Annotated in this window: 397 protein-coding genes, 5 tRNA genes, 1 other RNA gene, 7 pseudogenes and 1 riboswitch (1 of these 411 running past the window's edge); of the genes and pseudogenes, 231 read left to right on the top strand and 179 right to left on the bottom strand. The window is 41.8% G+C overall.

All coding sequences use genetic code 11. The features are described 5' to 3' along the window. Positions 1–127 precede the first annotated feature (127 nt). Together NOS7524_RS19780 and dnaK are read right to left on the bottom strand one after the other, a co-directional pair. Positions 128–1,117, bottom strand: a complete 990-nt coding sequence (locus NOS7524_RS19780; RefSeq protein ID WP_015140259.1) for a DnaJ C-terminal domain-containing protein — start codon at positions 1,115–1,117, stop codon at positions 128–130. Between the two features lie 206 nt (positions 1,118–1,323). Next, entirely contained in the window at positions 1,324–3,390 is a 2,067-nt protein-coding gene (gene dnaK / locus NOS7524_RS19785) for a molecular chaperone DnaK (protein WP_015140260.1), read from the bottom strand. 301 nt (positions 3,391–3,691) lie between these two features. Here dnaK and NOS7524_RS19790 point away from each other — a divergent pair, with 301 nt between their 5' ends. Beyond that, positions 3,692–4,540 (top strand): M28 family peptidase, encoded by an 849-nt coding sequence (locus NOS7524_RS19790; RefSeq protein WP_015140261.1) that lies wholly within the window; start codon positions 3,692–3,694, stop codon positions 4,538–4,540. 172 nt (positions 4,541–4,712) lie between these two features. Here NOS7524_RS19790 and NOS7524_RS19795 read toward each other — a convergent pair whose 3' ends face one another. Together NOS7524_RS19795 and NOS7524_RS19800 are read right to left on the bottom strand one after the other, a co-directional pair. Further along, positions 4,713–5,624 carry a bestrophin family protein gene (locus NOS7524_RS19795; RefSeq protein ID WP_015140262.1) on the bottom strand — a complete coding sequence of 304 codons (912 nt, stop codon included), beginning with the start codon at positions 5,622–5,624 and terminating at the stop codon, positions 4,713–4,715. A 439-nt stretch (positions 5,625–6,063) separates the two neighbouring features. Then, complete coding sequence (locus NOS7524_RS19800) at positions 6,064–6,288, bottom strand: hypothetical protein (RefSeq protein ID WP_015140264.1); 225 nt, start codon at positions 6,286–6,288, stop codon at positions 6,064–6,066. Positions 6,289–6,406: 118 nt separating this feature from the next. On the opposite strand from NOS7524_RS19800, the gene NOS7524_RS19805 reads away from it, so the two are divergent. Next, positions 6,407–6,802, top strand: a complete 396-nt coding sequence (locus tag NOS7524_RS19805; RefSeq protein ID WP_015140265.1) for a hypothetical protein — start codon at positions 6,407–6,409, stop codon at positions 6,800–6,802. Positions 6,803–7,006: 204 nt separating this feature from the next. Beyond that, entirely contained in the window at positions 7,007–10,690 is a 3,684-nt protein-coding gene (locus NOS7524_RS19810) for a hydantoinase B/oxoprolinase family protein (RefSeq protein ID WP_015140266.1), read from the top strand. Between the two features lie 74 nt (positions 10,691–10,764). Here the strand turns inward: NOS7524_RS19810 and NOS7524_RS19815 are convergent, their stop codons facing one another. The 6 genes from NOS7524_RS19815 to NOS7524_RS19840 all read right to left on the bottom strand — a co-directional run bounded on the left by NOS7524_RS19815 (position 10,765) and on the right by NOS7524_RS19840 (position 17,359). Then, positions 10,765–11,127: a hypothetical protein gene (locus NOS7524_RS19815; RefSeq protein ID WP_015140267.1), complete on the bottom strand. Its 363-nt coding sequence runs from the start codon at positions 11,125–11,127 to the stop codon at positions 10,765–10,767. Positions 11,128–11,844: 717 nt separating this feature from the next. Beyond that, on the bottom strand, positions 11,845–12,672 hold the full coding sequence (map, locus tag NOS7524_RS19820) for a type I methionyl aminopeptidase (protein WP_015140268.1): 828 nt from the start codon (positions 12,670–12,672) through the stop codon (positions 11,845–11,847). Between the two features lie 163 nt (positions 12,673–12,835). After that, complete coding sequence (locus tag NOS7524_RS19825; protein WP_442789481.1) at positions 12,836–13,240, bottom strand: cupredoxin domain-containing protein; 405 nt, start codon at positions 13,238–13,240, stop codon at positions 12,836–12,838. A 115-nt stretch (positions 13,241–13,355) separates the two neighbouring features. Next, positions 13,356–16,190 (bottom strand): M16 family metallopeptidase, encoded by a 2,835-nt coding sequence (locus tag NOS7524_RS19830; protein WP_015140270.1) that lies wholly within the window; start codon positions 16,188–16,190, stop codon positions 13,356–13,358. Between the two features lie 122 nt (positions 16,191–16,312). Then, positions 16,313–16,741, bottom strand: coding sequence for a VOC family protein (locus tag NOS7524_RS19835; protein ID WP_015140271.1), 429 nt, complete (start codon positions 16,739–16,741; stop codon positions 16,313–16,315). A gap of 108 nt (positions 16,742–16,849) precedes the next feature. Further along, a complete protein-coding gene (locus NOS7524_RS19840) occupies positions 16,850–17,359 on the bottom strand; it encodes a TIGR02652 family protein (protein WP_442789482.1) in 510 nt (169 codons plus the stop codon). Between the two features lie 241 nt (positions 17,360–17,600). On the opposite strand from NOS7524_RS19840, the gene NOS7524_RS19850 reads away from it, so the two are divergent. The 5 genes from NOS7524_RS19850 (at position 17,601) to NOS7524_RS19870 (ending at position 20,703) form a co-directional block, all read left to right on the top strand. After that, a complete protein-coding gene (locus tag NOS7524_RS19850) occupies positions 17,601–18,122 on the top strand; it encodes a gamma carbonic anhydrase family protein (protein WP_041555390.1) in 522 nt (173 codons plus the stop codon). 235 nt (positions 18,123–18,357) lie between these two features. Continuing rightward, complete coding sequence (locus NOS7524_RS19855; RefSeq protein ID WP_015140274.1) at positions 18,358–18,483, top strand: photosystem II protein Y; 126 nt, start codon at positions 18,358–18,360, stop codon at positions 18,481–18,483. A 212-nt stretch (positions 18,484–18,695) separates the two neighbouring features. Further along, positions 18,696–18,911: a DUF2839 domain-containing protein gene (locus NOS7524_RS19860; protein WP_015140275.1), complete on the top strand. Its 216-nt coding sequence runs from the start codon at positions 18,696–18,698 to the stop codon at positions 18,909–18,911. A gap of 735 nt (positions 18,912–19,646) precedes the next feature. Beyond that, the gene (locus NOS7524_RS19865; protein WP_015140276.1) at positions 19,647–19,835 is read left to right on the top strand and encodes a hypothetical protein; all 189 of its coding nucleotides are present in this window, start codon (positions 19,647–19,649) and stop codon (positions 19,833–19,835) included. Positions 19,836–20,358: 523 nt separating this feature from the next. Further along, positions 20,359–20,703: a DUF1815 family protein gene (locus NOS7524_RS19870; protein ID WP_015140277.1), complete on the top strand. Its 345-nt coding sequence runs from the start codon at positions 20,359–20,361 to the stop codon at positions 20,701–20,703. 243 nt (positions 20,704–20,946) lie between these two features. On the opposite strand, the gene NOS7524_RS19875 is transcribed toward NOS7524_RS19870, so the two are convergent. Next, positions 20,947–21,543 carry a hypothetical protein gene (locus tag NOS7524_RS19875; protein WP_015140278.1) on the bottom strand — a complete coding sequence of 199 codons (597 nt, stop codon included), beginning with the start codon at positions 21,541–21,543 and terminating at the stop codon, positions 20,947–20,949. Between the two features lie 197 nt (positions 21,544–21,740). On the opposite strand from NOS7524_RS19875, the gene NOS7524_RS19880 reads away from it, so the two are divergent. Beyond that, a complete protein-coding gene (locus NOS7524_RS19880) occupies positions 21,741–22,370 on the top strand; it encodes a DNA-directed RNA polymerase sigma-70 factor (protein WP_015140279.1) in 630 nt (209 codons plus the stop codon). A gap of 96 nt (positions 22,371–22,466) precedes the next feature. Further along, positions 22,467–23,564: a tetratricopeptide repeat protein gene (locus NOS7524_RS19885; protein WP_015140280.1), complete on the top strand. Its 1,098-nt coding sequence runs from the start codon at positions 22,467–22,469 to the stop codon at positions 23,562–23,564. A gap of 88 nt (positions 23,565–23,652) precedes the next feature. On the opposite strand, the gene NOS7524_RS19890 is transcribed toward NOS7524_RS19885, so the two are convergent. The 3 genes from NOS7524_RS19890 to NOS7524_RS19900 form a co-directional block, all read right to left on the bottom strand. Then, positions 23,653–24,513 (bottom strand): hypothetical protein, encoded by an 861-nt coding sequence (locus NOS7524_RS19890; RefSeq protein ID WP_015140281.1) that lies wholly within the window; start codon positions 24,511–24,513, stop codon positions 23,653–23,655. A gap of 405 nt (positions 24,514–24,918) precedes the next feature. Further along, entirely contained in the window at positions 24,919–25,404 is a 486-nt protein-coding gene (locus NOS7524_RS19895; protein WP_015140283.1) for a DUF2267 domain-containing protein, read from the bottom strand. Positions 25,405–25,591: 187 nt separating this feature from the next. Continuing rightward, complete coding sequence (locus tag NOS7524_RS19900; protein WP_015140284.1) at positions 25,592–27,001, bottom strand: sensor histidine kinase; 1,410 nt, start codon at positions 26,999–27,001, stop codon at positions 25,592–25,594. A gap of 1,057 nt (positions 27,002–28,058) precedes the next feature. On the opposite strand from NOS7524_RS19900, the gene NOS7524_RS19905 reads away from it, so the two are divergent. From NOS7524_RS19905 to NOS7524_RS19935, 7 genes are all read left to right on the top strand, one after another. Beyond that, positions 28,059–30,773 (top strand): ELWxxDGT repeat protein, encoded by a 2,715-nt coding sequence (locus NOS7524_RS19905; protein ID WP_015140285.1) that lies wholly within the window; start codon positions 28,059–28,061, stop codon positions 30,771–30,773. 173 nt (positions 30,774–30,946) lie between these two features. Further along, on the top strand, positions 30,947–31,555 hold the full coding sequence (locus NOS7524_RS19910) for a hypothetical protein (RefSeq protein WP_015140286.1): 609 nt from the start codon (positions 30,947–30,949) through the stop codon (positions 31,553–31,555). 600 nt (positions 31,556–32,155) lie between these two features. After that, a complete protein-coding gene (locus tag NOS7524_RS19915) occupies positions 32,156–32,719 on the top strand; it encodes a hypothetical protein (protein ID WP_015140287.1) in 564 nt (187 codons plus the stop codon). Between the two features lie 62 nt (positions 32,720–32,781). Continuing rightward, the gene (locus tag NOS7524_RS19920) at positions 32,782–33,714 is read left to right on the top strand and encodes a fimbrial biogenesis chaperone (protein WP_015140288.1); all 933 of its coding nucleotides are present in this window, start codon (positions 32,782–32,784) and stop codon (positions 33,712–33,714) included. A gap of 98 nt (positions 33,715–33,812) precedes the next feature. After that, positions 33,813–36,821, top strand: coding sequence for a carboxypeptidase regulatory-like domain-containing protein (locus tag NOS7524_RS19925; protein WP_015140289.1), 3,009 nt, complete (start codon positions 33,813–33,815; stop codon positions 36,819–36,821). Positions 36,822–36,995: 174 nt separating this feature from the next. Next, positions 36,996–39,209, top strand: a complete 2,214-nt coding sequence (gene ppk1, locus NOS7524_RS19930; RefSeq protein WP_015140290.1) for a polyphosphate kinase 1 — start codon at positions 36,996–36,998, stop codon at positions 39,207–39,209. A 530-nt stretch (positions 39,210–39,739) separates the two neighbouring features. After that, positions 39,740–40,156 (top strand): response regulator, encoded by a 417-nt coding sequence (locus tag NOS7524_RS19935; protein WP_015140291.1) that lies wholly within the window; start codon positions 39,740–39,742, stop codon positions 40,154–40,156. 237 nt (positions 40,157–40,393) lie between these two features. Here NOS7524_RS19935 and NOS7524_RS19940 read toward each other — a convergent pair whose 3' ends face one another. Beyond that, complete coding sequence (locus tag NOS7524_RS19940) at positions 40,394–40,576, bottom strand: hypothetical protein (protein ID WP_015140292.1); 183 nt, start codon at positions 40,574–40,576, stop codon at positions 40,394–40,396. Positions 40,577–40,736: 160 nt separating this feature from the next. Here NOS7524_RS19940 and NOS7524_RS19945 point away from each other — a divergent pair, with 160 nt between their 5' ends. Beyond that, positions 40,737–41,288, top strand: coding sequence for a DUF2854 domain-containing protein (locus NOS7524_RS19945; RefSeq protein WP_015140293.1), 552 nt, complete (start codon positions 40,737–40,739; stop codon positions 41,286–41,288). A 68-nt stretch (positions 41,289–41,356) separates the two neighbouring features. On the opposite strand, the gene NOS7524_RS19950 is transcribed toward NOS7524_RS19945, so the two are convergent. After that, positions 41,357–41,617 carry a chlororespiratory reduction protein 7 gene (locus NOS7524_RS19950; RefSeq protein ID WP_015140294.1) on the bottom strand — a complete coding sequence of 87 codons (261 nt, stop codon included), beginning with the start codon at positions 41,615–41,617 and terminating at the stop codon, positions 41,357–41,359. 736 nt (positions 41,618–42,353) lie between these two features. On the opposite strand from NOS7524_RS19950, the gene NOS7524_RS19955 reads away from it, so the two are divergent. The 7 genes from NOS7524_RS19955 (at position 42,354) to NOS7524_RS19985 (ending at position 48,655) form a co-directional block, all read left to right on the top strand. Beyond that, positions 42,354–42,596, top strand: a complete 243-nt coding sequence (locus NOS7524_RS19955; protein WP_171815386.1) for a hypothetical protein — start codon at positions 42,354–42,356, stop codon at positions 42,594–42,596. Between the two features lie 110 nt (positions 42,597–42,706). Beyond that, a complete protein-coding gene (locus NOS7524_RS19960) occupies positions 42,707–43,759 on the top strand; it encodes a response regulator (RefSeq protein ID WP_015140295.1) in 1,053 nt (350 codons plus the stop codon). Between the two features lie 194 nt (positions 43,760–43,953). After that, a complete protein-coding gene (locus NOS7524_RS19965) occupies positions 43,954–45,159 on the top strand; it encodes an ABC transporter substrate-binding protein (RefSeq protein WP_015140296.1) in 1,206 nt (401 codons plus the stop codon). Between the two features lie 100 nt (positions 45,160–45,259). Next, positions 45,260–46,210, top strand: coding sequence for a branched-chain amino acid ABC transporter permease (locus tag NOS7524_RS19970; protein WP_041555392.1), 951 nt, complete (start codon positions 45,260–45,262; stop codon positions 46,208–46,210). A 53-nt stretch (positions 46,211–46,263) separates the two neighbouring features. Next, entirely contained in the window at positions 46,264–46,866 is a 603-nt protein-coding gene (locus NOS7524_RS19975; protein WP_015140298.1) for a Uma2 family endonuclease, read from the top strand. Positions 46,867–46,890: 24 nt separating this feature from the next. After that, a complete protein-coding gene (locus tag NOS7524_RS19980; RefSeq protein ID WP_015140299.1) occupies positions 46,891–47,817 on the top strand; it encodes a branched-chain amino acid ABC transporter permease in 927 nt (308 codons plus the stop codon). 46 nt (positions 47,818–47,863) lie between these two features. Next, positions 47,864–48,655, top strand: coding sequence for an ABC transporter ATP-binding protein (locus NOS7524_RS19985; RefSeq protein WP_015140300.1), 792 nt, complete (start codon positions 47,864–47,866; stop codon positions 48,653–48,655). A 77-nt stretch (positions 48,656–48,732) separates the two neighbouring features. Here the strand turns inward: NOS7524_RS19985 and NOS7524_RS19990 are convergent, their stop codons facing one another. After that, positions 48,733–49,284 (bottom strand): Uma2 family endonuclease, encoded by a 552-nt coding sequence (locus NOS7524_RS19990; RefSeq protein ID WP_015140301.1) that lies wholly within the window; start codon positions 49,282–49,284, stop codon positions 48,733–48,735. Positions 49,285–49,400: 116 nt separating this feature from the next. Between NOS7524_RS19990 and NOS7524_RS19995 the strand changes: the two genes are divergently transcribed. Next, on the top strand, positions 49,401–50,147 hold the full coding sequence (locus NOS7524_RS19995; RefSeq protein ID WP_015140302.1) for an ABC transporter ATP-binding protein: 747 nt from the start codon (positions 49,401–49,403) through the stop codon (positions 50,145–50,147). A 142-nt stretch (positions 50,148–50,289) separates the two neighbouring features. Here the strand turns inward: NOS7524_RS19995 and NOS7524_RS20000 are convergent, their stop codons facing one another. From NOS7524_RS20000 to NOS7524_RS30210, 3 genes are read right to left on the bottom strand one after another with little or no spacing between them, the layout of a single operon-like run. After that, positions 50,290–50,490 carry a DUF6887 family protein gene (locus tag NOS7524_RS20000; protein ID WP_015140303.1) on the bottom strand — a complete coding sequence of 67 codons (201 nt, stop codon included), beginning with the start codon at positions 50,488–50,490 and terminating at the stop codon, positions 50,290–50,292. After that, entirely contained in the window at positions 50,487–50,642 is a 156-nt protein-coding gene (locus NOS7524_RS31215; RefSeq protein WP_442789483.1) for a DUF6888 family protein, read from the bottom strand. Before NOS7524_RS31215 ends, NOS7524_RS20000 begins: the two co-directional genes overlap by 4 nt. Then, positions 50,575–51,027, bottom strand: coding sequence for a hypothetical protein (locus tag NOS7524_RS30210; protein ID WP_171815387.1), 453 nt, complete (start codon positions 51,025–51,027; stop codon positions 50,575–50,577). Before NOS7524_RS30210 ends, NOS7524_RS31215 begins: the two co-directional genes overlap by 68 nt. On the opposite strand from NOS7524_RS30210, the gene NOS7524_RS20010 reads away from it, so the two are divergent. From NOS7524_RS20010 to NOS7524_RS20035, 6 genes are all read left to right on the top strand, one after another. Continuing rightward, positions 51,018–51,971, top strand: a complete 954-nt coding sequence (locus NOS7524_RS20010; protein ID WP_015137436.1) for an IS630 family transposase — start codon at positions 51,018–51,020, stop codon at positions 51,969–51,971. The two genes, NOS7524_RS30210 and NOS7524_RS20010, sit on opposite strands and share 10 nt — an antisense overlap. 207 nt (positions 51,972–52,178) lie before the next feature. Next, the gene (locus NOS7524_RS20015; RefSeq protein ID WP_015140305.1) at positions 52,179–52,826 is read left to right on the top strand and encodes a histidine phosphatase family protein; all 648 of its coding nucleotides are present in this window, start codon (positions 52,179–52,181) and stop codon (positions 52,824–52,826) included. A gap of 170 nt (positions 52,827–52,996) precedes the next feature. After that, entirely contained in the window at positions 52,997–54,022 is a 1,026-nt protein-coding gene (locus NOS7524_RS20020; RefSeq protein WP_015140306.1) for a glucokinase, read from the top strand. Between the two features lie 45 nt (positions 54,023–54,067). Beyond that, a complete protein-coding gene (locus NOS7524_RS20025; RefSeq protein ID WP_015140307.1) occupies positions 54,068–54,733 on the top strand; it encodes a hypothetical protein in 666 nt (221 codons plus the stop codon). Between the two features lie 190 nt (positions 54,734–54,923). Beyond that, complete coding sequence (gene uvrA, locus NOS7524_RS20030) at positions 54,924–57,812, top strand: excinuclease ABC subunit UvrA (protein WP_015140308.1); 2,889 nt, start codon at positions 54,924–54,926, stop codon at positions 57,810–57,812. A 56-nt stretch (positions 57,813–57,868) separates the two neighbouring features. Further along, positions 57,869–58,783, top strand: coding sequence for a DUF4351 domain-containing protein (locus NOS7524_RS20035; RefSeq protein ID WP_015140309.1), 915 nt, complete (start codon positions 57,869–57,871; stop codon positions 58,781–58,783). A 193-nt stretch (positions 58,784–58,976) separates the two neighbouring features. On the opposite strand, the gene NOS7524_RS20040 is transcribed toward NOS7524_RS20035, so the two are convergent. After that, on the bottom strand, positions 58,977–60,263 hold the full coding sequence (locus NOS7524_RS20040) for a DNA double-strand break repair nuclease NurA (RefSeq protein WP_015140310.1): 1,287 nt from the start codon (positions 60,261–60,263) through the stop codon (positions 58,977–58,979). Between the two features lie 107 nt (positions 60,264–60,370). Next, positions 60,371–61,156, bottom strand: a complete 786-nt coding sequence (locus NOS7524_RS20045) for an HAD family hydrolase (protein ID WP_015140311.1) — start codon at positions 61,154–61,156, stop codon at positions 60,371–60,373. 267 nt (positions 61,157–61,423) lie between these two features. Here NOS7524_RS20045 and NOS7524_RS20050 point away from each other — a divergent pair, with 267 nt between their 5' ends. After that, a complete protein-coding gene (locus NOS7524_RS20050; protein WP_015140312.1) occupies positions 61,424–61,828 on the top strand; it encodes a hypothetical protein in 405 nt (134 codons plus the stop codon). On the opposite strand, the gene NOS7524_RS20055 is transcribed toward NOS7524_RS20050, so the two are convergent. Both NOS7524_RS20055 and NOS7524_RS20060 read right to left on the bottom strand, forming a co-directional pair. Then, positions 61,822–62,673, bottom strand: coding sequence for a metal ABC transporter permease (locus NOS7524_RS20055; RefSeq protein ID WP_041555863.1), 852 nt, complete (start codon positions 62,671–62,673; stop codon positions 61,822–61,824). The two genes, NOS7524_RS20050 and NOS7524_RS20055, sit on opposite strands and share 7 nt — an antisense overlap. A 72-nt stretch (positions 62,674–62,745) precedes the next feature. Then, positions 62,746–63,486, bottom strand: a complete 741-nt coding sequence (locus NOS7524_RS20060; RefSeq protein WP_235622458.1) for a metal ABC transporter ATP-binding protein — start codon at positions 63,484–63,486, stop codon at positions 62,746–62,748. A 154-nt stretch (positions 63,487–63,640) separates the two neighbouring features. Here NOS7524_RS20060 and NOS7524_RS20065 point away from each other — a divergent pair, with 154 nt between their 5' ends. The 5 genes from NOS7524_RS20065 (at position 63,641) to NOS7524_RS20085 (ending at position 67,531) form a co-directional block, all read left to right on the top strand. Continuing rightward, positions 63,641–64,618, top strand: coding sequence for a metal ABC transporter substrate-binding protein (locus NOS7524_RS20065; protein WP_015140315.1), 978 nt, complete (start codon positions 63,641–63,643; stop codon positions 64,616–64,618). A gap of 151 nt (positions 64,619–64,769) precedes the next feature. Next, complete coding sequence (locus NOS7524_RS20070) at positions 64,770–65,117, top strand: hypothetical protein (protein ID WP_015140316.1); 348 nt, start codon at positions 64,770–64,772, stop codon at positions 65,115–65,117. Between the two features lie 21 nt (positions 65,118–65,138). After that, positions 65,139–65,546: a prolyl oligopeptidase family serine peptidase gene (locus NOS7524_RS20075; protein ID WP_015140317.1), complete on the top strand. Its 408-nt coding sequence runs from the start codon at positions 65,139–65,141 to the stop codon at positions 65,544–65,546. Positions 65,547–65,632: 86 nt separating this feature from the next. After that, the gene (locus NOS7524_RS20080) at positions 65,633–66,985 is read left to right on the top strand and encodes a GTP-binding protein (RefSeq protein WP_015140318.1); all 1,353 of its coding nucleotides are present in this window, start codon (positions 65,633–65,635) and stop codon (positions 66,983–66,985) included. Between the two features lie 267 nt (positions 66,986–67,252). After that, complete coding sequence (locus NOS7524_RS20085; RefSeq protein WP_015140319.1) at positions 67,253–67,531, top strand: Calvin cycle protein CP12; 279 nt, start codon at positions 67,253–67,255, stop codon at positions 67,529–67,531. A gap of 98 nt (positions 67,532–67,629) precedes the next feature. Here NOS7524_RS20085 and NOS7524_RS20090 read toward each other — a convergent pair whose 3' ends face one another. The 4 genes and pseudogenes from NOS7524_RS20090 to apcB all read right to left on the bottom strand — a co-directional run bounded on the left by NOS7524_RS20090 (position 67,630) and on the right by apcB (position 69,396). Then, entirely contained in the window at positions 67,630–68,445 is an 816-nt protein-coding gene (locus NOS7524_RS20090; protein ID WP_015140320.1) for a TlyA family RNA methyltransferase, read from the bottom strand. After that, positions 68,415–68,603, bottom strand: a pseudogene (locus NOS7524_RS31220) (S4 domain-containing protein); the annotation flags it as partial. The gene NOS7524_RS20090 and the pseudogene NOS7524_RS31220, both read right to left, overlap by 31 nt. 42 nt (positions 68,604–68,645) lie before the next feature. After that, entirely contained in the window at positions 68,646–68,789 is a 144-nt protein-coding gene (locus tag NOS7524_RS30215) for a hypothetical protein (protein WP_171815388.1), read from the bottom strand. A gap of 97 nt (positions 68,790–68,886) precedes the next feature. Next, entirely contained in the window at positions 68,887–69,396 is a 510-nt protein-coding gene (gene apcB / locus NOS7524_RS20095) for an allophycocyanin subunit beta (RefSeq protein ID WP_015140321.1), read from the bottom strand. A 359-nt stretch (positions 69,397–69,755) separates the two neighbouring features. Here apcB and glnA point away from each other — a divergent pair, with 359 nt between their 5' ends. Further along, positions 69,756–71,171, top strand: coding sequence for a type I glutamate--ammonia ligase (gene glnA, locus NOS7524_RS20100; RefSeq protein ID WP_015140322.1), 1,416 nt, complete (start codon positions 69,756–69,758; stop codon positions 71,169–71,171). 104 nt (positions 71,172–71,275) lie between these two features. On the opposite strand, the gene NOS7524_RS20105 is transcribed toward glnA, so the two are convergent. Continuing rightward, entirely contained in the window at positions 71,276–71,479 is a 204-nt protein-coding gene (locus tag NOS7524_RS20105) for a hypothetical protein (RefSeq protein ID WP_015140323.1), read from the bottom strand. 303 nt (positions 71,480–71,782) lie between these two features. Here NOS7524_RS20105 and NOS7524_RS20110 point away from each other — a divergent pair, with 303 nt between their 5' ends. Next, positions 71,783–72,856, top strand: a complete 1,074-nt coding sequence (locus NOS7524_RS20110; protein WP_015140324.1) for a class I SAM-dependent methyltransferase — start codon at positions 71,783–71,785, stop codon at positions 72,854–72,856. 558 nt (positions 72,857–73,414) lie between these two features. Here NOS7524_RS20110 and patX read toward each other — a convergent pair. The 3 genes from patX to NOS7524_RS20130 all read right to left on the bottom strand — a co-directional run bounded on the left by patX (position 73,415) and on the right by NOS7524_RS20130 (position 77,094). After that, complete coding sequence (gene patX, locus NOS7524_RS20120; RefSeq protein ID WP_015140326.1) at positions 73,415–73,648, bottom strand: heterocyst-inhibiting protein PatX; 234 nt, start codon at positions 73,646–73,648, stop codon at positions 73,415–73,417. A 107-nt stretch (positions 73,649–73,755) separates the two neighbouring features. Next, the gene (locus NOS7524_RS20125; RefSeq protein WP_015140327.1) at positions 73,756–75,522 is read right to left on the bottom strand and encodes an FAD-dependent oxidoreductase; all 1,767 of its coding nucleotides are present in this window, start codon (positions 75,520–75,522) and stop codon (positions 73,756–73,758) included. 111 nt (positions 75,523–75,633) lie between these two features. Further along, positions 75,634–77,094: a protein kinase domain-containing protein gene (locus tag NOS7524_RS20130; RefSeq protein WP_015140328.1), complete on the bottom strand. Its 1,461-nt coding sequence runs from the start codon at positions 77,092–77,094 to the stop codon at positions 75,634–75,636. 181 nt (positions 77,095–77,275) lie between these two features. Here NOS7524_RS20130 and NOS7524_RS20135 point away from each other — a divergent pair, with 181 nt between their 5' ends. The 5 genes from NOS7524_RS20135 to hetR all read left to right on the top strand — a co-directional run bounded on the left by NOS7524_RS20135 (position 77,276) and on the right by hetR (position 84,865). Next, positions 77,276–78,322 carry a zinc-dependent dehydrogenase gene (locus tag NOS7524_RS20135; protein ID WP_015140329.1) on the top strand — a complete coding sequence of 349 codons (1,047 nt, stop codon included), beginning with the start codon at positions 77,276–77,278 and terminating at the stop codon, positions 78,320–78,322. 187 nt (positions 78,323–78,509) lie between these two features. Further along, entirely contained in the window at positions 78,510–79,901 is a 1,392-nt protein-coding gene (locus NOS7524_RS20140; protein ID WP_051039237.1) for an inorganic phosphate transporter, read from the top strand. A 607-nt stretch (positions 79,902–80,508) separates the two neighbouring features. Then, on the top strand, positions 80,509–82,752 hold the full coding sequence (locus tag NOS7524_RS20145; RefSeq protein WP_015140331.1) for an EamA family transporter: 2,244 nt from the start codon (positions 80,509–80,511) through the stop codon (positions 82,750–82,752). Between the two features lie 476 nt (positions 82,753–83,228). After that, on the top strand, positions 83,229–83,405 hold the full coding sequence (locus NOS7524_RS30220) for a hypothetical protein (protein WP_015140332.1): 177 nt from the start codon (positions 83,229–83,231) through the stop codon (positions 83,403–83,405). Between the two features lie 560 nt (positions 83,406–83,965). Continuing rightward, complete coding sequence (gene hetR, locus NOS7524_RS20150) at positions 83,966–84,865, top strand: heterocyst differentiation master regulator HetR (protein WP_015140333.1); 900 nt, start codon at positions 83,966–83,968, stop codon at positions 84,863–84,865. A gap of 587 nt (positions 84,866–85,452) precedes the next feature. On the opposite strand, the gene NOS7524_RS30485 is transcribed toward hetR, so the two are convergent. Further along, positions 85,453–86,346, bottom strand: a complete 894-nt coding sequence (locus NOS7524_RS30485; protein WP_015140334.1) for a phage tail protein — start codon at positions 86,344–86,346, stop codon at positions 85,453–85,455. 295 nt (positions 86,347–86,641) lie between these two features. On the opposite strand from NOS7524_RS30485, the gene NOS7524_RS20170 reads away from it, so the two are divergent. Further along, a complete protein-coding gene (locus NOS7524_RS20170) occupies positions 86,642–87,691 on the top strand; it encodes a substrate-binding domain-containing protein (protein WP_015140335.1) in 1,050 nt (349 codons plus the stop codon). Continuing rightward, complete coding sequence (locus tag NOS7524_RS20175) at positions 87,688–89,448, top strand: sensor histidine kinase (RefSeq protein ID WP_015140336.1); 1,761 nt, start codon at positions 87,688–87,690, stop codon at positions 89,446–89,448. Before NOS7524_RS20170 ends, NOS7524_RS20175 begins: the two co-directional genes overlap by 4 nt. Here NOS7524_RS20175 and NOS7524_RS20180 read toward each other — a convergent pair whose 3' ends face one another. From NOS7524_RS20180 to NOS7524_RS20185, 3 genes are all read right to left on the bottom strand, one after another. Beyond that, positions 89,449–92,175, bottom strand: a complete 2,727-nt coding sequence (locus tag NOS7524_RS20180; protein WP_015140337.1) for a cation-translocating P-type ATPase — start codon at positions 92,173–92,175, stop codon at positions 89,449–89,451. 151 nt (positions 92,176–92,326) lie between these two features. Then, a complete protein-coding gene (locus tag NOS7524_RS30230; RefSeq protein ID WP_015140338.1) occupies positions 92,327–92,503 on the bottom strand; it encodes a hypothetical protein in 177 nt (58 codons plus the stop codon). A gap of 399 nt (positions 92,504–92,902) precedes the next feature. Next, positions 92,903–92,975, bottom strand: a tRNA-His gene (locus NOS7524_RS20185). A gap of 125 nt (positions 92,976–93,100) precedes the next feature. Between NOS7524_RS20185 and NOS7524_RS20190 the strand changes: the two genes are divergently transcribed. The 5 genes from NOS7524_RS20190 to NOS7524_RS20210 all read left to right on the top strand — a co-directional run bounded on the left by NOS7524_RS20190 (position 93,101) and on the right by NOS7524_RS20210 (position 97,767). Continuing rightward, on the top strand, positions 93,101–93,484 hold the full coding sequence (locus NOS7524_RS20190; RefSeq protein WP_015140339.1) for a DUF4359 domain-containing protein: 384 nt from the start codon (positions 93,101–93,103) through the stop codon (positions 93,482–93,484). A 31-nt stretch (positions 93,485–93,515) separates the two neighbouring features. Then, the gene (locus tag NOS7524_RS20195) at positions 93,516–94,889 is read left to right on the top strand and encodes a serine/threonine-protein kinase (protein ID WP_015140340.1); all 1,374 of its coding nucleotides are present in this window, start codon (positions 93,516–93,518) and stop codon (positions 94,887–94,889) included. Positions 94,890–95,002: 113 nt separating this feature from the next. Then, positions 95,003–95,716: a sirohydrochlorin chelatase gene (locus tag NOS7524_RS20200; protein ID WP_015140341.1), complete on the top strand. Its 714-nt coding sequence runs from the start codon at positions 95,003–95,005 to the stop codon at positions 95,714–95,716. Next, entirely contained in the window at positions 95,713–96,495 is a 783-nt protein-coding gene (gene cobA / locus NOS7524_RS20205; protein WP_015140342.1) for a uroporphyrinogen-III C-methyltransferase, read from the top strand. Before NOS7524_RS20200 ends, cobA (NOS7524_RS20205) begins: the two co-directional genes overlap by 4 nt. A 72-nt stretch (positions 96,496–96,567) precedes the next feature. Then, on the top strand, positions 96,568–97,767 hold the full coding sequence (locus NOS7524_RS20210) for an FAD-dependent oxidoreductase (protein WP_015140343.1): 1,200 nt from the start codon (positions 96,568–96,570) through the stop codon (positions 97,765–97,767). Positions 97,768–97,839: 72 nt separating this feature from the next. Here NOS7524_RS20210 and NOS7524_RS20215 read toward each other — a convergent pair. The 3 genes and pseudogenes from NOS7524_RS20215 to NOS7524_RS20225 all read right to left on the bottom strand — a co-directional run bounded on the left by NOS7524_RS20215 (position 97,840) and on the right by NOS7524_RS20225 (position 100,287). Next, positions 97,840–98,650: pseudogene (locus NOS7524_RS20215) on the bottom strand (IS5 family transposase). Between the two features lie 96 nt (positions 98,651–98,746). Continuing rightward, the gene (locus NOS7524_RS20220) at positions 98,747–99,160 is read right to left on the bottom strand and encodes a response regulator (protein ID WP_015140344.1); all 414 of its coding nucleotides are present in this window, start codon (positions 99,158–99,160) and stop codon (positions 98,747–98,749) included. 20 nt (positions 99,161–99,180) lie between these two features. Continuing rightward, complete coding sequence (locus NOS7524_RS20225; RefSeq protein WP_015140345.1) at positions 99,181–100,287, bottom strand: response regulator; 1,107 nt, start codon at positions 100,285–100,287, stop codon at positions 99,181–99,183. A gap of 649 nt (positions 100,288–100,936) precedes the next feature. Here NOS7524_RS20225 and NOS7524_RS20230 point away from each other — a divergent pair. The 19 genes from NOS7524_RS20230 (at position 100,937) to NOS7524_RS20320 (ending at position 117,431) form a co-directional block, all read left to right on the top strand. Beyond that, on the top strand, positions 100,937–102,643 hold the full coding sequence (locus NOS7524_RS20230) for an ISL3 family transposase (protein WP_015137799.1): 1,707 nt from the start codon (positions 100,937–100,939) through the stop codon (positions 102,641–102,643). 32 nt (positions 102,644–102,675) lie between these two features. After that, positions 102,676–103,026, top strand: a complete 351-nt coding sequence (locus tag NOS7524_RS20235; protein ID WP_015137800.1) for a four helix bundle protein — start codon at positions 102,676–102,678, stop codon at positions 103,024–103,026. Positions 103,027–103,330: 304 nt separating this feature from the next. After that, positions 103,331–104,047: a Uma2 family endonuclease gene (locus NOS7524_RS20240; protein WP_015140346.1), complete on the top strand. Its 717-nt coding sequence runs from the start codon at positions 103,331–103,333 to the stop codon at positions 104,045–104,047. Positions 104,048–104,057: 10 nt separating this feature from the next. Then, entirely contained in the window at positions 104,058–104,996 is a 939-nt protein-coding gene (locus NOS7524_RS20245) for an RluA family pseudouridine synthase (protein ID WP_015140347.1), read from the top strand. 689 nt (positions 104,997–105,685) lie between these two features. Continuing rightward, a complete protein-coding gene (locus tag NOS7524_RS20250) occupies positions 105,686–106,204 on the top strand; it encodes a phycobilisome protein (protein ID WP_015140348.1) in 519 nt (172 codons plus the stop codon). Between the two features lie 74 nt (positions 106,205–106,278). Continuing rightward, on the top strand, positions 106,279–106,767 hold the full coding sequence (locus NOS7524_RS20255; RefSeq protein WP_015140349.1) for a phycocyanin alpha subunit: 489 nt from the start codon (positions 106,279–106,281) through the stop codon (positions 106,765–106,767). Between the two features lie 145 nt (positions 106,768–106,912). Further along, positions 106,913–107,749 (top strand): phycobilisome rod-core linker polypeptide, encoded by an 837-nt coding sequence (locus NOS7524_RS20260; protein WP_015140350.1) that lies wholly within the window; start codon positions 106,913–106,915, stop codon positions 107,747–107,749. 144 nt (positions 107,750–107,893) lie between these two features. Continuing rightward, positions 107,894–108,664: a HEAT repeat domain-containing protein gene (locus NOS7524_RS20265; protein ID WP_041555395.1), complete on the top strand. Its 771-nt coding sequence runs from the start codon at positions 107,894–107,896 to the stop codon at positions 108,662–108,664. Between the two features lie 98 nt (positions 108,665–108,762). Beyond that, positions 108,763–109,362, top strand: coding sequence for a HEAT repeat domain-containing protein (locus NOS7524_RS20270; RefSeq protein ID WP_015140352.1), 600 nt, complete (start codon positions 108,763–108,765; stop codon positions 109,360–109,362). A 606-nt stretch (positions 109,363–109,968) separates the two neighbouring features. Next, positions 109,969–110,490 (top strand): phycocyanin subunit beta, encoded by a 522-nt coding sequence (locus NOS7524_RS20275; protein WP_015140353.1) that lies wholly within the window; start codon positions 109,969–109,971, stop codon positions 110,488–110,490. Positions 110,491–110,579: 89 nt separating this feature from the next. After that, positions 110,580–111,071: a phycocyanin subunit alpha gene (gene cpcA, locus NOS7524_RS20280; RefSeq protein WP_015140354.1), complete on the top strand. Its 492-nt coding sequence runs from the start codon at positions 110,580–110,582 to the stop codon at positions 111,069–111,071. Between the two features lie 134 nt (positions 111,072–111,205). Further along, positions 111,206–112,066: a phycobilisome linker polypeptide gene (locus NOS7524_RS20285; protein ID WP_015140355.1), complete on the top strand. Its 861-nt coding sequence runs from the start codon at positions 111,206–111,208 to the stop codon at positions 112,064–112,066. 40 nt (positions 112,067–112,106) lie between these two features. Continuing rightward, positions 112,107–112,349, top strand: coding sequence for a phycobilisome linker polypeptide (locus NOS7524_RS20290; protein WP_015140356.1), 243 nt, complete (start codon positions 112,107–112,109; stop codon positions 112,347–112,349). A gap of 10 nt (positions 112,350–112,359) precedes the next feature. After that, positions 112,360–113,190: a HEAT repeat domain-containing protein gene (locus NOS7524_RS20295; protein WP_015140357.1), complete on the top strand. Its 831-nt coding sequence runs from the start codon at positions 112,360–112,362 to the stop codon at positions 113,188–113,190. Between the two features lie 73 nt (positions 113,191–113,263). Then, positions 113,264–113,866 carry a HEAT repeat domain-containing protein gene (locus NOS7524_RS20300; protein ID WP_015140358.1) on the top strand — a complete coding sequence of 201 codons (603 nt, stop codon included), beginning with the start codon at positions 113,264–113,266 and terminating at the stop codon, positions 113,864–113,866. Between the two features lie 234 nt (positions 113,867–114,100). Beyond that, positions 114,101–114,940, top strand: coding sequence for a phycobilisome rod-core linker polypeptide (locus NOS7524_RS20305; RefSeq protein WP_015140359.1), 840 nt, complete (start codon positions 114,101–114,103; stop codon positions 114,938–114,940). Positions 114,941–115,071: 131 nt separating this feature from the next. After that, on the top strand, positions 115,072–115,815 hold the full coding sequence (locus tag NOS7524_RS20310; protein WP_015140360.1) for a phycobilisome rod-core linker polypeptide: 744 nt from the start codon (positions 115,072–115,074) through the stop codon (positions 115,813–115,815). A gap of 34 nt (positions 115,816–115,849) precedes the next feature. Then, positions 115,850–116,563, top strand: coding sequence for a phycobilisome rod-core linker polypeptide (locus tag NOS7524_RS20315; RefSeq protein WP_015140361.1), 714 nt, complete (start codon positions 115,850–115,852; stop codon positions 116,561–116,563). 106 nt (positions 116,564–116,669) lie between these two features. Continuing rightward, positions 116,670–117,431, top strand: a complete 762-nt coding sequence (locus NOS7524_RS20320; protein ID WP_015140362.1) for a phycobilisome rod-core linker polypeptide — start codon at positions 116,670–116,672, stop codon at positions 117,429–117,431. A gap of 244 nt (positions 117,432–117,675) precedes the next feature. On the opposite strand, the gene NOS7524_RS20325 is transcribed toward NOS7524_RS20320, so the two are convergent. The 4 genes from NOS7524_RS20325 to NOS7524_RS20340 all read right to left on the bottom strand — a co-directional run bounded on the left by NOS7524_RS20325 (position 117,676) and on the right by NOS7524_RS20340 (position 121,903). Further along, positions 117,676–118,317 carry an HD domain-containing protein gene (locus NOS7524_RS20325; RefSeq protein WP_015140363.1) on the bottom strand — a complete coding sequence of 214 codons (642 nt, stop codon included), beginning with the start codon at positions 118,315–118,317 and terminating at the stop codon, positions 117,676–117,678. Positions 118,318–118,493: 176 nt separating this feature from the next. Continuing rightward, positions 118,494–119,339, bottom strand: coding sequence for a class I SAM-dependent methyltransferase (locus NOS7524_RS20330; RefSeq protein ID WP_015140364.1), 846 nt, complete (start codon positions 119,337–119,339; stop codon positions 118,494–118,496). A 120-nt stretch (positions 119,340–119,459) separates the two neighbouring features. Continuing rightward, positions 119,460–120,887 carry an adenylate/guanylate cyclase domain-containing protein gene (locus tag NOS7524_RS20335; RefSeq protein WP_015140365.1) on the bottom strand — a complete coding sequence of 476 codons (1,428 nt, stop codon included), beginning with the start codon at positions 120,885–120,887 and terminating at the stop codon, positions 119,460–119,462. Between the two features lie 35 nt (positions 120,888–120,922). Beyond that, positions 120,923–121,903, bottom strand: a complete 981-nt coding sequence (locus tag NOS7524_RS20340) for a molybdopterin-dependent oxidoreductase (protein WP_235622371.1) — start codon at positions 121,901–121,903, stop codon at positions 120,923–120,925. A 257-nt stretch (positions 121,904–122,160) separates the two neighbouring features. On the opposite strand from NOS7524_RS20340, the gene pruA reads away from it, so the two are divergent. Together pruA and NOS7524_RS20350 are read left to right on the top strand one after the other, a co-directional pair. After that, positions 122,161–125,166 carry an L-glutamate gamma-semialdehyde dehydrogenase gene (pruA, locus tag NOS7524_RS20345; protein WP_015140367.1) on the top strand — a complete coding sequence of 1,002 codons (3,006 nt, stop codon included), beginning with the start codon at positions 122,161–122,163 and terminating at the stop codon, positions 125,164–125,166. Positions 125,167–125,235: 69 nt separating this feature from the next. Beyond that, positions 125,236–125,673, top strand: a complete 438-nt coding sequence (locus tag NOS7524_RS20350) for a GNAT family N-acetyltransferase (RefSeq protein ID WP_015140368.1) — start codon at positions 125,236–125,238, stop codon at positions 125,671–125,673. Between the two features lie 106 nt (positions 125,674–125,779). Here the strand turns inward: NOS7524_RS20350 and NOS7524_RS20355 are convergent, their stop codons facing one another. The 5 genes from NOS7524_RS20355 to NOS7524_RS20375 form a co-directional block, all read right to left on the bottom strand. After that, positions 125,780–126,181 carry a hypothetical protein gene (locus tag NOS7524_RS20355; protein ID WP_235622372.1) on the bottom strand — a complete coding sequence of 134 codons (402 nt, stop codon included), beginning with the start codon at positions 126,179–126,181 and terminating at the stop codon, positions 125,780–125,782. Between the two features lie 117 nt (positions 126,182–126,298). Further along, a tRNA-Pro gene (locus NOS7524_RS20360) sits at positions 126,299–126,372 on the bottom strand. Between the two features lie 51 nt (positions 126,373–126,423). After that, on the bottom strand, positions 126,424–126,789 hold the full coding sequence (locus tag NOS7524_RS20365; protein ID WP_015140370.1) for a DUF1818 family protein: 366 nt from the start codon (positions 126,787–126,789) through the stop codon (positions 126,424–126,426). Between the two features lie 5 nt (positions 126,790–126,794). Next, on the bottom strand, positions 126,795–127,307 hold the full coding sequence (locus tag NOS7524_RS20370; protein WP_015140371.1) for a hypothetical protein: 513 nt from the start codon (positions 127,305–127,307) through the stop codon (positions 126,795–126,797). 21 nt (positions 127,308–127,328) lie between these two features. Continuing rightward, positions 127,329–127,565: a DNA-directed RNA polymerase subunit omega gene (locus NOS7524_RS20375; RefSeq protein WP_015140372.1), complete on the bottom strand. Its 237-nt coding sequence runs from the start codon at positions 127,563–127,565 to the stop codon at positions 127,329–127,331. 178 nt (positions 127,566–127,743) lie between these two features. Here NOS7524_RS20375 and NOS7524_RS20380 point away from each other — a divergent pair. The 4 genes from NOS7524_RS20380 to NOS7524_RS20395 all read left to right on the top strand — a co-directional run bounded on the left by NOS7524_RS20380 (position 127,744) and on the right by NOS7524_RS20395 (position 132,508). Then, a tRNA-Met gene (locus NOS7524_RS20380) sits at positions 127,744–127,817 on the top strand. Between the two features lie 586 nt (positions 127,818–128,403). Next, entirely contained in the window at positions 128,404–130,122 is a 1,719-nt protein-coding gene (locus NOS7524_RS20385; RefSeq protein WP_015140373.1) for a diflavin flavoprotein, read from the top strand. A 187-nt stretch (positions 130,123–130,309) separates the two neighbouring features. After that, the gene (locus tag NOS7524_RS20390) at positions 130,310–132,022 is read left to right on the top strand and encodes a diflavin flavoprotein (RefSeq protein ID WP_041555873.1); all 1,713 of its coding nucleotides are present in this window, start codon (positions 130,310–130,312) and stop codon (positions 132,020–132,022) included. Between the two features lie 246 nt (positions 132,023–132,268). Next, positions 132,269–132,508, top strand: a complete 240-nt coding sequence (locus tag NOS7524_RS20395; RefSeq protein WP_015140375.1) for a hypothetical protein — start codon at positions 132,269–132,271, stop codon at positions 132,506–132,508. A gap of 28 nt (positions 132,509–132,536) precedes the next feature. Here the strand turns inward: NOS7524_RS20395 and NOS7524_RS20400 are convergent, their stop codons facing one another. After that, positions 132,537–133,349: a TrmH family RNA methyltransferase gene (locus NOS7524_RS20400; RefSeq protein ID WP_051039207.1), complete on the bottom strand. Its 813-nt coding sequence runs from the start codon at positions 133,347–133,349 to the stop codon at positions 132,537–132,539. An 80-nt stretch (positions 133,350–133,429) separates the two neighbouring features. Beyond that, a tRNA-Leu gene (locus NOS7524_RS20405) sits at positions 133,430–133,511 on the bottom strand. A gap of 410 nt (positions 133,512–133,921) precedes the next feature. Here NOS7524_RS20405 and murA point away from each other — a divergent pair. The 6 genes from murA (at position 133,922) to ssrA (ending at position 138,953) form a co-directional block, all read left to right on the top strand. Next, positions 133,922–135,301, top strand: a complete 1,380-nt coding sequence (gene murA, locus NOS7524_RS20410; protein ID WP_015140377.1) for a UDP-N-acetylglucosamine 1-carboxyvinyltransferase — start codon at positions 133,922–133,924, stop codon at positions 135,299–135,301. Positions 135,302–135,863: 562 nt separating this feature from the next. Next, positions 135,864–136,739, top strand: coding sequence for a M48 family metallopeptidase (locus tag NOS7524_RS20415; protein ID WP_015140378.1), 876 nt, complete (start codon positions 135,864–135,866; stop codon positions 136,737–136,739). Positions 136,740–136,802: 63 nt separating this feature from the next. Then, positions 136,803–137,900, top strand: coding sequence for an alpha-hydroxy acid oxidase (locus tag NOS7524_RS20420; RefSeq protein WP_015140379.1), 1,098 nt, complete (start codon positions 136,803–136,805; stop codon positions 137,898–137,900). A gap of 131 nt (positions 137,901–138,031) precedes the next feature. Further along, a tRNA-Leu gene (locus tag NOS7524_RS20425) sits at positions 138,032–138,115 on the top strand. Between the two features lie 30 nt (positions 138,116–138,145). Next, positions 138,146–138,364, top strand: a complete 219-nt coding sequence (locus tag NOS7524_RS20430; protein ID WP_015140380.1) for a hypothetical protein — start codon at positions 138,146–138,148, stop codon at positions 138,362–138,364. Between the two features lie 196 nt (positions 138,365–138,560). Beyond that, positions 138,561–138,953, top strand: a transfer-messenger RNA (tmRNA) gene (gene ssrA / locus NOS7524_RS28050). A gap of 133 nt (positions 138,954–139,086) precedes the next feature. On the opposite strand, the gene NOS7524_RS20435 is transcribed toward ssrA, so the two are convergent. Both NOS7524_RS20435 and NOS7524_RS30785 read right to left on the bottom strand, forming a co-directional pair. After that, the gene (locus NOS7524_RS20435) at positions 139,087–140,235 is read right to left on the bottom strand and encodes a SpoIID/LytB domain-containing protein (protein WP_015140381.1); all 1,149 of its coding nucleotides are present in this window, start codon (positions 140,233–140,235) and stop codon (positions 139,087–139,089) included. Between the two features lie 174 nt (positions 140,236–140,409). Next, positions 140,410–140,505, bottom strand: a pseudogene (locus tag NOS7524_RS30785) (M50 family metallopeptidase); the annotation flags it as partial. Positions 140,506–140,630: 125 nt separating this feature from the next. Here NOS7524_RS30785 and NOS7524_RS20440 point away from each other — a divergent pair. After that, entirely contained in the window at positions 140,631–141,602 is a 972-nt protein-coding gene (locus NOS7524_RS20440) for a D-Ala-D-Ala carboxypeptidase family metallohydrolase (RefSeq protein ID WP_015140382.1), read from the top strand. 9 nt (positions 141,603–141,611) lie between these two features. Here NOS7524_RS20440 and NOS7524_RS20445 read toward each other — a convergent pair whose 3' ends face one another. Further along, positions 141,612–142,352: a M50 family metallopeptidase gene (locus NOS7524_RS20445; protein WP_015140383.1), complete on the bottom strand. Its 741-nt coding sequence runs from the start codon at positions 142,350–142,352 to the stop codon at positions 141,612–141,614. A gap of 170 nt (positions 142,353–142,522) precedes the next feature. Then, the gene (locus NOS7524_RS20450) at positions 142,523–143,059 is read right to left on the bottom strand and encodes a DUF4330 domain-containing protein (RefSeq protein ID WP_015140384.1); all 537 of its coding nucleotides are present in this window, start codon (positions 143,057–143,059) and stop codon (positions 142,523–142,525) included. Positions 143,060–143,443: 384 nt separating this feature from the next. On the opposite strand from NOS7524_RS20450, the gene NOS7524_RS20455 reads away from it, so the two are divergent. Next, the gene (locus NOS7524_RS20455) at positions 143,444–144,301 is read left to right on the top strand and encodes a M48 family metallopeptidase (protein ID WP_015140385.1); all 858 of its coding nucleotides are present in this window, start codon (positions 143,444–143,446) and stop codon (positions 144,299–144,301) included. 15 nt (positions 144,302–144,316) lie between these two features. Here the strand turns inward: NOS7524_RS20455 and NOS7524_RS20460 are convergent, their stop codons facing one another. Further along, positions 144,317–145,078 (bottom strand): metallophosphoesterase family protein, encoded by a 762-nt coding sequence (locus NOS7524_RS20460; protein WP_015140386.1) that lies wholly within the window; start codon positions 145,076–145,078, stop codon positions 144,317–144,319. A 240-nt stretch (positions 145,079–145,318) separates the two neighbouring features. On the opposite strand from NOS7524_RS20460, the gene NOS7524_RS20465 reads away from it, so the two are divergent. Continuing rightward, positions 145,319–145,606 carry a DUF2470 domain-containing protein gene (locus NOS7524_RS20465; RefSeq protein WP_015140387.1) on the top strand — a complete coding sequence of 96 codons (288 nt, stop codon included), beginning with the start codon at positions 145,319–145,321 and terminating at the stop codon, positions 145,604–145,606. A 45-nt stretch (positions 145,607–145,651) separates the two neighbouring features. Further along, positions 145,652–146,152, top strand: a complete 501-nt coding sequence (locus tag NOS7524_RS20470) for an acyl-CoA thioesterase (RefSeq protein WP_015140388.1) — start codon at positions 145,652–145,654, stop codon at positions 146,150–146,152. A gap of 42 nt (positions 146,153–146,194) precedes the next feature. On the opposite strand, the gene NOS7524_RS20475 is transcribed toward NOS7524_RS20470, so the two are convergent. Together NOS7524_RS20475 and NOS7524_RS20480 are read right to left on the bottom strand one after the other, a co-directional pair. Beyond that, positions 146,195–146,392, bottom strand: a complete 198-nt coding sequence (locus NOS7524_RS20475; RefSeq protein WP_015140389.1) for a hypothetical protein — start codon at positions 146,390–146,392, stop codon at positions 146,195–146,197. 575 nt (positions 146,393–146,967) lie between these two features. Beyond that, positions 146,968–148,164 carry a 1-deoxy-D-xylulose-5-phosphate reductoisomerase gene (locus NOS7524_RS20480; protein WP_015140390.1) on the bottom strand — a complete coding sequence of 399 codons (1,197 nt, stop codon included), beginning with the start codon at positions 148,162–148,164 and terminating at the stop codon, positions 146,968–146,970. A 402-nt stretch (positions 148,165–148,566) separates the two neighbouring features. Between NOS7524_RS20480 and NOS7524_RS20485 the strand changes: the two genes are divergently transcribed. The 3 genes from NOS7524_RS20485 to NOS7524_RS20495 all read left to right on the top strand — a co-directional run bounded on the left by NOS7524_RS20485 (position 148,567) and on the right by NOS7524_RS20495 (position 152,849). Next, complete coding sequence (locus NOS7524_RS20485) at positions 148,567–149,874, top strand: mannosyltransferase family protein (protein ID WP_041555398.1); 1,308 nt, start codon at positions 148,567–148,569, stop codon at positions 149,872–149,874. A 267-nt stretch (positions 149,875–150,141) separates the two neighbouring features. Continuing rightward, a complete protein-coding gene (locus NOS7524_RS20490) occupies positions 150,142–151,542 on the top strand; it encodes a DUF2079 domain-containing protein (RefSeq protein WP_015140392.1) in 1,401 nt (466 codons plus the stop codon). A gap of 47 nt (positions 151,543–151,589) precedes the next feature. Further along, positions 151,590–152,849 (top strand): hypothetical protein, encoded by a 1,260-nt coding sequence (locus NOS7524_RS20495; RefSeq protein WP_015140393.1) that lies wholly within the window; start codon positions 151,590–151,592, stop codon positions 152,847–152,849. Between the two features lie 18 nt (positions 152,850–152,867). On the opposite strand, the gene NOS7524_RS20500 is transcribed toward NOS7524_RS20495, so the two are convergent. Continuing rightward, a complete protein-coding gene (locus NOS7524_RS20500; protein ID WP_015140394.1) occupies positions 152,868–154,421 on the bottom strand; it encodes an ArnT family glycosyltransferase in 1,554 nt (517 codons plus the stop codon). A gap of 1,354 nt (positions 154,422–155,775) precedes the next feature. Between NOS7524_RS20500 and NOS7524_RS20505 the strand changes: the two genes are divergently transcribed. Continuing rightward, positions 155,776–156,687: a polysaccharide deacetylase family protein gene (locus NOS7524_RS20505; RefSeq protein ID WP_015140395.1), complete on the top strand. Its 912-nt coding sequence runs from the start codon at positions 155,776–155,778 to the stop codon at positions 156,685–156,687. 235 nt (positions 156,688–156,922) lie between these two features. On the opposite strand, the gene gltB is transcribed toward NOS7524_RS20505, so the two are convergent. Beyond that, positions 156,923–161,620, bottom strand: a complete 4,698-nt coding sequence (gltB, locus tag NOS7524_RS20510) for a glutamate synthase large subunit (protein ID WP_041555875.1) — start codon at positions 161,618–161,620, stop codon at positions 156,923–156,925. 861 nt (positions 161,621–162,481) lie between these two features. Between gltB and NOS7524_RS20515 the strand changes: the two genes are divergently transcribed. The 9 genes from NOS7524_RS20515 (at position 162,482) to NOS7524_RS20555 (ending at position 171,935) form a co-directional block, all read left to right on the top strand. Next, the gene (locus NOS7524_RS20515) at positions 162,482–164,533 is read left to right on the top strand and encodes a phosphodiester glycosidase family protein (RefSeq protein WP_015140397.1); all 2,052 of its coding nucleotides are present in this window, start codon (positions 162,482–162,484) and stop codon (positions 164,531–164,533) included. Positions 164,534–164,844: 311 nt separating this feature from the next. Beyond that, positions 164,845–165,264 carry a phosphomannose isomerase type II C-terminal cupin domain gene (locus NOS7524_RS20520; protein WP_015140398.1) on the top strand — a complete coding sequence of 140 codons (420 nt, stop codon included), beginning with the start codon at positions 164,845–164,847 and terminating at the stop codon, positions 165,262–165,264. 207 nt (positions 165,265–165,471) lie between these two features. After that, on the top strand, positions 165,472–165,807 hold the full coding sequence (locus NOS7524_RS20525) for a HesB/IscA family protein (RefSeq protein ID WP_015140399.1): 336 nt from the start codon (positions 165,472–165,474) through the stop codon (positions 165,805–165,807). 111 nt (positions 165,808–165,918) lie between these two features. After that, a complete protein-coding gene (gene rpsL / locus NOS7524_RS20530) occupies positions 165,919–166,302 on the top strand; it encodes a 30S ribosomal protein S12 (protein ID WP_015140400.1) in 384 nt (127 codons plus the stop codon). A 399-nt stretch (positions 166,303–166,701) separates the two neighbouring features. Beyond that, positions 166,702–167,172, top strand: a complete 471-nt coding sequence (gene rpsG, locus NOS7524_RS20535; RefSeq protein WP_015140401.1) for a 30S ribosomal protein S7 — start codon at positions 166,702–166,704, stop codon at positions 167,170–167,172. Between the two features lie 140 nt (positions 167,173–167,312). Then, positions 167,313–169,391, top strand: coding sequence for an elongation factor G (gene fusA, locus NOS7524_RS20540; protein ID WP_015140402.1), 2,079 nt, complete (start codon positions 167,313–167,315; stop codon positions 169,389–169,391). A gap of 22 nt (positions 169,392–169,413) precedes the next feature. Continuing rightward, entirely contained in the window at positions 169,414–170,643 is a 1,230-nt protein-coding gene (tuf, locus tag NOS7524_RS20545) for an elongation factor Tu (protein ID WP_015140403.1), read from the top strand. A gap of 186 nt (positions 170,644–170,829) precedes the next feature. After that, entirely contained in the window at positions 170,830–171,147 is a 318-nt protein-coding gene (rpsJ, locus tag NOS7524_RS20550) for a 30S ribosomal protein S10 (protein WP_010998474.1), read from the top strand. A 137-nt stretch (positions 171,148–171,284) separates the two neighbouring features. Next, on the top strand, positions 171,285–171,935 hold the full coding sequence (locus NOS7524_RS20555) for an LON peptidase substrate-binding domain-containing protein (RefSeq protein ID WP_015140404.1): 651 nt from the start codon (positions 171,285–171,287) through the stop codon (positions 171,933–171,935). Between the two features lie 34 nt (positions 171,936–171,969). On the opposite strand, the gene pheA is transcribed toward NOS7524_RS20555, so the two are convergent. Further along, complete coding sequence (pheA, locus tag NOS7524_RS20560) at positions 171,970–172,848, bottom strand: prephenate dehydratase (protein WP_015140405.1); 879 nt, start codon at positions 172,846–172,848, stop codon at positions 171,970–171,972. Between the two features lie 541 nt (positions 172,849–173,389). Between pheA and NOS7524_RS20565 the strand changes: the two genes are divergently transcribed. After that, positions 173,390–173,977, top strand: a complete 588-nt coding sequence (locus NOS7524_RS20565; RefSeq protein ID WP_015140407.1) for a DUF1997 domain-containing protein — start codon at positions 173,390–173,392, stop codon at positions 173,975–173,977. 127 nt (positions 173,978–174,104) lie between these two features. Here the strand turns inward: NOS7524_RS20565 and NOS7524_RS20570 are convergent, their stop codons facing one another. The 4 genes from NOS7524_RS20570 to NOS7524_RS20585 all read right to left on the bottom strand — a co-directional run bounded on the left by NOS7524_RS20570 (position 174,105) and on the right by NOS7524_RS20585 (position 180,616). Further along, positions 174,105–174,782 (bottom strand): ribonuclease HII, encoded by a 678-nt coding sequence (locus NOS7524_RS20570; RefSeq protein ID WP_015140408.1) that lies wholly within the window; start codon positions 174,780–174,782, stop codon positions 174,105–174,107. A gap of 9 nt (positions 174,783–174,791) precedes the next feature. Further along, positions 174,792–176,870 carry an Rne/Rng family ribonuclease gene (locus tag NOS7524_RS20575; protein ID WP_015140409.1) on the bottom strand — a complete coding sequence of 693 codons (2,079 nt, stop codon included), beginning with the start codon at positions 176,868–176,870 and terminating at the stop codon, positions 174,792–174,794. A gap of 555 nt (positions 176,871–177,425) precedes the next feature. Continuing rightward, positions 177,426–180,125 (bottom strand): TIGR03960 family B12-binding radical SAM protein, encoded by a 2,700-nt coding sequence (locus tag NOS7524_RS20580; RefSeq protein WP_015140410.1) that lies wholly within the window; start codon positions 180,123–180,125, stop codon positions 177,426–177,428. Positions 180,126–180,301: 176 nt separating this feature from the next. Then, entirely contained in the window at positions 180,302–180,616 is a 315-nt protein-coding gene (locus NOS7524_RS20585; RefSeq protein WP_015140411.1) for an STAS domain-containing protein, read from the bottom strand. Positions 180,617–180,773: 157 nt separating this feature from the next. Between NOS7524_RS20585 and NOS7524_RS29625 the strand changes: the two genes are divergently transcribed. From NOS7524_RS29625 to NOS7524_RS20595, 3 genes are all read left to right on the top strand, one after another. Next, positions 180,774–180,968, top strand: coding sequence for a hypothetical protein (locus NOS7524_RS29625; RefSeq protein WP_144050896.1), 195 nt, complete (start codon positions 180,774–180,776; stop codon positions 180,966–180,968). Positions 180,969–181,096: 128 nt separating this feature from the next. After that, positions 181,097–181,297, top strand: coding sequence for a hypothetical protein (locus tag NOS7524_RS20590; RefSeq protein WP_015140412.1), 201 nt, complete (start codon positions 181,097–181,099; stop codon positions 181,295–181,297). A gap of 197 nt (positions 181,298–181,494) precedes the next feature. Continuing rightward, positions 181,495–182,667, top strand: coding sequence for a pyridoxal phosphate-dependent aminotransferase (locus tag NOS7524_RS20595; protein WP_015140413.1), 1,173 nt, complete (start codon positions 181,495–181,497; stop codon positions 182,665–182,667). Positions 182,668–182,786: 119 nt separating this feature from the next. Here the strand turns inward: NOS7524_RS20595 and NOS7524_RS20600 are convergent, their stop codons facing one another. Continuing rightward, positions 182,787–183,143, bottom strand: a complete 357-nt coding sequence (locus NOS7524_RS20600; protein WP_015140414.1) for a hypothetical protein — start codon at positions 183,141–183,143, stop codon at positions 182,787–182,789. 232 nt (positions 183,144–183,375) lie between these two features. Between NOS7524_RS20600 and clpS the strand changes: the two genes are divergently transcribed. The 5 genes and pseudogenes from clpS (at position 183,376) to NOS7524_RS20625 (ending at position 186,788) form a co-directional block, all read left to right on the top strand. Further along, entirely contained in the window at positions 183,376–183,657 is a 282-nt protein-coding gene (gene clpS, locus NOS7524_RS20605) for an ATP-dependent Clp protease adapter ClpS (RefSeq protein ID WP_015140415.1), read from the top strand. A gap of 60 nt (positions 183,658–183,717) precedes the next feature. Then, positions 183,718–184,542 (top strand): CPBP family intramembrane glutamic endopeptidase, encoded by an 825-nt coding sequence (locus NOS7524_RS20610; RefSeq protein WP_015140416.1) that lies wholly within the window; start codon positions 183,718–183,720, stop codon positions 184,540–184,542. Positions 184,543–184,544: 2 nt separating this feature from the next. Next, positions 184,545–184,838 carry a hypothetical protein gene (locus tag NOS7524_RS20615; protein ID WP_041555400.1) on the top strand — a complete coding sequence of 98 codons (294 nt, stop codon included), beginning with the start codon at positions 184,545–184,547 and terminating at the stop codon, positions 184,836–184,838. Positions 184,839–185,103: 265 nt separating this feature from the next. Next, entirely contained in the window at positions 185,104–185,406 is a 303-nt protein-coding gene (locus NOS7524_RS20620; RefSeq protein ID WP_015140418.1) for an RNA recognition motif domain-containing protein, read from the top strand. Between the two features lie 571 nt (positions 185,407–185,977). Beyond that, positions 185,978–186,788 (top strand): annotated as a pseudogene (locus tag NOS7524_RS20625) (IS5 family transposase). Positions 186,789–186,809: 21 nt separating this feature from the next. Here the strand turns inward: NOS7524_RS20625 and NOS7524_RS20630 are convergent. The 4 genes from NOS7524_RS20630 to NOS7524_RS20645 form a co-directional block, all read right to left on the bottom strand. Further along, on the bottom strand, positions 186,810–188,411 hold the full coding sequence (locus NOS7524_RS20630; protein ID WP_083882662.1) for an IS1634 family transposase: 1,602 nt from the start codon (positions 188,409–188,411) through the stop codon (positions 186,810–186,812). Between the two features lie 348 nt (positions 188,412–188,759). Beyond that, complete coding sequence (locus NOS7524_RS20635) at positions 188,760–189,398, bottom strand: pentapeptide repeat-containing protein (RefSeq protein WP_015140420.1); 639 nt, start codon at positions 189,396–189,398, stop codon at positions 188,760–188,762. Continuing rightward, positions 189,395–190,789 carry a DICT sensory domain-containing protein gene (locus NOS7524_RS20640; protein WP_015140421.1) on the bottom strand — a complete coding sequence of 465 codons (1,395 nt, stop codon included), beginning with the start codon at positions 190,787–190,789 and terminating at the stop codon, positions 189,395–189,397. Before NOS7524_RS20640 ends, NOS7524_RS20635 begins: the two co-directional genes overlap by 4 nt. Positions 190,790–190,900: 111 nt before the next feature. Continuing rightward, positions 190,901–192,493, bottom strand: coding sequence for a photosystem II high light acclimation radical SAM protein (locus NOS7524_RS20645; RefSeq protein WP_015140422.1), 1,593 nt, complete (start codon positions 192,491–192,493; stop codon positions 190,901–190,903). Positions 192,494–192,999: 506 nt separating this feature from the next. On the opposite strand from NOS7524_RS20645, the gene NOS7524_RS20650 reads away from it, so the two are divergent. The 4 genes from NOS7524_RS20650 (at position 193,000) to NOS7524_RS20665 (ending at position 195,606) form a co-directional block, all read left to right on the top strand. Further along, complete coding sequence (locus NOS7524_RS20650; RefSeq protein WP_015140423.1) at positions 193,000–193,392, top strand: DUF1830 domain-containing protein; 393 nt, start codon at positions 193,000–193,002, stop codon at positions 193,390–193,392. Positions 193,393–193,543: 151 nt separating this feature from the next. Then, complete coding sequence (locus tag NOS7524_RS20655) at positions 193,544–194,041, top strand: DUF4079 domain-containing protein (protein ID WP_015140424.1); 498 nt, start codon at positions 193,544–193,546, stop codon at positions 194,039–194,041. Positions 194,042–194,190: 149 nt separating this feature from the next. Beyond that, positions 194,191–194,745, top strand: coding sequence for a hypothetical protein (locus NOS7524_RS20660; protein WP_015140425.1), 555 nt, complete (start codon positions 194,191–194,193; stop codon positions 194,743–194,745). Positions 194,746–194,847: 102 nt separating this feature from the next. Then, on the top strand, positions 194,848–195,606 hold the full coding sequence (locus NOS7524_RS20665; RefSeq protein ID WP_015140426.1) for an ABC transporter ATP-binding protein: 759 nt from the start codon (positions 194,848–194,850) through the stop codon (positions 195,604–195,606). A gap of 299 nt (positions 195,607–195,905) precedes the next feature. On the opposite strand, the gene NOS7524_RS20670 is transcribed toward NOS7524_RS20665, so the two are convergent. Then, on the bottom strand, positions 195,906–196,676 hold the full coding sequence (locus NOS7524_RS20670) for a response regulator transcription factor (RefSeq protein ID WP_041555876.1): 771 nt from the start codon (positions 196,674–196,676) through the stop codon (positions 195,906–195,908). Positions 196,677–197,193: 517 nt separating this feature from the next. On the opposite strand from NOS7524_RS20670, the gene NOS7524_RS20675 reads away from it, so the two are divergent. Then, complete coding sequence (locus NOS7524_RS20675; RefSeq protein ID WP_015140429.1) at positions 197,194–197,448, top strand: DUF6761 family protein; 255 nt, start codon at positions 197,194–197,196, stop codon at positions 197,446–197,448. Between the two features lie 318 nt (positions 197,449–197,766). Here NOS7524_RS20675 and grxD read toward each other — a convergent pair whose 3' ends face one another. From grxD to NOS7524_RS20690, 4 genes are all read right to left on the bottom strand, one after another. Continuing rightward, complete coding sequence (gene grxD / locus NOS7524_RS20680) at positions 197,767–198,090, bottom strand: Grx4 family monothiol glutaredoxin (RefSeq protein WP_015140430.1); 324 nt, start codon at positions 198,088–198,090, stop codon at positions 197,767–197,769. Between the two features lie 102 nt (positions 198,091–198,192). Beyond that, entirely contained in the window at positions 198,193–198,450 is a 258-nt protein-coding gene (locus NOS7524_RS20685; protein WP_015140431.1) for a BolA family protein, read from the bottom strand. Positions 198,451–198,569: 119 nt separating this feature from the next. Further along, positions 198,570–198,857: a hypothetical protein gene (locus NOS7524_RS29630; protein ID WP_144050897.1), complete on the bottom strand. Its 288-nt coding sequence runs from the start codon at positions 198,855–198,857 to the stop codon at positions 198,570–198,572. 34 nt (positions 198,858–198,891) lie between these two features. Next, a complete protein-coding gene (locus NOS7524_RS20690; protein ID WP_015140432.1) occupies positions 198,892–199,476 on the bottom strand; it encodes a hypothetical protein in 585 nt (194 codons plus the stop codon). Positions 199,477–199,651: 175 nt separating this feature from the next. Here NOS7524_RS20690 and NOS7524_RS20695 point away from each other — a divergent pair, with 175 nt between their 5' ends. After that, entirely contained in the window at positions 199,652–201,757 is a 2,106-nt protein-coding gene (locus tag NOS7524_RS20695) for a S8 family serine peptidase (RefSeq protein ID WP_015140433.1), read from the top strand. Between the two features lie 50 nt (positions 201,758–201,807). On the opposite strand, the gene NOS7524_RS20700 is transcribed toward NOS7524_RS20695, so the two are convergent. The 3 genes from NOS7524_RS20700 to grxC all read right to left on the bottom strand — a co-directional run bounded on the left by NOS7524_RS20700 (position 201,808) and on the right by grxC (position 203,582). Then, the gene (locus NOS7524_RS20700; protein WP_015140434.1) at positions 201,808–202,578 is read right to left on the bottom strand and encodes a lysophospholipid acyltransferase family protein; all 771 of its coding nucleotides are present in this window, start codon (positions 202,576–202,578) and stop codon (positions 201,808–201,810) included. Positions 202,579–202,678: 100 nt separating this feature from the next. Then, complete coding sequence (gene tadA / locus NOS7524_RS20705) at positions 202,679–203,134, bottom strand: tRNA adenosine(34) deaminase TadA (protein WP_015140435.1); 456 nt, start codon at positions 203,132–203,134, stop codon at positions 202,679–202,681. 124 nt (positions 203,135–203,258) lie between these two features. Further along, positions 203,259–203,582 (bottom strand): glutaredoxin 3, encoded by a 324-nt coding sequence (gene grxC / locus NOS7524_RS20710; RefSeq protein WP_015140436.1) that lies wholly within the window; start codon positions 203,580–203,582, stop codon positions 203,259–203,261. Positions 203,583–203,920: 338 nt separating this feature from the next. On the opposite strand from grxC, the gene glpX reads away from it, so the two are divergent. Together glpX and NOS7524_RS20720 are read left to right on the top strand one after the other, a co-directional pair. After that, the gene (gene glpX, locus NOS7524_RS20715; RefSeq protein WP_015140437.1) at positions 203,921–204,958 is read left to right on the top strand and encodes a class II fructose-bisphosphatase; all 1,038 of its coding nucleotides are present in this window, start codon (positions 203,921–203,923) and stop codon (positions 204,956–204,958) included. 160 nt (positions 204,959–205,118) lie between these two features. Then, positions 205,119–206,405 (top strand): glutamyl-tRNA reductase, encoded by a 1,287-nt coding sequence (locus tag NOS7524_RS20720; protein ID WP_015140438.1) that lies wholly within the window; start codon positions 205,119–205,121, stop codon positions 206,403–206,405. A gap of 510 nt (positions 206,406–206,915) precedes the next feature. Here NOS7524_RS20720 and NOS7524_RS28870 read toward each other — a convergent pair. Continuing rightward, positions 206,916–207,131, bottom strand: coding sequence for a helix-turn-helix domain-containing protein (locus NOS7524_RS28870; RefSeq protein ID WP_083882624.1), 216 nt, complete (start codon positions 207,129–207,131; stop codon positions 206,916–206,918). 172 nt (positions 207,132–207,303) lie between these two features. Here NOS7524_RS28870 and NOS7524_RS20725 point away from each other — a divergent pair, with 172 nt between their 5' ends. Further along, entirely contained in the window at positions 207,304–207,894 is a 591-nt protein-coding gene (locus NOS7524_RS20725) for a DUF2087 domain-containing protein (RefSeq protein WP_015140439.1), read from the top strand. Between the two features lie 95 nt (positions 207,895–207,989). Here NOS7524_RS20725 and NOS7524_RS20730 read toward each other — a convergent pair whose 3' ends face one another. Together NOS7524_RS20730 and NOS7524_RS20735 are read right to left on the bottom strand one after the other, a co-directional pair. After that, positions 207,990–208,772: an ABC transporter ATP-binding protein gene (locus tag NOS7524_RS20730; RefSeq protein WP_015140440.1), complete on the bottom strand. Its 783-nt coding sequence runs from the start codon at positions 208,770–208,772 to the stop codon at positions 207,990–207,992. Beyond that, positions 208,762–209,895, bottom strand: a complete 1,134-nt coding sequence (locus tag NOS7524_RS20735; protein ID WP_015140441.1) for a branched-chain amino acid ABC transporter permease — start codon at positions 209,893–209,895, stop codon at positions 208,762–208,764. The genes NOS7524_RS20730 and NOS7524_RS20735 overlap by 11 nt, the downstream gene beginning before the upstream one ends. Before the next feature lie 165 nt (positions 209,896–210,060). On the opposite strand from NOS7524_RS20735, the gene NOS7524_RS20740 reads away from it, so the two are divergent. The 3 genes from NOS7524_RS20740 (at position 210,061) to NOS7524_RS20750 (ending at position 212,430) form a co-directional block, all read left to right on the top strand. Beyond that, complete coding sequence (locus tag NOS7524_RS20740) at positions 210,061–210,258, top strand: hypothetical protein (RefSeq protein ID WP_015140442.1); 198 nt, start codon at positions 210,061–210,063, stop codon at positions 210,256–210,258. 223 nt (positions 210,259–210,481) lie between these two features. Continuing rightward, the gene (locus NOS7524_RS20745) at positions 210,482–210,739 is read left to right on the top strand and encodes a hypothetical protein (RefSeq protein WP_041555877.1); all 258 of its coding nucleotides are present in this window, start codon (positions 210,482–210,484) and stop codon (positions 210,737–210,739) included. 104 nt (positions 210,740–210,843) lie between these two features. Further along, positions 210,844–212,430 (top strand): glucose-6-phosphate isomerase, encoded by a 1,587-nt coding sequence (locus tag NOS7524_RS20750; protein WP_015140444.1) that lies wholly within the window; start codon positions 210,844–210,846, stop codon positions 212,428–212,430. A gap of 160 nt (positions 212,431–212,590) precedes the next feature. Here the strand turns inward: NOS7524_RS20750 and NOS7524_RS20755 are convergent, their stop codons facing one another. The 4 genes from NOS7524_RS20755 to NOS7524_RS20770 all read right to left on the bottom strand — a co-directional run bounded on the left by NOS7524_RS20755 (position 212,591) and on the right by NOS7524_RS20770 (position 217,927). After that, positions 212,591–213,253, bottom strand: coding sequence for a Nif11-like leader peptide family natural product precursor (locus NOS7524_RS20755; protein ID WP_015140445.1), 663 nt, complete (start codon positions 213,251–213,253; stop codon positions 212,591–212,593). Positions 213,254–213,796: 543 nt separating this feature from the next. Beyond that, a complete protein-coding gene (locus NOS7524_RS20760; RefSeq protein WP_015140446.1) occupies positions 213,797–215,266 on the bottom strand; it encodes a DUF1802 family protein in 1,470 nt (489 codons plus the stop codon). 10 nt (positions 215,267–215,276) lie between these two features. Beyond that, positions 215,277–217,187: a hypothetical protein gene (locus NOS7524_RS20765; protein WP_015140447.1), complete on the bottom strand. Its 1,911-nt coding sequence runs from the start codon at positions 217,185–217,187 to the stop codon at positions 215,277–215,279. A 38-nt stretch (positions 217,188–217,225) separates the two neighbouring features. Further along, positions 217,226–217,927 carry a hypothetical protein gene (locus tag NOS7524_RS20770; protein WP_015140448.1) on the bottom strand — a complete coding sequence of 234 codons (702 nt, stop codon included), beginning with the start codon at positions 217,925–217,927 and terminating at the stop codon, positions 217,226–217,228. Positions 217,928–218,260: 333 nt separating this feature from the next. Between NOS7524_RS20770 and NOS7524_RS20775 the strand changes: the two genes are divergently transcribed. Beyond that, the gene (locus tag NOS7524_RS20775) at positions 218,261–218,530 is read left to right on the top strand and encodes a hypothetical protein (protein ID WP_015140449.1); all 270 of its coding nucleotides are present in this window, start codon (positions 218,261–218,263) and stop codon (positions 218,528–218,530) included. Positions 218,531–218,619: 89 nt separating this feature from the next. Here NOS7524_RS20775 and mdh read toward each other — a convergent pair whose 3' ends face one another. Beyond that, positions 218,620–219,603 carry a malate dehydrogenase gene (mdh, locus tag NOS7524_RS20780; RefSeq protein WP_015140450.1) on the bottom strand — a complete coding sequence of 328 codons (984 nt, stop codon included), beginning with the start codon at positions 219,601–219,603 and terminating at the stop codon, positions 218,620–218,622. A 231-nt stretch (positions 219,604–219,834) separates the two neighbouring features. Here mdh and NOS7524_RS20785 point away from each other — a divergent pair, with 231 nt between their 5' ends. Both NOS7524_RS20785 and NOS7524_RS20790 read left to right on the top strand, forming a co-directional pair. Next, positions 219,835–220,845 carry a sodium:calcium antiporter gene (locus NOS7524_RS20785; protein WP_015140451.1) on the top strand — a complete coding sequence of 337 codons (1,011 nt, stop codon included), beginning with the start codon at positions 219,835–219,837 and terminating at the stop codon, positions 220,843–220,845. 56 nt (positions 220,846–220,901) lie between these two features. Next, on the top strand, positions 220,902–221,684 hold the full coding sequence (locus NOS7524_RS20790) for a hypothetical protein (RefSeq protein WP_235622373.1): 783 nt from the start codon (positions 220,902–220,904) through the stop codon (positions 221,682–221,684). A gap of 185 nt (positions 221,685–221,869) precedes the next feature. Here NOS7524_RS20790 and NOS7524_RS20795 read toward each other — a convergent pair whose 3' ends face one another. From NOS7524_RS20795 to NOS7524_RS20810, 4 genes are all read right to left on the bottom strand, one after another. After that, positions 221,870–222,085 (bottom strand): NAD(P)H-quinone oxidoreductase subunit O, encoded by a 216-nt coding sequence (locus NOS7524_RS20795; RefSeq protein ID WP_015140453.1) that lies wholly within the window; start codon positions 222,083–222,085, stop codon positions 221,870–221,872. A gap of 185 nt (positions 222,086–222,270) precedes the next feature. Then, positions 222,271–223,140, bottom strand: coding sequence for a DNA-formamidopyrimidine glycosylase (locus NOS7524_RS20800; protein WP_015140454.1), 870 nt, complete (start codon positions 223,138–223,140; stop codon positions 222,271–222,273). A 243-nt stretch (positions 223,141–223,383) separates the two neighbouring features. Next, positions 223,384–223,596: a photosystem I reaction center subunit IV gene (locus tag NOS7524_RS20805; protein ID WP_015140455.1), complete on the bottom strand. Its 213-nt coding sequence runs from the start codon at positions 223,594–223,596 to the stop codon at positions 223,384–223,386. A 347-nt stretch (positions 223,597–223,943) separates the two neighbouring features. Next, positions 223,944–224,528 (bottom strand): PAP/fibrillin family protein, encoded by a 585-nt coding sequence (locus tag NOS7524_RS20810; RefSeq protein WP_015140456.1) that lies wholly within the window; start codon positions 224,526–224,528, stop codon positions 223,944–223,946. Positions 224,529–224,770: 242 nt separating this feature from the next. Here NOS7524_RS20810 and NOS7524_RS20815 point away from each other — a divergent pair, with 242 nt between their 5' ends. The 4 genes from NOS7524_RS20815 to NOS7524_RS20830 all read left to right on the top strand — a co-directional run bounded on the left by NOS7524_RS20815 (position 224,771) and on the right by NOS7524_RS20830 (position 228,881). Continuing rightward, positions 224,771–225,007: a DUF3134 domain-containing protein gene (locus tag NOS7524_RS20815; protein WP_015140457.1), complete on the top strand. Its 237-nt coding sequence runs from the start codon at positions 224,771–224,773 to the stop codon at positions 225,005–225,007. Between the two features lie 79 nt (positions 225,008–225,086). Then, a complete protein-coding gene (gene mraY / locus NOS7524_RS20820; RefSeq protein ID WP_015140458.1) occupies positions 225,087–226,190 on the top strand; it encodes a phospho-N-acetylmuramoyl-pentapeptide-transferase in 1,104 nt (367 codons plus the stop codon). A 260-nt stretch (positions 226,191–226,450) separates the two neighbouring features. Continuing rightward, positions 226,451–226,879 (top strand): COG3650 family protein, encoded by a 429-nt coding sequence (locus NOS7524_RS20825; RefSeq protein WP_015140459.1) that lies wholly within the window; start codon positions 226,451–226,453, stop codon positions 226,877–226,879. A gap of 271 nt (positions 226,880–227,150) precedes the next feature. After that, complete coding sequence (locus NOS7524_RS20830) at positions 227,151–228,881, top strand: serine/threonine-protein kinase (protein WP_015140460.1); 1,731 nt, start codon at positions 227,151–227,153, stop codon at positions 228,879–228,881. A gap of 148 nt (positions 228,882–229,029) precedes the next feature. On the opposite strand, the gene ileS is transcribed toward NOS7524_RS20830, so the two are convergent. The 6 genes from ileS to NOS7524_RS20860 form a co-directional block, all read right to left on the bottom strand. Then, complete coding sequence (gene ileS / locus NOS7524_RS20835) at positions 229,030–232,323, bottom strand: isoleucine--tRNA ligase (protein WP_015140461.1); 3,294 nt, start codon at positions 232,321–232,323, stop codon at positions 229,030–229,032. A 130-nt stretch (positions 232,324–232,453) separates the two neighbouring features. Next, positions 232,454–232,807: a DUF5615 family PIN-like protein gene (locus NOS7524_RS20840; RefSeq protein WP_015140462.1), complete on the bottom strand. Its 354-nt coding sequence runs from the start codon at positions 232,805–232,807 to the stop codon at positions 232,454–232,456. Next, positions 232,804–233,136, bottom strand: coding sequence for a DUF433 domain-containing protein (locus NOS7524_RS20845; RefSeq protein WP_041555879.1), 333 nt, complete (start codon positions 233,134–233,136; stop codon positions 232,804–232,806). Before NOS7524_RS20845 ends, NOS7524_RS20840 begins: the two co-directional genes overlap by 4 nt. A 113-nt stretch (positions 233,137–233,249) precedes the next feature. Next, positions 233,250–234,956: an AIPR family protein gene (locus NOS7524_RS20850; RefSeq protein ID WP_015140464.1), complete on the bottom strand. Its 1,707-nt coding sequence runs from the start codon at positions 234,954–234,956 to the stop codon at positions 233,250–233,252. A gap of 53 nt (positions 234,957–235,009) precedes the next feature. Then, the gene (locus NOS7524_RS20855; protein WP_015140465.1) at positions 235,010–235,273 is read right to left on the bottom strand and encodes a hypothetical protein; all 264 of its coding nucleotides are present in this window, start codon (positions 235,271–235,273) and stop codon (positions 235,010–235,012) included. Positions 235,274–235,414: 141 nt separating this feature from the next. Next, positions 235,415–236,185, bottom strand: a complete 771-nt coding sequence (locus NOS7524_RS20860; RefSeq protein WP_015140466.1) for a Ycf66 family protein — start codon at positions 236,183–236,185, stop codon at positions 235,415–235,417. Positions 236,186–236,487: 302 nt separating this feature from the next. Here NOS7524_RS20860 and gndA point away from each other — a divergent pair, with 302 nt between their 5' ends. Further along, entirely contained in the window at positions 236,488–237,918 is a 1,431-nt protein-coding gene (gndA, locus tag NOS7524_RS20865; RefSeq protein WP_015140467.1) for an NADP-dependent phosphogluconate dehydrogenase, read from the top strand. Positions 237,919–238,284: 366 nt separating this feature from the next. Here gndA and NOS7524_RS20870 read toward each other — a convergent pair whose 3' ends face one another. The 4 genes from NOS7524_RS20870 to NOS7524_RS30795 form a co-directional block, all read right to left on the bottom strand. Continuing rightward, positions 238,285–239,520: an IS110 family transposase gene (locus NOS7524_RS20870; RefSeq protein ID WP_015136751.1), complete on the bottom strand. Its 1,236-nt coding sequence runs from the start codon at positions 239,518–239,520 to the stop codon at positions 238,285–238,287. 298 nt (positions 239,521–239,818) lie between these two features. After that, positions 239,819–240,949, bottom strand: coding sequence for a serine/threonine-protein kinase (locus NOS7524_RS20875; RefSeq protein ID WP_015140468.1), 1,131 nt, complete (start codon positions 240,947–240,949; stop codon positions 239,819–239,821). Positions 240,950–241,021: 72 nt separating this feature from the next. Beyond that, positions 241,022–241,303 carry a type II toxin-antitoxin system RelE family toxin gene (locus tag NOS7524_RS20880; RefSeq protein WP_015140469.1) on the bottom strand — a complete coding sequence of 94 codons (282 nt, stop codon included), beginning with the start codon at positions 241,301–241,303 and terminating at the stop codon, positions 241,022–241,024. Beyond that, complete coding sequence (locus tag NOS7524_RS30795; protein WP_015140470.1) at positions 241,290–241,676, bottom strand: hypothetical protein; 387 nt, start codon at positions 241,674–241,676, stop codon at positions 241,290–241,292. Before NOS7524_RS30795 ends, NOS7524_RS20880 begins: the two co-directional genes overlap by 14 nt. A gap of 189 nt (positions 241,677–241,865) precedes the next feature. Here NOS7524_RS30795 and NOS7524_RS20895 point away from each other — a divergent pair, with 189 nt between their 5' ends. Then, positions 241,866–242,897, top strand: coding sequence for a hypothetical protein (locus NOS7524_RS20895; RefSeq protein ID WP_015140471.1), 1,032 nt, complete (start codon positions 241,866–241,868; stop codon positions 242,895–242,897). A gap of 47 nt (positions 242,898–242,944) precedes the next feature. Here the strand turns inward: NOS7524_RS20895 and NOS7524_RS20900 are convergent, their stop codons facing one another. From NOS7524_RS20900 to NOS7524_RS20910, 3 genes are all read right to left on the bottom strand, one after another. After that, positions 242,945–245,251, bottom strand: coding sequence for a filamentous hemagglutinin N-terminal domain-containing protein (locus NOS7524_RS20900; RefSeq protein WP_015140472.1), 2,307 nt, complete (start codon positions 245,249–245,251; stop codon positions 242,945–242,947). A gap of 265 nt (positions 245,252–245,516) precedes the next feature. Next, positions 245,517–245,825, bottom strand: coding sequence for a hypothetical protein (locus NOS7524_RS20905; protein ID WP_015140473.1), 309 nt, complete (start codon positions 245,823–245,825; stop codon positions 245,517–245,519). 304 nt (positions 245,826–246,129) lie between these two features. Beyond that, entirely contained in the window at positions 246,130–246,957 is an 828-nt protein-coding gene (locus NOS7524_RS20910) for a carbohydrate ABC transporter permease (protein ID WP_015140474.1), read from the bottom strand. A gap of 304 nt (positions 246,958–247,261) precedes the next feature. On the opposite strand from NOS7524_RS20910, the gene NOS7524_RS20915 reads away from it, so the two are divergent. The 5 genes from NOS7524_RS20915 (at position 247,262) to folE (ending at position 252,134) form a co-directional block, all read left to right on the top strand. Beyond that, the gene (locus tag NOS7524_RS20915; protein WP_015140475.1) at positions 247,262–247,957 is read left to right on the top strand and encodes an aldehyde oxygenase (deformylating); all 696 of its coding nucleotides are present in this window, start codon (positions 247,262–247,264) and stop codon (positions 247,955–247,957) included. 137 nt (positions 247,958–248,094) lie between these two features. Then, positions 248,095–249,114 carry a long-chain acyl-[acyl-carrier-protein] reductase gene (locus NOS7524_RS20920; RefSeq protein WP_015140476.1) on the top strand — a complete coding sequence of 340 codons (1,020 nt, stop codon included), beginning with the start codon at positions 248,095–248,097 and terminating at the stop codon, positions 249,112–249,114. Between the two features lie 126 nt (positions 249,115–249,240). Further along, the gene (locus NOS7524_RS20925) at positions 249,241–250,221 is read left to right on the top strand and encodes an acetyl-CoA carboxylase carboxyltransferase subunit alpha (protein WP_015140477.1); all 981 of its coding nucleotides are present in this window, start codon (positions 249,241–249,243) and stop codon (positions 250,219–250,221) included. 372 nt (positions 250,222–250,593) lie between these two features. Then, complete coding sequence (locus NOS7524_RS20930; RefSeq protein ID WP_015140478.1) at positions 250,594–251,319, top strand: SDR family oxidoreductase; 726 nt, start codon at positions 250,594–250,596, stop codon at positions 251,317–251,319. A 107-nt stretch (positions 251,320–251,426) separates the two neighbouring features. Continuing rightward, positions 251,427–252,134, top strand: a complete 708-nt coding sequence (gene folE / locus NOS7524_RS20935) for a GTP cyclohydrolase I FolE (RefSeq protein ID WP_015140479.1) — start codon at positions 251,427–251,429, stop codon at positions 252,132–252,134. 100 nt (positions 252,135–252,234) lie between these two features. Here folE and NOS7524_RS20940 read toward each other — a convergent pair whose 3' ends face one another. Next, entirely contained in the window at positions 252,235–252,867 is a 633-nt protein-coding gene (locus NOS7524_RS20940) for a phosphoribosylanthranilate isomerase (RefSeq protein ID WP_015140480.1), read from the bottom strand. Positions 252,868–252,968: 101 nt separating this feature from the next. On the opposite strand from NOS7524_RS20940, the gene NOS7524_RS20945 reads away from it, so the two are divergent. Both NOS7524_RS20945 and NOS7524_RS20950 read left to right on the top strand, forming a co-directional pair. Then, positions 252,969–253,193: a ribbon-helix-helix domain-containing protein gene (locus NOS7524_RS20945; protein WP_041555405.1), complete on the top strand. Its 225-nt coding sequence runs from the start codon at positions 252,969–252,971 to the stop codon at positions 253,191–253,193. Then, positions 253,180–253,518, top strand: a complete 339-nt coding sequence (locus NOS7524_RS20950) for a type II toxin-antitoxin system PemK/MazF family toxin (RefSeq protein WP_015140482.1) — start codon at positions 253,180–253,182, stop codon at positions 253,516–253,518. Before NOS7524_RS20945 ends, NOS7524_RS20950 begins: the two co-directional genes overlap by 14 nt. A 260-nt stretch (positions 253,519–253,778) precedes the next feature. Here the strand turns inward: NOS7524_RS20950 and NOS7524_RS20955 are convergent, their stop codons facing one another. Continuing rightward, positions 253,779–254,420, bottom strand: coding sequence for a Uma2 family endonuclease (locus NOS7524_RS20955; RefSeq protein ID WP_015140483.1), 642 nt, complete (start codon positions 254,418–254,420; stop codon positions 253,779–253,781). Positions 254,421–254,868: 448 nt separating this feature from the next. Here NOS7524_RS20955 and psaK (NOS7524_RS20960) point away from each other — a divergent pair, with 448 nt between their 5' ends. Both psaK (NOS7524_RS20960) and psaK (NOS7524_RS20965) read left to right on the top strand, forming a co-directional pair. Then, complete coding sequence (gene psaK, locus NOS7524_RS20960; protein WP_015140484.1) at positions 254,869–255,123, top strand: photosystem I reaction center subunit PsaK; 255 nt, start codon at positions 254,869–254,871, stop codon at positions 255,121–255,123. Between the two features lie 244 nt (positions 255,124–255,367). Beyond that, positions 255,368–255,646: a photosystem I reaction center subunit PsaK gene (gene psaK / locus NOS7524_RS20965; RefSeq protein ID WP_015140485.1), complete on the top strand. Its 279-nt coding sequence runs from the start codon at positions 255,368–255,370 to the stop codon at positions 255,644–255,646. Between the two features lie 517 nt (positions 255,647–256,163). Here the strand turns inward: psaK (NOS7524_RS20965) and NOS7524_RS20970 are convergent. From NOS7524_RS20970 to pilM, 4 genes are all read right to left on the bottom strand, one after another. Next, positions 256,164–258,653 (bottom strand): AMIN domain-containing protein, encoded by a 2,490-nt coding sequence (locus tag NOS7524_RS20970; protein ID WP_015140486.1) that lies wholly within the window; start codon positions 258,651–258,653, stop codon positions 256,164–256,166. 121 nt (positions 258,654–258,774) lie between these two features. Next, on the bottom strand, positions 258,775–259,542 hold the full coding sequence (locus tag NOS7524_RS20975; protein ID WP_015140487.1) for a hypothetical protein: 768 nt from the start codon (positions 259,540–259,542) through the stop codon (positions 258,775–258,777). Next, positions 259,539–260,303: a PilN domain-containing protein gene (locus tag NOS7524_RS20980; protein WP_015140488.1), complete on the bottom strand. Its 765-nt coding sequence runs from the start codon at positions 260,301–260,303 to the stop codon at positions 259,539–259,541. Before NOS7524_RS20980 ends, NOS7524_RS20975 begins: the two co-directional genes overlap by 4 nt. Positions 260,304–260,307: 4 nt before the next feature. Next, a complete protein-coding gene (gene pilM / locus NOS7524_RS20985; RefSeq protein WP_015140489.1) occupies positions 260,308–261,414 on the bottom strand; it encodes a type IV pilus assembly protein PilM in 1,107 nt (368 codons plus the stop codon). A gap of 145 nt (positions 261,415–261,559) precedes the next feature. Between pilM and NOS7524_RS20990 the strand changes: the two genes are divergently transcribed. Continuing rightward, positions 261,560–262,858 (top strand): ABC transporter substrate-binding protein, encoded by a 1,299-nt coding sequence (locus NOS7524_RS20990; protein WP_015140490.1) that lies wholly within the window; start codon positions 261,560–261,562, stop codon positions 262,856–262,858. Positions 262,859–262,986: 128 nt separating this feature from the next. After that, positions 262,987–263,568 carry a Uma2 family endonuclease gene (locus NOS7524_RS20995; protein ID WP_015140491.1) on the top strand — a complete coding sequence of 194 codons (582 nt, stop codon included), beginning with the start codon at positions 262,987–262,989 and terminating at the stop codon, positions 263,566–263,568. A 2-nt stretch (positions 263,569–263,570) separates the two neighbouring features. Here NOS7524_RS20995 and NOS7524_RS21000 read toward each other — a convergent pair whose 3' ends face one another. Next, positions 263,571–264,845: a bifunctional folylpolyglutamate synthase/dihydrofolate synthase gene (locus NOS7524_RS21000; protein WP_041555883.1), complete on the bottom strand. Its 1,275-nt coding sequence runs from the start codon at positions 264,843–264,845 to the stop codon at positions 263,571–263,573. Between the two features lie 107 nt (positions 264,846–264,952). After that, a complete protein-coding gene (locus tag NOS7524_RS21005) occupies positions 264,953–266,500 on the bottom strand; it encodes an ATP-dependent DNA helicase (protein WP_015140493.1) in 1,548 nt (515 codons plus the stop codon). Positions 266,501–266,640: 140 nt separating this feature from the next. Here NOS7524_RS21005 and NOS7524_RS21010 point away from each other — a divergent pair, with 140 nt between their 5' ends. Together NOS7524_RS21010 and NOS7524_RS21015 are read left to right on the top strand one after the other, a co-directional pair. Next, positions 266,641–267,603: a M48 family metallopeptidase gene (locus tag NOS7524_RS21010; protein ID WP_015140494.1), complete on the top strand. Its 963-nt coding sequence runs from the start codon at positions 266,641–266,643 to the stop codon at positions 267,601–267,603. Positions 267,604–267,939: 336 nt separating this feature from the next. Then, on the top strand, positions 267,940–268,377 hold the full coding sequence (locus NOS7524_RS21015) for a hypothetical protein (RefSeq protein ID WP_015140495.1): 438 nt from the start codon (positions 267,940–267,942) through the stop codon (positions 268,375–268,377). A 208-nt stretch (positions 268,378–268,585) separates the two neighbouring features. Here the strand turns inward: NOS7524_RS21015 and NOS7524_RS21020 are convergent, their stop codons facing one another. Then, positions 268,586–269,284 carry a YdcF family protein gene (locus NOS7524_RS21020; RefSeq protein WP_015140496.1) on the bottom strand — a complete coding sequence of 233 codons (699 nt, stop codon included), beginning with the start codon at positions 269,282–269,284 and terminating at the stop codon, positions 268,586–268,588. Between the two features lie 323 nt (positions 269,285–269,607). On the opposite strand from NOS7524_RS21020, the gene ctpB reads away from it, so the two are divergent. The 3 genes from ctpB (at position 269,608) to NOS7524_RS21035 (ending at position 272,852) form a co-directional block, all read left to right on the top strand. Next, the gene (gene ctpB / locus NOS7524_RS21025; RefSeq protein ID WP_015140497.1) at positions 269,608–270,945 is read left to right on the top strand and encodes a carboxyl-terminal processing protease CtpB; all 1,338 of its coding nucleotides are present in this window, start codon (positions 269,608–269,610) and stop codon (positions 270,943–270,945) included. A 177-nt stretch (positions 270,946–271,122) separates the two neighbouring features. Then, positions 271,123–272,100, top strand: a complete 978-nt coding sequence (locus tag NOS7524_RS21030) for a glycosyltransferase (protein ID WP_015140498.1) — start codon at positions 271,123–271,125, stop codon at positions 272,098–272,100. A gap of 56 nt (positions 272,101–272,156) precedes the next feature. Next, positions 272,157–272,852 carry a response regulator transcription factor gene (locus NOS7524_RS21035; RefSeq protein ID WP_015140499.1) on the top strand — a complete coding sequence of 232 codons (696 nt, stop codon included), beginning with the start codon at positions 272,157–272,159 and terminating at the stop codon, positions 272,850–272,852. A gap of 725 nt (positions 272,853–273,577) precedes the next feature. On the opposite strand, the gene NOS7524_RS21040 is transcribed toward NOS7524_RS21035, so the two are convergent. Next, complete coding sequence (locus NOS7524_RS21040) at positions 273,578–273,859, bottom strand: Npun_R1517 family heterocyst differentiation transcriptional regulator (protein WP_015140500.1); 282 nt, start codon at positions 273,857–273,859, stop codon at positions 273,578–273,580. Between the two features lie 758 nt (positions 273,860–274,617). On the opposite strand from NOS7524_RS21040, the gene NOS7524_RS21045 reads away from it, so the two are divergent. The 4 genes from NOS7524_RS21045 to NOS7524_RS21060 all read left to right on the top strand — a co-directional run bounded on the left by NOS7524_RS21045 (position 274,618) and on the right by NOS7524_RS21060 (position 281,087). Continuing rightward, on the top strand, positions 274,618–274,968 hold the full coding sequence (locus tag NOS7524_RS21045; RefSeq protein ID WP_041555885.1) for an NAD(P)H-quinone oxidoreductase subunit M: 351 nt from the start codon (positions 274,618–274,620) through the stop codon (positions 274,966–274,968). A 1,203-nt stretch (positions 274,969–276,171) separates the two neighbouring features. Beyond that, a complete protein-coding gene (locus tag NOS7524_RS21050; RefSeq protein ID WP_015140502.1) occupies positions 276,172–278,442 on the top strand; it encodes a PP2C family protein-serine/threonine phosphatase in 2,271 nt (756 codons plus the stop codon). 213 nt (positions 278,443–278,655) lie between these two features. Continuing rightward, positions 278,656–280,242 carry a CHAT domain-containing protein gene (locus tag NOS7524_RS21055; RefSeq protein WP_015140503.1) on the top strand — a complete coding sequence of 529 codons (1,587 nt, stop codon included), beginning with the start codon at positions 278,656–278,658 and terminating at the stop codon, positions 280,240–280,242. 197 nt (positions 280,243–280,439) lie between these two features. Beyond that, positions 280,440–281,087, top strand: coding sequence for a hypothetical protein (locus NOS7524_RS21060; protein ID WP_015140504.1), 648 nt, complete (start codon positions 280,440–280,442; stop codon positions 281,085–281,087). A 436-nt stretch (positions 281,088–281,523) separates the two neighbouring features. On the opposite strand, the gene NOS7524_RS21065 is transcribed toward NOS7524_RS21060, so the two are convergent. From NOS7524_RS21065 to NOS7524_RS21105, 9 genes are all read right to left on the bottom strand, one after another. Next, positions 281,524–282,864 (bottom strand): PrsW family glutamic-type intramembrane protease, encoded by a 1,341-nt coding sequence (locus NOS7524_RS21065; protein WP_015140506.1) that lies wholly within the window; start codon positions 282,862–282,864, stop codon positions 281,524–281,526. Positions 282,865–283,481: 617 nt separating this feature from the next. Beyond that, positions 283,482–283,943 (bottom strand): nitrate reductase associated protein, encoded by a 462-nt coding sequence (locus NOS7524_RS21070; protein WP_015140507.1) that lies wholly within the window; start codon positions 283,941–283,943, stop codon positions 283,482–283,484. A gap of 275 nt (positions 283,944–284,218) precedes the next feature. Further along, positions 284,219–284,677 carry a phosphate-starvation-inducible PsiE family protein gene (locus NOS7524_RS21075; protein WP_015140508.1) on the bottom strand — a complete coding sequence of 153 codons (459 nt, stop codon included), beginning with the start codon at positions 284,675–284,677 and terminating at the stop codon, positions 284,219–284,221. Between the two features lie 189 nt (positions 284,678–284,866). Next, positions 284,867–287,044: a molybdopterin oxidoreductase family protein gene (locus NOS7524_RS21080; protein ID WP_015140509.1), complete on the bottom strand. Its 2,178-nt coding sequence runs from the start codon at positions 287,042–287,044 to the stop codon at positions 284,867–284,869. Positions 287,045–287,119: 75 nt separating this feature from the next. Then, positions 287,120–287,956 carry a nitrate ABC transporter ATP-binding protein gene (locus NOS7524_RS21085; protein ID WP_015140510.1) on the bottom strand — a complete coding sequence of 279 codons (837 nt, stop codon included), beginning with the start codon at positions 287,954–287,956 and terminating at the stop codon, positions 287,120–287,122. Between the two features lie 68 nt (positions 287,957–288,024). Beyond that, entirely contained in the window at positions 288,025–290,001 is a 1,977-nt protein-coding gene (locus tag NOS7524_RS21090; protein ID WP_015140511.1) for an ABC transporter ATP-binding/substrate-binding protein, read from the bottom strand. Between the two features lie 132 nt (positions 290,002–290,133). Further along, the gene (gene ntrB / locus NOS7524_RS21095; protein ID WP_015140512.1) at positions 290,134–290,973 is read right to left on the bottom strand and encodes a nitrate ABC transporter permease; all 840 of its coding nucleotides are present in this window, start codon (positions 290,971–290,973) and stop codon (positions 290,134–290,136) included. A 142-nt stretch (positions 290,974–291,115) separates the two neighbouring features. Beyond that, positions 291,116–292,438 (bottom strand): CmpA/NrtA family ABC transporter substrate-binding protein, encoded by a 1,323-nt coding sequence (locus NOS7524_RS21100; RefSeq protein WP_015140513.1) that lies wholly within the window; start codon positions 292,436–292,438, stop codon positions 291,116–291,118. Positions 292,439–292,618: 180 nt separating this feature from the next. After that, a complete protein-coding gene (locus NOS7524_RS21105) occupies positions 292,619–294,229 on the bottom strand; it encodes a ferredoxin--nitrite reductase (RefSeq protein WP_015140514.1) in 1,611 nt (536 codons plus the stop codon). 573 nt (positions 294,230–294,802) lie between these two features. Between NOS7524_RS21105 and NOS7524_RS21110 the strand changes: the two genes are divergently transcribed. Together NOS7524_RS21110 and NOS7524_RS21115 are read left to right on the top strand one after the other, a co-directional pair. Then, positions 294,803–295,228 carry a QcrA and Rieske domain-containing protein gene (locus NOS7524_RS21110; protein WP_015140515.1) on the top strand — a complete coding sequence of 142 codons (426 nt, stop codon included), beginning with the start codon at positions 294,803–294,805 and terminating at the stop codon, positions 295,226–295,228. A 307-nt stretch (positions 295,229–295,535) separates the two neighbouring features. Further along, entirely contained in the window at positions 295,536–296,750 is a 1,215-nt protein-coding gene (locus tag NOS7524_RS21115) for a HEAT repeat domain-containing protein (protein ID WP_041555406.1), read from the top strand. Between the two features lie 153 nt (positions 296,751–296,903). On the opposite strand, the gene NOS7524_RS21120 is transcribed toward NOS7524_RS21115, so the two are convergent. Then, positions 296,904–297,254 (bottom strand): four helix bundle protein, encoded by a 351-nt coding sequence (locus NOS7524_RS21120; protein WP_015137800.1) that lies wholly within the window; start codon positions 297,252–297,254, stop codon positions 296,904–296,906. A gap of 32 nt (positions 297,255–297,286) precedes the next feature. Next, positions 297,287–298,993 carry an ISL3 family transposase gene (locus tag NOS7524_RS21125; protein ID WP_015137799.1) on the bottom strand — a complete coding sequence of 569 codons (1,707 nt, stop codon included), beginning with the start codon at positions 298,991–298,993 and terminating at the stop codon, positions 297,287–297,289. A gap of 203 nt (positions 298,994–299,196) precedes the next feature. On the opposite strand from NOS7524_RS21125, the gene NOS7524_RS21130 reads away from it, so the two are divergent. Together NOS7524_RS21130 and NOS7524_RS21135 are read left to right on the top strand one after the other, a co-directional pair. Continuing rightward, on the top strand, positions 299,197–300,138 hold the full coding sequence (locus tag NOS7524_RS21130) for a LysR family transcriptional regulator (protein WP_015140517.1): 942 nt from the start codon (positions 299,197–299,199) through the stop codon (positions 300,136–300,138). A gap of 83 nt (positions 300,139–300,221) precedes the next feature. Beyond that, positions 300,222–301,295, top strand: a complete 1,074-nt coding sequence (locus tag NOS7524_RS21135; RefSeq protein WP_015140518.1) for an anthranilate phosphoribosyltransferase family protein — start codon at positions 300,222–300,224, stop codon at positions 301,293–301,295. A 102-nt stretch (positions 301,296–301,397) separates the two neighbouring features. Here NOS7524_RS21135 and NOS7524_RS21140 read toward each other — a convergent pair whose 3' ends face one another. Beyond that, positions 301,398–302,336: an alpha/beta fold hydrolase gene (locus tag NOS7524_RS21140; RefSeq protein WP_015140519.1), complete on the bottom strand. Its 939-nt coding sequence runs from the start codon at positions 302,334–302,336 to the stop codon at positions 301,398–301,400. A 389-nt stretch (positions 302,337–302,725) separates the two neighbouring features. Further along, a complete protein-coding gene (locus NOS7524_RS21145; protein WP_015140520.1) occupies positions 302,726–303,046 on the bottom strand; it encodes a TMEM14 family protein in 321 nt (106 codons plus the stop codon). An 88-nt stretch (positions 303,047–303,134) separates the two neighbouring features. Here NOS7524_RS21145 and NOS7524_RS21150 point away from each other — a divergent pair, with 88 nt between their 5' ends. From NOS7524_RS21150 to NOS7524_RS21165, 4 genes are all read left to right on the top strand, one after another. Continuing rightward, complete coding sequence (locus NOS7524_RS21150; RefSeq protein ID WP_041555407.1) at positions 303,135–304,490, top strand: ATP-binding protein; 1,356 nt, start codon at positions 303,135–303,137, stop codon at positions 304,488–304,490. Positions 304,491–304,643: 153 nt separating this feature from the next. Next, on the top strand, positions 304,644–305,942 hold the full coding sequence (locus NOS7524_RS21155; protein ID WP_015140522.1) for a tellurite resistance TerB C-terminal domain-containing protein: 1,299 nt from the start codon (positions 304,644–304,646) through the stop codon (positions 305,940–305,942). Between the two features lie 97 nt (positions 305,943–306,039). Beyond that, positions 306,040–307,368, top strand: coding sequence for an ATP-binding protein (locus NOS7524_RS21160; protein ID WP_015140523.1), 1,329 nt, complete (start codon positions 306,040–306,042; stop codon positions 307,366–307,368). Between the two features lie 43 nt (positions 307,369–307,411). Beyond that, the gene (locus NOS7524_RS21165; RefSeq protein ID WP_015140524.1) at positions 307,412–309,580 is read left to right on the top strand and encodes a DEAD/DEAH box helicase; all 2,169 of its coding nucleotides are present in this window, start codon (positions 307,412–307,414) and stop codon (positions 309,578–309,580) included. Between the two features lie 141 nt (positions 309,581–309,721). Here the strand turns inward: NOS7524_RS21165 and NOS7524_RS21170 are convergent, their stop codons facing one another. Next, positions 309,722–310,279: a pentapeptide repeat-containing protein gene (locus tag NOS7524_RS21170; protein ID WP_015140525.1), complete on the bottom strand. Its 558-nt coding sequence runs from the start codon at positions 310,277–310,279 to the stop codon at positions 309,722–309,724. A gap of 15 nt (positions 310,280–310,294) precedes the next feature. Between NOS7524_RS21170 and NOS7524_RS21175 the strand changes: the two genes are divergently transcribed. Next, positions 310,295–310,753: a YraN family protein gene (locus tag NOS7524_RS21175; protein WP_015140526.1), complete on the top strand. Its 459-nt coding sequence runs from the start codon at positions 310,295–310,297 to the stop codon at positions 310,751–310,753. Between the two features lie 93 nt (positions 310,754–310,846). Here the strand turns inward: NOS7524_RS21175 and NOS7524_RS21180 are convergent, their stop codons facing one another. Then, positions 310,847–311,236, bottom strand: a complete 390-nt coding sequence (locus NOS7524_RS21180; protein WP_015140527.1) for a hypothetical protein — start codon at positions 311,234–311,236, stop codon at positions 310,847–310,849. A 279-nt stretch (positions 311,237–311,515) separates the two neighbouring features. Here NOS7524_RS21180 and queA point away from each other — a divergent pair, with 279 nt between their 5' ends. Both queA and NOS7524_RS21190 read left to right on the top strand, forming a co-directional pair. Then, a complete protein-coding gene (gene queA, locus NOS7524_RS21185) occupies positions 311,516–312,691 on the top strand; it encodes a tRNA preQ1(34) S-adenosylmethionine ribosyltransferase-isomerase QueA (RefSeq protein WP_015140528.1) in 1,176 nt (391 codons plus the stop codon). A 179-nt stretch (positions 312,692–312,870) separates the two neighbouring features. Beyond that, positions 312,871–314,010 (top strand): tetratricopeptide repeat protein, encoded by a 1,140-nt coding sequence (locus NOS7524_RS21190; RefSeq protein WP_015140529.1) that lies wholly within the window; start codon positions 312,871–312,873, stop codon positions 314,008–314,010. Positions 314,011–314,480: 470 nt separating this feature from the next. Here NOS7524_RS21190 and NOS7524_RS21195 read toward each other — a convergent pair whose 3' ends face one another. Further along, positions 314,481–315,176: a potassium channel family protein gene (locus tag NOS7524_RS21195; RefSeq protein ID WP_015140530.1), complete on the bottom strand. Its 696-nt coding sequence runs from the start codon at positions 315,174–315,176 to the stop codon at positions 314,481–314,483. 190 nt (positions 315,177–315,366) lie between these two features. Continuing rightward, the gene (locus tag NOS7524_RS21200) at positions 315,367–316,701 is read right to left on the bottom strand and encodes a TrkH family potassium uptake protein (RefSeq protein WP_015140531.1); all 1,335 of its coding nucleotides are present in this window, start codon (positions 316,699–316,701) and stop codon (positions 315,367–315,369) included. Positions 316,702–316,895: 194 nt separating this feature from the next. Between NOS7524_RS21200 and NOS7524_RS21205 the strand changes: the two genes are divergently transcribed. Beyond that, a complete protein-coding gene (locus NOS7524_RS21205) occupies positions 316,896–317,738 on the top strand; it encodes a methyltransferase domain-containing protein (RefSeq protein ID WP_015140532.1) in 843 nt (280 codons plus the stop codon). Positions 317,739–318,094: 356 nt separating this feature from the next. Here NOS7524_RS21205 and NOS7524_RS21210 read toward each other — a convergent pair whose 3' ends face one another. Continuing rightward, positions 318,095–318,571, bottom strand: coding sequence for a hypothetical protein (locus NOS7524_RS21210; protein WP_015140533.1), 477 nt, complete (start codon positions 318,569–318,571; stop codon positions 318,095–318,097). 191 nt (positions 318,572–318,762) lie between these two features. Here NOS7524_RS21210 and NOS7524_RS21215 point away from each other — a divergent pair, with 191 nt between their 5' ends. The 12 genes from NOS7524_RS21215 (at position 318,763) to NOS7524_RS21275 (ending at position 332,488) form a co-directional block, all read left to right on the top strand. Further along, complete coding sequence (locus NOS7524_RS21215; protein WP_015140534.1) at positions 318,763–319,719, top strand: homogentisate phytyltransferase; 957 nt, start codon at positions 318,763–318,765, stop codon at positions 319,717–319,719. Between the two features lie 4 nt (positions 319,720–319,723). Continuing rightward, entirely contained in the window at positions 319,724–320,191 is a 468-nt protein-coding gene (locus tag NOS7524_RS21220; RefSeq protein ID WP_015140535.1) for a tetratricopeptide repeat protein, read from the top strand. A gap of 72 nt (positions 320,192–320,263) precedes the next feature. Beyond that, positions 320,264–321,835 carry a uroporphyrinogen-III C-methyltransferase gene (gene cobA, locus NOS7524_RS21225; protein WP_015140536.1) on the top strand — a complete coding sequence of 524 codons (1,572 nt, stop codon included), beginning with the start codon at positions 320,264–320,266 and terminating at the stop codon, positions 321,833–321,835. A 67-nt stretch (positions 321,836–321,902) separates the two neighbouring features. Next, a complete protein-coding gene (gene topA, locus NOS7524_RS21230; protein WP_015140537.1) occupies positions 321,903–324,053 on the top strand; it encodes a type I DNA topoisomerase in 2,151 nt (716 codons plus the stop codon). 99 nt (positions 324,054–324,152) lie between these two features. After that, positions 324,153–324,353 (top strand): hypothetical protein, encoded by a 201-nt coding sequence (locus tag NOS7524_RS21235; protein WP_015140538.1) that lies wholly within the window; start codon positions 324,153–324,155, stop codon positions 324,351–324,353. Positions 324,354–324,559: 206 nt separating this feature from the next. After that, positions 324,560–325,816: a GNAT family N-acetyltransferase gene (locus NOS7524_RS21240; protein ID WP_015140539.1), complete on the top strand. Its 1,257-nt coding sequence runs from the start codon at positions 324,560–324,562 to the stop codon at positions 325,814–325,816. A gap of 237 nt (positions 325,817–326,053) precedes the next feature. Further along, positions 326,054–326,512, top strand: a complete 459-nt coding sequence (gene ruvX / locus NOS7524_RS21245; RefSeq protein ID WP_015140540.1) for a Holliday junction resolvase RuvX — start codon at positions 326,054–326,056, stop codon at positions 326,510–326,512. 140 nt (positions 326,513–326,652) lie between these two features. Then, a complete protein-coding gene (locus NOS7524_RS21250; RefSeq protein WP_015140541.1) occupies positions 326,653–327,225 on the top strand; it encodes a DUF3727 domain-containing protein in 573 nt (190 codons plus the stop codon). A gap of 380 nt (positions 327,226–327,605) precedes the next feature. Next, a complete protein-coding gene (locus NOS7524_RS21255) occupies positions 327,606–328,145 on the top strand; it encodes a YqeG family HAD IIIA-type phosphatase (RefSeq protein ID WP_015140542.1) in 540 nt (179 codons plus the stop codon). A gap of 276 nt (positions 328,146–328,421) precedes the next feature. Continuing rightward, a complete protein-coding gene (gene proB, locus NOS7524_RS21265; protein WP_015140543.1) occupies positions 328,422–329,531 on the top strand; it encodes a glutamate 5-kinase in 1,110 nt (369 codons plus the stop codon). Between the two features lie 259 nt (positions 329,532–329,790). Then, positions 329,791–331,020 (top strand): class I SAM-dependent methyltransferase, encoded by a 1,230-nt coding sequence (locus NOS7524_RS21270; RefSeq protein WP_015140544.1) that lies wholly within the window; start codon positions 329,791–329,793, stop codon positions 331,018–331,020. A gap of 589 nt (positions 331,021–331,609) precedes the next feature. Further along, complete coding sequence (locus NOS7524_RS21275) at positions 331,610–332,488, top strand: NAD(P)-dependent oxidoreductase (protein ID WP_015140546.1); 879 nt, start codon at positions 331,610–331,612, stop codon at positions 332,486–332,488. A gap of 101 nt (positions 332,489–332,589) precedes the next feature. On the opposite strand, the gene NOS7524_RS21280 is transcribed toward NOS7524_RS21275, so the two are convergent. Continuing rightward, on the bottom strand, positions 332,590–333,948 hold the full coding sequence (locus NOS7524_RS21280; protein ID WP_041555409.1) for a sensor histidine kinase: 1,359 nt from the start codon (positions 333,946–333,948) through the stop codon (positions 332,590–332,592). 507 nt (positions 333,949–334,455) lie between these two features. Beyond that, entirely contained in the window at positions 334,456–334,629 is a 174-nt protein-coding gene (locus NOS7524_RS30235; protein WP_015140548.1) for a hypothetical protein, read from the bottom strand. A gap of 38 nt (positions 334,630–334,667) precedes the next feature. On the opposite strand from NOS7524_RS30235, the gene NOS7524_RS21285 reads away from it, so the two are divergent. The 4 genes from NOS7524_RS21285 to NOS7524_RS21300 all read left to right on the top strand — a co-directional run bounded on the left by NOS7524_RS21285 (position 334,668) and on the right by NOS7524_RS21300 (position 340,229). Further along, complete coding sequence (locus tag NOS7524_RS21285; RefSeq protein ID WP_015140549.1) at positions 334,668–335,723, top strand: permease; 1,056 nt, start codon at positions 334,668–334,670, stop codon at positions 335,721–335,723. Between the two features lie 178 nt (positions 335,724–335,901). Beyond that, on the top strand, positions 335,902–336,666 hold the full coding sequence (locus NOS7524_RS21290; RefSeq protein ID WP_015140550.1) for a TIGR03943 family putative permease subunit: 765 nt from the start codon (positions 335,902–335,904) through the stop codon (positions 336,664–336,666). A gap of 45 nt (positions 336,667–336,711) precedes the next feature. Continuing rightward, entirely contained in the window at positions 336,712–338,202 is a 1,491-nt protein-coding gene (locus tag NOS7524_RS21295; RefSeq protein ID WP_015140551.1) for a hypothetical protein, read from the top strand. A gap of 485 nt (positions 338,203–338,687) precedes the next feature. Beyond that, on the top strand, positions 338,688–340,229 hold the full coding sequence (locus tag NOS7524_RS21300; protein WP_015140552.1) for a hypothetical protein: 1,542 nt from the start codon (positions 338,688–338,690) through the stop codon (positions 340,227–340,229). A gap of 27 nt (positions 340,230–340,256) precedes the next feature. Here NOS7524_RS21300 and NOS7524_RS21305 read toward each other — a convergent pair whose 3' ends face one another. Then, on the bottom strand, positions 340,257–342,380 hold the full coding sequence (locus NOS7524_RS21305) for an NAD(P)/FAD-dependent oxidoreductase (RefSeq protein WP_015140553.1): 2,124 nt from the start codon (positions 342,378–342,380) through the stop codon (positions 340,257–340,259). 162 nt (positions 342,381–342,542) lie between these two features. Here NOS7524_RS21305 and NOS7524_RS21310 point away from each other — a divergent pair, with 162 nt between their 5' ends. Continuing rightward, entirely contained in the window at positions 342,543–342,776 is a 234-nt protein-coding gene (locus NOS7524_RS21310) for a hypothetical protein (RefSeq protein ID WP_015140554.1), read from the top strand. A gap of 117 nt (positions 342,777–342,893) precedes the next feature. Here NOS7524_RS21310 and cimA read toward each other — a convergent pair whose 3' ends face one another. Beyond that, the gene (gene cimA, locus NOS7524_RS21315; RefSeq protein WP_015140555.1) at positions 342,894–344,591 is read right to left on the bottom strand and encodes a citramalate synthase; all 1,698 of its coding nucleotides are present in this window, start codon (positions 344,589–344,591) and stop codon (positions 342,894–342,896) included. 73 nt (positions 344,592–344,664) lie between these two features. Between cimA and NOS7524_RS21320 the strand changes: the two genes are divergently transcribed. From NOS7524_RS21320 to NOS7524_RS21340, 5 genes are all read left to right on the top strand, one after another. Continuing rightward, positions 344,665–345,003, top strand: a complete 339-nt coding sequence (locus NOS7524_RS21320) for a 2Fe-2S iron-sulfur cluster-binding protein (protein WP_015140556.1) — start codon at positions 344,665–344,667, stop codon at positions 345,001–345,003. A gap of 21 nt (positions 345,004–345,024) precedes the next feature. Beyond that, positions 345,025–345,498, top strand: a complete 474-nt coding sequence (locus NOS7524_RS21325) for a hypothetical protein (RefSeq protein ID WP_015140557.1) — start codon at positions 345,025–345,027, stop codon at positions 345,496–345,498. Positions 345,499–345,675: 177 nt separating this feature from the next. Further along, the gene (gene thiO / locus NOS7524_RS21330) at positions 345,676–347,610 is read left to right on the top strand and encodes a glycine oxidase ThiO (RefSeq protein ID WP_015140558.1); all 1,935 of its coding nucleotides are present in this window, start codon (positions 345,676–345,678) and stop codon (positions 347,608–347,610) included. 328 nt (positions 347,611–347,938) lie between these two features. Beyond that, positions 347,939–348,118 (top strand): photosystem II assembly protein Psb34, encoded by a 180-nt coding sequence (gene psb34 / locus NOS7524_RS21335; RefSeq protein WP_015140559.1) that lies wholly within the window; start codon positions 347,939–347,941, stop codon positions 348,116–348,118. A gap of 281 nt (positions 348,119–348,399) precedes the next feature. Then, positions 348,400–350,607, top strand: a complete 2,208-nt coding sequence (locus NOS7524_RS21340; RefSeq protein ID WP_015140560.1) for a tetratricopeptide repeat protein — start codon at positions 348,400–348,402, stop codon at positions 350,605–350,607. 83 nt (positions 350,608–350,690) lie between these two features. Here NOS7524_RS21340 and NOS7524_RS21345 read toward each other — a convergent pair whose 3' ends face one another. The 3 genes from NOS7524_RS21345 to NOS7524_RS21355 all read right to left on the bottom strand — a co-directional run bounded on the left by NOS7524_RS21345 (position 350,691) and on the right by NOS7524_RS21355 (position 355,314). Then, positions 350,691–352,181: a hypothetical protein gene (locus NOS7524_RS21345; protein WP_015140561.1), complete on the bottom strand. Its 1,491-nt coding sequence runs from the start codon at positions 352,179–352,181 to the stop codon at positions 350,691–350,693. 156 nt (positions 352,182–352,337) lie between these two features. Further along, entirely contained in the window at positions 352,338–353,210 is an 873-nt protein-coding gene (locus tag NOS7524_RS21350) for an SDR family NAD(P)-dependent oxidoreductase (RefSeq protein ID WP_015140562.1), read from the bottom strand. Positions 353,211–353,679: 469 nt separating this feature from the next. Next, positions 353,680–355,314 carry an alpha/beta hydrolase gene (locus NOS7524_RS21355; protein WP_041555888.1) on the bottom strand — a complete coding sequence of 545 codons (1,635 nt, stop codon included), beginning with the start codon at positions 355,312–355,314 and terminating at the stop codon, positions 353,680–353,682. 277 nt (positions 355,315–355,591) lie between these two features. Between NOS7524_RS21355 and NOS7524_RS21360 the strand changes: the two genes are divergently transcribed. Beyond that, positions 355,592–355,792: a hypothetical protein gene (locus tag NOS7524_RS21360; RefSeq protein WP_015140564.1), complete on the top strand. Its 201-nt coding sequence runs from the start codon at positions 355,592–355,594 to the stop codon at positions 355,790–355,792. Positions 355,793–355,907: 115 nt separating this feature from the next. Here the strand turns inward: NOS7524_RS21360 and NOS7524_RS21365 are convergent, their stop codons facing one another. Continuing rightward, complete coding sequence (locus tag NOS7524_RS21365; protein WP_015140565.1) at positions 355,908–356,525, bottom strand: hypothetical protein; 618 nt, start codon at positions 356,523–356,525, stop codon at positions 355,908–355,910. Between the two features lie 305 nt (positions 356,526–356,830). Between NOS7524_RS21365 and rpsD the strand changes: the two genes are divergently transcribed. Continuing rightward, the gene (gene rpsD, locus NOS7524_RS21370) at positions 356,831–357,439 is read left to right on the top strand and encodes a 30S ribosomal protein S4 (protein WP_015140566.1); all 609 of its coding nucleotides are present in this window, start codon (positions 356,831–356,833) and stop codon (positions 357,437–357,439) included. A gap of 82 nt (positions 357,440–357,521) precedes the next feature. On the opposite strand, the gene moaA is transcribed toward rpsD, so the two are convergent. Then, positions 357,522–358,508, bottom strand: coding sequence for a GTP 3',8-cyclase MoaA (gene moaA / locus NOS7524_RS21375; RefSeq protein WP_015140567.1), 987 nt, complete (start codon positions 358,506–358,508; stop codon positions 357,522–357,524). Positions 358,509–358,664: 156 nt separating this feature from the next. On the opposite strand from moaA, the gene NOS7524_RS21380 reads away from it, so the two are divergent. After that, a complete protein-coding gene (locus tag NOS7524_RS21380) occupies positions 358,665–359,426 on the top strand; it encodes an ABC transporter ATP-binding protein (protein ID WP_015140568.1) in 762 nt (253 codons plus the stop codon). 73 nt (positions 359,427–359,499) lie between these two features. Here NOS7524_RS21380 and NOS7524_RS21385 read toward each other — a convergent pair whose 3' ends face one another. After that, on the bottom strand, positions 359,500–360,030 hold the full coding sequence (locus tag NOS7524_RS21385; RefSeq protein ID WP_015140569.1) for an orange carotenoid protein N-terminal domain-containing protein: 531 nt from the start codon (positions 360,028–360,030) through the stop codon (positions 359,500–359,502). Positions 360,031–360,240: 210 nt separating this feature from the next. On the opposite strand from NOS7524_RS21385, the gene NOS7524_RS21390 reads away from it, so the two are divergent. Further along, positions 360,241–360,615 (top strand): hypothetical protein, encoded by a 375-nt coding sequence (locus tag NOS7524_RS21390; RefSeq protein WP_041555889.1) that lies wholly within the window; start codon positions 360,241–360,243, stop codon positions 360,613–360,615. A 68-nt stretch (positions 360,616–360,683) separates the two neighbouring features. On the opposite strand, the gene NOS7524_RS21395 is transcribed toward NOS7524_RS21390, so the two are convergent. Together NOS7524_RS21395 and queG are read right to left on the bottom strand one after the other, a co-directional pair. Then, a complete protein-coding gene (locus NOS7524_RS21395) occupies positions 360,684–361,325 on the bottom strand; it encodes an HAD-IA family hydrolase (protein WP_015140571.1) in 642 nt (213 codons plus the stop codon). Then, a complete protein-coding gene (gene queG / locus NOS7524_RS21400) occupies positions 361,300–362,244 on the bottom strand; it encodes a tRNA epoxyqueuosine(34) reductase QueG (protein WP_442789471.1) in 945 nt (314 codons plus the stop codon). Before queG ends, NOS7524_RS21395 begins: the two co-directional genes overlap by 26 nt. A gap of 247 nt (positions 362,245–362,491) precedes the next feature. On the opposite strand from queG, the gene NOS7524_RS21405 reads away from it, so the two are divergent. After that, positions 362,492–363,010, top strand: coding sequence for an orange carotenoid protein N-terminal domain-containing protein (locus tag NOS7524_RS21405; RefSeq protein ID WP_015140573.1), 519 nt, complete (start codon positions 362,492–362,494; stop codon positions 363,008–363,010). A gap of 184 nt (positions 363,011–363,194) precedes the next feature. Continuing rightward, positions 363,195–363,620, top strand: a complete 426-nt coding sequence (locus NOS7524_RS21410) for a ketosteroid isomerase family protein (RefSeq protein ID WP_015140574.1) — start codon at positions 363,195–363,197, stop codon at positions 363,618–363,620. 69 nt (positions 363,621–363,689) lie between these two features. Here the strand turns inward: NOS7524_RS21410 and NOS7524_RS21415 are convergent, their stop codons facing one another. Then, on the bottom strand, positions 363,690–364,982 hold the full coding sequence (locus tag NOS7524_RS21415; protein WP_015140575.1) for an RNA-guided endonuclease InsQ/TnpB family protein: 1,293 nt from the start codon (positions 364,980–364,982) through the stop codon (positions 363,690–363,692). 85 nt (positions 364,983–365,067) lie between these two features. Between NOS7524_RS21415 and tnpA the strand changes: the two genes are divergently transcribed. Further along, entirely contained in the window at positions 365,068–365,472 is a 405-nt protein-coding gene (tnpA, locus tag NOS7524_RS21420; RefSeq protein WP_041555891.1) for an IS200/IS605 family transposase, read from the top strand. Between the two features lie 382 nt (positions 365,473–365,854). Here the strand turns inward: tnpA and NOS7524_RS21425 are convergent, their stop codons facing one another. The 4 genes from NOS7524_RS21425 to NOS7524_RS21440 all read right to left on the bottom strand — a co-directional run bounded on the left by NOS7524_RS21425 (position 365,855) and on the right by NOS7524_RS21440 (position 369,609). Then, the gene (locus tag NOS7524_RS21425) at positions 365,855–366,292 is read right to left on the bottom strand and encodes a hypothetical protein (protein WP_015140577.1); all 438 of its coding nucleotides are present in this window, start codon (positions 366,290–366,292) and stop codon (positions 365,855–365,857) included. Positions 366,293–366,571: 279 nt separating this feature from the next. Then, positions 366,572–367,009 carry an ATP-binding protein gene (locus tag NOS7524_RS21430; RefSeq protein WP_015140578.1) on the bottom strand — a complete coding sequence of 146 codons (438 nt, stop codon included), beginning with the start codon at positions 367,007–367,009 and terminating at the stop codon, positions 366,572–366,574. Between the two features lie 3 nt (positions 367,010–367,012). Further along, positions 367,013–368,686 (bottom strand): SpoIIE family protein phosphatase, encoded by a 1,674-nt coding sequence (locus NOS7524_RS21435; RefSeq protein ID WP_015140579.1) that lies wholly within the window; start codon positions 368,684–368,686, stop codon positions 367,013–367,015. A gap of 179 nt (positions 368,687–368,865) precedes the next feature. After that, positions 368,866–369,609 (bottom strand): response regulator transcription factor, encoded by a 744-nt coding sequence (locus NOS7524_RS21440; protein WP_015140580.1) that lies wholly within the window; start codon positions 369,607–369,609, stop codon positions 368,866–368,868. A 565-nt stretch (positions 369,610–370,174) separates the two neighbouring features. Here NOS7524_RS21440 and NOS7524_RS21445 point away from each other — a divergent pair. Together NOS7524_RS21445 and ftsE are read left to right on the top strand one after the other, a co-directional pair. Next, positions 370,175–370,927, top strand: a complete 753-nt coding sequence (locus NOS7524_RS21445; RefSeq protein ID WP_015140581.1) for a WecB/TagA/CpsF family glycosyltransferase — start codon at positions 370,175–370,177, stop codon at positions 370,925–370,927. A 300-nt stretch (positions 370,928–371,227) separates the two neighbouring features. Beyond that, a complete protein-coding gene (ftsE, locus tag NOS7524_RS21450; RefSeq protein ID WP_015140582.1) occupies positions 371,228–371,962 on the top strand; it encodes a cell division ATP-binding protein FtsE in 735 nt (244 codons plus the stop codon). Here the strand turns inward: ftsE and NOS7524_RS29640 are convergent. The 3 genes from NOS7524_RS29640 to NOS7524_RS21460 form a co-directional block, all read right to left on the bottom strand. After that, positions 371,953–372,132 carry a hypothetical protein gene (locus NOS7524_RS29640; protein ID WP_171815390.1) on the bottom strand — a complete coding sequence of 60 codons (180 nt, stop codon included), beginning with the start codon at positions 372,130–372,132 and terminating at the stop codon, positions 371,953–371,955. The genes ftsE and NOS7524_RS29640 overlap by 10 nt on opposite strands. Before the next feature lie 51 nt (positions 372,133–372,183). Further along, entirely contained in the window at positions 372,184–372,990 is an 807-nt protein-coding gene (locus NOS7524_RS21455; RefSeq protein WP_015140583.1) for a hypothetical protein, read from the bottom strand. A 193-nt stretch (positions 372,991–373,183) separates the two neighbouring features. Beyond that, on the bottom strand, positions 373,184–373,786 hold the full coding sequence (locus tag NOS7524_RS21460; RefSeq protein ID WP_015140584.1) for a hypothetical protein: 603 nt from the start codon (positions 373,784–373,786) through the stop codon (positions 373,184–373,186). A gap of 1,543 nt (positions 373,787–375,329) precedes the next feature. Here NOS7524_RS21460 and topA (NOS7524_RS21475) point away from each other — a divergent pair. The 6 genes from topA (NOS7524_RS21475) (at position 375,330) to NOS7524_RS21500 (ending at position 383,927) form a co-directional block, all read left to right on the top strand. Further along, positions 375,330–377,975, top strand: a complete 2,646-nt coding sequence (topA, locus tag NOS7524_RS21475; protein WP_015140585.1) for a type I DNA topoisomerase — start codon at positions 375,330–375,332, stop codon at positions 377,973–377,975. Between the two features lie 260 nt (positions 377,976–378,235). Continuing rightward, positions 378,236–378,373 carry a hypothetical protein gene (locus tag NOS7524_RS30240; protein ID WP_015140586.1) on the top strand — a complete coding sequence of 46 codons (138 nt, stop codon included), beginning with the start codon at positions 378,236–378,238 and terminating at the stop codon, positions 378,371–378,373. After that, positions 378,351–378,842 (top strand): type II 3-dehydroquinate dehydratase, encoded by a 492-nt coding sequence (gene aroQ / locus NOS7524_RS21485; RefSeq protein ID WP_015140587.1) that lies wholly within the window; start codon positions 378,351–378,353, stop codon positions 378,840–378,842. Before NOS7524_RS30240 ends, aroQ begins: the two co-directional genes overlap by 23 nt. Before the next feature lie 59 nt (positions 378,843–378,901). Beyond that, entirely contained in the window at positions 378,902–379,840 is a 939-nt protein-coding gene (locus NOS7524_RS21490) for a hypothetical protein (RefSeq protein ID WP_015140588.1), read from the top strand. Between the two features lie 291 nt (positions 379,841–380,131). Then, positions 380,132–382,771 (top strand): HD family phosphohydrolase, encoded by a 2,640-nt coding sequence (locus NOS7524_RS21495; RefSeq protein WP_015140589.1) that lies wholly within the window; start codon positions 380,132–380,134, stop codon positions 382,769–382,771. Between the two features lie 13 nt (positions 382,772–382,784). Further along, positions 382,785–383,927: an NAD(P)/FAD-dependent oxidoreductase gene (locus NOS7524_RS21500; protein WP_041555894.1), complete on the top strand. Its 1,143-nt coding sequence runs from the start codon at positions 382,785–382,787 to the stop codon at positions 383,925–383,927. Between the two features lie 23 nt (positions 383,928–383,950). Here NOS7524_RS21500 and NOS7524_RS21505 read toward each other — a convergent pair whose 3' ends face one another. From NOS7524_RS21505 to NOS7524_RS21530, 7 genes are all read right to left on the bottom strand, one after another. Then, a complete protein-coding gene (locus NOS7524_RS21505; RefSeq protein ID WP_015140591.1) occupies positions 383,951–384,649 on the bottom strand; it encodes a hypothetical protein in 699 nt (232 codons plus the stop codon). 3 nt (positions 384,650–384,652) lie between these two features. Next, positions 384,653–384,790: a hypothetical protein gene (locus NOS7524_RS29645; RefSeq protein WP_216087498.1), complete on the bottom strand. Its 138-nt coding sequence runs from the start codon at positions 384,788–384,790 to the stop codon at positions 384,653–384,655. Between the two features lie 84 nt (positions 384,791–384,874). Further along, positions 384,875–388,663 carry an ExeM/NucH family extracellular endonuclease gene (locus NOS7524_RS21510; RefSeq protein WP_015140592.1) on the bottom strand — a complete coding sequence of 1,263 codons (3,789 nt, stop codon included), beginning with the start codon at positions 388,661–388,663 and terminating at the stop codon, positions 384,875–384,877. Positions 388,664–389,174: 511 nt separating this feature from the next. Then, complete coding sequence (locus NOS7524_RS21515; RefSeq protein WP_015140593.1) at positions 389,175–390,488, bottom strand: cytochrome P450; 1,314 nt, start codon at positions 390,486–390,488, stop codon at positions 389,175–389,177. A 149-nt stretch (positions 390,489–390,637) separates the two neighbouring features. Continuing rightward, positions 390,638–391,258 carry a TenA family protein gene (locus NOS7524_RS21520; protein ID WP_015140594.1) on the bottom strand — a complete coding sequence of 207 codons (621 nt, stop codon included), beginning with the start codon at positions 391,256–391,258 and terminating at the stop codon, positions 390,638–390,640. 252 nt (positions 391,259–391,510) lie between these two features. Then, entirely contained in the window at positions 391,511–392,281 is a 771-nt protein-coding gene (locus tag NOS7524_RS21525) for a pentapeptide repeat-containing protein (protein WP_015140595.1), read from the bottom strand. Between the two features lie 591 nt (positions 392,282–392,872). Further along, entirely contained in the window at positions 392,873–396,004 is a 3,132-nt protein-coding gene (locus tag NOS7524_RS21530) for a hypothetical protein (protein ID WP_015140597.1), read from the bottom strand. A gap of 739 nt (positions 396,005–396,743) precedes the next feature. Between NOS7524_RS21530 and NOS7524_RS21535 the strand changes: the two genes are divergently transcribed. The 3 genes from NOS7524_RS21535 (at position 396,744) to NOS7524_RS21545 (ending at position 398,748) form a co-directional block, all read left to right on the top strand. Continuing rightward, positions 396,744–397,424, top strand: a complete 681-nt coding sequence (locus tag NOS7524_RS21535) for a general stress protein (RefSeq protein WP_015140598.1) — start codon at positions 396,744–396,746, stop codon at positions 397,422–397,424. A 122-nt stretch (positions 397,425–397,546) separates the two neighbouring features. Further along, positions 397,547–397,978 carry a CAAD domain-containing protein gene (locus tag NOS7524_RS21540; RefSeq protein WP_015140599.1) on the top strand — a complete coding sequence of 144 codons (432 nt, stop codon included), beginning with the start codon at positions 397,547–397,549 and terminating at the stop codon, positions 397,976–397,978. Between the two features lie 365 nt (positions 397,979–398,343). Continuing rightward, complete coding sequence (locus tag NOS7524_RS21545; RefSeq protein ID WP_015140600.1) at positions 398,344–398,748, top strand: hypothetical protein; 405 nt, start codon at positions 398,344–398,346, stop codon at positions 398,746–398,748. Positions 398,749–398,954: 206 nt separating this feature from the next. Here the strand turns inward: NOS7524_RS21545 and NOS7524_RS21555 are convergent, their stop codons facing one another. Beyond that, the gene (locus NOS7524_RS21555; protein WP_015140601.1) at positions 398,955–399,749 is read right to left on the bottom strand and encodes a hypothetical protein; all 795 of its coding nucleotides are present in this window, start codon (positions 399,747–399,749) and stop codon (positions 398,955–398,957) included. Positions 399,750–399,830: 81 nt separating this feature from the next. On the opposite strand from NOS7524_RS21555, the gene NOS7524_RS21560 reads away from it, so the two are divergent. From NOS7524_RS21560 to NOS7524_RS21580, 5 genes are all read left to right on the top strand, one after another. After that, positions 399,831–401,006 carry a sigma-70 family RNA polymerase sigma factor gene (locus NOS7524_RS21560; protein ID WP_015140602.1) on the top strand — a complete coding sequence of 392 codons (1,176 nt, stop codon included), beginning with the start codon at positions 399,831–399,833 and terminating at the stop codon, positions 401,004–401,006. Between the two features lie 95 nt (positions 401,007–401,101). Continuing rightward, a complete protein-coding gene (locus NOS7524_RS21565) occupies positions 401,102–402,277 on the top strand; it encodes a DUF1822 family protein (protein WP_015140603.1) in 1,176 nt (391 codons plus the stop codon). A 71-nt stretch (positions 402,278–402,348) separates the two neighbouring features. Beyond that, complete coding sequence (locus tag NOS7524_RS21570; protein ID WP_015140604.1) at positions 402,349–402,816, top strand: DUF4870 domain-containing protein; 468 nt, start codon at positions 402,349–402,351, stop codon at positions 402,814–402,816. Positions 402,817–403,001: 185 nt separating this feature from the next. After that, positions 403,002–404,117 carry a Gfo/Idh/MocA family protein gene (locus tag NOS7524_RS21575; protein WP_015140605.1) on the top strand — a complete coding sequence of 372 codons (1,116 nt, stop codon included), beginning with the start codon at positions 403,002–403,004 and terminating at the stop codon, positions 404,115–404,117. Positions 404,118–404,357: 240 nt separating this feature from the next. After that, on the top strand, positions 404,358–404,702 hold the full coding sequence (locus tag NOS7524_RS21580) for a hypothetical protein (protein WP_015140606.1): 345 nt from the start codon (positions 404,358–404,360) through the stop codon (positions 404,700–404,702). A 177-nt stretch (positions 404,703–404,879) separates the two neighbouring features. On the opposite strand, the gene ilvB is transcribed toward NOS7524_RS21580, so the two are convergent. The 3 genes from ilvB to NOS7524_RS21595 all read right to left on the bottom strand — a co-directional run bounded on the left by ilvB (position 404,880) and on the right by NOS7524_RS21595 (position 409,178). Beyond that, a complete protein-coding gene (gene ilvB, locus NOS7524_RS21585) occupies positions 404,880–406,778 on the bottom strand; it encodes a biosynthetic-type acetolactate synthase large subunit (protein WP_015140607.1) in 1,899 nt (632 codons plus the stop codon). A gap of 271 nt (positions 406,779–407,049) precedes the next feature. Then, complete coding sequence (locus NOS7524_RS21590) at positions 407,050–408,315, bottom strand: MFS transporter (protein ID WP_015140608.1); 1,266 nt, start codon at positions 408,313–408,315, stop codon at positions 407,050–407,052. Between the two features lie 191 nt (positions 408,316–408,506). Then, positions 408,507–409,178, bottom strand: coding sequence for a hypothetical protein (locus NOS7524_RS21595; RefSeq protein ID WP_015140609.1), 672 nt, complete (start codon positions 409,176–409,178; stop codon positions 408,507–408,509). Between the two features lie 267 nt (positions 409,179–409,445). Between NOS7524_RS21595 and NOS7524_RS21600 the strand changes: the two genes are divergently transcribed. After that, positions 409,446–410,564, top strand: coding sequence for a ferrochelatase (locus NOS7524_RS21600; RefSeq protein WP_015140610.1), 1,119 nt, complete (start codon positions 409,446–409,448; stop codon positions 410,562–410,564). Between the two features lie 74 nt (positions 410,565–410,638). Here the strand turns inward: NOS7524_RS21600 and NOS7524_RS21605 are convergent, their stop codons facing one another. Next, entirely contained in the window at positions 410,639–411,184 is a 546-nt protein-coding gene (locus NOS7524_RS21605) for an NADPH-dependent FMN reductase (protein ID WP_015140611.1), read from the bottom strand. Positions 411,185–411,492: 308 nt separating this feature from the next. Between NOS7524_RS21605 and ftsH the strand changes: the two genes are divergently transcribed. Next, on the top strand, positions 411,493–413,391 hold the full coding sequence (gene ftsH / locus NOS7524_RS21610; RefSeq protein ID WP_015140612.1) for an ATP-dependent zinc metalloprotease FtsH: 1,899 nt from the start codon (positions 411,493–411,495) through the stop codon (positions 413,389–413,391). Between the two features lie 131 nt (positions 413,392–413,522). Here the strand turns inward: ftsH and NOS7524_RS21615 are convergent, their stop codons facing one another. Next, positions 413,523–414,155, bottom strand: a complete 633-nt coding sequence (locus NOS7524_RS21615) for a M23 family metallopeptidase (protein WP_015140613.1) — start codon at positions 414,153–414,155, stop codon at positions 413,523–413,525. Between the two features lie 503 nt (positions 414,156–414,658). Here NOS7524_RS21615 and NOS7524_RS21620 point away from each other — a divergent pair. Continuing rightward, positions 414,659–415,045, top strand: a complete 387-nt coding sequence (locus NOS7524_RS21620) for a hypothetical protein (RefSeq protein WP_015140614.1) — start codon at positions 414,659–414,661, stop codon at positions 415,043–415,045. Between the two features lie 16 nt (positions 415,046–415,061). Here NOS7524_RS21620 and NOS7524_RS21625 read toward each other — a convergent pair whose 3' ends face one another. Then, a complete protein-coding gene (locus tag NOS7524_RS21625; RefSeq protein WP_015140615.1) occupies positions 415,062–416,327 on the bottom strand; it encodes a hypothetical protein in 1,266 nt (421 codons plus the stop codon). 65 nt (positions 416,328–416,392) lie between these two features. On the opposite strand from NOS7524_RS21625, the gene NOS7524_RS21630 reads away from it, so the two are divergent. Then, a complete protein-coding gene (locus NOS7524_RS21630) occupies positions 416,393–417,199 on the top strand; it encodes an Rpn family recombination-promoting nuclease/putative transposase (RefSeq protein ID WP_015140616.1) in 807 nt (268 codons plus the stop codon). Between the two features lie 4 nt (positions 417,200–417,203). After that, complete coding sequence (locus NOS7524_RS21635) at positions 417,204–417,446, top strand: hypothetical protein (protein WP_015140617.1); 243 nt, start codon at positions 417,204–417,206, stop codon at positions 417,444–417,446. Positions 417,447–417,555: 109 nt separating this feature from the next. Here NOS7524_RS21635 and NOS7524_RS21640 read toward each other — a convergent pair whose 3' ends face one another. Continuing rightward, the gene (locus tag NOS7524_RS21640; RefSeq protein WP_216087499.1) at positions 417,556–418,020 is read right to left on the bottom strand and encodes a helix-turn-helix transcriptional regulator; all 465 of its coding nucleotides are present in this window, start codon (positions 418,018–418,020) and stop codon (positions 417,556–417,558) included. A 164-nt stretch (positions 418,021–418,184) separates the two neighbouring features. Between NOS7524_RS21640 and NOS7524_RS21645 the strand changes: the two genes are divergently transcribed. After that, complete coding sequence (locus NOS7524_RS21645; protein ID WP_015140619.1) at positions 418,185–418,529, top strand: hypothetical protein; 345 nt, start codon at positions 418,185–418,187, stop codon at positions 418,527–418,529. Between the two features lie 196 nt (positions 418,530–418,725). Then, the gene (locus NOS7524_RS21650) at positions 418,726–420,006 is read left to right on the top strand and encodes a hypothetical protein (protein WP_015140620.1); all 1,281 of its coding nucleotides are present in this window, start codon (positions 418,726–418,728) and stop codon (positions 420,004–420,006) included. 106 nt (positions 420,007–420,112) lie between these two features. Here the strand turns inward: NOS7524_RS21650 and NOS7524_RS21655 are convergent, their stop codons facing one another. Both NOS7524_RS21655 and NOS7524_RS21660 read right to left on the bottom strand, forming a co-directional pair. Beyond that, a complete protein-coding gene (locus NOS7524_RS21655) occupies positions 420,113–420,499 on the bottom strand; it encodes a type II toxin-antitoxin system VapC family toxin (RefSeq protein WP_015140621.1) in 387 nt (128 codons plus the stop codon). A 264-nt stretch (positions 420,500–420,763) separates the two neighbouring features. Then, positions 420,764–421,009, bottom strand: a complete 246-nt coding sequence (locus tag NOS7524_RS21660; protein ID WP_015140622.1) for a DUF2281 domain-containing protein — start codon at positions 421,007–421,009, stop codon at positions 420,764–420,766. 455 nt (positions 421,010–421,464) lie between these two features. Between NOS7524_RS21660 and NOS7524_RS21665 the strand changes: the two genes are divergently transcribed. The 4 genes from NOS7524_RS21665 to NOS7524_RS21680 are packed head-to-tail and all read left to right on the top strand — an operon-like array spanning position 421,465 to position 427,353. After that, a complete protein-coding gene (locus NOS7524_RS21665; protein ID WP_015140623.1) occupies positions 421,465–425,451 on the top strand; it encodes a magnesium chelatase subunit H in 3,987 nt (1,328 codons plus the stop codon). A gap of 54 nt (positions 425,452–425,505) precedes the next feature. Beyond that, positions 425,506–426,081: a Uma2 family endonuclease gene (locus tag NOS7524_RS21670; RefSeq protein WP_015140624.1), complete on the top strand. Its 576-nt coding sequence runs from the start codon at positions 425,506–425,508 to the stop codon at positions 426,079–426,081. A gap of 14 nt (positions 426,082–426,095) precedes the next feature. Continuing rightward, entirely contained in the window at positions 426,096–426,407 is a 312-nt protein-coding gene (locus NOS7524_RS21675; protein WP_041555898.1) for a HigA family addiction module antitoxin, read from the top strand. Next, a complete protein-coding gene (locus tag NOS7524_RS21680) occupies positions 426,400–427,353 on the top strand; it encodes a toll/interleukin-1 receptor domain-containing protein (RefSeq protein WP_041555413.1) in 954 nt (317 codons plus the stop codon). Before NOS7524_RS21675 ends, NOS7524_RS21680 begins: the two co-directional genes overlap by 8 nt. Positions 427,354–427,385: 32 nt before the next feature. Here the strand turns inward: NOS7524_RS21680 and NOS7524_RS21685 are convergent. Beyond that, positions 427,386–428,196, bottom strand: a pseudogene (locus NOS7524_RS21685) (IS5 family transposase). A gap of 211 nt (positions 428,197–428,407) precedes the next feature. Here NOS7524_RS21685 and NOS7524_RS30245 point away from each other — a divergent pair. Continuing rightward, positions 428,408–428,581 (top strand): hypothetical protein, encoded by a 174-nt coding sequence (locus NOS7524_RS30245; protein WP_171815391.1) that lies wholly within the window; start codon positions 428,408–428,410, stop codon positions 428,579–428,581. A gap of 467 nt (positions 428,582–429,048) precedes the next feature. Here the strand turns inward: NOS7524_RS30245 and NOS7524_RS21695 are convergent, their stop codons facing one another. After that, positions 429,049–430,200, bottom strand: coding sequence for a methanobactin export MATE transporter MbnM (locus NOS7524_RS21695; RefSeq protein ID WP_015140626.1), 1,152 nt, complete (start codon positions 430,198–430,200; stop codon positions 429,049–429,051). Positions 430,201–430,278: 78 nt separating this feature from the next. Then, positions 430,279–431,181, bottom strand: coding sequence for an MbnP family copper-binding protein (locus NOS7524_RS21700; protein ID WP_015140627.1), 903 nt, complete (start codon positions 431,179–431,181; stop codon positions 430,279–430,281). Positions 431,182–431,370: 189 nt separating this feature from the next. Here NOS7524_RS21700 and NOS7524_RS21705 point away from each other — a divergent pair, with 189 nt between their 5' ends. From NOS7524_RS21705 to NOS7524_RS21740, 8 genes and pseudogenes are all read left to right on the top strand, one after another. After that, positions 431,371–432,291, top strand: a complete 921-nt coding sequence (locus tag NOS7524_RS21705; RefSeq protein WP_015140628.1) for a tetratricopeptide repeat protein — start codon at positions 431,371–431,373, stop codon at positions 432,289–432,291. A gap of 171 nt (positions 432,292–432,462) precedes the next feature. After that, positions 432,463–435,048, top strand: a complete 2,586-nt coding sequence (locus NOS7524_RS21710; RefSeq protein ID WP_015140629.1) for a TonB-dependent receptor domain-containing protein — start codon at positions 432,463–432,465, stop codon at positions 435,046–435,048. A gap of 77 nt (positions 435,049–435,125) precedes the next feature. Continuing rightward, a riboswitch (cobalamin riboswitch) is annotated at positions 435,126–435,268 on the top strand. 297 nt (positions 435,269–435,565) lie between these two features. Continuing rightward, positions 435,566–436,096 (top strand): annotated as a pseudogene (locus NOS7524_RS30800) (DUF1636 family protein). A 224-nt stretch (positions 436,097–436,320) separates the two neighbouring features. After that, the gene (locus tag NOS7524_RS21720) at positions 436,321–438,378 is read left to right on the top strand and encodes a TonB-dependent receptor plug domain-containing protein (protein WP_015140630.1); all 2,058 of its coding nucleotides are present in this window, start codon (positions 436,321–436,323) and stop codon (positions 438,376–438,378) included. Positions 438,379–438,408: 30 nt separating this feature from the next. Continuing rightward, positions 438,409–439,281 (top strand): (2Fe-2S) ferredoxin domain-containing protein, encoded by an 873-nt coding sequence (locus tag NOS7524_RS21725; protein WP_015140631.1) that lies wholly within the window; start codon positions 438,409–438,411, stop codon positions 439,279–439,281. 71 nt (positions 439,282–439,352) lie between these two features. Next, the gene (locus NOS7524_RS21730) at positions 439,353–440,561 is read left to right on the top strand and encodes an ABC transporter substrate-binding protein (protein WP_015140632.1); all 1,209 of its coding nucleotides are present in this window, start codon (positions 439,353–439,355) and stop codon (positions 440,559–440,561) included. Beyond that, complete coding sequence (locus tag NOS7524_RS21735) at positions 440,561–441,625, top strand: iron ABC transporter permease (RefSeq protein WP_015140633.1); 1,065 nt, start codon at positions 440,561–440,563, stop codon at positions 441,623–441,625. Before NOS7524_RS21730 ends, NOS7524_RS21735 begins: the two co-directional genes overlap by 1 nt. 116 nt (positions 441,626–441,741) lie before the next feature. After that, positions 441,742–442,737, top strand: a complete 996-nt coding sequence (locus tag NOS7524_RS21740) for an ABC transporter ATP-binding protein (RefSeq protein WP_015140634.1) — start codon at positions 441,742–441,744, stop codon at positions 442,735–442,737. Positions 442,738–442,860: 123 nt separating this feature from the next. Here NOS7524_RS21740 and NOS7524_RS21745 read toward each other — a convergent pair whose 3' ends face one another. The 6 genes from NOS7524_RS21745 to bchH form a co-directional block, all read right to left on the bottom strand. Continuing rightward, positions 442,861–444,222: an ABC transporter ATP-binding protein gene (locus NOS7524_RS21745; RefSeq protein ID WP_015140635.1), complete on the bottom strand. Its 1,362-nt coding sequence runs from the start codon at positions 444,220–444,222 to the stop codon at positions 442,861–442,863. Beyond that, on the bottom strand, positions 444,207–444,902 hold the full coding sequence (locus NOS7524_RS21750; RefSeq protein WP_015140636.1) for an energy-coupling factor transporter transmembrane component T family protein: 696 nt from the start codon (positions 444,900–444,902) through the stop codon (positions 444,207–444,209). The genes NOS7524_RS21745 and NOS7524_RS21750 overlap by 16 nt, the downstream gene beginning before the upstream one ends. Beyond that, entirely contained in the window at positions 444,889–445,470 is a 582-nt protein-coding gene (locus tag NOS7524_RS21755; RefSeq protein ID WP_015140637.1) for a hypothetical protein, read from the bottom strand. The genes NOS7524_RS21750 and NOS7524_RS21755 overlap by 14 nt, the downstream gene beginning before the upstream one ends. Positions 445,471–445,535: 65 nt before the next feature. Next, entirely contained in the window at positions 445,536–447,929 is a 2,394-nt protein-coding gene (locus tag NOS7524_RS21760; RefSeq protein ID WP_015140638.1) for a TonB-dependent receptor domain-containing protein, read from the bottom strand. 719 nt (positions 447,930–448,648) lie between these two features. Further along, positions 448,649–449,017, bottom strand: coding sequence for a VOC family protein (locus NOS7524_RS21765; protein ID WP_015140639.1), 369 nt, complete (start codon positions 449,015–449,017; stop codon positions 448,649–448,651). Between the two features lie 142 nt (positions 449,018–449,159). Further along, positions 449,160–452,906 (bottom strand): magnesium chelatase subunit H, encoded by a 3,747-nt coding sequence (gene bchH / locus NOS7524_RS21770; protein WP_015140640.1) that lies wholly within the window; start codon positions 452,904–452,906, stop codon positions 449,160–449,162. Positions 452,907–452,987: 81 nt separating this feature from the next. Between bchH and NOS7524_RS21775 the strand changes: the two genes are divergently transcribed. Beyond that, on the top strand, positions 452,988–453,179 hold the full coding sequence (locus NOS7524_RS21775) for a hypothetical protein (RefSeq protein ID WP_015140641.1): 192 nt from the start codon (positions 452,988–452,990) through the stop codon (positions 453,177–453,179). A gap of 102 nt (positions 453,180–453,281) precedes the next feature. Here NOS7524_RS21775 and NOS7524_RS31225 read toward each other — a convergent pair. Further along, a pseudogene (locus NOS7524_RS31225) lies at positions 453,282–453,751 on the bottom strand (ISH3 family transposase); the annotation flags it as partial. Positions 453,752–453,903: 152 nt separating this feature from the next. Here NOS7524_RS31225 and NOS7524_RS21780 point away from each other — a divergent pair. Further along, entirely contained in the window at positions 453,904–454,116 is a 213-nt protein-coding gene (locus NOS7524_RS21780; RefSeq protein ID WP_015140642.1) for a type II toxin-antitoxin system HicB family antitoxin, read from the top strand. Between the two features lie 530 nt (positions 454,117–454,646). Here the strand turns inward: NOS7524_RS21780 and NOS7524_RS21785 are convergent. After that, positions 454,647–456,902: a RelA/SpoT family protein gene (locus NOS7524_RS21785; RefSeq protein ID WP_041555415.1), complete on the bottom strand. Its 2,256-nt coding sequence runs from the start codon at positions 456,900–456,902 to the stop codon at positions 454,647–454,649. A gap of 290 nt (positions 456,903–457,192) precedes the next feature. Between NOS7524_RS21785 and patD the strand changes: the two genes are divergently transcribed. After that, positions 457,193–457,540: a heterocyst frequency control protein PatD gene (gene patD, locus NOS7524_RS21790; protein WP_015140644.1), complete on the top strand. Its 348-nt coding sequence runs from the start codon at positions 457,193–457,195 to the stop codon at positions 457,538–457,540. A gap of 75 nt (positions 457,541–457,615) precedes the next feature. Here the strand turns inward: patD and NOS7524_RS21795 are convergent, their stop codons facing one another. Beyond that, positions 457,616–460,396 (bottom strand): TIGR02921 family PEP-CTERM protein, encoded by a 2,781-nt coding sequence (locus NOS7524_RS21795; protein WP_015140645.1) that lies wholly within the window; start codon positions 460,394–460,396, stop codon positions 457,616–457,618. A gap of 564 nt (positions 460,397–460,960) precedes the next feature. Here NOS7524_RS21795 and NOS7524_RS21800 point away from each other — a divergent pair. Continuing rightward, on the top strand, positions 460,961–461,373 hold the 5' end (the start) of the coding sequence (locus NOS7524_RS21800; protein WP_015140646.1) for a dipeptide ABC transporter ATP-binding protein. It continues 1,243 nt past the right edge of the window; only the first 413 of its 1,656 coding nucleotides appear in the window; its start codon is at positions 460,961–460,963; its stop codon lies off the right edge, out of view.

Raw genomic sequence — 461,373 nt, forward strand, 5'->3', positions numbered from 1 at the left:
TCAGAAATCATAAAACCATTACCATCAGAGACTTTTAAACCTGTCACCTGTCACCTGTCACCTGTCACCTGTCACCTGCCATAAATAACGAAAGGAATTTTGAGAATAGCTGTGAAATTTTGCCTACTTAACCGATTAAGTCAGCGCGAGGCTTAAAGGTTTCAATTTGCCGTAACTTTTCATACAGTTCCCGTTCTTCCTGACTAATATTTTTCGGGGTAACTATTTGAATTTCGACTAATTGATCCCCACGTTTACCATTTTCGGCAGGATAGCCTTTATTGGCCAAGCGGAATCTTTGTCCAAATCTGACTCCAGGCGGGATGGTCATTTTCACAGGCCCGTCGAGGGTTGGTGCTTCTACCTGTCCACCTAAGACGGCTTCCGAGGGAGTGACTGGGACTTGGCAAACTATATTTGAGCCTTCTAGTTTAAATAATGGATGGGGTTCAACGGTAATTTTTAAATAGAGATCACCGCCGCCAATGCCTTGATTTCGCAGGCGGACACTTTGCCCTGTCACCATACCTGGAGGCATATTCACCTCTAGCGATCGCCCATCTTCTAAACGAATGCGTTCTTTACCACCCAAATAAGCTTTTTCTAAGGGTAGGGTTAATCTTGCTTCGATATCTCGACGTGTGGGACGAGGTGGGTTTTTGGGAACTGTGTACTCAACTCGGCTTTTGGGAGAACGAAACGGATCGGTAGTGGTGCTACTTGTACCATTTCTGGTATCTCGACGCGCACCAACACCAACGACTTGATTAATAAAGTCTTCAAAATTAGAGAACTGACTGGGGTCTACATTTTGATTACCATTGCGTTCGCCAGTACGTTCCCAAGCTTTGGGTTTTGGTGCTTGTTTACTAAAGCCTTTTTGCTTCCAGTAGCGGCTAAACTGGTCGTACTGGGCGCGTTTAGCTGTGTCGGAGAGGACTTCATAAGCCTCACCGATATCTTTAAACTTTTCTTCTGCGGCTTTATTTCCTGGATTGAGATCAGGGTGATACTGTCTGGCTAAACGTCGATAATTCTTCTTAATTTCTTCATTGGTAGCATCTTTAGCTACTCCCAAAATTTCATAGTAATCGCGGAAATTCTGCAAATTTTGCATATTCATTTATTTAACTTTTAAATTTTAGATTTTGGTAATCGTTAATTAGTAATGAATAATATCAATGTTCAATTACTAATTACTAATTACCAATGGCTAAATCCGAATTGTGAATTAAGTTCAGAAGGAAGAGTCCATAGTCCATAGTTCATGGTCATTGGGCATGGGATTTTTCTCCTGCTTCCCAATCCCCAATCCCCAAAACACTACAGCCAATCATCATCATCATCCCAGTTATCCTGATAACTTGGGCGGGAAGGACGGCGTGATGGACGACTGTCATAGGGAGAACGGCTATCTCTTCCGTAATCTTGGTTGTAATCTCGTCCGAAGTTATCCCGTTGTCGATAGTTATCGCGGTAATTGTCTCGGTAATAGTCGCGATCGCGTTCTTTTTCTTTGTCGCCTGTAAAGATGTCCTTAATGGTGCTGAATAAGTCGTCGTCTTCATCTTCAGCATAATACTCACGGACTTCCCGATTTAGCTCATAGAGAGCATCTTGCAGGTCGGCGTAGGCTTGATCGATGCCGCGATCGTCTTTTTCTTGCAGACTCTCTCGCAGTTCTCGGCAAATGTTATCAATACGTTGGCGGCGACTACGGGCAAACTGCATTCCAAATTCTAAGGCGACTTCTCGCAGTTGTCGTTCTGCTTGGAGAATTAAGGCCTCAGAACGGGTACGTTTTTCTACCCTTTCTTTGCGTTCCCGGTCGATGTCAGCATATTTTTGTGCATCCTGAATCATCCGGTTGATTTCGCCTTCACTCAAGGTAGAAGCACCTTGAATGGTAATACTTTGCTCCCGTCCTGTGGTTCTATCTAAAGCTGATACCTGTAAAATCCCGTTAGCATCGATATCAAATGATACTTGAATTTGGGGTATACCTCTGGGGGCTGGCGGAATACCATAGAGTTTGAAGCGTCCCAGCGATTTGTTATCTACGGACATTTCCCGTTCACCTTGGACAACATGGATTTCCACACTGTTTTGGTTATTTTCGGATGTGGAGAAAATATCAGAACGGCGGACGGGGATGGTAGTGTTGCGGGGAATGAGTTTTTTCATTACACCGCCAATTGTTTCTAAGCCCAAGGACAGGGGTGTGACATCTAATAACAGCACATCTTTAAATTCTCCGGCGAGAATGCCTGCTTGAATGGCTGCACCCATAGCGACGACTTCATCCGGGTTGACATTTTCGCTAGGGTCAATGCCAATCATATCCCGCACCAGTTGTTTTACCATTGGCATTCGTGTCGAACCACCCACTAACACGACTTCTTCAATGTCATCGGGGCGTAAACCGGCATCTTTTAAAGCCCGTTTAACTGGTGTGCGGATGCGTCCTAATAAGTCACTACATAAACCTTCAAACTGGGCGCGTGTCAGGCGAGTTTCTAAATGTTTGGGGCCGTCTTCTGTGGCGGTAATGAAGGGTAAGTTAATGTCGGTGACGCTGACGGCAGAAAGTTCAATTTTGGCTTTTTCTGCGGCTTCCATCAGACGTTGTAAGGCTTGGCGATCGCGTCGCAAGTCTACACCTTCTGCTTCTAAAAATTGTTCTGCTAACCAATCAACGACTTTCTTATCAAAGTCATTACCACCTAGTTGGGTATCGCCACTGGTAGCTTTAACTTCAAATACCCCATCGCCTACTTCCAGAATTGATACGTCAAAAGTTCCACCACCCAAGTCAAAGACTAAGATGGTTTCCGTATCACCCCTGTCTAAGCCATAAGCGAGAGATGCGGCTGTTGGTTCATTGAGAATCCGCAACACCTCTAACCCAGCAATTCTGCCCGCATCACGGGTTGCCTGTCTTTGGGAATCATTAAAATAAGCGGGAACTGTAATTACTGCCCCGGTGACGGCTGCGCCTAAGTAAGTGCTGGCATCATCTGCCAACTTTTTCAGCACCATTGCCGAAATTTCTTCTGGGGCAAAGTCTTTATTCAGTCGAGGACAGGCGATTTTGATGTTACCTACTTCGTCTTTGCGGATAGTATAGGGTACACGCTTCGAGTCTGGGCTGAGTTCGCCATACCTGCGCCCAATAAAGCGTTTGACTGCAAAAAAAGTATTTTGAGGGTTGAGGACTGTTTGTCGCCGTGCCATTTGCCCAACCACCCTTTCGCCTTCTTTGCTGAAGCCTACAACGGAGGGGGTTGTTCGCATTCCTTCTGCATTGGCAATCACCACCGGCTTGCCACCCTCCATTACGGCGACTACTGAGTTGGTTGTACCCAAGTCGATGCCGACTACCTTGCCCATGCGTTACTCTTCTCCTAAGTGTGTCTTATACATTGATCATGATTGGGCAGAACTGCCTCTAGCTTGCTGCTACAGGGTGCAATTGCCTCAATGGTATAATAGTCATCATCAAGGCAACAATTGGAAGAATTAAAGCTTGAGGAGTTAGTTGCAAGACTAGGATAACATTGACCACGCTTAGTATGTCCTAGCGGTCTGGAATCTTGTAGACCATTTATTCAACTTCATGACACCTTCAAGTTGGGAAATCCACCCAGACAATATTTGTTTTTTACTTTGATATTACAACTGTACTAAACACTTGAATTTAAAAGAGAGATTACACAATTACCTCAACGAGATTGCACGAGAACGTGATCCTTACATGGCGAGTGCAGGACATTTTTTTGTCCAAGAATATATCCGCCAGGAATTGGCTCAATGGGGAAGTGTGGAAATCCACACCTTTCAAGTGGGAAATAAAAATTGTCATAATCTCATCCTCAATTTACCCGCCCAATCTGGAACTCAAAAACAGGATTTACCACCAATTTTAATTGGCGCACACTATGATGCTGTACCTGGAACGTCAGGGGCTGATGATAATGCCACAGGTGTGGCGGTGTTATTGGAGTTAGCCAGAAAGTTTGCCGCTCAACCCGTCAAATACCCCTTGCGGTTGGTGGCTTTCGATATGGAAGAGTATGGTTTGTTGGGTAGTGCTGACTATGCGGCTTTACTGCGACAACAACAGCAACCGTTACGCCTGATGATGTCTTTAGAAATGTTGGGATATCGGGATTTTACTCCGGGTTCGCAGAGATATCCTGCCCCACTGGAAAGGTTTTATCCCAATACAGGTGATTTTATTGCCTTAATTGGCAATTTACGCACAATCCCTGACTTAATTGGTATGAGTCGTAGTATTCGTCAAGCTGGTATATCCAGTCAATGGCTACCAGTACCCAAAAGGGGTTCAATCGTTCCCCAAACTAGATTAAGTGATCATGCACCGTTTTGGGATGCAGGTTATCCAGCCATAATGGTGACAGATACAGCCTTTTTGCGAAATCCTCATTATCATCAAGCGAGTGATGCGATCGCCACCCTTGATTTAGATTTTCTCACAGGTGTGTGCGAAGGCTTAGAAATAGCTATCCGGCGACTGTAATTGAGAGAACTTCATTGACTAAACGTACAAACCAATCTCTCTGTGTCATACTCTGCGCTTACCTCCCTTTGGGTGGCGCTCCTAGCGTCGCTAACGCTGCGCTAACACCAGTCGTCTACGGAGGGAAACCCTCCTACAACGCTGGTTCACCACGCTCCCTTTGCGTTTATGATCATGGCTTTCCACCCATCATAGATAAACGCACATTGGGAGACAAACTAATTAAATCTTCAATATTCCGCTTCATCGTGAGACAAATCGCATCTAATGGTAAATCATTAGCATCATAACCAAAGGGATTTTCTATTTCTAAACCAATGGCTTCTATCCCGAATAAAGTAAAACTGACTATCCCCACAAATAAACCAGTCCACCAGCCTAAATTCTCTACCATTTGAAAAGGTAAGAGCAAACAGTAAAGTAACAACAATTGTTTTAAGTGAATGGAATAAGCTAAAGGCATAGGTGTTTTTAAAATCCGTTCACAAGCTCCTAAATTATCAACCAAATTGTTTAATAATTCTTGGATAGAAGTTAGTTGATAACTGTTTAAGCAATTACGAGTATATTGCTGCTGCAAATAATCTCCAATCCAAAAGGCTATTTCTAGGGGAGGATTATTCATGGTTTGCAGCTTGAAATATTTAGAAGGTGAGATTAAGTCTTCTAATTCCTGATTGATGCGTTCTCCGCGTAAATGCAATTTAGTAGCTACTGCAAAAGCTACTAATAAATATAAAACTGCGATTTTAGTTTCTTTATCTTTCGTTCCTTTTTCATCCACAGATACCCAAATTTGTCTGGCTATATTCCGGGTATTATTGACTATCGAACCCCAGCATTTTCTGCCATCCCAAAAACGATCATAAGCGGTATTTGTGCGGAAGACCAGTAATAAACCTAAAACAATACTAGGAATAACACTACTTAAAATTGGTTGAGATACAGGTATTTTTAAGAAATAAAGTAGAGAAACTAAGACACCAAATAAGGCACAGCAAATAACACGTTTGTAAATTGCTGAAATAACTGAACCTTTAAGTTGAAAAGCGATTTGAAACCAATGCTTTTTTTCAACAGTCATCTTGTTAACCTAAAACGTTTAGTAAATATTCTGATAACTTACAAAATCATAACTCTGTATATACCACAACTGGTATTGAGGAATTTACCATAACTGGGGCATCAGTATGAGTAAGGCGATCGCTCCATCAATAACCAGAATCCCGACTGGTTAAAAATTTGGCGTTCTGAGTCTGGTTTGAGATCAACTGCGATCGCCAATCAATATCATTCCTGTTCTAAAATCCTTGGTTTTTTCTAAGGCTTTAGTGGCGACTACAAAGCCAATGGCGATCGCAGCAGTAGTTAAGGGTTTCATGTGCCACTTTACTTAGGTAGATCCTATTTCTTTATTAACACACGGCTTCTATGTGTATTTTCGCAATTTAGCGTAAAATTTAGATGTAATGCTCATTCTCACTGAAGGGATGCGATCGCACTTTATGAATACGCACTACTAACTAACTGTCTTTGGGTGTAATCATCTTCGTACACCACAGGCGATCGCAGACAATAAAATTAATTTCGTTACCAACGTAATTGATTTTGTTACCACACAATTCAGTTTCGTTACCAACGTAATTGATTTCGTTACCACACAATTCAGTTTCGTTACCAACGCAATTGATTTTGTTACCACAAGATTCAGTTTCGTTACGAATGCGAGTTGTTTTCAGTATTATCACTAAATAACATTAATTAACTTGTTGTAAAAAATACAAATATTTGTGAATTCTGCTGACCCAGAAACTTAGCTTTGTAGGTCAAGCTAGTATTGGAAACCTACAAACCAGAGTGCATTCTATGTCTCGAAAGAAAAGTACATCCCCAATTATCGAAAAAGTTGAATTAAGATGCTCAGGACTCAGAGCAATTGATCCCAACATGGATTTTGGGGATGGACGCAACTTACAAAACATGAGCCTAATCATTGATAAATTACGCACTAAAATTGATGGCTACAATACTGCACTAGCGGTAATTAATTCCTCTAAAAATGAAATTAAAGAGTTAGAAAAAGTTTTGGGCGACCTCTCGGAAAAAATGTTAATTGGAGTTGCATTTAAGTACGGCAAGGATAGCAAAGAATATGAAATGGCTGGTGGAGTTCGTAAGAGTGAACGCATTCGCAGAAGCACATTCAGCCGCATCAAGGCAAGTACAGAAGAAGTGACTACTGAAGATACTCAAACGGCATAATGCCGGAGGTAGGGGGCGAGAGAGTTTTAATCTAGTGTATCTTGATTAACATATTTGTGTTTTTCCCCCCGACTTACTCAGAAAATGTCATTACGAACTGCGAATTGCGATCTTCGGAGCAGGGCGTTAGTCCATTGCAAATTGGTATAAGTTGCACATCGCGCTAATCTACAAATAGCGGTGCTGGCAATTGAGGAACTGACAATGGCTTGGGAATTTTGGATTGATCGTGGCGGTACGTTTACTGATATTGTGGCGAAGCGTCCCGATGGCAAGATATTAATTCACAAGCTGTTGTCGGAAAATCCTGAACGCTATACTGATGCAGCAGTGCAAGGGATTCGGGAAATTTTAGGAATCGCTACAGATGCAGCCATTCCCGCCAATCAAATTGCTGCCGTGAAAATGGGGACGACTGTGGCAACAAATGCCCTATTAGAAAGAAAAGGCGATCGCACAGTCTTAGTAATCACTAAAGGTTTTCGAGATGCGCTGCGAATCGGTTATCAAAACCGTCCCGATATCTTTGCCCGTCAGATTATTTTGCCAGAAATGCTGTATGAGCAGGTCATTGAGGCAGAAGAACGCTACAGCGCCCAAGGTGAGGAATTAACCCCCGTCAATCTAGAGGTTATTCGTCCCCAATTGCAAGCAGCATTTAATCATGGGATTCGTGCTTGTGCGATCGCTTTCATGCACGGCTACCGCTACACTGAACATGAAAAACAGGTTGCTGCTTTAGCCAGAAGTATTGGTTTTACTCAAGTTTCCGTATCTCACGAAGTCAGCCCTTTAATGAAATTAGTCAGTCGGGGTGACACGACTGTCGTTGATGCTTACTTATCCCCGATTCTGCGACGTTACATAGATCAGGTTGCAAGTCAGTTAGGTGACGAGGTAGAGAAGGGGGACAAGGTTGCAATTCTTCCCAGTCCCCAGTCCCCAGTCCCCAGTCCCCACTCCCCCACTATCATGTTCATGCAATCCAATGGGGGACTTGCTGATGCTGAGAACTTTCAAGGGAAGGACAGTATTTTATCAGGGCCAGCCGGTGGAATTGTTGGGGCTGTGCAGACAAGTTTAATGGCAGGATTTAACAAGATTATCAGCTTTGATATGGGTGGTACATCTACAGATGTCGCCCATTTCAACGGCGAGTATGAACGCACCTTTGAAACGGAAGTTGCAGGGGTACGTCTACGCACACCTATGATGGCAATTCACACCGTTGCTGCTGGTGGTGGTTCAATTGTGCAGTTTGATGGTTCTCGTTATCGGGTGGGGCCAGAATCAGCCGGAGCAAATCCTGGCCCTGCTTCCTACTCCAAAGGGGGGCCGTTAACGGTGACGGATTGCAATGTGATGGTGGGGAAGTTGCAACCAGAGTTTTTTCCCAAAGTTTTCGGGCTGAATGCTGATTTACCGCTAGATGCAGAGGTGGTGCGAGCAAAATTTACGCAGTTGGCGGCGGAAATTGGTGATTCCAGGAAACCAGAGGCAGTGGCGACGGGATTTTTAGCGATCGCAGTTGATAAAATGGCGAATGCGATTAAAAAAATCTCTCTCCAGCGTGGTTATGACGTTTCCGAATATACGCTGTGTTGTTTTGGCGGTGCGGGTGGACAACACGCTTGTTTAATTGCTGATGCTTTGGGGATGCAGCAAGTGTTTATTCATCCCTACGCTGGGGTATTGTCAGCTTATGGTATGGGTTTAGCTGATGTGCGGGCAATGCGGGAACAGTCTGTAGAAAGTGTTTTAAGTGATGATGTCCTGTCTGAACTAGAGTTAGTATTTGCGGAATTGGCAAAACAAGGACAGCAAGAACTCAACCATAGAGTTACAGAAGTAGAAGAAAAAACAGATATTTATCGTCAGGTGCATTTGCGCTACGAAGGAACAGACGCGTCGTTAATTGTCGATTTTGGTGAGATAACAACGATGCAGAGGCAATTTGAAAATTTGCATCGTCAACGTTACGGGTTTATCGTCCCAGAGAAGCGGCTGATTGTAGAAGCGGTAGCTGTGGAAGTAGTAGCGAGACATGATGCACCACAAGAAGCCATCGTCTCACGCCGGGATAATCAACCACCAGCTGCCGTTGCGACTGTACAGATGTACACGGCTGGCGCATGGCATTCTACACCCGTATATCAGCGAGAGGATTTACAACCAGGAGATGATATTTCCGGCCCGGCAATCATTGTAGAACCAACGGGTACAAACGTGATTGAACCCCATTGGCAAGCAGAATTAACTCATCGTAATCATCTAGTTTTACAGCGAGTCACCACCAAATCCCCACTCCCTACTCCCCACTCCCCACTCCCCACCCAAAGAGATCCCGTAATGCTGGAGATATTTAATAATTTATTTCGAGCGATCGCTGAACAAATGGGGATAACCTTACAAAATACCAGTTCCTCAGTCAACATCAAGGAAAGGCTAGATTTCTCCTGCGCGATTTTTGATAGTTCTGGACAGTTAGTCGCCAACGCACCCCATATTCCCGTGCATCTAGGTTCCATGAGTGAAAGCGTCCAAGCTTTAATTACAGCCTATGGCGACACCATCAAACCCCTAGATGTCTTTGTTTCCAACAACCCCTACAACGGTGGAACTCACCTCCCAGATATCACCGTCATTACCCCAGTCTTCCCCGACTCCCGACTCCCTCATCCCCACTCCCCCCTCTTCTACGTCGCCTCACGGGGACATCATGCAGATATCGGCGGCATCACTCCGGGTTCCATGCCTCCCAATAGTAAAAATGTCACAGAAGAAGGAATATTATTAGATAATTTCCAGTTAGTCAAAGCTGGTGAATTCCGAGAAATAGAATTAAGAAAATTATTAGCGAGTGAACCCTATCCAGCCAGAAATATCAATCAAAATATTGCCGATTTAAAAGCTCAAATTGCTGCTAATGAACGCGGTGTGCAAGAACTTCTACACATGGTAGAGCATTACGGTTTAGCCACAGTACAAGCTTACATGGGGTTTGTGCAAGACAACGCCGAAGAATCTGTACGCCGAGTCATTGAAGTATTAAAAGATGGTAGCTTTAACTATGCTTTAGATGATGGTAGCCAGATTCAAGTTGCTATCACTATTAATCGAGAAAATCGCAGTGCAAAAATTGATTTTACAGGCACATCACCCCAGCAATTAAATAATAATTTCAACGCTCCGGCAGCAGTTTGTAAAGCCGCAGTTTTATATGTATTCCGCACCTTAGTAGATGATGATATTCCCTTGAATGCAGGCTGTCTCAAACCATTAGAAATTCTCATTCCCGAAGGGTGTATGTTAAATCCCCGTTATCCTGCGGCGGTGGTGGCGGGAAATGTGGAAACTTCCCAAGCCATTACAGATACTTTGTATGGTGCATTGGGTGTGTTAGCTGCTTCTCAAGGCACAATGAATAACTTTACCTTTGGCAATGAACACTATCAATATTATGAAACTATCTGCGGTGGTTCCGGTGCAGGTGCAGATTTTGCGGGTACAGATGCAGTCCACACCCATATGACAAATTCCCGCCTTACTGATCCTGAAGTCCTAGAATGGCGATTTCCAGTAATTTTGGACAGTTTTGGTATTCGTCATCATAGTGGCGGTAAAGGTCAAAATAGTGGCGGTAATGGGGTAATTCGTCGCCTCCGTTTTCTAGAACCAATGACAGCCGGAATTTTAGCAAATCACCGCGTTGTTGCGCCTTTTGGTTTATGCGGTGGTGAAGCGGGGAAAGTGGGGAGAAATTATGTGGAAAGAAGTAATGGCACTGTGGAGGAATTAAGCAGCAAAGCAGTAGTGGAGATGAATTCTGGAGATGTGTTTGTGATTGAAACTCCTGGGGGTGGGGGGTATGGGTTGAGACGAGAGTAAAACGCAGATGAACGCAGATGAACGCAGATGAATTACATTGGGGTTTTGATACCGCGATCGCTACGTTTCTTCTACTAAAACTCTAGGTATTTACAATTTTCATCCTCCACAAGCTTACGCAAACTTTGCAGGGTTTTCAGCTTATAGGTGGCTTTTGTGTATTCTTGCTTTGAGGGGGAATCACCTAAATTTTTCAGCACATCATCACTTTCTTGAACAATTGTATCTCGCAAGAAGTCGCTAAACTTTCTGCGATTTCCACCCTCAAGGGGAATAACAGAAGTTTTAACAGCTTCTCCATCAGGTTTCATCTCCATTTCTTGAGGTTCTGCAATCCTAGAAAAGTCTGATTGCTGTAGCCACTCGTAAAAGTTCTGTGAAACGTCAACTGCTTCTACGGTCGCTTTGTCTTGTGAGTAGAATACTATATCTAACATTAGCCTTCCTCCTGAGCTTCAGATTCCATAAACAGCTTCTCTGGGACATTTTCTGCATATGCTACATCATGCTCATCAAAGAGTTTCTTTGCTGGCTTTGTAATTATCCCTGTGGTTAAGACAGCAGATACACCTCCCTTATTAATAATCTTTTTTGCTAAGGTTGAATCAATCTGTTTACGAGTTTTAATCTCAATATAGGATTCATATTTGATTTATGAAAAAAAATCCGTACACTCAAAAATCCCTCTTTCCTACTCCCTACTCCCTACTCCCTACTCCCTGCCTACGCAGATAATTTCAAAAATCAAAGCGGATTCCTATAGAGCTTTTATATCACCTGTTTTGAAGGTGCGACGTTTATAAACCTTATATAGCTGCTCTAACTCTTTATCTTTAGGAGTGTAGTTAATCGGCTGACTTAAATATTCAATATAAGCCCGAAACTCATCCTTTTCTAAAGTTGTATCAACAGAATTCTTGATCGAAAACCTCGTTTAACTACTGCTTTGCCAAACTGTTCAAAAGTCACTTCTGGACAATCGGAAAAGTCAATATCCTGATCATTCATAGTATCCAGTCGTTGCCAATCAGTCTGAGATTTGCTCGCAATAGGTTCGTTGTTCATATTTTAGTTCAACAATTTTCGGCATCCAGTCAATAAAAAGCGATCGCACCTGACTAATGCGATCGCTCTTTAATCTCTTGCTTGCTAAATTAAACTTTGGTGCGATCAGTCAAAATTTCATAACCTGTGTCTGTCACCAAAACTGTATGTTCAAACTGTGCTGACAAGGAATTATCGACAGTTACAGCCGTCCATCTATCTGATAATGTTCTGGTGTGTTTAGAACCGGCATTTAAAATTGGTTCAATCGCCAGAGTCATCCCTGCGCGCAGTTTAACATTAGGCATTTCCCGTGTACGGAAGTTAAACACAGAAGGTTCTTCGTGTAAATTGCGTCCTACACCATGTCCGGTGAATTCTTCCACCACACTATAACCATTGGCTTTGACATGATCTTCAATTGCGCCAGCCAAATCCAGCAGATATGCACCAGCTTTTACTTGTTCAATGCCTTTATAAAGTGCTTCTTCAGCAACACGAATCAGTCTAGCGGCTTCTGGGGTAACTTCACCCACGGCGATAGTAATACAGGAATCACCATGAAACCCTTGATAATAAGCACCTGTATCTACTTTTAATACATCCCCAGCCCGAATTACTTTTTTAGGACTAGGGATACCATGCACAACTTCATTATTGATACTGGAGCAGATAGAACCAGTAAAACCATGATATCCCTTAAAACTGGGGGTTGCGTCCATTTCACGGATGCGTTTTTCCGCATAAGCATCCAAATCAGCCGTAGTCATTCCTGGCTTGACTAACTCCGAAATTTCTTTAAGGACAGTTGCCACAATTTTCGCTGATTGCCGCATAATATCAATTTCACGCGGCGATTTAATTTCAATACCCCGGCGTTGTTTGGGTGATGTTGTAGGCTTAGGTGCTTGAGACAGTAAGTTGGTGAGGATGTTCATGGAAAGTTAGTGATTACTTGCGCCTTACCGCTAAATTACAGTGTTTTACCTAAAGTTTAGTTGAGAAATACTATCCATATTTACGTTAGCTTATTTTTTGTTGCGAATTAGTCATTAGTCATTAGGCATTAGACATTGGATTTTCCTCCTCTGCTCCCCTGCCTCACTTACTAGCGATCGCAATTTCCCCTGTCATCCCTGCTTCCGTATGTCCAGGGATAGAACAGCGTAAATTATATTTTCCTGGCTTCATTGGCACAAATACCCATTCGGCTGTTGCGCCTGGTTTTAGTTCCAGTTCATGGATTGCGCCTTTAATCTCCACTTTCCCGGCTTCGACTTTTTGTGTCCAGATACCGTCAGCAAAATCTTTCGCTGTAAAGTAGTGCTTCATTTGACTGGGATTAGTTAACCGCAGTTGATACCGTTTCCCCGCTACAAAGTCTAAATGATTCGGCTCAAACTTAAGTTCGTTAGCACCATTACCTAAACTCACGGTAACTTCTGTAGCAGGTAGCTTGAGTAAATCACCAGTATAATTTGCCGCGATCGCTGGACTACCAATCATCAAACCCAGACAAACCAACAATCCCAAAATCACACAGCCACGCCAAACTAATTTCACCATAGTATACTCCGCGTAACTTTGCGCGTACCTCTGCGCCACTCTGCGTTTCTACTCATTATCTAACACTTTGGTTAGCCAACATAGCCGGGCCTGCTGTCACCACAACCAAGTTATCAGGATGCAATAACTCACGAGCAGCTTGATTAACATCCGCCAAAGTAACTTGCTCAATCTTCTGGCTATAAGTATGTAATTCCCCTGTGTCTAACCCATACACCTGATTCATCAAGATTGTAGTGATTAACTCCTCTGGATCTGCTAAAGAAACCTTATAGCTACCAATCAGACTACGTTTAGCTGTCTCTAATTCTGTAGCTGTGACACCATGTTGATGAATTTCCTGAAGGAGTTTGCGGGTACTAGCGATCGCCTGATTCGCATCTTCTGGACTGGTTTGCATTTCAATCCAAAATGTCCCAAAATCTTTTTCGGCTTGGAAGTGGCTAAAAATTCCGTAAGTCAAACCTTGGCGATCGCGTACTTCTGCTCCGAGACGACTAGATAATGTATCCCCCCCTAAAATTTGATTTAAAACCAAAGCTGCGTAAAATCTGGGATCTTGACGTTTGATACCTGTATAACCCATGTAAGTAATAGCTTGAGCTTTACCGGGAACAACAGGATTCACCCGCACAATACTGCTAGGGTTGGAAACTTGGGGATATTCTACACTTGGTGGTTCACCACTAACGCGCCAATCACCAAATTCTGCTTCTATGAGAGATCGCACTTGTTCTGGTGCAAAATCTCCAGCGATCGCCAATACCATCGTATCTGGACGATAGTATTGATTTTGGAAAGCAACAACATCTTTTTTTCTAATGCGTCGTAAACTCTCCTGCGTCGGAAATTTGTGGAGAGGATGTTTTGTAGGGTAAATCGATTGTAAAAAGATTCGTCTAGCTACTGCTGAAGGATCATCTAACTCTTGCTTGAATTCTGTGAGAGCTTGTTGTCGATTCAATTCCAAATCTTTTTGGGGAAATGTACTATGTTTAATGGCATCAGCTAAGGTGTGGATTAAAACAGGCAAATCTTCAGCGAGACTATTACCCTCAATTTCTACACCATTGCGGTAAGCGGCAAAGTCCAAAGTCGCTCCCCTGTCTTCTAAAGCTTGCGCCAAGGTGGAGGCGTTTTTGGTTTTAGTCCCATCCATCAAGCTATCTGCTACCAGTGAGGCTAATCCAGCTTGTTCCACTGGATCAAATTCTGTACCTGCTTTGATATAACCACTTAAAGTGATGGTGGGTGTTGAGCGATCGCTCAACAATAATACCTGTAAACCATTAGCTAATTTAAATTGCTGTGGTAGTTTCAGCGTAGTGTTGGGGGAATTACTTTGAACAGTATCAATGGCTGGTAGATACTGCATCATCTCAGCCAGTGGCACAGGCGAATTACTTGATAAATTTTCTGTAGTTTGTCGTGGTGAGTGTTTTCCACCAATTTCCTTACTTTGACTGATAATTGGTTGAAAAATCCCCACAGTTTGGGCAGACTTGGACAGATATTTGTTTAATACATCCACAACATCGGCGGTGCTAACTTGACGAACGGCTGCTAAATAATAATCTGTGAAGCGATAATCACCAGTAGTTGTCTCATCATTGCCTAATTGCATGGCTTGATCGGTGATACTACGGTTACTCAAAATTGTGGCAGCTTCTAACTGTCTTTTAGCTCTAGCTAATTCTGCGGCTTTTACTCCTTTAGTTAGTTTGGCGATCGCATTATTCAACACCGACTCAATTTTAGTCAAATCTTGGTCAGGATCTGCTGTCACCGATAACTCATACCAACCAGCCTGTTCTAAAGTCACTACCGAACCAGATATATCAGTGGCTAAACCCGATTCTATCAAGGCTTGATACAGTCGAGAATTTCTCCCTTCCGTCAAGATATAATCAGCTACCTCTAAAGCTGCTATATCTTGGTGATTTGCTTGTGGTAGCGGATAGATAGCTTTTAATAATGTTGTCGATCCTGGTTCTCGGAGGATGATGGGGTTGGGAACTGGGGATTGGTGACTGGGGAATGGGAACTGGGATTTTTGGCTATGGACTCTTGACTGTTGACTCTTGGGGATATTACCAAAAATTTCTTTCACAGCTGCTAAAGTTTTGTCAGCTTGGCAATCGCCAACAATTACTAAGACTGCGTGATCGGGATGATAAAACTGTTGATAATATTTCCGTATTTGCTCAACCTGGAATTTTTCTACATCTGCCTTAGTTCCCCCCACAGGTAAACCATAACCATGATTGGGAAATACTGACCGCAGAATAGCACGATTAAGACGATATTCCGGGCTATTTTCATAACCCTGCAATTCGGAAATGACTACTCGCTTCTCGCTAGCTAGTTGTTCACTATCCATCAGAGCATTTTGCATTCTATCTGCTTCTAGAACTAACAATGCTTTGAGCTTTTCTCGTTCTACCGTACCATAATAAGCTGTTTGGTCATAGCTAGTAAAAGCATTTGAGTCGCTACCTAAAGCACTCAACAACCAACCAAATTGCGTCGGACGGTTGGCTGTGCCTTTAAACATCATATGTTCGAGTTGGTGGGCAATGCCATTAACTCCCGGTGCTTCGTGGCGTGAACCGAACTTATACCAAACTTGCACACTCACAACCGGAGCTGTGTGTACTTCCTTAATTAATACAGTGAGTCCATTTTCCAGCACTGTCTTCTGGACGTTTTCTGTTAATTTCAAATCTTGATGATTTTTAGCCACTAATGTTACTGGGTGATTAACTCGACTAGAGCTATTTATATGTTGACTTTCAGCAAGTTCATTGCCAAGAAATAATACCGCAACTAATGAAATCACAAACAGCAACAAATAGAAACGGTATCTATAGCAAGCTGATAATACAGACATTTATTTGGTAGATGTATAAAAAAAAATTATTTCTTGTGCGGAGAATCATCTAATTCTCCTGAAGATATGTTACCTCGGAGACATTGATAATGTATATAAAAACACAAAACAAACAAAATAAACTAATGAAGTTTAGTTAAAAGTCTCAAGAACTCCAATGGTAAACCATCAGTATCAGCAATGAAGGCAACTTCCCAAATGCGATCGCCTATCTGCTGCTGTGTTGGTTCCAATAAAATCTTTAAAGGTGATAATTCCGCGCTTTCTGACACACGCTCTTGTAAATTTGTCAACCACCCTGGTAAATCTGGGGTAATCTCAGTTAAATCAAAGGACAGGTGATAGTACCCCACATAATGTTCATCTCCGAACGCATCCGGTGCTGGTTTTGGTTGGGGAATTTGGATAAGTTCAATTCTGCCGCCCAAGCCTTCCATCCAGCAAGCGAGGGTATAGCCTGTAGTGAAGCGTTCACAGACTGTGAAGCCTAGTATTTCATAAAAGGCGATCGCTTGATGGATATTCGCAGTCCGAATAGAAGCGTGGTGCATTTTGGGGATTGGGGACTGGGGATTGGGGACTGGGGATTGGGAAGGGGGAATTAGAGAATTAATTTCACCCCTAAACCCCACACCCCTACACCCCTAAATTCATCAAATTTACTCAAACAATCTGAAATAAGGGTAGCGCACGGGAACACCCGGTTCTTTGTCTAAATCAAAATTAATCACTTCCCAGCAAGGATCTTCAGCTGGATCGGGACTAAATTCTACAGGTAAGCCGTATAGCCTGGCAGATGATGTTTCTTGCTGTCCCGAACGCCAAGGAGTGCTGCGTTCTAAATAGCCACTCATCAACTCCTGATAACGTCTGGCGATGATCACTCGTGTTGCTCGATAGCCTTGGGTGTACAACTTGTCTAAGGCTTCATGGATTTCAAACCGAATGCCATCAGGATGAGTATGCTGTCTATACCACTCATTATTCCACCGCCGCCAATGTCGCCCAGACTGTAAATGAACTAACTCTCCAGTTTTGGGATTAGCTTCAAAAGCGCCATGACGAGGGCATAAATAGGTATCAGTTAGTGTCAGCGCCGGAATCGTTTGGCGACAATGGGGACACTGTATGTCAGGGCCAAATATAGGGTACTGCAAACCTGGATTCATCATGAAGTGTGTATAAACATAGTTTCTTCTTCACCAGCACCAGTGAGTTGGATTTTACACTTCGGCTCCACCACTCTGGGGGATTTGTTCTTGGCTACAGATACAAGTATCACAGCAAAAACAATTTTCACCGTTGTCTACCTCAACTTGGAGGTTCGACACTGTGATATCCTGGTTTTGCAACCAGGCTCCAAGGATGGAGTTTCTCCAGTGTTCCTGGGTACCATATTCACATTTTATCGTGTCTACCACTTCTTACTGGCCTTCTGTTGATTTTTCTCAAGCCGCCTTCATCGCACCTAATGCTGTAGTCATGGGTTCAGTCACAATAGCAGCAGGGGTAAACATTTGGTACGGAGCAGTAGTTAGGGCGGATGTAGAACGCATTGAAATTGGCGAATGCACAAATATTCAAGACGGAGCTATTTTACACGGTGATCCCGGTTTGCCCACAGTCCTAGAAGACCATGTTACCGTAGGACATCGTGCGGTCATACATTCTGCCCACATTGAGCGCGGCTGTTTGATTGGCATCGGCGCAGTCGTGTTAGATGGAGTTAGAGTTGGGGCTGGTAGCATCATTGGTGCTGGTGCAGTAGTAACCAAGAATATACCCCCCTTATCTCTAGTTGTAGGCATTCCCGGCAAAGTGTTACGTCAAGTCACACCAGAAGAAGCCGCAGAACTCATCGAACACGCCGAACGTTACAAAAAGTTAGCCTTAGTACACGCCGGAAAGGGGACAGATATTGGGTTTGGGTGAGGGACTGGGGACTGGGGACTGGGGACTGGGGAGATGAGGGAGATGTAGCTTGCTTCTCTGACGATGGCGTAAGCCTACCCGTAGGGTGGGAGATGAGGAAGCTATTGACTAATAACTACTAACTATTTAATCTTTCTTTACAAAAGCCTCTAGCAAAATTGCCCACTTCAGCTAAAAATAAAAATGAGAGTAGTTGACAAAACTTTAATTTCTACTTGATAGAGGGGTACTAGAAATGGATATTGATTTTCGTGTAGCGATCGTTTTAGCACCAATCGCTGTTGCTGCTGGTTGGGCAGTGTTTAACATTGGTGCTGCGGCTCTCAGACAAGTTCAAAACTTTTTGAACAAAGAAGCCTAAACTCTAGTTAAGATCACCAATTAAAAACCGACTGTTATCTTTACGACAACAGTCGGTTTTGTTGATTTGAGTTACCACACTCAGACTATCGACTGCCCCAAGCATAACTTTATGACACTTGTGTAAGTCAAGAGTTAAAAATTCGTCAAAAGTTAATCCCTAAGTATTAAAGTGGATTTATGAACTGAAGTTGAATTGCCAATTAATAAGTTATGGGTGAAGCAAAACGTCGCAAAACCACAATGGGAGAGAATTACGGTCAAGATACTCGTATCTTACCTTGGGTTCCTATCACTAAAAGCCAAGCTGAACTTTTTGTGACGTGGACTACTCGCGGTGCCTGGATCGGTATTGGTGTGATGGTTGTTGCGTGGATAACAATTCGTTTTATCGGGCCTGCCTTTGGTTGGTGGCAGGTGGTAGCTTAAAACATTTAAAACTGTCTCCCACTAAGTTTGTAAAAATTCTTATCTATGTCTGGACTGTTGGGCTAATCGAGCCTAACCTATTTCCCATGCCTAGATTAATTAGTTAATCCTCAAAACCCATGATTGTTTAACCATGCAATCAAGCATTTATTCGACTTGTATAAATAGTCACAAGTTACTTTATCTCTCATGAGATAGAGGATGTCAAAGTAAATTCAATAGGAATATTAAATTTTGTGGTTGGCTTGATCCAAGCAAGCTATTACTTATTTATAACCCTCGCTAGAGTAGCAAGCTTTCAAACTCCAATATGATGGGCTTGCAAAGTTTTTTGAGAATTAGTTCGTGTGCAATTTGGAGGATAAATAAATCTAATCTCAAGCTATATACAGCGTTTCTCTCTGTAGTGAGGTACATCCCATTAAGTTCCAATGTTAGGGGGTAGTATGTAGAGGTGGGGTATACCTCATGTAATTGGGAATTTTATAGACAGAACTTATGCAGGTGTCACACTCAACCTATTTTGTAGGGTGCGTCAGATGCCAAAAATCTGTTGAGAATAGCGCAAAACTCTCAACTTGCACATTTTAAAACCCTTATACAGTAAGGCTTTGAGAAATATCGAAAAAATGTGCTTGTTTCATATTTTGCGGGAGCGTTAATCGCGCCCGTAGGAGGCTCAAATCTGACGCACCCTACGAATGTGCCAGTTCCGTAAGTCCTAATAGAGTATGAATGGAACTAGAGCGCATTCTTAAAAATGCCAGAACAATGTTGCTGAAATGGCAACCGGATGATTCTCAGTTTCATGATGCTCGGTGTTGGGCTTGTAGCGATTTAGGTGGGAGTAGTATTTTCATAAAATTTAGTATTTCGTTTCAGTTACTACCAAGACTAACCACTACTACCACAGCTAAACACTAGACTTGGCAACCTTGTCCATTAACTTGACATATTGCTTTACAGATTGAGGAAAAGCTTCTTGAGGCTACCCACATCATGGGATACAACAACTCCCATTAAAAAAATATGTCATTTTTCTTACCAACCAAGTCTAAACTAAGGTGCCAAACGGCTTTACAAGTGTGGTCATTACTTACATCATGTGTACATCACTAATCAATTGCAATCAGTGGTTTTCCCGTGGTTGATTATTGCCAAGCTTGAGTTAATCTTAGAGCGATCGCTGTCATCAAACAATCACATCAGACAGATTTTCGTGAAGAGAACGTTAATTTTACCAATTCTGTCTGCTCACTTGATTTTTCAAACTGAATAGTTTGATACGGTAACTAATGAAGTTTTCTCTTACCTTAAGCTAGGTAGTTATTTAACTACCTAATCATTATCCGGTAATTGTAATGGATAGTCTACAATACCAATGGATGAGAAAATCTAAAGAAAATATAAAAGTAACTCAAATGACTGTGGTGTCTGGAGGACAAAAGTGTTTCAAAGACTAGCGCATCAACATCGGCAATTCGTTCAAGACTTGGTAATGAACCTACAAGCCTTGGCAATTGTACTAGAACGCCGGGGATATCTTGCGTCTTGTTACACCTGCGGCGACCAAATGAACAGTGCTTCATTTATGGTCAGCTTGGGAAATAATCACCTCATCCGGTTTTTAGTATCCGACTATGGGATCACTTGGACAGAGATGCGGGATGATCGCGAATTGATGAAATTAGAAGGTGCAGAGGCTATTCATCAGTTACAGGAGCTAGCCAATCTGGTTAAGCAACCTACACCAGTGATCTCCGGTAGTAAAGTCTTAGCAAAAAGAGGCTAAAAATTCCTGTCTTTGTTGGTGTCAGGTTAAAACACCTCCAGCAATCGATCTTCAATCGAAAATCGATTCACTTTTAATTGGAAATTATTATTAGGCAAACAACCGCAGCCCTTTCTCCATCGAAAAACTCAAGTCTAAAATTACTCAATCCTTTTCCCCTTCATTTGAGTTATCCACACACATAAAGAGGGTGTGTTGCGCTCTGACGTAACACACCCTCTTTTCATTACCAATAATTACAGACTAATTTGCTACCTCGGCTATTTCAATAATCCGCCCTTCATAGTCTTTAACGAGAAAATTCAGGGGCTTCTGGTTACGAATCTTGAACTTTAAGCCGCGTGTTTCTACTCGCAATAAAATCATCTCTAAGCACTCACGGTCAAAACAAACGTGACGTTGCTGATTTTTAGTACCTAAACTAGCTCCAGTAATAACGTGTAATTGGGTATTTTTCTTTAATTGATACCACAGCCCATCATTGCCGTTGTTCATTGTTCTGCCTGACCAGCTAGGACTGGTGGACATATATAGCGGATCTATCCCCGTTGCGCCTATAGTTTGTTCGTAGTTGTAGTAGTAGTGCAACGGCACTTCTGCGGCTGGCAAATCTAGCAACCCTTCATATAACTGTCGGGCAATTTCTAGATCAGAAACCATTACAGTATGAACTTTGGGGGCGCTGGTGAGAAATAGCCACATAGCGCCAGCATAGGCTGCTAGTAGCATCACCATAATACCTTGAGTAGAAAACAGGCTATCTAGGGGAAGGGAGGGCAAAAAAGAGCCTAAAGTTAAAGGCGCGAGCAGGAACGATATCACACTAGCTGCTATAACCATGAACAAATCAGAAATTATATAGAGGGAGCCGCTTTTATTATTGTCTATTAAGACTCAAAAGGGGTCTTCATTCTAGTGTATCAAGACTAAACTTGTCTGAGTCTTAACTGGAAACAGACAAACATCAAGATATTATACGGCTGACTCTCAAACTTCTATTGCCATTACTATCTTAACTACTATCCACCGACAGATTTATGCAAATTCCTCATTTTCCTGAAGCTAATCACCCACTGGTGAAGTCGCTGTTCCATCACAGTGACCAAGAACTGCTGGATTTGTTTCAGCATCATCCCGATGCTGGCAAATACTTTACTGTAATTTTTTGCCGTTACAGTCCGATAGTTTACACTTTAATTCAACATTCTGCGCGATCGCCTGTGCAAGCTGAATATTTGTTTGCCCTGACTTGGCGGCATATCTATTATGAACTCGGCGGACTGGATTTAAAAAACCCGTCACCCGGCCAGGTTGGTTTAACTTTACAAAACTGGCTGATCAATATCACGGCTGTCTGCATTAACGAAATTCAACTACCACCCACAGAAGCCATACATTATTCTCTGCAAGCCACTTCACCACCGCTATGGTGCTACGTTGAACAAGCTTTAGAGCAATTACCACCAATTTTGCGATTGATGGTATTGATGGCGCAGACTTTTCATTGGAGTGAAACTCGTATTGCTGCTTACCTGCAAGCAGAAGGCGAAAAGATTACGCCACCCGAAGTAGCCAATTTTCTCCAGGAAGGCTATCGTATGCTAGAGGACAAACTACCTAAAGATATTCGTGCTATCTATTTAGGCGAAGATTTAGCGCAATTATAGCCTAAGCATATACGCGCATAGTATTAGTCTTCATGCTTACACAGTAATTTTTTCTGCAAGCTATTACTGAAACTCAGAATTTCAGGGGTAAGTACTATGACACAAAGGCATACTGTTTTAAATTTAATTCCTAACCCGCCAATTTTTAGCTCTGGGTGGGTGAACAAATATAAATTTTTAAGTTCTTACCTTTTACTGGTGACTGTGCTGCTTTATCCTGTGGCGGCGGGTGCGGTTGACATCACCCAACAACTCCACCGTCCAGTTAGTAGTTCCTTTGGGCGAGAATCTAGAGATGAAGCCGATACATTATTACGTCTGGGTGAACAGCAATATGCTGCTGGATCTGCGGAAAAAGCTGTTGAGTCTGGCTTAGAAGCATTGAATATTTATCAATTAATTGGTGATGTCAAAGCGAAAGGTACGACGTATAATTTGCTGGCGAGAGCTTATATTCAGCTAGGACGATTCAAAGAAAGTGAAGACGCATTAAGGCGACAGTTAGCGATCGCACGGGATACCAAAGACTTTCAATCTCAGATTTTTGCACTGAATAACCTGGCTACTTTGTTGTTGCAAGCAGGTGAACCCATCCCAGCCGGGAAAACAGTTGAGGAAGCACTGACAATTGCTCGCAATGTCAACAATCGAGAAGGTGAAGGTTTGTCTTTGAGTAACTTAGGTTTAGTATCAGCTAGGCTGGGAGATTACAACAAAGCAATTAAACTGTATGAAACCGCTCTTAAATATCGTCGTCAAGTTGGTGATATTGGCGGTGAGTTAAATACTTTAAATAACCTAGGGGATGCTTACCTGGCTGCGGGTAATTATCCAGATACCATAGGAACTTATGGTTTAGCCATGCGGATGGCGAAAATGAACCGCGATCGCGCCAACCAGATCCGCGCCATTGATGGTTTAGTCACCGCCCACAGTGCTGTCGGACGTTACGAACGCGCCTTTGACTTACTCCAACAACGCTTAATCCTGGCGCAAGAATTACAAAATCGCCGAGAAGAATTAAATTCCTTTCAATCTTATGCTCAACTTTACGAGCAGTTAGGTAATTACCCAACTGCTCGCAATTTTTATGAAAGAGCCATTATCCTGTCAAGAACTTTAGAAGACAGTAAAAAAGAAGTTTTCCTGCGCGATCGCGTTACCCAAATGTTGAAGAAGACAGGGGGGAGGTGACAGGTGACAGGTGACAGGGAAGAAGCAGAGAGGCAGAGGAGAAAAACTCATGACTATTGCCTATTGCCTATTGCCTATTGCCTATTGCCTAATTCAAAAACACAGTCCCGTCTTCTTGAATTCTGACTGTACCTTTATCTTGACCTGGTACAGTTGCTGGGATCAGAGTCACTCTTAACATTCCAGCTTCCCCGGTGGGCTGTGGAATTACTCCTACTAAGCCGCCATCCTTACGGTAGAGTGTAAGTGTAACCGGTGCGCCTAAACCTCGGAGCATGACATTGGCTTTACCCTCTAGCGATCGCGGTTCTGTATCCCCAATCACTTGATAAGTTACCTCTGCACCAGTATCATTCACTAAATTGATATTCACCCTACCATTGGTGAGTGCAAGTCTGGCACTGGCTGGTTGTCGTTCACTTGGTAGAGGTGGTTGGGGTACAGAAACCTCTGGACGAACGGGAATCACTTGTTCAGGACTTATACCTCGTGCTACCAACTGTTGCGTGAAAGCATTGGGAGGACACCCTTGGGGTACAACATTTCTAGAATTGTAAGGTTCTTCGTAATAAATCTTAGGACAAGGATTAATACCAGTGGTACGAGTTCCGGGTGCTTCTCCACCTACCCCCATTCCTGGCTGATATGGTGACTGTGTAACAGGGGGTGTTACTGGCAGAAGTCCTTGATCTGCTAGTCTGCGAGTTAAGGTATTGGGAGGACATCCTTGTGGTACTAACACCCGCTCATCGTGGGGTTGTTCGTAGAAGATACTAGGACAAGGGTTAACTCTAGAAGTGGGTTTTTGTAGAGGTTGCTGTAGAGGTTGCTGTAAAAATTCTTGTGCAAATGTTGCTTGAGGAATTGCTGCTATGCTCATCAGTAATCCTCCAAAGATTGCACTAAATAATTTAGTGGAATTGCGAAGCTGTTGAGAATGTGTACTCATGATTAACTCCTATGTAAATTTACCTTTTAACGCTTGAAAAATATATTAATTAGCCACTTCTAATATTGTAGAAATAAGCTCAATAGTTGATTTAAGAGCCTAATTTTTATAGATAGCTATTAAATATTGAGCAATTTCAATTTAGCAACTCTTAGTTATGTCTTTATCTGGCTTTAGACCTGAAAAGCAAGACAAAAATAGCGTATTTTTCTACCTTAAGTATGATGAATACATGAACAAAAATATCCTGATTAATGAGTTATGAATTATTAATTGGGGTTATAGCTGTAGCCAATGAGATTAGTAGATTAGGACATCAGGAAATCATAAAACCATTACCATCAGAGGCTTTTCAACCTATCACCTGTAACCTGTAACCTGCTATAATTCATAACTCAAAATATTTTATGCTTCATCCCAAAGCTGACGTACTCTATCGGGTAGCCAACTGGCAATTTCTTGAATTCTTTCGGGCGATAACTCGTCTTTAGTGGCAGAAAACACGGCTTTAACTACTTGTTCTCGGTCTACATTTGGTGGCATTCCACCTTCATTGGCTACCCGAAATAAGAAGCGATCGCTATCAATTTTAAAGATACCTGGCCCCTGCCAAGGTGGACGTACTCGACTTAAAAATCCTACAAGGGGATTTGTATCATGCCACAAATCAGCAATCTCAAATTGCAGAGATTTATCCTCACTAGCTTCTGCTGGTTCGTGTAATTCGGCCTCAACTCTATCAGCAGCCTCTGTAGTCATCAAATCGCGCATGACGCGAAACACAACTTCTGTAATATCCCTAGCATCATAAATATCTGCTAAACCACTTTCTGCCTTCACTTTTTCTAAAAAAGGCATATCTTGTGCTTTGATAGGTGTGGGTGTTTGCATTTAAGCCCTCCAAAAAATTTGTTATAGCTGTATTTTTTCTATTTCAAAACTCAGGATTTTTTAGTGAATTATAGATTTTGAATTTTGAATTTTGAATTTTGGATTAATAGCCAGCTTTACTTAACAAATTAGTAGTTAAAGCGCAGAAGATTCATCTGCCACAAGAAACAAATGCTAAATAGAGAAATTAAGACTCAAGAGTGACTGGTAAGCTAATAATAAAAGTTGTGCCTTTACCAAGAATGCTTTCCACTTGTATTTGACCTTGGTGATGTTCGACAATAGCTTGAGCGATCGCTAGTCCTAATCCTGAACCTGTAGCAGTGTCTGTAGCTGGATTTCCCTTTTTATGGGTGCGTGCCGGATCTACGCGATAAAAACGATCAAATAATCGGGGTAAGGCTTCAGATGGAATCCCCACGCCGGTATCACTCACCCTAATTTGCAAATAAGCAGCACTGTTGTAGCGAATTCTGTCTAGCCGTGCTAGTTCTACATTGACTTCTCCACCTGCTGGGGTATATTGCAAAGCATTACCAATCAAATTAGTAAATAACCGCACCAATTGATCCCAATTACCCCAGAGCGTGAACCAATTTTCTAATAATTCTGGGCTAGTTTCCAAGGCGGGAGGGTCAACTAAATGTAAATTAAGTGTAATTATTTTTTCTGTGGCTAACAGTTGTTGTTCTTCCACCACTTCCATCAGCAAAGCATCCAACGGACAATCTGCAAAACCATCTTTGCTCATGCCACTATCTTGGCGGGCTAGGAATAGTAAATCATTGACTAATTTACCCAAACGCTGTGTTAGGCGTTCTACCACCTTTAACTGTTGGCGATAATTTTTAGAAACAGTGGCTTCGGCTGGTGTTAACTCCAAGTCAGCCAAAGCCACTTGCACATTAGTTTGAATCAAAGTAATGGGACTTCGCAATTCATGGGAAGCATCAGCCGTAAATTGTTTCAGGCGTTGGTAAGATTCGCCAACAGGTTCCATTGCTTTACCAGAAAGAAACCAACCGCTTGCAGCCACAGACAACACCATTAAACCTGTACCTAGTGCTAAGTCAAAAATTAATTGGCGGCTAGGTTTAGTCACTTCAAACCAAGGATGACTCACACGCAGATATCCTAAAACTTGCCGTCCAATTTCTACGCGTTGGGTGACTTGTCGCAAGAGCAGGGGGGACTGGGAAGTATCTTCATTGTCCCATCTGTCTTGTTTAAATATATGGACAGTTTCACCAGTGCGATCGCTATGTATGGGAATATTGAGAGGCTCAGAAAAAGTAGACCAAATTAATTCACCAGTCGGACTAAACCACTCTAAATCAATGTGGTCATCTTCTACTGTCTCAGCGTTGTTACGGAAACTAGCTTCTACATTAATACGGAATGGTTCAGGCTCATTGTTGGCTCGTTCGATGACTAGCGATCGCTCAACTATTTCCACTACGTGATTAAGGGTATCGTCAATCCGCTCAATCAAGGTATTGCGGACATATAAATACACACCACTTGCAAACAACAGTAGTAGCACAGCAGTTACAGCAGTGTACCAGATAGCCAGACGGCGACGAGTAGCTTGGAACATATCTCAACTAGACAAGATTAGCAACAGAGGGTTAAGGTTTCAAGTCAATTCTAGTTCCCCCCTTTTGAAGGCAGGGTTAGCAGGGTGGTTTCATACAACCAGAAAAAAAATCAACTTGCCTTTCAAAGCCTCTCCCCCCGTGGGGGAGAGGTTTGGAGAGGGGTCAAAATTTCTGCTATAGAACAAAAAATCAAGAGTTATAGATTTTTCTTTTTTGTTATCAAACCACTCTCTTAACTTGAGAGTAATAGGGCTTGCGTCTACAGGTTAGATGAAACAACCGTATTTACCACAGATGATATCGTTTCAATCAGCTAATGATTATTAGCAAAATCTAAAAATATACCAATTCTTTTTATACATAAAAAACCTGCTTAACAATGCTTAAATTTTTAATTACCAAATTTTGCATTTTTAAGTAATTTTACGGAAGCAAACTTTTTGGCATAGAAGTTAAATTCTAGAGGCAGTCAACCTGAAAGGAAATTGCCTATCAAAAACGTGAATCAAGGAGAGATAAAACATCATCGTCGTGCATAATTCTAAAATTTGTAACGAAAAGATAGTTACTAAAAAAATCAGGGCAAGTTCATACATAGCACGAATTTTTATTTCCCCCTTAACTAACAGTTAAGCACTCACATATCGGCAATAACATATATCTAAAACACCTCCTAACAAGCTGAAAAATATCTCTCTCAGGACTTACGCAGGTGTCAGACTCAACCTATCTTGTAGGGTGCGTCAGATGCCAAAAATCTTTTGAAAATAGCGAAAAACTCAAATCTGACGCACCCTACGAATGTGCCAGTTGCGTAAGTCCTATCTCTAATAGATAGATATTAAAACTTAGGAAATCTGGCATCTATCCAGTCACACACAACCATTTACATTCAGCAATTAGAAATCTTACTCTGATTTGCTTACTTGCTGTGAAATAAATAATCATCATCTCCGGTTGAATGACGGAAATAAATTTGTGCTACATCTTTGTAAATAATTATTTTGTAGCCGATATTTTTAGATGTTGGAGTTTCTATAAAAAAGAGTAAAAATTATGACGACTTATTCAGGTTTTCCCGATCCAGGTAGTAGTACAAGTACAGCTTTAGATACAACTTCTCTATCATATATTGGTGGCTCTCTCCTCAGCACACCAAGCATATTTCAAGATAGTGTCAGCCGTTTAAGTCCATCAGATCTATCTGATTACTATAGGTTTACTGTTAGCAGTTCCAGTATAGTTACCTTGGAACTGGATGGATTAACAGATAATGCTAATTTGTTTCTACGAAATAGTGCAGGTAGTTCTATTGCTCCTTCTACCAATGCTGGAACTACCGCAGAGAGAATACGTTTTAGTATTTCTGATCCACCAAGTAATCCATTTTACGCACACGTTTTTATTCCAAATGGTTCTACCTCCACCCCTTATAATCTCCGTCTTTCCGCAGAAACTATTCAAGAAAGCTACATATCAGATAGTTTAATTGGAAATTCTAGAAATATTGGAACATTCAGCACTACCGATGGCATCACTCCCATAATTGATTATGTCAGTAGCACAGGTCAAGTTGTAGACCAAAATGACTACTACAGCTTCACACTAAGTAATAGTGGCACAGTTGATATCAATTTGAGTAGCTTAAATGGTACTGATATTCTCTATGCTGATCTTCAACTTATCAATAGTTTTAATTCTGTTCTTCAAACCAGTGCTAATGTTGGAACCACATCAGAATTAATTAATTACAGTCTTGCAGCTGGTACATACTATATCCGCGCTTATTCTTTGTCAGATCCCGGTAACTATCAGTTAAATTTTAACTTTACCGCAGATCCACCAGACCAAGGGGGAAATACAGTTGGAACTGCTACTCCTATTATCCTAGACACTACCATCACAGATCAAGTCAGTCTCGCAGATAATAGCGACTATTATCAATTTACCTTAGCTTCAACATCTCTCGTAGATATCAGATTCACATCCCTCACAGCCGACGCAAACTTATTTCTGCAAAACGCAAGTGGTGGTAACATTATCACTTCAACCCAACCAGGAACAGCCTTAGATGCAGTTAGACTTAGTTTGAATCCTGGTACTTACAACATCTTAGTGAATCGAGGTTCTACACAGACAGCTGAATATACCTTGAGTGCATCTGCCCAAGTCATAGGAACAGATCAAGCTCCCAACAGTACAGCAATAGCACTGAATCTGGGTAACATCATCGGTGCTACCTCAAGGAATGAGTTTGTAGGCAATCTAGACACGAATGATTTCTATAAATTCACCCTGGATACTACTACTAACTTTAGTCTTAATCTCAATATTTTGAGTAGCTATTTCAATGCACAGTTAGTCAATGCAGATGTGCAACTGCTCACCAGTAATGGTACACAAATAGCTATCTCTAACCAGCCAGGAAATGCCAATGAAAGTATTAACACAACCTTAGATGCTGGTACATACTTCATTCGTGTTTATACCACTGGTTTAGCCAATACGTTCTATGATTTAGATATCACAGCAACGCCACAAGCTAAATTAGTACAAAACATTAATCCTACTGGTAGTTCTAACCCTGCAAATCTTACCGCCTTGGGTAGCTTAGTATATTTCACCGCTAATGATGGTGTAAATGGGGTGCAGTTATGGCGCAGTGACGGTAATACAGCTACTTCTCTCAGCAATATCAGTAGCTTTAACCCTAATAACTTAGTAGTCTTTAACAACAGGCTATACTTTACCGCTAGTGACAGCACTTTTGGTAGGGAACTTTGGGAATATAACGGCACTTCTGTAAATAGGATTAGTGATATTAATGTTGGTGCTGGCAATTCTGATCCAGGTAATTTGACTGTAGTAGGAAACAAACTTTTCTTTACTGCCGTCGATAGTAGCACCACCAGAAAACTGTGGGTTTATAATGGCACAAGCGTTAATTTAGTAGACATTAACCCAGGTTTTGCTACTACTGGTACACCCACATTTACAACGGCTTTTAATAATCGCCTCTTCTTCACAACCCAAAATAACAGTCAACTATGGTCAACTGACGGTACTGTGGGTGGTACACAAGTTATCAATGCTGGGGGAGTTACTAATTCAACACCACGTAGTTTAACAGTAGTTGGTAATACTCTTTACTTTACAGCCAACAACGGCACAAGTGGGCATGAAGTATGGCAATACCAAAGCGGTACAACAGCCAGCTTAGTGGAAGATATCACCCCAGGTAATAATTCCTACGCACCAGAAAGACTCACAACAGTTGGTAATATGCTGTACTTTGTCACAGATAGTGACAATGACTTTACGTTAGAACTGTGGAGAAGTGACGGTACTGAATCTGGAACCCAGATAATTGGCACTGATGGACAAGCCCCCAATTTAGGCTTTGGTGCTATTAACCTAACGGCTGTAGGAAATACACTCTATTTTGTAGCGAATGATCCGGTGTCAGGTTTAGAGCTATGGAAAACAGATGGTACAGATGTCGGCACAGTCATAGTTAAGGACATCTCATCTGGTACTGCTAACAGTCTTCCCACCGGCCTTGTCAACTTCAATGGTACCCTCGCTTTTGCCGCTTCTGATGGTACTAACAGAGAGGTGTGGTTCAGTGACGGCACAGAGCTAAATACGATTCGGGCTAGCAACATTTATCCGGGAGGAATTGCTAACCCTGATTGGCTGACTGTCGTTGGTACGAAACTGTTCTTCACCGCTACCGACGGGGCTGACAACACAGAATTATACGTACTTTAAAGGAGGTGATGATTAAAACACAAAATCTGTATGTAAGAAGCAAGTTTTAAATGGTTGCAGTTTCTCAACAACTCCAGCCACTTATAGGCCAAACATGGCATTGATTGAACGAGATTTACTAACAGTCAACACAAATTGACACAAACACAAAATATAGGGAGATGTGTTCCATTATGAAGAACAAATTTTTAGCTCTAGCTGCTTTCGGTGCTGCTGCTTTGGGTAGTGCAATTGTTTCCACTCCTGCTAACGCACAAATTCCTCAAGGTTCAGGCCCAACCAGCCCTATTACTGTTAACGTATCTGTTCCAGAAGTTCTGTATTTGAGAACAATCACTACTGCTAATCTTGTAATCACTCCTACTGATTTGACTGCTGTCGCCTTAACCGGATTAGGACCTGGAGTTCCACCAACTTCTCCTTTCATTGGCAGTAATCAAGGTCAAGAAGCTGGCGGTACTGTAGACACTGCTTCTCCATTTGCAGGCGGATTTGCAGATGGTGTTCCTGTCGAAAAGACCATCACCAGCGCCTACATTGTTTGGTCTAATGCTCCAAGCAACTACGAGGTACAAGTTACAGCTCCTGTTGGTGGATTTGTTGGACCTGGTGGCGATGCTGTTACTGCTGCTGTTGTTGGTACTAACCCAGCTTCATTTGCTCCTGAAGGCCTAATTAATTCTACTCCTAGAGATATTGTATTAGACCTCGCAGGAGGATCTGGCGACCTCACTGCTGGTACTTACACAGGTGTTCTAACAGTTGAAGCCTTCAGACCATAGTTGATTAACATTCATTGTGATGGCATTGGGAGTAAAAGCCTGCCTCCAACCTCGCAAGTAAAAAGCAGACTTCTCTCCTACTGCCCAGATGATTCAGTCTACTGGTTAGCTTTCTGAATCAAGTTTTTAAGAGGTTGTTTCAAAAGTGATTAGCTGTGACTTTAAGTACCTGTTGATCCCCCCTAGCCCCCCTTAAAAAGAGGGGGGAATGTGAATTACAGTCTCCCTTGAACCAAGGGGGGAATGTGAATTACAGTTACCCTTAAAAAGAGGTGGGGGAAAGTGAATTACAGTCTCCCTTAAAAAATAGGGAAAGAATGAATTAAAGTCCCCCTTTTTAAGGGGGATTTAGGGGGATCTCAAAGTATTTAATACATCATTAGGGCTTTTTCAAACTTCCTCTAACCCCCTGAAAAATGGGGGTATTTCCCATACTAAATTTTTGAGTTCGGAATCTCCAAGGCTCAAAAATATTTAACTTCTACAATTCTATCTCGATAGCTTTGGACAATGTATAAAGTTTTAGCAATATTACATTGTCAAATTAATGAAGCCGGAGAATCTCACTGTACATGACTTTGATTTGAGTGATTTAGCAATATGTCATGGCATAAAATCAAAATTCCAAAAGTATATTTCCTTAGTTGCTTGGCCTTAAGCACAGCTATCTTGGTATGCTTGCAAACTCAGACGCAAGCACAATTTATCTCTAACATCGAACCCATAGAAATTTACCAATTAGCCACACCTCAAAGACTGACAGTTCCTCCCATAGCACATTCAGAAATTACTCTGACTACCAAAAGTGAGTCAGTCAGAGACGCAGGAGACTTAGCAGCACCTCCTCAGTTTAATTCTGTTGTGGTTCGAGAATTCCCTGGGGTTTGGCAGATGCGTGTTCCTATAGATCAAGTTGACTCTCTTTATGCCACCTATGAGATGAAAGCTGATAATGGCAGGAGCAGTGCAGTTAGCAATGAACAGCGTTCTGATGCTGCTGTTCCGGTGGTACTAGAACCATTACCCATCATAGAAATTTCCCGCGACTTCAATAGTAATACCGCTTTAGTACAAGGTGGATTTCGCTTAAGAATGGACATTTCTCAGGCTCAAGTTGCAGGTAATTACGCTGGGGAATTAATGGTGATAGTAGATCGCCGTTAATTTTTCGCAATTAACATCAAAAATCATTTATTGTCTGTTTTTAAGTGAAGAGTTTAATTGAAATGTTACCGAAATTTAGAAATCTTACCTTGGGTTTAATTGGGGCATTAGCTCTAGGTTTACAACCGGCTGAGGCACTTAATATTGGTGTGACTCCACCTAAATTTCACGTCGATATTAGTAGTAATAAAACACGCTCTCAAGCGATTAAGGTGATGAACTTTGATTCTAAACCAGTAGAATTTAGAGTTTATGTTCAGTCGTGGAATATGAACGAGCAGAATAAAATTCAAGTCCTGCCGCCTGAAGAACAATCATTAGAGCAGTGGATTGTTTTTACTCCTTCTCGCTTTACAATTCCCCCAGGTGGTGTGCAGACTATTCGCTTTGCTGTTCGTCCCAGAGTTCAACCCCAATCAGGTGAACACAGAGCAGTTATTTTTATTGAAGAAGTCCCACGCAATAATACGGCTCAGGGTATAAGATTAGTTGGTAAATTAGGTGTGGCAGTTTACGGTTATGTGGGAGATATTCAGCGAGTTGGTGTGTTGAATGCTGTAAATGTAAACACTAAACCAAATGCGCTGAATGCCGTATTTGATATTTCTAGCCAAGGCAATGGATATGTCAATATGCAAGGTCAATATACTATTTGGCCGGCAGATAAATATCCAGGCACAGAGGCTACCAAACCCATAGGTAATTTAGGTAAGCCAGAAACCAAAATTCCTGAGCCTTTAGTAGATGCAGGTTTATTACCTTCTACACCTGTATTACCTAATAGCCGTCGTAACGTCTTATTACCCATTAAAAAAGATTTACCACCTGGTAAATATGTCTTAGACATAAAGGGAGACTTAAATGGCGTAGCAATTAAAAAAGGCATACCTTTTACAGTTCCCGTAAATCGTCCAGTAGCTACTAATCGTTCTCGAATTCAACCTTCATCTCAGAAACTCAGAGATTCCCTAAGAAATTCTCAACCGCGCAAATAGGTTTTGTGAGTTCAAAAGTCAGCTTTAGTTCTTCCCAACAATCATTTTGTAGCCGGGAAGCTTTTTAGGCTACCTATACAAATTTGTGTGCTTTAGTTATGTTCTACCAACCTTCTACACCTCCCCCCCCAGCTACGATTTTACAGTCCGAGAATCCCTCTTGCACAACCCCAGTAACTGCTAGGGTTAATCAAGATAATCAGTTAATTGCAGGCACAATAGCAACTCCTACAAAACCGGAAAGCTTACCACCTGAATTTTCCCTAGATGATTCACAGTCATCTTGTGTTCAAACAACACTAAATGAAGATGTCGAGAATCAAAATATCATCGCCAATGGCACGACCAATTCAGATAATAATATTGAAAATGCTATAGACTCTGGCAATCAATTACAGAGTTCACAGGTCTTAGCTCAAAGCGATACAACATCATTAACTGCTGAAGATGCAGCTAATAGTAATACAGAAAATATTCATGTAGATATTAATCATACTGCTGCTGATCAGCAACAACCTCAAAGTGATAATAATTTAGTTGCCCAAGAGTCTAAAACTTCAATAGACAAAAATAATTCCTCACCCGATATTCCAGTTGATAATATTATAGCTAATGCTAAAAGTTTATTAGTTGCAGTATTTATCAACGCCAGAGAAGTTGGGAGTTTAGAAATAATTCCTGAAGGTAATACTTTATTACTTCCCTTGGAAGATTTTAGCAAAATCGCCGGATTAGAAGTTGAGAATATAGATACTAAAATTCAACTCAAGACACCTTTAGGTGTAGTAACACTAACAGAAGCAGATTTCAAAAAAATTGATGGAATCATTTATGTTAGTGATATTTTCTTAAAAGAAAAATTATTAACTAATCTAGAGCTAAAACCTTCAGATTTAGCTTTAAATGTTGATTTACCTTGGCGTAGAGGTATTAATCGCTCTAGAAATCAAGCTCTTGACCTAGAGCCAGAAGTTAAAGCCCCTAGTAATGGCTTATCAAATTTACGGCAGGAATTAAGATATTTCAGTAATGCTGGTAGAACAAGCTGGCGCAGTTCTACACTTTTGGGTGGGCGTTTAGCTGGTGGTGCATGGCGTTTACGTTTAGAGAATAATTTTGTTGATCAGCCCCAACTTACTGAATACTTTTTCTTTAAACGCTCAGGGCGAATGCTCTATCAATTAGGTCGCCAACAAATAGCATTACATCCTTTATTCACTGGCACTAATTTTACAGGGGCGCAGATTGGTTATACTAACATCCCTGCGGATAATTTTACTACCAGTTATAGTGCTAGTGAACTTTTACCCAGACGTTCCCGACCTCTACAATCTTTTCGAGGTGTAGTTCCTCCTGCTAGTATTGTCCAGTTAAGAGTTAGCGGTTTTATTGTTGCCCAACAACAGGTGGGATTAACTGGTGAATATGAGTTTGTAGATATCAATTTACCAACTGGTCAAAGCAACGAAATTGAGCTTTTAGTATTTGATCGTAATAACCTCAGTATACCTATAGAGATTCGGTCTTTAAGACTGAATGCTTCTGATTTATTATTACCAGCAGGTGGAAATATTCAGATAGCAGGTGTAGGTTTAACTGGTAACTGGATACAAAATAATTTATTTGATGATTTTACCTCTACCGAAGCGGGCAGATTCACTGGATTTTATCAGGTGCGGCAAGGTCTTTCTGATAACTTTACAGTAGAAAGTGCTGTGCAGCTTTTACCTGAAACAACACAAGCCCACGCAGGTTTTGCTTGGCGTTTAGCAGATCCCGTTATTCTTTCTGCGAATGTGGGTACTTCACGCGGTGAGGTGGGTTATGCAGCTAATTTAGATATTAAGTTTGATAGCTGGCAAATTTTGGGAACTTCTGAATATTATCCAGACGGCTACTTTTATAGTAGGCAATCACTCGATCGCCAAAATCATAGCTTAGATATTAGATATAAGTTTAGTAATAATTTGGATTTGGGTGTAATAGCCAGAAGTTTCCGCAATCAAAATGATTCTACTAGCTACATTTTGCCAACTTTTGCCTTCCGTCCGGCTGCTAATTTATCCTTGAGAGGTTCACCAGATTATTTTGGTCGCTACTCGTTAAATGCTTTTTATCGCCCTACAGATAAGACTAGACTATCTTTTACTTCTTTCGGTGATATTTACACAACAGATTTTGGCTATAACTTTAACCGCGAGTATCTCTTATCTTTTGGTACAGAATCTGGTGGTGATTTACCGACTCGTTTTACTTTGGTACTGAATCGTAATGCTCTGAATCTTTTCGGTCTGAGTTGGCGGTTAGGGTTGGGATATAGAGATGGAGAAATTGGCCCCGTTGTGGGTGCTAGTATGCGGATCATACCGGGATTATTTGCGTCCATTGATTACCAAGGCATACCCTCTAGAAATAGAAATATTTTTGGTAACAATATTGGGGACGATCGCCTGACGATATCATTAATCTCAGATTTATCTTTTGCTGGCGGTAGTGTCAGACCATCTGAGTATAGTTCCCTCAATAAAGACAGAGGCGCGATCGCTGGCAGAATAGTAGTAGAAGGTGGTAGAAATGGTACAGACCTCAGTGGAGGTCTAATTCAGGTATATAACAACCGAGGCCGCAGCGTTGGCGGTGCCAGAATTGACTCTCAAGGTAACTTCTTTGTGGGCAATTTGCGAGAAGGTAATTACATAGTGCAGATTGACCCAGATGAGTTACCAATTGAAGTTTCACTACGGAAGACTACAATAGTTGCTGAAGTCGCAGGTGCGGCTGTAACCAAGTTAGATTTCCCCGTCAGATTAGAATATGGCATGGCAGGTAGAATTACTGATGTATCCGGTCAACCAATGTCAGAGGTGGAAGTAGAAGTAGTTGATACTGAAGGTAAACGAGTCGCTACAGCTATGACTGACCAGTTTGGTCTTTACCGGATAGATGGTCTTCCCGTTGGCAAGTACACACTGCGCGTTCCTCAACAGGCAAACATTACTAATACTGCAACCCTCCCGCAACTAGAAGTAGCAATTAGTCAAGATTTCATCTACGACCAAAATCTGCGTTTGCCAATCTCCGCAGCTGTGAAGCAAATACAAGAGTAGGGATTGGGAACTGGGGATTGGGGACTGGGGATGTAACTATTGCCTATTGCCTATTGCCTATTGCCTATTGCCTATTGCCTATTGCCTATTTCCTATTGACTGATACCCTATTTCAATTACTATGTGTATTGTTATCTCCCTTAATGGGCTGCATCAGGCTAGCCTGCGATCGCCATGCCTAAACCAAAAAAAAGCTCTAATTCTATTAATTTAACCGATTCTCAATATTATATTAACCGAGAGTTAAGCTGGTTACAATTTAACAATCGGGTATTGCATGAAGCTTGCGATCCTCGCACGCCGCTTTTAGAACGTCTGAAGTTTTTAGCTATCTACTGTTCTAACTTAGATGAATTTTTCATGGTGCGGGTTGCAGCCCTGAAGCAACAGGTAGAGGCAAGGGTGGGTAAGTTAAGCCCCGATGGACGCACACCACAGCAACAACTCGATGATATTCGGCTAACTCTCACGCCTCAAGTAACGAAGCAGCATCAACATTTTGAGCAAGAAATCCGGCCGTTGTTAGCAAAACAAGGTATCCACATCCTGGATTACATTAACTTGACTCAAAAACAGCGCACGTATCTGGATAATTATTTTGAAGACCAAATTTTCCCAGTTCTGACTCCCTTAGCGGTTGATCCCAGTCATCCTTTTCCCTACATTTCTAATCTCAGTTTGAATTTGGCTGTTTTGGTGAAAAATCCGGATACAGAAGAAGAATTGTTTGCCAGAGTCAAAATTCCCAACGTTTTACCGCGATTTTTACCATTACCGCCGGAGTTGGGCATTCAGCAGGAGAACGGACAACCAGCTAACTGGACAGGTGTACCATTAGAACAGGCGATCGCTCATAATTTAGAGTCTCTGTTTCCGGGAATGAATATCCAAGAATATCACCCTTTCCGGATTACCCGCGATGCTGATTTAGCTTTGGAAGAAGATGAAGCTGATGATTTGTTATTAGCTATAGAACAAGAACTGCGGAAACGGCGTATTGGGGGGAATCCTCTACGAATTGAAATTCAATCCCAAACACCTGAACCAATACGTACTCGATTATTACAAGATTTAGACCTCATAGAAAATGATGTCTACGAAGTAGATGGTCTTTTGGGACTGCGGGATTTAATGTATTTTATGGCCTTGCCATTGCCGGAACTCAAAGACCCACCACGTCAGTCTGTAGTACCTATGCGGTTGCAACGGCTACGGGAACCCACTCTAGATACAGAGGTTCTAGAGTTAGAAGAAGGTAAAGATTTCTTTGCTGTGATTCGGGAAAAAGATTTATTTGTACACCATCCCTATCAATCTTTTTCTTCAACCGTGGTTCGCTTTATTACCCACGCTGCCCATGACCCGAATGTGCTGGCTATTAAGATGACTTTGTACCGCACTTCTGGAGATTCGCCCATAGTGAATGCCTTAATTGCGGCGGCGGAAAATGGTAAACAGGTTTCTGTATTGGTGGAATTAAAAGCCCGATTTGATGAGGAAAATAATATTTATTGGGCAAGGCGATTAGAACGGGTAGGGGTACACGTTGTTTATGGTTTAGTTGGTCTGAAAACCCACTGTAAAACTGTAATGGTGGTGCGGCGAGAAAAAGACCGGATGCGTCGTTATGTGCATATCGGTACTGGAAATTATAATCCGAAAACCGCCAGGCTATATACAGATTTAGGCTTGTTTAGTTGTCGGGAAGAATTAGGTGCGGATATTACAGATTTATTTAATTTCTTGACAGGATATTCCCGGCAAAAATCCTATCGAGAATTATTAGTTGCACCTGTAAATATGCGCGATCGCTTTTTGGAATTGATTCGCCGCGAAATCACTAATGCCCAAAATGGATTGACTGGGCGGATTGTAGCTAAAATGAATTCTCTTGTCGATCCCCAAATCATCGCCACCTTATACGAAGCTTCCCGTGCTGGTGTGCAAATTGATCTGATTATTCGGGGTATTTGTTGTTTACGTCCAGGTCTACCCGACATCAGTGAAAATATTCGCATCATTAGCATCGTTGGACGCTTTTTAGAACACTCTCGTATTTATTACTTCTACAACAATGCTCAAGAAGAAATTTATATTGGCAGTGCTGATTGGATGAGTCGAAACCTCGACCGACGAGTGGAAGTAATTACCCCAATTAAAGACACAGATATTGCTAAAGATTTGCAAGAAATCTTAGGAATTATGCTGGCTGATAATCGTCAAGCTTGGGATTTACAGGTCGATGGCACTTATATTCAACGCCGTCCTGGTGATGATTGTCCAGAAACAAACTCACAAATTACACTGATGAATATGGCTTTACGTTCAACTGGTGTGGCGACTAATCTCATAGATGCTAATACAAGTTTTTCGCAACTTGATAAATAACACAAGAAAACATTCATGATGAACTTTTGGCATCACTAACTCTAGCTTATTCTATTCAGGACTTACGCAACTGGCACATTTATAGGATGCCTCAGATTTGAGTTTTTCGTGATTCTCAACAGATGTTTGGCATCTGACGCACCCGACAAGATAGGTTGAGTCTGACACTTCTGTAAGTCCTAAGTTATTTGTCATTAGTTTTTCTCCCCTCAACCCCTAAATCCTTACATTCTTGTTTCTTAAAAGCCTCAAACTAGCACAGCTATGCACTAGGAAAAAGTGAAAGAAACACTCTATTTCTCTCTTTGCTGTCACCTGTAACCTGTATTTCTCAGAAGTAATCATGATGCACCTAAATATTTAGGTTTTCTAGATTGCCCTCAAAAAAAGAAGTCTTCATCAAGCTTTAATTTTTTCTCATTAACCTAACTGAATTTTTATAATTATGCACTAATTTTTCAACCATAAGATAGAGTAATTCTTGGTACTTGTCCTCATAAACTATAGAATCATAGTACCAAGTTCCTAGAATGTTAATGTTGTCCTGTGAGTCCTCTAACTTACGTGTTCTAGTAGTTGATGATCACGATCTGACTCGCTTAACTCTAAAATTGACTTTTTCCTGTCAAGAGAATATTCAAGTAGTGGGTCTAGCTAGTAACGGACAAGAAGCTATAGAAATGGTAAAAGACTGTCATCCTGATGTAATTATTCTCGATTTACAGATGCCAGTTATGGATGGTTGGAGTGCTTCTAGTCAAATTAAAGCTATCTCTCCTCACACTCAAATATTGGCTTATTCTTCAGTAGAGGATGTGAACTCACCAGATAGAAAAACAACGCCTTTATTTGATGATGTTTGCAAAAAGGATGTCCCTACTGATGAACTTGTTGCTTTGGTGAGGAAATTAGGAAAACGTGCAGGCGATAGTTCAATTTCCCAGTAATACCTAATTCAAAATTCAGTAAAAATCAAATTACTATAGGGGAAACCGTGCCTTGTACAACTATAGCTGTAAAATGGTTTCCCTATTTGGGTGTACTGGTATTATTTGAGGCGTAGATTTTGAGATCAGTTGTCACTAAAAAACATTATGTGACTGCTTCTCAGATTAATAAATCGCACAGGTGCGTCAGGTTAAACTCGTGACACACCCTAGGTAAGAGTTAGTTTTTTGTGTAGCTTAATTATTTTCGGTTTGGGGAATAGTGCGTCTAAATTCTTCAATCAATTCATCGAGTTCTTCCAAAGCTTGATTCACATCCACTCTCAAAATTCCCAGGTTTGGTTGTTCTAGAAGGCTCAGTAGGTACTCGCGCTTACTTTCAACTGCTGCTATGCGTTCTTTGAGAGTCTGTAGATCCATTTTTGCCAATCCTTATACTATCTCCAAGTTTAAATGTAACTGATATAAGTAGCGATCGCCTAAACTAATTTAGGTATGGAGGAGTTAAACAATGCTTTTTGCTCCCTAATTTGATGATAATAAAACTTGATGTGTTAAGAATTTATACTATCCTCTGCTCATGTTACGTCAACTCTCTTTGGGAACCCTTGGTTTAAGCCTCGGTAGCATATTGATTGTTGTAGGCTTTATTGCTTACGCTGCTGATAATGCCACACTCAACCTCGTAGGATTTTTTTATGGGTTTCCGTTATTTTTGGGAGGATTAGCACTTAAAGCTAACGAACTCAAGCCCATTCCTTTCAGTGAACCTACAACTCCCTCCGTTTTACTCTTACGCCAGCAGCAAGCCACTGTTACTCAAAATAAAATTCGCAAAGATGTGACTCGATATTGCTATGGACAAGATGCCCATTTAGATGGCGCACTGTCTTATCTAGGTTTAAGCCCCTCAGACGACGAAAGACCAATACTGACGGGTTTACGAGAAACGGAAATCAATGGCGCTTATGCTTTAATTTTAGAATTTGATTCGCCATCAATACCGATAAGCGAATGGGAACAGAAGCAAGAAAAAATGACTAAATATTTTGGCCCCGGAGTAGAGGTTAAAATAACATCAGTAGGCGATAGTAAAACTGAATTAGCACTGATTACTAATCAAGTAGCTTAATTCAGTGTTAGGCGATAGCCAATAGTCAAAAGTCAGTAATGACTAATGACTATTGACTAATCAAACAATTATTTTTCTAAACGCACTGCATACCACTGTAAATATTTGCCAACACCAACATCTAACTCACAACTTGTATCTATTAAATGTTGGGCTTGCTTTTCTACAGAATCAAATTGCTGTAACTCTAGGGGCAAATTATGAAAATCAATTTTTCGTAGTTCCGCTTTGAGTTTTTCTAATAATTCTGCTGCTGTGAGAAATTGCTCTGGTTGATTGGTTTCCAGAACAACAAAATTATCCTGTTGGTACATTAATGGATCTGGCATGGAAAAAGTTTATTTACTCAGTAATTAGATATTTTTGTAGTTTAATAGATTTTTCAGTACATAAAAATTATTATAGCGATTCCCACTTAAGTGAGGTACAAATAATATTTTGAAACGCAGAGGGGAGGCAGCGCGTTGGGCGGCTATGCCGACTTGTAGCGACTGCCGTCGCGCGGAGTAAAGCGCAGAGTTACGCAGAGCTTTGTACCTCAGCAGACTAGAAAATGCTATATGGTTGCATAAGTAGAACGGTGTAGATAATTCAAGGTTTGTAGTGTACGCCTGCGGAGAAGCAAGCTACGTACAGCGTCTCGTTCGCTGTAAGGGATACAACAATTAATTGATTATCAGCAATTTTACTGAAGTCATCAGGAAAAGTACCCTGACAACAAGCCCGGCTAATGGCTTGATAATAACCTTATATATTTTATGTAATTACCCTAAAGTATTCATCGAGATGAAGTGTTTTCAATGTGTTGACTCACGCACCATATAGCGACTGAGATTTAGTCAGAGCTGGCTTTTGAGCGTAATATGGTGATGAAGTTATTTTGCGATTTTTTATCTCAAGTAAATAAATTAATCAAGAAACCAGCCTTTCATTTGAAGTTTTGCCAAAAATAGCAATTACAAACTGTGAATCGGGAAATATAACAGTAACATTTCTTAGTATGGCTAGAAATAAACACACAGGTAATCCTTAGCTGTGATTTCTATATAGATTTATGCGTTGTATATGCAAATTACTATGATGCCTTGGACTGGACTGAAAATGGCTCTGTTAATTAGTACACCAGATGTATGCTTGATGCTAATTCGAGTATTAGAAAAGGAGATTTTTTCTTCAGGCGATCGCATGATGGGATTTTGCTGGTTATACAAGTTATTAAACCAGAAATTTACTTCATATTTTCAGGAACTTTGTCACAACTGGGTATCTATTTCACTTACGAAAAACTTCATCAGTCTATCACAGTAAGTTTAAATAATTGCCCAGAAATTTCGCTCATGACCAATGTAGTTAAAAGGCAAGGTTTTGCTAGATTCGCTCCTCTTTAATACTCTGAGAATTTTTGTGGAACGCAACTCATGTCAGGCATAAGCCCATATTCTCTTGCTAAACAACCTCCTGTAATTTTGGTGGCTGATGATGACAATACCATTCGCAAGATGTTGCGTAAAGTAATGGAAAAGGAAGGCTATCGAGTAGTTGAGGTCACAAATGGTCAGCAGTGTTTGGATGCTTATGAGACTGTCAAACCAGATATAGTCTTGCTAGATGCTGTGATGCCTGAGATGGATGGCTTTACTTGCTGTAAGCAACTACTACAAATTGCTAGAAATAATTTAATCTCAGCTCTTGCCAATCTGGATACTGACTCTGGCTTGGGTAGTACCGTGATTTCAAAAATATGGGAGCGCACTCCTATATTGATGATTACAAGCTTGAATGATGAAGAATCCGTAGATCGCGCTTTTGAAGCAGGTGCAACGGATTACATCACTAAACCAATTCACTGGGCTGTGTTGCGTCAACGCTTACGCCGACTGCTACAACAAGCCCAAGTATATAAACAATTGGAGGCAGCCAACTTAGCTTTGCAGCAGCTAGCTAACGTGGATGGTTTGACGGGTTTGGCTAATCGTCGTCGCTTTGACAACTATCTGAATACGCAGTGGATTAACTTGGCGCAAGAGGGAGCGCCGATGTCGCTGATTTTGTGTGATATCGATTGTTTTAAATTTTATAATGATCAATACGGGCATCCGGCTGGGGATGTTTGTTTACAGAAAGTAGGTAATGTTTTAAATAATAAAGCAGAAAAGCATCGGGATTTAGTGGCGCGTTATGGCGGTGAGGAATTTGCCACCATCATGCCATACACCCACGCAGCAGGTGCATTTCACGTTGCAACTTCTATGCACGCTGGCGTTAGCAATTTACACATCGTCCATGAAAAATCTATTGTTAGTCAATATGTCACTCTCAGTATGGGGGTAGCTACCATCATACCTAGTTGGGAATCTGCTCCTTCAGATTTAATTGCAGCAGCAGATAAAGCTCTTTATCAAGCAAAGGCAGAAGGACGGAATCGGATTTGTCAGTTATCTGAGAGTAAAATTGTGAATTGTGAATTTTGAGAGCAGTTTGTAACATTAGCCTGAGTTAAGCTGTGCTGCAATAGGCTTGATGGGTGACTGTCTTTTGTCCGAAAATAGTGATTTAATAAAACTCTTGTAATGTCAATGTCTCCGTAGACAGGTATTGACCACAAATGGCAGCTAATTACTATTAGCTTTTACAAATTCTTTAATCACTAGATAACTATTTAGGTATGAGACATCATTTAACCCGGACAATAATATTATCTACTTGCGCTCTGTTAATAACAGCCTGTGGAGGTAACTCTACTAATAATTCCCCAACTAATAATACCAATACATCCGCTACTATTCCCATTGGTATTGCTGTTGCACAAACAAGTAATGTGGCGCTCTTGGGTCAAGAACAAGTGGCTGGAGCTAAAATTGCAGAAAAATATTTTAACGATCAAGGTGGTATTAACGGCACACCAATTAAATTAATATTTCAAGATACGGCTGGAGATGAAGCCGGAACAATCAATGCTTTTCAAACTTTAATTAATAAAGATAAAGTCGTTGGGATTGTTGGCCCTACTTTGTCCCAGCAAGCCTTTAGTGCTAACCCAGTAGCTGAACGTGCTAAGGTGCCTGTGGTGGGGCCATCAAACACCGCCAAAGGTATACCGGAAATCGGTGATTATATTGCCCGTGTATCTGCACCAGTTTCTGTAGTTGCACCTAATTCTGTGAAAGCTGCACTCAAACAAAATCCTAACATTAAAAGAGTGGCAGTTTTCTTTGCTCAAAATGACGCATTTAGCAAGTCAGAAACCGAAATTTTCCAAAAAACTGTTAAAGACCAAGGTTTAGAATTAGTCACAGTACAGAAGTTTCAAACTACTGATACTGACTTTCAAAGCCAAGCTACAAACGCCATTAATTTAAAACCAGATTTAGTGATTATTTCTGGGTTAGCAGCAGATGGTGGTAACTTAGTCAGACAACTCAGAGAATTAGGTTATAAAGGCTTAATTGTAGGTGGTAATGGATTGAATACATCAAATGTATTCCCAGTGTGTAAAGCTTTGTGTGATGGAGTATTAATAGCTCAAGCTTACAGTCCAGAACATCCTGGTGAGATTAATGCTAAATTTCGCCAAGCTTACGTAGATCAATTTAAGAGAGAACCTCCCCAATTTAGCGCCCAAGCTTTTGCAGCCGTGCAAGTGTATGTAGATGCTCTAAAAGCTTTAGATAATAAAACCAAAATTAATACGTTACAATTGCCGCAATTACGAACTGAATTGAACAAAGAAATCCTAAGTGGTAAATACAATACACCGTTAGGAGAAATTAGTTTTACTCCAGTGGGTGAAATAGTGCAGAAAGATTTTTATGTAGCACAAATTAAAATTGCAAAGGATGGAAGTCAGGGAAAATTTGCATTTTTGAAATAGGGACTGGGGATTGGGCATGGGAAATGGCATTTTTACCCTATGCTCCCCTAATTCTTTCTAGGCTCTAGCCTCTTTAATGAAGAATTACCAATTACATTACATGGATATTAGTATATTTTTACAACAACTGTTGAATGGTTTATCTATTGGCAGTATTTATGCAATTTTTGCGTTGGGTTATACATTGGTATATTCTATTTTAGGGATTATCAACTTAGCTCATGGAGCAATTTTTACACTGGGGGCATATTTTACCTATGCACTAATGGGGGGTACTTTTGGATTTAATGGCTTGTTAGCAAATACGACGCTACCGATAAATTTACCATTTGCTATAGCGTTAATTATTGGTAGCATTTTGGCTGGATTGGTTGGGGTTGGGATGGAACGTATTGCTTTTAAGCCTTTGCGAATTAAAGGATCTGATCCATTGTTGACAGTAGTTTCTAGCTTAGGAGTAGCGGTAGTAATTGTAAATTTAATTCAATATTTAGTAGGCGCAGAAAGTTATACTTTTCCAGCCAATACTTTTGGGGATTTACCAGCAGCAATTAATTTTGGGACTGTTGCCAAACCAATCCCTATTCGTAGTGTGCAGGTGATTATTTTTGTAGTATCGATGGTAATTGTGGCTATCCTTACCTACTTTATTAATCGCACGAAATACGGCAAAGCAATGCAGGCGATCGCAGAAGATCCAGTGACTGCTAGTTTATTAGGTATTAACAGCGATCGCTTTATCGTCTTCACATTTTTCATCAGTAGTTTTCTCGCTGGGGTAGCAGGGACTTTGGTAGCCTCTAGTGTGAGTATAGCTGGCCCTTATTTTGGTATTGCCTTTGGGTTACGGGGTTTAGCAGTAATTGTTTTGGGTGGTTTGGGAAGTATTCCCGGTGCAGTGTTGGGAGGTTTATTGATTGGCGTAGTCGAGGCGCTGGTTCCGGCGGAATTCTCTGGTTATAAAGACGCTGTGGCTTTTGGCATTTTATTTGTCATGCTATTAGTTAGACCCCAAGGTTTGCTAGGACGTAAGTTTATTCAGAAAGTGTAAAACTGTGAATAGTCAAGTTGATCACTGATAACTGTCAACCGAGGTAAAAAGCTATGACAACATTTACAAAACCGAAATTAACCTTTGAACAGTTTCTTGATCAATGTCCAGAGGAAGGTTTTTATGAACTTGTTAATGGGGAAATAGTAGAAGTGCGTTCAACTAGAAATCATGATGATGTTGCTGACTTTACGGCTGACTCTTTCAAAGATGAAATTAAACGTCTTAATCTAAATTATGTAGTCAAAAACACCACAGTTTTTAGAACTATAACTGCTAACGGCATAGAACAAGGTCGCAAGCCGGATGTTAGTGTCATAGATAGAGATGTATGGCGCTCAAATCGTTCTGCTTATGCTGCACTAGATCAACCTATTCAGTTAGCTGTAGAGGTGACATCAACTAATTGGGAAGATGACTACATTGATAAATTCGATGAATATCAAAGATTAGGTATTCCAGAGTATTGGATTGTCGATTATTTGGCAATTGGCGATAGAAAATATTTAGGACAACCCAAAGAACCGACAGTATTTGTGTTTTTATTGAATACTGATGGTAAATATGAACGTACATCATTTAAAGGTGACGAGCGCATCATATCACGAACATTTCCTGAATTGAACCTGACAGCACAAAAAGTATTAACAGCTTAGAATTTAATCCTATTAACCTAAAAAATGGCTGAATTTTTCTCTACCTATGGCTCATTAATTGTCTCAATGGTATTAGGAGCATTACTTGGACTATCGCTTTATTTACCATTAATGGCTGGACAATTATCTTTAGCTAGTCCTGGATTTTATGCTTTAGGTGGTTATATTGCAGCGATTTTATCAACAAAAGTATTTCAAACCAGTAGTGAATTATTTCCCATTCATTTATTATTATTGGAGATGTTACTTGCTGGGGTAATTTCTGGTTTATTGGGGATAGCTGTAGGCATCCCAGCCTTAAGATTGCGGGGAATTTATTTAGCGATCGCTACAATTGCCTTTGTGGAAGTGCTGCGGGTTTTTTCCCTGAACTTAGAAATTACAGGCGGCGCGGTGGGGATTTTTGGTATTCCTCAACCCTTCTCTAGCCAAATTGAGTATCTATGGATAGCCTTACCATTACTATTAATTAGTATGGTGCTATTTTATCGCTTAGAAAGGGTACGTGTTGGTAGAGCTTTCACTGCTATCCGCGAAGATGAATTAGCAGCCGGAGCAATGGGAATTAACTCCACTTATTATAAAGTTTTAGCATTTACTTTAGGGTCAATTCTGGCTGGAGTTGTTGGTGCAATTAGCGCCCACTTTCTTAACACTTGGAATGCGCGTCAGGGTACATTTGACGCAAGTATTATTTACTTGACTTTTGTGTTAATTGGTGGTTCGAGAACTTTTTTAGGTTCGGTTGTAGGGGGTATGGTATTTACAGCCTTACCTGAAGTTTTACGCGGTTTAGCTGATACGGGTGGTTTACCTGAGTGGCTAGCGCAATTTCTCCGAGATGGCAGGTTAATTATTTTTGGCTTGTTGATAGTAATAGGTACTATTTTCTTTCCCCAAGGTTTGATAACTCCTGATATTTTTAAAATAGGTAAACCGAAAAATAAATAAAGATTGTTAAATACTTTCTACGACAGTCACTACTCAGCACTCAAAAATGTCTCAAACTATCCCCACAGAAAGCCAACCAACTATTTTAGAAGCTAAGTCTCTTACACGCCGTTTTGGTGGATTAGTGGCGGTAAATAATGTCTCTTTTACTGTTAATCAATATGAAATTTTTGGTTTAATTGGTCCTAATGGTGCTGGTAAGACTACACTTTTTAATTTAATTACAGCCTTGATTCCACCTTCCAGTGGAAAATTAATTTATCAAGGTCAAGAAATTTCACAATTACGTTCTCATCAAATTGCTAACTTAGGTATTGCTCGTACCTTTCAAAATATTCGCTTATTTGGGGAATTATCAGCACTTGAAAATGTGATAATCGCTCGACATTTACATACTAAAAGTAGTATAGTGACAGGGGTTTTAGGCTTACCACCAGCGCCTCAAGCAGAAGCTAAAAGTAAACAGAAAGCTTTAGAATTATTAGCGATGGTGGGATTAAGCGATCGCGCTGATGAAAAATCCCGAAATTTTGCCTATGGTGATCAGCGTCGCTTAGAAATTGCCCGTGCTTTAGCCTTAGAACCGCAAATATTACTACTGGATGAACCTGCGGCGGGGATGAATCCTAGCGAGAAAGTACAACTGAGTGATTTTATCCGGGATTTACGCGATCGCTTGAACTTAACTATCATTTTAATTGAGCATCATGTACCCTTAGTTATGGGATTATGTGACCGAATTGCTGTCTTAGATTTTGGACAGTTAATCGCCTTGGGTGAACCATCTGTAGTGAGAAATGATCAGGCTGTAATTGAAGCTTATTTAGGTAATGAATAAGCAATTAAACTTTTTAGTCTTCACGTAGCGTCTGTCTAAGACACGCTATGCGAACGTAGAGAGGAATTCAGTCCTGATTATTTATTAATAATCTGATCCACTGCTACAGAAATATCTGGAAATGCAAGCGGTTGAATTGTTCCGGTTATTAATGTTTGTTTTGTCGCGTATTCTCCATCTAAGATATCTCGAAACACAACTAAATTAAGCTTTCGCAAGTTCACCACCCAGTATTCTAAAATACCTGCTTCGGCATAAATTTTACTTTTTATTTCTAAATCTTTCTCTAAACTGGAGTTAGCATACTCAATCACCCAGAAAATGTTCTCTGGATAGGGATGATGTAGTAAATACTCACGTCCTAAACGTTGGACAACTGAAATATCAGGTTCAGGCTCAGAAGCATTAGGTAAGGTGATAGGCTTGGCTTGACGTATCGTAGCCAAGTCACCTAACAAATTCGTGAGATATTCAGAGGCTTCATGACTACAATAAGCATGGGGTTCGCCTTCTGGGGACATTTCGATGATTTCTCCTTGTAGTAGTTCAACTTTGCGATCGCTTAAAATGCCAGCCTGAATCATGCGATGATAGTCATCAATCGTCCACTTGGCGATAGTAACAGTCATAAGGATTGTTTCCTCCCAATAACTCTGGATATTTTCTCATTTTAAACCTACTGCAAAAGCCTAATATTGATGTATGTTAGGTTTTGTGATATTATTCAATATTTCTGAAACCGCCGATGAACGCCGATGAACGCCGATATGAGGATAGTCAAGATTTTGTCATTTTAGAGTTGCAGAATCTTGATGTTAATTATGGCGGTATTCAAGCTCTAAAAAATATTAATTTAACTATTAACAAAGGTGAGGTAGTTACTTTAATTGGTGCTAATGGTGCAGGTAAAACTACAACACTACGAGCTATATCGAAAATAGTTAATCCTCTGAATGGACAAATTATTTATAGTGGGCGTAATATTACTCGCCGCCAATGTCATGAAGTTGTGAAACTAGGAATTGCCCATTGTCCTGAAGGACGGCGAGTTTTGGCAAAGCAAACCGTGTTAGATAATTTACTTTTAGGTGCTTATATTCGCTCAAATCAAGGGGAAATAAAAGCTGATGTTCAACAACAGTTTGAGTTATTTCCCAGGTTGGCACAACGCCGCAATCAACTAGCAGGAACTCTTAGTGGTGGTGAGCAGCAAATGTTAGCGATCGCCCGTGCTTTAATGAGTAAACCACAACTATTACTTTTAGATGAACCAAGTTTGGGTTTAGCGCCTGCGATTGTGAGAGAAATATTCTCAATTATTGAAAATTTACGCGCTACTGGTGTGACTATTTTATTAGTTGAACAAAATGCTAATTTAGCCTTACAAATTGCTGATAGAGGCTATGTTTTAGAAGCTGGTGCTATTACTTTAACTGGTGCGGCTTCAGAGTTAATTAATGATGAGCGAGTGAAAAAAGCTTATTTAGGGTAATTATTTGTGAGTAATTGTGCTGTTAGAAGCCAGAAAATTATTGTGCTTCTAAATAGACGCAATCACACCTATTGGAATAAACGCACGAGAAGCGATCGCGTCGTCAATTATTGAGATTGCTTCTTATAAAATCTCACAATTGTTAGCTATTTCCTTTTAAGCGTCGTCTATCCTCAATTATTTCTTGTAGCTTTTCTGCTTCCTCAACTGTATAAAAAGTCTGATTGGGTTCAGATGTAATTTTATCCATTAAGGCGTGAAATGCTTCAGTATCATTGCGATGTTTCAGCAGATAAGCCTTCAATTCGGACTTACTCATTGCAGCAAAGTTGGGTTGTGTCATTCTTCGTATCTCCATCTACCATCGCGTGTAATTAAAATACCAGTTTCTTCTCCAGCCAGAATGTAAATGTTCCCAGTGCGTTCATCAATTCGGACTAGAAAAATTGGTAAAAATAAACTTGTAACATTTTGACAAAGGATAAAACACGTTATTGTCTGCGCTGGAGTCGGATAAATAGGGCTTTTCATTATAATTGTGAACTACAAAATCTTTCTGCACAATACTTAAATTCCCATTAAAATGTAAGTTGTTTAGAAAACCGTTCAATCTATTGTTTAAACTTTGATCAAGATTCAATTCGTCAATTGCATCTCGAATAAGTGATATTTGCGATTCAATTTTCTTATATTGCTCATCTTTTTTAGACTGATCATCTAAAGGAAATTTTGTTTTTGGCAGTGGTTTCAAAGGTTCTATCTTGAGCAAACTTTCTACAGCAACAGTAATTTTTAAACAGTATATAGCGTTTACCGGTCTAATGAAGTACACTAAATCAAATAAAACTGTACATCTTCGCCAGGGTAAAAATGAAAGCATATTCGCTCGATTTACGCCAAAAAATACTTGATACATATAAGACAGGTGGAATATCACAACGTCAGTTAGCCAAAAGATTTTGTGTAACTTTAAGCTTTATTGAGAAATTACTTAAACAATATAGAGAAACAGGAAGTATCGCGCCTAAAGTCAGGATGCAACAAACTCCACCAAAGCTAAATGAAGAACAATTGAATGTTCTTTTTGAAATAGTAGAAGCCAAGAATGATGCCACTTTATCAGAAATTCGTGAGCAACTCAAAGAGAAGACAGGGATAACGATTGGTATTTCCACAGTAGACAGAATGTTACAGAAGATGGAAATCAGCTTAAAAAAAACATTGCACGCCGCAGAAAAGGAAACTGAGAGAGTTCAATTATTAAGAGTCCAGTTCTGGCTCTTAATTCAAGGAATACCTGCTGATCATCTGATTTTCCTTGATGAAGCTGGAGCTAATCTATCTTTGAGCCGACATTCTGCTCGTTCCCCTAAAGGTAAAAGAGCGCATGGTTCTCGACCTCAAAAACGCAGTAAAAATGTTTCGATAATTGGTGCAATTGGTCTGAGGGGTGTGATTAGTCAATATAGCATTTTAGGTGCAACTGATGGGCTGACATTTGAGGCTTATATTGCTCAAAAATTAGTTCCTAAACTTAAGGAAGGTGATTATGTAATCATGGACAATTGCTCAATTCATCAAGGTGGAGATATTGAAGCACTCATTGAGGCTGCCGGAGCTAAGTTGATTTATTTACCACCATATTCTCCTGATTTTTCCCCTATTGAAAATTGTTGGTCGAAGCTGAAGAACATACTACGTTCTCTTGGTGCTAGAAGTTATCCAGATTTAGCAAAAGCAATTGAAATGGCTTTTAACCAAATCTCTTTAAATGATATTTATAATTGGTTTACCCACTGTTGCTACTGTACTTCACCAGACTGAGAAACGCTATATTCTATTTCTTAAGTAGGTAATGCCGATATAGTCTAACCACCTGCCCCATCTCTCCTGCCTGGGTTTTTGTAACTAAAAACTCATTTAACTATTACAAAAGGTTACAAAATTTGTCCTATATTGGGTTTGCACCCGTCTTGTTGGGTGTCTATCTTTGTGTAGATGCGAATAAACTTCGCCTGAATCGTAAAACCCATGAGTCAAATAGTTTGGATCGCAAGACACGCCAACCGTCTCGACTTTGTAAATCCCGATTGGTTTCTCACAGCAGAACGACGCTACGATCCACCATTGTCAGAAGATGGTTTTGAGCAAGCCAAGCTACTAGCTAGGCGGTTAAAAAATGAAAACATCGCCCATATTTTTGCTTCTCCCTTTCTGCGAACAGTACAAACAGCCAACGCTGTAGCAGAAGTTTTAGATTTGCCAATTAAACTAGAAACAGGACTAAGCGAATGGCTAAACCCTGCCTGGATGACAGAAGAACCCGAAAGACTTTCAACTCCAGCCTTAGCAGAATTATTTCCCAGGATTGATACCAGCTACACATCCCAAATTGCTGCTAAATATCCCGAAACTCATGAACAGGTACGCGCACGTTCAGGACAAACTGCTAGGTGTTTGGCATCTGATTACTTCCCCCATGATATTTTGCTAGTAGCACACGGTGCTTCTGTACTGGGGGGTGCAATGGGATTAGTCGGAGACATCGCTAAAACCGAAGTCAAAGCTTCCTTGTGTTCTCTAGTCAAAGTAGTACGTAGAGAACCAGAATGGTTGTTAGAACTCAAGGGAGACACTTCTCATTTAACCCAGGTAGAGGAAGTTATTCGATTTGCTTGACATGGGGATTGGGGATTGGGGACTGGGGACTGGGGACTGGGGACTGAGATTGAGGGAAATTCTGCTTTTTCTACTCTCTACTCAGCATCGGCTAACCGCCGCGCTACCGCTAACAGCACGCGGCTCATTGCCCCGCTACCGCTAACACAACACACTTACTGATCAGTTTTATGACATTGTTACTAGCAGGAGATATCGGCGGCACAAAAACTATTTTGCGTTTGGTGGAAATATCAGACTCTTCTGGGTTGCTGACTATTTATGAGGAAAGTTATCTGAGTGGCAATTTTCCTGATTTAGTGCCGATGGTGCAGCAATTTTTACTGAAAGCTAACGCAGGTACACCGCAAAAGGCTTGTTTTGCGATCGCCGGTCCAGTGGTCAATAATACAGCCAAACTCACCAACTTAGCCTGGTTTTTAGAAAGCGATCGCCTAGCGCAAGAATTAGGGATTCCCCTCATTTCCTTGATTAATGATTTTGCGGCTGTGGGCTATGGCATTTTTGGCTTGAGTAAACAAGACTTGCTGACTTTGCAAGTGGGTAAACACCAACAGGAAGCACCTATTGCCGTTATTGGGGCTGGGACTGGCTTAGGACAAGGATTTTTGATTAAACAGGGCAATCACTATCAAGTCTTTCCCTCGGAAGGGGGACACGCCGATTTTGCCCCTCGCAATGAGTTAGAGTTTCAACTGTTGAAATATCTGCTGGATAAACATGACATTCAGCGCGTGTCTGTAGAACGGGTAGTTTCTGGACAGGGAATTGTGGCTCTTTACCAATTTCTGCGCGATCGCAAACTCGCTACCGAATCCCCAGAAATTGCTCAAATTGTCCGCACTTGGGAACAGCAAGCCGGACAGCAGGAAAAAAGTGTTGATCCTGGTGCTGCGATTGGTAAAGCTGGAGTGGAAGGAAGCGATCGCCTCTCAGAACAAGCTTTGCAAATGTTTGTCGATGCTTACGGTGCAGAAGCCGGAAATCTCGCCCTTAAACTTTTACCTTACGGCGGCTTATATATCGCTGGTGGAATTGCCCCTAAAATCTTGCCTTTGATTCAAAACGGCAATTTCATGTTAAATTTCACCCAAAAAGGCAGAATGCGCCCCTTACTAGCAGAAATACCGGTGCATATCATTCTCAATCAACAAGTTGGCTTAATAGGTGCTGCTTTGTGTGCTGCTAGGTTATAACAGCTAGCATCATCAGTGATATCAGCATCTGCGAATGCCAAAACTATGACACTTAGATTTTTGCTACCATTCATTGCCGCTACTTTACTTAGTGGCGGCTCCTTGATTGTAGAAGCTAGTCAGCCTAAACGTCCAAATGTACCACTGAAAGCAACAGTGTCACCAAAAAAACCAACTGTTGCGCCAACTAAAGCACCTGTATCACCAAAAAAACCTGCTGTCTCTCAGCCAGTACAGCCAAAATGGCAGCTATTTACAGCCCCAGATGGACGTTTTAGCGTTTTAATGCCTGGAATGCCCACAAGGGATATTCAAACTCAAAAAACTTATATGGGGGAAATTGACTTACAAATATTTTCTGCCCAACCACCGCAGCAGGAAGTAGCCTATCTAGTTGTGTACAATGAATTTCCTCATAGTTATGCACAAATGACTAACCCCCAGGAAATCTTGAATAATGTTCGGGATATGGCACTAAAAACTACTAAGAGTAATTTGATTAGTCAGCGCAATATCCGCAGTTCTAACGGTCATCCGGGGAAAGAATTTGCTTACATCAACACTGGGGGCAAAATCACTAGAACTAGGGTTTATGTCGCGGAAGGGCGACTATATCAAGTCATGGCGATAACTACTAAAAAACAACAAAAAACCCTAGCTAAAACTATTACAGGATACCTCAATTCCTTCCAAATAGTCTTGAAAAAGTGAAACCATCAGCCACAACTAGACATATCAGCCCAAAAGTTAACTTCTGGGCTGATAACGTCAATAGACAGGGGAATATATCTGCGGCCTGAATATAGACTAAAACAGTACGATTGTTCTACTATAACCAGCATAGTCAAGATAGTATGATTAAGAACTGTTGCACGCCGCTTCTCACCATCAGCCTGTCAATATGTCAGATAACAAGCTAGTCACAACCCTTAATGGACATCTTCCCTACACCAACCACAACGATCGCAATACAATTCGGATTAGGGGTGCTAGGCAGCATAATCTGAAAAATATTGACTTGGAGTTGCCACGCGATCGCCTGATTGTTTTCACTGGTGTATCAGGTTCGGGTAAGTCATCCTTGGCGTTTGATACGATTTTCGCTGAGGGACAAAGACGTTATGTGGAATCCCTTAGTGCTTATGCACGGCAATTTTTAGGACAGTTAGATAAACCGGATGTGGAAGCCATTGAGGGTTTGAGTCCGGCAATTTCCATTGACCAAAAATCTACATCTCATAACCCCCGTTCTACTGTGGGGACGGTAACGGAAATTTACGATTATCTGCGACTGCTGTTTGGTCGGGCGGGTGAACCCCATTGTCCCATCTGCGATCGCTGTATTGCCCCGCAAACTATCGATGAGATGGTTGACAGGATTATGGCACTACCAGAACGCACTCGCTTTCAAATCCTTGCCCCGGTGGTTAGGGGTAAAAAAGGCACTCACCGCAAATTATTATCTAGTTTGGCTTCTCAAGGGTTTGTGCGGGTGCGTGTCGATGGGGAAGTTCGGGAATTATCAGACTCAATTGAATTAGATAAAAATTTTACCCATACCATTGAAGTAGTTATCGACCGCTTGGTGAAAAAAGACGGTATACAAGAGCGTTTGGTAGATTCTCTGTCTACGTGCCTCAAACAATCGGGTGGTATTGCTAACATTTTAGTGAGTCCATCTTCGGAAAATACGGAAGAGGCAGAACAGGAATTAGTATTTTCGGAAAACTTCGCTTGTCCAGAACATGGTGCGGTGATGGAAGAATTATCACCGCGATTATTTTCGTTTAACTCACCTTACGGTGCTTGTCCCCACTGTCACGGTTTGGGGACTTTAAGAAGATTTGCGCCGGATTTGGTTGTACCTGATCCAGAAGCACCAGTATATGCTGCGATCGCCCCTTGGTCGGAAAAAGAAAATTCTTATTACCTAGAACTACTCTATAGTTTGGGACAAACTCACGGTTTCGAGTTACAGATTAAATGGCATCAGCTGACAGTAGAACAGCAGCAAATTATTCTGTATGGGGAGAAAGATGAGAACAGTAAAAATGAGCAGAAAACACCAAAATATAGAGGTGTTATCCCCATTTTACAACGGCAGTATGAGGGGGGAACAGAATTAATTAAGCAAAAATTAGAGCAGTATTTAATTGATCAACCTTGTGAAGTGTGTGGAGGTAGAAGGTTAAAACCAGAAGCTTTAGCTGTGCGGTTGGGACAATATAAAATTTTAGATTTAACAGGTGTTTCAATTCGGGATTGTCGGGAGAGAGTTGAGCAATTAAAGTTGAGCGATCGCCAGATGCAAATTGCTGATTTAGTCCTGCGAGAAATCAAAGCTAGATTGCAATTTTTGTTAGATGTCGGTTTAGATTATCTCACACTGGATCGTGCAGCCATGACCCTTTCTGGTGGTGAAGCCCAACGCATTCGTTTAGCCACACAGATAGGTTCTGGGTTAACAGGAGTTCTCTACGTTTTAGATGAACCAAGTATTGGTTTACATCAAAGAGATAATGGTAGATTACTCAAGACTTTAACCAAATTACGCAATTTAGGTAATACCTTAATTGTAGTCGAACATGATGAAGAAACAATTCGTGCAGCCGATTATATAGTTGATATTGGCCCCGGTGCCGGTATTCACGGCGGTAATATTATTGCCCAAGGTGATTTACAGGATTTACTCACAGCAGAACAGTCTTTAACAGGTGCATATTTATCAGGGCGAAGGGTAATACATACACCAGGAGAACGCCGCGAAGGTAATGGACGAAGTTTAATGATTAAAAATGCCCATCGCAATAATTTAAAGAATCTTGATGTAGAGATTCCTTTAGGTAAACTTGTTGCTGTTACTGGTGTTTCTGGTTCTGGTAAATCGACTTTAATTAACGAATTACTCTACCCGTCATTACAACATCATTTAACTAAAAAAGTTCCATTACCCAAAGAATTAGATAAAATTCAAGGCTTAAATTCAGTCGATAAAGCCATAGTCATTGATCAATCACCCATTGGCAGAACACCACGTTCTAACCCCGCAACTTATACAGGGGTTTTTGATGTGATTCGAGAGGTTTTTTCACAAACAATTGAAGCCAAAGCTAGAGGTTATAAACCAGGGCAATTTTCTTTTAATGTCAAAGGTGGACGTTGTGAAGCCTGTAGCGGACAGGGTGTAAATGTCATTGAAATGAATTTTCTCCCTGATGTTTATGTACAGTGTGAAGTTTGTAAAGGAGCGAGATACAACCGCGATACTTTACAGGTGAAATATAAAGATAAATCCATTGCTGACGTTCTCAACATGACAGTTGAGGAGAGTTTAGAATTCTTCCAAAATATTCCCAAAGCTGTTACTCGTTTGCAAACTTTAGTTGATGTGGGTTTGGGTTATGTGCGACTCGGACAACCTGCAACTACCTTATCTGGCGGTGAAGCGCAAAGGGTGAAATTAGCCACAGAATTATCTCGTCGCGCCACAGGTAAAACACTTTATTTAATCGATGAACCCACCACAGGTTTATCTTTTTATGATGTTCATAAGTTATTAGATGTGTTGCAAAGATTAGTAGATAAAGGCAATTCAATTTTAGTCATTGAACACAACTTAGATGTGATTCGTTGCGCCGATTGGGTAATAGATTTGGGGCCAGAAGGTGGCGACAAAGGCGGAGAAGTGATTGCTGTAGGTACACCAGAAGAAGTTGCCAAAAATCAAAAGTCTTACACTGGACAATATTTACAGCAAGTTTTGCAACAATATCCAGCTATGAAAAATTAGTTTCAATCTCTGTACCTTTGTGCTTCTGTGCTTCATTAAATCCTTTTATTTTTGAGATGACAAGATTTATTCATGATCAATTTGCCAAAGACTATTTAGAAGAACTTCTCAAAAATTATGGAGAAGTTCAAGCACCTAGTCGCGTTGCGGGAGAAGTGCGAGAAATAGATGTTTACTTTTCTCCCTATCCCCAACCAAACCCTAGCTTACAACTTTTAGGTTTATTAGGTAAATTTGCGTCTAATCCTGCTATTTTTGAACCATTTCGTAATCCGACATCTCCTGATGAGATTTGCGATTGTTTGTTAAAGCTATTAGAAGTGAGAGCAGTTTTAAAAAGAGAAGCAAAACGCAATAAAACCAATATTCAAGAAACAAAAACACCGAAATTATGGATACTTACACCCACAGCATCACCAGAGATTTTATCCAGTTTTAATGCCAACTTAAACAGCGATTCTTTACCAGGTATATACTATTTAGGAGAAGCATTACGTACCGCTATAGTAGTTATTCACCAACTACCCCGCACAGAAGAAACTCTCTGGATTAGAATGTTAGGGAAAGGAACTGTTCAAAAACAGGCTATTGAAGAATTAGCAGAGTTAACACCCAGTCACCCTTTTAGAAGAATTACATTAGAATTATTATACAACCTGCAAAAACACCTGGAAGTTAGCCAAGAACTCGAAGACAAGGAGATAATTATGAGATTAGCACCACTGTATCAACAAGATAGAGAGTTGGCGATTCAGGAAGGTAAGATTGAAGGTAAGATTGAAGGTAAGATTGAAGGTGAAATTTCATTAATTAGCCGTCAATTAAATCGGCGTATTGGTGAAATTCCAGTTACCTTACTTCAAAGGATTCAAGCACTAACGCTGGAGAAATTAGAAGTTTTGGGAGTAGAATTACTAGACTTTCGCAAAGCCGATGATTTGGAAGCTTGGTTAAATCAAAATCAAGCATAAAAAACCAAATATCAAATTTAATACTACAGATAGTCAGAATAATATGGGTCTGTAGCAGATAAGAAAATATCCAATGTGTAGGGTGCGTCAGTGCGAGAAAACCTAGCTGCACCAAGAAATTATTCATACTGACGCACCCTACTAACCGTTAATTTGGAATAATTTATTTTTTGGTGTTTCCTTGTATCCTGGCTTACGCAATACTGCCGCGTTTTCTCGCTTCTTTATAAGAAGTACCAACATTTTTCAAGCCAGCCTTAATCATTTGTTTTTCTAACAAAGCAAAGAAACGGGTTCTATCACCGCCTCTGACTACAGCTTGGTTATGGGCTTCAGCGATCGCCACTGGATAACCATACCCCTTCTGCACCTGTGCTAACATCAGCCCCAAGGCTTGATCAAACATGGCTGTATTATCAGCTACCCATGCAGGCACTTCGATCCGGGCGATTTCCGTACCGACATGAACGTAGCAAAAATAAATAGTTTGGTCTTCGTAAAGTTCTAGAATCCGGTTATTACTCCGCCATAGTGGCCCCCGTTGTCCCGGTTTGAGTTGCGTTGTCCACAAAGCAGTGTCTCGCAAAGGTTCAAACACCTTACAAGGAACTTTTTCTAATTGATTAGGACAATAACTGACACAATCTGGTGCAGGATGGGGACAAGCCAACAACCGTAAAAAATTCACCCCCTCCACATTCCGAGATGCGCTCAGATAACCCATCAAAGGAATTTGGGCAGCACGCAACTGATTCCAAGCTTCCAGGATGGGGGGTAGAATGAGATCGCGTGCATCTATAGGTAATTGTTCTAAAAACCAGTAAATTAACGAACCATCTACCATTGCGAGGGTAGGGATTGTTTCGGGAGATGGGAAAGTGGGGGAAGTGGGGGGAGATGGGGGAGTAAGGGGAGATGGGGAAGAATTATTACCTTGTCTACCTTGTCCCCCAGTTCCCAGTCCCCAGTCCCCAGTCCCCAGTCCCCTCCCCAATTCAGCCAACACCGTCGCTTCACTCGCAGTGCGGCAGTAACTCATCCATTCCTCGGTTTTAATTCCCCACTGGCGAGACATATATAAATCTTCTGGGCGGTAAAATACCTCTGGCAGACTATCCATGATGGGGTAACGGTTTTGTCCGTAGTGTAGGACTACCCTACCGATATTTAACAGATAACAGTAAGCAATTTCGTGATGGCTGGGGGCGATTTGCGAACCATCGGTAGCAATGACGGTGTGTACTTTGGGGGGAATGGGAATATCTATGCAAGTATTTAGTGGCTCAATGGGGGTAGCATTAGCAAAGAGAATGCGATCGCGCCATTTTTCCTGACGTTCAATCATTTCATGTTGACACTCATAAGCTTTTTGTAGATGCTGTTGTGCCAACTCTAAACGCTGACGACTAGCCGCAGCCTCTTGGCTAAGATGCTGACTTAAACCCTGCATTTGTCGCGCTAATTTTGTTAAATCAAGCATAGATTTTAGTAGAGTTAGGGATTGGGGACTGGGGATTAAGTGTAACAAATTCTACCTTGTCTCCCCCATCCCCCACATCCTCCTCATCCCCCACATCTTCCCGATAATCACAGCCACCCAGAAAAATCTTTAGTAAATTGAGACAGAGATAATAATTGCACACCTGGATCGTTTTGGGCAGCTTTTCTTTCTGGTTGGGTATTATAGCCCCAATCTGCCAAGAACAGTTTTACATTATTCAGGTCAGTTTGCTTTTGGATTAACTCTAATGTTTTGAGCCTATCTTCTACAAACCATAAATTACCCGGTTGAATATCTGCGGCTGCAATCAGTTCCCGCAGGGTTTCGTATTTGGGACGCTTTACTTCTTTGCCGAAAATTGCTGTTGGTGGTAAATCAACTCCTTCCCGTTGTAATAATTGTTGTATAAATCGTCCTTCTTTGGTGGAGACAATATATAACTTCACCTCACTGGCAATAGTCACTTTCAGTTTTTCTACCACACCCGGATAAAATTTATGTAGACTTAGCCAACCGTTTAAATCTGTGGCTATCCATTCATCTCGTAGGCTGTCTAGTTTGATGGCAACTTCTTTTGACTGTAGCTTGTCAGTTGACAAAATATGGGGTGTAATATTTACCCATTCTTGAAGAATCTTGTCTTCTGGAATGTCATCAATCAAAGCTTTGATTAAAACAGGCATTTCCCAACCTGTTTCAATTACAGGTCTGAGGCGATAGAATCTCAATGCTAAATCATCTGGTACTGTATCGTTAGCAGGCGACCAAATTTGACAGTAAGCACGCCATGCTACCTCAAAATATTCAATTAGTCCATCACAAATCACACCATCAAAGTCTAAAGCTAAAATTTTCGGACTACTTGCTGTCATGGTTTTGAGGGTTAAAACTGCTTTTGCCAGCTTAACTGATACAGTCAATATTTTCTGTATCAGACTTTGTGACTTTGCACATTTGTGTTGTTCAATTCACAAATAGATAAAGTCAGATTAGCTTATGATTAAGCAGCAGATTTATTTGCGAATTTTATAAATTTATTGGATGACGATATGCGATCGCCACATGAACTCCAAGTCTTTGCTACTGTCATTGAATATTGCCAGATGGAGGGACAGTTTCTCTTAAAAACATCTGCTTAAGTGTGTATTCACCATTTTTCACTTACCTGGGAAAATCTGAATTTTCTTAAACTATCAGCCTGTAGAAGCTTTTTTGATGGTGCTTACACTCTGCAAAAAGACACCTATGATGATTGGATTTTCATAAATCAGCAATCTGCTTTACTAACACCATTTATTAGCAATAATCAAATCACGCTGATTTCTTTAGAAAAATTTAACGAAATGTTCAATAATCATGATTATCGTTGGTGTGTTTTTTATCAATTAACTCGTCCAGGTTTTGCTTCAGATTTTTCTCAGGCTCTGATACAAATAACTGCCCATTGTCCAGCCGGGCCACCACAGTATGGTAGTCTAATTTATCTAGAAAAAAATAATGAACATTGGGAAGTTAAATCATCTCATGGTCTGTATAATCAATAATTTTTTTGTTTACTTGTGGGGATTAAAATACCGTGTTTGGGACTAAATAATAATGCTAACAAAAATAATCCTGACACTACTAAGACAATTGCTGGTCCAGAAGGTAAATTATAAAAGTAGCTGAGATACATACCACTAATACTAGAAACTACGCCAATCAATGCACCTAAAATCATCACTTCGTGTAAACGTTTCACTAATAAATATGCAGTAGCTCCTGGTGTAATTAATAGTGATAGCACTAAAATCACACCCACTGCTTTCATACTGGCAACAATAGTTAAGGAAATCAACAGCATCAAACCAAAGTTGAGCCGATTAACTGGTAAACCTGCGGCTTGAGCGCCCAAGGGGTCAAAGGTGTAAAATAATAGTTCTTTATATAATAAAACAATCACTAATAAAACAATCACGGCAATAATAGCTGTATCACGTACTTCGTTAACAGTTACGCCAAGAATATTGCCGAATAAAAAATGGTTGAGGTCAATTTTATTATCTTTTTGAATAATAGTAATTAAGGTAATCCCTAGGGCAAAGAATGCAGAAAAAACTATGCCCATTGCGGCATCTTCTTTGATAGGCGATCGCGTTCTGATCCAGGTAATCGCTACGGTACTAAATACCCCAGCGATAAATGCGCCAATGAAAATATTCCCTCCCAGCATAAAAGCGATCGCTAGTCCTGGTAAAACTGAGTGGCTGATAGCATCACCTAAGAGTGCTAGTCTTTGCACCATGAGGTAACTACCGACAACTGCACACAACAAGCCTACTAAAATAGCAATTACAAGCGATCGCTGCATAAAGCCATACTGCAATGGCTCAATTAAAGCTTCTAGAATCATGAGATGGGGGAGAGGAGGGAGGAGTTTTTTTAACGCGGAGGTACGCGGAGGTGCGCGGAGGTTTAGTTTCTATGCTGCATCGGCAAAGTAGATGACTTTACCACCGTAAGCACAACGCAGATTTTCTTCTGTGAGTACCTGCTGTCTTGAACCTGTAGCGATGAGTTCGCGGTTGAGTAGGATTAAATCGTCGAAATGGCTGATGGATTCGCCTAAGTCGTGGTTTACTACTAAGACAATTTTGTTGGCGGTTGCTAATTCGTGAAAGACATCAAAAATCACGGCTTGGGTTTTTTGATCAATCCCTACAAAGGGTTCATCAAAACAGAAGATTTCAGCTTGTTGTGCTAAAGCACGGGCTAAAAATACTCTTTGCTGCTGTCCCCCTGATAATTGTCCGATGGGGCGATCGCAAAGTTCTTTCATCCCTACTCTGGCTAGGGCATTTTTTGCTACTTGGCGACTCACACCAGAAAAACTACGTAACCACCCTGTTTTCTTGACTCTTCCCATCATCACTACATCCCAAACGGTGGCGGGATAAGTCCAGTCAATTTGGCTACGCTGAGGAACGTAAGCAACTTGGTCTAATTGCTGCATCAGGGGTTTACCTTGATACAATACCCTACCACTGCTAGCGGGAACTAAACCCAGCATCGCCTTCATTAAGGTACTTTTCCCCGCACCGTTGGGGCCAAAAATCCCAGTTAGTCGTCCCGGTTTGACAATACAGTTAATATCCCGCAAGGCTTCTTGTGTACGGTAGTGTACCCCTAGATGGGCAATGTTAATGTTGGTTGTCGCTGTCATGGTATTAACCCCAACTAGATGGGAATTTGCTTCTAGGGAAGAATTAGCAGTTTTCATGATGTCATTTCCGAGACGTAGAAGAAAAAATGAAAAGATTATGAAAATACTGTACCTTAAAAAATGAGAAAAATATGAGAATAAAGATAACAAGTTTATGGCAGCAATCACTCACTCAAAAGCCAGATATTTCGGTAAAGCCTTATTAGGGGTACTGTTAGGACTTTCGATATATGGATGTACTCAAGCCAACTCTAGCCGTACTAACTCTGTTGCAGATGGTAAGCCGCAAGTCGTAGCAACCAACACCATCATTGCTGATTTAGCTGATGAAGTTGGGGGTGAGGAAATTCAACTAACTGGGATTCTCGAACCTGGTGCTGATCCTCATGTATATGAACCAGTTCCAGCAGATAGCAGGTTGATGGAAGAAGCAGACTTGATTTTGTATAACGGCTACAACTTAGAACCAGGACTGATTAAGTTAATGAATGCGGCTGGCGGGAAGGCGCGGAAGTTGGCTGTGGGGGAAATTGTCAAACCCTTACAGTTGGATGAAGGAAAAGGTGAGGTTGTCCCAGATCCGCACGTTTGGGGTAGTGCAGAAAATGCGATCGCAATGGTAAACGCCATTCGGGATGCGTTAATTGAGTTATCGCCGTCAGATAAAGCAACGTTTACCCAAAATGCAGCCCAACTGACACAAGAGTTACAGCAGTTGCATACTTGGATTAACCAACAAATCCAAACGATTCCCCCCCAGAAGCGCCAACTGGTGACAACTCACGACGCTTTTCAATATTATGGACAAACTTACGGGCTAGCGATCGCCGGCACACTAATTGGAATTAGCACCGAAGAACAACCAAGCGCCCAAACAGTACAGCGATTAGTAGAGTCAATTAAAAAAATCGGTGTCCCTGCAATTTTTGCCGAAACTACTATTAACCCAGCTTTAATTAAAACCGTTGCTCAAGAAGCAGGTGTACAATTGGCATCCAATGAACTTTATTCTGATTCAATTGGCGCGAAAGACAGTGATGGTGATTCCTACATCAAAATGATGGAGTCAAATACCCGCACTATTGTAGAGGCATTGGGTGGTAAATATATCCCTTTTCAACCCAAGAAGTAAATATATAGTTAGAGGTTATATCTATAAGATATAACCTCAGATATGTAATTTTATTTTTAATAGTCAACTCTTTCTAGAGAAAGACACAATTAACTATTTTATTTTTTAAATTATATAAGTAAATAGCAAAACTTTAATTTTTGAAATCACCATGACTAAAGCATTAAACAATCAAAATAATCAATCAGAAGAAATTAGGCAACCAGTAAGTCAAGATTGGCATTCCCATGAAGAACCAAACGTTAAAGAAAGAAACTTAACAGCAAACCCAGGAGATAGGATTTCCGAACAGCCCCAATCTATTGAAGAGAAAGCCCAGCAGGTTGCCGTAGATGTACCAGATATCACAGGCGATCACATTAAAGTTCCGACTTATTTTGTTGTCGAATATCCCAATGGTGAAAAGAAAGCACTCCATCACGTCAAAGATGCTGAAGAAATTTCTGATGTTATTCGCCAAGCCAGAGTTGACGAAGAAGGCAATCGGATTTGGTGGTAATCTTTCATAGCCTGAATTCATTTGAGATGTGAGTTTATTGTTATCTCACCACAATGTCCACCGGGTGAATCTTGGTCAGTACAAATTTTAAGTAATCGTTTAGATGAGGCAATTACTCAATATCCTATTGATCCAAATCGTATTTACCTAACTGGTTTAAGCATGGGTGGTTACGGCACATGGCATTTAGCAGCAGCACCCCAACGCTTTGCAGCGATCGCACCGGTTTGTGGTGGCGGTAATCCCCTTCAATCTGAAAACTTGAAAACCCTTGCTGTATGGGCATTTCACCGTGCGCGAGATCATGTTGTGCCTTTAAGTGCCTCTGAGAAAATGGTTGCCGCCCTCAAAGCCTGTGGTGGAAACGTCAGATTTACCGTTTACCCAGAAGCCGTTTATACTCCTAAATCAACTCTAACTCTACCGTAAGTTGACAAATCACCAAGACAGTCTCTGATTTAGATCAAAATAGAAATATAGCTTGTTGTTTGTCCAACTTAAATCAACCCAACTCCGTGCGTAATTTGCAAGAAACTCACCTCAACCGCGCCCGTGCTAGTCTCAGACAAGCACTGTCTTGGTATGGATATCTTCGTAAATCAGGACAGCTATCATCCAACCCAGAATTAGCAGCTTTAGTCAAACCAGAATTAGAAGCTTTAACCTCTACCCTCAGCAAACTCGACTCGAACGTGATTAGAATTGCTGCCTTCGGTTTAGTGAGTCGTGGTAAATCGGCGGTATTAAATGCTTTGTTAGGCAACAAGATCTTACAAACTGGCCCCCTCAACGGTGTCACTCAATGGCCGCGTTCGGTGCGCTGGCAAGCAGGGGGCAAAGTCATAGTAGAGTTAATTGATACCCCCGGACTCGATGAAATTCAAGGGGAGTCACGCGCACAAATGGCCAAAGATGTAGCGCGTCAAGCTGATTTAATTTTGTTTGTGGTATCCGGAGATATTACCCGCACTGAGTATCAGGCGCTTTTAGAATTACGGCAATCACAAAAACCCTTGATTTTGGTGTTTAACAAAATTGACTTGTACCCAGATACAGACAGGGCAACTATTTATCAAAATTTACAACAATTAGGTGCAGCTAATCCCCAAGCCAAGCCTTTGTTACCTGATGAAATTGTGATGGTGGCAGCAGAACCAGCACCAATGGAAGTCCGGGTTGAGTGGCCTGATGGTAGTGTAAGTTATGAATGGGAAACGCCCCTGCCCCAGGTAGACGAACTGAAGCAAACTATTTTAAATATTCTGAATCGGGAAGGCCGATCGCTCCTAGCTTTAAATGCACTAATTCAAGCACGAGATGCCGAAGCCGCGATCGCCCAAAAAACTATCGACATCCGCGAACAAGAAGCAGAAGATATCATCTGGCAATTTACTAAATATAAAGCCCTAGCCGTCGGGTTAAATCCTGTGGCTGTGTTAGATATTCTCGGCGGAACGGTGGCTGATTTAGCTTTAATTCGGGCTTTAGCTAGATTGTATGGTTTACCCATGACAAGCTATGAAGCTGGGAAAATTTTAAAAACAATTTTATTAAGTTCCGGCGGTTTATTATTAGGAGAATTAGGGAGTAGTTTCCTATTAGGATTAGGTAAAAGTACAGCTGCCTTAAACAGTGGTGATAACCCCATCAACATTACTGCTTTTACTGGTAGTGCGATCGCTCAAGCCGGAATCGCTGGTTATGGTGCATATTCTGTAGGCAAAGCCGCCCAAGTCTATCTAGAAAAAGGCTGCACTTGGGGACAATTGGGTGCTGATACTGTCATTCAAGAAATTCTCTCTCAAGTTGACAAAAATACAATTCTGTATCGCCTACAACAAGAATTAACCATGAAATCTGGAAATTAAATAAAAAATCTTTGCTGAAGTGTTGCTATTGTTGATAACTTGTCAATTTCTATCAAATTCCTCTGATAATCGCGCCCAAATCTGATTTTCAGTGCAACATAAAAGAAATGGCAATTATTTAGCTAATGAAAAGACAGGAATTTCCCATCATGAGGTGCTGAAAACTCGAACGGTATTCACTACTACATCAATTGGGAAGCCTATCTAAACTAGGAGTATAACTTCCTAATCACATCTTGATCTCAGTAAACAAAGGCGATAAAGATCATGACAGCAACTTTTAACGTAGGCTCAAATTCTGCTAACTCCAACCACAATGAAACTACAACCTTAGAAAAAGCAATTTTAGCAGCGATCGCCGAAGCCCGTCTCACCTGTGAGCAAACCGGCGAAAACTCCCCTAATTGCGCTGTAGCCTGGGATATTGTGGAAGAATTACAAGCCGAAAAATCCCATCAACAACAAGCCCTCAAATACAGAACCTCTCTAGAGGAATACTGCGAATTACACCCAGAAGCATTAGAGTGTCTAATTTATGATGTGTAGAGTGCTGTTAGTGGTAGCGCGGCTGTTAGCCGGTATTTGAGTAGGAGTGATTAGTTTTTCTCCCCTACTTCCTCTGCTTCCCAGTCCCCAGTCCCCGTTCACTGCAAATCAACACCAGCAGATTGCGTCATTTGTAGAATCGCACTTAAATCCGGCGGTGGTGTTTCCTCACCTTCTGTTCCCAACCACAACAGGTATTCAATATTTCCCGCCGGGCCAGTAATCGGCGACCAAGTTAAGCCTTTGTATTGCCAACCTAGTTCATTAGCGACTCGCAACACCTGGAAAATCGCATCAGCTTGATCATGGGGATCGCGCACCACGCCTTTTTTACCCACACGAGATTTCCCGACTTCAAACTGAGGCTTCACCAGCAAAACAGCTTCACGCGGCGGTTGAGTCAATCGCCACACAGCAGGCAAAATCTTGGTTAAGGAAATAAACGAAACATCCACCACCGCCAAATCAGGAATCAGGTCATCTTCACCATATAAATCCCCAGGTTGTAGTTGTCGTAAATTGGTACGTTCCCGCAACACCACCTGGGGATTATTGCGTAAACCCCAATCAGTTTGTCCGTAACCAACATCAATTCCGTAAACTAATTTTGCCCCAGCTTGGAGTAAACAGTCAGTAAAGCCGCCTGTAGAAATCCCCCCATCCAAGCAAACCCGACCAGCTACGGGAATAGCGAATAGTTCTAATGCCTTAGCGAGTTTATCACCACCACGGGAAACAAAGCGCGATCGCTCTTTAACTTTAATTTGAGCAGCAACATCAACCTCTGTCCCAGGCTTATCAATTACCTGTTCATTCACCATCACTTCCCCCGCCTGAATTAGCCTCTGTGCTAAAGCACGGGAATTACATAAATTTAACTCTACTAATAAAGTATCGAGTCGCTGCTTAACCAATTAACTTGATTCTCCTGTTGTTGAAAAATAAATTTTTTGAAATTTTTGTATAGTGATCGCTCCTTAATCTTAATTTGAGCAGCAACATCAACCTCTGTCCCAGGTTTATCAATTACCTGTTCATTCACCATCACTTCCCCCGCCTGAATTAGCGTCTGTGCTAAAGCACGGAATTATGATTGTATTGACACAAAATAAAGCTAATTAAGACACAGCGAAGTCTGTGTATTTTCGCGGTTCGGCTGGATGGAAACCCAAAACAATATCGCCTCCATAGCCATCACAGTAAATTTATGTAACAAAAAAGCGATCGCTTCAACATAGCCAAAAGGCGATCGCTTCACAAAAATTTAAATAACGGACATAGAAAGTCCTGAGTCCTGAGTCCTGAGTAACAATCCTAGTCCCCAGTCCCCAGTCCCCACTACCCAGTCCCTCTGCTTAGACATCCTGTTCGCTTAACTCACGAGTAATGTGGTCAAATGGCTCATCTACAAAAGCAGTATCGGCGACACCCGCATTTGCTACTTGTTCTTTCACCAAATCCTTGAGAATTTGCACACCGCGAACTGTAGGCGCAATAGGTACACTCAGAGAATTGTAAGTTTCCCGTAATCCTTGCAGCACACGCTCATCTAAAACGTTAGTATTACCAGCAACCAGCGCGTATGTAGCGTAGCGCAGGTAGTAGTCCATATCTCGCAAACAAGCTGCGTAACGACGAGTTGTATAAGCGTTACCACCAGGACGAATCAATTCTGGCAGTTCTTCAAACAACTTAGCACCAGCTTGCTTAACCAGTGCAGCCGCATTCGAGTTAATTGCAGCCGCAGCTTGCACGCGAGCTGTGCCACTCTCAAAATAAGATTTCAAGCTATCGATCGCACTCCGGTCAAAATAACGACCAGTCACGTCATAATTCTTAATTAAGGTTGTTACTGCGTCACGCATTCCTTCTTCTCCCAATCGTTGCTATCGTGGTTTGATATTTATTTGGCTGCACTTACGCACCAGTAAATTTTTGTGCTATTTAAATATAGATTTGGCACAAAAACCATTTATCCATTATTTAAGGATTCTATGCCAAAGTTGACCCCTCTGAGATTAACTTTCCCCCTTTTGTGCAGATGTCGAAAGAAAGGTTAATATTACCTGTAATCCAGATGATCTGTAACAAACACTACAAAACTCTCTAATGTTGAGAATCTACGATATTTCAGGTGTGTCACAACTTTGTTCCGCTCAGTAGGGTTAGGATGCTTTGGCAGATTCTGGTTTGACGTTAAGAAATTGGCAGAGAAGGAGTAAAAATGACAACCCCACAAGAAGTCTTGAAACTGATTCAAGACCAAAACATCCAGATGATTGATCTGAAATTCGTCGATACACTCGGCACTTGGCAACACCTCACCGTGTTCCAAGACCAGATTGACGAAAGTTCATTCTCTGATGGTGTACCCTTCGACGGTTCCAGCATCCGGGGTTGGAAAGGCATCGAAGAATCAGACATGACAATGGTGCTAGATCCTAACACCGCTTGGATCGACCCATTCATGGAAGAGCCAACATTAAGTATTATTTGTAGCATCAAAGAACCTCGTACTGGCGAATGGTACAACCGTTGCCCACGGGTTATCGCCCAAAAAGCCATAGACTACTTAGTGTCTAGTGGTCTGGGTGACACTGCTTTCTTTGGCCCTGAAGCTGAATTCTTCATCTTTGATGATGTCCGCTATGACCAAACTGCCAACGAGGGATACTACCACGTAGATTCAATAGAAGGCCGTTGGAATTCCGGTAGACAAGAAGGCCCCAACCTTGGTTACAAACCCCGCTTCAAAGAAGGTTACTTCCCAGTTTCGCCAACAGACACTTTCCAAGATATGCGGACAGAAATGCTGTTGACGATGGCAAAACTAGGTGTGCCTATTGAAAAGCATCACCACGAAGTAGCCACAGGTGGTCAATGCGAATTAGGTTTCCGCTTTGGTAAATTAATCGAAGCTGCTGACTGGTTGATGATCTACAAATACGTCATCAAAAACGTAGCTAAGAAATATGGTAGAACCGTCACCTTCATGCCCAAACCTCTGTTTGGTGATAACGGTTCTGGGATGCACACCCACCAGTCTATTTGGAAAGATGGTAAACCTCTGTTTGCCGGTGACAAGTATGCTGGTTTGAGTGACATGGCACTGTACTACATTGGTGGTATTCTCAAACACGCACCAGCATTGTTGGCCATCACCAACCCCTCCACCAACTCCTACAAGCGTCTAGTACCTGGTTATGAAGCCCCTGTAAACTTGGCTTACTCCCAAGGAAACCGCTCTGCTTCTGTCCGTATTCCTCTCTCTGGCACTAACCCCAAAGCCAAGCGTTTAGAGTTCCGTTGTCCAGACGCTACCTCTAACCCCTACTTGGCATTTGCAGCCATGCTGTGTGCTGGTATTGATGGCATCAAGAACAAAATCCATCCCGGTGAACCTTTAGATAAAAATATCTATGAACTCTCTCCAGAAGAACTGGCGAAAGTTCCTTCCACCCCCGGTTCTTTGGAACTAGCATTGGAAGCACTGGAAAATGATCACGCTTTCTTGACAGAATCAGGTGTATTCACTGAAGACTTTATCCAAAACTGGATTGATTACAAGCTAGCTAATGAAGTCAAACAGTTACAGTTACGTCCTCATCCCTATGAGTTTTATCTCTATTACGACGTTTAATTAACATCTGTTGACAACTTATATTCCAGAGATAGAATTGGCCACCCTTGGGGGTGGCTTTTTCTTGAAGTGGTCACGATATTTTTGAACTTCGTTATTTTGTCCTAGCTCATAGCCGCATTACTGCGACCGTAAATCATTCTTGTAGTAGGATCAATCTTCCCTTGAATTGGGTTCCAGTAATGGGATGCTTCTTCAGCAGGAAGACCGATTTCTTGTGCAGCACGCATCAGCATCGATTGTTGACGATTCTTGATTTGCTGATATTGGCGCATCATAATCGCACGAGATTTTTCTTGAATAGACATAACCAGTCCTCCCTATTGCTTTAGAAATATTAGATTTATTTTTAGCTCTCTATTAATCAATTTACCAAAAATTCTGTAACATACACTACTAAATTGGACTTTTGTCATAAAAATTAATATTTTGCGGTGAATATGGGGGATTAGGAATTGCCTGTAACTCAGACCATTCCTCTGTGTAGACAGGCCAGCAGGGGACAGAAAACAGCCTTCTCTGAACTGAGTTGCCCATCAAATTTTGATGAACTATTTGTTACGATTGTTTACATATGATCTCTAAATGTAATAAATACTTAAGTCATTGCCATGTCTGACACTTTGACTAAGCTCACCTATCAAACGTTTCAACAGGGTAAAAATACCTTTAGCTTGGCTCACAAAACATTAGGTACACAGTTAAGAGACTTAGTGTATCCTAAACTCCAGCAACAGATTAAACCCATTCCCAATGAGGTTTTACTCAGACTGCGAGAAAAAATGAGTCAACTGTTGGAAATAGATTGGCAGGATGCAGAAAAAGGAGTCTATCCTGAAAGTCTGCTGTTTGACAATCCTTGGGAAGACTTTTTCCTTTACTATCCACTTGTATGGCTAGACTTACCTCAAATTTGGGAGCGGATTAAGCAACAAAAATATCAAGATTTTGCGCCGGAAATAGAGACAGAAGGTTATCCGAGCTATTATGTCCAGAATTTTCATCACCAAAGCAATGGCTACCTGAGCGACTTGTCAGCTAATTTATATGACTTACAGGTAGAGCTGCTGTTTGGAGGAACGGCCGACCCCATGCGAAGACGAATTTTAGCTCCGCTTAAACAAGGGTTAAAAGCTTTTGATAGTTTGACAGCAAGAGAAATTCGGATTTTAGATGTAGCTTGTGGAACTGGACGGACTATCAGGTCTATTCGCTCAACTTTGCCTCAAGCATCATTATTTGGTACAGACTTATCACCAGCTTATCTGCGGAAAGCAAATCAGTTACTATCGCAAATTCCTGGAGAATTGCCGCAACTTGTACAAGCCAATGCTGAAGAGTTACCTTATTTAGATAATTATTTTCATGCTGTAACTTCTGTGTTCCTTTTCCATGAGTTACCAGCATCAGTGCGTCAAACTGTCATTGAAGAATGTTTCCGGGTGACAAAACCAGGAGGAGTTTTTATTATTTGTGACTCAATTCAGTTGAGTGATTCACCTGATATGGCTGAGTTAATGGATAATTTCCCAGAAACTTTTCATGAACCATACTATAAGCATTACACTACTGATAACTTAGTAGAACGCTTAGAAAAAGCAGGTTTTGAGAATATCGAGATCCAAATCCATTTTATGAGTAAGTATTTTATTGCTTACAAACCCAGTTCAGGCATTTCCCATTAAAGAAATTTCCAACTTTCAGGCATTGTAGTATTATGAGATGGCGATGTTTGCAATTTAAAAAAGCAAAGTCACATCTCATTTAGCCCGCAGATATACAATGCCTATAGATAAAAGTATTTAAATTTAGGGCGTTGCTGATTAATGGGATGATTTATGTTTCGCGCAAAGGCGCAAAGCCGCAAAAAATTGGTAGTTTACTTTGCTCAAGAAGCTTAATTCATCCCGCATTTATGCAACGCCAAATTTAGATAGATGTCCTGGTTATAAATTATCAACCTGAATGAGATTCTGGTAATCAAACGTTATAAATCAGACTTATCCAAAAATTAGGTTGTAACCCTGAATGTATGAGGCGTTGATTCTAATTTGCGGATATATCTATTGGATAAATAGTAGAGATACTATCTATTCAGGTAGTGATTTACTTGATATTTGTAATGTCCGGATTAAAAAGTATATTGCTGTTAAAGAGTCTATTAAAAAAAGTTCAACAGTGTTGAATTTGTTTGTTATGGGACAAATGCTGATGTCACAACAGGTAGAATTCCTAGCTACTCACTAAACATTAGGAAGGGTATTAGCTTGGGATTCAATTAAACTTCTCCGTCCACTACCACGCACAGGTGTAGCACCTTCTGGCTCATTACGCTTAGGCTTAGGTCTGAGTGAAACCATATCTTGCGAAGTAGTCGAGGGAAAGATGGAATTTTGATTAACTATTTGTTGATAATCAACAGCTAGAGAACCAAATACCAGACTGGAAAGTAAAAAAGGAACAGCAGCACGCATCATAGGAATCTCTTTGTGAACTCTCTTATCTATTGCTACTGATTCTTATGGGCTGAGTCCGGAAAATTATAAAAAAAGTAGTGTGTTTTACTGAAAAAAAATCCAGTTGCCTATAAAGACAAGTTTTCGACTAATAACCAATGACCAGAATGATTTAGGCGACCCCAAACAGTTAGCTTTTGCTTATGGGGCAAGGCTTGTAGCTGCGCGTCTATATGCGATCGCAAGGTTACAAGCTGCCAAGTCTGCCCTAGATTAGCAGATGGAGCAGTGACGGTGAATCTGTATTCTTGCGGATTTGCAATATCAAGAATGCCTGTAAAGCAATCTGTTTCCCGTGTTAATGCTTGGTAGGAATCTGAGTAGTCATACTTATCCACAGATGAAGCGAGGCAATTGCCACTTTGTGGATAGACTTGGGGTTCCTGTAAATAATACAGTTGCCATTGCAACCATTCTGGATGATGGGGAGATAAATTAAATAAAGGTATGATAGCCGCAGGAGCTTGTTGGTCTTGCAATAGAGCTGTCTGCAAAGCATCTACAGGTAAATCTCGCGGCTGACAGTTTAACTCTATACACATAGCCGCAGCCATCCCAGCCGCTTGACCGATACCCAAAACTACAGGTTGCAATCTAGTCGCGCCATTGGCAATATGAGAGACAGAAATATTTTTTTCACAGACCAATAGCCCATCTGTTGTTGCAGGAACTAGAGAACCGTAGGGAATGGTAAAAGGTGTTCCAGTCCACCGTCCCCCCCAACGGATGGATTTAGGTTGTAATTGCAAGTCGAAGCCGGGATAATGATGGTCATTGGCGTAATTACCAATAGCAATAGCATCTGGAAATAGAGCTGCTACCCTACCCTCTGGAACTGGCAAGATATCCTGTTCTCTGATTGTGGTCAGTCCCACCAAACGCCGACTTTCTCTGTAATAGGGATGTAGTGCATAACCTGGATGATCATGAGGAAAAACTTGATCTGCTACACCATAGCGCCTACCCAGCCGATTCTGGATAAAATGAGCAAAATTTTGGCTATGCCAGCGACATTCTTGCAAAAATGCTTTCTTTGATGCTTCTGACTCTATTAAACGTCTTACTCCTTCAGCGTAATCGTTCCCACAGATAGGCCAGTTAATCATAAACAGATTTCCTGGCAAGCGTCCATAATTCAAGAATTTCTCTGCACCATAGTTTTCCCAAGCACCAACAAACAGCGCCGGATCATAATTAGGGGCTGGGGGAATTTCTGGGGCGATATCTGCACCAAAATCTTGCATTAATACTACCCAAGTGGGGGCTTGTACCGGATATTTGCTAGTGATGGCACTCAATTCAATAGGTGCGCTGGGTTCTCCCCATTCCGATTGCAACTCCCAACCCCAACGGTAAGGTATCTCTGCTAAGGCTAATAAATCCCCTAACTCTGTACCGTCGAGAATAACTTTGGCTTGAATGATAAAGTTGGCGAATCGTACACCAGTAATACAACTATCTTGTCGCAACACTTCTAGGGGGACTTGTCCAGAAATCCAATGCAGATTTGCTAACTGTTTTACCCAATCAGCAAAAATTTCTGCCCCCACACGGGGATCATAACTAAAGAAGCTCACCCAGCTGTTATCTAATCCTTCAGGCTGTCGTTGTTGTAATTCTTGTAAAAATGCACCCCATAACCCTGTCTGAAACGCTATTAATTCATTGCCATCAGGGGCAGATACTCCGGCGGAGGTTAACATTCCCCCCAACCAAGGAAATTCACTCACGAGGATGGTGTTAGCACCACGTCGTGCTGCTTGGATAGCCGCAGCTGTACCTCCAGTTCCACCCCCAACAACTAAGACATCGGCTGTGTATGTTTGATGAGTCATTATTTCAAATCCCCTAGATAATAGTTTTTAAACACGGAGGCACGCGGAGGTAAGCGCAGAGGTACGCTGAGTTTTTGTTTGAGTTGTGGGTGTGATATTTTGGGTGATGTTTTAGAGATTTTTGGGGTTTTTTAAGAGTAAAACTAATACTGCTCCCGATAAAATGCCGCCAAACCAACCAAATAGGGAATTAACTAAAATCCACCAGCCTGCTTGTTCCACAAATCGCCGCATTAACCACCATTGGATGATCCCTACTATGGGGCCTACCCACAGCAGGGAATATTCGGGGTAAGGGCCGCAGACAATTACTGAGATACAAGTACCTATAGTAGTTCCTAATAACCACCACTTTTCTGAAATGGGGATGTGTTTTCGTAGCACCAGTAATTGCATGAAACCAACGGTTAAACCCATTGCAAGAGCTACAGCTTGATAACTGATCATTGCCCCAAAGGACTCTAAAGCAGCATAGGCGATCGCAGCTACAATAAATCCCCCAATTAAACCAAAAACATTCACTAACACCCATTGCAAATAAAACCCTATCCCTACTTTTGGACGTTCGGCAGAGACAACAGGTGCAGCTGATGCAGACTGTTGGGGGATTTCTTGACGGTACTGGGCTGGAACTGTGGGAGGAGGTGAATACAGGGGAGGCTCAGAATTAATTGGTTGCTGTTGTGCGGGATCAAAAGGTAGGGTCGGTGTATATTCTGGATGGGCTGATGTTTGTGTTGGTGCATAAGCTGCATTCCCCAACTGCTGTACAGATGCTAAAGCCTCCACCGCCGACTGGTAGCGTTGGCGAAAGTCGTAGCGTACCATCCTGTCTAAAAGATCTGCTAGAGCTGGGCTTACCTGTGCTAAGTGTCGCCAAACGATCTCCGCCGTTTGGATATCTTCTTCTAATTGATGGGGCATTAACCCTGTTAAAGCTTGAATCCCAATCATCCCCACCGCGTAGACATCGCTGCTTAACCTGGGACTACCTCGACTCTGTTCACTGGGCATATAGCCAGCCGTCCCAATTCCCACAGTCATTTTAGTCACACCTTCACCAGTTACCACCTGTGTACTAATTTGTTTCACTGCACCGAAGTCGATTAGTACAACTTTGCCGTCGCTATTGCGGCGAATCAGGTTTGGCGGTTTGATATCTCGGTGAATGACTTGATTTTGATGGACAAAGGCTAATGGTTGCAAAATATTTTGCAATAGAGAAATGGTATAAGCTTCACTCAGCTTTTTTCCAGGGGTGAGTTCATCACTCAGGGGATGACCATCAATAAATTGTTGCACGAGAAAGAATTCTTCGTTTTCTTCAAAGTGCGCCATGAGTTGGGGAATTTGGTCGTGAGTTCCCAACTGATGTAATAACTGTGCTTCTGATTGAAACAACCGCCTAGCAACCTGTAATGTCATGGGATCAGTTGCCATCGGTTTAAGTTGTTTGACTACACAAAGACTGTTGTAAAGTTTAGTGTCTTCGGCAATGTAGGTTTGACCAAAACCACCAGCACCCAAGACTTTGGTGATTTTATAACGTCCGTCTAGTAACTGACCCAACATAAAGGCGATTACCTCCGGTAGGGCATAGCCCCCCGCACAGAAGAATGTCTGTATTTTAACTCCACTCTTACATCTGCCAATAGAGGTGTAGGGGTTTAGGGAAGAAAGACTAAATACTCCTTTCTTTTCAAGAATTACGACTAATGTTAAATCTAGTAACGTTGAACGGTGAAAAATCAACGTGAAAGCACAGGTATTTAGAGGTGTAAATCAACTCTCTTACGAAGAGATCCCCGTACCGACTCTGGAAGCAGATGAAGTGTTGGTGCAGGTGCAAGTAGTTGGCTTATGTCAGTCAGATATTAAAAAAATTCGTTATCCTCTCTATGAACCACCGCGCATATTTGGCCATGAAACAGCCGGAACGATCGCCGCAGTGGGTTCGCAAGTAGTAGGTTGGCAGATAGGGCAACGGGTGGCTGTCATGCACCACATCCCCTGTATGCGATGTGCCTACTGCATGAATGATAATTTCTCAATGTGCGATGTCTATAAAAACATCTCCACCACCGCAGGTTTTAACCCCAGTGGCGGCGGCTTTGCTGAGTATGTGAAAGTCCCTGGTCATATTGTGCAGAATGGTGGGTTAATACCGATCCCCGACAATATCAGTTTTGAAGAGGCCAGTTTTGTCGAACCTACCAATTGTTGTTTAAAAGCTGTTAAAAAAGCGCAAGTTGCCCCTGGACAAACAGTTTTGGTAACTGGTGCGGGGCCAATTGGGTTAATGTTTATCATGTTGGTGAAATATTTCGGGGCGAAAGCGATCGCTACTGATTTATTACCCTCTAGAATCGAAAAAGCCATAAATGTCGGTGCAGAAGCCGCTTTTGATGCGCGTGATCCCGATTTAGCAGCGAAAATTCATGCCTTGACTGGTGGACTAGGTGCGGATGTCACACTATTAGCTGTACCTAGTGATAAAGCCTTCTTTCAAGCTCTCGATTGTACCCGTAAAGGTGGTAAAATCCTATTTTTCGCCGAATTTCCCGACGAAGTAGAAATTCCCATTAATCCCAATATCCTCTACCGTCGAGAAATAGACTTAATGGGTAGCTACAGTTCTTCCTATCGCCTGCAAAATCTCGCGGCTGACATTGTATTTAATCGTCGTATCGATGTGCCAGCCCTCATCAGCGATCGCTACCCCCTCAAAGATTTATCAGCAGCCGTAGACCAAGCGATCGCACCTACACCAGAGACTTATAAAATCCTCATTTATCCATAAGTTGGGGACTGGGGACTGGGGATTGGGGATTGGGGACTGGGGATTGGGGACTGGTGAATTAGGAAGAAATTCTTCCTTGTCTCCCTTGTCTCCCCTCACTCCCACCCTGCGGGAAGCTGATGCTACATCCCCCCCTGCTCCCTCATCCTCCCCTGCTCCCCTCCGGGTCTTCCCCCTCTCCCCTAATATGCAAATACCGATTACATTACTTATAGTTGTCCTACTAGCCTTCTATGTAGCTTGGAATCTCGGAGCTAACGACGTTGCTAACGCAATGGGAACTTCTGTTGGTTCTAAAGCTATTACTCTGAAGCAGGCACTAATTATTGCTGGGGTATTAGAGTTTACTGGTGCAGTTTTATTTGGCCATCAAGTAACAGCCACCCTAGCGACAAAAGTAGCCAACCCGGAATTGTTTGCGGCTACACCCCAAGTTTTAGTCATTGGCATGGTGACAGTCTTAATTTCTTGTGGTGTCTGGCTACAAATTGCCACAACGCGGGGTTTGCCTGTATCCTCATCCCATGCAGTCGTCGGTGCGATCGCAGGTTTTAGTTGGGTAGCTTTAGGAGTAGGTGCAATTGATTGGTCAACCATTGGCTCAATCACAATCGGTTGGGTTTTAACACCAGTTATCAGTGGAGCGATCGCCGCTTTATTCTATAGTCAAATCAAGCACTGGATTTTGGATCAACCTCATCAACTTCAACAACTACAAGAGTGGATTCCCTGGTTAAGTGCAGTCCTCATCGGAGCATTTGGCGTAATTGTCATACCTCCCTTCACTCAACCCATCCACAATTTTTTAATTGCCGAATTCGGTATTTACATCCCCCCCCATGACATCCCCTTGGTAATAGGTGCAGTAGCCGCAGTTGCCCTAACTATTTTTAGTTGGCGACAGTTAGAGGAGGCAGAGGAGCAGGGGAGCAGGGGAGCAGGGGAGAATACTAAAATTTATCTAGCACAATCCCCAGTCCCCAATCCCCAATCCCCAATCCCCAATCCCCAATCCCCAATCCCCAGTCCCCAGTCCCCAATCCCCAGTCCCCAATCCCCAGTCCCCAATCCCCTAGAAAGCCTCTTCGCCCGCTTTCAAGTTTTGAGTGCTTGCTTTGTCGCGTTTGCACATGGTTCCAATGATGTAGGTAATGCGATCGCACCTGTAGCCGCGATCGTGTATATCAATCACACTGGTCAAGTACCCACAAATAACATCACTATTCCCTTGTGGATTTTAATCATTGGGGGAGCTGGTATTGTTGCTGGTCTAGCTGTCTGGGGTAAAAAAGTTATTGCTACCATTGGCGAAAATATTATTGCCTTACAACCCAGTAGTGGATTTTGTGCTGAACTGGCAACGGCTACTACCATCCTCATCGCCTCCCGGCTGGGTTTACCTGTTTCCACCTCTCACGCCCTCGTTGGTGGTGTAGTGGGTATTGGACTGGTGCAAGACATCAATTCAGTGAAATTCCAAACCCTCAAGGGCATTGCGGCGGCTTGGATAGTGACTGTTCCTGTCAGTGCAGTTCTCAGTGCTGTTATCTTCCGTATCGCTCAAATGTTCTTTTTTTAATATCAATTCTTGTGATGTATCATGTTTAACTATTATTTTTTCTACTGGAACTTTTGCCGTATCTACGGAAATTACAACAATTAGGATGTATTTTGGCAAAATGGCAGTTAATTATTTAGAATGTTGTGTAGGGGATTGTTTTAATTTCAGCACAGCGAACGCCATCATCCCATTATCAAAACGATAAACTGTTATCAAAGCTACATTCTGCATAAATTTACCGTAAATATAACAAATTCAACAATTTTTGTTACTAAGGTACTGAATTGCCATAACCTGTTAATTACTATTGCTACCAAAATAATAAGTATTTATATTAGGTGAGATATTTGATTTTTTTGCTAAAAATCTCACTTAGGCACAGCAGAATCAAATCAGATGGATGGTGTTCAGGTGTGTGATTGTGGCGAAAACTCAGTGTAGTAGGCTGTGAGTAAAATTATATGCTTGACCAACACTGGGTTAGCCATAACAAAATGACTGTAATCTCCGTAAATCCTGTTAAAATTTTTGAGTTTATCTGACACAATACAGGAAATTAGAATAAGTGCCACGCAAATTTACAGGAAGCAGCTTTATCGTCAAGGTGTATAGAGGTTAGAAGCTAATGGGGCGATTTGAGAAGCGACCAGACAACCCACGAGTCCGAGGCGAGATATCTAGGGCCGCAGAAACAGCTCTTTGGGCTGTGGTGGAAGATTTAGAAAGTCTCCAGCAAAATTTACTCAGATCATTGCAGGAAGAAATTAAACGGTTGCAATCGGAAAAAGACCGTTTAACAGATGAAATTCACCAGCTCGTCGAAGAAAAAGAACACTTACAAGAAGTCCGGCGAATTACTGAGCAGCAAGTGTTAATCCGTCAATTATCAGAAGCTCTAGCTAAACACATCTGTTCTCAACTGCAATCATCGCTAGCAGCAATCACTAACCAAACAGAGCAACAAATCGCCGCACTCAAGTTAGCTGGAAGCAGTAACCCTACTAACGAGAATCAAGAACAAGCCGAAAAAATGCTTGGGACTCTGGATGATGATCTGACAATCGCCTTTAATTCCCTGCAACAAGAATTGAAGAACTATCAAAGTAATCTTTCCCAGCAGTTGTCTCGGATGTACAGTCAACAGCAGCAAGGGGAAAAGATTTTAGAGGATTTTATCAATCAACTGAGTGAGGGACTGACAAAAACCATTAAAGAAACTTCTCAATTAGCAGTCAAAGTATCACCCCCCACAGTATTACAACCTGCGGAACTACCCCCTCCCAGTTCTACCCCGGTGGTAAACATCTCACCACCCACTGTGTTGCAACCTCCAGACTTACACCCTCAAACAGCTATCCAAACACCTGCATCTGTTGAGCAAGTGAGTCAGAGTCAACCTCAGTCAGTTCCTACGCCTACGGAAAAGCCGCCTGAGAGTAACACCGCACTCCAGTCTCCCCCAGGATCACCATCGCGCATCATCATCTCACTACCTGAAGACGAGCCTTCACCACCAATTAGTAGCAATACCAAAATTTGGTCAGAAAGCGAAGTTGACATTCCCCCAGATGAAGAAATAGATGCAGAACGGATTTCTGCACTCAACAATAAACTATTTGAGGAACTAGAGGCGGAAAAAGTTATTGAGCCAGTTTCTTCTGGATTTAACCAGGAAACAGATACTAGCCAGACGCAATCATCCTCAACTACACCTCAAGTTAAAGAACCGATTTCTGTACTCAACACGAATGTATCAGCTAGTGAAACATCTCCACCACCTGCTACAGAATCACGACGGGGATCAATTCCGCCTGCATCTAAAAACCGTAGAGAATCCGGTTTATCACCAATTCAGATCGGTTTTTTATTGATTGTGTCCTCAACAGTCATGTCATCGCTGTACAACGTCGCTATTAAGGGGATGTTTTATAAAACCTCGCGACTGTCCACACTATTGCAGGTAGAAGGTTTAATCTCCCCTACGGTGGGCAATATTATGTTGATTCTCACCTTAAGGTTGATGGTGGTTGTACCGCTAATGATGCTGTTAGCTCCCATGATGCACCCCCAAGTCTGGCAAGACTTACAAAGCCTCAAGGAATCATTAGGGCAAAATCGCCCGAATAGCCGTGTGAAAAAACAAGGTGATTTGCAGTTAATTATTGCCAGTGGGTGCTTTTTGTTTTTATCTCAGGTTTTAATTTACTTGGCTATTGGTCAGGTGGCTACAGGGACAGCGATCGCTCTGTTCTTCATTTACCCGGTGATTAATGTCATCTTATCTTGGTTTCTGCTGCGCGATCGCCCTAGTGGATTTCGTACTACCGCCCTTGGGGCAATTTTTGGTGGTGAATTGCTAGTGTTTGCTGGTATTGCTACTACTGGAATTAGTGATAGTGTCTTCGGTGGGATCACAGCCATTGCTGCCGGAGCCGCTTTTGCTTGCTACTTACTCCTAACAAGGGTATGCGCTGCCAAAGTACATCCAGTATCTTTGACTTTCATCAACTTCTCCACCATGTTAGCTTTGAGCTTTGTATTTTTGATGTTACCTTTACCAGACAGTTGGAGTTTGGCAGTTGACCCTTCTAAGGTACTAGAGATTGTTTTAAGTGCTGCTATTTTAGGTGTATTAACTCTCTTGGGTTATGTATCAAATCATATAGGAGTTAACAAACTTGGTGCATCGCGTTCAGCCATTATTGGTGCAGGTGTACCCATATTAACCGTAGTTTTCGCTGGTTTGATTCTCCAAGAAACCCTAAACATCGTTCAGATTTTGGGCGTATTATTCATCACTTTTGGAGCCGCAGCTTTTAGCTTTGGCAAAATGCGAAATCAAAGTCAGTCATCTAATTCTGAAAGTTGAATGTGCTACAGCAGCTAGTGAAATTCATTAAGGTAAAAATATCCTGATTTGCTAGTGTTTTGCTGCTCTCAAAAAACAATTTCCCTGTAAAACTTTAACCAAATATTTTAATATCCAGTTTCTTATTGCTTACTCCCCTAGTCCCTTTTTCATGACTGTATTGATGTAGGCAGTTCGTGACAGCTACTTAATCACAATGCAAAATCAACACAAAGTCCATAGATTATTTGTATGATTTTTTGTTGTCTTTTCAGATTGTGATTGAATTGAGCTAAATGTCAGCAAAATTTGACCTTTGCTATTGATTTATATTTTGAATTAACATAAGGTCTTTAAATGTTACAAATCAAAAAGTTAAGAATACATTAATTCATACAATTTTAATAAAATGACAACATAAGATGGAATATTATGTTGTGAGCAAATAAAAGGAATTGCAAAGTTGCAATTAAAATCATCTCCGTGATTTAGCATCTATGACTTTCATTCCAGCTAAATCTGCCTATACTGCAATCAAATCACAAAAAGTTGCAGATTTCATGGTGGTAAAACAACGCCGTTCTAATTCTATGAGCGTTGGTTTGGTTAGTAGCTGTCTTTCTGACAATATTTCCCTCTGTTATCTCTGGAAATATACAGCAAAGCGCAAGTGAATGAGGTACGGATTTTAAGAACAAAGCCATATATCAACAGGCTTTCGACCCTGGTCTCTGTTCCCGATTCCCTGCTGTATGTATCAGTAAAACTATCCAAAGCCAGAAAGCCATCCTCAGTAGAGATATTCTGTTGCTCATAGACTCCAGTGATCTGTTGTCGCAGTACTAACTACCTTAGAGAGTAGTTAGCTAAAATGTAGCGAAAATTACTTTACTGAGGATTACTGGATGAAGAACAGAGAAAGTCCGGATACTGGAGAAAGTCCCTGTAGGTTACTTATTAGAACCATTATATAGTTCACTGGTAACGAACAAAGCTATCATGGGTAAATTCTGGCAGTTATTTGGTTATTTTTCGGTAAGATACAGGAATAATGATAGTAACAACACTGTTGCTCGTGATCAGCAATTAAAGTACGGAGGAATCAGCAAATTGGCTACTCATGATCATTCAGCTAGACCATAATATACATTCTCAAGGGAAGATAACACCTTCCTTTAGGCGTAGACCAACTACTTTTTTAGACTAATAAGCTGCTATTCAACCTATTTGTAATATGAGTAATGACATCGATCTGATCAAACGTCTTGGTCCCAGTGCAATGGATCAGATCATGCTATATCTGGCCTTCAGTGCCATGCGGACAAGTGGGCATAGACATGGGGCATTCTTAGATGCGGCGGCAACGGCAGCTAAGTGTGCTATATACATGACATATCTAGAACAAGGGCAGAACCTGCGGATGACAGGGCATTTGCACCATCTAGAGCCAAAACGAGTCAAAATTATTGTTGAGGAAGTTAGACAAGCTCTGATGGAGGGCAAACTGCTGAAGATGCTTGGTTCTCAGGAACCGCGCTATCTGATTCAGTTTCCCTATGTCTGGATGGAAAAATATCCTTGGCAACCAGGGCGATCGCGCATTCCCGGAACCAGTCTTACCAGTGAAGAGAAAAAGCAAATTGAGCAGAAACTACCGAGTAATTTGCCAGATGCTCAGTTAGTCACATCTTTTGAGTTTGTGGAGTTAATTGAATTTCTCCATAAGCGATCGCAAGAAGACTTACCGCCAGAACATCAGATGCCATTGAGTGAGGCCTTAGGAGAGCATATTAAACGTCGTCTGCTCTACTCAGGCACGGTGACACGGATAGATTCACCTTGGGGAATGCCCTTTTATGCTCTGACTCGTCCATTCTATGCTCCAGCAGATGACCAGGAGCGTACCTACATCATGGTAGAAGATACCGCACGGTATTTCCGCATGATGAAGGATTGGGCAGAACGCAGACCCAACGCCATGCGAGCCTTAGAAGAACTGGACATTCCGCCAGAAAAATGGGAACAGGCAATGGAAGAATTGGATGAAATCGTCCGCGCTTGGGCAGATAAGTATCACCAAGCTGGGGGGATTCCCATGATTTTACAGATGGTATTTGGTAGAAAAGAGGACTAATAACTCAATCCTAGTTACTATTAATATCAAGCGGTCATCCCATCATCCACACCTTCCTGTAAACAAATGCCTGCTGCAACATTTTCCTGAGCGTAGAAGAGTTTTTCATGCAGTTGGTCTTCATGGGTTTTGATCACTAACCGTACTTTATGATACGGTTCAACTGCTATTCGGTGTTTGTGGCTATGCAGCTTTTGCTAGTTTATGTTCTGGGGACGTGAGATGAAACGTAATTGTTGCATCAATCATCACGCGTTTGATCCCTGGACAGCATCCTAAACACTGCGTGATACTCTCTATTCTACGCTCTGGAAAGGCTCAATTTTTAACCAAAGCGGTTTCTAGAATAATTTGAAGCCAATTTCAACAGAGATTTGGATAATAAACCAGCTACTTTCAAATTCGCGGTTGGGTAAAGTACACCTTGATAGGGATTAGAAGTTAGGTTAGTGTAACGCATCCAGATGAAAACTGCTGTATTTTAACTTTTACCTATTTGCACCACAGAATTAGACTCACAAAAAGCAAAACCCCCACATTTTGTAGTGGGGAATATATATGCTGCATTTATAAATTTTGAATTAATACTATGTTCTGTTGTAGGGTAACAAATACCCGACTTGATGCCAAAGTGAGAGCATCGCCACGACTAACAAAATAGCAATTCCAGAATTGCTATGCTCAGGCACTTGCTGAATGACGGGTGGTTGAATAGGCTCACGAGGAGTTATACTAATTCCTCTACGCGGATAAATACCATCTACAGCGATCGCATACTGAGTGTTGGGGATTGGTGAAGTTAAATTGGGTAGTGCAAAGGTAGTTTGTCCATCTCCTCCATAAGTTGTTCCTAACAGAGAAAACAGGGCTGGATTCTGATTAATTGATAGCAGTTGACCATTAGCTGCACTAAACCCTCTAGGCGTAAAATTATAGGGCAGTAAAGCAATTTCACCAAGTAATCTATTGCTACTGGTGGGAAAATGATCTCGGCTGGGAAAGATCCCTTGTAGAGCGATCGCATACTGAGTGTTGGGGATTGGCGAAGTAAGATTCGGTAGTGCAAAGTTAATTCGTCCATCTCCCCCATAAGTGGTTCCTAACAGCGAAAAAAGAGCTGTATTTTGAATGATTGGCAGAGTTTGACCATTGGCGGGAGCAAAACCCCTAGGTATAAAATTGTAAGGAAAAAGTAGGATTTCACCTATTAATGTGTCTTCTCCTGGGAAACTTCCATCTCGGCTAGGAAAGAAACCTTGAGTAGCTATGAGGTATTCAACTCCGTAAACAGGTGGAGAAATATTTGGTAGTGCGAACGTGGTTCGTCCATCTCCTCCATAGGTGGTTCCTAACAGAGCAAAGAGGGCTGTATTTTGGTTGATTGGCAGAAGTTGCCCGTTGGCTGGAAGAAATCCTGCCGGAGCGAAATCAGGATATGGAGAAAGATACAGTTCACCGATGAAGGGACTAAAAGCAGGCATTGAAATTAATTTCCTTGTGGAATCTACTACTGGTGTGACAAAATTAAGATACAAGTGTTTGTATAAACTTTACGGCATTCACCACCAAATCTATTACCTTGGTTATGGAACAGAAATCATAGATACTTCAAAATTGGTGATTTATGCTGTAACTCGTGATATTACAACTCAAAAATCACAAGAATTATGACTACAGCAAAATCTTCCTTTCGAGAAAAATATAGTTGGCTAATTCTATGTAGGTAAATCAACACTTAAAATTGATTTGCAATATCTATAATCTGAGTCTTACCCTATGAACACAGCCGGACATTGGCTGGTTAGCAAACGCAGTTTATTCAAGAGCCAGACCTTAATTTTAGCTGCGATCGCATCCCACCTGCTGATGGGCTGTAATCATGACAACAGCTCCACTCGTAATCAGCTAATTACTAATCAAACCTTAACATCATCGCCAATCCCAGATATCAGGGTATCAAGAAGGGCAAGGGAAAGGCAAGGCACAGTCTATGGGAGTCATAGCATCTCAGTTAGTAGCCAAGAAAATCTACCTAAATTGAGAATTGGAGTACAAACTGTCCCCAATCCCACAGAACAAGAACGGATGCTCAAACCCTTAGACGATTACCTAGAAAAATATCTAGGGCGAGAAGTTGAGATTCAAATAGCCAAGGATGATCAGGAAATTGTCGATTGGCTAATTCAAAACCATGTGGATATCGCTTATCTAGAACCTGTGACTTATCTGGAAGCTGTAGAAAAAGGAGCAAAAATTCAACCTTTGGTAGCTCCCATCGATCAACATACAGGGCAACCTTGGTATCGGGCTGGTATTGTTGTCAGAGCCAACAGCAATATCACAAGTTTAAAAGACCTCAAAGGCAAGCGCGTTGCTTTTGTAGAGCAATCTTCTACTTCTGGTTATCTCATGCCATTGGCGGAGTTGAAAAAACAGGGAATTAATCCTGAGCGAGATTTTGCCCAAGTCATCTATGCAGGCAACCATATTCAGAGTATAGCAGCACTAGAAACTGGTGTGGTTGATGCTGCCGCCACTAATATTTCTTCCTACCATCAGCAGCAAAAAACTGGTGTAGTTAAACCCCAAAATTTCAGAATTCTGTGGGAATCTACCCCCATCACCACTTTCCCGATAGTGGTGTCGGAGAAACTATCTCCTGAGTTAATTCATCAACTCAAGCAAGCTTTTGTGAGTATTCCAGATAGTTTTGAGGGTATTGGGGGAAGTGAATCAGCTGGATATACGCTTGTTGTTCCTGCCGACTATACTCCTATTCAACAACTCCGCCAAGAACTCAATTTAATAAATTTCCCCCAGCCATGAAAATCTCTACCAAGTTACTCACAAGTGCTGCTGTATCTGTTGGACTGGTAATGGCGATTCTCATTGGTAATATCATAGTTGTTCAGCAAATTAAGCGCACTGTTCAAGAGAAAAGTTATGAAACTACCGAAACTATTAAAGCTGCTTTAAAAGCAGATAACGCCTTAAAGTCAGAAATTATTGCCCTCAAAGATGCTGTGTTATTCCAGAATCACAACACAGAGATAAAAAATGCTCAAACTGAGTTTATCAATTCTCTTAATCAGTTAGAAAACTTAATGCCAAATGCGCCAGAAATAACTGTTATTCGTCGCCGTCATCAGTTTCTGTACCGCATGGCCAATCAATTAACTGAGCCAAATTCTCAAAAAATTAATCTAGCAGATTCACCACAATATTTTCGAGCGATCAATTCCTTTAATAGAGATATTGAATTGTTTTTGAATGAATTGATTCAGCGTGCTGATCAGGAAAGATTTGTAGTAGAACAAGATTTAGAAAACCTGCATCAAGTGCAGAGAATTATCTCCTTTGTGGTTGTGGCAGTGATTTTGATGCTCTTTGCTGGTAAATTTATGCTAATTTGGCGGCCAACCATCAAGTCTTTGCAGCATTTACAATTGGGAACAGATGAGATTGCCAAAGGTAACTTCGATTATCGTTTAGATATTCGCACAGATGATGAAATCGCGGACTTGGCTCAAGCATTTAACCACATGGCAGTTAAGTTAGCTCAGTTGCGAGAAACACTGCTAAAAAACACAGAATTAACTGACATGAACCAACGTTTGGAGTTGGAAATTACTGAACGCAAACAAGCAGAGTTAGAACTGCAAAAAGCTTTGGAAGAGCTAAAAAGTACCCAAGCCCAATTGATTCAAACTGAGAAAATGTCTACCATAGGTCAGTTAGTAGCTGGGGTAGCGCATGAAATCAATAATCCTGTAAATTTTATTTACGGCAACGTCACTCATGCTAGTGAATATACCCAAGATTTATTAGAGTTAGTCAGCCTCTACCAAGAAGAGTTTCCCAATCCAGGGGAGAGAATTCAGATCAAAGCTGAGGACATGGATTTGGAATTCATCCAAGAAGATCTGCCCAAAATTCTTACCTCCATGAAAATGGGTTCTCAGCGTATTCAGCAGATTGTTTTGTCTTTACGTAATTTCTCACGTTTGGATGAAGCGGAGATGAAAGAGGTTGATATTCACGAAGGAATTGATAATACACTGTTAATTTTGCAAAATCGCTTCAAAGCTAAACCTGATCAAGCCAAAATTGAAATTATAAAAGAGTACGGCGAATTACCTCTGGTAGAATGTCATGCTGGGCAGTTAAACCAGGTATTTTTAAATATTATTAATAATGCTATTGATGCTCTCAATAGCTACAATGATGAACGTTCTCAGTCAGAGATAGAAGCAAATCCTAGCCAGATTATAATTCGAACTGAACTAATTAATCATGACCGAGTAGTAGTCAGAATTGCCGACAATGGCCCAGGAATGACCGAACAAGTAAAACAAAAACTATTTGATCCCTTTTTCACTACCAAACCTGTCGGTCAGGGTACAGGTTTAGGCTTATCAATTAGTTACCAAATTATTGTGGAAAAGCACTCTGGGGTGCTGCGGTGTCAATCAGAACCGGGTCAAGGATGTGAGTTTTGGATTGAAATTCCTTTAAGTCAAGAAGGTCAAAATGTAGGATTTAAAACACCGCAAAGACAGCAAGCGATGAGTGCTAAACTCTAATCAATCTAGAGGATCAAAACGATTAACTAAGATTGCTAGTGGAATCATGGGTAAGCCCACAAGCAAACAAATAAACCATTGTTGTAAATTCAGTGGAGCAGTAGAGAATAAACGATTCATCAAGCTCCATTGACTGAAGATGATTTGTAGAATTATCGCACAAGCAATACCAATTCCCATAACTGAAGCATCACTGAATGTTTGTCTGATTCCCCGCAGTCGATTAATTATAGCTATTCCTAATTGACTAATACTTAAAAGATAAAATAATCTCCCAGCTACTAACCCTTGAATTGCCATTGTTCGGGCTAAAGCAATATTTCCTGTAGTTTGTCGTATCCATTCAAATACACCAAAAATCAAAATCCAGTTAAAGATAGAAATTGCCAGGATGCGCTTGATTAAACTGCGGGAAAGTAAAGGTTCGCGGGGACTACGCGGTTGGCGTTGCATGACTCGCGGGGACTTTGGCTCAAAGGCTAGGGGTACAGTCATGGCGATGGAATTCACCATATTTAGCCATAGCACTTGTAAAGATAAAATCGGCAATGCTCTAGCGAGTAGGACACTAATTAAAATTGTCATCGATTCACCGCCGTTGACAGGTAGGATAAAGGCGATCGCTTTTAATAAATTGCGATATACAGTCCGCCCTTCTTCTACCGCCGCTTCTATAGAGGCGAAATTATCATCAGTTAAAATCATGTCTGCGGCTTCTTTGGCTACCTCTGTACCCGCAGCCCCCATTGCAATCCCAATCTCTGCTTGTTTTAAGGCTGGTGCATCGTTGACACCATCCCCCGTCATTGCCACAATTTCGCCTTTAGATTGTAGGGCTTCTACAATGCGGAGTTTCTGCTCTGGTGCAACACGGGCGAACACTACCCCGTCTTCAATGGCTGTAGCCAGTTCTGATTTTTCCATTTGGGCAAGTTGGCTACCAGTGAAAGCCAGAACTTCACCATGTTGATTAAAGCCCATCCGTTCAGCGATCGCTCGTGCAGTTACAGCATGATCGCCTGTAATCATTTTGACCTGGATACCAGCATTTTGACAGGCTGCCACGGCGGCGATCGCTTCTTTCCTGGGGGGATCAATCATCCCTTGCAATCCCAAGAAAACCAAATTTTTGTCAATATCTGTATGTTCTAGTGTATCTTGAGCAACTGAGACAGATTTTTTAGCAAAAGCCAGCACCCGTAAACCCTGATGTGCCATAGCATCAACTTGTTGATGGATGGTGTCTGGATTTATAGAAGACAGATTAGCCTCAGCCTCTAACATTTGCTGACAACGTTGCAGAATCGCCTCTACCGAACCTTTAACATAGATAGTTCTGTCGCCCCTACTCCCATCTTCATGCAAAGTTGCCATGTATTGAAACTCAGACTCAAAGGGAATCACATCCAGTCTAGGCATTGCTTGCTCTACCTGAGTGCGTTCCAGTTGCACTTTATTAGCAGCAACTATCAATGCTCCCTCTGTGGGATCACCGACAACCTGCCATTGTCCTTCCTTTTGTTCTAGGTGTGAGTCATTACATAACAACCCTGCTTTGAGACATTCTGCCAACACAGGAGAATGATCCCAATTGATTGGCTGTTCAGCTAATAAAATTTCTCCTTCGGGAACATAGCCTGTACCAGTGACTGTATATTGTTTACCACCTGCATAAATTGCCTGTACAGTCATTTGGTTTTCGGTGAGTGTCCCAGTTTTATCAGAACAGATGACTGTAGCACCGCCAAGAGTTTCCACGGCTGGCAACTTCCGCACGATCGCATGACGGCGTGCCATGCGGGAAACCCCTATTGCTAATGTCACTGTGACTACAGCAGGTAAACCTTCGGGAATGGCACTCACAGCAAAGGCGATCGCCGCCTCAAACATCTCTGTCCAGGAATTGCCGTATCCCAGCCCAACGGCAAAGGTCAGGGCGGCGATGCCGAGAATAATGTATAGTAACGTGCGGCTAAATTTATCAAATTTCCGAGTCAGGGGAGTTTTCAGGCTTGTGCCTTGCTCCATAAGTTGGGAGATGCGCCCAGTTTCCGTTGCTTCACCAATGGCAACTACAATTCCTTTACCAGTACCAAAGGTAACAAAGCTGCCAGCATAAGCCATGTTACTACGTTCTGCTAAAGGTGCATCTGGATTCAGGGGTTGGGTGTTTTTTTCCACAGCCACCGACTCACCTGTGAGTGCTGATTCATTAACTTGGAGATTGCGGGATTGTACAAGGCGCAAATCTGCTGGTACTTTATCACCCGAAGTGAGTAAGACAACATCCCCTGGAACTAAATCGGCTGAAGGAACTTGTACCTTTTGATGGTTGCGGAGGATAGTTGCATTGGTTTGGACTGAAGAAGCTAAGGCTGCGATCGCGCTTTCTGCTTTCGATTCTTGAATAAAACCAATAATGGCGTTAATTAGGGTTACGCCCCAAATTACCCAAGCATTTACCCATTGCCCAATTGCAGCTTTGACTGCACCTGCGATGAGCAAAATGTACAGCAACGGCTGGTTAAATTGTAATAAAAACCTCACCAATGGACTTTTTCCAGGTTTAGCTTTGAGTTCATTAGTACCAAAACGTTCTCGTCGTTTTGCCACTTCATCTGAAGTCAAACCTGTGTCGAGATTTGTGCCTAAGTTTTCTGCTACCGTTGATGCAGGTAAATTATGCCATTGTTGCAGCTGTACAGGATTTTGATTAGTTGCTGTCATTTTATTGGCCTCACAATTTCTCATAGGTATTCCCTATGAACTTCGTACACCACAAAAAATGAAAATATTTTCCCCTTGCCTGACTCTGCACTCCCCACTGAACAACTCTGAGTCAAGGTAGAATCTTCAAAGTTTGATTATTAGCTAACTACTAACAATCAATTATGACAATAAAATGACAATAAACCTGAGAAATTAATCTGCGCCAAGGTTGCCAAGCTTGCTGTTTCACTTTAACATCACCCCTCATCACAGAAGCATCCCAACGGGATGTATTCCCTTCACGCCAGAACTTCAAATCAATAATTGTAAAGTTTGCTGTAAACATATTAATCTAAATATTATCTCCGTTGCTGAATATAGGACTTCTATTTGATTTTTGAAAATACTCAGTAAAGATCAAATAACCTATCTGGCAATTTTTGGATGCTTTATGGAAGCGCATTGCTTAAAGCGGACATTGCGTTTAACTTTTGCCGGACAGCGATCGCCTATATTCTGATCAATACTTCGCATTAGTGAAGCTTTCAGCGATTATTGCTGCTTCTAATATCTAGAGTAGGATTTGCGATCGCCCATACTATCATCGCAAAATTAACAATCTCTATGCAAATCAACTAAAATGTTTAATAAAACCTTTCTGGTTTTTTAGGTTTTATTGAGTATATTATTCCTTAATCAAGCAGTAGTTCTGAAAAACAGAAGATACGGTTTGACGGTGCTAAAGGGCGAACGATGGGACTCGAACCCACGAGTGGTGGAACCACAATCCACTGCCTTAACCACTTGGCTACGCTCGCCATTGACGTTCCTTATTCTAGCATGACTTTGCGAAATTGATCCACAACTTTTTTCGACAGGAACGGACATTGTTCATTTCCAGTCTGGAGAATCTAACCCATATCTAGGAAAATCAAGCTGAAATATGAAATTCTTGAATATTGTGGCATACTTGGGAGCTATGGGTTTAGCATCTGTGTTGGGGGTAGTGATGACCAACACCAACCCCAGTCAGCCTGCATATGAGGAGTATGCTGTGCAGCGACTAACATCATACCTAAAAAAAGATGTCTGCAATCAAACATCCAAGCTCATAGAACGGTTCATTAATGCTAAATGTGACAAACTGATAGATTCGGCTAACCCCCAACTGCGGCAAATCATGGCAGCAACTACCGAAAGACAAAACTTGATTTTTTTTAGTGTGTACCGGACAGAATTAAAAGTGAGTAACTGGATACCTTCCTACAGATTTGAAACCGTAGGCGCATTTAATAACTTCTATACTTACACCGCAGAACAACAATAGGGAGTATGGAATCGGGAATAATGAGGGATAAGTGCTGGAAAAACCTCTGGTGATGAAACTCTGTCCCAATACTGGCTGTTTATATTCCCACAACCCAGATACGGCTCAAATTTGTCTAAAATGTGGTGAAAATCTATTGCTCAATCACCGTTATCACCTACTGCGTCTGATTGGTCATGGTGGCTTTGGTATAACTTTTTTAGCTGTGGATGAGCATCTACCCTCTCAACCCAGGTGTGTCATCAAACAATTTAGTTTTCCAGCCCAATATGGTAGAAGTTACCATCAAGCAGTGAAATTATTTCGTCAGGAAGCAGTGCGCTTAGATGAGTTGCAACATCCCCAAATACCAAAGCTGCTGGGGTACTTTGAACAGGAAAATCGACTGTATTTAGTGGAAGAATGGATTCCTGGACAAACACTCAAAGAGGAGTTGCAACAAAATGGAGTCTTTCACGAACCCCAAATTGGGCGACTCTTGCAAGAGTTATTACCAGTGTTGCAATTTATCCATGATAAGCAAATCATTCACCGGGACATCAAGCCAGCCAACATCATCCGCAATTCCTCGCAAGGTAAATTAGTTTTAATTGACTTTGGAGTTGCTAAACATATCACCGCTACAGCTTTACTACAAACAGGCACTACCATAGGCAGTCCAGAATATATGGCTCCTGAACAAACGCGGGGGAAATCATTACCCGCAAGTGATCTTTACAGTTTAGGTGTTACCTGTATTCACTTGTTAACGGACATTTCCCCTTTTGATTTGTTTGATGTAGCTAGCGATCGCTGGGTCTGGCGTGATTATCTATTACCAGGGAATACTATCAGCAAGCAACTCGCCGAAATTCTGGACAAACTGCTGCACAATGCCATTGCTCAACGCTACAAATCTGCGGCTGAAGTTTTACAAGCACTAAACTGCTGTCCCCCTACCGTTAAACAACAGCCAGTTAATACCCTGTATTCTGAGGTAGGAGTTGATTACCATCAACTACGGGATTTACTCGCTGCTAAACAATGGCAACTAGCAGATCAGGAAACTTGGGCGGTGATGTGTCAAGCTATCTCTAAACCAGTGGGTAGTTATCTATTCATGGGTGATCTTGCCAAGTTACCCTGTGAGGATTTACAAATAATTGACCAGTTATGGAGCAAGTACAGTCAAGGGCGTTTTGGTTTTAGTGTCCAGAAGCAAATTTACGAAAGCGTTGACTGTGATTATGTCAGGTTTTGCGCCGCCGTTGGTTGGAAGTTACATAACTCCCATTCTCCCCCCAATTGGCAATTCTCTTTTAATGGGGCATCTCCTCAAGGACATTTACCCTCCCGTGTGTGGGCTGGTGGGACTCAGTGGTGGCGACATATAAACGCTGTGAGTGCAAGGTTGGCGATTTATTAAGATTTGCTTAAATATTTTGTACGATAGTAAATATTTCCCATAAACCACTCATACCAGAACAAATTAAATCTTTGTATCTCTGTGGTTTAAAATTCTCAGGAATTTTAACGCTCATGTCATCTGCTTACCTGCTTGTATCTCACGGAAGTCGTGATCCTCGTCCAGAAATTGCTATGCAGCAACTAGCTGGATTAGTTGCTCGTCAGCTGCAAATACCAGAAAAATTTGTAGGTACAGCAACCTTAGAAGTCAGCCATGAACCTTTGCATGAGCAGATTCGACAGTTTGCCCAAAGTGCTGTGTTATTGGGATGCGATCGCCTCAAAATTATTCCCATCTTTTTGTTACCGGGTGTTCATGTGATGACGGATATTCCAACTGAAGTAGCACTGGCGAAACAGGTTGTCGGTGAAGATATCACAATTGAGTTACAACCATATTTAGGTAGTCACTCCGGTTTAGAGATATTTTTTCAACAGCAAATAGCTAGCATCAAAGCAGAAGCAGGAATTTTATTATCTCATGGTAGCCGTCGTCCAGGTTCTCAACAGCCTGTAGAAACTCTGGCGGTGAATTTGGGAGTCACTACCGCGTATTGGTCGATCTCTCCTACTTTAGAATCACGGGTACAAGAGTTAATTGCCTTTGGCAACAAAGAAATTGCAATTTTGCCATACTTTCTATTCTCTGGTGGCATAACTGATGCGATCGCTCAAGCAGTTGACAAGTTAAAATTACAATTTCCTGGGGTGAATTTTTACCTGGCTGCACCTCTAGGAGCAAATGACGAATTAGCTAATTTGATTGGGGATTTAATTCACTCATGAACCGCACAGACAAGGAAGCACAAAAGAGTTTGGGTAAAGTTTATTTGGTAGGTGCGGGGCCAGGAGATCCAGGGTTAATGACACTTAAAGGTAAGGGTATCCTGGAATGTGCTGATGTGGTAATTTATGATGCCTTGGTGAGTCCGGCAATTTTAGCAATGATTAATCCCCAAGCAGAGCAAATCAACGCTGGTAAGCGTCGGGGTAGACATTCACTTTTACAAGATGAAACAACCCAAACCCTCATCGAAAAGGCACGGGAACACGCGATTGTGGTTAGGCTCAAAGGTGGTGATCCCTTCATTTTTGGTCGTGGTGGGGAAGAAATGGCTGATTTAGTAGCCGCAGGTATTCCGGTGGAAGTTGTGCCAGGAATTACTTCGGGTATTGCTGCGCCAGCTTATGCAGGCATACCTTTAACCCATAGATTATACAGTTCTTCTGTGACTTTTGTGACCGGGCATGAGGCGGCAGGTAAGTATAGACCGCAGGTAGATTGGCAAGCGATCGCCCACGGTTCGGAAACAATTGTCATTTACATGGGTATTCACAATCTGCCTTACATTGTGGAAGAGTTAACTAAGGCAGGGTTGAGTTCACAAACACCAATTGCTTTAGTACGTTGGGGTACACGTCCCGAACAGGAAGAATTAATTGGGGAGTTGGGAAATATTGCGGAATTAGTCGAGAAAACTGGATTTGAAGCCCCGGCGATCGCAGTTATTGGTGCGGTGGTGAATATGCACAATATTTTATCTGGGTGTCGTCCTGTTGGATAATCAGAGCAAAACTTGACAAAATTAAAATTATTTTAATCAAACTGCAAACTTAAATCTTGGAGGAAAGATAAGATGTCGCAAGTTGTAATTGTAGGTGCAGGTCCAACAGGTGCAGCATTAGCCTTCCTCCTTGTAAAACGTGGTATCGCAGTGACACTAATTGAAGCGGCAAAGGATTTTCATCGTGTCTTTCGTGGTGAAGGATTAATGCCCAGTGGGTTAGATGCACTCGCACAAATGGGATTATCTGCATTGTTAGATGATATCCCTCATCGAGCATTGAACGCCTGGGAATTCATCATCGAGAAGAAACAATTGTTTCGAGTAGAGGAGCCAATGGGGGCAACTCGTCCCTGTACACTGGTTTCACAACCTTCATTACTCCAAGCATTGATTTCGCAAGCTCAAATTCATGATTGGTTCAAATTTATCCAGGGTGTTTCTGTTAAAGATTTATGCTGGAGTAATCAGCGTGTTGTTGGTGTATTACTGAGTGATGGGCGACAACTTACTGCTGATTTAGTCATCGGTGCAGATGGTCGTAACTCAGTGGTGCGAGAACGTGCAGGATTGAAATTGGTACGCCAGCCTAAAAATATGGATGTTCTCTGGTTCAAACTGGCTGCCAATCCCCAGTTTGTTAAAGATAATGTGTTTTGTACTATTGTGCATGGTGATCAAGCTTTTAGTATTTTTCATGGGGCAGAGTCAGGAAAATTGCACCTAGCTTGGGTAATATCCGCAAATGAAAAAACTGACTGGAAACAAGCTGACTGGGCAGAAATTTTTGCCTCAATTTCACCTGCATGGTTGGCAGAGCATTTCCGTAATCATGCAGATAGTATAGAATCCCCTATTAAGCTGTCGGTTGTCGTTGGTTGTTGTCCACAATGGCACTCACCTGGGGTAATACTTTTAGGTGATGCGGCACATCCTATGTCTCCTGTCCGCGCTCAAGGTATCAATTTAGCATTACGTGATGTAATTGTTGCTGCTAATCACCTAGTCCCGTTGTTACAAGCAAAAGCTGAACATCAGGAAATTGACTTAGCACTGTCGCTTATTCAAGCAGAACGTGAGCCAGAAATTATCCGCTCCCAGCAACTGCAATTACAGGAAGCTAGACAAGGTGAAAGATTGCGAAAAAATCCACTGCTGCGATCGCTGTTAGCTCAACTGACTCCGTTACTCCATAAACCCATTAAACAATCTTGGTTAAAGCGACAATACGAAATGCGCCAAGGTATAACTCAAGTAAATTTAATTGTGTAAAAGTTTTTATTTAATTTGTACTTAATGTTGCCAGTCTTAGAGGATGTTTGAAAAGTTTTAGGGAGTCAAAAATTAAGCCAATCGCTTCACCATAATACGGATCATTGCAAGATAGATAAAAGTTTCTGAGGTTTCGGGCAATAATTCATAATCTCTGACCAATCGCCGACATCCCATGAACCAGCCAAAAGTGCGTTCCACCACCCAACGTTTTTTGAGTAAAACAAAGCCCTTGCTTTGCTCTGGTCGCAGCACCACCTGTACAATCCAGCGACAAAAATTCATGACCCACTGCATGAACGGTTCCCCATCAAAGCCACCATCAACCCAGATGGTGGTTAACCGAGATTGTGGCTGAGACTGTTTAACTCGTTGGAGAACTTGTTTGCCTCCTTCTCGCTCACCGACATTGGCTGCTGTTACCAAAACCCGCAGCACTAACCCCAAGGTATCAACGGTCATAAATCTCTTGCGTCCTTTGATTTTCTTGCCAGCATCAAAGCCTACTGATTGACTCACCATTGCCGCACTCTTGACGCTTTGGCTATCAATTATCGCTTCCGATGGACTCGGATGACGTTCAATTTCGATTCTCGTCCACTCTCGGAGACTATCGTGAATGTGCAACCATGTCCCGTCTTTACGCCAGTTTCGGAAATATGTGTACACTGTTTGCTCTCGTAGGAAAGTCCCCAGGTAGCGTAGGCGTAGCCCGCCGTAGGCATCGCCATCTCACTCCTTCTAGCAGGATGTAAAAAATTGCATTCAGGACTTCCCACATATCGACTTCACGCTTACGACCACCCGGTTTCCCTTCTGGAATCAAGTCGCTAAGAAATTCATATTGTGCGAGGCTCAGGTTACTGGGGTAAGCTTTACTCATGTCGCTCTCTCGGTGCTGTTGATTATCTATTCACAGCGTATACTGAGAGAGCTTTTTTACAACATACCTGACTTTTCAAACACCCTCTTAATATATTTATACTCCTAGAGATTGAATAGCACTCAATAAATCTTCGACTATAAAAGGTCTGATAAAATAAGCATCAACACCTTGCTTCTTCGCCCACATTCGGTACATTTCCTGATTATGGGCGCTACAAACTACAATTGGGATATTTTGATAAGTCTGATGACTTTTCAAAAAACGGCATAACTCAAAGCCACTTTTTCCCGGCATTACTACATCAGTAACAATTGCATCTAGCTTTACTTCTAAGGCTATTTCTAAGCCGGCTTTAGCGGTATTGGTCTTAATAATTTGATATCCCTGATCTTCTAGATAATTACTAATTAAGTCTAATTCGCTAAGGGAGTCTTTAATAATCAGAATTTTCCCCACCCAAGTAATACTCAATTCTGAATCTCCATAACAATAAGTTATTTGCGACATTTAATTTTGTAAAGGGGAAATTACACAATGTGTTTAAAAATTACTTTTAGTAAATCTCCCTGAGTAAAAGGTTTAATTAAATGCCCTGATGCTCTGACTATCTTAGCTCTAGCTCGATCAATTAGCCCAGCTTTTGCAGTCACCATAATTATGGGTGTATTTTTAAAATATGAATGCTTACGCAACAAAGAACATAGCTCATAACCATCTAAATCTGGCATATCAGCATCTAATAAAATAATGTCTGGCTTTGTACGTAGAATTTCCATTAAAGCTTTTAAGGAATCTGTGACTCCAATCACCGAAAATATTTGCTCATCTAAAAAATTCTTGATAGTATTTAATACAATTGGGCTATCATCAATACAAAATATCGTATATACTTTACTATCCGCAGAGGGTGATGCTATTTGCTGATAGCCATTATTAGCATTTACATATTGAGAACCGTAGCGTTTGGAATCTATATTTGGTAATCGCGGTTCAGTTCTTGGTTTGGTATGAGTATAATAACTTTGTCTGCTATTCATTGGTGATTGTATATTGTCTTTTTGTATTACTGAATCTCGCTCATCTACTTCTCTTTTGTATCCTTCATGAACATTGCCACGTTGTTGACACTGTTCTACCAATAAGCGCAGATTCAAGTAACAAAATTTTGGCAAGTCATCTAAAAAACTTTCTGGAATAAATTCGTAACTGCCTTCCTCTAAAACTAAAAATGTCTGTAAGACTTCTAAAGCCAAATGCTCTATCAATATGGCTGCTTGTCCAGGACTGATATATTTCTGATTAACTAACCAACAAATAGCTAGATAATCTGGATTGGGGATAGATTGATTTTCAATTCCAGTCTCAAATATGGCTCGCAATTGCTCGTTAATTTCTCTAGGAATGGTGGTAATTTCTTGGCTTAAACTCTGTAAATGTCGGTAAAGCGGCTCAAACATCCTTTCTGAGTAGCAGGCATAAATGAGTTTACCTTCTTCTACGTATATCGACCAAGCACCAGATGTACTAAACACTTGTAAACAACCAGTTACAGTCTTACCTGTAATTTTCTTTAACAGTGATAAGGGTTGTAGTTTCTGAAAAAATCTGTATCGACTAATAGGCAGTGTTTTCATGGATGGCACTCAGCGAGCAATTTAGTATATAAATATGAATGAAAGGCAAATTTTGGAGATTTTTTAGGTATCTTGTTATAACTGCGATCGCCTAGGTTGACGTGTAGTCTATAGCTCAATTAATTGAGCAGGTCAAATTCGAGTTAGTACCTTTATTTGTGGCAACCAAATTACTAAATTTGATCCAGCCACTTAGTACCAACCCTGACAACTGCAATTCTCTTGGAAAATAATTGCAGCACCATAATAAACAGCAAAATTTTCACTGACTTCCAGGAAAATTTTTCCAAAAATCAGCTAAATTTTCTGTATCTTTAGTTAATCTCACTAATCTAACAGTACAGCAATTCCTCAGATTAGATATATTGGCTCAAACCCATCAGTAGCAAAAGTTGTACTATTTTGCTGATTACTTAACTTCAAATAACCGCCTATCAAGCATTTATTGATGAGTAATCTAGTAGTGTCAGTATTTCAATATACTCAGTAATTAAACCTTGAAGCATAATATGGTTCTTGGCAACTTTTGGTGATCTTGGTTGGGGGAAGGCAGAGGGCAGAAGGCAGAAGGCAGAAGTTAGAAAGATATAATTGAGATACGTCAAACTTCACTCCATCAAACATTTGAGGGATAAGCCTCAGCTTGGTTATGTCAGTGCTAAGTTATCTATTACCAGATTCAGCAAACCTGAAACTTGAAAATTGCATTCTTGACGAGATAAAAACTCAGATAAAGTTGATTGTTTCTGCTATCAATAGAGTAGTTAATTGTCCAGTTTGTAACCAACCAACTCATAAAATTCATAGTCGCTATGAGCGAAAGTTAGCAGATTTACCCTGGGCTGATTACAGCATTACTTTACAGTTAAGGGTGCGGAAGTTTTTTTGCCTTAATAAATTGTGTAAACGGCGCATTTTTGCAGAAAGGCTGACCAATGTTACCGCACCTTGGGCGAGAAGAACTCTACGTTTAGCTCAAAGACTGAGTGCGATTGGTTTAGCTAATGGTGGTGCAGCAGGGGTAAGACTCTCACAGGACTTGGGGATAAAAGTTTCTCGCAACACGCTATTAAATTTAGTCCGCTCAATTCCACTACCACCCATCGTAACGCCACATACTCTTGGGGTAGACGACTTTTGTTTTCGTAAATGTAAAACTTACGGCACAGCACTAATTGATCTCGAACGCAGACGACCAATTGCTCTACTCAAAGATGCAAAGGCTGAAACTTTGGCAGAATGGTTAAAAGCTCACCCTGGTGTCAAAGTCGTCTCACGAGATCGGTCAAAAACTTATGAAAGTGGTATTCGCCAAGGTGCGCCAGAAGCCATTCAAGTTGCAGACCGCTTTCATCTATTGCAGAACTTATCTCAAACGCTTTATCAAGTCTTTGGTAATCACGCCAAAACACTAAAAGAAGTGGAAAAACAAGTCTTTAATACTGATACTAAAGTGCATTTAGAGGTGGAAACAGCAAACAACCTTTCCATGATTGCTGAGACTAATAAGAGTCCAGTTGTGCCAAGGTTTCCCCAAAACACATCTTTAAAAAGAAAAGTTCAATCCGCCAAAGCACGGGATAGACGCAGAGAAATCCATGAGCAAGTTTGGAGACTGCGGTCTATTGGCTTATCAGGGCTAGCAATCGCTCAAGAGCTGGGAGTTTCTAAAACTACCGTATTCAATTACTTGCGTAGCTCAACTTTTACCGAACGTCGTGAACGTAGCGACCACGGTCTGAGTCTTCTCAACCCTTATCATGATTACCTCCTCAGTCGCTGGAATAGCGGGAACCACAACACCCAAGAACTGTTTGAAGAAATTCGCACCTGCGGCTATACCGGTAGTTATGCCACGGTCGCTCGCTTCACTCGTTATCTCAAGACCTTGCCCGGATTTGAGCCAGCAAAAGGTTCAAGAAAAAACGCTTCCCCCAGGGTTAGCTCTTGCGCCCATCGTCCTCTCACCCCCAGTCGCGTCACAGCTTTAGTCTTGCGACGACCAGAATTAATACAGCCTAATGAGCGTGAAGTCATCGCTCAACTACAAAAAGCCCATTCGGATTTGAAGTCAGCTATTGAACTAGCACAACAGTTTGCATCTCTTGTGCGTCAACGCCTGCCTGAGCAGCTCGATGCTTGGTTAAACAAAGCTAAAAACAGCTTGGTTTCTTTGTTGCGCTCCTTTGCTGTTAGTTTAGAGTCTGACTACGATGCTGTGAAAGCAGGTGTAACTATGTCAGTTAGTAATGGCCCAGTTGAAGGGCATATTAATCGACTGAAAATGTTAAAACGGCAGATGTATGGTCGCGCCAAGATAGACTTACTAGAACGACGATTTCTGTTGGCTATTTGAAAAGAAAATTTTGACAATTTACACTTGATTATATGAGTTATAGAAATCAGTTTATCTGGCAAAGGGCAGTTCAACTTGCTATCAATTGTTATAAATTTACCCGCCTATTTCCTCAGTCAGAATTGTACGGTTTAACTAGTCAAATACGCCGTTCATCCGTATCTGTAGCGTCTAATATAGCTGAAGGCTATGGTAGGCGTTCCAAACCAGAATATATCCAGTTTTTACATATTGCGCTAGGTTCTTTGAGAGAACTTGATACGCAATTAATCATTGCCAAAGAAGTAGATTTAGCTGATAAAGACCTTTTCACTCCCGTATTAAATGAAGTTGAGGAAATGCAAAGTATATTAGTTGCTACTTTAAACAAACTCAAGGGTTGAAATTATTACTTCTACTCTTCCGACTTCTGCCTTCTGCCCTCTGCCCTCTGCCTTCCCCCGGCTAAGATCACCAAAAGTTGCCAAGAACCCATAAGATGAAATGCAGATGTCACAGTTTGTGTATAATTTTTGTGCCTGATGTCTAAATTACTAGAGGAAATGCAACAATTCGCCAATCAAACAACATACCAACACATCATTCATCAGTACACACTCTGCGTTGCTATGGAGAAGAATACAAAATTTTAACCTTGAGCAAATTCGTTAAAATTAACAATACCTCTGTGAATTTGGGATGATAGCAATGGTCACTCAGTTACCATCTTCCACATCAAAAGGCATCATCTACCCTGAAAGTGATGGACAGCCAATGGCAGACAATACCAAGCAGTTTGAGTTAATCGTACTCATCAAAAAAAATCTGGATTTATTATTTGCTAATGATCCCAATGTGTTCGTTGCTGGTGATTTGTTGTGGTACCCAGTGGAAGGTGATAATACTATAAGACGTGCGCCTGATGTCATGGTAGTTTTTGGCAGGACAAAAGGCGATAGAGGTTCTTATTTACAATGGCAAGAAAGTAATATTCCCCCACAAGTAGTATTTGAAATTCTTTCTCCTAGCAACACTGTTAAAGAAATGATTTCTAAATACAAGTTTTACGAACATCATGGGGTAGAAGAATATTATCTTTATGACCCAGATACATCAGAATTAAGCGGTTGGCTGCGTTCTCATAATGATTTAATAGAAATTCCCCAAATGTCCGGTTGGGTGAGTCCCCGTCTTGGTATCCGCTTTGAATTGTCAGATGGCAAACTACAAATTTATCGTCCAGATGGACAGCCCTTTCTCACATACTTAGAACTGGCTCAACAAATAGAACAAGCACAAATTCAATTAGAACAAGAACGCCAACGTGCTGAACAAGAACGCCAGCGCGCTGAACAAGCACAAAGCCAACTAGAAGCACTGCGTACTTTGCTAAAAGCTAAGGGAATTAACCCTGACGAACTATGAATAAAACTCAATGGTGAACAATTTTTTTTTACAAGTAGAAGAAGATAGCACACGTCTTGACCGTTATCTAGCTGAAGAATTACCAGATTTATCCCGTTCTCGGATTCAGCAATTAATTGAACAGGGTAAAGTGCAACTGAATGGTCGAGTTTGCACCTCGAAAAAAATCAGTGTGAAAGTAGGCGATCGCATCACTCTAGAAATTCCCGAAGCGCAACCTTTAGAACTCAAAGCCGAAAATATACCTTTAGATATACTCTATGAGGATGAACAGTTACTAATTCTCAATAAGCCTGCTGGTTTAGTAGTTCATCCTGCACCCGGTCATCCCGATGGCACACTGGTAAATGCTTTGTTAGCACACTGTCCCAACCTTCCTGGTATTGGCGGTGTGCAACGTCCGGGGATTGTCCATCGTTTAGATAAAGATACAACCGGAGCGATCGCGATCGCTAAAACCGATATTGCTTACCAACATCTACAAGCACAACTCCAAGCCAAAACCGCACGTCGAGAATATTTAGGTGTAGTTTACGGTGCGCCAAAAACTGAAAGTGGGACAGTAGATTTACCTATCGGTCGTCATCCCCAAGACCGCAAAAAAATGGCTATTGTCCCCGTAGAACAAGGCGGACGAGTCGCAATTACCCATTGGCAAATCCAAGAACGCCTGGGAAATTACACACTCATCCATTTTCAACTCGAAACCGGACGCACCCATCAAATTCGTGTTCACAGCGCCAAAATCGGTCATCCCATTGTTGGCGATCCCGTTTATGGTTCTGGTCGTTCTCTAGGAGTCAATTTACCAGGTCAAGCACTCCACGCTTGGCGACTAAAGTTACAGCATCCCATATCTGAAGATTGGATAGAAGTCACAGCATCGCCTCCACAAACATTTACAACCCTATTAGATGTTCTTCGACGCAGAACTGCTATCTCTTCTTAAAATGAGAATTCCAAAAAATTTTCTGATTTTTTGTTACTCAAGTTTACAAAACATTACATATAGATTTTTCACTCAATATTGCAGTAAATCACAGCAATATTGAGTGAAAAGCCTGTCAACAGAAAGTTAACAGGTGATTAATACCTATGCTTGTCTATCGCTGTTTTGAAATGATAATCATTTTTATCTAGCCAGGGAAAATATATTTTTGTTGTATAAGATACAGATTTTTTGGTTAAAAAACCTCAAATATCCTTGTTTCATAAATTCATACTGTCAGCATAACCACACATATAAGCTTTATTTGCTACTAATGTAAAAATCCGACACGAGAGTTTGTTAAGCAATATAAACAAAATTATTTAATTGTTAAAGCATACTGCATTCAAAATAACTACAACGTTTATCAATTAATAATTTTTGGGTAAATCTGTATGCAGTAACACTATTTCACTAAACTTAATAAAAAATTCAGTCAAGCCATATATAAAATACGAACAAGGTTTTACAAGCAATTTAAAAAAGCCAACAAAACTTCTGCTTTTTCTAATACTTAATTACCCTGAAAAGCAATTATTTCAAGTCTATGATTGGAATAATTGTTGGCTATTGGGATGATTTTAAATCTGCATCAATCAATTGCTATAAGCCGCATAAAAGTCTGCAATAAACTTTAGGAGGAACCAAAAATGCTCGATGCTTTTTCCAAAGTAGTTGAACAAGCAGATAGAAAAGGCACATATCTAAGTGGTGATGAAATCAATGCTTTATCAGCAATGGTTGCTGATAGCAATAAACGTCTAGATATCGTTAACAGACTCACCAGTAATGCTTCATCTATCGTAGCTAATGCCTATCGTGCATTAGTTGCTGAACGTCCACAAATCTTTAATGCTGGCGGTGCTTGCTTCCATAACCGTAACCAAGCAGCTTGTATTCGTGATTTAGGATTTATCCTGCGCTATGTCACCTATTCTGTATTAGCGGGTGATGCTAGCGTGATGGATGATCGCTGTTTAAACGGTTTGCGTGAAACCTATCAAGCCCTGGGTACTCCTGGTGATGCTGTAGCTTCCGGTATTCAAAAAATGAAAGATGCAGCAGTAGCAATTGCCAATGATCCTGCTGGTATTACTAAAGGAGATTGTAGCCAGTTAATCGCTGAATTAGCTAGCTATTTTGATCGTGCTGGGTCAGCAGTTGTTTAATCAATTTTTTTTACAACACTTTTTTCAACCTGACTATCAATAATTCACCGCAAATCGAGGAGATTAGGAGAAGTATGAAAACACCTTTGACCGAAGCAATCTCTGCTGCTGATGTTCGTGGTTCTTACCTCAGCAATACCGAAATGCAAGCAGTCTTTGGTCGTTTCAACCGCGCCCGTGCAGGTTTAGAAGCTGCTAAAGCCTTCACTAATAATGGTAAAAAATGGGCAGAAGCAGCAGCAAATCATGTATATCAAAAATTTCCCTACACCACTCAAATGAGTGGTCCTCAATATGCTTCTACTCCAGAAGGTAAGGCTAAGTGTGTACGTGACATTGACCACTACCTCCGCACTATCAGCTACTGCTGTGTAGTTGGTGGTACTGGTCCCTTAGATGAATATGTAGTTGCTGGTTTAAGCGAACTCAATAGTGCGCTTGGTTTATCTCCTAGCTGGTATGTAGCTGCACTAGAATTTGTTCGCGACAATCATGGTTTACATGGTGATGTTGCAGGTGAAGCTAACACCTACATTAACTATGCAATTAACGCTTTAAGTTAAGACAAAGCCTGTGGGTCTTTGGAAATAGGTACAGCAAATAATTGAAAAGTAATGAGTAATAAGTAGTGAGTAATAAGTAAATTTTTTACTCATTACTCATTACTCATTATTCATTACTCAATTGTAGCAAGGAGTGATTACCAAAATGAATAGTTCAGTCGCAGAACGGCTAGCAATTAGAGATGCCATCAGCACTAAAATTGAACTGCGCCAAAATTGGGATGAAGATGATTTGCAACGGGTATTTCGCGCTGCTTATGAGCAAATTTTTGGCAGACAAGGAATATATGTTAGCCAAAAATTTACCAGTGCAGAAGCTCTACTGCGAAATGGCAAAATTAGTGTGCGGCAATTTGTGGAGATTTTAGCAAAATCAGAATTTTACAAAGAATGCTTTTTTTATAAAAACTCCCAAGTGCGTTTCATTGAATTGAACTACAAGCACCTATTAGGACGCGCACCTTACGATCAGTCTGAGATTGCCTATCATGTAGACCTTTATGCTTCTGGTGGCTACGATACGGAAATTAATTCCTACATTTATAGCCCAGAATATGAGAATGCTTTTGGTAATTCAGTCGTGCCATATTACCGAGGCTTTCAATCAATTCCAGGCATGAAAACTGTAGGATTTAACCGCATATTTGAGATGTATCGCGGTCGCGGTAACAGTGATAATGCACAGATGGGTGGTAAAAATTCTCGCTTACGGACAAGAGTTTCATTAAATTTAGCTAATGGGATTTTACCGCCAACCTCCGCAGGTACAAGCTTTGTTTCAGCCGCACCCACCCTCGTTAGTTCTGATGCACGGGGAGATGCTCGGATGTTCGTGATTGAAGCGATCGCCGGTGGATTAAATACCAATGCAGCTATCCGTCGCAGCCGACAAGTCTACACAGTACCCTTTGACAGACTGTCCGCCACCTATCAAGAAATTCATAAACGGGGCGGGAAAATAGTTAAAATTTCGCCAGTCTAGGAGTTAGGGGATTGGGGACAGGGAACAGGGGACAGGGGGAAATATCCTATCCCCAATGCCCCATTCCCAAAAGTTCTTAATTTTGTAGGCGGAAGCCTTGCCCTAGGCTATTTTGAATTGATTTATGCCCCATTCCCAATGCCCATGAATACTATTTCTACTGAACCAATACTGTCCCCAGAAACAGCGATCGCGGCGTTGTCTGGTGACGATAACCAAATCCGCTATTACGCTGCTTGGTGGTTGGGAAAACATCGCGTCCAAGCTAGTTGTACGGCGTTGTGTGCAGCCTTGTTTGATGAACGCTATCGCATCCCATCGGGGGGGTATCCTCTGCGTCGCCAAGCTGCCAGGGCGCTAGGACAACTCAAAAATCCTCAAGCTGTACCAGCGTTGATTGCGGCGTTGGAATGTGCTGAGGATTTGCGTCTGCGAGAGGCGGCGATCGCCGCCTTAGCTGCAATTGGTGATCAACGCGCTGTGAGTCCTTTGCTCAATCTTTTGCAATCGAGCCATGAGCAACCTTACGAAGCTTTGATTGAAGCCTTGGCTAGTTTACAAGTTTGGTCAGCACGTCCACAAATTGAGCCGTTTCTCAAGCATTCTTCTGAGCGTGTGCAATGTGCGGCGGCTCGATATATGTATCTGTTGACTCAACAGCCCCAATACATTGACAGGATTGTGCAGAAGCTCAACCACGAAAATATGTATTTACGTTGGGCGGCAGTATTTGATTTAGGTGCAGTTGGTCATCAACAAGCGATACAGGCTATTTTAGCGGCGCAAGTTCCTAACAGTTTGAAACTCTTAAATTTGAAGCGAATTTTAGAGGCAATCTTGAATCATGAACCTGTTGATCATCACAAATCAATGTTACTTTTTCGAGCAATTGATGATTTATTAATTCAGCTTTGAAGTACAAATTCAATATTAATAGTTAGTGGTTGGGGATTGATTAGCTTTGATATTTCCAATCCATTTTGTTGTGCATTTTTTTATCAACAATCAAGTCGATGAATACACCCACATCTGATTTACAAATCCCTCACACCGCCACACCAGAAGCAGCGATCGCTGCTATTCATGCCATAGCTGCCAGTGCCACACAAGATTTAGCCAATATTAGTTTCTTAATCGCAGCATTTGATCATCACCATCCTGCTGTGAGAACTGCGGCTGGAGAAGTTTTAGTCAAGTTAGGAACTATCACGGTAAAACCTTTAATTGCTGCTTGTGCTGCCACGCAGGATCAGGGGTTTCAAGCTTACGTCATTCAGGCTTTAGCCCAAATTGGTGATGCACAAGCACTAGATTTATTAACCACAGTGGTAGGGACATCTGTTGCCAACCATTGTCAGGGTAACGTCCGCCGTATTGCCGCCAGGGGGTTAGGAAAAATAGCCAGCAATTGCCATCACCCAGAAGTCATTCAAACTGCCCAGGAAAAGCTAATTTGGGCATTACTCACCCCAGAAGATTGGGGATTACGTTATGCGGCGGCGGTGTCTTTACAAGAAATTGCCACCCCAGAAGCGAAAGCCGCTTTACAACAAGCGATCGCCCAAGAAGCAGATCCGGTTGTTCGCTCACGTATGGCGATCGCTTTAGTTTAGGGTGTAGGGGCTTAAGGAGAAATTTTTGCCTAATTTCCAGCCCCAATTCCCCACTTCCTACTCCCCACTCCCCATCAAATCAAATGTTGAGAAAGATTAATTTTACGTTTATTCACAAAAACCACCCTGACGAAAAATTTCGTGTAAAACCGCAATATGTTGTTCTATCTAGGGTTTTGAGACTATTAAGAAAAAATTAAACCGCCAATATTTTCCTTAAAATTCCTGATTCATGAAGTTAAGTTACAAAAAATCAGCGATTTTCTCAGGTAAATCCCTTGTATGTAAAGGATTTGAGGTGGTTCTTATTCCTGCAACTTATTTATTCATAATTTGTAACAAAATAAGGATCTATAGCATTGTATAAACATAAGCTGGAGGGGTAAATAACAGACGAAAGTTAAACAAGGCAATCAATTCATAAAGTTTGCCAGCTTCTCATAAAGTCACCCCAAGTTCTCATTTTTCTTGTTCAGTAGGAACTAAGAAATTTGAGGCTAACTAGAGAGGCAGTTTGATTACTGGTCTGTTGTCAACCATTCCCAATAAAACATAGCCAGTTTTAATCCAGACATCTCTCAAACAAGAATTAGGAGATTAAAGTCCATGACATTAGACGTATTTACCAAGGTAGTTTCCCAAGCTGACTCCAGAGGCGAGTTCCTGAGCAACGAACAACTAGATGCCTTGGCAAACGTTGTTAAAGAAGGTAACAAGCGTTTAGATGTTGTTAACCGCATCACCAGCAACGCTTCTGCGATCGTTACAAACGCTGCTCGCGCTTTGTTTGAAGAGCAACCCCAATTGATTGCTCCTGGTGGTAACGCTTACACAAACCGCCGCATGGCTGCTTGTCTACGCGACATGGAAATCATCTTACGTTACGTTACCTACGCTATCTTAGCTGGTGATGCTAGCGTTCTCGATGACCGTTGCTTGAATGGCTTGCGCGAAACCTACCAAGCTTTGGGTACTCCTGGTTCTTCCGTAGCTGTTGGCGTTCAAAAAATGAAAGATGCTGCTGTTGGCATCGCTAACGACCCCAACGGTATCACCAAAGGTGATTGCAGTGCATTGATGTCTGAAGTAGCTAGCTACTTTGACCGTGCAGCTGCTGCTGTTGCTTAATTGCAATTAAAAAAAAGCCCAGCACCCAAACCTAATGATTTAGGTTACTAGGCCAAAAATTACGAAATTACCAAGGAGAATTTTACATCATGGTTAAGACCCCCATTACCGAAGCAATCGCAGCTGCTGATACCCAAGGACGCTTTTTGGGCAACACCGAATTACAATCCGCTCGTGGTCGTTTTGAGCGTGCTGCTGCTAGCTTAGAAGCTGCTCGTGGTTTGACCGCTAACGCTCAACGCTTGATTGACGGTGCAACCCAAGCTGTTTACCAAAAATTCCCCTACACCACCCAAACAGCTGGTCCTCAGTTCGCTGCTGACAGCCGTGGTAAATCCAAGTGCGCTCGTGACGTTGGTCACTACCTACGGATCATCACCTACAGCTTGGTTGCTGGTGGTACTGGCCCCTTAGATGAATACCTAATTGCTGGTTTGGCTGAAATCAACAGCACCTTTGACTTGTCTCCTAGCTGGTATGTTGAAGCTCTGAAGCACATCAAAGCTAATCATGGTTTGAGCGGTCAAGCTGCTAACGAAGCTAACACCTACATTGACTACGCTATCAACGCTCTCAGCTAGATAGCATCATGCCCGGAAAGGGGTGCAAGTGCTGGATGTAGTAGTCACCTAGCAGTTGAATCTCGTTCCGGGCATCGTTTTATGTAGGCATAAATAAAAGCTTTATTCAGCCAGCAAGACAAGGGGAAATTAAAATGGCAATTACAACAGCAGCATCTAGGCTGGGAACAGAGCCTTTTAGCGACGCACCTAAAGTAGAACTGCGCCCCAACGCTAGCAGAGAAGAAGTAGAACTTGTAATTCGTGCTGTGTATCGGCACGTTTTGGGAAATGACTACATCATGGCATCTGAACGCCTAGTTAGTGCAGAGTCTCTATTGAGAGATGGCAATCTGACAGTGCGGGAATTTGTCCGGAGCGTTGCCAAATCAGAACTCTACAAACAGAAATTCTTCTACAACAGCTTCCAAACTCGGCTCATTGAACTCAACTATAAGCATTTGTTGGGTCGCGCTCCCTACGATGAGTCAGAAGTTGTTTACCACCTAGATCTGTATCAAACCAAAGGTTACGACGCAGAGATTGACTCCTATATTGATTCTTGGGAGTATCAAAATAACTTTGGCGACAACATCGTGCCTTACTATCGTGGGTTTGAAACTCAAACTGGGCAGAAAATCGCCGGTTTCAATCGGTTATTCCGGTTATATCGTGGTTATGCCAACAGCGATCGCGCTCAAGTAGAAGGCAGTAAGTCTCGGTTAGCACGGGAATTGGCAAGCAACAAAGCTTCGACAATTGTTGGGCCATCTGGAACTAATGATAATTGGGGTTTCCGGGCTTCAGCAGATGTTGCTCCTAAGAAGAACTTAGGTAATGCAGTGGGCGAAGGCGATCGCGTTTACCGCATTGAAGTTACCGGAATTCGTAACCCTGGCTACCCAAGTGTACGCCGGAGTAGCACGGTCTTCATAGTACCTTACGAGCGGCTCTCTGACAAGATCCAGCAGATTCACAAGCAAGGTGGCAAAATCGTTAGCGTCACCTCAGCGTAAGGTGCGGTAAAACTCACAACCAACAGGAGATAGAGAAGTAATGTTCGGTCAAACTACTCTTGGGACTGGTAGCGTTTCTTCATCTGCTAGTCGAGTATTTCGTTACGAAGTCGTAGGCTTACGCCAAAGTTCAGAAACCGACAAGAACAAATACAACATTCGTCGTAGTGGTAGCGTGTTCATCACCGTACCCTACAGCCGGATGAACGAAGAATACCAACGGATTACCCGCTTGGGCGGAAAAATCGTCAAGATTGAGCCATTGACAGCCGCAGGAGAATAGCAACCTGGCAATGATAGAACCCAGTGCGGAAGAGTTTTCTACCGAGAACGGGCCACAGCTCACGCCAGAAGTAGCGATCGCCAACCTGCAATCATCAGACTTAAGTCTCCGCTATTATGCTGCGTGGTGGTTGGGTAAGTATCGAGTCAAAGAAACTGCTGCTGTAGATGGGCTGATCGCCGCCTTAGAGGATGAAGCCGACAGAACCGAACTAGGAGGTTATCCTCTTAGACGTAACGCAGCCAGAGCATTGGGAAAATTAGGCGATCGCAAAGCCGTACCAGGTTTAATTAAATGCTTGGAATGCTCCGACTTTTATGTCCGCGAAGCAGCCGCCCAATCCCTAGAAATGCTGCAAGATCCCACAGCAGCTACAGCATTAATTCGATTACTAGATGGGGGTGTAGCCAAGGCCGTGCAAGTACCAGGCCGCCCACATCTGACCCAGCCCTACGAAGCAGTTTTAGAGGCTTTGGGGGCTATTAGTGCAGCTGAGGCTATCCCTCTGATTCAGCCGTTCCTAGAGCATCCATTCCCACGAGTGCAATGCGCCGCAGCCAGAGCCATGTATCAACTCACACAGCAACCAATATATGGAGAGCTATTGGTAAAAGTGTTAGAAGGTAACGACCTCAACCTGCGTCGTGTAGCATTGGGTGATTTGGGTGCAATTGGGTATTTGGCCGCAGCAGATGCGATCGCCAACGCCAAAGCAGAAAATAGCTTCAAACTCATTGCCCTCAAAGGATTGCTAGAGCATCAGCTCCCACAAGAGTCAGATACCCTCTCAATATCTGATGATGCCATCCGCGTCATGAACCTCATGGATTCATTGTTGTAGTCAACAGTCCATAGTCAATAGTCAAAAGTAATTGACTGTTGACTGTTGACTGTTGACTAATGACTATTGACTAATGATTAATGAACTAATTCATGCCGTTGCTCTGGCAGATACACCAGAGCAACTGGTAAAAGCAGTACAGAACTTGGCAGCAGCCAAAGATGTAGCTGCAATTCCCACCTTAATAGCCGTGTTTGGCTATAACAACCCCACCGCAGCAGCTATCGCGTCTGCCGCCTTGGTAGACTTGGGAGAAGTGGCAGTACCAGAGTTACTCGCTCAAATAGATGACTATAACTATGGCGCACGGGCTTATTCGATTCGCACCTTAGCAGCGATCGCACATCCCCGTGCTTTAGATGTATTAGTCTCCGCAGCTGCCACCGACTTCGCACCTAGTGTCCGTCGGGCTGCGGCCAAAGGCTTAGGGCGCTTACATTGGGATAAATTAGGCGTACCTGAAAACCAAACAGCCGTCCAAAAAGCTTTAGAAACACTATTTTTTATCTCCCAAGATGCCGAATGGTCGATTCGTTATGCCGCCATTGTTGGATTGCAAGGACTAGCCAATCTACCTGATTTACAACAACCCATCCATACTAGACTCCAAGAAATACTAGCTACAGACAACGAAAAATCCGTCTGTGCGCGTGTGTTATTAGCTTTGAGTCAATAGGTGACAGGTGATAGGTGACAGGTGATAGGTTACAGGTTACAGGTTACAGGTTACAGGTTACAGGTTACAGGTTACAGGTTACAGACTACGCGTTTACCAAAAGTAGACGGTAATTGGGAAACTCAGAAAATTAACTCGTTTTCTTCCCAGTCCCCAGTACCCAGTCCCCAGTACCCAATCCCCAATCCCCAATCCCCAATCCCCAACCCCCCATAACAAAAGGTCAAAGTAAAAATGTCAATACCACTATTGGAATATTCACCAACTACACAAAACCAACGTGTAGAAGGTTACGAAGTTCCCAACGAAGATACTCCTGTAATGTATCGTCTGTCTGCCGCTATCGACGATACTGATATTGATGCCATTATTTGGGCAGCATATCGGCAAATCTTCAGCGAACAATTAATCATCAAAAGCAACCGCCAAAACTTCCTGGAATCTCAACTGCGGAATCGTGCCATTAACGTCCGTGATTTTATCCGGGGTTTGGGTAAATCGGAAGTGTATCGTACCCAAGTAGCAGAAACTAACTCCAACTATCGCTTAGTTGACATCACTTTAAAACGGTTCTTGGGACGGGCAGCTTATAACAAAGACGAAGAAATTGCTTGGTCAATTGTTATTGCCACCAAAGGATTACACGGCTTCATTGATGCCCTATTGGATAGTGAAGAGTACGTCCAAAACTTTGGCGATGATATCGTTCCCTACCAACGCCGTCGCTATAAAGACAGACCCTTTAACTTAGTTAACCCCAGATATAACGCTTACTGGCGCGATCGCCAAACCCTAATTTATCTGGGTGGACGTTCCTTCTACAGCGCCCGCACCACCGGCACTTTAACCACAGAAGATATTCGTCGCGCTATCCCCGCCAACTTCATGGCACTAGCAGGGAAAATGATCACCCCAGAACGTAACTATCAGCGCACCATTGCCTCCGTTACCTCCCAAATCAAAGATATAAAAATTCCCGACACCAGCCGGGAAGTTACCACCCCCGAAGTCACAGTTAAACCCGTAGCCGTCGCCCTGCCCTATCGTTATCTACCCGGCATCAAAACCACTTAGTAAGGGTAGGAGAGACAAAGGAGACAAGGGAGAAAAAGAAGACAAGGGAGAATTTATTCTTAATACCCAGTCCCCATTCCCCAGTCCCCATTCCCCAATACCCAATTGACAACCGATAACAAAAGTGAACTATGGCCATTCCTTTACTTGAATACAAACCCAGTTCTCAAAATCAGCGTGTTGCTGGGTACGAAGTTCCTAACGAAGATACCCCCAAAATTTACCGCACTGAAGACTGTGCTGATGATGGCGACACCCAAGAATTAATCTGGGCTGCCTATCGTCAAGTTTTCAGCGAACACGTTATCCTGAAATTCTACCGCCAGAGCAATTTAGAATCCCAACTCAAGAACAGAGCCATCAGTGTCCGCGACTTCATCCGGGGTATTGCTAAGTCCGAGGCATTCCAGAGTTTAGTAATTAAGAGTAACTCTAACTACCGCCTTGTAGAACTTGCCCTGAAACGCCTTTTGGGTCGCGCACCTTATAATAAGGATGAAGAAATTGCTTGGTCAATTAAAATAGCCACCGTTGGTTGGGATGGTTTTGTTGATGCTCTGTTGGATTCTGAAGAGTATCAAAGCAATTTTGGTGAAAACATCGTCCCCTACCAACGGCGACGCTACAAAGATAGACCCTTCAATCTAGTTACACCACGCTACGGCGACTACTGGCGCGACAGACTAGAAGCAGAACGCTACAAGCCAGGTGCTGTCAAGAACTTCTTGGAATTAGCTAAATCACTGGAAATTAGGACAGTTTCCTACACACCAGTTAGCACAGCTAACATCCAAATTCCTGACACCACCCGCTCTGCTACACCCGAAGGAATCCCATACTCCGTAAATCCTAGCGCCAATTTCCCTGTACGGTAAATTGTCCCATCATCTACAAACGGAGACTCCAACAATGGCATTACCTTTACTGGCTTACAAACCCACAACTCAAAATCAAAGAGTTCCAAGTTTTGGAACGGCAGATGTCAATGAAGATACTCCTTACATCTACCGTTTAGAAAATGCCAACTCTCCCAGCGAAGTGGAAGAATTAATTTGGTCTGCCTATCGCCAAGTCTTCAACGAACAGGAGATTCTCAAATTTAATCGCCAAATTGGACTAGAAACCCAACTGAAAAATCGGTCAATCACCGTTAAAGACTTTATTCGGGGTTTGGCTAAATCAGAGCGATTTTATGAGCTAGTGATTGGAGCCAATAATAACTATCGACTGGTAGAAATTTGCTTCAAACGTTTATTGGGACGCGCACCCTACAACGAAGAAGAAAAAATCGCTTGGTCGATTGTCATTGGTACTAAAGGTTGGGGTGGATTTGTCGATGCGCTGATTGATAGTACAGAGTATGAGCAGAACTTTGGTGATTTCACTGTACCCTATCAGCGCAAACGGATGACCACAGATAGGCCATTCAGCTTTACCACCCGTTACGGTGCAGATTATCGGGAACGTGCTGGTATTGTGAGAAAGGGACGCTATGTTACCGAATGGTATACATCGAACCGCCAATTTGATGTGGCCGCAATATCAGCTGTATTACTGGTAATGTCCGCCAGCATTGCTTTACTGCTGATACTAAATTGGTTCGGAATTAATTCTGGCTACTAACCTAATGGGGGAAAATAAGTAAAGCATGAATGAGGATTTTGAGTAATCAATCCTCTTTCAATTGCCAGAGTTAGCTGTTTAATTTGTTAAAAGGGGAAGACTCAGCATGGCACTGCCATTACTTTCATACAAACCAAGCTCTCAAAACCACAGAGTCAAAAGCTTTGGTGTAGCTGACCAAAACGAAGATACACCATACATCTATCGCATTGAAGATGTCAGCTCTTACACTGATATGCAGAACATCATTTGGGCTGCTTATCGCCAAGTGTTCAGCGAACATGAGATTCTCAAGTTCAACCGCCAAAAAACTTTGGAATCTCAACTTTCTACAGGTGCAATCTCTGTAAAAGACTTCATTCGTGGTTTGGCTAAGTCTGAAGCCTTCTATCGTTTGGTGGTATCTGTTAACAACAACTATCGTCTAGTTGACATTACCCTCAAACGTCTGTTAGGACGTGCTTCTTACAATCAAGACGAGCAAATTGCTTGGTCAATTGTCATTTGTACTAAGGGGTTTGCTGGCTTTGTGGATGCACTCCTCGACAGCGAAGAATACGCCCAAAACTTTGGTGACAATACTGTACCTTACCAACGCAAGCGTTTAGAAGGTCGTCCCCACAACTTGGTAACACCACGCTACGGCGAAGACTTCCAAGAAAAAGCCGGTACAGTGCAAACCGACTGGCGCTTTACCTTGGACAAATTCTACAGCCGCAAGTTCCAAGAAAGAAGACTGGCTGAAGGAGATCCACGCAAATACTCCGATATGGCAGTAGCAGTTGGTGGCAAAGGCAACTATGCTCAAAGAATTTCTGCCTTTGATATTGACTATCTCAGTGCAGTACCTTACCGTGGCAAACGCTAAGATTTCACATCTGAACGCCTAAAATTTCATACTGGGTCTAGTTTGTGCGTTGATGTGACGAAAAGTTAGCAGTTTTTTTGTTAGCTGGGCGTGACATTGAGTGGAGGCTAGACCCAGTTGTTTAATTTTCTGGAAATATAGCTGTAGACAAGGCGATTAGGACATGACTAAAAGCTCAAACTCATTCATGGCATGGATTCTACTATTTCCTATTGCAAGAGTGCCTATTGCCTATTGCCTTCTGCTATAGTCTGAGAATTTCGGCTGTAAGATTAGCTCTAGCGGGTAGTTCCGCGAACTCAAACATTAAAGGCGTAGAATAGATTTTCGGTCTTTGTAAAAATTCTTTTAAAACTTGTTTACGTCCTGCAATATATTCTGGTGTTGATAACCAAGAGTATTCTTGGCGAATAGCATTGGTATATTCCCAATACTGATTTGAATTAACAGCTAAAATAGCCAAATCAGCATCTAATAAGACTTGGCTATCAGGATCATCTGTATCGGGTTGATGATGTTTAGTATTCAGAATGAGATGAGTGATACTATGAATTTGATCAATCGGAATTCCTAAATTACTTAAGAATTTATTTGTATATTCAGCACTTTTCTCTTCGTTATCTTTTGCTTGAGTATCATACACAACATCATGAAACCAAGCTGCAAGTTTCACAGCAGTTTGGTTTTCAGTATAATTTTCCAATGTCTGAATTATGTCAAGCACATGATTAATATGTGTCAGGTTATGGTAATGGCGATTTGGAGTAGAATAGGTCTCAACTAATTGAGTAAAGGCTGTCTTCATTGCTATTTGGTCAACTCCAAAAGGTTGGAGTGTATTTTGCCATTTATCAAAAACAATATTTGTGAGATTTTCTGTAGACATAGATGCTATATTTCCACTATTGATATTAAGAAATTTTTAGCCAACTTATACCGATTTCCAGTCACAGATAGTAATTCAGGCTAAGAGAATGTTTGAAAAGTGGTTGGCTGTGTTTTTAAACACTTGTTGATCCCCCCTAGCCCCCTTAAAAAGGGGGGAAATAGAATCAAATAAATCTAGAGATTCTTGCGATAGGAAAGAATCAAATAACGTAGTATCCCTAGCCGACTAATCCATTCAGCAACAGCTGTAGAGTTAGCAGATTGCTCATATCCCGATTCACGCTGAAGTCGTTTGAGCAGTGGATAAGTGGGTAGGGTGTTGATGGTAATGTCTTCTTCTACGATGGATGTAAAACCCGTAGTTTGAGCAAGTTGACGGTAGGTGTCTAGGGTAAAACTACTATCAACTTTGCCGTAGGTGTTGCTAACGCTTGGTTCCAGTAAATTTGCTGCCATGTTCATCAAGGGACGGAAAAATTTTAAGGGTACAAAGTCACAAATAGCTAATTTGCCGCCTGGTTTCAGGACTCGCCATGCTTCTTGGAAAAAACGTTGACGGCTGGGGAAATGAAAGATGCACTCAACAGCCAGTACCAAGTCAAACGAATTATCTGCAAAAGGTAACTGACAAGCATCTCCTTGGATAAATTCGATTTGATTATGATTACGGGGTTGGACTTGTTCTCTGGCTCTAGCGAGCTGACGAGGATCTATATTTAAACCAGTTAGCTGCATATTGCTGAAGCGATCGCTTAAACTAGCGATCGTCCCACCAAATCCACAACCACAATCCAACACCTTCTGCCCATCAGCAACGCCACCTGCATCACACACTCGGCGAGTTAAATTTTCTGCTGCTGTGGCAAAATCATCTATTGAACCATCTGCTGTATTTGGGTTTGCCCAGTAGCCCCAATGTACGTGGAGACCAAAGGTTTTAATTAATTCGGTATTTCCTTGATTAAATCCTTCTAGTAATTGGTCAAAATACGGTAATTCGACTTTTTGATTGTTAACCATAACACCTGATCAAAACTCACACTATTTTTTAGCATAATTTGGGTGTCTGATTTGATTCAATCCGGTTTATTTAAGGGTGATTTATGTAGATAATGGGTCTAGAAAGATATCATTTATTCATTATTTTCTATTTTTAACTTGAAGTTCGTAGATAGCGATCGCTTCATCTTTGCCTTTGACTTTCACAGCTTCATCTATCAATGTCAGGGAAAATAATTCTCGCAAGGATAAACTGTTGACTACTGACTCAGTGAGCAGAATTGTACAGTCATAGTATTTGGTTAATTGCTCAACACGGGCAGCAATATTGACAGCATCACCGACAACAGTAGAATCAATCCGGCAAGTAAAACCCACCGTTCCCATAACTACCTCACCGCGATGAATCCCAATCCCCACAGCTATTTTCGCTAAACCTTTTTGTATTCTTTCATCGTTAAAGGTATCTAAAGCTTGCTGCATGAAAATTGCTGCTTGTAATGCACCATCACTAGCAGCATCATCAAACAGCGCCATAATAGCATCACCAATATACTTATCAATAAATCCCCCGGCTTTGTCTATCGCCTTGCCCATACAAGCTAAATAATCATTGAGAAAGGCGAAGGTTTCTTGAGGTGTCATCACCTCAGACATGGAAGTATAGCCCCGGATATCACAGAATAAAATTGTGATCGTCCGGGTAGCAGCGACACCCACGGCGATATTTTCAATTCCTTGGGGTGCGATCGCTAAAATAAATTTATTCGGTACAAATAACTCGAAAGATTCTAAGGTTTTTTGTAATTTGTTAAACGAACCTTGCAAAGCGGCAGACATTTCATTAAATGCAGTCGCCAATGCCCCAATTTCATCTTTACTACTAATTTGGGCGTGATGTTGCCAATCACCAGCCGCAATTTTCATTGCACTCAGCTGCAAACGACGGATGGGATCACTCAATCGCTTGGCTAAAATATACGCTAGTATCCAACCAACCACTAGGCTAATCAAGCCAACTACCAAAGCTTGATTGATGACTCCAGTAATAGCACGGTTAACTTGGCGTAAAGACATACCTAGCCGCAGCGTGCCAATTTTTTCACCAGATGATAAACGAATCTCTGAGGCTACTTCCATCACCCTTTCACCCCTTTCTGCCCGTAAATTTTTAGCGAAATAGATGTCTCGAAGAATAAATGTCTCTGTTACAGTTAAGGGTTGTGTGGATTCTAAGGCTGCATTGGTAACTGCTACAGGCACAACATCGGGAACATACTGATTTTGTAACTCATTTAGGGAAGCAGCGACAATCACATTTTCTTGACGGGCATCGGAGACTAAAACGTATATAAAGTCTGGATTTTCCTGTAAGAGTACATCAAGAGTGAGGCGAATTTGACTCCAATTTTCTTCTACTAATTCATTACCCAAGGTATAAGTTAACACTCTGGCAAAAGAATTAGCATTCTGTACACTTTCTTTTTGGTAGAGATAACTTTCACTTTTTGCCCAGACAGAGACAATTGCACCAATTACAGTTAGCAGTAAAAGTGTAGTAGTGGCCATGATCCGAGTACAGATTGACTGGAAAATTAAAGATTTCATGGTTTAAGCACCAGTTCCTCTACATAAGTTACCCACCGCCAACCCTGAGTTTTAGCTTGACAATCAGAACCAAAAGCTAAGGTAACAGGGCCACCCATTTTGGCTGGAATGGGTTGTTTATCATCACCCCATTGAGTTGCTAAGAGAATTTCACAGTTGAGGATATCAGCAGAGGTTAATTGCACAGGGTTAACGTTGTTTTGGTAAATTCTGCGCTTACCTTGCACTACCACTTTCTCAGAAGTGGATAGTTTGACTTTGGCAAAGTTTAAAATATCCCGTATACGTACACCGTGTAGTTTGACTTTGCCACTCGGCCAGCCACTGCGATAACCCACGGTTTCTGTAATGGTGATTTGGGGTAATGTTTCTAAGTCAGCTAGGTTAAGTTCTTGGTTTCCTACTTGCAGTCGTACTGGTTCTGTTCCTATAACCATATGGCTGACATAAAATACCCAAAACGAATCGGGGTATTGCTGTTTTAGGTGGGGGTATTGAGTATGGGGAAAGACTAGATAAATGGGGCCGCCTTGATTACGGCTCATGGGTTTACCATTATTAGCGATCGCTAAAATAATCGGATACTTTAATAAGTCTTGTAAATTGACTGTGACTTGGTAAGAGTTATAAGCAATAAATGTTACTTCAGTCACATCAGACTGATAACCAAATTTTTGCAGCAGTGTTGAGACAGGCACACCCCGAAAATCAAACACCTGATTGGGCTGAAGGATGTAATTAGCATCAGTAGTTTTGAGATGAGTTGTCGCCAAAGCTTGTAGTTGCTGCCAATTTAACGTCACCGCTTTCCCAGTTGTTGTCTCACCTTGAATAATTAAATTCCACTCACTTTCTTGGGTGTTTTTGGCATTATCTGCGACAATTTCCGCATTGCGAGCGATCGCTTGTTTACGCCATACTTCCAGTTGTTCATTTGTAGGCTGCTGTGTACAACCTCCCAGGTAAATAGCAGCCATAATGACAGTGCTGAGTAGCGAGTTGTGAGTTTTCCGTATATTCCTCATCTCCTCCTACTCCCTTTTTCGTTCGTGTATTACTGTTTTACACGGTGTATCAAAATTGTCCAGAAAAAACTTGACACACAAAACCAAAATTCCCTTTAATTTTTTAATTTTGAATTTCTGATCTGTGGTGACAAAAAAAATGACGAGTCACAATAGAAAGCACGGACTTCATACATTAAAGACTTAACTCACATCAGGAGTTTCTATCAGTGGTATTACAAGTACAAACCAGCACCTACGAAGCTAAAACTCAAGAAATTGCTAAACAACTTTTAGCTGCAACTCAAGAAAATCGCTCATTTTTAGCTTCCCTACGTGATCAAATGCGTTGGGATGATAAATTACTCACTTGGGCGATGAGTAACCCCGGTTTACGGGTGCAATTATTTCGGTTTATCGATACACTCCCAGCACTGCGTAGTAAAGCGGAAATTGCTGCCCATCTCCAAGAATATTTAGGCGATGAATCCGTAGAACTCCCAGCCGCCCTAAAGGGAATGCTCAACTTTGCCAACCCTGACTCTATGCCGGGACAAGTGGCTGCAACTACTGTGTCTACAGCAGTTGAGACTTTAGCTTTTAAATATATTTCTGGGGAAAATATTAAACAAGTCATTAAAACTGTTGAACGACTGCGAAAAGAAAAGATGGCTTTCACCATTGACTTACTTGGTGAGGCGGTAATTACGGAAGTAGAGGCACAGTCTTATCTCGAACGCTATCTAGAATTAATTACACAATTAACGGAAGCATCTAAAAATTGGGCAAATGTTGCGGCTATTGATGAAGCTGATGGGGAACCTTTACCAAAAGTCCAGGTTTCTGTGAAATTAACAGCGTTTTATTCCCAATTTGACCCGTTAGATGCTAAGGGTAGTGAAGAAAGAGTTAGCGATCGCATTCGGTTTCTGTTACGTCACGCTCAAGAGTTAGGTGCAGCTATCCATTTTGATATGGAACAGTATGCTTATAAAGACTTAACTCTGAATATTTTGCAAAAAATCTTATTGGAAGATGAGTTTCGTCAACGCACTGATATTGGCATGACGATTCAAGCTTATCTGCGTGATAGTGAACAAGATGCCAAAAATCTCATTGCTTGGTTAAAACAGCGTGGTTATCCTTTAACTATTCGTTTGGTTAAAGGTGCGTATTGGGATCAGGAAACTATCAAGGCAGCCCAAAAACATTGGGCGCAGCCTGTTTATAACGATAAAGCCGCAACAGATGCCAATTTTGAGGCGATAACTCAGTTATTGCTGGAAAATCATCAGTATGTCTATTCTGCCATTGGTAGTCATAATGTGCGATCGCAAGCACGGGCGATCGCTATAGCAGAAAGTCTCAATGTTCCCCGACGGCGGTTTGAAATGCAGGTGCTTTACGGGATGGGGGATAAGTTGGCTAAGGCTTTGGTGGATAGGGGTTATCGGGTGCGGGTTTATTGTCCCTATGGGGAATTGTTGCCGGGGATGGCTTATCTGATTCGGCGGTTGTTGGAAAATACGGCTAATAGTTCTTTCTTGCGGCAAAATTTGGAGAATCGGCCAATAGAAGAACTGCTTGCAGCACCAGATATTGATTTAGCTCACGCAAAGGCGCATTCGCGGAGCGTCCCGCAGGGAAGTTGCAAAGAAGGAAAGGAAGGGTTTTTGGGTGCGGCGGATACGGATTATGCGGATGAGGAGGAAAGACAGGAGGCGGCGCGGGCTTTTGGGGCTGTGCGTCAACAATTAGGGAAGAGTTATTTGCCGTTGATTAATGGGGAGTATGTGAATACTTCTGAGGTGATTGATTCTGTTAATCCTTCTAATTTTAGTGAGGTGATTGGGAAGGTTGGGTTGATTTCTGTTGAGCAAGCGGAACAGGCTATGCAGGCGGCTAAGGCGGCTTTTCCTGGTTGGAAGAAAACACCTGTGAAGGCACGGGCGGGAATTTTGCGGAAGGCGGCTGATTTGATGGCACAGCGTCGGGCGGAACTTTCGGCTTGGATTGTTTTGGAGGTGGGGAAACCTGTTAAGGAAGCAGATGCGGAGGTTTCGGAGGCGATAGATTTTTGTCGCTACTATGCCGATGAGATGGAACGGTTATATCAAGGTATAAATTATGATGTACCTGGAGAAACTAATCGTTATATCTACCAGCCCCGTGGCATTGCTGTGGTGATTTCGCCTTGGAACTTTCCGTTGGCGATCGCCTGTGGGATGACTGTTGCTGCTTTGGTTACAGGCAATTGCACTCTGCTCAAGCCTGCGGAAACTTCTTCTGTGATTACTGCTAAACTCACGGAAATTTTAGTAGAAGCTGGTATTCCTAAAGGTGTCTTTCAATACGTACCAGGTAAGGGTTCACAAGTGGGTGCTTATTTGGTAAGTCATCCCGATACCCATCTGATTGCTTTTACAGGTTCTCAAGAAGTCGGTTGTCGCATCTATGCAGAAGCCGCTACCCTCAAGCCTCTACAACGGCACATGAAGCGGGTAATCGCAGAAATGGGGGGCAAAAATACCATTATCGTTGATGAAAGTGCTGATTTAGACCAAGCTGTTGTGGGTGTGGTACAGTCAGCTTTTGGTTACAGTGGACAAAAATGTTCTGCTTGTTCACGGGTGGTTGTGGTAGAACCTATTTATGATGCCTTTGTGCGGCGATTGGTGGAAGCTACGAAGTCTCTGAATATTGGCGAGGCAGAGTTACCAAGTACCCAAGTCGGCCCTGTGATTGATGCTAACGCCCGCGATCGCATCCGCGAGTATATTGTTAAGGGTAAGGCAGAATCACAGTTAGCACTGGAATTACCCGCACCGGAACACGGTTATTTTATCGGCCCCGTCATTTTTAGTGAAGTCGCACCAGATGCCACAATTGCTCAACAAGAGATTTTTGGCCCTGTGTTGGCAGTAATTAAAGTTAAAGATTTTGCCCAAGCCTTAGCAGTTGCCAACAATACCAATTACGCCTTGACGGGTGGCATTTATTCCCGCACACCTTCCCACATTCAACAAGCACAGGAAGAGTTTGAAGTCGGGAATTTATATATTAACCGTACCATCACAGGTGCGATCGTGGCTCGGCAACCCTTCGGTGGCTTTAAACTTTCTGGTGTCGGTTCTAAAGCCGGAGGCCCTGATTATCTCCTGCAATTCCTTGAACCACGCACAATTACAGAAAACATTCAACGCCAAGGTTTTGCACCCATTGAAGGGGCAGATTAAGCTATAAAAATAGGTGGGGTAAATGCCCTACCTATTTTTACTGAATAGATAAAAAATACAGAAATCATAATGCCAGATGTCATCATTAGAATCGCTCAAATACCAACAGAATTCCCAGCGATCGCAGCCATTAGAAAAACAGTATTTCAAGAAGAACAAGCAGTAGATCCACTATTAGAATTTGATGGCAAAGATGAAACTTCTGATCATTTAATTGCCTATTTAAATCATCAAGCCGTAGGTACTGCCAGAATTAGATATTTAGATCAGCAAACTGCCAAGATAGAAAGATTAGCTGTGTTATCAGTAGCTAGAGGACAAGGAATCGGCAGGAAGATGATGGAGAAAGCACTAGAGGTAGTTGCTAGTTATAATATTTCTGAAGTTATCATTCATGCCCAAGTTTATATAAAGCCTCTGTATCAAACACTAGAATTTATTGAAGTTGGAGACATTTTTATAGAAGCAGGTATTCCCCATATAGAAATGAGGAAAAAACTAAAATAAAAATGTGTAGTTTTATTACTATAGGAATCGTACTTGAATCTTGCTAAGTATACTGAGAAATAAACCTTTGTATGGCAAGCTTCTAGCCAATTTGGTTTTTCAGAAATCAAATATGAGTCCTATATATAACGATAATATTTCTTTCCCCTTTGATGGGAACCCCATTGATGTAGATTTTTCTAGAATTGTCTATTGTGTTAATTTTTTGATTGCTAAAGTTTTTACTCTTTGTGCTTTCAGGTTGTTTTTTTGAATCCTGCTCGAATTTAGTAATATTGATGATGTAACCATAAGGATAATCCTCTTTATACTGGCAATACCCTCCTAATAGAGTTTCTGCTTGTGCAGGATTCATATCTTGTATAAGTGACTCTATATCAATAGCAACGGATACCATAGCTTTCATCGTAATTTCCCGTTTGCAAAGATTGTCTCTCCCTATTTTGTTTAATCCAAAAACCTGAGCTATCTTGCTGAAGGAAGAACTATGTATAGATAATTTACTCACATAGACAGATGAGCAATTGCATACTTTTTACTAAATTATTCCGAGGATATATAGGTAATATTTTAAAAAACCTGCCAATCTTATACTGAAGATTAGCAGGATTAGGGATTTTATTAATCGGAGCGGCGGGATTCGAACCCACGACCTCCACTACCCCAAAGTGGCGCGCTACCAAGCTGCGCTACGCCCCGGTCACGGATTACTATATTATCGCAAAGCTCTAGAAAAATCAAGGGGTAAGTTCAAAAAACTTTTAGCATTCTTGTAGCTTGCAATAACCCAGGTACAGCAGAGGCTGGCCATTTACCTTCTGCACACCGTCCAGAATTGAGGATAAAGCGCAAACTGTATTTCTGGGGATAGCCTTCCACCTCCATCCATAATAAATCGCTTTCGGCTTCACAGGCAATTTTTTCTTCATCCATTAACTCGGCTGTGAGTTGTTTCATGGTGTCTGCTAGCTGTGCTAACAAACGGCAAAAATCATCTATCTCAGCTGCGGTTAACTCCACTGCCCAATCATCAGTCCCTACTAAACCTTGATATTTAGCTGCATTTGGGTTCCAACCAATACGCCAACCATCACCGCTTTTAATTAGTCGTTCCATGAGGATTAGGGATTGGGGTTAAAAATGTTAGTGAGGACTTGTGCTAGGGCATTTCTTTGGCTACGGGTAAGGCGTTTAATGGCAGCGCGATCGCCTGGTAACGGATTCTGCCGCAATGTATCATTACCTGGGTAAGTGTTTTCGTGCATAATTTCGTTGGCATCTAGGTAATCAGCCAAAGTTAGCTTCCAATCAAGGCGGTAATTGGGCGCACGTTCTTTGATATAAATGTGATATCTAATCAATCGACTAGCTAAAGTGTTGTTCTCAGCAACTCTCCCAGATTCTCTGCTGATATATTGGTTTTCCTTGGGCAAGTCAGGTAATTGTTGATATACCAACTGCCACACATCACTAGGACTAATCCTCTGGGCTTGGGCTGGTTGAATGCTGAGTAAATTAATGGGTGTGAATTGATCCATCCCTGCACCTAAAACAATTACACTCACTACCGTCAAAGCAGTGAGTGTATGCCAAGGCTGGAGTCGGGGATGAATGAACGATAAATGTTTGCTCATCCTACCTGCTCTCAAGCAACTTTATAATTCACCAATGATTTCTGGTTGTGTCAATTCATCAGACATTTCAATAATTGCTCTCAGCACTGGTTTCATCATGGCATCCTCGGCGCTTTCAAATTCTTCATAACGTCGCCGTTTGGCACGATTTGCCACCTGAACCGTAATGCGGTAGCGATTGGAGGCTGCGCTAATTAGATCCTCAGCACGGTGCATAATCTGAGACTGGGTTGTCTCGAACTTAGAACGCTTGAGCATAGTAATTGGTTCTGGGGGACATACCCTAGTTTAGCACCCTAGTTTTGTATCAAAAATTAGCAAAGCCAGTTTTTGGTAGCTAGGGAAGTGTCAACAGGCTAATACAACCAAAAATTTATTAGCAAGAGACTAGCCAAAACCTAATTTGTCTGCTATATTAAGAAATGTGTGAAAACAAGGCTCAGTAGCTCAGTTGGTTAGAGCACGGGACTCATAAGCCTGGGGTCGTTGGTTCAAATCCGACCTGAGCCATTTTAACTGAAGAGAAAAGTAAACTAACCTGAACATAGCGGGTTGCTGCACTTCAAAGAAAAATATCAAGTACACAAGTTAGAGTATCTAGCACCCATCAGCACTAGATGCTTTGACTCATTTTTTGTTTATAGTTGCAATCCTATCTGATTTGTAAGAATTTCGGTGTTCAGATCCCCGACTTCTTTGAGAAGTAGGGGATCTTGTTTCTCACGAATGATTTAGGACTGCTATAGTTGCGATCGCTATCACCCTTGACTAGGATAATCCCAATTCTAGTCCTAGAAACGTAGTGTAATCTATGCTTTTTGTTATGGAAATCTTACTAAGACAATTAAGTTATGTATGATATATAGGGGAATTTAAATTATGCCAAGAAATATCAATATTTACAACTTGATACTTCTAGAAATACCAGGATTTTCTGAGATTTTTTGAGTTAAAAAATACTCCCAAAAATAGTAATAATTGCTACAAGTTGAATTTTGGGAAATATCGTTTTTATTACAACTTGAAATGACAGTTAGCGGCACAATGGGGGCAGAGAAACAATACTGTTTATTTGCGCTCGGAGACGAAGAAAATAATGGTAGCGGTCGCAGGAAATGTTCAGCATCGGCTAACTGTCCAAACTGTAGAAATTGCCCCTAACACCACGGCGATTCGTTGTCTAGACTGGGATCGCGATCGCTTCGATATCGAATTCGGACTGCAAAACGGTACGACTTATAATTCATATCTAATTAGGGGCGAACAAACTGTTTTAATCGACACTTCTCACCAGAAGTTTCGGCAACTGTATTTAGACACACTAAAAAGTCTGGTTAACCCCAAGACTATTGATTACATTATTGTCAGTCATACAGAACCGGACCATAGCGGTTTGGTGGAAGATGTGCTGCAATTAGCACCAAGAGCCACTGTTTTAGCTTCTAAAATTGCCTTGCAATTTTTAGAAGGTTTAGTACACGATCCCTTCTCCAAGCGGATTGTCAAAAGCGGCGATCGCATTGATATTGGTAAAGGTCACGAAATCGAATTTGTCAGTGCGCCTAACCTCCACTGGCCTGACACTATTTTTAGTTATGATCGCAAAACCCAAATCATCTATACTTGCGATGCCTTTGGGATGCACTTCTGCGACGATCGCACTTTTGATGAAGATTTAGAAGCGATTGAAGCCGACTTTAGATTTTACTACGACTGCCTCATGGGGCCAAACGCTCGTTCTCTCCTGAACGCAATGAAGCGGATGGGTGAACTGGGCAAGATAAAGATTATTGCTAACGGTCACGGACCTCTGTTATACCATCATCTAGATGTATTAACCGAGTGCTATCAAAGTTGGAGCCAAAGACAAGCTAAAGCTGAAACTACAGTTGGCTTGTTCTACGCCTCCGATTATGGATATAGCGATCGCCTCAGTCAAGCCATCGCTGAAGGTATTCAAAAAACTGGTGTGGGAGTAGAATTTATCGACCTCAGCACAGCTGAAATCCAAGAAATTCAAGAATTGGCAGGTAGAGCATCTGGCATCATTATCGGTATGCCTCCTACTACCTCCGTTGCGGCTCAAGCTGGGATTAGTTCACTGTTAGCAGTTGCTAAAGACAAGCAAGTAGTAGGCTTATTTGAGTGTTTCGGTGGTGACGATGAACCCATTGATACACTACGCCGGAAATTTATCGACTTGGGCGTGAAAGAAGCCTTCCCTGCAATTCGGATTAAGGACGTACCAGCAGCATCCACTTACCAACTGTGTACAGAAGCAGGTACAGACTTGGGGCAGTTGTTGACACGGGAACGCAACATCAAGCAAATCAAATCTCTCGATGTCAACATGGAAAAGGCATTGGGACGGATTAGCAACGGTTTGTATATTGTCACCACCAAAAAAGGTGATGTCAGCAGCGCCATGTTAGCTTCCTGGGTAGCACAAGCAAGTTTGCAACCTTTAGGATTTACCATTGCTGTAGCCAAAGACCGCGCCATTGATACCTTAATGCAAGTAGGCGATCGCTTCGTCCTCAACGTCTTAGAAGAAGGCAATTACCAAGAACTCAAAAAACAATTCCTCAAGCGTTTACTGCCCGGTGCTGACCGCTTTGCCGGAGTCAGAACCCAAACCGCCAAAAACGGTTCACCCATTCTCACAGACGCTTTAGCATACATGGAATGCGAAGTTGAAAGTTGCATGGAATGCAGCGACCACTGGCTTTTATACTGCACCGTACAAGACGGTCGTGTTTCCAAACCCGACGGATTCACCGCAGTTCGTCACCGCAAGGTTGGTAATTACTACTAAATCATGAAGGGATTTAGGGGAGGGGTGAGACAAAGAAAAATTTTCCCTAATCCCCAGCCCCCACTCCCCACTCCCCACTCCCTACTCCCCAAGATATATGGATTTCAGCCGCTTCATCGAATCCACTCAGAACTGGGCAAAATCTACCCGGTTTTTGCAATTTTTTGATAAAAAACAACCAAAAACTATGAGCGATTCCAAGCCCCGTGACGTACAAGTTCTTTCGATTGCTACAAACACTAAAGTTCTCAGAGCGCGTAGTTGGTCACGTTTGCGGTTTGAAATTGAATATGCCTTAGAAAGAGGTACTACTTCTAACTGCTATGTCATCGAAGGTGATAAAACTGCAATTATTGACCCGCCTGCTGAAACTTTCACTGTTATCTATCTAGAAGCATTACAGCAGACGCTCAATTTGAAAAAATTGGATTATGTCATCCTGGGTCATTTTAGCCCCAACCGTGTACCTACCCTCAAGGCACTGTTAGAACTGGCTCCGCAAATTACCTTTGTCTGCTCCCTTCCCGGTGCGGCAAATTTACGTGCGGCTTTCCCAGATGACAGCTTAAATATTTTGACAATGCGGGGGAAAGAAACCCTAGATTTAGGTAAGGGTCATGTATTGAAGTTCTTACCTATCCCCAGTCCCCGTTGGCCGGAAGGACTTTGTACCTACGACCAACAAACCCAGATTCTCTATACAGATAAGCTCTTTGGCGCACATATCTGTGGTGATGATGTATTTGATGATCATTGGGAATCCTTCAAAGAAGACCAACGCTATTACTACAACTGCTTAATGGCTCCCCATGCTATCCATGTGGAAGCAGCTTTGGAGAAAATCTCTGACTTACAGGTGAGAATGTATGCTGTCGGTCATGGGCCTGTGGTACGTACCAGCTTAATGGCTCTCACCCAAGCCTATGCTGACTGGAGTTTGGCGCAAAAAGATAGAGAGATTTCTGTAGCTCTACTCTATGCTTCCGCTTATGGTAATACAGCAATTCTCGCCCAAGCGATCGCCCTCGGACTCACTAAAGGCGGTGTAGCTGTCCAATCTATTAACTGTGAATTTGCTAGCCCTGAAGAAATTCAGGCAACTTTAGAACAGGCCGATGGTTTCCTCATCGGTTCCCCCACCATCGGCGGCCATGCACCTACCCCCATCCACACCGCTTTGGGTATTGTCCTCAAAGTTGGTGACAATAACAAACTAGCTGGGGTGTTTGGTTCTTACGGCTGGAGTGGCGAAGCCTTAGACATGATTGAAGGTAAACTCCGGGATGCCGGATACCGCTTTGGCGTGGAAACCCTCAAAGTCAAATTTAAACCCGACGATGTTACCCTCAAGTATTGTGAAGAAGTCGGTACAGACTTTGCTCAAACCCTGAAGAAAGCTAAGAAAGTCCGCTTACCACAACAAGTTGCGACCCCTGTAGAACAAGCTGTAGGTAGAATTGTCGGCTCAGTTTGCGTAATTACAGCCAAGCAAGGCGACGTATCTACAGGAATGCTGGGTTCTTGGGTTTCTCAAGCTACCTTTAATCCTCCAGGTTTGACTGTGGCTATTGCCAAAGAACGAGCTATTGAATCCCTCATGTATCCCGGTGGTAAATTTGTCCTCAATATCCTACCTGAAGGTAATCATCTGGAATACATGAAACATTTCCGTAAGAGCTTCAAACCCGGAGAAGACCGTTTTGCTAACTTCACCACTACAGAAGCAGAAAACGGTTGTACTGTTCTCACCGATGCTTTAGCTTACGTGGAATGCTCAGTGAACCAACGCATGGAATGTGGCGACCACTGGGTAGTATATGCAACCGTTGACAACGGTAAACTGATCAAACCAGATGATGTGACTGCCATTAACCACCGGAAAACGGGTACGCATTACTAACGACTAAACTGCTTAATTTTGAGAGTTTGGGAGACGTTGCCAGGCAACGTCTCTACAAGTTTTATTTGTGGGCTACCTGTTTAGCCTCGGAGTGTGTAAACTTTATACATCAAATAGCTGTCAATATAATTCTAAGTGGGCAAAATTTATGTAGCAGTTGCCATCATAGATTAAAACATCAAGTAATCATAAAACCATTACCCTAAAAAGCCTGTCACCTGTCACCTGTCACCTGTCATCAAAATTATGGAGCCAAATCAGCAACAACATCGCCAAGAAGCTGCTCAAGACTTGGAAGCAGCCCTAGAACAGTTGGAGGATATCTTACAAGAAGATTCCACTGATGATCAGGAGATATCAGATATTACTGGTAACGCCAACGCAGTTGAACAGATTGAAGATGCTACCGACGCTGATTTAGCAGCCTGGGAAGACGCAGTTGCTGATATTGAAAAATATCTAGAAGAAAAGACAAAAAGCCAGTGAAGGAAGTTGAAGAAGCAGAGGATAAAAACTACTGGCTCCCCATTCCCCACTCCCCACTCCCCACTCCCCGCATTTGTCGTTGGGCTTCATATAACATTAAAGCAGCAGCGATCGCTACATTCAATGATTCTACCCCCGGACTCAAGGGAATCTTGACTTGGGTATCTGCCATTTCTGCTACGTTTGCCGACAAGCCAGCACCTTCATTCCCCAGTAAAATCAAACTAGGTTTTCGCCAGTCTACTTCCCAGTAAGTTAACTTGGCGGTGGGCAAAGTTGCTATTACCTGCATTCCCGCCTGCTGACAATTCTGCACTGTTACCGTCAAATCTTCACTTACCGCCGTGGCTAGACGAAACCAATGTCCAGCCGAAGCACGCAACACTTTGGGATTATCTAAATCTACACTATCTTGACTCAACCATAACCCCGACGCACCAGCCGCCGCCGCCGTGCGAATCATCGTCCCTAAATTACCGGGGTCTTGGATGGTTTCTAAGGCTAAAACTATACCCGTATAAGGGACTTGGTGTTGCTTTTCATCCTGTCTTGCTGTTGCTACTACCCCATCTGGTTGTACAGTAGTAGCGATCGCACTCAACACTTCTGGACTAACAACTTCAGCGCGATCGCATCGGCTACAAGCTAACTCCCATAATGCTGTATGGCTTGCTTGCCATTCTGGGGTACAACACACCGTTACTAAAGGATAGTTCACCGCACAAGCTTCTTCCAACAAATGCGTCCCTTCCAGCAAAAACAACTGTTGCTTATGCCGTTCCTTGGTAGAGTGCAACTTACGGATTTGCTTGACTAGAGAATTTTGTAAACTTGTTAGCATCTGTGGTTCTGAGTTACCAGTAAAGAGTGCTGATTTTTCCCTCTCAGGACTCACAACTCATAACTCAGCACTTATTTGAATGCGGAACCCGGGACTTGAACCCGGAAGCCTTGCGGCACTAGAACCTGAATCTAGCGCGTCTGCCAATTCCGCCAGTTCCGCTTGCATATCGACAATTTCTAATTATTGCTTAAATATTTAAATTTGTCAATAATAAAGGCAGAAGACCGTCTCGATAAAAATGGCTTTTCCCCGCTCCCTACTTCCCATTCCCTACCTACACAAGTAAGTTGAAAAATTAAAGGGGATGACTATAGTATCAAGGTAATATAGCGGTAATTATACTGAGTATATAATTTTGCCAGTAAAAATTAAAATATTTTTCACAGAAAATAATTATTTAACATCTACAAAAGCTTATCTATACTGGTTTTGAGACTCAATATCGGAATTCAGATGTAATATAACAGTACAAGTCATAGCAACAAAATGTAGACAAATCAGTTCTTTACTGTAGAATCAAAACCAACTTCTAACTTATAAAATTACGTATTTATCTTGGAGGTAGGCTTATTAATCCTTCTAGCAGCTTACCAGATGCTAAACCAGCTGTTGCAGTAGACTCCTCAGTCTTGCAAATATGGGGCGGGCATCCTTTGCAGGGTCATGTAAAAATTAGCGGGGCGAAAAATTCTGCCTTGGTAATCATGGCTGGAGCCTTGCTATGTTCGGGCGATTGCCGCATACGTAACGTTCCCCTATTGGCGGATGTAGAAAGGATGGCTGAAGTAATATCGGCATTAGGTGTACGTCTAAAACGACAAGGCGATATTTTAGATATCAATGCCAGCGAGATTGCCACATCGAAAGCTCCCTATGAATTAGTGACGCAATTGCGGGCAAGTTTTTTTGCCATAGGGCCAATTTTGGCCAGACTGGGAGTAGCACAAATGCCATTACCAGGAGGTTGTGCCATTGGAGCTAGACCAGTTGATTTGCACGTCAGAGGACTGCAAGCAATGGGAGCTGAAGTACAGATTGAACATGGCATTTGTAATGCTTATGTTCCTGGTACTGGTGGCAGATTAAAAGGAGCGAAAATTTACCTAGATACTCCCAGCGTCGGAGCAACAGAAACCTTGATGATGGCTGCCACGTTAGCAGATGGCGAAACCATCATTGAAAACGCTGCCAGAGAACCAGAAGTAGTTGATTTAGCTAACTTCTGTAATGCAATGGGGGCAAAAATTCAGGGTGCGGGTAGCAGCACAATTACCATTGTGGGTGTACCCAAGCTGCATTCTCTCGATTACAGCATTATTCCCGATCGCATCGAAGCAGGTACATTTTTAGTAGCCGGAGCTATCACTCGCTCTGAGCTTACACTATCCCCTGTTCTATCGGATCACTTAATTCCAGTGATTGCCAAACTCCGGGATATTGGTGTACAAATCATTGAGGAAGGACCAGACTGCTTACGGATTCTGCCCGCCGAAACCCTGAAAGCAACAGATATAGAAACCTTGCCCCATCCAGGATTTCCCACAGATATGCAAGCACCATTCATGGCCTTACTTACCCTGGCAGAAGGTGACAGCATTATTAACGAATCCGTGTTTGAAAATCGCTTGCGTCATGCTTCCGAATTAAATCGTTTAGGGGCAGACATTCGCGTTAAAGGTAATACTGCCTTTGTGCGGGGAATGCCGATGCTGTCTGGTGCGCCAGTCATTGGTACTGACTTAAGAGCATCAGCAGCATTAGTCTTAGCAGGACTAGCAGCCGAAGGCAAAACCACTATTCAAGGGTTGCATCACCTTGATCGGGGCTACGATCAAATTGATATGAAATTGCAAAAATTAGGCGCTCGTATCCTGCGGTTAGGGGAAGTACCAGCAGATGCAGAAGTAGCTCCTACTAGCAGCAGTCCACCAGCATCAGTTTCCACTTAACAAGTAGGTTACAGGTTACAGGTGATAGGGAGCAGAGGAGCAGAGGAGCAGGGGAGGATGAGGGAGTGATGGGAGACAAGGGAGAATTTCTTCCTAACTCACCAATCCCCAAGCATTCTTTAATTTTGAATTTTGTAGCTTGCTTCTCTTACGTTCGCGGAGCGTGTCGAAGACAGACGCTACCGCGTTCGCCAAAGGCGTTCTTGTAGAGTACCCGTAGGGTATTTTGTAGCAGGGTTGTTTCATTCTTGCCAGAGAAAATTCAAAGCCCTTATTTCTTCGTCTGTTCTCTATCAACATTTTGGGAAAGCATAACGAAATAAAGAAGCTTCTAGATTATTCTCTCGTTGTATGAAACCACCCTGGGGTATTTTGTAGGGGGGAGCCTTCTCTACGAGACGCTACGCGTTGGCGTTAGCCTCTCGTAGAGATGTCGTAGACTATTTTGAATTGATTTGTCCCCAATCGCCAATTCCTAATCCCCAGTCTCCAATGCCCAATCCCCAAATCGTTATACTAACTGTGGGAGGCTGTGATTATTGTTTTTCCAGCTGGCTGCATCATGTCCTTGTACAAATCCTCACTCATCGGTTTAAAAGCTGACTCTTTTCGTCATCCCTTAGACCTGGAAGCTACCAAAGCTTTAAAGCAGATCCCAGGCTTGGATATGATAGTGCGTAATCTACTCGGCCCAATGGCAGAGCAGGTTTTTTATGTAGAAAATATTGCTTCTAGTGTTTTGGTAGGTGAAAAACAACTACCGAATTTACACAAACTGTTATTAGAAGCTTGCAAAGTTCTAGATATAGAGCCTCCCCAACTATACGTGAGGCAACATCCAGCTCCTAACGCCTACACTTTTGCTATGCGGGGTAAGCAACCTTTCATTGTGTTGCATACCTCCCTGATTGATATCCTCACCCCAGAGGAAACCCAGGCAGTAATTGCCCATGAGTTAGGGCATCTTAAATGTGACCATAGCGTTTATTTAACACCTGTAAATTTATTAGTATTAGCAGCAGCAGTAGTACCTAATATTGGTGCTGTTGTTGCCCAAGCCATACAGGCACAACTTTTAGAATGGGTACGCTGTGCTGAGTTTACCTGCGATCGCGCTGCATTACTAGCCACCCAAGACCCGAAAGTTGTCATGTCCGTCTTGATGAAGCTAGCAGGTGGTTCACCCACCCTAGCACCACAACTTAACCTTGATGCCTTTATTGCCCAAGCTCGCGCTTACGACGACATCAGTAAAACCGAACTAGGCGAAATGGTAAAATCAGCCCGTACAGCCCAACTCACCCACCCCGTACCAGTCCTCAGAGCCAGAGAAATAGACCGTTGGGCAAGTAGTCAAGAATATCAAACCTTATTACAAAACCACGGACAAAAACATACCAGTGAAATCCCCCCCAAAGGCGGCTGGCGTAACTGGTAAACTCAAAAATTCTCTCTGCAACTCTGCGTGAGATAAAAAAACTCAATAACTCAAATCGTCAGTATGACAGATGCCTCAGAACCCATCAACCTTTTTGAATATGAACAGCTAGCAAAAACGCATCTGTCAAAGATGGCACTCGACTATTACAGCAGTGGCGCATGGGATGAAATTACCCTGCGAGATAACCGTGCTGCCTTTGAGCGCATCAAGCTACGGCCGCGGATGCTAGTAGATGTTAGCCATATCAACCTCAAGACCACCATTTTAGGGCAACCCCTAGAATTCCCCCTTTTAATTGCACCAATGGCTTTTCAGTGCCTAGCTCATCCCAATGGGGAAGTTGCCACAGCAATGGCCGCAGCCTCAGCTGGTGTGGGTATGGTGTTGAGTACCCTATCCACCACCAGCTTAGAAACAGTAGCAGATGTGGGGCGGAAATTTCCCGATTCTCTGCAATGGTTCCAGCTATACATTCACAAAGACAGAGGATTAACTCGCGCCTTAGTGGAAAGAGCCTATGCAGCAGGTTACAAAGCTTTGTGTCTCACCGTGGATGCTCCCGTATTAGGACAAAGAGAGAGAGATAGACGCAACGAGTTTGTCTTACCATCAGGGTTACATCTGGCTAACCTGTCCACCATCTCAGGGTTAGAAATTCCCCATGCACAAGGGGAATCGGGATTATTTAGTTATTTTGCCCAACAACTCAACCCGGCTTTAACTTGGCAGGACTTAGAATGGTTACAGTCCCTATCACCCCTACCTTTAGTACTCAAAGGCATTTTGCGAGGAGATGATGCTGTGCGGGCTGTAGAGTATGGAGCCAAAGCAATTGTAGTGTCTAATCATGGTGGCAGACAACTCGATGGCGCGATCGCCTCTTTAGATGCCTTAGCTGAGATAGTTACATCTGTTAATGGTAGGACAGAAATCCTCGTAGATGGCGGTATCCGCAGAGGTACAGATATTCTCAAGGCTCTGGCAATAGGCGCTCACGCTGTTTTAATTGGCAGGCCGATATTGTGGGGATTAGCCCTAAAAGGACAATCGGGTGTATCTCATGTTATCTCCTTGCTACAAAATGAGTTAAATCTAGCAATGGCGCTGAGTGGCTGTAAACAATTACAAGATATTGACCCTAGTTTAGTCAGGTTCTAGTTGGCTAAATGCTCTGCTATCAACCCATAGTTTCATCACGGGCTACAATCTGGGTAACAGGAAAAAGAAATTTTGATTTATTCCTTGCATTCAACAAGTTTGATGCACTATAATAGTGAAGTTGCCTCCAAGGGCGGGTGGCGAAACTGGTAGACGCACCACACTCAAAATGTGGCGACCTTGCGGTCATAGGAGTTCGATTCTCCTCCTGCCCACTGTTAAGCAACCTAAGCACAAGTGAAACAATGAGACTGAAAAGATGGGAATCTCCCCGCCGCGAAGGGAGAAACGATAAAGGTAGAGGCGGCTCTGCCAGAAAGCGGCAACTCAAAAAACAACGGCAAATGTTACGTCAGAAACTCAAAGATAGCGAAAAACAAAACAATAACCAAAATAACCAGCAAGGGAGAAGACAAATAGAGCTTCTCCCTTTTTTAGTTGCTGATATAGCAGGGAACAGGTGAGCCGGCGCGGTCTTGGGGGTTTCCCCCATGTTGGCGTAAGCCTTCCCGTAAGGGTGCGACCGGCGAACCCGAAGGGTGACAGACTCCAAAACCTATTCATGTAATGGTTTTATGATTGCTTGATGTCCTCATCCAATAGTATTGACCCACAACACATTTTAAAAATCACGTATTATAATTAATGTATAAAGCACAGGGGTCCGTAACGGTTTCGACAGGTTGGCGAACGCTACTCTGTGATTCAGGTCGAGAGTGAGTCATCTCTCGCAAATCCAAGGCTCAAAAAAAAAGTAAATGCGAATAACATCGTAAAATTTGCTCGTAAGCCTGCTACTGTAGCAGTTGCCTAAAAACCTCTCATAGGTTCGAGCGTCTTCAGTCTGACTCCGTTAAAGGCTAAAGACCAACCCCCAACGGATGCCCTAGCAAGTATTCTCTGGTTGACTTGCTAGCTAAGACTTAATCAGAGTATCCTACGTTCGGGATAATGAACGATTCCCGCCTTGAGGGTTAGAAAGGCTAAACCTGTGAATGAGCGGGGGGTCAATACCCAATTTGGACAGCAGTTCGACTCTGCTCGGATCCACTAAAAATAGTTAACAAGTCCACCTAATTTTAGGTGGATTTTGTTTTGATGAGCGATCGCAATTTGCATAGCTCGCAAGCGTTCCACTAGGGACTAGGAGAACAAGGGAGGAGGGTTTCCAGTCCCCAATCCCCAATCACTTCGCCTTAATTGGCGTTAGGGCGACACCACGATAATAATGTCCTAAGATTTGTAGGTGGTTAGCGCCGCGTAAAGCTAAATTATAGGCTCCCCATTGGCTCATGCCTAAACCATGCCCAAAGCCTAAACCTTGGAGTATAAAACTACCATCTTCTCTCCTAGTCACATTAAAACGGGTACTTCTAAGTTTGAGGGCAGTACGTACTGCCTCACCCTTAATGACTTTTGAGCCTTTGTCCCCAACGATTCTTAAAGCTTTCACACTCCGAAAAGGTGAGAAAGCTTCTGGAACGACATCTTTAACATTGCCTACACCAGAAATTCTGGCGCTAATTTCAGCAGGAGTAAAGCTTCTTTCCCAATTACATTCTTTAATATTTTGATCGAAATCTTGAACTGCACGTAGGTAAGGAAGAGGATTACCCCAAACATCTTCTACGTTTTCGGTATGTCCTCCTGAACAAGCATGGAAGACTGAGAGAATCAGATTATTGTTATATGTGAGGACTTGCCCAGCAGTATTATCAACTGCGGTATAAGTGGCGGGAGATTCACTGCTTACCCCTTTATAAATTTGCCAGCGATCTGGACTGTCGCCTAAATCGTAAACTGGGTTTCTACGCTGTTGTTCCCGCTTGTAGAGGGCATAGGTACGAGCCGCGATCGCTTGAGCTTTGAGAGCTTCTTGCGGCCAACTAGAACTCATTTCGCCACCAATGACACTGTAGAGATACTCTTCTAAATCTACCCAGTTAACGACATCTAAACCTTTTTCGGAGGGGATCACCAAAGTTCTCCCCCGAAACCAGCGATCGCCAATATAAACTAATCCTTCTTTTCCTGTGGGTTCAATCCAAAATAAACCAGACTGCCATTTATCTAAAGCTACGCCACCAGGAACAGCTTGAGCATAAAAAGCACTCATCCCAGGTAAGTTTCCCAGAGTGCGCCCGCTACTATCCTTGACAATGGCGGGTGTATTACTGCCGACTTTGACTTGATTGACTCCCCGCTCAATTGCCACACGCAAAATTACAGAAGCTTGAGCTGGAGCCACTAATACTAGCCACAATAGGATACCTAGCCACCAATGGCGTACTTTCGTCTGGGATAATAAAGAGCCGAATAACAGTTGAAATTTCATGCTGATTATTTGATCACAAGTATCTGTTTGTAGCTCTGGACTGTAACAGTCCACAACTCAAGATAAGACAGCTCCTCAAAATCAGAGGTTGCCACTTTCCCAATCATTATGCAATGAGTTTTGCTTTATCTCCTGTGTAGAAATCGGCAATTAATTTGTCATATTTTTTAACATCTATACTGAATGATAGGCGATGCGGAGACTTTGCACGAGAATAATCAAGGATGCGATCGCTATGAATCCACCCCAAAACCAGTCAGGCGGAATCAACTATTGCTGTCTAAGATCCGCTTGTAAATTTTTAAGAAAAAGCTTCAGTAACTATCGCTAGATAGTAGACAAATAATATAAATTTAAGTACCACGTCATAAATTTAATACGTAAAGTTAAATTTTATGTCTACGCAATCATCTGAGCGAGGATCAATAGACCAAAATTCTTCAGTATCTATTCCTATTACAGAAAACCCAGAATTACGCGATGTAGAAGCCTCGAAACAATCATTAAACTCTCTGGAAAAACTGAAACTCTGGTTAGATATTGGTAAGTTTGTCATAGGTACTGTTTTGCTGGGTATCTTCTCTACTGTGATCAATGCTCAAATCCAGTACAAACAAATTGCACTCAATCAACAACAAATAGAGCAACAGCATCTGAGTAAGTTTATTGAGCAAGCCATGAGCGATCGCCTAATTCATAGGATTCGCTTCGCAAAATACTTTGCTACCCTCACCTTGTCTGAAGATGCCCGTGGGCGTTGGCAACAGTATTATCAAGAATTGGATGCAGAGCGACAGGCAAAAGAAAAACGAATTGCCGAAATTTATGCTGTACTGCCCGATGAAATACAAAGAGCAGAAAATACAGGCGATTTGGAAACCTTCAAAACTTTACAAGAAGAGAAAAAAATTTTAGAGAATGATGTGGGAGCTATTTCTAAGGCAACCCCAACAGAAGAGGGCGTTTGGAAGAAAAAACTTGATCACCGGATAGTGGATGAAGCTACTTTTACCTGGAGACAGGCGATCGTTGCTAATGGTAATTTACGTATCCCAACTAGCTCAGGTGTTGTCAAAAATATTGAGCAAATGGCAGTAAAACTACAAGCAATTCAAGATCAGCTAAGTAAACCTATTGAAATTGTCAGGTGGTATGTAACTGACAATCTTAATCCTAGATTTGGTGCTAGTTCTAACTCCCATTACACAGGCGGGGGAGTTGACATCCGAGTTACAGGTTACACAGGTAAAGAGTTGGCACAACAGCTGCAAGATTGGCCTGGTGGTATGGGATTATATCCAGACAAACCAGATGTAGTTCATCTGGATAATCGACCGCAAAGAATCAGATGGGGTGGCTTGCAATAGTAGTATTTTTTATACTTTACTATAGGCAATACGGAGACTTTGCAGCAAAATAATTAAGGATGCGATCGCCATTAATCCACCCCAAAACCAATAAGGTAACAACAAATATTTTTGCATCTGTGCTGTGTCAGATAGCCCCAATGGGCCAGCAGTTTGGCTAAATAAATAATTCAGTTGATGGTAGGTACTGACACAGGCTTGCACACCTAAAAACTGCACAGCAAATCCTTGTGTCCATCGGGGAGTTTTGAAAGCAATACCCAGAATCATTAAACCCAACAGGGGGATTGTCACAAATCCAAACCAAGAACGTACCCAAATTAATGTAGAAAGTAGTAAAAAACCCCCCAGAATTTTGAGACTGAGGGAGGCGGTTGTAAAACTGCGGGAAGCCAAAATTAAAACTGCACCAGCAATAGGTGGCCCCATTGGCCCAGCAGCTGCAACTAAAAACGGGCCAATGGGGGCTAGAGATAAGCGAATAGCATAGGTGGCTACCCCAGAACCATTGCTGAAAATCTGTAATTGTTTAAACTGCCCCCCTAATAGTAATGCCATCAACCCATGACCGATTTCATGAAACCAAGTTGCCAGGATGGTAAACGGGTATAAAATATAATCTCCTCCTGGAAATTGCCAGAGTATGGCTGTAGCGATCGCTGCTCCCACTAGCCAACTTAGTCCCATCCGTTCCAATGCTGGCGGGGCTTCATTAGAGAGTAAGGTTCCATCGTTACTTGGTTCCTTCATATGTAATTACTTGAATTTCTGAAGTGTATTTTTATTCTAATCTGGGCAGGTAAGAGGCAGGGGAGATGTAGCTTGCTTTCTTTACGGAGTCCTAAGTCTACCCACAGGGTGGGAATAGGGGAAGCCAGGGAGAGTATTAGCCTCTATACCCAATTTCCAATGCCCAATCCCTACTTTTTATTGTCTAACCTGATATCAATCACAGAAGCATTGAAGTTGTAATTGAAACCTTCCAACTCAAAAGGCATACCAATTTTTACTTTACTGTTACCTAAAACTGGGCCACTGTCAGTAACTTGTGCTTTACCTTCTAAAGTCAGAAGCATATCTGTACTAAAATTATTAGTCCTGGGATCTGGTAACTCTTTGACAGATCCATCTGGTTGACCAACTGTGAGCATTTTGGGTAAAACCTGCACAGATTTGATAGCAATTTGACCGTATGGCTGATTACGGATAATGACATTAGTTTTACCACCTGTTTTAAAACCTTGCTCAACTAACTGTTGAGTATCACGCACATTCAAACCGCGAACTACTAAATCTACTTCTATCGGGACTGTTTTCACACCAACCTGAGCCACAGAACCAGTAGTACCGGGAAATATGAAAATTCCTGCTATGACTAACAAAATTACTAGCCCAGCAAATAAGTCGAGAATATTGATTTTTCCGAATAAACGACCTTTGGAATCTAAAATAGCCATAAACAATTTTCCAAATCAAAACAGAGTAATTGATTTTAGCAATAAGTTTTATCAGTTAATCAGCAACTCATTCTAAGGGATGAAAATTACAGCTAGGGGCTTCCAGATAAAAAAATATCCAAAATGTGGGATGCGTCAGTATAAATAATTTCTTGTTACAGCTAGGTTTTTTCACACTGACGCACCCTACTAACTGAATTATGCGCCAGTTTATCATGAGTTACGAATATGGGAATAAGGCATAGAGAATCGGGAATAGGTGAGCATGAATTTACTCTCAGATCCATCTCTCATACTTATATACATAAGTCAATAATGCAACTTAAATAACATAAATACGTCATCTTACTTGTTGTTCTGATGTTCTCCCAGACTCATTAGATTATGGTTAACAGAAAAACTTTGCTGACAAACTACCATATATGGCGGCGACGCTGGTTTTATCCGTTAATTTCGGTGGTAGTTGCTTTGAGTCTCTGCCTGAGTACACCTTTACCCGGAAGGGCGATAGATTTATTGCCACTATTATTTCGGGGAGTGCAAATATTCCAGCTATCAAATATATCCGATCGCCAGGAGGTAGAACTAGGCCAGCAAATGAATCAGGAATTGCGAAGTAGTGAAATTAAACTTTACAATAATCCTGAAGTTAATCGTTATGTGGAACAAATTGGCCGGCGGATTGTAGCCAATAGCGATCGCCCAAATCTACCAGCCACATTCCAAATAGTCCAAGGTAATGATATCAATGCTTTTGCCACTTTGGGTGGTTTTATTTATCTCTATACGGGTTTAATAGAAACGGCAGATAACGAAGCAGAGCTAGCCAGTGTCATAGCCCATGAATGGGGGCATATTAGCGGCAAACATTTAATTAAGCAAATGCGTCAGAAAGCACTAGCTAGCGGCGTAGCTTCAGCCACAGGTTTAGATCGCAATACAGCCGTAGGGATTGGTATAGAACTAGCACTTAACCGCCCCCGCAGTCGTCAAGATGAATTTGATGCCGATAATAGAGGTTTAAGAGCATTGACAAGGGCTGGTTATGCTCCGTCGGCAATGGTTTCTTTTATGCAAAAGCTGCAAAGAAGTGGTGGTTCCGTTCCTACAGTCTTAAGCACTCATCCTGCAACTGGCGATCGCATCAACTCCCTGCAACGTGCCATCAAGAGTCAACCCAGCAATGGACGTGATGGATTGGATAATGTTGCCTATCGCGCTAAAATCCGACCATTGTTATAACATCTTATGTTTTTTCTATGACGCTCGCTGCTGACGACGGCGAGCAATTATTTGCTCTGGCTCCACTTGCACTACTGCTTCTGCTAAGGGTAAGCTGCGTAAGCAGTTAGTAAAAACGTTAGCTTGATAAATTAAGTTATTGGTAATATCGAATCCAGTCAACCAGCCGCTCCGAGGATGGTATGCACCAGTATCTATATCGAGCCATCCCCTTCCCTGTGCTAATTGACCAGGATTCACGCCAGGGAAAGTGAAGGTAATAGTATGACCAATAATGACCAGCTTATCAGGAAAGTATGGTGCTTCTATAGTGTGGAATTTTTCTCTGATCCAGCAAAATTGTTCGGCTGTTTGTTCTGCCAGTGGCATTTTCGGGTCTAAACCAGCATGAGTTAACCAAACATTACCTAAATCAATATGAGTGGGTAAAGTCTGTAACCACTCTAAATGCTCTTGGGGAATGGTGGTATCAGGGTAGCTGGCGATGGTTGCTTGTCCGCCACTGTGTAACCATGCTTGCATTAATGCCAAGGGGACATTTTCACCACTGAGAATATTTAATAACATCTGTTCATGATTACCCAACAGACATTGATAATTATGTTGTCTCACCAAATCAATTACCAGGGAGCTGTGAGGCCCGCGATCAATCAAGTCTCCTAAAAAATATACTTGGTCATCGACACCAGGAGCGATCGCTTCTAACAAAGTCATCAATCCTTCGTAGTAACCATGCACATCCCCAATAACTATTTGACGTTGACTATTTTCGCTCATCGGCTCTTAGCTGAAATCAATTAGCTGAATACTTTTGCTACAGTGTAAGCGGTCAGGATTCCGCATATAAAGGTAAAACATACTTGACAAATGTAAATTTATTGTAGTTTTTATCGAGGAAATGCGCTGAAATTATTTCAGAATTAGATGCTAGAGGTTAGAGGCTAGACCATAGCTCATGTAATTGGGAAATGCTATAAAATCTAGGCAGTTGTTTTATTGCTGACTCCCAAACCTACTATGTCTGATCAGTTTTCTCCTGAAATTAGCTCGCGCATCTGCAACCATATGAACGAGGATCATGCTAATGCTGTGCTGCTTTATGCACAGGTTTTTGGCGGAGTTACGCAGGCGACAGCAGCACAAATGCTGTCAATTGATTCTCAGGGTATGGAGTTAACAGCACAAGTCAATGGGGAAAATGTACCCCTCAGTATCCCATTTGATCATGTTTTGGCAGATGCAGAAGATGCTCACCAAACTCTTATTGCAATGGTGAAGCTGGCTAGGGTGCAAGCTACAAGTTAAAGATTGGGTACTAAGAGTTAAGGGATAGGAATTTAGGTATTGAATATGTCTGAAGAACAATCTAGCCAAGCACAATTACCTCCCACCAGTACCATTGAACTGCCCTCAATTAGCGAATTTGATACTTGGTTTACATATCCTGTAAAAGTACATCCCCATCATACTGACTATGCTGGTATTGTTTGGCATGGGACTTATTTGACTTGGATGGAAGAAGCACGGGTAGAATGTTTACGCTCTATCGGTATCGAGTTTGCTGATTTAGTAGCATTAGGCTGCGACTTACCAGTTGTAGAACTTTCTGTGCGCTATCATCGCTCCCTTCAGTTAGGTATGTCCGCATTGGTGAAAACCCGGATGAATGAAGTCACAGGTGTCCGTATCAATTGGGATTATGCTATTGTTTCCTCTGATGGACAGGAATTATTTGTTACTGCCAAAGTTACATTAGTGGCATTAGATAGAGAAAGAGGTAAAATTATGCGTCAATTACCTGCAAATGTAAAAGATGCTTTAGCAAAGATTTCGACTTTACACAATAACTGAATCAGAAACATGGTTAGGTGGAGATTGGTTGGTACACAATCTCTACTTACCAGTTCTCAACTGCGCTACAGTTTGAAGCAATCGCATAATTTGATCCCAAATATCTTGCGGTGTAATCCCAAAACCGATATTTAATAAAATGAGAATTGCTGCAACAGTTATGGCATTTGTAATAGTTGCTTTTAATACTTTCCAAACGATTACAAAGACTATCCAAGCTAAAATTAAGGTAGGAATCATAAATATCAATTCCTTCAAGTGTGCTTTTTTAAGAGGGCATTTATATCTCAGCTAAAATTTTCGCATTTGGAACAATTACTTATGAAATATTTCCTAATTTGTGTTATTTTTAACAATAGGCATTGATTTATTTTGTGTAAAATTTTAAGTAATTGCCGCTTTTAGAGTATACATTCAATTGACTGTTTAATCCTGTTGAAAAAACAACTTTTTAGACATAAATACTAAAAATATTTTTATTTTTTCGTAGATATATATAAAAATTATGAATAAGGGAAGACCAAAAAATAAATTTAGGATAATTTATTGCTAGTAGGGTGCGTCAGTATGAGTAACCTCTTGGTATGTCAAAGGTTTCTCTGACTGACGCACACTACATATGGGATATTTTTGATTTGGAAATCCCTAAATAGATAAGAGTGATGAGGGTGGTGTAGTAAAATCACCATCCTCATCATATATTTGTTGTTTATAATACAACAGAGTATTGAAAAGCAGACAGTTATAAATAGACAAAAAAGCTGATTTTATGGGTATGTGAACCTCTGGTTTTTTTGTCTGATTATACTTACTTTTTAATGGACAGAAATGATACGCGAGTCAGCATCTAACTTTTTAGTAGTTGTGACAACTTCTTGCCTTGCCCATTGATCTGCTGCCAAAATGTCATCTAAAGAAGGATTGGCACAGTTATCATTTTGATGGCGATCGCACACCCATTCAATACACCGAGGAATATCTAAAAATTTGATTTTCTCATCGAGGAATAAAGCCACTGCTTGTTCATTGGCAGCATTCAATACCGCAGGCATAGAACCGCCAGCTTTACCAGCAGCATAAGCCAACTGCATACAAGGATACTTTTGATGATCTGGTTCACGGAAGGTAAGATTGCCAGCTTTGACTAAATCCAGGCGTTCCCAGTCAGTGTAGATGCGCTCCGGCCAAGATAAAGCATACAGTAAGGGTAAGCGCATATCCGGCCAGCCAAGTTGAGCCAGCACAGAAGTATCTTGCAATTCAATCAGGGAGTGAATAATGCTTTGGGGATGGATGACAATTTCGATATCTTGATAATCTAGCCCAAACAAGAAGTGTGCTTCAATCACTTCCAACCCTTTATTCATCAGAGTCGCAGAGTCTACTGTAATTTTCCGCCCCATCGACCAGTTAGGATGTTTGAGAGCATCGGCGACTGTCACCTCTGCTAACCTCGCCACATCCCAATCCCGAAAAGCACCGCCAGAAGCAGTCAGCAGAATCCGCCGCAAGCCGCCTTTTGGCACACCTTGGAGACATTGAAAAATCGCCGAATGTTCAGAATCAGCAGGTAGTAGTTTGACACCGTGTTTTGCTACTAAAGGTAGAACTACAGGGCCGCCAGCAATGAGAGTTTCTTTGTTTGCTAAGGCAATATCTTTACCTGCTTCGATGGCGGCAATTGTTGGTAGTAACCCAGCACAACCAACAATCCCTGTCACCACTGTTTCCGCATCACCATAGCGAGCCACTTCGATGACTCCCGCTTCGCCACCCAGTAAAATGGGCTGGGGATCAAGGTCTTTGATAGCAGCTTGAAGTGCTGGCAATTTTTCCGCCGCCGAAATCGCTGCTATGCTTGGTCGAAATTGGCGAATTTGAGCAGCCAACATTTCTACATTGCTACCAGCTGCCAACCCCACAATCCGAAACTGATCTGGGTACTGAGTGACAATATCTAAAGTCTGAGTACCGATTGAGCCGGTGGAACCAACAAGAGTTATAGCTTTCACAATTGCTTAAGGATGTACTGATAACTCTCACTATAAATTGCTTCGGACTCATTCAGAACAGCGATATCGCCACAATAAATATACGCATATAGAACAGAAATTGCTTATACCTAAAAATTATTGCTAATACGTACTTATGATCTAGCAGAGATATTTCCGGTTTTTAGCCACATTTTTGTGTATTTACATACAGGTACATAACCTAAAAAATGCTTAGAATACTGGTCAAAATATTTGATTTCTCAATGCTCAATGGTAATTCTCCAAAAAACATAGTTATGTTAATGTTTAGTTTACTATTAAAGCTTTTATAAACTAAAGTACAAAATAATACCACTACATAACAGTAGCATCGGCAATAACAAACAATACATGAGGGAATTTCTGAAACGTCTGGAGCCTATGGCCAAAGTTCAAATATTGATCACGAGAGCGGTATGGAAAAATGATTTTCTCTTTCCGGTAGTGATGTGGTCTTTGAGCCGAATTTTGATTTGGATGAGCATTTTGTTAGTGGCTCCCCATTTACCATCATCACCAACAAACATTTTATCCAGTTGGGGTTGGGGAATGTTTGATGCTTGGGATGGTAGCCATTATCGTGCGATCGCTACTACTGGATATGAATTTGTTGATGATGGCAAACAACATAATCTCGCATTTTTTCCCCTATTTCCCTTCAGTATCAGGGTATTGATGAAGTTGGGTTTATCCTTTGAAGTTGCAGGTCTTTTGATCAATAATTTGGCATTTTTAGCTGCACTGTATTGTTTATACTTATGGCTAAAAAGTTGCTATGGCGTGAGAGTAGCACAATGGGGTACGGCTGTAGTTTGTTGGTATCCCAGTTCTATGTTTACGGGAGTAATTTATACTGAAGGATTATATTTATTTTTGAGTACAGCCGCTTTACGGGCTTTTGATCAACAGCAGTATGGCTGGATGTCGCTTTGGGGTGCAATGGCGACAGCTACACGTCCCACAGGTTTGGCGCTGATTCCTGCCTTAGCGATCGCAGCTTGGAAAGAACGCAGATCCCCAATTGCTTACATTGCTGGCTTGGCAACTGCCATTGGCGTATTACTATTTAGTGCGTATTGTGCAGTTCGGTTTCATGATCCTTTAGCTTTTATCGCTGCACAACGAGGCTGGCGGCCTTCACTAGGGTTTGATTGGCAAGGTTGGTTAAATATGCTAATGCAAATTGCCGTTGGTGATAAAAACTGGCAATTTGGTTGGCTTCAGAACTCATCTGGCTTAATTAACGACCCTTGGCATCCGTTACTGTTTAGCATGATTGTGACCGGCGGCTATTTTTTATGGCACTTCCGTAAACATTTACAGACTGCAAACATAGTCTACAGCTTTTACACTTTAGTTTTATTGTTGTTGCTGTTAGCAGAAGAAAAATTAATTAATCACCTACTCAATGCTTTTATGGTCTTGGGTGGTGGTTATGTATTGTGGTATTTTCGGGCAAAGCTGACACCGATTACCTTCTTCTATGGCTTGTGTGGGATCGGTTTGTTGTTAGCTTCTGGAGGTACGATATCTTTAAGTCGCCTCGCTTATGGGATTGTGCCTTTGAGTGTAGCTATAGGTATGTTCTTTTCTCGTTATCCTCGTCTGGGATATTTCACCTTTGGTTTATTTGTGATCTTAATGGCCAGATTAGCTGTAGGATTTGCTCAGGAACAATGGGTGGGTTGACACACATCTTGCTAGAGTTGCTTGATAAAAATGTTTGTAGGGTGGGCATTGCTTGTAAATTGCTGCAAACCCTTAGTTTTACGTTGTTGGCAATACCCATCTGACGCTTATTGAAAATGGTGCAAGATATGATTTGACTTTGAATTATTTCGATATTATAACTAATTACTCTCTTAGTAAGAAATCAGATATTGAATATGCTTCAATATGCAATGTACCTGATAAGAAGTTATTGTTGAGCCATTTTCAATGGCTTAATTTTGTGGTATGAAAAGTCAACTCAATCAATTTGCTCCTATTGCTAGGATAATTTGTATTAATTCTGTAATTTTTTTTGTATGCAGCAGTGTACGCCATGCCTTGTTTCAATCAGCATCTGCTGATTTAGGAATTTTTGATCAAGTTGTTTATTTAATTAGTCAGGGACAGACACCTATTTCTTCTTTACTTGGGTTTCATATCCTTGGTGATCATGCTGCTTGGATGTGGTATTCCTTGGCTTTGCTTTACAAAATTTACCCGGATGTACACTGGTTATTTGCAGTGCAGTCTACTGCACTATCATGTGGTGCTATCCCAATTTGGTTGTTGGCGCGTCAAGCTGGTTTGACAGTACAAATATCCTTAGCAATAGTAATTGCGTACTTATTGTACCCACTGTTTTTTAATATTAATTTATATGACTTCCACTTAGATACATTAATACCAAGTTTGCTTTTATGGGCGGTATGGGCAGCAAGGAAGGAAAGAATTGGGTGGTTCTGTTTCAGCATTATCTTGGTGCTGGGATGTAAGGCTGTATTTGCTCTGACGGTTGCAGCAATGGGAGTATGGTTATTAATTTTTGAAAAGCGGCGGTTGTATGGTGTAATAGCACTCGTTGGAGGTATTGCCTGGTTTGCGATCGCAACTCAAGTCATCATCCCATTTTTTGGCGGTTCTGCTGCTTCCATAAGTCGCCACATTCATCGTTATAGCTATCTTGGCAATTCTTTTACGGAGATGGCTAAAAATCTGATTTTTAATCCCGGACTTATCTTAAGTAACTTATTTTCAGTAGAAAATTTATTTTATTTATTCTTGCTGCTATTACCTGTATTTTGGGGACTTTCACTGCGTAATCTCGCCCCCTTAGTCGGAGCTATACCTTGTCTAGCACTTAACTTATTAGCAGATTCCATCCAACAAAAAGACTTGTTTTTTCAATATTCTTTACCAATCGTACCATTTTTGTTTTTAGCAGTTATACAAACAATATCAAATAGTAAAGGGTGGCTGCAAAGCAAAAGATTAATTATTCTGTGGTCTTTGGTAGTATTTTTAGCGTTAGCAAAATACGGCTATTTTTGGTCAATATATTTAAAATCAATAGATACTTGGCAAGCTATGCGAGAGGCAACTGCCCTAGTAAAGACGAAAGGTAGTGTATATACGAGTGCTGAAATTACACCCCATTTAACTCACCGTAAATGGATTCAATTTACCAATATAGAGTCAGTGCCGAAAAATCTAGATGACTTCGACTATATCTTGTTAAATCTTCGTCATCCTGGTTGGTTAAGTAATCAAGAGTTTGTGCAGAATTTAATCGCTCAACTACAAACTAATCCCAAGTATCAAAAAGTCTATCAACTTGATGATGTTTATTTATTCACAAAACATGATTAATAATTGATGAAATTATTTTCATATCTCAATAAATGAAGAACTAAATAATGATTAAAAAACATATATTTCTAAACAATAATTGGTTATTTGCTATGGCAATGTGGTTATGTAGCCGAATACTAATCACTATTGCAATGTTGTTCATTGCCCCCTTTCTACCAGCCCCAAGCAATGGGATCGCTGCAACTGTAGATTGGGATGTATTTTATGCTTTTGATAGTGGTTACTATGAAAAAATAGTCACACAAGGTTATGGTTACTCAGATATTACACAAGACTATTCAGTTGTGTTTTTCCCTTTATTTCCTTTGATAGTAAAGGCATTAACCACTGTGGGATTGCCATTTAAAATTGCAGGTACATTAGTTAATAATGCAGCCTTTTTAGGTTCACTAATTGTATTATTTTCTTGGATGAATTACCGTTATGGCATTGAAGTTGCGAGATGGGTAGTAGCTGTACTGGCTTGGTTTCCTTTGTCGTTATTCGGCACAGTGATTTACACAGAAGGGTTATATCTTTTGTTGAGTACAGCAACTTTAAAAGCTTTTGATCAAAAAAAATATGGTCAAACAGTTCTTTGGGGTAGTATGGCTACAGCCACTCGTCCCACAGGAGTAGCACTGATATTGGGACTGTTGCTTGTATCCTTCATGGAACGCAAGGAGATTAAAGCCTACATTGCCAGTATAGCTAGTGGTACTGGTTTATTCCTATATAGTTTGTATTGTCAAATTAAATTTGGCGATTTTTTAGCATTTGTTAACGCACAAAAAGCATGGCGGCCTTCACTGGGATTTGAATGGCAAAGTTGGTTAAAGATAATGATGCAGGTTATGATCGGCCAATTTAACACCAAGTCTAGCTATATTAAAGATCCTTGGCATCCACTGTTGTTTTTGAGCATTATCGTTATTGCTTATTTATTATGGTATTTTCGACAACAATTAGGTGTTATTAAAGTAGATTATGGTTTTTTTATATTAATATTATTGGCATGGCTGCTTGCTGGAGATCCTTTGATTAATATAAGTATAGTTTTGGGCGGTAGTTATTTATTATGGCAATTACGCTCTCAACTCAGCTCAATAATTTTGGTTTATGGTTGTTGTGGTTTGGGACTAATTTTTGCTTCTGGAGGAACTCTATCAATGAGTCGCATCGCTTATGGGATTGTATCACTCAGTATTGCTTTGGGTATTTTGTTGTCTCATCATTATCGCTGGGGATATGCAGCTATAGGGTTTTTTGCCATACTATTGATTACTTTCTCTGTGCGATTCGCACAAAATTTATGGATAGCTTAGGCTGTCAATTCAAAACTATCAGTTATTCATTTGCGGTGCAATCAGGGTATATTCTTCCGCCGTACCCAGAAATTTACTACTGGTTAAATTGATGCTATTAAGAGTTTGATTATTTAACAGCAAATATGATTTATTAGCCCAGATTTGTGGTAATTCTGAGTTGTTTGTAGGCTGCACTATGCAATCACAATAAAAATCTAAACTGGGACGACTATAAGCAAAAGAAGTATAAATTTGAGTGCCTGGTGAAACATGGGCGCGAATTAATTCCGCCACTGGTTTGACTGGAAATGCTTCGTTTAATTCCCAAATCCAAGATTGGGAACTCATCAACAAAATTAAAACTACATACATCCCAGTAAATAACATGGGAATAAAACGGCGATCGCTCCTGTTTACTAACCATGCAATAATACTCATGCTGATAGCTAAAACCAGACTCATGACAATTAGTACAGGTTGGGGATCACTCATAGCGAAATAAACACAACCACCTAAACCTGCAATGCTAAAGACGATAAATAATACTGTCCAAATTCTGGTTTTAAAATAGCCATGTTGCCAAATATCAGCCAGTTTCGCACCAGTTGCTAGGGCTAAAAATGGATAGATAGGCATAACATACCAGGGTAGCTTGGTATTCATCACAGAAATTGTTCCTAGATAAACAATTGTACCAACAAGCACCAAGCAACCCCAAGTAGTATGACGCTTTTTCCAAGCTAAATATAACCCTCCTGGCAAAAATAACAGCCAGGGAAAACCATATTTCAGAATTTCAATTAAATAGTACCAAGGTGCGCCGCTATTACCCTCAACAGATTCAATGAGACGGTTAAAGGTTTGTGATTGCAAATTAATTTGTAAAAAGCTACTACCATAATGTAACCATTGTGCTACATACCACGCGATCGCCGGGAGATTTCCTAAACACATACCCGTCCATAAATAGGGATTTTTTAATAAATTAAATTGCTTATTTACTAAGACGAATAAACCTGCAATTCCTCCCAACAATAAAACTATCATCCCCTTAGTGAGAGTAATTAAACCCAAACCCAATCCCACACCTAACGCATAACGTGGTTGATGACGTGCTTTCAGTAAACACCAAAAGACTACTAAAAAAAAAGTAATAATTGCACCATCCAACATTGCCAATCTGCCGTGGCGCACTACAGGCAGCATTGTTAAATAAACTAATGCCGTAAATAAGGCTGGTAAACTGCTGTTAAAAGATAATCTCCCCACCAAGAAAAGTAGAGGTACTCCCAAAGATGTTAATACTGCACTAGGTAAACGTGTTGTCAATTCATTAACACCACCTAGAGAATAAGTCCAAGCAATTAACAAATGGATCAAAGGCGGTTTATTATGATATGCTTCCCCTGCCAGGGTGGGATAAAGCCAACGCCAAGAACCAAAGTTAGCACGCCAAATTTCGCGGGCAACTTGTGCTATCGTACCCTCGTCCCAATCCCTTAAAGGAGAATCTCCCAAACATATGAGCCACAACAGCAGTGATAAAACAAATAAGCTTAATAGCCATTCTTTGTCTCGGAATGGAGGCATATCAGAAATTTTAGTTAGTTTTTAACTATAGATTTGACCTATTTACATAAATGTATATAATTTTTTTGGCTCTTCAGTAATCGGTATGCCAAAATTAATTTATCAATTTTCTATACTGTCTTTGCATTTGAGGGATGCGATCGCCACAAGGGAAGCGTAGTCCATCCCAACCATACATATATCAAGCAACAAAAATTACCATCTACTTAAATCATGAAAGTGTACGTTTTTATCTTGAAATATACATAATCTAAATTGAAATTTCCATTTAATTTCAGTGATTATACTGTAACCAGATATATTAAATTCTAATATGAATAATGTAATAACCTACATTCACTTGAGACTTCATAAATATTTAGTGTCAAGCCATAGGTAATTAATGTCTCAAATACCTAATACAACACAGCAGAAATAAAGCTATTATTGAAAACCGTTAACAAACCAATAAATCTTTATTTTTAGTTTTACTTTACAAGTAGCAGCACTATAGTTACAAGTGAAATTCAGCATTCGATAACATAGTTTTGCAATCAAGATTCAAAGAGTATATGGGTTAACTAATCACAGATGCTGATTCATGAGAAACTAGCTGGAGATGAGTGTCACCTAAGTGCCGAATCTCATAGGAAGGATAGCATTTAGGTACTAAAAATTTAATTTTTTCTTTCAAATGTAACAATGGCAGTAGGTATTACAATGTATGTGATCAATTTTAAGATTGATATTGATCTAGAGTTTTTGGTAGATAGAATACTGCCAATTAAATAATTGTATGGATCATCTTTGGTATGAAATCATATCACAGATGATACTAATTCATGGCAACAACATTCACACAACTAATTGGTTCTAATGCTATAGTAAATCAAATAATTTTGCTGTGTTGAATAGCTAGTTGTCAAGGGTAAAAACTAAAAACTTTACCTGATTTGGAACACCCTAATTCATAGTTAATCCTGTCGAATATTCTCTATGTATTCTATAGAGAGAAAGAAGTTTTCTAGTGAGTCAGGGAAAAACTCAGGCTCGTAGCTAGATAGCTTATTGCGCTTCTGACTAGCTGAATGTAAAGGTTTCTGCGAATTCACTCTTGGAGTTTATACGGCAACGGATTTTTAGCTTCATCTATTGACTATTCTTGATGTTAAATATCCAAAATTCAAATCTTCCAGCTTAGATTTCCATTGAGAACAGTTATAATCTGAAATTTTTTAATTAATTTCTGTGAAACTCTGTACAAAATTTCAGGATTAACCGAAATTATCCAGGTATCTAAAATATCATGTGTTAAATGTTTTAAGTATCACCATCAAACAGTAACTAATACAACTCGACTCAAAGGAGCTATGAAGTGGAAAACAATAAGTCGTTGCTGTGGCCACAAGGAATATTGGTTGTGCTGTTTGCTTTAAGTGCTAGTTTGAGTATTGGTTTAATGATGTTGATCAAACCAAATACCTCAGATGCTCAGAGTAGACAAAGTATAAATGTTCCTAATATTGCTATACCTGCGAAAGCGGGAACACAGAAGCGCATTGAAGGATTGAAGGCATCAATGCTCACAAGTTGGCGGCAGGAAGCGCAAGCTAAAGGGATCGCTCATTTGCCACCACGCTTTCAAGGAGCAACTATCAAATCAGCAAAACTTAGCCAAAGTCAAAAAGTGATTGCTCTAACTTTTGATGATGGTCCTTGGCCGGAAACAACTGCACAAGTATTAGATATTCTCAAAGAAAATAATATTAAAGGAACATTTTTCGTTGTTGGACAAAATGTGAAGAACTATCCCGACATACTAAGGCGGGTAGTTGCAGAAGGTCACGCCATTGGCAATCATACATGGCACCATTGGTATCACTTCATGAATCCTAAAGTAGCTGCTTATGAAATTGATAATACAAACAATCTCATTTACAACGTTACTGGTGTGAAAACAAATTTGTTTCGACCACCTGGAGGCATGATGCACAATGGTTTGGTAGCTCATGCTAGAAATCAAAAGTATGCAGTTATTATGTGGTCATCTGACTCAATTGATTACTCGCGTCCTGGCGTACCACAGTTAGTCAACAATGTTCTTAGACAGTCAAAACCTGGTGGTATTGTACTCATGCACGATGGTGGTGGTAATCGCTCCCAAACTGTACAAGCTTTACCAGAAATAATTAGCAGATTTCGCAATCAAGGTTATGACTTTGTGACTGTTCCAGAACTTTTAGAAATGCAAGATAAATACCAAAGATTAATTGCTAACAAAAAGTAATTCTATAACAGGGGACAGGTGACAGGTGACAGGTGACAGGTGACAGGTGACAGGTGACGGACTTGAAAGCTTTTTAGTGTAACGGTTTTATGATTGCTTGATGTCCTAATCTATATGGCAATAATTCGTAATTCGTAATTAAAAAAGACGCGATTCATCGCGTCTCTACAAATAAATTGGTATTAGTCAAAAGTCATTGTCAACTTACTAATGATTTTTGACTAATGATTAATAACTAAACTGAACTCAAATGTTTTTCTGGTACAGCTTGAGGGTTTGTTTCTAAACTGTCAGCTTCAGAAGGTGGTACTAATTGCCAGAACTGAGGTAAGAATTCTTGCCAATTTTGCAGGATGTGTTTAGCTTTTGCTGAATCAGTGCGTTCTGCATGAGCTGTAATTAAATCATGTAACTGCTTCTCTCCGGCTGCTGTTATTACCCGTTGAATTTTGACAATTTCGCGGTTAACTAACTCAGGGAAAGAGCCATCTTCATCTAAGAAGTAAGCTAGTCCACCAGTCATCCCTGCCGCTACGTTACGTCCTACTTTACCCAACACCACAATTGTGCCACCAGTCATGTACTCGCAGCAGTGATCCCCAGTACCTTCAATCACAGCTACACCTTTGGAGTTACGCACCGCAAAGCGTTCTCCCCCTAAACCATTGGCAAATAAAACCCCACCTGTAGCACCGTAAAGGCAAGTGTTGCCAACTATGACGTTTTGTGCAGGGTCAAATTTAGCATCTGCTGGTGGTTTGATAATAATTTCTCCACCGTGCATCCCTTTACCTACGTAGTCGTTGGCTTCTCCTTCTAGGGTGAGAATAATTCCAGGGAGGTTAAAAGCACCAAAGCTTTGTCCCACACTGCCTGTAAAGTTGAGGTTAATTTGTCCTTCAAAGCCGCTATCACCGTATTGAGAAGCGATCGCACCCGCTAATCTCGCGCCCACTGTTCTGTCGGTGTTGACTATAGCCACATTCTTAGTCACAGTAGATTGGTTGCGAATGGCAGCTTGAATGTTGGGATCAGCCAACAGTTGATCATCTACAACAGGGCCATTGCTATGGACTTCTTCATGCACTAACCAGCTACGGTTGGCTTTGGTATCTGGTAGTTGCAGCAAGCAATTCAGGTTGAGTGCTTGGGTTTTGGTGAGTTGTGCGTCTGTTCGTGCTTGGAGTAAATCAGCACGTCCCGTAATTTCCGACAAAGAACGATAGCCTAGTTTTGCTAACAGATGCCGGACTTCTTCTGCAATGAAGTAGAAGAAGTTGACAACATGTTCTGGGATCCCTGTAAACCGTTTCCGTAGTTCTTCTTTTTGGGAAGCAACACCTACAGGACAGTTGTTGGTGTGGCAAATTCTCGCCATGATACAACCTTCAGCAATCATGGCGATGGAGCCGAAGCCAAATTCTTCTGCACCCATCAATGCACCCATTACCACGTCCCAACCACTCTTGAGACCGCCATCGACACGCAATAGGACGCGATCGCGCAGGCTATTCTCCATTAGGACACGATGTACTTCGGTTAATCCCAATTCCCAAGGTGAACCAGCGTGTTTAATAGACGACAGTGGTGATGCACCCGTACCACCATCATGACCAGAAATTTGGATAATATCCGCGTTAGCTTTCGCTACACCAGCTGCGATCGTCCCAATCCCAATTTCTGCCACTAACTTCACTGATACTTGGGCTTTGGGGTTAATTTGATGCAAATCAAAAATTAACTGCGCCAAGTCTTCAATCGAGTAGATGTCATGGTGTGGGGGTGGCGAAATCAAGGTGACACCGGGTTTGGAACGCCTTAACATCGCAATGTAAGGACTCACCTTTGGTCCTGGTAGTTGTCCACCTTCCCCTGGTTTTGCACCTTGGGCAATTTTGATTTCGATTTGTTTGGCACTAGCTAAATAGCCAGGTGTCACACCAAAACGTCCCGATGCAACTTGTTTAATCGCACTAGAAGCTGTGTCACCATTTTGCAAGCCGCGCAGGTGGGGCAGGGTGGATGAGTGTCCAGACTCATCGACATCGTTGAGAACTTTATAACGGACTGGATCTTCCCCACCTTCCCCAGAGTTGGATTTACCACCTAGGCGGTTCATGGCGATCGCCAAGACTTCATGGGCTTCCCGTGACAACGCTCCCAAGGACATCCCCCCGGTACAGAAGCGTTTGACAATCTCACTGACTGACTCTACTTCTTCTACGGGAATGGGTAAGCGATCGCTTTGGAAATCTAGCAAGTCCCGCAACGCTGTCACTGGTCTGCCGTGGAGGTACTGCTTGTAAACTTCGTAGTGGTCGTATTTCTTGCCATCAACAGCTTTGTGCAGTGCTTTTGCCAGTTCTGGGCTGTTCATGTGGTACTCGCCACCAGGACGGTAGTTGAAAAACCCTAGGTTTTCTAACTTTTTAATGGTCAGTTCTGGGAATGCTTTGCTGTGGAAGGAGAGAATTTCCTGGGCTAACTCGCTGATACTCAACCCTCCAATCCGGGAAGCCGTACCACGGAATCCTAACTCTAATAAATCTTTGCCAATCCCAATCGCTTCAAAGATTTGTGCAGCTTGATAGCTAGAGAGCAGTGAAATTCCCATCTTCGAGAGAATTTTCAATAGACCCGAATCTACAGCTTTGCGATAGTTAGCTATCGCTTGCTCTAAGGTGAGGGCTTTAATCTTACCCCGTTCCATGAAACTTTGGGTTTTGGGATCAAACCACCAATCACGCACGGTGTTGAGAGCCATGTAAGGACACACTGCACCGGCTCCATAGCCAATCAAACAAGCAAAGTGATGGGTACTCCAACACTGGGCGGTATCAACAATGAGGGAGGTTTTCATCCGTAAGCCCTCACGAATCAGGTGATGGTGTACAGCACCCACCGCTAACAAGGGAGGAATATAGCTGTATTCAGTGCTGATGCCATCGCCTGCTCTGTCACTCAAGATTAAAATCTTTGCCCCAGCCCGGACTGATTCAGCTGCTTGTTTTTGTAGGTCTTGGACTGCATTTTTCAACCCTTCTGGGCCGTTAGCGATCGCAAACAGAGTTGATAATTCAGCTGTAGCAAATCCTGACAACTTAATTGCATCTAATTCTGTCTCTGTTAATACTGGTGATTCTAACTTCAGCCTTCTGGCGTATTCTGGTTTGGGTTCTAATAAGTTACCCCGCTCACCCAACTCAACTTTTAAGGACATCACCAGTTTTTCCCGCAGAGGGTCAATTGCTGGGTTGGTTACTTGAGCAAACCGTTGTTTGAAATAGTCATACAACAGGTGGGGTTTATCAGACAACACAGCCAAAGGAATATCATCCCCCATGCAGAAAGTCGGTTCTGCGCCGTTGCTAGCCATTGGTTGAATCACCATTTCTACATCTTCTGTGGTGTAACCAAAGGCTAGTTGTTGGCGGAGTAAGGTTTGTTTATCAATGGTATTGGTTGGCTGTTGTTCGTTATGTGCTAGATGACCATTACCATTACCGTTACCATGGCCGTTAACACTCGATACTTGCCCATCGAGCAATTGTTTCATATCTTGACGGTACTGTTTTAACCATGCACCGTAAGGATGTTGCTTGGCAATGCGCTGTTTAATCTCCCAATTCTTCAAGACTTCATGGTTGATTAAATCCACAGCAATCATTTGCCCAGGGCCAAGTCTACCTTTCTCGATAATGTTGGCTTCTGGTACATCCACTACACCAGCTTCGGAAGCGACAATAATGTAGTCGTCTTTGGTAATCAGGTAACGAGCTGGTCTTAAACCGTTGCGGTCTAGGGTTGCACCGACTTTTTTGCCATCACTAAATACTAACAGTGCTGGGCCGTCCCAAGCTTCTTGCAAGCCACTGTAATATTCGTAAAAATCGACAATTTCAGGATATTGACGCAAAGATGGTTGATTTTGGTAAGCCTCTGGCACCATCATCATCAAGGCTGCTTCTGGTGTTCGACCAGAACGCACTAATAACTCCAGCACATTATCTAAGGTAGCGGAGTCACTACTGTCAATATTGACTAAAGGTTTGAGTTCGGCAAAGCGATCTTCCCAAACTGGATGATTCAAGCTTGCTTCCCGTGCCATCATCCAATTGATGTTACCCAACAAGGTATTAATTTCGCCGTTGTGACCTAAAAGCCGCATGGGTTGGGCTAGAGGCCATTTAGGCATGGTGTTGGTACTAAAGCGGCGGTGATAGACAGCAAAGGCACTTTGATAAGCGGGATTTTTTAAATCTAGATAGAATTCTCCCAAAACGGCGGAACGCACCATGCCTTTATAGACAATTGTGCGACTGGATAAGGAACAGACGTAAAATTCCTCAGAGATATTTTTCGCTGCCTTAACTATGCGGCGACGGGTAATATACAGATCCCTTTCTAGGTCATCACCAGTTTTATCAGCTGCTAACAAGACTTGCTCAATTTGGGGTTGATTTTCTCGTGCCTGTATCCCCAGTAAATGCGGTTGTACTGGCACTACTCGCCAGCCCAGTACAGTTAATTTTTCTTCAGTGGCTATTTGCTCAAAAATGGCTTTAGCTGTTTTGGCAACTTCTGGATCCTGTGGCAAAAATATCATCCCTAAAGCAATATTGCTAGTAGATGAAAAGTCTATCTGTCCTAGGGAAGATTCTTGCTGTAACAACCCCCAAGGAATCGCAGTCAAAATACCCGCACCATCACCAGAGTCTTGGTCTGCGCTGCAACCCCCTCGGTGTTCTAAACAAGTCAAAGCAGCCAAAGCTTTTGCCACAATTTCATGGCTGGGATGATTTTGACGATGAGCAATAAAACCTACACCACAGGCATCTCGTTCCTCTACTAACCACCTTTGCCCCTGGTAGGTATCTCTTGAGTTAATTTTCGCTGTGATTTCTGGGTTTTGATTCATCGATTTATCATTCATAGCCTGTTCCTGAGTCACTTTCGCCACTGGTTGTGAAAACATTTTCTAAATTTCGTGCTGCATCAATATACAAATCACCGAAATTTAGGGAAAAAAAATTTTAACTTTGGTGTTTGTAAAACCACCCTCGTTAAAATGCTGACGTTGTTTACGCTATTTCTTATGTATTTATCCTGTGTTTGACAAAATACCTTTGCCTGAGAGCATTCTATTTATATCGTGAAGCTGTATACCTGCTCAATTTTTTGGTCGCAGATTAAATATCTTTTTTGAGAAAATTAAGCAATCTGGTGACGAGGAACAAAAACCCAGATCAATGCTTCACAGTATTCCAAGCTAATGAATCCTGATTTATTGGCAAAATCAGCGTATTACACTGTATGCTATATGCCCATTTGACAATTCCTAAGTATTGTTTGTTATTTTGAGTTTTTCACTAATAAACTGTTGCCACTGTTTTTACTACCGTTTAGAACTGAACTATTAAGTAGCCACCATGAACTCTTACACCAATAACGGATGAAAATAGGGACTAGAGACTAGAGGCTAGTAATTTTTACTCAGCACTCATGACTGTTTCAAGTTAGCAACAAAAAATACTTTACATCCTTGATGTAATATCTTAATTCAGATTTTACAACCAATACTACTGTTTATAGTCTGGTGATAACTATTGCTAGTTAAAGTATTTAGTCACAGTGGTTTTCGCGGCAAGCTTATCAGATATGACTTTAAGAGATAGAAAGCCAATATATACAATATCACATTTATTCCCAACTTGAATCGCTATTTTTTAAGATTTGCCGACAATTAGTTAACCTGTGATTTGAATAATAGGATTGCAAACTACCAAGATTAATTATGGTAAAAATGCCAAATTGTCACCGAAAACAAAACTACAGTGCGATCGCCAACGGTGGGCAGAACGTCATCTCTATGAGAGGCTGCGCCAACGCCAAGCAGTTAAATTACAGCTTATTACAGGCGACTATATCACCAATACTTGTAATATCACTGTGTTTGTCTGCTAGCTATGCCGCCAACGCCCAGACACCACTATCTGATGCTCAAGCCAATTCCAAATTAATTTCACAATCTGCCTCATCTGCTGGTAGCCAAATTTCCTTAAATGGTCGCAATCTGCCCGCAGCTTGGTGGCAGCAACCAGGAGGGACAAATCAAGTCAGAACATTCATCAGTGATGGTGCTTTGCGGCAATTGATAGGAATAGACTTATTAAGCAGCAACAATACAGCCAGGCAACCAATTCAGTGGTTTTCCGCAAGTAATCAATCATTAGTTTTAAATACGGCTCTATTGGCTGGCTATCGCTATCTTGATGTGACTAATTTAGCCCAAACCGCAGGATGGCAGATGCAAGTCCGAGGTAATACTTTAGTAATTACCACACCGCCAGCGCAAGTTAAAAATATTCGCCAAAGTCAACGACCTGCCATAGTTAGCAATAGTAGCCCTTTGCAAACAGCTCGCATTGTTTTGGATTTAGATCGCCCTACACCTTGGCAAGTCAGACAAGGATTACCAATCAAAACCCTACTTGATGATCCCAACAGCCCAGTTCCTAACGCATCTGCACCAGTTAACCGAGAGTGGACAATTGTCTTGGATGGTATAGCTGATGCTAGTTTAATTCAGCGATATACACCCTTACCTGCAACCCAGTCCCCAATCTTACAACCCAATCAGCTCAAACAATCACAGTCAAATCAAAGATTAGAGCCATTGATTCAAAAAGTAGAGGTGGTGAATAATCAGACTTTGATCAGTCTGAGCGTTCCATTGGATTTATCTCCCCAAATTAGCAGCATAGCTAATCCTAATCGCCTAGTAATTGATTTACGACCCGATGCTCTAAACACAAGAGATATCAACTGGGCTACAGGATTACGTTGGCGACAACAGTTGATCAATTTAGGTGCAGACCGATTTCCTGTAGTGTGGTTAGAAGTCAATCCCCGGACTGTGGGACTAACTTTAAAACCTATGGTGGCAACCGCAGGTACTTTAATAGGCACAGCCCCCATTATTCAAACAGCCCAAAGATATCTAGCTGTAGCCGCCATCAACGCTGGTTATTTTAACCGCAATAACAGATTACCCTTGGGTGCAGTGCGTCGGGATGGTCAATGGTTATCTAGTCCTATTCTCAACCGAGGTGCGATCGCCTGGAATGATTCTGGACAATTTCACTTTGGTCGCCTGACTCTACAAGAAACTTTAATTGCTGCTAATAACCTGCGATTACCAATTTTGTTTCTCAACAGTGGCTATGTACAAAGTGGTATTGCTCGTTACACCCCGGTTTGGGGGGAAACCTATACACCCCTAACAGACAATGAAATTGTCCTGGTTGTCCAAAAAGACCAAATCACCAATCAATTAGCAGGTGGTAAAGCTGGTCAAACTAACCTTCCCATTCCCAAAGACGGATATTTATTAACTTTACGTGGTAGCGCCACCAACACAGCATCTCAATTAGCTGTGGGTTCTGCTGTCCGTATCAGTAGCACCACTACGCCTGCTGAGTTTAATCGTTATCCCCACATTATCGGTGCTGGGCCTTTACTGCTGCAAAATAGTCAAATTGTCCTCGATGCTCAAGCCGAACAATTTAGTAAAGCCTTCATTGCCCAAAAGGCTAGTCGCAGTGGCATTTGCACAACTGCCAACGGTAGTTTGATGATTACTGCTGTACATAATCGCGCAGGTGGCCCTGGTCCCACTTTGGCAGAATACGCCCAATTAATGCAGCTGTTAGGCTGTGTAAATGCCCTCAACTTAGACGGCGGTAGTTCCACTAGTCTTTACCTAGGAGGACAACTACTAGACCGTTATCCTAACACTGCTGCTCGTGTACATAACGGTATTGGCATTTTCCTACAACCAAGGTAATAGGGAATTGGGACAGGAAGTATGGGGAAAATCCTTCCCTCATACTCCCCTGCTTCTTCCTAGTCCCCAGTCCCCAATCCCCAATCCCTTTTTAAAGTAGAGAATAAGCTGCCATTCAGCTTAATGAAGACTTGGTGTAGACCAATAATTTGAGCAAAGATTCCTTACCTATCAAAGTTTTGCTTTGCTATGTTTAGCAGAGAAAAACTAAATTGCTGATTTTCACGGTTGTAAAATTGCTCAGAAGTTTTCCATCAATTGTTAAGAGTTAAGAGTAATGACGGTTTGTTATGTCTACAAATGAGGTAACTATGGCTCAACATCAAGAAACCACAAAAACTAGCACTTTGACCCTATCGAGTGCGATCGCTAGCCGGGGTGTTGCTGCCACTGAACTGCGTCCTTGGGGTTCTTTCACCGTTTTAGAAGAAGGACGCGGTTATAAAATTAAGCGGATTGAAGTTAAGCCTGGACATCGCCTCAGTCTACAAATGCACCATCATCGCAGTGAACACTGGATTGTTGTCTCTGGTACTGCTAGGGTAGTGTGTGGTGACGAAGAAGTATTACTCAGCAATAATCAATCGACATACGTACCTCAGTGTACTGCCCACAGATTAGAGAATCCTGGAGTAATTCCTTTGGTACTGATTGAAGTTCAAAATGGCGAATATCTGGGTGAAGATGATATTATTCGCTACCAAGATGATTATGCCCGCACTGCCAATTAATTTTAGGGTGTAGGGGTTTAGGGCTGGGGAGATGAGACGAAGCAGGGAGCAGAGGGGCAGAGGGGCAGAGGAGACAAGGTAGATTTTTATCCAGTCCCCAATCCCCAATCCCCAGTCCCCAATCCCCAATTTTCAACTAATGACTTTTGTAGGCGATCCATCTGTAATACTTAGATATGGAGTTTTGGATCGGCTAAATTATATTTCATGATTCATGTGAGCCAAGCAGCAGCAACTGAAATCAGTCGCTTACGCGCAAAGCAACAACCAAACAAGTTTTTTCGGTTAGCAGTTAAATCCGGTGGCTGTTCCGGTTGGTTTTACGATATGTCTTTTGATGAACAGATCGAGGCAGGCGATCGCGTTTTTGAGGTTAACAGCCTGTCAGTAGTCATAGATGCCACCAGCTGGGATTACGTCAATGGGTTAGCAATAGATTATTCAGAGGATTTGATGGGTGGAGGTTTTCGCTTTCATAATCCTCAAGCTGTTGTTACCTGTGGCTGTGGCAATTCCTTCTCTACTACTCCAACGGTGGCTTAAGCAAAAAATTAAAAATAAATAATCTGAGAGTTTGACATAAAAGCATAAAAAAAGATATAATCAGGATTTGTTAAAACTTAGACTAGCAATCAGCTTCACGCGCTGTTACTCATGCCAACAATACAGCAATTAATACGTAGCGAACGCGAAAAAGCGCGTCAGAAAACCAAGTCACCGGCTCTCAAGCAATGCCCCCAGCGTCGGGGCGTTTGTACCAGAGTATATACGACTACACCTAAAAAACCCAACTCGGCTCTGCGTAAAGTAGCAAGAGTAAGACTGACCTCTGGATTTGAAGTGACAGCTTACATCCCCGGAATTGGCCACAACTTACAAGAACACTCAGTTGTGATGATTCGTGGTGGTCGGGTTAAGGATCTGCCTGGTGTGAGATATCACATAATTCGTGGCACCTTGGATACAGCTGGAGTAAAAGACCGTAAACAAGGTCGTTCCAAATATGGAACCAAGCGTCCCAAAGAAGCGAAAAAATAGGAATAGCGATTAATCGTTAACTCATGCGATTGATCGCTTGACCATAAAGCGCCAAAAATCAATAACCATGAAAGGCGCTAGTTCTGAAACAGTATTAATTACTTATAAAATCCCTGTTTCCAGAAATTTGGTAAAGCTTCTACTTCAAACCTACTACTCAGCGAGCAAGTGTAGGTAGCATAAGAAATGTTGTAAGCGGCAGCAGCATTTATTTTTGCACCCTAGATTACTCAGACTATTGTCGCTTTGTGTTCTCAGTTGAGAAGTCTAGAACAAATTAGGGTCACTGCAACCGTAGAGCCAACCATTGCGGAACCTCATCTGTAGCCGCAAAGCTCAGAGAATCCGCCGTCTGATAGCATATAATTTCGTTGCCAAATCTGAATTTAAGGTTAAAGTATGTCTCGTCGTGGTGTTACTCAAAGGCGGCCAGTTCCGTCTGACTCCGTGTACAATAGTCGGCTTGTGAGCATGATCATCCGACGGGTGATGCGTCATGGCAAAAAATCATTGGCTGCACGCATTGTCTATGATGCTTTAAAAACTATAGAGGAACGTACTGGTAACAATGCACTAGAAGTGTTTGAAAGAGCAGTACGCAACGCCACCCCTCTAGTAGAAGTAAAAGCTCGTCGGGTTGGTGGTGCAACCTATCAAGTACCAATGGAAGTACGTTCAGAACGGGGTATTACCCTCGCCCTGCGTTGGCTGGTACAATTTTCTAGGTCTAGACCTGGACGCACAATGGCTAGCAGATTAGCTAACGAATTACTAGATGCTGCCAATGAAACAGGCAACGCTATTCGTAAGCGGGAAGAAACACACCGGATGGCGGAAGCAAACAAAGCTTTTGCACACTATCGTTACTAAGTAAAATAGCGGTATATCGTGCCTCCCAAAGCGGTATATCGCAGAATTACACAAGCAAAGACGGTTTTCCGTAAGAGTATAGAATCTTAACAAAGAGTAATATACAAGATATCATGAGGCAAAAACCATAGGAGGATACTGTGGCACGTACAAACCCGCTAGAGAAAGTACGCAATATCGGTATTGCGGCGCACATAGATGCGGGCAAAACAACGACAACAGAGAGAATATTATTTTACTCTGGAATAATTCATAAAATTGGGGAAGTCCACGAAGGAACTGCTGTAACTGACTGGATGGATCAAGAGCGGGAGCGGGGGATTACCATCACTGCTGCGGCGATCAGTACCAGCTGGAAAGATCATCAAATTAACATTATCGATACTCCAGGCCACGTAGACTTCACCATTGAAGTTGAACGTTCTATGCGGGTGTTGGATGGTGTAATTGCAGTATTTTGCTCTGTAGGTGGTGTACAACCCCAATCAGAAACAGTGTGGCGGCAAGCAGATCGCTACAAAGTGCCTCGGATTGCCTTTATTAACAAGATGGATCGCACAGGCGCGAACTTTTATAGAGTTCACGAACAAATGCGCGATCGCCTACGGGCTAATGCCATTGCTATTCAACTGCCCATTGGTAGCGAAAACGAATTCAAAGGCATTGTAGACTTGGTAAGAAAGCGGGCGTATATCTATACCAATGACCAAGGTACAGATATCCAAGAAGCTGATATTCCGGCGGATATGCAAGAGCAAACCGAAGAGTACTATACCAAGTTAATAGAAGCAGTTGCCGAAACCGACGACGCGCTGATGAACAAGTACTTCGAGGGTGAAGCACTTACAGAAGAAGAAATCCGTACTGCTTTGCGTAAAGGTACAATCGCCGGTGCGATTGTACCCGTACTCTGTGGTTCAGCCTTTAAAAACAAAGGCGTGCAGTTAATGTTGGATGCAGTTGTAGATTATCTGCCCGCACCAACAGAAGTACCTCCCATTCAAGGTACACTCGCCAATGGTGATACCGTCGAGCGCCGAGCTGATGATGATGAACCCCTAGCGGCGCTGGCATTTAAAATTATGGCTGACCCCTACGGTCGCCTCACCTTTGTACGTGTCTACTCTGGCGTTCTGAAAAAAGGTAGCTATGTATTAAACGCTACCAAAAACAAGAAAGAAAGAATTTCCCGTTTAGTAATCTTAAAAGCAGATGAACGTCAAGATGTAGAAGAGCTACGTGCAGGTGATTTAGGCGCTGCATTGGGTTTAAAGGAAACCTTGACAGGTGATACTATCACTGATGAAGGCGCACCAGTAATTCTGGAATCCCTATTCATTCCAGAGCCTGTAATCTCGGTAGCGGTTGAACCCAAAACCAAGAACGACATGGATAAGCTATCCAAGGCTCTGCAATCTCTCTCAGAAGAAGACCCGACCTTCCGCGTCAACGTTGACCCAGAAACCAACCAAACTGTAATTGCAGGGATGGGTGAACTCCATCTAGAAATTCTGGTAGACCGGATGTTGCGCGAATTTAAAGTAGAGGCGAACGTGGGTGCGCCACAGGTAGCTTACCGAGAAACGATTCGTAAACCAGTTACCAACGTAGAAGGTAAGTTCATCCGTCAAAGTGGTGGTAAAGGTCAATACGGTCACGTTGTAATCAATTTGGAACCAGGAGAACCTGGTACAGGCTTTGAATTCGTCTCAAAAATTGTTGGTGGTGTAGTACCTAAAGAGTACATTGGACCTGCCGAACAAGGTATGAAAGAAAGCTGTGAATCTGGTATTTTAGCTGGATATCCACTAATTGATGTCAAAGCGACGTTAGTTCATGGCTCTTACCACGATGTAGACTCTTCGGAAATGGCTTTTAAAATTGCTGGATCAATGGCAATGAAAGAAGCTGTACTGAAAGCTTCACCAGTATTGTTAGAGCCTGTAATGAAAGTTGAGGTGGAAGTTCCTGAAGACTTTATTGGGAACGTGATTGGCGACCTCATCTCTCGTCGGGGGCAGATTGAGAGCCAAAGCACTGAACAGGGACTCGCTAAAGTGGCATCAAAAGTTCCACTGGCGACCATGTTTGGCTACGCTACCGATATCCGGTCGAAAACCCAAGGTCGGGGTATCTTTACGATGGAGTTCAGCCACTACGAAGAGGTACCTCGTAACGTGGCTGAGGCAATTATCGCAAAAAGCAAAGGGAACGCTTAATTAAAAAAGGAAACGAGCATTCATGGCACGCGCAAAGTTTGAAAGGAATAAACCCCACGTTAACATCGGTACTGTTGGCCACGTTGACCACGGTAAAACTACTTTAACAGCAGCTATTACCATGACCTTGGCTGCTTTGGGTAAAGCTGAAGCTAAAGCTTACGACCAAATCGATAACGCACCCGAAGAAAAAGCACGGGGTATTACAATTAACACTGCTCACGTTGAGTATGAAACTGACAGACGGCACTATGCTCACGTAGATTGTCCCGGACACGCTGACTATGTGAAAAATATGATCACTGGTGCAGCACAAATGGATGGGGCTATCCTCGTGGTAGCTGCTACTGATGGTCCTATGCCCCAAACTCGTGAACACATTCTGTTAGCACGTCAGGTAGGTGTACCTAACCTAGTAGTCTTCTTGAACAAGGAAGACATGGTGGACGACGAAGAATTGCTAGAGTTGGTGGAACTAGAAGTTCGGGAACTGCTCTCTAGCTATGACTTCGATGGTGACAATATTCCCGTTGTTAAAGGTTCTGGTCTGCAAGCTTTAGAAGCTATGGTCAAGAACCCCAAAACCCAACGTGGTGAAAATCCTTGGGTAGACAAAATCTATGCATTGATGGATGCTGTAGATTCTTACATTCCCGACCCAGAGCGTGATGTTGACAAGCCTTTCTTGATGGCTGTAGAAGACGTATTCTCCATCACAGGTCGTGGTACTGTAGCTACCGGACGGATTGAACGTGGTAAGGTCAAAGTCGGCGATGTTGTGGAATTAGTAGGTATCAGAGATACCCGTAACACCACCGTCACCGGGATTGAAATGTTCAAGAAGAGTCTCGATGAAGGTATGGCTGGTGATAACGCGGGTGTACTACTGCGCGGTATTCAAAAGGCTGATATCGAACGGGGTATGGTAATTGCTAAACCCGGTTCTATTACTCCTCACACCCAATTTGAAGGTGAAGTATACGTACTCACTGAAAAAGAAGGTGGTCGGAAAACACCCTTCTTCTCTGGCTACCGTCCCCAGTTTTATGTACGGACAACTGATGTAACCGGCACAATTACAGCCTTCACTTCTGATGATGGTAGTGAAGCAGAAATGGTGATGCCCGGCGATCGCATCAAGATGACAGTAGAATTGATTAACCCAATCGCGATTGAGCAAGGTATGCGCTTTGCGATTCGTGAAGGTGGTCGCACCATCGGTGCTGGTGTCGTCTCAAAAATCCTCAAATAGTACGTTTTTACCCTAATAACCAAGAGCAGAGATGGTAAAACGCCTCTCTGCTCTTTTATCTGAACTGAATTTGTAGGAGTGGGGCGTAGGGAATAGAGAGTAAGGTAAAAGCAAAATCTACTACTCCCAAATCCCCAGTCCCCAATCCCCAATCCCCTAACTTCATCCGAACCAGGAAAATTTAAGATGGCAACTCTACAGCAGCAGAAAATTAGAATTCGTTTACAAGCTTTTGACCGTCGATTATTGGATACATCTTGCGAGAAGATTGTAGACACAGCTAACCGGACTAACGCTACAGCTATAGGCCCGATTCCTTTACCGACAAAACGGAAAATTTACTGCGTGCTGCGATCTCCTCACGTAGACAAAGATTCACGGGAACATTTTGAAACCCGTACCCATCGCCGGATTATTGACATCTACCAACCTTCTTCTAAAACCATTGATGCTCTGATGAAGCTCGATTTACCATCGGGTGTGGACATTGAAGTAAAACTTTAATTTTTAATCAAAAAGCCCTGAGATAAATTTCTTCAGGGCTTTTTATTAGCTGTAAAACAGATGTTAGAATGTAAACAAAATACGGGAAAAGCAGAGATCAGTAAATTTTATAGAATTAAATTTATACTTAGGTAACAATGACATCTTCTTCTAAAATAGCAGTTCGTGAACTACCTCTGTTCCCGTTACCCGAAGTAGTTCTGTTTCCTACTAGACCTCTTCCCCTGCATATTTTTGAGTTTCGCTACCGAATCATGATGAACACGATTTTGGAAAGCGATCGCAGGTTCGGTGTGTTAATGTTTGACCCCATCAAAGGTACGATTGCGAACGTTGGCTGTTGTGCAGAAATTATTCACTACCAACGCCTACCAGATGACCGCATGAAGATGCTTACCTTGGGACAACAGAGGTTTCGGGTTCTAGAGTACGTTCGAGAAAAGCCTTACCGTGTTGGTTTAGTGGAATGGATAGAAGACCAAGCACCAAGTAAAGATTTACGGCCTTTGGCTACGGAAGTGGGACAACTGCTGCGTGATGTTGTTAGGCTTTCCGCTAAGTTAACCGAACAAAATATAGAACTGCCAGAAGAGTTGCCTGACTTACCAACAGAGCTATCTTATTGGGTAGCTAGTAACCTTTACGGTGTCGCCAGCGAGCAGCAGTCATTACTAGAAATGCAAGATACTGCTACTCGCCTAGAACGGGAATCAGAAATTTTGACCACTACTCGAAATCATTTGGCGGCTCGTTCTGTACTGAAAGACACCTTTAATCAGAAATTATAACTTCCTACTTTTACAAGAGTTGTTGATTGTCAAATCACAACTCTTGTGTACTGATTGGCACTAAACTATAACTACCAAATATTTTTAAAACTTCTGTGTAGGCATTTATTTCCCCTAACGCAGATTGCATTTTTGGCGTATCGACAGCAGCCTCTAAGTCAATAAAAAATAAATACTCTCCTAGCGATCGCTTTGTCGGCCGTGACTCAATCCGACTGAGGTTAATCCCTAGTTGAGCAAATACTTGCAATGGTTTCATCAATGCCCCTGGTACGTTAGCCGGGACACTAAAAGCGATAGATGTGTGACTAGGGTTTTGTACGGGGAAATGCTGAATAATATCTGATGCTGTCTGACTAATTACCCAAAAGCGTGTGCAGTTTTCTGGATAATCATTAATATTATTAGCTAAAATCGGCAAGTTGTAAATTTGAGCAGCTCTAGCAGAGGCGATCGCGGCTGTTGTTAAGTCATGTTGTAAAGTTTGTAATGCTTCAGTGGTAGAATTACTAGGAATTAATTGTACAGTGGGTAAAAACTCTCCCAACCAATTCTGGCACTGCGCCAAGCCTTGGGGATGGGAATAAACAGTTTTAATCCTATCTAAGCTAGTTGCACAAGAAATTAACGCGTGGGCAATGGGCATCACCAAAGCTGATTTGATTCGCAAACTGTCTATTTGCCATAGCGTATCCATTGTCATGGTGACGCTGCCCTCAATAGAATTTTCGACAGGCACAACAGCTAACTGGGTTTCTCCTTGGGCTACGGCTTTTAATGACTGGGCAATACTAGGATAGGGGCGTAAAACAGTTTCCATGCCTGTATTTTGTGTGAGCCATTTTACATAGATAATAGTGGCTTGTTCTGCATAAGTCCCAGGTGGTCCTAAATGGGCAATTGATAGAGTCACAGCATTGATTCCTTAGTTATTTCTGATGACGGAGTACTGAATTTTTGTATTCTTAATACATACTTTTTAGAGAATTTACTGCCTTTAGACTAAGTGATCAGAATAAATTAAATGCCATTATTTACATATTTTTATTTGCCCAGCCTTGCCCTAAATGTATGGTAAACCGTCTTAAATGTTACCAGGTTTTTAGGTTATTAATACCAGTTCTCTTTGAAGCTGCACCTTATTTTGGCTCATCTCAACTTCCCTGCGAGTTCGGGGAAGCACCCCAGGCTATGGGGTTGTTTCTACGCGTCTTAACATAGAAATGGTATAAGAAGTTAATAATGTTTTTTGAACGAAAAATAATTTATATTTGAGATATAATATATTTTTAAAGAAAATATTGCCAAACATTGTAATAACTAATGATCACCATAAGTAAATATAGTTTTTATAATCAATTTAGGTTCAGTCAAATAATTCTTTCCTGAATAAAAACAATAAAATCATAATTTCATCAATAATAAAAATATCAAACAATTCGTATTACTAACTCATGGCTACCAAGTTTACTGCCTCCCAATCGGTAGAAATTGCTGTTCCTCATCAGCCTATTCCTATTCAGCACTACTTGCGTCAGCCGCAACGCCTAGTTAATGCTTTGGTTGATCAAAAGCGCATTCACCAGCTATCTGAGGAAGTATTTCGCTTAAAAATGCGTCCTTTGGCTTTTATGTCACTCAGTATTCAGCCGACTGTAGACATGAGAGTTTGGGCAGAATCAAACGGCATAATTTATCTGCGATCGGTAGGTTGTGAAATTCTTGGTTTTGAATACATTAATCAGCGATTCTCTTTAAACTTACGAGGACATTTATCTCCATACCAAATAAATATGGATACGCATCTGCAAGGTAGAGCTGATTTAGAAGTGCAAGTGGATTTGCCACCACCTTTTTCCCTTACTCCTAAACCAATCCTAGAAGCAACTGGTAATGGCTTACTCAAGAGTGTATTGTTAACAGTTAAGCAAAGATTAATGCACCAACTCTTAGAAGATTATCGTCAATGGGTAATTTCACAAACCCAAGGACAACCCTTGGATAATGATGTTGCTAATTTGCCAATACTGAATATAGAGTGATTTTTTACTCATTCAACAGTGAAATTTTTAAGTAAATCGGATTAGTCAATTCTGGAATAAATTATGTCATGAAATTCTGCGGGGAGGTGTTCTACTGTTAGTAAAAAACACCTCCCCAAAATATTATTTAGCTCTGGAATTTAATTTGGCAAGGTCGAAAAGACTTACGGTGTAGATATGAGGGTCCATATTTTTGCAATGCCAACAGATGCTTTTGACTGCCATACCCCTTGTTATTATCTAAGTCATACATGGGATATTTAGTAGCTAAACGCAGTATCAAATCGTCACGCCAAACTTTAGCCACAATACTGGCTGCTGCAATATTCAGCGATCGCTCATCTCCTTTGACGATGGTTTGCTGTGGTATCAGTAAGTCTTTTACCAACTGATTACCGTCCACCAAGCACAATGCAGGCTGTACTTTTAACTTTTGTACAGCCCGCTTCATCGCTAACAGCGTTGCTTGCAAAATATTGATTTGATCGATTTCAGCAGTTGAGGCATAACCAATTTTCCAGTCTGTTGCTATCACACAAATTTGCTGTGCTAGCTGAACTCGGCGAGAACTAGATAACTTTTTACTATCTCTAATCTCAGCTGCTATCAGTTCTGGAAAAGCAGAAACTGGTAGTATGACTGCTGCTGCTACCACAGGTCCGAACAAGCAGCCCCGCCCTACTTCATCTACCCCAGCAATTAACCCTGAAATATTGGCAAAATCATCAGAAAACTCCAGCCAACTGATTGCATCTAGGAGTGCTGGCGATCGCTCTGCCTTAGCAGTTTGCTTCATCTTGACCATATAGACAGGTTAACTATCTTCTGTGCTAGAGCTGTCTGACTCGACCGCAGAGGAACGACGACGACGACGACGATTACTATTATTGGCTTCAGTCTCTTCAGGGTTTGTCAAACTTGCTACCGCTTTGGTGGGAACAGTTGGGGTTTCAGTTGTAGGTGTGGGTAAGACTTTTCTCGTTAACTTCACTTCTGGTGTGCTAACTTCTGTGCTTTCTGTTTCCACAGTAGTTTTATGTGCAGTTACCTCAGTGGATTCATTAACTTTCTGCCCTGGCTGAATAATATTAATAATTACAGATTTAGGATTTTTGACCTCCTGTTCTAACTTAATCAGAGGAGAAACCCCCATTAAGGCAAAAATATCCTGTTCTGGCTGAGTCATCTCTACAGTTTTTATTTCCGGTGGTTCTACCACAGGTTTAATTGGTTCTGCTTTAGTGACTTTGGTGCGTTCTGACCTTTCAGTCCAACCAGATTTGCCCAGGTTTGGTGGTGGAATTTCTGGTGTATTACCCAGTTCTACATCATTATCCAGGTCTAAATCTGAATCATTCATGAAACCCAAAGGATTATTAGTAATGCGGGCTTCATCTTTGCCATTTGCACCATTGATGCCAATTCGACTACGGCGAGTGCGGGTACGACGTTTGTTGTGATCGTTGAGTTCTTGATAGCTGGGATGATTAACTAAATTTAAAGCACCCAAATCAGAGTCGCCCTCAAAGCTTTCACCGAATCCATCGTAGTTTTCCCGCATATCTGTTAAGCGAGCCACTGGTATCCGGGGTTCTCTTTGAGGCAGAGGTACAAATCTGTCGGGTACTTCCACTGGTGTAGGTAAGCGACTTTCGGTTTCACCAGGTAACCGGACTGTATGTCCTAAACCACTACAGGTGGGGCAAGTTTCCCCAAACAATTCGTAAATATTTTGACCTTGACGTTTGCGTGTTAATTCGACTAAACCCAGCTCCGTCAGTTGAGCAATTTGGGGACGAGCTTTGTCTGCTCTCAGGGCTTTATTAAAGTGTTCTAAAACTTGCAATTGGTCGCGCCGTGATTCCATATCAATAAAATCAACAACAATGACCCCAGCAATATTTCTTAAGCGCAGTTGGCGAGCAATTTCTGTGGCAGCTTCGCAGTTTGTCCACAACACAGTTTCTCTAGCTGTTGCCGATCGCGTGAAGGAACCAGAGTTAACATCTATGACAGTTAATGCTTCTGTTGGCTCAATGATGATATAGCCGCCGGAAGGCAGGTCTACTCGTGGTTTGAGGGCTTCGCGAATGGCGGCGTTGATGCGGAAATACTCTAAAATGGGGGAGCGATCGCGATGATGATCAATTAATAATCCCTGCGGTGTTTGGCCTCCACTCCAGTTTTGCAAATATTGCTTAACCCGCTTCAAACCAGTGCTGGAATCCACCACAATCCGATTCACATCCGCGCCATACATATCTCGCAGTACACGCTGGATAAAATCATCGTCCCTATTGAGTAATGCTGGCGCACGAGTGGATTGAGCTTCTTGCTGAATGGCTTCCCACTGCTTTTGCAGCACTTCCAAGTCTTCAATAATTGCTTCTTCTGGCTTACCTTCTGCCTCTGTCCGCACTAGCAAACCCATACCTGCGGGTTTGATTAAAATTGCTAATGCTCGCAAACGGTTACGCTCAGTTTCGCTTTTAATCCGCCGTGATAAATTTACACCTCTGCCATAGGGCATTAGTACCACATAGCGCCCTGGTAAAGTGATATTACCTGTGAGCCTTGGACCTTTAGTTCCCGTTGGCTCTTTCATCACTTGCACCAGCACTTTTTGTTGTGGTGCTAACAGCTCTGTAATTGCTGCTGCTGTGCGCTTTAGTCTGAGTGGTCCTAAATCAGTGACATGAATAAAGCCATTACGTTCTGGATCACCAATATTTACAAAAGCCGCATCAATTCCCGGCAATACGTTTTCTACTACACCTAAGTAGATATCACCGATTTGATGATGGCCTGTGGCTACAACAAGTTCTTGGATTTGATCTTCCGAAAATACAGCAGCAATCTGATGCTGCTCCGCGATAATAATTTGTTTTGGCATTCAATTTCCTCAAAAATCGGCAGCGCCAACGGACTTGGAGGTTTGTTATGCCTCTCGCCCCTGCCAGCCTCCAAAGACGCTGTTAATAATAAAAATTGTGAAGCTGTGCTTCCAAATTAAAGAGCTATTGGCTATGGAATTGCGTTGACACGCCTGATTCTTCCAGAACGGCTGCATATTGTTTAAGCACATAAATCAACCGTCCTTGGTTGATTTTTGATGTAATACCTTCACCCTCTGGGGAGTAGGCATTCAGCAGTTGTTTTAAAAAGCATAGATAGAGAAGCCGACTTAGCCTGCTGTTAATTACCGATTCACAAGGTAGCTATAGAGAGAGTGTGCTTTAATTCACCTTAGTTTGTCTGGGATAACATCCTAGAAATTACACTCTAATATCTTGCTCTTGCTCCCTGATTACCAGGGTAGTAGTGAACCAGTGTGTTCAATGCAGCGCCAGAAAATTTCTCTTCATTTCATTCTAACGCAACCTTGCTAAAAATCAATTTCTACGATGTGCTATAACAAGGCAACTACTAGCAAGTTGCCCTTTGGGAATTATACAGCTAAAAGCAGCTGATTGCGGTGGATGTGCGAGAGATGAAATTTTGTGAAGTTTATGGATACTTCTGCATCTACTTGCGGAGTCGGTTGGCTCCCTGGATTTGGAACTTCACCAGCAATCATTTCCAGCATAGACAGGATTTGTTCAGGACGCAATAAAAATCCGTCTTGGCGACAACTACCCAAATAACGCAGGACGGCTGTAGATTCTGCTTCATGGTTGTTAGTTGATACTAATTCTAACTCAAACAACAGTGAGCGCAGATTTACAATTTTAGTTTTCCCTGACTTGGTGGTTTGCTCGCACAAAATTTCATCTTGAGTGGTAATTGCATCAATCCAAGTTTGCCATTGTGCTGGTGTCACATTGGCTGGGGCTGTAACAGTAATCAAATACTCTGCTTTTTCCAACAACTTATTAGCGGCTGGAGCTTTTAAGTCTACCTGTTCTACACGATATACAGGGATATCTTGGGGTAGTTCCTGAGCGAGTTTTTGGTGAAACGTATCCACGTCTATCGGCTCAGTTAACTCAAAATCGACAATCTCACCGCTACTGGTAGCTCCCAATGCTAAGGCACTAGCAACAGCAATTCTGGGACTGGGATGGAATCCGCCTGTATAAGCTACTGGTAAGCTAGCTCGCCGCACCACTCGGTCAAACAAGCGTAGCAAATCCAGGTGACTCAGCAAGGCCATGTCACTTTGTTTACCAAACCAAACTCGTAAGCGTTGATTTTTAGCTGTGTTGGGAACAAACTCACCAGCAAAGTCTGGGATGTCCGGTGGTTCAATAACAATGTTATGACCAAAATCTGTGCCACATACGCCACAGTGAGAACAGCCTTCAAATGAGCAGTCTGGGACAACTGCCGCTTCTAGAGCGCGTTGTAGGTCTTCTTTGAGCCACTTTTTGTCAATGCCGGTATCTATATGATCCCAGGGGAGGGGGGTGTCGAGGGATTGGGGATTGGGGAGTAATTCTCCCGTCTCTGCCTTGTCTCCTTTGCTGTCTTCCTCTGATGCAGAAAACAGATTCCATTCGCCGTTTTCGACTTGGCGGTATTTCCAATCTAGACCAGCTTCGACGATCGCCTCACCCCAAGCGGCAAAAGCTTTATCTAGGCTGTCATACCACGAATCCATACCTGCGCCTAATTCCCAGGCGCGGCGGACTACTTTACCCAAACTGCGATCGCCTCGCCCAATAAAGTCTTCCATTGCTGAAATCCGGACATCTGTGAAATTAACTTTCACTCCTCGGATGCGGCGGAATGCTTGTCTCAATAGGTCTTGCTTCCGCCTAAATTCGGCAGTAGAAACTGAGTGCCACTGAAATGGTGTATGGGGTTTGGGGGTAAAGTTAGAAATCGTCAAGTTGAAGTTGAGGGGTTTTCTACCTTTGCCTCGACATTCCCTTTGTAACCAGCTGACTGTTTCCACAATCCCCAACACATCGGCATCTGTCTCTCCAGGTAAGCCGATCATGAAATATAGCTTGATTTTATCCCAGCCTTGTACCCAGGCAGTTTTGACACCTCGTAATAATTCTTCGTTGGTTAAACCTTTATTGACGATATCCCGCATCCTTTGCGTTCCTGCTTCAGGGGCAAAGGTTAACCCACCTTGGCGTGTACCACCAAGGATATTGGCGATGTTTTCATCAAATCTATCTACACGTTGGCTGGGGAGTGACAGGGAAATATTTTCATTTCTTAATCGATTTTTAATTTCCATCCCTACAGCCGATAGGGACAAATAATCGGAACAACTCAAAGACAAAAGGGAAAACTCATTATAGCCAGTCGCTCTCATCCCCTGTTCAATGGCATCAACCACTTGCTCTGGTTCTACATCTCTGGCGGGACGGGTGAGCATTCCCGGTTGACAAAACCGACAGCCACGGGTGCAACCACGACGAATTTCAATTGTCAGGCGATCGTGTACGGTCTGGACGTAAGGGACTAGCCCGATAGAATAAGCTGGAATGGGGGTAGCGACTCGGCGCAAAATCCTTTGGGGAACATCTGGACGTAGCGGCTTGACTGAGCCATCCTCTGCCATATCATAAAACTGCGGCACATACACCCCAGGAATTTGTGCCAAGTCCAGTAGCAGATTTTCCCGACTTAATCCTGCTTGTTTACCGTCTTCCAAAACCAAACCAATTTCTGGGAGGAGTTCTTCACCGTCTCCCAAGGCGAAAAAGTCAAAGAAGTCGGCGTAGGGTTCAGGATTTGATGTTGCTGTTTGCCCTCCGGCGAATATGAGCGGATAATTGCCCTGGCTTCTTTCTTGCCATGTTAAGGGTATGCCAGCTAAATCCAACATTTCCAGAATGTTGGTTGCTCCTAATTCATAACTCAGACTAAAACCTAAGATGTCAAATTCTTGGAGTTCTCGCTTGGACTCGACAGTGAATAAGGGCGTATTGGTTGCCCTCAGTTTACTGGCTAAGTCTGTACCTGGTAGGTAGGCGCGATCGCATAATTGTCGCGGCTGGGCATTCAAAATGTTATAGAGAATGATATGCCCTAAATTGGATGCTCCAACTTCGTATACTTCTGGGTAAGTCAATACCCATCGTATTACTGCCGTATCCCAAGGTTTATGTACTGCCAGCCGTTCGTTACCCAAATAACGTGCTGGCTTCAAGATATCCGATGTGATTAATTTTTCAAATGCAACAGCCACTGTGCTAACTTCGAGCTACTTTAATTACAGCTACTCACCTCCAACATTAGCATTGATTAGCTCTTGCTGTCGGCTTTCTTGCTGTAACTTACAACTCCTTTACACTCGCTTGCTCAGAAACCATAGCTCGTGTTAGCATACAGTGCCGTATTTGTAAATAATTATCTTACTGCCAACTAATTTTTCTCTTCACATATTTGAAAAACTTGATCTAATTGGGTCAATTCAAAAATAATTTTAATAGCTGGAGAAACTGCATCCAATCGGAAACCCTTGCCTAGACTCTGAGCTACTTTGAGGGCAGAAACTAAGGCCATTAGTCCAGAGCTATCTAAAGATTCCACTTGGCTTAAGTCTACTGACAGGCTAGAAACATCATTCTGAGCCAAAGTTGTAGACAAATCTCGCTCAAATTCTAAGGCGTTGGTGGCATTCAAGTACCCTTGAGGACTAATAACTACACTTTTCGGACTCTCTACTACTGCTTGCATATGAACATCCTAATTAGAGTTATTGAACCGTGAAGCTTGAATTTATTTGAACATAAACTGTTTGCTTTCACATCGACCATATGTCCTAAATCTCTTTGCTAAATCTTTATTTTTTGACAGGGCTTGTTTAAAGATTGTCATAAATCCAGGGTGAAATGTGTTTATATATACATTTTTTTCATTAAAGTTACAAAAAAATCGACATGGTATAGCCCAAAAGCAGAAGTCAGTCCAAGCGTCATCCACAATTATGCAGAAAAGTCAGGCTGAACTACGACTACAACAGATTCAGCCAGAATTCCGTAATTGGTCAGGTGTATTTATCGCCGTTTATTGGCATGACTATTGGTAAATTTAACCAGGAATTATCTACCGAACTAATTTGTGATCTAAATCACTGGTATTGCGGAATTTAGATCACATTTTATACTTAACTTCATCTTCGATAATTTAGTATCACCGAATGCAGGTTCATTACTTATGAGAACTAAATACGTAATTCGTCAGTTGGTAGAAAAAGCACTTGATATTAAAAAATTAACTCCAGAAATAGAAAATGAAATCAACTCAGAATTGACGGCACAAGGCTATATATCTGATGTGGATTACGAAGCCCTGGAATTATTAATGTCTGAGATGGATGCCGGACGTGTTCAACTGGTTCCTAGTTGGGGATACTAAATCTAGCCATCGTCTCAGTATTTTTCTCTATAAAAACTTAATTTCGCCAATAATGTAGAAACACTCAATTTGAGAATTGCTGAGTTACAGCAGCGTTTTGATTGCTGGTACTTTTTGATGATGGTTACTATTTAGTTACAAGGTGTGCATTAAACTGTGCTAATGAGCATCCACTTTTGCATTAGTAACAAGTCGCCATGCAGCCTGCTAAACGTTTACAAAAAATTCCTCCTTATCTATTTGCTGAAATTAACCGTAAAAGGGAAGAACTTGTTGCCCAAGGAATTGACATCATTAATATGGCAGTAGGTGATCCAGATAAGCCAACTCCTGCTCATATTCTCCAGGCAATGCACGAAGCGATTGATGACACTGCCAATCATAACTATCCACCTTATCAGGGTATGCAAGCATTCCGTGAGGCCGCAGTTAAGTGGATGGAACGGCGATTTGGGGTAATGGGATTAAACCCTAATTCCGAAGTGATATCTTCCATTGGTTCCAAGGAAGCAATACATAACACTTTTTTAGCCTTCGTAGAAACGGGGGACTATGTACTGATACCAGATCCGGGTTATCCTGTGTATCGAACTGCTACCATCTTTGCTGGGGGCGAACCTTTTACCATGCCCCTGAAGGCAGAGAATAATTTTTTACCAGATTTAAATATTATTCCGGAAGAAGTAGCTCGGCAAGCAAAAATCTTGTGGATTAACTACCCCAATAATCCAACCGGGGCTTTAGCAACTTTAGAGTTTTTTGAGGAATTAGTGGCGTTTTGTCGGCAGTACGATATCTTGTTGTGTCATGACCATGCTTACTCAGAAATGGCTTACGATGGCTACAAACCGCCAAGTGTGTTGCAAATTCCGGGTGCTAAGGATGTAGCAATTGAGTTTCACAGTTTGTCAAAGTCCTATAACATGACAGGTTGGCGGATTGGGTTTGTGGTAGGTAACGCCGATGGGATTAAAGGGTTAAGCCAAGTCAAAACCAACGTAGATTCAGGGGTATTTAAAGCCATCCAAAAAGCTGCGATCGCAGCTTATGCCACTGATGAAACCGAACTGCAAAGCTTGATGTCAGTTTACCAAAATCGACGTGACATAGTGATTCAAGGATTGCAAGCTTTAGGTTGGCCGATTGCACCGCCAAAAGCCACTCTGTACATTTGGGTTCCTGTACCTCCAGGATATACCTCATCTGAATTTGCCAACTTACTGTTAGATAAATGCGGGATTATGGTTCCTCCAGGCAATGGTTATGGCGCATCAGGGGAAGGTCATATCAGAATTGCCCTCACCATTCCTGATGAACGCTTACAAGAAGCAATGCAAAGAATGCAAGATGCCGGAATTCGGTATGCTTAGGGACTGGGGATTGGGGACTGGGGCTGGGGATTGGGGACTGGGGACTGGTCATAGGGTATGGGATTTCTCTCCCCCTGCCTCCCCTGCCTCCCCTGCTCCTCTGCCCCTCTGCTTCTTCCCTACTCCCTACTCCCCACTCCCTCCTGATAAGCTTGCCAAAGTTGATGAATAAACTGATGGAGTTGCTGCTTGGCTAATGTGTCTAATTCCGGCTTTGGTTCTTTGACCAAAATCTGACTCAACAGGGTAATCACCTCAGTATCTAGGGCTGGTCGAAACAACTCACTAGGCCAAAGTAGGTCAGAACCATCTCGGAGGTCCGTAATTGTTGGCTGTTCTGGGGTATGAGTGACTAATAACAGTGGGCGTACCCAGCATAGTTGGCGGGAAACCACAAATTGAATCACTTCTGCATATAGATTCCTGTCACTATGCTCTAAAGATACAATTTGTCCTGGTTGAAATTCGACACTCATGTTGATCAACACCTAGCTAGGGCAATAGCACGGGTTATTTTGCGGTTTCCTGTACCTTTATTCTAAAAGTGAGAGTACAGTATTCCCCAAAAAAGTTGTAGATTATCGGCAGCAAAATTTTGATCTGCCATAAAGTTTTGGTAAAAATGCTATAAAATAAGTGAATAACTGTTAAGCGATCGCTAGTACAGAACCTCTGTTGTAGTAAATCAAAAATCAAAGAGCAAAAGCTGTGTCAGTCGAAACCATTGAGAAGCGTTCCACAACCCGTAAGCTCGCGCCTCGGTATCGTGTTTTGCTCCATAATGACGACTACAACTCTATGGAGTATGTTGTGCAGGTACTACTAACCACAGTGCCGAGCCTCACCCAGCCCCAGGCTGTTAGCATCATGATGGAAGCCCATACCAACGGGTTAGCCCTAGTCATTACCTGCGCTCAAGAACACGCAGAGTTTTATTGTGAAACGTTAAAAAGTCATGGTTTAAGCAGCACAATAGAACCTGATGAATAGTTATGAGTCATTAGTCATAATCTGGAATTATTGATTTATGGCTCTTTGACTCAACTCAGTATGAAAATCAATCTTGTCAATTTAGCTCAACGCCCTGCCCCTATCCGGCTGGGTTGTTTTATTTTGGCTTTATTATTGTTATGGTTGCCCATAGCCGCACCAATTTATCTGTTAGTGGATGATCCTAACTTAGTCAGCATATTGACAATGGTGTTGCTATATGCAGAGTTTATTATGCTGCTCAGGCTATGGGGTCAAAATGTCTATCAGCAACCTCAAATTTTGTGGAACTATGGCTTACAATTCACACGGCGTAACGGTGTAGAACTGCTATGTGGTTTAGTTCTAGGAATAATTAACATTACCATCTTATTTGGGCTACAAGGTTTTTTGGGTTGGTTAGTGTGGCAGCAACCGCAAGTTTTTTTACTCAAAATAGTTTTAGAAGGTTTTATTGTCGGCTTAGGTGTGGGTTTTGCAGAAGAGTTACTATTTCGTGGCTGGTTGCTGGATGAATTAGAACGTGACTATAGCAATAGTGTGTCATTGTGGACAGATGCTGTAGTATTTGCCGCGTTGCATTTCATCAAACCACTAGAAGCCATTATTTATACTCTGCCCCAATTTCCCGCTTTAGTATTGCTGGGGTTAACGCAGGTATGGGGAAAACGTTGGCGGAGGGGACGCTTGGGCTTACCAATAGGTTTACATGGTGGTTTAGTTTGGGGTTACTACATTATTAATGTTGGAGGATTAATGAAATATTCAGGACAAGTTCCTGATTGGGTAACGGGTATAAATCAAAATCCCCTACAAGGAGTGATGGGGGTAGCGTTTATGAGTATATTAGCCCTATGGATGCGGAGGCGGTGTGTGAAAGGTTAATTATGATTAAATGGATGGCGATTTTACTACTATTGATATTTTCTTTCTCTGACACCTCTCCAGCTTGGGCTATGGTATGCCGCAATTATGAAGATCATCAGATTTGCATTCTCAGTATTAAGCGTAGTGCAAAAAAATATTGGGAGTATCAAGCGGCTGTAAGTGTTGATGGAGTGAAAACACCTGTTGAAATTTACAACTGTCGCGGCAGATTTAAGCTGCAAAGAGATAGGACTGTAATTCAATTTACGCAGAATAGCCCCGGTGAGATGATTTGTAGTTTCTTTAAAAAGTAAATCGGCGGGAGAAAACCAAACTATATGGATAAAAATGAACCAGGCTAAGGAGACTTTAATACTTAGATGTACTTGTTTATATGAATTTATGTAAAATTTTTGGAATTTCTCCCCAAAAAGTTCTCTGCTATGTCATCATAGAAAGTGAGAGTTAATTCGGTTAATAGCGTTTGTTTTTAGTATTGACAGGCTTTTTGTTTTTGGTATTTACAAACTTTTCTCCGAAACTTAAATCTCTACACATTTATGATTTCGGAGACAATTTATGTCAGTTTATGTAGGCAATCTTTCTTACGACGTTACAGAAGATAGTCTCAATGCTGTGTTCGCAGAATATGGTTCTGTCAAACGGGTTCAGTTACCTACAGATCGTGAAACAGGTCGTGTACGCGGCTTTGGTTTTGTGGAAATGAGTAGTGATGCTGAAGAAACAGCTGCCATTGAGGCTCTTGATGGCGCAGAATGGATGGGAAGAGACTTGAAAGTAAATAAAGCTAAACCCAAGGAAGATAGAAATTCTTTTGGTGGTGGCAATCGAGGCGGCTACGGTGGACGTAACCGTTACTAAGGTTAACGGGTTTAGCTACTTGAGCTAATCCATTAGTTGAACAAGTTAATTTAATGTATTAGAGGCTCAAGTATTTATGCTTGAGCTTTTTTGGTTAAAACCCACATTCCGCACCCATAAGTATCACAGAGTGAAATAACGGAGAAGAAACATCGAAGTGAGAATAAAAACAGACATACTGAGTGTCAAAAGACATTTGAGTAACAATAAACCAGCAAAAATGGCATCAAAACCTATTCTCAATAAGTACCAATAAGAACTAAGGGAATAGGAAGGAGTGAGAGATAAATAAAAGAAGACGTTGAAGAGGAAAATGATAAATTAGACTCATAAAGCCTGCGAAAAACCTAAATTATTGGCAAAAAGAAAAAGAGCTATGAATCAAAGAGATTAGCTCATGATATTGGAGAAATAAAATTAATAGAGAGAAGAGTTAGCTGGCTAATTGATAATAAATTAAACAATCATCAGGTAAAAGATTTAAGAGGGTGTTTGAAAAGTCAGGTATGTTGTAAAAAAGCTCTCTCAGTATACGCTGTGAATAGATAATCAACAGCACCGAGAGAGCGACATGAGTAAAGCTTACCCCAGTAACCTGAGCCTCGCACAATATGAATTTCTTAGCGACTTGATTCCAGAAGGGAAACCGGGTGGTCGTAAGCGTGAAGTCGATATGTGGGAAGTCCTGAATGCAATTTTTTACATCCTGCTAGAAGGAGTGAGATGGCGATGCCTACGGCGGGCTACGCCTACGCTACCTGGGGACTTTCCTACGAGAGCAAACAGTGTACACATATTTCCGAAACTGGCGTAAAGACGGGACATGGTTGCACATTCACGATAGTCTCCGAGAGTGGACGAGAATCGAAATTGAACGTCATCCGAGTCCATCGGAAGCGATAATTGATAGCCAAAGCGTCAAGAGTGCGGCAATGGTGAGTCAATCAGTAGGCTTTGATGCTGGCAAGAAAATCAAAGGACGCAAGAGATTTATGACCGTTGATACCTTGGGGTTAGTGCTGCGGGTTTTGGTAACAGCAGCCAATGTCGGTGAGCGAGAAGGAGGCAAACAAGTTCTCCAACGAGTTAAACAGTCTCAGCCACAATCTCGGTTAACCACCATCTGGGTTGATGGTGGCTTTGATGGGGAACCGTTCATGCAGTGGGTCATGAATTTTTGTCGCTGGATTGTACAGGTGGTGCTGCGACCAGAGCAAAGCAAGGGCTTTGTTTTACTCAAAAAACGTTGGGTGGTGGAACGCACTTTTGGCTGGTTCATGGGATGTCGGCGATTGGTCAGAGATTATGAATTATTGCCCGAAACCTCAGAAACTTTTATCTATCTTGCAATGATCCGTATTATGGTGAAGCGATTGGCTTAATTTTTGACTCCCTAAAACTTTTCAAACATCCTCTAAGATAAAGTCTCTTTCGGGATTCCAATTAGAGATGTGTTTTTCATTCTTAAATTTAACTAAATGAATAGACTGAAAGCATTGAAAAATCCAGCGTAAAGTGGGGCGGTCAGTCGATTTACCTAACTGATTCTTAATTGTTGATTGAGATTTTCTGAGTGCAGTCCTGATTTGACGTTGAGCCAAGGTATAAACTAGCAGACATAAACCCATAATCATTGCCAATGACTCTATTCTCTCTGGACTTTTGAGGAAAATACTGTCGGCAAAAAATAATGGGTCTTTCAGGAAAGCAAATCCTCTTTCACAAGACTGCTGGGCTTTATATTCATTCAACATCGAGTCATTGCTAAGTTCATTTAAATCTAAAACATTAGTGGCAATAATGAAACGTCCTGCACCCAGAACTTCTGTGTTAATTTTACTTTCGTCCTGGGAAACTGTCGCTGATATTTGGTATGCTGTTTCTACTTGATTATCTTGATTTTTGAACTTGATTTCAGTAACTTGGCTCGACTGAATTTGATGGTATTTAAATTGTTTTGATAGTTTGGTTAATGCCTTGACAGCATCAACCTCACAAGCAAATTTATCTTTTGATAATTCTTTTAACTCAAGAACAGCTTTCGATTCAGCTTTCGTAATTTTTTGTGAAAGTTTACGCAGGTCTGATGCTTTTCGCTCTTGACTTTGCACTACCAACCATCTTTGCTCTATTCCTGCATAACTTACAATTTTTGCAGCAAATTTATATCCTGGTAAGTTACTATCAATAAATTCTGATGCTGCTAATGTTGATATTAATGATTGTGCTGCTTTAATGGTTAATGGCACTCGACATAACCAACGTAAATCCGACATTAATTTCAGATTTGATTCTGTGTATAAAGCCGAGTCTGCAACTATGAGACTATCAACTTCTAATTGTTTTTGATACTCTACTGCTATTTGACCAAAGCAGGATGAGTCAGCTTGATTTCCAGATGCTAATTTTAAAAATATTGGTATATCTCCATCTCCCGAACATATTAGTTCTATGATAAATTGTTTTAAGTCTGGTCTATGGTCACGGGAATAGCCATAGGTGATGGTAATCTCTTTTGGTGATTTTACTACTAATTCTTCTGATTCTTGGGTATTTCCTATTTGTTGATTCTCAAATATTACTTCTGGTAATCTGGTGTTGTACTGCCCATGTACGTGCATTGATGACGAATCTAAATGTGATGATGACAGAGATACACCAAATTTTTGGGCAGCTTTTAAGGCAATGATAGAAAATATTGTATCCAGTCCTTTGATAAATAGTTTATCCATGACTCTTCCCAGCTTATCGTCGTTGAGATATTCTGGTTTTACTCCTACTCCCATTAAATGCTCACAGGCTATTGTTTCAAAATATTTGGGAAACATATATAAAGGTTTGGATACAAATCCTAACCCATTCAATATCATGGCTTTGACAACATGACCTGAACTGATTTTTTCTCCTTTTTCAACTCCTATTAATTCATTGATTATTTCTACTAATCCTATCCTATCTATTATTCCTGCTACTATCCCTAGATGGTCTATGTTCTGAATTTCCATTTCTTGGGGTGGCAATTGCACAACAGATTTCTCCACAGCTTCTGTTGTGATTTTCTCATTTATCTTTTTATGAGCAATTAATTTTTTTCTCTGAACTTTTCTTTTCCTTTCTTTTATCTCTGCGGCAAAACTTCACTTTCTCACTCCCCCTGTCGATTTTAATGCAACTTATTCTCATTACCTCTCTTAGCAATTGAATTGACTTTAGTTCTTGTGTACTACTTTGCTGGCTTTGCTTGATGTGTGACAGTTAGGGTGCGGAAGGTGGGTTAAAAAAATTAGAAAAAGCTCATAATAGTAGCATTTCTAGGAATTTCCAGAGATGCAAGATATTGTCTATCTACTGAGTTAAGAAACTTTTTCCAGCAGGGTACCTACTATGCAGGCTTTGTCTAAATTAACGCCTTGCAAGTTCACACCTTCTAATTCTGCACACAGTAAGTTTGCTCCTGTTAAATTTACTCCTGCCAAATTCGCCCCGCGTAAGTCGGCTTCTTCCAAATTTGCCTCACTCAATAATGCCCCTTGCAAGTCAGCACGGCTTAAGTCTGCACCCTTAAGATTAGCACCTGTCAAGTTAGCACCCCTTAAGTCAGCACCACGCAAATCGACTCCTTGCAAGTTAACATTCATTAAATTCGCACCACTCAAAAAAGCGCCAGCTAAAGATACTTCGCTGAGTTTCGCACCCATCAAGCTAGCACCCCTTAAGTTACTACCTCGTAAGTCTGCGCCTGTTAAATCTGTTTGCATCAAGTTAGCTCCCATCAGGTGCGCCCGCAAATCTGTTGCTTGGAGATTTGCCCCCATTAAATTTGCGCCTTGTAAATGCCCTCCTTCGAGTTTAGAGCCTGAAAAATCAGTGCCTACAAGGTTAGCGCCTGCTAGATTGATGTTGCTTAAATCTAGTTGAGAGAGTTCCTCATCTTCTAAATTAACCCCTGGTAGTTGTTTAAGTTTTCCTTGTTTAATGGCTTCTATATTCATCGGCGGTAATTACTCATCTCCTGATTCGTTTGGCTATGGCTATCCCATCGGGAATCCAGTAGCCATATACCTGTGCTGACTTTGGTTGTCATTAGAGGTAAGTCGAGTCCTTGTTGCAAGCCCATGACTAATAAAGTGAGGGCATCTACCAGTTTAGGGTCAAAGCGATCGCACTGTTGTTTACATTCTGCCAAAGCTTGGGTAAATATCTCTTCTCGACTCAGTTGAGAAGTTTTCTTCTGATTGACTTGCCCCTGAAACTCGGTAACTAAAGCCAAAATTCTTGACTCTAGGGGAATTTCATCGCTAGCTAACCCGGCTGGTTCTCCTGTACCATCCCACCATTCGGTTTGATGGGTGATAATTTGAGCCACTGCCCGCAGTCTGGGCATGGTTCGCAAGACTTGCGCCCCTGGAACTAGAGGACAACTCAAGGGTAAACTTGGGGCTGTTTCTTCATGGCGTGTGGATGCGCCAGGCGTGAGAACGCTTTTTGTTGTACGGAGTGGATCTATGCGGTGTAATAATGCTGCTAGTTTTAATCGCTTAATTTGCCATGCAGGTAAATCTAAAAGTTGCCCCATTATTTCTGCTAGGGCGGCAACTTCTGCGGCGGCGGCTGGGTTGTTGACATCCGCTAAGTCCATCAATTGAGCCATCCGCAAAAATGCTTGCACTTCGTTGGAAATGAGGTTGTTATCTAGGGCTTGTTGGCGTAGTGCTGTAGAAATTGATAATTGCTCTTTCCCGGTTTGGAGGTAATTAACAACGCGGGAGACGACAGCACTCAAACCTTCTGAGGTAATTACAGACGGTGAAATAGTCTGTTGCAAAGTTGTCAGTTTTTTCGCTAATTCTGGATTGTAGTGCTGAATGTGAGCGATCGCCAACTCTGCCGTTTCTTGCACCAATTCTGGTTCAAATGTCCATAAGCCATAGAATTTGCGCTCTAAATCCGAATTAGGTACTCCCCCTGCGCCATAATCCGCAGCCGACAACTCTTGACAAAGTACCATTGCTGTGTATTTTGGCGATAGGATGATTAAGTGCCATTCTTGCGCTACCGGATCTGATGTATCTAATCCTACTAAGTCTACACTTGGCAATTGGCTAGTGGGATGTTCAGCAAAGCCTGCATCCGGTGCTGCCATGATCACAATCTGGCGGCTAGACTTGGCAATGTCTGCGTATCTTTCTGCTTCTTGCAAATACCACTTTCCCCGTTGGAAGGCAGTAATTACCAAAGGTGTGCTGTCATCGTTTAGGATATGGTCTTCTAAAGCATGGCACAAGGCAACAAGGGTATTTTTGTAATACACTCCGAAGCGAATCGGCCTGATACTCTGACGATGGGCTGTTTCCAGTTTTTCTAAAATCGAACCTTTTAACATAGGATTTGGACACAAGAACAGCAGAGGAAGCAGGGGAGTAGGGGGAGATGAGGGAGATGAGGGGGACAAGGGAGAATTTATTCTTAATACCCAGTCCCCAGTCCCTGTCTTTTATGATACGCCAGCTAATTGTTTCTCTTTCGTTTCAATCGGTGCTGACAGTGCCTCTTCTAAATCGGCACAACCCAACTTCTGTTCTAAGATGTTCATGACTTCCCGTCCAAAGTCATTGGGATTTTGTCGCCAAGCTTGTAGGCACACTTCGCCAAAAAATGAACCCAGGGGTTCAGGATTCCAGAGAAGTTTTTTGGCTGTCCATGGCATCAAACTCATGGGATTATACCCTGGTTTGAGAATCCCTTCTTTAAAGGCATATTCTTCTAAGTGGGTGTGGGGTTGCAAGCCGATGAAGAAGATAGCTGGCTCAACTTTATCCGCGCCAAAAATCTTTTCGAGTTCGCGGTGGTAGGCGATAGTTTGGCGAATTGTTTCGGGGCGTTCGTCAATCACGTTAAAGGAGTAATTGACGGAGACTAAATCGTTAAAACCAGCTGCTTTCAAATCACGGCAATTTTGCAAGACAGTACGTAGATTATACCCCATCCGCATTTTTCGCACGAGTTCTTGAGAACCGCTAGTAATACCGATTTCAAAGTAATTCATCCCGGTTTTTGCCATCAAATCACACAACTCTGGTGTTAAGTTGTCGGCTCTGATGTATGCTGCCCAATGAATATCTGTCATCCCGGAATCGACAATTTTTTGTAAGAGTTCTACAGCATCGTCGATGAATCTCCGGGCGGGGATAAATTGGGCATCCGTAAACCAGAAGTTGCGAACCCCACGATTGTACAGTTGGCGTATTTCCGCCACTACTTCATCGGCTGGATTAATGCGTACCTGTTTACCTTCAACCACGGTGTAGACACAGTAACAGCAGTTATGGGGACAACCACGCTTAGTTTGTACACCAATGTAAAAGTCTTTGTCTTGCAGGTAATAGTTAAACTCTGGCCAGATGGTTTCTATGTAATCGTAGTTACAGGCACTTTTTTCTAGGGGAGTAGGTTGTTCGTGAATTAGTCTCTGGCGTGGTTTATCTTCTCCCACAACATAGCAGCGTTCATCGCGAAACTCTTTCCCACTGAGGAATTTTTCCAGCAAGGTTTCGCCTTCACCTACAGAAATAATTGTTCCTGAAGGTAAGCTTTTACCCAACTGTTCGTAAAATACGCTGACTGCACCACCACCAACAACAGCACGGGCATCATGATGATATTGGCGGGCGCGTTTTAAACCGCGTTTAATCAATCCCAGGTTGCGCCATAACTCTACATAGTAGGCGATAAAAATTCGCAAACCACCCAATGCTCCCCGCAATTTAATGAGGGGATTCTTGGCATAGTAAAATTCAAAGGCATTTTGCAGAGGGTTGCCACCCCGTCCCCCCACTGGAGCATAAATTTGAATATCCCGCCAGGAGAATACTAATACAGTTGGTTGAAATTCATCAATACAACTATCTAGTGCCGAGGCGTAGTCTAGAGGTGGAACAGTTCCCAAATCAAAAATACGCTGTTCGATATTGGGAAAAATCTTGTGGACATGATCGCTCAAATAAACAACCCCAATGGGAAAGATGGGGTTACAAGGAAGGCGAACATAGAGGATTCGATTTTCCATAATCGGTGTTTTAACTTCCATCTTGCCGTTTGTCGGGGAAATTGTCAGGAAAGATTTTAGATAGTCAAGTAAGGGTTGATTTTACCAGTTGCTCAAGTCATACTTGACATTTACACAGATTCTTGATAAATGGATTTACTTGACATCAGTAATATAGATGAGGTTTTATGAGGAAAATTTTCATATATCTTTACCATAACATTGAGTTCATGCGTTAAGCGATGATCCCTCTGGCTAAGTTTTAGGCATAGATAAAAACAAATCATCACTATATTGACTTTAAAATAATGGCTTGTTGGAATTAACTATTGATGAGTTCAAGAATAAAATTCAAAAAAATTCTTTTATAGTGTATAATTATTCCTTAGTAATAATTTTTTATAAAAATTTCATAACTTGAACATACCTTTAGATAGAAATAACGTAGAAAATTTCAGTTGGTAGTCGGAGTTACAGCATATGGGGATCAGCAAGTGTTAACTTTGCTGGTGTAATGTAAAATTGTGGCGTAAAGCTCCTCAGCAGTTATGGCTCAAATACTAGATCCTCTACCACCTGAGCAATCAGGAAAAATTCTATGCTGCTACGTCAATGCCACGAGCAAAATCCAGGTTGCTCGCATCTCCAATATTCCGAACTGGTATTTTGAAAGGGTGGTTTTTCCTGGACAACGCCTCGTGTTTGAAGCTCCATTAGAGTCTCAGATGGAGATTCATACAGGGATGATGGCAAGTGCAATTTTGTCGGACACAATTCCGTGCGATCGCTTGATCATCAACGAACCAAGCAGTAGTGAGTTTAATACAGATGCAATAGGTACAGACCCTATTAGTACCAAACCAATTGTGAAGTCAAAGAATACAAAACTCAGTGATACAACCAAACCCTTAACAACAGCTGGTTTAGCATCAATTGATTAAAAAAATAATTTTGTTCAATTTAAGGGTTGCTGAATTCAGCAGCCTTTTTTATTTTTAGTCAATAATCCATAGTTAAGAATTATTCTCCTCTGCTCCCCTGCTCCCATGCCCTCTGCTTCTTTGCCCCCCATCTTCTCTAAAATAAATACTTATGCACCTACCTTCATTTCTCTGGTTATGGAAAATAGCTGCTTGGTCGATGGGATTGTCGATACTGGCTTATTTACTGTTAGCGGTTACAGGGGTTTGGATGTGGCGGGTGAGAAATGATCGGGATGTCACTAATTTTGAGCAGTTTAGAAGCAGCGCGCAATGGGCTACGCCCCACCTCTTCTGCGGTTCCCTACGGGTATGGCGATCGCTCCACTATATCATCGGCATTAGCATGGTCAGTTTAGTGTTGCTACTGCTGGCTATAGGTATTGTTGGCACTTTAGGTCACTTTGGTTCTTTGGGACACTCGCCACACTTGGCAGCTGGGTTAACAGTGGTGGTATTAGTTCTAGTGTCGGCTGCAAGTGCAACACAAATTGGTGCTAGACGACCTTGGGCTAGACCTTTACATATCAGTGTGAATATGATTTTATTCTTAGGTTTTACTTGGGTGTCACTTACTGGCTGGAGCGTCGTGCAGAAGTATTTACCTTGAATTGGGGACTGGGGATTGGGGATTGGGGATTGGGGATTGGGGATTGGGGGATGAGGAAGCAGGGGAGCATAGGGGAAAAGATGCCCAATGCTCTGTGCAGCGATGCCAGTTAGACTAAATTTAAGAGCTTATATATTGATGATTGAGCCGTGACCATAAACTCAGTTGATACTTCAGCATCTATTTTTCGTTTATCTCCTCTGATTCGGATAACGCTGTTGAGTCTTTATGTAGCACTCACAGCACCATTACCTTTTTTAGCCGAAGCAACAGCCGCACCCACACCTCCTGCTTTGTTATGGGTGGGAATTTGCATCGGCTTTGTTGGCTTATATGCAGTGTTGACTGAACGAGTTATTATAGATGATCAAGGAATCCAGGTTTCTTATCCTGTTTGGGTTCCTAGCTTCTTCCGTAAGGGTTGGTCTTTACCTTGGTCAGATGTTAAACAACTAAAACCTCGTTCTACTGGTCAAGGTGGATTAGTTTATTATTTTCTTAGTCACGATGGCAAAGCTTATTTACTACCAATGCGAGTAGCTGGATTTGCCCGGTTAGTAAATATAGTCCAGGCTAAAACAGGTATAGACACCACAGATGTTCGCCCTTTGGCGCAGCCGTGGATGTATTTGATTTTATTAGGATTTACACTATTGCTATTGTTGGTAGATGGCTGGACTATCACTACAGCTTTAGCTAATTAGAGATGGGCATAGCCGACGACAGTTGCCTTAAGTCGGGAAACCCGCCCACAGCACTGTCTCCCCAACGCAGTGGCTCCTCCCTACTCCCCACTCCCCACATTAATGACAGTCCAATTACAACTAGAACAAGTTAATTTGTTCGCCAAGCTCAAAACTCAGCTTCAGGGATACCCGATTTTGCAGGATATTTCCTTTGAGGTTTTCCCTGGAGAACGTTTAGCGATCGCTGGCCCTACTGGTGCTGGTAAAACCTCTTTATTACGCTTAATTAACCGCCTCTGTGAACCCAATAGTGGCAAAATTTATCTGGAAAATCAAGATTATCGCCAAATTTCGGCGATTAAACTCCGCCAGATGGTGACACTGGTATTACAAGAGCCAAAACTACTGGGGATGACAGTCCAGCAAGCTTTGGCGTATCCTTTAGTTTTGCGTGGTTTGTCTAAACAGACGATTCAGCAACAAGTCAATCATTGGACAGAACAACTGCAAATTCCCAATGATTGGTTAGGACGTACTGAATTACAACTTTCGGTAGGACAAAGACAGCTAGTAGCGATCGCTCGTGCTTTAGTCATTGAACCGAAAATTCTCCTGTTAGATGAGCCAACTTCTGCTTTAGATGTAGGTACAGCTTCCCATCTGATGCAAGTCCTCACCCAGCTTACTCAAACTCATCAAACTACAATTTTGATGGTCAATAATCAATTGGATTTCACCCAGATGTTTTGTCAGCGGCTATTGTACCTACAAAAAGGACGTTTATTCACAAATCAAACCGCCTCCATCATTGACTGGGTTGGCTTGCGAGAAAGGTTGATGCACGCCCAAGTTCAAGCAGATGAAGAATGGAGTCAGTAAAAGCACTCAAAAGTTAAAAATCAAAAGAATGAAAGTTGATTTCTTTTGAAATTTTGTTGTGTGATTATATCAATTGAGGAAGATACAAAAAAACAGAAGGATGTGAAAAAAGATGAAACGTGCAGAAATCTTTTTCCCCCTGAATGTTAAATTTTACCTTGACTTTAGCGATCGCCTCATACTCTCTGACAGAGAAGTAGACGCAGCACTGCGAGATTTGGAATTGTTAAATTTTCAATCCAAAATCTCAAATTTCAAATCTAAAATTCTCTGTCTCCTGCCTAATAGCAGATTGTTGTCTATGATATTTTCCCACTCAGGGTTGAGCGTGGATTACTAAATCTCTCCTTTGCTAACTTGGTTGGTGTTTGCGGAGGATTCGCGTTCAAAATTTCCATGTTAAATCGGTATCCCACGTTACGAATAGTTTGAATCAGGCTAGGTTGACGGGGATCAAGTTCTACTTTTTTCCGTAGAGATAAAACATGAGTGTCAATGGTACGCGGATTATCAATGGCATCCGGCCAAGCACGGCGTAACAATTCCGATCTACTTAAAGGCACTCCTCCAGCTTGTGCCAAAACATACAGTAAACTAAATTCCTGCGGAGTCAGGTCAATAAACTCCCCTTGGAAGCGGACACGGCGCTGGACTAAATCAATTTGCAAAGTGCCGTAATCTAAATACGCTGGTGCAGTTGGTGTGCGTTTACGACGAACTAATGCCTCTACCCTAGCCAAAAACTCTTGCATTCCAAAAGGTTTACTCAAGTAGTCATCAGCTCCCGCTTTCAACCCGGCAACGATATCTGCTTCGTTGCTACGAGCAGATAGCATTAAGATTAAAGGCTGTTGCTGACGATGCAACCAACGGCAAAACTCGATGCCGTCGCCATCTGGCAAATCAGCATCTAAGATTACTAAAGTCGGTTGATGGCTTAAAAAGGCTTCTCTTGCTTGATAAATGCTAGCTGCTTGATGTACCCTATATTCCAACTGTTGCAAGTGCCAGCCTAGTAACGACCTCAGATGGGGATTCCCCTCTATGATTTCAATACAAACCGAACCCACGGCTGCAAGACCCCTTAGCATCAATGAATTTCAAAGTAACAAGCCCATGCTCAAGGTTTTGTAGTCTTTGTTACTCCAATTGCAATTCTCCTGACATTGACTCAGAAAAATTGTTGGCAATCTGGTTCATTCCTATTTTGCCCAAGGCGAAGTTAGTAATATTCTTAAATTTTTGTTAGACTTAATCAAAAGTTCTTTCGGAAAAATTTCCTACTTTTGAATGAGGGCAACTTGCATAAACTTGATTACACGCCAAGCTAACTTCACTCTGGATGAATTAATACTTATTCCAACTGATCCAGTCAGCCTGCTACACCGAAAAAAAGTATAAAAATAGCTTATGAGATAATCTAATTGCGATGCTTCTGGAATAGGATCTAACTATACTGTAGATGCTGGAGATATTGCCACAGAGGAGATCCAAACAATTGTTATAGATGTCAAAGAATAACTAACACTTCACATTTTAGTCGGAATCATTTACAATTCTCATTCCAAAGAGATCAACAAAGCAGTTATGCTCCAAGACACACAAACCATCCGCTATTACCAACGAATTACCGACGCCTTCGCCGAGTTATGGAATCGCGGTTATCGCACGGATGACATGAGGATGTATTTGGATGGCTATCTAGCCGCACTGCGACACAGCAACGTGATAGAACCTTACCTGATTCATCGTTTGGAGGAAGAAGCAAGTCGCTACCTGTACGATGCCTCAAATTTTGTTATGGTACAGCCTCAACCCCAACCGCAGCATGATTATTACTAAATCCTGCTCAGAGGTTATGACAGCTTCCATATATAACGCAGATGATTATAGCATATTATCTGCCTAGGTCAAGCACTCGGCTGGTGTGAATTTTGGGAATCTAATCAATAATTGTCAACAATTGATCAAAATAACCCCTCAGATTCTGCACATTTGTGCTAATTAATTATTCTGAGGGGTTTTTAACTATGCCCAGCACGGCAAATATACAAATTTATTATAGCATTGATAATTTAATTTAATTAATTGCCCTTGAAATTGGAGCATGATCACATTTCCTAATTTCCAGGGCAATTAAAACAAGATGAATGGCAAATATTATGAAGCTAGTGCTACTTCTACCATTTGCTGTAACTCACCCTTTTGGTAGAGTTCAATCATGATATCGGAACCACCGATGAACTGACCATTGATATATACCTGGGGAATTGTCGGCCAGTTGGAATATTCTTTGATACCCTGACGAATTTCGTAGTCTGCCAGCACATCAACTGTTTCAAAGGGAACGCCCAGAGTATTGAGAATCTGCACGACGTTGTTAGAGAAACCACATTGAGGCATCAACTTGTTTCCCTTCATGAAAACCATAATTTTATTTTGTTGAACTAAGTTATCAATTTTCTCTTTGGTTTCTGGTGTCATGGCCTTTGGGTTTCCTAGTGTTGTTAATAGTTAAGAGTCGATAGTAGCAATAGTCAATTATCATGGTTTAATCAGTAAACCTGGAATATTTGACTATTGATTCTAGGAAGCGGCTGTTGCTTGCCAAGCTTCGGGAGTGTAGGTTTTGAGTGCCAAGGCGTGGATAGCTTCAGTGGACATAGCTTGTTGCAACGCGCCATAGACTAACTGATGTTGTTGCACCAGCCCTTTACCTGCAAACTGCGATGAGACGACAGTCACCTGATAGTGATCACCACCACCGGTCAAGTCTTGCACCTGAACCTGAGCATCTGGCATTTCCGCTTTGATCATTGCTTCAACCTGTTGCGGAGTAATCATCGCAATTCCTAAAAAACTTACTTTCTTATTATTAACAAATCATAGACCAGATACTGCTGCCAGACGGATAGGTAAAAAACAAAAAAATACTGATGGTTACTGTCAACTTTCTTTAGGTGTCACATGGAAATTTGACCATGCCCCGTTGGGGCGGGGTGCAGGGTGTGGGGTGTGGGGTGTAGGGGATATTGAGCATCGAACCACCACAGGGATACAAGCCTCGTCTTCTCAAGACGATTGTATTGGTCGAGGTGCCAAGCCTCGACCAATACCGTCCTCCCTACACCCCACACCCTACCCCCAACACCCTGTTGTTGACTGATCTGATGGGGTAATGATGATAGGTAAGACTTGTGGGCGGATATTTGCGATCGCTCATGACCAGAATCAACCCATCCTAAGATCAACTAAGGGCGCAAAGCCTTGCGCCCCTTGCTCTACTTATTTTTGCGATGATGAAGATGAACCACTACCCCCTTGTCTGGGGTAAGGAGCATCAACAAAACCCAACTCAAATAACTGCTGATAAGCTTTTTTACCTAATTCTCTTGTAGGGTTTTGACTTTTAATAATTTGTACCAATAAAGGTACAGCTAATTCTGGCTGATTTTGAGCGCGATGTACCAATGCTAACTGATAGGTAGCTTCATCCCGTTTTTGAGCCGTCATGAGAGCCTTTTGACGTTGGGAATCAGAAACACGAATATCAATACCAGAAAAGCTAGAGTTTAAATCTTGATAAAAATTTGATAGCTGATTATAAACCTGACGCGCTTCTTGGAGTTTTTTAGCAGCTAAGGCGTAATTTTGAGCAGCGACAGCTTGCTCCGCCTCTTTCATCAAACGTTCTCCACCAGCAATGCTCAACAGGCTGTTATTTTGAGCAGTAGGACGTAAGTTATTGGGGCTATTAGGATCAATAGGTTGTACTTGGTTCTGAGCATTAACAGGCGCTAGCAGACCAAGAATTGCTATCACCGATAGAGAAGTTATACGAATTAGAGAAGCAGGAGCAGCGACTTTCATGGGGTCAATTTGTGCAACAACTATTAAGAAATAGAACAAGGTGGGGAAACTTCGGGTATCTTAACTCTGTTTTTGTTTTTAACAAAGCGCAGCTACGTACTGAGTTTCTGTGATTTAGACTGAAAATCGGTTTCATAGAGTTCCCATAGCCCCAGCAACAACCACAATCGCCCTTATGAACGAGCGCAATCACTCCTCTGATTTATCAACCACAGGTGTACCAGCAAATAGCTTGGGATTAGTTCTCCAACGGGGTGGTGAAGAATTAATCTTAGATAAAGCTTTAGACCGCTTCACCGTCCGTTTTGTCACCGACTTTCCTGTGCAACAATTATCTCAGGTTAGTTGGGGTATTTGGCAACGCAGTATTACCCAGGCTCGATTAGAACTATTTCAGGTTGTACCAGCACAAATTGAGGAGGCGATCGCCCAAGCGCGTGCTGACCAGAATGTAGCTTTTGCCAGTCATGCTTACACAGTTAAGGATAATCCGGGGACTTTTGTTTATTTAGATGACCACATTACAATTCAGTTTGCCGATGGTGTAGATACTGCCAAAATTAATCTCATCGCCGCTACATTCCACCTCATCCAAAATAAACCAATTCTCGGTTTACCCAATGCTTTTGTGTTTCTGGTGAGTAAACACGCCACAGAAAACCCCGTTAAAATTGCTAACCAATTACAAGGTATCTCAGAAGTATTAGCGGCTGAGGCGAATGTACTCGTGCAGACAGAGCCGCATTACCGACCCCGTGACACGCTGTACACTCAGCAATGGTATCTCAATCACAATGGTGGTTATGAGCTAGTTGCAGGTTCTCATATAGCCGTGGAACAGGCTTGGGATATTACAAGGGGTGTGCGTTCTGTAGTAATAGCTGTAGTTGATGATTCCTTTGATTTAAATCACCCAGATTTTCAAGGTAGTGGCAAGATTGTTGCCCCCAGAGACTTGAGAGACAATGACTTTTTACCTTTGCCTGATGGTAGTAAGGCTAATAGTCATGGTACAGCCTGTGCAGGGCTAGCGGTGGCGGAAGAAAATGGTACGGGAATTGTGGGAGTTGCCCCTGGTTGTGCATTGATGCCTATTCGTACTACAGGATTTTTAGATGATGAGTCCATTGAGCAGATATTCAACTGGGCGATTGAAAAAGGAGCTAGTGTCATTTCTTGCAGTTGGGGAGCTTCTGCTGTTTACTTTCCCTTATCTTTGCGTCAACGGGCAGCGATTACCAGAGCAGCTAAACAAGGACGCAATGGTAAAGGCTGTGTAGTTTTATTTGCTGCGGGTAATGCCAACCGCCCTGTGAGCGGTACTATCTATGAGCAGAATTGGCCAGACAATATTTTACAAGGGTTGACGGACTGGCTGGGTGGTTTTGCTGTGCATCCTGATGTCATGACAATTGCGGCATCTACGAGTATGAATAAAAAAGCCGCCTACAGTAATTGGGGTTCTAATATTTCTGTATGTGCGCCTAGTAATAATGCTCCACCAGGTATGTCATTTCCAGAGAAGGGTTTTTTGTATACCCAACCCATGATCATGAGTTCCTTAACTGGCAGGGGAATGTTGACAACTGACCAAATAGGGACTGCTGGTTATGATCCGGGTAACTTCACGGAAAACTTTGGTGGGACTTCCAGTGCTACACCGGTAGTTGCAGGGGTAGCGGCGTTAGTATTATCAGCAAATCCTGACTTAACCGCCCAACAAGTCAAACGAATTTTAGAAACAACCGCAGATAAAATTGTAGACCCTGATACTGATCCACAATTGGGTTTACGTGAAGGCACTTACAATGAAAATGGACATTCTCAGTGGTTTGGTTACGGAAAGGTGAACGCCGCTAGGGCTGTACAAGCAGCTTTACAGATGCAGGCAAATACATCAGCTGCCGGTAAAGAAGTTAAGGTGAGTAATACCAGCCCAATTGAGATTCCCGATAACAATAGACAGGGCGTGAAGAGTGCGATCGCTATTACTGAAGCTAGTGCAGTTAAAGATATTCAAATAACAGTTAATATCAAACACGATTTTTTAGGCGATTTAGAAATTTATTTAATTGCCCCCAATCATCAACAGGTATTGCTGCAAAATCGCACCTTAGGATGCCGTACCGAGTTAAATACTACATTTACACTGCGATCGCATCCCATCCTCAAACAGTTACTCTCACAGTCGGCTCAAGGGCGCTGGCAATTATGGTTAATTGACTACGCACCCCAAGATATCGGTAAACTCAACAGTTGGGAATTGAGTTTAGGGGTTTAGTCATTAGTTATTTTTTCTTGTTTCCCTCATCTTCCCTAATTCCCAATCCCTCAAGAATTGGTAATTTCTGCAAAAGCATGATTACTAACAGCTAGTTCTGGATGGCTTAATTTTTGCAACGACTTTGTTAAATCTTCTGTCAATCGCTTGGCGTTTTGTTTCGCTTTCCCATTGACATAATCTTGGACATTAATTGCTGAACCAATGTGAATACTTACATCTGTACCCCAACTTGGATAAGGTTCACTGTAATTGATGCTAACTGGTATGATTTTTACCCCCAGTCCTGGGTGGTGGGATTCTGCACTCAAAGCTAAACGCGCAATTCCAGGCTTTAAGGGGTGAATTTTGCCATCTCTAAAAATATTGCCTTCCGGATAAATGACTAACATTTGTTCTTGTTGCAGCACTTCCACTGCATGACGCAGAGTAGCAATAGCAGGATGTTGAGGATCTATGGGAAATCCACCCATTCGACGTACAAACCAACCTTGTAACCCTCTGCATTCAGTCCGAGTCACCATAAATTGTAAATCTCTACCCGTGACATAACGACCTACAGCATAGGGTAGAAGTAAGGAGTCCCAACGCGCACGATGGGTGGGAGCTAAAATTACGGGGCCAGACTGGGGAAGATGTTCTTGTCCTGTGATTTGAATTTTGCCAAAAAACAATGGCAGCAGGATATGATGCCCCAAAAAATACGCTACAGGCGTTAACCAAGGTGAAATTTGCGTATTATTAACAGCCACCTGGGGATTTATCGGTTTGTCCGTGGGGTTTATTGGGTAAGGATCAGACACAGAGTAAAATTCCATCATGGCGGTAGCTGCGTTAAGCGGTAGAATACGGGGATAAATTATTTATGTAGTTACACCGTAGATTTTCTTCCGTAATTTGTGTGATCACAGCTGGACACTTTTACCTCTGTCCGTTGGTTTGCTGATGTCGCCTAGCCACAAACCAACTTTGTAAATGTTGGCGACAAGCTGATTCTAGAATGCCTCCTACCACCCGCAGGTGGTGGTTAGAAGCAGCACTGTCAGGAATATTGATCACAGTACGAACTGCGCCAGTTTTTGTATCGTCCACTCCATAGACAAGCTTACCTATACGTGCCTGTACAATAGCTCCTGCACACATCGGACAAGGTTCTAGAGTGACATACAAAATGCATTCATGAAGTCGCCAAGTTTGTAAGGCTTGGGCGGCTGCTCTGAGGGCGATCATTTCTGCATGAGCTGTAGGGTCATGGTCACGCTCTTTTCTGTTTTCCCCTTCAGCAATTAAATTACCATCAGCGTCAGTAATCACTGCACCTACCGGCACTTCTCCTGCGTCCCCAGCATTTTTTGCTAACTCTAAAGCTCGGTTCATCCAGTGGCGGTAAATCAAATATTCAGAGTAGTCAGGGGATTGGGGATTGGGGATTGGGGATTGGGGACTGGGGACTGGGGATTGGGGATTGGGGATTGGGGAATCGGGAGACAAGGGAGAATAACTAATGACTAATGACTATTGACTGTACTAATAAGGAGTCAAGTTGACCTTTGGTGTCTAACTGATAAAGATCATCACAGCCGCCAATGTGTTGGTTATTGATGAAAATTTGCGGTACTGTACGGCGACCGTTGGCGCGTTCGGCCATTTTGGCTCTAGCTGCTTCATCACCATCGATTTTGTACTCGGTAAAATTTACACCTTTCCACCATAGTAAGAGTTTAGCTCTGATGCAGTAAGGGCAGGTTTGCCAAGTGTATATCTCAACATTGGCTTTGATGCGTTCGGGATGGCGACCAAGTAGGGGATTAAGAAAGTCAAACATGGTTTTTATATTTATGATGTTTTGTGAATTATAAAGTCGATCAGGATGTCAGTGTTACATCCCCAGGTCATGTAGAAGTTAAGCTTTCAAGTATTAACTTATATCCATCGGTTAAAATACTTTTTCTCTTAGCATCACAACTCGTAAAAATCATACGCAGCCTTGTAGTTAAAGTGATCGCTGCTCTTATTTTCCCATCCAAAATCTATCATTAGCAGCAAAACTTAACACATATGCAAGTGGATACTATTTTCCACAGGTATCCGCCCTTTGGTAGACTTGAAAACTGAAACAGCAATAAAAATGACGCAAAGTCAAGCAGTTGAGAGGGCGACTCTGTGGAAAATACACTTGGATTAGAGATTATTGAGGTAGTAGAACAAGCCGCGATCGCATCCGCAAAGTGGATGGGTAAAGGCGAAAAGAATACTGCTGACCAGGTAGCAGTAGAGGCAATGCGGGAGCGTATGAACAAAATTCATATGCGTGGTCGCATTGTCATCGGTGAAGGGGAACGTGACGATGCGCCCATGCTGTACATCGGCGAGGAAGTTGGTATCTGCGCCCGTCCAGATGCGAAAGATTTCTGTAACCCCGATGAATTAGTCGAAATTGATATTGCGGTTGACCCTTGCGAAGGTACAAACTTGGTAGCTTATGGACAACCTGGTTCAATGGCGGTTCTGGCTATTTCTGAAAAAGGTGGATTATTTGCTGCACCTGACTTCTACATGAAGAAATTAGCAGCACCTCCAGCAGCTAAAGGTCATGTAGACATCAACAAGTCAGCCACGGAAAACCTCAAGATTCTTTCCGAGTGTCTAGACCGCGCTATTGAAGAACTGGTAGTAGTGGTCATGAAGCGCGATCGCCATGCCGATTTGATTAAGGAAATCCGTGAAGCCGGAGCAAGAGTACAGCTGATTTCTGACGGCGACGTGGGTGCAGCTCTATCTTGTGGCTTTGCTGGTACTAATATTCACGCGCTCATGGGTATTGGTGCTGCTCCTGAAGGTGTGATTTCCGCAGCCGCAATGCGTGCTTTGGGTGGACACTTCCAAGGACAACTGATCTACGATCCAGAAGTAGTGAAGACAGGTTTGATTGGCGAAAGTAAAGAAGCCAACCTTGATCGTTTGCAATCTATGGGTATCAATGACCCCGATAAGGTCTACAATGCCCATGAATTGGCATCTGGAGAAAATGTTCTATTCGCTGCGTGCGGTATCACCTCTGGCAACCTCATGCAAGGTGTGCGCTTCTTCCACGGTGGTGCGAGAACTCAAAGTCTGGTTATTTCTAGTCAGTCTAAAACTGCTCGGTTTGTGGATACCATTCATATGTTTGAGCAGCCCAAGATTGTACAACTGCACTAAAAATTAGGGAGTAGGGAATAGGGAATAGGGAATAGGGGACAGGGAACAGGGCTTTTTTACCTTTAACCTTTTCCCCATATCTCATAACCAGTACCTACTCCCCACTCCCCATTCCCTACTCCCCAATCATTAATAACCCATTACTAATTACCGATAAGAAATGAATATTGCAGTGGTGGGGTTAAGCCATAAAACAGCCCCAGTTGAAATTCGGGAAAAGCTGAGTATTCCAGAACCACAAACAGAAAGTGCGATCGCTCAACTCACCAGCTATCCCCATATTGATGAAGTTGCTATTCTCAGCACCTGTAACCGTTTAGAAATTTACATTGTTGCTGCTGAAACGGATCATGGCATTCGCGAAGTGACTCAGTTTCTTTCTGAACACAGCAAATTGCCTGTACAGTCTCTACGCCAGCACTTATTTGTGTTGCTGCATGAAGATGCAGTGATGCACGTAATGCGGGTAGCTGCGGGATTAGATAGTTTGGTGCTGGGAGAAGGTCAAATTCTGGCTCAGGTGAAAAATACTCATAAACTGGGGCAGCAATATCAAGGTATAAAAACAATTCTGAATCGATTATTTAAACAAGCAATTACAGCTGGTAAGCGTGTCCGTACTGAAACGAGTATCGGGACTGGTGCAGTTTCTATTAGTTCGGCAGCTGTTGAGTTAGCACAAATCAAAGCCGATAATTTGGCTGGTTGTCGAGTGGCAATTCTCGGTGCTGGTAAAATGTCACGGCTGTTAGTACAGCACTTGATTTCTAAAGGTGCTACACAAATTAGTATTGTCAATCGCTCCCGCGATCGCGCCCAAGAATTAGCGCAGCAGTTTTCTGAGCAGCCCATCCGCACACATTTACTCTCAGAAATGATGCAAGTAATTGCCGAAAGTGACATAGTGTTTACTAGCACTTCGGCAACAGAACCAATACTTGACCGCTCTAAATTAGAGATGGTTTTAGCACCTAACCAATCTCTAATGTTATTTGATATTTCTGTGCCACGTAACGTTCATGCAGACGTAAATGAACTGTCTCATGTTCAAGCCTTTAACGTGGATGATTTAAAGGCAGTTGTAGCACAAAACTACGAAAGCCGGAGAAAGATGGCTCAAGAAGCTGAACGGCTTTTAGAGGAGGAAATTGAGGCTTTTGATATTTGGTGGCGCAGTCTAGAAACTGTTTCTACAATTAGCTGTCTGCGGAATAAAATCGAAACTATCCGTGAACAAGAACTAGAAAAAGCTTTGTCAAGATTGGGTGCGGAATTTGGAGATAAGCATCAAGAAGTCATTGAAGCTTTAACAAGAGGAATTGTTAATAAAATATTACATGATCCGATGGTGCAATTACGGGCGCAGCAGGACGTTGAAGCCAGAAGACGTTGTATGCAAACCCTGCAAATGTTATTTAACCTGGATGTAGGTGAGCAGTTTAGTTAAATAGGGGTATAGCTATCAAGTGTATAGGGGTGTAGGGGATACATCCTTATACCTTCATATGCTTTTAAAGTTCCTCTTAAAGTTCCTCTGGATTTATCAGTAAAGCTTGATATTGCTGACGTTCTTGCTCTAGTTGTTGGAGAGCAACTTATTTGGCTTATTATTCTTGTTCGGTGCGTTGGCTTTCTTGTAGCCATAAATACATCTACTTGCGCTGCCAATCAAATTTCTCAATTTTCTTTAATATTTACTATCCAGTGAAATTGCTTTTGATTCTCTGTTATCGTTTGTCTATCGCTTTCGGGGTAAATGACCTCAGATGCGTTACTGAGAGTGATTACCATAACGCTACACCTTCACTCTTGGTTTTTTCATAGTTTAGATGGTGGAGATGGTAGTTTCCTGGTAATGATGGTATTTATGTACTATTAAATGCTCAGTAATCGCATGATCTTAAATATTGCGAATATCAAAAATCATGCGATCGCTTAGATATCATGAATCCACAACTCACCGATTTCTGATTCTCGCTTGATAATCTAGTAGCGCACCTGAGCTAATTACCGTCCGCCCATTTTTCCGATGAGTGGGAATCTGCCCTTTTTGCAGAGCCATATAGAAAGTGCTTTGATCTATGCCCAAAAGTCTAGCGGCTTGGACAAGCGAAGTACCCTGTTGAAGCCTTCCTGATTGTCTTCTGTTTCGGCGCGATAAGGGTTTGAACATAGCTAAATGTAAAGAACAACTTAAGAAATCTCAATTTTTCTCAGAACAAATCGCAAAATTAACATTAATTCAAAATTCACCATAGCAAAGCTGTTGCTGCATCAGACGAAGCCAGCACGAGAAATTCGATCTAGCTCTAATTAGATTGAGATCGAATTAAGTATAACAAATTATGAAAAGAGAACAATTTCAAATCCTGTTGCAATTTTTTAAAGCGTTGGCTGACGAAAGCCGATTGAAGATTTTAGGGATTTTAGCAAATCAAGAGTGTAGCGTTGAAGAGTTGGCAGCACTAATGCAACTCAAAGAACCCACAGTATCCCATCATTTGGCGAAACTCAAAGAACTCAATTTGGTGACAATGCGCCCAGAAGGTAACAGTCGCATATATCAGCTAGACAGTGAGGTGTTACAAAGCATCAGTAAGGAAATCCTCTCCCCAGAAAAAATAGCTTCTTTGATAGAAGATGTCGATACGGAAGCCTGGGAAAGCAAAGTCTTGAATAACTATTTGGAACCGGATACTAGCACTCAAGAAGGAGTAAAACGCCTGAAAGAGATTCCTGCTAGCCGTAAAAAACGCCTTGTGATTCTTAAATGGTTGGTAAGCAAATTTGACTTGGGTGTTCAGTACCCAGAACATGAGGTGAACGAAATTTTGAAGCGATATCATCCTGATTGCGCCACTCTGCGACGAGAGTTAATTAGCTACCAATTAATGGCGCGAGAAAATGGAGTTTACTGGCGAATAGCACAGATTTGACACTCATGAGAATGCCTATTTGAAAGTAGTGAGTGGTGTTAGCAGTAACGCGACGGTTAGCCGATGCTGAGGTAAAAATCCCAGCCCTGCCTGCTTCAAGTTCCCAAGTAAGCTTCTAAAACTTGGGGATTATTTTGAATTTCTGCGGGGCTACCGTCAGCTAAATTTTTTCCTTCAGCCAATACCCAAACGCGATCGCACAAAGACATGATCACATCCATGTTATGTTCGATAATCAGAAAGGTCATGCCGTCTTCACGGTTCCAATTGAGAATGCGATCGCATATATCATCAATTAACTTGGGATTTACTCCGGCTGCTGGTTCATCCAATAAAATCAACTTGGGATTAGTCATCAACGCCCTACCCATCTCTAGCAGCTTGCGTTGTCCTCCCGATAACCCACCAGCATACTCATAGGCTTTTTGGGCTAATCCCACAGATTCCAGTAAAAACATTGCCCGTTCTTTTAATTGCTTTTCCTCCTGAGCAACTACGTGCGGTTGTAACTGTACCTGCCAAAAATTCTCACCGGTTTGTTTTTGGGCTGCTAGCAGCATATTTTCTAACACCGACAACCTAGAGAGTGTCCGGGCTACCTGAAAAGTCCGGACTAATCCCTGCTGGGCGATTTGGTGGGGTTGTAAGTTTTGGATGGGTTCACCGTCAAAAATCACCCGTCCTTTATCTGGATGGATAAAATTTGAGAGTAAGTTGAATAAAGTAGTTTTACCAGCACCGTTGGGGCCAATTAAGCCAGTGATGCTGCCTTGGGCAACTTCAATGTGGGCTTCTTGAACAGCTTTAATCCCACCAAAGTTTTTACACAATCCACTAGCTGCTAACAGGGGAAGTGGGGATGATTGGTTATTTACCAAGGGTGAGTTCCTCCTTTTTCCCTAAGATACCTTGAGGCCGCCAAACCATCAGCACCATCAAAATTAAACCAATAACCATGATGCGAAAAGCACCTAGACGCGCTTCATCTAGGGGAATAATTCTCGGTAAAACCTCACGAGTAATCGCATCGTAGGCAAAGTAAATGACTGCACCTAAAATTGTACCGATATTATTACCCGAACCACCGAGAATGACCATAATCCACGAGTCAAAGGTGAGTTGTGGCTGAAAATTATCAGGGTAAATGGCGCTGATTTGCCAAGCAAAGAAAGCACCAGCAACACCTGCGATCGCACCACCTAGCATCAAGGATTGTAACTTGTAGGAAAAGACATTTTTACCCATTGCTTTGGGTACTTCTTCATCTTCGCGGATAGCTTTAAGGACTCGACCCCAAGGCGATCGCACCAGATATTCTAAACGCCAAAATACAAACGCTAAAACTAACAGCGATAACAACATTAAACCTGCTTTCGGAATGTAATTATAGAGCGTTATCACCCCAGAAATATAAATTGCTGCTGCCAATAACCCTAAAATACTTCCTACTACTAAACGGGTGGTAAATTCACCCTTACTACCGACTTGAGAATTCCCATCGGCAACCCGTGATTTTTGGGCGCGACGAATCCACCCCCATAAAGAAAAGGTAGTAATGGCAAACAATAACGTTAGTATGCCAATCATCACCAAGCGAAACAACAAACTCGGCGGTGTTGATAGAGGGAGCGGATAACTTTGGACACCAAAAGCCCCAGATACCCAGGTATTACCTATAGGTAACTCTTGGTTATTCACCACTAAACGAATCAGTTCTCCTGTGCCAATAGTGACAATTGCTAAATAATCTTCACGCAGACGCAAAGTTGCTAAACCGATAATCAAGCCCAACAAAGAAGCCACAATTGCCCCGGCAATGGCGGCTATGAGTAAGGGAACACCCTGTAAACTCAACAAGACGGTAGTGTAAGCGCCCAAGGTCATAAAAGCAATATGACCAAAGTTAATTAACCCTGTAAAACCCCACTGTAAATTGAGTCCTAAACTAAACAGGGCAAAGATGGCTGTAGAAATGGCAAGAAAAATTAGATATTCAATCATTGGTGATTAGTGAATAGTTAGTAGGCAATAGGCAATAGGCAATAGGCAATAGGCAATAGTAATAGTTATTCTCCTCTGCTCCCCTGCTCCCCACTCCCCACTCCTCGTTAACCGTTTCCGATTTTTGGGAACAATACCCTTGTGTTTTGGGTAAGTGAAGAGTAGATGAACTTGCTGAGAATTAGAATCCATCACTTAATTGAGCAATTAGGGGACGAAGAACTAGAAAGCGTTTGGAGTGATATCCATGCGCTGCATTGTGACTTTTATATGCGTAAAGCTATACAACAAGTCAAGCGATCGCAGCAACCGTGGGACATATTAACTCATGATGAAGCAGTCAGGATGTTGATGTTTGTCTAGGGTAGGGGACTGGGGACTGGGTACTGGGGACTAGAGACTGGGGACTGGGATAAAAATCTACTTTGTCTACCTTGTCTCACCCTACACCCTTATACCCCTACACCCTTGTCCTTCGGGTTCGGCAGTTGCACCCTGTGGGAAGGCTAACGCCAACATGGGGGAAATCCACTACGTACCCGTCACTGCTTCATCTCATGCTTCCATCTTTCTCAAGGTGAGCCTAGTGAATCTAGAAATGCGCTATGCCAGGTCTTTTTTAGTAGACCTTAAAAGTTTAGAACCTGCTGCCTACCAGCGAGTATATGATTTTGTGTTTTATGAGTTTGCGGAAAATTGGCCTTTGCATTCTTTGCCAGAACTGCGACAACTGGATGATGAGGGCATTTTTCATCGGTTTACTATCGATAATTATCTGATTGGCATAGAAATTAGGGGTGAGATTGTAAAATTTCTCCGAGTCATACCTATGCCAGATGTTTAGGGTGAGGAGTTTCTCAACACTTAAAACTGTATAAGGCAAAGCAGGGATGGGTCTACCGTTACATTACACTTGATTTTAAAGGACACTTTACTAGAGATTTCCCTATGGATGCGAAGGCACTTTGGCAACGATACCAAGATTGGTTATATTTCCACGAGGGATTAGGACTGTATCTAGATGTTAGTCGGATGCGTTTTGATGATGCCTTCGTGAATTCGTTGCTGCCGAAGTTTGACAAGGCGTTTGCGGATATGGCGCAATTGGAGAAGGGTGCGATCGCTAATCCGGACGAGAACCGCATGGTTGGACACTACTGGCTAAGAAACCCAGACTTAGCGCCTACTCCAGAACTTACACAAGAAATTGTCCAAACCCTAGAACAAATCGAAGCCTTTGCTGAAAAAGTCCAAACAGGTGCTATTCATCCTCCCAAAGCAAGCCGCTTCACAGATATTATCTCTATTGGGATTGGGGGTTCTGCCCTCGGCCCTCAGTTTGTCGCTGAAGCCCTCACCCCAGAATTTCCACCCCTGAAAATTCACTTTATTGACAATACTGATCCGGCTGGGATTGATCGGGTTCTCACTCACCTCAGAAATAATTTGGCTAGCACTTTGGTGTTAGTCATTTCTAAATCTGGAGGCACACCAGAACCCCGTAACGGCATGATTGAAGTCAAAAAAGCCTATGCTGGACAAAATTTAGATTTTGCTCAATATGCAGTAGCTATTACCAGTGCTGATAGCAATCTAGACAAATTAGCAAAAGCTGAAGGCTGGCTAGCAAGATTCCCCATGTATGACTGGGTGGGTGGACGTACTTCAGAAATGTCTACTGTCGGTTTAGTTCCCGCCGCATTGCAAGGTATTGATATTCGCGCCATCCTAGAGGGTGCGAAAGAAATGGATGACGCTACCCGCGTCACTGATGTGAAAAAGAACCCGGCGGCGTTGCTGGCTTTATCTTGGTATTTTGCTGGTAACGGTAAGGGTGAAAAAGATATGGTTGTCTTACCCTACAAAGACAGCTTGCTGTTGTTCAGCCGCTATTTACAACAGCTAGTTATGGAATCCTTGGGTAAGGAGAAAGACTTAGATGGCAATACTGTTTACCAAGGTATTGCTGTTTATGGTAACAAAGGCTCAACTGACCAACACGCTTATGTGCAGCAGTTGCGTGAAGGTGTACCCAATTTCTTTGCTACCCTGATCGAAGTTTTAGAAGATCGTCAAGGCCCATCTCCAGAAATAGAACCTGGTGTAACATCTGGTGATTATCTCTCTGGTTTTCTTCAAGGAACTCGCCAAGCCCTGTATGAAAATCAGCGCGATTCGATTACAGTCACCGTTCCCCAAGTTAACCCCCGCATTGTAGGCGCGTTAATCGCTTTGTATGAGCGTGCTGTCGGTTTGTATGCTAGTTTGGTCAACATCAATGCTTACCATCAACCAGGGGTAGAAGCTGGGAAAAAAGCTGCGGCTGCCATTCTCGATCTGCAAACTAAGGTAGTAGGATTACTACAAACAGAGAAAACTGCCCTCTCTGTAGAACAAATCGCGGAAAAAGTGGGTGCTGCGGATCAAGTAGAAGCCATCTACAAAATTCTGCGTCATTTGCACGCTAATCAACGCGGTGTAGTATTCCAGGGAAATCTGGGACAACCGGGTAGTGTAAAGGTTTCTCTCGGCTGATCACTCTGACTTAACTTTGACGCATTGTTCAATAGAAATTTCTCACTCACAAGCATCCTAATTTTTAGGGTGCTTTACTGTTAGATTGGCGTTGTTGATTGAGTGGGGATTGGGGATTGGGGATTGGGGACTGCACTCAGCACTCAAAAAGCTCTGGAAGTTAGTACAGGTTTTGGCTGACGAAGTGTTGGTTAAAGTAGCTCTTGGGTAGAAAACAGCGATCGGGTAAGAAAGGATCATCTGTATATTGGGATAGGAAAGCTAAGGGTGGATCTTTGTGACAAAATGGAGCCACAAGTCCCCATTCTTCTGCTAACCAAATCCAGTATCCTATTTCAATCTTGCCGTAGTTTGATACAGTGAGAATTTCACCAACGCTGTTATTAATTGGTACGACTTCAGGGGATGACTTGATTTCTGTTAACAGCCAACCTAACTCATCTACAGTAAAGTAATAATCATAATTAGCAGCTATGTTAACGAACTGCTGGGGGTTTTTAGCTGCTAGCAGTTTATCTTTGAGGGTTGGTGTTTTTTGAGCTAAATCAAATAATTCCCAAATCTGCTTTCTGGTAACAAGAAACCAAGCCAATTCCTCCGCCGTTAAACTATAGCCGTTCTGTTTTGCTAAGTTAATAAACTGCTCAAGGTTATAAGTTTCTCCTAGTTGATGTTTGATGAAGAAATCTTGTTCTACAAATGTGAAGAAATCATTAATTTTTTGCCATGTAGACTTATTAAAATTATTGGGACTTTTTATTTTTTCTTTCCAATTAATATATTCTTCATCTTTGAGAAAGAAATTCCAAATCTGGTAATACATAATTCATTTTTCCTTAATATTTAGAGTGGTTGGGAGTATTATTAAATATCAGTGTAGTCAGTATCTCATTGGTTATTCGACAGTATTAATTTAAAAGTTTTTGTAAAGGCAAACACTCAGGGTACAAGTATGAAGTTTATGTAAAGTCTGTTACTTTGATTGACGGTATCTAAACGTAAATAAGAGGCGATCGCGTCTAGTTTACTGTTACTTTTCTTAATATAAAATCACAGGTATTTTAGTGAGAGCGATCGCTCATAATTTATTGTTACTTTTCTTCATCTAAAATTAGAGTAACACTGATAATTTTGGGTGTAAAAATTATGAATTGACAGCAAAACTACTCTGGGAGAGCCAAAATAAATTATTCCAAATTGACGCTTAGTGCGGTGCGTCAGTATGAATAATTTCTTGGTACAGCTAGGTTTTCTCCCACTGACGCACCCTACATTTTGCTGTTGGGGATGAGATTACAGAAGTTTTATTAGGTTCAGAGTAGTCACAGAGGCACAGAGGTAAGGATTAATGCACACTGGGCTGTTATTAGTTAATTAGTAAATCACGGAGGTAGTAAAAGCGATCGCTTCTCCAATCACTACCTTTAATTCTTCCTAAATAACCTGTTAATGGTGATGAAAGTTCTATTAAAATTTCGTGCATTTCTTCTGTTTTTAATGGCTGTGGCGGATTTGAACCGAAATATGCACCATGTAAAGCCTCAACCCCAGAAAATTCTATACCTGAGTTTTGTAAATAATTTTTAACAAGCTGTATAATGTGCGATCGCATACTCAAATCTAAATAAACTTGGTCAATATATCTTTCAACTTCTTGATCAGATTGACCTGCTTTTAAGTATTCTTTCAGCCTAAATAAATCTACTGAATTGCGGTGATTGCTTTGCAATTTAACGAGTTTTTCAAGTGTTTCTGGGTTCATAATAGCCATATCTTGTATTTTTGCAGCATCATTGAGTTGGATTGTAGCTTCACCTGGCCCGATAATTAATTTAGTCGCTTGCTTAAATAATTCCTGGCTTTTTAAGCGTAGAGTTCCTAAGTTTAATAGTTGTACTGCGGTATCATTAGGAATTTTTTTACCAGCTTTGCATTCTGCAACTAATGGATAAGGTTGTGAACAGAATACATCTACACCACCAGCACCACCTTTATGGAAATAGTCAACTGTAAAGCCTAAAAATTCAAGGCTTCGACGAACTATAATTTCAAAATCTGTCCCAGCTTGATAATTATTTTTTCCCGCATCTTCTTCTTTACTACGATTACCCAGAGATGCAATCTCATTTATCCAAGCTAAATCTGTATTTATTGACTGAATCTGCTTAGTATTTTTCCAACCTAAAAATATTTGAATATCATCATCTAATTCTTTAACTGCTGGTTTAGTAATTGCAAGTGGAGCTAGAATACTCTGCAATTCTTCTAATTCAGGATGCGGTGGAGGTTCTAAGTTCTCTAGTTGTTTTCTGCGTTGTGCGAAGATGCGATCATTTAATATTGGGTTGTCTTCAGAACCCTTAAAATTAGGTAAACTAACGAATCTACCTAACTTTTCTTGAATGTTGGGATTAACTGCAACTTCACAGACATGAGATAAATGATAAACACGTAAGTAAGCCAGAAATATGTTTTCTTGCTTCTGTATGATGGACTCAAATGCTTCTGATGTCCATATTGTTAACTCAGATAAAAGCTTTAAAGGTTTAGTCTTGTCTATAATTTGGCAAAGTTCACATTTAGCCCAAGCTTTAATTGAGACAGTTTGAGACGAGTTTAATTTAATATTTTTTTGAGTAATTGATAATAAATTGGCGTGATAGTATTGCCCAATTGAAAGTATATTGTTGGAATACTCAGCAGGATAAAGAGAAAACCTCTGCCCAGGACGCATAAACATCTTGGGCATAGCTGCAATTGTTCGCCCCTGTATTAAAGCTTCAATTTCAGGGGCAGGTAAACATAATGCTGTTGGAAGTGAAAACAGCTGATTCATTTCTAGTTAACTATAAGGTTAATTCAATTTTTTCGTCATTAGTAAAGCTTTGAGGTATTCTCATTGGCAGCTCATCATCTGTCAAATTATCAGGTTCTTGTCCAGAAGGATCGCTGAGTATTTCTCTAATCAATGGATTATTGATTACTAATTGCTTCTGCTCAATAAAATCAAATATTTGTTCCTCTGTCAGTTCGTAGCTTTCACTGTTATACCAAACAAAATAGATAGCTAAAAGAGATTTAATATCTTGGCTTTGCAATGCTACCCATTCTCCACCCCTTTCTTGTAAAAGTATTCTCAAACGTTCTCTAGCTAATGCAGCACCTGAATTAATTTGTTTGGAACGAACTAAGCAGCCACGAGTTAGATTAAATTTTTTGTAATCAATTAATCGCTTCAATGTAGCACCTATAAATTTACCATCTTGTTGAACTACACTTACCCCAATCCTTACTTTTCCATCGTTACCAACAATTATGAAATCTATGAATCCCTGATCTGCCGCACTAGCCTCAATTGCTGCGATTTCATCAATAATTATTCCTTCTAATGTTTTACCTACTAAGCTATCAAAAGCCAGCCAAAGAGATTCAGCAATATTTACCTCTTCTTCCATTAATGAACCAATAGAAGATTCAACATTTGCTAGTTCACTATCAAAGTATGGTTTTACAGGATGGACTGTGGAAGATTTCCAAGCATTTGTAACATTTGGCTCTACTGTACAGGATTTATCATTAATAGATTGGCAAGGAAGAAAATTTTCTGCACACCATTTTAGAACTGACCTAATAGTTGGCTTACCCTTACCAAGTTCTCTGAGTTTAGCTTCGTCAAATGGGTAGAGAGGATGAGGAGGATTTTGATTATTTTCCTGATAAAATTCTTTTAACCATTGCTGAACGAGAGCAACGATATCATCAGCATTTAGATATTTTAATGCAATTGGTTGTCTGTCAGTTTGTTCACTTACTAATCTATCAACAACTGCCTCAGCCTGCGGTAATGCCCTAATTTGATCATTCCAAATTTCGGGATACATTGTTAGAAGTAAAACACCTTGTTTGAGACTGTTGTATAAATCTTTAGTTAAATTGGCAACAATTTGTGCTGCTGTAAATCCTGTATCAGAAACATCTGTAATATCTAATTCATCAAAGCAAATTACCGTAACTCTGTAATGACTTGTTATGTCTAATATCTGTCGTACATTACTTAATGCTTCAGCTTCTCTGTCTTCATTTTTAGGATTTGGTAAACCCAGTACATCACCTTGTGTTTGAGTTATTTCTAAACCTGATAGCCAATAGGTTGCATAATGAGCGTGTGTTTTCGAGAGTGTCCACAAAATAGCTCTAATGATGTAGGGGTTATTAATTTCAGGCTTAATTTTTAAGACTGATTCTGTTAAAATGTCAATTGTTTTAGTTGAATATTTGCTTAACCAATTTGGATAAATACTACTAATGTATTGTTGTGGTGTATTGTTCCAACCTTTAGCTTCATTGATTAAAGCCGTAGCTATTTCTTGCCACTGCATCACTTCTTGACTGCCAAATGCTCTCAAACTAGAAGCAACGGTTTGCTGAAATTGATATTTAATTTGATTCAAGTTGTCATACTTGCTCATGTAAATGAATAATGTATTATCTTGTGATTGCAAGCGATGACGTATACGGCTAATAATATGACTTTTACCTAAACCTTTTTCAGCAGTTATTGTAATACCTACAGTTTCGCGCTTACCATTACGTATTTTTTCAACTGCATCAAACACTGCTTTAGAAGCATGAGCATTAATAGATGGAACATCAGGATAACTTTTACCCCATATTTGCTGAGGTCTGACAACAATATGTCCTGCAAATGGGTTGTGATTTCTAATTAGTTCATCAATGGTAGACGTAGTAGCAATCATAGTATGTTGAAGTTTATTTAGTGAGGAGTTTAGAAAATCTAGGCTTTGAGAAGTTTGGCGTAACAACGTAGTCCATCTAACACAGTAGTAATGGAATCTTCTATTTTGTCAGGTGCATTATCCTCTACAGTTCCGCCTTGCAACTGCAAAATATCATCAGATTGCATCTCTAGCAGCCAATCATTAAATTGTGTACGACTCACCCGATCGCCTACTTGTCTCCTAATCCGATAAATTGGTACTAGATGATTGAAGTTGTATTCATAATTCAACTTGTCGTAAACTTCCAGCACCGTTGATTTAAACTCGTCATAAGATGTGATAATCGCCACCTTATTGCCCTGATTCGATTGCTTATCTGAATCAGCCTGAGAAATCCCTACACTATCTATCTGACGAATCCATTTAACCAACGCATTTGCAACTCGCACTCCAATTTGATTGCCATCAAACTCAAAATTACCGCTTTTTAATCCATCGCTAAGAATTTGCAAGCCTGTATCAGTCAGAGACATCTTTGCTACTCTGTTTGTAGTAGCGATCGCGATCGCTCCAGTTTCTTGTAATTCTTCAAAAACTACCTGATAGTCTTTGGCCTTTTCATTAGTCCGTATTACTCTCTTGGTGAGATCGCTTTTTTTAACTTCTGCTTTTGCGCCTCCTAAATCCCACAACGCCAGCAGAGTCAGAGTTTTAGCTTGAGCTTCTCCGCCTTTTAAGCCAGTATTCTTTGATACCATACAAATAATTCCATTAAATAAAACCAGTATAGTTTTTCTAGCTACTCAAAACGTTTCGTAAAATTACTGAAAGAATCACAGAAATTTACAATGATTTTAGATATTTTTAGCGAAATATTCCGATGATTTATTAGATAGAGTTACTTGTAAACGCTCACTATTTCTCTGCATATATAACCTAACTAAAAATCTATTTCCTTGGAGCGATCGCAATGTCTCTCAAAAGCAGGACGGAAGACCGGAATAAGCGACTCATCATAGCAAAAGGTAAGTACAACCTTCTTTAAAAATAGGCGTATATCCTACTGCTATGTTTTAGCCAGGAGATAGATTATGGTCGGTGATTTTTTGCGAAAAGCTCAGGATTTTATTGGTGGCTCAAGGCGTGACGAACGTGGGGAAGATAGGGATTATCGAGAATATCGGGGACGCGGGGGAAGACGAGACAGCGAAGACCGTTATGATGAAGAAGATGAGGAAAATTATGGCGATCGCCGCCGCTCCCGTGAAGACCGCTATGATGATGAAGAAGATGAGGAAAATTATGGCGATCGCCGCCGTTCTCGTAGAGACAGGTATGATGATGAGGACGAAGACGAATAACTATTTAAGAAATTTGTTTTAATTGCGCGATAAATCATGTAATACCAAATAAGGCAGTAGCATCAGAAGTTACTGCCTTTTTCTTGTGATTATATTGAACTTGTTGCAGCTAAAATTTCTTGCGATCGCTCAATATTTTTCCGCACAGATTGAGCCGAAATATGTAAAGCTTCTTGTTCACTATCGCTAAGATTTAATTCTAAAATATTTTCAATTCCACCAAAGCCTAAGCGACAAGGAACACCAATCACCACATCTTTTAAACCATATTCACCTTGCAGATATGTCGCCACAGGTAACAACCGCGACTGATTCAATAAAATCGATTCCACCATCACACTTGTAGCGGAAGCTGGCGCAAAAAATGCACCGCCAGTTTGCATCAATTCCACAATTTCAGCGCCACCGTTGCGGGTTCTTTCTACTAAGCGTGCAATTGTGTCTGCATCCAATAATTCTGTGATAGGAATACCGTTAACTGTAGCGTAACGAGATAAAGGAACCATCAAATCCCCATGACTGCCTAAAACCATCGCCTTGACATCAGCAGGTAATACCCCCAATTCCAAAGCGATAAAAGTTTCAAACCGCGCCGAGTCTAACACCCCAGCCATACCCATAATTCTGTTGCGTGGCAAACCAGTCGCTTCCCAAGCTAAATATGTCATCACATCCAAAGGATTAGTGACAATGATAAAAATAGCATGGGGAGAGTAGGCGATCGCTTGTTTAGCTGCGGTAACAACAATCTCCGCGTTAGTTTTCAGCAAATCATCCCGACTCATCCCAGGTTTACGGGGAAGCCCGGCTGTAATCACGACAATTTGCGAACCAGCCGTATCAGCATAATTATTTGTACCGATAATCTCACGATTATGTAATTCAATGCCCCTAGCTTCCAACAAATCCAGTGCTAAACCTTGAGGCATTCCTTTCACAATATCTAATAACACCACATCCGCCAGATTTTTTTCAGCGATGCGTTGAGCTAAGGTACTACCAACTCTACCAGCACCGATGATAGAGACACGCGGCAGACGACAAAGAATTGGGGAGTCAAGAGGATAAGACATAATTTGGGTAGAAAGTGCAACCTTTACAACCCCAGGTTAACAGCTAGTTTTCATGCCGCCAGCAGCTCAAGTCAGAAAATTGCATATATAGAATGGACGATAAAAAATTCACCAACATCATCACATTTGTAGAGACGTTGCATTGCAACGTTTGTACACTCCCTGTCTCCTGCTTCAAAATGGATTTAATACAGACAGAAATTGCTGTAAGTACATTTAATCTCTATAACTATGCTGCTGTTTATTCAAGTCCTGGTGTGTTTTATTTTAGTCATTATGGCAGGAATCAAGCTTTCCCAAAGTGCCGATATCCTGGCAGAAAAAACTGGATTAGGACGTACTTGGATTGGCACAATCTTACTAGCTGGTGTGACTTCTTTACCAGAGTTAGCAACAGGGATTAGTGCCATTGTGATCTTCAATTCCCCAGACTTAGCGGTGGGGGGAATTTTAGGTAGTTGTTTATTTAACTTGCTGATTTTAGCACTACTGGATATTTTGACTGGCCCTGAGCCATTGTTGAAACAAGCACAGATTAGTCATGGACTAGCCGCCAGTTTGGGTTGTGTGATGCTAGGTGTGGCTGCGGCTGGGATGCTGTTGGCAAAAACCGATGTTAATTTAACCGTGGGATGGGTAGGGATTCCCAGTTTACTATTAATTTTGCTGTATTTTGTTAGTGCTAGAACCATTGCCCAATTTGAGTCTAGACGACGTGCTGCCGTATTAGAAGAAGAAGTTGAGATGTTTCAATACGAACACGTAACTACTCAACAAGCCTATCGACAATTCTGTTTGCATTCAGTAGCGATTGTAATTTTAGGCGTGTGGCTAGCATTCTTAGGAGATCAAATTGCTGAAGTTACTGGGTTAGGAAAGAGCTTCATCGGTGCGATTTTGTTAGCTACAGCTACCTCTCTACCTGAAATAGTAGCATCAGTTGCAGCCGTGAGACTCAACGCTGTAGATTTGGCAGTTTCCAATCTTTTTGGCTCTAATCTCTTTAATTTAACTATTCTTGGCATTTACGACTTAGTTTATCTTCCGGGTAGCCTGTGGTTAAGTATTAGCCAAATACACATATTTACAGATGTTGTAGCGATGGTAATGACCTCAGTAGCGATCGCAGGTTTAATTTACCATGCTGTCAGTCGCTCCCGAATGTACATTACTTGGGATGGACTCACAATCATCGCTCTCTATATCGGTGGAATGTATGTTATTTACCGTAATTTACTATGAAATGAATAACTAGCGATCGCTATCTGGGAACACTGTAATCATCAGTCAAGTTTTGTATGCAAAGGCACACGCTGATGAAAATCGTGGCACAAACCCATAGCCGATTGGCAATGAAGCATTTACCTACAGAAAACTGGTGGACAGGAGGCTTATTAATTAGCTTTTGTTTGGGTTCTTTGATTTATCTGATATTTTTTAATGCTGTTTCAGCTAGTTTAACTTGTAATCGCGTTGTCAATAATCAAATCAATTGTGTATTGAAGAAGTTTTATCTATTAGGAAAAACCGAACAACAAAAACTTTTTGATCCTCAACAGGCAAGCATGAGAACTCTAGTTGGGAGTAAAGGCAGCAGAAATTATCAAGTAATTATTGCAACTCCCTTTGGAGAATATAGTATTTTAAAACCAACCACTGGATATCGATATCATCAGGGCATTGTTTCTCAAATCAATAATTTTATTGCTTCAGATCAAACATATTTATCAATTAGACAGCATCAATGGTATGAATATTCGATTTACTTATTAATGATAGGTACTGCTATTATTTGGAGTGCTTTTTTAATCTCATCTCCTGTAGTAACCTGCACCTTCTATAAAAGTCTCAACAAAATTGTTATAGAATACCAAGGTCTGCGCGGTAGTCGAATTAAAGAATATCCTTTATTCAACTTACTCCGTATTGATAGTCAAGAAAAAAATACTCGTTGGGGCAAATTGTACCGTCCTGCCTTAGTATTGAAATCATCAGAAACTATACCAATTCATCAGGACTACACTAATAAAAACATTAACCAAAATGCAGTCTATAGTATAAATAATTTTTTAGAATATTAGAGGATATTTAAAATGTTTCTAATGATGTATCAAATGCTTTTAGCTGAACCTTTACCCCCTTGAAAAAGCTAATAATAAGTCAACCCCCAAATCCCTCCTCTTGTGTGTACACCATAGGATTAATAAAGAGGGGTTAGGGGGGATCATTAAGACCTTGACAATACACCCTAGCCTCTATTGTGACGTTATTCAAAAGCTTCCAGTTGATCTAAACGCAACCAAATGTTTGGTGTTGGTACCAGTCCAAACTTCACTAAGGCATAATCGCCTTTAATATCTACTACTTCACCTTGGCTATCAAACAAATAAGCAGGAAAGCGAGTATCACTAGCTTTAGCTTCTAAACTATTTTCTAGCTTCTCGCGGACAGCACGCACCAAATTTCCTTTTTTAATTGGCATAAGTTCCTCTCTCAAGTGTTTACATCCTCTCATAGAGGATTATAGGGGATTGGGGACTGGGGACTGGGGATTGGGGACTGGGGATTGGGGATTGGGGATTGGGGACTGGGGATTGGGGTAAAAACTCCTCTGCCCCTCTGCTCCTCTGCTCCTCTGCTCCTCTGCTCCTCTGCTCCCCTGCTCCCCTAATGCTGACATTGGGGACAAAAATGACTGGATCTTCCTGCTAACTTCACTCTCTGAATTACCTCACCACAAACTCGACAGGGTTCTCCAGCACGATTGTAAACCCAGGCGACACCGCCATAGTTACCATTGATCCCCTTAACATTGAGGAAGTTACTAAAAGTTGTACCGCCAGCCGCAATGCTGGTTTCTAAGACTTGAATAATCGCGGTTCGCAAAGGTTCAATTTGCTTTAACTCTAAATCTGCACACAGAGTTTGAGGTAATATTCCACTTTTAAACAGTGCTTCATCAGCATAGATATTACCCAAGCCAGCCACCACTGACTGATCTAATAAGGCAGTCTTAATCGGACGACGGCGATTATGCAGCTTATCGGCTAAATACTCAACAGTGAATTCTGGCGAGAAGGGATCAACTGCCAGTTTACCTAAACCAGTAATTACACTTTCTACAGCTACTTCTGGCGGAACCCACCACATCTGTCCGAAAGTACGCTGATCAACAAACCGCAATTCCTGTTGATCCCCAAAGAAGATTCTGACTCGTGTGTGCTTGTGCAATGGTTCATCTGGCTTTAACCATAACAATTGACCGGTCATTCGCAGATGTACACCCAGCCAACCGCCGGAGGGGGATGGGGGAGTGGAGGGAGTGGGGGGAGTGTCAGAGAGTTCTGCTAAGAGATACTTACCGCGACGATGCCAATTAATTATGGCTTTGCCTGCGATCGCATTTACAAAATCATCCACAGAAAAAGGGTGGGCGATGGTGCGATTGAGCAACACATCTCCACCCGTGATTTGCCGTTGGAGGGTCAATTGATTTAAACCCCGGCGGACTGTTTCAACTTCAGGCAGTTCAGGCATTTAAGCTGATTGAGCAAACAATTGGAATTATTTATAGGGATCATAGAACATATAAGGATATAGATACTTCGTGTGACTTACCATGCTACTGGAGACAATCCGCAAATACCCGCAGGTCGGCTGATTATTCCGTAGGGTAGTCTGGGGTGAAGAATGAAAAAATTATAATTTTCATACTTCGGTATCTATATTTCACCCTTCTCTTCATCATCCCATTAAATAATCCCCTCCAGGCTTGGCTGCTTATTTTTTCGCCTTAGCCTTTGGTGCTTCTACCTCAAGCAGTTCATCTGGAGCAAAGTTGTTGGTGTTGATGCCAGAATAATTGACCTTATCAAAGCGGACAATTACGGAGTATTTAATGCCACTTTGGTCTACAGAAGCAACAGTTCCGACATCTTGGAACCAGTAGGATTCTGGGCGAAGAATACGTACTTTAGAACCACGTTGAACCATGATTATCTTCCCTTTTAGTTATCAATCGCCATTATGTAGGGCTAATTGATTTCACTCTACAACTTGAAGGTCGTTACTAGAGTCTTTGTTAAGTTATTTGTCAATTGGGAATGGGGAATGGGGCAGTAGACAATAGGCAATAGTCCATTTTCATTAGTCTTTTCTCCCTTATCCTCCACTCTGAATTTTGAATTGTATTGCCCCCTGGCTCCCGTCACTATCCACCAATCTCTACCCTTAGTTGCTTTTACGTCCCCAATTACAAACCTAGTATGGTGTCAGACCCTCCTTGACAAAGTGTCAGTTATCGCATAAGTTCGTTCGCAAACACACATTTAAGGAAAATCTTATGTTTTACTTAAAACAAACACACTACCCTCGTTACCCCTGCCAATGCGTAAATTTTCATCTAGGTAGGTGATATCCAACCAACCCTGTTGTGTCTCACTGTTGATGGGTACATCCAGCGCCATAAATTTTTTTCCGGCGACAATTTGTTGGATAAAATTCTCAGGAGAAGTGTATCCTATTAATCGTTGTAACCCAACAATAGAACGCTGAAATTTTACTTGGACACGCCGTTCCGAAACTGGCTCAAATTTGGCAGCTACACTGACTAATCCTTCTAGATAAGGTAAGCCATAAATTTCGGCAATGTTGTAAACGCTGGTAGTTTCTACCCGAATACACTGATAAATTTGACCAAGTTTATATACAGGTAGGCGATCTATGTTTAAGAGAGCCTTACTACTGGTGTAGAGTAAGCGCCAATTGCCTTCAAGCAAGTCGGCAGCCTCTAACGGGCGCGGTGTCGGATTCAGGTCTTCTAAGGTGGCGATCGCTGCTAAGATAGCCTGCTTCTGGGGTTGACTCGCCAATAAACCGCGATTGGTGCCTGCGATCGCATCTAATAGAGCCGTTTTTTTGAACATCACCCATTCCCTCAAGAATGATTAAAATTAAACCCACATTAAGTTGATATTAATGTCTATGTATGAAACCGGAAAAATTACTCAGAATCAGTTGTTAATTCCTCTATCACTATTAAATAAAATATTTTTCTTAGCTTGCGGATTTAGAAACCTAAGAGTTGAAGAAATAACTAAATTATTCCGTCTCAAGTGATAGACTTCTTAATGTCTAGTTACATAAGCTTTTTTGTGTATTCGTCGATATGTTGAATTCTCCTTTACGTGAAGAACCCCGGAACCAGCGTGCTGCTGTCATCCCTCTCAAACAAGAGTCTTCTTTATTGGATTGGTTGCAAGCCAATGGCCGGATCATTGCGCGTGACGTTCATGAATCTGATTTTCAGGATGAAGAAGAAGAAATATCAGAATTTCTCGGTGGAGATGATGGTATCGACTACCTGGATGATGATGATGATGACATCACCATAGATGAAGATTAGTCTTTGTAGACGGGGACTTCAGACAGATATATTGTCCCTGTGATTCAGTTTTGTAAGTGTGGAGTGAAGGGAAAGATTTGTGGACGCGAAATTATCTCCAAACCAAGGATTAAATGTTTCTGGGATTGGTCTGGCTTCTGGCCTCGCCGCCGGACTGGGTATAGCAGCCGTGATTTTAGATGGAATGGCAAACAGAACACCCTGGCAGGGGATGTCTCTGACACTGCCATTGTTACTGTCTGCCGTAATATCGGCTGCTGTGGGTTACTTGGTAGTACCCCTGTTGCAAGCACTCAAAACTGGGCAAATCATCCGTGAAGACGGCCCCCAAGCTCATTTAAAGAAGGCTGGCACACCTACAATGGGCGGGATATTTTTCATCCCTGTGGCAGTTTTAGTTGCTTGTGTGTGGTCTAATTTTGCGACCGATGTACTGGCTGTCTCCGCATTAACACTAAGCTATGGCTTAATTGGCTGGCTTGACGATTGGCAAATTCTCCGACGGAAGTCTAATAAAGGCATTTCTCCCCGGATGAAATTGTTATTGCAAATTGGGTTTGCGATCGCTTTTTGTCTGTGGCTGATGTTTAATCAACCCGCTAATATTACAAATATTGCTCTACCTTGGGTCAGCTTTGCCATACCTTTGGGATTCTTATTCTGGCCTTTGGCTGGCTTTGTCCTCGTGGCAGAGAGTAACGCCACGAATCTAACTGATGGTATTGATGGTTTAGCAGGGGGAACCGTAGCGATCGCCCTGTTAGCATTAGGTGCTATAGTTGCTCCTACTTCCCTAGGATTAATGGTTTTCTGCGCTGCTTTGAGTGGTAGCTGTTTAGGTTTCTTAGCCCACAACCGCAACCCAGCCCGTGTGTTCATGGGAGATACCGGTTCTCTGGCTTTGGGTGGTGCTTTAGGAGCAGTGGCGTTGTTAACTAACAGCTTAGTAGCCTTGTTTATTCTCAGTGGCATCTTCTTTGTAGAAACCCTGTCTGTGATGGCACAGGTAAGTTATTACAAAGCCACCAAAGGCCCCGATGGTAAAGGTAAGCGTCTATTTAAAATGGCTCCTCTCCACCATCACCTAGAATTGTCTGGTTGGTCAGAGTTGCAGGTAGTTGGTGTATTTTATATAATCGCTGCCATATTAGCGTTCCTTTGTGTAGCGATCGCTCCCTTTTAAATCTTTTTTAAACCAATAAAATTCCAATAACCATAACCCCGCTTTCTGCTAGATAGTGGGGTTGTTTTCATTAGATTAGGACTTACGCAACTGGCATATTCGTAGGGTGCGTCAGTGTTTGACGCTATTCTCAACAGATTTTTGGCATCTGACGCACCCTACAAGATAGGTTTAGTGTGACACCTGCGTAAATCCTGTAGATAATTCAGAAATTATTTGTCAACACATTGGATCTAAATTATAGAGTTAGTGAATGAAAAATGAAAAAATTAATTGTCCCAATATTATTACTTGGAATTAGCACCAACTTATTAGCAAGCAGTCCCAGCACTGCTAACCAGAGTCATTCATTAGTGGCTCAATCTAATAGTCGCAACAGAAACACAGAAGAATTTACTGTTAGTGGCACAGAGCCATTTTGGAGTGTCACAGTGAGCAAAAAAGGAATTATTTACTCTACACCAGAATCTCGCCAAAGCTTTCCTTATGTTGCACCATTAACAGCATCCGGCCGTCCGGTAGATTTAGTCAGAGTTTACAGATTAAGAGGTAGAAACAACACAAATAATACCCTAGTAATTAAAAAAGTAAACTCTTGTAGTGATGGTATGTCTGATATCAAATATCCTTACTCAGCTATATTCATTGTGGGTAATAAAGTTTTAGAAGGTTGTGCCAGATTAAAATAGTGATTCTGCACTCAGCCAATCCTGTGAACTGTAGGGCATAATTTGCCCACATAAATTTAGCTTGTTGACTCCGTGGCTTGTTAGTTGATCAATGCCACATTTTAGCCTGATGATTCCCTTGAGGATATTCCAGTGCAGGAAAGATGCTCACTGGACATGGTAAAATCTATGCCCTACTGATTGATCTTTAAGTTATTCCGGAAACCAAGGGCAAGTATGGGAAATTTACTATTATAAGGACTAACTCAGTAACCAGCTCATGAGCTACCACATGATCGGTAAAGTACTGCAAGCGCGCTACCAAATTGTCCAAAGCCTGGGCGCAGGGGTATTTGGACAGACATACATCGCTGTGGATATTAATCATCCACACAGCCCCAAATGTGTTGTTAAACAACTCAAAGTTAGCAGTTTGCATCCTAGCTACCTAGATACCATCAGATTACGTTTTTTAACTGAAACCGAAACCCTCAAACGTTTGGGAACTCACTCCCAAATCCCTGAGTTCATCGCTTGTTTTGAAGAGAATGAGCGTTTCTATTTGGTGCAGGAATATATTGCAGGCCATTCCTTGACGGCGGAACTGCCCATTAATCAACAGTGGGGGTGTTTGTGGAATGAGGATGAGGTGATCGCATTTTTAGAAGATACTTTGGGAATTTTAGAATTTGTTCACTCCCAAGGTGTAATCCATTGTGATATTAAACCAGAAAATATTATTAGGCGTGCTGTTAATGGTAAGTTAGTCCTCATTGATTTTGGTTCTATTCAATCAATTAATTTTGGTATGGATGGGGAATTATCCATCTATCAAGCTCCTGCAACTTCTTTAGGCTATATTCCCCCTGAGCAATTTATTGGTCAAACCCAGCCCAATAGTGATATTTATGCTTTGGGGATGATTGCAATTCAGGCTTTAACAGGGCTAGAACCGCTACAAGTCAAAGTAGATGCTTATACTAATGAAATTATTTGGCGTTCACCCGATACACAGGTGAGTGATTATCTAGCGGCTATACTGAGCCAAATGATCCGCTACAATTACCAAGAACGTTTCCAGTCTGCTGCTGAGGTATCGCGTGTCCTCAAGCAAATGGTATGGGAAACTGCCGTCACACCAGTACCTCAAATAGAGCTAATTGCAGATAAGCAAATAGAAGCAGATTCAGAGCAATCATCCCCCCTACTCACAGGCATGACAGTAGGAATAGCTGTTAATTCTTTATTAATGGGGTTGGGAACTTATTCTTTGCTCAATAGTTCTCCAGCATATTCGGAAACAGAAATTTTATATAACGCTACAAAAGAATATCAAGCAGGAGATTTGCAACAAGCGATCGCCTTAGCCAAATCAATCCCATCTTACAGTAATGTTTATCCAGATGCTCAAGCGACCATCGAAACTTGGCAACAGCAATGGCAAACAGCTGCACAACAATATTTAGTAGCTGAAAAAGCTATGTCTGAGGGTAGATGGTCAGATGTACTTAGTGCAGCTAATCAAGTTCCAGATATTTTATATTGGCAAGTCAAAGTTAACGATTTAGTTCAACAAGCCAAAATCAATATTGAAGCACAAACAAAAGTTTTATTAGCGAAAGCTTTTACTAAAGCTCAGGCTAGAGATTTTTCTACAGCATTAGAATATCTGCGGCAAATTCCCAAAGAAAGTTCTGCTGGTGCTTTGGTGCAGAATAAATTAGTTGAATACAGTGAAAAACGGCAGATTAGAGCCGCCTACTTTTTACATCAAGCCCGCAAGCAGGCATTAGTTGGTAACTTTGATCAAGCGGTAACATTTCTCCGCAAAATTCCCAAAGATACCTCTGTTTACGCTCAGGCTCAAACTAAATTGAATGAGTATAACCAAAAAATCCGCCCACAACCTCAAAGTCAAAACCTAGCCTATAGCGTAATTTCTTCTACTCAAAAAACACCATCGGTAATGAAGTTGGAAAACGTCAACCCTGATCATCACTTACAAGAAGTAAATATTCAGTAGGTGAATTCATGTAGTGGCGTGGCAAGGCTAAAATGTTGCATTAAAACTCTCTTGTGGGATGGGCTTCTAGCCCGTCCAGTGCGGGCAAGATGCCCACACCACAAGAACTATATTTTTGCACTACTTTAAGCTTGCCATGCCACTACAACTAAAATTCACCAGCTAAAGCGGAAACACAGCGATCGCAAATTAACGGATGCTCTTGTGATTCTCCTACAGTCGTAGAATAATTCCAACAGCGATCGCATTTTTCGCCGTCTGCATTCACTATCCCAATTCCCCAATTATCAGACTGCAAGTTATATTTCACATCTGGCAATTTCTCAGATGAATCTAATAATTCAACCTGAGAAGAGAGGAATAAATAGCGCAACTCATCCACATGATTTAAAGGTGAAGAAGTAGATTCTGCTATCTCTTGAAGGTTAGAAATTGCATAATTAGCTTGTTTTTGCGCTTGCAACATCCCTGTAGAAGCTTTCTCTTGAATTTCTAACTCAGTATTTTGAGCATCTTTTTGAGCTTTGAGAAGATCATCTCTAATTGCCTGTTGAGTAATAGCGTTAGTTGTAATTTCATGAACTTTCAATAAATGATGATAAACTGACGATTCTTCATCATCTTGAGTGTTCAACTGGTTAGCTGCTTGTGTTGGCTGTATATTTGCTTTTACTGCTTCCAGAATTTTCAGATTTGCTTCACTTGATGATTTTTTCAGCTTCAAAAGAAACTCATCTGTTGTTTGAAGGCTTTGAGAAATTGCTTCACAACTGTCTGAATGTGAAGGAGTATTAAGTACATGGCTTCCTGTATTCATTTGTTGCATCTGTTCGCGTAATTTTTCATCTGCGACATACAACAAAACTTTGGCTTCCAACGAAGAACCAATCATTTTTTCTATCCTGGCTTGTTCCATCACCTTATTAACATCGGTGCGGAGTGAACGCAGAGTCTCCCAAAATTCCCCTAAATCTGGATTATGCCATTTATCCTCTAGTTTCACCCAACCAGCTTGAAACACTGATTTATACGGTGTTTTGTAGGGAAGATATTGCCAGATATCTTCAGCAGTGTGACATAAAACAGGTGCGATCGCTCGTGCTAAATTTTCTAAAGCGATGTGGATAACTGTCTGACAACTGCGACGACGGAAAGAATTTGGCGCACTGATATACAGCCTATCTTTCGCTACATCTAAATAGAAGTTAGATAAATCCACCACACAGAAATTCTGCACAGTTTGGAAGAATCGGAAGAATTGGAAACTTTCAAAAGCTTCTGTCACTTCCTGGAACACTTCCCGGATACGGTGCAGCATATATTTATCTAACTGCGGTAACTCCTCAAAAGGTACAGCATCTTTTTCGGGGTCAAAATCATGCAAACTACCCAACAAGAACCGCGCCGTATTGCGAATCTTACCTCTGACATCGTTGAGTTGCTTAATGATATTGCTACCCAAACGCACATCGGCAGTGTAGTCAACCGACGACACCCACAACCGCAACACATCCGCACCATAGGGTGGTTCTTTCTTCTGGTCTTTTCCACCCAGAATCATCACCTGGGGATCAACCACATTCCCCACTGATTTACTCATTTTCCGCCCTTGTTCATCTAAAACAAAGCCGTGAGTTAACACAGTTTTATAAGGTGCAATCCCATTCACCGCTACGCTAGTCAGCAAACTCGACTGGAACCAACCACGATGCTGATCAGAACCTTCCAAATACATATCAGCCGGGTAACGCAACTCTGGCCGTTGCTTCACCACAGAAGCCCAAGACGAACCAGAATCAAACCATACGTCCATTGTATCAGTACCGCGACGGTAAGACCGACCATTATTACGGTAGGACTCTGGTAATAATTCCTCTACCGACAACTCCCACCAAGCATCAGAACCTTTTTCGGCAATGATAGCTTGCACATGGTTGATAGTTTCTTCATTCAGTAAGGGTTCACCCGTTTCCTCATCGTAGAATACCGGAATGGGTACACCCCAAGAACGCTGACGAGAGATACACCAATCAGAACGTTCCGCTATCATGGGCGTGATACGATTTTCACCTTGGGCTGGTATCCATTTTACAGATGCGATCGCCTTCAGTGCTTCCTCCCGAAATCCCGCCACCGAAGCAAACCACTGTTCAGTAGCGCGGAAAATCGTCGGCTTTTTCGTCCGCCAGTCGTAAGGATACTTATGCGCGTAAGCCTCCTCTTTCAACAGGGAACCCGCATCTGTCAGCGCATCAATCACCGCCTGATTCCCATCACCCAAAACATTCAACCCAGCAAACTGTCCTGCTTCCTCAGTAAAGTTGCCATTATCATCCACAGGCGCGAGAATCGGCAGACCATAACGCAGACCAACAATGTAGTCTTCTTGACCATGACCAGGCGCAGTATGCACCAACCCAGTACCCGATTCAGTAGTGATATAATCACCACCCACAACCACCGGACTTTCCCTGTCAAACAAAGGATGTCGATAAGTAGTATGCTCTAAATCCTGCCCCTTAAAAGTAGCCTTCACAGTCAACTCAGCCGAGATAGTAGTAGCCAACCGTTCCACCAACTCCGCCGCCACAATCAAATACTTGAATTTACTCTGCGTCTCTGCGCCTTTGCGCGAAACTTCCACCAAAGAATAATTGAGGTCGCCATTAACCGCCACCGCCAAATTCCCCGGAATAGTCCAAGGAGTAGTAGTCCAGACAGCCACACCCAAATCCGGCAAATACTCACCCAAAACAGACTTAACCGCCTCAGCCAAACCCGTCACAGGAAAAGCCGCATAAATACTCCGCGAAGTATGCCCTTCAGGATATTCCAACTCTGCCTCAGCCAAAGCCGTCTTAGAACTAGGACTCCAGTGAACCGGCTTCAAGCCCCGATAGATGTACCCTTTCAAATACATCTGGCCAAACACCCCAATTTGCGCCGCCTCATATTCCGGCTTCAGCGTCAAATATGGATTATCCCAGTCACCCCAAACACCATAGCGTTTAAAACTTTTACGCTGATCATCAACCGTAGCCAAAGCAAATTCCTTCGCCTTTTGCCGCAATTGCAGAGGTGTTAAATTTTGCCGTTCTGCCGACTTGAGATTTTGCAAAACCTTCAATTCAATTGGTAAGCCGTGGCAGTCCCAACCAGGCACATAACGCACCTTCCGCCCTTGTAGCAGTTGGTAGCGATTAATAATATCTTTGAGAATTTTATTTAAGGCATGACCAATATGAAGTGAGCCGTTTGCGTAGGGAGGCCCATCGTGCAGTATAAATAATTCGCCTGGGTTATTTTGCGACAGGCTTTCAAAAATTTTATTGTCTTCCCAGAACTTTTGGATCTCAGGCTCACGCTTGATGGCGTTCGCCCGCATATCAAAATTAGTCTTGGGTAAATTTACCGTATCTTTGTAGCTTCCAGGTTCTGTCACAGCTTCATGCCTAAGATTTATGTGTACAGGTTCTATCAATTATAGAAGATGGCAGGAAGTCCTAAATTAGCGATTTTTCCGACAGTGACCTTTTCTCAATTTAAGATTCAGATTCTAGTAGTTTTACACCTCAAAATGGGATAGACATAATTTGATTGACCCATTCCTCTGCGGTAGATGCTTCCCAAACGATAATGAGTGAGTCAATAGCATCACTGATGGGCAGATTTTGAGCCAAAATTAAAACCCCAGAACTGCTTTGCGACATGATGAAATTACCAAACTCAGCAGGCATAGTTTTACGGTCGTGAGTTACAAGCACTCTGCTATCCTGTGCGGCTATCATCAATACCTCTGAGTCTTGTTTGCCTTCCAGTCCTGCTACGTTGGCTGATTGAAAGTCAATGTTTGGTTGTCTGCGTACTACGCCAGTTACTATTGCTTGCTTGAGATCCGCATCTGCTTGAAATCTTACTACCGTCATATCTGACTCTGCTTTTGCGTTTGAGCAGTTTGCAATTTCTGATAAAGAAGCGGGTTATTTTCTCTCAAGGACTGTTGTAGTTTGGCAAACTCTACCTCACCTTCCTTTAAGTAAGCATCAACTAGCTCTCGGTTGGCAAGATAGAAAGCGATCGCACCATACACTTGTTCCAGTGAAAGTAACGGAAAATTCTGGGCAATATTTTCCGGTGAATCTCCATTTAAGAAAGCGTACACCACAGAATCAAGGGAAATACGAGTGCCTTCAATCCAATACCCTTGATCTCGTTGTTCGACATATTGTTTAACTGGGGTTGGTGATGCTGTCATACAACTACTAATATGTTGTAAATATAGAGTATTTTCAATCTTATCTTTTGCATTTTGCACATAAGTTTATGATAATTTTCAGTCACTCTGTATTCAAATTCTGAATTTTTATTTCAGTTTATTAAAAGCAATTTATCTATAGCATTAGAAAAAGCTTGAGTTTTTGCTAATGACCGATCATAGTCTCCATCAACAGCTTGATCAATAATTTTTGTAGTATTTAATAATATATCTTTACACTGATTATCATCCCATAATGCTTGTTCTATCAATTCACAATATTTACCGAATTTATTCGTTGCTAAGTCAGGAATATTTTTCCCTGCAATTTGTATTCTTAAAATATTGAGCATATGGTATTTAAATGAACTATATTTAGCATCTATCTGTCTTTTTCTAAACAGAGAATCTAAACAAAACTTTGCATATGCACTAACATAATATCCTATGGGATTATGTGAAGGTAAAAATATTTTATCTTTTGTCTCTTCCTGCAACTTTGCATGATATCTACCCGCATTATGCGCTTGCTCTAAAAACATAGATGCAAAGCATCTCATTTGAGAACGTATATCTATTATTCTGATTTTTTCAATTTCATCTATTCCATTAAATTGTCTTGGTCGTCTTTCATAATAAAGTTTCTTATCGTCTGGCATAGAATTGTAGTATTCTTCTAATTTTTTTTGAAAATCAGTTAATGCTTCAAGTTCCTCCAATTTGACAGGTGTTTGTCTATTATTAGTTTTAATTATTTTGTTCTTCAGTTTACTATCCCGATCTAAAGCTATTATTTTAATTGGTATATATAAGGAATCGTCTATTGATTCTCTGTTATTATATAGAATATAGCTAGTTTGACATCCATTAACAATTTGATAATCTTTGATAGTAATTAAGTCGCCAACAGGATCAACATACTCAGCCACGATAGTTATACCATTGTTAAACAGTACAAAAAACTGGCGATCATCAGAATTGATAGTTGCCTTTATTTCTTGATTGACATCATTTTCACCTTGAAAACCTCTTACGTTGTCATAAAATAATCCTCTAATTAGATTTCCATCCTCATCGGTAATTAATTTTAAATATTCGCTTGCTGGCAGAATAGAAATGTATGCTTGGTTTACGTCTTCTATTTTAGGAATAGTAGTACGTCTTTCAAATTTAATTTGTCTTGATATTTTGTTATTCGCTAATCTATATAAGTTTTGAATTCCATTGGCATCAATAGGGTTAAATGTTACTCTTTCAAAAATACCCATATCATCAAGTCTTTTACTTAAACCATCAATAGTTACCTTAAGATGTTTGTCATCTAGCCATTTACCAGTAGTAACATAGTATAATTTACATAAAGGTTTTCTATTTTTAAATAAACTACTTTTGTCATATATTAGTTCCATTAATTGAGATTTCTCTTTGATCTGAGCATTAGCTGGCAACTCAGAATTTTCGCTAAAAAAATCTGTAGCTCCTAGTAAGAATTTAGCTATTTCTCCAGCGTCAAAATTACTACTTGTTTTTGATTGAATTAATATAAATTCAACATCTAAATACTTATTTTTTTTCTCCAAATCTTCTAATTCTTCTTTGGAGGTTATTAAACTACCGTTAACAATGATCGCAATACCATCTAATGCTTTGTCAGCACTACCTCCAACATGAACATCCTCAAGTCCAAACTGATCATTATATTCTTTGGAAATTACATAATAATTAACAAAATGCTCAAAAAGCTCTGATTCTCGTAAATCTTCTGGAAAAGATTGTTGTTTTTTAAAGCTATTTAACAAACCAGCCGTAATTCTATCCATAAATAATAAATTTGTACTATATAAAATATGAAAATTGTACAGTATTTTTAGTTTTATAGCTGAGAATAGTTAATTTTGTAGGCTTCATAAAATGCCTGCTGACGACGAATACCAATCTCATCTACAAATTCGCTGTATGCTTCGTCTGACATATCACTCCAGCAACCTGCGAACTGCATGATATTTGTCGTGTCGCTACTACTGGGTTCTGCACTCAGCCAAAATTTATGAATCAAGTCATACAGTTGTGCTAACTTAGCATCTGGAATTTGCTGTACTTCTTCCCAGAGCTTGATTTTCCATTCAGAAGGGTTCATTATCTAAAATTTTTCTAATTTTTGGATTTTGCCTGCAAATATTCTAAGACAGCAAGGATGGTAGGCATAAAGACATCGCTGGAAACTCTAATAAAAATTAAACCCAACATTATATTTAGGTTAATGTTGGGTTTCACTATATCAACTAGCCTGATTATTGGGTGGTTGTTGTTCTGGTGGGACTTCTGCTGGGGGAGCTAACACTGCATCTGGGGCAATTTCTTCCACGGGGATGGGTGTTTTATCCTCAGCTTCATCATGTGGTTGGGCAGCTTCCACCAATTCCGGGGATGGGGGATGGGGTGGAATTACTTCTGTTACAGTGGGTTCTTGAGGCTCAGTTGTAGTTGTGGCAGTTGCTTCTGTTGGCTGTTCTGGTGCTACAGTTGGTGATTCAGATTCAGTAGTAGAAACTGGCTCTGGCGTTGGTGTTTCTCTCTTATCAATAATCTCCACGTCTGGTTTTGCTGTAGTTTCTGGTTGGGGAGTTGTCGTTTTTGGACTAGCAGGCGGTTGGACTCGATTTTTCAAGCCACCAAAAACGCCACCTAAACCTTGCTGTAATTGAGTCAAGCGTTGGGGTAAAGACAACTTTGCAGCCTGTTCTTGCAGTGTAGTTTTTACAGCCTCAGAACTGGGTACTTGAGTTTGTTGTAGTAAGGGAGTCAACTGGCGACGTAATGAGAGAGTTTGCCAACCAAACCACACCAAAAGCGCCACACTAGCCACATGACCGAGTAAAAGACCACCAGAAATGCGAGGAGCAAACACCCATAAAACTAGGGCATAAAAAAGTCCGACTCCACTCCAAATAAAATCATTCTTGCGGTGGATTTCTGGGAAAAAGAAAGCTGATAAGTAGATGGCTAAACTACCAAGGCCGACCACCAAAGCTAGGACATTTGCCAGCATTTTTTGGTTACTCCTTTAACTAGGGACTAGGTATTGGGGACTAGGTATTGGGTATTGGGGATTGGGCATGGGGTATTGAGCGGGATCAAATCTCCTCTGTTTCCTCTGCTCCCCAGTCCCTAATGAAAGCAAATTTTACAAATTAATTGTTGACTTAGATACAAATTAAAACTTTTTAAGTGTGTTTCTAGTGAGCTTTTATTGATTAGATTAACTCTTAATGTCTTCTTTAGGGGAGAAGAGAAAATCTCGGACTACCCTTAAAGATGAAAGAACCTGCAAGAGTTAGCCAAACATAGTTTATGACCCTACAAAGCTTTGGTGTGATTGGTTTAGCCGTTATGGGCGAGAACATCGCTCTGAATGTTGAGCGTAATGGCTTTCCAATTGCAGTTTATAACCGCTCCAGAGAAAAAACCGATGCTTTCATGGCACAGCGTGCCGGAGGCCGCAACGTTAAGGCTGCTTTTACCTTAGAAGAATTTGTTGCCGCATTAGAACGTCCCCGCAAAATTCTAGTGATGGTGCAAGCAGGTAAACCAGTTGATGCGGTTATTCAGCAGCTAAAACCTCTGCTCGATGAAGGCGATATCATTATCGACGGTGGCAACTCTTGGTTTGAAGATACCCAAAGACGTACTCAAGAATTAGAACCCGTGGGCTTACGCTTTCTGGGTATGGGTGTAAGTGGTGGTGAAGAAGGTGCGCTGAATGGTCCTTCATTGATGCCTGGTGGTACACAAAGCTCTTATGAGTATCTGTCCCCAATTTTCAACAAAATTGCGGCTCAAGTTGATGATGGCCCTTGTGTAACCTACGTTGGCCCTGGTGGTTCTGGCCACTACGTCAAGATGGTACACAACGGTATTGAGTACGGCGATATGCAGCTAATTGCAGAAGCCTACGATTTGTTGAAAAATGCTGGTGGACTAAACGCGCAACAGCTACATGAAGTATTTGCTGAGTGGAACACCACCGACGAACTCAATTCTTTCTTGATTGAGATTACAGCCAATATCTTCCCCTACGTTGACCCCGACACCAAACTACCCCTAGTAGATTTGATTGTTGATGCAGCCGGTCAAAAGGGTACTGGACGCTGGACTGTACAAACTGCTTTGGAATTGGGTGTTTCTATCCCCACCATTACAGCAGCCGTAAATGCGCGGATTATCTCTTCCATTCGCGATGAACGGATTGCTGCATCTAAGCAGTTGACAGGCCCCAGTGGCAAGTATGATGGCTCTACCAAAGACTTTATCAACAAAGTCCGCGATGCTCTCTACTGCTCCAAGATTTGTTCCTATGCTCAAGGGATGGCGCTGCTATCCACAGCTTCAGCAACATTTAACTGGAATTTGAATCTGAGCGAAATGGCGCGGATTTGGAAAGGTGGCTGTATTATTCGCGCTGGCTTCTTGAATAAGATTAAGAAGGCATTTAACGAAAATCCTGCATTACCCAACTTGCTACTTGCTCCTGAATTTAAGCAAACAATTCTCGACAGACAAGCAGCTTGGCGGGAAGTAATTATCACAGCTGCCAAACTCGGTATCCCTGTGCCTGCATTTAGCGCATCCTTGGATTATTTTGACAGCTATCGCCGCGATCGCCTACCCCAAAACCTCACCCAAGCACAACGCGACTACTTCGGCGCACACACCTACCTGCGTACCGACAAACCCGGAAGTTTCCACACCGAATGGGTTCCCATTACTGAAACTAAAAAGTAAGTTTGTAATCCTCTAAATTCTCAACTTATTTATTAGTGACTCTAATATCTAGAGTCACTTTTTTATCAATATAGATTTGGTTGTTTATCAAGAAAGGCAGAGGGCAGAGGGCAGGAGGCAGAAGGAATACTGGCCTCTGTCCTCCGCCGCAACCATTCCCCGAAGGGGTTCCCGCAGGGTAGGGAGCAAGGGTTTAAGACCCCCACCAAATTTTCAATTTGGTGGCTCTTGTTTAGGAGGGGTCGGAATCCCCTTCTAAACAAAACCTTCTGACTTGAAAATCAAACTTTGGTAAAAAACTAAAGAAAGTATGTGGCTATTGTCGTTGAATGGCGACACAGCCGAAACAAAATATTGATTACAGGTTTAAATTGCGACCGGAACAGGTTCAACACTAACTTGATAACCAAGTTTTTCTAGGCGTTTAATCAAACGTTTCTTGACACTTACATGTCGATGTTTGTCGAAATAATCAGCTCCTAAATCTTTATAAGGTTCTTGACGTGATATGAGATGGTAAGCGATCGTTAAAATAGAATGTGCAACAGCAACCGCAGCGCGTTTTTTTCCGCGTCGTGCCGACAGACGACGAAACTGTGCAGCAAGGTAAGTTTTAGTTCGAGCCAAAGCATGGGCAGCTTGAACCAAAATAGTTCGTAAAACTCGATTACCTTTGCGAGTGCCGTCACAAAGCTTCTTACCGCCACTTTCATAGTTTCCAGGGGCAACCCCAGCCCAAGCAGCCAAATGTTCGGCACTTGGGAAGCGACTCATATCCGTGCCAATTTCCGAGACAATGATCTCAGCAGTTCGACGAGCAACACCAGGTATGGTGTCAACTAACTCAACCGCTTGGTCGAAAGGGCGGCAATATTCCTCAATTTGTTGGTCAAAACATTTAATTGTTTCGTCTATGCTATCAATTTGACACAGTAGCTGTGCAAGAATGAATCGTTGATGAGGACGAACTCTACCCTCAAGTGCTTGAATCAGTAAATCGTGCTTTTTTCGCATGGTTCCTTTTGCCAAGTCCGCCATCAGTTCAGGACTAGCGCTACCTTCAACAATCGCAGCTAGCATTGCTCGTCCTGACACACCCATTACGTCACTGGCAACTGAGGCAAGTTTGATATTAGCAGCTTCCAGCACTTTTTGGACTCGATTCACTAAGTTAACTCTTTCGCGAATAAAATTGCTACGATGACGAGTTAAATCGCGCAAATCTCTTTGCTCCACAGGGGGAATAAAACTCGCACGTAACAACCCATGTTGTAGTAGTTCGGCAATCCACTGCGAATCTTTGATGTCTGTTTTGCGTCCTGGCACCGCTTTTATATGACGGGCATTAACTAACATAACTTCAAAGTTTCCTTCTAGGATATTAAATACAGGTCGCCAGTACTCTCCAGTACTCTCCATTGCTACATGAGTACAATTGTGACTTGTTAACCAGTCAGAAAGTTTTAACAAGTCCTGAGTCATTGTAGTGAATGTGCGTATTTCCTTGTGCCATCCGGACGAAGACTTCGGGGTAATTACACAAGCTACCACCGTCTTTTTGTGTACATCTAGTCCTGCACAACGATTGTAGACTACCTGCATATCTCTTGAGCTACTACAACTTTCAAAATTGATAGGGGGCTAATACGTGGATATCTAAATAGTAGATTCTGACTTGCGTGCTCACTAAAACCAAAAAATTGCTCAGTGGCGACAATTGGTAATTCCTCTCGATATCCAGGTTAGACTGCCCTTCAGGCTCTGATGCTCTAATAAGGAAACAACCTCGCTTGTATCAGCCTTATCTTGGAAGTTACCACATTTTCATTCATGGTGATGAAATTTTTTCATTGGGACTGCCCTCTGCCTCCTGCCTCCTGCCTTCTTCAACAATTTAGTTTTATTCGTTATCATTACCAATATATTTAGCCTTTAATTCCTCTAATTCCCGATCAAGTGCGCTTTGATTAGCAGGGGCATTGGTTGCGGTTTGTGGCTGAATATTTTGGGGTTTGGGTTTACCTCCAGGTAAAAATTGAGTTTTTAGTTCTTCTAGTTCCAAATCAATTTGACTTTGTGATTTTGATACCAGTGTTGGGGGCAAGGTAGGTGGCGCTGGATTAATAGTTTTTGTTGGTGTCGATGCTGTTGAAGATATTTGATTGACATCTTGCAAAACTTCCTCTGCTGTCTGATAGCGTCTCACAGGAATGCTTTTTAGCATTTTGTTGAGAATGCTAGTTAAATTATTGCTGATTGGTGTTGTTAAATATTGCTGCCAAACCCAAGTATCGTTATTAACATCATAGGAATCGAAAGGCGATCGCCCAGTTAATAACTTAATACAAGTCGCTCCCAAACTATAAATATCACTAGCAAAAGTCGCTCTCCCTCTGATTTGTTCTGGAGCAACATATTCAGGTGTACCAATACTGGTACCAGTTTGATTTAAAGCAGTTTGCGTTGCAGATTTAGAAGCACCAAAATCTACTAAAAATAATTTCTGATCACTGCGACGCAAGATAATATTTTCTGGTTTAATATCCCGATGAATTACTTGTCTCTCATGACAAAATTGCAATACTGGCAATAAATCTTTGAGTAATTGCTGAATCTGTGTTTCATTAAAAGCACCTTTATGTGCTAATTCTTCTGCTAAGTTTGCGCCATCAATAAATTCTTGTACTAAATACTGGCGATCGTCGTAGGTAAAATACGCCAACAGATCGGGAATTTGGGGATGTTGACCTAAACCATCTAATTGTATGGCTTCTTGGTTAAATAATTCCACTGCTTTCTGCACAGTGTTCGTGCCTTGGGCTTGGGGGTAAAATTGCTTAATGACACAGGGCGGTTTAGAAGGTTTATCTTCATCCACTGCTAAGAAAGTTCTGCCAAAACCACCTTGTCCGATGGGTTTAATGGCACGGTAGCGTTCCTTGAGTAGTAACTTAGTACCACAACTCAAGCAAAACTTGACATCTTGAGGATTTTCTGGCTTGGAACAACGGGGATTAAGGCAATAACTCATTTGTGGGATGGCGTTCACATCGCTCTGACTGTCTTTATTTTGCCTTGTGCTAGTTAAGAGTGGTTAAGTTCGTTATCCCAACAAACGCTTTAATCTTTTGTACACGTCGTCATCATTGCGTTTGCCAACCAAAATTACTTCTACTAAATCTTCTTCAGGAAAAAACCGATAAACAATCCGATATTCGCCACTATCCACTCGGTAATAACCTTGATACCCTAATAACTGCTCACTATCAGCAGGTAAAGGATCAATATTCAAAGCCAAGACTTTTTTAGCAATCTGTGCCGCTATTTTTGGCTGCAAACCATTCAAAAAATCCAGAACAGTTGCTAAACCATCAAGCCTCGCCATTAGCTAAACGCTCCAGTGCAGATGTAAAATTCTCTGTACCAACCATTTTTGATTGGCTCAAAGCAGTTTCAGCTGCTTGCCCTAAAAGCATATCCTCCAATTCATGCAATCGATTTACTAATTTTTGGTAATTCTCTGGAGAGATAATTAACCTGTCTGCTGCCCGATATTTCATGACTTCTTCTAGCATCTCATTTACTGAGTCAGGATCATCAGCAAATAATCCGAGTAAATGGTCTTTTTCTTGTTCTGTCGCTGTTAGTTGATCAATCGCGTAGGTAATCAATTCCGACAAATCACAATGGTGCGACTTTGCCAAAGCGATCGCTTTTTCCAGGGTTTTCTGGTCGAGTTGCAATTCAATTTTTTCCATGCTGCCTTATATGGAAGCGTCTGTTCTACGGTGATTCTAGCATTGTGGCTAGGCAGCGAATAAAAGGGCGATCGCTATTGTGTTGTTGCAGCATCCAAATTAAATTGAGGCTAACAACTAATGACTAGAGCTGATGTCCCCAGATTGTGTAATAATGATCCGACTGCTTAGAGTAATAAGTTACCAACTGTGCAATCAACGGATAATATCAATGACCTCGCTGCTGCTTTGCAACAGCCTGCGGATCTCACTTTTGAACTGCCAGATCCAGAAGATGAACAGATTCCAGAGTCAGATTTCCAACAGCAGTTGGATATAGCTTGGCAGATATGCGATCGCTTTGATTTACAAACTGAAATCTGGCGGGGGCGAATCTTGAGGGCAATCCGCGACAGAGAAAAAAAAGGCGGTGATGGACGCGGTACTGGTTTTCTCAACTGGCTCAAGCAACGGGAAATCAGTAAAAGTCAAGCCTATGCTTGGATTCAACTGGCTAACAGTGCTGATACCCTTCTAGAAGAAGGCAAGCTAGAGCCAAGTGCAGTCAATAATTTTAGTAAACGTGCTTTTATCGAAACTTCCAAAGCCTCCCCAGAAGTGCAACAAATGGTAAGTGAGGCAGCGAGTAAAGGCGATCGCATCACGAGGCGCGAAGTCCGTCAGCTGACAGACGAATGGACGGCGATGTCTTCGGATTTATTACCAGAACCAGTAAAACTCAAAGCCGCCGAAAATTCCCTTCCCCCCCGCTACATTGCCCCTTTGGTGAAGGAAATGGAAAAGCTACCAGAACCTCATCAAAAATTTATTCAAAAGGAAATTGCTGCTAATCCCGATGTGGATACTGTCAAGCAAGTAACCACAGAAGCGCGACAGCTAGCTAAATATTTGAAATCGGCTGCCCAAGTCCAAGCTTTGATAGAAGAAGATGTAGATATTGAAACAGCCTTAGAAGAAGCCCAACGAGTCGGCTGTTTGAGTGTTGCGGCTGACTTGGTAAATCAAGCATCCCAAATCGAACAAACCATTGCCAAGTTGTACATGACTTGGAAACGCATCGCCAATTTAGCCGACAGACTGTATGTAGATACCGGTGCTAGTACACCCAATTTGCGATCGCTCCTTAGTTCTATCGAACCCCTAGGTGGCGAAGTTATGGAAGTCAAGCTCAGTGGTACTACGGAACACATCGTTCGCTTGCAAATTCAGGAGACAAGTTAGGGATTGGGGATTGGGGACTGGGGACTGGGGACTGGGGCAGAAGAGATTTAATTCCTACTCCCTAATACTCCACAAGCGGCAGGCTTCAGCCCTTGACTATGGGGTAGTGTGGATGCTTGGGCAACTAGAACTACGTTACCATTGCCATCTACTATCCAGCCTTGAGCTTCGACAATTTGGCTAGAGCGATCGCCTGATTGACGTGTTTTTGTATTTTCTTCTATATATGGCTGAATATTACTTATCAGATTTTTTCTATCTACTGGTAATTTAATCCAATCTGCTAGCACTGCATCATCCATTAATGTATCTGTAGGGCTGGGTGTAATTCCTCCACGACCAGTAACAACAAGTGAGCTTATTTCAGTATTTCTACTATAATTACAGCTAGAAGCAATTTGTCTAGAAGCATCAACAGGATTTGTGGGCAGTTCTACTAAACTTTTACTAGGGTCAACATCAGGTGTGTTGATTTGTACAGTACCACTTAAAGAAGGATTTTGTTGAGAAAAGGCTGTAATGTCGTTGGTTGGCAACCTGCTAGGGTTTAGTTCCTCTGGATTTTCAGTTCCTAACAACTTCACCAAATCTGCGCGAGTACGTGGTACAAATCCAAAAATGCTCTTGGCATTGATTATGACTTTACCAGCCGTGTCAGCGAAAGCATTAGCAGTAATATCGCTATTTTCTAAAGGATTAGCAACGATGAAGCCATTAGGCGCATTGATAGTGATGTTACCCCCATCGCCAGGAGTCTGTGGTGTACCTGCATTAGTTGATATCACACTGTCACGGCGCATCAGTAATAAGTCCTGCACCTGTAAGTTTATATCCCCACCCTGTCCTGAAAGCGTCTCAGATGTAAGTTGTCCTTGGTTTTCTAGCAAAATATAATTAGCGTTTATATTTAGCTGTCCTGGTGTTCCTGAGTTAACTAAATTAATGAATGCTCCCACACTCACACTGATTTCTCCTCTATCTCGGACGATTAATTTGCCTGTGGTGATGTTAACTGTGCCGGCATTTTGAGCATTTATAGTTTTAGCCAGCAAAGAACTAGGAGTACCTAATTTCAAATTACCAGCTATTTCCACTAACTCCCTAGCGTTGACAGTTATATTTCCGCCTTGTCCTTGAGATGCGATGATTTCTGAATTCCGTATCGTTGCACTGGACTCTGCTGTTACTCTTGCCCCGTTGAGGATACGCAACTTTCCTGTGCTGATTGTAATGTCACTAGCTTTACCTTGACCGGCGTTTATACCAATCAATCCAGTAATTGTATCTGGCAAGTTATCGCTACCAATTAGCTCCACTGATTCAAAGGCATCTATGATAATATTTCCCGACGCTCCTCTACTGATGGTGGATGTAGCTATTTGTGCGCCGTCCCGAACAATTAATTTTCTCGTATTAATCGTTATGTCTTGGCCGTTTTCTATACCTCTAGTCAGACTTCTCACCCGTACATCCTCACCATTGAGTTCTACGATGTTACCTTGCACATGAATACCACCACCACCAATGCCACTAGCATCTACCTGAGAAGGGAAAATTCTCCCATCAGGAGTGAGTCGGGTTTTCAGTTGAATATTCTGAAAATTCTGCACATTTTCATATCCCAAACTCCAACCTTGGTTATTGGGAGTTGGTTTGAGACTGACTAAACTATTAGCTGCAACACTGCCTAGCTCAATTCTTCCTGACTGCGCTCTTAAGCTTCCACCCTCCAGGGTTATGTCACCACCGACGAGTGCCAAGGTTTTACCTGTGGGTACTTGTAGCCCAATCCCATTTTGTAATTGAGATTGATTATAAATAGGATTTGCCTTGGTTCCAAATTGTAAACCATTGGGAACACTCATTTTCAGTAGGTCTGTATTGTGGGGTTCTGTGGCACTAAACTTGCTGCCATCAGCAGAACTTAAACTATTTGCCGTACTCGCTAAGAAAGAACCATTGATTTCTAATGCTGCATTGGGGCCAAAAATAATACCGTTGGGATTAATCAAAAACAGGTTAGCTGTGCCTTCAGCTTTGAGGGTACCATCAATATGAGAAATGGCAGAACCTGTGACTCGACTAATAATGTTCTCAACACCCGCAGTATTTTTAAACTCAGCCGTATACTTTTCTAAAACGGAAAAATCTTGAAAACTGTGGAATAGAATACGTCTATTTTCAGATAAGGTTCCACCTTCAATAGTTATGATATTTCCCTGCTTTGTAACTCTTGAATTTTCAGGCAAAGTAGCATCCTGGGTAATTTCAGCAACAGCAGAGTTGACAGAGCAACTGATTGCACAACCTATTGCCACTCCTAGTCCTTTAACCCATAGCCAGAAAATACTCATACCGGATATTACACCCCTGTTACATCCTACTAATTGCTGAATAGTAGTGATATTGCACCAATATCAACATCCTTAAGTATGACTGATAAGGGCTGTTATTGAAGCTTTTCGGCAGCAAAGTATTTCACAATACTGTTCAGTTGAGGGGAAATAGGACAAAAAGCAAATATAAAAATTTATCTATTTAATTTTTCTAGACAATATAAAAATGATGAAGTACAGAAATGCTGCATCTTCACCACAGATAACTACTTAATATTCAGAATTAATGACAGGGGCAATTAACAAAATCATCTTTTTCTTCTGACCAGCAAGTGCAAGTATTAAAGCTTAGTGTACCTATTGATTTTTGTGTAATTGTATCTACAGAATTTGGATCATTTGATTCAATTTTAGTGGGGTCGATACTGCATTGAATTTTAATCACTTCTTCTCCAGAAATGTTGTATCTCTTGAATATTTCTTTTAATTTGGAGTTACTCAGACTCAAACGCATCTCTTGCATAATTTCATCTTGTAATGCTTCCAGGGTTTGAGAATCCAATACTACTGGTTGTAATGTTTGGTTATCCATAATGTTGACTGTGTTTTGATTTAATAGAGGTATCAGATTTTGCTTTGGACTATTTACTAATTTCACAGAAGTTTTATCAGTAAATTCGTCTTTGTCAAGAGAAAGACTAGGGAAGTATTAGAATGCAAAACGCTTTTCAACCTCCTGCAACATCTTCCTCATTATTTTCATCAGTCGCCTTAGTAAAAATTACGCAATACTTAAAAAAACTTAATACTCTTAGCATAAGTTTTCAGTAATACAGTACATATATACTGGTTCAGTCAAGGGTGAAGGGGAAAGGGAAAAAAGGAAAAATTTACCCCTAATTCTTAATACCAGTGGTAGCAATACCTCGGATAAACTGACGCTGACCGATGAGAAACAGCACCATCACGGGTACAGTAGCAATCGTCACTGCTGCCATCATCAAAGGCCAGTTATTGGTAAACTGCTCCTGAAATTCAGCTAATGCTAGTTGTACTGTTCTTAATTCTGGTCGGGTTGTAAACACTAAGGGTTTAAATAAATCGTTCCATTCGGCGATGAATGTAAATAAAAACAGTGTCACCAAGGCTGGACGCGCTAAAGGTAACATCACTCGCCATAGAACTTGTAATCTGTTCGCACCATCGATGGTTGCAGCTTCTTCCAACTCGACGGGAATTGTCTGGAAATATTGACGTAAGAGAAAAATGCCAAAACCGTTAACGGCGGTTGGTAAAATCAATGCCCCATAGGTGTTGATGAGATGTCCCCACTTCAACACTAAAAAGATGGGAATTACCAATAACTGAAAGGGAATGACCAGAGTGGCTAAGACTACCAACAATAGGGCTTGTCTACCGCGAAATTTTAACCTCGCCAACGCATAACCCGCCAAAGCCGAAGTCACAATCTGAAACGCCGTCACAGCGATCGCCACCAAGGTAGAATTAGCAAATGCTAATAAAAACTTACCTCTTTGCCAGGCATCGCGGTAATTAGCTAAAGACCAATTATCTTTGGGCAAAAGTTCTAAATTGGCTCCTGGAGGTGCAAAGGACGTGAGAAAGACCACAAACAGTGGTGACAGTACAATCACTGCCCCAATGATTAGTCCTCCTAGACTCAAAAAATCAGTAGATTTCAGACTCCAGTTTGTTTTAGGCATGAGTTAAATAACTAAAGTAGGAGTGTAGGGGAAACAAGGGAGACAAGGTAGAAAAACGATTACCCAATGCCCAACGTCTAATCCCCCATACCCATTTTCAGCCATTTGTTGCGTCAAAGTAGGGGAATTTGAGACACGACCTATTGAGTGGATTAAATTGTTAGAGCTATCACGCCCAGCAAAAGCTAATCTATAACATAGTGACTTGTTAAGTAAAATTAAACAACAGTGAGTATTACCCTAAATACATGGGGTAAATGAAATTTCTGTATCAAATGATTCAGTTTACAGGAGTAAACATACCATGCAGCAGATTGCGGGCGATTTAGAAATTGATTTCAAGAGCGAAAAATATAAAGATGCCTATAGCCGGATTAATGCGATCGTAATTGAAGGCGAACAAGAAGCCTATGATAATTACATTCAGCTAGCTGAAATGCTACCGGAACACAAAGATGAACTAATTCGTCTGTCTAAAATGGAAAATCGCCACAAAAAAGGGTTTGAAGCTTGTGGACGGAATCTGGAAGTATCACCAGATATGCAATTTGCCAAAGAATTTTTTGCTGAGTTGCATAGCAATTTTCAAACGGCAGCAGCTGAAGGTAAAGTTGTTACTTGTTTGTTAATTCAGTCTTTAATCATCGAATGTTTCGCGATCGCAGCATACAACATCTATATCCCCGTAGCCGATGATTTTGCTCGCAAAATTACCGAGGGAGTCGTCAAAGATGAATATAGTCATCTCAACTTTGGTGAAGTTTGGCTCAAAGAACACTTTGCTGAATCAAAAGCAGAATTAGAAGCAGCCAATCGCCAAAACCTGCCCATAGTTTGGAGAATGTTGAACCAAGTAGAAGCAGATGCCGCAATTCTGGCTATGGAAAAAGAAGCCCTAGTAGAAGATTTTATGATTCAGTACGGAGAAGCCCTAAGCAATATCGGCTTCACTACCAGAGATATCATGCGCTTGTCAGCCTACGGACTTACAGCAGCCTAAACTTTGCTTGTAGGGGTAACTGGCTATGTTGCCCCTGACACATCTTACGCTTTGTATAGTATTTTTAAGAATTAGGTATTGTCTCTTACCCACAAAATTCACGCTTTTAGCAAAGCACACGCCTAATATATCACCACATGTTTGGTCTAATTGGACATTTGACGAGTTTAGAACACGCTCAAGCGGTAGCTAAAGAATTAGGATACCCAGAATATGCCGATCAAGGGCTAGATTTTTGGTGTAGCGCCCCACCGCAAATAGTTGATCACATTAAAGTTACCAGTATTACTGGAGAGATCATAGAAGGCAAGTATGTAGAATCTTGCTTCTTACCCGAAATGTTGGCAAATCGCCGGATTAAAGCCGCAACGCGCAAAATTCTCAACGCTATGGCTCATGCTCAAAAGCATGGTATCGATATTACAGCTTTGGGTGGCTTCTCCTCCATCATTTTTGAAAACTTTAACTTGGATCAGTTTAGCCAAGTCCGTAACATTAAACTAGAGTTTGAACGCTTCACCACAGGTAATACTCATACAGCCTACATTATCTGTCGGCAGGTAGAAGCGGCATCACAACAAATAGGAATTGACCTTTCCCAAGCCACAGTAGCTATATGTGGGGCTACTGGTGATATTGGCAGTGCCGTAACTCGTTGGCTAGATGCGAGAACCAATGTCAAAGAACTCTTGCTGATTGCCCGTAACCAAGAGCGTCTCCAGGAATTGCAAACAGAACTGGGACGGGGAAAAATCATGGCTTTGGATGAAGCACTACCCCAAGCTGATATTGTAGTTTGGGTTGCTAGTATGCCCAAAGGTGTGGAAATTGATCCTACAACTTTAAAGAAACCCTGTCTGTTGATTGATGGTGGCTATCCGAAAAATTTAGCCACTAAAGTACAGCATCCCGATGTTTATGTCCTCAATGGCGGTATCGTTGAGCATTCTTTAGATATTGACTGGAAAATTATGAAAATTGTCAATATGGAAGTGCCAGCACGCCAGTTATTTGCTTGTTTTGCTGAATCAATGCTCCTGGAATTTGAGAAGTTATACACGAACTTTTCTTGGGGGCGCAATCAGATTACCGTAGACAAAATGGAGCAGATTGGTCGAGCATCGGTAAAACACGGGTTTAGACCACTGTTGGTTTAATGCTGGGAAATAAGAAATAGGGAATAGGGAAGTAGAGGAAATTATAATTCCCAGTACCCAATCCCCAATCCCTAATCCCCAATACCCAGTACCCAATCCCCAATCCCCAATACCCAATCCCTAACTATGGCTACAACTGAGCGTAAACCACTACTGTTGGATTTTGAAAAGCCTTTAGCAGAACTGGCTAACCGGATTGACCAAATTCGGCAACTGGCAGAAGAAAATGGTGTCGATGTATCTGGCGAAATTCGCAAGCTAGAAGCACGCGCTATGCAACTGCGGGAGGAGATTTTTAGTACCCTGTCTCCGGCTCAACGCCTGCAAGTTGCTCGCCATCCCCGTCGCCCCAGTACCTTAGATTACATTCAGGCTATTAGTGATGAATGGATGGAGTTGCATGGCGATCGCTCTGGTAGTGATGATCCAGCTTTAATTGGTGGTGTGGCGCGTTTGGGTGGGCAACCAGTGGTGATGTTGGGTCATCAAAAAGGGCGCGATACTAAAGATAATATCGCCCGTAATTTCGGCATGGCTACCCCTGGCGGCTATCGCAAAGCGATGCGCCTCATGGAACACGCCAATAAATTTAGTATGCCAATTTTGACGTTTATTGATACACCAGGGGCTTTGCCCACGGTGGTAGCAGAACGCCAAGGCGCAGGAGAAGCGATCGCCTATAACCTGCGGGAAATGTTCTCTCTGGATGTACCCATTATCTGTACAGTCATCGGTGAAGGTGGTTCTGGTGGTGCTTTGGGTATTGGTGTGGGCGATCGCCTGCTCATGTTTGAACACGCCGTCTACACCGTAGCTACCCCCGAAGCCTGCGCCGCGATTTTGTGGAAAGACGCAAGCAAAGCGCCCCAAGCCGCCGTAGCCCTCAAAATTGTCTCCCATGACTTGAAAAACCTGGGCATCATTGACCAGATTCTACCTGAACCCATTGGTGGCGCTCATACCGAACCTCTCACAGCCGCTACCACCCTCAAACAAGCATTGTTAGATAATTTAGATGCACTCAATCGTTTAACATCACAAGAACGGCGGCAATTGCGTTATGAAAAATTCCGTAAAATTGGCGTTTTTACGGAAGTTGCCCATTAATCAGGGCTGGAATTTGACTGATTAGTATACAAGCAGTGCTATAATTGCCTATGGTTCTTAAAGATTTTTAACAATCTTTTCAGCCATAGGCATTCGTGTCTAGAGCAAATCCACTCCAATAGATGAGTGTACCTAGCAGCATTGATTAATCGGCTTTGATGAAATGGTTTGAGTTCTCAGGACAGCATTTGTTATCCTGTATAAATAGCTATTGAAGAGAACGCTAATAATAACAAAGAATCATAGCATTTTTCAATGCAAATCATAGGAATTTAAGATTAATTTAAGATTTGTTTAATCTAAATTAATCCCCAAAATTTTCATAATGGGGTGGTCAAGGCTTGCAAAACTGCCAAAAAATTGGGAGAAAGGATGAGTTTGGAGCAGAAACGACGCGCTCTGATTACTGGGGCGAGTAGTGGAATTGGAAAAGCAACGGCCTTAGCCTTTGCCAAAGCCGGAATAGATGTTGCTTTAGTGAGCCGTTCTCTAGATAAGTTAGAGACAGTAGCACAAGCAACGAAAAATACTGGAGTAGCAGCAAAAGTATATGCCGTAGACCTAGCCGATGTATCGCAAGTAGAAGCAAAAATGCAAGCGATCGCCTCGGATTTTGGAGATATAGATATCCTCGTAAATAATGCGGGTATAGGTTATACAGGAATTCTCCGTGAAACTACCCTAGAAGACTGGCAGCAAGTCATCAATTTAAATCTGACTAGCGTATTCCAGTGCATCCAAGGAATTCTGCCCGGAATGCTGGCTAGAGGTGCAGGCACAATCATCAATGTCGCCTCCATTGCAGCCAAACAAGCCTTTCCTAACTGGGGAGCCTATTGTGTGAGTAAAGCTGGTTTACTAGCTCTTGCTCAGACTTTGGCACAAGAAGAACGCACCCACGGTATTCGCGTCACTACCATTTGTCCTGGTTCTGTCAACACCGGACTATGGGACACAGAAACCGTTCATGCTGACTTTGACCGTTCCCAAATGCTCACCCCAGAAATTGTGGCGCAGTCAATTCTCCATACTGCTTTATTACCACCACAGGCAGTAATTGACGAATTGATACTCATGCCCAGTGCCGGTGCGCTCTAAATAGTCTTTTGTTGTTGATCATTTGTTTGTTATTCCTTGCAAATGACCAATGACCAGTGACTAATGACTAATGACTCACGATTAAACCATAACCAAGTATTGACATCATGACTATTGCTAGTTCTAACGGTTCCAATCGCTTTCAGTCTCCTTTGATTCCCGATTTAGCAGAAGCCATCAACACCAGACCCGACCGCAATACCCACGATGGAAAGCAACCCGATTTGCATCCGCCTTCCGAGGAACAGATGGAGCCAATGATGGATGCCGTGAGAGCAATATTATTAGGTGTGGGAGAAGATCCAGAACGGGAAGGTCTATTAAAGACACCAAAGCGTGTTGCAGAAGCAATGCGGTTCCTCACCAGTGGCTACAACCAATCTTTAGAAGAACTCATCAACGGTGCTGTTTTTGATGAAGGGCATAACGAGATGGTATTAGTCCGAGATATTAACTTCTTTAGCCTCTGTGAACACCATATGTTGCCTTTTATGGGTAGAGCGCACGTTGCTTACATTCCCAACCAAAAGGTTGTGGGACTAAGTAAACTAGCCCGTATTGTTGAGATGTATTCTCGTCGCTTACAAGTCCAAGAAAGGCTCACCCGCCAAATTGCCGAAGCGATTCAAACCATCTTGGAACCCCAAGGAGTCGCGGTAGTTATGGAAGCCAGCCATATGTGCATGGTAATGCGGGGTGTACAGAAACCCGGTTCTTGGACTGTTACCAGTGCAATGGTTGGTGTTTTCCAAGAAGAACACAAAACCCGCGAAGAATTCTTTAACTTGATTCGTCATCAAGCAGCATTCTTTTAGGTATGGGGAGTAGGGGAGCAGGGGAGATATTTTACCCCAGTCCCCAGTCCCCAATCCCCAGTCCCCAGTCCCCCAGTCCCCAGTCCCCAATCCCCAGTCCCTAACCCCCAATCTTTAATCTCTCAAACAGTAACGCAACCTTATTTAAATCTTTATCACCGGGTTTGATTTCTACGCCACTAGATAAATCTATGCCGTCGGGATTTAGCTGACTCAAGGCTGTCAAAATATTATCTGGCGTTAGTCCCCCTGCTAGCAACCAAGGGCAACTGGGGCGAAATTGCTGTAACATCTGCCAATCTAAAGTTTGACCTGTGCCACCCAACTGCTGCGGATGATAGGCATCTAGTAATAAAGTATTAATATATTGAGTGAAAATAATTGCTTGCTCCAGATGCTCTACATTGCGGACTCTGAGAGCTTTAATGATTTCTACTTGCGGTAGAGCTTGACGTAACTGGTGACAAAATTCTGGTGTTTCGTCGCCGTGTAACTGCACACCAGTTAATCCAGATTCATGTACAGTTTGACTAATTTTTTGAATACTGGTATTGGCAAAAACACCAATTGTATCAATATTTACTGGAAGTGGTGCGATCGCTGCCCCAATTTGTGCAGGGGTAACGTAACGAGGCGAAGCAGGCACACAAATAAATCCTAACGCTGTTGCACCTAAAGAAGCGATCGCTTGTGACTGTTGTGGTTGAGTGATGCCGCAAATCTTAACACGCATAAAAATTAGAGCTATTTCGATTATGTTTAGCTACTTAATGCACATTAACACTGTATAAACTACCATTGAGTGAGAAGATTCTTACTACTTTTGGTAAGACTATGCAAGTTGAAAAACTATCGATTTCCTTACCAGCGTCTCTGGTGCAATTTATTGAAGGTTACAAAGTCGCCCATGACTGTAAATCCCGCTCTCAAGTCATTGAAATGGCATTGCAATTGTTGCGCCAACAGGAACTAGAAGAGGCTTACCGAGAGGCATCTGCCGAAGTTGATCATGATTGGGATGTCACGATTACAGACGGATTAACCGATGAAGCGTGGTGATATTTGTTATGCAAATCTTAGTCCGGCTGTAGGCTCAGAAATGGATAAACGCCGCCCAGTCCTGATAGTCAGCAATGATGCCAATAATCGTGCAGCTACTACAGTAACAATATTACCGCTTACATCCAATGTCAGCCGTGTTTACCCGTTTGAGGTTTTACTTAATCCAGAGGATAGTGGTTTACCATTAGCGTCCAAAGTACAAGCGCAGCAGGTGCGAACAATTTCTAAGCAAAGGATTGTGTCAGAGGTAGTAAATAGTTTAAGTGAAGAGTTGATGCAATTAGTAAATGCTGCTCTTAAACTACATTTAAAGTTGGAGTGAATGCCTTTTAACTGTCTGGGATATTAGTTTCAGGTGCAAATCTTAACACCCATAGAAATTATAAATATAGCTGTAGCCAATGAGATTAGGACATCAGGAAATCATAAAACCATTACCATCAGAGGCTTTTAAACCTGTAACCTATCACCTGTAACCTGTAACCTGTAACCTGTCACCTGTCCCCTGTAACCTGTCCCCTGTAACCTGTAACCTGTAACCTGTCACCTATCACCTGTTATATTTTGGTTTTGTCTAGCTACTTACTGCACTGTAGCAATTGTCTCTCTCACCCAAGCACGAAAAGCACGAGTAGTAGAAACTTCGCCATCCTGTTTAGCTGCTAAAACAAACTGGGGAATCTCTTTCACTGGTACAGATGCAAAAGTCGGACTAATTTGGACTTCCGAATATTTCCCGCCTACAAGCGTATAAACTCTTAATGTACTGCCGTTATAACGCCAAAACTCAGGTACTCCCATCGCTGCATACAGCTTCAGCTTATCTATCGCAGGGCGAGAATATTCAATCTCTAGCACCAAATCAGGCGGTGGATCGGTGGCTAGGTCAATATTTTCTTTTTTTCTGACTAACCCCTCATTTTGGATGTAATAGCTACTATCTGGCTCGGCTCCCCGTTCTAAATCATCTCGCGTTAAAGTTAAAGAGCCAGAACGTTTAATTTCTAAACCAAATTCTTCGCACAGTACCCCAATAAATACCTCGATTAGACGGTTTGAGTTTTCGTGTGGCATGAGAGGGGTCATAATTTCTACTGTTCCATTTTCATAAGCCAGTCGGTAGCTGCGCTCTGTCCCCATCTCAATCAACATAGTTTTAAATGTCTGCCAGCTGATGTTGTGAAGTAAACTTCTCGTCTCTGCTGGTTGTGTTATGGCCACCATAGTTGATTTCTCCCAAGAATATTGGCTTCAGGTGCGCTCTTAAAATCAATCATAAAGCCTGAGATAAGGGTTTCTCATCTGATTGTGGTGGATAAAAGACTTCCAGAGCCAAAAATATCCAAAATGTAGAGTGCGTCAGTGTGACAAAACCTAACTATGCTAATAAATATTCATACTGACGCACCCTACTGGCATGGCAAGCTCAAAGTAGTGCAAAAGTTCTTGTGGTGTGGGCATCTTGCCCGCACTGGACGAGCTAGAAGCCCATCCCACAAGAGAGTTTTAATGCAACATTTAAGGCTTGACACGCCACTACTTAGCTTTGAGCGTAAGCCCATCATAAAGCTTTACAAAAATGTATTTTGAATTTTGAATTGGTATAACTCTATAATTTTCTAGGTCTAGATTTACTCTGACCTTATATCCTTGATATTTAGGAGAAAAAAGCTTGATTACATCTACCTTATTAGCAGCAGCTGCATCTGTACCGGCAACTCCTGAATGGAGTCCTACTGTAGGAATTATTATCAGTGCCAGCAGTGTAGTAGCTCTTTTACTAACTCTCAATATTCAAAAGCCCCAAGTAGGGCCTAAATTACCTGGACTACCTGTAAGTTTGCCTGCCTTTGTCGGTGCAATGGCTCTTGGTCATGTGATCGGTATTGGTATTGTCTTAGGGCTAACTAACATTGGTCGCTTGTAAATTAAGATATCAGTAAGGCGTTATTTTCTACGTATTGCTGAATCTGAAACTTCACGACTATCCTATTCTTTCTCCAGCTATGGGCATTGGGATGTCAGCACAGAGGGCTTTTGTGTCATTTCTTTACTGATGAGGTATACCTAAACCTTTCTTTTGAGAGAGGTTCTGCAACTTCTGTAAGCGGAGTATGGACGTGGCTGTTAACTGACAGCTAAAACCTTTTGTTCATGCGGGAGAAAGAACTATGTTTTCATCAATATTATTTGCAGTCCAAGTTACTGTTCCCAACACTGGTACTACTTGGAACTGGACAGGAACACCAATTATTATTGGCAGTTGCTTATTAGTTTTGCTAATTGCTGGCTGGTCAATTGAGAAACCCCATGTTGGCCCGAAAATGCCTTTACCTTTCCCATCATTATTTAATAATCCCAGTGTTGGCACTTTCTTGGCAGCTATGAGTTTTGGTCACATCATTGGTGTTGCTGCTATTTTGGGCTTGACTAATCTCGGTGTGATTTAACAGTATCTAAAATCACAGCCAACCACTTTTAAAACACCCTTTCAGCAACTCACACATTATTTAAAGTTTGTAGTAAGGACTTTAGTCCTGATTTTGTTCGGGTAGCCTCTCAAGGAGAAAAAAGGACAAAAATTGAGAAGGTATAAGCTGAAAAACATTTAGTTTGCATATTCAAATGCGGTTATATTCTTTTAAAGGGGTATCTTACCCGTCCATGATATGCAAGTTAAATATGGGACAGCTTAACATATTTTCGGAACGCTTCCCTAATAGACATCTCCAGATTCCAGAAACCTTGTAGAGACGTTCCATGGAACGTCTCTACATTCTTTTTTGGAGATGTCTAATAATCGCAAAGCCTTGATTATTCTTGCGAGTCGGTAATTCCTAGAGGACTAAAGTCCTGACTACAGACAAAAAAGATACCACAAACCTAAAAAGCTTGTGGTTTTTAGTCAAACTCTATTAACAAATTAAGGCAAGGTAGGAAAATCATAATGTATACCTACCTAGTGATTTATCGCCTAGGTGTACCTAAACCACGACGCTCAAGCATTTGCCGCACTTGTGGGCTAGGAGTGTAGTTATAGCCGTAAGCAGAGTTTTCTGAGTCATCCATAACTTGAGGTGTGAGTAATACAATTACTTCATTTCGTTGGTTAGTTCTATTTGTGCTTCTAAACAGTGAACCAAGCAGGGGAATATCACCTAAAATCGGAAGTTTGCTTACAGAAACTTTATCTGATTCTTGAATAATGCCACTAAGAATTAAGGTTTGACCATCTCTCAAACGAATTAGCCCAGATTTAAGACTGCGTTGGGATATGAGAGTAATGCTACCATCGGCAGTTGGTGCTGTACCACCCGGTGCAGACACGGTAGGTGCGACGGACAACGAAACAAAACCATTATCATCAATTCTGTCCACTTTAACTGCCAAAGTCAGACCTGCATCCTTAATGATAGGTTTTCTGGTAGAGGAGGATTGAGAATTTGTTCCTGTTGATGAACTCTGTTCTGAACTTTCAAAACCTCCAAATACTTCTGTGGTTAATTTCACTACAGCCTCTTGACCTTCTTGCACAATTAAAGTTGGGTCAGTCAAAATTTTGGCATTGCCATTTGTAACTTGAGCCTGCAAGCTAGCAAGAAGACGTTTAGGATACTGAAATAGACTAGGTAGTGCAGCCGTTACACTTCCACGAGTTCCTTCAGTAACAGTGGTGGTTTCAGTTACTACCCCTGTATCTGGATTGGTAGTAGTAGTGCTTCTGATAATGTTTGGTGTTCCTTCAGTAACTTGGGTAATTCCAGTATTGAATGGATCCCCTGAAATACCTGCTCTTCTCTGTAAAAAGCTGAGATCCTGACCTTGTGTCTCAGTAATAGAGCCTCCACCTGGATTGTTGATATTGATTCTTCTAGTGTCTACTCCAGTGTTAGGAACCGGTCCAACAGTTTGAGTTAAATCCAAGAAAGTATTACCACCACTATAGGGATTAGCAGTCACGGTTGGATTGAGACTGTTACGCACATTATTAGCATTAGGTGGATTAAAACCGCCAAAATTAACTGATGCTGCACCGCCATCACTGGAGAAGAAGTTATTACCTATTCCAAAAGAAAAGCTAGAGTTGGATTCTTGGAGATTCAGAAGGTTGACATCAATGATTTTGACGTTAACTACTACTTGACGACGACGAATATCAAGCTGAGTCAGTTGAGCCATTGCTATGTCCACTTGCCTGGGTGGCCCGATTAACGTAAGAGAATTAGTCCGCTCATCTCCTAATGCTTGTAGACCTCTGAGTAAAGGTCTTGAGTCTTGAAATTCAGCTCTTTGAGTTTCTAATTTAGTTTCTGTAGTTGTTTGAGTTTGAGTAACTGCTACATTCGCTGCACCCCCTACAGGTACAGCATTGACACTTGTTACAAGTCTTTCCCTGCTAATAGCACTCTCAGCCCCTAAGCCGACTAAAAAGTTAAGAGCCACTCCTACCGTTACCTGATTGAGTCGCAGGTTACGCATAACTACATCACGGGTGGAATTAGGCAGTTTTGCCCCAACAAAAATAGTCCTGTTGCTGCGGTTAGCTTCTAAACCACTCAGGCGTAAGACGTAGTTAAACACATCTTGCACTGGCTCATTTTCTATATCTAAAGAGATGGTTTGTTGAATTGCCTGGCCTTCACCTCCTGGAGCTTTACCATCAGCATCACCTATATAAGCCAAGTTGAGATTAGCCGCACGAGCTAGCAAAGATAAAACCTCACGGACTGGTGCATCCCGCAAGACAAGACGAGGTACACGTTCCTGTGTACCCAAATCTATGGTGCTAGGAGAAGCATCGGTAGCAGAAATGGCAATATCCCCTACTGGTGGAGCAACGGCTCTAGGTAAAAATGGCGGTGCTTGGCTGACAGGTTGACCTACTCCCGCCGGTTGTGCCGGTCTACCATCAATTGTGACTTCCGGGTTGGGTACAAGCACATTGGGGACTGCACCTGGTTGAGCCACCGTAGAACCAGGGGGTGTTGATACTGGTGGTGTTGTAGATACTGGTGGTGTTGGGGTAATTGGTGCTGATGCTGTGGTTCCGGTTGATGGGGTGTAACTGAGGGTGATTGCTTCTGGTTTTCGCTCTACAGGTTGACCACTTGGTGCATCATTGTTACCTGTGACTATCACCCGAATACTATTAGCATCTAGTTGAGTAACCTCTACAGAGGCAATGCCCGGCGCAGGATTATCTTGGCGGAAATTATTGCCTTGCCGTAAACGCAGTTGCGTATTGATAATATCGGAAACTAAAGTTTTGCCTCTTTTCGTTGTAAAAATTTGCGGGCGCGAGCCGGCAGAAGTTTTTAAAATAACGCTAACTCCCCCATTGCCTGGGTTTAGCTTTACTTCACTAACTTGTGTAACTTGTGCTAATACTGGTTGCGCTGCCAGAAAGGATAAAGCAGCAGCACCCAAAATAAAATTATTACCGTGAAGCTGTTTCACAGTTCATTCCTCACCTAATAATCAATTCAAAATAGTCTAAGACAAGGCTTGCGCCTACAAAATTCAAAATGAGAGAACTATTCTCTTCTCCTACACTTAGCCCCTAGACTCTAGCCGGGAATTATTTCTTAGGGGTTGCTGTAGCAGTAGCTATTTCTTCTGGATTAAGGGGCATCAATGCCTGTAATTGGAAAGATGTCGTAATTGGTGCAGGCCCTATCCTCCGTACAGGTTTACCAGATGCGTTAGTGGCTTGTATGTTGGCTAATGTTGATTGATAGTCTTTCACTATTAGTAATGGTTGCAAACGCTCTATATTCCGAAGAATCGATTGGGTTTGTTCGTAAGTACCGATAATTTCAACATTAACGCTACTGCGTTTGAGCCTACCGTTAACGGCTGTTCCTAGAGAACCATCGCTAACAACTTCTGGTTTTTGTGTAGCTGGCACGAACTTTTGCAGTTTGGCTCTGACAGCATTGATATTCAGAGGAGTTGGAGAACTACCTGACTCAACTAAACGATTGAGATCCAACAGTAGGGTGTCTAAGGTTTTCTCATCGGAGAATAAAGCTAAAACCTGTTGTTTCTGCTGTTTGGCTTGGGCTAGCTCTTCTTTGACTTTGCCAATCTGTTTGACGGCAGCTTGCTTTTGTTGGATTTGTCCTTGCAAGTCGTTGTTTTGTGCTTGTTTTTGTTGATAGCTTTCCCAGGCTGGCATCACCATGTTGAGCAGCATATACATGGCTCCGGCTATACCTAAGACCCCCACCGCAAGTCCAATGATTTTGGGTGTAAAGCTGATACCAAAAACAACGGGGTAAGTTGGTGCGCCTGAATCGAAATCTCCGGCGTGTTCGGCAAAATTTAAGTCTTCACTCAGCGTCATCGTGCAATGACTCCTGTTTGTTGCATATTACGAATTCGGGCTACTAATCCCACTGTGCCTTTTTGTTCTAATTCCCTGATTAACTCAGAGGCTGGAACATCACTCAGACTGGATTGAATAGTATATTTAACTACCTGGGGCGGCTTAATTGCTACACCGTTGTTACCAGCAGTTGGTTGCACTGGCGCATCTACTAAAGTAGCTGTAGTAATTCTGCTTTCAGAAGACTTTAAGAATCGCGACTGTTGCAGGCTTAACAAAAAATCATTGACATCGTTAAAAGAGCGAGCCAAGCCGGTAATTTCTATGCCACCCGCAGGATTAGGAGAGGGTTGTCCTTCGGCTGGGGGAGTGGGTGGGATTTGCTTAACGTTCTCAATCTGCACGGATGCGGGGATGCGATCGCGCAAATCTTGTAACATGGCCGACCAAGGACGAATCTGATCAAATACAGTCACTAAACTTTGTGTTTCGCCTTTGACGGCGTTGGTTTGCTCCTTGATTTTGTTAATATTGCTGATTTCTGCGTCTAACTTCTTGCCTTCTTCTTCGAGTTGGGCGATCGCCTGCTCTAGCTTGCTAGTTTCCGCCTGCAAAAACCACAACCCACCTCCAACCAAGAGGGGAAAAGTTACACCTAGCCCCACACCGATATACACTGGTGTTAAATTCCCAGTTGGCAGTTTAATTCCTGACTTTTTCTCAGACTGGGGTTGGTAAGCTGGGCGGTCTTTGAGAAAATTAATATCTAGACTGTACATTTAGTTACACCTCCCGCATCCCTAAACCAAGGATGATCCCTAAACCAGAGCGTTGTGTTGCTGGATACTTACCTTCGTCAACTTGCAAGGACAAACACCCAATGGGATCTATTTGGCTAGTGGGTATACTGAGTCTTTGTGTAAAGAACTCATCTAGCTGTTGCAATCCACCACCGGGGCCAGCTAATAAAATCTGTGCTACTTCTAAGTTTTCACTTTGATTTAAGTAAAAATCTATAGAACGGCGTAGTTCATCTGTGAGTTCTCCCAAGATTCGCAATACACCAGCCATCCCAGGATTTGTTTCTGTGACTCCAGTTTTTTCAGCGTCTCCCGGAGTTACAGAAAGTGTCATTTCATATAACATTTCCATATCCCGTGATGCAGGTAGACTCATTGCCCTGGCTAAAGCCATTTGCATTTGGTTAGTACCAATGGGTACAGTCCGCGAAAATTGGGGTACTCCGTTGACAACGATCGCAATTTCTGTACTGTCGAACTCTATATCAACTAAGACGGCTGCTTCTTGTGGGCTTAATTCTCGCAAATGGCGATCGCGAATTGTCCGAATCAGTGCAAAACTGTTAATCTCTAAAACATCAATTTGCAATCCTGCTTGCTCAAAGGTACTAATATATGTATCTGTCACGTCCTTGCGGGTGGCAACTAACAGTACCTGTACCTTTTCAATGCCGTCTTCATCTACAAAGTACCCAAGTTTTTGATAATCTACATCAGCTTCTTCACGGGGATAGGGTAAATACAACCCTGCTTCATGGTTTAACACCATCTCCCGGAGTTCTTTGTCATCCAACTCCGCCGGTACAGGTATGATCCGCACAATCGATTCCCTACCGGGAACACCAGTAGCCACCCGTGAAGTCTTGATCTTACTTTCAGCTAAGGCTTGCTGAATTAGTTGCGCCATGGCTGGGGGATCATTGATTTGTCCATCGGTGACAATCCCCTCTGGAACTGCTACCGAAGTTAAAGATTCGAGTTTCAAGCCCTGGCGCTGCTTGCGTAGCTGAACTACATTCACTCGTTCTGGTGCTATTTCAACACCCACCCCTTTATGAGATTTGCCAAACAGACTATTGAAACTTTTCACCGCGTTTATGTCCGATGCAATGCTAATTTGTAAACTTTAAATGTTACTAAAGAATATTCACGGTAATAGGTAATTGATTTAGCCTATAATCTCGACAATTCTGCATAAGCTTCTGCCCCTGATCAAGCGTAAAAATACTGGTAAGATGATTCAATTGCGAAAATTTCAACAACTGGTTGCTTGGATGCTGTTAGGTTTACTGACCAGTTGGATTGTTAGTTGCAGCACAGCAAATGTTAATACAAACACCCAACAAGCTGCTTCTGGAACAGCAAATATTGAGTTTTGGACAATGCAACTCCAACCTCAATTTACTAACTACTTCCAAAATTTAATTGCGACCTTTGAGACACAAAATCCAGGTATAAAGGTTAACTGGGTTGATGTACCTTGGGCGGCAATGGAGAACAAGATTTTAACAGCTGTCTCCGCAAAAACGCCACCTGATGTTGTTAACCTCAATCCAGATTTTGCTTCGCAATTAGCAGGACGAAATGCGTGGTTAGATTTGGATGCAAAAATCCCACAGGAAGCACGTTCCTCCTATCTCCCAAATATTTGGAAAGCCAGCACACTCAATGGCAAAAGTTTTGGCATTCCTTGGTACCTCACCACGAGGTTAACCATTTATAACACCGATTTATTGAAACAGGCTCTGATCAGTAAACCACCTACTACTTACGCAGAATTAGCACAAGTAGCGCAACAAATTAAAGACAAGACTGGGAAATATGCCTTTTTTGTGACTTTTGTACCGCAAGATTCCGGGGAAGTGCTGCAATCATTGGTACAGATGGGAGTTAACCTCATAGATGCTGAGGGGAAAGCAGCTTTTAATACGCCTCAAGGTAAAGCAGCGTTTCAGTATTGGGTAGAACTTTATAAAAAAGGGTTATTACCGAAAGAAGCACTGACACAAGGCCATCGCCACGCTATTGATTTATACCAATCTGGTGAGACAGCTTTTTTGGCATCGGGGCCAGAGTTTCTGAAAACCATCGCTAATAATGCGCCGAAAATTGCCGAGGTTTCTGCGATCGCACCCCAACTTACAGGTGATACTGGTAAGAAAAATGTGGCTGTGATGAATATTGTCATTCCCCGCGATACTAAACATCCTGATGCGGCGGTGAAATTTGGTTTATTCCTCACCAATGATGAAAATCAATTAGCCTTTGCTAAAGCTGCTAATGTTTTACCATCGACAACTAAGGCTTTAGCTGATAGTTATTTTAAAGATGTGCCAGCTAATGCTTCCACCGTAGAAAAAGCCAGAGTTGTCAGCGCCCAACAACTACAGCAAGCAGAAATTTTAACTCCTGCTTTGAAAGATATTAAAAAGTTGCAAAAAGCAATTTACGAGAATTTACAAGCAGCAATGTTAGGAGAAAAAACTGTAGATAAAGCCGTAGAAGATGCGGCGCAAGAGTGGAATAATCGGTAAGGACTAGATGGGGGAGGCAGTGCGTTGCGGATGTCTCCTCCGTTGTAGTAACTGCCTTCATTGGGCTATTGCCAATGCCTATCGCTTTTTCGCTATCTTAGAAAGGTAAGTATTTTCCAATAACACCTATGGTTGCTTTTCCTGATTACACTTTCATGAGCGCAGAAGAATATCTGATTTGGGAAGCCACCCAAGAAATGCGTTATGAGTATTGGGATGGTGAAGTGGTGGCGATGACTGGTGGTACACGCAACCATAATCGGATTTCTCTAAATTTCGCAAAGTTTCTAGATAATGCCTTAACAGATAGAACCTGTGAAGTATATATTGTAGATGTCAAAGTAGAAGTAGAACCAGGGAGAAAGTATTTTTATCCTGATGTAGTAGTGACTTGTGATCATCGAGATACTGATCCTCAGTTTATACGATTTCCCAGCTTAATTATTGAAGTGCTGTCACCGACAACAGAGGCAGTTGATCGGGGTAAAAAGTTTGCTAAATATCGCCATTTATCAACCTTGAAAGAATATGTTTTAGTGCAAGTAAATCAACCAATTGTAGAAGTATTTCGCCGCAACGAACAGGGAAAATGGGAGTTGTGGGAATATAATCTGGGTGAGATGTTAAGGCTGGAATCTGTGAATGTAGAAATAGCTATAGCTGACTTGTATCGACAAGTACAATTTGAAGCTGAAGCTACAGAAAATTAATTTTAATGGGGAGAATCAAAAACTATACTTCTGTTTCCTAAAAAGTGACCAATTAAATATAAAGAACCGCATAAAATTACTAAGTTATCTTTAGTATTACAAGCTGATTCTAGAGCCGATGATAAATCTAGGTAAGTTTGGCAATCACTTAATTCTGGACAAATATCATGAGCTAAATTGGCTAATTCTACAGTATTAGCTGAACTATGATCTGGGATTGGTACTAAATATAATCGCTCATTTGGTCGTAGTAAAACTTGAAAAATATCGGCATGATCTTTAGTGGATAACATTCCCATTACCCAAGTTATATTTTGATAATTTAGAGTGTCTACATAATCACGTAATACTTTAGCTGCGGCTGGATTATGTGCGCCATCAATTAATAATTTGTGGTGATTCCAATTAATCCATTGCATCCGCCCTGGCCATTTAGTTTTAGCCATACCATTAATTATTGCTGCTTCCGAAATCTGCCAACCTTTTTGTTGTAAAATTTCTAAAGTAGCTAAAGCCAAAGCCGAATTAGTTAATTGAATTTGTCCCTGTAAAGGTAAAGGATATTTAATGAAATTGGTATTTTGAATAGTTTGATATTCTGCCCATCCTGGATGTATTGTTTGTGCAGGTTGGGGAGTAATTACAGGACATTGTAATTCTTGAGCGCGCGATCGCACCACTTTCTCAGCATCTGATGGTAATCTTCCAACCACAGTCGGACATCCAGCCTTGATAATACCCGCTTTTTCCCCTGCAATCTCAGCAATAGTATTACCTAACTGCTGCCAATGTTCCCGACTAATGGAAGTAATCACCGTCACAAGCGGCTCAGATATGACATTAGTAGCATCTAAACGTCCCCCCAATCCCACCTCTACCACTGCGACATCAACTTGGTGCTGGGCAAAATATAACCAAGCAGCCGCAGTCACGACTTCAAATAGAGTGGGGCAATCATCATCAAAGTTTACAACCGTTTTAACTTCTAGTAATAACTTGTAAAATTCCTCAGCAGAAATTTGCTGTTCATTCAGACAGATACGTTCTGTCCAATTTACTAGATGAGGAGAAGTATAGCGTCCTGTACGATAACCTGCTTCAGTCAGAACAGAGGACAAATAAGCACATACAGAACCTTTGCCATTTGTACCAGCAACATGAATCACTGGAACTTGGTGATGAGGATTGCCAATACTAGCTAACAGCCTATGAATGCGCGAAAGTCCAAGGTTAACGCCAAAATGTTGAAATGGTTGGAGTAGAGAATCTATATTCACGAACGGGGAATTGGGCATAGATGAGGATACAAGTTAGCACAGGGGCGAACATTAATATAAACTTTTTCCCAATCCCCAGTCCCCCAAACACCGGGGCTACCTTGTACTTAAGCAGAATTTTCCTCATTGCCATGAGCAAATAAACTCGGATCAAGATAGTTAATTCGTGCCAAAGGACTTAAGGCTGCCAGAACTTGAGAGCCATAGCTACGGTTGACAACACGACTATCCAGTAAAGCTACAATACCTTGACTTTCGCGCACAGGTGCTACAGCTCGTTGTAATTCATTCAAGGCGGTAGGCAAGAGAAATAACCGGAACCAATCTTGATGCGATCGCTTGTAATGAGCTACCCTGCCAGCTACAAGGGGATGTTCTAAAGATGGTAAGGGTAAAGTGGCGATCGTTAACAATTGGGGCGCAGGTAAGACTGCTTGATGCTCTCGCCAAAACTCCCAACCACTTACTAAAATCCCGTTTTCATCCAAACAAGTTTTTTCTACCTGCACCCGTGAACCAAACTCGGCGGCGAGAATAGCTCCCACTTGCGCCTTGAGTGGCACATCTCCCACCAGTAATACTGTTAATCCTGGTGCTGTGGCACTTAAACATACTAAAGTTCGCACCTTATGAATAAATGCTGCTTGAAATTCCGGCGTATTGGGTAGGGGTAATTGGTAAGGGATGTATAGCTGAATGGCTTCTGATTGGCTATCAGAAGCAAACTTCAAGCAAGTGACATCATCCAAACCCAAACGTTGACGAAACAAAGGAGCCTCAGTTTCTGACTCTAAGGCACTACCAATTAATACCACTGGTTGCCGTTGCCAAATGGGGGAGAGACTTTCAGCCAACTCAATTGGCGCATAATTTAAAGAAAATAAGCCTTGCCGCCGGGCAGTAGTCGCCCAGAACAGAGGCAAGGGAGAATGCTCATTGGTTTTTGAGAAGTCTTGACAGAATTTTTGCCAAACTTCTGGTAAGCCCTCGACAGATTTTAAAGCTCCACACAGATGCTTGAAGATATCAGCTTCTGTCTGGGAAATTAAATAGCATTCGTAGGGGTTTGCCGGATGCTTGAATAATTCCTGTGTTAGTTGCGCCCGTGCGTTGCGAATTGTCTCTGCTTGGTAAGGACAAGCGAGGATGAGTTGATCCCAATCTTGGGGCTGAATACTTTGAGTAAGTTGCTCACGTACCCAATCTTCCAAATCATCTACCCCATCAATGATAGTAGGTATGCCTGGGGGAAAATCATTACTAGGTGTGAGCTGTTTTTTTAACCAAGCTTCTGGGGAAGTGAGAAGTATTCCTTGGAACTCAGAACCAGGCCAAGCGTCACCTGTTCTGATTGGTTTGTTGACTTGTAGCCATTGTTGTAGGCGAGGAATTTCCACTCGCAACAACCGTTGTTGTACTGCTTCCGTGGCTACAATAATTACAGGCCCATGCCACATTAAAGCGGAGGCAATGAAACTGGTGCGATACAGCCCTTGATAGCCGCAAACCGCCCCGACTTGAATTAAAGCACTACGTCCCAAACGTAAAGCCCGTGCTACCAACCGTGCCATCGTTAAGTGATGGGGCCAGGAAGGGAAACCCGCCTGCGATCGCAGGAAGTTATGTAATGACAAATGGACTTCTGCCTCAATCACACACTTAAAATCCCATACAAAGTGACGTTTACTGCCAATAGCCCCATTTCTATTATGTTGTCAATTGGGGGTTGTTAGTTCCTCTGCCCATAACTGACAACTACCACTAATTAATCTTCACTGACTGAATATCCTAAATTATGCCAACTTACACAGGAATCTCTAGCGAAGCCTTCCGGCATCCACTAGATCGCCAAGCCGAGCAAGCCTTACGCAGTTTACCGGGATTTGATGTCATCGCTCGTAAATTTGTGGAATTTGTCTATGAACGCCCTCAGTTAGTCTATCTAATGGGCAACACCATCCAAGTCGGGCCGCGCCAATATTCCACGATTTACCAGATGTTTCGAGAATGTGTTAGGGATTTGGACATTTATCCAGAACCCTCTTTGTTTGTACAACAAAATCCGCAAGCGAATAGCTATGCCCTAGGCCAAGATCATCCTTACATAGTTATTAACACAGGAATACTAGACTTACTTAATGAAGCCGAAATTAGGGCAGTGCTAGCCCATGAACTGGGGCATATTAAATGTGGTCATACTATTTTAATTCAAATGGCGATGTGGGCGATGAGTGCCGCTTCTGTCTTCGGGGAATTAACCTTTGGCATTGGTAATTTTTTGTCTCAAGCCTTGATTTATGCCTTTTTTGAATGGCGGCGCAAAGCCGAGCTATCAGCAGATCGCGCAGCATTGTTAGTAATAGATGACTTAAATACCGTCATGTCCTCAATGATGAAGATTTCTGGCGGTAGTAGCCAATATCTCAACGAATGTAGTTTACAAGAATTTATCAAGCAATCAGAAAAGTATCAGGCATTAGACGAAGATGGGCTAAATCAAGTGTATAAATTCTTAATGTACAACGGCGCACAGGGCATGATGCTGACTCATCCTTTCCCTGTAGAAAGGGTGCAGTATCTACGCCAATGGGCAACATCATCAGAGTATCAAGAAATTCGCCGAGGCAACTATCAGCGATCGCCCGCCTCTGGTGCAGTAGATGTCACATCTCAAACCCCAGAAACCGAAGCCGAAATTTTGCGCCGTCAAATTGCAGAATTACGCCAAGAAATTGACAGAATCAACAAATCTGAATAGTCATTAGTTAATAGTCATTAGTTTCCACTTTCCCCCACCTGCGGGTAGGCTTACGCCATCGTAAGAGAAGCTGACGCTACATCTTCCCCTGCTTTCCAATCCCCAGTCCCCAATCCCAGTCCCCAATCCCCAGTCCCCAATCCCCAGTCCCCAGTCAGAGAAAAAGAAATAGTTATCTAAGAAACTCCGCTTTCTTCACTTCAGGTGTAGCCTCAGCATTAGAGCAATTATTTTTCAGATTTATCATCCTGTGAGAGTGGGAAAATCTCAAATGTGACTCCTGTACACCTGAATACCAGGTAACTAACATCTCATTCCGTCTGGGAACTGCTAAATATGGCAATTAACTTTCCAAAGTGGCTATCTTTATCCTTAATAGCTACTATTCTTGCCCTCGTCCTACTGATGCCGAGTATTGCCTTGGCAGCACCTTTGGGATTTCATGCCCCCTCTAGGGCAATTATTAGCCCTGCTGTCAATGTTGTAGCTAACCTTGTAACTAACTACCCTAACTTGTCTGATCTGGATTTGACACCCTTGCAACGTCAACAACTCCAAGCTGTGTTGCAACGCCGTAATAAAGAAATTGCGGCAGTCTTAAATCCTTCCCAACGCGCTCAACTGCAACACAAACTACATTCTGGTAATAGCTTCAATCAAGCTTTGGTGGCACTAGATTTAGAACCAGAACAACAGCACTTAATCAAAGCAATAGAGCAATTCACTACATTGAAACTCAAGGCAACCTTAGCTAAATACTCCTTATCCTATTAGGGGCTGCCAATTGCAAAAATAAACCAACCAATCACTGTGTAGCCAGAGTTCGGGGAGATGGGGAGGCAGGGAAAAAAGGGGAAAGTCCTCCCTCTTTCACCCTGCCCCAATGCCCCATTCCCAAAATTTTATTTTGAATTTTGTAGGCGCAAGCCTTCCCTACGGAGGCGTTAGCCTAGTCGTAGACTATTTTGAATTTTGAATTGATTCATCTTCTCAAACCCCCTTGACGTTCACACTTAAAACCTCTACTTTCCCAAGCTGGCATATCTACATCAGTAAGCTTTGTCACATTCCCACATGGGGGTTGAATGAATTGACTCACAACCGCCCATAATAAACTGCGTGTGATGTCCAGTGCCGTTTTTAATGAAGACTCATAATTACCAGGAACGCCAGTTTCCTGAACAATATCCAATTCTACCCAAATACCATGAGCGCCTAAGAGAATTTGCGCCATCCATTGAGCGCGAGGTAAGTGAGTGGGGGAAGTGATTAGTTTGACTTTGTGTACTCCCCATCTCCGTAAAATTGGGATTCCGTAATAGAAATTTTCAAAGGTGGAATTAGCACACTTTTCTAGCCACACGTTGTGTAAATCTGTTGCTTCTCTTTGAAAAATTAGCCAGATACATGGGTCAGGAGAACCATGAGAAATTAAAATGGGGATTTGTGGATCTTGTCTGGCTTTTTGGGCAATATAAATTTCGCGCCGAATACTACCGCCAAGGACAAAAAAGGCATCCACTGGCTCCGAAGATGCAATAACTAGGTTTATGGTAATGAGAATTAACCAACCGCCAAATAGCAGACATAAAGCCCAAACCAATTTTTGTAGCAATTGCAACGGTTTGCGAAATTTGCTATCCGGGGAAATTGATGAATTTTTAGTAAATTTGCCTCTCATGACATAAGACAAAAAACCTGCTGATTTTAGTCGTAAAAGACCAACACTTCAGACAACGAAATGCTATCTTATAGAATAAATATAGGGTGTAAATAAGACAGTTACACAACTGTCACACTATTGTCACAGTGTTAGATTAGACTAACAAAGAAAGTGTCAAATCTGGGTAACAGTTTTTAATAAGCTAATGCAAAAGTTTAGCATAATTCAGAGGGGAAAATTATGAGAGCAGCATAGCTAAAAATTGAGTATAAAAACTTAAAAATTTCCCAAAAGCCTGATTGCTAAACTGACAACAACACCGTAAATCCCTGCTGATATACATGAACCAATCTGCGAAACGTCACTCGCCACTCCAATTCGCCCTAATTGGAGGAGCGATCGCCACAACGGCCACTGTATCTGTATTTGGTCCCGCTTGGACTCGTAGTGTTCGCGCTGCCCTACAGGACAGTCCCAAAACATTAGTTGACCAAGTATGGCAAATAGTAAATAGTGAATATGTTGACGGCAACTTTAATCAAAAAGATTGGCTAGCAATAAGGCAAAGCCTATTAAGCAAAGAATACTCATCTAAAGAAGAAGCTTATGTAGCAATTCGGGAAGCTTTACAACAGTTGAACGATCCATACACCAGGTTCATGGATCCGAAGCAGTTTGAAGCTTTGACAAGTCAAACTTCTGGGGAAGTGTCTGGTATTGGCATCCGCATGGAACTAAATGAACAAACCAAGCGTTTGACAGTTGTAGAAACCATAGAAAATTCCCCAGCTCTGAAAGCAGGCATTAAAGCAGGCGATGAAATTTTGGCGATTGATGGCAAATCTACTCAGCAGATGAAAATAGATGATGCCTCCAAATTAATTCGCGGTAAGGCAGGTAGTAACATCACACTACAGTTAGGACGCAGAGGACGTAGTGCTTTTGATGTGAAGCTGACACGGGCAAATATTGAAGTGCCAACAGTGCATTCTACCCTCAAGCAAGAAGGAAACCGCCGTATTGGTTACATTCGTTTGCGTGAGTTTAGTGGCCACGCCGCAGATCAAATGCGCCGAGCTATCCGGGATTTGAATGGTAAAAAAGTTGATGCCTTTGTATTAGATTTACGCGGCAATCCTGGCGGTTTATTGCAGGCGAGCGTTGAAATTGCCCGGATGTGGTTAGATGACGGTGGTATTGTCCGCACCGTTAACCGTAGGGGGGTCAACGAAAATACTAGAGCTAATCGCACTGCTTTGACAAAACTTCCCTTAGCCATATTGGTTGATGGTAATTCCGCTAGCGCCAGTGAAATTCTCACAGGTGCGCTCAAAGATAATAAGCGAGCAGTAGTAATTGGCTCTCAAACCTTTGGCAAAGCTTTAGTACAGTCAGTGCATGAACTCTCAGATGGTTCTGGATTGGCTGTTACCATTGCCCACTACTACACCCCCAATGGCACAGATATTAATAAGAAGGGAATTACCCCAGATATCAAATTAGAGTTAACAGAAGCCCAAGAGCGTCAGCTAGCAACTAACCCAAATCTGATTGGGACTCAGAGTGATCCTCAATATAGCCGAGCGATCGCCATTTTATCGAATAACAACTTTGCCCAACCACTATTCAACCAGCCTTCTCAACCGTTGAGTATTGGTATCAAAGACTGGAAATTTTAAAGATTTTCGTTACCAGGTGTTCATGTATCAGCTCATAGTCAAAAGATTGTGAATCGGGAATACTAAAGTAAGGTACTGGGGACTGGGAATTGGGGACTAGGGAACAGAAAAAATCTCTTTTTTGTCTCCTCTCAACTCTTAAAGTCCTACATCCTCTCATTTACAATCACAGGCTCTATGAATGATCAGCAACTTCACACAACCACCGCTACCTGCTTCTTGCCAATGGTATCGGTGGTTGTTCCTATTTATAACGGAGAGGCAGATTTACCAGAGTTAATTAACTGTCTGGTGTCTCAAACCTACCCACAAGATAGGGTAGAGTACCTGCTGGTAGATAATAACAGTAGCGATCGCACCCTGGAATCTCTCAAAACATCTGCCACCACTTGCCCAATTACTATTCACCCTTTGAGCGAAAACCAAATTCAAAGCTCTTATGCGGCGCGTAATACTGGTATCCGTGCGGCTGTAGGTGAAATTTTGGTTTTTACAGATGCTGATTGCCGTCCTCAACCCCAATGGCTCAAAGCTTTAATTCAGCCTTTGATCAATCCAGATGTGGTAATTGTCGCTGGCGAAATCACTGCACTACCCGGTAATAGTCTCTTAGAACAACACGCAGATCGTCAAGAAACTCTTTCCCAAAAGCATACCCTTGCTCATCCCTTTTGTCCCTACGGTCAAACTGCTAACTTAGCAATTCGTCGCACTGCATTAGAAATAGCAGGTTTATTCCGCCCTCATCTCACCACTGGCGGTGATGCAGATATTTGCTGGCGCATTCTGCAACACCAGATTGGGCGAATAGAATTTGCCCCAGAAGCGATCGTCCAGCACCGCCACCGCACTACGCTTAAAGAATTAGCCAGTCAATGGCGACGCTACGGACGCTCTAATCGCTATCTGCACGAACTACATGGTGTAGCGTTAATGCCAGATATGAAACTTCCAGATCTGAGCTATCGTTTATTACGTTGGTTATTGAAGGAATTACCACAAGATAGTGTAAAAGCGATCGCCGGGAAAGCTACACTCATAGATTTGTTAAATACTCCCATTAGCCTGTTCACAGCTAGGGCGCGTGCGGTTGGACAACGGGATGCTAAGTTATCTGAAGTAGCCAAGATAATTGAGTGGCTAGAGAAAGTTTGAATTTTAGATCGAGGATTCGCTACATTGGAAATAAGTAGACCATAAGGAAATGTTCAATGTCAGCACAATTGTTACTGGTAGATGATGAACCCGGATTACGGGAAGCAGTGAAAGACTATCTGCAAGAAAGCGGTTTCGTCGTTCAAGTTGCCAGTAACGCCCGTGAAGGTTGGGATTTAATGCAACAAAATACACCCGATCTAGTAATTTCTGACATTATGATGCCCCAGGTGGATGGCTATCAGTTTCTCAAGCAATTACGAGATGACCCCCGCTTTCAATCGCTACCTGTGGTATTTTTGACAGCTAAAGGCATGACTAGCGATCGCATCCAAGGTTATCAAGCTGGTGTTGATGCTTACCTACCCAAACCCTTCGATCCAGATGAGCTAGTGGCGATTGTAGAAAACCTACTTACCCGTCGCATCGCCAAGCCGCAAATGACAGGTGAAGAAGGTGAAACGCCAGATATTGCGGAATTAGCCAATCAAATTGCCCAAATCAAGGCTTTATTGACCCAAAAAAATGCGATTTCTCAATCCCCAGCCCCTTTTAAAATCGACTTGACCCCCAGAGAACAAAGTGTTTTAAACTTGGTGGCCGAAGGACTAATGAATAAAGAAATAGCCCGTCGCCTAGAAACCAGTGTGCGGAATGTAGAAAAATATGTGAGTCGTTTATTTAGTAAAACTGGTACTAATAGTCGTACAGAATTAGTTCGTTTTGCTCTAGAACACGGACTAGCTAAATAACTGGGGAGTTGGGAATAGGGGAGATAGGAGAGGTAGTGGAAATAACTATAGGATTCATATTTGATTTATGAAAAAAAATCCGTACACTCAAAAATCCCTCTTTCCTACTCCCTACTCCCTACTCCCTACTCCCTGCCTACGCAGATAATTTCAAAAATCAAAGCGGATTCCTATATTGCCTATTGCCTACTAATTAATGACTGAACCCAACGAACAATTTATGGCACTTGCTTAAGTCCTGGGTTGGTCAAAAATACCTCATCGGTTAGCAAGGATAGATGCGATTCTCACCTTGCCAAATAAATGTATTTAAATACTCAATATCTAGAAAATTTGAGCAATTGTTGATAATCAAAGTATTGAGAATTGCAGTTAATTGGGTACGATGCTGATTTAATTAATTTCTGAAAATGCAAGTAAAACCCTGGTTAAAGAAAGCACTCGGAAACTACGAACTACAAAAACTGTAATACACCCTAGAAGCAACAAATATTTGCATTAGTAGACACTCAATTATGTAAGTAATATAAATAGCGAGGACTACTGTAGATGCTAGATTTAGCTTCTCTAATGAGTAGGGTAAATTGCTTGTATGAAAGCATTAGGTTATACAAGCTGACTCATGCTTGAGCATAAGTAGGCAAATGAGAGCAATTGAGCAAAAATTCTAGATTATTTGCCTAGTTTTTGATTTGCCGCTACTCGAATTACAGCTTGATTGTTAGCTACTGATTATTGTCAACAGCATTACGTAACCGCATCAGTTGACGACGCATTTGAGGCGAGGCTTTGAGTTCTGTTACCTCCTGCGCTTTCACAGATGCTTGTAGCATTTCTAAGAAATCATCAGAGCCTTCTGTAAGGGCATCTAGTAGCACTTGCAACAGTTGCTCGCGATCGCCCAGCAAACTCTTTTCCTCAATCAACCGGAATTTGAGATTTATTTCGCACTCATAAACACCTACTTCGATATTATTTATCTGCCGTGGTAATGCTTTCGAGTTCATAATTTTAAGGATTCCTTTACTTGGTGGTCGTGAGGGTGAGGAGCAATATCTCCTGCAAAAATTCTTTATATTTTTTTGAATCCATTCGGTCTGAATTAAGAATGTTTTTTCAAGTCATAGCATTTATATTCCATTGCACTCTCCTGTGTTTCTTTAGATAGACTTTCACTTTGCTCTGGTGTGATCTTCCTTTGCCTGGCGATATTCAGACAAGCCATAACTATTATTCAGTTTTTGAGATTCTATACAATAAAGTTTCTGTAAGAAGTTGTTCTAGCTTTTTAAAGCTTTTTACATCAACTTTATCTTCGCGTCAACAATAGTTTGAGTTTTTACTGAACTTTTGGTAATTACACGTAAGTAAATCCTCTAGTTTTTTGAGTTTTGATTAGAGCCAGAGGTATTTGTATCGTAGTTACGTAAAATTACTTGATGTACGTTTTTTTCATCATAAAATTCAGGCAATTTAGATGAACAAATATATTAAGAGTAAAATCTTGGTTTTCAACAATAGCATAGTCCCAAAGCTAAATTCACCTGAATTTTAGGACAGGGGATGAGATGAAGAAGCAGGGGAGCAGGGAGAAATTCCTCCCCCTTGCGCTCTGCCCTCTATCCCAAGTCCTCTTCTGCTCCCAATGTCCAATCGGGCGACTATCTGGTTCAAAAACCAAAGGATCAGCGATTTTGTGGATTTAAGGTCAGGTGTAGCGTCTACAATGATTTCAGTATCATCAACCCAAATCTCACATCCTGCTATGGACAAACCGATGCTGCTTAAGTCTACAACCCGGCATATCCGCATTTTTGCAGGAGAAATCGACCGGGACGGCGAACTGGTTCCCAGTAATCAGGTCTTAACGTTGGATGTTGACCCAGACAACGAATTCAACTGGAATGAAGATGCTTTGCAAAAGATTTATCGCAAGTTTGATGAACTCGTCGAAGCATCCAGTGGTGAAGACCTCACAGACTACAACTTACGCCGCATTGGCTCTGATTTGGAGCATTATCTGCGATCGCTCCTGCAATTAGGCGAAATCAGCTACAATCTGTCGGCACGCGTCACTAACTATAGTATGGGTCTTCCCCAAGTTGCAGTTGAATAGAAGCCAGTAACGTTAATTAACTGCCTCAAACTAAGGGGCTAGGGGCTAGGGGCTAGAGCAACTTCTGGATTCTCCTAGCTTTTACTTTTGACAGTTTTGGGGGAAGGTTCAAGCCCCAACGCCAGTTCTCTCAAGTCGGGAAACCCTTTCGGTGGTCGCACCCTGCGGGAAGGCTAACGCCAACATGGGGGAAACCCCCTTCCCTGCGGGACGCTCCGCGAACGCGAAGCGTCTCGTAGAGAAGACCGCGCCACCTCACCACGCAACTGGCTCCCCCTTGTGGGTGGCTTTTTCCTCCTTCTGCCTCCTGCCTCCTGCCTTCTGCCTTCGATTGACTGAATCAAAACTTATCTGGTGAGGCAATTCGCGAAAAGCTCAACAATTGCCTAGAGTTAATCGTAGATTGTGATACAAAATTTTGCCAACAAAATCGCAATAATACTATCACAATCAGCAAAACCAGAAAGAATTTACATTGATTTTATTTACCGGGAGAATATTATGGCGAATTCATAAATTTCCTAAAATTAGAAAAATTTTCCTTCTAACTTAGACATCATAGTTCAGAATCGTCTTTTCTCTGACTTGACTAACATTAGCAAGTTAAATTTTGTGAACTTCTTGGAACGCTTAGTTTTTACTTAATGATTTGAGTGAATTATTTTGATACAAACCGCTTAAGCCGCAATTGCTGGCATTGCCTGACAGGTAGTATTTTTGAGAAACAATTACTGAATTTTCTTGATACCAGATGCACTTTAGACAGGTTAGCATGAGTTTTTTGAATTTTGCAGTCTGTGAAGTAGGAAAAAATCTCTCTGTAAAGCAGCGATCTTAATTCTTAATTAAAGTTTATAGCTGTATAGCTAATTATAAACTAGAAAAATATCTGCTTTCTCTGTTGCGGACTCACAGAGTAACGTACTGACAGCGATCGCAACACATTATAGTAACAGGGTGGGAGTTAGTTACTTTAGTAATAGAGAATCATAGAAAATGAGAAGTTATGATGAGGCTGTAAATTTGACAAAGGAGTATGTTCTTTGTATAAGTCGGTAAATTAAGTATTAGTATCTTCTGGTATCTGCCAGCTAAAATCATTAGCCCACGTTGGATACTTCGATTTCTAGAAAAATAAGCGGTTAAAATTGCCGCTACCAGTGCTGTTGAAGAAATTGCCAATCGCTGATCGGTGCGAACACTATGGAAAATGATGCGGCAACGCTCTACTGCCCAAATGAACTTTGTCGGGCGGCGAACCCCCTGACTCACAAGTTTTGCCAGCGATGCTCCACACCCATACCCAAACGATACTTGTGGGTTGTAGGAGATGGTTTAGGCGTAGGCAGTCCGGGAGAAATATTAGCCGATCGCTATCTAATCATCAGTAAATCCGTTGTTTTAGATACTAAACCTGGGTTATTACCCCAAGCGCCAGAGATTGAAAATGTCCAGCACATCAAACCTTATCTCAGACTGATTCCTTATCGCTTACACATCCCGCAGGTTTATGGAGTCCTACCCATCACGGAGGGACGCATCCGTAGGGAAATTTTACTTTTAGAAAAACCGCCACTATTTACAGACACCGTAGCCCAGCAAGTACATCTATATAGCACCTTAACCGAAGCTTGGAGTCATGCTAATTCCATGCGCCAACTTAATTGGTTATGGCAAATGGCTCATCTGTGGCAACCTTTAAAAAGTGAAGGTGTTGTCTCTAGCTTACTTGACCCTGAGTTATTGCGGGTAGAAGGGTCCTTAGTAAGGTTGTTAGAATTGCGTTTCGATGCGACCACAGCCCTAGAATTACCACAATTAGGTGAATTTTGGCAGCAACTACGCACCTATGCCAAACCAGCGATCGCGCCATTGGTTGACCAAGTAAGTAATCTGTTAATTCAAGGTGAAATCACCTCACCAGAAGTCTTAATTGCAGTTTTAGACAGAGGACTGGCAGATTTAGCCAAATACCAAACATCTACCACTCAAGTTATCACTAAAACTGACACCGGCCCCAGGCGCGAACGTAACGAAGATGCCTGTTACCCTGCCAGTGGTAAACTGTTGAGCAAACCACCCCAACCCACAGCCTTAGCCATTGTCTGTGATGGAATTGGTGGTCATGAGGGGGGAAATGTCGCCTCCAACTTAGCCATTGAAACTATCCAGCAGCAGGTACACCAACTCACCAAAGTCCCTTCTGACCATATAGAACCCTCACTGCTGCTGGCAGATTTAGAAATGGCTGTAGCCAGCGTCAATGACAAAATCAGTCAGCGTAACGATAGCGAAAATCGCCAAGGCCGCAAACGCATGGGTACAACCATCGTCATGGCACTGCCAATTGCCCACGAAATGTATATTACCCACGTTGGTGATAGTCGTGCTTACTGGATTACCCGTCACGGTTGTTATCAAGTCACCCTTGACGACGATGTAGCTTCACGGGAAGTGAGATTAGGTTATGCCGTTTATCGTGAAGCTGTGCAACAAAGTGGTTCAGGTTCTCTGGTGCAAGCTTTGGGGATGAGTCCCAGCACTTCATTGCATCCTACAGCCCAGCGATTCATTTGTGACGAAGATACAGTATTTCTCCTCACTACTGATGGTTTAAGTGATTTTGACCGCATAGAAGATTACTGGGATACAGAAATTTTACCGGTTCTCACAGGGGAGAATAAATTAGCCAACGTTGCCGATCAATTGATAGAACTGGCTAATACAAAAAATGGACATGATAATGTCACGATCGCTTTAGTGCATTATCAAGTGAAATACTCTGAGCCAGAGTCAGCCATTTCCGTAGTAATTCCAGATAGCAACGCCATCAAAGTCGCATCGACAATCTCAAAAACCACACCACCAACATTATCAGAAGGCAAACCCGACCAGAAAACCAAAGTCATTCCTGTCAACTTAACCAGCAATATGACGAAGCTGCCGTTAAGTTTCATCGTACCGTTGATTTTGGTGGCTGCGGCTGGGTTATTTGGATATTGGGTTATGCTCTTGAGAACCCAATTAACTAACGCTCCGGTTGTAACACCGACTACGACTATACCAGCAACTAACCCCACACCACAGAGGCGATCGCTCAATAACCTAGCTTCTGAATGGGTGATTCAAACCAAGACAGAAATTCCTTTGGAAAACCAGACCAGCTTACCACCTGAAACCTTTTTAGAAGTTGAAGATAAAAAGAATTTACCAGAGGCTCAACAAAATTTAGCCAATGCCGAAGATTATGATGTGTTTTTTAGATTATGCCCTACTAAAAAACTGCCAATCCCATTACCAGGAATTCCGGGAAGACCAATTTCAATTAAATTCTCACAATTAAAAATCTGGGAACAAGATGGAAAAATAGAGGTTCGGCAAGCGAATGATGATACTCCTTGTAACTCTCCTCCCCTAGACAGCCTATCTCCTACACCCAGTAATCCTAGTGACACAGAAACTGGGAATCAATAACTGCTGTAATTCAGTATCTTTAGCCACAGGCAGCATACATACCATACCAAGTGCCTAGAAATTTTAGTGCAGTAGAAACAAATAATCGATAAACTGGTAAAAACCTGAAATAATACAGATAGTAACCACGCTTAAATTTATAAGATAAAAGTTTTCTGCAAGGAAACTTATTGGTGGAAATTATCTGTTTTTACCTGTTAGTGTCATCAACCCATGCCATCCCTGAACCTGGCGATCGCCCGTCTCATCAATACAGGCAATGATAGTTTCGCCATTTGGGTGGTTAAGGCTCCATATCCCAGTGGCTACGTTTTGCGTGACTGTGTATGGCCTGTTGAACTCACTCAAGTTTGGCAAGAATGGCAGCAAATGTTTGCTGGCCATAGTGGTATAAATATTTCCACAGGCTCAACCCATCGCTCAGTTAACCAAGTCCCCATGAATTTAGTCTCACCACCCTCCGGTCAGGCTACTGGTTATGGCAGTCGGTTGATGCAATATTTAGGGATTAATCTCTGGCGTTGGGTCTTTGAAGGGTCAATTCTTGGTAGTCTAGAGCGCAGTCGTGGGATAGCGATGGGTCAGAGTACCAGACTGCGCTTTCAGTTGGAAATCCGCGACCCGGATTTAATCGCCCTACCTTGGGAGATTATGCAGCGAGAACCCGGTCAACCAGCCATGTCCCTCTCGCCCGATTTACTATTTAGCCGCACCACAAGCGAAGTAGAACCACTACCAAATCTACGCACTGATCAAGCTCTGAAAATCCTCCTGGTGCTGGGATACGATCAAAACCTGCAACTGCAACAAGAAGCCACTATCTTAGAACAGACCTTGTTAAATGGTGGTCAGGTAGGTAGTTATGGTCAGAGATATGCACCTTGTACAGTTAAAACACTTTTACAACCAACGCCCCAGGAGTTGATTCAAGAGTTAGAAACTAAAGCATATAACGTCTTTTTCTACGCCGGCCACGGTCTGCCGGCTCCCGATGGCGGATTATTGGTTTTACGCCCAGGAATGAATCTGAATGGCATAGAATTAGCCCAAGTATTAAACCGTAGTGCTGTGAAATTGGCAGTTTTTAACGCCTGTTGGGGAGCGCAACCAGCAGCCATTAATCATCAAGCCATTCCCGCCAGTAGCTTGGCAGAAGTTTTAATTCGTCATGGTGTCCCGGCGGTTTTAGGAATGCGTGATGAAATTGCTGATCATGAAAGTCATAGTTTTATCCAAGTTTTTGCTAAAGCTTTGCGATCGCGCAAATCAATTGACGAGGCGGTGGCAGAAGCGAGGCAAGAACTGTTAACACTGTATAAATACAATCAACCCGCTTGGACTTTGCCAGTTCTCTATCTCCATCCCGATTTTGATGGTGAACTGATTAAAAGTGTGGATGAAGGTGTGACAGAACTACCAGATACGGCTATTCCTCACTTCAATTCTTCCGTATCGATGGCGTGTTTGCGATCGCTTTCCCCTGGTGGTCGTACTTGGTTGTTAAGAAACGGTGTCACTCGTATAGGTCGCACCAGAGACAATGATATCGTCATCCCTGAACCCTCTGTTTCTAAGCGACACGCGGAAATTTTTTGCCGCAATACTTTTACAGGTACTACTTATGTGCGAACTTATTACTTACAAGATTTTTCTACCTACGGTACAACCTGGTGTTTAGGCGCTAATGGTTGGCAACAAATACTCCGGGAAGAAGTTCCCTTACAATCGGGAATGCAGCTGAAGTTTGGTAGTTCTAGAGGTGAAACTTGGGAGTTTATTATTGAAGATTCGGAAAGCTGAAATGGGGATTGGGGATTGGGGATTGGGGATTGGGGACTGGGGAGCAGGGGAGCAGGGGAGCAGGGGAGAATAACTATTGCCTATTGCAAGAGTGCCTATTGCCTATAAATTTAATATTAAAATTCTTTTTTGCGGAAATTTGCATTTGACAAGTGTAGCTGTCAATGTCCCTAAATTACTTCAATAGGAAGCAATTCATGACTCATAAGACTAACGGTTCAGACGCTCGCCATTCTGTAGCATCTCAAGTGGAATTAGAATTATTAGCAGCTTTATTAGAACCAGAGGATGCTACCTATCCTTGGAATCCCTCTGATAATGACTCAGACGTATATTTTGACGAACTAGAACGGCAATTTGCTATGCAAGATGTGCTAGATGAAGAAATCACTAGCCGATCGCAAACTTTTTACGACCAACTAGATACCCTGTGGTTACAGGTGGGAGATTCTTCATATTACAAATGTAATACAATTACGGCAGTTGTAGACAGACTTCAAGAAAATTTACATAATACTTTTGCTGCTAGTGTTCCCCAAAACTGGCTGAATGCTATTGCTAGCAAAGCAGCAGAAATCTTTACACCTCAACAATCAATGGGTGAGCAACTGGTGCAGTGTGTACAAAATGTACTACCTTCATGGGCAACAGATGACTTGTTAATCTTGGCTCGTCCCTATGCCTACGCCATGCGAAGCAGCGAACCACAAAGTTTAACATCTATGATCAGCAATATTGAAAATCAAGATTGGACAGCTTTATCAGAAATTGAACAAGCCAAACTGAGCATAGCGATCGCTTACTATGCCCTTAGACAACTCAACGAATTTGAGACGGAAGCCTGATCACCATTGTGTATTTATCTTGTCAGCTTGACTTTGATTAAACTCTAATTACTAGCAATACTAATTGGTGTGAGGATTATTGTTTGAGACTGCTAAGACAGGCGATGAATCAAAACTTGTAATCCCAAATCCTAAACCAAAATTAGAATAATGTTGCTCACAGGTGGTGCTTGTGTGGCGATTTTTAAGATGCTATAACTATTTTGTAGACACAGGTTTACCACAGTAAAATAACCATAAGTTGATTTTAAAATTAGCGCCATCTACCCTAAGACATAAATAGGGAGTGGAGAATGGGGAGTAGTGAGTAGTAAGTAATTCCCCGTTGCTTACTTTAGTCTCTAATACCAATTCTCTCAAATTCAGCAACAACTCCAAACTCAGAGAGCATTGGGACATTTGCTTTGTTAGTTTTGAATTTTGAATTTTTATACCTCTACTTAGGGCCAAGAAAACGAGTAGCAAAATTTTGCGATCGTGTGGGAGATAATGCCCTAGCTTTAAGAATTGCCGCCATCAAAAAAGCATAAGATAAGACACCGACAACAACTAATAGTAGATTATTACTGTGTCCGGCAGTATTCCATAAAGCATGAAGTGCGGCGGCGCTGAGATAGCCAACAGCGAGAATTTGTTTAGCATGACGGGGTTTGAGTGCAGCTAATCCGATGAAATACCCCAGATAACCACTGTAAGCCATGTGTCCGGCTGGTAAGCCTAAAATTCGGGCAATGAGAACTTGTAAACCCACCTCTGAACCCGCCTGGAGAGATACAGCAGGTACATATTGACCCAAAGTTTCTACTAAAGTAAAGCCGACAGCAGAAGCCGTTCCCAGGAGAATACCATCCAAAGGTTCCCAAACCCCTATACGTTCACGCCAAGGAGAGGGTAGTCCCAAGGCTATCAGATACGCTCCCAGTATAGGCAAGGCTTTGAGTAATTCCTCCATCAACCCAGCGCCAAAAAAGTACCTCACAAATAATTCTGTGAGGCTGCTGACAGGCTGATCTATCGGTGGTACATTACCAGGGAGAAGTTCACGAAAAATGAAGATAAATAAGTTTAATAGGGGAGTGAGCAAGATGATAACTGTACACAAAGCCGCACCAACGAGCATCCACCAAGGCTTAGGTTTACCACAGAGTTGATAGACAAAATAGTAAGCAGCCAGTGCTATGTAAGTTGCTACTATCACTTGATTAGCTTGTGGCTGACCTACAGTAGCAAACATCAGCACCACAAATATCACCGTGAGGATTCCTGGTACAAGATAAGCTTTACGAGTTAAATCTTTACCAGTAGAAATAATGGGAAACAGTTGGGTAAAGCTGACAGAATCTGGCTTTGATTGAGTAGAATTTTTGGCTGAAGGTAGCGGTGCAACTTGGTTTGTGATTACTGTAGGTTGAGCCGCGATCGCGTATTCAAACAGAAATTGCGGCCCGTCAGCGCCTAAAGCAATGCGATCGCCTGCGTGCAGTTCTTGACACCCATATAAACGTTGTCCATTTAAATAAGTGCCATTGGCACTATTTAAATCACAGAGTACCCAGCTAAATGTATTATCTACAGATGAAGCCACGGGACGAACCACAGCATGACGACGGGATACCATCCGATACATCATTGCATCCAAGACAACTTGGCAACTGGGGTCACGTCCAATTACTACCTCTTTACTGGTAAGCGAGTAGCGAGATTCTGACCCAAAAGCTGCTCCATTACCAGACACTAGCCGCAGAAAAGCATGATGTCTTGCGTTTTTGCCTGTCATCGAGTTAGAGTGTCTTTCCAAACTAATCCATAAAATATCCTGGCAGTAGGACTGATCCTCAGCCACACCAACAGCAGCATTGCTAAATACACTATAGCTTTACTCTATGTGAAGAACTTCAAAATTAGCTCACTCAAAATTTAAATTTGTCTCTTTTAATTGTGACAAGTATTCTAACTGCAAAAAGTATCTTTTGTACTTTATTGATTAGATGTTTGACGCTCCCCGCATTCTGCTTCGCTTGCCTACGGCACGCTAACTAACTTACGCAAGTGTCACAATTAGGGGTTGGTGCGTGATGCTAAAAGTCTTATGACTACGTTCAAGTATTCTTACTGCGTTACGCAACGGCAATAAAGCGGGAGGAAAAACCGCTTTTTGCCTCCCCTACAGAAAAAATATGCCAGTTGTGTAAGTCCTAAAAATGTAAAGTAGCTGAATAAATATTTAGTATTCTTCACCACATTTACTTTTATTCAAAAAAATAAAATCGTCAGATGTCTTGTAGTAATTGTTGACTAATGACGATCGCTAAACTGGTAAAAGCAACTAATCAGGGATTGTTAGACTTATCTAAATTGCTAATTTTTACACATTATAAATTTTTATGGGTCTAACTAATGGCTATTAACTAGGTTAAATTCTGCGATCGCACGCGGAAAATTCTTGTTCTCGTGTCCGGGACGACTGAGTTTAATTAAAGCAAAGCGTTGCAATGGAGTTAAGTTTGCCCACTGTGATAATGTGATGTTTATGCCGATTTCTTGAGCTTTTTCTTGGAGGTTGACTGGCAGATTGTTAGAGTCTAGCCATGCGGGATAAGGGTCTATTGGTAATGTGGATGGAGGTGTTCCCGTGCGTTCTAATATTAATTGCTGGAGATATTCTTGGTAGGCTAGAATTTCTGTTTCTGTGGTGCAAGGTAAGGTGACTAAAGCTTCGCGTTCGGCTTGAGTCATGTGATTCCAATCAGATAATTTTAGTTTAATGCCGCAGGTATCTAAGTTATAGCGTACCTGCATGGGGATACAACGCAGAGAATCTACAAATTCGGCTTCAAATTTAAAAAATGTTGTCATAATTGGCATTTTTTGAGACGCAGAGGAGCGCAGAGGGGAGGCAGCGCGTTGGGCGGCTTTGCCGACTTGAAGCGACTGCCGTCGCGTGGAGGATCTATTTAACAAAGTGTTATGGTATAAATACCCGTTATAACAAGTAATTGCGTTAGCGTAGCGGGACGAAGTCCATTGCGTTAGCAGAGCGGGGCGTTAGCCCATTGCGTAGCTTGCTTCCCGCGATAGCGGGTATTGCGAATTGCGAATTGCGAATTGCGAATTGCGAATTGCGAATTGGTTTAATGTCTATCTCTGGAATTACTAAAACGAATTATTAAGTAACTAATTGATAAGGCTAAAACGGCAGTTCCTAGACCTATAATATCTATTCCTTTGACTTTTTCTAAATCAAGAATAATGATTTTTCTGGCTACAGCTATCAATGAAGTAACAATTACTAATTCTACTTGAAAAACGTGTCTCTTTAAATAAGCTGTAATATTTTCTAATATTTCTAAGGCAATTAAAATATTTAAAAATAAACCAAAGACTTTGAATAGGGTGGTATTAATTGCGCCGTAGGGTGTAGTAAAAACTTCTTTAACAATATAAGTTCCTAAATCTATAATTGCTACCAAAATTACTATCACCATAAAAATAGATAGAATTTTGGAAACTATCACCTCGATATTTTCAATTGCGTGCATGAAATTATCGTCTCTGGTCAATCCAAAAACTTGTTTGATTAACTTTCTCATGGAACACACCCAGTCTAACGTCAGTCACATAAATAAAAAAATCCTGTAGATAAATCTAGAGGACTAATCAGTCATATCTAATTGAGATATTAAGAGTATCTTATCTTGGTCATAGTCAACGTTAGTACATCAGAAGTAGTAATGGTAACTATTGACTAAAATCTAAGCTTGAAATTACTATCCAGCAGCTTACCATTGTGTGGACTGGAGTTGGGAAGTTTTAGCGGTAATTTTTAAAGAAATAGGTATTAGTTGGACTGCACAGGCTTTTAATTCTGGTTGGAATGAGTCTGGACATGATTCGGGATGGGTGAGGGCGTTGGCTTCGGCGTTGTCAGCCCAGAGTGAACCCCAGTGCATCGGGACGAAAACTGTACCGGGTGCGATCGCCTTGGTCACTTTGGCTTTAAACTGGGCAGTACCACGACGCGATCGCACTTCTATCATTTGACTATCAATAATTTCTAACTTAGCCGCATCACGGGGATGAATTTCTATAAATGGTTCTGGGTGCATAGAACGAATTTTTTCAATTCGACCTGTACGCGTTTGTGTATGCCAATGTCCGTACAGTCTTCCAGTTGTCAACACAAAAGGATAATCTGGGTCTGGTGGTTCTGCTAATCCTTTAGAATAATAAGCCGCAAATTTAGCACGACCATCAGAAGTAGGAAAGCGTAAATCAGTATAAAGTCTTTTAGCCCCAGTCCCCTCCTTCGGGTGCGGCCATTGAGTTGCACCTTCTTGACGTAACTGTTCATGACTAATACCAGTCATATCGCAAGTACGGCCTTTAGTTAGTTGCACAAACTCGGTGTAAACTTGGGCAGAATTATTAAAGGCGAACTTATCCCCAAAGCTTAATCGCCGTCCCACTTCGGCAAATATTTCCCAATCGGCTTTAGCTTCCCCTGGTGGTTGGCGGAATGCTTGAGACAAAGTTACCCGACGTTCGGAATTGGTCATTACGCCGATTTTTTCACTCCACTGCGCCGCCGGTAAGAGGACATGGGCAAAAGCTGAGGTTTCTGTGGGGTAATATGCGTCTTGGTAAATTGTAAAAGGCGATCGCAATAAAGCTTTTTTTGTCCGTTCTAAATCTGGCATACTTACAGCTGGATTAGTAGCTGCAATCCATAACAAACCCACATTCCCAGCTTCTAAACCTAGAATCATCTCCCATGCTGTTAAGCCGGGATGGGGTGAAATTTGTCCTGGCTGTAATCGCCAAAATGCTTCTACTTCCGCCCGATGTTGGGGATTTTTGACTGAACGATAACCTGGTAATAAATGGGCTAACCCGCCAGCTTCCCTTCCTCCCATTGCATTGGGTTGACCGGTGAGGGAAAAAGCCCCTGCGCCTGGTTTACCGATTTGTCCGGTCATCAGGTGGAGATTGATAATAGTTCTAACTTTCGCTGTCCCTTCCGTTGATTGATTTACGCCCATCGACCACAACGACAACACACGCTGCGCTTGACCCCAATAACGGGCGGCGGTTTCTAAATCTGCAACGCTGATTCCACATTGACGGGCTACTACTTCCGGCGAATAGTGGCGGATGACTTCTGCATAGGCGGAAAAGTTACTGGTACAGTCATCGATGAAGCCCACATCGATCATCTGCCAACGCATCAATAAATGGGCAATTCCATTCAACAAGTCGATATCTGTACCGGGACGAATCGCCAAATGTAAGTCGGCTGCTTCGGCGGTGGGTGTACGTCGGGGGTCAACCACAATCATTTTCACATGGCGGTTTTTTTTGTGGTATTTCGCCAAGCGGTTGAAAACGATGGGGTGACATTCGGCTGTGTTTGTCCCAATTAAAAATGCACAGTCTGTTAACTCTAAATCTTCATAGCAGCAGGGAGGCCCATCTGACCCAAAACTTTGGATGTAGCCAGACACCGCACTCGACATACATAGCCGGGAGTTCGCATCGAAATTATTTGTCCCCAAACACCCTTTCATAAGTTTTTGGGCGATGTAGTAGTCCTCAGTTTGGAACTGACCAGAACCATACATACATATAGCTTCTGCACCTTGGGTAAAGCGCACAGTTTGAATGCGTTGGGTGATGATATCAAAAGCTTCATCCCAACTGACACGGCGGAACTCTTGGTCTAGAGAGTCGCGCACCATTGGGTAATGTAGTCTATTTTTATCTAAAGATTCGGCGATCGTTGCACCTTTGACGCATACCATCCCCTGGCTAGATGGATGGGACTTATCGCCGCGTACTCGCCAAACGGGGTTTCCTTGGCTATCGCGGTTGGTGGCTGTGTTGGGTTGGGCTGGGGGGGATACTTCTAAGCCGCAGCCCACACCGCAGTAAGGGCAGACGGTTTTGGTAGATTCGGGCATAGGAATTGTTTCGCGCAAAGGCGCAAAGGCGCAAAGGAAAGGTGCAAAGAAGAACAACTATTGACTCAGCACTCATTACTCATCATGAGCAAATCGCCGATATAAGAAATCTAGGGCGTAGTTGCGGAGGTTGTAGTATTGTGGGTCTTCCATGATGCGGCGGCGGTTGCGGGGACGGGAAAAGGGTATATCTAAGATTTCGCCGATTTGGGCGGCTGGGCCGTTGGTCATCATGACGACTCTATCAGCTAAGAAAAGGGCTTCGTCGATGTCATGGGTAATCATCAGCACGGTGACTTGATGATCACTCCAAATTTGTAGGAGTTCTTCTTGTAGTTCTTCTTTGGTGATTGCGTCTAATGCGCCGAAGGGTTCATCGAGAATTAAGACTTGGGGACGGATGGATAAAGCACGGGCGATCGCAACTCTTTGTTTCATTCCGCCGGAAATTTGGCTGGGTTTTTTGTCGGCGGCTTCCATGAGTCCTACCATTGCTAGATGTTCTCTGACAATGGCGCGTTTTTGGGCTTGGGGTTTGTTGGGGAAGACTGCATCTACTGCTAGGTAAACGTTATCGAAGACGGTTAGCCAGGGTAGTAAGCAGTAGTTTTGAAAGACCATCATCCGGTCGGGGCCTGGTTCGGTGATGGGTTGGTCTTGGAGAAGAACTACGCCATCTGTGGGGGTGTTGAACCCGGAAATCATGTTTAGTAGGGTGGATTTTCCGCAGCCTGAGTGACCAATTAAGCAGACAAATTCCCCTTCGCGGACTTTGAGGTCGATTCCGTCTAGGACGGTGTAGGGGCCTTCGGGGGTGGGGTAGATTTTGCTGACACCTTCGACTACTAGGAAGTTGTCTGCTTTGCGGGTGGGGGGTGTTTGGGGTTGGGTGTTTTTATTGATTATTTGCATGGGTTTGTTAGATTTTATTTGCTCACGCAGAGACGCAGAGGCGCAGAGAGGATGAGAGAAACTAATTACTAAATGAAGATTTCTTCGATGCGGATTTGATGTTTGATTTCTAGGCTTTTGAGGTAATCTAGGGGTTCGGATGGGTTGAAGGTTTTACTGTCGAATAGGTGTATGGGGTTGTCTTCACCGATGTCTAGTAGGCCGAGGTCACGGGCGGCTGCGCCAAATATGTCTGCGCGACATACTCTTTCGATGATTTCTACCCAGTTTTTGGGGAAGGGTGTAATACTCCAGCGTGCTAGTTGGGTTAGCATCCACAGGGTTTCTGTGCGGTTGGGGTAGTTGGTTTTATTGAGGTAAAACTGATTGTATGTGGTGAGTTCTTGGGGTGGTTTACCGTCGCCGCGATCGTAGGGGTCGATGAAACCAGGGCGAATGTATGCAGCAGATATGTTTAAATATTCGGGGCGTGAGAGTAATTCTAGGATTTCTGGACGGTTGCGGTTGTCGTCACAGTATTTGCAAGCTTCTAGTAGTGCTTTGGTTAAGTTTAAATGGGTTTCTGGGTGTTTTTGCGCCCATTCTTCCCGGACTCCTAAAACTTGCTTTGGCTGTCCTGACCAAATTTCTAAGGCTGTGGCTGCAACGAAACCTACGTCTTGATGCACTGCTTGATAGTTCCAAGGTTCTCCCGCACAATAACCGTCAATATAGCCTGCTTCGAGTTGGGTAAGCATTTGTGTCGGTGGGATGACAGTGAGGCTGATATCTCTATCGGGATCTATTCCAGCAGCCGCTAACCAGTAACGCAAAATCAAGTTCTGCATTGATGCTGGATGCACTACGCCCAGGGTAATAATTTGGTCGGGAGATGTGTTAATTACTGCTTTTAAGTCAGCGAGATTACGCACTCCTTGGCTATACAATCTTTTACTCAAGGTAATGGCGTTGGCGTTGCGGGAGAGATTGAGGGCGTTCACTACGGGAATTGATTTTTGATCACCAGCACCTAATGTCAGTGCTAGGGGCATTCCTGCTAGCATTTGGGCTGCATCCAATCTTCCAGTAACAAAACCTTTGGTGATTTCCTGCCAACTATTTGCTTTACTGAGGACGATATTTTCTAAGCCATACTGAGCAAAGAAGCCTTTCTCTTTGGCGACAATTAAGGGTGCAGCGTCAGTTAAGGGCATAAAGCCGATTTCGAGGATGGCTTTGGCTGTGCTGTTTTCTGATGTTACTAAACGCTGGCTTTGACGCTTCTTCGCTTGTTTTTGCTGATTGAGGAAGTAAATCATTTCATTCCGCAGATTGTAATAACTGGGATGTTTGACTACTTCCAAACGTTGACGGGGACGGGGAATGGGGACTTCTAGAATTTGCCCAATGTGAGCTTCTGGGCTATTAGTGAGCATAACGACGCGATCGCTCAACAATAATGCTTCATCCACATCATGTGTCACCATCACGCAGGTAACGTTATGTTCATTGCAGATTTTCATCAACTGTTCCTGCAAACTCCCCCTAGTCAAAGCGTCTAAAGCCCCAAAGGGTTCATCTAAAAGCAACAACTTTGGACGAGTAGCCAAAGCGCGTGCGATCGCCACCCGTTGTTTCATCCCCCCAGACAACTCACGAGGACGTTTATTCGCTGCTAGGCGCAGTCCTACCATATCAATATGTTCTTCAATAATTCCCCTGCGTTCACCCTTCGGCTTACCCTGATAAACCTCATCCACAGCCAAAGCAATATTTTCTCGGACAGTCAACCAAGGAAGCAGTGAATAATTTTGAAACACCACCATCCTATCTGGACTAGGATCTCTCACCTCCCGCCCTTCCAAAGTCACACCGCCAATACTTGCTCTATCCAAACCTGCAATAATATTCAACAGCGTAGACTTACCACAACCAGAATGTCCAATTAAAGAAACAAACTCCCCCTGCTTAATCTTCAACTCAATATTTTTCAGAGCAATATATCTACCACCATTCGGTAAATCAAACACCCGATCAACGTGGTCAACCTCAACAAAAGTAGTCATCACTCATTCTTCCTCAATCACAACCTCTACTAACTCTCCGCGTACCTTTGCGCTTCCCTCTGCGCGACGGCAGTCGCTACAAGTCGGCAAAGCCGCCCAACGCGCTGCCTCCCCTTTGCGTTTAACTCTTAACTACTTTTGCTCCGCCACCACCTTACTAGCCACAAAACCCACCAATCTATCTAAAAACAAACCCACCAAACCCACATAAATCAGAGCCAAAATAATCTCACTCAAATTAGTTTCCGTAGTCGTGTTGTAAGCATCCCAAATAAAAGAACCAATCCCCACACCACCGACTAACATTTCCGCCGCCACAATCGCCAACCAAGACAACCCAATCCCAATTCTCAAACCCGTGAAGATATAAGGCACAGTCGCCGGAAACACAATTTTCAAGAAATACTTTGCACCTTTGAGTTTTAACACTCTAGCCACATTGATATAGTCTTGGGGAATTTGTTGAACACCGACAGTAGTATTAATAATAATCGGCCAAATTGAAGTAATGAAAATCACGAAAATTGCGGAAGGATTAGCTTGTTGAAATGCTGCCAAGGAAATTGGTAGCCATGCTAGAGGCGGTACAGTGCGTAACACTTGAAAAATCGGATCTACAGCATTGTAAACCAACTTATTTACACCGATTAAAATACCTAGAATAATACCAGCGATCGCAGCTAACGAAAAACCTATCCCTACCCTACCCAAACTACTAAGTATCTGCCAACCTAAACCCTTATCACTTGCACCATTATCAAAGAAGGGATTAATAATAAACGGATCCCAAGTTTCAGAAAAAGTTTCTATTGGCCCTGGTAATTCCAAATTAGGTGTTAAACACAGTAATTCCCAAATCACTAGAAAAATTACTAAAGCTACCAAAGGTGGTAAAACTTTTTGAGCAACAAACTTATCAATATTTTTACGAGATTTTTTTCTGAAATTGCGACTTCCTAAAACAGCAGCCATTTTCTCTATTTTTTCCGTGATTTTTACAGTGGTTTGTCTTTTAATGAGTACAGAAGCTAATCCTACAAAACAGAATTATCACTGTTTTCTCCTAAGTTTCTACAGTCTGAGCGGTGTGAATTACCGCTCAGATGCTTTCTGATTACACTTTTTTAATTTTCAAGCTTTGTAAATATGCTTCTGGTTTTTCTGGGTCAAATTTTACGCCATCAAAGAAGGTTTCTACACCGCGAGATGTGCTAGCAGGAATTTCAGAATCAGGTACACCAATTGCTATAGCTGCTTTTTTCCACAAATCTTCTCTGTTTACTTGCTCAACAAGTTCTTTAATCTTGGTTTCTTTAGGTAGATAACCCCAACGAATATTTTCAGTTAAAAACCAAACATCATGGCTCTTATAAGGATAAGAAGCATTATCTGCCCAGAACTTCATCCGATAAGCAAACTCTTTTTCAGTCCGACCATCACCATAATCAATATTACCTTTAGAACGTTCTACAATATCTGCGGCAGCAACATTAAAGTATTTGCGATCAGCGCAAATTTTACACATTTCTTCTTTGTTTTCTTGCTTTTCGCACCATTGTTGAGCCTCTAAAACTGCCATTAACATTGCTTGGGCAGCATTGGGATTTTGATCAACCCAATCTTTCCGCATCGCAAAGGCTTTTTCTGGATGATTATTCCATAATTCGCCAGTAACTAAAGCCGAATAACCCAAATTTTGGCTAACTAATTGTGCGTTCCAAGGTTCTCCGACACAAAAAGTATCAACAGTACCGACTTTCATGTTGGCTACCATTTGTGGTGGTGGTACAGGTTCTAAAACTATGTCTTGATCTGGATTAATCCCACCAGCCGCTAACCAATAGCGCATCCATAAATCGTGAGTTCCACCGGGAAAGGTAATACCAGCTTTCAATGATTTTTGATTAGCTTTAGCTTGAGCAGCAGCTTCTTTGAGTGCTTTGCTTTTTAGATTAACTTTGAGTTCTTTAAACTTATTAGCAACAGAAATTGCCTGACCATTAGTATTTAACCTAGCCAAAATATACATTGGCACTTGCTCTTTAATGGTAATCAGGTAAGGCATGGGACTCAGGATATGTGCGCCATCAATACCACCACCGGCTGAACCAATTTTGAGGTTGTCACGGGTAACAGGCCAAGATTTTTGTTTAATGACATCAACATCAGTCATGCCGTATTTAGCAAAGAAACCTTTTTCTTTGGCAATAATTAAAGGCGCAGCATCAGTGAGAGCAATAAATCCGAGTTTAGCTTTAGTTGTCTCAACCTTGGGAGCATTAGCCACTGTGGAAACATTAGCAGCTGGATTTGCTGAAGGTGCTTGCTCACCGGTAGTAGTTGAGTTGGAATTAGAGGCGCAAGCATGAGTCACAATAGAAGCCGCAGCCGCCGCACCTGTTGTCAACAGAAATTTTCTTCTAGAAAAGTTGCTCATTGTTCTTTGTGTGTTGTTAATTCGTCTTTATTTGGGGATTGGGGATTGGGGACTGGGGATTGGGGACTGGGGACTGGGGATTGGGGACTGGGTATCAGGTAATAGTTTTTCTCCCCTACACCCTTACACCCTTACACCCTTACACCCCTATACCCTCACTCAGCACTCAGCACTCAGCACTCAGCACTCAGAACTCACTAAAGCTTCTTCCCTGACTTTTGCGCCGAAGTTTTGGATCAGTAAATCCCGTAATACTGGCTGTAAGTCTTCGCAGGGTATGCCTTTTTGGACGCAGCTACCTAATTTGGCATCTTTACCAACTTTGCCACCCATGTAAATATCAACGCCTTCTACAGCTTTGCCGTTTTTACGGGCTTTAGTTCCCATGAGTCCGATGTCTGCAACTTGGGGTTGTCCGCAGGAGTTGGGACAACCTGTCCAATGAATACGGACTGGGCGAGTGAATGTTAACTCAGATTCCAAGGCTTTAATCATGCTGAGGGCGCGGTTTTTGGTTTCGATGAGGGCAAAGTTGCAAAATTGTGCGCCGGTGCAGGAAACTAGCGATCGCGTCAATAAACCAGGATCAATGGAAAATCTCTCCATTAAAGGATCGGCTAAAAATGTCCGCAATTTTGAGTCGGGAATATTGGGAATAATCACGTTCTGTTCAACGGTAAGCCGCATTTCACCACTACCGTAAACATCCGCTAACCGCGCCAACTCAAACATATCCTCGGCGTACAATTTACCTACAGGTATGTGCAAACCTACATAGTTCAATCCTGCTTGTTTTTGTTTATACACACCGATGTGATCCCGCTTTTCCCAATCGATTTCGTCTTTGGGTGCGGCTGGTAATAAGGACTTACCCAAACGCTTTTCGACCTCTAGACGAAACTTCTCTATCCCCCATTCATCAATTAGCCACATCAAGCGCGATTTCAAGCGATTGGCTCTTAGTCCGTTGTCTCGATAGACTTCTAAAATTGCTCGACAAACAGCCACTACTTCTTCTGGAGTCACCCAAGCGTTGAGAGGAATCGCTGCTTCACAACGTTTGGCAGAAAAGAAGCCACCGACTAAGATATTGAAACCTAAGAGTGAGGATGCAGAGAAATCTTGCCCAGTGCCCAGTACCCAGTCCCCAGTCCCTTCCCTAAATGCTGGGACGAAGGCTAAATCGTTGATTTCAGCGTGGACGGAATTGTCTCTACCACCAGCGATCGCTATATTAAATTTGCGTGGGAGGTTGCTAAATTCGGGGTTGCCTTGTCCTTTGTTGGTGAGCATATCTTGGATTTGTTGCACCAACTGACGGGTATCATACAACTCATCTGCATCTAACCCGGCTACTGCATCACCTGTAATATTACGGATATTGTCCATTCCTGATTGGACGCTGGTTAAACCAACAGAGTGAAATCGATTGAAGATATCTGGTAAATCTTCAATTCTGATGCCACGCAATTGAATGTTTTGTCTAGTAGTTATATCAGCGTTGCCATCATCACCGTAGCGTTGCACGACTTCTGCTAACACACGCATTTGATCGCTGCTAATAATGCCATTAGGCATCCGCATCCGCATCATAAACTTGCCGGGAGTCACTGGACGAAAGAAGACACCCACCCACTTCAGTCGATGATCTCTGTCTGTTTCATCCATTGCTTCCCACCCCAAGGCGGCGAATTTTGCGATTTCTTCCTTGATAGCCAGCCCATCTTTTTCGGCTTTGAATTTCTCAAACTTATTAAGACTGACTTTGGTGGTATTTGCTGTATCTGTCATAAATTGACTCTTGTTGCCATTACTAATCCAGTAAGAACCTCATCAGGTTTCTGCCCAATATCAATCAACTCGTATTTTTACGAGGTTTAACGTCAAACATAAATATTGATTTATACCTGGATACTTTTCCGCAAGCGCGTTCTCAAGAAGATGATTTGCAACTTAGTGATTGTTGTTGCCATCAAATTCAAAGTTAGATTTTTGTGATTTTGAAATAACTTACAGGATGCCGCCTGTTTTTTACTTAGCGAATTTGTAATCTTTTACATTGGCTTAATTTGTCAAGTCGTTGGTGTGAATGTTTATGTAACAATTTCGATACTTCTAAGGTTATGGTGGGATTTAGGATAAAATCGTATAACTAGCTACAAAATTCTAGTAATAATGCTGAAATTAAATCATAATAATGCGTTTTCTGCATAACATCTGGTTAGGTGATAGGTGACAGGTGACAGGTGACAGGGAATAGGGGAACAGGGGGTAATAACTATTGCCTATTGCCTATTGCCTATTGCCTATTGCCTATTGCCTATTGACTCTTAACTCTTAACTCTTAACTCTTAACTCTTAACTATGAAACGTCGTGATTTTATTAATTGGGTGGGTTTGGGTTGGATAGCTAGTAGCTTACCTGTAGCGATCGCAGCCTGTTCTCCTCCCAACACAACATCCACAACTTCAGGATCTAGTGATTGGCAAACAGTCGGGACTGTGACCGAATTAGACAAAACTGGGCAATTACTCGTTAATGACTCACCAGCCAGCTCTGTATTAGTAGTTGGTACATCTAAATCTGAAAATCTGATTGCTGTTAATCCTACCTGTACCCATCAAGGTTGTACGGTGGCATGGCAAGCTACAACCCAAAAATTTGTCTGTCCTTGTCATGGTGCAGAATATGGAGTTGATGGTACAGTACAAAAAGAACCAGCTACAAAGCCACTCAAAACTTACGCCGCCAAAATTGAGGGGAGTTCGGTAGTAGTTAAGCCAATTTAGTTTCAGTCAGCAACAAGTAGTGATGATTGCGTCTGTTTCTGAAAGCTTAGTTACTTGGCTGGATTCAACAGAACTAGGGACTTCCAGATAAATGAGTAATGAGTAATCAGTAATACCCATTACTTATTACTTATTACTCATTACTTCAAAATTAAAGACAGTTGGAGTCGGGAATTTAAACCCCAACTCAACTGATACTACGTGTAGACGTAGGGGTCTTAAACCCTTGAATTGACAATAACCATCAATTTGGGAGCATTTATTTTTTGTTGTTCCCTCTCATCAAAACTCAAAATTTAAGTAACGTATTGTGAACAATATCGAGCAGCTTTTAGTGCAGGCGCAGACAGCGCATGATGCAACTGATTTGTCGTTGCTGACTCAATATTTGCATCAGATGGTGTTAACAAATAATGCCAAACAATCAGAGTTAGTTAATTTAGAAAATCTTTTAGAACTAGCACTTTCAATATTAGAAATGGGGGATTTTCAGCAACGTTGGGATATTGCCAAGGTGCTGATTCAGTTGGGAACTATAGCTATTCCACCATTAATTAACATCCTCGAAGATGAAGATACAGAGGATGAATTACGCTGGTTTGCTGTGCGGATTTTGGGTGAATTGCAGCATCCAGATAGCATCAGCCCTTTAGTAGAATTGCTGCAAAACAATCCAGAAGAAGAACTGAAAGCGATCGCAGCTACAGCACTAGGACAAATGGGTAATGTGGCTGTACCTGTACTAACAAAAATGCTCCAGTCAGATGATACAAGGCTTTTGGCAGTGCGATCGCTCTCCTATATTCGCCGTCCAGAAACTATTACACCGCTATTGAGTGTAGTAGAAGATGCTCAAGCAGAAGTCCGTACAGCAGCAATTGAAGCCCTCAGTAGTTTTCATGACAAACGTGTACCACCCATACTATTAAATGCTTTGGATGATGTCGCCGCTACCGTCAGACGTGCCGCCATCCAAGGTTTAGGTTTTCGCCCAGACTTATGTGCAGAACTGGATTTAGTTACCCGACTACAACCCAAACTGTATGACTTTAATATTGAGGTGTGCTGCACAGCCGCAGTTGCTCTAGCTCGCATGGGTGGTGATACTGCTGTGAAACACTTATTTACAGTTCTCATCTCACCCCATACATCAATTACCCTACAACTGGAAATTATTCGGGCTTTGATTTGGGTGGAAACATTATCTGGTTTGGAATATTTACAACAGACACTGAATCACACCACCTCAGCAACATTATGGCAAGAAATTGTCACCGTTTTGGGACGAGTCCACAAGCCAGAGTTAACCACAGCAGCCACAGCCATTCTTTTAAATATGCTGTCATTCCAGCATCCAGCAACAAAAATTACCTCTATTAGAAGTGCGATCGCTTTATCTTTAGGACAGTTAGGTTCTCCACAGGCGGCGGAATTTTTGCATACCCTGTCAGACGATACAGATGAACTGGTAAAATTACACGCGATCGCTGCATTGAAGAAGCTAGAAACTTCAATAGCTTAGTTAACAAAATTCCCGGTAAATATAAATAGACAACAAAAGCTGTATCAAAATCTACCAAATTATCGGTTCTTGGCAACTTTTGGTGATCTTAGCCGGGGGAAGGCAGAGGGCAGAGGGCAGAAGGCAGAAGTCGGAAGAGTAGAAGTAATAATTTCAACCCTTGAGTTTGTTTAAAGTAGCAACTAATATACTTTGCATTTCCTCAACTTCATTTAATACGGGAGTGAAAAGGTCTTTATCAGCTAAATCTACTTCTTTGGCAATGATTAATTGCGTATCAAGTTCTCTCAAAGAACCTAGCGCAATATGTAAAAACTGGATATATTCTGGTTTGGAACGCCTACCATAGCCTTCAGCTATATTAGACGCTACAGATACGGATGAACGGCGTATTTGACTAGTTAAACCGTACAATTCTGACTGAGGAAATAGGCGGGTAAATTTATAACAATTGATAGCAAGTTGAACTGCCCTTTGCCAGATAAACTGATTTCTATAACTCATATAATCAAGTGTAAATTGTCAAAATTTTCTTTTCAAATAGCCAACAGAAATCGTCGTTCTAGTAAGTCTATCTTGGCGCGACCATACATCTGCCGTTTTAACATTTTCAGTCGATTAATATGCCCTTCAACTGGGCCATTACTAACTGACATAGTTACACCTGCTTTCACAGCATCGTAGTCAGACTCTAAACTAACAGCAAAGGAGCGCAACAAAGAAACCAAGCTGTTTTTAGCTTTGTTTAACCAAGCATCGAGCTGCTCAGGCAGGCGTTGACGCACAAGAGATGCAAACTGTTGTGCTAGTTCAATAGCTGACTTCAAATCCGAATGGGCTTTTTGTAGTTGAGCGATGACTTCACGCTCATTAGGCTGTATTAATTCTGGTCGTCGCAAGACTAAAGCTGTGACGCGACTGGGGGTGAGAGGACGATGGGCGCAAGAGCTAACCCTGGGGGAAGCGTTTTTTCTTGAACCTTTTGCTGGCTCAAATCCGGGCAAGGTCTTGAGATAACGAGTGAAGCGAGCGACCGTGGCATAACTACCGGTATAGCCGCAGGTGCGAATTTCTTCAAACAGTTCTTGGGTGTTGTGGTTCCCGCTATTCCAGCGACTGAGGAGGTAATCATGATAAGGGTTGAGAAGACTCAGACCGTGGTCGCTACGTTCACGACGTTCGGTAAAAGTTGAGCTACGCAAGTAATTGAATACGGTAGTTTTAGAAACTCCCAGCTCTTGAGCGATTGCTAGCCCTGATAAGCCAATAGACCGCAGTCTCCAAACTTGCTCATGGATTTCTCTGCGTCTATCCCGTGCTTTGGCGGATTGAACTTTTCTTTTTAAAGATGTGTTTTGGGGAAACCTTGGCACAACTGGACTCTTATTAGTCTCAGCAATCATGGAAAGGTTGTTTGCTGTTTCCACCTCTAAATGCACTTTAGTATCAGTATTAAAGACTTGTTTTTCCACTTCTTTTAGTGTTTTGGCGTGATTACCAAAGACTTGATAAAGCGTTTGAGATAAGTTCTGCAATAGATGAAAGCGGTCTGCAACTTGAATGGCTTCTGGCGCACCTTGGCGAATACCACTTTCATAAGTTTTTGACCGATCTCGTGAGACGACTTTGACACCAGGGTGAGCTTTTAACCATTCTGCCAAAGTTTCAGCCTTTGCATCTTTGAGTAGAGCAATTGGTCGTCTGCGTTCGAGATCAATTAGTGCTGTGCCGTAAGTTTTACATTTACGAAAACAAAAGTCGTCTACCCCAAGAGTATGTGGCGTTACGATGGGTGGTAGTGGAATTGAGCGGACTAAATTTAATAGCGTGTTGCGAGAAACTTTTATCCCCAAGTCCTGTGAGAGTCTTACCCCTGCTGCACCACCATTAGCTAAACCAATCGCACTCAGTCTTTGAGCTAAACGTAGAGTTCTTCTCGCCCAAGGTGCGGTAACATTGGTCAGCCTTTCTGCAAAAATGCGCCGTTTACACAATTTATTAAGGCAAAAAAACTTCCGCACCCTTAACTGTAAAGTAATGCTGTAATCAGCCCAGGGTAAATCTGCTAACTTTCGCTCATAGCGACTATGAATTTTATGAGTTGGTTGGTTACAAACTGGACAATTAACTACTCTATTGATAGCAGAAACAATCAACTTTATCTGAGTTTTTATCTCGTCAAGAATGCAATTTTCAAGTTTCAGGTTTGCTGAATCTGGTAATAGATAACTTAGCACTGACATAACCAAGCTGAGGCTTATCCCTCAAATGTTTGATGGAGTGAAGTTTGACGTATCTCAATTATATCTTTCTAACTTCTGCCTTCTGCCTTCTGCCCTCTGCCTTCCCCCAACCAAGATCACCAAAAGTTGCCAAGAACCAAATTATCCCTCAAAATCCGTTAACTTAAGACAAAGCCATAAATGTAATTCAGGCTACAAATCCCATGCGACTAGAACAGTTGCAAGCGTTTCTGGCGATCGCAGAAACTGGCAGCTTCCAAAAAGCAGCTCAAAAATGTGGTGTCACTCAATCGACTATCAGTCGCCAAATCCAGTCTTTGGAGGCTGATATCGGTTTGGAATTGTTTCACAGAAGCAATCATGCCAAGCTGACTTTAGGGGGTGAACGCTTATTACCTCGCGCCCGCAAAATTTGTCAAGAGTGGGAGACTGCTACCCAAGAGTTAACAGATTTAATGGCAGGGAAGCAGCCAGAATTGTGTATTGCCGCTATTCATTCCCTATGTGGCTCTTACTTGCCACCAGTTTTACAAAAATTTTGTCATGATTATCCAGAGGTACAATTGCGGGTGACATCTTTAGGGAGCGATCGCGCCTTGAAAGTTCTCAAAGATGGCTTGGTAGATTTAGCAATTGTCATGAATAACCGCTTTCTCACCACCGGTAGAGAAATGGTAGTAGAAGTTCTGTATGATGAACCAATAGAAGTGTTGATCGCGGCTAATCATCCCTTAGCCCAATACGAATTTGTTCCTTGGTCAGAGTTAGTGCGTTATCCCCAAGTAGTGTTTAAAGATGGTTATGGGATGCAACGCTTGATCCAAGAGAAATTTGAACGATTAGAAGCCACCTTGCAAGCTGCATTAGAAGTCAATACCCTAGATGCCTTCCGGGGAGTGGTACGCCAAGGTGAATTAATCGCTTTATTACCCAATTCCGCATTAGTAGAAGCCCGTCTTGACCCTACTTTAGCAGTTCGCCCTTTAGCTGGGAGTAGTTCAGTTTCGGATAGTTCTAGTTTGACTCGGCGAGTAGTGATGGTAACTACCCAAGACAGGTTACAAATTCCTCCGATTCAACATTTTTGGCAACTGGTACGAGAAAACATCCCACCACAGTTTGATCAACAGCGATCGGCTTCGTGAAGTATGATGAGTCAAATGTCCACTGTCAAAACCCTCAGTCTCGAATTTGACTGTTGACTATTGACTATTGACTATTGACTTTTATGAGTATTTTATTCAGGGAACTACTGAAAAAGGTAGGCAGTGGCAACCATACAAGCGAGAGTTTAACTCGTGCTGAAGCAGCCACCGCTACCAAAATGATGTTATTAGGTGAAGCTACACCAGCCCAAATTGGGGCATTTTTGATTGCCCACCGCATTAAACGTCCTACCGGGGAAGAATTGGCAGGAATGTTAGATGCTTACGAGGAACTGGGGCCAAAACTGCAACCAATTACCGATACACGTCCAGTCATAGTTTTTGGTCAACCTTATGATGGTAGAACCCGTACAGCGCCAATTAGCCCCGTTACAGCCCTGATTCTGGCTACCGTAGGGCAACCAGTAGTGATGCACGGCGGCGATCGCCTACCGACAAAATACGGCTTACCTTTAGTAGAGATTTGGCAAGGATTAGGGGTTGATTGGACTACCTTATCATTGGCAAATATCCAAGAAGTCTTCGAGCAAACAGGCATCGGCTTTGTGTATACGCCCCAGCATTTTCCCTTAAATCAAAGTATTTGGGAATACCGCGACCAACTCGGCAAGCGTCCACCCTTAGCCACAATGGAATTAATTTGGTGTCCCTATGGGGGTGATGCTCATATCATGGCTGGGTTTGTTCATCCGCCCACAGAAGCCATGTTCCAGGTAGCTTTAGGATTGCGGGGAGTGAGCAAGTTTACCTTAGTGAAGGGATTAGAAGGCAGCTGTGACTTACCACGCGATCGCACAGCCATCATTGCCTTATCTAAAACACCGCAAGAAATCGAAAGATTGCTTTTATCTCCCCATGATTACGGCTTTACCACTAAGAATGTCCCCCTCACAAGTACGGCAGAATTGCTAGCTGAAATTCAGGGAGTATTGGCTGGAAGAACCAGTGAACTAATGCAAACAGCCTTGTGGAATGGGGGCTTTTATCTCTGGCGCAGTGGGATTTGTACTGATATGCGATCGGGTATAACGAAAGCTCAAGAATTATTATCTGGTGGAGCGGTTATTGACAAACTCCAACAACTCAATCAGGTCTTAAAGGTAATCTCAGGCAAAACTTTTCAGCATACATACTAATTGAAGGATGGCAGGGTTTTAACAATAAACAGTGATAACTGAATCACTGCTCACTGATTTAAACACCTGCACCCTAAGTCAGAACAAGATATACAGCCTGTTTCACTTTTGAATGGTGATAACTGAATGCTGAATTCTTTTATCACTCAGCAAAGGCAAAAATCGCCGAATCAGTCCGATTGTCACGGCTGGGAGTTCCAACTGTGGTGTTAAACCCACATCTTCCAACGGTTGAAAAACTCGGATAGCTTGAGGATTTTTCTCTGCTAGGCGGCGGCCAATATCTGGGCCTGTAAATTGGGACTTTTGACCCCAAATAATGGCAGTAGGAGTAATCAACTGTTGGATATAGAGTGATAAATCAAAGCACAAGTCACCCCTGACAAAAGATAATGCTGCATACTCAGCATTCGGCTGTTGAGCAGATTCTAGATAAGTTGCAACAATTTCTTCGTAGATACGGTTTGGTTGGGCAAATTGCCGTTGTTCTAAGAAACTACGAATACCGCCGCTAGTAGCAACACCAGTGCTATATAGTACGCGATCTAGAACGGGAATGCTGATAATTTGGGCAAACCAGCTACGGGAATAGTCTTCACCAAAGTCAGACAGTCCGGCTGGCGTGACGAGAACCAGAGACTTAAATAGATGGGGATGGGTAATCGCCACTCGAATTGTAAACGCTGCTGTCAGAGAAGAAGCGATCGCTGTGACTGGCCCTGTGGTGCAAGTTTGCTCAACAAACTCTCGAATTACCGTCAAATAGTCCTCAATGGTGTAATTCCTCGCTGGATGTTCCGACTTACCCCAACCGATTAAATCTGGGGCGAGAATCCGGTACTCAGCCGCAAAAGCTGGATAAACCTTCGACCACTCATAAGATGAAGATCCTCCACCAAAACCATGTAGAAACACCAAAGTTTCTCGTTCTGGCTGTGGAGTTTCATTGTCCTGCCAAAGTGAGCCAGTGGCAGTGTAATACACCATCTTACCTAGGGAGGTAATGATAGAACGTTGTTCAAATCCCTGTGGCTGAAACATAAGTCTTAATTGTTAATGATTACAGTTTCTCAGCGCCTGACTTTTCACGTTATGTGGAAAAGCTAACGTGAAACCTAACCCCCTAACCCCCTTCCCTGCGTTCGCGCAGCGTGTCGAAGACAGGGAAGGGGGAAAAATTAAAGCCTCTCTCCTTGTAGGGGAGAGGTTTGGAGAGGGGTTTTCCAGATCCCGTGAAAAGTCAGTTCTCAGCGCAGGTGACAGTTATTTCACTTCAAAATCATCAATAAAAACACAATAAACTTTACTTTTTGAAGTTCAACTAACGTCGTATTCAAGCGTAAGCCCACAATTGCTATTATCGGCCAACTAATAATTGTGACACCTCTAACCAGCGTCAGATCAGGTAGTTGTCACGACCTTTCTAGCCTCTACCCAAAAGTAACCAGCTGATTTACCATCACTGTCAGTGCCAGCATACCTAAAATAGTCATTAATCCTGCCGGCATAAATTTACGTGTTCTAGCCAATCTCAAGGCAAAGAATACTACTAAAATAGCAGTGATAGAAATTGCTACAATCAAAGCCCAGGTTTGTCCTTGGAGTTGAAAGTAAGCAGTAGCTATGAGTAATAAACCACTAACAGTCCCACTGAGGAGGGAAACTTGACTATTCGCCTGTAAGTAGCCAATAATGCCACCAATAATCGCTAACATCCCATAGGCGATCGCAGCAATTATACTTAAATTCATGGTGAAACCCTATTCTAGATTTTGATTTTGCTACTCAGACCGATAGACACTTGACCATAGCTATTGAGCTACATTACCTAGTTGATTGATGGATAATCCAGCGATGCCCACGGCAAGTATTTCCTCTTATGCCCAGATTCAACTCCTCCAACGTCAAGCAGCCTCACTTTTACTGTACCAATCAGTCCTCCACAGTGAGGTAGGCAATGCTTTTTTGGAACTGTTGCAAGCCATACGTTACACTGATGCTGATGCACGGGGTTGTCTCCAAGCTTATGGCAACTACTTTCACGCCTTAGCTAATAGACAGCACAATTGGGAAGACTACCTGATTCATCAAATTCTCATCGCTGAAAATCCCTTCACTCAACTTGCCCAACAGCGAGACTTTGCCGATTTACCCCCAACTTTGGTAGCCGCCGCACAACATGATTTACACATATTACAGAGTCTTTATGAATGTAGCAGCGCCATTTTGAGTGAGTGGGTACAAGCTGTAGCCCATTTGCCGGTGTCTCCGGTGGTGTGGTATGTAGAACCAGATAGCATAAATGTAGAAACAGAATTAGCAGTTTCTCTACACAATTTAGATAACTGGGCAGATGCCGTAGAAGACTTAGCAAATTATTATCGACAATTTGGTACAGGTTTATTTGCCCAATATCGTGCTTTACGCTGGCAAGGAGGTCAGTTTGTTGGCGTTCCTTACCCTGACCCCATTAAACTGAGTACACTGGTAGGTTACGAGTCACAACGGGATGCTTTGTTAAAGAATACAGAGTTTTTATTATCGGGGGAGGTAGCACTGCACGTATTACTTTACGGTAGCCGTGGTACAGGTAAATCTTCTTTAATCAAAGCTTTGTTAAATGAGTATGGCAATCGCCAACTACGTCTAGTAGAAGTGACAAAATCAGACTTGCAGGATTTACCAGCTATTGTGGAACAGTTACGAGGAGTGCCACAGAAATTTATCATCTTTGTCGATGATTTATCCTTTGAAGAAGATGATGATGCTTTTAAAGCCTTAAAAGTAGTTTTAGAAGGCAACTTAACCGCACGTCCCCAAAACGTTGTAGTCTATGCCACATCGAATCGTCGCCATTTAATTCGAGAATTTTTTAGCGATCGCCCCACACCCAAAGATCATGAAGAAATCCATGCTTGGGATACAATGCAAGAGAAGCTTTCCTTTAGCGATCGCTTTGGTTTAACATTAACCTTTGAGTCAGCCGATCAACAGACATATTTACAAATTGTTCGACATCTTGCAACACAGGCTGACATTAACATCAATCATCGGGATTTAGAATATCAAGCATTGCAATGGGCAACCCGTCATAATGGGCGTTCTGGACGCACAGCACGGCAGTTCATTGATTTTTTAACAGCAGAATTAAAACTATTTAGTGCTAATCACAATACATCTAATATTGAATCATGAAAATAATTGTTTCTTGATTGCAATATTTTGTTACTTTCGCGACAAAATTATACACAAACAATTACAACTGGAGAGATCAACAAGAAAATATGAGGTGTCATCAATTGCACAACTATTTATTCTAAAAAATTCACAACGCTAAACATCAGCGATATGCAATCAGTCATAGTCAGTAATCGAATAATTTTAGGTATAGTTGCCTTTAGTGTAAGTTTTGGTTTGAGTCTAGTTCCCAAATGGGATTTTAATCAGGCCTTTGTCACAGGGGTAATTACTGTAGTTGCTACCTATGCAGCTGCTTTATTTGTAGATAAGCGCCGCAGAAGTCATGAACTCTTGATTTTAAGTTCCCACCGTAAACGAATTAAAGACATGGAGGGACTAAAATCTCGTATAGTCAGAGAAATCGAACAAATTGAAGCTCATCGTAGTTTGTTATATGCCGAATCAAAACAACTGCAAAATCAAATCTTAGAATGCCGCAACCAAAGAGATAGTGTACATCGAGAGTTAGGTAATATTGCCAGCCAAAAAAAGCAGTTAGAGACTGAAGTTAGTATTTTAAAAACTGAAATTCATAACTTAGGGCAACATCAAAAAGAACTAAATAATTCTTTGTCTACCCTGACATCAGAAAAACGCCGTTTAGAGTTGTATTTTAATACATCTCGCGCAGAAATTAATCAGTTGCAAACTCAAATTAGTGAACTGCAACAAGAAAAACAAGAAGTTGAGAATAATTTAACCCTCCTAGGTAGAATCAAACCTCAACTTGAAGAAAAACTTTATGAACTCAGACTAGAAATTCAAGGTTTAGAAACTGCCAAAACACAGCAAAATCAATTACTTATAGATATAACCAACGAGAAAGAAACTTTAGCAGCCAAGCTCAACTCTTTACAAACTCAAAAATCAGAACAACAATCAGAGTTACAGCAATTACGCAATGAACTAACTCTATTACAAGAAGAGCGTGACCTCTTGCAAAGTCAAGTTTGGGAACTACTACAGCAAATAGAAACCTTTAATCAAGCACCTCTATCGGAAAATCCCCCAGTAGAACCAGCATTAGAAAATAGTGAATTATTTCCTTTTTCCGATTTAATAGAAACTTTAAATACAGACAACCCTGCCTCTAATCCATCTGAAAGCTTACCAGAAATATGGCATCAGTTTTTCAAACAATTACCAGGACATGAACTGCAAGTTTTAAAAGCCATAGTAGAGCAAGATAATCCCAATCCAGCCATCAAAAAAATTGCTGAAGTTCATATCACTATGCCTAATTTATTGATTGATGCCATCAATGAACTTGCTAGTGATGTTATCGGTGAATTAATCATTGCTACAGGTTTAGAAAAACCAGAAGTTTATCCAGAGTATATAACGAATGTCAGAAACATGATTGTCTTGTATGAAAGTTTGATGGCTAGATACGCTTCCTCAAATTAAATTTATCCCCAGCATTGTAAAATTATTAGTAAGTAGATATATATCTCAAGCTAGACATATATATATTCTGCATTGATATCAAGCTAAAGTGAAATACATGGCAAAGCTCAAAATCTCGAAAAAAACTTCAACCGCTTTAATAAATTCCCTAGGTGCAGGAGTAGTTCCCAGAATAGGAGTTGAGCATATAGCAGTTGGACGAGAAAAAGAACTTAAGAGCCTATTACAAAATCTCGATGATATTGCAGAAGGTGTAGCAGCATTTCGCTTTATAATTGGTAACTATGGTTCTGGTAAAAGCTTCATGCTCCAAATGATTCGCAACCGCGCAATGGAGCAAGGATTTGTTGTAGCTGATGCTGATTTATCCTCAGAACGCAGACTAGCAGGAAGCAATAATGAAGGTTTAGCTACTTATCGAGAATTAATGAGTCGCCTATCCACAAAAACGCGTCCTGACGGTGGTGCATTAGTTTCCATATTAGAAGGTTGGATTAATAAAATTCAACAAGAAGTAGTCAAAGAAACTGAACTACGTCCTAATGATGAAGGTTTTGATGACAAAGTAGAAACCAAAATTCGAGAAGTCATTCATTATATTGAAGACCTAGTACACGGCTTTGATTTTGGCACAGTGATTGCTGCTTATTGGCGTGGATATCGCCTAGACAATGATGACCTAAAAAATGCCGCCTTGCGATGGTTGCGTGGAGAATTTAGTACCAAAATTGAAGCCAAAGCAGCCCTAGGAGTAAGGGTAATTATTGATGATGAAAGTTGGTATGACTACATTAAACTCATCGCCAAATTTGTTGCCGAAATTGGCTATAAAGGACTCTTGGTTTTGATGGATGAAGCCGTTAATATCTACCAAATATCAACTACAGTTACCCGTGAAAAAAACTACAACAGACTGCTAGCAATGTTTAATGACACCATGCAATGCAAAGCAGAACATCTGGGCATAGTGATTGGTGGCACAACCAAATTTTTAGAAGATCCAAACCGGGGGCTATTTGCAGATCCAGCTTGGCGCAGACGCACCAAAGAAAGCCGTTTTGCCACCCAAGCAGATGTGCAAGAATTTTTAGGGCCAGTTATTCGACTAAATCCTTTAAGCGAAGCAGAAATTCTCACCCTATTGCAACGCTTAACCGAGATTCATGCTACACATTTCGGATACGAAAAAACCTTAACCAATCGTGAATTAAAAGAATTTGTCCAAGAAATCGTCAACCGCCTAGGTGCAGAAGCATTACTCACACCAGGAGAAATCGTCCGTGATTTTATTAGCGTTTTAAATATCCTCCATCACAACCCGAGCATTAACTTTACGCAACTAATTCACGGTTCCCAATTTAAACCAACTACGGCAGGCAAAAATACAGATCTCGATGAAGATAACGCCGCCGAATTTAGCTTATAACTCTCCCCTTTCCTCCGCGCCCCTCTGCGTTCAAAAATCAAATATGAGTGATGCCTTCAAAAAACTTGCACCCTTCATCCAAGAATACATTTATCAACACAACTGGACAGAACTAAGACCAGTCCAAACAGCCGCCTGTCAAATTATATTTGACACAGATGCTCACTTATTAATTGCCGCCGCCACAGCTGCCGGGAAAACTGAAGCTGCATTTTTACCAGTTTTAACCCTGCTTCACCAAAACCCCCCTAAAACCATAGGCGCACTATATATTGGCCCCATCAAAGCCTTAATTAACGACCAATTTGAACGCCTAAACGACTTACTTAAATCAGCCGATATTCCCGTTTATCATTGGCATGGCGATGTCGCGCAAAGTCGGAAAAATAAACTACTAAAAAATCCCCAAGGCATTCTACAAATTACACCAGAATCACTCGAAAGCTTATTAATCAACAAACATCAAGATATATTACGCCTCTTTGGTGACTTAAGATTTGTCATTATTGATGAAATTCACGCCTTCATGGGTACTGAACGCGGTTGTCAAATTATTTGTCAATTACAGCGTTTAGCGAATTTAACCAAAACACAACCCCGACGCATTGGTTTATCAGCAACTCTTGGTGATTACTCAATGGCTGAAGAGTGGTTGTGTTCCGGAACTGATAAACCAGTCATTACACCCAAAGTAGAAGCAGGGAAACGCCAAATTAAACTAGCGTTAGAACACTTTTATATTGATAAAAATCTAGACGAAGTTGCAACTACAGACTATGAGCAATATATTTTTAATCTCAGTCAATCCCGCAAATGTTTAATCTTCGCTAATAACCGTACTCAAACTGAACTAATCATTGCCTCTTTGCGGCAAATTGCGGCTCAACAAGCACTACCAGATATATATCATGTTCATCACGGCAGTATCTCTGCTAGTTTACGACAAGTGGCTGAAAATGCCATGCGCGAACCCAATCAACCAGCCGTAACTGCTGCTACCCTGACTCTAGAATTAGGTATAGATATTGGACATTTAGAGCGTGTGATTCAGTTAGAATCACCGCCATCGGTAGCGAGTTTTTTACAACGTTTGGGGCGTGCAGGCAGAAGGGGTGAAGCAGCTGATATGCGGTTCATCTGTGCTGAAGAGGAACTTGTAGCAGAAGCACCTTTACCAGAGCAGATTCCTTGGCAACTTTTACAGTGTATAGCTATTATTCAACTTTACCTAGAAGAGCGTTGGATTGAACCAATTAAGCCAATTAAATATCCTTTGAGTTTGCTGTATCACCAAACAATGAGCATCTTAGTAGCGTCAGCAGAAATTTCACCTGGGTTGTTAGCTAAACAGGTTTTAAGTCTGCCTCCATTTGCTGCTATTTCTCAGGAAGATTATAAATTATTGTTGCGATATTTAATTGATATTGGTCATATTCAACGTACCGAGCAGGATAAATTAATTTTGGGTTTAGCTGGAGAAAAAATAGCAGGTAAGTTTCAGTTTTATGCTGTATTTGCTGATAATCAGGAATATAGTGTCAAGCAAGGAACTACAGCTATTGGTAGTATTATTATGCCACCTTCTGTAGGGAATCAATTTGCTTTAGCTGGTAGAACTTGGGAAGTTGTAGAAATTGATTTTAAGAAAAGAAATATTTTGGTTAAACAAGTAGAAGGTAAAGCTACGAGTTTTTGGCGTGGTGGTAGTGGTACTATTCATACTAAAGTGTTGCAAAAGATGCGGCAAGTTTTGCTAGAAGATGTCGAGTATAGCTATTTGCAAAAAAAAGCTTGGCACCGGTTACAAACAGTGCGAAAGTTAGTACAAAAAGCTGGATTAGATAAGCAGAATATTGTGCAGTTAGATAAAGGTAAGTGTTGTATATTTCCCTGGATGGGTACAGTGGCTTACCGCACTTTAGAAAGATTAATTAATACATTCTGTCGGGAATCTTTAGAAATCAGTAGTATTGGTGGGGTGAATCCCTATTATCTAACATTGAAATTAGGAAAAAATAAGCTGAAATATGTTCAGCAAGAAATTGCTTCTTTGTGTGAGCAAAGAATTATTCCAGAAGCTTTAGTCAGTTCTGCGGAAGCTCCAGAAATGCAAAAATATGATGAATTTATTCCTCATCCACTGTTGAGAAAGGCTTTTGCTTATGATTATTTAGATATGGAAGAATTACGGCAGCAGGTTGCAATGTGGTAGGAGATTTTGCATTCAGTAAAGAGACACGAAACAACAGAGAAAAGTTGAATTAGGTGCGTTACGGCTCATTCTGACTTTCTTTCAGGCTCATAACCTGACTTAGCCGTAACACACCCTTCTATCTGCCCCAATTATGACAAACTATGGGCAGTACAAGGTGTCGTGGGTGTCACGTCCGGTAGTGGGATTAGTCCCTTTGGCAACCTTGCATAATTTCTTCTGCTCATCTGGACGTAAGAGTACATCAGTAAAATCTGCACCGTCGATAATTGCTCCATCAAATTTGGCGTTAGCAGCAAATGCGCCTTCTAAGACTGCATTTGTCAAATCGGCTTTGATAAGACGAGCTGAGTCTAAAGTAGCATTGCTGAGGTTGACACCTTGCAGATTAGCTGATTCTAAATTGGCGGCAAAGAAACTGACACCCTGTAAATTGGAGTTACTAAAGTTACTCTGACGCAGATTAGCTTTAGTAAAACTGGAGTCTGTTAAATCACGCCCTGAAAAATCAGCTTCTATTAAAATTTCTTTGTTGTAATCCAGTGCCAATGCTGTGGGAGCAAAACCGGCAATTGTCGTGATGCCTAATATTCCCCAAAGCAATACACTGAGTATACTTACCCAGAGCTTTAACCCGAACAGCCTTTTGGTTGAGTCGAGTATGGCAGCTAACACGCGATCGCTTAACTTAGAATTCATGCTATTTTTTAGCCAATGGCGAATCCTCCACCATCACATTATCCCGATATTGGCGATTTTGGAGAAGACCTTGTAGCGCAATGGTTACAATCTACAGGTTGGTCAATTCTACAACGTCGCTTTTCGTGCCGTTGGGGAGAAATTGATATCATCGCCCAATATCCAGACTCTACATTGGTTTTTGTAGAAGTTAAAACCCGCTCTCCAGGAAATTGGGACACTTGGGGGAAAGGTGCAATTACACTCAAAAAGCAAGTAAAAATTGGGCGAACGGCTGGGATATTCTTAGCCAAATACCCAGATAAAGCCGATTACACCTGTCGCTTTGATGTTGCTATTGTTTGTTGTCTCAAAATTTCTCAAAATTACCACGAGGCTGTCAACCAGCAACCAGCCTTGGCTAGTTCATCAGCAGTAGGATACAACTTTCAACTACAGGAATATATTCCAGCTGCTTTTGACTTAATTCATTGATTAGAGGTGATTGGTAATTGGTGAGGGATAAAATCTCTCTATTATCAGTGACCAATTACCAATTAGTATGTAACATCGTTCAATAGATAGTTATTAAGCCAGAGTTTCCGGACAGTAACCCAATCCCCGGACAAACTGTTGCCGAAAAGCTTCTATCTCCTCTCGTTCTGGGCTACCGTGAGAGACAATCGCTACTTGATAGCGGCGCATCACATCCACAGGACACTGCCCAGCTTCCAAACTCCAAAGAGCCATTTGCACCCGCATGGGCGGCTGGTAGCTAATCCCTAGTTCATTGAGATAAGCTCGAAAGTCGCCATCATCTTCGGGCGAGAAATGGCCTTTAAGTTTGATCCGAACCACCCAGCCATCAATTTGATGAATTACGGTGACGAAAGAAACAGGTATCTGGGGTCTACCGTGCAGGTATTGAACGACCCTCAGAGTTAAACTAGCATTTGCTAGGTAGTACAAGTATTCCATGTTTGGTGCTTGGGATCAAAGCCAATCCTACATATTTATCTTCGTCAATAAGCTCTAATCTCGGTAGGGTAGAACTCCCCGTTTTGGCATGGGGAGTTTTACCCAATTTTCATCTGATTGTTTACGTGTTACTTATTCTTGTAATCTAGGCAGGGGATTGGGGACTGGGGACTGGGAAATTAAATTTTTCCAGTTCTAGTTCATTACTCAGCAGCCAGCACAGACTACGTTCTGCTACCGCTAATACAACTCAAAACTCATTAGGCAATAGGAATCTCTATGGAGCAGCAACTATCACAAGTTAATCACAATCCAATCTCGAATCAAGCAGCACAAGTTACAAATTTAGATTCTTCATTAGCTGGGTATGACTATGAACTGCCCCCAGAACTAATTGCTCAAAATCCAGTAATTCCCAGAGATAGTTCTCGTTTGTTGGTGGTAGATTCTCCCACTACAGGGCAGGACTCCGCTCCATTACACCACATTTTTCGTGATTTAGCAGATATTCTCCGTTCTGGAGATTTGTTAATCATGAATAATACAAAAGTTATTCCAGCCCGGCTGTATGGGCGAAAATCAACTGGTGCAGAAGTTGAAATTTTACTATTAGAAGAGCGTCAGCATAACTGTTGGTTAGCTTTAGTTAAGCCCGGAAAACGCTTTAAAAAAGGAAGTAAAATATTTTTTGAATCAGGAAGATTAGGTCTTTACTCAGCCCCCAGTCCGCAGTTAACTGCTACTGTTTTAGAAACAGACAAGGCTACAGGAGGGCGTTTACTGCAATTTGATGTACCAGAGGGTCAATCTTTAGTCCAAATTTTAGATAAATTCGGTGAAATACCCCTTCCGCCTTACATTACGGCATCACAGGCGGCAGATGAACAGTATCAAACAGTTTATGCCGAACAACCAGGAGCGATCGCAGCTCCTACAGCTGGGTTACACTTTACTCCAGAACTACTTGAAAAATTACGCGATCGCCATATCAATCAAGCTTTTATTACGCTGCACGTTGGCGTGGGAACTTTTCGCCCTGTGGAAGTAGAAGACGTAACCAGCCACCAAATGCACGAAGAATGGATAGAAGTTCCCGCCGATACAGTAGAACAAATCCGTGCTACCAAACAAGCAGGAGGTCGGATTATTGCCGTAGGAACAACGGTAGTCCGTGCTTTGGAAGGAGCAGCAGCCTGTGGTGATTTACAACCTTTTTGTGGGAAGACAAACCTTTTTATCTATCCTGGCTACCAATGGCGTGTCGTAGAAGGTTTAATTACCAATTTTCACCTGCCTCGTTCTAGTTTGCTGATGCTGGTAAGTGCGCTGATTGGTAGAGAGAGATTATTAAATATATACCAGGAAGCGATCGCTTCTCGATATCGCTTTTACTCCTTCGGTGATGCCATGTTGATTTTGCCAGAAGCTAAGGGAGTAGTAAGTGCTGAGTCGTGAGTGGAGCATTGGGATAAGAGTTACGCTAGTTCCCCTGCTTCCTCCCAGTCCCCAGTCCCTAATCCCCAGTCCCCATTCTCCATTCCTTCACAAATTTTTTTTGTTCAAGTTTTAAGTTTTCATATAGTAATGGGTACTCTGACTTATAAGGATCTGACCATAAGTACAGAGATTCCACTATGTATAAACAACATCGATTTAGACAGTGGTTTTGTGGCTTAACTGTGATTAAATTTCAACAGCCATCTTTAGGGCTTCTCTGTGCTGCATCTGCGGTTTTGGTGTTGGCAGCCCCGTTTGTTGATTTACCAGGAAGCAAGCTGCTGGCACAAACACCAGTTTCTCAAGATTTAGAAGCAGCTAGCCTTTATCAACAGGGAGTCACGCGCTACAATCGCACTGACTGGCAGGGTGCGGAATATGCTTTTCGCCAAGCTTTGCAGCGAGATCCAAATTTAGGGATGGCGAGGAATTATCTTGGTAATATTTTCCTCATGCAAAACCGCCTAGATATAGCGGTACAGGAATATGGTGAGGCGATTAGAATTAACCCCAATCTGGGTGAAGCTTATTACAACTTGGGGTTAGCGTTACAACGCCAAGGACAAAAAGAAGCAGCAATTACAGCTTACCGCCAAGCTTTGGTTATAGATCCGACAAGGACAGCCGCCCACTATAACTTGGGTTTGGTACTCTACGAACAAGGACAGTTACCAGAAGCGATCGCAGCTTACCAGCAAGCAACCAATTTTGATCCTAGCAATGCTAATGCGTATTATAACCTAGCGATCGCACTGCAAGAATCTGGCAAAATGGAGGAGGCGATCGTGGCTTATCAGCAAGTCCTCAAGTTAGATCCCAAAAATGCCGCAGCCTACAGTAATTTGGGAAGTCTGATGGCACTTCAAGGGCAAACTGCTGAAGCTATTGCAGTGTATACGCAAGCTGTGCGCCAAGACCCCAAAAATGCCTCAGCTTACTATAATCTGGGTGTGACTTTATACAATCAAGGCGACCTCAAAAAAGCTACTGCTGCATTAAAACGCGCTCACAATGGGTATCGTGAGCAAGGTAATGTTGAGCAAGCACAAAAAATTGAGCAATTAATGCAGCAAGTTGCCCAAAAAATTGAGGAGCAACAACTTCAACAACGACAAGCATCTACTGCTAACCAAACGCCCAAACTTACTGATAATGCCACGCCTGCAACCACACCACCCCCTACTGAGGATGTACCTGTTTCAGTAGAACAACAGCTGTTTAAACCAGTTTTTCCTAGTTCTACACCAAGTCAAACTGGTGGTAATGGCAAAGTATAAACCCAATTCACAATGGACTAACGTCCCGCTACGCTAACGCAACGATGCTCCCGCCCAGCTCTGCTCTGAGCGCAGCTATGCCGTAGGCTTTACGCAATTAAACTTAGCCAACTACAAGGGGCGAGGTTTTGAACCTTTACTTTTTTTATCAGGGTTTAAAGTATCAATATAGGAATCCGGTTTGATTACTGTTCGTGTAACGTGGCGTAGCTAAATGATTTGCGTAGGTAGGCAATAGGCAATAGGCAATAGGAAAGAAGAGGGGGGTAGGGGTATACTGAGTTTTTATGCGCTAGCGCAGGCTACGCCAACAAAAATCAAATATGATTCCTATAGCAAGAGAGCAGGTAATTGGTGAAAGATGATTAACTATTACCAATTACCAACCTTAGCGCAATAACTAGCAGACTAAAACACAAGTGTATTTATTGAATACAGATGAGTTTTGCTATTGACTACATAAACCCTGTTTATATTGGCAACCGATTAATATCTTTATTCCGGCCAATTACTACCATTGCTGAACCACGTTCTAGACGTTTGTAGGGATCAGGATTAATTTGAAATTTGCCATCATGACTTACAGCTAACAAATTCAAACCATAACGGTTACGTAGTTGGAGTTCTGCAACAGTTTTGCCATGAAATTCATCGGGGACAATTACTTCCACAATACTATTATCTGGATCAAGGTCAAATCTATCTAATATTGATGGTTTGGTAAGTGTACGTGCTAAAGCACAACCTGCTTCATATTCCGGAAAAACAACATGATCTGCGCCTACACGCTTCAGCAGTTTATGGTGTACCTCACTAGAAGCTTTAGCAACTACATGAGGTACACCACCCTCTTTAACATTTAAAGTAGTAATGATACTTTCCTGAACGTAGTTACCAATAGCGATGATCACCGTATCAAATTCATAAATTCCCGCTTCTTTGAGTGCGGCTGGTTCAGTTGAGTCTAGTTGTAAAGCGTGACCAACTATCTCTTCAGTTAAGGCTGCTGCTACTCGTTTTTCATCAATATCTGTGGCCAACACTTGATAGCCGAATTTATGCAGTGTTGAACAAACAGAACGACCAAAACGACCTAACCCAATTACGGCAAACTGGTGGTTATCTCTACGTAAACTGCGAAAAAATCCTAACGATGCAAGATTCACATCTGTAATCCTTCTTATTATTCCCTGTATCGAGGACAAAAAGCTATTAGCTTCAAGCAATTATAAATTTTTATTGTTGGCTGGAATCATCTACATTTTACCAGTACCCAGTAATCAGTAGTCAGTAGTTGTTAGTCATTAGTTTTTCTCCCCTGCGCTGCTGCACCTTCTGCGTCCCCATCCTCAGCAACTATCCTACAAGTAAGTTTTCTTCTGGATAGTGGATTCTAGTGGGACGAGGATCGCCTAAAATAGCGGACATTAGGAGTAAAACACCTACTCTTCCTACGTACATGGTGATAATTAAAATGAATTTAGCTACGGTGGATACAGTACCTGTAATACCAGTTGAAAGTCCGACTGTAGCAAAAGCTGAAACTGTTTCAAACAAAATTTCAATAAAGTCTAGTTTGGGGTCTGTAACAGCGATTAAAATAGTTGCTAACATTACAGTAGCTACAGAACCAACTAAAACACCAACAGCTTTCAAAATTAAAGATATTGCTATTTTGCGCTCGTATAATAAAACCTCTTCTTTACCTTGAAGAATTGATTTAGTACAACTGGTAAGAACTCTTAATGTAGTGGTTTTCATGCCGCCTCCGGTTCCACCAGGACTTGCACCGATAAACATGAGAGTAATGGTGATAAATAAACCAGCCGTTGTCATTTTGCCTATATCTATGGTATTAAAACCAGCAGTTCTGGGAGTAACTGACTGAAACCAAGCAAGTAGTAATTGGTGGCTGAGACTTTGATTACCAAAGGTTTCGGGGTTTCTGATTTCTATACATAAAAATGCAACTGTCCCCAAAAATAAAAGTATCATTGTTGTGCTAGTGGCAACTTTAAAGTCTAAAGAAAAAACTAAAGTCGCCTTTTTTTTCAGCAAGCGATCGCGCAACCAAATATATGTTTCTAAAATTACTTGATAACCAATACCTCCGGCAATAATTAAAAAAGTGATTGTCAAAACTACTAACCAAGATGATTGATATCTGATTAAACTATCTGGAAACAAACTAAATCCAGCATTATTCCAAGCATTGATACTATGAAAAACCGCTAACCAAATGCCTTGATTCCATCCATAATCAGCAACAAAAGCTGGCATTAATAAGAATATTCCGGTAATCTCGAAAATCAGAGTAGTGGCAATAATAGAACGGATAACTTGGGTGCTACCACTCATTCCTGGTCGGTCTAAAGCTTGTTGAATAGCAACTTTTTGGCGTAAGTCAAACCTGCGTCCAATTAGCAAAATCAAAAAGGTAGTGGTTGTCATGTAGCCTAATCCGCCAATTTGAGCCAACATCAAAATAAATAACTGACCCCAAAAAGAAAAATAAGTACCAGTATCAACTACTGCTAAACCAGTAACACAAACTGCGGATGTAGATGTAAACAATGCCACAATCGGATCATTCCAATTACCACTGCTAGTGGAAAAGGGCATCATCAATAAGATAGTTCCTACGGTGATGACAGCTAGAAATCCTAAACAAATTGTGCGAGAAACAGTCATAAACCATTCAAACTTGTGTAACTTGGCACATGGATCTGCGGAGAGTCAGAGTCAGACTGAATAAATTTTTCCTGGAAGGTTTGATGAACTTTACCCTCCAGGAAATAAAAACTTTCTTATTCAATTAAAAACACACATGGTAGCCTACGAATATGTTTTTTTAAATTTTGCTTTGTCTTAACACTGCTTTGTTCATGAGTGCAACACTTTACCAGCGAATCCAGCAATTTTACGATGCTTCCTCTGGGCTGTGGGAGCAGATTTGGGGCGAACATATGCACCACGGCTATTACGGTGTGGATGGTAGGGAAAAAAAAGATCGTCGTCAAGCACAAATTGATTTAATCGAAGAACTGCTGAGTTGGGCAGGGGTAGAGACAGCAGAAAACATTTTAGATGTAGGCTGTGGTATTGGTGGTAGTTCTCTCTACTTAGCAGAAAAGTTTCATGCTCAGGCTACAGGGATTACTTTGAGTCCAGTACAAGCGGCTAGAGCTACGGAACGTGCCAAAGAATTACATTTGAGTGAAAGAAGTCAGTTTCTTGTGGCAAATGCTCAAGCTATGCCTTTTGATGATCATACTTTTGACTTGGTTTGGTCACTGGAAAGTGGTGAACATATGCCAGATAAAACCAAGTTTATGCAAGAGTGCTACCGAGTGTTAAAACCGGGCGGTACATTCATTATGGTGACTTGGTGTCATCGTCCTACTGATGAATTACCTCTATCAGCAGACGAACAAAAGCACTTAGAGGATATTTATCGAGTGTATTGTTTACCCTATGTGATTTCCTTGCCGGAGTATGAAGCGATCGCTCGTCAATTACCATTAAATAATATTCGCACTGCTGATTGGTCGCAAGCTGTTGCCCCATTTTGGAACATAGTTATAGATTCCGCCATTACTCCCCAAGCAATATTCGGGTTACTGCGGGCTGGTTGGGGTACGATTCAAGGGGCGTTATCACTGGGTTTGATGAGTCGCGGTTATGAGCGGGGGTTAATTAAGTTTGGTTTATTGTGCGGGAATAAGTAGGCTACAGGTGACAGGTGACAGGTGACAGGGTTGAGGTTGGGAGGAAGCAGGAAAGCACAGGGGAAAATCTAATGCCCCATGCCCAATCCCTACCTAGAGCATCGATTCAGTAATGAAAAACCTAACCCCCCAACCCCCTTCCCTAGTAGGGAAGGGCAGGGTGGTTTCATACAACGAGAGAATAATCTAGAAGCTTCTTTATTTCGTTATGCTTTCCCAAAATGTTGATAGAGAACAGACGAAGAAATAAGGGCTTTGAATTTTCTCTGGCAAGAATGAAACAACCCTGCTTTTGAAAAGGGATTTAGGGGGATCTAAAAGTATTTACTACATCACTAGATACTTAAAAAAACCCCTTAAGCATCAGCAGCAACTTTCGCGGGTTTACTTTTGATGGCTTTAAACCGTTCCCCTAACTGTTCCGCCACAGTTTTTAACCCCGGAGTTTTCTTAGCGGCTGTCTTGACGTAATCATAAACAGTTAAACTGTTGCCCATTGCTTCGCTACCAACAGCCATGAGAGTATCATCTACTTGTTCTGTGAGTTGACGTAGTCCAATCAACAGTTCGGTGAGGGTGGCGGCTAGTTGATAATCACGCACAAATTCATTGACATCAAAAGTTGACGGTAAAATGTCTGGGTTAGACTGGGCAGCTGTCAGACTATTGTTGACAAAGGCGAGACTTTTATCGCCCATCTTAAATAACTTGCGTCGTTCCTCCACACTCAGCGTCACGAGAAATGGCAACTTGGCTTGAATAGTCGCCATCGCTGCTTTAATCTCTTGGACATCTGCTGGGGAAAGGGAGGCGGTGATATTTTGATAAGGCATAGAATATTTACCCGGATGGATCTCATCTTAATGATTCCCTCGGAATTAAAGCGATCGCACAGTATAGGTTACAGGTTACAGGTTACAGGTTACAGGTGAAAAGTTCTCCCTTGCTCCTCTGCTCCCCTATTCCCCAAATTCTGTGACAATAGATAAATAGTTGCCAGCATATCTACCTATCCAAGCTAATCATGAGCCAGAGTTCTCAAAACAGTCCTTTGCAACGTAAATCTTTGCAATCACCTTTCCAATGGTTTTATGCTTTTTGGAAGTTTTCCCGCCCACACACAATTATTGGTACAAGTTTAAGTGTCTTTAGTTTATATTTAGTTGCTGTGGCGATTGGCTCTACAGGTTTTGCTGTGACTCAAATCATGTCCGTTTTAGGCGCATGGGTGGCTTGTTTATGTGGCAATGTTTATATTGTGGGGTTGAATCAGCTAGAAGATGTCGAGATTGATAAGGTTAATAAACCTCATCTGCCAATCGCATCAGGAGAATTTACCCGCAGACAAGGACAAGTAATTGTCATTATTACTGGGATTTTAGCTTTAGTCTTCGCATGGCTAAATGGCCCTTATTTGTCGGGAATGGTGGCTTTAAGTCTGGCAATTGGTACAGCTTATTCTTTACCTCCTATTCGCTTAAAGCGGTTTCCATTTTGGGCAGCATTGTGTATTTTTTCTGTGCGCGGAACAATTGTAAATTTGGGATTGTATCTGCACTTTAGTTGGATACTGAAAACCCAGCAGCTAATTCCTGTGGCAGTATGGGTTTTAACAATATTTATTTTGGTATTTACTTTTGCGATCGCTATCTTTAAAGATATCCCCGATATGGAAGGCGATCGCCTATACAATATCACTACCTTTACTATTCAATTAGGTTCCCAGGCTGTATTTAATTTAGCTCTATGGATACTGACGATTTGCTATTTAGGTATGGTGATAGTTGGTGTGCTACGTGTAGAGTCTATTAACCCAGAGTTTTTAGTGATTTCTCATTTAGTAGTATTGTGTTGGATGTGGGTGCGGAGTTTGGCAGTAGACTTACAAGATAAACAAGCGATCGCTCAATTTTATCAATTCATCTGGAAGCTATTTTTCCTAGAATACTTAATGTTCCCTGTTGCCTGTCTTTTAGCGTAAAATCATGTTTAATAATTTGCAAATAAATGATATTTTGGCAATTATTGTAGTTGCTCTTGGTATTTCATTACTGATTTATTTTGCTAGCAAAACTTTAATTACCGCCAATTTATTCCAACAAGGCGTTAACCTTTATCAACAGCAAGACTATGAAGGCGCAGAAGCAGCTTTTAGAAAGGTGATTAATATTAACTCTACAAATGATGTTGTGCGCTTATTTTTAGGTGATGTTTTAAAAGCGCAAGACAAAATTGCAGAAGCTACAGAATTATACCAAGAAGTAATTCAACGTAGTCCTAAAAATCCTGAAGCTTATCTGCGTCTAGCCAATATTTTGATGCAGCAAAATCAACAAGCAGCAGCTACAGCTAATTTAAAAAAATCTCAAGAACTATTCCAAAAGCAACGCCAACCTCAAAAAGCTCAAAGAATTAATCAACTATTAGATAAAATGGGTGCTAAATCAAGTTAAATTCCCATCAAAATGCAATATAAAAATACTGTGTTTTGCTACATATAACCCCAGCTAAACGGCTAATGACTAATGACTAACACAGGCAAAGTTTACCTTGTAGGTGCAGGGTTGGGAGATGTGGCTTACCTCACGGTAAAAGCTCATAATTTGTTAGCTGTAGCTGAGGTTTTAGTCTACGATGCCCTAGTGGATGAGCAATTATTAGAATATGTCCCATCTGATTGCTTAAAGTTGGATGTGGGGAAACGTGGCGGAAAACCCAGCACACCCCAAACAGAAATTAATCAGTTACTCGTACAGCACTGTCAAGCAGGTAAACAAGTCGTCAGACTTAAATCAGGTGATCCGTTTATTTTTGGACGCTGTACCTCAGAAATTGCAGCTTTAAAAGCTAATAGCTGTGATTTTGAAGTCATCCCAGGAATTTCTTCCGCTTTAGCTGCGCCTTTACTGGCGGAGATTCCCTTGACAGATCCCGTGATGAGTCGCTGTTTTGCAGTGTTAACAGCCCACGAACCAGAAGCTTTAGACTGGGAAGCACTGTCACGGTTAGAGACATTAGTCATATTGATGGGAGGAAAAAACCTACCGGAAATTGTACATCAGCTAATGAAACACGGGCGATCGCATTTCACACCCATAGCCATTATTCGCTGGGCAGGTACTCCCCAACAACAGATTTGGAGTGGTCAACTAGGTAATATTATTGAAACAACGACTGGGTTATTACTTTCACCAGCTGTCATTGTGATTGGGGAAGTTGTCGGGCTACGTAATTTCCTACAACCTGAGACAATATCTTTAAAGCATTCGACTACAGCTATGTCTCATAACCTACCTCTTACTGGTAAAACCATCTTAGTTACCCGTTCAGTTGGACAATCGAGTGAATTTAGCGATCGCCTCACTAAATTTGGTGCTAAAGTCATCGAAATGCCAGCTTTAGAAATCGGCCCCCCTTCCAGTTGGCAAGCATTAGATCAAGCCATCAATAATTTATCTGCATTTCACTGGTTAGTTCTCACTTCCACCAACGGCGTAGATTATTTTTTTGACAGGCTGCACCTCAAAGGTAAAGACAGCCGTGCCTTAGCTGGGGTAAAAATTGCTGTTGTCGGTGAAAAAACTGCCCAAAGTCTGCAAAAGCGTGGACTCCAAGCGGACTTTATTCCTCCTAATTTTGTTGCTGACTCCTTAGTAGAAACATTTCCGGAAACACTTTCAGGGAAAAAGATTTTATTTCCCAGAGTCGAAAGTGGTGGTAGAGAAATATTAGTCAACGAATTCCACAGCAAAGGTGCAGAAGTCATCGAAGTTGCGGCTTATCAATCCTGTTGTCCTAGTCATATCGCCCCAGCCGCAGAATTAGCTTTAAAAACTGGCCAAGTCGATGTGATTACCTTTGCCAGTTCTAAAACTGTGCAGTTTTTCTGTCAACTTGTTAGCAAAATCTTCAGTAGCAATGTAGCCACTGCTTTGGAAGGAGTTTGTCTGGCTTCAATTGGCCCCCAAACTTCCAAAACTTGTCATGCTTTTTTAGGGCGGGTAGATGTTGAGGCTGAAGAATATACTCTCGATGGCTTAAGTCAAGCAATCATCAAATGGGTGCAGAATGCTGGCGTTGCACAATTCACAGATTAACAGTGCCAACATTATAGTACAGAAATACTAAAATATTCTATAGTCCAGCATTCATCATCCATCTGCCATGTCCAAAAACCTCCTCATCGTTGAATCCCCTGGAAAAGTCAAAAAACTCAGTCAAATCCTAGGTTCAGATTGGATTGTGCGCGCCAGTTGTGGACATATTCGGGAACTGAGCAATGAAGGTGATGATTCACTAGGCTTCAGCATGGATGGTGGTAGTGTGCGATGCCACTATATCCCTCGTGATCAACGAGCCAAGGAGACGATTCAAAAACTCAAAGCCGCCGTCAAACAAGTTGATCAAGTCGTTTTGGCAACAGATCCCGATCGGGAAGGTGAAACGATCGCTTGGCATCTGAAAGAGGTGCTAGGGCTGAGAGATCCAAAACGGGTTGTTTATACGGAAATTACAGCATCAGCAGTTAGGAAGGCGATCGCGAATTCGAGAAAACTTGATTTCAATTTAGTCGGTGCAGGACTGTGCCGAGATTGTCTTGATAAATTGGTAGGTTACAAAGGCAGTCCCCTAGTTTGGGCATTAAACAACGGAGCGAAAAGCGTTGGTAGAGTCCAAAGTGCAACATTGCACCTGATTTGTCAGCGAGAGCGGGAAATTCAAACATTTGTACCCCAAGACTACTGGAATGTTTGGGTTGATTACACTGAAGGATTTCGAGCTTTTTACAAAGGCACAACCGACTCTCCCGCAAATACCCCAGAGGCAGAAGCAGAAACCCATGATGATGCGGCTGACAACAACACAAAAGTACCGGAAAGTAAACGAGTTTTATCAGAGGCAGAAGCCACAAAGTTAGTTGAATCAGCACGACAGTATGATCACCAAGTTCTGCAAGTAGAAGGCAAAACAGTTCAGCGCCAACCACCACCACCTTTTACCACCTCTACCCTTCAGCAAGCAGCCGGTTCTAAGCTGAGATTTGCTCCAGATAAAACTATGCAAGTTGCTCAAAAGCTTTATGAAGCTGGGTTAATCACATATATGCGTACCGACTCAGTAATGTTGAGTCCTGAGTTTTGTGCTAGCGCCCGTAAATGGTTGGAGCAAAATGATCCGCAGAATGTCCCACAGCAGGTAGCTAGGCATCGTAGCAGTAAATCGGCTCAAGAAGCCCATGAAGCAATTCGTCCCACAGACGTTTTTCGTCCCTCAGCCCAGTTACGGGTGGAAATTGCGGCGGATGAGTTCAATCTGTACGTGATGATTTGGAAACGCGCGATCGCTTCCCAGTGCAAAGCTGCCCAACTCCGGAAAACTCAAGTCATCACGCAATCAGGAAAGCTGTTGTGGCAAGCGAGAGGACAAGTCATAGAGTTTTATGGTTATGCGCGATACTGGAATAACCTCAGCAAAGATGCAGTTTTACCTTCTGTGCGACAGGGACAGGCGCTTACCCTAGAGAATGCTGGCCATGAAAAGAAACAAACTCAACCGCCACCACGCTACAGCGAACCTAAACTGGTACAACTAATGGAACGCAAGGGTATTGGCCGCCCTAGTACATACGCCCCCACTGTCGCCACCCTCAAAAAACGTGATTATGTGCAACTCACAAAAGACCACCTACAACCAACAACCTTGGGGTTAGAGGTTGATACCTTTTTGCAAAAAGCACTGCCAGATTTACTCCAGGCAGAATTTACCGCCAAGATGGAGGATGCCCTCGATGCGATCGCCGCAGGTAAGCAGGGGTGGCAGCAATATCTGAGTACATGGAATCAGGATTATTTCGTGCCGGCACTTGCTCAAGCTAAAACTCTAGTTGCAGACAAATCAGATGGGAGATTTACCCCACGCCAGTGGGAAATTTCTCAAACACACTGTCCTCAGTGCAACGGTTTGATGTCCAAGATTCCCAGCAGCAAAGTCAAGAAAAAATATTTTCTCAAGTGTACTAGCGGTTGTGAAAACGTCGTGCTGTTCTGGAGCGATCGCAGCAAGTCTTGGGAAGCACCCCGCACTCAAGAAAGTAAGCAAAAGCTGCCAGCTAAGATCACTTCACACCCCTGTCCTGTGTGTAAACAGCCTTTAGAAGAGTACATTTATACCAAAGATGGACAAACAAAGACGATGCTGCGATGTTCATCACCCCAATCTCGCCAGGATAAAAAACATCAAGATGTAGCTTATTTTAGTACAACGAAAGGATGGTGGAGTCCGAAGTTTGGAGAATTAAATGCAAACAACCGTTAAACTTCATTGCAAATTAAAAAGCCCAGTCAAACAACATGATAAGTTTCTATGATGTGAAGCAATAGCGTTAGAGATAGAGACAAGGAGAACATAGTGACAATGGAATCAAATTTATCCAAGGGCGCGATTCTACCAAAAGAAGATATCAGTGAATACGTTGCTCACCTACAACTTCACATGACTCTGCAAGCTCGCAATCTGGTTCCAACTCTCAAGCTACAGCAGGAAGATAGTAGAGAAGAATTGTTACATCAAACCCAAGCTACCTTTGAAAAGCTGGTTTCTCGTCAATGTCTATAATTAAGAAAAAATATAATTAACAAAAAAGCAAATAAAATAAAAGCAGATTATGTTTGGTGAACACCAAAAGTGTACTCCAAGAGTCTGCTTTTTCTAATTTTTTAGCCTTGAGTCACGAAAATCAACCTTTTGGAGCAACAGTAACCCACTCAAAGCCGTTAAGATGATGGCAGCAGTTCCTCTGACCCAGTTTTAGTTAAGGCTAAATGGCAGCCCAAATCAACATGAATTCCTTACTTCCCCAAAACCTCAGCGTTGTCATCCGGCCAGCCCAATACCGGGATCTGGACGGAATTGAACGCATATCCCAAGAGTCATTCGCCGCCTTGACTCCCAAGGGGGCCAGTGTGATCAATCAGCAAATGCAATGGTTGAGGCGCTGGTACGGCTTCCTGAAATTTTTGAGCTGGTTTCCCAATCCGCTACAATATCTGTTCTTCTCCTATGTCGCTGAACAAGGACGGATGCTTTTAGGGATGATTCAAGTTTCACCCTTCAACCGTACACGCACCACTTGGAAGGTTGATCGGGTAATGTTGGATCGGGCGGCGGATAAGCAAGGAATTGGCTCCCAACTCTTGCGCCATTGCTTCGAGTCGATTTTAGAAGCTCGGACTTGGTTATTGGAAGTTAATATCAATGATTTAGAGGCGCTGGCACTTTATCGCCGCAATGGATTTCAGCGTTTAGCAGAAATGACTTACTGGGAAATTGAGCCGGAACTGCTACAAGAACTGGCACAAGCAGAGCCAGATTTGCCTAACCTCTTACCAGTCAGCAATGCCGATGCTCAGTTACTCTATCAATTAGATACAGCATCAATGCCGCCTTTGGTGCGCCAAGTGTTTGATCGCAACACCCGCGACTTTAAAACCAGTTTGTTTGGGGCATTGACTGACGCGGTGAAACAATGGGTAACTAAAACTGAAGTCGTTAGCGGCTATGTATTTGAACCCCAACGCAAAGCTGCTATTGGTTATTTTCAGGTACAACTTGATCGTCAAGGTGAAGCTCCCCACGTCGCTAGCCTGACAGTCCACCCTGCCTATACTTGGCTATATCCAGAGTTACTTGCCCAACTAGCGCGAATTGCCCAAGATTTTCCCCAACAGGGGTTAAAACTGGCTTCTTCCGACTATCAGCCAGAAAGAGAAGAGTATTTAGAGCGGATTGGCGCAAAACGCACAGAACATACCCTGATCATGTCGCGTTCTGTATGGCACAAATTGCGAGAATCTAAATTAGTCTCCTTAGAAGGAATTCAATGGACGGACGTACTCCAAGGTTTACAGCCAGCCCGTAAACCCATACCCGGTGGTATGTCCTGGGTGCAAACCAGGCAGCAGCAACCCTCTGAGATCCCAGTACAAAGCCCATCGGAATCAGTTCACTTTAAGTGTAAAAATGGTCACATAGAACCAACTGTGTTACCTGACTCAATTGATACACAGCAGGAGAATTAGGTGCCGGAACTGGGGAGATGAGGGAGATGAGGAAGATGAGGGAGATGGGGAAGATGAGAGAGAGCAGAGGACAGAAGCTATACCTCATACCCTATGCCCCATGCCCAATAAATTATTCCGAATTGAGGGTTATTGGGGTGCGTCAGTATGAATAATTTCTTGGTACAGCTAGGTTTTCTCACACTGACGCACCCTGACATTTTGAATATTTTCTTATCTGGAAGTCCCTAATAACTAATGACAAAGTATATTTCAGCACTGGGATTGGATGTGGGGCGGAAGCGGCTTGGTGTTGCTGGGTGCGATCGCACAGGTTTGATTGCAACTGGTATAACTACTGTGGAGCGCACATCCTTTGAGCAGGATGTTCAAGAAATACGTAACATAGTTAATGAGCGCCAAGTAGAAGTGCTGATTGTTGGTTTACCCTATTCAATGGATGGCACTTTAGGGTTTCAGGCTCGCCAAATACAGAAATTTGCCACCAGACTGGCTAAAGCTCTCCAATTACCCATAGAGTATGTTGATGAGCGATTGACTTCCTTTCAAGCAGAGCAACTGATAATAGCAGAAAATCGCTCACCGTCACGTAACAAAGGTTTAATTGACCGCAAAGCAGCAGCTTTGATTCTACAGCAGTGGCTGGATATTAGACGAGCTAACGCTCTGAGTTCAGTTGTACCTGTAGAGTATTGATACCTTTGAACATGATATTCTGAAAGCTGTTACATAGCAGTTGTATCTAAGTCTGAAGCTATTTGCTTGACACCATTGGTCATTAAACAGTAAAGCGAGTTACCCAACTGCTGGTACTTATAAAGTCTCACACCTTAGCTATGTTTTCCTCTCCATTTTCTGAAGATAACGATCAAGATCGTACAGGTTCCATCATTTTGACTGATGAGAAAGGGCGAACCCTAGAATGCTACATAGAACATTCCCTTGAAACCGATGAACAAGAATATGTTTTGTTGCTTCCTGTTGATTCACCAATAGAAATTTTTGCTTGGCAAGGTGAAGACGAAGAAGAAGAAGCAATTTTAGTAGAAGATGATGCTGTCATTGATGAAATTTTTAGCACAGCCCAAGCTGTCTTAGCAGAACAAAACTTGGTGCTGAAAAATACAGCCTATGCTCTGACGGTTGCAGGCGAGTTACCGCCAGTAGAAGATTCTGAATTATTTACGCTAGAAATTGAAGACGAAGAGGCCGATTTAGAACCAGAGCAATTGCAGTTACTCACTACCTTCTATCACCACGAGCAGGAGTATGCAATTTATACACCTCTTGATCCACTGCTGTTTTTTGCCAGAATTGCCAAAGATGGTGAACCTGTTTTGCTATCACCAGAAGAGTTTCGCAAAGTGCAGCCGCTCCTAGAAGAACAACTTTTTAACCAAGTAGAATGAGATGAAAATTTTCCCATTAAAAATTAAAATGCTTCATCTTATAATTTTTAATTAAGGATGTTCAATGATATCTGCACATCTGAAAAATTATGCAAAGGGGCAAGCATTTGTGAGGACTAATAGTTGCATCTCTTTGCAATTAAGTTAATCTGGAAATCGACATATAGCAGAAGGCAATAGGCAATAGGCACTCTTGCAATAGGCAATAGTAAAATCCATGCCATGAATGAGTTTGAGCTTTTAATCCTGTCCTAATCACCTTGTCTACAGCTATAACAATGAGCAAAATGTCAAAATCTCAAGAAATACGTGGGTTTTGGCATTTTGTAGTGCTTTCCATTTATCGTAGTGTATTTCCTATTTCCTTCAGTGGTTGATTTATGACATGGAACAAGTTCTTACAGCCTGATTTGGTTTTGGGGGGTTCGGTTTTGAGCCTCACACCAGAAATAATTCAACATTACCAGCTTAAGGGGCTGGTATTAGATGTCGATGAAACCTTAGTACCGTTTACTGTAGATGCAGTTTCTCCAGAACTCAAGGATTGGGTGGAGCAAATGCGTAGTTGTACTGCATTGTGGTTAGTGAGCAATAACCTCAGCGAAGTCAGAATTGGTAGCATTGCTCGCTCTCTTAACCTGCCATATTACCTCGGTGCAGCCAAACCTTCCCGCCGCAAAATTCGCGCCGCACTCCAGGCGATGAATCTACCAGTACATCAAGTAGGGATGGTAGGCGATCGCTTGTTTACTGATGTCTTAGCTGGTAATCGTCTAGGTATGTTTACCATTTTGGTAGAACCCATTGTTCATCCTGACGCGGTTCTACGCTCTCATCCCATTCGCAACTTTGAAGTTTGGTTCTCGGAAATCTTAGGAGCTTCGATCATCTCCCAGCCAAAAAAGCTTCACAAAGATTGATCAAAAGTTAATGAATCTAAATCTAAAGAAATAATTAAAAAAAATTGGGGACAGGAAAATATCGGTGATTATAGGTATTAATAAAATGGAGTCAGCTAAAAAAAAGACTCTAAAACATAGCAAATAAATATAAATTAGTAAAGCGTCAGCCCTCAAACTATAGAAGGGTTGGCGCTTTGCAGTTTCAAGCAGAGTCAATAGTGCATAGTCCATAGTTCATAGCTTTTGTGACAATTGACTAATGACCCTTGATGAATGACCACTGACTACTAACTAATGACCAAAACAATCGTCGTCAAAATCGGTACATCTAGCCTCACTCAACCCCAAAATGGACAACTAGCACTGTCTACAATCGCTACTTTAGCAGAAACCCTGACATATTTGAGACAGCAGGGGAATCGCGTCATTTTAGTGTCCTCTGGGGCGGTAGGAGTGGGTTGTGCGCGTTTGGGTTTAACCGAACGTCCCAAAGCGATCGCGCTGAAACAGGCAGTAGCAGCAGTTGGGCAAGGGCGATTAATGCGGGTATACGATGATTTATTTACCACTTTGCAACAACCAATTGCCCAAGTATTGCTGACTCGCAGTGATTTAGTCCAGCGCAGCCGCTACCTTAATGTCTACAACACTTTTGGGGAACTACTGGGATTGGGAGTCATTCCTGTAGTCAATGAAAATGACACTGTAGCAGTAGATGAACTGAAATTTGGCGACAATGATACCCTTTCAGCATTAGTGGCTAGCCTCGTAGAAGCAGATTGGTTATTTTTACTTACCGATGTAGATAAATTATACTCAGCAGACCCCCGTGCTGTGCCTGATGCTCAACCCATTTCTTTAGTGACTAGCATGAAAGAATTGGCAGAATTACAGGTGCAAACAGGTTCTCAAGGCTCGCAATGGGGTACTGGTGGCATGGTAACAAAAATTTCGGCAGCCAGAATTGCCATTGCTGCGGGAGTGCGGACTGTGATTACCCAAGGACGATTTCCCCAAAATATCAGCAAAATTTTACAAGGGGAAGCGATTGGTACTCATTTCCAACCCCAACCAGAACCAACCTCAGCCCGTAAACGTTGGATAGCCTACGGACTGGTGCCAATGGGGAAATTATATTTAGATGCGGGAGCGATCGCCGCTATTGTGGAAGCAGGAAAATCTCTCTTGGCTGCTGGTATTAAAGCTGTCGAAGGTGAATTTGATACACAAGATGCTGTGCAGTTGTGTGACAGTAATGGACAAGAGATTGCTAGAGGATTGGTTAACTACAGCAGCAACGAGTTACAAAAAATTCGTGGGTGTCGTTCTATAGAAATTCCGGCAATTTTGGGTTATGCAGGGGCGGAAACTGTGATTCACCGGGATAATTTGGTTTTGATTTAAGGAGAAAAACGCAGAGGTGCGCTGAGGTTCACGCAAAGGTACGCTGAGTTTTAATTCGAGTTTTGTGTTGAGTGTTTGATAATTCTTGTCTCTGGGGACTTACAGAAAATAAATTATTCAATGAGTCAGAGCAAATATAATCATTGGATTTTTCCTCCCCTGCTCCCCCAGCCTCCCCTGCTCACCAAAGCGATTGTATATTTTTTTAGTTGGAAGTCCCCTGGCTCCTCTTTTCAGGTAGTCTCTGCAAAAATTGTTTATGGATTCTAATTTGTCGCTGCATCAAGTCATCGTTCATCGCATTTTAACCAGTCCTCAACGGCGAATTACGTTTGCTGAATATATGGACATGGTGCTATATCACCCTGAATATGGCTATTATTCCAGCAATACTGTCGAAATTGGGTTTAAAGGTGGTGATTTTTTCACATCGGTCAATCTTGGGGCTGACTTTGGGGAATTACTAGCAGAACAATTTACCCAGATGTGGGAGATATTGGGGCAACCAGTACCCTTTTATTTGGTAGAAATGGGTGCAGGACAAGGACTTTTGGCGGTGCATATTCTGCAATATCTTCAGCAGCACTATCCAGATTTGTTTGCAGCCTTGCAGTACATAATTGTGGAAAAATCTCCAGGCTTAAAGCAAGAACAACAGCAACGCCTGCAAAAGTTTCCTGTGCGTTGGTGTAGCTGGGAGGAGATATCATCTAACTCAATTGTGGGCTGTTTTTTCTCTAATGAGTTAGTAGATGCTTTGCCAGTACATCAGTTTATCTTAGAGTCCGGTGAACTACGAGAAATTTATGTCACTGTGGGGGGAGATGGGGAAGTGGGGGAAGATGAGGAAGTAGAACACCTCTTTTTTTCCTCCTCATCTCCCTCATCCTCCTCATCCCTATTTACAGAAATCACAGCCGAACCCTCTACACCCCAACTAGCCGAATATTTAGAATTAGTTGGCATTAACATCACTCAAGGTGATTATGAGGATGGCTACCGCAGTGAAATTAATTTAGCTGCTTTAGATTGGTTGAGTATAGTAGCAGACCGCTTGCAACGGGGCTATGTGTTAACAATTGATTATGGCTACCCTGCCAGCAGGTACTATAATCCCAGGCGATCGCAAGGAACACTACAGTGTTACTATCACCATCGTCATCACAACAACCCGTATATCAATATTGGGCGGCAAGATATCACAGCCCATGTTGACTTTACTGCCTTGGAACGATGGGGTGAGCATCGCGGTTTAGAAAAAGTCGGTTTTATTCAGCAGGGTTTGTTTTTGATGGCTTTGGGTTTAGGCGATCGGATTGCTGCCCTCTCCCATCAAAAAATCCCACTTTCGCAATTGCTGCAACGGCGTGAGTCACTACACCAATTAATTGATCCTATGGGCATGGGTAACTTTGGCGTTTTAATTCAAAGTAAGGGATTAGAGAAAAATGCTTCTCCCATCTTAAAAGGATTAACTGTACCAAATTGAAGCTAGAGACTAGAGGCAAGTAATTCTTTCTCCTCACTCCCTCATATCCTATGATCTGCCTTTCTTGGTAAAATGAAACTGATCTGTGCAAGACCAAAAATCAAAACTTTGGTAAACAGGTATAGGGGTAAGTAAAAAATTGTGTAGCGTAATTCCTGTAAAAGTCAGCCATTCATCATCAAACTTCACACCCAAAGATGAAAAAGGAATATACCCTAATCCCCATTTCCCACTCCTTACTCTCTTTATTTCTGCCAGTGTAAAAAGTTAAAACTCTCTTTAAGAATGCTGTATCCGCTCGATATGGACTAGCATAGCAGTGATTCCTATAAAGTCGAGCATTCGAGTGGAGTAATAATTATGACTGCTCATGACCTGTTAATGCTAGTAACACTACTGAGTCCCGGTATCTTGCTATCAGTTTTGATTATGGCGAGTTTTGCCGCAGGTGGCTGATTGTTAGATCCGGGTATAGGGAGTAGAGAACTTGGTGAACTATCAATTTCCTACTCCCTGATTTACCATCAAAAGATGGAAAAACGATGTCTACAACGCGCTACGCCTACGCTGTACTAAAGGAACGTAAACAATGAAGGTGGCATTTCTGGGAACTGGACTCATGGGACTACCAATGGCCCAAAGATTGTTAGCAGCAAATATAGAGGTAGTTGCCTACAACCGCACCCCAGAAAAACTAGCACCCTTGCAAGCAGCTGGTGCGGAAGTTGTTACACACCCCCGCTATGCCATTCGGGATGCTGAGTGCGTCATTCTTATGCTGACTAATGCCGCCGCCATCTATCATGTATTGCTTTCAGATACTTCTTGGCGCACCCTAGCAGGGCGGACGATTATCCAAATGGGAACAATTACCCCTACCCAAAGCCAAGAAATTCGAGATTCTGTAGTTGGTGGCGGTGGTGAATATATGGAAGCACCCGTATTGGGTAGTATCCCCGAAGCTAAAGCAGGTGAGCTAAAGGTGATGGTAGGTGCTAAACCCGAACAGTATCAACGTTACTTAGATTTACTCAAAAACTTTGATCCAGAACCAGTCTTAATCGGGCCAGTTGGAACTGCCTCGGCGCTGAAATTAGCCTTAAATCAACTAATTGCATCTTTAACTACTAGCTTTGCCCTGAGCTTGGCTTTTGTACAGCGTCAGGGTGTTGATGTGGACTTGTTTATGCAAGTCTTACGCGACAGTGCGCTTTATGCACCTACCTTTGACAAAAAGCTGTCAAGGATGTTAGCTGATGACTACAGCCAGCCGAATTTTCCCACCAAGCACCTACTGAAAGATACAGATTTGTTTATTTCCGAAGCCCAATCTCTAGGTTTGGATCTCAGCACTATTGAAACTGTACAGAAAATTTTGCAAACAGCAATGAAAATGTCATTTGCAAATGATGATTACTCGTCCCTATTTTCTGTAATTAAAGATTGGGGAGAGATGAGTGGAGGGTAGGAAGAAGCAGAGAGAAGTCTGAGCGGAGGCTTCCTCCGATCAGAACTTCCCTGCGGGACGCTACGCGAACGGAGGGAGCAGGAGGAAAAACTAATTAATGACTAAAGCAAAGGTAACAAGATTTCAAATTTCGTCCCCACACCTTGTTGAGAACTGAAATTGAGTTTACCTCCATGTCTGGCTGTGATAATTCGATAACTAACGGCTAAACTTGTCTCTTTATCGGCTCTTTTTTCGACGGAGAAAGTTTCTAGCATTTGTTTTTGTAAATCCTCAGCAATTCCTGGTCCATTATCAATAATACAAATTGAAACCCAACGGGAATCTATTTTATCTGTTCCTTTGGCGGGTTGAGAAATAACTTCTGTAGTAATTTCAATCGTTGATTTCTTGGTATTTGTACTGTTTTTTGGTTGTAATTGTTGTCGCACTGCTTCATCTAGTAAACTATCTACAGATTGACTTAAAATATTCATGAAAACTTGGTTTAACTGTCCCATAAAGCAAGACACTGGCGGGATTTTACCATAGTTTTTAATAATGGTAATTTCTCCTTTTAAACGGCTTTTAATTAAAATCACAATACTATCAATACAAGCGTGTAAGTCTACTGGCTTAGGATAAACTGCATCAATATGACAAAAATTTTGTAAGCTGGTGACAAGTTTTTTTAATCGCTCTGCTCCAGTACGGGCGCTAGTTATAGCTTTAGATAAATCCTGTTCTAAATAATCAAATTCTATTTCTTCTTTGAGAGAGCCAATCATCTCAGAACCTTGAGGAGAAATATTTTCGTAAGCTGCTATCAGTTTGAGTAAATCTTGGCTGTAACTAGAAATATGTGTTAAGTTACCCCAAATAAAACCTACCGGATCTAAAATTTCGTGGGCTACCCCATCTACTAACCTGCCCAAGCTAGCCATTTTATCATTTTGAATCATTTGGGCTTGGCTGCGTTCATAGCGCACTTGAGTTTCTATGCCACGAATTTGCCAAGCTGCAATATTTAGTTCATGGGTATCTAATAATTTGTAGATATTATCTGCTGTTTGAACTACAATTGGTTCTGCTAAAAATTCAGGCGATCGCCTCAGATTATGGTGCATCGCTGTTAAGATAGGCGTTGTCTCAGGTAGCAACAAAATCGCTGTCCGGGCGTAACTGTAGAGAACATCAAGGGGTTCTTTGGTAAATAAATCTTGTCCGTAGGGACGGATCAAGAACTCTAGGAGTCGTCGCCGGGAAATCATCCCCATGAAATTACCCTGTTCCACTAAAATAACCCCAGGCAGTAAGGGATATTTGTCAAAATACTTAGCTACTTCTGCACCGATGCAGCTAACTTCCACCTGAAAAGTGTACATGGGTAGTTCTAGTAGGGTGGAATCTAAACTGAGATCGCGATCGCTACCCACGGATAACACGGGTGAAGATATTTGGTAACAAAACTCTTGTGACACGGTAGACTTAGATGTTGATTAACGCTGGCAAAGAATAGGCTAATATTTTAGCGGCTATAGTTAATGCTCATATTACAGGCAGTCCTAATGAATTTTATTTCATAGACAGGTATGAAAGAGAGGCTAGCTACTTATCACTCACCGCTCATCACTCATCACGCTCAATTCAGGGAAATCACCCATAGATAAATTCCGAAGAGTTTTCGCAAAAATACTTAAACATAATTGGCAAGTTTTTTCCAGATTGGCCTTGCAGTTTGAGAGTTTTTATAGTAGAAATTCAACCAAACCTCAAATTTGATTGACCTATAACTAGCTAAAATCATCGATATTAACAACTCACAGCGATCCCCAAATGTTTAAAGACTATGAATCCTTGATGAAAATGCCCAGAAGTTAACACACTTAAGACTCAATTTGCAGTAAGTATAAATATTAGGTAATAAAACGTTATCTAGTTAGATGGTTAATCAGCAAATTTGGAACTATTCTAGAGGTTCACCAATCTTAGGTAAGGTTATCGCTAGTAAATCCACGTAAATATAAATAACCATTAACCGCGAGAAAATGCCAATAGTGCTTCAGGGTAACACTAAGATGAATATCAACATCTATGTTTTGAATATGTTGCATCCCACCTAAATTGTGTTTGATCCCCATTCCGATAGAATGACTAGGCATAAACTAAAAAATCCAAACCGCTTTTGACTGCAACACCCATGAATCAACTGAACAATGGTTTCACTATATTTTTGAGTCTGCTAGTCGAGGCGATGCCTTTTTTGCTGATAGGGGTATTATTCTCTAGTTTGCTGCTATTTTTTGTAGATGAGCGTAAATTAGTAGAAAAAATGCCCAAAAACCCTGTTTTGGGAGCTTTAGTTGGCAGTCTGGTTGGCTTTTTGTTTCCAGTGTGTGAGTGTGGCAACGTACCAGTAGCTAGGCGCTTGCTGATGCAAGGAGTACCCACACCTGTAGCAGTTGGTTTTCTACTAGCAGCACCAACCATCAACCCGATTGTCATTTGGGCTACGTGGACAGCATTTCGAGATCAGCCAGAAATAGTTGTTCTACGAGTAGTATTTTCTCTGTTAATTGCTACTATTATTGGTTTTGTTTTCAGTTTTCAAACAGACTTACAGCCCATAGTTCAACCAGCGATCGCCCGATATTTGAAATTTAATTCCCCCCCCAAACCTGAAACAAAACGCCGGGGCAAATTGCCACCAGGACAGCAAGCCACGAATACACCAAATATTTTACGTTCTGGGACTTATATTTTGGGCGGTAGAGCCGGGATAACCACAAGGTTAGATGCTAATTTAACCCCAGACAATGAAGTTGCCAGTAGCGCCAATAAACCAACAGCAGACAAACTCCGACTAGCCCTAGATAACGCCATCCAAGAGTTGCGGGAATTAGGCGGAGTGATGGTGTTAGGAAGTGCGATCGCGGCGGCAATTCAAGTCCTAGCACCCCGCGATTTGATCCTCAGTCTCGGCGCTGGTCCCATTAGCTCCATTTTAGTGATGCTAGTGTTAGCCGCAGTCGTATCAATTTGTTCCACAGTCGATTCCTTTTTTGCCCTATCTTTCGCCTCGACTTTCAGTAGTGGTTCGTTAGTAGCATTTCTCGTATTTGGGCCGATGATTGACATCAAAAGCGTTGGCTTGATGTTATCCATGTTCAAACCCAAAACTATCTTCTACCTCTTCGCCCTAGCAGGACAACTAACATTTTTGTTCACCCTGTTCGTTAACTTGCACGTATTTTGACATGGGGACTGGGGAGATGTAGCTTTAGCTTGTCTTACGATGGCGTAAGCCTACCCGTAGGGTGGGAAACAAGGAAGCCTGCTCCCGTGCTTTAAGTCCTCCTCTCCCAATAACGGCGGTTGCTACAAGTCGGGACGCAATGCCTCTCCAATGCCCATTGACTAATGACTAATGACTAATGACTAAATCTCAAACCCCAAATCGTTTAATGCCCTGGTTGGATGTCTTAGCAATCACAGCTTGGGGCGTGTTGATGTTGAGATATTGGCTAACTGGCAAGCTGTACTTGTTGATTCACCCGAACTTCTTTGGATTAGTGGTAGCAGGTGGTATAGCTTTGATTGCCATCGGTTTATTGAAAGCCCAGGAACTGTGGCGACAACGACGGCGACGACGTGAAGTGGCAGCAAATCCGCAACACATTAATTTTTTTGCTCCAGGTTTTGGTAGTAGCTTGCTGTTAATTTCAGCAATTCTAGGTTTAATCATTACACCGCAAGTATTTGCTAGTGATAAAGCACTACAAAAGGGTGTGACAGACTTATTAACAACATCTCGCATTCAACCCCAATCCTTTCGCGCTTCCATACGCCCAGAAGAGCGATCGCTTGTAGACTGGGTACGCACACTCAGTGTCTATCCTGAACCAGACGCATATACTGGTCAAAAAGTCAAAGTACAAGGATTCGTCATCCACCCACCAGACATTGGCAAAGAGTATATATTTTTAGCCAGATTTGTCCTGACTTGTTGTGCCGCAGATGCTTATCCGATAGGATTACCCGTCAAACTCACTAATGAACAAGAAAGATATTCTCCTGACACTTGGCTAGAAATAGAAGGGCAAATGGTTACAGAAACCTTAAATGGTAAACGTCAACTTACCATTGCCGCTAAATCTCTCAAAAAGATTCCCCAGCCAAAGAATCCCTACAGTTATTAGATGGGGGAGACAAGGGAGTAGAGAAATCACTATTGACATTGACTAATGACTACTAAAGCATTTCTCCAACCATTAGATCGTGTAGCGATCGCCTTCATGTTGCTGCTGAGTATAATGATTGGCTTCCTGATTTTGCAAGGCGATGTTGTCGCGGCTCGTGTGCGAGATTTTAGTTGGCAAAATCAACAAATTGGAGCAGAAGATATCTCTTTTACCTTCACCTTTAGCCGTCCAATGGATGCTAAAAGTGTTGAGGATAACTTAAAAATTGAGCCACCTTTAGCGGGGAAATTCAGTTGGGTAGGGCGACGGATGGTCTATACTCTGTTGACACCAGCCCCCTATGGTGCGAATTATACAGTGCAGTTACAGGATGCAAAAGATAAGTTTTCCCAAAAAGAAGGCTCAAACCGAGTTATAGAACCGTTTATAGGCCAATTCCGCACACGCGATCGCGTCCTCCTGTACATAGGAGCCGAACAACAAGACAAGGGGCGCTTAGTTCTCTATAACTTGACTAAAGAACAAAAAACGTTACTTACCCCTAAAGATTTGGTAGTCATGGACTTTAAACCATTTCCGAATGGGGAAAAAATTCTCTTCTCGGCTCGTGCTAGCAATAACCAAGATTTACTCTCAGCGCAACTCTATACTGTCACTACAGGAATTGCTGCCAAAATTGACACCCCAACAGCCGCAGCAGGTAAAGTTGACTTAGTTTTAGATAATAAAGACTATCAAAATCTCAAATTTGACTTGTCACCCGATGGTCAAACCATTGTTGTACAACGGGGTAATAGAAATAATCCCAGCGACTTTGGACTATGGTTTATGCCAGCCAGCAACCAACCTGGTGAAAGACCGAAACCTCAACGTGTGCAAAGCCAGCCAGGAGGAGACTTTTTAATTACTCCCGATAGCAAAGCCGTAGCCGTAGCCCAAGGACAAGGTGCAGCCATTCTTCCTCTACAACAAGATGCCAGCAAACCCCTAGATTTTCTACCACAGTTTGGTCTGGTGCAGGCATTCTCTAAAGATGGCTCTCAAGCTGCAATGGTCAAGTTTAATACAGATTTTACACGGGATTTATTTTTAGTCACAAACCAAGGTACACAGAAGCCTTTGTTAAAAACCACAGGCTCTATTCTTAACTGCCAGTTCGATCCTGCTACACCTACGCTCTACTGCTTGTTGACACAACTTGTCTCTCAAACAGAGTACATAGAACAACCCTACTTAGTGGCAATTGACCTCAAAACTCAACAGCAGAAACCATTGTTGGTGTTACCTGTAGAACAAAGAAATGTGCAGATGAGTCTAGCGCCCGATGGCTTGGCCTTGCTATTTGACCAAGTGGTTCCCCAAGCTAATCCTACTGCACCATCCGCCAACAACTTGAAAACCGACGATGGCGAGGCGATCGCTACCAGTAGTCTGTGGTTAATGCCCTTACTACCCATTTCTGACTCTGCTATTAGCACCATCAAACCGGAAAAGCTACCTTTAGTTGGATTTCATCCCCGGTGGTTGCCATAAAAAAAGTTTAAAGTTCAATAGTAAAAGGCAAAATTATTTTGAATTTTTGCCTTTTTTATTGTTTTTATGCAATATGTATTTGATAAATTAGATACAGCGATAGTGTCTCTCCCAAGTGTGAATTTCTACCAGCGAGCTACTACCATATAACTGTTTACAACAGGCAAACCAGCATTCACCTAATATTAAGTATCTGTACTGCTGTTTATATATCTGTAGCATTTAAACTCAAAACCCCCGCCATATCTCAGGTTGACGGGGGGTAAGTTCATAATGTTATAACGGCATCAGTTAGTAATGCAGAATGGGGAACACTAATTAATGACTAATCACAATCACTCATCCTAGGGGAAAGTCTCACTTGGCTTCAAAATCAACCCCTAAGCCGTTGATAGGCAGTGCTTAACGATAGCAATGCCAAATATTTTTAAGTGGGTGGTTCAAGAGTGATAAATGAAGCTGACACCTCAAACTACAGGGCTGTGATGGAATCTTTTAATTCTTCTGATAATTCACTACAACCACAACAGACTATCTGTCCCTTCTATACAGTTGTACCTGCGGAAAATCCAACAGTTGCTAACTTGCCACTCCTCAAGCCAGCAGCAGATGAACAGTATCATACACAAGTTTCTGATGCTACCCAAGATACGACCAATCAACAAGATTGGGTTGTAGAACCTGATAGCTCTAAACAAACCCAAGTTAATGACGAATTTCAAAAGCTGCTCGCACTCAATGCAGAATTACAGGCTGCGAATAACGAATTATATCAGCAAGTAGAACATCTTAAAGATGATTTAGCTGAGTCAGAAAAGTCTTTACAGTGGCAGAAAACACGCTATAGCGTCACTGAGTCAATGCTTAATCAGCAAACTCAGGAACTATCTGCTGCCCAAGAACAGATTCAATCCCTATTCCAACAGTTAGAGACTACTACCCAAACTGTACAGCGTCAAGAAATTCTTATTGAAAGTTATAAAGCACAATTACAAATTAGCCAACAGCGCATTGCTCAGTTAGAGCGCGAATGCGCCTTATTACAAACTAACTATAACGAACAATCTCAACAGATCATACAGTCGGAAAATGCTTGTCGGGAGCTACGTACTAGGTTGATGCGACAACAACGCCAAACCTTACAATTTAAAGCAGCCCTAGAAAAATGTTTAGATACATCTATTCCTAGCGACGATTCCTCAGACTCATCTGCTAATAGTTTCTCAGAGAAAACCAGCTACAAAACCCGATTTACTAAAAAAGCTCGCTCTTTGTTCCCCAACGCCCAGCCCATTAAACCTTGGACAGCAGAACCAGAAGCAGAATCCCCAGAACCAAATCATCCTCCTTTATGGAGTGAACCATCAGCACCCACTCCATTTAGCAGTCATTACACCGCTCCCCATCCCGCCAGTCCCCCCTCTCCGTCCCTCTGGAACTTGCCAGTCAAGGATCAGGAAGAACCACCCACCCCTGCACAGCCAACTGAGTCAACAGCAGTAATAGATGAGACTCCGATTACACCAGAAGAGGGTGCATCTGTGAGTCCATCCTCAGAATTAGATCAGCAAATAGATAGCTTGATTCAAATGTTTTTTGCTTCTCAGTCGGAGTCGGTAGCATCAGCAACACATATATCCGAGCGGAATTTAAACCAAAATTCAGTCGAGATACCCATCTTCAAAACCGGGGCTACCGATGGAGCAGAGGATGAAACACCAGACACCAAACTAGAAGAGCCATCAGAACCATTAGTAGAAATCAGTCCGGACACAAGCACAACCTTATCATTCACTTTGTTTCCCAGTGAAAAAACTACTGAGGCACCCAAGAATCATGTTTTAGAAGACACAGAGATGAATGAAGTGGAATCATCATTGACTGATTTACCCCCTGATGTATTAAACGGATCTGCTGAGGATACCCAATCACCTTCACCGGTGGTTTATCCCCAGCGTTCACCCAAGAAACGTAAATCGTTAGCCTCAGTAGAACTACCGAATTTTAATAAGCCAAATGGTCAATAGTTATAACTATTGACTGTTGACTATTGCCTAATTCAGAACTTTCGCTTCTGGTTTTTGTATGATTTCTGCTGCGTGGACATTTGCTATTTGATGGGGCGATCGCGGTTTGCCTGTGGTGATAGCGTAATTAATGGCTAATAGTCTTAACCACAAGGCTGGGTACCGACTTTCTAGCCAAGGTTTACTCCCCATTAACCAGCGTGAAAACCATGTACTCAGTAAGGTGCTGACTAGGGCATGACGACCAAAATTAAGATAATTCCCTAACCATCGCAGTAAATCTTTAGAACCAGCCATTTCCCAAATCCACCACAACAAAGCCGGATTTTTGCGAGCTGCTTTGAGTGCTAGGCGGTTAAAAGTAAACCAATCACACCTATCTTTGATGAAGTTATCGGCCACATCCAAGGGTTCATCTGCCAATAAGCCAAAGAAGGTATTCAGCATGGAGTTGATGCGCTGGGGAGGTAAAAATTTCCCGGTAGGAACCATCATCCCTTTAGAAAATAGCCAAGTGACAGACACATTGCTTTGATAAGCGCGGATGCGGTTCAAGTGGCGAAAACTTAATAAGTCATGTTTGAGAGCTACATCTAACAAGGTAGTTAAACGCTCTAAGTTGCGAACCAGAGAACCAAAACCAGTGAAGACTAGGGGAGACTGCAAAGATGCAGCATCACCAATAGCAATTAATCGATCAAAAGCCACCTGGCGATCGCTCTCACTCATACTAAAATGTCCTGGTATGTAGCCAAATGTCGGCTTTTTCCACACCAACTGTTCCAGATCACAACGCCGATACTCTGGCAAAATTGTGAAGAAGTCTTCATACATCTCCAACAAAGAACCAGGATTTTCGGGATTGACTTGATGGTAATGAAATAAATAAATCGTCAGTTCTTTACCTGCACCGGGAAATAATTCCCAAATCAACTGTCTACCCCGTGAAATATCGCCGTGGCTGTAAAGTACGTCCCCATACTGGGAATCCCACACTTCCGGCGCAAATCCTCCATCAACAACAGCTCCCACTGTGGGACAAACACTATCAAAAGCCCGCCCACCGTTTAATTGCCAAGCAATCGGGGAGGCTGTTCCCATCGCGTCTACCAAAAGTCGCCCACTCACTTGTTGTTCTGTTTGAGTGGGTAAATGCTTCAGGGTGACAACAACTTGAGACTCATCAATATCTGCACGCAAAAATTCCGTCTCATCCCAAATTTCCCCACCTGCTGCTTTGAGCTTTTCGCCGCACATTTGCAGCCATTTATCGGAGTCTAAGGCTAAATTTAGCACTGTCGGTGTGTGCAGAATAGGCGATCGCAATTTGGCTGGGTTATTGCCATCAAAAAACTTATTAAATCCGTCTTTGTACTCCCTAGCAATAATCGTTTCTAACTCGGCTGGTGTCACTAAACCCAAGTTAACTAAACTTTGAATTTCATCACGGGAAATATTCCACTCACGGTTCATCCTCCCAAAAGGCAGACGTTCCACCAGTAGCACCTTGTACCCCAACTTCGCCATCACCGCCGCATGAATTGCCCCCAGTGCGCCACCGATATATATCAAGTCATACTGATGACTAGACTGTGCTTTTTCCCAGTCTCCAGTCCCCAGTTCCCCATCCCTATTACGTGAAAACACCACCTGACGCGGCTGCTGTGGATTCTTCACTCCTTCGCGCCATCTTTGTTCCCACCAATAAGCACGCTTGAGATCATATTCTCCATTAGGCATTTTTTGGAAATATTTGACCGTCAGAGGATAGTAGGGAGCTAAGGCTGCAAAAATTGATTGCCGCGATAAATCAATTGCTGGTGGTTCTGGGTATTGATGGGGGAACCGCTTTCTAATTTCCGTTTTTAAGCGTTGTAGGAGTTCTTTCTCTTGGGGAAGTGTTTCGTCTGCCCACCGAAAAACCTTAAGATAAGTAGTTCTCTGGACAGACCAAACAAATACAGAAATTTCTTTCGGTAATTTTTCGGAAAAATTTGCCCCACCTGTTGTATATTTACTAGATAATTTCAGGCGGAATCCATCTGGAGTCAGTATTTTCTCCCAATTTTCTGGGTTAAAGTCTGCTTGCAGCCAACTGCGTACAGTTGCCGTGTCCGGAATCGGAACTTCGAGATAAAGGATTTCTTTCATGTTTTTCTAACATCTCCGCTCAATCTACTCTTTCAGGCAGATATGTGAAAGGCATCAAGTACGCTAAACTCCGCCCTATCGCTTTCAATAAAGATTCGGTAAAGAAATTTTAATAATTTGTCAAATTTTGTTACCCATTTTGTAAATTTATAAACCCACGCCATGAATTATCCCATTCCAGACAGTCCTCAAGACATTTTTGCTTTAAAACAACAGCGAGTAGATGAAGAATTAGTTGCCTCCGCGATCGCTGGAGTAATTAAAATCGTGCGTTCCCAAGGGCAATCATTAGAAGATTTAACCGCGCAAGTGCTAGCTGATGATCCAGTGCTGGATCAGCAACAACGACGCTGGCTGAGTCAATTGGTGAGCCAAGCTTGGGAAATTGTTACTTAGAAGGTTCGGTGACAGGAGGTTAGTGTTTGTAACTGAGTAATCTTGTCACCTGTCACCCCTAAAGGGGTTCACCACTTGCTATATGCCAGGGAACCATGCACGGCAGTTGCTCACCTGTCACCTGTCACCTGTCACCTCTAACCTCCTGCCCCCTGCCCCCTGCCTCCTGACTTCCTGAAAGTGCAATAACAACCCATACTCCAAACCCTCTACAACTGCCTGATAGGAAGCTGCCAAGATATTTGTTGAAACTCCTACAGTTGTCCAGCGTTGAAAACCATTACCTGATTCCACCAGTGCGCGAGTTTTGGAAGCTGTACCGCGATGTCCGTTGAGAATTCGCACTTTGTAATCAGTCAACTCAAAATTAGCCAGTTGAGGATAAAAATTGAGCAGAGCTTTGCGTAAAGCGGCATCCAAGGCAGCCACAGGGCCATTACCTTCAGCAGCTTCTAGTTTATTTTCACCATTAACAGCTACTTTCACTGTGGCTAAGGCATTACTAGATTCTCTCCCTTCCACTAAGTCACAGTGAACTTGAAACCCTTTGATTTCAAAAAACTTTTGGCGTTCCCCCAAAGCTTCATACATCAACAGGGCAAAACTCGCCTCAGCCGCCTCAAATTGATACCCTTCACTTTCCAATTCTTTGAGACGCTGGAGAATTTCCTTAGCCTTGGGATTGTGCTTATCGAGTTCAATCCCCAAAGTACGGGCTTTAGCTAAAACATTACTCATGCCAGATTGTTCTGAAATCACAATGCGGCGGCGGTTTCCCACTTGTTCAGGTTGAATATGTTCATAGGTGAGAGGATTACGTTCCACCGCCGAGACATGAATACCGCCTTTGTGGGCAAAAGCCGAACTACCCACAAAAGGAGCGTGTTCATCAGGGGCTAAGTTCACCACCTCACTGACAAAACGACTAGCTTCTGTGACTTGACTGAGCTGGTGTTGTGTGATACAGCTATAACCTAGTTTTAGTTGTAAATTAGGAATTAGTGAACATAGGTTAGCATTACCGCAACGTTCACCATAACCATTAATTGTGCCTTGCACCATTCTTGCCCCTGCCATAACTGCTGCCAGGGCATTGGCTACAGCTGTATCTGAATCATTATGAGTATGAATACCGATTTGGGGAATTGGGAATTGGGAATTGGGCATGGTATTTTTCTCCCCTGCTCCCCTACTTACCCAGTCCCCAGTCGCCTGAACCACATCTTGAACTATTTGACTAACTTCGTGAGGTAAAGTACCCCCATTAGTGTCACAGAGAACTAGCCACTCAGCACCAGCTGTCATTGCTGTCTCTAACGTTTTGAGAGCATAATCACGATTTTGTTTGTAGCCATCAAACCAGTGTTCAGCATCGTAAATGACGCGCCGCCCTTGAGAGCGAAAAAACTCGATAGTATCGCGGATCATCGCCAAATTTTCATCTAAAGTTGTCTTTAAACCTGATGTGACGTGTAAATCCCACGATTTGCCAAAGATTGTTACCCAAAGAGTACCCGCAGTCAAAATTGCTTGCAACATTGGTTCATTGGCAGCAGTAGTATGAGGACGACGCGTGGAACAAAATGCAACAATTTCTGCTTGTTTGAGCGGATTTTCTTTGAGTTGCCAGAAAAACTGAACATCCTTCGGATTGGCTCCAGGCCATCCACCCTCAATGAAAGGAATCCCTAATTGATCGAGTCTGTGGGCAATGCGTAGCTTGTCTTCTATGGAAACTGATAATCCTTCTCGCTGAGTGCCATCCCTGAGTGTGGTGTCATAAAGCCAAATATGGGGTGAGGGATTTGTGGTCATAAGTAAAACTTTGGATACAACTTTAAATGCAATGTGCCAAGATACAACAAAAAGACTATGTGGTAATTAAAATATGCCTAAAGTAATAGCTCAGGGTAGAACAATTGAGTGCGATCGCGGTACAAATTTACGCAAAATTCTGCTAAAAAGCAGTATTGACCTCTACAATGACGGTGCTAAGGTAATAAACTGTCGTGGAATTGGTAGTTGTGGTACCTGTGCAGTCAAAGTAGAAGGTGAGGTGTCGGCAGCGAATTGGCGTGATCAGGCGCGGCGATCGCTTCCTCCCCATTCTCCTACAAAAGACCTGCGTTTAGCCTGTCAAACTCAAGTATTAGGGGATGTGCGAGTAACTAAATTTGACGGATTTTGGGGTCAAGGTTCTCAAATTGTGTGGCAACCAGAAGGTTAGGTTAAAAAGGAGAAAATCAAGATGGGTAGATGGACACCGCTAATTTTGATGGCTGGAGGCTTGGCCATTTTAATGGGTACGATGATAGGCATTAATTTTCCTATGGGTGGTCAACAAACCGCCAATAACAATGCTCCAGGTAATGCTACAGGCACCAAAACATCAAAGGTACTGCCAGCTAACATTAATGTTAATAGCTCCTCTCCTGGTCGAAATAGGAGTAATGCTAATACGTCTGAAGCTAATACCTCGGAAAACAATACATCTGAAACCAGAGGTAATGTTGCTCAAGAGGACTTCAACAGCACTGAAGAAAGAGGCAACGTCACCCAAGAAGATCGCAGATCAACTAATAGGACTAGCGTTGCTCAAAATAACGCTCCCAACGATTCATTTCCTGAGAGTTCGTCAGATAACACCATAGAAGAGCAATCAACCGATACATCATCTCGTGAGTCCAATCAAAATAGACAACCGATTCGGGCTTTGTGGTAGGAGTTAGAGAGGAGATTGGGAATTGGGGAATAGGGACTAAGAACTAGGGACTGGTAAAATACTAGCCTCTAACCTCTAGTCTCTAGCTTCTCCCTGCTTGTATTAGTCATGAGTTATGAGTTATGAGTTATTAGTTGTACTAATGATAAATAGCTAACAATAAATGACTATTGACTAATGACTAGAGACATTTTAATTATTGGTGGCGGCGTGATGGGCTTGGCGATCGCCGTTGAACTGAAATTGCGCGGGGCAGAAGTCACCGTGCTTTGTCGTGACTACCAAGCTGCTGCTTCCCATGCCGCCGCCGGGATGTTGGCTCCAGATGCAGAAAAAATTACCGATGGAGCCATGAAATCTTTGTGTTGGCGATCGCGCTTATTATATCCAGACTGGACACGCAAACTAGAAGATTTAACAGGTTTAAATACTGGTTACTGGGCTTGTGGTATTTTAGCCCCAGTCTATGAACAGCAGGCAAGTAAGGAAGATTCACCTGCTTACTGGTTAGATCAAACAGCTATTCATCAATATCAGCCAGGGTTAGGAGCAGATGTAATTGGTGGTTGGTGGTATCCAGAGGATGCTCAAGTTGATAATCGTGCTTTAGTGCGTGTGCTGTGGACGGCGGCTGAGTCCCTTGGTGTGGAACTCAAAGATGGAATTACAGTAGAAGCATTTTTACAGCAACAGGGGCAGGTAGTAGGTGTCCAAACTAACACAGGAATAATTCGTGCTAATCACTATGTTTTAGCCACAGGTGCGTGGGCTAATGATTTATTGCCTTTACCAGTGCGGCCTCGCAAGGGGCAAATGTTGAGTGTCCGAGTTCCGGAATCTGTGCCAGAGTTACCTTTAAAACGAGTTTTGTTTGGTGAAAATACTTATATTGTACCAAGACGAAACCGTTCTATTATTATTGGGGCAACCAGCGAAGATGTCGGTTTTACTCCCCAAAACACTCCGGCTGGGATGCAAACCTTACTGCAAGGAGCCATCCGTCTCTATCCTCAACTACAAAACTATCCCATCCAGGATTTGTGGTGGGGTTATCGTCCAGCCACTCCTGATGAATTACCCATCTTAGGGGCTAGCTATTGTCCAAATCTGACCTTGGCTACTGGTCATTACCGCAATGGTATATTGCTTGCACCCATAACTGCCGCACTGATAGCCGATTACATCTGGGAACAAAAATCAGACCCCCTACTGTCTCACTTCCACTATTCACGTTTTCAAAAACAGTCATCTACCACCCCCATGCTCATCCACTCTCTATTCCCCACTCCTCCACTCCCCACTTCCCACTCCCCACTTCCTTCAGACTCCCCCCTCATCATTGCTGGCAAAACCTTCCATTCTCGCTTAATGACTGGGACAGGCAAATACCGCAGCATTGAAGAAATGCAGCAAAGTGTTGAGGCTAGCGGTTGTCAGATAGTGACAGTAGCAGTCAGACGGGTACAAACTAAAGCGCCTGGACATGAAGGTTTAGCAGAGGCGTTGGATTGGTCAAAAATCTGGATGTTACCTAACACAGCAGGTTGTCAAACCGCAGAAGAGGCGATTCGGGTGGCGCGTTTGGGACGAGAAATGGCGAAGCTATTGGGACAAGAAGATAATAACTTTATCAAGTTAGAAGTTATACCAGATCAAAAATATTTATTACCTGATCCCATAGGTACAGTGCAAGCCGCCGAACAATTGGTAAAAGAAGGTTTTGCTGTTTTACCCTACATCAATGCTGATCCCATGTTAGCCAAGCGTTTAGAAGAAGCCGGTTGTGCGACAGTCATGCCTTTAGCTGCACCCATTGGTTCGGGACAGGGTTTAAAAACAACTGCCAATATTCAAATCATCATTGAAAATGCCAATGTGCCGGTAGTAGTCGATGCTGGGATTGGCGCACCTTCAGAAGCATCTCAGGCGATGGAATTGGGAGCAGATGCCTTATTAATTAATAGTGCGATCGCACTCGCTCAAAATCCAACCGCAATGGCTCACGCTATGAATTTAGCAACAGTCGCCGGACGTTTAGCATATCTTGCAGGGCGAATGCCCATCAAAACCTACGCCAGTGCTAGTTCACCGCTTACGGGTACGATTAATTAGGGACTGGGGACTCGGAAGAAGCAGAGAGAAGTCTGAGCGGAGGCTTCCTCCGATCAGAACTTCCCTGCGGGACGCTACGCGAACGGAGGAGGCAGTACCTCTTTGCGGAATCCGCAGTGTGGGGCAGAGGAAATTTTATAGCTGTAGACAAGGCGATTAGGACATGACTAAAAGCTCAAACTGATTCATGGTATGGATTTTACTATTGCCTATTGCCTATTGCCTTCTGCTATAAATGCCCAATGTAACGATTTGTCTCTGGTGTTGTGAGTAATATATATCTGTCTTTATAAGATTAGATAAAAGATTCAGAGCAAGGAATTAATTCATGCCCTATACCAATGAAGAAGGCGGACGTTTAAATAATTTTGCCCAAGAACCTAAAATTTATCAAGCAGAACCTCCCACGGATGTACAAAAGCGTAATTACATCATTCTAGGAGTCGCCGCTACAATTTTGGTTGGCGGTCTGATTTTCGTCGCCTTCTCTGTTTCAAATCTCAGTTAAACGTAATACATTTTAATAAAAATTAATCTTTTTTTGGCATTTCAGGTTCCACTTTTATGGGAACCTTGTTTTTTATTTTGTTAAAATAGCATTAGGTGTTTAAAGTATAATTATATACATATGGATTAAAATATCAAAAACATAAATTTTAAGGTATAGATTTATCCTGAGCAGAGTAGCATTTACCGAATTATAGTCATAGTTGAAATTTTGGCATCGCTAGGATGCACTCTGTAAAGCGTTTACACTAATTTTTACTAGAATTTGGCTATTTAGCCCTCATGAGCGTGAATGATACTGCACACTCCGATAATTCTGCTTGGAACAGGCAAGTATATCACCGTCTAAAACTTGCTCTCAGTCTTGGTTTACGGCGACAACTATTTTTAGCCGTGTGTGATGATTTACAGTTAAGAAATCAGGTAGCTGCCCGACTGCATTCTACTTTGGCTTATCCTGTAGGGCAGGTGTTATATCAGCCAGGGGATGGTCAGGATAGTACACCCGCCTACCCCCGATTAGTGACTTTGCGTTTGAATTTAAATGAGCCAAACCCCATAGAACAAATCAATCAGTGGTTGACTAATTACCCTCCGCCAATTGTCGGTGTATCTAAAGACAGTCCAGGAAGGCCTTTACCAATACCAACATTTCAGATTGTTGGTGTAGAGCAGCTCACGAAACAACCAGTAGCCTGTCAGCGTTTATTTTTACATTATCTGCACTTATGCGAACAGTATTTTTCTGCTCCAGAATCTAGCCGATTTCTCGAATCTAGCGTGTTATTGTGGGTATCGCGTCCTTGGTTGTCTGCTATTCAGCAGTCAGCGCCGCAGTTTTGGCGTTGGCGTACTGGTGTATTTGTATTTGCTGGAGAACCTACACCAGCAACACAAAATCAAAGTCATCCAGAGCGTTTTTCTAGATCCAGAAGTGTAAACTTAGGGAATTTTGAACAATCCACGCTAGATGATTCAGGTATGGAAACAGAAGTCAGAGTTGCGGATACCACAGCACTAGAATTTGGAGATGATCTGGACTTGCTAAAAGAAATACCAGGCAATCCAGCGCAATTCCCAGATGAAGTTTCAGTATCAATTTCAGAATTATTAATTACTAAGCAAAAACAACAGGAACTCTCTGCTAAATCTAATATAGTTAAAACCCCATCACTGTTGTCTTTGTCTCATGTCAGCCAAGAATTAAAAGAGCTAGTATTAGCAACAAGTCACCAAAACGTAACCCAACAGGGAGATGACTGGCAACCACGGGAACTACTCTTAGGAATTGAGCAATTACACTCACAAAAAGCTTCCGGAGAGGTATTGGCGGCAGCTTATCATCAGTTGGGTAACTTATATCGGCTTCACATAGAGCAGGGACAATCAACGTTAGAAAATTTGATGGTAGCAATTATTGCCTATCAGGAAGCTATTACTTACGATGATAACTCTCCCGAATTGCCCAACATTCTTAATGATTTGGGTACACTTTATTGGATGCTCTATCGTACACCGCCCAATTCGGAAGACGGACAAACTTATATAGAGCAAGGCATAGAGTTCTATCATTTGGCTCTAAAAATGTCTCCCCCAGAAACCCACCCGGAAACTTATGCACGGGTGCAAAATAATTTGGGGACAGCCTACGGTGATTTAGCACGCTTTGCTAGTCCGGCAGAGAATTGGCAGAAGGCGGTTTCAGCATATAGTGAAGCTTTGCGCTACCGCACGGTGGAATTAGATCCATTGAAGTATGCAGCTTGTCAGAATAATTTAGGTACTGCCTACTGGCACTTAGCACAATATAATCAACCAGTTGTACATTTAAAGAAAGCGATCGCTTCTTACAAACAAGCATTAGCTCACTACAATCCCCAAAATGAACCCCTAAAATATGGGATGATTCAAAACAATATTGGTACTGCCTATTGGAATGTGGCACAGTACGAACAGCCTGGGGAAAATCTGCAACTAGCTATTAATGTCTACCGCGAAGCCTTAAAATATCGCACTCCCGCTAATGTTCCCAGTGCTTGCGCGGCGACACAAAATAATTTAGGTACTGCTTACTGGCATTTAGCTAACTTTGCCCAAACACCTAAAGAGGCGCGGCAAAAGTTACTGCAATTGTGTATTGATGCTTATGAAGAAGCTATCGCTTTGGCTAATTCACTCGGCAGTGCTGCGTTAAGCTTTGATTTGTTTGCTACTCATAATAATTTGGGACTGGCGCATTATCAGTTAGTTACAGATAATACTTTTGATGGAGATAAAGCTAGGCGATCGCAACACCTAGAAGCCGCATTAGACAACCATTTGCAAGCTTTACATGGTTTGAGTAAACAACCAGAGGCTTATCAAACAACTTTCACCTATATAGTGAAAACTATTCGTGCTTTCCACAATGAATTAGGCATCCAAGGACAAAATTTAGCTTTATCTAAAGTTCCTGGACATTTGTTACCGGAAATTTTACCTAAGTTGTAATAGTATTGATTGTTACAAAAAAAGTTAGTACGATCACATGGCAATAAGGTTAAGAGCGATCGCTGGGTAAGTTTTTCAGGTAATTAAATTGATGTTAGTAAATTTTTACCTCTTTGGTAAATTTCACGAGCGTAGTCTGTCCAACTGCCTTGTCCCCAATAGCGAAAACAACTTGTTTGCAGTAGAAGATTATGTAATAAAACTTGACGGTAATCAGATTGTTTAGTAACTGAAGAGGCTGTATCACTGAGCAAAAATTTATCGAACTTTTGATGAAACAAACTACTTAATTCATACATAGGAGATAAGACATTTTCATATCCTTTTACCCAACTGATATGATTTGTCCAAGATCCTCCATCCATGTGAAAATGTGGGTTAGTTTGTTTTAATTTTTGAATAGCATTTTCGACATCTTCAGGTTGATAATTGTCTAGGTTCACTTGTTGCCAGATTTGATATTGTCCAACAGGCTGACACATAGGGAAGTCTTCTAATTTACAACCAGCAGCCTCGATTAATTCTAAATACTCAGTGCCACTCATCCCCACAACCCCAGATTTCCCATCGCCGTTATTTACCATATCCCACCAAGCTTGTTTGAAGGCGTTAGGAAATTCATTCATCATCACACCACCATTTTCACCATCACCAATTTGACTGACTATTGGTGGAATTAAGACATTGCCTAATTTTTGTTTTGATAGGGTTTTGGCTTCATAATATGGCTGCATTTGTCCGACTAATTTAGTATCTGAACCTTGGGTTTTAATTAAAGCAGTAATACTAATTATTTCACCTTGAGAATTACGGGCAATCAGTTGATGTGGTAAATGTTTATTAATCAGAGATTGACCATCAATTGTTTCTACTGAATGTTCTTGTATCAGTAGCCAGCGATAGCCACATTCTTTTAAAGCTTTGACAAATGCAAATAATGTATCGGGGTGATTTGGTAGGTGCATTTCTGGCGGAGAAAAACCCTTAACTCGCGCTAAGGCTTCCCAGCCAAAAATGGCGGCAAAATGCTGTTGCCATGCCAAAATATGCAATTTAATATCTGGTATGGGCGTAGATGGTACAACAGCGTGACCCCACATTGTCCCTAACCATTCTACATAAGGTTGATAGGTAGGGTCACAAGTAATTCGCTTGAGGTTGTCTAGGATATCGTTGCGTTCCATTTGTCTGAGTCCCCACAACAGATTACCGGAGTAATCCAACATCACGCGGGGATTGCAACCTTGATTAACCAGTTCGGGAATGAAATCACCCATGCGGCTGTAACAATAGGCAAAAGGTGCGGCGTTGTGGTTGTCACCTACCTGGGGATGTTCAAACATATATTGCAGATTGCTGATCAGTTCGCCATGATGCCCAGCCGGGATAGTTGGTTGGTGCATATGTAAGGCGATCGCAAATACTGCATTCACATTTTCTAACTGTATATTTGTTGTGGGTAAGAATACAGGTGCATCATGATTGACTACGGAAAGCACCTCAGCCTCCCAGCCAGAGATATTCGGTAAACCATCAATAATTTCTGGCAGGGTAGTATTTTGTAAGGACAGCATTTTGGTTGCTCCGTAACAAAGAATATCTGATTATACTAATTTGTGTAATTTTTAATTCTGAATAGGCTATGGCAGAGATACAATATCACCGACTTCTTGGAGAAGCCGATGATCTAAAAATTTCGGGAATTTCAGCCTTAATTACAGATTTTATCGTCAGGACTTGCGGGCAAAGACAAAGGGCAACCTTTGTGCAGAGAACAAGAAATCACCAAAACGCTGGATTTTAGTGAATAAACTTGGTTGTTCTAGTGTTTTTGGTGCTGTGGGTGCTGCTATTTTTAATAGCAACTCCAGCAATCCCGGTGCTAAACGTTGACACCAAACTGCTAAATGACTTTGCCAACCCACTAAAATTTCTGGTGCATCTTTTTCTAATCCTATGACAAGGGCTTTGGCTACTTGCTGCGGAGTCATAGGGATCACCCAGCGAAATAGTTTGAAGTCCCTTACCATATCTGTGTCGGTGAGGGAAGGTAATAAAGCTTTTACCTGGATATTGTACTCCGCTAGTTCTCGCCGCAAGGCTTGGGTAAATCCTAAAATGGCAAACTTAGTAGCTGAATATGTAGCCATTGTGGGTGCGGCTACTTTCCCCATTAAACTGGAAACATTGATAATTGTCCCCTGTCGTTGGCTAGCCATGCGTTTGGCTATCAGACTGGTGAGGGTGTACATTCCCAATAAATTTACAGACAGTTCTTCTTGCAGTTGCGGGAGTTTGGAACGCAAAAATGAGTTTTGGTAAGCTACCCCCGCACAGTTAATCAGTAGGTGAATCGGGCCGTAACTGCGCCAAAGTTGAGCGATCGCAATATTAACTTCTGTTGCTTGTGTTAAATCAATGGCCAAGGTTGTAGCTTGCACACCCATCGCCTCAATTTCTTCGGCTACTTCCCTTAATTTTTGCCGATCGCGTGCTACTAAGATCAGCCGTTGTACACCTTGTTGTGCTAATTCTATGGCGATCGCTCGCCCAATTCCACGAGAAGCCCCTGTAATCAGGGCAACTTTGCCTTGAAGATTCATATTTGTTCACCTCCAGAGTCCAAGTCTTCACCCAGTGCATCATTCCTCAATCACCACTACACCCTGCACAGGGTAAGACAAATCGTCGGTTGTCTTGAAAATCCGAACAGCAATTAGTCCTGGCAACGATATATTTTTGGACTAATCTGCATTGCTGATAGTTTCAGTTTTTAACACAATTGGCTGAATAGATATAGCTCATAGGTTTTACCTCTCCTGAATCAGAGCGTTCATCAGCATCGTTGCCAATACACACGTTAGCAATTAAATCAATGACTTGCAATCTTTTTTAATAAGTATTTCTTAATACTTGTTTACAACGGTATATATAAACAATGCAATGTGCAATAAGTTTTTATAAATACTACGCGCTCAATATGGTGATCTCCTGACAAATTAGTCAATAGGCAATGGTTATTCTCCCACCCAATCCCCAATCCCCAATCCCCAATCCCCAATCCCCAATCCCCTATTTCCTCATTGCTTGATTCAACTGCTCTGTACTCAAAAAATCTAACAGACTGAGATTCAGGGGAGATGTACTAATATATTGTGCGTAGGATGGTTGTAAATAAACGCGGTATTCAGTGCGATCGCGAAGATTAGTTTCTAAAAAAGCTACGCTTAAGGCTTTGAGATAGGAATAAGCAACAGCACGATCAGGGCCTAGTAAACCATCAGGTACAGGTAATACATTACTTTCAGCAGGCGATTCTCCGATAAAAGTAAAGTGAGTGCTATTTTCGATTAAGGCTAAGTATTTATTGGGGTTAGTCAGCCAAGTAAAGGGGCGAATTTGTTCAGGTACTGGTGGAGCGAAAATATCTTGACTACCTGCTACCAACATCACAGGAACTTGAATTTGACTGATCCCACGTTCACCAAAAATCGCACTATTAACAGGATTAATGGCAATGATTGCCTTAATACGCTCATCCTGTAACACATAGTTGTCTAAAACTAACTGAGTTGCTTGACACTGCAAAATCAGCGATACATTTAAATTGGAATTATCGGGTTGACACTCTTGGCGGAGTTCTTCAAAGTTAAACTTTGCACCTGCTGAAGCTAAAACAGTATAACCACCAAAAGATTGACCAATTGCCCCTACCTGCTCGAAATTGAGTTTTCCCTTTAGCTTGGGATCAAAAGATTCCCTCCGTTGCAGTTCATCTAGTAGAAACTTGATATCTAAAGGTCGGTCGATAAATTCCTTTGGTTCAGGTGGTTCTGCCAAACCAGCAAAGTATTGCTGAAAGCGTTTAGCATTACTACCAGGATGTTCTAATACAGCTACAGCAAAACCATAGGATGCTAGATGTTCAGCTAAATAAGCAAATGTGTAGCGGTCTGAAGCAACACCATGAGAAATGACAACTAAAGGGAATGGCTGTTTTATAGCACTTTCGGCGGTTGTGGTGGGTAGGTACAAATCCACAGGGAGGCGGCGATCGCGAGACAGATCATTTAATGTCCAGCTGATTTTTTGCCAACGGAACTCTCCAGGCGATCGCAAGTCTGGCAATACAGAGAAATCAAAATTAGATTGGAGAGTTTGGATCAACGCTTGTTGTTGCAAGGCAGTAACAACTCTATCCCTAGTTTTGAGCAATTGCGACAAGTCATCAACTATCTTGACCGCTTCTGTAAAATTTAGTCGTACCCTATTACTAGGAAACTTCCGCAGGACATTGATAACTGATAAACCTTCTGGAGAAGCAGCCGACAAAATTAAAGCAGCACGCAAAGCATAGAAACCATTGCGGCGAGAATCAGTTAACAGTAATTCTCCTAGTCGTTGTAATAATTGTTCACCGACTGGTGAATAAGTCACTTGAGATACTAACGTAGGCGTGACATTGAAGCGAATCTGAAGTAGTTCCCGCAGTTGAGTCAGTTGTTCAGGAGTGGCGCGTTGGGAATAAAATCTCAAATCACTATCTATCTTCCCTTCTTTGGCAAAAGTTTCTAATGAATCAACAGGTAAGGAAAACTCCCCAAAAGGAGGGTAAAAAAAACTGATACGTTCTGCGCTTAAGCCGGGATTAGCAGATAAAAATGTAGATAGTAAACCTAAACTTAGGTATTTTAGAATTTTTTTCATGAAAATAGCCCGCTTTTCTACCATCACAGCCTGGAAGCAGAGGAAAGCGGGGCGGGATCTATGCCGCTTCCCTATTTACTAGGTTTAGATAACTAAAATGGGCTATAAACATCATAAAGCAAGCACTTACATTCACATCCAGGCATTTACCCCAGACATCGTATTTCATGCTTCCGGAATAGTCATTTTGACTGGAGATGACACTTACAAGCAGACTGAAGGCATATAAATAAAATTAGTGGTTTGATAGTAGATATAGATAGTGAAGTATCCCAATATGTCTTTCCCATCTTGCGCCAGTTGTGTTGTTGTTCTCAATCAACAACATGAGCAACAGATATCTCATCAAAACCAAGATGAGGATGAAACTATTCACCACAGACAAAATGCTAGTCAAGGTAAGACTGTGGTAGAAAATGGACGAGTTGTCGTGAAACAAGCAGAATCACCAAATAAGGCAAATGTTTGTGATATTTGAGTTCAGCGCATGACAACGAATCATCAAGGGTTTATGCAAGGGGTCTAGATGTCCAAACCCCCTGCACCCTTACACCCTCACAAAGCAAATAATCTTTTTGCGTCGGTTCTAGAGTTTATCTATTACCTGGACTTGCAGGAATTGGTTGAGTCTCAAAAGTAGGGCTGAATCCTGCGGGTGGTTGACTCGGTGAAGTCAAAGCAGGTACACCACCAATGCGATCGCTACCATCAATACAAATATCAAGCGCCTGAATAGGAGCAATGTTGATCTGGCTACGTAAATCTACTACACAATAAGCAAAACGCTCCGGTAGTAGACTGCGACTACAGTAATTTAAAACAGCTGGGTTAACTGCTTCCTGAGTATTCCTGCTAATGGAAACTACACAAGTAGCTAATTCCTTTGGCCGTCTTGCTTGTTCACAAACAGAAAGGGCATCGGTAGCACTAATCTCCGTGCGATTGTCAATAAAAACCACACATGAAGCTAACTCTGTTGGACGCAACGCCCTAGCACAAGCCCGTGCTGCCGCTTGTTCACTTATACCTACACCTAAGAGTCTACCTGCACAGGCGCGATAGTTATTATCATAAGATCCATCGGCAGCCATACTGGGAACACTGATTCCCACACAGCCAACCACAGCCAAAATCGGTGCTGTCAGCCGCATCAGATGACTTTTAAATGTTCCTGGTTGGTTTTTCCACCCACTAACCGCTTTTTTGCTCATTGCCGTTCTCCAAACACCCAAAGTTATGCTAACTCAAATGTGCAGCAAATCTTCTACAAATCAGGCAAAACCACAGAACAGCCAGAAAAATCTTTGAAAAGGACGACGAGGGAGCAGGGGAGATGAGGGAGCAGGGGGAGTAGGGGGAGCAGGGGGAGATGAGGAAGTGGGGGGAGTATGGGCTATTGACTATTGACCTATAAATTTTTGGTAATTGAATGAAATGATTTTTGCAATTATGAATTGCAGGTATTTATAATAGTATGTCTGGATAAAGTTTAAACAGGATTAGATTAAGGAAACTCATGTCCCGATATAGAGGGCCACGGCTTAGAATTGTACGTCGCTTAGGCGAATTGCCAGGATTAACTCGTAAGAGCGCAAGACGCGCCTATCCCCCAGGACAGCACGGTCAGAACCGCAAGAAGCGTTCTGAATATGCTATTCGTCTAGAAGAAAAGCAAAAGCTGCGTTGTAACTATGGTTTGACTGAAAAGCAGCTGTTACGCTATGTGCGTAAAGCTAGACGTGTAACTGGTTCTACTGGACAAGTGCTATTGCAATTGCTAGAAATGCGCTTGGATAATACCGTTTTCCGCATGGGTATGGCTCCCACTATCCCAGCAGCTAGACAGTTGGTCAATCATGGTCACGTTACGGTTAATGGTCGTGTGGTAGATATCGCCAGCTACCAAACCCGTCCCGGAGAGGTGATTGCTGTTAGAGATAGAACGCAATCACGGAAGTTGGTAGAAAACAACTTACAATATCCCGGTTTGGCTAACCTTCCCAATCACTTAGAGTTTGATAAAAACAAGTTGGAAGGTAAGGTGAACAGTGTCATTGAGCGAGAATGGGTGGCACTACAAGTTAACGAACTGCTAGTTGTGGAATACTACTCACGACAAGCTTAAGAGAGTGCTGAGTGCTGAGTGCTGAGTGTTGACTAATGAAAGTCCTATTACTCACAACTCAGGACTCATTGCTCAAAAGTGACTAACCCCCAATTTGGGACATGGTGCGGCTGTAAGTTCCTTGAGTCCCAGAGTCTCGCTGTTTAAAGTTAATTTCTGGCTTAATTGCTAATAAATGTCTAACCTGCTTTTGTAACTGGTGGATGCTCACACCAGAACGCAGAGCAGTTTTTAAGTTGATTTGACCAGTTTCATTTAATAAACATGGTCTAAGCCAACCGTCTGCACTCAGACGCATCCGGTTACAGCGATCGCAAAAACATTCTGACATTTGACTGATAAATCCTAGTGTCCCCTTCGCACCAGGAATTTGAAATACATCGGCTGGGCCTGCGCCACAAACTTGAGATTCTGTCAAGCCCCAGCGATCGCGGATTTGTTGGCGTAATTCGGCAGATGAAATCCAACCGCGATCGCTAAATAATTCCCCATTACCAATTGGCATAAACTCAATAAATCGGACGTGCCATTGTTTATCAATGGTTAAAGCCGCTAAATCCAAAATTTCATGGTCGTTAACCCCTGGAATTACCACTACATTGAGTTTCAAGGGGTCAAATCCGACACGATAAGCTGCTTGAATTCCATCCCACACTTGTTGCCAACGAGAACGCCCCCGACTACCAATAATTTGGTCAAAAATATCAGGATCAAGGGAATCCAGGCTAATATTAATCCGCCTCAAACCTGCATCATAGAGACTCTGCGCTAGGGGAGCTAATAAAAACCCGTTGGTAGTCATAGCGAGGTCTTGAGTTTGCTCTAAAGATGCGATCGCTCCTACTAAATCCACCACACGGGGACGCAGTAATGGTTCTCCCCCCGTTAACCGGAAGCGCCGAAAACCAACCGGAATAAATACCTCTTGAATTAACGTTAGTAATTCCTCATCAGTTAATAACTGTTGCTTGAGGATATAATCTAGCTCTGCCCCCTCTGGCATACAATACTGGCAGCGAAAATTACAGCGATCTATAAGACTGATGCGGAGGTAATCTACCTGATTCATTGTAAGTTTTATTTTTATTGTGTGCGATCGTTGTTGTTTGCTGCTAATGACTCGAAGTAATTACTATCTTAGAAGAAGGTAAAGAGACAAGAGGAAGAAGGGAGAGAAAAACGAACGACTATTGATTATTGACTATGGACTATTGACTATCCAATTATGCCAAACACTATTTCCATTACCGATTCTCTGGTTCCTAATCCTGCGCCTAAATCAGCAATTATTCGACTAGAAAATATTTTTAAAATCTACGGCAGTGGTGAAACTGAAGTCAAAGCCCTCAATGATGTGAATTTGGTGATTAACGAGGGTGAATACTGTTCCATTATGGGGCCTTCTGGTTCAGGTAAATCCACAGCGATGAATATCATCGGTTGTTTAGATCGCCCTACTACGGGACATTATTACTTAGATAATGTCGATGTGGCACAAATGCAAGATGCTCAATTGGCCAGTATCCGTAATACTAAACTGGGGTTTGTATTCCAACAATTCCACCTTTTAGCCCAATTGACTGCTTTAGAAAATGTGATGTTGCCAATGGTGTATGCTGGTGTCAACCCGACAGAAAGACGCGATCGCGCTGCCGAAGCACTCACAAAAGTCGGTCTAGCAAATCGGATCAACAACAAACCCACTCAATTATCTGGGGGGCAGCAACAACGGGTAGCGATCGCGCGTGCTATTGTTAATCGTCCTGTTGTCCTCTTAGCTGATGAACCTACTGGCGCACTCGATTCACGCACAACCCAAGAAGTTTTAGATATTTTTACCGAATTAAATTCTAGTGGGATCACTGTAGTTATGGTCACGCACGAACCAGAAGTTGCTCGTCAAACCCACCGCATAGTCTGGTTCCGCGATGGTCAAGTAGTGCATTCCCACCTCACCCCAGAAGATCTAACCCACCTAACTACATAATCATCCCACACATAAAAAATGTAGAGACGTTGCATTACAACGTCTCAAAACATCTCATCTATATTTAAATAAATTAAAGACTAGGTGTTTTGCCAGTTTCAGCTTGCGTGGCAATTGGCTTGACATCAGTGTAGCCCATTGCGCCCGCGATCGTTCGCAACACTGAAATTTGACCTTCAAAATCTAATCCTTCAATTTGAGCCAGTAAATCATTTATTTTTTCCGTGGGCTTGTAAGTATCTGGCATTCCTACCACTACATCGCCCATAGCTACAGCCCAAGCATACCAAACAAATAGCTGATTATTTTCTTTGATAGCACCATAAGCACGACTATATTCTGTATCTTCACAGTTAACAATTGCACGCATGATGTTCAATTGTTGTTCATCTGATAATTCAAAAAAGTCACCCAATAAAAGTGGTGCTAACTCTGGTTCTGCGGCTGTAGGATCTGCTGGAGTTACGGAATCACCCATTTTTTCATAAACAAAATATAGCCAAGCTAATTTGGCATCAGTATCTAAAGTATTAAAAACTTCTACTATCTTTTGAGTTTCGTTGCTGAGAGCTTGCGGTGTTTTTTGCTCGTAACTAGCAGTCATGGTTTTTTCCAAGTTATTATATTCAACTTAGAATTATCAAATTTCACGGATTAACATCTACCCTCTAGAGAAAGAATTAGATTAATTAAATATTGATAAATTTATCTAACTTTTAATAGAGGTAACAATATTTCTCATGGGCGCTGCAAAATAAATAATCACTTTGTTATGCTCACCACAGCAATTGAAAAATTACTTAAGGTGTTAATTATGTCTGATAAAGTGAAGCCAAATTCTATGGAATCTCCTACCCATGACGCACAATTAGCTGCTGAAAGAATGGCTAGTGGTGAAGAAAAAACACCAGTGGTTGATTATGAAGCTGATTATGCGGCTGCACAAGAATTTAGCGTTAGTGAAATTGATCGTAAAGAAGAAGGTGCTAATGCTGCTGAAGCAGCTACTAAATCTAAATATGAAATTCCTGAGCCTGAAGAAACAAAAACTGAAGCTCAACCAACTGGTAATCCTGATGATTATTTAGAGTTAGCAAAAGAAGTTGGCGCTTCAAAGGATGAAGCTGTAACTACCGTGAGTGATGATTTAGTACAAAAAGCTTTAGAAAAAGGTCAAGCTAAGAAATAGTCAATAGTTAGTAGTAACGCACCATCATTATGCGGTGCGTTACGCGTTGCTTTAACTCAGTCTAAAATTTATTGCTGACAATCTTGAATTACTTGCAATAACTGACTAGGCTGATTAATTAAGAAATCAGGATTTTGCTTGGCTAATACTTCAGGAGAATTAAATCCCCAAGTAACAGCAATGACTTTGATATTAGCTTTTTTTGATGCCTCGATATCTCTGGTTTCATCTCCTACATAAACAACACATTTATGTTTTATCTGCTTCTGCTTGAGAACATTATTAATGATAGTAGTTTTGCCAAAAATAGTCACTCCTGAGTAGATAAATTCAAATAAATTATCCAACTCATTAATCCTTAAAAAATCTGTGACGTTTTCTTTGGAATTAGATGTAATAATTCCCAGCTTATAGCCATGATGCTGTAAATCTTCTAATGCTTCTTTCATTCCAGGTATGGGTTTCAGTTCCTGGATTTTATTTTTTAATTCAGTTTTAACTTTTTTGACGAGAAACGGTATTTTGAATAGAGAAACCCCTGAATATTTAATAATTTCTCTAGATGATAAATTTCTGAGGAGAGTCAACTGTTCTGGTGTAATTTGTACATAACCAAAATCTGCGGCTAAACGATTGGCAATACTTACAAGCGCATCTACCGTATCCGCAATCGTGCCATCAAAATCAAAGATAATTACTTTCTGTGTCATTACATTGCCTGGATGCGTCAAGATTAGCACGGGCATTCCGTCTTAACATTTCTGGTTTAATCCGCCGCAACGCCGATGCTGGAAATTTTCTCTCCCACTCCTCATATGAGATTTGCGCTAATTCTAGCAGTTTAGGGGCAATATTTTCTGGATAGGGTTCAAAATCTCTCACATCTGTTGTTTGAGCAAAACGCTGATTCCAAGGACAAACATCTTGGCAAATATCACAACCAGCTACCCAACCTTGCATATGGGGTGTAATTTCTGCTGGTAATTTTTCTGCTCGATTCTCAATGGTATGATATGCGATGCAGCGATTAGCATCCACTACAAAGGGCTGAGTGATTGCACCTGTAGGACAAGCTTCTAGACAACGTGTACAGCTACCACAATGTTCTGTATGGGGGCGATCGCTCTCTAGTTCCAAATTTGTCACCACCTCACCCAAAAATACCCAAGAGCCATACTCTCTAGTAATCACATTACCATTTTTAGCAATCCAACCAATTCCAGCTCGTTGCGCCCATACTTTATCTTGGATGGGGCCAGTATCTGCATAGTAACGAGCCTGAATACTGGGGTCTAGTGATTGTAACCAGGTAGTCAGTGCTTTGAGTTTCTTATGCATGACTTTGTGATAATCCCTACCCCAGCCATAACGGGAGATTTTGGCGTATTCTTTGCCTGGGGGACGTTGATGAGGAGTGTAGTAATTGAGCGCCACACACACAAGCGATCGCGCCTCTGGCATTACTAAACTGATATCCTGACGCTTCGGGTTTGCCATCCACTCCATATCGGCGTGATAACCCAGTCTTATCCATGCTTGCAGCCGCTCGACTTCTGTATGATTACCCCCATCTACAGCAGCAATGCCAACTTTGTGAAAACCCAACTCTTTGGTCTTTTCTTTTACCACACTGCTGTTTACTATGGAACCGTGCTGTATTTGTATCACAAAAATTTGCCAAAATTGTGGCTTCACTATTATACATAAGGTATTCAATACTGACATTTAATCTTTGTTACCCATACCATTTGTAAATTTTATTTGCCATTTGTAAAGAAATAATGCAACATAGAGGCAAGAGGTAAAGCCGCCTTAAGTGATGCCAACCTCCGACCGAACACACAGCACACTTATAAACATCGACTGTGGTGCAATCATGACATTCACTTCTGATTCCTCTTCAATTCGTTTTTCACAAACTTTTAACGGTATCCAAGCTGGTGATGCTGTAGCTTCCACCACTGCTGTATTTCAAAGCCTCAGCGTAGATGACCAGTTAGCAGTGCTATGGTACGCCTACACAGAAATGGGTCGTTCAATCACACCTGCTGCTACAGGTGCTGCGCGTTTACAGTTAGCAGAAGGTTTATTAAATCAGATTAAGCAAATGTCTCACGCAGAACAACTAGAAGTAATGCGTGACCTAGCTGCCAAGAAAAATACTCAATTTACTCGCTCCTACGGTATTCTGAGCGCCAATACCAAGTTAGCTTTCTGGTACGAATTATCCGAATTGATGGTTAAAGGTTTTGTTGTACCTGTCCCCACAAACTACAAAATCTCCCGTGATGGTTCTCAGGTACTAGAAGCACTCAAGCAACTAGACTTTGGTCAACAAATCACAGTTCTACGTCGAGTAGTATCTGATATGGGTGTTGATCCCTTAGCTGATTAATTATCTATCGATATCTTCCCAACCTCAATGTCACACCAGTTTTAGTTTCCAGAGATATATTCTGGGAACTAACTCTTACCTAAGTGAGACTGTCTGTTATGGGTAATACATCCCAATAGCAGCTTTTTTTATATCTAAATTTCGATTTAATTGATATTCAGCTAGCGTTATTGAGGTGATTTTTATGAAGGCAGCTGAATATTTATCCAGTGCAGCTAAAAGTGTAAATGAAATTCCAGGCATTACCGAAGCTACCATTCTGGAGTATTTCGCCACTTTAAACGCTGGGGAATTTCTAGCAACTGCTGCTTTATTTGCAGAAGATGGGGTGATGTATCCACCATTTGAATCTGGTATTGTAGGGCCAGATGCGATCGCTAATTATTTACAACAAGAAGCCCAAGACATCAAAGCTGATACCCATCAAGGAATTGTTGAACCATTGGACAATCAGCACATCCAAGTCCAAGTTACGGGCAAAGCACAGACTTCTTGGTGTAGTGTTAACGTCTTATGGATATTTATCCTCAACCAACACAAGGAAATTATTGACGCTAAAATCAAACTTCTAGCATCTCCCCAAGAATTATTAGCTCTGCGCCGCGAATAATTCACGAAGGGAACACGAAAAAATTATCCCAAATCAATTGTTAGTAGGGTTTGACACTCCCCCGACTGTTTAAATTTCGCTTCGCTCATTTAAACAAAAAGTCGGGGGATTCTTAAGAGTCCACAAATGAACTCGTAATGGCGTAGTCAATGCGCCTCTACTGACTCCACTGAGGTTAATCCCCAATGTTGCCGCTACTTTGGAAATTATATTTGCTGCTCCATTGGCATCAGCATTTATATACCAATTGCTTGCAGTACGGAACAATCCGCGCTTTACTCGCTTGCCTGATGACTTCCAATCTTCGGGTTTTTCACCATATTTAGGGAGACTATCACTATCAACAAATGAGGCAGCAGAAGTATTCGCTTCTTCGGTTTCTACAAAATCAATTCCATATTGCTGACTAAGTTGAAAAATGCGTTCTTTAAGTTTAGCTGTGGGGATTTGAACAAACTTCTGATTAGCTTTACGCCCCATATTGGCACTGTCTTTTTGTCTTTGATTCCATCCAAAAACAATTCGACCAATGCTATTCTCCAGGCAGTGATTAATCACTAATCTTGCTGCTTTGTTCACAGCATCTCGCATCTGTCGATTGCGTTTTTCTGTGATTGTAGCTAATTGCTTAGACCAAAAACCTTGCTCTTTGTTCTCTTTTAGAGTGGCAACTCGCTTGTTGTACCATTGATTTAAAGATTTGAGATGCTTCCCATCAATGATAAAACTTGTGCCTACATTACTAACGCAAGTCAACCAATTGTCAATACCGTGGTCAATCCCTAAGACCCTACTTTTATTTAATTGAGACTTAACATCTTCAGTCGGATAAACAAATTCAGCATAAAAGCATCTATTTCTAGGTAGTATTCTAAGTTCTTTAATATCCTCCCACTTTAAGTTTGATGGCATTGGTAAATAAATTGCGTCAACACCAAACCAAGTTTTAACCTGATTACCTAGTGGGATTCTAATACCATCATCTGTTAGTTTCAGCCAACGCTTAGGATAAGTGACTGTAAATAATCCAGTTTTACGGTATTTGGGTAATGATGGCTTATCTGGAAGCTCTCCACGTTTCCACAGTTTTGTTAATTCTTGAAATGACTTGAAAGCTTCTGCAACATTATTGCAAGTTTGTTGTGCAGAGGATACATACATTGCTCCAAAATGTTTGTTTTTGGAGCGAAACATCTCAGCACATATTTCTGCACGTTTAATTACCTTGCCAGTCTTAAAATAGATTTGTCTAGCATAATAGACAGAGCAGTTCCAAACTTTGTTTGATTCTGTGCATAGGTACTCAATAATAGCCTGAACATCAGGTGGAGCATGAATTAGCGTCTGTTGACATCCATACATAATTTTGTCGATATCTTTATACTAAACGACAGTATATCACAAGATAATGGGGTTAAACATGATGATTGAAAAATGGCGAGACTTCATGCGTAAACAGACTTTTGAGTATCAGCACTATAACCACTCTGTAGGCTTGGCTATTGTTCATTTTGTCTTCATACCAAAGCGACGCAAGCCCGTTTTAAAGGGTGAAATCAGGAATCGCCTTTATCAAATATGGCAAGAATTAGCTACAGAGAAAAAGTGGAACATTCGTGCTTTGGAGATTGCGCCAGATCACATTCATTTATTTGTTGAAATCAACCCAACAGACCCAATTCATTTAGTTGTTAAAGCTTTTAAAGGAAGGTCTTCAAATTATTTACGCAAGGAGTTTCCAGAACTTAAAAAACTTCCAAGTCTATGGAGCAAAAGCTATTTTTTTAGTACCGCAGGTAATGTTAGTGCTGCCACAATTCAAAAGTACATTGAAGACCCGCATCATTATTAGTATGCTTAAAAATTTTATATCAACATCACCGGACGGAAGGTTTGTTTTCTTTAGGTTTCAAACTAAAGATTATATCCAGGGTGAGGGATGGAAAGTTTCATTGGGATTACACAAGAAGTTTTTCTACTGGTGCAGGCAATGGCGAGAGTTTAGGTTAACAATACTTACTTTGAATATTCACTTCAGGAAGAACTAGGTGACTAGGCGACTAAAGTCGCATGGGTCACTTTTCCGCCTCGCTCTAAAGAGGCGAGGCTACCAAGTTTCCCAAGTTTATCGGGTGTCAGTACAAATAATTTGCTCGTACTTCAAGTGCTTATCTCAGATGACGCACCCTGCAAACTGTATAATTTTTATTGAAAAATCCCTAAACAACTGATGTCTATTTGGGAGTAACAGTTACTGCTTGCAGAGAACGCATGAGTAATTTTCTACCCAACTCAATATCTGATGGCGCACATTGCCAGTCTGGATGTGCTGTCATCAACAAACTATCTAAAGTTTCTTGGTCAAACAAATGCCAAACCAAAGCACCATTGATTTCAGTTTCTAAGGCATAACAGTTAGCAGCAACACAGTGAATAGTGCAAACACTGGCTACCCTAGCCAAAGTCATACTTTCCCCAGCTTGAAGATTGCGGAACTGACGGATAAACTGCTTCAGTTCACTCATGGAAGAAACCACCAACCCAGGCAGACCTACGATTGACTTCTTATCTCCATTCACTGCTATCCAGTAATGACGGCTGGGATCAATTCCCTCTAACCAGTTGGAATCATCAAGGCGATAGCGTGGTGATAAGCAGAATAAGGCTTTCATAGGCGCAATCATGAATTTGACTTGGGTTTAGGCACAATTTTCACTGCCTCGCGTATAAATGCGACAACGTGAATGCCAGCTTACTATTTCAGTATTGGATAATTCTCCCCTATAGATCAAATAAAGTTAGCAAAAGTTATAAATATCATTAAGATTTGTTAATTGATTGCTGAGTTCTGTTAGCGGTAGCGAGGCTTTGAGCAACTTGCTGAAGCAAAATGACTACCCTGTCACCTGTCACCTGTCACCTGTCACCTGTCACCTGTCACCTGTCACCTCCTAAACTGTTACTTCTTGAGCTAGTTCTGGGATTCTGGCTTCCAACTTGAGACAGTTCGCACCATCAACTTGTAAGTGGTATTCCACCTTATCCATCAAACGATTCATAATTAACCATCCATAACCACCTTCTTGTTTATCTAAAGGATTAGGTGGGAAATAAGTAGACATATCAAAACCAGTACCGTAGTCCCAAACCTCCAAGGCAATATCTCGCTCTTTGAGTTCCAATCGCAGCAAAATCGGGATGTTGGACTGCTCTTTGTGGGCATGACGGACTACGTTTGAATATGCTTCTACCAATGCTAAACGCAACCGGCTTGATTGTCTCGACCAATCAACAGATTCTCCTAGCTGGACTTTCAAGCATCCGAGCAACCAGTTTTCAACAATATTTAAATAATTTAAATCGCTTGGTACATGAAGCTCACTTTTCATGTCTTATAAAACCTCTAGTGAAAGTATAGTTTGATCATCTTCTTGAACGGGGTTATGTGCCTGGATGAGAGCTAGTAAATGATTGAGAGACAGTGGTTGGGCTTGTGCTTGTAATATTTGCCACAGACCATCTTGTTTCAGCATAGAACGGCTCACTGACGAATCGCCACCCACGGTTTTTACGGATTCTAAGCAGTTATTTGATACCATTGCCTCTGTAATGCCATCACTGGCTAGCAGCAATGTATCTCCAGGCGCGAGAAATAAACAACCTGATGTTGCTTGCCAATTCGGTAAGATTCCTAACGGAATACCCCGGACTTTGAGATAGTTTGGTTGTTCTGCTGCTGTGGCTTGGTGTGACCACACCAGGGGATAAATATGTCCAGCATTGGCATATTTTAGTCCTCTGGTACTAGGGGTATAACAAGCCAAGACAAGAGTAATGAAGCAATTGTTGCCCATCAAGTCACTACACAAAGCATGGTTGAGATTATGTATAACTACATTGGGAGCAGCTGGTGTTTCCTGAGATAATTCCCGCCGCAATACGGAAATAGCACTAGCCATAAATAAAGCAGCTGGCACACCCTTACCAGAAACATCGCCAACTGCTAACCATAAATCACCTTTGGGATGGACAAAAACTTCAAAAAAATCTCCTCCTACTTCTCGTGCTGGGTAGCAGCAGGCTTGTAACTTTGCACCTGGGATATCTGGTAAATTTTGGCGTAGCAGGTTGTGTTGAATTTGGCGGGCAACTTCTAACTCAGCTTTGATTTGCTCTTGTTTTTCCTGGAGGTCCTGGTAAAGTTTGGCTTGGGAAAGAGCTAAAGCTGCTTGTTCTGCTACACCGGCAATGAGTTGGACTTCTTCATCATGCCAAGGGTAATCTTGTCCCCACTGGCATAGAGCTAACACAGCTAGCAGATGTTGCTGGTAAGTGAGGGGTACAACTAAATAGTTACAACATTTACCTTCTTGTGTATCTTGAGCAATTTGATATTGACGGGTTTCTAAGACTTTTTCAATTAAAGAATGAGGATCAAAGGTCTGATTTGGTGCAGGAATTACAGAATTTTGATAGGAAAACTGGTTTTCTGTCAGACTGTTACATTCTACGGGTTTGAGTAGGCAGGAAGTAGCATCAAAGGTTTCGCCAATGGTAGCTACAATTTTTTGCAACATACTTTCATAATCCAACGACTCTCGAATTGCCGTTGTCACCGCATTAAATAAAGATTCTCGCCGCAAAGCCCGGCGTAATTCTTGGGTACGCTTTTTGACTAAGCGATATGTATCAGTGGCTTGTTCGACTAAAACTTTTAGCCGTTCAGGATTCCAAGGTTTGGTAATGTACTTGAATACTTGACCGGAGTTAATGGCATCTACCAAATCTTCAACATCTGTAAAGCCAGTTAGTAAAATCCGAATTGTGTCGGGAAACTGTTCTACTGTATGACTTAGCAGTTCTGTACCATTCATTCCTGGCATTCTTTGGTCTGAGATAATGACAGCCATCTCACCCTCTTGCTCTAGAATTGCCAAGGCTTTCCGAGGATCGTTAGCTCTGTATACTTGGAAGTCTCGCCTGAAAGTACGGTAGAGTAAATCTAAGTTATCCGGCTCATCGTCTACTACCATGAGCTTAAGTTTTTCTACCTCAGTTTCCGTCATATTTGATTTTTATTTACGGATAGTAATTGATCGGCGAGATAGTACAATTTTTATCCCACCAAATAGCCAAAATTTGCTGAAAAAGTGTTTCTTTCCAGCAAAAATCATATATTCACGAGTATAACTTTACTCTTAGATTTTTTACCTGTATTTAACTCTAGGTTAGTAAAATTTGAGTGTCAACCTACTAAGCCAGAACGTAAAGCACGGACGGCTGCTTGAGTGCGGTCATCGGCGCATAGCTTATTCAAAATATTACGGACATGGGTTTTCACTGTCCCCACTGTGATGTAGAGGCGTTCTGCAATTACTGCGTTGCTGCAACCTTCGACAATTAACTGTAAAACTTCTAATTCTCTTTCTGTGAGAGCGTAAGGATCAATACTATTCTGGTTTTCTCCTGCATCCAGGTTGGGGGAAGCATTTTTTTGATCGGCGATCGCTAAAGGCGGGGCGTAGCCCATCGCAGTTTCCGTTTTGGTAGGATTTTGTTGCGCCTGTTGTAAGACAATTCTAGCGATCGCTGGATCTATCCAAGCGTTGCCATTGTAAGTTACTTTTACAGCTTCCAGCAAGTTGTCAAACTTAATATCTTTCATGCAGTAAGAGTCAGCCCCAGCCGCAAAGGCCGCTAACACCGCTTCTTTATTATCCTGAAGTGTGAGAATTAATACTTTGGTTTCTGACTCATCGCCATTAGTAGTGGATTTTAACTCCCGTGTGAGTTCAATCCCATCTTTATCTGGTAAACCAATATCGACAATTGCAATATCTGGCTGTACCATTCTTAACAAATTCAGTCCTTCATTAGCATTAGCAGCTTCGCCTACAACTTCGATTCCTTCCCTTTGTTGTAAAGCTGTACGAATACCCACACGGGTCAGATCATGATCTTCAATCAGCGCAATCCGAATTTTACTCATAGTCAATTTCTACCCGTTACGCTACCTTAACTGTAAAACTGAGTTCATGCAAAAGACTTAATAGATGCAGTGTAAATAATTATGTCCACAGATAAATATAGAATTTATACTTATTAGTCAATGTAAAATCGTATTCTTGCTGAGATTACGCCAAATATTGCTAAATCCCAGCTATACTACAGAAATTTCCTGTTGTACATGATTGCTATTGCGATCGCCATACCCGTAGGGAACCGCAGGAAAGTCGGGGCATAGCCCATCGCAGTCTGCCATGTCTAGGTTTGCGCTTCTACTCAGCTATGATGGTAGCTGCCTAAAATATCAAAAAAAAGTTGATTTTTTAGGTATTTGTCAAAAATCGATGATAAAACCCCGTTGATAAATTATAAGCTATTTTTATTACTGAAATGAATTCGTATAAAGCTGCTATCTAGTCCGTTGATTTTCCTGAGAGAGCTAGTTGACCTATTTTTACTCTCACCAAAGATTAAAGGACACCCGATTAAAAAATTTGATAAACTATCGTTCTAGATCATCTGGTGTGAGGCTAATCAGAAGTAGGGCTATGTTTCAACCGACTAGAGTGTTTTCGGTTTTGGGGATACCAGTTCATGTGATGAATGACTATCCAGGCTGGTTGCTGGAGTGCTTGCAACACAGTCAAGGAACTCATGTCATCACACTCAATGCAGAAATGACTATGCAGGCGCAGCAGAATCCTGTCCTAGCCAATGTTATTCAAAGTGCTGAGTTAGTGATTCCAGATGGTGCAGGGGTAGTGCTGTATTTGCAGTGGTTGCTCTGGCAAAAAGTTCAACGTTGTCCCGGTATTGAATTAGCAGAAAAGCTGTTACGCGCAATTGGACAGCAGCATACAGACAAAAAAGTATTTTTCTATGGTGGCGCGCCAGGAGTAGCCGCACAAGCAGCAGAGTTTTGGCAGCAGCAAGCCCCTGGTTTGAACATAGTAGGTACTCACTCCGGCTACCATGCTGCCGAGGAAGAACAAAAATTACACCAAACTTTAGCTCAATTACAACCACAAGTCATTTTGGTAGGTTTGGGAGTACCACGTCAAGAATTATGGATTGCCCAAAACCGTCATTTGTGTCCCCAAGCGATTTGGATTGGTGTTGGTGGCAGTTTTGATATTTGGTCAGGGACGAAATCTCGCGCACCGGCTTGGTTGGGTAATAATAATTTGGAATGGTTATATCGACTTTATCAAGAACCTTGGCGTTGGCGGCGGATGCTGGCTTTACCCAAGTTCGCTGTCAAAGCCTTTGTATATCGATTGACAGCTAGAAGTGCTACTTGAATTGAGGAAGCAGGAAGCAGGGGAGCAGGGGAGCAGGGAAAAAATCCCATCCTCAATGCCCATTGCCCATTATTTTTGACCTCAGTATTAATACTGTTTAGTTGGCATTAATACTTAATCTAAAACGTTAGAGTGCAAAAAAATTTTAAATTTTGCTTTTTAGAAACTGGGATTCCTAGGTGTTACCTGGGAATCCTTATTTTTAAGTGATTTTCACTTTCAGCCGCTTCGCGGAATGATTAGTCCCTCATCATTAATTTTTAGTTAACCACTTGATTGAGGATTTAAGGACAATTAGCAATGCCAGTATTAACAAATCCAGTAATTACCAATCCTCAAAATGAGAGTGCAAGTGAGCAGCACAATTTTAGTGTTAGTAACATGGTGCAATTACGCTCTGTGACAAAAACCTACAGTAATGGTTGTGATGCTTTATTAGATGTCAACTTAGAGGTTAAACACAAAGAATTCTTGTTTATTACGGGGCCTAGTGGTTCTGGTAAGTCAACACTATTAAAACTGCTGTATGGTGAGGAGTTACCTACACAGGGTGAAGTGATCGTTAATGAATGTAATGTATCAACTTTGCGGGGCGATCGCTTGTCTTTATTACGGCGACGTATCGGTATTATCTTTCAAGACTATAAGCTAATTTACCAGCGTACAGTGGCGGAAAATATCACTTTTGTTTTGCAAGCTCAAGGTTATACGCGCAAAGAAATTCAAAGACGCTTAGAACCTACTTTAAAGCTGGTGGGTTTGCTTTCTAAAGCCGATTGTTTTCCTGAACAACTTTCTGGGGGAGAACAACAACGAGTTAGTATTGCACGGGCGATTGTGGCAACACCTCCTTTAATTTTGGCTGATGAACCCACAGGAAATCTTGATCCTGATAATTCCTGGCAAGTGATGAAAATTCTCCAAAAATTAAATTCTTTTGGTGCGACGGTAATTGTCACTACCCACGATGAACAATTAGTACGTCGTTGTAACAAGCCAGTAGTGCAAGTTTGTAATGGCAGACTTTATCGGTAAAGGGATTGGGGACTGGGGACTGGGGACTGGGGACTGGGGACTGGGGACTGGGGATTGGGGATTGGGGATTGGGGACTGGGGATTGGGGATTGGGGATTGGGGACTGGGGATTGGGGATTAGGAAGAAGTAGAGGTGTAGGGGTGTAGGGGTGCAGAGGAGAAAAATCCAATGCCCTATACCCACGCCCTACTCCCTACTCCCTACTCCTCACTCAACACTCCTAAGAAACTCGCGCCTTGACTTTAGTTGCTAGCGGCTTGAGATTTGGTAAGGGGGTTGATGATAACTGCGATGGGTTACGTTCTATCTTTCCTCCGGTTCCCTGCGGGTATGGCGATCGCTCCAATGATTGTAAACTGGCAAAAGCTGCCTCTCGAATCGCTGTTTCTTCTTCTCGACTGAGGAGGAAGTGCAAGCATTGCACAATATCTTGCTGTAATGCAGCATCAATTGATTTACTATTGATAATCTTGGTTAATCGACGTACAGCCATCAAACGCTTGATGGGATCTGCTTCTGTGAGATTCAGTAACAATTGTTCAAAACTGCCTTCTTCTCGCTGGCTGTAAAAGTTGATAATTTGCCAGACTAACAAAATTAAAGTGAATAATGTTGCCAACCCTTGGACAATAGCACCTGCCGCTATCCAATGACTGTTGGAGTTAGCCCAAATGTCTGCCGCCATGTAAGTGCTGATGGTGGCAATTCCTCCACTACTAACTGCTAAAACTAATTGCCGATTTGGGCTATGGAGAAACTTTTTAATTTCTACCCAATGTAGTTGCCAATCCCACTTTTGCATGGAGTAGACAAGTAACATTACCCCAATGCCAACTAGCAAAGCCAAGAGTAATTTCCAGTTCCACAGCAACATAGCAACGATAATTGTCAAGCCGCCCAGAATAGCCCCTGGTTCAGAGAAACGCTGCACAAATCGTTGCTTGGTGGCTTTGGTTTTAAACTCTGGAAGCAGCCAGTTGGGTATCTGGTTGAGCAATTGCTGCCAAGAAGATAAAGCCTTTGCCACAGTTTCTACCTACCTAATTACAAAATGTCTATATTTTATGGGTTTCACTAGGTATTGGGAAAGCTTACAGCACAAAGCCTATTTAGCTCCCATAAAGTAGCTATTCTTGCACAGTATTTGCAGATCATCTGAAATTTTCAGCTTATTTCACATTTAGTCAATAGTTTTCTTCCCTATACCGTTACACTGCTAGCTAAATACAGAACCGAAAGTCATCGATGGTGAATTGGCCATCAAAGGCACAGAAGGTGACAGAGTGGATATTTTTAGCACTCACAGATAATAAAATATTGGGGGATAAGGCTGAATCAGAATTAGCTAAATTTGCGCTTGGTAGTATTGCTTGGGATATTAACTGGCGATCGCGATCATATGCAGACAGGACTAATCGTTGTGAACTGGTAACACAGGCGCTTACCGAGTTAGCAGGATACAAGAAAGTAGCTTCTAAAAATCCGCTTTTGGGTGAACCCATCAATACTGTCAACCCTGATTTGGTGGGAAAAGCTGGATTTGATGGTTGTATAGCTAGAGAATTCTGAAAAACTACACCCCATTGCTCATACTGGCGTTCCACTACTTCAAAACATTTTAAGTCTTCTAAATTTAAATATATGCAAGTAGGTGTGTCTATCGTGGTTTTGTCAGTCACTTCCTTTAACTGACAGCGCCTAGTCGAAGCTACAATGTAGTCCTGCACATCAATATTTTCAAATGCAAATGTAGCGTCTTCAAATCTTGGAACTTTATTTGATTGAAGAGTAGCCTGGTTGACCACAATACCCCGCCTTACCATTATCTAGAGAAACACTAAATTAGTAGATACACCAACAGCTATTCTTCTGGTATTGACGCTGATGATGTGTAATCTTTGTTAACGAGCTTTTGAAAACTATTAGATATTCAAAATTATCCGTAAGTATCCTGTAGACTATCACAAAAAACTTATCTTCAAATATTGTCTAAGTAATACTAGCTACTTAAATATAATCTATCTAAACCTTGCTATATAGTAATTTCAGGCAAAGTGTGCTGTTGAGTATGAAAAAAAAATCACCGAATCTTCACAAGGAATCCAGTGTTTTTACATCTACTTAATCTGATGCTAGAGAAAGTTTTCCAAATAAAAATAATCATCTACACTTGACAAAGCACTCAGCAATTGTATTGAACTTGTCTAAAACCCCATCCCCTGATGGGTGTGGCGGTTGACGACTTTAAATTCTTCAGTAATCTTTGCAAATCCTCATAGTTGTTAAGGTCAGCGATTCATGCAACCTTCTTAGCATCTTTGCGCCTGAGTTACCTGATCAGTAGGTATGCAAAAATAGCGACATCAAGCCAACCTATTGACTCATATTCTCGCTGAATTTTCATCATCCAATGACCTTGAGGAATTCTCATCGCCTGATGTTCTTCATAAGTTAGGAAAGCCGTCTCGGAAATCACACGCAAGTAGTGAGTACCATCTTGCGCTCATCAATTGCGCCTCACCTTCAGTGTTACGATGCTTATGTCCCCTAAATATCGCCCTCTGCCAAAGTTAAGTGAGGTATTATTTTTTCGGTGACTTGCTGCATAAGTAGTAAAATAACATCGCCTTGACGAATTGCCAGCATAGTTTTGTCTTTGGGGATAAGTACAAACCCCACTACGCTTTTTCTTGTAAATTTGATTTAATTCTGGCACAGGCTGTTGGAAAAGGAGACTGGGATTGGGGAATAATTCTACCTTGTCTCACCTGCACAAGCCACTTGCTACAACGGGGGGAACCCCCCTTCGGGTTCGCCACTTTGCTTATGCCGGGAAACCATGCACGGCAGTTGCACCCTGCGGGAAGGCTAACGTCAACATGGGGGAAACCTCCTTCCCTGCGGAACGCTCCGCGAAGGCGCAGCCTCTGTCTACGACACGCTACGCGTACCCTGCGGGGAAGCAAGCTATGCGTAAGCGTCCCGCAGGCAACGTAGAGAAGCTCGGACTGCCTCTCCTAACAAAGACGCTATGCGAACACCACGCCAGTGGCTCCCCTACACTTACTCCTTCACGCATTACAAAACTTATCCCTCTATTCTACTCGTGGGGGATTTTGAAAACAGTAGTCGCCAATTATGCCTTTGATAAGTTAAAGATTAGAAATAGCTGAAAAATTCACATCAAGCGATGTTCTACCTTATTCTCTATAAAGGACTGCACCCAACGTTTGAAGGATTTTTGCCTCATTAGTCAAGTTTTTATGAGGCTTAAACTAAAGAAAGTACAATTTTCATCTTGACATTTCGCCAAATTTACCTCAACTTGACTGTTTAGCTTCGCAGCTACTTTTTTTTGAAACTTCCATGTCAACTCTCGTCATTGTCGAATCTCCAACCAAAGCTCGTACCATTCGCAACTACCTGCCAAGAGACTATCGGGTAGAAGCGTCGATGGGTCATGTACGTGACCTCCCCCAGTCGGCTAGTGAAATTCCTCCTGCTGTGAAAGGGGAAGCATGGGCGCAGCTTGGGGTAAATGTGGAAGCAGACTTTGAACCTGTATACGTAGTCCCCAAAGACAAAAAGAAAGTTGTCACCCAGCTCAAAGAAGCTTTAAAGGAAGCAACTGAACTGATCCTGGCAACTGACGAAGACCGGGAAGGTGAAAGTATTAGTTGGCATTTATACCAGCTGCTCAAGCCAAAGGTGCCGACTAAGCGGATGGTGTTTCATGAAATCACCCAAGAGGCGATCGCCAAGGCTTTGAAAAACTGCCGCCATATCGATGAGCAGCTAGTACGCGCCCAGGAAACCCGCCGGATTTTAGACCGCTTAGTGGGTTATACCCTGTCTCCCCTGTTGTGGAAAAAAATCGCTTGGGGATTGTCGGCGGGACGAGTGCAGTCTGTGGCTGTGCGCCTGTTAGTCAACAAAGAACGCCAGCGCCGCGCTTTCCGGGAAGGAACATATTGGGATTTAAAAGCCTACCTGGAACAGAGTAAAAGCCCCTTTACAGCCCAGTTAGTGACCCTAGCAGGCACTAAAGTCGCCACAGGGAGCGATTTCGACCCTTCCACAGGGAAAATCGTTGCTGGACGCAATGTGGTGCTGCTGTCGGAAGAGGAGGCGATCGCCCTCCAGGAACGGCTGACTGGTAAACCTTGGACAGTCGCCGAGGTGGAAGAACGCCCCGTGACGCGCAAACCCGCACCACCGTTTACCACCTCCACATTGCAGCAAGAATCCAACCGCAAACTGCGCCTTTCCGCACGGGACACCATGCGAATTGCCCAGAATTTGTATGAGCAAGGGTATATCACCTATATGCGTACAGACTCGGTGCATTTGTCAGAACAGGCGATCGCAGCTGCCCGTGATTGTGTAGAAAAACTCTACGGTAAGTCATACCTCAGCCCCCAACCAAGGCAATACACCACCAAATCCAAAGGCGCACAAGAAGCCCACGAAGCCATTCGTCCGGCTGGTAGCAGTTTCCGCACCCCCCAAGAAACAGGATTAAGTGGTCGGGAATTAGCCCTCTATGACCTGATTTGGAAGCGCACCGTCGCCTGTCAAATGGCTGACTCGCGCCAAACCCAAATCACTATCCAGCTAAAAGTGGAAGACGCTGGTTTCCGTGCTGCCGGTAAACGCATTGACTTTCCTGGCTACTTACGCGCCTACGTTGAAGGTTCCGATGATCCCGAAGCTGCATTAGAAGACCAAGAGGTGATTCTGCCCAGCCTGAAAGTTGGGGATCATCCAGATTGTAAAGATTTAGAAGCCGTAGGTCACGAAACCCAACCCCCAGCTAGGTACACTGAAGCTACCCTAGTCAAAACCCTAGAAAGTGAAGGTATTGGTCGTCCTAGTACCTATGCCAGCATCATCGGCACCATCATTGATAAGGGTTACGCCCAATTAGTGAATAATGCCCTGATTCCTACCTTTACCGCCTTCGCCGTCACCGACCTTTTGGAAAAACATTTCCCAGATATTGTTGATCCCAGTTTTACCTCCAAAATGGAGCAAACCTTGGATGACATTGCTGATGGGGAAGTGAACTGGCTACCTTACCTACGGCAGTTTTATCTAGGGGAGCAAGGTTTAGAAACCTTGGTCAAAGAACAAGAAAATCAAATAGATGCTACTAAAGCTAGAACTGTAGAACTAGCAAATTTAGAGGCAAAAATCCGCATTGGTAAATATGGCCCTTATATAGAAGTTGAAAATGGTGATGGAGTCGTCACGGCTTCAATTCCTAAAGACTTGACACCAGCTGATCTAGATCCCAAACAAGTTGAAGTTCTTCTGAGACAGAAAACAGTAGGCCCAGATCAACTAGGTCGCCATCCCGAAACCGGAGAACCAATTTACGTAAAAATTGGTGCTTACGGGCCTTATGTCCAGTTGGGCGATAAATCCGATGACAACCCCAAACCCAAACAAGCGTCTCTACCTAAAGGTGTTACCCCAGAAACCATCACCTTAGAAACGGCTATTGGTTTGTTGTCTCTACCCCGTAACTTGGGCGTACATCCTGCCACCAATGGCAAAATCCAAGCCAGTTTGGGACGGTTTGGCCCCTATGTTGTCCATGATCAAGGGAAAGAAGGCAAAGATTACCGTTCATTAAAAGCTGGTGATGATGTCCTGACAATTTCCCTAGAAAGAGCCTTAGAGTTATTATCGGAACCGAAAAAGACCCGTGGCTCTACTAGCAGTAAGTCCAAAGCGGCTCTACGGGAATTAGGCCCACATCCCGAAGATGATGCACCCGTGAATATTTATGACGGTCCCTATGGCCCATACATCAAACACGGCAAAACTAACGTAGGGATACCAGAAGGTGTATCAGTAGAAGATGTCACCCTCTCTCAAGCCCTGGAATTACTAGCCGCCAAAGCATCAACCAGCAAATCCACCCGCAAGACAACAAAATCTACTGCGTCTAAATCAAAGTCAACGGCTAAATCAACAACAACCAAGAAAAAAGAGGCAAAGGCTTAGTGGTTAGTCATTAGTCATTAGTCAAGGCTTTGAACTATTGGCTAATGCTCCATACCCATTGAATATTACCTTCCGATAAGTGGCGAATGTGATACTCTAAAAAGTAAGGGAGATAACAACACTAAAATTTTAAAAGCGGTTCATGCCCGGAGTACAAAAGTGTGTATCAGCCCAGTTGCAGGCCAGAGGTGCAAAAGTACGCCAGTTTCTGCGTAGCTGTTAATCAAAATTGAGGTAGTATCTCAGGAGCAGTCAGTTTAATGGACTATATAGAAAAGGTACTAGAAAAGCTGAAAGAATTGGCACGTAAGCTGATTGAAGCCCTACTAGGGCCAGAAGCAGAGCCGGAACCAGAGTTGATTCCGATACCTGTAAATGAGCGATCGCGCCGTCGTTAGTAGCCCAAAGGTACCAAACTTGACAGTACAACCTCTAAATATTTTGGTGCTGCACGGCCCAAATCTGAATCTGCTGGGACAAAGAGAACCAGGGGTTTATGGTTCTACTACCTTGGCTGAAATTAACCGCCTGTTATCAGAAGCAGCACTAAAATCACAGGCAACTGTTTTTCCTGTGCAGTCAAATCATGAAGGTATGTTAGTGGATGCAATTCATGACGCATTAGGGAAACACCAAGGGATTCTGATTAATGCCGGGGCTTATACTCATACGAGTGTAGCGTTAAGAGATGCGATCGCGGCTGTCAATATCCCTACAGTCGAAGTTCATCTGAGTAACATTTATCGCCGAGAAGAGTTTCGCCATCATTCTTATATAGCCCCGGTAGTAATTGGCCAAATCAGTGGTTTTGGTGTACAAAGTTACCTCTTAGGTTTACAAGCTTTGGTGCATCATTTAAGTCAGTAAAAAGTTAAAAGTAAAGATGTAGAATAACTTACTTTATAACTTTTTACTGTTTAAGACATATGCGTTATTTAGTTGTGAGTCGGTTGAGAGGGGCTTTAGTAGGTGGGTTAATAGGGGAAACCTTAACTCAGATTCGTGAGCCAAACAAACAGATTTACTCTCACTTTGCTCAATCAGTAGTTCCCGGTGCTACGAGTTTAATTAAATTAGGCAAATTAGATATAGATGATTGGTTAGAGCTTTATCAACAAAAATTTACTGATTTAGATCAAACTACAGTAATTTTCGCCACAATCCCTATCTCTCTGTTTTTTCATGACAATCCGGTAAAACTGCACCAAAATTTACTACGGATGTCAAAATGGCACAATGACTTAGTTATTAGGGATAGTATCCTAGCAATAGGATATGCGATCGCTCAATCACTGACAGAAACACTGCAACCCCGAACGCTGATCCCACAAATAGTTGCCTTTATTGGTGAGACTTCTAATTCACTTCCACAAAAATTAATCAAATTACATAATTTGTTAGAAGCAAAAGCTGGGTTAGAAAGAGTACAAGCCGAGTTGAGTAGAGCAGACAAACTGACTTATGAGATTTCTCTGGCAATTTACTACTTTCTGAGTACCTTAGAAGACTTTCGTTTAGCCGTTTCACGGGCTAATCACCATTATGATAGCTGGCAACAAAAACAGGGAATTTTATATTCTCAAACTATAAGTATAATCACTGGAATTTTATCTGGAACTTATAACAGTAGTGTCGGTATTCCTATCAATTGGAGAGTGTCACTGTCATCAGCCGATACAGCCCCCGGAGAATTAAGCCAAATTTCGCAAATGCTAAAATTGGCGGATGCACTGGCGGCAGTTTGGTCAGGAGTATATGACCCTACTCTCAATTCTCAGGAGTTTATACCAGATGAATTTGTTATGTCTGATCAACAGGCTTCACCTTGCGTTTATGCAGCTCCTCGCGTCATCCGGGCGCGTTAAATCAAATGTTTTTTTTAACAGGTTTTAAAAAATAGGCTAGGGAATAGAAAACAGAGATATTCATGTCCTCGTTGTGGGCTTAAAAGCCTGTGGGACTCTAGTTACCAAATACCAAACAGCACCTATCTACCTAGACACCAAATTATTGAGTAATTGTTTACACTCATAATTAATTCATCAACCCTCAACCAAATTCTGTAACTATTTAGTTAATATTTAGGTTCTGCCACTACTGAGGAATGTGATTAAGATTATCTTGTTTTGAGATATCAAAGTAAACAGCCAGAGGTAATGAAAACACAGCGTTTTTTCCACTCCTTAAATCAGCAATTAAACCACTGGCGGCGAAGGTATAAACTACTAAGCCGTAAGGGAAAATCAACTGTGGCTGTGAGTCGAAAAAGTAAACCCTCTAGCAAGGAAGCGACAAGAGTTATCCTCAACAACATACTCTTAAATGTATTAAAAAACAGTTACAAAAACGAACACCAAAAACGCAAAATAGACCTCAGAGCGATGGCAAAATTGGTCAAAAATCGGAGTAGGCTTAATGCAGTAGGCCTAGGCTGGGTACACGAAAAACGTTCCTCTTTGATTTTAGCGATCGCAGTTGCATCTCTGACAGGTGTTATGGGTCATCGTTTGTATAATCAGCCAAAACTAAAAGTAGGAACTATTGCACCGCAGACTATTAAAGCCCCTTACACTGACAAAATTGAAGATCAGAAAAAAACGGACGCTCAACGCAAAAATGCTAGTAAAAGTTCCACACCTATATTGATGGTTGATGCCGAAATTACGGAACAAGTCAACCAAAATTTACAAAAGTTGCTAGATGAAGGTAATGAAATTCGCGCCATTTCTGGTTCTTTTCCGTTTTTTGATGCTTCTGTTTTATCTATACCTACCCAGCATTATCTGCGCTCTTGCTCTGATGCAGAATGGCAGACGTTATTGAAATCTATAGAAAATGTCAGTAACCAAAAGCAAAATTATCTCTTCCGAGCGCGTACTATACACCCGATCAATAACACAAATCAAAATAGCCAAATCCAAAATAATCAAACTGCTAATTTGGTTAATAAAAGCGAGTTTACGCAAGCATTAGCTGAATTAGTAGCTTATCGGATTTCCACTGCCGAGCAGAACTTATCCGCTCTTATTACCCAAATTTCCCAAGCTCGTCAAGCATACGCTCAAGCCACTGTACAACTACAGAGATTAAATGCCATTACTTCAGAGACAATCTACAGCGAAACCGTACTTCTAGAATTATCTGATGATGAGTGGACAAAAACCCAATCAGGAATTGCTCAGAGTGCAGAGCGAATGCTCACCCAAGGTATTCCCCATGGATTGCCCAAAAGTATTTTACAAAATGCCGTCAGCTTACAACTGCAAGCCTTCGTCCCCAGAAATGCAGAAACATTGGCAACCAAAGTGTTGTTAGCCGTATTAGAACCTAATCTCAAACAAGACGAAGAAAAAACCAAACAGCAAGCTCAAAAAGCAGCAAATGATGTATTACCGGTGATTATCGAAGTTAAACAAGGTCAGGTAATTATTAACCGGGGAGATCAGATTACTGAATGGCATTTCGATATTTTAGAGCATTATCAACTGATTCGGCGTGAAAATAACTGGCTGGGCTTGCTGAAGTTGGCAACTTTGCTGACGGGAGCTATTGCTGTGTTTGTTGTGGTAGAAAGACGAAGTAAATACCACTTGCGACAACGCGATCGCCTGTTAGTTTTACTGCTAACCTTAAGTACACCGGGATTATTAGCGATGGGTGTACCTTACACCACCTGGGGGGGTGTAGGATTGCTGTTGGGTAGCTTCTATGGCCCCAGTTTGGGTATAACCGTGATGGTGTTAATGTTGCTATTATTACCCATCACCCTAGAGGTAAGTATAATTACTGTATTGGCTGGGGCGGTGGGTGGAATTTTGGGTAGTGGTGTGGCTCAAAGATTGCGATCACGGGAAGAATTGGCACTTTTAGGTGTGGCGATCGCAGTCACTCAAGGTGGTGTTTACTTATTGATTAAACTCCTGATTGGTGCAGCCTTTGGTTCAGCTTGGTATATTGTGTTGCAAGAAGCCGGATTATTGACTGTATCTGGTTTAGCCTGGAGTATTGTAGCTTTAGGTTTAAGTCCCTACCTAGAAAAGTTATTTGATTTAGTTACCCCGATCCGGTTAGCAGAATTAGCCAATCCCAATCGCCCCTTACTCAAGCGACTCGCCACAGAAACCCCAGGAACGTTTCAACACACCTTGTCAGTAGCAACCTTAGCCGAAGCGGCGGCGAAAAAATTGGGATGCAATGTGGAATTAGTCAGGGCTGGGACTTTGTACCATGATATTGGTAAAATGCACGACCCTTTAGGATTTATTGAAAATCAAATGGGCGGGCCGAACAAACATGAAACAGAGATTAAAGATCCTTGGAAGAGTGCAGAAATTATCAAAAAGCACGTTAGCGAAGGGTTAGTCATGGCGCGGAAACACCTTCTGCCAACAGCGATTCAAGCTTTTATCCCCGAACATCAAGGTACAATGCTGATTGCCTATTTTTATCATCAGGCAGAGCAGATGGCACAAGCAGATCCTAGTATTGTGGTGGATGAAGCCGATTTTCGCTATGCTGGCCCCATTCCCCAATCACGGGAAACCGGAATAGTCATGTTAGCAGATGCTTGTGAAGCTGCACTGCGATCGCTCAAAGATGTGAATCCTGAACAAGCTTTAACCATGCTCAATAATATTCTCCGTGCCAGATGGCAAGATAATCAACTAATTGATTCAGGATTGACACGGGAAGAAATGACACAAATCGCGGAAATCTTTGTAGAAGTTTGGCAGCAGTTTCATCACAAACGCATTGCTTACCCTAAGTTAAAGGCGAAGAATGTACTGAATGGATAGGGAAGAAACCGTGATCAAAACCTATGACTGGATTGTGATTGGCGGTGGAATTACGGGTGCAGCACTTGCCTATGAATTAGTCAAAACAGGCTGTAGCGTCTTGTTATTAGAAAAAGATGCAATCCCACAAAATGCTACCCGTTATAGTTATGGTGGACTAGCCTATTGGTCTGGGACTACACCCCTCACTCGTCAATTATGCCAAGAAGCGATCACGCGTTACCAAATTTTGCCTCAAGAGTTAGATGCTGACATTGAGTTACGGGAATTAGATTTATTACTCACTATCGGCAATGATAGTGATCCGCAAGCAACGGCTGCATTGTATGCTCAGTGTGCAGTACCTCCGCGTTTACTGAGTGTACTAGAAGCTTGTGAGTTAGAACCACTGTTAAATAGAGAGGCGATCGCAGGTGCTTTAACTGTCAAACACGGCCATATTCATCCCGACAAGACAGCACAAGCCTACATCCAAGCTTTTATACGTGCTGGGGGTGAATTGCAGATAGTTGAAGTAGCGCACATCTTTGCAGGTGGTGTGAACACAACTCAGCGAACTTATCACAGCGCAAATGTGGTTGTCTGTGCTGGGGGACTCAGCCGACAGTTACTAAAAACCGCAGGGATTTCCATCAAGCTGTATTTTACCCACGCAGAAATTATTGCAACTCCACCAGTTAGTTTGCGGTTAAATACTTTAGTTATGCCCGCTAATCTGCAACGATTTAAATTAGAATCGGCATCAACTTCAGTTGATGAATTTTGGAATGAACCCCATCATCAAGCATTACCACCAATATTAGATGCAGGTGCGATTCAATTTCTCGATGGCAGCCTACGCTTAGGTCAAATTAGTCGTGTTTTTACAGATCCTTATGCTCAGTTTAACTCTGAAGCAAGTGAACATTGGTTAAGACAAAGTATTGCTCAAATTGTACCAGCCTTGGGTAACTTGCCCGGAACTCGGCATCATTGTTTAGTAGCATTTAGTAGTAATAGTCTGCCTTTAATTGGTCGCCTCCCAGGATTTTCAGGTATTTATATTTTCTCTGGATTCAGCAACCCTTTAGTTTTTGTGCCACCTTTAGCACAGCGATTTGCTCAATTTTTAGCTGGTTATCAAGATGATATTATTATTCAATTATCACCTCAGTAAATAGATCACTTTACTATTTTTACCTAAGTTTGACTACTGGTTAATTTTACTTCTGGAATTTTAATATCAATAGTTTCATCAGCAATTAAGTCTGCGGCTTCTTGTAAAAGCTCTTTTTGTTCTTGCTGAATTGCTTCTAATCGACGAGATATTTCTGCTAGTCTTTGCTGTTTATCTTGAGCAATTTTTGACTCATTCAGATAATTAGTAGATAGTAAGGCTACTTTGGTATCGATTATCTCATTATGAGTGATTTTTCTAATAGCAAAACTGCTAACTTTGATAAAAGATAGAAAACTAACTTTAATTAAAGCTTGAATTAGTTTTAATGGTACTTGTAGTATTGACCAACTAGCTGTCTCAATCAAGCGCATAATTGCTTTAATTATGCTCCAGATAAGTGTCAGCCCAAACAACAGAATTATTACACTAATAATTGGGTGATTAGTTCCCCAATCTAGAATCTGCACTAACCGTAAAAATATCGGGTGTTGTACTAGCCAATCATGAATAGAAGCAGATATTACTGTTTGAATAGCTGTTGATGTTGTGGCTTTAAATTGATCAGCCGCTTGCAAATTTTGGTCTAAATAACCTTTAGCATAATCAATTGTTTGAGTTGTAGCTTCTTGTAAAGATTGCCCAACTTGCTGTGCTGAGTTGACAACAGAGTTAACGCTTTGGTTAACAACATCTTGTGCTGTGTGTAAACTTCTGATCATAGTTCATAGTTGCCGAAATCTAACCCGCAACCCATCTTGGGGACGATTGGTGGGAATCTGCACTGTATTTAAACTTTGATGAGGCAAGATTACCCAATCATAGCTACCTAAAACATGGGCTGCAAGAATCTTCAATTCCATTTTGACAAAACCTATGACTTCTCAAGGCACAGAAACTAAAACCCCAGTTTTTTCAATAAACTGGGGTTGTTTGCTCTGAAAAGTTTATGCAATCACAGTAATGCTGCTCCTGGTGAGTGCGGCTTGATTCGATAAGAAACCTATCTGAACTTGGGCTGTACTGCCGATGCCATCTTCATCAAAGAACAGTTGACCTGTAGTCTTATCGTAGATAAAGCGATCGCTCGCTGTGACAGCACTACTACCAAGGCGGAATAGACCAGGATCAAGTTTACCCAAGGCTTGAATCAGTCCAAATTCTAGCTTGGAGATCAAGATCAAATCTTGCCCAACTTTAAAGTCAGTAATAGTATCAAACTCTCCAGTACGAGTATCACTCAGATAGAAGCGATCGCGTCCATTACCACCAGTTAATAAGTCATATCCCTGACCACCAACTAACAGATCATCGCCATTACCACCGATTAAAGTATCATTGCCGTCACCACCATACAGGGTATCATTACCGTTACCACTATACAGGATGTCATTACCGTTACCACCATATAGGGTGTCATTACCGTTACCACTTAGTAAGGTATCGTTGCCATTGTCACCGTAGAGAGTATCTTTACCTTGACCGCCAACCAGCAGATCATTATCATCACCACCATATAGGGTGTCATGACCATTACCACCTAGTAAGGTATCATTGCCACCCAGACCCCAGATTAAATCATTCCTGTTAGTACCAATCAGGATATTGTTACCGGGAGTACCAATAATGCCGCCAGTGGGTTTGATAGTCACGCTTACAGATGCTGTTGCTGTGCCACCCTTACCATCACTGATAGCATAAGTGAAACTGTCACTACCAACGTATCCACTATTCGGAGTGTAGGTAATCAAGTCATCATTAAAGTCGGTCGGTGTACCATTGTCATTGATCAGGGCAACACCATTAACAGGAGTAGATACCAAACTCAGTTGCAGAGGATCACCATTGAAATCACTGTCATTAGCTAGGACATTAATGTTGATGCTAGTGTTTTGATTAGTAATGGCTGTATCATTTCCGGCTACAGGTGCAGTGTTCAAGTTCAGCCCCACAACTACTGGGTCATGGTCTGAAGAACGGAAAGCATCGGGATGATATAAGTTGTTGATCTGTGCTGCTGACTTGAAGTTGGTGTTGTAGTCTAGAACATTGGGTTCATCAGCATTAATATGCCACTTGGCTGCACCTGTTACCTGTGCTGCTAAAGAACCATTAGCTAAAGCATGGTCTAAAGAACCCCACTGACCATTGAAAACATAGGAGTAGGAACTATTTGGAACAAGGTTGGTATATCCTACATTTTCCAACACCTTGATCGGATCTTCCTGAGCGTAGGCGTTAATGTCGCCCATAATCAAGTAATCGGTGTCAGTAGTCCCAGTGGGATTTGTCGCTAACCATGCTGCCAAATCTTCAGATGCACGAGTCCGTGTCCCATTGGATAAACCTTGCCCATCGCCAGCATCAGCATCACCTATACCCCCAGAACTTGAACCCTTGGATTTGAAGTGATTGATGACAGCTGTGAATTGTTCACCAGTCGAGTTTTGTAGGAAGGTTTGGGCTAGGGGTTTACGATTATTGTTATCAAAAGCACCTTGACCAAAGCCATCAGGGACTGTGGCGGCTGCACCAACGGGGGTAACACTATTAGGTTTATAGATGAAACCAACAGCGATCGCATCCGTACCTAGTCTAGGCAGTCCTGGATCAATAAAAGCATAAGTACCAGCACCTGCAACCGCATTTAGTCCGTTGACTAAATCTTGAATTGCACTGGTAGCACCATAACCATCATTTTCAATTTCAATCAGACCAACAACATCAGCATTTAATCCCAAAATCGCCGCAATTGTTTTATCGCGCTGACGATTGAACTCAGTCAGGTTTTCTGCTCCCCGTTGTTCAGGACTGGTAAAACCACCACCAATTCCATCACCGTTGAAGTAATTAAGAACATTAAAGCTAGCAACCTTGAGCGTACCACCTACATCTGGTGTGGTTTCTGGACGAGGATTGGCTGGTGTAAAGTTTACACCCGTTGAGGTTTGAACGCGATACCCTTCAAAACGTTGGTCTAAAACGCCAGTGATACTAACAACGGTATCACCACCCCGCAGGGTATTAGTAGCACTAAGCGGTTCACCACCACGACCAAAGATAATGGTTGCCGGGTTTTGGACATTGCTACCGTCATCTAAGATAATCCGCCGCTTGGCAATTTCTTCTAAATAAGCAGCATAGCCAGCAACGCTGGGGTCATTAAATTGGGTATACTGTTCCAACCTGGCATCTGTGCCGGGTTGGTTACTAGCACCAGTGGCCGAGAGTACAACCTGACCAAAGCGACCAAGTTGAAAATGTTCGGTGACGGTTAAATCTCCACTAGCCGCACTGATATTTACTAGCATCCCTTCATAGCTTTCCCAGTCTACAACGCTAGCTACTGGTAACTGGATGGTAGTAACAGTAGGTAGAACATCTGCACCCAAGTTAATCACACTGCTAACTTGAGATAGTTGGGTGAGGCTGCTAGTATTACCACCACTGGTAAATTCGCTCACAGTACCAGTCACTCGGACTTTATCACCAACATTCCCAGAAAAGCGTCCTGTGGGGTCGAAAACAAAGATACCTTCGGAAGTTGTGGAGTTATCATCGGCATCAGCATCTTCTTCTTGAACAAAGAAACCACTCAACCCAGTACCACCGGGGAAAGCTGCAACTACAATACCCTCAATTGTGCGAATCCCACCAAAGGCCGAATTAAAGGCGGAACCACTGCCTTGAATTTGGTGAATTTTAGTAATGGTGAGGGCAACATCATTGTCAGTAATGGTGGCAGTGACTGAGCCAATGTTAATTCCGTTGTAGTTGGTATCATTACTAACTACACTGTGGTTGATAATACTGGTGTGTGTACCTTCTACTAAGGCATCATCTACTGCTGTCACTGTCACCGTTTGTGCTGTATTCCAGTTATCAGGGGTGAAAGTGAGGGCAGTAATGCTAGTTGTGGTTTGAGAATCGGGGGTGATTGTCACTATGACATCTGCTGTAGGCTGAGTATTCAGCACAATGGTGTAGGTATCTGTTGCCCCATCTTCGGTGACGTTGGTACTACCACCAGACTCAACTAAGGTGACACCAGGTAAGGCGGCGGTGGCAACCTGTAAGTGATCGATTCCTAAGCCATGATCAGCACCAGCATTGTCTACATCACTCCAGCGCAACCAAATTTCTTCACCAGGTGCGAGGGAGAACCCAGTCATAGTCCCGGAGAGACTAACACGGTTGCTGCTGTCATTACCATTCACAGCGCCTGCTGTGCTGGTAGCAACGGGGCCAATGAAGTCTAGGGAATCAACATCAATCCAAGTTCCAGTGTTGATGCTAGTAGCCCCAATTTGGTAAGCAAAGTCGAGTTTGTGTTGTGTTGTATTGCCACCGTTGCGCCATTGTTCACCAACATAGCTAATGGATAGAGATGTCACGGTAGTGCCAGTATCATTAAAGAACCGCGCACCATAGAAAATCGTTCCAGTACCACCAGAAGCCACTGATCCTAAAGCTCTATCTGAGTTACCAGATGCACCAAAACTGTACAGACTACCAGTGTTACTAGAACCCGTACCGGCATTAATTGTAGTTCGGCTGGTGTACCAACCCGTCAAAGTTTGGTTATCTGTCCAAGCTGTGTTACTGGTGCTGAGGCTATCGAAGTCTTGGAAGTAAGGCGTACTCAGAGAAATTACCCCTGTTGGTAGAGTGAAGACTGTTTCTAGTCCGTTGGTGGCGATCGCAATATCCTCAGATTTCAGAATTATAGCTGTCATGATTATTAATATGTAAGCAAAATGGTAAAAAATCTGAAAAAGCAACACAAAGCATTAGCCTATGCTTGAATAGGTCGTACTGGCTTTTTATGTTTTTGTTAGCTACAAAAAATCAACGCACAGTAATTTTATTCCTGTAAATAGGCGATAAAAATCTACTGATTTAAGGTTAAGAAAATACTAGGAAAAGGTAAAATTACTAATTATTTATAAATAATATTTTCAGATAAAAATTCAGGCGTTGCTGAATAGAAGGATAAAAATCAAAAATTCAAGCTCTCAAACTCTTATTCTCCACACCTCTGCGTGAAGCAAAAATCACCTCACCAATCAGCAACGCCCAAATTCATATAGGAATCCGGTTTGATTACTGTTCGTCTAACGTGGCGTAGCCAAATGATTTGCGTAGGTAGGCAATAGGCACTCTTGCAATAGGAAAGAAGGGGGGTAGGGGTATACTGAGTTTTTATGCGCTAGCGCAGGCTACGCCAACAAAAATCAAATATGATTCCTATAGCGGCTGAAATCGAACCCGTAAACCATCTTTAGGACGATTTGTAGGAATCCGCACTGTATCTAAACTTTGATTAGGCAAGATTTCCCAATGATACTTGCGTAAAAGATGGGCAGCTACAATCTTCATTTCCATTTTGGCAAAGGCTATGCCAATACAAATGCGTGGCCCACCACCAAAACCAATTAAACTAAAGGGGTACTTTTTATTTTCTTGACGCTGGGGACTAAAACGCTCTGGATCAAAACGCTCTGGTTCAGGGTAAATTTCCTCTAGACGGTGAGTTGTCAAAATTGAATATAAGAGTTGCCAACCAGCAGGTACATGAAAATCATTAAATTCAAAGTCTTTAATTACTCCACGAAAACCGCCACCAACAGGTTGATGTAATCGCTCAATCTCTAACAAAATTTGTTCCAAATAGGGCATTTTCCCTAATTGTTCTAAACTTAATTCACCTTGACTAGCAAACTGTAATTGCTCATCTCTAGCACGCTGCATGACTTCTGGATGACGGGCTAATTCTACACATAGCCAAGTCAACATAGAAGTTGTAGTTTCATGTCCAGCAAACAGTAACAAAACTGCTTGGGCAATTAATTCTTTCTCACTTAAACTGTTACCATCCTCATCTTGAGCTTGCACTAACAAACTCAGAGCATCTTTTGTGGGTTGTTGCTGACGTTCCCTGACTACTTGAGTTAAATGCTCTAAAATTTGGTTACGTGCTGCTACAGCTTTGTTAAACTTGGTAAATGGTAAGGGCAAGGGGTTAATGGCAAATAGTCCATTAGTTAGTGTGGTAAATAACTGGCTCAGACGGATACATTCCTCACCAGGATTAGTCCCCAATAATAATTGACTAGCAATATCAAATGTTAATTGTTTAAACTCTTCAAACCAAGTAAATTCTTGTTTATTCTCCCATTTTTGCAAATATGTTTGTGTGATATCTGCCATTGTAGATACATAATTTGCTAAGGCTGGCCCATGCAAAGCTGGCATCATCAAGCGGCGATTTTTACGGTGTTCTTCACCATCTTGTAAAAATAATGATTCACCTAGCAATATTTTGAAATTTTCTGGCCATCCTTCACGCCAAGAAAAATTTTCCATGTGGCTGGATAGAACAAACTCTACAGCCTTTGGCCCTACCATTACTACAGTTGGTCTGCCCAAAATATGAGTTTTAAAAATCTCTCCATAATGATGATATCGCTTTTCAATAAATTTCGGATCGAAAATAAATTCTAGGGATTCACCTAATATCGGTAAACCAAACTTTCCGGGAGGAATTTGATTACTTTTCATCTATGAATAAATTTTAAATTACACACTCGAAGATGAGTCGGAGACTCGGAAAACCGCTTGTGTTGCGATTGTATTCACTAATTTTCTCACGCTTAGGAGGGATTGGGGATTGGGGATTGGGGAAATCTCTACCTTGTTTCTTTTTCAAACTAAACCATCCATGCGGCTTGGAAAAATTCAAGTTCGCATGACATTGCATAGCGATAGGTTGAGTGAGTTGAGGGATTGGCAGCAGCGTAATTGTTGACAAGATTTTCTAATTGTTGTGTAAGTGGCAAGAAATCTGCGCTGCTGTAAGTACGAATCCAGTCACCATACTGATGATTGGGGATGCCATGACTAGCTAACTGTTCTCCTAAAAAAGCATACAGACGCATACAAGGAGACATCGCCGCCGCAGTTAAACCTACATCCCCACTCCAAGCAGTGGCTAACAAAAAGTCAGTGTAACGACGGGTAGCCATTCCTGGTTCTACGGTAGTTAAATCAACTCTCCACTTAGCAGCATAGCTTTCATGCAGTCGCAGTTCCTCTAAAACTCCCCCAGCTAAAGTGTGAAATGTCCTAAAACTTTCCCAATCAGGGGCTTTAGCTGCCGCAATACTATAAGCACGGGCAAAGGATTCTAAGAAAAAGGCATCTTGTCCTACATAGTAGGCAAATTTCTTCTGTGCCAAAGCACCATTACCAATGCCTTGCACAAAAGGATGCTGTAAGCAAGATTGGGCTAAATCTTGATTTGCTGTCCACAAGTTATTAGATAGAGTCATTAGTCATTAGTTAATAGTCATTAGCAATTTTCCCATGCACCTCTGTTTTCTAATGACTCTCAACACGGGCTACGGGAACAGCACAAAATAAATTATTTCAAATAAACGGTCTACTACTTCCCTCAATATACAAGGGTGCGTCAGTATGAATAGTTTCTTGGTACAGCTAAAGTTTCTCACACTGACGCACCCTACGTTTTGGATATTGTTTTATCTAGAAATTCCTAAAAGCACCTTTACCGCTAACAGCATTCAAAATGGTAAAAATTGCAGTAATACTGATCCGAGACTGCCTACAAAGTCAAAGAAACTGGGTTTACCAGCACTGACTTTTTCAGTGTAGGGGGTTTGGAGTTCTTTGATAAAGGCTTGGGCTGTTTGTGTTCCGGTGGTGTTTTGCTGGGTGGTAAATAGTTTCTGTGCAGCTTGAGCATCTTCAACTGCGCCTTGGCGGTCAAAAACTTGGTAGCGGGCAATACCACGAGCCAAGTATGCACCTGCGTATTCTGGTTGAGCGGCGATCGCTTGATTAAAATAGTCAATAGCTTGCTTTTGATTGCCTTTTTGTGCTTCGGCTACGCCCCAAGCATAAAATTGTTCGGCGGTAGCAATTTGCAATGGGATACCTACCGCACCTTGGAAGTTAGCGCCTTGTAAATAAGCACCGGTAAATTCTGTGTTTGCTAGATAAGTATTTCTCAAGTCTGCACTGGCGAGATTTGCACCGCCCAGTTTCGCTTCGCTCAGATTCACGCCAAATAAACCAGCACCAGCCAAGTTAGCCCCCCGCAAATCAGCACCGCTTAAGTTGGCACGGCTCAGATTAGCGCCTGCGAGATTAGCACCGCTTAAGTTGGCTCTTGATAAGTCTGCCATCACTAAACCTGCTCCCGTTAAGTCACAATTTTGACATTGTTTTGTTGACAATAATTGTCTTAGATGTTCGGGATTTGCGGCTTGGGCAGTACCTGTCAGACTCAGAATGGATAGCAATACGGAGGTGGTAAAAATTAAGTTTTTCATAATCTGTGAGGAAATTTTGTACTCAGTATTCAAATAAGTCCAGACACATTTATACCCAGCTTATGATATGAGTAACCTGAACCAATTGCCCTCCGTAAAGACCTAAGTTATTGATGAGTTTTACTCAGAGTCAGAACCTCTTTGTAGTATGAGTTTATTTGTTGGGTCATTTCCGCAGAAGACAACCCATGCCCTTGTGTAAATAAACTGAAAGTAAATGTTAATATTGCTGCTAAAAAAAGTTTCTCTAGCATAATTCGTACTCCCCAGCACAATTAAATCATAACTTGAAATTATGAAAAGCCTAAGTATAATTTATGTTTAGTTAAATAATGCGATCGCTGATGCTGTGGCAGTAATATCCATCAGATGTTTGCATCATATCTGTCATATATATCGCTAGTGAAAGCAGGAATTATGCAAGTGGCAATAAAAAACCCCGATCGCTTTAAGCAATGGGGTGATCGTATTTATTCAACTGACACAAAATATATAGCTGTAGACAAAGCGATTAGGGCATGACTAAAAGCTCAAACTCATTCATGGCATAGATTTTACTATTGCCTATTGCCTATTGCCTATTGCCTTCTCCTACCCAGGTAAAGGTAAGCCAGTGACGGCTACTATACCAGCGATCGCACTGGCTACAAGGGAAGACAACGCTGTACCAAATAGCCACCAAGCCGCACTAGCAACGGTGCTTCTGGTTTCTTCGGCTTGCTTTCTCACTTGTGCTTGCATTGCTTGGATGCGTTTTTGGGTTTCTTGTTGGATGCGTTCGGCGCGTTGCAATACGCTATCCCGTGTGGCTTCGATTTGGTTGATAATCCGGTTAGCGTCTTCTTGGGAAATATCTTCGCGAGAACTCAAGATGGCAACTAGGGTATCACGGTCAAATTGGCTGAGGCGATCGCGCAGGGCTGCAAATCCCACTTGCGGATCATCAAACAATTTTGCAAAGTCTTGTCTAATGCCTTCATAGCTGAGTTCTGGACGTTCTAGGGAATCTAGATAGTTGCGAATCCTAGCAAAAATTTGATCAATCGCTGACTGGAATCTTTGCTGAACTTGTTGAATTTGCTGGGCAATCGAGTTACGTACTGACTCGATTTGTTCCACAATGCGGTTAGCTTCCTCTTCTGAGATATCTTCTCGTTGGGACAATAACGCCACCATCGTTGAACGGTCGAATTTTGAAAGGCGATCGCCTAAATTCTCTACTCCCAAACGAGGGTCTTGTAAGAGTAGTCTTAAATCCCGTTTGATACCTTCAGGGTTAAGTTCTTGTTTGTTGGTGTGACGCAGATAGTTTTCCAGACTAGCTGCAAAATCTCCCACTCTTTGAGTAGTCCGGTTTGCCAAGCGACGTGGCGCTCTGATAATATTCCCAATTGCCTCTTGTACCTGGTCAATTGTCCGATTAATTTGCTCTTTACTCAAATTTCTCTGTTGGCTGAGGAGTTCCACCAAGGTTTCGCGATCTACTTGCGCTAATCTATCGCGTAACGCTTCCACACCCTCCTGTGGTTGAGTTAGTAAGGTTTCTAAATCCCGTCTAATACCTTCGGGGTTGAGTTCCTCCAAGTTGGTACTACGGAGATAGTCGCCAATGGCTGTGATGGTGCGATTGTACTGTTCTTGTACTGCTTGTGGTGCTTGTAAAACACTATTCCTGACATATTCCAACTGATCAATAATGCGATTGATTTGCTCCTCACTCAAATCTTGACGCTGACTGAGTAATTGCACAAATGTATCACGGTCAAACTGCGATAAACGCGATCGCAGTAGTCTAACTCCCAATTCCGGTTCTTCTAGCAAGGCGCGAAAATCCCGTCTGATACCTTCAGGATTTAACTCATCTTTATTGGTATTGCGGAGATAATTTTCTACTCTTTGCCAAAGTTGATTAACTCTAGCTGTAGCTTGTTCTTGTCTCTCTCTGGCTTGATTGGAGAAATCATCACAGATACCTTCGAGTTGACTAACAATATCACTCGCTTCCTCTTGGCTAAAATCTTGCCGTTGCAAGAGTATCTGTACAAAAGCTTCCCGATCAAATCCCTGCAATAGCGTGCTGAAATCAGCGAATTCACCGTCTAATTCTGCTAATAAATTGGCAAAATCTTGCTGAATTGTCTCTGGTTTCAGTTGTTCTTTACCAGTTGCACGCAGATAATTTTCAATACGCAGACGGATTGTTTGACCTTTTTCCACTTTTTCCGATTGGCGCACAGTTTCTAGAACTTCATGGCGGATGCTATCCATCTGTTGAGCAATTTCTGTCACCCTTAATTCACTGAGATCACCTCGTTGTGTCAGCCAGTTGCTAAAGTCTTCTTGTTGGAGTTGTTCTAGTTGCTGACGGACATTTGTCGGATCTGCTTGGGGATCATAGATGACTTCTGGGAATTCATCTCTAATGGTGATGCGATTGAAATGCCAAGGAAAAGAATTCAAGATATAGTCTTTGATGTCTGATTTGATGGTGTGTTCCCTAAACGGAGTCAATCTTGCAGCGATTTGCTCAGTAGTTTGCTCTCTGAGGTGTTGTATTTCGTGGGTAATTTTCTCGACATCGATATCTTGAACTTTGGTTTTTAACTGTTGAAGTTGATTAGTAATTCTATCCACATCGATATCAGACAGATCCACCCGATCTAAAACAGCCGGAATAGCAGCAGTTACACCATACTGCACAGCTTGCTTCAACACTCCATTTCTACCATTACCGTTTCTTCTGACGGTGGTGACTACTTGCTGTAATCGTTCACCCAAATTTTCCGATTTTAATTCTTCGGGAGTGGCAGATTGCAGTAAATTGATCACTTGTTCTGTGGGATTTTGACGAGCAAAAGTTTGTTGCCACGCTGCGTTTAATTGGTCAGCAATTTGGTTGATATCCGCCTTTGATAAATTGGTGCGGTCACTAATTAAATCCACAAAAGTTTGACGATTAATATTTTTGAGTAAGTCGCCGTCAGCTAAGGAGCGCCAATCTACATCACCCAGGATTTTATCAAACTGATTGCGAATTTCTGCTAAATCTGGTTTTGGCACTGGTAGAGATGCCAAAGAATTCTTCAGAGTTTCAGTAATACTTTCAGCATCCAAACCAGCAGTTAATTCTCGTCGGACTGCGGCTGTAATTTCTTCCGTTGTAGAAACTGCTTGTCGTTGTGCAGCACCAGCACCAATGGCTGTAGTGGCTGTTCCCATCAGCGACTGTAAACCAGAATTGATAGTGCTGATGATAGAACCGAGTAAAGAACCAACTGCGGCAGAACCCAACCATGCTACCAATAAGAAATAGGTAGACCAAATGACAACGCCAACAATAGCTCCTAGTAGCGCACTTTGAATGAAGCTCAGTTTAACTGCTAAAAAGCAAGCAGTAAATAAGGCAATACTGGCGGTGATGATTCCCCAAGCCCCAACTTTAGCCTCAACTTGGCGAATTTTACTGCCAACACTTTCTGATTCTCCGCCATCATCTATATCAGTACCTAAAGTTGAGATTCTGGCGGCAACTGAAAGGTTGGTTAATAATAATTGAAAAGCAACCGCCATTAAAGTACCAGCTAACAAAGCTACTAGAAACTGAGAACCAGAAAAACCCAACAATGGTTCTACTGGCACAATAATATCTGGCAATCTTGTTGTAGGTGCGACACCAAAAGATAGCCAAGGCTGTATCAAAATACTTTCCAAACTTTGAAACATAGTATTTTTTCTCTTATACCCACAACATTCAATATCCACTTCCTGGAGAATGGCTTATTTATCAGTCTATTTATTACTTGTAGTTGAGTTACACCTTCTTAGGTAAGAATTGTGATTACCAAAAGTTATATATTCTGCATAAATATTAAAATAAAAAATAAAATTCAATCACTTTTATAGACAATATAAATCCATTAATTTTAGGAAAAAATCATATTTAATAGTTATCTGTTTTTTAGAATTTTATTAAATTTATATATTTATTAAAGATTTATTAAGACTAAATAAAAGATTGAATATGCCATACATAAATAAATTTTGCGTTCTTACTTGTGCCTCTGGAATACCCTTCTATTTCTGCTTTTGGTATGCACTTAAATAATATTTTTAGCAACATCAAAGTATTCATACAAGAGGAATATTTTCTATAAGAATTAGATTTTATTTTTGTTGGTGTAGCCTGTGCTGGCACATAAAAACTCATTACACCTCTACCCCCCTTCTTTCCTATTGCCTATTGCCTACCTCCGCAAATCATTTGGCTACGCCACGTTAGACGAACAGTAATCAAACCGTATTCCTATATATCCCTTGGTAGAGCAAGAAATTACTCCAACAGATTGATGAAAAAATACTATAAAAAAAGTCGTAATTAAAGGTAATGACATCAATGTTTTTATTTATGAATGTGAATTTTTTAAATCAGTAATTATTGTGTTGATTCTCGGAGAAAAAAGACATGGTTGTAGGTATACATAGACGTGCTGTAGGTGTGTTCTCTAATCGTCGGGATGCTGAACAGGCGCTACATGAATTGAAACATTCCGGCTTTCCTATGGATCGAGTCTCGGCGATCGCACAAAATGTAGATCGGGATGATGATCTTGCTGGCACTCCTGTACAGGAGGAAGTAGGTAATAAAGCTGATGAAGGTGCAGCAGCCGGAGTAGTTTCGGGTGGAGTTTTAGGTGGTTTAGGTGGCTTGTTAGTAGGACTTGGCACTCTAGCAATTCCTGGCATTGGCCCCATCATGCTAGCAGGAGCAACAGCAACAACTCTGGCCACTACCCTAGCTGGAGCAAGTATTGGTGCTGTTGCTGGTGGCTTTTTAGGCGCACTGATTGGTTTGGGTATCCCCGAAGAACGAGCCAGAGTATACGAAGATCGGGTGCGAAGAGGACACTATTTAGTAATTATCGATGGCACAGATGCAGAAATTGCTCAGGCAGAGGCAATTTTACATCGTCGCGGTATTGAAGAATTCGCCGTCTTTGATGCCACTGATGTAGATAGAGAACACCAGCGCCAAGGGGTAGAACGACTCAAACAGGAAGATATTATTCGCACGGAAACCCCAGTTAAAGGCAATGGGCATGATCCTGCGGTAGTGATTATTGATCACCGGAAAGAACGTATTTAAAATACTCAGTAGATAGTGTAACTACTGACTTTTCTTGATTGACAATTGACAACGCAAATGATTATGTTTATTTACATCTGACTCACTTAGAAAAACTGTTGTGATTACCCGATAGAAAAACTATGGAAACCGAACAAAAGCAAGCGGAATCCTTAAATGCCAATTTACCACAAGGTACAATAGCACTACCCAAGGCAGAAAATGGTAACTTACCCAAGCTACCACCAGCAAATGACACTAATACTCAATGGCAACAAGTTGCTAAACAAGTATCTGATTTCTTGGCGCAACTACCAGAATATGTAGGTAGTTTTTATCAGAAATATAACCGTCCCATTGTCACAGTTTTATTAATCCTATCAGTCCTAGTAACGCTGAGGGTATTACTGGCTTTATTAGATGCAATCAACGATCTCCCTTTATTAGAGCCAATTTTTGAAGTGATTGGACTTAGTTACTCAACTTGGTTTATTTTCCGTTATCTCATCAAATCTTCAACTCGCAAAGAATTAGTGACAGAAATTAACTCACTGAAAAGCCAATTCTTTGGTTAATTACATTCAGTTAGTTTATTTTCAGACAATAGTACAGAAGTACAGAAAACTATAGATAAAAAGATAAGATGTTTATCATCATTGGTTAGTTCTGTACTGACTTAAACACTTATCTTGATAAAATCTGTACTATCTAAAACTACTTGTAATTTTTGATTGGTGAGCTTTTCCAAAGATACCCAATTTATTAGAGAGTTTGGGTATCTATTTTTTTTGGATTAAAACGAGAAAGCGTTATATATCCAAAGATAGAGAAAATTATTAATTTTATTTTTATAACATTCCTCAAGATAGTAGATTCAACAATGTGAAAAGTCTAATCTAGTTCTCGAAGTTTTAACATTTTTTTTAACGAGGACAAATTTATGACTAATGAAAAACATCAAGGCATAGACTCACATGAACGCGTAGAAGTAGATACATACGATAGAGGTATTATCCCTGCTGAAACTGCTGCCCGTCATGAAAGAGAGGGAGAATTATATAAAACACTCCCTACAGAAGAAAGAGAAGCAGATGCACCGACAGATGATCAAACAAAAACCCAAAGTATTCGCACTACAGACGGCTATACAGTAGACAAAGAAGGTTTATTAAATAACTACGCAGTTGAACCAGAAATGTACTACGACGTTCCTGGTGATGCCACAGCCGCAGCAGAACAAGACACTTCAACACGAGTTGAAGAATTAAGCGAAGTAAATGAAGATAAAGCAGGTGAATTAACAGAAGAAAGAGATGTCAGAGGTAGGGGACCAGGTTTAATCTAGTAATTGCTCAATTTGATTTTAGGGACTGCCAAATCACAAAATATCAAATAAGTAGGGTGCGTCAGGCAGAAGAACTCTGGAATTATCTGTAATTGATTTGTACTGACGCACCTTTCTAGAAACTGATATTGACCAGTTTTGACAGATAAAAATTCTTGTTAATTGGCGTTGCAAATCTGCATTGGAAATTTGATATTTTAAATCAATTACCGCCACTTTTCACTCCACGCACCTGTAACATCAAATCCACTAGGAACAGGTGTTAATTTCAATGAACCCCAATTAAAGGTGTTACAAATTGTGCCGAAAGTAGTGCCGCAAATATCACCAGCACCATAACCATTTAAAGAACGAGTTCCTAGATGAGAATAGGTAGAACCGCCCCAATTACCATTGCCAAACCAAGTAGTGTTTTTCGGTCCAACCCGTAGAACACAACGTAAGCCATCACCTCTACGTCTACCTGCCAGATCAGATACTTGATATTCATCAAAATATCCGCCACAGGTGGTTGGTCTGGATAAAGGTCTGTAATTAGTTGTTTTGACTAATTGCCATTGTTCATTCCATGCACCAGTCACGCGAATTGTCGATCCACCACCCAAAACTTTTACATTCAAATTTCCGGGGAAATTGTTGTTAATATCTTCGCCGTTACCGTGAATATCAGAGGCAAAACCAACCAGATTGCGACCTCTATATATAGCTTGTCCTACGTGACGATAGGTTGCACCACTCCAGTTACCTTCGCCGTACCATGCCAATCTGGGGATAGCTGTTCCTGGTTTGCCTTCGCTAAATTTGACGCAACGGATACCAGCGCCTCGACGGTTATCTAGAGGTTTGACGATATAGGTACTGAGATGGGGACCGCAACTAAAATTTGAAGCGGGAAGTAATCGCAAGTCTTGTACTATGGGAACTTGGGCAAAAACAGTAGTTGCAGTAGTTAAGGCAACCATGCTACCAAGTGTTAAAGATTTCAGTCCTAAGCGAAGCATAATACTTCTTCCTTGTAGTAAAGTTTGTGCAGGTGTTTTTGAACACCTTCTGTTGTCCTATAGATCGGCTTCTAGTTTTTTATGCAACCTCGGCAAAGCATTATTGAAATGTTTTCAACTTTTGTGCAGTTTGATGCCGATCGCTTCAGTCGGTGGGCGACGGAATCACGCTTGCGTCGCAGCATTCAAAGTTGTCTGAACCATACCCCCAAGGAAACTTCGGAAGGTTTTTGGACTTTGTATTGGTATAAGTTTTGGCAACTTCCCGAAACCAAAGCCTTAGCCAAGCAGCATCTCACCGCTTATTTGCAAGAACCTTGTTATTGGACATCCCAAAAAACAGCCGCTAGTTTGATTAGTACGCAGTACAAGCTCTCAGACTGCTTTCAAGTGGCGATCGCCCAAGTTGATCGAGTCCTCAAAGGGTTTAATCCCAGTCATAGCAGTAGCCTGAAAGGTTACGCCAGTATTCTTTTTGGTAGTGCTATCCGCGAAACCCTACGCCAACGCCAGGAAGTAGATATCTGCACTGATTGGGGTTTGTTACGCAAAATTAGCCAGAAGCGTTTGGATGAATCTTTGCAAAATGCTGGTTTATCCGCAGCCGAAACTCAGGCATACATCCAGGCATGGAATTGCTTCAAAACCCTGTATGTGCCAACCAAAGCGGCTAATTCGCGGCAATTGTCTCCCCCAGATGCTGACACCTGGGAGGCGATCGCTAAAGCTTACAACTCCCCAAGCACCCCATCAGCCAACCCCCAAACCTTAGAAAAGTGGCTATTGAATGCTGCTAAAGCTGTACGCAAGTATCTTTATCCCAACCCAGATTCTCTAAATATTTCTCAGGGTGGGGATGATTCATTTGAGATGTTAGATAATCTCCCTGGCACAGAACAGCCATCTTTAATTCAAGAAATCATTGCCCAGGAGGAAGAACAAGCCAGAAATATCCAAAAAAGAGAAATTAATCAAATATTAGTTAAGGCAATTTCTCAACTCGATTCTCAATTACAACAGATTTTACTTTTATACTACAACCAAAAGCTGAATCAGGATGCCATTGCTCAACAATTAGACACAAAGCAATACACTGTTTCTCGAAGACTGGGTAAAGCTAAGGAGATTTTATTGCGATCTTTAGCAAGCTGGAGTCAAGATACACTGCATATTTCCCTCACTCCAGACATACTCAAGGGTATGGGTACACTAATAGAAGACTGGCTACAGAATTACTACAATGTCTCCCACCCCTAACTTTGAATTTTGAATTTTGTAGGCGCAAGCCTTCTCTAGGAAGGCGTTAGCCCAGCCGTAGGCTATTTTGAATTGATTCCCCCGGAGTATCCGCCATGACTGCTAACCCTACCGTCTTCACATTTGCTGACTCAACAGACTTGATTTTAGAAATCCCTGATCATCCCCAAAATCAAATCAATCTTCCTAGTGAGTCTTTTTCTCATCCTAGTATAGGGTATCAAGCTTATTTAAACGAAATTTGCTTGAGTGCAGTCTTGCCGTGGTTACAAGAAGATTTTACACGCCAAGCAAAGGTTTGGCCTAATACCAATTCTCTAGCCAGCATTTGGGAACTGGTAAATGGAACTGCCATCACCCTAGACGTAACCAAATTTATCCTAGTTCCCAGTGAGACTATTGATTTAAGTGAATTGCGTGTACCCCAAGAATGGGTAGATTTACCAAATTGGGTGGGAGATTATTATTTGGCGGTACAAGTAGATCCAGATGCAGGCTATGTTAAGGTTTGGGGTTACTGTACCCATGCACAATTAAAGAATCAAGGTCAATATGATCCAGGCGATCGCACTTATACTTTAGATGCGAGTGCTATCACGACTGACATGAGTGTGTTACCTGTGGAATTACAATTCTGTATGCAGATAGCCACACGTAGCCAGCTAGCAGCGTTACCCACCATATCCCAAACCCAAGCACAAAACTTAATTACCCGTTTAGGTAATCCCGAAGTCATCACCCCCAGGCTAGCCATCCCGTTTGAATTGTGGGGGGGACTGGTAGAACATGGTGGCTGGCGCAAAAGCCTCTATGAACGCCGCTTAGGCTTACCAGAACAGCGTTCAGTGGTGCAATGGCTACAAAGTGGTGTTTCCCAAGGGGCTGAGGCTATAGGTTGGGGTAAGTTGAATTTACAATTAAGTGCAGCTGGAGCTAAGAGTGCAGAAGGAGTGCAGCCAGGAGTAACATTATCCCGTAGATTAGCGATCGCTGGACAAACCTACGAACTTTTAATTACTCCCCAAGGCGAAACAGATACATCCTATTGGCGGTTTGAGTTACGGAATACCAGCGTAGGTGCATCGATTCCCGGCGGTTTTAAACTCCGACTCCTCACCGAAGACTTACAACCGTTCCCCAACAATGAAGACGTAGCCACAACAGCCGTAGAACAACTCTACGTTGAAGTTGCCCTAGATGCTGGTGAAGGTATAGTTTGGGAAATAGAACCACTACCGGAAAATTATGACCAAGAAATTTTACGATTCTAAGCTGTTAGAGGTCTTTTTTTATTGATAATGTGGATAAGTATTCTTTCTCTATTCACATCAGATAAACAGCCATGAGAGAAACACAAAACCAACAAATGCGTATCTGGGCTATGTTGTGTCATCTCTCAGCGTTATTAGCATGGATACTTTTATTTACCTTAGTCTACTTAGGTATTCCTTTATTCTTGCCCCTAAATATTTTAGTACCGTTAATCATTTGGCAGTTACGAAAAGTCAAATATTCCTGGGTTGATTTTCAAGGTAAAGAATCTCTGAATTTTCAGATTTCACTAACCTTTTATACTGTAGTTGTCATAATTATATCGTTATTATTAGTGCTAGCGAGTTGTGGTATTGCAGTCACTACTAACGGTGAAATTAATGAAGTCAACACAGTTTTAGACAGCCTGATATTTATTTGGGTGTATTTTATGGCTGCCTTATTATTATTACAATTATTTTTAGTAACTTTTGCCGCCAGGAAAGCATATAGTGGTGAACATTATCGCTATCCCTTTACAATGCGATTCTTAAGGTAAGAGTGCAAGAGGTGTAAGGGTACGGAGCCGAGACGCTCCGCCTCCGGTAAGGTAACAGTAGCGCAAATGAGAATAAACCATTGCCTATTGCAAGAGTGCCTATTGCCTTCTAACTAATGACTATTTCCCCTTTTTTCTGTATGCTGACTTATGAAATACAGAGTAATTTTTAAGCAGTAGGATATATGGTTTCAGGCTTACAAACAAGTCAGGGTAACATTGGTGTAGCAATTGTTGGTACTGGATTCGGTCAAAAAGTTCACATACCTGCATTCAATGCCCACCATCGTACAGAAATAGTTGCTGTTTATCATCGCGATATTAATAAAGCTAAAACCATTGCCGCAGCTAATAATATTCCCCATGCTTGTGACAATCTTACTGATGTTCTAGCTTTACCAGCCGTGCAAGCAGTCAGCATCTCTACACCGCCTTTTCTCCACTACGAAATGGCAAAACAAGTTTTACAAGCAGGTAAACATTTATTACTAGAAAAACCCGTAACTTTAAATGTAGCTGAAGCGCAAGAATTGTATCAATTAGCCCAAGCAAAAGGGGTGATTGCTACTGTAGATTTTGAGTTTCGCTTTGTTCCAGCGTGGCAATTTTTTGCTGAATTATTAACATCAGGCTATGTCGGCAACCAACGCTTAATTAGAATTGATTGGTTAGGTTCTTCTCGTGCCGATACTTCCCGCCCTTGGAATTGGTATTCTTCCCAAGAGAAAGGCGGCGGTGCATTGGGTTCTTTGGGTTCTCACGCCTTTGATTATATTTACTGGCTGTTTGGGGCAGTTAAGAGATTAAATGCCCATTTGACTACTGCTATTCCGGCACGGCTTGAACCTGCTAGTGGGGAATTAAAGCCAGTAGAGACAGACGACACCTGTCTGTTGTCTTTGGAATTAGCCAATGGTACACCTTGCCAAGTTGCTATCAGTGCAGTGGTTCATGCTTGCCGTACACATTGGTTAGAAGTGTATGGCGATCGCGGTACTCTAGTTTTAGGCAGCGATAACCAAAAAGATTATATCCACGGATTTAAGGTTTGGGGTTCTCAAGCAACCCAACCCCTCCAAGAAATCGAAATTCCCCAAAGATTCCTATTTCCTCAACATTACCCTGATGGACGCATTTGTGCATTTCTCCGGGTAGTTAACCAATGGGTACAAGGAATTGATACCCAAACCCCAACAGTACCATCTCTGCGCGAAGGGGTTTATTCCCAGCTATTAATGGATTTATCTCATCACTCTCACACCACTTCAACCTGGGTAGATGTGCCAAATTTAGAAATATAGGTAGGTGACAGGTTACAGGTTACAGGTTACAGGTTACAGGTTACAGGTTACAGGTTAAAGGTTACAGGTTACAGGTGACAGGTTACAGGGAACAAAGGTAATGAGTAGAGGGTGGCTGAAAAATAAAGTTTTCTATAGGAATTATCAAGTTGATTGGCGGTTAATCAGCAGCAAGTAGTGATAAATTCGTTTCAACGCTTCATTGCGGACTAAACGAAGTGGATACAAATTAGTATAAATATGCCCTTTTATCCAATTGATACAAATAAGCAAAAATTACATTGCTTCAATCATGGTGATTTTACCGATGACATCCCACCTCTGCTAAGAAATGATTCTGAAGAAATTGATTCAGATCATGAAGTGATTGATTTAAGTGTATTAGTTACTTTTTCTCATGAGTGGTGGATTCAACAAGCCCAGCAGACTTTTCGGGAATTAAATTTTGACGCACACCTAGCAGTCTGTGAAGCAGAGGTGAAACATGGTATTAGCGCCAGTTTAGATGTCATGCCCCATCCTGAACCAGTAACGGACATGACGATTTATAATTTAAACGCGATTTTGGATGGATTGATTGATTGAATAGGCACATTATTAGGGTGCATCAGATGTCAAAAGTCTGTACATTTTTACCGAAATTTCCCTCTGACGCACCCTATCAGAGAATAAATTTCTCACCTAAAATGACATAGCAACCAGAAATTATCTCAAATTTCTGATTGCTACTAGAGGTTTTTAAGTTCTTAGACTGGTCGGTAACTACAACTTAGTCCCGCATTCAGAACAGAATTTATGATCATGGGCATTGGTTGTACCGCAATTGCTGCAATAAACTGGTTCTACACTGGCTTTCGGTGGTTGCTTGGGTAAACCAATCATTTGAGCATTGCTCTTACCAGGGGCTACCATTGGATAACAGTTCTCGTCTTTGGTGACATGAACATCCAAAATTACAGGGCCATTGTGGGCTAACATTTCAGCGATCGCATCTTTTAATTGCTCACGCTTAGTCACTATTATCCCCTTAATTCCATAGGCTTTTGCCAAAAACTCAATATCTGGCATCCCCACTTCCATATTTGAACATGAGTAGCGTTCGCCGTGGAAGGCTTGTTGCCACTGGCGTACCATCCCTTGCCAGCCGTTATTGATAATTATTGTCTTGACATTAATGCCATATTGTGCGGCAGTTCCCAATTCTTGCAAACACATTTGGAAACTAGCATCACCACTAATACAGACGACTTCATCATTAGGGAATGCTACTTTAGCACCAATAGCCGCAGGCAAGCCAAAACCCATTGTTCCTAAACCGGCGCTAGAAATCCAGCGTCGAGGGCCATTCTTGAGGAATTGGGCTGACCACATTTGATGTTGACCTACATCTGTAGTGTAGAAAGCATGGGGTGCTTGACGGCCAACTTCTACAATTACCTCTTGGGGTGAGATGCTGTCAGGATGTTGGGGTACTACTAAGGGATACTCTTCACGCCAACGGTTAATCAGGTTGAGCCATTCTGTGGTTTGGTTGGGTGTACTTTTGGCACCGATTTGTTTGCAGCGACGCAACAAGTCAATTAACACCTTCCGCACATCACCAACTATGGGTACTTCTGGGACGCGATTTTTACCTACTTCTGCGGGATCGATGTCGATGTGAATAACTTTGGCACGGGAGGCAAATTCATCTAATTTACCTGTTACGCGGTCATCAAACCTGGCACCCACGCAAATCAGCAAATCACAATCCGTTACCGCAAAGTTGGCGTAGGCGGTGCCGTGCATTCCCAACATTCCCAAAGATAGGGGATGATGTTCATCAAAAGCACCGATACCCATTAAGGTAGTTGTGACGGGGATATTAAATAGCTCTGCTAGTTCTTGAATTTCTGTGTGTGCGCCAGATGCGATCGCACCCCCACCAACATATAGTAGAGGACGACGGCTGTCTTGAATTAACTGAATCGCCGCATTGATTTGTTTGGGATTGCCCTTCACTGTAGGACGATAACCCCGTAACTTGACTGTACCTGGTTCTACAGGTACATAATCAAATTCTTCAAAAGCCACGTCTTTAGGCACATCTATTAACACCGGTCCTGGACGGCCTGTGCTAGCAATGTGAAAAGCCTCAGCTACAATCCGCGCCATGTCAGCCGGATCACGCACTACATAGGAGTGTTTGACTATTGGTAGAGTAATGCCATAGATATCAGTTTCTTGGAACGCATCCGTACCGATCATTTTCCGTGGTACTTGTCCTGTGACAATCACCATGGGAATCGAATCCATGTACGCCGTAGCGATACCTGTCACCAAGTTAGTTGCACCGGGGCCAGAAGTACCAAAGCAGACACCCACTTTGCCAGTAGCGCGGGCATAACCATCGGCAGCATGAGCTGCCCCTTGTTCGTGCCTCACGAGAATGTGCTTAATGCGCCCAGTTGCTTCTACTTTGTATAGATCATCATAAATTGGTAGGATTGCTCCACCAGGATAGCCAAAGATATACTCAACACCGTGGCGCAGAAGGCTATCTAGTAGTGCAGAACCACCAGTTACCCGTTTAGGGGTGACAACTGATGATGTAGAACTAGCAGACTGGTTGTGTTGCTCTATTTGTGAGGGACTAGTCGGGGAAGGCAAGCTCACAGTCACGATCAAACCTCGGAGGATAGCTAAGTTAATGCGGGAATTCTGTATTGAATATTTCAATTTTAATGGAAAATTCCACCAAGTTATGCCTGAAATTTCTGTCTTCAGGATGTGGCTAACGTAGAGATATCATGGTCAAAACCGACCATACAACATAACTTGTACTTTTAGTTTAGGACGGAAGCAGATGATATTAGTTAATTTTCCCTGACTTATGAGGGATGTGGGGGAGCTAATGACTATTGCCTATTGCCTATTGCCTATTAACTATTGCCTAAATTACATCTTGCAAAACTCGACGGGTGTTTTGCCATGCCCAAATACCTACAGTTGCAACTACAAAACTCATTCCTACTAAGACAGTTCTCAAGCCTAAAGCATCAGTTAATGGCCCGGTAATGGCTAAAGGTGCCGACAAGGCAATGTTCACAGCATGATTTTGAAAGCCGAACACTTTACCATACATATTTGGTGGTGTTTGGTGTTGAATGAGGGTTTGCATGGGTACACCGATTAAAGAAGCACCTATGCCCAACAATGCACAAAGTCCTAAAGCTAGCACGAGATTGTGGGTAAAGGTAAATAGTCCTAAAACCAACGCCATGACTAAGAATCCGATTAAGGGTAAGGGTTTGTGATGAAATTTATCGCCCCAGTGTCCCAAAATGGCTGCACCCAATACCATCCCTACCCCGGCTGCTGCTAAGAAAAAGCCAAATTGTTTTTCTTTTAAACCAAAATCTGCGGCTAATCTAATCGCTAAAACCATTAAAGCCGCAAAGACACAATATAAAGTGGTCAGTTGCAGCATGGCATTTAATACCAGACGATTTTTTTTGAGATAACGCAAACCTTCCTTTAAATCAGCCCAAGGATCGATTAATGAGCGGCGATCGCTGACAGTTTTGTGTTCTGATTTAAAATCAACTAACTGAAAGGCTAGTGCTGACAATAAATATAATCCCGCTACCACTGCTTGTTGACCATAGCCTTCTCCTAACCAAGTCTTCGCCCAACTTAATATCGGCTCCCCAATGGCAAACCCTACAATTAAAGCCCCCATCATGGTGCTACTGTAGAGAGCATTGGCTGCCATAAAATTTTCTTTGCGTACCAACACAGGAATAGCCGCCTGTTCGGCTGGGGCAAAAAACTGGGCTAAGGCAGAAATCGCAAAAGTCAGGATTAAAAATATTAGAAAATCTCGTGGTGCAAAGGCTATTAGTAATGTCAATATTGCCTGTATGACATCCGAGCCTACTAGGATGAGCTTTTTAGAGAAGCGATCAACAAAAATACCACCCGCAGAACCCAATAAAATTGCTGGTAGAGTGAACGCCACCATCAAAATTGAGTACATGGAGTTTTGTGCTAAACCCGGAAGCGGTGGGTAATTCTCCAACAAAGCCACCATTAAGACGAAAAAAACTTTATCTCCTAATTGGGATAGCAACTGTCCCATCCATAGGAGCATAAAATTCCGATTCTTTAGTAGTGCGCCAAACCCGTTATTGACAGCAGCAGGTTCAGTTGGAAACATGGGTTACGTTGGTATTTTAACTAGGGTAGATGGGGGGTGGGGATTGGGGATTGGGGATTGGGGATTGGGAATTGGGGAAGATAAGAAAGAATTGTTTTGCTTTTCTCCCTTCCTCATCTGCTTAATTATCGTCAGTTCATTGCCCAATATCCTCTATTTCTCACTCCTATGTGCTTATACTGTTTTCCGGACTATTTTTCTTCATAGTGTTTTAATAATAAATGCAGAAATTCAGCTGCTGTTAGACGGGTTTTGGGGGTGGTAATTTCACCTTGGGAGGAATCTACCCACCAGCCTTGTACACTATGTGGCGATCGCCACATAGTTAAATGATCAACTGCTGGCTCTGCATAAAAGTTATCTTGCCCACTACCGAGCAAAGATGAACTCCAATGCGTAAAATAATCATGACTGAGCCGATGAATGGGAAATTTCCCCCATAATGGTACTCCCCAGCCATCGATCGCTATAAATGCTTTGACATCACCTCCCAAAAGTTGCCATTGCCAAGCTGCGGCGATCGCTCCTACAACACCAGCACTAAAGCTGATGAATATAACTGGCGATTCTAGCCTATGGTGCAGGCGATCGTGCAGAAACTGCAAAATGTGAAGTGATGATAAAGCCAAAATCCCTGGCACTGGCGCAACTAATATATTCTCTGGACTGGGGATTGGGGACTGGGGACTGGGGATTGGGGACTGGGGACTGGGGATTGGGGACTGGAGGGATGTAGCTTTAGCCTCCTGTAGGGTTGAGGATGAGGAGGATTTTAAGTTATCTATGCTTGGGGATAACCACCCTGAAATAAAGCTTTCAGTTAAATCTGTTTCATGAATTCCAGGACAAATAATTATATTCATTAGTTTTTCTCCCCTGCCCCTCTGCTTCCCAATCCCCAGTCCCCATTCCCCATTCCCCAATCCCTACTCCCCAGTCTTCCCTATCCAATCTTGTTTAACACTCGGTATCAAGTAATAACACTAATATGACTTTTGATATATTATTGTCAATTTTGTAGTTATCCTCTCCGGGGGGATGGGATAATAAATAACTAATTAGTCAAAACTTCAGCTATTTACTAGCTGCTGATTTTGCTCTCTATTCTGGTTTATATTGAGGAACTCATTGTGGTTGCCACACCGGAAAAACTACAAAACACCCAGGAGCATTTATCCAATCAAGATCGAGTAGCTGTCTTGCTCATGGGCTATGGCGAAGTCGAAAGCTACGAAGATTTTGCCAACTATAACGAACAGGCTCTCAATCTACTCACAGCCAAATTCGCACCGGTTCCCACCTGGATTTATCCACCTTTAGCAAAAATATTGGCATTATTTGACCGCCACGAATGGGGACACCAACATCATGATTTTATTTCCCCTCATAATGCCATCTTTGAAAAGCAACGAGCTGGAATTGAAGAACAATTACAGGCTAAGTGGGGTAGTAATGTTCAAGTTTTCAAAGCTTTTAACTTCTGCGCTCCTTTTTTACCAAAACAAGTTTTGGCAGAAATCAAAAACCAAGGCTTTGATAAAATCCTGATTTATCCTCTTTTGGTGGTTGATTCAATTTTTACCAGTGGAATTGCGATCGAGCAAGTGAACAACGCTCTGGCTGAGACTGCTGAGGGTGAAAACCATTGGCTAAAAGGATTACGTTACATCCCTTCTTTCTATAATGAGCCGGAGTATATTCACTTAATGGCGCATCTAGTTGAGGAGAAAATTAACGCTGATTTAGCAGCCGCATACTTACCTTCTCAAATTGGCATTGTGTTGATGAATCACGGTTGTCCTCACAAAGCCAAAGGTTTCACCTCTGGAATTGACGAAAGTCAAGCTTTGTATGAGTTGGTAAGAGAGGAGTTAATTAACCGTTATCCTTTAATTTCGGTAGGTTGGCTCAATCACGATACACCCCTAATTGAATGGACGCAACCAAATACAGAACAAGCAGCTAATAACCTAATTCAATTGGGTGCAAAAGTGATCATCTTTATGCCCATTGGCTTTGCTACAGAAAACCACGAAACTCTATTAGATGTACACCACATTATTCATGCTTTAGAGAAAAAGCATCCTGATGTGGATTACGTACAAATGCCTTGTGTTAATAACAATCCAGAGTTTTTAGCGATGGCTGCACAGTGGGCAATTCCCCACATTGCTGAGTTACAGAATGAGCAAGCAATGACTGTAAATACACATATATCTAGTCATCATCACCATCACCATCATCATTAAAAAGCTGTTATGTAGTAAGGACTTTAGTCCTTTTTTTCAGCACTGAAGTGCTTACTACAAACCGTCAAAACTCTCTAATTTACTCCTCGCAGCTTGCGGGTATTATCTACTAAACTCTGAGCGAATTGATCAAACCTTTGGGAAAGTTTTTCATCTAACAATTTGCCTTCGGAACTGAAAGCACCATAAGCTTGTCCAATCGCAATTTGCTCCGGAATCACCCAACCATGTACCCAACGGACAATTAGGCGCAGATCATTTAAGGCGTTGCTATTAGCTTGTCCTCCCAGTACACTAATCAAACCGGTGACTTTCCCAGACAATTCATCAAAACTCATTAAATCAAGAGCATTTTTTAGGACACCACTCACACCGCCATGATATTCAGGTGTCGCTAAAATTAATCCATCGGTATTACTAACAGTATCGCGCAATCTCTGCACATCTGGATATTCTGGATACTCTTTACCACCATTACAGAATGGTAAGTTTAGTTGGCGTAAATCTAAAATCTCGACATCTGCACCTATGGCTTCTAGTCTTTGTGCTGCTATTTGCAAAGCCAACTGGGTGTAAGAGTTGGCTCTTAAACTACCACCAATACCAACAATTTTCACCATAACCTACCTAATAGTTAAAAAAATACTAAAATGCGAAGTCATTATGACTATGTTTATAATCTTAACGATTTATTTCACCACAGTCAAATTACTAGAAATTTAGTATTGGAGAGAGATGAGTGCTGATTAGGGCATTTCTCCTTTTCTCCCCTGCTTTTTACCCAATCCCCAATCCCTTTGCCTTCTTAATTTGAATGTGGGAGTTAGACTAGATTAGACAGCAGTGACTACGAGTTATTGCAATTTTTGCTAGAAGAGTAGGCATAAACCAAAGCTCGGCCTATGGCAGCAGACAAAGGGTAATTGTTATGAAAAATTTTGGTAAAAAGGCATTGATGAAACAGCAATCACCAAAGCGTGTGGCTTGGACTAGCGCACTTGCAGCCAGTTTGATCATGTTGCCGAGTATTTTGGGAGGTAATCCCGCGTTGGCTCAAAAAGCAGAGCGCGACTCACTAACTTATGGGGAGTTAATCCAGAAAATTAATCAAGAGCAGGTTAAAAGAGTAGAATTAGACGAAACTGAACAGATAGCAAAAGTTTATTTAAAAGGACAAAAGCCAGATACACCTCCAATACAAGTCAGGCTTTTAGAGCAAAACACAGAGTTAATTAATAAACTCAAAGCCAATAATGTGGATTTTGGTGAAGTATCTTCTGCCAACAGTAGAGCCGCAGTTGGACTACTAATTAACCTAATGTGGATTTTACCGTTAGTGGCCTTAATGCTACTGTTTCTGCGACGCTCTACCAACGCTTCTAGTCAAGCCATGAACTTTGGTAAATCCAGAGCGCGTTTCCAAATGGAAGCCAAAACTGGGGTGAAATTTGATGATGTTGCAGGGATTGAAGAAGCTAAGGAAGAACTACAAGAGGTTGTAACTTTCTTGAAGCAGCCAGAAAGATTTACGGCTGTAGGCGCGCGTATTCCCAAAGGGGTATTATTAATCGGCCCCCCAGGTACAGGGAAAACTTTACTAGCAAAAGCGATCGCTGGGGAAGCTGGTGTACCATTCTTTAGTATTTCTGGCTCGGAGTTCGTGGAAATGTTTGTAGGTGTGGGTGCTTCCCGCGTCCGCGATTTATTTAAGAAAGCTAAAGACAATGCTCCTTGCTTAATATTTATTGATGAAATTGACGCAGTAGGTAGACAACGGGGTACAGGTATCGGTGGTGGTAACGATGAGAGAGAGCAAACCCTCAACCAGTTACTCACAGAGATGGATGGTTTTGAAGGCAACACCGGCATCATTATTATTGCTGCCACCAACCGTCCCGATGTCTTGGATGCTGCCTTGTTGCGTCCCGGACGCTTTGACAGACAGGTAATAGTTGATGCACCTGACTTGAAAGGACGATTGGAAATTTTAAGCGTTCATGCTCGCAATAAAAAGATTGACCCTAGTGTATCTTTAGAAGCGATCGCCCGTCGCACACCAGGGTTTACAGGGGCAGATTTAGCCAACCTACTCAACGAAGCAGCGATTCTCACCGCTAGAAGACGCAAAGAGGCCATAACTATTTTAGAAATTGATGATGCCGTAGACAGGGTTGTGGCTGGGATGGAAGGTACACCCCTGGTAGACAGCAAGAGCAAACGCTTAATTGCCTACCATGAAGTTGGACACGCTTTGGTAGGGACTTTATTAAAAGACCATGATCCAGTGCAGAAAGTCACCCTCATCCCACGGGGACAAGCCCAAGGTTTGACTTGGTTTACTCCCAATGAAGAACAAGGCTTAATTTCCCGTAACCAAATCAAAGCGAGAATTACAGCTACTTTGGGGGGACGTGCTGCTGAGGAAATCGTCTTTGGTAAAGCAGAAGTAACGACTGGTGCAGGAGATGACCTGCAAAAAGTCACATCAATGGCACGGCAGATGGTGACAAGGTTCGGGATGTCTGATTTAGGCCCCTTGTCCCTAGAAACTCAGAATGGAGAGGTCTTTTTAGGCAGGGATTGGATGAATAAATCAGAATATTCTGAGGAAATTGCCGCCAAAATAGACGCTCAAGTTCGAGAAATAATCAATAGTTGCTACCGAATTGCCAAAGAATTGTTGCAAGAAAATCGCCTATTGTTAGAGCGCCTAGTAGATATGTTGGTAGACCAAGAAACCATTGACGGTGAGGCATTCCGCAAAATTATGGACGGCAATAAACAAGAATCAACAAATGAAGAATTAACAACAGTGGTTAGTCAATAGTTATTAATTCCACAATTAACTAAAACTAGCAAAAAGATAGGCACAAACTGTTATTAGTTTTCCTATCTTTTCTTTATAGGATTGACTATGTGCCTATTGACTGCCCCAATGAAAAAACTATCTTATCCCTATTATCTTGACTTTTGTCTGGCGATTTGCTGTTGGGAAAACATTTCTTTTAACACCATTGCTGGATCAACATAGTTATTTGCATACTTCATGATCCAATGGAGGTGAGGGCCGGTAGTGCGCCCTGTCATCCCAATTCTGCCAATTCTCACACCCGTAGGAATAGTTTGACCTTCCCAGATTTGAATTCCTCCAGCGCGATCAATCAGAAAACGGCGACCATTGGCAGTTTCTACATGACCTTCCATGTGGCAATAGGTGTGTTCCCATTCCCCTGATTTGATGATGATGTGAGTACCACAAGCGCCGCTATCACCTACTTTAATCACTTTACCTCCCCACCAATTACGAATGTAACTACCTTGGGGGGCGGCAATATCTAAACCATTGTGAAATTCCCAACCATCACCACCAGTTGCAGAACGACGATAACCAAAGGGTGATGTATAAGCTTGAAAATTCTCTACAGGGAAAGAAGCTGCTAACCAACCGTTCCCTGTGGCTGTTTTATTTGACTGTGTTTCTCTAGCTCTAACAATTTCAATTTTTGGTAATAGATTTATACTACTGAAAATACTTAAACATACTAATATTGTGGCTCCAGAAAGAACTACTTTTTGTTGCCGCCTACTCATTATTTTTATTCCTCAAACCACTAAATATAATTAATTTTTGCTTCTTTAAAATTTCATGAATCTAACTACAAATCCATGCTAAAAATTTAAACCTACTACCTAAAAGTTGTGTCGTCTAATGAATGTTGACATTGGATTCATTTTTGTATAAATATTGAGCTTTTCAATGAATTAGCTTACGACATAAAGCTTTACAATGTCAAATTGATTTTTTCTTTAACAAGTCTGATGAAATTAGCATATTTTAAATGTTTGGTATTACTAGGAGTAGCTATCAGCTAGCAAGTAAACACTTGAATATATGTACCGTCTTGAGTTTATTAGAAATAGTGCTTTACGTATATACCTACATAATACGTAGGACTCCTATAGCAGTCCACTTTAAATGACTATAGTGGTCAAGTGGTGAAAATCTTGTGAGGTTTTAGACTTAAAATGGCTGAATAGGTTAATTGAAGCTCGGTAACGAGTCAAGTTGACCATTTGCAGGACGCAACCAAGCTATGCTGACTGAAATATTACCTTTCCGTTTTGAATTAGATACTGTAGCGATCGCCGGAGCTAGTCTGTGGTCTTTGGCAATATATCTAGGGTTTTCCCCGGTGAGTGAATGGGTAATCGAGCAACTCAACCGTTGGTTTAACTTTGCCGAGCGATCGCTTTACACTAGCGAATCAGAATTTGAAAAAACTCGCAAAGCCAGAGAATCACAAAATGCCTTTTACGCATCACTGTTTAGCATTGTGCCGTTTTTAGTAATTGGGGCTTTATGTAACTGGGGCGTAGAAATCAGTTTAGGACGCAGTTGGGCAATTAGTACAGGTATACTTGCCTGCATGGGTTGCGGTATTTATGAACTAGGGCGTAGAGATGGACAGTCTTCGGACTAATATCCCATGTCAAAATTCACAAACTCTGTATCTGTTCCTTGACCAAAATCGCCATCTTCTGGGCTGCGCCGCTTTCGCCTCTGGCGTTTCGCAACTTGCGGCGTATTGCTTCTAATTTATGTGGATCAGCCAAAAATTCTAAAACCATTTCTCCTACTGCTTCAGCGTCGAGTTTACCTACAAGTTCTGGGACTATCTCTGCTTCTGCCCAGATGTTTGGCCAAGCTAATAAACCTTTGCGTCTGAGAAACAGCCAATTAATGATTTTGGCAAAGGTAGAACCTAACCCCGGCAAATTAGCGAGTAACCCTGGTAAACCATCCCAAGAACGCATGGCATCAAGTTGTTGTGTGGGTAGTAAAACCAGCATTGGCACACCCAAAGCACCCAACTCGGCTGTGTTTGCTCCGACTGTAGTTAAGCAAATACAACAATGTGATAATAATTCATAGGCAGGATTTTCTTGGTGTAGCTCTACATTTAATCCTTTAAATGTTTGTAGTATGGGGTTCTGACTACTTTGTTCTGGGAAAACTAAGGAAGCACCAGAGAATTTAAAGGTTTCTACAAATGGGTTGTTTTGGGAATCGGCAAAACTGGCCATAGTCTGTAAATCCAAAGTTGGAGCTACGGGAATCACAAACTTAATTTCAGGTCTTTTGTTGTGGATATATTCAGCAATACTGAGCATTAGCGGTACACCTTGGGTTAATTTTGCTGCTTTTGAGCCAGGTAAAAGACCAATGATTGGGGATCGGGTATTAGATATTGGAGATTGGGGAGTGTTGATTTCTCTTTGGGCTTCTAACATCAGATCGCCCACGACTGTAAATTTGTCGATGTATTTAGGGGAGACTTGAGCGGCGACTTTTGGGTTCATGACTCCAAAAGAGTCAATGAAATTATGCCAACGGGCTTCCCACTCGGCGTAAACTACTGTGCGATATCCGAGTTTTTTGCCGATGACGACAGGGAAAATTTGATCGCCACCTAAGAAAACAATGACACCGCGATCGCTCCAATCCCAATTTTCTACAGTTTTACCCCAGAGCAAAAATTGCCAAAAATGCTCTGCTGATTGTACTCGGTCTACTTCTGGATAAGAAAGGGCGATCCCAACTTCTTTACCGCTAGCATTCGGACACGGTGATAAAACTACAGAAATCCTCACTTCATCACGGTTATTTCCTAACTGTTCTCGTAAAGCTTTCACTACTGGACGTACCCAAGTCGTTACTTCCCCTGGACCATTGGAGAGAATGAGAATATCTACTAAATTCATAAGTTAAAAGTAAACATTTATATAAAAATTACGTACGTAAAAGGGTACTGATAAAATTACAACCTATGTATGATAACGTCTGTAAGTTCCTTGCTGAATCATTTTCTAGTGACTTTGCAACTTGGCTGCTGAATGAGCCAATTGCACTCACTCAACTAAGTCCATCAGAATTATCCCTCGAACCCATACGGGCAGATGCACTAATTTTGTTACAGTCCGATGAAATTGTCCTCCATCTAGAATTTCAAACCAGACCAAAATTCGATATTCCCTTTCGCATGAGTGATTATCGCTTACGAGGGTATCGCAAATTTCCCCAGAAAAAAATACGTCAGGTGGTAATTTATTTACAACCAAGCGATTCTGAGCTAGTTTATCAAACAGAATTTGTCTTAGAAAATAGCTGGCACAGATTTGACGTAATTCGACTGTGGGAACAGCCAACAGAAATATTTTTCAATTATCCAGGTTTGCTACCGTTTGCAACTTTAACCCAAACCGATAATCAAACGCGAACCTTAGAAGAAGTGGCTGAGGTTATTGAAGCAATGGAAGACACCAGAATCCGCAGTAATCTTGCTGCATCAACAGCAGTGTTATCTGGGCTAGTATTAAATAAGGACGTGATTAAAAGAATCTTGCGGAGTGATATTATGCGCGAATCTGTAATTTATCAAGATATTTTACAAGAGGGTGTTAAAGAAGGCTTTGAAAAAGGAATTGAACAAGGAATTGAACAAAAAGCTCAAGATGTTGCCATCAAACTGATTAATAAAGGTATTAGTCTAGAAATAATTGTCGATGCCACAGGTTTAACTATTGAACAGTTGCAAAAATTACAGGCTCAAACAGAAGATATTCAACCCCTGTAACTTTATGCGTGAATCGGTTATTTATCAAGAGATTTGGCAAGAATGGTTTCAAGAAGGTTTTGAACTGGGTTTTAAACAAGGGTTAGAACAAAAAGCTCAGGAAATTGCCAGAAATATTCTAAGTAAAGATACTGCGATGGTCTACGACCGACCGGAGGTCATCGCATTAATTGTTGAATTTACTGGTTTAACTGTCGAACAGATTCAAAAATTACAAGCTCAAATAGAAAATACTGAAATTCAGTGATATAAAATATTTAATTCCTCATGTTTTATATTGACTTCTCTCTGCCAGTCGAAATGCTATTAGGAATGTTGGTTTGGATGGTGCAAGAGGGTTGGTCAAAATATAAATACTAATTACCTTGATAATTATCTAAATTATTTAATTCATCCGCTAAAGAAGATAAGTCTTGAGAAGTTGGAATTTTCATACTAATCAAAAATACTATTTGATTATTTTCAATATTTATATTAGTTACATTAACTACTGCTTTATCAGGAGATAAATCTAAACCTGGAACATTTATTGACTGATTTTTATACCCAGCATCATCAAGCCATTCTGCAATATTTCGCCAATTTTCTAATTTTTCATCAGACTTATCCAAAAGACTTTTGACATATCTATATATGGTTGCACAGAGGTCAGTTTCTACACCTTTGCCATTTTTACCGAGTTTTTCTGCTATTTCAGCCGGACTATAGCCACAAAGCAAACCTCGCAAATGACGCTTTTCTACAGGTGTTAAACGCTTACCTTTAACTGATGATAAATCTGAATATAGTGTTTCCAAATCCCAACTATTTTCTGCTTGCATGAAGGGTTCGTTACTCGATGGCATAGGCAAATTTTGCAAATTCAGTAAAATTTCCTGGTGTAATCTTAGCACTATTCCTGATGATAGCTAGGTGATACTTAGGTTTTAATTACAACATACTAGGAAGATGAAACAAAAAATACATTGTACACGGAAACATAATTATGGATAAGCTAGTTGATAAAATTGCGGCTTTGGGAGTTCCTGGCCTTGTACTTTTGGTTGCTATGGCGGTGACAGGATGGGCAGGAGCAGCAGCATTAACTACAGCATTAGCAATACTTGGTGGACCATTCGGAATGCTTGGAGGAGTCGCTGTACTGGGTTTACTTGCTCTGATGTCACAAGGATTAGCTGACTATGGATTTGAAGCAATTTTTAAGTCAACTGTAGAAAAACTGAGAGCAAAAGGTAAATCTAAGGCTGACATAGAACGCGAGATTGAATCTTACCCAATTTCTGGAGATTTGAAGTTGAAGATCAAGAGTTATTTGCACACACTTGCATAGTTATTATTTTCATTTTTTAACTAAGGGAGTAGGAAAACATAAATTATCCAAAATTGATAGTTGGGTAGGGTGCGTCAGTACGATAGAACCTAACTAGATTCAGAGATTATTCATACTGACGAACCCTACAGTTTGTACTAAAGTTTTGACATTGTTTATCTGTAATTAACTAATATTCCATACAACAAAATTTGCTATGAACACTAATCAAGAAGCAGAAGCAACTCAAAATCCTGGATCTCACCCAGTGGATAATCGTCAAATTATTCAAAAATTACTAAACAATGAGTTACATAAAAAGGTTATCTCTTTTTTGAAATCTACATTGTTAAGTTTCAATAATGTTTTTGAATCCGTTTTTAAACCTACTCCCCCTTTAAATCCAGTTGATGATAGAAGCTTTTCTGAAAAAACTGAGCGGATTCGTGCCTACAGTGATTTGATTAAATCTGCGTCTAAATTTATTTGGCTTGGTGTGGTTTTGATCATCATTCTTCAAATATGGGGAAATTTTTCACTTAAACACATCAGTCATTCATCTCAAAATAAATCAAATACTGTCACTATTAATATTACTAAACAGCAACAATATCAAATGTCAGATGATGTTGCAAATGCTCTAGGAAAAGCATTAGTTAGTTCCAGAGCATCTGCATCAAATAATTTTGAAAAATGGCATGATGAAGTAATGCAACGTGTAGACCATCCTTTTCTGGATTGGTACTACAATTATTTTACTCAGTTAGGGGTTGGGTTAGAAGCTATCTGGGTCAATATTAGTGCTACTTCAGAAGAAGACAAGGCTGAAAGATTAATTGGTAATTTCCAAAAAGAGTTTGCCAAACAAGTTCTGCAACCATCATTAATGCAGATTGAGATGGAACGTTTTACTAGAGAAGCAATTGATAAATATGTATCTGAAGCTAATCACGTATTAGCAGGGATTCAAACTAAATATCAGATTCCCCAGCCTGTTTGGGAAGAGTTTCTAGAAGGTTTAGGAAGCACAACATACAATACAGGTGGGAAAGATCAAAATCTTTCTCTTCGCGCACTTTCCCGTGGTACAGGTTATCTAGCTAGCAGCGCAATGATTAAAGCTGTCACGGTTATTGGTACTAAGAAACTGGCTACAGCAACTGTGAGTAAAGCAACTTCTAAAGTAATTGCTAAGGTAGCAACTAAAACAGCAACAAAGGTAGCAACAGAGGGAACTGGTGAAGTGGCCGCAGGACTTTTAGGCTTAGAATTACTTAATCCCCTAGCTGGTTTAGGTATTTTAGCATGGGATATTTGGGATCACTATCATACAGTGAAAGTTGAAAGACCAATTCTCAGAGAAAACCTCAATAACTATTTAAATGAGGTAAAAGACTCATTACTGAACGATAAAGAAAGTGGTATTTTATCTTCAATAAATCAATTTCATGATGCCATTCTAGATACTTTAAATACTAAAGCTATATTGGCTAAATAAAATTTGATGCTTCATTCATGAAAGAGAATAGGTACGTATGTAAAATTTTTATAATGCGTACCTGTTCTTTTTCTTAGTTATTAGTTAAGTTTTTTATTCTACACAATTACCAAATTCTTTGGATTGGGTATAAATCAAATACTGTATCTACACTTAACAAAGGTATTTTCTCAAATATTGACTGAGCTATCAAAATTCTGTCGAAAGGGTCACGATGATGATTTGGTAGCCCATCAAGAGTATAAATGTGTTCTGGCTCTATTGCTAATATTTGTATATTATTAATCTGTTTTTGACTTTCTATCAAATTCGGTAATGATAAATTTAGGCGTAGTTTACCGGACTGGACTTTGATTTGCATTTCCCAAATACTAGCAATACTGAATATGAGATTATTACTAGGATCGTTAATTAAGTCGTAAACTTTTGTTGAAAGTTTTTCTGAACTTGATGACCACCAAATTAATAAGTGGGTGTCTAACAGCAATTTCATATAAGTAGAACAGGGTAAATAATTAAAGGTTTGTAGTGAGAACTTTAGTTCTCTCTCCGAGACGCTCCGCGAACAAAAAAGGACTAAAGTCCTTACTACGAACTATAGTGTTTTTACATTATTTAACATAGTTTGGTTTTTTAAAGTTGTTTTACCTAGGAATCACATTTGATTTCTAAAAAAAATACAGTACACCCAAAAAATGCTCTTTCCTAATCCCTACTCCTAGCTTTTACAGATAATTTCAAAAATCAAACCGGATGCCTATATTTCTCCTTCACCCATCCAAAATTCATCAGGTAAAGGATCATTAAAATCATCGCTCATCCAAATTTCGCCTCGATTTAAGTCTGGGATACGTTGCTGAGGAGTTTCTTGGGTTTTTTCAGGTTGAGCATATTTTTGCATTAAAAATTCCACAAAATCTAAGACCTGCTGTTGCTGTTCTGGTGCTAGAGTTTGCAACTTAGCAATTAATTCTGAGGTGGTATCTACAACTTGAGCAGTCATCTCACCTTCTCCCTTGAGTACATATGATTTTATGTTAGTTCTTTAGTCAGGTGATCGCACTTTCTTTGCCACTAGCATTAGAACATAGGGAAAAACTAGGCAAATCCTGACCTCTTCACTCTGATAGGCTAGCTTTTACTGCAAATACTTGACAAAATTACATATAGATAGTAACTGATTTTCATTTTCCCGAATGAGCAATTTCCGATACAAAAACGAGAATTATTAAGAATTTGTTACATACAGTGAGCATTTACTTTTATTATTTATTAATGTTTGTTAACAAAGTTTGCGATTTTTATATCGATTTATGTCAGTTAGCCTACAAAATGCCCATTGGGTAAGGTTTTTCTGATAAAAAACTGATATTGCCGAAAAAAAATCGCTAAACTTTGGCGGCACTTAGCCGCAAAGAAATTCCATTAGAGAACACGCATCAAAGGAGCCGAGGAAGCATGTTCACCCACGTCAAGTCCACCATTAGACACATTGCGCCTGATAATCTAGGCGGACGTAACTTAATTAAGGTGGTCTATGTCGTGCTTGAGTCCCAGTACCAGAGCGCACTGTCGCAAGCGGTTCGCACGATTAACTCGAACAATCCCAACCTGGCGATTGAAATCAGTGGTTATTTGATTGAGGAACTCAGAGATCCTGAGAACTATGAAGAGTTCAAACGGGAAGTCGAGAGTGCCAATATCTTTATCGCCTCATTGATTTTCATCGAAGACTTAGCACAGAAAGTAGTTACAGCAGTAGAACCACACCGCGATCGCTTGGATGTAGCTGTTGTGTTTCCCTCTATGCCAGAGGTAATGCGCCTGAATAAAATGGGCAGTTTTTCCTTGGCACAATTGGGTCAATCGAAGAGTGCGATCGCCCAATTCATGCGGAAACGCAAGGAAAAATCCGGTGCTGGTTTCCAAGATGGGATGCTGAAACTGTTGCGAACCCTACCGCAAGTGCTGAAGTATTTACCAATGGACAAAGCACAAGATGCTCGCAATTTTATGTTGAGCTTTCAGTATTGGCTGGGAGGTTCGCCAGAAAACCTGGAAAACTTCTTGCTGATGCTAGCGGATAAATACGTATTTAAATCTGTAGATAAACAAAATTCGTCATCTCTCGCATATCAAGCACCAGTAGTTTACCCGGATATGGGTATCTGGCATCCTTTAGCACCAACAATGTTTGAGGATGTCAGGGAGTACCTCAACTGGTACACAGTCCGTAAGGATATATCCAGTGATTTAAAAGATCCCTTAGCTCCCTGTGTGGGTTTGGTATTACAACGCACACACCTAGTTACGGGTGATGATGCCCATTATGTGGCGATGGTGCAGGAGTTGGAATCACTGGGTGCAAAGGTATTACCAGTATTCGCTGGTGGTTTAGACTTCTCCAAGCCTGTAGATGCTTACTTCTACGAACCAACGACCAAAACACCGTTAGTAGATGCAGTCATATCTTTAACAGGTTTTGCGTTGGTAGGCGGCCCCGCTAGACAAGACCATCCCAAGGCAATTGATGCTCTCAAACGCCTGAATCGTCCTTATATGGTGGCATTGCCTTTAGTATTCCAAACTACTGAAGAGTGGCTGGATAGCGATTTGGGCTTACATCCCATTCAGGTGGCATTGCAAATTGCCATTCCCGAATTAGATGGAGCAATTGAGCCGATTATATTATCGGGTAGAGATGGGGCAACAGGGAAAGCGATCGCTCTCCAAGACCGTATCGAAGCCGTAGCACAACGCGCTTTGAAGTGGGCGAACCTGCGCCGTAAGCCCAAACTAAACAAAAAAGTTGCCATCACTGTTTTCAGTTTCCCCCCCGATAAAGGTAACGTGGGAACAGCCGCATACCTGGATGTATTCGGCTCGATTTACGAAGTGATGCAGGCACTCAGAAACAACGGCTACGACGTGCAGGACTTGCCAGAAAACGCTAAAGAGTTGATGGAACAAGTTATCCACGACGCACAGGCACAGTATGCTAGCCCCGAACTCAACATTGCCTACAAAATGTCAGTGCCAGAATACGAGGCACTTACACCCTATTCTCAACGCCTGGAAGAAAACTGGGGGCCACCACCAGGACACCTCAACAGCGACGGACAAAACCTATTAATTTACGGTAAGCAATTCGGTAACGTTTTCATCGGTGTACAGCCCACCTTCGGTTATGAAGGCGACCCCATGCGGCTGTTGTTCTCCCGTTCCGCCAGCCCTCACCACGGTTTTGCAGCTTACTACACTTACCTAGAAAGAATTTGGGGTGCAGATGCCGTACTGCACTTTGGTACTCACGGTTCTTTGGAATTTATGCCCGGTAAGCAAATGGGGATGTCGGGTGAATGCTACCCCGATAACCTCATTGGCACAATTCCCAACCTGTACTATTACGCAGCTAACAACCCCAGCGAAGCAACAATTGCGAAACGCCGCAGTTACGCCGAGACAATTTCCTACTTGACACCACCTGCGGAAAACGCTGGTTTGTATAAAGGGTTGAAGGAACTCAGCGAGTTAATTGCTTCTTACCAAACCTTAAAAGATAGCGGTCGCGGTATCCCCATCGTCAACACGATCATGGATAAATGCCGCATCGTCAACCTGGATAAAGATATTAACTTGCCAGAAACCGATGCCAAAGATATGACCCCCGAAGAACGGGATAATATTGTCGGCAGCGTCTACCGCAAGTTGATGGAAATCGAATCTCGGTTGTTACCTTGTGGCTTGCACGTCATTGGTAAACCCCCAAGTGCAGAAGAAGCGATCGCCACCCTAGTAAACATTGCTAGCTTAGACCGTCAAGAAGAAGAAATTCTCAGCTTACCCCGGATTATTGCCAGCAGTATTGGGCGCGATATTGACGAAATTTACCAAAATAGCGATCGGGGTGTACTAGAAGATGTCCAACTTCTACAAGACATCACCCTAGCAACCCGCGCCGCCGTTCGCGCCTTGGTACAAGAACAAACAGATGCTGAAGGCAGGGTTTCTCTAGTTTCCAAGTTGAATTTCTTCAACATGGGCAAAAAAGAACCTTGGGTAGAAGCATTACAAAAAGCAGGTTATCCCAAAGTTGATGCTTCCGCATTGAAGCCCCTGTTCGAGTATTTAGAATTCTGCTTGCAACAAGTTTGTGCAGACAACGAACTCGGCGCATTACTCAAAGGCTTAGAAGGCGAATACATTCTTCCCGGCCCTGGTGGCGATCCCATCCGTAACCCCGATGTATTGCCCACAGGTAAGAACATTCACGCCCTCGACCCCCAATCAATTCCCACGGCTGCGGCTGTGCAATCAGCAAAAATCGTTGTCGATAGACTATTGGCAAGAAATAAAGCCGAAAACAACGGTAATTGGCCGGAAACCATCGCCTGTGTTCTCTGGGGAACAGATAACATCAAAACCTACGGCGAATCACTAGCACAAATCATGTGGATGGTGGGTGTACGTCCAGTTCCCGACGCGTTAGGACGGGTGAACAAGTTGGAGTTAATTCCCTTAGAAGAGTTAGGAAGACCCAGAATTGATGTAGTCATCAACTGTTCTGGTGTATTCCGCGACTTGTTCATCAACCAGATGAACCTGCTAGATCAAGGGGTAAAAATGGCGGCGGAAGCGGATGAACCTTTAGAAATGAACTTCGTCCGCAAACACGCACTACAACAAGCCCAGGATTTGGGAATTAACCTCAGACAAGCAGCAACCCGCGTTTTCTCCAACGCTTCCGGTTCTTACTCGTCAAACATCAACTTGGCAGTAGAAAACAGCACTTGGGACAGTGAAGCCGAATTACAGGAAATGTACCTCAAGCGCAAATCCTTCGCCTTCAATTCCGATAACCCCGGAATGATGGACGAATCTCGGCAGATTTTTGAAAGCACCTTGAAAACTGCTGATGCAACTTTCCAAAACCTGGATTCCTCCGAGATTAGTTTGACAGACGTTTCCCACTACTTCGACTCAGACCCCACCAAGCTTGTAGCAAGTCTGCGTGGCGATGGTAAAAAACCAGCATCTTACATTGCAGACACCACCACAGCTAACGCCCAAGTCCGCACATTATCAGAAACCGTGCGCTTAGATGCCCGTACCAAATTGTTAAATCCCAAGTGGTATGAAGGTATGCTGTCTCACGGTTATGAAGGTGTACGCGAACTCTCCAAGCGGTTGGTAAACACAATGGGTTGGAGTGCAACAGCCGGCGCAGTGGACAACTGGATTTATGAGGATGCAAACGAAACCTTCATCAAAGATGAAGAAATGCAGAAACGTTTGATGAACCTCAACCCCCATTCTTTCCGCAAGATGGTATCCACATTGTTGGAAGTGAATGGTCGCGGTTACTGGGAAACTAGCGAGGAGAATTTAGACCGCCTCCGCGAGTTGTACCAAGAAGTTGAAGACCGAATTGAGGGGATAGAATAGGATTATATGGGCAGGCTTTACGCCTGCCTTAATCTTTCAGTCTGGAATATCACTATGAATGCTTTAACCGTCAACCTTCAATCAGTATTGGAACTGACAGATGAGCAGTTTTTTAATCTATGTCAAGTAAACCGTGACTTGAAATTTGAACGCACTGCTACGGGAGAATTAATTATCATGCCACCCACGGGAGGAGAAACGGGAAATAAAAACGCTAGAATTACTCAACAAGTAATGAATTGGACTGATGCTGATGGTACTGGCATTGCTTTTGATTCTTCTACTTGTTTTAAATTACCTAATGGTGCAGACCGTTCTCCTGATGCTGCTTGGATAAAATTGTCAAGATGGAATGCTTTAACTGACGAACAAAAAGAAAAGTTTCCCCCCATTTGTCCTGATTTTGTAATTGAGTTACTTTCGCCGAGTGATAGTTTGAAGGTTGCACAGGAAAAGATGAGGGAATATATAGACAATGGTGTGCGGTTAGGTTTGTTAATTAATCGTAAATCTCGTCAGGTAGAAATTTATAGACAAGGTAAGGAAGTTGAGCTTTTGGAATCTCCTGTTACAGTATCAGGGGAAGATATTTTAAATGGTTTTGTTTTGAATTTGGGAAGAATTTGGTAATTGATTTTTTGATTATGAATAATTGGCAAAATATTACTGATACTAGATTAGTCAGACTAATACATCCTGGTGAAGTAATTGCAGATATTCTAGATGATTTAGATATTAATACTGCAAAATTTGCAGAAATTTTAGGAGTATCTAATCAAATAGTTAATGAAATTATTAATGGTCAAAGAGCAATTACGGTAGATATAGCAATCCGTCTTGGTAAAGCGTTAGGAAACGGGCCAAGACTTTGGCTCAATCTTCAGCAAAAGGTTGATATTTGGGATGCTTTGCAAAGCCATAAGGAAGAATATGAGCAATTCATAACACTTGTTTAGAAGAAGATTAAGAAATGCAGAAACACTTAGTGAACATCAAACCGCATTCTTTTCACAAGATGGTATAAAAATTGTTGGTATTAACATTATATATATGTTTAATTTTTTTAGTTCAAATAATAAAAAAAATCAAGAATATATTATTTTTGAATCTAGAGAGTGGCTAGTTGAGGCAAGGAGCTTAGTTGCTCGAACTCGTGCTTCTAATAAGAGAATTATAGAAAGAAATATATCTTATGTAGAAAGATTATTAAAGTCTTCTAGGGAGATGCAAAGCTACACACTTGAAATTCAAGATATTCTGAAGATGTTTCCAGAATCAAAAGATGTGCGTAGTTGGATAGTAAAAGAATTTGTTTATCGTGTATTACTTGAAGCGTTTGAATTCAAAGTAGGCACATTAAGGGAGTGTTTAGAAAAAAATATTTTAATTCAAGAAGAATGCAATTTTAGAAAACAAAGTCCTGAAGATATATTTAAATATTTAAATCTCAAAGTATCTGAAGCTTATTTAAATAAATCAGTTTCAATTATACAGAACAGTTTAAGATTATATAAAATTCCAGAAAAAATAATTAATGATATTTCTGAAAAACTAATTGAGTATGATAAAAAAAATATTGATACTATTAAAAATTATATTAATGAAAAAACATATCCAAACCTTTACAGACAAATTCAATGTTATCATAAAGAAAGTTTAAATAATCAGAATCAAGTAAATCATATTGTGAATGATTTAGAGAATGAAAAACCGGACAAAGATAATATGATAAAAATATTTATAAGTCACAGTTCTATTGATAAAGAGCTAGTTTCAAAACTTGTTGAACTTTTTAGGGCTTCATTAAATATTCCTTCCAGAGAGATAAGATGTACAAGTTTGGATGGCTACAGATTGCCTGGGGGAGCTAATTTCAACGACCAGCTTCGTCAAGAAGTTTAGAGGATGTTTGAAAAGTTTTAGGGAGTCAAAAATTAAGCCAATCGCTTCACCATAATACGGATCATTGCAAGATAGATAAAAGTTTCTGAGGTTTCGGGCAATAATTCATAATCTCTGACCAATCGCCGACATCCCATGAACCAGCCAAAAGTGCGTTCCACCACCCAACGTTTTTTGAGTAAAACAAAGCCCTTGCTTTGCTCTGGTCGCAGCACCACCTGTACAATCCAGCGACAAAAATTCATGACCCACTGCATGAACGGTTCCCCATCAAAGCCACCATCAACCCAGATGGTGGTTAACCGAGATTGTGGCTGAGACTGTTTAACTCGTTGGAGAACTTGTTTGCCTCCTTCTCGCTCACCGACATTGGCTGCTGTTACCAAAACCCGCAGCACTAACCCCAAGGTATCAACGGTCATAAATCTCTTGCGTCCTTTGATTTTCTTGCCAGCATCAAAGCCTACTGATTGACTCACCATTGCCGCACTCTTGACGCTTTGGCTATCAATTATCGCTTCCGATGGACTCGGATGACGTTCAATTTCGATTCTCGTCCACTCTCGGAGACTATCGTGAATGTGCAACCATGTCCCGTCTTTACGCCAGTTTCGGAAATATGTGTACACTGTTTGCTCTCGTAGGAAAGTCCCCAGGTAGCGTAGGCGTAGCCCGCCGTAGGCATCGCCATCTCACTCCTTCTAGCAGGATGTAAAAAATTGCATTCAGGACTTCCCACATATCGACTTCACGCTTACGACCACCCGGTTTCCCTTCTGGAATCAAGTCGCTAAGAAATTCATATTGTGCGAGGCTCAGGTTACTGGGGTAAGCTTTACTCATGTCGCTCTCTCGGTGCTGTTGATTATCTATTCACAGCGTATACTGAGAGAGCTTTTTTACAACATACCTGACTTTTCAAACACCCTCTTATGATTCTCATGTGTTTATAGGAGTAATTTCTAAAGCGAGCCTTCAATCACAATATGTCTTATTTGAACTTGGAGCGCGGTGGGGAGCGAAAAAGCATCTTATTCCATTACTATCTCCAGATATGAATAATGAACTTATTAAAGATCCATTGAAATCGCTAAATGCTTTGCGATGTGATAGTGCTTCTCAAATCGTGCAGCTAATAGAAGAGCTATCAGAATTTTTGAACTTAGAACTTGATAAACAATCAGCATATCAAAAGTATATTGATGCTATTGTTGGCTTGAGTCCCTGATATTGCTAAATGCGGTTCTTGCATTGGTTTTATGGTAGAGCATTAAAACCGCACAAGATAATGGTCGTTCAATTCCTCAACCAAGGCAGCGTTTGATGTCTGCTTAATAGATTAAAACATAAACAGAGATTATTTTTTCACACAGGCGTTAGCGTAGCTTACCGTAGGTATCGCTCATCTTTTCCAACAGGCGATCGCTTTTGGGAATGTCGAGTGCGTTAGCGAAGCTTACCGGAGGTATCGCTCATCTTCCTATACAGGCGATCGCGTTTGGGAGTGTGGAGTGCGTTAGCGCAGCTTACCGAAGGTATCGCTTATGGTAAATAATGAGTCAATTTCTACTATCAGCCAATTTTGTTTGAATTAGGCAAGTTTTTCACTAAAGTTTTAATTGCTGTAGAAGTAACAGGAACACTTTGGGCAAGTTTCTTCAGTAATTTGGGATAAAAAGTTAGGTAGATGTCTAATTAATTGGGATTGCTAAAAGCAGGGTTATGAATAAATGTTTCATCAGTTAAACTTTTTAGGAAAGCTATCAGGTCATTTTTTTCAGCTTCAGTTAATTCAAAACCGCTAATAAATTCACTCTTGAAAGGATTTTTGCTGCCTACTCCGGCAAACTTTCCTGTATGAATCGTTCTCCCACCTGCTTTATAGTGGTCGATAACTGCTTCTAGAGTAGGGATACTACCATCGTGCATATAGGGAGCAGTGAGAGCAATATTTCGCAGAGTTGGAGCTTTGAAACGTCCCATATCGGAGGGTTTGGTAGTAATTTCATAAACACCAGTATTATCTGGTGGATAAGCTCCTTTGCCGTCAATATTATATAGGCCAGTGTTGTGAAAAGCGATTTCTACAAAAGCCAGGCGATCGTGCATCACCGAATCGCTAAAATTAATCCCACCATGACAATGAAAACATTCCAGACGTTCGCTGTTGAATAACTTTTCCCCCCGTTGAGCAGCTTTTGAAATAGCATCAGAGTCGCCACCGAAGCGATAACGATCATAGGGAGAATTCACGGAAATCAAAGTACGTTCAAAAGCTGCTAAAGCTTTAGTCAGATTACTCAAGCTAATCGCTTCCTGACTTTCTCCAAAGGCTATTGCAAACATCTGTCGATATTTGGAGTCATCCCGCAGCATTGTTAATATTTGTTGTTCCCTTCCTACCATACCCATTTCTACCGGATGTTCCCCAAACATGGGTACTAAAGCTTGAGTTTCCAACCTTGTTATCAAAGGGTTAGCCCAAGTTAATACTGGGTTGTAGCCAATATTAGCGAGACTCATGGAGTTACGGGGGTGTTTTTCGCCGGTTGCTCCCACCGCCACCGTTTTCCCATCAGTGAAAGCCAAGGACTGAATATGGCAGGACGCACAAGAGAATTCACCCGTGATTGATAACCGCTTCTCATAAAAAAGATGCCTTCCCAACTCTACTTTTGGCGAACTCATGGGGTTATCGGCTGGGACAATTGGCTTCGGCATCCAAGCTGGGAGATGCCAGTCATATTCTGAAGTCGGTGATTTGCCAAATGCTTTACTTAGCCCCATTGAGAGACAAATTGACAACAGACAAATTACTGCGAGGGTAAACAAACGAGTTAATTTCATGTGGGAATGCGGAGGCAGTTAAGGGCTAGGAAGAAGCAGGGGAGGCATCTTGCCCAATCCCCATTCTCTATTTTTCTATCACTCCACTCTGAAGAATTTCTGTTTAGAAGCAGGGCGATCGCCAAATGGTAGACCAAAATTAGTCATAATGCCCACACAATCGCTATCATCGGGAGATGACATACAACCTGGAGCGGTATTTGGTTGGTTGATGGTTAAATTTGTGTTGGTTAACAACGCTGCTAAGTCTGCAACCACGATATTTTTGTTGGTGTCAAATTTAGTTAAGACAACCTTCACGGTATTGGGATTTTTACAAGATGAGGGTTTTTGACTACCTGTTTGAGCTTGACAACCAGTGCTACCCAAATGGATGGGGAAACCCTGCGCTTGATGATTGGGTTCATCATGTTTCGCGCCTGGGCTAGTGTGACGATGCTTCTCTAAATCAATGCGAGCAAATTTGTAACCAAATCGCCAATTCCACCAGAGGGAGGTTAAATTTAGGGGTGATGGGGCGATGACGGAATCCTCATGATTGAGATTGAAGGGGATACCCAGAGTAAATTGCAGTCCTTGATATTGTCCTTTAGGTACTGTACCTATCACTTGATTACGTGTTTCTACTGTGCCGTTACTACAAGCACCGGATTTGTTTTCAAAGTCTAGCAAGGCGACATTTTGGTATTGCCATTTCCCATCTTGGGCTAAGGTTAGGGGTACAGCTTTACCTTTAGCATCGATTAAAGCTACATCAGATATATAGAAGCGAAAGTCAGAGAGGGTAAATTCTTTGGCTGGTTTACCTAAAGTGTAGGTTTTGCCACATTCAAAAGGCTGTTGACCAACTTTGCTATTAAATCTAATTGTGACTTCTTGAGTTTCAGTAGTAGAAGCTAAACTGATGGCATAATTCCCCAGAATTGCGGTACAGGGAATTGTGACTAATGTGAACACCGCTAATTTCGCAGACAACTGCATCACTTCACCTGTGCGTTAATCAAGGTATCTTCTAATTCTCAGTAATGGATGCTCTGTTGTCAAACGACCAATTGTCAAAGTAGAAAAGCGTTGAACTCGTTAATTTTGACAGGTTGTCTTTTGACTATGCTAGGGATGAACATGAAAATAAAGTTGTGTAGTTGATCGGCTGTTATTTCTCTTCATTCCATGAACCGATTCATCTTGAGTTTTAGTATTGCTGTGATGTTTGCTTATCTTGTTTTCGCTGCACCTACATACTCATTATCTACAGTGGAAGAGCCAAATGCAGCGAGTGTATTTCTCCAATCAGGAATAGAGAAATTGTTGCATGGTAATTACCAAGAAGCTATCGAAAATTTTAATACGGCGATTGAGATACAAAAAGATTTTGCGCCGGCTTATAGCGATCGCTGTCTAGCTTATCTAGAATTAGCAGATTATCAAAGTGCCATTGCTGATTGCAATCAAGCTCTCAAATTGACCCCTGACAATGTGGAAGCACATCTTAATCGGGGACTAGCATACTACAGGCTAGGGGAATATAGGCAAGCTATCGCTGACAATAACCAAGTTATTGTTCTCAAGCCTGATGATTTTAGAGCTTACTACAACCGAGGTATAGCCCAGGCAATGTTAGGTAATCATCAAAAAGCTATTTCTGATTACAATCTGGCATTAATCACTATTCCCCAAACATCTACGTTACGCCTAGCAGATATTTACAACGACCGAGGATTAGCTTGGTTTGAGTTATCAAATTTGCCAAGTGCTATGGATGATTTCTCCAAGGCAATTCATCTCAATCCCCATGACTATAGAGCTTACTATAATCGTGGTTGTGCTTGCGGTAGAAGTGGCGATAACTCTTGTGCCATTAGAGATTTTACAGCATCACTTCAACTTCAGCCTGACAATGCCCAAGCCTATCTGAATCGAGGTATTGCTGACCATCAACTTGGTTATGAACAAGCAGCGATCAAAGACTTACAAAAGGCTGTAGAATACTTTGCCCAAGAGGGAGTAACTACAAGCTATGAGAAAACCTTAAACTTACTCAAAGATTTACAGCAACAACTCTCATCGCAGTTAGAAATTGCTCTCATCTAGAATGGTATTGAGAAGTAACAATAACATCAACAAAGCCAAATCATAAGTTTTCCTGAAAATATAAATCAAGTTAAGTTTGACAAAATGTCGTTTGACATCAGTAGTAATTTTACTTATTCTCACATTGTTTACTTTGTGGTGTAATTTACCGTCAACGGTGTGAGGAATGAGGTGAAACAACATAGTTTATTCGCTTATCTGTGGCTAACTTCTACCATATCAATTTTTAATTCCTTCCCTGCATATGCAGAAGAAATAACGATTAAAGACATACCCCAATTAAGTGAAATACAGCTTCCTCACACAAGCGTTAAAAAATTATTTGCACAGCAACCAAGTCAAGCTATTCAAGTAACAGGTGTACGTCTCAATCAAACTCCTAGCAGTTTAGAAATCATATTAGAAACTCCTGCATCTAATCAGTTGCAAGTTTCTAACAAAAGTGAGGAAAATCAATTTATCGCAGATATTCCCAACGCTCAATTGCGTTTACCTAGTGGTAATTCATTTCGTCAAGAAAAACCATTCGCAGGTATTGCAGAAGTAGTAGTCATAAATCAAGATGCAAATACTATCCGAGTGATGGTTACAGGTGATGTAGATGTTCCCAAAGTCGAGTTAGATGACAGCGATGAAGGTTTAATTTTGGTCATCACGCCAGCAACATCTTCCACACCACAAACACCGGATACCTCTCAACCGAGTAGTGAAACACCACCCACACAACCATCATCTAACGCCAATGAACCGATTGAATTGGTAGTCACCGCTCAAAAACGCCCGGAAGCATCACAGGATGTTCCTCTGAGTCTCACGGTAATTCCTCAGCAGGAACTCACAGATGGACAAATCAATTCCCTGCAAGCGATCGCCAACAACACACCCAATTTTACTTTTCTTCCCACCACAGCAGGAAGTGCTGATTTTAGTTACTACAGTTTGCGGGGGCTAAATAACTTTAACTTTTTAGCCAGTCAAGACACTATTGGCTTTTACATTGATGATGTTCCCTTTGATTACGGCGGTTTTCTAGACGTTGCTTTAATTGATTTAGAACGGGTAGAGGTGTTACGTGGCCCTCAAAGTACCCTCTATGGTAGAAGCAGTCCGGCTGGGGTAGTGAATATTATTTCTCGTCCCCCTAGTAATCAGCCAGAAATCGGCATTACCGCAGGTTACGGAAGTTATAACAGTCGGGAATTACAATTATCGCTCAGTGATGCCATTATCCCTGATCAACTTTCGTTTCGACTGGCGGGAGCATATAACGCACGAGATGGCATATTTGACAATATATTTCTGGACAAAGCGGTAGGAGAGCGATCGCAAATCACTGGACGCGCTCAAATTCTTTGGACACCTACCCCAGAATGGAATATATCATTTAACGCCTATGCCAGCGATAACGATAATGGCAGCCCGACCTTTTCCCGTCAAAATGCACCTGACCCTTTTAGCGTCTCTCAAGAAGTCGATGGTTTTAATCGCCTCAGCACGAACACCCAGGCGTTGAAAGTTAGCTATAACGGTAATGGCTTTCGGGCTACATCCATCACCACACGGCGATTTAGCAATCAAAATACCTTAGTCGGTGATAACTTCCCCGGTGACTTGTTGCAGCAAATCATTGGTATCAATTCAACTTTGTGGTCGCAGGAGTTTCGCCTGCAATCTCCCGAAAATGCGGAAAAGTTTCGCTGGCTGTTGGGTGGATATTACGAATCACGAGACTTTCAAGTGATTGATGATACTTTTAAATATACAGAAGCGGGTGCAGTTGCCTTTGGCGTACCAGCACCGGGAAGCGATCGCGTGTCCGCAGAACAATACCGCCACACCTACGCCATCTTCGGACAAATTGACTACAAACCAGTTACACCCCTGACTTTATTTGCTGGTTTGCGCTACGAAACGGCTGATACTGACCTCGACCGTCGCCGTGTATTTGAAAATACAGACGGTAGTGTAAATCCCCCAACTGCTGAAGTACGCGGTGCGACCCTGAATAGTGATGAATTTATCCCCAGGTTTGGCTTACAGTATCGCTTTAATCAAAATGTCATGGCATACGCCACCATAGCCAAAGGTTATAGACCAAGTGGATTCAACTACCGTGCAGATACAGAAGATACACGGCGATTTCAAGAGGAAACCTCTTGGACTTACGAAGCGGGTTTAAAATCTTCTTGGTTAGATGACCGCTTGACAGCCAATCTCTCGGTTTTCCAAACTGATGTGGATAATTATCAAGTGCTGCTAACTGATGATTTTGGCTTTTTTAGAAACGTGACTAATGCCAATGTGCAAGTCACAGGCTTAGAATTTGAACTCACAGCCAAGCCAGTACAAGGATTGAATTTAATCGCTGGTATTGGCTACGTAGACAGCAGATTTAAAAACTACAGAAATCCCTTTACAGGTGGAGACTTTAGCGATAATCGCGTTCCTTTTGCACCAGAACTTACTTATAATCTAGCGGCGCAGTATCGCAGTAGAGGCGGATTTTTTGCCCGTGCAGAACTACGTGGTTATGGTATAACTTATTTTGATGATGCCAACCAAGTTAAGCAAGACCCCTATGCCTTGGTCAATACCCGCATTGGTTACGAAGGAGATAAATACGGAATTTACTTATATGCCAATAACCTGTTTGATACACGTTACATCACCTCTGGGTTTCTGTTCCCAGCACCTAACGTCACAGCCGGATTTGGCGACCCCGTAACTTATGGTGTTCAGCTGCGGGCGAAACTTTGATGATTATCTGGATACCTAATGTGGATTACTTTACGTTTTAAGTAGCTGCTGCAATTTAGCTCATTGCCGTGGTATTATTTGCTCAATAGCATCTCGGTTCTGATGGGGAACAGCCATCAGAGGTAACGGGGAAAGCCCGGTGTAAATCCGGCACTGTCCCGCAGCTGTAATGAAGCTCATGCTTCCAAGTCAGAATGCCCGCCGAAATTACAACTAACTCCCATCTGCGAGGTACAGATGAATAACTTTGGTAATACTCTCTTCATTAATAAGTATAGCTTTCTCATAGTTGCAGACTCAAGCCACGCGATCGCAATTGCTATGAGATTGTAGACTTTTTCCTACAAATATTAATACTGACACAAGGTTATAGATACAAGCCTGAAAACCCATTTGTATCCTAATCTTGGCCTTTGCATATTTACATGATCTCTAGCCAAGTTTTCGCCTGTAATTCCCGCAAACCTGGAAAATTCAGTGTGCATTTCTTGTCTTCATCAGTAATGTTTCAAAATTAATGAACAACAAACAACATACTTTATTCGTCTGCACAACCTGCGCCAGTGTGTGGCAAGATGGCAAGCGGGTTGGTGAAAGTGGCGGACAGCAATTATTACAACAACTGCAACAACTTGCAAAAGATTGGGAATTGCAAAATAAATTTTCGGCGTTGCATAAATGCGGGATGAATTAAGCTTCTTGAGCAAAGTAAACTACCAATTTTTGCGGCTTTGCGCCTTTGCGCGAAACATAAATCATCCCATTAATCAGCAACGCCAAATTTTCCATTCAAGGCGTTGAATGTATGAGTGCTTGCAGTCATGCTTGCGTTGTCGCCTTGCAAGGAGAAGAGAAACTCACCTATCTATTCGGCAATTTAGCAGTTGATGATAGTGCATCTGCTATTCTGCAATGTGCCACTCAATACTACAGTAAACCAAATGGATTACTCCCTTGGTCAGAACGTCCAGAAGCGTTAAAAAGAGGCATCTTAGCCAAAATCCCACCCCTCAGTAAATGGGCAAAATTACATCAAAATTGCTGTTAATTCAACACCAGTAGTTCATCAAGTTCGTAGTAAGGACTTTAGTCCTTAGAACTCCCAGCACTAAAGTGCTTACTACAAACTGAGAAACTAGCTTGCAAATTGCACCATAAATATGATAATAATAATCATTATCAAAGTGCCTCCTGGCTAAGAGTTTTTGCAAAAAACCTCACATCTTTTTTGACAACCAAGTTTTTTAGTTATACAGGTGGCTGAAATTACCAATGCGTAATCAATTTATCGCCAGATGGGGAACTCAACTTATCATCTCCAGCGTGACTATCACCACAGGAATGCTGTGGGGAAATTCCAGCATCATCGCTACAGAAATTGCACAAGCAGAAGAACAAGAACCAGATATTGAACTCACAGTTATTGACAAACTCCTCAATGAACCAGTGTTTTCCCCCTTTCGTCGAGAAGGAACAGTCAAAGATTCCACCCGTCCGGTGTATGTTATTACTGGCGAAGAAATGGAAGCGCAAGGTGCAAGAACCGTCAGAGAAGCACTGCGATTTCTTCCTGGTATTTTAGGTGACGGTACAGTTGGGACAGAAGTAAATGCTTTAAGCGGTCAATTTATTCGTGGTTCTAATACCGGACAAGTTTTAATCTTATTAGATGGCAGACCAATTAATAATTTAGGTGGTGGTGGTTTCGATTTATCAGAATTTACCACTAATAATATTGAAAGAGTCGAAGTTTTACCAGGAGGTGGTTCAACACTTTATGGTTCAGACGCAATAGGTGGGGTAATTAATATTGTTACCCGTCGTCCTACAGAGCAAATTACCACAGAAACCAAAGTTAATTTTGGTTCCTATGGACTTAACCAACAAAGCATTCAAAATAGTGGGAAATCTGGTGATATATCTTGGGTAGTTGGTTATAACCGGACTCAAGCACAAAATAATTATCCTTTTACTATTCCTGAAGCTAACTTTGAGGGAACAAGAAGAAATAATGACGCACTCTACAATAATTTTAATGTCAAACTAGAGGCAAATTTAGGTAAACGCAACACCTTAACTCTATCCACCCTATATTTAGGGAAAGAACAGGGAGTACCGGGAGGCGTACCAATTCCTTTCCCCCAATTTGGACAGGGATTTTTTAACTCTCTGACTGAGAATAATCGCAAATATACAGACCAAGTTCTTACAGATTTAACCTGGAACTCCAAATTAGGAAGCGGCGATGATTCCCTATTAACAGCGAGAGTTTACGCTGATTTTATCAACACTCGCTTTGATAATCGCAGTGGTGCAATTACCTCTCAAAACCGCTTTGATACTAAACAGGATTCCTATGGTATTCAAGTTACCCATAATTGGAATGTTGCGAAGAATCAGACTTTAGTTTATGGCTTTGATTATCGCAATACTAATGTACGCAACACATCATTTAGGTATAGTACAAATATCACCACAGAAAATTATGATGATGCCATAAGTCAAGGAGCAATTTTTGGCAGATATGAAATTAATTTCTCTCCTAGTTTTAGTATGAATTTAGGAGTACGTCAGGATTTTAGTAGCTTAGTCAATGGTTCATTTACTTCACCATCTGTAGGGACAAAATTTGCAGTTTCAGATTCAACTACACTCCGAGCCAACTATATCAGAAACTTCCGCGCTCCAACCATAGCAAACTTATTTAATAATAATCCTACTAATATTGGTAATCCTAACCTCAAACCAGAAAAAGGGGATAGTTTTGATGTGGGTATTGACCAAAAGTTAGGGAATATCGGCTTGTTGAGGCTGACATTTTTTAGTAACCGTGTTTCTGATACAATTGCCTTTACAAGACTCACTCCACCTGTGAATGGTAATACAGGCACTTGGGAAAACATCGGGTTAGTCCAAACTACGGGAATTGAAGCTTCGTTAAATTTACAAATAGCAAGAAATGTTTATGCTTTTGTTAATTATACGGCGAATGATCCGCGTATTTTAGAAAGTGCCAATCCGGTGGAGGTTGATAAGGAATTGCGGTTTGCTGGTGCGGATAAATTAAATTTGGGTGTGTCTTATGAAAATCCTCAAGGTTGGTATTTTGGTGTGTTGATGAATTCTTTAAATGGGTATCCGACTAATAATATTAATACGGAGTTTCTTTCGGGGTATACTACTTTTGATTTAAAGATGCGTGTACCTATTAGTGATAGTTTGATTTTAACTGGGAGTTTGGATAATCTGTTTGATCAGCGTTATCAGTTGTTTCCTGGTTATCCTGATGGGGGGATGGTTTTTCAGGTTGGGTTGAGTTCTCGGTTTTAAAGAGTTTTTTCACGCAAAGGAGAGTTATAAATGAGTGAGTTTAATTGTTGGGTGACACCAGTTAATGAGGTAGTTAAGGAAGATTTAGCTACGGGGGGGTTTATTGAGTATGAATATTTTGATTGTGGGAGTGATGTTTTAGCATCGTTAGTTTATACTTTGTTTGAACAAAATTGGCAGCAGGTTGGGATTGCTCATATTGTTCAAGGTAGTGTTTTGGAGTTGGAATTTAATGCACCGCCAAAGCTTTGTATTCTCTATGATGGCTATTTGACGGTGGCTGCTGAGGGTTGGCATTTACATTTATGTATTGATACTAATTTTGGTGGGCCTTTGTGTAAAACTCCTGTGGAAGTGAGGAAGCAACGGTTAGTTTCCCGTGCGGCTTTTTATCGGCGGTTTAATACAGAAGGAAATCCTAGAAGTTGGGGGATTCAGTTTTGGAATGGTGCGAATGAACAATTGATGACGATTTTATTACCTAATCCTTTGGTAGATGGAGAAAATTTATTACCGGAGGGTAAACCAAATCTAGATAAGTTAGCTCTTTATCAAGATTTGCGAGATATTTATGTATTAGGTAAAAAACCCATACCCTTTAGCAAAAATCCTCTCAAACATTCCTATATTTCCGTTTGTACCTCTACACGCTGTCTACCTTCCCGCAAATGGCAACCTACATTTGATGCTTTAAAATCAGCAGTAGAAAATGCAGGTTTAGACATCGAAGTCAGAACATCTGGCTGTTTAGAAGTATGTCAACTCGGCCCAGTTGTTTTTTATTCCAATGATAGAACTTGGTACACTCGCGTTAACCCCAACGTTGCCGAAAATATCGTCAACGAACACCTCATTAAAGGTAACAAAATCACCGAAAACCTCTACCCACCCCAAACCCCCTAACTTACCAAAACCCACGCTAAAATCTCTCCCTAACTCTCTGCGCCTTTGCGTCTCTGCGTGAGATAAAAAACATGAAATTGGTAAAACTCCCACACCAAAAACCAATTATTTTCCTTTGTCAATTATGCCTCATAGCCACCCTGATCATCTCCTGTAATCACACCACAATTCACACATCAACTAACACCTGTACCACCAACTATAACCCCAACCAAGATTACTTCCCCAATAAAATCAAAATCACCCACGCCAGAGGTTTGGCGGTAGAATATCACAAACATTACAAAGTAGTCACCATTAAAAACCCTTGGCAAAATGCTAAAACCCAGTTTCAATATGTTTTAGTCCAATGCGGAACTCCTACACCCCAAGGATTTAAGCAAGCACAAGTAATTACAGTTCCCATTAACTCTATAGTTTCTCTATCAACTACACATTTACCCCACTTAGCTAAATTAGGTGTAGTTGATAAATTAATTGGAGTGAGTAATATTAACCAAGTCAATACACCTGAAGTAGTTGAGAAAATTAAAACCGGAAATATTACCCAAGTCGGCAATAATTCCAATGTAGACATAGAAAGGTTATTAGCATTAAATCCCGATTTAGTAACAACCTTCGGGACAGGTAATTCCCAAACTGATAGTTATAGCAAACTCACAGAAGCGGGGTTAAAGGTGGGGATAAATGCTGAGTATATGGAAGATACACCTTTGGGGAGAAGTGAATGGTTAAAATTTACGGCTTTGTTTTTTAATCAAGAAGCCAAAGCAGAAAAGATATTTAATCAAATTGCGAATAGATATACAGAAATAGCTGCAAAAGCTCAAGCTGTGAAAAACCGTCCGAGTGTATTTGTTGGCTTTAACTTTAAAGGTACTTGGTTTATGCCAGGTGGTAATAGTTACGTAGCGAAATATCTGGCTGATGCTGGAGGAAATTATCTTTGGAGTGATGATAAATCTAATGGTAGTTTACCGCTTTCTTTTGAAGTGGTTTTAGAACGTGCTGCTAATGCTGATTATTGGTTGAATTTTAGCCAAGGTTGGCAAAGTATGAAGGATTTAATTGCAGATGATAACCGCTATGGTGATTTTCAAGCTGTGAAAATAGGCAATCTTTATAATAACAATGGGCGTGTAAATGCGAATGGTGGTAATGATTACTGGGAAGGGGGAATTAGTAACCCTGATATTGTGCTTGCAGATTTAATTAAAATCCTGCATCCCGAAATATTACCGAAGCATCAGTTGTTTTACTATCGTAAATTTAGCAAATAATGTTACTTAAATACCTACCGCCTAATTTATTAATACTTTTTAAATCTACTTCTATCAGAACTTTAGTATTTTTACTGTTAATTATCGGTTTGGTTTTGGCATTTTTACTAGATTTGACTTTAGGTTCTGTTTCTATTCCTATTCAGGAAGTTATCAATATTTTACTGGGACAAGAACCAGAAAAAGCAACTTGGGCGAATATTATTCTCAAATTTAGACTTCCGAAAGCTTTGACTGCAACTTTAGCGGGTGCGGCTTTGGGTGTGAGTGGGTTGCAAATGCAAACTCTGTTTAAAAATCCCTTGGCGGGGCCTTTTGTGTTAGGAATTAGTTCTGGTGCAAGTTTGGGTGTAGCTTTGGTGGTGTTAACTGCAAGTCTAACTACACCAACTTTATTAAATGATTTGGGAATTATTACTGATTTTGGGTTGGTGATAGCTGCTAGTCTTGGTGCGGCTTCGGTTTTGGGTGTGATGTTAGTGGTGGCGCGTCGGGTACAAGAGACGATGACGCTGCTAATTTTGGGTTTGTTGTTTGGTTATGCTACGAGTGCAATTGTCAGTATTTTATTGCAATTTAGCTCTAAAGAACGGATTCAAAGTTATATTATGTGGACTTTTGGTAGCTTCGCTGGGGTGACTTGGAAACAGTTAATTGTGTTGATTCCGGTGATAGTTTGCAGTTTATTGGTAGCGGTATTGCAATCGAAATCTTTGAATGCGCTGTTGTTGGGGGAAGCTTACGCGCGTAGTTTGGGTTTAACGGTGAAGAAAGCTAGGTTTTCTATTATTGGTAGTGCTTCTATTTTAGCTGGTGGAATTACGGCTTTTTGCGGGCCGATCGCATTTTTGGGTGTGGCTATTCCTCATTTGTGTCGCAGTCTGTTTATGAGTTCTGATCATCGGATTTTAATCCCTGGTGTGATGATTATGGGGGGAATATTGGCTTTGGTGGCTGATTTATTTTCCCAAATGGCGGTGAGTCAGATGGTTTTACCGTTGAATGCTATTACGGCTTTGATAGGAACTCCTGTGGTTAGTTGGGTGATTTTGAGGCGGAAGTAATTAGGAGTTTTAACGCAGAGGTAGGCGCGGTGAACCAGCGTTGTAGGAGGGTTTCCCTCCGTAGACGACTGGTGAACCCGAAGGGAGGTAGGCGCAAAGGTACGCGGAGAGTTTTTATGATTTTGAGGACTCAGGATTTATGTATTGGTTATAAGTCGGGGAAGGGGTTGCGGTGTGTGGCGAAGGATATTTCTGTTTGTCTGGAAGCTGGGGAATTGGTGTGTTTATTGGGGCCGAATGGTGCGGGTAAGTCTACCTTACTGCGATCGCTTGCGGGAATGCAACCACCTCTAGCGGGTGAGGTGCGGTTTTTGGATGATGATATCTATAAATTAGCACCACAGGACTTAGCCAAGCGGTTGAGTTTGGTGCTGACGGAAAGGGTGGATGTGGGAATGTTATCAGCCTATACTCTGGTGAGTTTGGGACGACATCCTTACACCGACTGGTGGGGAAGCTTAACGCCTGAAGATGAAGCAATTATACATTGGGCGATCAAATCTGTAGGTGCGCTACATTTAGCTGCGCGTCAAGTTAGCGAACTCAGTGATGGTGAACGTCAAAAGATTATGATTGCGCGTGCTTTGGCGCAGTCGCCGATGGTGATGTTATTGGATGAACCTACGGCTTTTTTAGATTTACCACGACGGGTAGAAATTATGCAATTGTTGCGTCAGTTAGCACGGGAAACTCACCAAGCAATTTTACTGTCTACCCATGATTTAGATTTAGCTTTGCGGCTGGCTGACCAAGTTTGGCTGTTAACATCTGAGGGTATTTTACAGGTTGGCGCACCAGAAGATTTGGTATTAAGTGGTGCATTTGCTGATACCTTCCGCAGTGAAGGTGTGGAGTTTGATATGCTTTCTGGTGAGTTTCATTTACATACCCCAGTCCAGGGAGAAGTTCATGTCGTCGGAGATGATATTGCTTCGATGTGGACTATTCGTGCTTTAAAACGTGCAGGATTTCAAGTCGTTAAAAGTAACAGTGACTTACCGATTTCAATAGAAATAATATCAAATACAAAACAATTATTGTGGAAAATTACCAATAACCAAACCGTAAATATTTATAATTCGCTCTACGATTTGATTAAAGTTTTAAACTGATTAAGTCTATCACTTTACTTGTACTAACTACTAACGATCATATCATGAATGAAAGGCTTTATTTAATAGTCTTTAATACTTTCATACTCCTCTATATTGTGCGCTAAATTGAGAATAGACCAGTCACAAACATTTTTTAAGAGGGTGGAAAGGGAATAATTGACAAGTTTTAGCTTGAAGATATTTAGCAACTTGTGGGTCATGACTGGTGAGAATTAAAGCTCCTGCTTTTTGAGTAAAATTAATTAAAACTTGTAACATCAACGCTAATGATTTAGGGTCTTGTCCGACAGTAATTTCATCGAGTAGGCATATCTTTGGCATTCTAGCTAATACTGCGGCTAAAGCTAATCGTCTTTTTTGTCCTTGCGACAGAGATTGGGGATGGGATTGACTCAAAGCTTTTAAATTCAAATTTTCTAAAAGTTCTTCTGCTATTTGAAGGGAAACATTTGGTTGTATGACTTCTTGATAGACAGTTTCAGCAAATAATTGATGATTGGGATTTTGCAGCACAAATCCTATATTCTTAGCTATTTGGACAACACTCTTTTTGAGAATACTTTGTCCACAAATTTCGATGTTGCCTGTGGTTGGTTTAATTAACCCACTTAGTAATTTAAGAAGGGTGGTTTTTCCACAGCCATTTTCACCTTGAAGTAAGAGAATTTCGCCGCTATGTAATTGTAAATCGGGAAATTGTGGATATCCCCCCCAACTAAGTTGATGTGTTTGCAGGATGATGTTAGATAAAGTAGGTGATTCACTAACGGAAATATCAGGAAAAAAAGTTGGGGGTATTTCTGATTTCAGTTTACCATTATCAAAATAATATGCGCGATCGCAAATATCTGTGACTAAATCCCGCCTATGTTCTATTAGTAACACAGCTTGTCCTTGATGCGATCGCTCGACGAGTAATTGCTTTAATAATTCACTCCCTGCACGGTCTAGATAAGCAAAAGGTTCATCTAGTAAAAGCACTGGCTGATTCATCGCCAAAACGCAAGCAATGATTAAACGTTGCTTTTGTCCGGCGGAAAGTTGGTTAATTAACCAGTTTCCCTGGGGTAGCAAACCAAATTCTTGTAGTTTTTGATGAGCTAACTGTGATATAATCTCTGGAGATATACTGAGATTTTCTAAGCCGAAAATTATCTCCTCTATTACTTTATCGGTAAAAATTTGGGTTTCGACATTTTGTAAAATCGTGCCGATATACTGCGATCGCTCTCTCACAGAAAGCTCTAAAATTGAATTATTCTCATATAAAATATCTCCCGTTAAATTACCGCCAATATGGTGCGGCGAAATTCCCGCTAAACAATTGAGGAGTGTACTTTTACCGCTACCCGTAGCACCCCCTAAAAAGACGATTTCCCCCGCAGACAATTCTAAATTTATATCTTGTATAGTGGGTTGAGTTTTACCGATGTGAGTAAAACTGAGATTTACAGTTTCTATTAACTTCACCACTGCAACCATCCAACAATTATTAGTAGCAACGTTGCACCCACTGTAAAGATAGTATCTTCCAGTCGCCATCGCAGAGGTTGAGCTTGAGTTCTGGGAAAATTGGGATTATAACCTCTAGTTTCTAAACCAACAGTAACATCATCAGCATAAGTGACAATGCGAAAAATTAGGGGGACAAATAAACTGTTAAACCAGCGTTGGGGTTGACGCGGTAAATCAACTCCCCGTAATTGATTAGCTTCGATAATCCGTTGTGCTTCTTGATAAAGAATAGGAAGAAATCGCCAAGTTAGCATAATTCCTAATACCAAAAAAGCGGGTAAACGTATTGCTTGTAAAGCCTTAATTAAATCCCCAGGTAACGTGGTGGCTGAGAGTAACGGGGTAGGTAATATAATTGCTAACAGTCTCAAGGAGTTAATGATAGCTGCGCGAAAATCTCCTAGAGTCCATGCTGCTAAGGTTGTAAATAACATTAAACCTAAAATTGCCAAGACTAAAGTTTTGAAATTAATTCGCACAGATAAAAATAAGAAAATTAACAAAAATCCCACCAGTAAAGATGCAGCCAATAAATCACGTAAAGCCAATGCAATACTAACTGCAATCGCAGTGAAAGCAATTTTTAATAAGGGATTTATCCTGACTAAAAAACTTTCCCTATGCACCACCGATTTAGTTATCAACATCTAACTTACCAGCACGCTGTAATTGCTTAATAACTAATTCACCTAACCACCAACCAACTCCACCAGCTACACCAGATAGTAGCGTCATGGGTAATAATATCCACGATTGAGTTAACCAAATAGCGAAATTTCCCCCAGCTACGTAAGCACCAACTATAGCACCTGTGACTGTGGTTGTGCTGAAAAAGATAACGTTTCCTAGTAAACGGTTAGTTTTGGTTTTGTAACCGCCTTTTGTCCACATAATTAATTCAGTTAGTAGTAAAGCTGCAACTAAAAAAGCAGTAATTACTAAAGATATGCGACTTAATAATAGGGCTAAAGTACCAATCATTAAAGCCACACTACCACTACGCTTTAATCTAGCCATTCCTAATGTCAAAAAAATCCCGGCTAAAGGGGCCCAAACAATTGTGCGAATCCCAGGTAAAGGAATAGCAATAGTCAGTGGTACTGTTAGAGTAGAAGAAATAACAATACCAATAGTCATAAACGCCGCAAAGACGTAATCTTTTAATTGCCAGCGTTGTTTGGTTTTGGTTTGGGGATGGGAAATTGGTGTTTTCATTATTGAAAATTTATTTTTACTTTTAGGAGTATGTCAACCTGTGCAATCAGTTTCAATCAGTATTCTCAAAAGTCAGCGCGTATCCCTGCTAAAACTCTAGTTCCTGGCGCGGGAAAATTGACAGTGGGATAGATATATTCAGCATTAAATAAATTTTCTACACTTAAAGTTAGTTGTGTGCTGGGTGTCACTTTATAGCCAATAGCTAAATCAAATACCGTCGCCGCCGGACTACCATTTCCGACTCGATTATCAGATAATAGAACAGTTCCTTGACCACCATAAAAACGCGATTGAAGATAACCGCTAAATTGATTGTTGTCGTAGAGTAAACGTATTAAAGCTGTTAAGGGAGATACTTCTAACTGACTTAAGGGTGTACCAGATTTATCTTCACCATTTACATAAGTAAGATTCCCTTCCACAGTTAAGTTACGAGTTAACAAATAACTCGCACTAAATTCAATTCCTTGCAATAAAACATCTTTATTGGCGACGCGAATAGACGCAGCAGGTGCGCCAAATCTTGGTGGTGGTGGGGGGGTGATACTTTCAAATCCGATGAAGTCGGAAATGTCGTTGCGAAAATAAGTTACGCCAGCCCTAAATGTATTACTAGAGTAATTTAAACCAATATCAAAGTTATTTGCTCTTTCAGGTTTGATGTTGGGGTCTGCTAAGACTCTACCGCGAGTTGGGGCAAAAAAAGTTCTGTCATTATCACTCCCAAATAAGTCTACTAACCTGGGGGGACGGAAGCCTTGAGCGAAGTTAACTCTAGCGGCTAAAGTATTAGTTATCCGATAAATACTCCCAATATTGAAAGTGACAGCGTTAGTGTTGTTTTCTGCACCTGTACTTTCTTTAAAGTTAAAAATATCGTAGCGTAGACCACCAGCCAGGGTGAAATTTCTAGCTAGGTCATAAGTTGACTGGACAAAAGCACCGTAAAAGTTGCGTGTTCCTAATGACCCGGTGGTGTTATTAATGAGGTTGTCAGAAATAGAATTATCTTGACTGATATCAATACCGTAGATTAAATTGCCAGCATTTCCCAAGGGTGTATCAGCAGAACCGGAAAACCCGTAACTTTCGGTGAGGGTGAAAGTAGAACTGGGTGTGGTAATAGTCTGTGGTCGGAAGGTGGGGGGTATCGAAACGGTGACTTGGGTTGCATTGTCGAAACGACGCGCACTTTTTTGGTAATAACTGCGTAAGTTAAAGCTAGTACCACCATCTTTATTTTCATTAATATAACTGAGAGAATAGCGATCGCGGTCTCTAAATACGTTCTTGGCTGCAATAAACGGTGGGCTAGGAAATCCGTTTAAGTCGGCGTTATCCTGACGATAGCGGTCAAAACGTAGCTCTAAACGTTGGTTTGCATCTAAATCAATTCTTCCTGTCCCATAAATATCAAAAATTTCGTAAGCAGTCCCCTGGGGAGGAATTAAGTTACCCGCCGCATCTGTAGCATCCCCCGCAACTCGACGAGAAGTACCAATGACAAAATTGGGGCCTGTAATTTCCAAGTTTCCGCCGTACTCTGCAAAACCACCACCATAGACGTAAGCCCGCGCTTGTAATGGTGCATCGGGTTGGGGTGTGGTGGTAATAATGTTAATCACACCACCAAAAGCATCAGCACCATATATTGATGAGGCTGGGCCTTTGAGAACTTCTAAGCGTTGGACGCGGAAGGGGTCTACACTCCCTAAGTCTGGGCCAAATTCCAAATTGGGAAGACGTTCTCCATCTACTAATACCCCAATACGTTCACCAGTTAAACCGCGAATGTTAGCCGAACCACTCAATAAACCCAGGCGATTAATCACAATTCCTGGTAAAGTTTGTAAGGCTTCCCCCACAGTCCGATTTAAAGGTTGTTCCCGTTGCAGTTCTTCTCGTGTTTTAATCTCTACCGTTGCTGGAGTATTTTCTAAGGGTGTGCTGCGACGGTTAGCAGTAATTACCAGTTCAATATCTGTGTCCGGTGGTGATTTTGAGTCTGTGGTTTCTGGTGTCTCGGTAGGTGGGGCTTCGCCTGTGGTTGTTGATGCTGCTGTGGTGGCGATAAACAGGAGAAACTCTTGGTCTTTTTGTTCAACTTTGACAACTGGTGGTGCGGATTCTCCGGTTACGATTACCCTGACACTATTAGCATCGGGGGAAGTCACTGTTATTTGCGTAATTCCTGGTGCTGGATTTTGGATAGTAAAATCCCCACCAGATTGTAAACGTAACTGTGTATTAGCAATATCAGCAATAAAATTTTTATCTTCAGTTGATGTAGAAACTGATGACATACCGTTATTGCTTTCAAGACTTAATTCGATACCATCATCGGTTTCGTAAACAACAACATTAGTTATTTGGTTAATATTAGCCCAAGCTGGTTGATTAATGAATAATATAGTGCTGGCGATCGCTAGATTACTAAAAGTTGTTAATCTTTGCACAAACCACACCCCTAATAACTAATTCATATCAGTTGATATATTACATTTTTTCTCATCAAACCAGTATTTTTACTATTATTTAATCTTACGTCTTCATTTTCTTTTGTTATCCCCCTCCCCAGCATTGAAAGATTGGAAACTTAATGATATTCTGTATGACGCGATAGCAAAACTGCTTTTTTAAATAACTAAAAATATTCAATAAAAATAGCAAACTTTTTGTCAGCAATATGCGGATAAAAAAAAGATATGTATTGAAAAAATATGCTTTAATTATCAGTCTTTATGCCAGTTAAATTTTATTAAAAAAATTTTAGATTTTAGATTTTGGATTTTAGATTAAAATCAAAGTCTAAATATCTAAAAACAAGGTTTCAAGCCTCTCCATTTATGGAGCTACAAATGTTTTTGGACTTCAAGCCTCTGCTTTAAAGGAGAGGATAATCTACAATACTCGCTGCGTACGCTTCGCTAACGTCAATCCAAAATCCAAAATAGATTGACACCTCTAAGTAACTACTTATAGTGGTAGATAACTATTAAATAATTAATAATTTTCCTTATCCTACCAGTATTTTTATATTTTTAACCCAAAAAATTATTATCTTAATTTTCTATATTCAACAAAAAATACTCACAAAAAAACACAGAAGAAAGATGATAAAATACAAAGTCTCTCCTGTGTTAATAATTTTTCCATCTAGATTTTTAAGAAAAATTTAATGCGTAGTTGCTGCACCTACCGCCGCAGGTTGTAAGAGACTCAATAGATGTCCATCGGGGGTACGCATAGCGGCGACTTTGCCGAAGGAAGGTTCGCGGACACGCCCTTCGAGTGTCGCACCAAGGCTTTCTAAAGTGCTGATACTGCTATAGATATCATCAACATGAAAACTTAAAATTGGTGATGAACCAGTGGTAATATCGCCTTCGATTGAGTGAAAGGCTATGGTTGTTCCGTTAGCATCAATTTCACCCCAACCAGGACTGGCAACTTTTACTGGTAATCCTAATCCTTCGCTGTAGAATTTTACAGATGCAGGGACATCTTTCACCATTAACATTACGTGTCTAAATTCTGCTGCCATAGTTTTTTTAGATTTAAACATCAGCTTTCATAATTAATATCATGTCTTTCCATATCTTGGTAATTAGTAATGGTTAGAAACTATTACCAATTACCAAATAAAATTAATTTCTCCTAATTAATTTACTTAGGCGAAATCGATATTATTGATGTTGTTCTATCCAACTATCGATATCTATATATGCGGCTTGGAGTTGTGCTTGTTCTTCTGGTGTAGCTTGCCAATAGCCACGATAATTAGCCTCAGATAATTTTTTGATCACTTCGGCTTCTGCATAAGGATTATTTTCCCGCAAGCGATCGCGCATTTCGGGATTAAATACAAATTTTTGTGCTACTTTACTCCAAGTTGCAGTACCAACACTGTTGGTAGTCGCATCTAAACCTAAAAGATACTCTACCCGATCTGCGATCGCTTGTCCTCCTTGATGGTCGTGTTGTAACATTGCGTCTATCCATTTGGGGTTAAGAAGGCGACTGACAACACCTTGACGGACAGCTTCGGCAATGGTTTTTACTTGGATACGTTCTTTGGTAGTATCGGCAATGACAACATCAGGACGATGACCACTGACTACGGTTGTGGCTTGTGCCATACCGCCAAAATATTCATAATAATGGTCTAGGTCGGTGACTTCAAACTCGTGGGAGTCTCGTACCTGGGTGATAAATTTGTTATGGCTTAACGCAGCTTTGAAGATTTCTGGTGCTGGTTGTCCGTTGATATTGTTACCGTAAATATATTGAGTGCGCTTGATGTACATATAACCTAAATCAGCCTCGCTTTCCCAAGCAGCCGTTTCAATTAAGGTACTGAGGCGATTTCCATATTCCCCAGGAGGAGGGCCGAAAATGCGAGAAGCGGCTAAGTGCTTGTCTGCAATTTCTTGGGTCAAGGCTTGTGTATGACGACGGACAAAGTTCATATCTGAGGGTTCGTCTAACTGGGCTACAGTCTGAAAAGCTAAATCAATCAACCGCACCAAGTTAGGAAATAAATCACGGAAGAAGCCGCAGATATTCACAGTGACATCAATGCGGGGACGACCTAATTCATTTAAAGGAATAACTACGGGTTTCATGAAATAGCCTTGACCCCGTTCTACTTTTACACCGATGTAACGTAATACTTGACCAACAGTTTCCCCTAGAGTTTTGCAGGTTTCAAAGCCCCAAAGTATCACCCCTACTGCATCAGGATAGGTATTATGTTGTTGATAATAACGCTGAATGGTTTCCTCTGCGATCGCTGCACCTCGTTCATAAGCACTATCTGTAGGTAACTTGGTCGGATCAAACTGAAAGGTATTGCGTCCTGTAGGATAGGTAGTAGGAGTCCGCACAGGGTCGCCACCACAAGCCGGTTCAATGTAACCACCATTTAAAGCGTGTAATAATCCCTTGATTTCGTCGGTACTGCTGACTAAATTAGCTACATCCTGTAAATAAGTCAAAGCTGGTCTTAAATCTGCATCAAATATAGCGTCTCCCCTTAACACAGCTTGAATAATTTCCCGGCTTTGGTCTGATAATTCTTGCCAACGGGAATCAGCCGTATCTAATAAACTGTCATAATCAAGGTTGTGTTTGTGCGCGAGTAGTCTCGGTAAAGCTGGGGTTTCACTACGGTCATAACGGGCAATTAAATTGAGATAATCAACTAATGCTTCACCCTGTAACTTTTGTCCAAAGGTGTGTAAACCCATCGGAATTACCACCCGCTTGAGTTCAAATAAATCAACGTGGAGTTTTTCTAACGCTGCTTCGTAGGGTGTGAGGTCAAATTCTGCTGGTACTTCTTGCTGGAGTTGGGCGCGTAACTCATCTGCTAAATCTAACGGGATATCGTGTTGCTCACAAACGGCGATAATCTGCCGTAAAATACTCACCACACGGGGTAAGCTGTGGCGTTGCTGTTCTTCGTACTCATCTAACAAGTCTTCTAAGGAGTCAAAATGTTCGTACAAACCCGCCGGTACAAAAGTCGGGGAAGCGTAACTTACTAATTGGGCGTAACTGCGACGTTTAGCCATCGTCCCTTCGGAAACGTTGACGACGTGGTAAACGTAGGTATGGGGTAAATCTCCCAAAAGTGCATCAGTAGTACATTCACCAGATAACCCTACCTGTTTGGCTGGTAAAAATTCAAATGTCCCGTGAGTCCCAATATGTACCACTGCGTCAGCATTCCAGCCGTCCGCTTCTTCTAACCAGCGATAGAAAGCATTATATTGATGATGGGCGGGTAAGCTTTCGTCATGATGTACCTTAGCCGGGTCTTCGTGTACGCCCCGTGAAGGTTGGACAGCGACAACAACGTTACCAAATTCTATCCCTGCAATCAGGATATCATCACCATCGACCATTAAATCCCCTGGCGGCATCCCAAAAAGTTTTTCTGTCTTATCCCGTAAAACTTCCGGTAATTGCTTGTACCAACGCAAATAAGTTTCTAAGGGTATGCGTAAGGCGTGTTCGGCTGTGAGATGATGTCCGGTAAATTCGCCATTATGTACCAGTCCCCGATGCAGAAACATCTCCTTGAGAGTTCCCCTCTGGGGTGGGGTGATGTTGTACCCGGCGTTTGCTAATTCCTGGAGAATAACTTCTACAGAAGCGAAAACATCCAAAAAAGATGCAGTCCCTAAAGTACCTTCACTGGGTGGATAGTTAAAGATAACAATGGCGATGCGTTTATCGGCGTTGGGTTTGTGGCGTAAGGCGATGCGGCGGATAATACGGTTAGCGAGTCTCCTACCTCTACCTGAAATTGGGGAATGGGTTTGACCAAGATTACTATTGCTATCCAGCCCATAAAGAAATACGGGGTCTATTGCACCATCCATTTCTGGGAAGGCGACTGTAGATAAAGTTTCTACTGGTGGAAGCCCTTGGGGGTTGCTGCGCCAAGCTGCAATTTCTCGATTATTGGAGGTAGAGGCGACATGATAAGGGACATCCAGCTGTTTTAACAAATTAATGGTTTTCTGGGCATTGCCGCCCAAAGGCCCTCCATCTAAACGAAACCACAACAACGAAGCGATCGCATCACAAATCGGTTTATCATTATGGAAAAAGTGTGTAGCGATCGCCTCTGTCGTTTTAATCCCATCAGCATAGAATGGCAATACGTTAGCTTTTTTACCCAGTTCCGTAAAAAATTCCTCACCCCCAACTAAATTTGCACTCATACTCGTACCACCGTAAAACAGCACCGCCACGCTCGGCAAATCTGGGTTTAAGGGGTGAGCAGTAATATAATCTCTATAGGATTGATAACGCTGACCTGTAGCAATATCTATAAACCCCGCATCTGGATAAACTATAGGTTCACCTGCTGTCACGCTCACACCCGCATACTCATGGGCTACAAAGCGTAACAAATTCGCCAAATTTTCTACACCCGCATTAGTCCAATAACTGACGCACTTCGCCAAATTTTGGGAATGATACATCTTTTGCGGTGACATCTTCTCTTGTACCGATGTCAAAGAATCGCCGAATTGCTTAATTCGACGATAATCTGTACCTGGCAAATTAGTAAATGCAAACTCCCTCATCCGCGTTAGTGCCATCACACTTGGCCCGCCACCAAACACAGGAATAAACGCAATATCCTGTGCTTGAGTGGCGACAAATGCCTGTTGTAAGCAAGCTAAAACCTTATCTGGCGTACCGCGCAAATCAAACATTACTGCCTTGGCAGCACCAATGGTATTCAGAACTTGTGCAGGTGTAATAATACCATCTTGAATCTCATGCGTAGGTAAGATATCTAATTCTAAAATCTTCCCATTTGTTGCTTGTACCTGTTTGTGGGCAAGATATACATCACTTAAAGGAGAAGCAGAAGAAATCAGGACAAGACGAGGTATATCAAAATTAGACATAATCTTGTATTCTTCCTGAATTTTAATAATTAACAATATTTTTTATCTTAGAAGAAATCATTCACTAATTATCTTTAGATTATGCAATTAATGGCTGTTGTATTTTTCTTTTTACATACTATAAATTCAATTAAGCTAGGCGATCATCGTAGCCATTCTGTTGATATTACCATATGCCAATTAAAATGGATCTCCCAGATTGGTTATGATAAATTCAGTAGACCTAAAAGTTTTGCGATGCCTGCGGCGGGCGTAGCCATCGCTAAAAAATAGTAGTCTGTGATACCGTTTTTGGAGAAAAGTGCCAAAGCTGAAAGACTTGAATAAATGATAAGTTTGGCTTATCAAACTCCTCCAAATACCAACTAACTAACATCAGCCGGACGGTAAATAAACTTCGCAGGCTACCCCATAGTTGCGGTCTACTGCTGGGCGTAAAAATTCAAGCATCTGTTTGAGAGTAAATAAGTGAGAGAAAACTTGTCTATTACTTCTTTTTAAATGACTGAGATAATGCCATACTAGATAAATCCAAATATTAATAATTAAAAAGCTAAACCAACAAACGGAAGCCGAATAATGGGATTTTTAATAGTAGTTTTAATCCAGCATTGATTTTTCATCCGATAGCTGCTTTCAATTCCGAAACGAAGACGATAGTCATCATGTATTGAATGTAATGACAGTTTAACTTTATAGACAGCATAAACAAAAAATTCCCGCCCATGCTCTCGTCTTTTACCATTTTTATATGTGCAAACTATCCATCCACTAAAAGTTACTGAACCATATTTATCGCTGTTTAAAGTGTAACTAGTTTTGTAACTCCGCCCACCTCTAATTAATTAGACATCTCCGGTAATTAAATGTGCGTGGTTTGAAACCCTTGTAGAGACGTTCTATAGAACGTCTCTACATTCATTTTCGGAGAGGTCTAATGTTTATCAGGTAAAGCAAGTGCGTGAAGTAATTCTCAACTATGAACTAGGAGAACAAGATGAATCTGCGTTATGAAATTAATCTCTATTGGAGTGAAGAAGACCAAGCATTTATAGCAGAAGTACCAGAATTACCTGGATGTGCTGCTGATGGTGAAACTTATCAAGAAGCACTACAAAATGTAGAATTTCTTATGCAGGAATGGATTGAAACTGCTCAAGAATTAGGTCGTCACATTCCTGAACCAAAACAGCGTTTGATGTCTGCTTAGGTGATTAAAAACATATAAATCGTGTTCATATTTTTATCAAGAAAGGCAGAGGGCAGAGGGCAGGAGGCAGAAGGAATACTGGCCTCTGTCCTCTGCCGCGACCATTCCCCGAAGGGGTTCCCGCAGGGTAGGGAGCAAGGGTTTAAGACCCCCACCAAATTGAAAATTTGGTGGCTCTTGTTTAGGAGGGGTCGGAATCCCCTTCTAAACAAAACCTTCTGCCCTCTGCCTCCTGCCTCCTGCCTTCTTCAAACAGGCGATCGCGTTTGGGATTGTGGAGTGCGATCACTCTTGGCCAATGGCATGATATAGGAAGTAAGCAATGAGTGATGCTGCTTGGATAAAGTTACAAAAATGGAATACTTTAAACAGATGAGCAAAAGGAACAGTTCCCTCCTATTTGTCCTAAATTAAATATAAACACTCTCTTGCAAGGTTTGAAAGGGCTAAAGCCCTTACTACGAACTTTTATCCCCTGTTAAATTGTTCTCAGGCTTCAGCCTAAGAACAACTTCAACAACATTAGCCAATTATTCCTCGGTTTGACCAACGCGGCGGATATTGAGAATATCACTCATCTTTTTGATTTGGGTGAATACTTGCTCTAGTTGGGAGCGATCGCGGATTTCAATACCTAAGTCCATTAACGCAGGTTGACCACTAGAGGTTTTCACTTGAGCATGACGCACGTTAATTCCTTGGTCACTTAACCGGGATAAAATATCTTTTAAAACCCCCACTCGATCAAGAGCCTCAATTTGGATATTAACTGGGTAAGTGTGGGGACGACCACTATTTTCTGCGGCTGGGTTCCAACTCACTGGCACTAAGCGATCGCCTTCTACCGATTCTAAATTATGACACCCTTGGCGATGGATGGAAATTCCCCGACCTCTGGTCACTACACCAATAATTGATTCCCCAGGAATAGGAGTACAACATCGGGCTAGGTGATACATTAACCCTTCTACCCCCACAATGGGCGAGTCGCTAGCGCGGGAAGTGGTGATAGATGTTTTTGGTGCTGATGATTCTTTCGGAAGGAGGGGAATGACTTCTGCTACTGGTTGTTGTGCCTTGACTACTTCTCGCCAACGATTTAACACTAAGTTTAAAGTGACCTCACCGTAACCCAAAGCTGCTAGTAAATCTTCGGCACTGTGATAATTGCATTTTTCGGCTACAGTCTGCATCGCTTCCGACTTCAGCAGATTGTCAAAACCTGTTTTACCTAATTCTTTTTCTAATAACTCCCTTCCACGGGCAACATTTTCTTCCCGACGCGATCGCTTATACCATTGTTTAATCCGATACTTCGCTGTAGAAGTTCTGGCGAAATTTAGCCAATCTAAGCTGGGATGACCATTCTTTTGGGTAATAATATCTACAATATCGCCATTATGAAGACGTGTTGACAAGGGAACCATTCGACCATTTACCCGCGCCCCTGCACAGTGATTTCCTATTTCTGTATGGATACGATAGGCAAAATCTATAGTTGTTGAACCTGGACTTAACGGTACAACATCCCCCTTGGGGGTAAAGACATAAACATCATCTTCAAATAAATTATCTTTGACGCTATCAAGATACTCTTGTGCGTCCTTCATGTCACTTTGCCATTCCAACAGCTGCCGTAACCAAGTGAACTTCTCATCGCTGGTTGTCAGTTGGCTATGAGAACCACCGGTTTCTTTGTACTTCCAATGGGCAGCAATCCCGTACTCAGCAATGCGGTGCATTTCCATTGTGCGGATTTGCACTTCTAAGGGACGACCGGTTAAACCAATAACTCCTGTATGCAAAGATTGGTAACGGTTAGGTTTGGGCAAGCCGATATAATCTTTAAATCTACCGGGAATCGGACGAAAGGCATCGTGGACAATTGCCAAAGCCCGATAACATTCCTCATTACCTTGGACAATAATCCGTAGTGCTGCTAAATCATAAATTTCATGAAATTCTTTTTGTTGTCGCTGCATCTTTTGATAAATGCTATACAGATGCTTGGGACGACCACTAATATCTAAACAACGAATTCCGGCTTGCTGTAAACGCTCTTGTAAAATTGTTGTCGCTTTAACTAATTTTTCTTCCCTAGCTGTGCGTTTTTCTGATACGTGCTGCTGAATTTGGCGAAAAGCTTCCGGCTCCAAATACTTAAATGCTAAATCTTCTAATTCCCACTTAATCCGCCAGATCCCCAAACGATTGGCTAAAGGTGCAAAGATATCTCTGGTTTCCTGGGCGGAACGGCGGCGGCTGTCTTCTGACATATATTGCAGAGTTCGCATATTATGCAAACGATCTGCTAACTTCACCACAATTACCCGGATATCTTGCGCCATTGCCAAAAACATCCGCCGGAAGTTTTCCGCTTGGCTTTCGGTTTTGCTTTTGAAATTAATTTTAGAAAGCTTGGTGACACCTTCCACCAACTGACGCACTTCGGGGCCAAAGTGCTGTTCAATTTCTTCAATTGTGACATCTGTATCTTCAACTACATCATGAAGAAATCCAGCTGCTATCATAGCAGGACTACCTCCTAAGTCTCGCAGCAAACCAGCTACAGCCACAGGATGGCTAATATATAATTCTCCTGACTTGCGATATTGACCTTTATGCAGTTGATAAGCAAATTCAAATGCCCGACAGATTAAAGTGTTATCACTATGCCTTCGGTCATCTTCTGTTTCGTTGTGTTTGGCTGATGTATCCCTCAAACATTTATTTAGCCAATCGGGAAGGGAAAGATCAGTTGGGGAAGTTATAGCTATGCTGCTCATACAGTAGGAGAGGTGATCTGTGGATAGATGAAAAATAGATGCAATATACAGCATCATCCGGCGGAGATGTTGCTGTCCTGGTGTGGGGGTAAAAGTAGTATCAGGATGATTCCCTATATGCCTATGGTACTCATCCACTGCGAGTTTTCAGAAACATAATCATGAAAAAATGTAGATTGCAAACACAGCCTCAAAACAAAGTTTGAGGCTGAGAATGCTGATAAGAGCCTAAGATAGATTATTGTGTCAGGAAATTTTCTTGAAATTAATAGTATCTTAAATAGCAGTGAATGTCTTTAAGTTCTGATAAATATCAAGCACTGGTAAATTTACTTGAACAATTACGTACAGATGTGAGTAATCTTCAAGTAAGTACACCTGAACTAAAAGAACGTGTAGCCACCCTACAGGAATTTTTTGGGCAGGAAATTGTCCCTTTGGCAGAAGCAGCAAATTCACGGGAACAGTCTTATCAAACGGAAATGAGTAAGCAGCTGCGGCTGTTGGCTTTAGATGTGATGTTTTTGCAAGGGGCGCGGCAAACAGCAACGACACAAACAAGACTGAAAACAATTAGCGATCGCCTCTCTACTTTAATTCAATATTGCCAAGCCGTACTGCAACAAGGGACACAATGAAGCAGGAGGCAGGGAGCAGGCTTCCGCCGTCAGCATCAGCCTGCTCCCTGCCCCAATTACTCTGATCCCAATGTCCTATACCCTAATCTTTTGACGTTTAACAAATATGAATAATGCTGCTGCACCAATAGCTAAAATCCAGCCGCCGGAAGGTTCGGGGATGCTGGTTTTTAAGGGGTTATTGGGTTTTGTGAGGGTTTCTTTACCATTTTCTATTTTGCGGTCAAAGCGATCGCTTGCGGCTTCGGCTTCTTTAAGTAAGCGTCTTTGTTCATCGTTGACTAATACCAACATGGAAGAGTACGGGCTGACAATCTCATACTTTTTAGCGATGGTGTGAATTGCATCTAAGCTGTTGAGGTTGTCTAATGTGATTTGTTTACTCAAGCTTAAAATTAATTGTCGAGCGGCTAATGGCTGTAAATCTGCTGGCTGTTGCGGATTATTTACCTCTGCGGTAGGGAGTTTTTGCAGATACCAGGCATAATCATCTACCACATTCACCACAGAGTCGTCTAACGCTGATTTGGTGGCAATTCTGCGTAATACCTCGGCGATATCTTCCGAGACTCCACCGCCAGTATCTTGGATAGATTTGATGATCCCGTCGTTGTAGGCTGCGGGTAATCCTCCTAAATGCACCATCCATAAAGGCGCAGGTGAGACAGGAACAGTTTTGTTATTGCGTGATAACTCGTAACTTCCCTCATCACTCAGTAGTAAAACTGCATCGTAGGCTGTATCACTACGCAGTTGATTAAACTGTGCCAGCATTTCCTGGGGTTGAATTGTGCCGTAAAAGGTGACTTTTTCAGCTTGAAATTGTTGGATATCATCTAACCGTTGGGGTGCTGCACCTTTAGCAACACTAATGTATAAATCAGCATCATTATTGGCTAAATTTTTGTCTGCAAAGCCGTGTTGTTTCAGCCAATCCCAAGTTTGTGATAATTCCTTGATATGGTTGCCCATACTGCGAGAAGTATCTAAAACTAAGGCGATGCGGGTAGCTTTAGGTAAGGAGTAATCTTTTGGGGATAAAGGCTTGATGACGATGCGCTCGCCATTTTCTAAATCCACTTCATGCAGTGCAGCTTGGACTTTACCACTGGCGGTGACAAATGTTTCTAACCAAGTATCCTGCTTAAGGTTGATGGCTTTACCGTTGCGGGTGCGTTTAGTGTCATTAGTCCAGAATATATTGCGTTTTTCCCCTAAATCGGGCATTGCCCAACCTTGAGCTTTACCTATCACCTTGTAGGTTAGCCATAGGTGCATTTCTGTGGGGCGTGGTGCTTCACCTGGGAATTGTCGCACATTGTTAGGAGGAATGGGAAAAGCCCGTAGGCGATAATGTCTTGTCCCCACCTGTTCTAGTAAAGCGGGATCTACAGGGCGTTCTCTTCTGACTTGGGAATTATAAACTTTCTGGGCAGCGCCGCGAGGGGAAACCGTGAAAGGGAAACGTTGGGATAGTTTGTTAGTATCGCCCAACCATAACCCGGTAATCACAGCACTTTCTGGTAAAGAAAAGGAGTAAAAAACTTCTTGAACTTCTGGAGTTTGGTTTTTGTAAACTTCGTATAACTCTACATCAGCCCAATCACCATGTTCTTTGACGGTAACTTGTTGTGATGCCAACCAAACTTTTTTCTCGTTGATATTTAATAAACCAGCTTTAACTTCTTGCTGGTTAAAAGTAGATTGTACAGCGTGAGTTACTGCTGTTTTTTCAGCTTTTTGTAATGGGGTATCAAAAAATTCAGCATAAAGTTTTTCGGCTTTGTCAGCATCTTTGGCTGAACCTTGATATAAAAAGGGCGACATCAGAAAGTTGTAGCCATTTTGGATGTTATTAGCTACGGATTTATCTAAGCCTAATACCTGTCGATACATGGCACTAATATGATTATTTTCTTCTCTGCTACTGAGGTAGCGATAGGAAGATAAATAAGCATTCACTAAACCATCACGAATTGCGTTTGATTTGGTGAGAATAATCTGGCGATCGCTCTCAGTTTTGGGAGTGTTAGTTAACAGCGAAAAAGCTAAGACTTGGGGCTGGTGTTGTAAGGATACAAAGCTAATTGCAAAGGCAATAAAAACGGCACTAGCACCAACTAAAGCCTTTTTAACGCCGTAATCTCTAGCAAAAGCTTGTAAAATTCTAGAGCCAGAATTTACATACATCGCTGCTAGTGCCGACGGCATCAAAATAAATAAAGTGGCACTAAAAGCAAACAGAATGAGCGAAAGGCTGAGAAGCCATAACCCGCTAATTAAGGAAACATCTGTCAATACATACCATAAACCTTTGAGCCACTCAAATTTAATGAACTCTTGCATTAAGAATACTGCTAAAGGTAAGGCATAAAATAGTAAAATCACACCTGCATAGATGCCGAATAGTAGCATTAAACTATGCGCTACCATTTGCACCCATTGCAGAATATTTTTTTGTCTAGAAGCATAGCCAAAAAATAATTCTCCACAGAATGCCGTAATACATATACCAATTGTGGCGAGAATCTGGGTACTAGCGGGTGTCAATTCCCTAATGACGAACAAACGCAGCAAACACAAAATAAATAGTGGTGCTTCTACGCCATAAAATAAGCGGATGAGTTTTAGAGGTTGTTTGATTAAAAACTTGCCACCAATAATCGTAGAAACTGTTGGTATAGCGATTAAGGCAACTAAAGTTAGCGAAAATTCTACTGGAATATCACCTTGTAAAGTGGCTTGGAATAGTGGCACAGTTAGCCAAGGCAGTATCCCAAAATAGACAATCATTAGAAATGTTAAGTTCCACAGCCAAAATATGGCGTAAAAAGTCGCATTCCAGAAAACTTTCATAGCCTTACCTCCTCCTTTTAGCAGTCATTAATGCTGCTACAAAATCTAGATGGTGTATTCCTGGTTTTTTACAGTGTTGCTAGAAAACAAGGCTGTAACTTTATAGTTCCCAAAAAGTTAAGGAGGGTGAAAATTTAAACGCAGAGGGGTGCATTCGCCCAGCGTCTCGCAGAGAAGGTAGGCGCAGAGTTACGCAAAGAAATGAAATTGGGAGATTTCTAATTATGGTAGGAGTTATAATTGGTGGTTGAACAGTAATTAAACTTGTTGATGCTAAATTCTGCATATGGCGTAAAGCCCATGCACAGAAGACAGGTTTAGAGAACAGAAAGCGATAATGCTTTGAGACTATTGGTGTTGCTGAATCAAAGGATGAAATTGATATATTGAAATCTAAAACTCATTATTCTCTCTGGTTGTCCGGATCTCTGCGTGCCATAAATCATCCCGCAATTACGTAACGCCTTAATTTAATATCCTCGAACAGTAACTTTAAAGAATTTGATACACTAACTTAAATTTAAAATTATCCCAGCTAGCGGCTTTGGGCTGATAACTAAAACTATGGGTAAAGATTTATTTTGTATCGAAAATTTACGCGTCGCCTATCCACAACGTAGTGATGAAGACTTACGGTGGGCAGTTGATGATGTATCTTTTACCTTGCAACCTGGTGAAAGAATGGGGTTAGTAGGTGAGTCTGGTTGTGGTAAATCTACCTTGGGGCGGGCGGCGATGCGTCTGCTACCAGCTTCTAGTCGTGTGGAAGGGCGAGTGACGTTTCAAGGAGAATCGGTATTTGATTTAACACCAAATCAGTTGCGGAAATTTCGAGGGGAAGCTGTAGCATTAATTTTCCAAGATCCAATGACGCGGCTTGATCCCCTGATGACAATTGGGAATCACTGTATTGAAACTCTGCAAGCGCATTTACCAGAGTTATCAGCTAAGGAAGCGAAGGAAAAAGCACTGGCGAC

It is taken from the genome of Nostoc sp. PCC 7524 (assembly GCF_000316645.1).
Classification (GTDB): Bacteria; Cyanobacteriota; Cyanobacteriia; order Cyanobacteriales; family Nostocaceae; genus Trichormus.

What these genes read in the sequence shown, in the direction of transcription:
- NOS7524_RS21700 (WP_015140627.1), bottom strand. Translation starts at nt 431,181, where the DNA reads ATGCAGTTGTCTGCGAAATTAGCGGTGTTCACATTAGTCACAATTCCC.
- NOS7524_RS20190 (WP_015140339.1), top strand. Translation starts at nt 93,101, where the DNA reads ATGAAATTCTTGAATATTGTGGCATACTTGGGAGCTATGGGTTTAGCA.
- NOS7524_RS21440 (WP_015140580.1), bottom strand. Translation starts at nt 369,609, where the DNA reads ATGAGTAAAATTCGGATTGCGCTGATTGAAGATCATGATCTGACCCGT.
- gndA (WP_015140467.1), top strand. Translation starts at nt 236,488, where the DNA reads ATGACCCTACAAAGCTTTGGTGTGATTGGTTTAGCCGTTATGGGCGAG.
- NOS7524_RS19940 (WP_015140292.1), bottom strand. Translation starts at nt 40,576, where the DNA reads ATGGATCTACAGACTCTCAAAGAACGCATAGCAGCAGTTGAAAGTAAG.
- NOS7524_RS19990 (WP_015140301.1), bottom strand. Translation starts at nt 49,284, where the DNA reads ATGACTGTTACTATCGCCAAGTGGACGATTGATGACTATCATCGCATG.
- NOS7524_RS19895 (WP_015140283.1), bottom strand. Translation starts at nt 25,404, where the DNA reads ATGCAAACACCCACACCTATCAAAGCACAAGATATGCCTTTTTTAGAA.
- map (WP_015140268.1), bottom strand. Translation starts at nt 12,672, where the DNA reads ATGAACATCCTCACCAACTTACTGTCTCAAGCACCTAAGCCTACAACA.
- NOS7524_RS20815 (WP_015140457.1), top strand. Translation starts at nt 224,771, where the DNA reads ATGTTGAATTCTCCTTTACGTGAAGAACCCCGGAACCAGCGTGCTGCT.
- NOS7524_RS20170 (WP_015140335.1), top strand. Translation starts at nt 86,642, where the DNA reads ATGAACACAGCCGGACATTGGCTGGTTAGCAAACGCAGTTTATTCAAG.
- NOS7524_RS20980 (WP_015140488.1), bottom strand. Translation starts at nt 260,303, where the DNA reads ATGTACAGTCTAGATATTAATTTTCTCAAAGACCGCCCAGCTTACCAA.
- topA (WP_015140537.1), top strand. Translation starts at nt 321,903, where the DNA reads ATGTCCAAAAACCTCCTCATCGTTGAATCCCCTGGAAAAGTCAAAAAA.
- NOS7524_RS20725 (WP_015140439.1), top strand. Translation starts at nt 207,304, where the DNA reads ATGAAAAGAGAACAATTTCAAATCCTGTTGCAATTTTTTAAAGCGTTG.
- NOS7524_RS20565 (WP_015140407.1), top strand. Translation starts at nt 173,390, where the DNA reads ATGGCTACCAAGTTTACTGCCTCCCAATCGGTAGAAATTGCTGTTCCT.
- tadA (WP_015140435.1), bottom strand. Translation starts at nt 203,134, where the DNA reads ATGAACCGAGCTTTAGAGTTAGCAAAAAATGCTGGGGACGCAGGAGAA.
- NOS7524_RS20595 (WP_015140413.1), top strand. Translation starts at nt 181,495, where the DNA reads ATGCAGCCTGCTAAACGTTTACAAAAAATTCCTCCTTATCTATTTGCT.
- NOS7524_RS20650 (WP_015140423.1), top strand. Translation starts at nt 193,000, where the DNA reads ATGGCTCAAATACTAGATCCTCTACCACCTGAGCAATCAGGAAAAATT.
- NOS7524_RS21180 (WP_015140527.1), bottom strand. Translation starts at nt 311,236, where the DNA reads ATGGAATACTTGTACTACCTAGCAAATGCTAGTTTAACTCTGAGGGTC.
- NOS7524_RS20975 (WP_015140487.1), bottom strand. Translation starts at nt 259,542, where the DNA reads ATGACGCTGAGTGAAGACTTAAATTTTGCCGAACACGCCGGAGATTTC.
- NOS7524_RS21340 (WP_015140560.1), top strand. Translation starts at nt 348,400, where the DNA reads ATGAGCGTGAATGATACTGCACACTCCGATAATTCTGCTTGGAACAGG.
- NOS7524_RS21030 (WP_015140498.1), top strand. Translation starts at nt 271,123, where the DNA reads ATGAATGATCAGCAACTTCACACAACCACCGCTACCTGCTTCTTGCCA.
- NOS7524_RS20450 (WP_015140384.1), bottom strand. Translation starts at nt 143,059, where the DNA reads ATGGCTATTTTAGATTCCAAAGGTCGTTTATTCGGAAAAATCAATATT.
- NOS7524_RS21295 (WP_015140551.1), top strand. Translation starts at nt 336,712, where the DNA reads ATGACTACTAAAGCATTTCTCCAACCATTAGATCGTGTAGCGATCGCC.
- NOS7524_RS21325 (WP_015140557.1), top strand. Translation starts at nt 345,025, where the DNA reads ATGGGTAGATGGACACCGCTAATTTTGATGGCTGGAGGCTTGGCCATT.
- NOS7524_RS21380 (WP_015140568.1), top strand. Translation starts at nt 358,665, where the DNA reads ATGCCAAACACTATTTCCATTACCGATTCTCTGGTTCCTAATCCTGCG.
- NOS7524_RS21290 (WP_015140550.1), top strand. Translation starts at nt 335,902, where the DNA reads ATGACTAAATCTCAAACCCCAAATCGTTTAATGCCCTGGTTGGATGTC.
- NOS7524_RS21720 (WP_015140630.1), top strand. Translation starts at nt 436,321, where the DNA reads ATGCGTAATCAATTTATCGCCAGATGGGGAACTCAACTTATCATCTCC.
- NOS7524_RS20810 (WP_015140456.1), bottom strand. Translation starts at nt 224,528, where the DNA reads ATGTTCAAAAAAACGGCTCTATTAGATGCGATCGCAGGCACCAATCGC.
- grxC (WP_015140436.1), bottom strand. Translation starts at nt 203,582, where the DNA reads ATGTTTGACTTTCTTAATCCCCTACTTGGTCGCCATCCCGAACGCATC.
- NOS7524_RS21360 (WP_015140564.1), top strand. Translation starts at nt 355,592, where the DNA reads ATGTCTTTCCCATCTTGCGCCAGTTGTGTTGTTGTTCTCAATCAACAA.
- NOS7524_RS21525 (WP_015140595.1), bottom strand. Translation starts at nt 392,281, where the DNA reads ATGAAAAACTTAATTTTTACCACCTCCGTATTGCTATCCATTCTGAGT.
- NOS7524_RS21495 (WP_015140589.1), top strand. Translation starts at nt 380,132, where the DNA reads ATGAAAACACAGCGTTTTTTCCACTCCTTAAATCAGCAATTAAACCAC.
- NOS7524_RS20245 (WP_015140347.1), top strand. Translation starts at nt 104,058, where the DNA reads ATGGTGAACAATTTTTTTTTACAAGTAGAAGAAGATAGCACACGTCTT.
- bchH (WP_015140640.1), bottom strand. Translation starts at nt 452,906, where the DNA reads ATGTCTAATTTTGATATACCTCGTCTTGTCCTGATTTCTTCTGCTTCT.
- NOS7524_RS20720 (WP_015140438.1), top strand. Translation starts at nt 205,119, where the DNA reads ATGAATATTGCAGTGGTGGGGTTAAGCCATAAAACAGCCCCAGTTGAA.
- NOS7524_RS19805 (WP_015140265.1), top strand. Translation starts at nt 6,407, where the DNA reads ATGTCTCGAAAGAAAAGTACATCCCCAATTATCGAAAAAGTTGAATTA.
- rpsL (WP_015140400.1), top strand. Translation starts at nt 165,919, where the DNA reads ATGCCAACAATACAGCAATTAATACGTAGCGAACGCGAAAAAGCGCGT.
- NOS7524_RS20995 (WP_015140491.1), top strand. Translation starts at nt 262,987, where the DNA reads ATGGTTGCTTTTCCTGATTACACTTTCATGAGCGCAGAAGAATATCTG.
- dnaK (WP_015140260.1), bottom strand. Translation starts at nt 3,390, where the DNA reads ATGGGCAAGGTAGTCGGCATCGACTTGGGTACAACCAACTCAGTAGTC.
- NOS7524_RS21460 (WP_015140584.1), bottom strand. Translation starts at nt 373,786, where the DNA reads ATGGTAAGGCGGGGTATTGTGGTCAACCAGGCTACTCTTCAATCAAAT.
- NOS7524_RS20925 (WP_015140477.1), top strand. Translation starts at nt 249,241, where the DNA reads ATGGCTACAACTGAGCGTAAACCACTACTGTTGGATTTTGAAAAGCCT.
- NOS7524_RS21070 (WP_015140507.1), bottom strand. Translation starts at nt 283,943, where the DNA reads ATGACAACATTTTTTAAATTTGAAGCCGAATTTGTAGATTCTCTGCGT.
- NOS7524_RS19865 (WP_015140276.1), top strand. Translation starts at nt 19,647, where the DNA reads ATGGAACTAGAGCGCATTCTTAAAAATGCCAGAACAATGTTGCTGAAA.
- NOS7524_RS21165 (WP_015140524.1), top strand. Translation starts at nt 307,412, where the DNA reads ATGAGTGATGCCTTCAAAAAACTTGCACCCTTCATCCAAGAATACATT.
- NOS7524_RS20615 (WP_041555400.1), top strand. Translation starts at nt 184,545, where the DNA reads ATGATTAAATGGATGGCGATTTTACTACTATTGATATTTTCTTTCTCT.
- ftsE (WP_015140582.1), top strand. Translation starts at nt 371,228, where the DNA reads ATGCCAGTATTAACAAATCCAGTAATTACCAATCCTCAAAATGAGAGT.
- NOS7524_RS20060 (WP_235622458.1), bottom strand. Translation starts at nt 63,486, where the DNA reads ATGACAGCGACAACCAACATTAACATTGCCCATCTAGGGGTACACTAC.
- NOS7524_RS20765 (WP_015140447.1), bottom strand. Translation starts at nt 217,187, where the DNA reads ATGATTGCTACTACGTCTACCATTGATGAACTAATTAGAAATCACAAC.
- NOS7524_RS20790 (WP_235622373.1), top strand. Translation starts at nt 220,902, where the DNA reads ATGCAAAGGCACACGCTGATGAAAATCGTGGCACAAACCCATAGCCGA.
- NOS7524_RS19925 (WP_015140289.1), top strand. Translation starts at nt 33,813, where the DNA reads ATGTTCTACCAACCTTCTACACCTCCCCCCCCAGCTACGATTTTACAG.
- NOS7524_RS20430 (WP_015140380.1), top strand. Translation starts at nt 138,146, where the DNA reads ATGAGACTGAAAAGATGGGAATCTCCCCGCCGCGAAGGGAGAAACGAT.
- NOS7524_RS30235 (WP_015140548.1), bottom strand. Translation starts at nt 334,629, where the DNA reads ATGCCTAGTCATTCTATCGGAATGGGGATCAAACACAATTTAGGTGGG.
- NOS7524_RS20445 (WP_015140383.1), bottom strand. Translation starts at nt 142,352, where the DNA reads ATGAAGGAACCAAGTAACGATGGAACCTTACTCTCTAATGAAGCCCCG.
- NOS7524_RS20255 (WP_015140349.1), top strand. Translation starts at nt 106,279, where the DNA reads ATGAAAACACCTTTGACCGAAGCAATCTCTGCTGCTGATGTTCGTGGT.
- NOS7524_RS30240 (WP_015140586.1), top strand. Translation starts at nt 378,236, where the DNA reads ATGGACTATATAGAAAAGGTACTAGAAAAGCTGAAAGAATTGGCACGT.
- NOS7524_RS21275 (WP_015140546.1), top strand. Translation starts at nt 331,610, where the DNA reads ATGAAGGTGGCATTTCTGGGAACTGGACTCATGGGACTACCAATGGCC.
- NOS7524_RS20860 (WP_015140466.1), bottom strand. Translation starts at nt 236,185, where the DNA reads ATGCTGGCAAATGTCCTAGCTTTGGTGGTCGGCCTTGGTAGTTTAGCC.
- NOS7524_RS21785 (WP_041555415.1), bottom strand. Translation starts at nt 456,902, where the DNA reads ATGAGCAGCATAGCTATAACTTCCCCAACTGATCTTTCCCTTCCCGAT.
- NOS7524_RS20610 (WP_015140416.1), top strand. Translation starts at nt 183,718, where the DNA reads ATGAAAATCAATCTTGTCAATTTAGCTCAACGCCCTGCCCCTATCCGG.
- NOS7524_RS21410 (WP_015140574.1), top strand. Translation starts at nt 363,195, where the DNA reads ATGAAGGCAGCTGAATATTTATCCAGTGCAGCTAAAAGTGTAAATGAA.
- hetR (WP_015140333.1), top strand. Translation starts at nt 83,966, where the DNA reads ATGAGTAATGACATCGATCTGATCAAACGTCTTGGTCCCAGTGCAATG.
- NOS7524_RS20760 (WP_015140446.1), bottom strand. Translation starts at nt 215,266, where the DNA reads ATGAATCAGCTGTTTTCACTTCCAACAGCATTATGTTTACCTGCCCCT.
- NOS7524_RS20520 (WP_015140398.1), top strand. Translation starts at nt 164,845, where the DNA reads ATGGCTCAACATCAAGAAACCACAAAAACTAGCACTTTGACCCTATCG.
- NOS7524_RS20955 (WP_015140483.1), bottom strand. Translation starts at nt 254,420, where the DNA reads ATGGTGGCCATAACACAACCAGCAGAGACGAGAAGTTTACTTCACAAC.
- NOS7524_RS19880 (WP_015140279.1), top strand. Translation starts at nt 21,741, where the DNA reads ATGCAAATTCCTCATTTTCCTGAAGCTAATCACCCACTGGTGAAGTCG.
- NOS7524_RS20365 (WP_015140370.1), bottom strand. Translation starts at nt 126,789, where the DNA reads ATGGAACGACTAATTAAAAGCGGTGATGGTTGGCGTATTGGTTGGAAC.
- NOS7524_RS21515 (WP_015140593.1), bottom strand. Translation starts at nt 390,488, where the DNA reads ATGAAAAGTAATCAAATTCCTCCCGGAAAGTTTGGTTTACCGATATTA.
- NOS7524_RS20695 (WP_015140433.1), top strand. Translation starts at nt 199,652, where the DNA reads ATGAACGAGCGCAATCACTCCTCTGATTTATCAACCACAGGTGTACCA.
- tnpA (WP_041555891.1), top strand. Translation starts at nt 365,068, where the DNA reads ATGCGTAAACAGACTTTTGAGTATCAGCACTATAACCACTCTGTAGGC.
- NOS7524_RS21605 (WP_015140611.1), bottom strand. Translation starts at nt 411,184, where the DNA reads ATGGTGAAAATTGTTGGTATTGGTGGTAGTTTAAGAGCCAACTCTTAC.
- NOS7524_RS20140 (WP_051039237.1), top strand. Translation starts at nt 78,510, where the DNA reads ATGCAAATACCGATTACATTACTTATAGTTGTCCTACTAGCCTTCTAT.
- NOS7524_RS20230 (WP_015137799.1), top strand. Translation starts at nt 100,937, where the DNA reads ATGTCAGTGCTAAGTTATCTATTACCAGATTCAGCAAACCTGAAACTT.
- NOS7524_RS19795 (WP_015140262.1), bottom strand. Translation starts at nt 5,624, where the DNA reads ATGACTGTTGAAAAAAAGCATTGGTTTCAAATCGCTTTTCAACTTAAA.
- NOS7524_RS20500 (WP_015140394.1), bottom strand. Translation starts at nt 154,421, where the DNA reads ATGCCTCCATTCCGAGACAAAGAATGGCTATTAAGCTTATTTGTTTTA.
- NOS7524_RS21125 (WP_015137799.1), bottom strand. Translation starts at nt 298,993, where the DNA reads ATGTCAGTGCTAAGTTATCTATTACCAGATTCAGCAAACCTGAAACTT.
- NOS7524_RS20340 (WP_235622371.1), bottom strand. Translation starts at nt 121,903, where the DNA reads ATGGCTGCTATTTACCTGGGAGGTTGTACACAGCAGCCTACAAATGAA.
- NOS7524_RS21645 (WP_015140619.1), top strand. Translation starts at nt 418,185, where the DNA reads ATGGATAAGCTAGTTGATAAAATTGCGGCTTTGGGAGTTCCTGGCCTT.
- NOS7524_RS20105 (WP_015140323.1), bottom strand. Translation starts at nt 71,479, where the DNA reads ATGTCTATTCAAGAAAAATCTCGTGCGATTATGATGCGCCAATATCAG.
- NOS7524_RS19900 (WP_015140284.1), bottom strand. Translation starts at nt 27,001, where the DNA reads ATGTTCCAAGCTACTCGTCGCCGTCTGGCTATCTGGTACACTGCTGTA.
- NOS7524_RS20125 (WP_015140327.1), bottom strand. Translation starts at nt 75,522, where the DNA reads ATGACTCATCAAACATACACAGCCGATGTCTTAGTTGTTGGGGGTGGA.
- NOS7524_RS21655 (WP_015140621.1), bottom strand. Translation starts at nt 420,499, where the DNA reads ATGAAATTGCTGTTAGACACCCACTTATTAATTTGGTGGTCATCAAGT.
- NOS7524_RS30210 (WP_171815387.1), bottom strand. Translation starts at nt 51,027, where the DNA reads ATGCTTTCATTTTTACCCTGGCGAAGATGTACAGTTTTATTTGATTTA.
- NOS7524_RS20265 (WP_041555395.1), top strand. Translation starts at nt 107,894, where the DNA reads ATGAATACTATTTCTACTGAACCAATACTGTCCCCAGAAACAGCGATC.
- topA (WP_015140585.1), top strand. Translation starts at nt 375,330, where the DNA reads ATGTCAACTCTCGTCATTGTCGAATCTCCAACCAAAGCTCGTACCATT.
- NOS7524_RS20250 (WP_015140348.1), top strand. Translation starts at nt 105,686, where the DNA reads ATGCTCGATGCTTTTTCCAAAGTAGTTGAACAAGCAGATAGAAAAGGC.
- NOS7524_RS19965 (WP_015140296.1), top strand. Translation starts at nt 43,954, where the DNA reads ATGAGACATCATTTAACCCGGACAATAATATTATCTACTTGCGCTCTG.
- NOS7524_RS21650 (WP_015140620.1), top strand. Translation starts at nt 418,726, where the DNA reads ATGAACACTAATCAAGAAGCAGAAGCAACTCAAAATCCTGGATCTCAC.
- NOS7524_RS20110 (WP_015140324.1), top strand. Translation starts at nt 71,783, where the DNA reads ATGTCTGACACTTTGACTAAGCTCACCTATCAAACGTTTCAACAGGGT.
- NOS7524_RS21305 (WP_015140553.1), bottom strand. Translation starts at nt 342,380, where the DNA reads ATGAAAGAAATCCTTTATCTCGAAGTTCCGATTCCGGACACGGCAACT.
- NOS7524_RS21175 (WP_015140526.1), top strand. Translation starts at nt 310,295, where the DNA reads ATGGCGAATCCTCCACCATCACATTATCCCGATATTGGCGATTTTGGA.
- NOS7524_RS21060 (WP_015140504.1), top strand. Translation starts at nt 280,440, where the DNA reads ATGACTCATAAGACTAACGGTTCAGACGCTCGCCATTCTGTAGCATCT.
- NOS7524_RS21425 (WP_015140577.1), bottom strand. Translation starts at nt 366,292, where the DNA reads ATGAAAGCCTTATTCTGCTTATCACCACGCTATCGCCTTGATGATTCC.
- NOS7524_RS21615 (WP_015140613.1), bottom strand. Translation starts at nt 414,155, where the DNA reads ATGAGTAGGCGGCAACAAAAAGTAGTTCTTTCTGGAGCCACAATATTA.
- NOS7524_RS20600 (WP_015140414.1), bottom strand. Translation starts at nt 183,143, where the DNA reads ATGAGTGTCGAATTTCAACCAGGACAAATTGTATCTTTAGAGCATAGT.
- NOS7524_RS19890 (WP_015140281.1), bottom strand. Translation starts at nt 24,513, where the DNA reads ATGAGTACACATTCTCAACAGCTTCGCAATTCCACTAAATTATTTAGT.
- NOS7524_RS20875 (WP_015140468.1), bottom strand. Translation starts at nt 240,949, where the DNA reads ATGAGTTATTGCCTTAATCCCCGTTGTTCCAAGCCAGAAAATCCTCAA.
- NOS7524_RS20630 (WP_083882662.1), bottom strand. Translation starts at nt 188,411, where the DNA reads ATGGAAATTCAGAACATAGACCATCTAGGGATAGTAGCAGGAATAATA.
- NOS7524_RS21640 (WP_216087499.1), bottom strand. Translation starts at nt 418,020, where the DNA reads ATGCAAGCAGAAAATAGTTGGGATTTGGAAACACTATATTCAGATTTA.
- NOS7524_RS20945 (WP_041555405.1), top strand. Translation starts at nt 252,969, where the DNA reads ATGCAAGTTGAAAAACTATCGATTTCCTTACCAGCGTCTCTGGTGCAA.
- NOS7524_RS21015 (WP_015140495.1), top strand. Translation starts at nt 267,940, where the DNA reads ATGGCAATTAACTTTCCAAAGTGGCTATCTTTATCCTTAATAGCTACT.
- NOS7524_RS20065 (WP_015140315.1), top strand. Translation starts at nt 63,641, where the DNA reads ATGGCAGCAATCACTCACTCAAAAGCCAGATATTTCGGTAAAGCCTTA.
- queA (WP_015140528.1), top strand. Translation starts at nt 311,516, where the DNA reads ATGGAGCAGCAACTATCACAAGTTAATCACAATCCAATCTCGAATCAA.
- NOS7524_RS19840 (WP_442789482.1), bottom strand. Translation starts at nt 17,359, where the DNA reads ATGAATCCAGGTTTGCAGTACCCTATATTTGGCCCTGACATACAGTGT.
- NOS7524_RS20785 (WP_015140451.1), top strand. Translation starts at nt 219,835, where the DNA reads ATGCTGCTGTTTATTCAAGTCCTGGTGTGTTTTATTTTAGTCATTATG.
- NOS7524_RS20370 (WP_015140371.1), bottom strand. Translation starts at nt 127,307, where the DNA reads ATGAGCAAACATTTATCGTTCATTCATCCCCGACTCCAGCCTTGGCAT.
- NOS7524_RS21430 (WP_015140578.1), bottom strand. Translation starts at nt 367,009, where the DNA reads ATGAAAAGTGAGCTTCATGTACCAAGCGATTTAAATTATTTAAATATT.
- NOS7524_RS20335 (WP_015140365.1), bottom strand. Translation starts at nt 120,887, where the DNA reads ATGGCCACTACTACACTTTTACTGCTAACTGTAATTGGTGCAATTGTC.
- NOS7524_RS21285 (WP_015140549.1), top strand. Translation starts at nt 334,668, where the DNA reads ATGAATCAACTGAACAATGGTTTCACTATATTTTTGAGTCTGCTAGTC.
- NOS7524_RS21200 (WP_015140531.1), bottom strand. Translation starts at nt 316,701, where the DNA reads ATGACTGTTTCTCGCACAATTTGTTTAGGATTTCTAGCTGTCATCACC.
- NOS7524_RS19875 (WP_015140278.1), bottom strand. Translation starts at nt 21,543, where the DNA reads ATGGTTATAGCAGCTAGTGTGATATCGTTCCTGCTCGCGCCTTTAACT.
- NOS7524_RS19975 (WP_015140298.1), top strand. Translation starts at nt 46,264, where the DNA reads ATGACAACATTTACAAAACCGAAATTAACCTTTGAACAGTTTCTTGAT.
- NOS7524_RS20735 (WP_015140441.1), bottom strand. Translation starts at nt 209,895, where the DNA reads ATGATTGAATATCTAATTTTTCTTGCCATTTCTACAGCCATCTTTGCC.
- NOS7524_RS21045 (WP_041555885.1), top strand. Translation starts at nt 274,618, where the DNA reads ATGGACAAACCGATGCTGCTTAAGTCTACAACCCGGCATATCCGCATT.
- NOS7524_RS20740 (WP_015140442.1), top strand. Translation starts at nt 210,061, where the DNA reads ATGAACTTGCTGAGAATTAGAATCCATCACTTAATTGAGCAATTAGGG.
- NOS7524_RS21150 (WP_041555407.1), top strand. Translation starts at nt 303,135, where the DNA reads ATGGATAATCCAGCGATGCCCACGGCAAGTATTTCCTCTTATGCCCAG.
- NOS7524_RS20035 (WP_015140309.1), top strand. Translation starts at nt 57,869, where the DNA reads ATGACAAGATTTATTCATGATCAATTTGCCAAAGACTATTTAGAAGAA.
- NOS7524_RS21775 (WP_015140641.1), top strand. Translation starts at nt 452,988, where the DNA reads ATGCAATTAATGGCTGTTGTATTTTTCTTTTTACATACTATAAATTCA.
- rpsG (WP_015140401.1), top strand. Translation starts at nt 166,702, where the DNA reads ATGTCTCGTCGTGGTGTTACTCAAAGGCGGCCAGTTCCGTCTGACTCC.
- NOS7524_RS21740 (WP_015140634.1), top strand. Translation starts at nt 441,742, where the DNA reads ATGATTTTGAGGACTCAGGATTTATGTATTGGTTATAAGTCGGGGAAG.
- NOS7524_RS21385 (WP_015140569.1), bottom strand. Translation starts at nt 360,030, where the DNA reads ATGACTGCTAGTTACGAGCAAAAAACACCGCAAGCTCTCAGCAACGAA.
- rpsJ (WP_010998474.1), top strand. Translation starts at nt 170,830, where the DNA reads ATGGCAACTCTACAGCAGCAGAAAATTAGAATTCGTTTACAAGCTTTT.
- NOS7524_RS21620 (WP_015140614.1), top strand. Translation starts at nt 414,659, where the DNA reads ATGCTGACTGAAATATTACCTTTCCGTTTTGAATTAGATACTGTAGCG.
- NOS7524_RS21725 (WP_015140631.1), top strand. Translation starts at nt 438,409, where the DNA reads ATGAGTGAGTTTAATTGTTGGGTGACACCAGTTAATGAGGTAGTTAAG.
- NOS7524_RS20015 (WP_015140305.1), top strand. Translation starts at nt 52,179, where the DNA reads ATGAGTCAAATAGTTTGGATCGCAAGACACGCCAACCGTCTCGACTTT.
- NOS7524_RS21255 (WP_015140542.1), top strand. Translation starts at nt 327,606, where the DNA reads ATGACATGGAACAAGTTCTTACAGCCTGATTTGGTTTTGGGGGGTTCG.
- NOS7524_RS21145 (WP_015140520.1), bottom strand. Translation starts at nt 303,046, where the DNA reads ATGAATTTAAGTATAATTGCTGCGATCGCCTATGGGATGTTAGCGATT.
- NOS7524_RS20655 (WP_015140424.1), top strand. Translation starts at nt 193,544, where the DNA reads ATGCACCTACCTTCATTTCTCTGGTTATGGAAAATAGCTGCTTGGTCG.
- NOS7524_RS20855 (WP_015140465.1), bottom strand. Translation starts at nt 235,273, where the DNA reads ATGAACCCTTCTGAATGGAAAATCAAGCTCTGGGAAGAAGTACAGCAA.
- NOS7524_RS20295 (WP_015140357.1), top strand. Translation starts at nt 112,360, where the DNA reads ATGATAGAACCCAGTGCGGAAGAGTTTTCTACCGAGAACGGGCCACAG.
- NOS7524_RS20235 (WP_015137800.1), top strand. Translation starts at nt 102,676, where the DNA reads ATGAGTTATAGAAATCAGTTTATCTGGCAAAGGGCAGTTCAACTTGCT.
- NOS7524_RS21210 (WP_015140533.1), bottom strand. Translation starts at nt 318,571, where the DNA reads ATGCCTTATCAAAATATCACCGCCTCCCTTTCCCCAGCAGATGTCCAA.
- NOS7524_RS20315 (WP_015140361.1), top strand. Translation starts at nt 115,850, where the DNA reads ATGGCATTACCTTTACTGGCTTACAAACCCACAACTCAAAATCAAAGA.
- ntrB (WP_015140512.1), bottom strand. Translation starts at nt 290,973, where the DNA reads ATGGCTGCTGTTTTAGGAAGTCGCAATTTCAGAAAAAAATCTCGTAAA.
- NOS7524_RS21595 (WP_015140609.1), bottom strand. Translation starts at nt 409,178, where the DNA reads ATGAATATAATTATTTGTCCTGGAATTCATGAAACAGATTTAACTGAA.
- NOS7524_RS20495 (WP_015140393.1), top strand. Translation starts at nt 151,590, where the DNA reads ATGATTAAAAAACATATATTTCTAAACAATAATTGGTTATTTGCTATG.
- NOS7524_RS21075 (WP_015140508.1), bottom strand. Translation starts at nt 284,677, where the DNA reads ATGAGAAAGTTAATCAAACAAGTTTTTGGATTGACCAGAGACGATAAT.
- NOS7524_RS20385 (WP_015140373.1), top strand. Translation starts at nt 128,404, where the DNA reads ATGGTAGCGGTCGCAGGAAATGTTCAGCATCGGCTAACTGTCCAAACT.
- NOS7524_RS20525 (WP_015140399.1), top strand. Translation starts at nt 165,472, where the DNA reads ATGATTCATGTGAGCCAAGCAGCAGCAACTGAAATCAGTCGCTTACGC.
- NOS7524_RS21020 (WP_015140496.1), bottom strand. Translation starts at nt 269,284, where the DNA reads ATGAGAGGCAAATTTACTAAAAATTCATCAATTTCCCCGGATAGCAAA.
- NOS7524_RS20350 (WP_015140368.1), top strand. Translation starts at nt 125,236, where the DNA reads ATGCCAGATGTCATCATTAGAATCGCTCAAATACCAACAGAATTCCCA.
- NOS7524_RS20260 (WP_015140350.1), top strand. Translation starts at nt 106,913, where the DNA reads ATGAATAGTTCAGTCGCAGAACGGCTAGCAATTAGAGATGCCATCAGC.
- NOS7524_RS21530 (WP_015140597.1), bottom strand. Translation starts at nt 396,004, where the DNA reads ATGTTTCAAAGTTTGGAAAGTATTTTGATACAGCCTTGGCTATCTTTT.
- NOS7524_RS19825 (WP_442789481.1), bottom strand. Translation starts at nt 13,240, where the DNA reads ATGATTGGTAGTCCAGCGATCGCGGCAAATTATACTGGTGATTTACTC.
- NOS7524_RS20515 (WP_015140397.1), top strand. Translation starts at nt 162,482, where the DNA reads ATGGTAAAAATGCCAAATTGTCACCGAAAACAAAACTACAGTGCGATC.
- NOS7524_RS20940 (WP_015140480.1), bottom strand. Translation starts at nt 252,867, where the DNA reads ATGCGTGTTAAGATTTGCGGCATCACTCAACCACAACAGTCACAAGCG.
- NOS7524_RS21160 (WP_015140523.1), top strand. Translation starts at nt 306,040, where the DNA reads ATGGCAAAGCTCAAAATCTCGAAAAAAACTTCAACCGCTTTAATAAAT.
- NOS7524_RS20225 (WP_015140345.1), bottom strand. Translation starts at nt 100,287, where the DNA reads ATGAAAACACTGCCTATTAGTCGATACAGATTTTTTCAGAAACTACAA.
- NOS7524_RS20795 (WP_015140453.1), bottom strand. Translation starts at nt 222,085, where the DNA reads ATGCCAATTAAAAAAGGAAATTTGGTGCGTGCTGTCCGCGAGAAGCTA.
- ctpB (WP_015140497.1), top strand. Translation starts at nt 269,608, where the DNA reads ATGAACCAATCTGCGAAACGTCACTCGCCACTCCAATTCGCCCTAATT.
- NOS7524_RS21665 (WP_015140623.1), top strand. Translation starts at nt 421,465, where the DNA reads ATGTTCACCCACGTCAAGTCCACCATTAGACACATTGCGCCTGATAAT.
- NOS7524_RS21510 (WP_015140592.1), bottom strand. Translation starts at nt 388,663, where the DNA reads ATGACAGCTATAATTCTGAAATCTGAGGATATTGCGATCGCCACCAAC.
- NOS7524_RS20805 (WP_015140455.1), bottom strand. Translation starts at nt 223,596, where the DNA reads ATGGTTCAACGTGGTTCTAAAGTACGTATTCTTCGCCCAGAATCCTAC.
- NOS7524_RS20750 (WP_015140444.1), top strand. Translation starts at nt 210,844, where the DNA reads ATGGATGCGAAGGCACTTTGGCAACGATACCAAGATTGGTTATATTTC.
- NOS7524_RS20800 (WP_015140454.1), bottom strand. Translation starts at nt 223,140, where the DNA reads ATGCCTGAACTGCCTGAAGTTGAAACAGTCCGCCGGGGTTTAAATCAA.
- NOS7524_RS20900 (WP_015140472.1), bottom strand. Translation starts at nt 245,251, where the DNA reads ATGAGTATTTTCTGGCTATGGGTTAAAGGACTAGGAGTGGCAATAGGT.
- NOS7524_RS20850 (WP_015140464.1), bottom strand. Translation starts at nt 234,956, where the DNA reads ATGGATAGAATTACGGCTGGTTTGTTAAATAGCTTTAAAAAACAACAA.
- NOS7524_RS20415 (WP_015140378.1), top strand. Translation starts at nt 135,864, where the DNA reads ATGTCCTTGTACAAATCCTCACTCATCGGTTTAAAAGCTGACTCTTTT.
- NOS7524_RS20830 (WP_015140460.1), top strand. Translation starts at nt 227,151, where the DNA reads ATGATCGGTAAAGTACTGCAAGCGCGCTACCAAATTGTCCAAAGCCTG.
- NOS7524_RS21755 (WP_015140637.1), bottom strand. Translation starts at nt 445,470, where the DNA reads ATGAAAACACCAATTTCCCATCCCCAAACCAAAACCAAACAACGCTGG.
- NOS7524_RS21745 (WP_015140635.1), bottom strand. Translation starts at nt 444,222, where the DNA reads ATGGTTGCAGTGGTGAAGTTAATAGAAACTGTAAATCTCAGTTTTACT.
- NOS7524_RS20590 (WP_015140412.1), top strand. Translation starts at nt 181,097, where the DNA reads ATGAGAACTAAATACGTAATTCGTCAGTTGGTAGAAAAAGCACTTGAT.
- NOS7524_RS20305 (WP_015140359.1), top strand. Translation starts at nt 114,101, where the DNA reads ATGTCAATACCACTATTGGAATATTCACCAACTACACAAAACCAACGT.
- NOS7524_RS20325 (WP_015140363.1), bottom strand. Translation starts at nt 118,317, where the DNA reads ATGTCTACAGAAAATCTCACAAATATTGTTTTTGATAAATGGCAAAAT.
- NOS7524_RS20555 (WP_015140404.1), top strand. Translation starts at nt 171,285, where the DNA reads ATGACATCTTCTTCTAAAATAGCAGTTCGTGAACTACCTCTGTTCCCG.
- NOS7524_RS21580 (WP_015140606.1), top strand. Translation starts at nt 404,358, where the DNA reads ATGCCCTTTTATCCAATTGATACAAATAAGCAAAAATTACATTGCTTC.
- NOS7524_RS20240 (WP_015140346.1), top strand. Translation starts at nt 103,331, where the DNA reads ATGGTCACTCAGTTACCATCTTCCACATCAAAAGGCATCATCTACCCT.
- NOS7524_RS20645 (WP_015140422.1), bottom strand. Translation starts at nt 192,493, where the DNA reads ATGGAAGTTAAAACACCGATTATGGAAAATCGAATCCTCTATGTTCGC.
- NOS7524_RS19780 (WP_015140259.1), bottom strand. Translation starts at nt 1,117, where the DNA reads ATGCAAAATTTGCAGAATTTCCGCGATTACTATGAAATTTTGGGAGTA.
- NOS7524_RS20275 (WP_015140353.1), top strand. Translation starts at nt 109,969, where the DNA reads ATGACATTAGACGTATTTACCAAGGTAGTTTCCCAAGCTGACTCCAGA.
- NOS7524_RS20870 (WP_015136751.1), bottom strand. Translation starts at nt 239,520, where the DNA reads ATGCAGGTAGTCTACAATCGTTGTGCAGGACTAGATGTACACAAAAAG.
- NOS7524_RS21110 (WP_015140515.1), top strand. Translation starts at nt 294,803, where the DNA reads ATGAAACGTCGTGATTTTATTAATTGGGTGGGTTTGGGTTGGATAGCT.
- patX (WP_015140326.1), bottom strand. Translation starts at nt 73,648, where the DNA reads ATGATGCGTGCTGCTGTTCCTTTTTTACTTTCCAGTCTGGTATTTGGT.
- NOS7524_RS21250 (WP_015140541.1), top strand. Translation starts at nt 326,653, where the DNA reads ATGTTTTCCTCTCCATTTTCTGAAGATAACGATCAAGATCGTACAGGT.
- NOS7524_RS19995 (WP_015140302.1), top strand. Translation starts at nt 49,401, where the DNA reads ATGAACGCCGATGAACGCCGATATGAGGATAGTCAAGATTTTGTCATT.
- NOS7524_RS21100 (WP_015140513.1), bottom strand. Translation starts at nt 292,438, where the DNA reads ATGAGCAACTTTTCTAGAAGAAAATTTCTGTTGACAACAGGTGCGGCG.
- NOS7524_RS19950 (WP_015140294.1), bottom strand. Translation starts at nt 41,617, where the DNA reads ATGCCAGATCCATTAATGTACCAACAGGATAATTTTGTTGTTCTGGAA.
- NOS7524_RS20910 (WP_015140474.1), bottom strand. Translation starts at nt 246,957, where the DNA reads ATGCCTAAAACAAACTGGAGTCTGAAATCTACTGATTTTTTGAGTCTA.
- grxD (WP_015140430.1), bottom strand. Translation starts at nt 198,090, where the DNA reads ATGACACCAGAAACCAAAGAGAAAATTGATAACTTAGTTCAACAAAAT.
- NOS7524_RS21365 (WP_015140565.1), bottom strand. Translation starts at nt 356,525, where the DNA reads ATGAGCAAAAAAGCGGTTAGTGGGTGGAAAAACCAACCAGGAACATTT.
- NOS7524_RS30485 (WP_015140334.1), bottom strand. Translation starts at nt 86,346, where the DNA reads ATGCCTGCTTTTAGTCCCTTCATCGGTGAACTGTATCTTTCTCCATAT.
- NOS7524_RS21730 (WP_015140632.1), top strand. Translation starts at nt 439,353, where the DNA reads ATGAAATTGGTAAAACTCCCACACCAAAAACCAATTATTTTCCTTTGT.
- NOS7524_RS21130 (WP_015140517.1), top strand. Translation starts at nt 299,197, where the DNA reads ATGCGACTAGAACAGTTGCAAGCGTTTCTGGCGATCGCAGAAACTGGC.
- NOS7524_RS21140 (WP_015140519.1), bottom strand. Translation starts at nt 302,336, where the DNA reads ATGTTTCAGCCACAGGGATTTGAACAACGTTCTATCATTACCTCCCTA.
- NOS7524_RS19860 (WP_015140275.1), top strand. Translation starts at nt 18,696, where the DNA reads ATGGGTGAAGCAAAACGTCGCAAAACCACAATGGGAGAGAATTACGGT.
- NOS7524_RS20675 (WP_015140429.1), top strand. Translation starts at nt 197,194, where the DNA reads ATGCTCCAAGACACACAAACCATCCGCTATTACCAACGAATTACCGAC.
- NOS7524_RS21405 (WP_015140573.1), top strand. Translation starts at nt 362,492, where the DNA reads ATGACATTCACTTCTGATTCCTCTTCAATTCGTTTTTCACAAACTTTT.
- NOS7524_RS19945 (WP_015140293.1), top strand. Translation starts at nt 40,737, where the DNA reads ATGTTACGTCAACTCTCTTTGGGAACCCTTGGTTTAAGCCTCGGTAGC.
- NOS7524_RS20330 (WP_015140364.1), bottom strand. Translation starts at nt 119,339, where the DNA reads ATGGTTAACAATCAAAAAGTCGAATTACCGTATTTTGACCAATTACTA.
- NOS7524_RS29645 (WP_216087498.1), bottom strand. Translation starts at nt 384,790, where the DNA reads ATGGAATTGAAGATTCTTGCAGCCCATGTTTTAGGTAGCTATGATTGG.
- NOS7524_RS20180 (WP_015140337.1), bottom strand. Translation starts at nt 92,175, where the DNA reads ATGACAGCAACTAATCAAAATCCTGTACAGCTGCAACAATGGCATAAT.
- psaK (WP_015140485.1), top strand. Translation starts at nt 255,368, where the DNA reads ATGTTTTCATCAATATTATTTGCAGTCCAAGTTACTGTTCCCAACACT.
- NOS7524_RS20570 (WP_015140408.1), bottom strand. Translation starts at nt 174,782, where the DNA reads ATGGTCAAGATGAAGCAAACTGCTAAGGCAGAGCGATCGCCAGCACTC.
- NOS7524_RS21395 (WP_015140571.1), bottom strand. Translation starts at nt 361,325, where the DNA reads ATGACACAGAAAGTAATTATCTTTGATTTTGATGGCACGATTGCGGAT.
- NOS7524_RS21105 (WP_015140514.1), bottom strand. Translation starts at nt 294,229, where the DNA reads ATGACAGATACAGCAAATACCACCAAAGTCAGTCTTAATAAGTTTGAG.
- NOS7524_RS21390 (WP_041555889.1), top strand. Translation starts at nt 360,241, where the DNA reads ATGTCTGATAAAGTGAAGCCAAATTCTATGGAATCTCCTACCCATGAC.
- NOS7524_RS20270 (WP_015140352.1), top strand. Translation starts at nt 108,763, where the DNA reads ATGAATACACCCACATCTGATTTACAAATCCCTCACACCGCCACACCA.
- NOS7524_RS20825 (WP_015140459.1), top strand. Translation starts at nt 226,451, where the DNA reads ATGAAAAAATTAATTGTCCCAATATTATTACTTGGAATTAGCACCAAC.
- NOS7524_RS21695 (WP_015140626.1), bottom strand. Translation starts at nt 430,200, where the DNA reads ATGAAATTAACTCGTTTGTTTACCCTCGCAGTAATTTGTCTGTTGTCA.
- NOS7524_RS21065 (WP_015140506.1), bottom strand. Translation starts at nt 282,864, where the DNA reads ATGACAGGCAAAAACGCAAGACATCATGCTTTTCTGCGGCTAGTGTCT.
- NOS7524_RS19855 (WP_015140274.1), top strand. Translation starts at nt 18,358, where the DNA reads ATGGATATTGATTTTCGTGTAGCGATCGTTTTAGCACCAATCGCTGTT.
- proB (WP_015140543.1), top strand. Translation starts at nt 328,422, where the DNA reads ATGACCAAAACAATCGTCGTCAAAATCGGTACATCTAGCCTCACTCAA.
- NOS7524_RS21575 (WP_015140605.1), top strand. Translation starts at nt 403,002, where the DNA reads ATGGTTTCAGGCTTACAAACAAGTCAGGGTAACATTGGTGTAGCAATT.
- NOS7524_RS20880 (WP_015140469.1), bottom strand. Translation starts at nt 241,303, where the DNA reads ATGGCGAGGCTTGATGGTTTAGCAACTGTTCTGGATTTTTTGAATGGT.
- NOS7524_RS20620 (WP_015140418.1), top strand. Translation starts at nt 185,104, where the DNA reads ATGTCAGTTTATGTAGGCAATCTTTCTTACGACGTTACAGAAGATAGT.
- cobA (WP_015140536.1), top strand. Translation starts at nt 320,264, where the DNA reads ATGACTAACACAGGCAAAGTTTACCTTGTAGGTGCAGGGTTGGGAGAT.
- NOS7524_RS21090 (WP_015140511.1), bottom strand. Translation starts at nt 290,001, where the DNA reads ATGACTACTTTTGTTGAGGTTGACCACGTTGATCGGGTGTTTGATTTA.
- NOS7524_RS20085 (WP_015140319.1), top strand. Translation starts at nt 67,253, where the DNA reads ATGACAGCAACTTTTAACGTAGGCTCAAATTCTGCTAACTCCAACCAC.
- NOS7524_RS21675 (WP_041555898.1), top strand. Translation starts at nt 426,096, where the DNA reads ATGAATAATTGGCAAAATATTACTGATACTAGATTAGTCAGACTAATA.
- NOS7524_RS21435 (WP_015140579.1), bottom strand. Translation starts at nt 368,686, where the DNA reads ATGACGGAAACTGAGGTAGAAAAACTTAAGCTCATGGTAGTAGACGAT.
- NOS7524_RS19910 (WP_015140286.1), top strand. Translation starts at nt 30,947, where the DNA reads ATGAAGAACAAATTTTTAGCTCTAGCTGCTTTCGGTGCTGCTGCTTTG.
- NOS7524_RS20490 (WP_015140392.1), top strand. Translation starts at nt 150,142, where the DNA reads ATGAAAAGTCAACTCAATCAATTTGCTCCTATTGCTAGGATAATTTGT.
- NOS7524_RS21320 (WP_015140556.1), top strand. Translation starts at nt 344,665, where the DNA reads ATGCCTAAAGTAATAGCTCAGGGTAGAACAATTGAGTGCGATCGCGGT.
- glnA (WP_015140322.1), top strand. Translation starts at nt 69,756, where the DNA reads ATGACAACCCCACAAGAAGTCTTGAAACTGATTCAAGACCAAAACATC.
- NOS7524_RS20020 (WP_015140306.1), top strand. Translation starts at nt 52,997, where the DNA reads ATGACATTGTTACTAGCAGGAGATATCGGCGGCACAAAAACTATTTTG.
- NOS7524_RS21085 (WP_015140510.1), bottom strand. Translation starts at nt 287,956, where the DNA reads ATGCAAATAATCAATAAAAACACCCAACCCCAAACACCCCCCACCCGC.
- NOS7524_RS20000 (WP_015140303.1), bottom strand. Translation starts at nt 50,490, where the DNA reads ATGACACAACCCAACTTTGCTGCAATGAGTAAGTCCGAATTGAAGGCT.
- NOS7524_RS20435 (WP_015140381.1), bottom strand. Translation starts at nt 140,235, where the DNA reads ATGAAATTTCAACTGTTATTCGGCTCTTTATTATCCCAGACGAAAGTA.
- NOS7524_RS30245 (WP_171815391.1), top strand. Translation starts at nt 428,408, where the DNA reads ATGAATAATGAACTTATTAAAGATCCATTGAAATCGCTAAATGCTTTG.
- NOS7524_RS20950 (WP_015140482.1), top strand. Translation starts at nt 253,180, where the DNA reads ATGAAGCGTGGTGATATTTGTTATGCAAATCTTAGTCCGGCTGTAGGC.
- NOS7524_RS21135 (WP_015140518.1), top strand. Translation starts at nt 300,222, where the DNA reads ATGAGTATTTTATTCAGGGAACTACTGAAAAAGGTAGGCAGTGGCAAC.
- NOS7524_RS19905 (WP_015140285.1), top strand. Translation starts at nt 28,059, where the DNA reads ATGACGACTTATTCAGGTTTTCCCGATCCAGGTAGTAGTACAAGTACA.
- NOS7524_RS21055 (WP_015140503.1), top strand. Translation starts at nt 278,656, where the DNA reads ATGCCATCCCTGAACCTGGCGATCGCCCGTCTCATCAATACAGGCAAT.
- NOS7524_RS21300 (WP_015140552.1), top strand. Translation starts at nt 338,688, where the DNA reads ATGGAATCTTTTAATTCTTCTGATAATTCACTACAACCACAACAGACT.
- NOS7524_RS20145 (WP_015140331.1), top strand. Translation starts at nt 80,509, where the DNA reads ATGGGGCGATTTGAGAAGCGACCAGACAACCCACGAGTCCGAGGCGAG.
- tuf (WP_015140403.1), top strand. Translation starts at nt 169,414, where the DNA reads ATGGCACGCGCAAAGTTTGAAAGGAATAAACCCCACGTTAACATCGGT.
- NOS7524_RS21570 (WP_015140604.1), top strand. Translation starts at nt 402,349, where the DNA reads ATGAGAGAAACACAAAACCAACAAATGCGTATCTGGGCTATGTTGTGT.
- NOS7524_RS21505 (WP_015140591.1), bottom strand. Translation starts at nt 384,649, where the DNA reads ATGATCAGAAGTTTACACACAGCACAAGATGTTGTTAACCAAAGCGTT.
- NOS7524_RS21220 (WP_015140535.1), top strand. Translation starts at nt 319,724, where the DNA reads ATGTTTAATAATTTGCAAATAAATGATATTTTGGCAATTATTGTAGTT.
- NOS7524_RS19885 (WP_015140280.1), top strand. Translation starts at nt 22,467, where the DNA reads ATGACACAAAGGCATACTGTTTTAAATTTAATTCCTAACCCGCCAATT.
- NOS7524_RS20690 (WP_015140432.1), bottom strand. Translation starts at nt 199,476, where the DNA reads ATGAAAGTCGCTGCTCCTGCTTCTCTAATTCGTATAACTTCTCTATCG.
- NOS7524_RS21635 (WP_015140617.1), top strand. Translation starts at nt 417,204, where the DNA reads ATGCGTGAATCGGTTATTTATCAAGAGATTTGGCAAGAATGGTTTCAA.
- NOS7524_RS20840 (WP_015140462.1), bottom strand. Translation starts at nt 232,807, where the DNA reads ATGACGGTAGTAAGATTTCAAGCAGATGCGGATCTCAAGCAAGCAATA.
- NOS7524_RS19810 (WP_015140266.1), top strand. Translation starts at nt 7,007, where the DNA reads ATGGCTTGGGAATTTTGGATTGATCGTGGCGGTACGTTTACTGATATT.
- NOS7524_RS21750 (WP_015140636.1), bottom strand. Translation starts at nt 444,902, where the DNA reads ATGTTGATAACTAAATCGGTGGTGCATAGGGAAAGTTTTTTAGTCAGG.
- NOS7524_RS21545 (WP_015140600.1), top strand. Translation starts at nt 398,344, where the DNA reads ATGACTAATGAAAAACATCAAGGCATAGACTCACATGAACGCGTAGAA.
- NOS7524_RS21355 (WP_041555888.1), bottom strand. Translation starts at nt 355,314, where the DNA reads ATGAAAAAAATTCTAAAATACCTAAGTTTAGGTTTACTATCTACATTT.
- NOS7524_RS20070 (WP_015140316.1), top strand. Translation starts at nt 64,770, where the DNA reads ATGACTAAAGCATTAAACAATCAAAATAATCAATCAGAAGAAATTAGG.
- NOS7524_RS20010 (WP_015137436.1), top strand. Translation starts at nt 51,018, where the DNA reads ATGAAAGCATATTCGCTCGATTTACGCCAAAAAATACTTGATACATAT.
- NOS7524_RS20455 (WP_015140385.1), top strand. Translation starts at nt 143,444, where the DNA reads ATGGTTAACAGAAAAACTTTGCTGACAAACTACCATATATGGCGGCGA.
- NOS7524_RS21190 (WP_015140529.1), top strand. Translation starts at nt 312,871, where the DNA reads ATGTATAAACAACATCGATTTAGACAGTGGTTTTGTGGCTTAACTGTG.
- NOS7524_RS20290 (WP_015140356.1), top strand. Translation starts at nt 112,107, where the DNA reads ATGTTCGGTCAAACTACTCTTGGGACTGGTAGCGTTTCTTCATCTGCT.
- NOS7524_RS21040 (WP_015140500.1), bottom strand. Translation starts at nt 273,859, where the DNA reads ATGAACTCGAAAGCATTACCACGGCAGATAAATAATATCGAAGTAGGT.
- NOS7524_RS20045 (WP_015140311.1), bottom strand. Translation starts at nt 61,156, where the DNA reads ATGACAGCAAGTAGTCCGAAAATTTTAGCTTTAGACTTTGATGGTGTG.
- NOS7524_RS20375 (WP_015140372.1), bottom strand. Translation starts at nt 127,565, where the DNA reads ATGCTCAAGCGTTCTAAGTTCGAGACAACCCAGTCTCAGATTATGCAC.
- gltB (WP_041555875.1), bottom strand. Translation starts at nt 161,620, where the DNA reads ATGAATGATAAATCGATGAATCAAAACCCAGAAATCACAGCGAAAATT.
- NOS7524_RS21155 (WP_015140522.1), top strand. Translation starts at nt 304,644, where the DNA reads ATGCAATCAGTCATAGTCAGTAATCGAATAATTTTAGGTATAGTTGCC.
- NOS7524_RS21050 (WP_015140502.1), top strand. Translation starts at nt 276,172, where the DNA reads ATGGAAAATGATGCGGCAACGCTCTACTGCCCAAATGAACTTTGTCGG.
- NOS7524_RS21795 (WP_015140645.1), bottom strand. Translation starts at nt 460,396, where the DNA reads ATGAAAGTTTTCTGGAATGCGACTTTTTACGCCATATTTTGGCTGTGG.
- NOS7524_RS19815 (WP_015140267.1), bottom strand. Translation starts at nt 11,127, where the DNA reads ATGTTAGATATAGTATTCTACTCACAAGACAAAGCGACCGTAGAAGCA.
- NOS7524_RS20390 (WP_041555873.1), top strand. Translation starts at nt 130,310, where the DNA reads ATGAGCGATTCCAAGCCCCGTGACGTACAAGTTCTTTCGATTGCTACA.
- NOS7524_RS21270 (WP_015140544.1), top strand. Translation starts at nt 329,791, where the DNA reads ATGGATTCTAATTTGTCGCTGCATCAAGTCATCGTTCATCGCATTTTA.
- NOS7524_RS21670 (WP_015140624.1), top strand. Translation starts at nt 425,506, where the DNA reads ATGAATGCTTTAACCGTCAACCTTCAATCAGTATTGGAACTGACAGAT.
- NOS7524_RS19980 (WP_015140299.1), top strand. Translation starts at nt 46,891, where the DNA reads ATGGCTGAATTTTTCTCTACCTATGGCTCATTAATTGTCTCAATGGTA.
- NOS7524_RS20635 (WP_015140420.1), bottom strand. Translation starts at nt 189,398, where the DNA reads ATGAATATAGAAGCCATTAAACAAGGAAAACTTAAACAACTACCAGGG.
- NOS7524_RS21035 (WP_015140499.1), top strand. Translation starts at nt 272,157, where the DNA reads ATGTCAGCACAATTGTTACTGGTAGATGATGAACCCGGATTACGGGAA.
- NOS7524_RS21535 (WP_015140598.1), top strand. Translation starts at nt 396,744, where the DNA reads ATGGTTGTAGGTATACATAGACGTGCTGTAGGTGTGTTCTCTAATCGT.
- NOS7524_RS21705 (WP_015140628.1), top strand. Translation starts at nt 431,371, where the DNA reads ATGAACCGATTCATCTTGAGTTTTAGTATTGCTGTGATGTTTGCTTAT.
- NOS7524_RS20475 (WP_015140389.1), bottom strand. Translation starts at nt 146,392, where the DNA reads ATGATTCCTACCTTAATTTTAGCTTGGATAGTCTTTGTAATCGTTTGG.
- NOS7524_RS21490 (WP_015140588.1), top strand. Translation starts at nt 378,902, where the DNA reads ATGCGTTATTTAGTTGTGAGTCGGTTGAGAGGGGCTTTAGTAGGTGGG.
- cobA (WP_015140342.1), top strand. Translation starts at nt 95,713, where the DNA reads ATGAACCGCACAGACAAGGAAGCACAAAAGAGTTTGGGTAAAGTTTAT.
- NOS7524_RS21540 (WP_015140599.1), top strand. Translation starts at nt 397,547, where the DNA reads ATGGAAACCGAACAAAAGCAAGCGGAATCCTTAAATGCCAATTTACCA.
- mdh (WP_015140450.1), bottom strand. Translation starts at nt 219,603, where the DNA reads ATGTCTTATCCTCTTGACTCCCCAATTCTTTGTCGTCTGCCGCGTGTC.
- rpsD (WP_015140566.1), top strand. Translation starts at nt 356,831, where the DNA reads ATGTCCCGATATAGAGGGCCACGGCTTAGAATTGTACGTCGCTTAGGC.
- aroQ (WP_015140587.1), top strand. Translation starts at nt 378,351, where the DNA reads ATGAGCGATCGCGCCGTCGTTAGTAGCCCAAAGGTACCAAACTTGACA.
- NOS7524_RS21630 (WP_015140616.1), top strand. Translation starts at nt 416,393, where the DNA reads ATGTATGATAACGTCTGTAAGTTCCTTGCTGAATCATTTTCTAGTGAC.
- NOS7524_RS19935 (WP_015140291.1), top strand. Translation starts at nt 39,740, where the DNA reads ATGTTAATGTTGTCCTGTGAGTCCTCTAACTTACGTGTTCTAGTAGTT.
- NOS7524_RS20585 (WP_015140411.1), bottom strand. Translation starts at nt 180,616, where the DNA reads ATGCAAGCAGTAGTAGAGAGTCCGAAAAGTGTAGTTATTAGTCCTCAA.
- NOS7524_RS20700 (WP_015140434.1), bottom strand. Translation starts at nt 202,578, where the DNA reads ATGATGGAATTTTACTCTGTGTCTGATCCTTACCCAATAAACCCCACG.
- NOS7524_RS20210 (WP_015140343.1), top strand. Translation starts at nt 96,568, where the DNA reads ATGTCGCAAGTTGTAATTGTAGGTGCAGGTCCAACAGGTGCAGCATTA.
- NOS7524_RS20310 (WP_015140360.1), top strand. Translation starts at nt 115,072, where the DNA reads ATGGCCATTCCTTTACTTGAATACAAACCCAGTTCTCAAAATCAGCGT.
- NOS7524_RS20640 (WP_015140421.1), bottom strand. Translation starts at nt 190,789, where the DNA reads ATGTTAAAAGGTTCGATTTTAGAAAAACTGGAAACAGCCCATCGTCAG.
- NOS7524_RS20200 (WP_015140341.1), top strand. Translation starts at nt 95,003, where the DNA reads ATGTCATCTGCTTACCTGCTTGTATCTCACGGAAGTCGTGATCCTCGT.
- NOS7524_RS21780 (WP_015140642.1), top strand. Translation starts at nt 453,904, where the DNA reads ATGAATCTGCGTTATGAAATTAATCTCTATTGGAGTGAAGAAGACCAA.
- ftsH (WP_015140612.1), top strand. Translation starts at nt 411,493, where the DNA reads ATGAAAAATTTTGGTAAAAAGGCATTGATGAAACAGCAATCACCAAAG.
- NOS7524_RS21010 (WP_015140494.1), top strand. Translation starts at nt 266,641, where the DNA reads ATGCCAACTTACACAGGAATCTCTAGCGAAGCCTTCCGGCATCCACTA.
- NOS7524_RS19955 (WP_171815386.1), top strand. Translation starts at nt 42,354, where the DNA reads ATGCAAATTACTATGATGCCTTGGACTGGACTGAAAATGGCTCTGTTA.
- NOS7524_RS21120 (WP_015137800.1), bottom strand. Translation starts at nt 297,254, where the DNA reads ATGAGTTATAGAAATCAGTTTATCTGGCAAAGGGCAGTTCAACTTGCT.
- NOS7524_RS21205 (WP_015140532.1), top strand. Translation starts at nt 316,896, where the DNA reads ATGAGTGCAACACTTTACCAGCGAATCCAGCAATTTTACGATGCTTCC.
- NOS7524_RS20665 (WP_015140426.1), top strand. Translation starts at nt 194,848, where the DNA reads ATGACAGTCCAATTACAACTAGAACAAGTTAATTTGTTCGCCAAGCTC.
- uvrA (WP_015140308.1), top strand. Translation starts at nt 54,924, where the DNA reads ATGTCAGATAACAAGCTAGTCACAACCCTTAATGGACATCTTCCCTAC.
- NOS7524_RS20470 (WP_015140388.1), top strand. Translation starts at nt 145,652, where the DNA reads ATGTCTGAAGAACAATCTAGCCAAGCACAATTACCTCCCACCAGTACC.
- NOS7524_RS20915 (WP_015140475.1), top strand. Translation starts at nt 247,262, where the DNA reads ATGCAGCAGATTGCGGGCGATTTAGAAATTGATTTCAAGAGCGAAAAA.
- NOS7524_RS21765 (WP_015140639.1), bottom strand. Translation starts at nt 449,017, where the DNA reads ATGGCAGCAGAATTTAGACACGTAATGTTAATGGTGAAAGATGTCCCT.
- NOS7524_RS19835 (WP_015140271.1), bottom strand. Translation starts at nt 16,741, where the DNA reads ATGCACCACGCTTCTATTCGGACTGCGAATATCCATCAAGCGATCGCC.
- NOS7524_RS21625 (WP_015140615.1), bottom strand. Translation starts at nt 416,327, where the DNA reads ATGAATTTAGTAGATATTCTCATTCTCTCCAATGGTCCAGGGGAAGTA.
- NOS7524_RS21345 (WP_015140561.1), bottom strand. Translation starts at nt 352,181, where the DNA reads ATGCTGTCCTTACAAAATACTACCCTGCCAGAAATTATTGATGGTTTA.
- NOS7524_RS19970 (WP_041555392.1), top strand. Translation starts at nt 45,260, where the DNA reads ATGGATATTAGTATATTTTTACAACAACTGTTGAATGGTTTATCTATT.
- NOS7524_RS20485 (WP_041555398.1), top strand. Translation starts at nt 148,567, where the DNA reads ATGGCCAAAGTTCAAATATTGATCACGAGAGCGGTATGGAAAAATGAT.
- NOS7524_RS19985 (WP_015140300.1), top strand. Translation starts at nt 47,864, where the DNA reads ATGTCTCAAACTATCCCCACAGAAAGCCAACCAACTATTTTAGAAGCT.
- NOS7524_RS21170 (WP_015140525.1), bottom strand. Translation starts at nt 310,279, where the DNA reads ATGAATTCTAAGTTAAGCGATCGCGTGTTAGCTGCCATACTCGACTCA.
- NOS7524_RS21555 (WP_015140601.1), bottom strand. Translation starts at nt 399,749, where the DNA reads ATGCTTCGCTTAGGACTGAAATCTTTAACACTTGGTAGCATGGTTGCC.
- ruvX (WP_015140540.1), top strand. Translation starts at nt 326,054, where the DNA reads ATGACAAAGTATATTTCAGCACTGGGATTGGATGTGGGGCGGAAGCGG.
- NOS7524_RS21590 (WP_015140608.1), bottom strand. Translation starts at nt 408,315, where the DNA reads ATGTTTCCAACTGAACCTGCTGCTGTCAATAACGGGTTTGGCGCACTA.
- NOS7524_RS20130 (WP_015140328.1), bottom strand. Translation starts at nt 77,094, where the DNA reads ATGTTGGGTCAGTTACTAGACGGACGTTATAAAATCACCAAAGTCTTG.
- NOS7524_RS19915 (WP_015140287.1), top strand. Translation starts at nt 32,156, where the DNA reads ATGTCATGGCATAAAATCAAAATTCCAAAAGTATATTTCCTTAGTTGC.
- psb34 (WP_015140559.1), top strand. Translation starts at nt 347,939, where the DNA reads ATGCCCTATACCAATGAAGAAGGCGGACGTTTAAATAATTTTGCCCAA.
- NOS7524_RS20905 (WP_015140473.1), bottom strand. Translation starts at nt 245,825, where the DNA reads ATGGATAACCAAACATTACAACCAGTAGTATTGGATTCTCAAACCCTG.
- apcB (WP_015140321.1), bottom strand. Translation starts at nt 69,396, where the DNA reads ATGCGTGACGCAGTAACAACCTTAATTAAGAATTATGACGTGACTGGT.
- NOS7524_RS21240 (WP_015140539.1), top strand. Translation starts at nt 324,560, where the DNA reads ATGGCAGCCCAAATCAACATGAATTCCTTACTTCCCCAAAACCTCAGC.
- NOS7524_RS21565 (WP_015140603.1), top strand. Translation starts at nt 401,102, where the DNA reads ATGACTGCTAACCCTACCGTCTTCACATTTGCTGACTCAACAGACTTG.
- folE (WP_015140479.1), top strand. Translation starts at nt 251,427, where the DNA reads ATGACTATTGCTAGTTCTAACGGTTCCAATCGCTTTCAGTCTCCTTTG.
- NOS7524_RS19920 (WP_015140288.1), top strand. Translation starts at nt 32,782, where the DNA reads ATGTTACCGAAATTTAGAAATCTTACCTTGGGTTTAATTGGGGCATTA.
- thiO (WP_015140558.1), top strand. Translation starts at nt 345,676, where the DNA reads ATGACTAGAGACATTTTAATTATTGGTGGCGGCGTGATGGGCTTGGCG.
- NOS7524_RS21080 (WP_015140509.1), bottom strand. Translation starts at nt 287,044, where the DNA reads ATGCCCGAATCTACCAAAACCGTCTGCCCTTACTGCGGTGTGGGCTGC.
- NOS7524_RS20300 (WP_015140358.1), top strand. Translation starts at nt 113,264, where the DNA reads ATGATTAATGAACTAATTCATGCCGTTGCTCTGGCAGATACACCAGAG.
- NOS7524_RS20400 (WP_051039207.1), bottom strand. Translation starts at nt 133,349, where the DNA reads ATGCTAACAAGTTTACAAAATTCTCTAGTCAAGCAAATCCGTAAGTTG.
- NOS7524_RS21660 (WP_015140622.1), bottom strand. Translation starts at nt 421,009, where the DNA reads ATGACTGCTCAAGTTGTAGATACCACCTCAGAATTAATTGCTAAGTTG.
- NOS7524_RS21235 (WP_015140538.1), top strand. Translation starts at nt 324,153, where the DNA reads ATGGAATCAAATTTATCCAAGGGCGCGATTCTACCAAAAGAAGATATC.
- NOS7524_RS20930 (WP_015140478.1), top strand. Translation starts at nt 250,594, where the DNA reads ATGAGTTTGGAGCAGAAACGACGCGCTCTGATTACTGGGGCGAGTAGT.
- NOS7524_RS20440 (WP_015140382.1), top strand. Translation starts at nt 140,631, where the DNA reads ATGTCTACGCAATCATCTGAGCGAGGATCAATAGACCAAAATTCTTCA.
- NOS7524_RS21415 (WP_015140575.1), bottom strand. Translation starts at nt 364,982, where the DNA reads ATGTATGGATGTCAACAGACGCTAATTCATGCTCCACCTGATGTTCAG.
- NOS7524_RS20460 (WP_015140386.1), bottom strand. Translation starts at nt 145,078, where the DNA reads ATGAGCGAAAATAGTCAACGTCAAATAGTTATTGGGGATGTGCATGGT.
- NOS7524_RS21310 (WP_015140554.1), top strand. Translation starts at nt 342,543, where the DNA reads ATGAATTATCCCATTCCAGACAGTCCTCAAGACATTTTTGCTTTAAAA.
- NOS7524_RS20775 (WP_015140449.1), top strand. Translation starts at nt 218,261, where the DNA reads ATGGTCGGTGATTTTTTGCGAAAAGCTCAGGATTTTATTGGTGGCTCA.
- NOS7524_RS20220 (WP_015140344.1), bottom strand. Translation starts at nt 99,160, where the DNA reads ATGTCGCAAATAACTTATTGTTATGGAGATTCAGAATTGAGTATTACT.
- NOS7524_RS20755 (WP_015140445.1), bottom strand. Translation starts at nt 213,253, where the DNA reads ATGTATTACCAGATTTGGAATTTCTTTCTCAAAGATGAAGAATATATT.
- NOS7524_RS20990 (WP_015140490.1), top strand. Translation starts at nt 261,560, where the DNA reads ATGATTCAATTGCGAAAATTTCAACAACTGGTTGCTTGGATGCTGTTA.
- NOS7524_RS20285 (WP_015140355.1), top strand. Translation starts at nt 111,206, where the DNA reads ATGGCAATTACAACAGCAGCATCTAGGCTGGGAACAGAGCCTTTTAGC.
- NOS7524_RS21735 (WP_015140633.1), top strand. Translation starts at nt 440,561, where the DNA reads ATGTTACTTAAATACCTACCGCCTAATTTATTAATACTTTTTAAATCT.
- NOS7524_RS30230 (WP_015140338.1), bottom strand. Translation starts at nt 92,503, where the DNA reads ATGTTTACAGCAAACTTTACAATTATTGATTTGAAGTTCTGGCGTGAA.
- NOS7524_RS21560 (WP_015140602.1), top strand. Translation starts at nt 399,831, where the DNA reads ATGCAACCTCGGCAAAGCATTATTGAAATGTTTTCAACTTTTGTGCAG.
- NOS7524_RS21215 (WP_015140534.1), top strand. Translation starts at nt 318,763, where the DNA reads ATGAGCCAGAGTTCTCAAAACAGTCCTTTGCAACGTAAATCTTTGCAA.
- NOS7524_RS20465 (WP_015140387.1), top strand. Translation starts at nt 145,319, where the DNA reads ATGTCTGATCAGTTTTCTCCTGAAATTAGCTCGCGCATCTGCAACCAT.
- NOS7524_RS20575 (WP_015140409.1), bottom strand. Translation starts at nt 176,870, where the DNA reads ATGCCAAAACAAATTATTATCGCGGAGCAGCATCAGATTGCTGCTGTA.
- NOS7524_RS20420 (WP_015140379.1), top strand. Translation starts at nt 136,803, where the DNA reads ATGACAGATGCCTCAGAACCCATCAACCTTTTTGAATATGAACAGCTA.
- NOS7524_RS21445 (WP_015140581.1), top strand. Translation starts at nt 370,175, where the DNA reads ATGTTTCAACCGACTAGAGTGTTTTCGGTTTTGGGGATACCAGTTCAT.
- NOS7524_RS21350 (WP_015140562.1), bottom strand. Translation starts at nt 353,210, where the DNA reads ATGAATCTTCAAGGCAAAGTTGCCCTGATTACAGGGGCTTCTCGTGGA.
- NOS7524_RS20175 (WP_015140336.1), top strand. Translation starts at nt 87,688, where the DNA reads ATGAAAATCTCTACCAAGTTACTCACAAGTGCTGCTGTATCTGTTGGA.
- NOS7524_RS19960 (WP_015140295.1), top strand. Translation starts at nt 42,707, where the DNA reads ATGTCAGGCATAAGCCCATATTCTCTTGCTAAACAACCTCCTGTAATT.
- cpcA (WP_015140354.1), top strand. Translation starts at nt 110,580, where the DNA reads ATGGTTAAGACCCCCATTACCGAAGCAATCGCAGCTGCTGATACCCAA.
- NOS7524_RS20320 (WP_015140362.1), top strand. Translation starts at nt 116,670, where the DNA reads ATGGCACTGCCATTACTTTCATACAAACCAAGCTCTCAAAACCACAGA.
- NOS7524_RS30220 (WP_015140332.1), top strand. Translation starts at nt 83,229, where the DNA reads ATGACTTTCATTCCAGCTAAATCTGCCTATACTGCAATCAAATCACAA.
- NOS7524_RS20845 (WP_041555879.1), bottom strand. Translation starts at nt 233,136, where the DNA reads ATGACAGCATCACCAACCCCAGTTAAACAATATGTCGAACAACGAGAT.
- patD (WP_015140644.1), top strand. Translation starts at nt 457,193, where the DNA reads ATGTCTTTAAGTTCTGATAAATATCAAGCACTGGTAAATTTACTTGAA.
- ppk1 (WP_015140290.1), top strand. Translation starts at nt 36,996, where the DNA reads ATGCCTAAACCAAAAAAAAGCTCTAATTCTATTAATTTAACCGATTCT.
- NOS7524_RS20770 (WP_015140448.1), bottom strand. Translation starts at nt 217,927, where the DNA reads ATGGTATCAAAGAATACTGGCTTAAAAGGCGGAGAAGCTCAAGCTAAA.
- NOS7524_RS20685 (WP_015140431.1), bottom strand. Translation starts at nt 198,450, where the DNA reads ATGATTACTCCGCAACAGGTTGAAGCAATGATCAAAGCGGAAATGCCA.
- NOS7524_RS30795 (WP_015140470.1), bottom strand. Translation starts at nt 241,676, where the DNA reads ATGGAAAAAATTGAATTGCAACTCGACCAGAAAACCCTGGAAAAAGCG.
- NOS7524_RS20920 (WP_015140476.1), top strand. Translation starts at nt 248,095, where the DNA reads ATGTTTGGTCTAATTGGACATTTGACGAGTTTAGAACACGCTCAAGCG.
- NOS7524_RS20025 (WP_015140307.1), top strand. Translation starts at nt 54,068, where the DNA reads ATGACACTTAGATTTTTGCTACCATTCATTGCCGCTACTTTACTTAGT.
- NOS7524_RS20040 (WP_015140310.1), bottom strand. Translation starts at nt 60,263, where the DNA reads ATGCTTGATTTAACAAAATTAGCGCGACAAATGCAGGGTTTAAGTCAG.
- cimA (WP_015140555.1), bottom strand. Translation starts at nt 344,591, where the DNA reads ATGACCACAAATCCCTCACCCCATATTTGGCTTTATGACACCACACTC.
- moaA (WP_015140567.1), bottom strand. Translation starts at nt 358,508, where the DNA reads ATGAATCAGGTAGATTACCTCCGCATCAGTCTTATAGATCGCTGTAAT.
- NOS7524_RS19830 (WP_015140270.1), bottom strand. Translation starts at nt 16,190, where the DNA reads ATGTCTGTATTATCAGCTTGCTATAGATACCGTTTCTATTTGTTGCTG.
- NOS7524_RS28870 (WP_083882624.1), bottom strand. Translation starts at nt 207,131, where the DNA reads ATGTTCAAACCCTTATCGCGCCGAAACAGAAGACAATCAGGAAGGCTT.
- NOS7524_RS21520 (WP_015140594.1), bottom strand. Translation starts at nt 391,258, where the DNA reads ATGACTCTATCTAATAACTTGTGGACAGCAAATCAAGATTTAGCCCAA.
- NOS7524_RS20395 (WP_015140375.1), top strand. Translation starts at nt 132,269, where the DNA reads ATGGAGCCAAATCAGCAACAACATCGCCAAGAAGCTGCTCAAGACTTG.